Origin of the sequence: Pseudosulfitobacter sp. DSM 107133, assembly GCF_022788695.1 — a bacterium.
GTDB lineage: Bacteria > Pseudomonadota > Alphaproteobacteria > Rhodobacterales > Rhodobacteraceae > Pseudosulfitobacter.
This window is the reverse complement of record NZ_CP085154.1, coordinates 1,192,624-1,645,653: the sequence shown is the minus strand read 5'-3', so window position 1 is coordinate 1,645,653 and position 453,030 is coordinate 1,192,624. Positions and strand designations below refer to the sequence as shown.

The 453,030-nt window shown below is 61.7% G+C and carries 423 protein-coding genes, 4 tRNA genes, 4 pseudogenes and 1 riboswitch (2 of these 432 cut by a window edge); of the genes and pseudogenes, 165 read left to right on the top strand and 266 right to left on the bottom strand.

The genetic code is table 11. The features are described from left to right. Nucleotides 1-733 carry the 5' portion of a molybdopterin-binding protein gene (locus DSM107133_RS08090; RefSeq protein WP_114292064.1) on the bottom strand. Its footprint begins 281 nt before the window's first position, so only the first 733 of its 1,014 coding nucleotides appear in the window; its start codon is at nt 731-733; the stop codon falls past the left edge of the window. Then, nucleotides 730-1,698 (bottom strand): XdhC family protein, encoded by a 969-nt coding sequence (locus DSM107133_RS08085; protein WP_114292063.1) that lies wholly within the window; start codon nt 1,696-1,698, stop codon nt 730-732. The genes DSM107133_RS08090 and DSM107133_RS08085 overlap by 4 nt, the downstream gene beginning before the upstream one ends. 161 nt (nt 1,699-1,859) lie before the next feature. On the opposite strand from DSM107133_RS08085, the gene DSM107133_RS08080 reads away from it, so the two are divergent. The 4 genes from DSM107133_RS08080 (at nt 1,860) to DSM107133_RS08065 (ending at nt 3,352) form a co-directional block, all read left to right on the top strand. Continuing rightward, nucleotides 1,860-2,102 carry a BolA family transcriptional regulator gene (locus DSM107133_RS08080; RefSeq protein ID WP_114292062.1) on the top strand — a complete coding sequence of 81 codons (243 nt, stop codon included), beginning with the start codon at nt 1,860-1,862 and terminating at the stop codon, nt 2,100-2,102. Nucleotides 2,103-2,108: 6 nt separating this feature from the next. Beyond that, a complete protein-coding gene (locus DSM107133_RS08075) occupies nt 2,109-2,354 on the top strand; it encodes a hypothetical protein (RefSeq protein ID WP_114292061.1) in 246 nt (81 codons plus the stop codon). After that, entirely contained in the window at nt 2,351-2,713 is a 363-nt protein-coding gene (gene grxD / locus DSM107133_RS08070; protein WP_114292060.1) for a Grx4 family monothiol glutaredoxin, read from the top strand. Before DSM107133_RS08075 ends, grxD begins: the two co-directional genes overlap by 4 nt. Before the next feature lie 120 nt (nt 2,714-2,833). Next, entirely contained in the window at nt 2,834-3,352 is a 519-nt protein-coding gene (locus DSM107133_RS08065) for a GNAT family N-acetyltransferase (RefSeq protein WP_114292091.1), read from the top strand. A 203-nt stretch (nt 3,353-3,555) separates the two neighbouring features. Here DSM107133_RS08065 and DSM107133_RS08060 read toward each other — a convergent pair whose 3' ends face one another. Together DSM107133_RS08060 and DSM107133_RS08055 are read right to left on the bottom strand one after the other, a co-directional pair. Further along, a complete protein-coding gene (locus DSM107133_RS08060) occupies nt 3,556-3,960 on the bottom strand; it encodes a cell division protein ZapA (protein WP_114292059.1) in 405 nt (134 codons plus the stop codon). Next, nucleotides 3,960-4,508, bottom strand: a complete 549-nt coding sequence (locus tag DSM107133_RS08055; RefSeq protein ID WP_205387754.1) for a hypothetical protein — start codon at nt 4,506-4,508, stop codon at nt 3,960-3,962. Before DSM107133_RS08055 ends, DSM107133_RS08060 begins: the two co-directional genes overlap by 1 nt. Nucleotides 4,509-4,768: 260 nt before the next feature. On the opposite strand from DSM107133_RS08055, the gene tkt reads away from it, so the two are divergent. Further along, nucleotides 4,769-6,787 carry a transketolase gene (gene tkt / locus DSM107133_RS08050; protein ID WP_114292058.1) on the top strand — a complete coding sequence of 673 codons (2,019 nt, stop codon included), beginning with the start codon at nt 4,769-4,771 and terminating at the stop codon, nt 6,785-6,787. Nucleotides 6,788-7,092: 305 nt separating this feature from the next. Here the strand turns inward: tkt and DSM107133_RS08045 are convergent, their stop codons facing one another. Together DSM107133_RS08045 and DSM107133_RS08040 are read right to left on the bottom strand one after the other, a co-directional pair. Then, entirely contained in the window at nt 7,093-8,061 is a 969-nt protein-coding gene (locus tag DSM107133_RS08045; protein WP_243253592.1) for an EamA family transporter, read from the bottom strand. Nucleotides 8,062-8,207: 146 nt separating this feature from the next. After that, nucleotides 8,208-9,188, bottom strand: a complete 981-nt coding sequence (locus DSM107133_RS08040; RefSeq protein WP_114292055.1) for a DUF808 domain-containing protein — start codon at nt 9,186-9,188, stop codon at nt 8,208-8,210. A 173-nt stretch (nt 9,189-9,361) separates the two neighbouring features. On the opposite strand from DSM107133_RS08040, the gene gap (DSM107133_RS08035) reads away from it, so the two are divergent. From gap (DSM107133_RS08035) to gap (DSM107133_RS08025), 3 genes are all read left to right on the top strand, one after another. After that, nucleotides 9,362-10,363, top strand: a complete 1,002-nt coding sequence (gap, locus tag DSM107133_RS08035) for a type I glyceraldehyde-3-phosphate dehydrogenase (protein ID WP_114292054.1) — start codon at nt 9,362-9,364, stop codon at nt 10,361-10,363. 77 nt (nt 10,364-10,440) lie between these two features. Next, nucleotides 10,441-10,584, top strand: coding sequence for a hypothetical protein (locus DSM107133_RS08030; RefSeq protein ID WP_205387753.1), 144 nt, complete (start codon nt 10,441-10,443; stop codon nt 10,582-10,584). A 113-nt stretch (nt 10,585-10,697) separates the two neighbouring features. Beyond that, nucleotides 10,698-11,696, top strand: coding sequence for a type I glyceraldehyde-3-phosphate dehydrogenase (gene gap, locus DSM107133_RS08025; protein WP_114292053.1), 999 nt, complete (start codon nt 10,698-10,700; stop codon nt 11,694-11,696). On the opposite strand, the gene DSM107133_RS08020 is transcribed toward gap (DSM107133_RS08025), so the two are convergent. The 5 genes from DSM107133_RS08020 to DSM107133_RS08000 all read right to left on the bottom strand — a co-directional run bounded on the left by DSM107133_RS08020 (nt 11,697) and on the right by DSM107133_RS08000 (nt 15,849). Next, nucleotides 11,697-12,482 (bottom strand): extensin family protein, encoded by a 786-nt coding sequence (locus tag DSM107133_RS08020; RefSeq protein WP_114292052.1) that lies wholly within the window; start codon nt 12,480-12,482, stop codon nt 11,697-11,699. Further along, on the bottom strand, nt 12,479-13,813 hold the full coding sequence (locus DSM107133_RS08015; protein ID WP_240310396.1) for a L,D-transpeptidase family protein: 1,335 nt from the start codon (nt 13,811-13,813) through the stop codon (nt 12,479-12,481). The genes DSM107133_RS08020 and DSM107133_RS08015 overlap by 4 nt, the downstream gene beginning before the upstream one ends. Before the next feature lie 36 nt (nt 13,814-13,849). Then, a complete protein-coding gene (gene coaD / locus DSM107133_RS08010; protein ID WP_114292051.1) occupies nt 13,850-14,344 on the bottom strand; it encodes a pantetheine-phosphate adenylyltransferase in 495 nt (164 codons plus the stop codon). 107 nt (nt 14,345-14,451) lie between these two features. Further along, nucleotides 14,452-14,886, bottom strand: coding sequence for a CBS domain-containing protein (locus tag DSM107133_RS08005; protein ID WP_114292050.1), 435 nt, complete (start codon nt 14,884-14,886; stop codon nt 14,452-14,454). 63 nt (nt 14,887-14,949) lie between these two features. After that, nucleotides 14,950-15,849: a LysR family transcriptional regulator gene (locus DSM107133_RS08000; protein WP_114292049.1), complete on the bottom strand. Its 900-nt coding sequence runs from the start codon at nt 15,847-15,849 to the stop codon at nt 14,950-14,952. A 124-nt stretch (nt 15,850-15,973) separates the two neighbouring features. On the opposite strand from DSM107133_RS08000, the gene DSM107133_RS07995 reads away from it, so the two are divergent. The 6 genes from DSM107133_RS07995 (at nt 15,974) to DSM107133_RS07970 (ending at nt 22,884) form a co-directional block, all read left to right on the top strand. Continuing rightward, entirely contained in the window at nt 15,974-17,473 is a 1,500-nt protein-coding gene (locus tag DSM107133_RS07995) for a CoA-acylating methylmalonate-semialdehyde dehydrogenase (protein ID WP_114292048.1), read from the top strand. A 184-nt stretch (nt 17,474-17,657) separates the two neighbouring features. Further along, the gene (locus DSM107133_RS07990) at nt 17,658-18,800 is read left to right on the top strand and encodes an acyl-CoA dehydrogenase family protein (protein WP_114292047.1); all 1,143 of its coding nucleotides are present in this window, start codon (nt 17,658-17,660) and stop codon (nt 18,798-18,800) included. After that, nucleotides 18,797-19,843, top strand: coding sequence for an enoyl-CoA hydratase/isomerase family protein (locus DSM107133_RS07985; protein ID WP_114292046.1), 1,047 nt, complete (start codon nt 18,797-18,799; stop codon nt 19,841-19,843). Before DSM107133_RS07990 ends, DSM107133_RS07985 begins: the two co-directional genes overlap by 4 nt. Beyond that, nucleotides 19,840-20,712 (top strand): 3-hydroxyisobutyrate dehydrogenase, encoded by an 873-nt coding sequence (gene mmsB, locus DSM107133_RS07980; protein WP_114292045.1) that lies wholly within the window; start codon nt 19,840-19,842, stop codon nt 20,710-20,712. Before DSM107133_RS07985 ends, mmsB begins: the two co-directional genes overlap by 4 nt. A 73-nt stretch (nt 20,713-20,785) precedes the next feature. After that, on the top strand, nt 20,786-21,913 hold the full coding sequence (locus DSM107133_RS07975; RefSeq protein WP_114292044.1) for an AI-2E family transporter: 1,128 nt from the start codon (nt 20,786-20,788) through the stop codon (nt 21,911-21,913). Next, nucleotides 21,910-22,884 carry a transketolase gene (locus tag DSM107133_RS07970; protein ID WP_240310394.1) on the top strand — a complete coding sequence of 325 codons (975 nt, stop codon included), beginning with the start codon at nt 21,910-21,912 and terminating at the stop codon, nt 22,882-22,884. The genes DSM107133_RS07975 and DSM107133_RS07970 overlap by 4 nt, the downstream gene beginning before the upstream one ends. An 18-nt stretch (nt 22,885-22,902) precedes the next feature. Here the strand turns inward: DSM107133_RS07970 and uvrA are convergent, their stop codons facing one another. Continuing rightward, nucleotides 22,903-25,782, bottom strand: coding sequence for an excinuclease ABC subunit UvrA (uvrA, locus tag DSM107133_RS07965; RefSeq protein WP_114292088.1), 2,880 nt, complete (start codon nt 25,780-25,782; stop codon nt 22,903-22,905). A gap of 201 nt (nt 25,783-25,983) precedes the next feature. Between uvrA and DSM107133_RS07960 the strand changes: the two genes are divergently transcribed. Further along, a complete protein-coding gene (locus DSM107133_RS07960) occupies nt 25,984-28,680 on the top strand; it encodes a VWA domain-containing protein (RefSeq protein WP_114292043.1) in 2,697 nt (898 codons plus the stop codon). Here the strand turns inward: DSM107133_RS07960 and DSM107133_RS07955 are convergent. The 8 genes from DSM107133_RS07955 to DSM107133_RS07920 form a co-directional block, all read right to left on the bottom strand. Next, a complete protein-coding gene (locus DSM107133_RS07955; RefSeq protein WP_114292042.1) occupies nt 28,670-29,833 on the bottom strand; it encodes an MFS transporter in 1,164 nt (387 codons plus the stop codon). The two genes, DSM107133_RS07960 and DSM107133_RS07955, sit on opposite strands and share 11 nt — an antisense overlap. Nucleotides 29,834-29,972: 139 nt before the next feature. Further along, a complete protein-coding gene (locus DSM107133_RS07950; RefSeq protein ID WP_114292041.1) occupies nt 29,973-30,728 on the bottom strand; it encodes a histidine phosphatase family protein in 756 nt (251 codons plus the stop codon). Continuing rightward, on the bottom strand, nt 30,637-31,548 hold the full coding sequence (locus DSM107133_RS07945; RefSeq protein ID WP_114292040.1) for a LysR family transcriptional regulator: 912 nt from the start codon (nt 31,546-31,548) through the stop codon (nt 30,637-30,639). Before DSM107133_RS07945 ends, DSM107133_RS07950 begins: the two co-directional genes overlap by 92 nt. Nucleotides 31,549-31,987: 439 nt before the next feature. Further along, entirely contained in the window at nt 31,988-33,382 is a 1,395-nt protein-coding gene (lpdA, locus tag DSM107133_RS07940) for a dihydrolipoyl dehydrogenase (protein WP_114292038.1), read from the bottom strand. 94 nt (nt 33,383-33,476) lie between these two features. Next, nucleotides 33,477-34,073, bottom strand: a complete 597-nt coding sequence (locus tag DSM107133_RS07935) for a DUF924 family protein (protein ID WP_114292087.1) — start codon at nt 34,071-34,073, stop codon at nt 33,477-33,479. Nucleotides 34,074-34,190: 117 nt separating this feature from the next. Beyond that, nucleotides 34,191-35,468, bottom strand: coding sequence for an MFS transporter (locus DSM107133_RS07930; protein ID WP_114292037.1), 1,278 nt, complete (start codon nt 35,466-35,468; stop codon nt 34,191-34,193). 105 nt (nt 35,469-35,573) lie between these two features. Next, nucleotides 35,574-36,650 carry a tRNA preQ1(34) S-adenosylmethionine ribosyltransferase-isomerase QueA gene (queA, locus tag DSM107133_RS07925; protein WP_114292036.1) on the bottom strand — a complete coding sequence of 359 codons (1,077 nt, stop codon included), beginning with the start codon at nt 36,648-36,650 and terminating at the stop codon, nt 35,574-35,576. Nucleotides 36,651-36,660: 10 nt separating this feature from the next. Then, nucleotides 36,661-40,137 (bottom strand): AsmA-like C-terminal region-containing protein, encoded by a 3,477-nt coding sequence (locus DSM107133_RS07920; protein WP_114292035.1) that lies wholly within the window; start codon nt 40,135-40,137, stop codon nt 36,661-36,663. 81 nt (nt 40,138-40,218) lie between these two features. Between DSM107133_RS07920 and DSM107133_RS07915 the strand changes: the two genes are divergently transcribed. The 4 genes from DSM107133_RS07915 (at nt 40,219) to DSM107133_RS07900 (ending at nt 43,549) form a co-directional block, all read left to right on the top strand. Beyond that, the gene (locus DSM107133_RS07915) at nt 40,219-40,680 is read left to right on the top strand and encodes a peroxiredoxin (protein WP_114292034.1); all 462 of its coding nucleotides are present in this window, start codon (nt 40,219-40,221) and stop codon (nt 40,678-40,680) included. An 11-nt stretch (nt 40,681-40,691) separates the two neighbouring features. After that, a complete protein-coding gene (locus tag DSM107133_RS07910) occupies nt 40,692-41,501 on the top strand; it encodes a ferritin-like domain-containing protein (RefSeq protein WP_114292086.1) in 810 nt (269 codons plus the stop codon). A gap of 202 nt (nt 41,502-41,703) precedes the next feature. Then, nucleotides 41,704-43,035 carry a M23 family metallopeptidase gene (locus DSM107133_RS07905; RefSeq protein WP_114292033.1) on the top strand — a complete coding sequence of 444 codons (1,332 nt, stop codon included), beginning with the start codon at nt 41,704-41,706 and terminating at the stop codon, nt 43,033-43,035. Next, nucleotides 43,025-43,549, top strand: a complete 525-nt coding sequence (locus DSM107133_RS07900) for a polymer-forming cytoskeletal protein (RefSeq protein WP_114292032.1) — start codon at nt 43,025-43,027, stop codon at nt 43,547-43,549. Before DSM107133_RS07905 ends, DSM107133_RS07900 begins: the two co-directional genes overlap by 11 nt. 235 nt (nt 43,550-43,784) lie before the next feature. On the opposite strand, the gene DSM107133_RS07895 is transcribed toward DSM107133_RS07900, so the two are convergent. The 4 genes from DSM107133_RS07895 to DSM107133_RS07880 form a co-directional block, all read right to left on the bottom strand. Continuing rightward, nucleotides 43,785-44,729, bottom strand: coding sequence for an IS110 family transposase (locus DSM107133_RS07895; protein ID WP_114291353.1), 945 nt, complete (start codon nt 44,727-44,729; stop codon nt 43,785-43,787). Nucleotides 44,730-45,205: 476 nt separating this feature from the next. Beyond that, nucleotides 45,206-46,372 carry an HPP family protein gene (locus DSM107133_RS07890; protein ID WP_114293344.1) on the bottom strand — a complete coding sequence of 389 codons (1,167 nt, stop codon included), beginning with the start codon at nt 46,370-46,372 and terminating at the stop codon, nt 45,206-45,208. Between the two features lie 149 nt (nt 46,373-46,521). Continuing rightward, the gene (locus DSM107133_RS07885; protein WP_114293343.1) at nt 46,522-47,073 is read right to left on the bottom strand and encodes a peptidylprolyl isomerase; all 552 of its coding nucleotides are present in this window, start codon (nt 47,071-47,073) and stop codon (nt 46,522-46,524) included. Continuing rightward, complete coding sequence (locus tag DSM107133_RS07880) at nt 47,063-47,572, bottom strand: peptidylprolyl isomerase (RefSeq protein ID WP_114293342.1); 510 nt, start codon at nt 47,570-47,572, stop codon at nt 47,063-47,065. Before DSM107133_RS07880 ends, DSM107133_RS07885 begins: the two co-directional genes overlap by 11 nt. A 131-nt stretch (nt 47,573-47,703) precedes the next feature. On the opposite strand from DSM107133_RS07880, the gene DSM107133_RS07875 reads away from it, so the two are divergent. The 5 genes from DSM107133_RS07875 (at nt 47,704) to DSM107133_RS07855 (ending at nt 53,757) form a co-directional block, all read left to right on the top strand. Further along, nucleotides 47,704-48,894, top strand: a complete 1,191-nt coding sequence (locus tag DSM107133_RS07875; protein ID WP_114293341.1) for a phosphoglycerate kinase — start codon at nt 47,704-47,706, stop codon at nt 48,892-48,894. A gap of 194 nt (nt 48,895-49,088) precedes the next feature. Continuing rightward, nucleotides 49,089-49,388 (top strand): septum formation initiator family protein, encoded by a 300-nt coding sequence (locus DSM107133_RS07870; RefSeq protein ID WP_114293340.1) that lies wholly within the window; start codon nt 49,089-49,091, stop codon nt 49,386-49,388. Between the two features lie 667 nt (nt 49,389-50,055). After that, nucleotides 50,056-51,066: a pyruvate dehydrogenase (acetyl-transferring) E1 component subunit alpha gene (pdhA, locus tag DSM107133_RS07865; RefSeq protein ID WP_114293339.1), complete on the top strand. Its 1,011-nt coding sequence runs from the start codon at nt 50,056-50,058 to the stop codon at nt 51,064-51,066. Between the two features lie 3 nt (nt 51,067-51,069). Further along, nucleotides 51,070-52,443 carry a pyruvate dehydrogenase complex E1 component subunit beta gene (locus DSM107133_RS07860; protein ID WP_114293338.1) on the top strand — a complete coding sequence of 458 codons (1,374 nt, stop codon included), beginning with the start codon at nt 51,070-51,072 and terminating at the stop codon, nt 52,441-52,443. A gap of 12 nt (nt 52,444-52,455) precedes the next feature. Continuing rightward, a complete protein-coding gene (locus tag DSM107133_RS07855; protein WP_114293337.1) occupies nt 52,456-53,757 on the top strand; it encodes a pyruvate dehydrogenase complex dihydrolipoamide acetyltransferase in 1,302 nt (433 codons plus the stop codon). A 236-nt stretch (nt 53,758-53,993) separates the two neighbouring features. Here the strand turns inward: DSM107133_RS07855 and cysE are convergent, their stop codons facing one another. The 25 genes from cysE to fabD form a co-directional block, all read right to left on the bottom strand. After that, the gene (gene cysE, locus DSM107133_RS07850; RefSeq protein WP_114293336.1) at nt 53,994-54,809 is read right to left on the bottom strand and encodes a serine O-acetyltransferase; all 816 of its coding nucleotides are present in this window, start codon (nt 54,807-54,809) and stop codon (nt 53,994-53,996) included. Between the two features lie 105 nt (nt 54,810-54,914). Beyond that, complete coding sequence (locus DSM107133_RS07845) at nt 54,915-55,214, bottom strand: hypothetical protein (RefSeq protein WP_114293335.1); 300 nt, start codon at nt 55,212-55,214, stop codon at nt 54,915-54,917. Then, the gene (locus DSM107133_RS07840; RefSeq protein ID WP_114293334.1) at nt 55,214-59,137 is read right to left on the bottom strand and encodes a glycoside hydrolase/phage tail family protein; all 3,924 of its coding nucleotides are present in this window, start codon (nt 59,135-59,137) and stop codon (nt 55,214-55,216) included. Before DSM107133_RS07840 ends, DSM107133_RS07845 begins: the two co-directional genes overlap by 1 nt. Next, nucleotides 59,138-59,578, bottom strand: a complete 441-nt coding sequence (locus DSM107133_RS07835) for an NlpC/P60 family protein (RefSeq protein ID WP_114293333.1) — start codon at nt 59,576-59,578, stop codon at nt 59,138-59,140. Further along, a complete protein-coding gene (locus DSM107133_RS07830; RefSeq protein WP_114293332.1) occupies nt 59,575-60,462 on the bottom strand; it encodes a DUF2163 domain-containing protein in 888 nt (295 codons plus the stop codon). The genes DSM107133_RS07835 and DSM107133_RS07830 overlap by 4 nt, the downstream gene beginning before the upstream one ends. Beyond that, nucleotides 60,462-61,094, bottom strand: coding sequence for a DUF2460 domain-containing protein (locus DSM107133_RS07825; RefSeq protein ID WP_114293331.1), 633 nt, complete (start codon nt 61,092-61,094; stop codon nt 60,462-60,464). The genes DSM107133_RS07830 and DSM107133_RS07825 overlap by 1 nt, the downstream gene beginning before the upstream one ends. 12 nt (nt 61,095-61,106) lie before the next feature. Further along, nucleotides 61,107-61,769, bottom strand: coding sequence for a phage tail tape measure protein (locus tag DSM107133_RS07820; protein WP_114293330.1), 663 nt, complete (start codon nt 61,767-61,769; stop codon nt 61,107-61,109). Further along, nucleotides 61,766-61,969: a rcc01693 family protein gene (locus DSM107133_RS07815; protein WP_114293329.1), complete on the bottom strand. Its 204-nt coding sequence runs from the start codon at nt 61,967-61,969 to the stop codon at nt 61,766-61,768. The genes DSM107133_RS07820 and DSM107133_RS07815 overlap by 4 nt, the downstream gene beginning before the upstream one ends. Beyond that, nucleotides 61,966-62,283, bottom strand: a complete 318-nt coding sequence (locus DSM107133_RS07810; protein ID WP_114293328.1) for a gene transfer agent family protein — start codon at nt 62,281-62,283, stop codon at nt 61,966-61,968. Before DSM107133_RS07810 ends, DSM107133_RS07815 begins: the two co-directional genes overlap by 4 nt. Before the next feature lie 6 nt (nt 62,284-62,289). Then, nucleotides 62,290-62,703 (bottom strand): phage major tail protein, TP901-1 family, encoded by a 414-nt coding sequence (locus tag DSM107133_RS07805; protein WP_114293327.1) that lies wholly within the window; start codon nt 62,701-62,703, stop codon nt 62,290-62,292. 25 nt (nt 62,704-62,728) lie between these two features. Then, nucleotides 62,729-63,139 carry a DUF3168 domain-containing protein gene (locus DSM107133_RS07800; protein ID WP_114293326.1) on the bottom strand — a complete coding sequence of 137 codons (411 nt, stop codon included), beginning with the start codon at nt 63,137-63,139 and terminating at the stop codon, nt 62,729-62,731. Further along, nucleotides 63,136-63,474, bottom strand: a complete 339-nt coding sequence (locus DSM107133_RS07795; RefSeq protein WP_114293325.1) for a head-tail adaptor protein — start codon at nt 63,472-63,474, stop codon at nt 63,136-63,138. Before DSM107133_RS07795 ends, DSM107133_RS07800 begins: the two co-directional genes overlap by 4 nt. Then, nucleotides 63,471-64,070: a head-tail connector protein gene (locus DSM107133_RS07790; protein WP_114293324.1), complete on the bottom strand. Its 600-nt coding sequence runs from the start codon at nt 64,068-64,070 to the stop codon at nt 63,471-63,473. Before DSM107133_RS07790 ends, DSM107133_RS07795 begins: the two co-directional genes overlap by 4 nt. A 164-nt stretch (nt 64,071-64,234) precedes the next feature. Then, on the bottom strand, nt 64,235-65,413 hold the full coding sequence (locus DSM107133_RS07785; RefSeq protein ID WP_114293323.1) for a phage major capsid protein: 1,179 nt from the start codon (nt 65,411-65,413) through the stop codon (nt 64,235-64,237). 36 nt (nt 65,414-65,449) lie between these two features. Beyond that, nucleotides 65,450-66,013, bottom strand: a complete 564-nt coding sequence (locus DSM107133_RS07780; RefSeq protein ID WP_114293322.1) for an HK97 family phage prohead protease — start codon at nt 66,011-66,013, stop codon at nt 65,450-65,452. 23 nt (nt 66,014-66,036) lie between these two features. Beyond that, nucleotides 66,037-66,261, bottom strand: a complete 225-nt coding sequence (locus tag DSM107133_RS07775) for a hypothetical protein (protein ID WP_028957699.1) — start codon at nt 66,259-66,261, stop codon at nt 66,037-66,039. Beyond that, complete coding sequence (locus tag DSM107133_RS07770) at nt 66,254-67,438, bottom strand: phage portal protein (RefSeq protein ID WP_114293321.1); 1,185 nt, start codon at nt 67,436-67,438, stop codon at nt 66,254-66,256. The genes DSM107133_RS07775 and DSM107133_RS07770 overlap by 8 nt, the downstream gene beginning before the upstream one ends. A gap of 188 nt (nt 67,439-67,626) precedes the next feature. Beyond that, nucleotides 67,627-68,853, bottom strand: a complete 1,227-nt coding sequence (locus DSM107133_RS07765; protein ID WP_114293357.1) for a terminase family protein — start codon at nt 68,851-68,853, stop codon at nt 67,627-67,629. 55 nt (nt 68,854-68,908) lie between these two features. Next, nucleotides 68,909-69,250 (bottom strand): hypothetical protein, encoded by a 342-nt coding sequence (locus DSM107133_RS07760; protein ID WP_114293320.1) that lies wholly within the window; start codon nt 69,248-69,250, stop codon nt 68,909-68,911. 212 nt (nt 69,251-69,462) lie between these two features. Further along, entirely contained in the window at nt 69,463-70,623 is a 1,161-nt protein-coding gene (gene mltG, locus DSM107133_RS07755; RefSeq protein WP_114293319.1) for an endolytic transglycosylase MltG, read from the bottom strand. Then, nucleotides 70,623-71,885: a beta-ketoacyl-ACP synthase II gene (gene fabF, locus DSM107133_RS07750; protein ID WP_114293318.1), complete on the bottom strand. Its 1,263-nt coding sequence runs from the start codon at nt 71,883-71,885 to the stop codon at nt 70,623-70,625. Before fabF ends, mltG begins: the two co-directional genes overlap by 1 nt. A gap of 140 nt (nt 71,886-72,025) precedes the next feature. After that, nucleotides 72,026-72,556, bottom strand: a complete 531-nt coding sequence (locus DSM107133_RS07745) for a GNAT family N-acetyltransferase (protein ID WP_114293317.1) — start codon at nt 72,554-72,556, stop codon at nt 72,026-72,028. A 175-nt stretch (nt 72,557-72,731) separates the two neighbouring features. Then, nucleotides 72,732-72,965 (bottom strand): acyl carrier protein, encoded by a 234-nt coding sequence (locus tag DSM107133_RS07740; RefSeq protein ID WP_073249626.1) that lies wholly within the window; start codon nt 72,963-72,965, stop codon nt 72,732-72,734. Between the two features lie 181 nt (nt 72,966-73,146). Continuing rightward, nucleotides 73,147-73,881, bottom strand: coding sequence for a 3-oxoacyl-[acyl-carrier-protein] reductase (gene fabG / locus DSM107133_RS07735; RefSeq protein WP_114293316.1), 735 nt, complete (start codon nt 73,879-73,881; stop codon nt 73,147-73,149). 25 nt (nt 73,882-73,906) lie between these two features. Next, on the bottom strand, nt 73,907-74,836 hold the full coding sequence (gene fabD / locus DSM107133_RS07730) for an ACP S-malonyltransferase (protein WP_114293315.1): 930 nt from the start codon (nt 74,834-74,836) through the stop codon (nt 73,907-73,909). 191 nt (nt 74,837-75,027) lie between these two features. On the opposite strand from fabD, the gene DSM107133_RS07725 reads away from it, so the two are divergent. Next, nucleotides 75,028-76,224, top strand: a complete 1,197-nt coding sequence (locus DSM107133_RS07725) for a cytochrome b/b6 domain-containing protein (RefSeq protein WP_114293314.1) — start codon at nt 75,028-75,030, stop codon at nt 76,222-76,224. 129 nt (nt 76,225-76,353) lie between these two features. On the opposite strand, the gene DSM107133_RS07720 is transcribed toward DSM107133_RS07725, so the two are convergent. Both DSM107133_RS07720 and DSM107133_RS07715 read right to left on the bottom strand, forming a co-directional pair. Next, on the bottom strand, nt 76,354-76,923 hold the full coding sequence (locus DSM107133_RS07720) for a YceI family protein (protein ID WP_114293313.1): 570 nt from the start codon (nt 76,921-76,923) through the stop codon (nt 76,354-76,356). A 168-nt stretch (nt 76,924-77,091) separates the two neighbouring features. Continuing rightward, nucleotides 77,092-77,580, bottom strand: coding sequence for a hypothetical protein (locus DSM107133_RS07715; RefSeq protein ID WP_114293312.1), 489 nt, complete (start codon nt 77,578-77,580; stop codon nt 77,092-77,094). Nucleotides 77,581-77,887: 307 nt separating this feature from the next. Between DSM107133_RS07715 and rpsF the strand changes: the two genes are divergently transcribed. From rpsF to DSM107133_RS07695, 4 genes are all read left to right on the top strand, one after another. Then, entirely contained in the window at nt 77,888-78,241 is a 354-nt protein-coding gene (rpsF, locus tag DSM107133_RS07710) for a 30S ribosomal protein S6 (RefSeq protein ID WP_114293311.1), read from the top strand. A 26-nt stretch (nt 78,242-78,267) separates the two neighbouring features. Further along, nucleotides 78,268-78,495: a 30S ribosomal protein S18 gene (gene rpsR / locus DSM107133_RS07705; RefSeq protein ID WP_114293310.1), complete on the top strand. Its 228-nt coding sequence runs from the start codon at nt 78,268-78,270 to the stop codon at nt 78,493-78,495. A 12-nt stretch (nt 78,496-78,507) separates the two neighbouring features. Continuing rightward, nucleotides 78,508-79,137: a 50S ribosomal protein L9 gene (gene rplI / locus DSM107133_RS07700; protein WP_114293309.1), complete on the top strand. Its 630-nt coding sequence runs from the start codon at nt 78,508-78,510 to the stop codon at nt 79,135-79,137. Between the two features lie 207 nt (nt 79,138-79,344). Then, nucleotides 79,345-81,303 (top strand): bifunctional 2',3'-cyclic-nucleotide 2'-phosphodiesterase/3'-nucleotidase, encoded by a 1,959-nt coding sequence (locus DSM107133_RS07695; protein ID WP_114293308.1) that lies wholly within the window; start codon nt 79,345-79,347, stop codon nt 81,301-81,303. A gap of 472 nt (nt 81,304-81,775) precedes the next feature. On the opposite strand, the gene DSM107133_RS07690 is transcribed toward DSM107133_RS07695, so the two are convergent. Next, nucleotides 81,776-82,720, bottom strand: coding sequence for an IS110 family transposase (locus tag DSM107133_RS07690; protein ID WP_114291353.1), 945 nt, complete (start codon nt 82,718-82,720; stop codon nt 81,776-81,778). Between the two features lie 717 nt (nt 82,721-83,437). Between DSM107133_RS07690 and DSM107133_RS07685 the strand changes: the two genes are divergently transcribed. Then, nucleotides 83,438-83,890 carry a lytic transglycosylase domain-containing protein gene (locus DSM107133_RS07685; RefSeq protein ID WP_114294889.1) on the top strand — a complete coding sequence of 151 codons (453 nt, stop codon included), beginning with the start codon at nt 83,438-83,440 and terminating at the stop codon, nt 83,888-83,890. Between the two features lie 133 nt (nt 83,891-84,023). On the opposite strand, the gene DSM107133_RS07680 is transcribed toward DSM107133_RS07685, so the two are convergent. Then, entirely contained in the window at nt 84,024-84,398 is a 375-nt protein-coding gene (locus DSM107133_RS07680; protein WP_114294807.1) for a carboxymuconolactone decarboxylase family protein, read from the bottom strand. 58 nt (nt 84,399-84,456) lie between these two features. Continuing rightward, nucleotides 84,457-85,299, bottom strand: a complete 843-nt coding sequence (locus DSM107133_RS07675) for an ATP/GTP-binding protein (RefSeq protein WP_114294808.1) — start codon at nt 85,297-85,299, stop codon at nt 84,457-84,459. A 92-nt stretch (nt 85,300-85,391) separates the two neighbouring features. Between DSM107133_RS07675 and DSM107133_RS07670 the strand changes: the two genes are divergently transcribed. Next, on the top strand, nt 85,392-86,156 hold the full coding sequence (locus tag DSM107133_RS07670; protein WP_162792125.1) for a helix-turn-helix transcriptional regulator: 765 nt from the start codon (nt 85,392-85,394) through the stop codon (nt 86,154-86,156). Between the two features lie 176 nt (nt 86,157-86,332). On the opposite strand, the gene tig is transcribed toward DSM107133_RS07670, so the two are convergent. The 4 genes from tig to dctP (DSM107133_RS07650) form a co-directional block, all read right to left on the bottom strand. Next, nucleotides 86,333-87,664: a trigger factor gene (tig, locus tag DSM107133_RS07665; protein ID WP_114294810.1), complete on the bottom strand. Its 1,332-nt coding sequence runs from the start codon at nt 87,662-87,664 to the stop codon at nt 86,333-86,335. Between the two features lie 165 nt (nt 87,665-87,829). Continuing rightward, on the bottom strand, nt 87,830-89,143 hold the full coding sequence (locus DSM107133_RS07660; RefSeq protein ID WP_114294811.1) for a TRAP transporter large permease subunit: 1,314 nt from the start codon (nt 89,141-89,143) through the stop codon (nt 87,830-87,832). After that, the gene (locus DSM107133_RS07655) at nt 89,140-89,712 is read right to left on the bottom strand and encodes a TRAP transporter small permease subunit (protein WP_114294812.1); all 573 of its coding nucleotides are present in this window, start codon (nt 89,710-89,712) and stop codon (nt 89,140-89,142) included. The genes DSM107133_RS07660 and DSM107133_RS07655 overlap by 4 nt, the downstream gene beginning before the upstream one ends. Nucleotides 89,713-89,823: 111 nt before the next feature. Continuing rightward, a complete protein-coding gene (dctP, locus tag DSM107133_RS07650) occupies nt 89,824-90,867 on the bottom strand; it encodes a TRAP transporter substrate-binding protein DctP (RefSeq protein WP_240310628.1) in 1,044 nt (347 codons plus the stop codon). 645 nt (nt 90,868-91,512) lie between these two features. On the opposite strand from dctP (DSM107133_RS07650), the gene DSM107133_RS07645 reads away from it, so the two are divergent. The 4 genes from DSM107133_RS07645 to DSM107133_RS07630 all read left to right on the top strand — a co-directional run bounded on the left by DSM107133_RS07645 (nt 91,513) and on the right by DSM107133_RS07630 (nt 95,077). Then, the gene (locus DSM107133_RS07645; RefSeq protein ID WP_162792126.1) at nt 91,513-91,893 is read left to right on the top strand and encodes a hypothetical protein; all 381 of its coding nucleotides are present in this window, start codon (nt 91,513-91,515) and stop codon (nt 91,891-91,893) included. A gap of 342 nt (nt 91,894-92,235) precedes the next feature. Then, complete coding sequence (locus DSM107133_RS07640) at nt 92,236-92,940, top strand: sugar transferase (protein ID WP_114294814.1); 705 nt, start codon at nt 92,236-92,238, stop codon at nt 92,938-92,940. Between the two features lies 1 nt (nt 92,941). Continuing rightward, a complete protein-coding gene (locus DSM107133_RS07635; RefSeq protein ID WP_114294815.1) occupies nt 92,942-93,829 on the top strand; it encodes a CpsD/CapB family tyrosine-protein kinase in 888 nt (295 codons plus the stop codon). A 3-nt stretch (nt 93,830-93,832) separates the two neighbouring features. Continuing rightward, nucleotides 93,833-95,077 carry a DUF874 domain-containing protein gene (locus tag DSM107133_RS07630; protein WP_114294816.1) on the top strand — a complete coding sequence of 415 codons (1,245 nt, stop codon included), beginning with the start codon at nt 93,833-93,835 and terminating at the stop codon, nt 95,075-95,077. Here the strand turns inward: DSM107133_RS07630 and DSM107133_RS07625 are convergent. Then, on the bottom strand, nt 95,074-96,432 hold the full coding sequence (locus DSM107133_RS07625) for an oligosaccharide flippase family protein (RefSeq protein ID WP_114294817.1): 1,359 nt from the start codon (nt 96,430-96,432) through the stop codon (nt 95,074-95,076). The two genes, DSM107133_RS07630 and DSM107133_RS07625, sit on opposite strands and share 4 nt — an antisense overlap. A 122-nt stretch (nt 96,433-96,554) precedes the next feature. On the opposite strand from DSM107133_RS07625, the gene DSM107133_RS07620 reads away from it, so the two are divergent. Beyond that, a complete protein-coding gene (locus DSM107133_RS07620; RefSeq protein ID WP_114294818.1) occupies nt 96,555-97,820 on the top strand; it encodes a glycosyltransferase in 1,266 nt (421 codons plus the stop codon). Here DSM107133_RS07620 and DSM107133_RS07615 read toward each other — a convergent pair. From DSM107133_RS07615 to DSM107133_RS07580, 8 genes are all read right to left on the bottom strand, one after another. Beyond that, entirely contained in the window at nt 97,757-98,575 is an 819-nt protein-coding gene (locus DSM107133_RS07615) for a glycosyltransferase (protein ID WP_114294819.1), read from the bottom strand. The two genes, DSM107133_RS07620 and DSM107133_RS07615, sit on opposite strands and share 64 nt — an antisense overlap. Next, nucleotides 98,572-100,260: a hypothetical protein gene (locus DSM107133_RS07610; protein ID WP_114294820.1), complete on the bottom strand. Its 1,689-nt coding sequence runs from the start codon at nt 100,258-100,260 to the stop codon at nt 98,572-98,574. Before DSM107133_RS07610 ends, DSM107133_RS07615 begins: the two co-directional genes overlap by 4 nt. Next, nucleotides 100,257-101,174, bottom strand: a complete 918-nt coding sequence (locus tag DSM107133_RS07605; protein WP_240310629.1) for a hypothetical protein — start codon at nt 101,172-101,174, stop codon at nt 100,257-100,259. The genes DSM107133_RS07610 and DSM107133_RS07605 overlap by 4 nt, the downstream gene beginning before the upstream one ends. A 30-nt stretch (nt 101,175-101,204) precedes the next feature. Continuing rightward, the gene (locus DSM107133_RS07600) at nt 101,205-101,945 is read right to left on the bottom strand and encodes a 4'-phosphopantetheinyl transferase superfamily protein (protein WP_114294821.1); all 741 of its coding nucleotides are present in this window, start codon (nt 101,943-101,945) and stop codon (nt 101,205-101,207) included. Beyond that, nucleotides 101,942-106,477: a MupA/Atu3671 family FMN-dependent luciferase-like monooxygenase gene (locus DSM107133_RS07595; RefSeq protein ID WP_114294822.1), complete on the bottom strand. Its 4,536-nt coding sequence runs from the start codon at nt 106,475-106,477 to the stop codon at nt 101,942-101,944. Before DSM107133_RS07595 ends, DSM107133_RS07600 begins: the two co-directional genes overlap by 4 nt. Continuing rightward, nucleotides 106,474-107,505: a glycosyltransferase family 2 protein gene (locus DSM107133_RS07590; RefSeq protein WP_114294823.1), complete on the bottom strand. Its 1,032-nt coding sequence runs from the start codon at nt 107,503-107,505 to the stop codon at nt 106,474-106,476. The genes DSM107133_RS07595 and DSM107133_RS07590 overlap by 4 nt, the downstream gene beginning before the upstream one ends. Nucleotides 107,506-107,511: 6 nt before the next feature. Next, the gene (locus DSM107133_RS07585; RefSeq protein WP_114294824.1) at nt 107,512-113,979 is read right to left on the bottom strand and encodes a type I polyketide synthase; all 6,468 of its coding nucleotides are present in this window, start codon (nt 113,977-113,979) and stop codon (nt 107,512-107,514) included. Nucleotides 113,980-114,230: 251 nt separating this feature from the next. Continuing rightward, the gene (locus DSM107133_RS07580) at nt 114,231-115,694 is read right to left on the bottom strand and encodes a hypothetical protein (protein WP_205387879.1); all 1,464 of its coding nucleotides are present in this window, start codon (nt 115,692-115,694) and stop codon (nt 114,231-114,233) included. Between the two features lie 125 nt (nt 115,695-115,819). Between DSM107133_RS07580 and DSM107133_RS07575 the strand changes: the two genes are divergently transcribed. After that, nucleotides 115,820-116,569 carry a WecB/TagA/CpsF family glycosyltransferase gene (locus DSM107133_RS07575; RefSeq protein WP_114294825.1) on the top strand — a complete coding sequence of 250 codons (750 nt, stop codon included), beginning with the start codon at nt 115,820-115,822 and terminating at the stop codon, nt 116,567-116,569. Nucleotide 116,570: 1 nt separating this feature from the next. Here DSM107133_RS07575 and DSM107133_RS07570 read toward each other — a convergent pair whose 3' ends face one another. The 4 genes from DSM107133_RS07570 to DSM107133_RS07555 form a co-directional block, all read right to left on the bottom strand. Continuing rightward, nucleotides 116,571-117,515, bottom strand: coding sequence for a glycosyltransferase (locus DSM107133_RS07570; RefSeq protein ID WP_114294826.1), 945 nt, complete (start codon nt 117,513-117,515; stop codon nt 116,571-116,573). After that, a complete protein-coding gene (locus DSM107133_RS07565; RefSeq protein ID WP_114294827.1) occupies nt 117,512-118,627 on the bottom strand; it encodes a glycosyltransferase family 1 protein in 1,116 nt (371 codons plus the stop codon). Before DSM107133_RS07565 ends, DSM107133_RS07570 begins: the two co-directional genes overlap by 4 nt. Then, nucleotides 118,624-120,198, bottom strand: a complete 1,575-nt coding sequence (locus tag DSM107133_RS07560) for a hypothetical protein (protein ID WP_114294828.1) — start codon at nt 120,196-120,198, stop codon at nt 118,624-118,626. Before DSM107133_RS07560 ends, DSM107133_RS07565 begins: the two co-directional genes overlap by 4 nt. Before the next feature lie 163 nt (nt 120,199-120,361). Beyond that, a tRNA-Leu gene (locus DSM107133_RS07555) sits at nt 120,362-120,445 on the bottom strand. A gap of 181 nt (nt 120,446-120,626) precedes the next feature. Between DSM107133_RS07555 and DSM107133_RS07550 the strand changes: the two genes are divergently transcribed. Continuing rightward, nucleotides 120,627-121,130 (top strand): Hint domain-containing protein, encoded by a 504-nt coding sequence (locus tag DSM107133_RS07550; RefSeq protein WP_114294829.1) that lies wholly within the window; start codon nt 120,627-120,629, stop codon nt 121,128-121,130. Nucleotides 121,131-121,136: 6 nt separating this feature from the next. On the opposite strand, the gene DSM107133_RS07545 is transcribed toward DSM107133_RS07550, so the two are convergent. Then, the gene (locus DSM107133_RS07545) at nt 121,137-121,991 is read right to left on the bottom strand and encodes an NAD(P)H-hydrate dehydratase (protein ID WP_114294891.1); all 855 of its coding nucleotides are present in this window, start codon (nt 121,989-121,991) and stop codon (nt 121,137-121,139) included. A gap of 256 nt (nt 121,992-122,247) precedes the next feature. On the opposite strand from DSM107133_RS07545, the gene DSM107133_RS07540 reads away from it, so the two are divergent. The 5 genes from DSM107133_RS07540 (at nt 122,248) to DSM107133_RS07520 (ending at nt 126,954) form a co-directional block, all read left to right on the top strand. Beyond that, nucleotides 122,248-122,586: a P-II family nitrogen regulator gene (locus tag DSM107133_RS07540; protein WP_028957987.1), complete on the top strand. Its 339-nt coding sequence runs from the start codon at nt 122,248-122,250 to the stop codon at nt 122,584-122,586. A gap of 34 nt (nt 122,587-122,620) precedes the next feature. Then, entirely contained in the window at nt 122,621-124,024 is a 1,404-nt protein-coding gene (gene glnA / locus DSM107133_RS07535; RefSeq protein WP_114294830.1) for a type I glutamate--ammonia ligase, read from the top strand. A 213-nt stretch (nt 124,025-124,237) separates the two neighbouring features. Next, nucleotides 124,238-125,401 (top strand): hypothetical protein, encoded by a 1,164-nt coding sequence (locus tag DSM107133_RS07530; protein ID WP_162792127.1) that lies wholly within the window; start codon nt 124,238-124,240, stop codon nt 125,399-125,401. An 86-nt stretch (nt 125,402-125,487) separates the two neighbouring features. After that, nucleotides 125,488-126,300 (top strand): lytic murein transglycosylase, encoded by an 813-nt coding sequence (locus DSM107133_RS07525; RefSeq protein ID WP_114294832.1) that lies wholly within the window; start codon nt 125,488-125,490, stop codon nt 126,298-126,300. A 222-nt stretch (nt 126,301-126,522) separates the two neighbouring features. Then, the gene (locus DSM107133_RS07520) at nt 126,523-126,954 is read left to right on the top strand and encodes a glyoxalase superfamily protein (protein WP_114294833.1); all 432 of its coding nucleotides are present in this window, start codon (nt 126,523-126,525) and stop codon (nt 126,952-126,954) included. Here the strand turns inward: DSM107133_RS07520 and DSM107133_RS07515 are convergent. After that, on the bottom strand, nt 126,951-127,688 hold the full coding sequence (locus DSM107133_RS07515) for a DUF3445 domain-containing protein (protein ID WP_114294834.1): 738 nt from the start codon (nt 127,686-127,688) through the stop codon (nt 126,951-126,953). The two genes, DSM107133_RS07520 and DSM107133_RS07515, sit on opposite strands and share 4 nt — an antisense overlap. Before the next feature lie 135 nt (nt 127,689-127,823). On the opposite strand from DSM107133_RS07515, the gene dddP reads away from it, so the two are divergent. Continuing rightward, nucleotides 127,824-129,167 (top strand): dimethylsulfonioproprionate lyase DddP, encoded by a 1,344-nt coding sequence (gene dddP / locus DSM107133_RS07510; protein WP_114294835.1) that lies wholly within the window; start codon nt 127,824-127,826, stop codon nt 129,165-129,167. A 50-nt stretch (nt 129,168-129,217) separates the two neighbouring features. Here dddP and DSM107133_RS07505 read toward each other — a convergent pair whose 3' ends face one another. After that, the gene (locus DSM107133_RS07505; RefSeq protein WP_114294836.1) at nt 129,218-129,805 is read right to left on the bottom strand and encodes a biotin transporter BioY; all 588 of its coding nucleotides are present in this window, start codon (nt 129,803-129,805) and stop codon (nt 129,218-129,220) included. A 71-nt stretch (nt 129,806-129,876) separates the two neighbouring features. Next, nucleotides 129,877-130,317, bottom strand: coding sequence for a DUF6314 family protein (locus DSM107133_RS07500; protein ID WP_240310630.1), 441 nt, complete (start codon nt 130,315-130,317; stop codon nt 129,877-129,879). Between the two features lie 90 nt (nt 130,318-130,407). On the opposite strand from DSM107133_RS07500, the gene purB reads away from it, so the two are divergent. From purB to DSM107133_RS07485, 3 genes are all read left to right on the top strand, one after another. Continuing rightward, the gene (purB, locus tag DSM107133_RS07495; protein ID WP_028957999.1) at nt 130,408-131,712 is read left to right on the top strand and encodes an adenylosuccinate lyase; all 1,305 of its coding nucleotides are present in this window, start codon (nt 130,408-130,410) and stop codon (nt 131,710-131,712) included. Between the two features lie 111 nt (nt 131,713-131,823). Further along, a complete protein-coding gene (locus tag DSM107133_RS07490) occupies nt 131,824-131,985 on the top strand; it encodes a hypothetical protein (RefSeq protein WP_205387880.1) in 162 nt (53 codons plus the stop codon). Between the two features lie 93 nt (nt 131,986-132,078). Next, nucleotides 132,079-132,624, top strand: a complete 546-nt coding sequence (locus DSM107133_RS07485; protein ID WP_114294837.1) for a tetratricopeptide repeat protein — start codon at nt 132,079-132,081, stop codon at nt 132,622-132,624. A gap of 145 nt (nt 132,625-132,769) precedes the next feature. On the opposite strand, the gene DSM107133_RS07480 is transcribed toward DSM107133_RS07485, so the two are convergent. Beyond that, nucleotides 132,770-133,714, bottom strand: a complete 945-nt coding sequence (locus DSM107133_RS07480) for an IS110 family transposase (protein ID WP_114291353.1) — start codon at nt 133,712-133,714, stop codon at nt 132,770-132,772. 466 nt (nt 133,715-134,180) lie between these two features. On the opposite strand from DSM107133_RS07480, the gene DSM107133_RS07475 reads away from it, so the two are divergent. Further along, on the top strand, nt 134,181-135,254 hold the full coding sequence (locus DSM107133_RS07475; protein WP_114293418.1) for a FliG C-terminal domain-containing protein: 1,074 nt from the start codon (nt 134,181-134,183) through the stop codon (nt 135,252-135,254). A gap of 318 nt (nt 135,255-135,572) precedes the next feature. Continuing rightward, on the top strand, nt 135,573-136,472 hold the full coding sequence (locus DSM107133_RS07470; protein ID WP_114293419.1) for a lysophospholipid acyltransferase family protein: 900 nt from the start codon (nt 135,573-135,575) through the stop codon (nt 136,470-136,472). A gap of 17 nt (nt 136,473-136,489) precedes the next feature. Here DSM107133_RS07470 and DSM107133_RS07465 read toward each other — a convergent pair whose 3' ends face one another. Next, nucleotides 136,490-137,182, bottom strand: coding sequence for a DUF1223 domain-containing protein (locus DSM107133_RS07465; RefSeq protein ID WP_114293420.1), 693 nt, complete (start codon nt 137,180-137,182; stop codon nt 136,490-136,492). Between the two features lie 286 nt (nt 137,183-137,468). Between DSM107133_RS07465 and acnA the strand changes: the two genes are divergently transcribed. The 3 genes from acnA to DSM107133_RS25050 all read left to right on the top strand — a co-directional run bounded on the left by acnA (nt 137,469) and on the right by DSM107133_RS25050 (nt 141,454). Further along, nucleotides 137,469-140,258 (top strand): aconitate hydratase AcnA, encoded by a 2,790-nt coding sequence (acnA, locus tag DSM107133_RS07460; protein ID WP_114293421.1) that lies wholly within the window; start codon nt 137,469-137,471, stop codon nt 140,256-140,258. A gap of 511 nt (nt 140,259-140,769) precedes the next feature. Then, entirely contained in the window at nt 140,770-141,279 is a 510-nt protein-coding gene (locus DSM107133_RS07455; RefSeq protein ID WP_162792019.1) for an SDR family NAD(P)-dependent oxidoreductase, read from the top strand. After that, nucleotides 141,197-141,454, top strand: a complete 258-nt coding sequence (locus DSM107133_RS25050; protein WP_345889592.1) for an SDR family oxidoreductase — start codon at nt 141,197-141,199, stop codon at nt 141,452-141,454. The genes DSM107133_RS07455 and DSM107133_RS25050 overlap by 83 nt, the downstream gene beginning before the upstream one ends. 6 nt (nt 141,455-141,460) lie before the next feature. Here the strand turns inward: DSM107133_RS25050 and DSM107133_RS07450 are convergent, their stop codons facing one another. The 10 genes from DSM107133_RS07450 to yajC all read right to left on the bottom strand — a co-directional run bounded on the left by DSM107133_RS07450 (nt 141,461) and on the right by yajC (nt 148,345). Next, nucleotides 141,461-142,000 (bottom strand): DsbE family thiol:disulfide interchange protein, encoded by a 540-nt coding sequence (locus tag DSM107133_RS07450; protein ID WP_114293422.1) that lies wholly within the window; start codon nt 141,998-142,000, stop codon nt 141,461-141,463. Next, nucleotides 141,993-142,151 carry a heme exporter protein CcmD gene (gene ccmD / locus DSM107133_RS07445; RefSeq protein ID WP_240310514.1) on the bottom strand — a complete coding sequence of 53 codons (159 nt, stop codon included), beginning with the start codon at nt 142,149-142,151 and terminating at the stop codon, nt 141,993-141,995. Before ccmD ends, DSM107133_RS07450 begins: the two co-directional genes overlap by 8 nt. Next, nucleotides 142,148-142,879, bottom strand: a complete 732-nt coding sequence (locus tag DSM107133_RS07440) for a heme ABC transporter permease (protein ID WP_114293423.1) — start codon at nt 142,877-142,879, stop codon at nt 142,148-142,150. Before DSM107133_RS07440 ends, ccmD begins: the two co-directional genes overlap by 4 nt. A 63-nt stretch (nt 142,880-142,942) precedes the next feature. Next, nucleotides 142,943-143,599 carry a heme exporter protein CcmB gene (gene ccmB / locus DSM107133_RS07435; protein WP_114293424.1) on the bottom strand — a complete coding sequence of 219 codons (657 nt, stop codon included), beginning with the start codon at nt 143,597-143,599 and terminating at the stop codon, nt 142,943-142,945. Continuing rightward, entirely contained in the window at nt 143,596-144,216 is a 621-nt protein-coding gene (ccmA, locus tag DSM107133_RS07430; RefSeq protein WP_114293425.1) for a heme ABC exporter ATP-binding protein CcmA, read from the bottom strand. The genes ccmB and ccmA overlap by 4 nt, the downstream gene beginning before the upstream one ends. A 112-nt stretch (nt 144,217-144,328) precedes the next feature. Further along, nucleotides 144,329-144,685: an Mth938-like domain-containing protein gene (locus DSM107133_RS07425; protein ID WP_114293426.1), complete on the bottom strand. Its 357-nt coding sequence runs from the start codon at nt 144,683-144,685 to the stop codon at nt 144,329-144,331. 1 nt (nt 144,686) lies between these two features. Then, nucleotides 144,687-145,442, bottom strand: a complete 756-nt coding sequence (locus DSM107133_RS07420; RefSeq protein WP_162792021.1) for a sulfite exporter TauE/SafE family protein — start codon at nt 145,440-145,442, stop codon at nt 144,687-144,689. Continuing rightward, complete coding sequence (gene secF / locus DSM107133_RS07415) at nt 145,435-146,403, bottom strand: protein translocase subunit SecF (protein WP_114293428.1); 969 nt, start codon at nt 146,401-146,403, stop codon at nt 145,435-145,437. The genes DSM107133_RS07420 and secF overlap by 8 nt, the downstream gene beginning before the upstream one ends. Nucleotide 146,404: 1 nt before the next feature. Continuing rightward, nucleotides 146,405-148,066: a protein translocase subunit SecD gene (gene secD / locus DSM107133_RS07410; protein WP_114293429.1), complete on the bottom strand. Its 1,662-nt coding sequence runs from the start codon at nt 148,064-148,066 to the stop codon at nt 146,405-146,407. Next, complete coding sequence (gene yajC, locus DSM107133_RS07405; RefSeq protein ID WP_114293430.1) at nt 148,067-148,345, bottom strand: preprotein translocase subunit YajC; 279 nt, start codon at nt 148,343-148,345, stop codon at nt 148,067-148,069. Nucleotides 148,346-148,555: 210 nt separating this feature from the next. Here yajC and DSM107133_RS07400 point away from each other — a divergent pair, with 210 nt between their 5' ends. Next, nucleotides 148,556-149,986, top strand: coding sequence for a serine--tRNA ligase (locus DSM107133_RS07400; protein WP_114293431.1), 1,431 nt, complete (start codon nt 148,556-148,558; stop codon nt 149,984-149,986). Here DSM107133_RS07400 and DSM107133_RS07395 read toward each other — a convergent pair. Continuing rightward, the gene (locus DSM107133_RS07395) at nt 149,983-151,095 is read right to left on the bottom strand and encodes a DUF2235 domain-containing protein (RefSeq protein WP_114293432.1); all 1,113 of its coding nucleotides are present in this window, start codon (nt 151,093-151,095) and stop codon (nt 149,983-149,985) included. The genes DSM107133_RS07400 and DSM107133_RS07395 overlap by 4 nt on opposite strands. 82 nt (nt 151,096-151,177) lie before the next feature. Here DSM107133_RS07395 and DSM107133_RS07390 point away from each other — a divergent pair, with 82 nt between their 5' ends. Continuing rightward, on the top strand, nt 151,178-151,873 hold the full coding sequence (locus DSM107133_RS07390; protein ID WP_114293433.1) for a tryptophan-rich sensory protein: 696 nt from the start codon (nt 151,178-151,180) through the stop codon (nt 151,871-151,873). Between the two features lie 63 nt (nt 151,874-151,936). On the opposite strand, the gene der is transcribed toward DSM107133_RS07390, so the two are convergent. The 3 genes from der to DSM107133_RS07375 all read right to left on the bottom strand — a co-directional run bounded on the left by der (nt 151,937) and on the right by DSM107133_RS07375 (nt 155,557). Next, complete coding sequence (gene der / locus DSM107133_RS07385; protein WP_114293434.1) at nt 151,937-153,409, bottom strand: ribosome biogenesis GTPase Der; 1,473 nt, start codon at nt 153,407-153,409, stop codon at nt 151,937-151,939. Between the two features lie 69 nt (nt 153,410-153,478). Next, a complete protein-coding gene (locus tag DSM107133_RS07380; RefSeq protein WP_240310515.1) occupies nt 153,479-154,831 on the bottom strand; it encodes a PQQ-like beta-propeller repeat protein in 1,353 nt (450 codons plus the stop codon). 48 nt (nt 154,832-154,879) lie between these two features. Continuing rightward, a complete protein-coding gene (locus DSM107133_RS07375; protein WP_114293435.1) occupies nt 154,880-155,557 on the bottom strand; it encodes a tetratricopeptide repeat protein in 678 nt (225 codons plus the stop codon). Nucleotides 155,558-155,801: 244 nt separating this feature from the next. On the opposite strand from DSM107133_RS07375, the gene DSM107133_RS07370 reads away from it, so the two are divergent. Both DSM107133_RS07370 and DSM107133_RS07365 read left to right on the top strand, forming a co-directional pair. Continuing rightward, entirely contained in the window at nt 155,802-157,088 is a 1,287-nt protein-coding gene (locus tag DSM107133_RS07370) for an efflux RND transporter periplasmic adaptor subunit (RefSeq protein ID WP_114293436.1), read from the top strand. Then, nucleotides 157,085-161,023, top strand: coding sequence for an efflux RND transporter permease subunit (locus DSM107133_RS07365; protein ID WP_114293437.1), 3,939 nt, complete (start codon nt 157,085-157,087; stop codon nt 161,021-161,023). The genes DSM107133_RS07370 and DSM107133_RS07365 overlap by 4 nt, the downstream gene beginning before the upstream one ends. 65 nt (nt 161,024-161,088) lie before the next feature. Here DSM107133_RS07365 and DSM107133_RS07360 read toward each other — a convergent pair whose 3' ends face one another. The 5 genes and pseudogenes from DSM107133_RS07360 to DSM107133_RS07340 all read right to left on the bottom strand — a co-directional run bounded on the left by DSM107133_RS07360 (nt 161,089) and on the right by DSM107133_RS07340 (nt 167,324). Then, nucleotides 161,089-162,048 carry an IS110 family transposase gene (locus tag DSM107133_RS07360; RefSeq protein WP_243253591.1) on the bottom strand — a complete coding sequence of 320 codons (960 nt, stop codon included), beginning with the start codon at nt 162,046-162,048 and terminating at the stop codon, nt 161,089-161,091. Between the two features lie 505 nt (nt 162,049-162,553). Further along, nucleotides 162,554-163,329: pseudogene (locus tag DSM107133_RS07355) on the bottom strand (IS5 family transposase). A 151-nt stretch (nt 163,330-163,480) separates the two neighbouring features. Beyond that, nucleotides 163,481-163,816: a hypothetical protein gene (locus tag DSM107133_RS07350; RefSeq protein ID WP_114291602.1), complete on the bottom strand. Its 336-nt coding sequence runs from the start codon at nt 163,814-163,816 to the stop codon at nt 163,481-163,483. Further along, nucleotides 163,816-165,666: an ABC transporter ATP-binding protein/permease gene (locus DSM107133_RS07345; RefSeq protein WP_114291603.1), complete on the bottom strand. Its 1,851-nt coding sequence runs from the start codon at nt 165,664-165,666 to the stop codon at nt 163,816-163,818. Before DSM107133_RS07345 ends, DSM107133_RS07350 begins: the two co-directional genes overlap by 1 nt. Nucleotides 165,667-165,731: 65 nt before the next feature. Further along, nucleotides 165,732-167,324, bottom strand: coding sequence for a LysM peptidoglycan-binding domain-containing protein (locus DSM107133_RS07340; RefSeq protein ID WP_114291604.1), 1,593 nt, complete (start codon nt 167,322-167,324; stop codon nt 165,732-165,734). 131 nt (nt 167,325-167,455) lie between these two features. Here DSM107133_RS07340 and DSM107133_RS07335 point away from each other — a divergent pair, with 131 nt between their 5' ends. Then, nucleotides 167,456-168,004, top strand: a complete 549-nt coding sequence (locus DSM107133_RS07335) for a TIGR00730 family Rossman fold protein (RefSeq protein WP_114291605.1) — start codon at nt 167,456-167,458, stop codon at nt 168,002-168,004. On the opposite strand, the gene rarD is transcribed toward DSM107133_RS07335, so the two are convergent. The 8 genes from rarD to DSM107133_RS07295 form a co-directional block, all read right to left on the bottom strand. Then, on the bottom strand, nt 167,941-168,882 hold the full coding sequence (gene rarD, locus DSM107133_RS07330) for an EamA family transporter RarD (RefSeq protein ID WP_240310343.1): 942 nt from the start codon (nt 168,880-168,882) through the stop codon (nt 167,941-167,943). The two genes, DSM107133_RS07335 and rarD, sit on opposite strands and share 64 nt — an antisense overlap. A gap of 111 nt (nt 168,883-168,993) precedes the next feature. After that, nucleotides 168,994-169,593, bottom strand: coding sequence for a superoxide dismutase (locus DSM107133_RS07325; protein WP_114291606.1), 600 nt, complete (start codon nt 169,591-169,593; stop codon nt 168,994-168,996). 252 nt (nt 169,594-169,845) lie between these two features. Continuing rightward, a complete protein-coding gene (locus tag DSM107133_RS07320) occupies nt 169,846-170,196 on the bottom strand; it encodes a hypothetical protein (protein ID WP_243253590.1) in 351 nt (116 codons plus the stop codon). A 303-nt stretch (nt 170,197-170,499) separates the two neighbouring features. Beyond that, complete coding sequence (locus tag DSM107133_RS07315; protein ID WP_114291608.1) at nt 170,500-171,069, bottom strand: sarcosine oxidase subunit gamma family protein; 570 nt, start codon at nt 171,067-171,069, stop codon at nt 170,500-170,502. Beyond that, nucleotides 171,062-174,082, bottom strand: a complete 3,021-nt coding sequence (locus tag DSM107133_RS07310; RefSeq protein WP_114291609.1) for a sarcosine oxidase subunit alpha family protein — start codon at nt 174,080-174,082, stop codon at nt 171,062-171,064. Before DSM107133_RS07310 ends, DSM107133_RS07315 begins: the two co-directional genes overlap by 8 nt. A gap of 73 nt (nt 174,083-174,155) precedes the next feature. Then, nucleotides 174,156-174,485 (bottom strand): sarcosine oxidase subunit delta, encoded by a 330-nt coding sequence (locus DSM107133_RS07305; RefSeq protein ID WP_114291610.1) that lies wholly within the window; start codon nt 174,483-174,485, stop codon nt 174,156-174,158. 99 nt (nt 174,486-174,584) lie between these two features. Further along, complete coding sequence (locus tag DSM107133_RS07300; protein ID WP_114291611.1) at nt 174,585-174,914, bottom strand: hypothetical protein; 330 nt, start codon at nt 174,912-174,914, stop codon at nt 174,585-174,587. Nucleotides 174,915-175,017: 103 nt separating this feature from the next. Further along, entirely contained in the window at nt 175,018-176,262 is a 1,245-nt protein-coding gene (locus tag DSM107133_RS07295; protein WP_114291612.1) for a sarcosine oxidase subunit beta family protein, read from the bottom strand. A gap of 212 nt (nt 176,263-176,474) precedes the next feature. Between DSM107133_RS07295 and ccmI the strand changes: the two genes are divergently transcribed. From ccmI to DSM107133_RS07275, 4 genes are all read left to right on the top strand, one after another. Then, complete coding sequence (gene ccmI / locus DSM107133_RS07290; protein ID WP_114291613.1) at nt 176,475-177,704, top strand: c-type cytochrome biogenesis protein CcmI; 1,230 nt, start codon at nt 176,475-176,477, stop codon at nt 177,702-177,704. Continuing rightward, on the top strand, nt 177,701-178,177 hold the full coding sequence (gene ruvX / locus DSM107133_RS07285; RefSeq protein ID WP_114291614.1) for a Holliday junction resolvase RuvX: 477 nt from the start codon (nt 177,701-177,703) through the stop codon (nt 178,175-178,177). The genes ccmI and ruvX overlap by 4 nt, the downstream gene beginning before the upstream one ends. 9 nt (nt 178,178-178,186) lie before the next feature. Continuing rightward, nucleotides 178,187-178,420 carry a DUF1289 domain-containing protein gene (locus DSM107133_RS07280; RefSeq protein ID WP_114291615.1) on the top strand — a complete coding sequence of 78 codons (234 nt, stop codon included), beginning with the start codon at nt 178,187-178,189 and terminating at the stop codon, nt 178,418-178,420. Between the two features lie 140 nt (nt 178,421-178,560). Next, complete coding sequence (locus DSM107133_RS07275; RefSeq protein ID WP_114291616.1) at nt 178,561-178,980, top strand: PACE efflux transporter; 420 nt, start codon at nt 178,561-178,563, stop codon at nt 178,978-178,980. Between the two features lie 41 nt (nt 178,981-179,021). On the opposite strand, the gene DSM107133_RS07270 is transcribed toward DSM107133_RS07275, so the two are convergent. Beyond that, nucleotides 179,022-179,843: a sulfite exporter TauE/SafE family protein gene (locus DSM107133_RS07270; protein ID WP_114291617.1), complete on the bottom strand. Its 822-nt coding sequence runs from the start codon at nt 179,841-179,843 to the stop codon at nt 179,022-179,024. Nucleotides 179,844-179,998: 155 nt separating this feature from the next. Here DSM107133_RS07270 and DSM107133_RS07265 point away from each other — a divergent pair, with 155 nt between their 5' ends. After that, nucleotides 179,999-181,174: a multidrug effflux MFS transporter gene (locus DSM107133_RS07265; RefSeq protein ID WP_114291618.1), complete on the top strand. Its 1,176-nt coding sequence runs from the start codon at nt 179,999-180,001 to the stop codon at nt 181,172-181,174. A gap of 2 nt (nt 181,175-181,176) precedes the next feature. Here the strand turns inward: DSM107133_RS07265 and dusA are convergent, their stop codons facing one another. After that, nucleotides 181,177-182,181: a tRNA dihydrouridine(20/20a) synthase DusA gene (gene dusA / locus DSM107133_RS07260; protein WP_114291619.1), complete on the bottom strand. Its 1,005-nt coding sequence runs from the start codon at nt 182,179-182,181 to the stop codon at nt 181,177-181,179. A 209-nt stretch (nt 182,182-182,390) separates the two neighbouring features. On the opposite strand from dusA, the gene hemN reads away from it, so the two are divergent. Further along, nucleotides 182,391-183,746 carry an oxygen-independent coproporphyrinogen III oxidase gene (gene hemN, locus DSM107133_RS07255; RefSeq protein ID WP_114291688.1) on the top strand — a complete coding sequence of 452 codons (1,356 nt, stop codon included), beginning with the start codon at nt 182,391-182,393 and terminating at the stop codon, nt 183,744-183,746. A gap of 9 nt (nt 183,747-183,755) precedes the next feature. Here hemN and DSM107133_RS07250 read toward each other — a convergent pair whose 3' ends face one another. Next, nucleotides 183,756-184,244, bottom strand: coding sequence for an Rrf2 family transcriptional regulator (locus DSM107133_RS07250; protein WP_114291620.1), 489 nt, complete (start codon nt 184,242-184,244; stop codon nt 183,756-183,758). Nucleotides 184,245-184,347: 103 nt separating this feature from the next. Continuing rightward, nucleotides 184,348-184,827 carry a carboxymuconolactone decarboxylase family protein gene (locus DSM107133_RS07245; protein ID WP_114291621.1) on the bottom strand — a complete coding sequence of 160 codons (480 nt, stop codon included), beginning with the start codon at nt 184,825-184,827 and terminating at the stop codon, nt 184,348-184,350. A 181-nt stretch (nt 184,828-185,008) separates the two neighbouring features. Here DSM107133_RS07245 and DSM107133_RS07240 point away from each other — a divergent pair, with 181 nt between their 5' ends. Together DSM107133_RS07240 and DSM107133_RS07235 are read left to right on the top strand one after the other, a co-directional pair. Beyond that, the gene (locus tag DSM107133_RS07240; protein WP_114291622.1) at nt 185,009-185,452 is read left to right on the top strand and encodes a group III truncated hemoglobin; all 444 of its coding nucleotides are present in this window, start codon (nt 185,009-185,011) and stop codon (nt 185,450-185,452) included. Nucleotides 185,453-185,487: 35 nt separating this feature from the next. Continuing rightward, nucleotides 185,488-185,904, top strand: a complete 417-nt coding sequence (locus tag DSM107133_RS07235; protein WP_114291623.1) for an Rrf2 family transcriptional regulator — start codon at nt 185,488-185,490, stop codon at nt 185,902-185,904. 44 nt (nt 185,905-185,948) lie between these two features. Here the strand turns inward: DSM107133_RS07235 and DSM107133_RS07230 are convergent, their stop codons facing one another. From DSM107133_RS07230 to DSM107133_RS07220, 3 genes are all read right to left on the bottom strand, one after another. Then, nucleotides 185,949-187,349, bottom strand: coding sequence for a TRAP transporter large permease (locus DSM107133_RS07230; RefSeq protein ID WP_114291624.1), 1,401 nt, complete (start codon nt 187,347-187,349; stop codon nt 185,949-185,951). After that, nucleotides 187,349-187,975, bottom strand: a complete 627-nt coding sequence (locus DSM107133_RS07225; RefSeq protein ID WP_114291625.1) for a TRAP transporter small permease — start codon at nt 187,973-187,975, stop codon at nt 187,349-187,351. Before DSM107133_RS07225 ends, DSM107133_RS07230 begins: the two co-directional genes overlap by 1 nt. Nucleotides 187,976-188,127: 152 nt before the next feature. Then, nucleotides 188,128-189,147: a C4-dicarboxylate TRAP transporter substrate-binding protein gene (locus tag DSM107133_RS07220; protein WP_114291626.1), complete on the bottom strand. Its 1,020-nt coding sequence runs from the start codon at nt 189,145-189,147 to the stop codon at nt 188,128-188,130. 635 nt (nt 189,148-189,782) lie between these two features. Between DSM107133_RS07220 and acs the strand changes: the two genes are divergently transcribed. Then, nucleotides 189,783-191,726, top strand: coding sequence for an acetate--CoA ligase (gene acs, locus DSM107133_RS07215; RefSeq protein ID WP_114291627.1), 1,944 nt, complete (start codon nt 189,783-189,785; stop codon nt 191,724-191,726). 5 nt (nt 191,727-191,731) lie between these two features. Beyond that, the gene (locus tag DSM107133_RS07210) at nt 191,732-192,436 is read left to right on the top strand and encodes an adenylate kinase (RefSeq protein ID WP_114291628.1); all 705 of its coding nucleotides are present in this window, start codon (nt 191,732-191,734) and stop codon (nt 192,434-192,436) included. A gap of 19 nt (nt 192,437-192,455) precedes the next feature. On the opposite strand, the gene DSM107133_RS07205 is transcribed toward DSM107133_RS07210, so the two are convergent. Next, on the bottom strand, nt 192,456-193,079 hold the full coding sequence (locus DSM107133_RS07205; protein ID WP_205387732.1) for a YdeI/OmpD-associated family protein: 624 nt from the start codon (nt 193,077-193,079) through the stop codon (nt 192,456-192,458). Nucleotides 193,080-193,333: 254 nt separating this feature from the next. On the opposite strand from DSM107133_RS07205, the gene DSM107133_RS07200 reads away from it, so the two are divergent. Both DSM107133_RS07200 and DSM107133_RS07195 read left to right on the top strand, forming a co-directional pair. Continuing rightward, nucleotides 193,334-193,822, top strand: a complete 489-nt coding sequence (locus DSM107133_RS07200; protein ID WP_114291629.1) for a cytochrome b/b6 domain-containing protein — start codon at nt 193,334-193,336, stop codon at nt 193,820-193,822. Between the two features lie 112 nt (nt 193,823-193,934). Next, nucleotides 193,935-194,441: a flavin reductase family protein gene (locus tag DSM107133_RS07195; RefSeq protein WP_114291630.1), complete on the top strand. Its 507-nt coding sequence runs from the start codon at nt 193,935-193,937 to the stop codon at nt 194,439-194,441. Between the two features lie 80 nt (nt 194,442-194,521). On the opposite strand, the gene DSM107133_RS07190 is transcribed toward DSM107133_RS07195, so the two are convergent. Then, nucleotides 194,522-195,538, bottom strand: coding sequence for a Fe(3+) ABC transporter substrate-binding protein (locus DSM107133_RS07190; RefSeq protein WP_205387733.1), 1,017 nt, complete (start codon nt 195,536-195,538; stop codon nt 194,522-194,524). A gap of 259 nt (nt 195,539-195,797) precedes the next feature. Here DSM107133_RS07190 and edd point away from each other — a divergent pair, with 259 nt between their 5' ends. Then, nucleotides 195,798-197,603 carry a phosphogluconate dehydratase gene (edd, locus tag DSM107133_RS07185; RefSeq protein WP_114291631.1) on the top strand — a complete coding sequence of 602 codons (1,806 nt, stop codon included), beginning with the start codon at nt 195,798-195,800 and terminating at the stop codon, nt 197,601-197,603. A 20-nt stretch (nt 197,604-197,623) separates the two neighbouring features. Then, nucleotides 197,624-198,265, top strand: a complete 642-nt coding sequence (gene eda, locus DSM107133_RS07180) for a bifunctional 4-hydroxy-2-oxoglutarate aldolase/2-dehydro-3-deoxy-phosphogluconate aldolase (protein WP_114291632.1) — start codon at nt 197,624-197,626, stop codon at nt 198,263-198,265. Nucleotides 198,266-198,455: 190 nt separating this feature from the next. On the opposite strand, the gene DSM107133_RS07175 is transcribed toward eda, so the two are convergent. The 3 genes from DSM107133_RS07175 to DSM107133_RS07165 form a co-directional block, all read right to left on the bottom strand. Continuing rightward, nucleotides 198,456-198,542 (bottom strand) — tRNA-Leu (locus DSM107133_RS07175). A gap of 46 nt (nt 198,543-198,588) precedes the next feature. Further along, entirely contained in the window at nt 198,589-199,167 is a 579-nt protein-coding gene (locus DSM107133_RS07170; protein WP_114291633.1) for a tetratricopeptide repeat protein, read from the bottom strand. Nucleotides 199,168-199,198: 31 nt separating this feature from the next. Continuing rightward, a complete protein-coding gene (locus DSM107133_RS07165; RefSeq protein WP_114291634.1) occupies nt 199,199-199,675 on the bottom strand; it encodes an Lrp/AsnC ligand binding domain-containing protein in 477 nt (158 codons plus the stop codon). 106 nt (nt 199,676-199,781) lie between these two features. Here DSM107133_RS07165 and putA point away from each other — a divergent pair, with 106 nt between their 5' ends. Next, nucleotides 199,782-203,222, top strand: a complete 3,441-nt coding sequence (putA, locus tag DSM107133_RS07160; protein ID WP_114291635.1) for a bifunctional proline dehydrogenase/L-glutamate gamma-semialdehyde dehydrogenase PutA — start codon at nt 199,782-199,784, stop codon at nt 203,220-203,222. Here the strand turns inward: putA and DSM107133_RS07155 are convergent. Continuing rightward, nucleotides 203,219-203,926 (bottom strand): DNA helicase, encoded by a 708-nt coding sequence (locus DSM107133_RS07155; RefSeq protein ID WP_114291636.1) that lies wholly within the window; start codon nt 203,924-203,926, stop codon nt 203,219-203,221. The two genes, putA and DSM107133_RS07155, sit on opposite strands and share 4 nt — an antisense overlap. 288 nt (nt 203,927-204,214) lie before the next feature. Between DSM107133_RS07155 and DSM107133_RS07150 the strand changes: the two genes are divergently transcribed. Together DSM107133_RS07150 and DSM107133_RS07145 are read left to right on the top strand one after the other, a co-directional pair. Further along, on the top strand, nt 204,215-204,949 hold the full coding sequence (locus DSM107133_RS07150; protein ID WP_114291637.1) for a rhomboid family intramembrane serine protease: 735 nt from the start codon (nt 204,215-204,217) through the stop codon (nt 204,947-204,949). Next, nucleotides 204,946-205,317 carry a GFA family protein gene (locus tag DSM107133_RS07145; protein WP_114291638.1) on the top strand — a complete coding sequence of 124 codons (372 nt, stop codon included), beginning with the start codon at nt 204,946-204,948 and terminating at the stop codon, nt 205,315-205,317. Before DSM107133_RS07150 ends, DSM107133_RS07145 begins: the two co-directional genes overlap by 4 nt. Before the next feature lie 98 nt (nt 205,318-205,415). Here DSM107133_RS07145 and DSM107133_RS07140 read toward each other — a convergent pair whose 3' ends face one another. Then, nucleotides 205,416-206,201 carry an inositol monophosphatase family protein gene (locus DSM107133_RS07140; RefSeq protein WP_114291639.1) on the bottom strand — a complete coding sequence of 262 codons (786 nt, stop codon included), beginning with the start codon at nt 206,199-206,201 and terminating at the stop codon, nt 205,416-205,418. 151 nt (nt 206,202-206,352) lie between these two features. Here DSM107133_RS07140 and DSM107133_RS07135 point away from each other — a divergent pair, with 151 nt between their 5' ends. Beyond that, a complete protein-coding gene (locus DSM107133_RS07135) occupies nt 206,353-207,390 on the top strand; it encodes an NADP-dependent oxidoreductase (RefSeq protein WP_114291640.1) in 1,038 nt (345 codons plus the stop codon). A gap of 531 nt (nt 207,391-207,921) precedes the next feature. On the opposite strand, the gene DSM107133_RS07130 is transcribed toward DSM107133_RS07135, so the two are convergent. Next, nucleotides 207,922-208,827, bottom strand: coding sequence for a LysR family transcriptional regulator (locus DSM107133_RS07130; RefSeq protein ID WP_114291641.1), 906 nt, complete (start codon nt 208,825-208,827; stop codon nt 207,922-207,924). Nucleotides 208,828-208,922: 95 nt separating this feature from the next. On the opposite strand from DSM107133_RS07130, the gene metF reads away from it, so the two are divergent. Next, on the top strand, nt 208,923-209,780 hold the full coding sequence (gene metF / locus DSM107133_RS07125) for a methylenetetrahydrofolate reductase [NAD(P)H] (protein WP_114291642.1): 858 nt from the start codon (nt 208,923-208,925) through the stop codon (nt 209,778-209,780). A 56-nt stretch (nt 209,781-209,836) separates the two neighbouring features. Beyond that, entirely contained in the window at nt 209,837-210,319 is a 483-nt protein-coding gene (locus DSM107133_RS07120; protein ID WP_114291643.1) for a PaaI family thioesterase, read from the top strand. A 66-nt stretch (nt 210,320-210,385) separates the two neighbouring features. On the opposite strand, the gene DSM107133_RS07115 is transcribed toward DSM107133_RS07120, so the two are convergent. Both DSM107133_RS07115 and DSM107133_RS07110 read right to left on the bottom strand, forming a co-directional pair. Next, entirely contained in the window at nt 210,386-211,471 is a 1,086-nt protein-coding gene (locus tag DSM107133_RS07115) for a DUF2235 domain-containing protein (protein WP_114291644.1), read from the bottom strand. Next, complete coding sequence (locus tag DSM107133_RS07110) at nt 211,449-213,746, bottom strand: xanthine dehydrogenase family protein molybdopterin-binding subunit (RefSeq protein WP_114291645.1); 2,298 nt, start codon at nt 213,744-213,746, stop codon at nt 211,449-211,451. Before DSM107133_RS07110 ends, DSM107133_RS07115 begins: the two co-directional genes overlap by 23 nt. A gap of 276 nt (nt 213,747-214,022) precedes the next feature. On the opposite strand from DSM107133_RS07110, the gene DSM107133_RS07105 reads away from it, so the two are divergent. Continuing rightward, nucleotides 214,023-217,148 carry a valine--tRNA ligase gene (locus DSM107133_RS07105; protein WP_114291646.1) on the top strand — a complete coding sequence of 1,042 codons (3,126 nt, stop codon included), beginning with the start codon at nt 214,023-214,025 and terminating at the stop codon, nt 217,146-217,148. Between the two features lie 94 nt (nt 217,149-217,242). On the opposite strand, the gene DSM107133_RS07100 is transcribed toward DSM107133_RS07105, so the two are convergent. Continuing rightward, nucleotides 217,243-218,031 (bottom strand): crotonase/enoyl-CoA hydratase family protein, encoded by a 789-nt coding sequence (locus DSM107133_RS07100; RefSeq protein WP_114291647.1) that lies wholly within the window; start codon nt 218,029-218,031, stop codon nt 217,243-217,245. Nucleotides 218,032-218,155: 124 nt separating this feature from the next. Between DSM107133_RS07100 and DSM107133_RS07095 the strand changes: the two genes are divergently transcribed. Then, nucleotides 218,156-219,262, top strand: coding sequence for a pyridoxal phosphate-dependent aminotransferase (locus DSM107133_RS07095; protein ID WP_114291648.1), 1,107 nt, complete (start codon nt 218,156-218,158; stop codon nt 219,260-219,262). 142 nt (nt 219,263-219,404) lie between these two features. Further along, nucleotides 219,405-219,614, top strand: coding sequence for a hypothetical protein (locus DSM107133_RS07090; RefSeq protein ID WP_114291649.1), 210 nt, complete (start codon nt 219,405-219,407; stop codon nt 219,612-219,614). Here DSM107133_RS07090 and DSM107133_RS07085 read toward each other — a convergent pair. Continuing rightward, entirely contained in the window at nt 219,598-220,806 is a 1,209-nt protein-coding gene (locus DSM107133_RS07085; protein ID WP_114291650.1) for an aminotransferase class V-fold PLP-dependent enzyme, read from the bottom strand. The genes DSM107133_RS07090 and DSM107133_RS07085 overlap by 17 nt on opposite strands. A 254-nt stretch (nt 220,807-221,060) precedes the next feature. Between DSM107133_RS07085 and DSM107133_RS07080 the strand changes: the two genes are divergently transcribed. Next, on the top strand, nt 221,061-222,884 hold the full coding sequence (locus DSM107133_RS07080; RefSeq protein ID WP_114291651.1) for an ABC transporter ATP-binding protein: 1,824 nt from the start codon (nt 221,061-221,063) through the stop codon (nt 222,882-222,884). Between the two features lie 13 nt (nt 222,885-222,897). Here the strand turns inward: DSM107133_RS07080 and DSM107133_RS07075 are convergent, their stop codons facing one another. Continuing rightward, nucleotides 222,898-223,566 (bottom strand): TIGR04283 family arsenosugar biosynthesis glycosyltransferase, encoded by a 669-nt coding sequence (locus tag DSM107133_RS07075; protein WP_114291652.1) that lies wholly within the window; start codon nt 223,564-223,566, stop codon nt 222,898-222,900. A 67-nt stretch (nt 223,567-223,633) separates the two neighbouring features. On the opposite strand from DSM107133_RS07075, the gene DSM107133_RS07070 reads away from it, so the two are divergent. Beyond that, nucleotides 223,634-224,371, top strand: a complete 738-nt coding sequence (locus DSM107133_RS07070; RefSeq protein WP_114291653.1) for a folate-binding protein YgfZ — start codon at nt 223,634-223,636, stop codon at nt 224,369-224,371. 109 nt (nt 224,372-224,480) lie between these two features. Here DSM107133_RS07070 and efp read toward each other — a convergent pair whose 3' ends face one another. Beyond that, nucleotides 224,481-225,044 (bottom strand): elongation factor P, encoded by a 564-nt coding sequence (gene efp, locus DSM107133_RS07065; RefSeq protein ID WP_089420756.1) that lies wholly within the window; start codon nt 225,042-225,044, stop codon nt 224,481-224,483. A gap of 217 nt (nt 225,045-225,261) precedes the next feature. Between efp and DSM107133_RS07060 the strand changes: the two genes are divergently transcribed. Continuing rightward, nucleotides 225,262-225,582, top strand: coding sequence for a DUF6280 family protein (locus DSM107133_RS07060; protein ID WP_089420757.1), 321 nt, complete (start codon nt 225,262-225,264; stop codon nt 225,580-225,582). 158 nt (nt 225,583-225,740) lie between these two features. Beyond that, the gene (locus DSM107133_RS07055) at nt 225,741-227,195 is read left to right on the top strand and encodes a cobyric acid synthase (protein WP_114291654.1); all 1,455 of its coding nucleotides are present in this window, start codon (nt 225,741-225,743) and stop codon (nt 227,193-227,195) included. A 21-nt stretch (nt 227,196-227,216) separates the two neighbouring features. Here the strand turns inward: DSM107133_RS07055 and DSM107133_RS07050 are convergent, their stop codons facing one another. The 3 genes from DSM107133_RS07050 to DSM107133_RS07040 form a co-directional block, all read right to left on the bottom strand. Then, nucleotides 227,217-228,230 carry a hypothetical protein gene (locus DSM107133_RS07050; RefSeq protein WP_114291655.1) on the bottom strand — a complete coding sequence of 338 codons (1,014 nt, stop codon included), beginning with the start codon at nt 228,228-228,230 and terminating at the stop codon, nt 227,217-227,219. A gap of 88 nt (nt 228,231-228,318) precedes the next feature. Continuing rightward, complete coding sequence (locus DSM107133_RS07045; protein WP_240310345.1) at nt 228,319-229,737, bottom strand: TolC family outer membrane protein; 1,419 nt, start codon at nt 229,735-229,737, stop codon at nt 228,319-228,321. Nucleotides 229,738-229,831: 94 nt separating this feature from the next. After that, entirely contained in the window at nt 229,832-230,485 is a 654-nt protein-coding gene (locus DSM107133_RS07040; RefSeq protein ID WP_114291657.1) for a protein-L-isoaspartate O-methyltransferase, read from the bottom strand. Nucleotides 230,486-230,842: 357 nt separating this feature from the next. Here DSM107133_RS07040 and DSM107133_RS07035 point away from each other — a divergent pair. Beyond that, nucleotides 230,843-230,916: transfer RNA gene (locus DSM107133_RS07035), tRNA-Cys, on the top strand. 75 nt (nt 230,917-230,991) lie between these two features. Here the strand turns inward: DSM107133_RS07035 and DSM107133_RS07030 are convergent. The 9 genes and pseudogenes from DSM107133_RS07030 to DSM107133_RS06990 all read right to left on the bottom strand — a co-directional run bounded on the left by DSM107133_RS07030 (nt 230,992) and on the right by DSM107133_RS06990 (nt 239,229). Beyond that, nucleotides 230,992-231,213 carry a hypothetical protein gene (locus DSM107133_RS07030; protein ID WP_240310346.1) on the bottom strand — a complete coding sequence of 74 codons (222 nt, stop codon included), beginning with the start codon at nt 231,211-231,213 and terminating at the stop codon, nt 230,992-230,994. Nucleotides 231,214-231,254: 41 nt separating this feature from the next. Continuing rightward, a pseudogene (locus tag DSM107133_RS07025) lies at nt 231,255-231,353 on the bottom strand (IS5/IS1182 family transposase); the annotation flags it as partial. A 93-nt stretch (nt 231,354-231,446) separates the two neighbouring features. Further along, on the bottom strand, nt 231,447-233,516 hold the full coding sequence (locus DSM107133_RS07020) for a tetratricopeptide repeat protein (RefSeq protein WP_114291658.1): 2,070 nt from the start codon (nt 233,514-233,516) through the stop codon (nt 231,447-231,449). A 389-nt stretch (nt 233,517-233,905) separates the two neighbouring features. Then, nucleotides 233,906-234,589, bottom strand: a complete 684-nt coding sequence (locus tag DSM107133_RS07015; RefSeq protein WP_114291659.1) for an aspartate/glutamate racemase family protein — start codon at nt 234,587-234,589, stop codon at nt 233,906-233,908. Nucleotides 234,590-234,595: 6 nt separating this feature from the next. Beyond that, nucleotides 234,596-235,318, bottom strand: coding sequence for an ABC transporter ATP-binding protein (locus DSM107133_RS07010; RefSeq protein ID WP_114291660.1), 723 nt, complete (start codon nt 235,316-235,318; stop codon nt 234,596-234,598). Nucleotides 235,319-235,321: 3 nt separating this feature from the next. Continuing rightward, nucleotides 235,322-236,104: an ABC transporter ATP-binding protein gene (locus DSM107133_RS07005; RefSeq protein ID WP_114291661.1), complete on the bottom strand. Its 783-nt coding sequence runs from the start codon at nt 236,102-236,104 to the stop codon at nt 235,322-235,324. After that, the gene (locus tag DSM107133_RS07000; protein WP_114291662.1) at nt 236,101-237,081 is read right to left on the bottom strand and encodes a branched-chain amino acid ABC transporter permease; all 981 of its coding nucleotides are present in this window, start codon (nt 237,079-237,081) and stop codon (nt 236,101-236,103) included. Before DSM107133_RS07000 ends, DSM107133_RS07005 begins: the two co-directional genes overlap by 4 nt. Before the next feature lie 4 nt (nt 237,082-237,085). Further along, entirely contained in the window at nt 237,086-237,955 is an 870-nt protein-coding gene (locus DSM107133_RS06995) for a branched-chain amino acid ABC transporter permease (protein WP_114291663.1), read from the bottom strand. An 86-nt stretch (nt 237,956-238,041) separates the two neighbouring features. Further along, a complete protein-coding gene (locus DSM107133_RS06990) occupies nt 238,042-239,229 on the bottom strand; it encodes an ABC transporter substrate-binding protein (RefSeq protein WP_114291664.1) in 1,188 nt (395 codons plus the stop codon). A 228-nt stretch (nt 239,230-239,457) separates the two neighbouring features. Here DSM107133_RS06990 and DSM107133_RS06985 point away from each other — a divergent pair, with 228 nt between their 5' ends. Continuing rightward, nucleotides 239,458-240,177 (top strand): GntR family transcriptional regulator, encoded by a 720-nt coding sequence (locus tag DSM107133_RS06985; RefSeq protein ID WP_240310347.1) that lies wholly within the window; start codon nt 239,458-239,460, stop codon nt 240,175-240,177. A gap of 48 nt (nt 240,178-240,225) precedes the next feature. Here DSM107133_RS06985 and DSM107133_RS06980 read toward each other — a convergent pair whose 3' ends face one another. From DSM107133_RS06980 to DSM107133_RS06915, 14 genes are all read right to left on the bottom strand, one after another. Further along, entirely contained in the window at nt 240,226-240,972 is a 747-nt protein-coding gene (locus DSM107133_RS06980) for an amino acid ABC transporter ATP-binding protein (RefSeq protein WP_114291666.1), read from the bottom strand. Further along, nucleotides 240,969-241,643, bottom strand: coding sequence for an amino acid ABC transporter permease (locus DSM107133_RS06975; protein ID WP_114291667.1), 675 nt, complete (start codon nt 241,641-241,643; stop codon nt 240,969-240,971). The genes DSM107133_RS06980 and DSM107133_RS06975 overlap by 4 nt, the downstream gene beginning before the upstream one ends. Nucleotides 241,644-241,648: 5 nt before the next feature. Beyond that, on the bottom strand, nt 241,649-242,401 hold the full coding sequence (locus tag DSM107133_RS06970; RefSeq protein ID WP_114291668.1) for an amino acid ABC transporter substrate-binding protein: 753 nt from the start codon (nt 242,399-242,401) through the stop codon (nt 241,649-241,651). Between the two features lie 199 nt (nt 242,402-242,600). After that, on the bottom strand, nt 242,601-243,422 hold the full coding sequence (locus DSM107133_RS06965) for a metallophosphoesterase family protein (RefSeq protein ID WP_114291669.1): 822 nt from the start codon (nt 243,420-243,422) through the stop codon (nt 242,601-242,603). After that, the gene (locus DSM107133_RS06960; RefSeq protein ID WP_114291670.1) at nt 243,419-244,366 is read right to left on the bottom strand and encodes a diacylglycerol kinase family protein; all 948 of its coding nucleotides are present in this window, start codon (nt 244,364-244,366) and stop codon (nt 243,419-243,421) included. The genes DSM107133_RS06965 and DSM107133_RS06960 overlap by 4 nt, the downstream gene beginning before the upstream one ends. A 164-nt stretch (nt 244,367-244,530) precedes the next feature. Further along, complete coding sequence (locus tag DSM107133_RS06955; RefSeq protein ID WP_114291671.1) at nt 244,531-245,379, bottom strand: SMP-30/gluconolactonase/LRE family protein; 849 nt, start codon at nt 245,377-245,379, stop codon at nt 244,531-244,533. Beyond that, the gene (locus DSM107133_RS06950) at nt 245,376-245,987 is read right to left on the bottom strand and encodes a 2-dehydro-3-deoxy-6-phosphogalactonate aldolase (RefSeq protein ID WP_114291672.1); all 612 of its coding nucleotides are present in this window, start codon (nt 245,985-245,987) and stop codon (nt 245,376-245,378) included. The genes DSM107133_RS06955 and DSM107133_RS06950 overlap by 4 nt, the downstream gene beginning before the upstream one ends. Then, nucleotides 245,984-246,886 (bottom strand): 2-dehydro-3-deoxygalactonokinase, encoded by a 903-nt coding sequence (locus tag DSM107133_RS06945; RefSeq protein ID WP_114291673.1) that lies wholly within the window; start codon nt 246,884-246,886, stop codon nt 245,984-245,986. The genes DSM107133_RS06950 and DSM107133_RS06945 overlap by 4 nt, the downstream gene beginning before the upstream one ends. Beyond that, nucleotides 246,886-247,656, bottom strand: coding sequence for an SDR family oxidoreductase (locus DSM107133_RS06940; RefSeq protein ID WP_114291674.1), 771 nt, complete (start codon nt 247,654-247,656; stop codon nt 246,886-246,888). The genes DSM107133_RS06945 and DSM107133_RS06940 overlap by 1 nt, the downstream gene beginning before the upstream one ends. A gap of 409 nt (nt 247,657-248,065) precedes the next feature. Continuing rightward, nucleotides 248,066-250,303 (bottom strand): phosphoenolpyruvate--protein phosphotransferase, encoded by a 2,238-nt coding sequence (ptsP, locus tag DSM107133_RS06935; RefSeq protein WP_114291675.1) that lies wholly within the window; start codon nt 250,301-250,303, stop codon nt 248,066-248,068. 158 nt (nt 250,304-250,461) lie between these two features. Next, nucleotides 250,462-251,700, bottom strand: coding sequence for an aspartate kinase (locus DSM107133_RS06930; protein ID WP_114291676.1), 1,239 nt, complete (start codon nt 251,698-251,700; stop codon nt 250,462-250,464). 179 nt (nt 251,701-251,879) lie between these two features. Then, a complete protein-coding gene (locus DSM107133_RS06925; protein WP_114291677.1) occupies nt 251,880-252,521 on the bottom strand; it encodes an SDR family NAD(P)-dependent oxidoreductase in 642 nt (213 codons plus the stop codon). A gap of 3 nt (nt 252,522-252,524) precedes the next feature. Further along, the gene (locus DSM107133_RS06920) at nt 252,525-252,962 is read right to left on the bottom strand and encodes a DUF1178 family protein (RefSeq protein ID WP_114291691.1); all 438 of its coding nucleotides are present in this window, start codon (nt 252,960-252,962) and stop codon (nt 252,525-252,527) included. Between the two features lie 83 nt (nt 252,963-253,045). Beyond that, nucleotides 253,046-253,519 carry an NUDIX hydrolase gene (locus DSM107133_RS06915; RefSeq protein WP_114291678.1) on the bottom strand — a complete coding sequence of 158 codons (474 nt, stop codon included), beginning with the start codon at nt 253,517-253,519 and terminating at the stop codon, nt 253,046-253,048. A gap of 178 nt (nt 253,520-253,697) precedes the next feature. Between DSM107133_RS06915 and modA the strand changes: the two genes are divergently transcribed. From modA to modC, 3 genes are read left to right on the top strand one after another with little or no spacing between them, the layout of a single operon-like run. Continuing rightward, nucleotides 253,698-254,435 carry a molybdate ABC transporter substrate-binding protein gene (gene modA, locus DSM107133_RS06910; protein WP_240310348.1) on the top strand — a complete coding sequence of 246 codons (738 nt, stop codon included), beginning with the start codon at nt 253,698-253,700 and terminating at the stop codon, nt 254,433-254,435. Next, a complete protein-coding gene (gene modB, locus DSM107133_RS06905; RefSeq protein WP_114291679.1) occupies nt 254,435-255,121 on the top strand; it encodes a molybdate ABC transporter permease subunit in 687 nt (228 codons plus the stop codon). Before modA ends, modB begins: the two co-directional genes overlap by 1 nt. Further along, complete coding sequence (gene modC / locus DSM107133_RS06900) at nt 255,118-256,212, top strand: molybdenum ABC transporter ATP-binding protein (RefSeq protein ID WP_114291680.1); 1,095 nt, start codon at nt 255,118-255,120, stop codon at nt 256,210-256,212. The genes modB and modC overlap by 4 nt, the downstream gene beginning before the upstream one ends. 3 nt (nt 256,213-256,215) lie before the next feature. Here modC and DSM107133_RS06895 read toward each other — a convergent pair whose 3' ends face one another. Both DSM107133_RS06895 and DSM107133_RS06890 read right to left on the bottom strand, forming a co-directional pair. Beyond that, nucleotides 256,216-256,998: an EcsC family protein gene (locus DSM107133_RS06895; protein WP_114291681.1), complete on the bottom strand. Its 783-nt coding sequence runs from the start codon at nt 256,996-256,998 to the stop codon at nt 256,216-256,218. A gap of 59 nt (nt 256,999-257,057) precedes the next feature. Then, nucleotides 257,058-257,540 (bottom strand): N-acetyltransferase, encoded by a 483-nt coding sequence (locus tag DSM107133_RS06890; protein WP_240310349.1) that lies wholly within the window; start codon nt 257,538-257,540, stop codon nt 257,058-257,060. A 102-nt stretch (nt 257,541-257,642) separates the two neighbouring features. Here DSM107133_RS06890 and DSM107133_RS06885 point away from each other — a divergent pair, with 102 nt between their 5' ends. Together DSM107133_RS06885 and DSM107133_RS06880 are read left to right on the top strand one after the other, a co-directional pair. Then, nucleotides 257,643-258,248: a flavin reductase family protein gene (locus DSM107133_RS06885; RefSeq protein WP_114291683.1), complete on the top strand. Its 606-nt coding sequence runs from the start codon at nt 257,643-257,645 to the stop codon at nt 258,246-258,248. Between the two features lie 59 nt (nt 258,249-258,307). Continuing rightward, nucleotides 258,308-258,628 carry a hypothetical protein gene (locus tag DSM107133_RS06880; protein ID WP_114291684.1) on the top strand — a complete coding sequence of 107 codons (321 nt, stop codon included), beginning with the start codon at nt 258,308-258,310 and terminating at the stop codon, nt 258,626-258,628. Nucleotides 258,629-258,636: 8 nt separating this feature from the next. Here DSM107133_RS06880 and DSM107133_RS06875 read toward each other — a convergent pair whose 3' ends face one another. The 4 genes from DSM107133_RS06875 to DSM107133_RS06860 all read right to left on the bottom strand — a co-directional run bounded on the left by DSM107133_RS06875 (nt 258,637) and on the right by DSM107133_RS06860 (nt 263,673). After that, nucleotides 258,637-259,851: a multidrug effflux MFS transporter gene (locus DSM107133_RS06875; protein ID WP_114291685.1), complete on the bottom strand. Its 1,215-nt coding sequence runs from the start codon at nt 259,849-259,851 to the stop codon at nt 258,637-258,639. Nucleotides 259,852-259,991: 140 nt separating this feature from the next. Beyond that, a complete protein-coding gene (locus DSM107133_RS06870) occupies nt 259,992-261,614 on the bottom strand; it encodes a SulP family inorganic anion transporter (protein ID WP_114291686.1) in 1,623 nt (540 codons plus the stop codon). 310 nt (nt 261,615-261,924) lie between these two features. After that, nucleotides 261,925-262,884, bottom strand: coding sequence for an IS110 family transposase (locus tag DSM107133_RS06865; RefSeq protein ID WP_243253540.1), 960 nt, complete (start codon nt 262,882-262,884; stop codon nt 261,925-261,927). A gap of 255 nt (nt 262,885-263,139) precedes the next feature. Beyond that, nucleotides 263,140-263,673 (bottom strand): YaeQ family protein, encoded by a 534-nt coding sequence (locus DSM107133_RS06860; protein WP_114294076.1) that lies wholly within the window; start codon nt 263,671-263,673, stop codon nt 263,140-263,142. A gap of 177 nt (nt 263,674-263,850) precedes the next feature. Here DSM107133_RS06860 and DSM107133_RS06855 point away from each other — a divergent pair, with 177 nt between their 5' ends. Genes DSM107133_RS06855 through DSM107133_RS06840 form a run of 4 tightly spaced genes read left to right on the top strand, consistent with a single transcriptional unit; the run spans nt 263,851 to nt 267,015 of the window. Further along, nucleotides 263,851-264,726 carry an S-methyl-5'-thioadenosine phosphorylase gene (locus DSM107133_RS06855; protein WP_114294077.1) on the top strand — a complete coding sequence of 292 codons (876 nt, stop codon included), beginning with the start codon at nt 263,851-263,853 and terminating at the stop codon, nt 264,724-264,726. Nucleotides 264,727-264,740: 14 nt separating this feature from the next. Next, nucleotides 264,741-265,997 (top strand): DoxX-like family protein, encoded by a 1,257-nt coding sequence (locus tag DSM107133_RS06850; RefSeq protein ID WP_114294078.1) that lies wholly within the window; start codon nt 264,741-264,743, stop codon nt 265,995-265,997. Next, nucleotides 265,997-266,461: a DUF2269 domain-containing protein gene (locus DSM107133_RS06845; RefSeq protein ID WP_114294079.1), complete on the top strand. Its 465-nt coding sequence runs from the start codon at nt 265,997-265,999 to the stop codon at nt 266,459-266,461. The genes DSM107133_RS06850 and DSM107133_RS06845 overlap by 1 nt, the downstream gene beginning before the upstream one ends. A 23-nt stretch (nt 266,462-266,484) precedes the next feature. Continuing rightward, nucleotides 266,485-267,015 (top strand): adenine phosphoribosyltransferase, encoded by a 531-nt coding sequence (locus DSM107133_RS06840; protein ID WP_028954637.1) that lies wholly within the window; start codon nt 266,485-266,487, stop codon nt 267,013-267,015. Between the two features lie 62 nt (nt 267,016-267,077). On the opposite strand, the gene DSM107133_RS06835 is transcribed toward DSM107133_RS06840, so the two are convergent. From DSM107133_RS06835 to coxB, 11 genes are all read right to left on the bottom strand, one after another. Further along, a complete protein-coding gene (locus DSM107133_RS06835; RefSeq protein WP_114294172.1) occupies nt 267,078-268,499 on the bottom strand; it encodes an FAD-binding oxidoreductase in 1,422 nt (473 codons plus the stop codon). A 44-nt stretch (nt 268,500-268,543) separates the two neighbouring features. Beyond that, entirely contained in the window at nt 268,544-269,362 is an 819-nt protein-coding gene (locus DSM107133_RS06830) for an MBL fold metallo-hydrolase (RefSeq protein ID WP_114294080.1), read from the bottom strand. Nucleotides 269,363-269,408: 46 nt separating this feature from the next. Beyond that, a complete protein-coding gene (locus DSM107133_RS06825) occupies nt 269,409-269,993 on the bottom strand; it encodes a GNAT family protein (protein WP_114294081.1) in 585 nt (194 codons plus the stop codon). After that, complete coding sequence (locus DSM107133_RS06820) at nt 269,993-271,255, bottom strand: pitrilysin family protein (protein WP_114294082.1); 1,263 nt, start codon at nt 271,253-271,255, stop codon at nt 269,993-269,995. Before DSM107133_RS06820 ends, DSM107133_RS06825 begins: the two co-directional genes overlap by 1 nt. After that, nucleotides 271,252-272,640, bottom strand: a complete 1,389-nt coding sequence (gene thrC / locus DSM107133_RS06815) for a threonine synthase (protein WP_114294083.1) — start codon at nt 272,638-272,640, stop codon at nt 271,252-271,254. Before thrC ends, DSM107133_RS06820 begins: the two co-directional genes overlap by 4 nt. Continuing rightward, nucleotides 272,637-273,329, bottom strand: coding sequence for an SURF1 family protein (locus DSM107133_RS06810; RefSeq protein WP_114294084.1), 693 nt, complete (start codon nt 273,327-273,329; stop codon nt 272,637-272,639). Before DSM107133_RS06810 ends, thrC begins: the two co-directional genes overlap by 4 nt. A gap of 118 nt (nt 273,330-273,447) precedes the next feature. Continuing rightward, nucleotides 273,448-274,254: a cytochrome c oxidase subunit 3 gene (locus DSM107133_RS06805; RefSeq protein ID WP_114294085.1), complete on the bottom strand. Its 807-nt coding sequence runs from the start codon at nt 274,252-274,254 to the stop codon at nt 273,448-273,450. A 10-nt stretch (nt 274,255-274,264) separates the two neighbouring features. Beyond that, nucleotides 274,265-274,846 carry a cytochrome c oxidase assembly protein gene (locus DSM107133_RS06800; protein WP_240310569.1) on the bottom strand — a complete coding sequence of 194 codons (582 nt, stop codon included), beginning with the start codon at nt 274,844-274,846 and terminating at the stop codon, nt 274,265-274,267. Beyond that, nucleotides 274,843-275,004 (bottom strand): cytochrome C oxidase assembly protein, encoded by a 162-nt coding sequence (locus DSM107133_RS06795; RefSeq protein WP_114294087.1) that lies wholly within the window; start codon nt 275,002-275,004, stop codon nt 274,843-274,845. Before DSM107133_RS06795 ends, DSM107133_RS06800 begins: the two co-directional genes overlap by 4 nt. After that, nucleotides 275,004-275,942 carry a heme o synthase gene (gene cyoE / locus DSM107133_RS06790; protein ID WP_114294088.1) on the bottom strand — a complete coding sequence of 313 codons (939 nt, stop codon included), beginning with the start codon at nt 275,940-275,942 and terminating at the stop codon, nt 275,004-275,006. The genes DSM107133_RS06795 and cyoE overlap by 1 nt, the downstream gene beginning before the upstream one ends. Before the next feature lie 61 nt (nt 275,943-276,003). Next, nucleotides 276,004-276,903 carry a cytochrome c oxidase subunit II gene (coxB, locus tag DSM107133_RS06785; protein ID WP_114294089.1) on the bottom strand — a complete coding sequence of 300 codons (900 nt, stop codon included), beginning with the start codon at nt 276,901-276,903 and terminating at the stop codon, nt 276,004-276,006. 172 nt (nt 276,904-277,075) lie between these two features. On the opposite strand from coxB, the gene tldD reads away from it, so the two are divergent. The 5 genes from tldD (at nt 277,076) to DSM107133_RS06760 (ending at nt 283,999) form a co-directional block, all read left to right on the top strand. Continuing rightward, the gene (tldD, locus tag DSM107133_RS06780) at nt 277,076-278,497 is read left to right on the top strand and encodes a metalloprotease TldD (protein WP_114294090.1); all 1,422 of its coding nucleotides are present in this window, start codon (nt 277,076-277,078) and stop codon (nt 278,495-278,497) included. Nucleotides 278,498-278,604: 107 nt separating this feature from the next. Then, the gene (gene dprA, locus DSM107133_RS06775; RefSeq protein WP_114294091.1) at nt 278,605-279,765 is read left to right on the top strand and encodes a DNA-processing protein DprA; all 1,161 of its coding nucleotides are present in this window, start codon (nt 278,605-278,607) and stop codon (nt 279,763-279,765) included. Between the two features lie 110 nt (nt 279,766-279,875). Beyond that, a complete protein-coding gene (gene topA, locus DSM107133_RS06770) occupies nt 279,876-282,530 on the top strand; it encodes a type I DNA topoisomerase (RefSeq protein WP_114294092.1) in 2,655 nt (884 codons plus the stop codon). Nucleotides 282,531-282,671: 141 nt separating this feature from the next. Beyond that, entirely contained in the window at nt 282,672-283,376 is a 705-nt protein-coding gene (locus DSM107133_RS06765) for a CoA transferase subunit A (RefSeq protein WP_114294093.1), read from the top strand. Further along, nucleotides 283,376-283,999 carry a 3-oxoacid CoA-transferase subunit B gene (locus DSM107133_RS06760; RefSeq protein WP_114294094.1) on the top strand — a complete coding sequence of 208 codons (624 nt, stop codon included), beginning with the start codon at nt 283,376-283,378 and terminating at the stop codon, nt 283,997-283,999. The genes DSM107133_RS06765 and DSM107133_RS06760 overlap by 1 nt, the downstream gene beginning before the upstream one ends. Before the next feature lie 65 nt (nt 284,000-284,064). Here the strand turns inward: DSM107133_RS06760 and DSM107133_RS06755 are convergent, their stop codons facing one another. After that, nucleotides 284,065-284,871, bottom strand: a complete 807-nt coding sequence (locus DSM107133_RS06755; protein WP_114294095.1) for a lytic transglycosylase domain-containing protein — start codon at nt 284,869-284,871, stop codon at nt 284,065-284,067. A gap of 412 nt (nt 284,872-285,283) precedes the next feature. On the opposite strand from DSM107133_RS06755, the gene DSM107133_RS06750 reads away from it, so the two are divergent. The 14 genes from DSM107133_RS06750 to DSM107133_RS06685 all read left to right on the top strand — a co-directional run bounded on the left by DSM107133_RS06750 (nt 285,284) and on the right by DSM107133_RS06685 (nt 299,913). Further along, on the top strand, nt 285,284-285,430 hold the full coding sequence (locus tag DSM107133_RS06750) for a hypothetical protein (RefSeq protein WP_347568683.1): 147 nt from the start codon (nt 285,284-285,286) through the stop codon (nt 285,428-285,430). Between the two features lie 115 nt (nt 285,431-285,545). Beyond that, nucleotides 285,546-285,722: a hypothetical protein gene (locus tag DSM107133_RS06745; RefSeq protein WP_205387843.1), complete on the top strand. Its 177-nt coding sequence runs from the start codon at nt 285,546-285,548 to the stop codon at nt 285,720-285,722. Nucleotides 285,723-285,939: 217 nt separating this feature from the next. Further along, nucleotides 285,940-286,797 (top strand): Flp pilus assembly protein CpaB, encoded by an 858-nt coding sequence (gene cpaB, locus DSM107133_RS06740; protein WP_114294098.1) that lies wholly within the window; start codon nt 285,940-285,942, stop codon nt 286,795-286,797. Nucleotides 286,798-287,000: 203 nt separating this feature from the next. Further along, nucleotides 287,001-288,434 (top strand): type II and III secretion system protein family protein, encoded by a 1,434-nt coding sequence (locus DSM107133_RS06735; RefSeq protein WP_114294099.1) that lies wholly within the window; start codon nt 287,001-287,003, stop codon nt 288,432-288,434. A gap of 4 nt (nt 288,435-288,438) precedes the next feature. Further along, nucleotides 288,439-289,116: an OmpA family protein gene (locus DSM107133_RS06730; RefSeq protein WP_114294100.1), complete on the top strand. Its 678-nt coding sequence runs from the start codon at nt 288,439-288,441 to the stop codon at nt 289,114-289,116. A 205-nt stretch (nt 289,117-289,321) separates the two neighbouring features. Next, nucleotides 289,322-290,563: an AAA family ATPase gene (locus tag DSM107133_RS06725; protein ID WP_114294101.1), complete on the top strand. Its 1,242-nt coding sequence runs from the start codon at nt 289,322-289,324 to the stop codon at nt 290,561-290,563. A 20-nt stretch (nt 290,564-290,583) separates the two neighbouring features. Beyond that, nucleotides 290,584-292,032, top strand: a complete 1,449-nt coding sequence (locus DSM107133_RS06720; protein WP_114294102.1) for a CpaF family protein — start codon at nt 290,584-290,586, stop codon at nt 292,030-292,032. An 11-nt stretch (nt 292,033-292,043) separates the two neighbouring features. Next, a complete protein-coding gene (locus DSM107133_RS06715; RefSeq protein ID WP_114294103.1) occupies nt 292,044-293,006 on the top strand; it encodes a type II secretion system F family protein in 963 nt (320 codons plus the stop codon). Between the two features lie 12 nt (nt 293,007-293,018). Further along, entirely contained in the window at nt 293,019-293,996 is a 978-nt protein-coding gene (locus tag DSM107133_RS06710) for a type II secretion system F family protein (protein WP_240310570.1), read from the top strand. 4 nt (nt 293,997-294,000) lie between these two features. Next, nucleotides 294,001-294,570 (top strand): tetratricopeptide repeat protein, encoded by a 570-nt coding sequence (locus DSM107133_RS06705; protein ID WP_114294104.1) that lies wholly within the window; start codon nt 294,001-294,003, stop codon nt 294,568-294,570. Nucleotides 294,571-294,597: 27 nt separating this feature from the next. Beyond that, complete coding sequence (locus DSM107133_RS06700) at nt 294,598-295,461, top strand: tetratricopeptide repeat protein (RefSeq protein WP_114294105.1); 864 nt, start codon at nt 294,598-294,600, stop codon at nt 295,459-295,461. A gap of 5 nt (nt 295,462-295,466) precedes the next feature. Further along, nucleotides 295,467-295,961, top strand: a complete 495-nt coding sequence (locus tag DSM107133_RS06695; protein WP_114294106.1) for a prepilin peptidase — start codon at nt 295,467-295,469, stop codon at nt 295,959-295,961. A gap of 97 nt (nt 295,962-296,058) precedes the next feature. Continuing rightward, nucleotides 296,059-297,366 (top strand): ATPase, encoded by a 1,308-nt coding sequence (locus DSM107133_RS06690; protein WP_114294107.1) that lies wholly within the window; start codon nt 296,059-296,061, stop codon nt 297,364-297,366. 105 nt (nt 297,367-297,471) lie between these two features. Then, nucleotides 297,472-299,913, top strand: coding sequence for a ligase-associated DNA damage response DEXH box helicase (locus DSM107133_RS06685; protein WP_114294108.1), 2,442 nt, complete (start codon nt 297,472-297,474; stop codon nt 299,911-299,913). Here the strand turns inward: DSM107133_RS06685 and DSM107133_RS06680 are convergent. Together DSM107133_RS06680 and DSM107133_RS06675 are read right to left on the bottom strand one after the other, a co-directional pair. Then, entirely contained in the window at nt 299,910-300,485 is a 576-nt protein-coding gene (locus DSM107133_RS06680) for an IS630 family transposase (RefSeq protein ID WP_162792061.1), read from the bottom strand. The genes DSM107133_RS06685 and DSM107133_RS06680 overlap by 4 nt on opposite strands. Then, a complete protein-coding gene (locus tag DSM107133_RS06675; RefSeq protein WP_114294110.1) occupies nt 300,482-300,679 on the bottom strand; it encodes a hypothetical protein in 198 nt (65 codons plus the stop codon). The genes DSM107133_RS06680 and DSM107133_RS06675 overlap by 4 nt, the downstream gene beginning before the upstream one ends. Here DSM107133_RS06675 and DSM107133_RS06670 point away from each other — a divergent pair. Further along, complete coding sequence (locus DSM107133_RS06670; protein WP_243253589.1) at nt 300,673-301,044, top strand: hypothetical protein; 372 nt, start codon at nt 300,673-300,675, stop codon at nt 301,042-301,044. The genes DSM107133_RS06675 and DSM107133_RS06670 overlap by 7 nt on opposite strands. After that, a complete protein-coding gene (gene pdeM, locus DSM107133_RS06665; protein ID WP_114295038.1) occupies nt 301,041-301,706 on the top strand; it encodes a ligase-associated DNA damage response endonuclease PdeM in 666 nt (221 codons plus the stop codon). The genes DSM107133_RS06670 and pdeM overlap by 4 nt, the downstream gene beginning before the upstream one ends. Here the strand turns inward: pdeM and DSM107133_RS06660 are convergent. From DSM107133_RS06660 to ruvC, 17 genes are all read right to left on the bottom strand, one after another. Continuing rightward, entirely contained in the window at nt 301,701-302,498 is a 798-nt protein-coding gene (locus DSM107133_RS06660) for a LytTR family DNA-binding domain-containing protein (protein ID WP_243253588.1), read from the bottom strand. The two genes, pdeM and DSM107133_RS06660, sit on opposite strands and share 6 nt — an antisense overlap. A gap of 140 nt (nt 302,499-302,638) precedes the next feature. Beyond that, nucleotides 302,639-303,532 (bottom strand): bifunctional methylenetetrahydrofolate dehydrogenase/methenyltetrahydrofolate cyclohydrolase FolD, encoded by an 894-nt coding sequence (gene folD / locus DSM107133_RS06655; protein WP_114294958.1) that lies wholly within the window; start codon nt 303,530-303,532, stop codon nt 302,639-302,641. A gap of 96 nt (nt 303,533-303,628) precedes the next feature. Next, the gene (locus tag DSM107133_RS06650) at nt 303,629-305,305 is read right to left on the bottom strand and encodes a formate--tetrahydrofolate ligase (RefSeq protein ID WP_114294957.1); all 1,677 of its coding nucleotides are present in this window, start codon (nt 305,303-305,305) and stop codon (nt 303,629-303,631) included. A 167-nt stretch (nt 305,306-305,472) separates the two neighbouring features. Then, nucleotides 305,473-306,084 carry an MOSC domain-containing protein gene (locus tag DSM107133_RS06645; protein ID WP_114294956.1) on the bottom strand — a complete coding sequence of 204 codons (612 nt, stop codon included), beginning with the start codon at nt 306,082-306,084 and terminating at the stop codon, nt 305,473-305,475. 203 nt (nt 306,085-306,287) lie between these two features. Then, nucleotides 306,288-308,207 carry an ATP-dependent zinc metalloprotease FtsH gene (gene ftsH / locus DSM107133_RS06640; RefSeq protein ID WP_114294955.1) on the bottom strand — a complete coding sequence of 640 codons (1,920 nt, stop codon included), beginning with the start codon at nt 308,205-308,207 and terminating at the stop codon, nt 306,288-306,290. 98 nt (nt 308,208-308,305) lie between these two features. Continuing rightward, nucleotides 308,306-309,559, bottom strand: a complete 1,254-nt coding sequence (tilS, locus tag DSM107133_RS06635) for a tRNA lysidine(34) synthetase TilS (RefSeq protein ID WP_114294954.1) — start codon at nt 309,557-309,559, stop codon at nt 308,306-308,308. A gap of 2 nt (nt 309,560-309,561) precedes the next feature. Further along, nucleotides 309,562-310,389, bottom strand: coding sequence for a tol-pal system protein YbgF (ybgF, locus tag DSM107133_RS06630; RefSeq protein WP_114294953.1), 828 nt, complete (start codon nt 310,387-310,389; stop codon nt 309,562-309,564). A 4-nt stretch (nt 310,390-310,393) separates the two neighbouring features. Then, nucleotides 310,394-310,912 (bottom strand): peptidoglycan-associated lipoprotein Pal, encoded by a 519-nt coding sequence (pal, locus tag DSM107133_RS06625; RefSeq protein ID WP_114294952.1) that lies wholly within the window; start codon nt 310,910-310,912, stop codon nt 310,394-310,396. 82 nt (nt 310,913-310,994) lie between these two features. Next, complete coding sequence (gene tolB, locus DSM107133_RS06620) at nt 310,995-312,317, bottom strand: Tol-Pal system beta propeller repeat protein TolB (protein ID WP_114294951.1); 1,323 nt, start codon at nt 312,315-312,317, stop codon at nt 310,995-310,997. After that, nucleotides 312,314-313,468 carry an energy transducer TonB gene (locus DSM107133_RS06615; protein ID WP_114294950.1) on the bottom strand — a complete coding sequence of 385 codons (1,155 nt, stop codon included), beginning with the start codon at nt 313,466-313,468 and terminating at the stop codon, nt 312,314-312,316. The genes tolB and DSM107133_RS06615 overlap by 4 nt, the downstream gene beginning before the upstream one ends. Before the next feature lie 6 nt (nt 313,469-313,474). After that, nucleotides 313,475-313,954: a protein TolR gene (gene tolR / locus DSM107133_RS06610; protein ID WP_114294949.1), complete on the bottom strand. Its 480-nt coding sequence runs from the start codon at nt 313,952-313,954 to the stop codon at nt 313,475-313,477. Nucleotides 313,955-313,957: 3 nt separating this feature from the next. Continuing rightward, on the bottom strand, nt 313,958-314,653 hold the full coding sequence (tolQ, locus tag DSM107133_RS06605; RefSeq protein WP_114294948.1) for a protein TolQ: 696 nt from the start codon (nt 314,651-314,653) through the stop codon (nt 313,958-313,960). A gap of 99 nt (nt 314,654-314,752) precedes the next feature. Continuing rightward, on the bottom strand, nt 314,753-315,142 hold the full coding sequence (locus DSM107133_RS06600) for a YbgC/FadM family acyl-CoA thioesterase (RefSeq protein ID WP_114294947.1): 390 nt from the start codon (nt 315,140-315,142) through the stop codon (nt 314,753-314,755). After that, entirely contained in the window at nt 315,132-315,761 is a 630-nt protein-coding gene (locus DSM107133_RS06595; protein ID WP_114294946.1) for a hypothetical protein, read from the bottom strand. Before DSM107133_RS06595 ends, DSM107133_RS06600 begins: the two co-directional genes overlap by 11 nt. Before the next feature lie 57 nt (nt 315,762-315,818). Further along, nucleotides 315,819-316,841, bottom strand: coding sequence for a Holliday junction branch migration DNA helicase RuvB (ruvB, locus tag DSM107133_RS06590; RefSeq protein WP_114294945.1), 1,023 nt, complete (start codon nt 316,839-316,841; stop codon nt 315,819-315,821). A gap of 3 nt (nt 316,842-316,844) precedes the next feature. Beyond that, nucleotides 316,845-317,501, bottom strand: coding sequence for a Holliday junction branch migration protein RuvA (gene ruvA, locus DSM107133_RS06585; RefSeq protein WP_114294944.1), 657 nt, complete (start codon nt 317,499-317,501; stop codon nt 316,845-316,847). Next, nucleotides 317,498-318,007, bottom strand: a complete 510-nt coding sequence (gene ruvC, locus DSM107133_RS06580; protein WP_114294943.1) for a crossover junction endodeoxyribonuclease RuvC — start codon at nt 318,005-318,007, stop codon at nt 317,498-317,500. The genes ruvA and ruvC overlap by 4 nt, the downstream gene beginning before the upstream one ends. A 345-nt stretch (nt 318,008-318,352) precedes the next feature. Between ruvC and DSM107133_RS06575 the strand changes: the two genes are divergently transcribed. The 3 genes from DSM107133_RS06575 (at nt 318,353) to DSM107133_RS06565 (ending at nt 320,078) form a co-directional block, all read left to right on the top strand. After that, nucleotides 318,353-318,562: a DUF1127 domain-containing protein gene (locus tag DSM107133_RS06575; protein WP_114294942.1), complete on the top strand. Its 210-nt coding sequence runs from the start codon at nt 318,353-318,355 to the stop codon at nt 318,560-318,562. Nucleotides 318,563-318,894: 332 nt separating this feature from the next. Then, nucleotides 318,895-319,257 (top strand): Rid family hydrolase, encoded by a 363-nt coding sequence (locus tag DSM107133_RS06570; protein WP_114294941.1) that lies wholly within the window; start codon nt 318,895-318,897, stop codon nt 319,255-319,257. Nucleotides 319,258-319,295: 38 nt separating this feature from the next. Beyond that, nucleotides 319,296-320,078, top strand: a complete 783-nt coding sequence (locus DSM107133_RS06565) for a methyltransferase domain-containing protein (protein ID WP_114295051.1) — start codon at nt 319,296-319,298, stop codon at nt 320,076-320,078. Between the two features lie 230 nt (nt 320,079-320,308). On the opposite strand, the gene DSM107133_RS06560 is transcribed toward DSM107133_RS06565, so the two are convergent. From DSM107133_RS06560 to DSM107133_RS06540, 5 genes are all read right to left on the bottom strand, one after another. Then, nucleotides 320,309-320,653 carry a hypothetical protein gene (locus DSM107133_RS06560; protein ID WP_114295050.1) on the bottom strand — a complete coding sequence of 115 codons (345 nt, stop codon included), beginning with the start codon at nt 320,651-320,653 and terminating at the stop codon, nt 320,309-320,311. 107 nt (nt 320,654-320,760) lie between these two features. After that, the gene (locus DSM107133_RS06555) at nt 320,761-321,633 is read right to left on the bottom strand and encodes a 50S ribosomal protein L11 methyltransferase (RefSeq protein ID WP_114294940.1); all 873 of its coding nucleotides are present in this window, start codon (nt 321,631-321,633) and stop codon (nt 320,761-320,763) included. Between the two features lies 1 nt (nt 321,634). Continuing rightward, nucleotides 321,635-323,017, bottom strand: a complete 1,383-nt coding sequence (locus DSM107133_RS06550; protein ID WP_240310632.1) for an MATE family efflux transporter — start codon at nt 323,015-323,017, stop codon at nt 321,635-321,637. A 1-nt stretch (nt 323,018) separates the two neighbouring features. Further along, complete coding sequence (locus DSM107133_RS06545; RefSeq protein ID WP_114294939.1) at nt 323,019-324,251, bottom strand: MFS transporter; 1,233 nt, start codon at nt 324,249-324,251, stop codon at nt 323,019-323,021. A gap of 119 nt (nt 324,252-324,370) precedes the next feature. Further along, nucleotides 324,371-326,566, bottom strand: a complete 2,196-nt coding sequence (locus tag DSM107133_RS06540) for a primosomal protein N' (protein ID WP_114294938.1) — start codon at nt 326,564-326,566, stop codon at nt 324,371-324,373. 128 nt (nt 326,567-326,694) lie between these two features. Between DSM107133_RS06540 and fsa the strand changes: the two genes are divergently transcribed. The 4 genes from fsa (at nt 326,695) to DSM107133_RS06520 (ending at nt 329,970) form a co-directional block, all read left to right on the top strand. Beyond that, nucleotides 326,695-327,348 (top strand): fructose-6-phosphate aldolase, encoded by a 654-nt coding sequence (gene fsa / locus DSM107133_RS06535; protein WP_114294937.1) that lies wholly within the window; start codon nt 326,695-326,697, stop codon nt 327,346-327,348. Nucleotides 327,349-327,558: 210 nt separating this feature from the next. After that, a complete protein-coding gene (locus DSM107133_RS06530; protein WP_114294936.1) occupies nt 327,559-328,266 on the top strand; it encodes a DUF484 family protein in 708 nt (235 codons plus the stop codon). Further along, on the top strand, nt 328,263-329,183 hold the full coding sequence (locus DSM107133_RS06525; RefSeq protein ID WP_114294935.1) for a tyrosine recombinase XerC: 921 nt from the start codon (nt 328,263-328,265) through the stop codon (nt 329,181-329,183). Before DSM107133_RS06530 ends, DSM107133_RS06525 begins: the two co-directional genes overlap by 4 nt. Before the next feature lie 91 nt (nt 329,184-329,274). Continuing rightward, nucleotides 329,275-329,970, top strand: coding sequence for a CDP-alcohol phosphatidyltransferase family protein (locus DSM107133_RS06520; protein ID WP_114294934.1), 696 nt, complete (start codon nt 329,275-329,277; stop codon nt 329,968-329,970). 3 nt (nt 329,971-329,973) lie between these two features. Here DSM107133_RS06520 and DSM107133_RS06515 read toward each other — a convergent pair whose 3' ends face one another. From DSM107133_RS06515 to DSM107133_RS06485, 7 genes are all read right to left on the bottom strand, one after another. After that, the gene (locus DSM107133_RS06515; RefSeq protein ID WP_114294933.1) at nt 329,974-330,429 is read right to left on the bottom strand and encodes a methylated-DNA--[protein]-cysteine S-methyltransferase; all 456 of its coding nucleotides are present in this window, start codon (nt 330,427-330,429) and stop codon (nt 329,974-329,976) included. Nucleotides 330,430-330,512: 83 nt separating this feature from the next. After that, nucleotides 330,513-331,919 (bottom strand): NCS1 family nucleobase:cation symporter-1, encoded by a 1,407-nt coding sequence (locus tag DSM107133_RS06510; RefSeq protein WP_114294932.1) that lies wholly within the window; start codon nt 331,917-331,919, stop codon nt 330,513-330,515. Between the two features lie 234 nt (nt 331,920-332,153). Continuing rightward, on the bottom strand, nt 332,154-335,081 hold the full coding sequence (gene ileS / locus DSM107133_RS06505; RefSeq protein ID WP_114294931.1) for an isoleucine--tRNA ligase: 2,928 nt from the start codon (nt 335,079-335,081) through the stop codon (nt 332,154-332,156). Nucleotides 335,082-335,317: 236 nt separating this feature from the next. Beyond that, nucleotides 335,318-338,047, bottom strand: a complete 2,730-nt coding sequence (locus DSM107133_RS06500) for a DUF2339 domain-containing protein (RefSeq protein ID WP_114294930.1) — start codon at nt 338,045-338,047, stop codon at nt 335,318-335,320. A gap of 91 nt (nt 338,048-338,138) precedes the next feature. Then, nucleotides 338,139-339,134, bottom strand: coding sequence for a TIGR01620 family protein (locus tag DSM107133_RS06495; RefSeq protein WP_114294929.1), 996 nt, complete (start codon nt 339,132-339,134; stop codon nt 338,139-338,141). Continuing rightward, entirely contained in the window at nt 339,134-339,589 is a 456-nt protein-coding gene (locus tag DSM107133_RS06490) for a GNAT family N-acetyltransferase (RefSeq protein ID WP_114294928.1), read from the bottom strand. Before DSM107133_RS06490 ends, DSM107133_RS06495 begins: the two co-directional genes overlap by 1 nt. After that, nucleotides 339,586-340,992 carry a YcjX family protein gene (locus DSM107133_RS06485; protein ID WP_205387888.1) on the bottom strand — a complete coding sequence of 469 codons (1,407 nt, stop codon included), beginning with the start codon at nt 340,990-340,992 and terminating at the stop codon, nt 339,586-339,588. Before DSM107133_RS06485 ends, DSM107133_RS06490 begins: the two co-directional genes overlap by 4 nt. Nucleotides 340,993-341,106: 114 nt before the next feature. On the opposite strand from DSM107133_RS06485, the gene truA reads away from it, so the two are divergent. Continuing rightward, nucleotides 341,107-341,877: a tRNA pseudouridine(38-40) synthase TruA gene (gene truA / locus DSM107133_RS06480; protein ID WP_114294926.1), complete on the top strand. Its 771-nt coding sequence runs from the start codon at nt 341,107-341,109 to the stop codon at nt 341,875-341,877. A gap of 66 nt (nt 341,878-341,943) precedes the next feature. Here truA and DSM107133_RS06475 read toward each other — a convergent pair whose 3' ends face one another. The 5 genes from DSM107133_RS06475 to DSM107133_RS06455 form a co-directional block, all read right to left on the bottom strand. After that, on the bottom strand, nt 341,944-342,537 hold the full coding sequence (locus DSM107133_RS06475) for a hypothetical protein (RefSeq protein ID WP_114294925.1): 594 nt from the start codon (nt 342,535-342,537) through the stop codon (nt 341,944-341,946). A 46-nt stretch (nt 342,538-342,583) separates the two neighbouring features. Further along, complete coding sequence (locus tag DSM107133_RS06470; RefSeq protein WP_114294924.1) at nt 342,584-342,940, bottom strand: DoxX protein; 357 nt, start codon at nt 342,938-342,940, stop codon at nt 342,584-342,586. Continuing rightward, nucleotides 342,937-343,413 carry a peptide-methionine (R)-S-oxide reductase MsrB gene (msrB, locus tag DSM107133_RS06465; protein WP_114294923.1) on the bottom strand — a complete coding sequence of 159 codons (477 nt, stop codon included), beginning with the start codon at nt 343,411-343,413 and terminating at the stop codon, nt 342,937-342,939. The genes DSM107133_RS06470 and msrB overlap by 4 nt, the downstream gene beginning before the upstream one ends. 327 nt (nt 343,414-343,740) lie before the next feature. Continuing rightward, the gene (locus tag DSM107133_RS06460) at nt 343,741-344,430 is read right to left on the bottom strand and encodes an anti-sigma factor (RefSeq protein ID WP_114294922.1); all 690 of its coding nucleotides are present in this window, start codon (nt 344,428-344,430) and stop codon (nt 343,741-343,743) included. Further along, the gene (locus DSM107133_RS06455) at nt 344,423-344,965 is read right to left on the bottom strand and encodes a sigma-70 family RNA polymerase sigma factor (protein WP_114294921.1); all 543 of its coding nucleotides are present in this window, start codon (nt 344,963-344,965) and stop codon (nt 344,423-344,425) included. Before DSM107133_RS06455 ends, DSM107133_RS06460 begins: the two co-directional genes overlap by 8 nt. Before the next feature lie 241 nt (nt 344,966-345,206). On the opposite strand from DSM107133_RS06455, the gene DSM107133_RS06450 reads away from it, so the two are divergent. Next, entirely contained in the window at nt 345,207-345,671 is a 465-nt protein-coding gene (locus tag DSM107133_RS06450) for a MarR family transcriptional regulator (RefSeq protein WP_114294920.1), read from the top strand. 42 nt (nt 345,672-345,713) lie between these two features. Here the strand turns inward: DSM107133_RS06450 and hutU are convergent, their stop codons facing one another. From hutU to hutI, 4 genes are read right to left on the bottom strand one after another with little or no spacing between them, the layout of a single operon-like run. Beyond that, a complete protein-coding gene (gene hutU / locus DSM107133_RS06445) occupies nt 345,714-347,384 on the bottom strand; it encodes a urocanate hydratase (protein ID WP_114294919.1) in 1,671 nt (556 codons plus the stop codon). Then, the gene (gene hutG, locus DSM107133_RS06440) at nt 347,381-348,178 is read right to left on the bottom strand and encodes an N-formylglutamate deformylase (protein WP_114294918.1); all 798 of its coding nucleotides are present in this window, start codon (nt 348,176-348,178) and stop codon (nt 347,381-347,383) included. The genes hutU and hutG overlap by 4 nt, the downstream gene beginning before the upstream one ends. Beyond that, entirely contained in the window at nt 348,175-349,731 is a 1,557-nt protein-coding gene (gene hutH, locus DSM107133_RS06435) for a histidine ammonia-lyase (RefSeq protein ID WP_114294917.1), read from the bottom strand. The genes hutG and hutH overlap by 4 nt, the downstream gene beginning before the upstream one ends. Next, nucleotides 349,728-350,921 (bottom strand): imidazolonepropionase, encoded by a 1,194-nt coding sequence (gene hutI / locus DSM107133_RS06430; protein WP_114294916.1) that lies wholly within the window; start codon nt 350,919-350,921, stop codon nt 349,728-349,730. Before hutI ends, hutH begins: the two co-directional genes overlap by 4 nt. 76 nt (nt 350,922-350,997) lie before the next feature. Here hutI and DSM107133_RS06425 point away from each other — a divergent pair, with 76 nt between their 5' ends. The 3 genes and pseudogenes from DSM107133_RS06425 to DSM107133_RS06415 all read left to right on the top strand — a co-directional run bounded on the left by DSM107133_RS06425 (nt 350,998) and on the right by DSM107133_RS06415 (nt 353,906). Further along, the gene (locus DSM107133_RS06425; protein WP_114294915.1) at nt 350,998-352,359 is read left to right on the top strand and encodes a formimidoylglutamate deiminase; all 1,362 of its coding nucleotides are present in this window, start codon (nt 350,998-351,000) and stop codon (nt 352,357-352,359) included. Then, nucleotides 352,356-353,051 (top strand): GntR family transcriptional regulator, encoded by a 696-nt coding sequence (locus DSM107133_RS06420; RefSeq protein WP_205387887.1) that lies wholly within the window; start codon nt 352,356-352,358, stop codon nt 353,049-353,051. Before DSM107133_RS06425 ends, DSM107133_RS06420 begins: the two co-directional genes overlap by 4 nt. An 80-nt stretch (nt 353,052-353,131) precedes the next feature. Beyond that, nucleotides 353,132-353,906, top strand: a pseudogene (locus tag DSM107133_RS06415) (IS5 family transposase). Between the two features lie 17 nt (nt 353,907-353,923). On the opposite strand, the gene DSM107133_RS06410 reads toward DSM107133_RS06415, so the two are convergent. Further along, nucleotides 353,924-354,592 (bottom strand): GntR family transcriptional regulator, encoded by a 669-nt coding sequence (locus tag DSM107133_RS06410; RefSeq protein ID WP_114294914.1) that lies wholly within the window; start codon nt 354,590-354,592, stop codon nt 353,924-353,926. 133 nt (nt 354,593-354,725) lie between these two features. Between DSM107133_RS06410 and dctP (DSM107133_RS06405) the strand changes: the two genes are divergently transcribed. The 3 genes from dctP (DSM107133_RS06405) to DSM107133_RS06395 all read left to right on the top strand — a co-directional run bounded on the left by dctP (DSM107133_RS06405) (nt 354,726) and on the right by DSM107133_RS06395 (nt 357,649). Then, nucleotides 354,726-355,712, top strand: a complete 987-nt coding sequence (gene dctP / locus DSM107133_RS06405; RefSeq protein WP_114294913.1) for a TRAP transporter substrate-binding protein DctP — start codon at nt 354,726-354,728, stop codon at nt 355,710-355,712. Between the two features lie 69 nt (nt 355,713-355,781). Next, nucleotides 355,782-356,333, top strand: a complete 552-nt coding sequence (locus tag DSM107133_RS06400; protein WP_114294912.1) for a TRAP transporter small permease — start codon at nt 355,782-355,784, stop codon at nt 356,331-356,333. Further along, a complete protein-coding gene (locus tag DSM107133_RS06395) occupies nt 356,333-357,649 on the top strand; it encodes a TRAP transporter large permease (RefSeq protein WP_114294911.1) in 1,317 nt (438 codons plus the stop codon). The genes DSM107133_RS06400 and DSM107133_RS06395 overlap by 1 nt, the downstream gene beginning before the upstream one ends. Before the next feature lie 59 nt (nt 357,650-357,708). Here the strand turns inward: DSM107133_RS06395 and DSM107133_RS06390 are convergent, their stop codons facing one another. Further along, a complete protein-coding gene (locus DSM107133_RS06390) occupies nt 357,709-359,148 on the bottom strand; it encodes an aldehyde dehydrogenase family protein (protein WP_114294910.1) in 1,440 nt (479 codons plus the stop codon). 236 nt (nt 359,149-359,384) lie between these two features. On the opposite strand from DSM107133_RS06390, the gene DSM107133_RS06385 reads away from it, so the two are divergent. The 3 genes from DSM107133_RS06385 to DSM107133_RS06375 all read left to right on the top strand — a co-directional run bounded on the left by DSM107133_RS06385 (nt 359,385) and on the right by DSM107133_RS06375 (nt 363,159). Next, entirely contained in the window at nt 359,385-361,430 is a 2,046-nt protein-coding gene (locus tag DSM107133_RS06385; protein WP_114294909.1) for an NADH:flavin oxidoreductase, read from the top strand. A 149-nt stretch (nt 361,431-361,579) separates the two neighbouring features. After that, a complete protein-coding gene (locus DSM107133_RS06380; protein ID WP_114294908.1) occupies nt 361,580-362,836 on the top strand; it encodes an imelysin family protein in 1,257 nt (418 codons plus the stop codon). 71 nt (nt 362,837-362,907) lie between these two features. Beyond that, nucleotides 362,908-363,159 carry a DUF1289 domain-containing protein gene (locus DSM107133_RS06375; RefSeq protein WP_114295047.1) on the top strand — a complete coding sequence of 84 codons (252 nt, stop codon included), beginning with the start codon at nt 362,908-362,910 and terminating at the stop codon, nt 363,157-363,159. Nucleotides 363,160-363,817: 658 nt separating this feature from the next. Here DSM107133_RS06375 and DSM107133_RS06370 read toward each other — a convergent pair. Next, nucleotides 363,818-364,036, bottom strand: coding sequence for a helix-turn-helix transcriptional regulator (locus tag DSM107133_RS06370; protein ID WP_114294907.1), 219 nt, complete (start codon nt 364,034-364,036; stop codon nt 363,818-363,820). Beyond that, nucleotides 364,036-364,572 (bottom strand): DUF2975 domain-containing protein, encoded by a 537-nt coding sequence (locus DSM107133_RS06365; protein ID WP_114294906.1) that lies wholly within the window; start codon nt 364,570-364,572, stop codon nt 364,036-364,038. The genes DSM107133_RS06370 and DSM107133_RS06365 overlap by 1 nt, the downstream gene beginning before the upstream one ends. 82 nt (nt 364,573-364,654) lie before the next feature. Between DSM107133_RS06365 and DSM107133_RS06360 the strand changes: the two genes are divergently transcribed. Continuing rightward, entirely contained in the window at nt 364,655-364,987 is a 333-nt protein-coding gene (locus tag DSM107133_RS06360; RefSeq protein WP_114294905.1) for a hypothetical protein, read from the top strand. 305 nt (nt 364,988-365,292) lie between these two features. Here the strand turns inward: DSM107133_RS06360 and DSM107133_RS06355 are convergent, their stop codons facing one another. The 5 genes from DSM107133_RS06355 to DSM107133_RS06335 form a co-directional block, all read right to left on the bottom strand. Then, on the bottom strand, nt 365,293-366,318 hold the full coding sequence (locus tag DSM107133_RS06355; protein ID WP_114294904.1) for a GGDEF domain-containing protein: 1,026 nt from the start codon (nt 366,316-366,318) through the stop codon (nt 365,293-365,295). Continuing rightward, nucleotides 366,315-366,902: a heme NO-binding domain-containing protein gene (locus DSM107133_RS06350; protein WP_114294903.1), complete on the bottom strand. Its 588-nt coding sequence runs from the start codon at nt 366,900-366,902 to the stop codon at nt 366,315-366,317. The genes DSM107133_RS06355 and DSM107133_RS06350 overlap by 4 nt, the downstream gene beginning before the upstream one ends. Before the next feature lie 123 nt (nt 366,903-367,025). Beyond that, the gene (locus DSM107133_RS06345; RefSeq protein ID WP_114294902.1) at nt 367,026-368,585 is read right to left on the bottom strand and encodes a trimethylamine methyltransferase family protein; all 1,560 of its coding nucleotides are present in this window, start codon (nt 368,583-368,585) and stop codon (nt 367,026-367,028) included. 82 nt (nt 368,586-368,667) lie between these two features. Further along, complete coding sequence (locus DSM107133_RS06340) at nt 368,668-369,381, bottom strand: HAD family hydrolase (RefSeq protein ID WP_205387886.1); 714 nt, start codon at nt 369,379-369,381, stop codon at nt 368,668-368,670. Further along, the gene (locus DSM107133_RS06335; RefSeq protein ID WP_114294900.1) at nt 369,378-369,659 is read right to left on the bottom strand and encodes a DUF3572 domain-containing protein; all 282 of its coding nucleotides are present in this window, start codon (nt 369,657-369,659) and stop codon (nt 369,378-369,380) included. The genes DSM107133_RS06340 and DSM107133_RS06335 overlap by 4 nt, the downstream gene beginning before the upstream one ends. A 109-nt stretch (nt 369,660-369,768) precedes the next feature. On the opposite strand from DSM107133_RS06335, the gene DSM107133_RS06330 reads away from it, so the two are divergent. Continuing rightward, a complete protein-coding gene (locus DSM107133_RS06330; protein ID WP_114295046.1) occupies nt 369,769-371,193 on the top strand; it encodes a diguanylate cyclase in 1,425 nt (474 codons plus the stop codon). Nucleotides 371,194-371,610: 417 nt separating this feature from the next. Next, nucleotides 371,611-372,386, top strand: a pseudogene (locus DSM107133_RS06325) (IS5 family transposase). Between the two features lie 94 nt (nt 372,387-372,480). Here DSM107133_RS06325 and DSM107133_RS06320 read toward each other — a convergent pair. The 4 genes from DSM107133_RS06320 to DSM107133_RS06305 form a co-directional block, all read right to left on the bottom strand. Then, nucleotides 372,481-373,023: a periplasmic heavy metal sensor gene (locus tag DSM107133_RS06320; protein WP_162792050.1), complete on the bottom strand. Its 543-nt coding sequence runs from the start codon at nt 373,021-373,023 to the stop codon at nt 372,481-372,483. Next, nucleotides 373,016-373,402: a hypothetical protein gene (locus tag DSM107133_RS06315; protein WP_162792049.1), complete on the bottom strand. Its 387-nt coding sequence runs from the start codon at nt 373,400-373,402 to the stop codon at nt 373,016-373,018. Before DSM107133_RS06315 ends, DSM107133_RS06320 begins: the two co-directional genes overlap by 8 nt. Continuing rightward, nucleotides 373,392-373,982 carry an RNA polymerase sigma factor gene (locus tag DSM107133_RS06310; protein ID WP_114293887.1) on the bottom strand — a complete coding sequence of 197 codons (591 nt, stop codon included), beginning with the start codon at nt 373,980-373,982 and terminating at the stop codon, nt 373,392-373,394. Before DSM107133_RS06310 ends, DSM107133_RS06315 begins: the two co-directional genes overlap by 11 nt. 63 nt (nt 373,983-374,045) lie before the next feature. Continuing rightward, nucleotides 374,046-374,555, bottom strand: a complete 510-nt coding sequence (locus DSM107133_RS06305) for an EF-hand domain-containing protein (protein ID WP_114293886.1) — start codon at nt 374,553-374,555, stop codon at nt 374,046-374,048. 259 nt (nt 374,556-374,814) lie between these two features. On the opposite strand from DSM107133_RS06305, the gene DSM107133_RS06300 reads away from it, so the two are divergent. Together DSM107133_RS06300 and DSM107133_RS06295 are read left to right on the top strand one after the other, a co-directional pair. Further along, a complete protein-coding gene (locus tag DSM107133_RS06300) occupies nt 374,815-375,216 on the top strand; it encodes a DUF983 domain-containing protein (protein WP_114293911.1) in 402 nt (133 codons plus the stop codon). A 37-nt stretch (nt 375,217-375,253) separates the two neighbouring features. Then, nucleotides 375,254-375,961, top strand: coding sequence for an NUDIX hydrolase (locus DSM107133_RS06295; RefSeq protein ID WP_114293885.1), 708 nt, complete (start codon nt 375,254-375,256; stop codon nt 375,959-375,961). A gap of 3 nt (nt 375,962-375,964) precedes the next feature. Here DSM107133_RS06295 and DSM107133_RS06290 read toward each other — a convergent pair whose 3' ends face one another. Together DSM107133_RS06290 and DSM107133_RS06285 are read right to left on the bottom strand one after the other, a co-directional pair. Further along, nucleotides 375,965-376,867: a DMT family transporter gene (locus tag DSM107133_RS06290; RefSeq protein ID WP_114293884.1), complete on the bottom strand. Its 903-nt coding sequence runs from the start codon at nt 376,865-376,867 to the stop codon at nt 375,965-375,967. Between the two features lie 19 nt (nt 376,868-376,886). Beyond that, on the bottom strand, nt 376,887-377,810 hold the full coding sequence (locus DSM107133_RS06285) for a fatty acid desaturase (protein WP_114293883.1): 924 nt from the start codon (nt 377,808-377,810) through the stop codon (nt 376,887-376,889). Between the two features lie 112 nt (nt 377,811-377,922). Here DSM107133_RS06285 and DSM107133_RS06280 point away from each other — a divergent pair, with 112 nt between their 5' ends. Then, nucleotides 377,923-378,783 carry a helix-turn-helix domain-containing protein gene (locus DSM107133_RS06280; protein ID WP_114293882.1) on the top strand — a complete coding sequence of 287 codons (861 nt, stop codon included), beginning with the start codon at nt 377,923-377,925 and terminating at the stop codon, nt 378,781-378,783. 68 nt (nt 378,784-378,851) lie between these two features. Here the strand turns inward: DSM107133_RS06280 and DSM107133_RS06275 are convergent, their stop codons facing one another. The 4 genes from DSM107133_RS06275 to DSM107133_RS06260 are packed head-to-tail and all read right to left on the bottom strand — an operon-like array spanning nt 378,852 to nt 382,573. Next, nucleotides 378,852-379,598 carry an SDR family oxidoreductase gene (locus DSM107133_RS06275; protein WP_114293881.1) on the bottom strand — a complete coding sequence of 249 codons (747 nt, stop codon included), beginning with the start codon at nt 379,596-379,598 and terminating at the stop codon, nt 378,852-378,854. Next, nucleotides 379,595-381,073, bottom strand: coding sequence for a carnitine 3-dehydrogenase (locus DSM107133_RS06270; protein ID WP_114293880.1), 1,479 nt, complete (start codon nt 381,071-381,073; stop codon nt 379,595-379,597). The genes DSM107133_RS06275 and DSM107133_RS06270 overlap by 4 nt, the downstream gene beginning before the upstream one ends. A 59-nt stretch (nt 381,074-381,132) precedes the next feature. Further along, a complete protein-coding gene (locus DSM107133_RS06265) occupies nt 381,133-381,654 on the bottom strand; it encodes a lipocalin family protein (RefSeq protein WP_114293879.1) in 522 nt (173 codons plus the stop codon). A 4-nt stretch (nt 381,655-381,658) separates the two neighbouring features. Then, a complete protein-coding gene (locus DSM107133_RS06260; RefSeq protein WP_114293910.1) occupies nt 381,659-382,573 on the bottom strand; it encodes a 3-keto-5-aminohexanoate cleavage protein in 915 nt (304 codons plus the stop codon). Between the two features lie 86 nt (nt 382,574-382,659). Between DSM107133_RS06260 and DSM107133_RS06255 the strand changes: the two genes are divergently transcribed. Then, nucleotides 382,660-383,604 (top strand): GlxA family transcriptional regulator, encoded by a 945-nt coding sequence (locus tag DSM107133_RS06255; RefSeq protein ID WP_114293878.1) that lies wholly within the window; start codon nt 382,660-382,662, stop codon nt 383,602-383,604. Nucleotides 383,605-383,682: 78 nt separating this feature from the next. Here the strand turns inward: DSM107133_RS06255 and DSM107133_RS06250 are convergent, their stop codons facing one another. After that, nucleotides 383,683-384,726 carry an aldo/keto reductase gene (locus DSM107133_RS06250; RefSeq protein WP_114293877.1) on the bottom strand — a complete coding sequence of 348 codons (1,044 nt, stop codon included), beginning with the start codon at nt 384,724-384,726 and terminating at the stop codon, nt 383,683-383,685. A 251-nt stretch (nt 384,727-384,977) separates the two neighbouring features. Here DSM107133_RS06250 and DSM107133_RS06245 point away from each other — a divergent pair, with 251 nt between their 5' ends. Together DSM107133_RS06245 and metG are read left to right on the top strand one after the other, a co-directional pair. Continuing rightward, nucleotides 384,978-386,201: an MFS transporter gene (locus tag DSM107133_RS06245; protein ID WP_114293876.1), complete on the top strand. Its 1,224-nt coding sequence runs from the start codon at nt 384,978-384,980 to the stop codon at nt 386,199-386,201. Nucleotides 386,202-386,262: 61 nt separating this feature from the next. Continuing rightward, on the top strand, nt 386,263-387,978 hold the full coding sequence (metG, locus tag DSM107133_RS06240) for a methionine--tRNA ligase (RefSeq protein ID WP_114293875.1): 1,716 nt from the start codon (nt 386,263-386,265) through the stop codon (nt 387,976-387,978). Nucleotides 387,979-388,050: 72 nt separating this feature from the next. On the opposite strand, the gene DSM107133_RS06235 is transcribed toward metG, so the two are convergent. Further along, nucleotides 388,051-390,612: a methyl-accepting chemotaxis protein gene (locus DSM107133_RS06235; protein WP_240310549.1), complete on the bottom strand. Its 2,562-nt coding sequence runs from the start codon at nt 390,610-390,612 to the stop codon at nt 388,051-388,053. Between the two features lie 236 nt (nt 390,613-390,848). After that, a complete protein-coding gene (locus DSM107133_RS06230; RefSeq protein WP_205387835.1) occupies nt 390,849-391,661 on the bottom strand; it encodes a methyltransferase domain-containing protein in 813 nt (270 codons plus the stop codon). A 128-nt stretch (nt 391,662-391,789) separates the two neighbouring features. Here DSM107133_RS06230 and DSM107133_RS06225 point away from each other — a divergent pair, with 128 nt between their 5' ends. Genes DSM107133_RS06225 through DSM107133_RS06215 form a run of 3 tightly spaced genes read left to right on the top strand, consistent with a single transcriptional unit; the run spans nt 391,790 to nt 394,818 of the window. Beyond that, entirely contained in the window at nt 391,790-392,929 is a 1,140-nt protein-coding gene (locus DSM107133_RS06225) for an ABC transporter substrate-binding protein (protein ID WP_114293873.1), read from the top strand. Nucleotides 392,930-392,986: 57 nt separating this feature from the next. Next, nucleotides 392,987-394,060, top strand: a complete 1,074-nt coding sequence (locus DSM107133_RS06220) for an iron ABC transporter permease (protein WP_114293872.1) — start codon at nt 392,987-392,989, stop codon at nt 394,058-394,060. Continuing rightward, a complete protein-coding gene (locus tag DSM107133_RS06215; RefSeq protein ID WP_114293871.1) occupies nt 394,054-394,818 on the top strand; it encodes an ABC transporter ATP-binding protein in 765 nt (254 codons plus the stop codon). The genes DSM107133_RS06220 and DSM107133_RS06215 overlap by 7 nt, the downstream gene beginning before the upstream one ends. 123 nt (nt 394,819-394,941) lie before the next feature. On the opposite strand, the gene DSM107133_RS06210 is transcribed toward DSM107133_RS06215, so the two are convergent. Then, nucleotides 394,942-395,027: transfer RNA gene (locus tag DSM107133_RS06210), tRNA-Leu, on the bottom strand. A 145-nt stretch (nt 395,028-395,172) separates the two neighbouring features. On the opposite strand from DSM107133_RS06210, the gene DSM107133_RS06205 reads away from it, so the two are divergent. Together DSM107133_RS06205 and lipB are read left to right on the top strand one after the other, a co-directional pair. Beyond that, entirely contained in the window at nt 395,173-395,853 is a 681-nt protein-coding gene (locus tag DSM107133_RS06205) for a DsbA family oxidoreductase (protein WP_114293908.1), read from the top strand. A 5-nt stretch (nt 395,854-395,858) separates the two neighbouring features. Then, nucleotides 395,859-396,509 (top strand): lipoyl(octanoyl) transferase LipB, encoded by a 651-nt coding sequence (lipB, locus tag DSM107133_RS06200; protein WP_114293870.1) that lies wholly within the window; start codon nt 395,859-395,861, stop codon nt 396,507-396,509. On the opposite strand, the gene DSM107133_RS06195 is transcribed toward lipB, so the two are convergent. Then, a complete protein-coding gene (locus tag DSM107133_RS06195; RefSeq protein ID WP_240310548.1) occupies nt 396,506-397,786 on the bottom strand; it encodes an MFS transporter in 1,281 nt (426 codons plus the stop codon). The two genes, lipB and DSM107133_RS06195, sit on opposite strands and share 4 nt — an antisense overlap. Nucleotides 397,787-398,013: 227 nt before the next feature. Here DSM107133_RS06195 and ctaD point away from each other — a divergent pair, with 227 nt between their 5' ends. Both ctaD and DSM107133_RS06185 read left to right on the top strand, forming a co-directional pair. Then, entirely contained in the window at nt 398,014-399,681 is a 1,668-nt protein-coding gene (ctaD, locus tag DSM107133_RS06190; protein ID WP_114293869.1) for a cytochrome c oxidase subunit I, read from the top strand. Nucleotides 399,682-399,909: 228 nt separating this feature from the next. Further along, nucleotides 399,910-400,392 (top strand): DUF2244 domain-containing protein, encoded by a 483-nt coding sequence (locus tag DSM107133_RS06185; protein ID WP_114293868.1) that lies wholly within the window; start codon nt 399,910-399,912, stop codon nt 400,390-400,392. Between the two features lie 89 nt (nt 400,393-400,481). Here the strand turns inward: DSM107133_RS06185 and DSM107133_RS06180 are convergent, their stop codons facing one another. Beyond that, a complete protein-coding gene (locus DSM107133_RS06180; protein WP_114293867.1) occupies nt 400,482-400,943 on the bottom strand; it encodes a GatB/YqeY domain-containing protein in 462 nt (153 codons plus the stop codon). A gap of 197 nt (nt 400,944-401,140) precedes the next feature. Between DSM107133_RS06180 and carA the strand changes: the two genes are divergently transcribed. Beyond that, nucleotides 401,141-402,301 (top strand): glutamine-hydrolyzing carbamoyl-phosphate synthase small subunit, encoded by a 1,161-nt coding sequence (carA, locus tag DSM107133_RS06175; protein WP_114293866.1) that lies wholly within the window; start codon nt 401,141-401,143, stop codon nt 402,299-402,301. A 212-nt stretch (nt 402,302-402,513) separates the two neighbouring features. Continuing rightward, the gene (locus tag DSM107133_RS06170) at nt 402,514-404,397 is read left to right on the top strand and encodes a glycosyltransferase family 2 protein (RefSeq protein ID WP_114293865.1); all 1,884 of its coding nucleotides are present in this window, start codon (nt 402,514-402,516) and stop codon (nt 404,395-404,397) included. A 32-nt stretch (nt 404,398-404,429) separates the two neighbouring features. Here the strand turns inward: DSM107133_RS06170 and DSM107133_RS06165 are convergent, their stop codons facing one another. Both DSM107133_RS06165 and DSM107133_RS06160 read right to left on the bottom strand, forming a co-directional pair. Continuing rightward, nucleotides 404,430-405,239, bottom strand: coding sequence for a nucleotidyltransferase domain-containing protein (locus DSM107133_RS06165; RefSeq protein ID WP_114293864.1), 810 nt, complete (start codon nt 405,237-405,239; stop codon nt 404,430-404,432). Nucleotides 405,240-405,300: 61 nt separating this feature from the next. Beyond that, nucleotides 405,301-405,945 carry a GntR family transcriptional regulator gene (locus tag DSM107133_RS06160; protein ID WP_114293863.1) on the bottom strand — a complete coding sequence of 215 codons (645 nt, stop codon included), beginning with the start codon at nt 405,943-405,945 and terminating at the stop codon, nt 405,301-405,303. Nucleotides 405,946-406,051: 106 nt separating this feature from the next. Between DSM107133_RS06160 and DSM107133_RS06155 the strand changes: the two genes are divergently transcribed. Together DSM107133_RS06155 and DSM107133_RS06150 are read left to right on the top strand one after the other, a co-directional pair. Next, nucleotides 406,052-406,699, top strand: coding sequence for a pyrimidine 5'-nucleotidase (locus tag DSM107133_RS06155; RefSeq protein WP_114293862.1), 648 nt, complete (start codon nt 406,052-406,054; stop codon nt 406,697-406,699). A gap of 49 nt (nt 406,700-406,748) precedes the next feature. Continuing rightward, nucleotides 406,749-407,942, top strand: a complete 1,194-nt coding sequence (locus tag DSM107133_RS06150) for a UbiH/UbiF family hydroxylase (protein WP_114293861.1) — start codon at nt 406,749-406,751, stop codon at nt 407,940-407,942. A 100-nt stretch (nt 407,943-408,042) separates the two neighbouring features. Here DSM107133_RS06150 and DSM107133_RS06145 read toward each other — a convergent pair whose 3' ends face one another. The 3 genes from DSM107133_RS06145 to DSM107133_RS06135 form a co-directional block, all read right to left on the bottom strand. Beyond that, nucleotides 408,043-409,167, bottom strand: a complete 1,125-nt coding sequence (locus DSM107133_RS06145) for an aminotransferase class V-fold PLP-dependent enzyme (protein ID WP_114293860.1) — start codon at nt 409,165-409,167, stop codon at nt 408,043-408,045. Between the two features lie 62 nt (nt 409,168-409,229). After that, complete coding sequence (locus tag DSM107133_RS06140) at nt 409,230-409,688, bottom strand: Lrp/AsnC family transcriptional regulator (protein WP_114293859.1); 459 nt, start codon at nt 409,686-409,688, stop codon at nt 409,230-409,232. Continuing rightward, the gene (locus DSM107133_RS06135; protein ID WP_114293906.1) at nt 409,685-410,140 is read right to left on the bottom strand and encodes an Lrp/AsnC family transcriptional regulator; all 456 of its coding nucleotides are present in this window, start codon (nt 410,138-410,140) and stop codon (nt 409,685-409,687) included. The genes DSM107133_RS06140 and DSM107133_RS06135 overlap by 4 nt, the downstream gene beginning before the upstream one ends. Nucleotides 410,141-410,272: 132 nt before the next feature. On the opposite strand from DSM107133_RS06135, the gene ilvC reads away from it, so the two are divergent. The 3 genes from ilvC to DSM107133_RS06120 all read left to right on the top strand — a co-directional run bounded on the left by ilvC (nt 410,273) and on the right by DSM107133_RS06120 (nt 413,053). Beyond that, a complete protein-coding gene (ilvC, locus tag DSM107133_RS06130) occupies nt 410,273-411,295 on the top strand; it encodes a ketol-acid reductoisomerase (protein WP_114293858.1) in 1,023 nt (340 codons plus the stop codon). Nucleotides 411,296-411,518: 223 nt separating this feature from the next. Next, complete coding sequence (locus DSM107133_RS06125) at nt 411,519-412,457, top strand: DMT family transporter (RefSeq protein ID WP_114293857.1); 939 nt, start codon at nt 411,519-411,521, stop codon at nt 412,455-412,457. A gap of 47 nt (nt 412,458-412,504) precedes the next feature. Then, complete coding sequence (locus DSM107133_RS06120; RefSeq protein ID WP_162792048.1) at nt 412,505-413,053, top strand: hypothetical protein; 549 nt, start codon at nt 412,505-412,507, stop codon at nt 413,051-413,053. Between the two features lie 37 nt (nt 413,054-413,090). Here the strand turns inward: DSM107133_RS06120 and glmM are convergent, their stop codons facing one another. From glmM to DSM107133_RS06080, 8 genes are all read right to left on the bottom strand, one after another. Continuing rightward, nucleotides 413,091-414,449, bottom strand: a complete 1,359-nt coding sequence (gene glmM / locus DSM107133_RS06115; protein ID WP_114293855.1) for a phosphoglucosamine mutase — start codon at nt 414,447-414,449, stop codon at nt 413,091-413,093. After that, nucleotides 414,446-415,456, bottom strand: coding sequence for a dihydropteroate synthase (folP, locus tag DSM107133_RS06110; RefSeq protein ID WP_114293854.1), 1,011 nt, complete (start codon nt 415,454-415,456; stop codon nt 414,446-414,448). Before folP ends, glmM begins: the two co-directional genes overlap by 4 nt. After that, nucleotides 415,453-416,373, bottom strand: coding sequence for a dihydroneopterin aldolase (locus DSM107133_RS06105; RefSeq protein ID WP_114293853.1), 921 nt, complete (start codon nt 416,371-416,373; stop codon nt 415,453-415,455). The genes folP and DSM107133_RS06105 overlap by 4 nt, the downstream gene beginning before the upstream one ends. A 100-nt stretch (nt 416,374-416,473) precedes the next feature. Continuing rightward, entirely contained in the window at nt 416,474-417,103 is a 630-nt protein-coding gene (locus DSM107133_RS06100; RefSeq protein WP_114293905.1) for a cell wall hydrolase, read from the bottom strand. 129 nt (nt 417,104-417,232) lie between these two features. Then, nucleotides 417,233-419,770, bottom strand: coding sequence for a putative PEP-binding protein (locus tag DSM107133_RS06095; RefSeq protein ID WP_114293852.1), 2,538 nt, complete (start codon nt 419,768-419,770; stop codon nt 417,233-417,235). Between the two features lie 147 nt (nt 419,771-419,917). Beyond that, nucleotides 419,918-422,017: a glycine--tRNA ligase subunit beta gene (glyS, locus tag DSM107133_RS06090; protein ID WP_114293851.1), complete on the bottom strand. Its 2,100-nt coding sequence runs from the start codon at nt 422,015-422,017 to the stop codon at nt 419,918-419,920. A 136-nt stretch (nt 422,018-422,153) separates the two neighbouring features. Then, on the bottom strand, nt 422,154-422,672 hold the full coding sequence (locus DSM107133_RS06085) for a DUF6446 family protein (protein ID WP_114293850.1): 519 nt from the start codon (nt 422,670-422,672) through the stop codon (nt 422,154-422,156). Further along, entirely contained in the window at nt 422,669-423,610 is a 942-nt protein-coding gene (locus DSM107133_RS06080; protein ID WP_114293849.1) for a glycine--tRNA ligase subunit alpha, read from the bottom strand. The genes DSM107133_RS06085 and DSM107133_RS06080 overlap by 4 nt, the downstream gene beginning before the upstream one ends. 217 nt (nt 423,611-423,827) lie before the next feature. On the opposite strand from DSM107133_RS06080, the gene DSM107133_RS06075 reads away from it, so the two are divergent. Then, entirely contained in the window at nt 423,828-425,651 is a 1,824-nt protein-coding gene (locus DSM107133_RS06075) for a serine protease (RefSeq protein ID WP_114293904.1), read from the top strand. 126 nt (nt 425,652-425,777) lie between these two features. Then, nucleotides 425,778-426,044: a hypothetical protein gene (locus DSM107133_RS06070; RefSeq protein WP_240310547.1), complete on the top strand. Its 267-nt coding sequence runs from the start codon at nt 425,778-425,780 to the stop codon at nt 426,042-426,044. A 201-nt stretch (nt 426,045-426,245) separates the two neighbouring features. Here DSM107133_RS06070 and DSM107133_RS06065 read toward each other — a convergent pair whose 3' ends face one another. The 5 genes from DSM107133_RS06065 to metZ form a co-directional block, all read right to left on the bottom strand. After that, entirely contained in the window at nt 426,246-427,823 is a 1,578-nt protein-coding gene (locus DSM107133_RS06065) for a thiamine pyrophosphate-binding protein (protein ID WP_114293848.1), read from the bottom strand. Further along, the gene (locus tag DSM107133_RS06060) at nt 427,823-429,271 is read right to left on the bottom strand and encodes a TrkH family potassium uptake protein (RefSeq protein WP_114293902.1); all 1,449 of its coding nucleotides are present in this window, start codon (nt 429,269-429,271) and stop codon (nt 427,823-427,825) included. The genes DSM107133_RS06065 and DSM107133_RS06060 overlap by 1 nt, the downstream gene beginning before the upstream one ends. A 71-nt stretch (nt 429,272-429,342) precedes the next feature. Continuing rightward, nucleotides 429,343-429,588 carry a hypothetical protein gene (locus DSM107133_RS06055; protein WP_114293847.1) on the bottom strand — a complete coding sequence of 82 codons (246 nt, stop codon included), beginning with the start codon at nt 429,586-429,588 and terminating at the stop codon, nt 429,343-429,345. 195 nt (nt 429,589-429,783) lie between these two features. Beyond that, entirely contained in the window at nt 429,784-430,890 is a 1,107-nt protein-coding gene (gene folE2 / locus DSM107133_RS06050) for a GTP cyclohydrolase FolE2 (protein WP_114293846.1), read from the bottom strand. A 199-nt stretch (nt 430,891-431,089) separates the two neighbouring features. Continuing rightward, on the bottom strand, nt 431,090-432,268 hold the full coding sequence (metZ, locus tag DSM107133_RS06045; RefSeq protein ID WP_114293845.1) for an O-succinylhomoserine sulfhydrylase: 1,179 nt from the start codon (nt 432,266-432,268) through the stop codon (nt 431,090-431,092). A 68-nt stretch (nt 432,269-432,336) separates the two neighbouring features. Next, nucleotides 432,337-432,414, bottom strand: a riboswitch (SAM riboswitch). A 110-nt stretch (nt 432,415-432,524) separates the two neighbouring features. On the opposite strand from metZ, the gene DSM107133_RS06040 reads away from it, so the two are divergent. After that, nucleotides 432,525-433,421 carry an alpha/beta hydrolase gene (locus tag DSM107133_RS06040; RefSeq protein ID WP_114293844.1) on the top strand — a complete coding sequence of 299 codons (897 nt, stop codon included), beginning with the start codon at nt 432,525-432,527 and terminating at the stop codon, nt 433,419-433,421. A gap of 71 nt (nt 433,422-433,492) precedes the next feature. Here the strand turns inward: DSM107133_RS06040 and DSM107133_RS06035 are convergent, their stop codons facing one another. The 3 genes from DSM107133_RS06035 to ftsY all read right to left on the bottom strand — a co-directional run bounded on the left by DSM107133_RS06035 (nt 433,493) and on the right by ftsY (nt 436,541). After that, nucleotides 433,493-434,134, bottom strand: coding sequence for an inner membrane-spanning protein YciB (locus DSM107133_RS06035; protein WP_114293843.1), 642 nt, complete (start codon nt 434,132-434,134; stop codon nt 433,493-433,495). Then, nucleotides 434,131-435,033, bottom strand: coding sequence for an EamA family transporter (locus DSM107133_RS06030; protein ID WP_114293842.1), 903 nt, complete (start codon nt 435,031-435,033; stop codon nt 434,131-434,133). The genes DSM107133_RS06035 and DSM107133_RS06030 overlap by 4 nt, the downstream gene beginning before the upstream one ends. 143 nt (nt 435,034-435,176) lie before the next feature. Continuing rightward, on the bottom strand, nt 435,177-436,541 hold the full coding sequence (ftsY, locus tag DSM107133_RS06025) for a signal recognition particle-docking protein FtsY (RefSeq protein WP_114293841.1): 1,365 nt from the start codon (nt 436,539-436,541) through the stop codon (nt 435,177-435,179). A 63-nt stretch (nt 436,542-436,604) separates the two neighbouring features. Between ftsY and DSM107133_RS06020 the strand changes: the two genes are divergently transcribed. Further along, complete coding sequence (locus DSM107133_RS06020) at nt 436,605-437,507, top strand: lytic transglycosylase domain-containing protein (RefSeq protein WP_162792047.1); 903 nt, start codon at nt 436,605-436,607, stop codon at nt 437,505-437,507. A 5-nt stretch (nt 437,508-437,512) separates the two neighbouring features. Here DSM107133_RS06020 and DSM107133_RS06015 read toward each other — a convergent pair whose 3' ends face one another. Further along, nucleotides 437,513-439,216: an NAD(P)H-dependent oxidoreductase subunit E gene (locus tag DSM107133_RS06015; protein WP_114293839.1), complete on the bottom strand. Its 1,704-nt coding sequence runs from the start codon at nt 439,214-439,216 to the stop codon at nt 437,513-437,515. A gap of 227 nt (nt 439,217-439,443) precedes the next feature. Between DSM107133_RS06015 and DSM107133_RS06010 the strand changes: the two genes are divergently transcribed. Next, nucleotides 439,444-439,836, top strand: coding sequence for a hypothetical protein (locus DSM107133_RS06010; RefSeq protein ID WP_114293901.1), 393 nt, complete (start codon nt 439,444-439,446; stop codon nt 439,834-439,836). A 42-nt stretch (nt 439,837-439,878) separates the two neighbouring features. Here DSM107133_RS06010 and DSM107133_RS06005 read toward each other — a convergent pair whose 3' ends face one another. Next, nucleotides 439,879-441,252 carry an aspartate aminotransferase family protein gene (locus DSM107133_RS06005; RefSeq protein WP_114293838.1) on the bottom strand — a complete coding sequence of 458 codons (1,374 nt, stop codon included), beginning with the start codon at nt 441,250-441,252 and terminating at the stop codon, nt 439,879-439,881. 129 nt (nt 441,253-441,381) lie between these two features. Here DSM107133_RS06005 and DSM107133_RS06000 point away from each other — a divergent pair, with 129 nt between their 5' ends. Next, nucleotides 441,382-442,419: a cyclase family protein gene (locus DSM107133_RS06000; RefSeq protein ID WP_114293837.1), complete on the top strand. Its 1,038-nt coding sequence runs from the start codon at nt 441,382-441,384 to the stop codon at nt 442,417-442,419. Here DSM107133_RS06000 and xseA read toward each other — a convergent pair. After that, a complete protein-coding gene (gene xseA / locus DSM107133_RS05995) occupies nt 442,416-443,966 on the bottom strand; it encodes an exodeoxyribonuclease VII large subunit (protein WP_114293836.1) in 1,551 nt (516 codons plus the stop codon). The two genes, DSM107133_RS06000 and xseA, sit on opposite strands and share 4 nt — an antisense overlap. Nucleotides 443,967-444,044: 78 nt before the next feature. On the opposite strand from xseA, the gene purD reads away from it, so the two are divergent. After that, complete coding sequence (purD, locus tag DSM107133_RS05990) at nt 444,045-445,310, top strand: phosphoribosylamine--glycine ligase (protein WP_114293835.1); 1,266 nt, start codon at nt 444,045-444,047, stop codon at nt 445,308-445,310. Nucleotides 445,311-445,380: 70 nt separating this feature from the next. On the opposite strand, the gene DSM107133_RS05985 is transcribed toward purD, so the two are convergent. Next, nucleotides 445,381-446,097 carry a VCBS repeat-containing protein gene (locus DSM107133_RS05985; protein WP_114293834.1) on the bottom strand — a complete coding sequence of 239 codons (717 nt, stop codon included), beginning with the start codon at nt 446,095-446,097 and terminating at the stop codon, nt 445,381-445,383. Further along, nucleotides 446,097-446,420, bottom strand: a complete 324-nt coding sequence (locus DSM107133_RS05980; RefSeq protein ID WP_114293833.1) for a 2Fe-2S iron-sulfur cluster-binding protein — start codon at nt 446,418-446,420, stop codon at nt 446,097-446,099. Before DSM107133_RS05980 ends, DSM107133_RS05985 begins: the two co-directional genes overlap by 1 nt. Before the next feature lie 249 nt (nt 446,421-446,669). On the opposite strand from DSM107133_RS05980, the gene DSM107133_RS05975 reads away from it, so the two are divergent. After that, entirely contained in the window at nt 446,670-447,200 is a 531-nt protein-coding gene (locus DSM107133_RS05975; RefSeq protein WP_114293832.1) for a peptidoglycan-binding protein, read from the top strand. A gap of 53 nt (nt 447,201-447,253) precedes the next feature. On the opposite strand, the gene DSM107133_RS05970 is transcribed toward DSM107133_RS05975, so the two are convergent. The 6 genes from DSM107133_RS05970 to rpiA all read right to left on the bottom strand — a co-directional run. Then, nucleotides 447,254-448,729, bottom strand: coding sequence for a Do family serine endopeptidase (locus DSM107133_RS05970; RefSeq protein ID WP_114293831.1), 1,476 nt, complete (start codon nt 448,727-448,729; stop codon nt 447,254-447,256). A 277-nt stretch (nt 448,730-449,006) separates the two neighbouring features. Then, complete coding sequence (locus tag DSM107133_RS05965) at nt 449,007-449,204, bottom strand: DUF2065 domain-containing protein (RefSeq protein ID WP_114293830.1); 198 nt, start codon at nt 449,202-449,204, stop codon at nt 449,007-449,009. A 1-nt stretch (nt 449,205) separates the two neighbouring features. Then, nucleotides 449,206-450,099 (bottom strand): protease modulator HflC, encoded by an 894-nt coding sequence (locus DSM107133_RS05960; protein WP_114293829.1) that lies wholly within the window; start codon nt 450,097-450,099, stop codon nt 449,206-449,208. Continuing rightward, a complete protein-coding gene (gene hflK / locus DSM107133_RS05955) occupies nt 450,099-451,247 on the bottom strand; it encodes an FtsH protease activity modulator HflK (RefSeq protein WP_114293828.1) in 1,149 nt (382 codons plus the stop codon). The genes DSM107133_RS05960 and hflK overlap by 1 nt, the downstream gene beginning before the upstream one ends. 76 nt (nt 451,248-451,323) lie before the next feature. Further along, nucleotides 451,324-452,772, bottom strand: a complete 1,449-nt coding sequence (locus DSM107133_RS05950; RefSeq protein ID WP_114293827.1) for an FAD-dependent oxidoreductase — start codon at nt 452,770-452,772, stop codon at nt 451,324-451,326. An 11-nt stretch (nt 452,773-452,783) separates the two neighbouring features. After that, nucleotides 452,784-453,030: the final stretch of a ribose-5-phosphate isomerase RpiA gene (gene rpiA / locus DSM107133_RS05945; protein ID WP_114293826.1), read on the bottom strand. Its footprint extends 542 nt past the window's final position; 247 of the gene's 789 nt are visible here — the last part of the coding sequence; its start codon lies off the right edge, out of view; the stop codon is at nt 452,784-452,786.

Sequence of the window (453,030 nt, the reverse complement as noted above, 5' to 3'; positions counted from 1 at the left end):
CATCGTCAGGGTCAGAGGTGGCCGAAGCGGTCAGCACCAGCACCACATCGCCCGGCGCCTGCGCAATTTCCTGCGCCAGCGCATCGGTCGTGTGGTCGCAGATCACCCGGTCGGTCAGGGTCATATTCAGCCGGTCCAGCCGCGCCGCCATCGCAGCGCGGCCCTTGTCGCCCAGATCATTGCCGCCCACCTGACTTTCGATCAAAGTGGCACTGCCATAGCACGGCGGCGCAATATGCAAGGCGGCAGCGCCCGCCGAGGCCGCCTGCGCCAATGCGGCGCGCGGCACGCCGTAGGCAATGATCTTGATCGTCGCGACCATGCCGCCCGCGTCACAGCGGTGATATTGCGGAACTGTGGCCAGCGTGACCATCGGATGTACCGCATTCAGCGCATTGATCGCCGCCACATCCATCACCGCCACGCCAGGTGTCGTGGCATAGAGGTTCACGCGCCCCGCCCCCGCGCCCGATATCCGCAGGCCCTGTGCATCAGGATCGGGCACCAGCGCCTGCGCCAGGTCCAATGCGGCGGCGTTTTCCTCGATGTCATCCGCGTCCAGTCGCGCCACCACCACATGATCGCGCCCTGCGGCGGCCAGATCGCGCAGGTGATCGGCAGTCAGAACCGTGCCCTTGGCAATCCGGTGCGGCTGACCGTCCCTGATCGCAGGCATCGAATGGGCCAGAATCGCCCCCTCGGCCTGATCCAGCGGCACATCACCAAAGATCACGCGCCGCGCCTCAGCGCCTGCACCATCTGGGCCAGGATCGACACGGCGATCTCGGGCGGGCTGGCCGCACCGATGTCCAGACCCACCGGCCCCTCGATCCGCGCGATGGCAGCCTCGTCAAAGCCTGCCTCCTGCAAACGGGCCACACGCGACGCATGGGTGCGTTTGGACCCCAGCGCGCCAATATAGAACGCCTCGGAGTTCAGCGCACGGTGCAACGCCGGATCGTCCAGCTTGGGATCATGGGTCAGCAGCACCAGCGCCGTGCGCGCATCCAGCCCAATGCTGTCCAGCGCCTCGTCGGGCCAGTCGTCCAGGATCGTTTCGCCGGGAAAGCGCGCCTCGGACCCGAAGGCCCCACGCGGGTCAATCACCACCGGGTCATATCCCGCAATCCGCGCCATCGGCAGCAGCGCCTGCGCGATATGCACCGCCCCCACCACGATCAGGCGCAAAGGCGGGTTGTGGATGTGCACAAAGGTGCTGCCATCCTCCTCGACCCCAGAGCGGTCCATAGCAAAGCGGCTCTCGTAACCCTCGCCAACCACCGCGCGCGACCAGTCGTCGGTGTTGACCACATAGGCCACCTGACGCCGCGCCGCCCGCGCGACCACGATCTGTTCCAACACGCTTTCATCCAGCGCCGCTCCCACGGGTTCCACCAGAATGCGGATATTGCCGCCACAGGCCAGCCCCACGGCAAAGGCATCGCCGTCACTGACCCCATATTCCAGCAGGCGCGGTTTGCCATCGGCCAGCGCGTCCTGCGACTCCATCACCACAGCGCCCTCGACGCAGCCGCCCGAGACCGAACCCATCATTTCGCCGTCGCCCGACACCACCAACATGGCGCCCGTGCGACGCGGCGCGCTGCCCCATGTGTCAACCACCGTGGCCAGCGCCGCCCCGCGCCCCGCGCGGTGCCATTCCAGCGCCAGTTCCGGTGCGTTTTCAAAGATATCCATCTACGTTCTCCCCGACGTCCGCCGCAAACCCTTTGCCCGCACGTCCTGTTTCACCACAAGCTAAGCAGCACGCGGGCCGCCCGCAAGCTTAGTCGCTTGCGCCGCGCCGCTATGGCCCCTAAATCTAGGGGGAACACCAAGACCAGACTGGAGAGCCGCAAATGGCCATGCAAGCCAAGGATATCGAAGACCTGATCCGGTCGTCCTTTCCTGACGCCAAGATCACGATCACCGACCTTGCGGGGGACGGCAACCACTATGCCGCCGAGGTGATTGATGCGTCTTTCAAAGGCCAGAACCGCGTGCAGCAGCAACGCGCCGTCTATGCCGCGCTCAAGGGCAAGATGGACGGCAACCAGGGCGAATTGCACGCACTGGCCCTGACCACCAAAGCGCCGGAGTAGCCCGCCATGGATTTCACCCTGATCATCATTATCAGCGGCGCGGTGCTGCTGTTTGCGGTGCTCAGGGCGGCCCAATCGATCCGGCACCATAAAGACAGCGAACGCGGCTCTGATCCCGGCACGGGCTATCACGAGATCGAGGCCAATTATCACTCCGGCGGGGCCGGCGGCGGACACTCCTATACCTTCAAGGTGCCGCGCGACCCGCAGGAATATGCAAAAACCTTTGTCCCAAGGAACAAACGCAAATGACCGATGCAACAACCAAGATCAAAGAAACCGTGACCAGCAACGACGTCGTGCTGTTCATGAAGGGCACCAAATCCATGCCACAATGCGGCTTTTCCAGCCGTGTGGCGGGGGTGCTGAACTATATGGGCGTCGATTTTGCCGATGTGAACGTGCTGGCCGACGATGGTATCCGTCAGGGTATCAAGGACTATTCCGACTGGCCGACGATCCCCCAGCTTTACGTCAAGGGCGAATTCGTCGGCGGTTGCGACATCATCACCGAAATGACCCTGTCGGGCGAGCTGGACACATTGTTTGAAGAAAACGGCGTCGCCTATGACAAGGACGCTGCCGAAAAAATCCGCGAAGCCAACGGCTGAGGCGGTTTCAGACCGACGTTGAAGGGGCTGGCCTTGCGCCGGCCCTTTTGCGTTTTGGAGGGCAAGCGTCACCGGCAGATCGACCTTGAACATCCGCGCGAATTTGGCCTTTCTGGACAGATGGCTTTGCGCGCGCCCGACATATCAGATGCATCCAGTATCGCAGCAATCTCGATCGAGGTCTGGATTGGCACCTATCTGAAACGCGGTGTGAACGCGTTTTTCGCAGATTACGTTCTGGAACAGTTTACCGCCGCGAAGATCGCGGCGCTGATCGACGATCCTGACCGGTTCATCCTTGTTTCCGACAATGCAGAGGGGATCGACGGATTTATATGTATCGCCTCATCAAGCGTGGCGCCCGTAGAGGGGTGTTCGGACATGGAGATTGCGACATTCTATGTGCAACCGCGCCATCATGGCAAAGGGATCGGAAAGCGTCTTTTGAATGCGGCGCTGGACCATTGCCGCGCTTGCAATGCCGGATCTGTCTGGCTGACAACCAATGCTGAAAATGATCCGGCCATCGCATTCTACCTGTCCCAAGGCTTTGAGAAAGTCGGAGAGACGCATTTTTGTATCGAGGGCGAAGGCTATCTGAACAACGTTTATGCCTATCGGTTCGGTTCAGTTCAATAATGCATGTTAGGGTCCAGACCCTAAACGCCTGCAGGCCTTGCATTCTCGGTAAGTGAGGAAGGTCTGAAAAAGCCCGGAACGACCTTGCAACATAGGGCAGCGACCGTCCGGGTGGTCGGGCGCTGCGTGTCTTGCTTCCGGGCTTTGGCACGCTTTAGCGAACGGATGAGGTATTGCGGACAAACCACTGAATAAAAGGTAATTTACCCCTCATAGGTCCCGTCCAGCCGCTCCTGCACCTCTTCGGCCAGCGATTCTGCCCGTGCGGCCAGTTCGGCCAGCGTATCGGTCACCGACTGCGGCACCACCGGAATCTCGATCCGCTCGGGCTCGATCACCTGATTGCGCAGCCCTTCCAGTTCGGCCTCGCGTTCCTCCAGCTTTGCCTGAATCTCGGCCACACGGTCCTCGATGCTTGCGGTCTTGTCGGCCAGCATCAGCCCCGCCATCAACAACATCCGCGCCTCGGGCATCCGGCCGACCTGAGCCGACAAGATCTTGGCCTCTTCGTCCAGCATTCTGGCGGCGGCTTGCAGATAGGTGTCTTCACCTTCCTGACAAGCAACTTCGAAATCACGGCCACCGATGGAAATGATCACTTCGGGCATCAGACATCTCCTTCTTTGACTGTGGCGTCACTGGCCGTTTCTGGGGCCGTTTCTGTGGCTGTCACGTCCTCGTCGCTCAAAGCCTCAACCGGCGCGTCTTCCAGCAACGGCGTCATCGCCGCGATGATCGTATTGGCTTCGGACAGATCGGCAGCATGGGCTGCGCGCAGCGCCTCAAGCTCGGCCATCATCGCCTTGTTGATCAGATGGGGTTCGGCCACGCCGGCGGCATTGGCATCGCGCAGCGCCTGATTGGACTGAGACAGCTGTGTGTTGGCCTTGCGCAACCGTTGCAGGTCGGTATCAAGCCGCGCCAGTTTTGCCTGCGTGTCTTCGGTCGCATCGCGCAGCTTGGCCATATCACTTTCATGGCGCTGGCTGAGGACGCGGATACGCTCCGTCAGCTGGGCATTTACGACCTTTTCCTCGTCCAGCGCCTGTTGAGTTTGCGCATCGCCCCCGCCAGTACCAGACAATTCCCCCAGCCCGCTGGCCACACGGTCCATCGCGGCCATGATCCGGCGCTGCAACTCGATAATATCGCTCATCCGTCGTCCCTGTTTGCGTTCTGCTTCTAACGTTTCTCTATCGTTTTTCACGCTTTGGCCACCGCCGAATCGCTTGGGGCAGCCTGAATAGGCAAAGTCTAGCGAAACAGACATCAAATTGCGCCCTCTTTGCGATCAAACACTTGCAGGCGGCTTTTGATGTTGGCAGCGCCCTTACAGGCCTGCGGCGCTTGACCCCTGCCCTTGGGCTGATATGGAGCGGACCAAGCTCGCGTATTTCCAGCCAAAGGACTGCCACTGTGGATCTCAAAGAACTTGCCAATGCCAACCCCGACCACTGGTCCAAAGCCACCGCCATCCGTGCGCTGACACTGGACGCGGTCGCTGCTGCCAACTCCGGCCACTCGGGCATGCCGATGGGCATGGCCGATGTTGCCACCGTGTTGTTTGAAAAACACCTGAAATTTGATGCCTCTGCCCCCAACTGGCCCGACCGCGACCGGTTCATCCTGTCGGCAGGTCACGGATCAATGCTGCTGTATTCGCTGCTGCACCTTGTGGGCGACGCACAGTTCCCGCTGGAAGAAATCAAGAACTTCCGCCAGATGGGCGCACGCACCGCGGGCCACCCCGAGAACTTCCTGGCCGATGCGATTGAGACAACCACCGGCCCGCTGGGTCAGGGCATTGCCAATTCGGTCGGTTTCGCCATGGCCGAGGAAATGCAGCGCGCGCAATACGGGCGCAAGGTTGTCGATCACTATACCTATGTCATCGCGGGCGACGGCTGCCTGATGGAAGGCGTCAGCCAAGAGGCGATCACCCTTGCGGGCCGTCACAAGCTGGGCAAGCTGATCGTGATGTGGGACAACAACAACATCACCATCGACGGCACTGTGGAACTGAGCGACCGCACCGATCAGGTGGCGCGTTTCAAATCGGCCGGCTGGCAGGTGATCGAGATCGACGGCCACAACCCCGACGAAATCGACGCCGCCCTGACGCAGGCCAAGAAGGGCAGCAAGCCCACGATGATTGCGTGCAAAACGCACATCGCCCTGGGCCACGCGGCGCAAGACACCTCGAAAGGTCACGGCGCGCTGACAGACCCCGCGCAGTTGCAGGCGGCCAAGGCCGCCTATGGCTGGACCACCGGCCCGTTCGAAATCCCCGCCGATGTCAAAGCGGCATGGGAAGCCATCGGCAAACGCGGTGCCGCCGAGCACGCCGATTGGCAGGCGCGCATGGAAACCATCAGCAACGCCAAACGCGCCCAGTTCGAGCGCGCCTATGCGTTGGAGGCTCCTAAAAAGCTGAGCGCCACGATCAAGGCGTTCAAAAAACAGATGTCGGAAAGCGCCCCCAAGCTCGCCACCCGTGCCAGCAGCGAAAAGGTGCTGGAAGTCATCAACCCGATCATGCCCGAAACCGTTGGCGGCAGCGCCGACCTGACCGGTTCGAACAACACCAAGACCGGTGATCTGGGTGTGTTCGACGTGGACAACCGCAAGGGCCGCTATGTCTATTGGGGCATCCGCGAGCATGGCATGGCCTCGGCCATGAACGGCATGGTGTTGCACGGCGGCATGCGCCCCTATGGCGGCACATTCATGTGTTTCACCGACTATGCCCGCCCCGCCATGCGCCTGTCGGCGTTGATGCAGGTGCCGACGGTCTATGTGATGACCCACGACAGCATCGGTCTGGGCGAAGACGGCCCGACCCACCAGCCGGTCGAGCATCTGGCGATTTCGCGCGCGACGCCCAACACCTATGTGTTCCGCCCCGCCGACACCATCGAGACAGCCGAAGCCTGGGAAATCGCGCTGACGTCGAAAACCACACCGTCGGTTCTGTCGCTGACCCGTCAGGGCCTGCCGACCGTGCGCACCGAGCACAAGAACAAGAACCTGACCGCACAGGGCGCCTATGTTCTGTCCGAAGCGACCGGCAAACGTCAGGTGATCCTGATTGCCACCGGTTCCGAGGTCGAAGTGGCGCTGAAGGCACGCGACGTTCTGGAAGCCGAAGGGATCGGCACCCGCGTGGTCTCCATGCCCTGCATGGAGTTGTTTGCCGAGCAGGACGAAGCCTATCGCCGCCGCGTCCTGCCCGCAGGCAGCGCCGTGCGCATCGGCATCGAGGCGGCTGTGCGTCAGGGCTGGGACCAGTGGTTGCTGGGCGAGCGGGGTCGTGCGGGCAAGGCCGATTTCGTCGGCATGGACCGTTTTGGCGCATCGGCCCCTGCGGAAGAGCTGTTCGATAAATTCGGGATTACGGCTGACAACGTCGTGGCAAAGGCCAAAGCTCTTCTTTGAGCTGAAGGTCGCGACCCTAAGTTAGGTTAAAGAAATGAACGGGCCGGTCGGGAACACCCTGACCGGCCCGTTTCGCGTTTCGGGATATGTAATCTCGACATTAAGGGCAGCGCCCGACCGCGGGTGGGCATCACAACATGGGTGTGGGCAACTTAATTTCTCATCTTTGGCGTGGAGATAAAGCAACGCGATACTGTGAAGAAGCGCCCAACCGGGGGGCGGTTGGGCGCTGCCCGGCGGCACTGCGTGCCTTGTTCCGGGCTTTGGTGCGCGAGTGCGAGTTCAGCTCCGGCCGAGGCCACACATCACACCCTGCGCCAACGCTGCGGCAGCGGCATTTCGGTCCAGAACAGGCAGGCGGTGATCAGACAGCCCCCCAGCCAGCCCAGCGGTGGCAACCTTTCACCAACGATCACAATCGCCAGCAAGGCCGCCACCACAGGCTCGAACAGCGAAATGGTGGTCGCCTGGCTGCTGGCAATCCGCGACAGGGCCGCGCCAAAGGCCACATAGCCCAGAAACATCGGCACAAGCGCCATATAGACGCCCACCGCCAGATTGGTCGCGCTGTCCAGAAACGGCGCCCCTGTCAGCAACAGCACCGGCATCAGCAGCGCCCCCCCAAGCCCAAAGGTCGCCCCCATGGCTGCCCTGTTGCGCACCCCGTGCTGCATCAGACGCCGGGCGCACCAGGAATACAGCGCATAGCTTGCCCCCGCGACCAGCCCCAGCACCACGCCAAGCGGCACATCGGGTGTGGTCTGCGCAGGCCCGCCCTCAGCAATGGCAAGCAGCCCCATCCCCAGCACCCCCAGCGCCGCCCCGGTGGCCCAACGCGTTGTCAGACGGCTGCCGTCAAGACGGTTCTCGATCAGCGCCGAAATCGCCGGGGCCGAGCCGATGGAAATCACCGTGCCGATGGTCACCCCCGCCAGCCGCATCGACGCATAGAACGCCAGCGGATAGATCGCTACCGACAGACCGCCCACCAACAAGACGCGCCAATGCCGCGCAAACAAGGGCAGGCCCGCGCGAATGCCGCCAATGGCAATCAGCGCCTGCAACAGCCCGCCAATCCCCATTGCCGCCGCCCCGATGGCCACCGCAGGCACATCGGGCGCAAAGGTGGCCGCCGTGCCGGTCGTGCCCCACAGCGTCGCGGCAATCAGCGCCCCCGCGACCCCAATCGCGCGTTGCGATTCTGCCGGCACCGCGGCGGTCATCGCCCGTTCAACAGGAACTTGGCGATGGCGCGCGCCGCGTCGCCGGGGCATTGCCTTGCAACACCTATATGACGGGCGATCGGGTCGCCCCAGGTGGCGACGGTGCCAACGTCAGACAACAGCATTGTCGCGACGCACTGCACAGGATCAGGGGGACTGAAGCCAATTGCGGTCATAAAATGCTCCCGACGCCTCTCTCAAGCCGCCTTGTTGCGATGAAACACCGCCCGCCACAACGGTGTAATCACCTTTTCGCCAATGGGGATCAGCACCAGCCCAAGGCCCAGCCCGAACACGCCGTCCATCGCCGCCTTTGCCGCCCATTCAACCGCCCCGTGCCATGTCTCGCTGACCGTTTGCGCGGCAGCCGCCGCCCAGTCGTGGGTAAAGTGCCCCAACGTGTCATAGCCCAGAACCTCGAGCCCGTGGATGATGATATTGCCCCCCACCCACAGCATCGCCGCCGTGCCGACCACCAGCAGCGTCTTGAGCACCCAAGGCATAGCCTGCACGATCCCGCGTCCCAAGGAACGGGTCAGGCCCAGCCGGGCGCGATTTGCCATGACCAGCCCGACATCATCGGCTTTCACGATCAGCCCGACCGAACCGTAAACCACCAATGTGATGATGATCGCTGCACCGGCCAGCGTCGCGGCCTCCATCCAGAATGTACTTTGGGGGATCGCGGCCAGTGCGATTGTCATGATTTCGGCAGACAGGATGAAATCGGTCTTGATCGCCCCCTTGGCCTTTTCCTCTTCCAGATGGGCCGGATCATCGGGAACTTCTTGCGCTTTGGGGTGGTCCGTATGCCCGTGCCCGCCGACACCCAAGGCATGGGCAATTTTCTCGGCCCCCTCGAAGCACAGATAACATCCGCCCAGCATCAGCAGTGGCGTGATCGCCCATGGCGCAAACTGGTTCAATGCCAGGCCCGCAGGCAACAGGAACACCAGCTTGTTGCGCAACGATCCTTTGGCAATCTTCCAGATAATCGGCAATTCGCGCTCGGCGGCAAAGCCGGTCAGATATTTCGGTGTCACGGCGGCATCGTCAATCACCGCACCCGCCGCTTTGGCACTGGCCTTGGCGGCCTGTCCGATCACGTCGTCGACCGATGCAGCGGCCACTTTGGCAATCGCAGCCACGTCATCCAATAGGGCCAATAGTCCGCTCATGTCGTTCCTTTCAAAGTGTCTGGATACAGAGCTAACACCCGCCACGGGAAAAACAATCGTGCAAACGCAGCAAATGGGCCACAGGTTTATCGCTAACGGCTTGTTTTCAGGTGTTTCCCCGCATTCGGCCTGCCGCTATACAGCGCCCAACATCCCACAAAAGGACGCAGAACATGACCATCAGAGTTGGCATCAACGGGTTTGGCCGCATCGGCCGCTGCACCCTGTCCCACATCGCCGCAAGCGGACGCAATGACATTCAGGTCGTCAAACTGAACGCCACTGGCCCGCTGAAAAGCGCCGCACACCTGATCAAATACGACTCGGTACACGGCGCATTCCCCGGAATGGTCGAGATCGGCGAGAACACATTGGATCTGGGCCGTGGCCCGATCGACGTCATGTCGACCTATGACATGGACGCACTGGACTGGGACGGCTGCGACGTTGTGCTGGAATGCACCGGCATGTTCAACGACGGCCACAAGGCGAAAAAACACCTTGAGCGTGGTGCGGGCAAGGTTCTGCTGTCGGCCCCCGGCAAGAACGTCGACCGCACCGTGGTCTACGGCGTCAACGACAAGGAACTGACCAAGATCGACCGCATGGTCAGCAACGGGTCGTGCACCACCAACTGTCTGGCCCCGCTGGCCAAGGCGCTGGACGATGCGTTCGGCATCGAAAGCGGCCTGATGACCACCATCCACAGCTATACCGGCGACCAGCCGACACTGGACAAGCGCCACAGCGATCTGTACCGCGCCCGCGCTGCCGCGATGAGCATCATCCCCACCTCGACCGGTGCCGCCAAGGCGCTGGGTGAGGTGCTGCCGAAACTGGCGGGCAAACTGGACGGCACCGCCATGCGCGTGCCCACGCCGAACGTCTCGGCCGTGGACCTGACCTTTATCGCAGGCCGCGATGTGACCGCCGAAGAAGTGAACGCCGCGATGAAGGCCGCATCCGAAGGTCCGATGAGCCGTGTGCTGGCCTATGACGACGAACAGAAAGTCTCGGTCGATTTCAACCACACCGAACATTCGTCGATCTTTGCCCCCGACCAGACCAAGGTTACCGGCGGCAATCTGGTGCGGGTGCTGGCATGGTATGACAACGAATGGGCGTTCTCGTGCCGGATGGCCGATGTGGCCGTGGCCATGGGCCGTTTGTCGTAAAAATCTCCGCCACTTGCGGGATCGGGGCGGGGCTGTCACAACAGCCCTGCCCCTTTTTGTTTCGAGTATAGCCCCCGATGACCAACACCCTGTCGCTGATACTGGCTGCCATCCTGTTCGCCTGGATCGGCTATGACATGTTCGCCAACGACAGCGAAAACCTGTTGTTTCTGGGCAAAGAACTGTTCGACCTGATCGAATGGTTGGCCTTCTGGCGCTGATCCGCTGCCTTTTGCCGGCTTTTTGTGCGATACATCAGGTGAACTTGATGTGCTGTTGACAACGCAGGCTTGCCTTCTATGTTAGCGCTAACTTGGACACGGGGGATCACAGGATGCCGACAAAAATTGCAATCAACGGCTTTGGGCGCATCGGGCGCAATGTGCTGCGCGCGCTGATGGAACGCGGAGGGGACGATCTGCAAGTCGTTGCGATCAACGATCTGGCCCCGCCTGCCACCAATGCGCATCTGTTCGAATTCGACAGCGTCCATGGCCGCTATAACGGCACTGTCACCCTGTCGGGCAACACGATGGACGTGGGCGCAGGCCCCATCCGTATAAGCGCCGAACGTGATCCGGCCAAGCTGGACTGGGGCGATGTCGACATTGCGCTGGAATGCACCGGCATTTTCAAGACCGATGAAACCGCAGGCGTTCATCTGAAAAACGGCAGCGGCAAGGTGCTGATTTCCGCCCCCGGCAAGGGCGAGATGAAAACCATCGTCTATGGCGTCAACCACGACATTCTGACCGCTGCGGACAGGATCGTGTCGAATGCATCCTGCACCACCAACTGTCTGGCGCCGCTGTGCAAGGCGTTGCACGAAGAATTCGGCATTCTGCGCGGCACCATGACCACGATCCACGCCTATACCGGTGGCCAGCCCACCCACGACCGCGCCAACAGCGATCTGGCGCGGGGCCGTGCGGCGGCGCTGTCGATGGTGCCCACCTCGACCGGTGCGGCCAAGGCCATCGGTCTGGTGATGCCGGAACTGGACGGGCTGATCTTTGGCACCTCGCTGAGGGTGCCCACGCCCAACGTGTCCTGCGTGGATCTGACTGTCGAAGTGTCGAAAGAAACCGATATCGCTGCGGTCAACGCGGCGTTGACCAAAGCGGCCCAGGCCTCGGGCGGCGTGTTGCAGGTCGAAGCGCGCCCGCTGGTGTCTGTGGATTTCAACCACACGCCCGCCAGTTCAACCGTGGCACTGGACCAGACCCATGTGCAGAACGGCACGCTGGTGCGCATCCTGTCGTGGTACGACAACGAATGGGGCTTTTCCAACCGGATGCTGGACACCGCGCTGGCAATGGCCAACGCGAAGTAATCACTGGCAAAGGCGAAAGCCGCCGTCTCGGGCGATCACGTCCAGATGCAGATGGTCGTTGTGCGCGTCGTCGGAGCCCGGCCCCAGAACGGTCGAGAAATACAGGCACGCCGTCGCCCGCACGGCGTCCTGAAAGCTTTCCTCGCGCGAGCCTTCCCGCTCGCGGGGTGTCACCTTGATCTGCGATCCGTCCTTGAAACCGAAACCCGTGATGTCGATGGCATTGCCATAGGCGTGCTCGGACAGTTGACCATCGGACTGATTGTTGCGCCGACGGCACTGATAGCCACTGCCCTTGCTCAGCGTAACCACAGGACCGCGGTCCAGGGTGGCCGCGGCAGGTTGCACAAAGTCGCGCAGCCAAGTGCCCAGAGCCACGGCGGTTTCACAACGCATCAGCGCGGGGTCGGCCATGTCGACACCCGCCACGGGCTGCGACAGACGCACCGGAAGGGCGATGCCACAATCGCGGTCTGCTCCGGTTTGCGCATCAGTCAGCGCATAGACAGCCCCCAAAGCGTTCAGCGCCCCGAGGCACGACACGAACGCCGCGTCCGTTTCTTGCAGGGTTTGCCAGACCGGCGGGGCCAGAGGCTGAGGTGTCTGCGTTACGACTGCCTCCGTTTCATGAGGCGCTGGAGTCTCGGGCGGCGTTCTGGACACCTCGGTCGCGCCCTCGACCTCGGTAACGGGTTTGCGAGGCGGTATCAGCGACACATCCGGCGCGCCCTGCCCCCAAGCCATGCCCGCAGACAGCGCCAGCACCACGGTCCAGCCACGGATCATTCGCGAAACTCGACTGTCACGCCTTTGCTCACCAGCGACGCCAGCTCCTGCGCATCCCAGTTGGCCATACGCACGCAGCCATGTGAATGGGCGGTGAACAGGCTGGCAGGGTCCGGCGTGCCATGGATCCCGTAGGTGGGTTTCGACAGGTCAATCCACACCAGCCCCACAGGGCCGTTCGGCCCCGGCGGCAGGGTCAGCGGTTTGTCATTGTTGCCCTGCTTGAAGTTGACGCTGGGATTATAATGATAGGTCGGTTCCAGCGCCACGGCCTCGACCGTCATGCTGCCCGACGGCGAGGGTGTACTGGTCGAGCCAATGGCCACCGGATAGTCAGCAATCTCTTGCCCTGTCGCATCCAGCGCCATCAACCGGCGGTCCGACTTGTCGATAATGATGCGCGCCACCTGCCCCACCACCTTTGGCCCCGGTTCGGTTACCACGATGGTTTCACCGGCATAGAAACCGGCGCCGGGGTTCATCGTTTTCAGGAAATTCTCGCTCATGTGAAAGCGCTCGGCCAGTTTTTCAGGGACACTGGTATAGCCCATGCGGTCCAGCTTGGCCAATGCGCCATAGTCACGCGGCAACGGGGCTGACAGCCCTTGGGTATCGGCCTGGGTGATCGTGTATTGTTTGACAAAAACGTCGATGTTGTTGCCGCCCAGCAGGTCCCAGACCTCGCGATCCAGAATACCATCCGTCGGCAGCCCCATGCGGGCCTCGTAGGCGCGCAGGGCGCTTTCGGTCATACCGCCATTGACCCCGTCAATGATCGACACCGACACGCCTGCGCGGTCCAGCAACACCTGAAGCTTCACCGTGACCGGGCTGCGCCCCTTGGGCAACCCGCCGACGCCGGGATAGCTGGCCGCGTTGACGGTGGCGGCTGTTACAGGCTGGGCTGGCAGAATTGGGGTTTGCGCCGCAGGACTTTGCGGTGCGGGAAGGCCGATGATCGGCACTTGTTCGATGGGGTTTTGAACAGTGTTTTCGTCGATAACACCGTTTTCCCTGTTTTCCTTCTCGGACAGGGCGCGGGACAGATCGGACACGCTGGGCAGGCCCGACTCTGCACCCGCGTCTTCGTCCAGCGCGGATTCGGCCATCGGGATGATCCCGCTGTTTGGTACGCCCCGCGCTTGCGGCACCGGATCAGCGGGCGCCAGAGGCGCAGGCGGAATGATCGGTGCAGGGTCCGTCTGACCCTGCGCCGCGGGCGGAACAGTTGGCGCAGGGTCAAGCGTGGTTGTGGTGGTCGTTTGAGCGACCAAGGGAGACGCCAGAAGCGTCAAAAGGGTGATACGGACGATGTGCGATGCATGTGACATGCCACCCAACGTTGCGCTGGCTGGCAAGTTCCCGCGTCAGCCTGAAAACTTCGTGATCAGCGCCGCATTGACCTGCGGTGTCACAAACTTGCTGACATCCCCGTCCAGCCGCGCGATTTCCTTGACCAGCTTCGACGCAATCGCCTGATGCTGCGCTTCGGCCATCAGGAACACGGTCTCGATCTCGTCATTCAGCTGACGATTCATGCCAACCATCTGATATTCATACTCGAAATCAGCAACGGCCCGCAGACCACGAATGATCATCTGGGCACCGACATCGGCGGCACAGGTGATCAGCAGGTTCTCAAACGGATGCACGACAATTTCGGTCTGTGTCTGCGCTGACAGTTTGGCACATTCCGCCTCGATCATGGCGACCCGCTCTTCCAGCCGGAACAGCGGACCCTTGTCCCGATTGATCGCAACGCCGATCACCAGCCTGTCGACCAGCGACGCCGCACGGCGGATAATGTCGATATGTCCCAATGTGATGGGGTCGAATGTGCCGGGGTAAAGGCCAACGCGCATGGGCGTGCTCCGTGGTCAGGGTAATATTATTTCGCGGCAAGCAACCACTTGGGACACAAGAATGCAAGCACGAAGACGCGGCGTCATTTCCCGATGACGAAGCGGCATCAATGCCCCATGATCATCCCTTGCAACGCGTCTTTTTCCATCGACACTTCCATCAGGCGCGCCTTGACCACGTCACCTTGGGTGATCAGGCCAATCAACTTGCCGTCTTCCACCACCGGCATGTGACGAAAACGCCCCTCGGACATGCTTTGCAAGACGCTGTCGGCACTGTCCTGACGGGTGCAGGTCACCAGTTTGCTTGTCATATATGCCTCGACCGGATCGGCCAGACAGGCCGCCCCGCGCGTCGCCAGTTCACGCACGATGTCACGTTCCGACAGGATGCCGTCGGCGGTTGTACCGTCTTTCGACACGACCACGCTGCCGAACTTGTATTGCGCCAGTAATTTCGCTGCATCCGAAATACTGGTTCCGGGTTTGACCGTGATAACCGCGTCACTGGATTTCGATTGCAGGATATTTTGGACAAGCATGTAAAACCTCATGTGCAAGTTACGCGGTTGATAATTCAATCGTCCTCGCAAACCCTTTTCGTGTCAAGCGTGCGCCTCAAGCCGTGCGAGTTCCACCCGCAGCCCTGCCACCAGATCGTCCGCAAAGCGGGTCAGCCGTGCATTGTTGCGGTCGTCCGCATGGCGGATCAGGTAAAAAGCACGGGTCAGGCTGATGTGGTCTGTCAAAATCCGGCGCAGGCCGGGGGCGGCCGGCAGCGCGAAATCATGCACGATTCCCACCCCGCCGCCGGCCCGCAGCAGGTTCAGCTGAACCGACACCGAATTGGACGCCAGCGCCGTGCGCGGCAGGCCGATGTCGGCCAGATAATCCAGCTCGCGGTCAAAGATCATATCCGGGATATAGCCGACAATACGGTGGCCTTGCAGATCGGCGGTGGTGCTGATCTGCGGGTGCTGCGCCAGATAGCTGTCAGCGGCGGCCAGATGCAGGCGGTAATCGGTGATTTTCTGCACCGTCAGACGTCCGGCGGTGGGTGCGCTGACGCCGATGGCCAGATCGGCCTCGCGCCTTGACAGGTTGAACACACGCGGCAGGGCCACAACCTGAATGTCCAGATCGGGGTGGCGGTCGGCCAGATCGGCGCAAACCTGCGGCATCAGATAGTTGGCACAGCCGTCCGGTGCCCCGATGCGCACCTGCCCGGTCAGCCGGTCGGACTGTGCCCCCGACAGGGTCGAGGTCGCTGCGCGCATCGCGGCCTCGGCCGCCTCGGCCTTGTCCAGCAGGGTCACGCCTGCCTCGGTCAGCGCGTAACCTTGGGGGGATTTCACGAACAATGTCGCGCCCAGCGATGCCTCAAGCCGCACCATGCGGCGGCCCAGCGTGGCCGGGTCCAACCGCAGTGTTTTGCCCGCAGCTGTCAGGCTCGCCTCGCGTGCGATGGCCAGAAACAGGCGCAAATCGTCCCAGTGGGCTTCCATAGCAATCCTCTTGGCGGTGATTCATTTTGCAAAAATGCAATACTGTTTTGGAAAGATGCGTCTTTTCCCTATGTTTTTGCAAGCCTACAGTGCGCCCAACGGAACACCAACGGGAGGATCCCCCATGCAAGAGATGACCCACTATCTGAACGGCGAACACGTCAAAGGCACCTCGGGCCGCTTTGCCGACGTCATGAACCCCTCGACCGGCGAAGTTCAGGGCCGCGTGCCGCTGGCCAGCGCCGAAGAGCTGAACAAGGCCGTTGAATACGCCGCCGCCGCCCAACCGAAATGGGCCGCGACCAACCCGCAGCGCCGCGCCCGTGTGCTGATGAAATTCGTCGACCTGCTGAACCGCGACATGGACAAGCTGGCCGAAGCGCTGAGCCGCGAGCACGGCAAGACCCTGCCCGACGCCGCCGGTGACGTGCAGCGCGGTCTGGAAGTCGTCGAATACTGCATCGGCGCGCCGCAACTGCTGAAAGGTGAATACACCGACAGCGCGGGCCCCGGCATCGACATGTATTCCATGCGTCAGGCGCTGGGTGTGACGGCGGGCATCACCCCCTTCAACTTCCCCGCCATGATACCGATGTGGATGTTCGCGCCCGCCATCGCCTGCGGCAACGCGTTTATCCTCAAACCCTCCGAGCGTGATCCGTCCGTGCCCTTGATGCTGGCCGAACTGCTGGAAGAAGCGGGCCTGCCCAAAGGTATCCTTCAGGTGGTGAACGGCGACAAGGAAGCGGTTGACGCGATCCTGCACCACGACGTGATCCAGTCGGTGGGCTTTGTCGGCTCGACCCCGATTGCCGAATACATCTATGCCACCGGCTGCGCCAACGGCAAACGCGTGCAATGCTTTGGCGGCGCGAAGAACCACATGATCATCATGCCTGACGCCGACATGGATCAGGCCGCCGACGCGCTGATCGGTGCCGGTTACGGTGCGGCAGGCGAACGCTGCATGGCCATCTCGGTTGCCGTGCCCGTGGGCGACGAAACCGCCGACCGCCTGATGGAAAAACTGATCCCCCGCGTCGAGGCGCTGAAGGTCGGCCCCTATACCGCAGGCAATGACGTGGATTACGGCCCCGTTGTGACCGCTGCGGCCAAGGCCAACATCGAACGTCTGGTGCAGACCGGCATCGACCAGGGCGCGAAACTGGTTGTCGATGGCCGCGACTTTAAACTGCAAGGCTATGAAGACGGCTATTTCGTCGGCCCGCACCTGTTCGACCATGCCACCAAGGACATGGACATTTACACTCAGGAAATCTTTGGCCCCGTGCTGACCTGCGTGCGCGCACAGGACTATGAAGAGGCGCTGGGTCTGGCGATGGATCACGAATACGGCAACGGCACCGCGATCTTCACCCGTGACGGCGACGCTGCCCGTGACTTTGCCAACCGGATCAACATCGGCATGGTCGGTATCAACGTGCCGATCCCCGTGCCGCTGGCCTATCACACCTTTGGCGGCTGGAAGAAATCGGTCTTTGGTGACCTGAACCAGCACGGCCCGGATGCGTTCAAATTCTACACACGCACCAAAACCGTGACCGCGCGCTGGCCCTCGGGCATCAAGGAAGGCGGCGAATTCTCGATCCCCGTGATGGAATAGACCCGTTCGAAAACAAAGATTAGCTCCGGTGCCAGTGGCATCGGGGCCGTCAACAGCCTGCTCTGTCGGGGAACGCTGCGACAGACGCACAGGCCGCCGGCCCAGCCCGACAAAGGGCTTGCATCCAAAGGGGCGGCATTGGATTATTAAACAAGCGTTCATTTCGGCGATCAGGGAGGATGCGATGGACTTCGCACTGACAGAAGAGCAATCCGCAATTTTCGACATGGCCTATGCCTTTGGCCAGGACAACATCGCGCCCCACGCCCGCGACTGGGAAGCACAGGGCACCATCCCCAAGGAACTGTGGCCCCAAGTGGGCGAACTGGGCTTTGGCGGGCTGTATGTGTCCGAGGAATCAGGCGGGGCCGGTCTGGGCCGTCTGGATGCCACTTTGGTGTTCGAGGCACTTAGCATGGCCTGCCCGTCTGTTGCGGCCTTCCTGTCCATCCACAATATGTGCGCGCGCATGATCGACAGCTTTGCCAGCGACGAAATGAAGGCCCGCGTGCTGCCCGATGTGCTGACGATGAACACCGTGCTCAGCTATTGCCTGACCGAACCCGGCTCCGGCTCGGACGCTGTGGCGCTGAAAACCCGCGCCGAACGCACCAACGAAGGCTATACGCTGAACGGTTCCAAGGCGTTCATCTCGGGCGGCGGCTATTCCGATGCCTATGTCTGCATGGTGCGCACGGGCGATGCGGGCGCCGCTGGCGTCAGCACGGTCTATGTCGAAAACGGCACTGCAGGGCTGAGCTTTGGCGCGCTTGAGGACAAGATGGGCTGGCGCTCGCAACCCACATCGCAGGTGCAGTTCGACGATTGCAAAATCTCTGCCGACAATCTGGTGGGCGAAGAAGGCAAAGGTTTCAAATACGCGATGATGGGGCTGGACGGCGGGCGCCTGAACATTTCTGCCTGTTCACTGGGGGCTGCGCAAACCGCCCTGACCGCCACGCTGAACTACATGGGTGAGCGCAAGGCATTCGGCCAGAGCATCGACCAGTTCCAGGGGCTGCAATGGCGGCTGGCGGATATGGAAATCGAGCTGCAAGCCGCCCGCGTCTTCCTGCGGCAAGCCGCGTGGAAACTGGATCAGGGCGCGCCAGACGCCACCAAGTTTTGCGCCATGGCCAAAAAATTCGTGACCGAAACCGGATCGAAAGTGGTCGACCAATGTCTGCAACTGCATGGCGGTTATGGCTATCTGGCTGACTACGGCATCGAAAAACTGGTGCGCGATCTGCGGGTTCACCAGATCCTTGAAGGCACCAACGAGATCATGCGCGTGATCGTGGCCCGTGACATGCTGAAAAACCGATGAGCGATATTTCCATCCGCATCACCGGCCTTGCCGGCCGCATCACCCTGACCCGCCCCAGGGCGTTGAACGCGATGACCTATGACATGTGTCTGGCCATCGAAGACGCGCTGGACCGCTGGCGTGATGACGATGCGGTGCAGCTGGTGGTGATCGACGCCGAGGGCGACCGCGCGTTCTGTTCGGGCGGTGATATTGCCGATCTTTACGCCACGGGGCGCAAGGGTGATTTCGCCTATGGCCAGAAATTCTGGGCCGATGAATACCGCCTGAACGCCAAGATTTTCGCCTATCCCAAACCTGTGGTCAGCTTTCTGCAAGGGTTTGTGATGGGTGGCGGCGTGGGCATCGGCTGTCACGGCTCGCACCGGATCGTGGGCGAAAGCACCCAGATCGCCATGCCCGAGGTCGGCATCGGCCTGATCCCCGACGTGGGCGGCACGCTGATGCTGGCGCTGGCACCGGGGCGGCTGGGTGAATATCTGGGCACCACGGCGTCGCGCATGGGGCCATCGGATGCGATTTTCTCAGGTTTTGCTGACAGTTACATTGCACAGCTAAAGTGGACAGACCTGATTGCACAGCTTGAATCCACCGGCGACATCACCCTGCTGGAACAGGCGGCAGAAACGCCCGAAACCGGCCCCCTGCAAACGCAAATGGACGACATCAACCGCCACTTTGGCGGCGAGGGTCTGGGCGACATCCTGCGGTCGCTCAACGCCGGGGACAGCGATTTTGCCCGCGCAGCCCTGAAATCACTGGGCCGCAACAGCCCGCTGTCGATGGCCTGTACCATCGAAGCGCTGCACCGTCTGCGCGGCCCGTCGCTGACCATCGAAAAGGCGCTGGATCTGGAATACCGCTTTACCGCCCGCGCAATGGAGCATGGCGATTTCCTGGAAGGCATCCGCGCTGCGATCATCGACAAGGACCGCAGCCCGAACTGGCAATATGCAGACACCGACGTACCGCCGAGCGCGGTCAGCAAGATGCTGCGCCCGCTGGGTGACATGGCATTGAAATTGGGAGGAACACAGACATGAAGATCGGATTTATCGGCCTTGGCAACATGGGCGCGCCGATGGCGGCCAATCTGGCCAAAGCGGGCCATGCGGTCACCGGCTTTGACGTCGCAGGCACCACCGCCGAAGGGGCCGCTGTTGCCACCAGCATTGACGGCGCCGCCGCAGGTATGGACGTGGTCATCACCATGTTGCCCAACGGTGCAATCCTGCGCGATGTCGCCGCGCAAATCATCCCGCTGATGCCCAAGGGGGCCTGTTTCATCGACTGTTCCACCGTGGACGTGGACAGCGCCCGCGCCGTGGCGCAGGACGCTGAAAAAGCGGGGCTTCTGGCCGTGGACGCCCCGGTTTCGGGCGGCATTGGCGGCGCGGCTGGTGGCACGCTGACCTTCATGGCCGGTGGCAGCGATGCAGCCTTTGCCAAGGCGGAACCGCTGTTCGACATCATGGGCCAGAAGGCCGTGCATTGCGGTGCATCCGGTGCGGGACAGGCGGCCAAGATCTGCAACAACATGATCCTGGGCGCGACCATGATCGCCACCTGCGAGGCCTTTGCACTGGCCGACAAGCTGGGGCTGGAGCGGCAGAAGATGTTCGACGTGGTCAGCACCTCGTCGGGCTATTCGTGGAGCATGAACGCCTATTGCCCCGCCCCCGGTGTCGGGCCGCAATCGCCTGCCGACAATGACTATACCCCCGGCTTTGCTGCCGAACTGATGCTAAAAGACCTGGGCCTGAGCCAGCAAGCGGCCGAAGCCGCCGATGCCGATACCCCGATGGGGCAACTGGCGCTGGCGCTGTACAAAAGCTTTGTCGAGGACGAAGGCGGCAAAGGCCGTGATTTCAGCGCCATGCTGCCACGTTTTGCGGCGCGCGGGCGCGGCTGAACCCGCAAAGGGAACTCTTTGACCACATCCTGCGTTGTCCCCTTAACCAAGCGTCCGGGGGGGCAGCGCAATCATGAACCAGAAATCCGTGGCCTTGCCGATCATCGGAATCTTTTTGATCCTGCTGATCTACGGGCTGGTTCACGCAGCCTCTTTCCTGATCCCTGTGACCGCCGCCATTCTGGCTTATTTCGTGCTCAGCCGTCCGCGGCGCGGGCTTGAACGTCTGGGTCTGCCCAGCGGGCTGGTCGCCATCGGGTTCACCGGGCTGATCATCAGCCTGATTGCCCTGTCACTGTTCTATTTCTCGTCGCCCGTCAGCATGATGGTGCGCGATGTGCCGAACCTGATCGAGAACCTGCAAGACCGCATCGGCGCAACCCAGAGCGATACCATCAGGGCCGTGGCAGAAGCCGCTGAAGCGGTTGATAACATGATTGAAAACAGCGATGGATCAGAGAAGGAAACCGTCGAGGTGGCCGTGGTCGACAAAGACACCTCGGCGCGTCACATCCTGACCCTTGCGCCACAGCTGGTCAGCCAGTTGCTGTTTGCGGTGCTGTTGCTGTTCTTCCTGCTCAGCTCGGGTGATTTCTTCTTGCAGCGGGCCATCGAAAACATCGCGCACACCGCCGATAAAACCCGCGCATTGGAAATCGTCGCCACAATTGAGCGCCGTTTGGGGCGCTATCTGGGTGGTATCACGCTGATCAACGCCGGGTTGGGTCTGGCCATTGGCGGTGCGATGTTTGCGCTGGGGGTCAACCAGTATATCGCTATCGGCGTCATGGCCTTTGCGTTGAACTTCATCCCCTATTTCGGCGGTCTGGCCGGGGCCTGTATCGCCGCGCTGGTGGCCTCTGCGCAGTTCGGAGCCCTTTGGACACCGTTGCTGGTCTTTGCGGTCTACATGGGCTGTACCAGCATCGAAGGGCAGCTTGTCACGCCCCTGCTGATTTCGCGCCGGATGCACCTGAATGCACCTGTGTTGTTTCTGGTTGTCGCCTTTTTTGCCTATATCTGGTCGGTGATCGGCATGATCGTGGCGGTTCCGCTGCTGATCGTCGCCAAGATTATTCTCGACGAGATTGAACCAATGCGCCATCTGGGGCGTTTTCTGGGTGACGCCCAAGACAGCGATGCCACTGTGGCAAACCACATGGATCTTGAAATCCTGAGAAATGGAAGAAAAGTCAAATGAAACAGATATTTGCACTTGCCACCTCACTTGCTGTTGCCAGCAGCGGCTTTGCCCTGCCCATTCAGGCCGCCACCGCCATCCCCAGCGTACAGATCGCGAAGGGTCCGGTTTTGCGGGTGAAGAATGACAAGGAAAACCCGGGCAAAGGCCATGGGAAAGACAAAGACCATAAAAAGGCCAAGGGGAAAGGTCACGGCAAAGACAAGGACCACAAGGCCGACAAAGGCGCCAAGAAGGACAAGGATCACAAGGTCAAAGCGCAACATGACTACGACCACAAACACGCCCGCAAGTCCCGCGACCGCACCGATCTGGACCGCATCGCGCGCGAGGTTCTGAACGTTCAAGCCCCCAAAGACCGCGATTTGCGCGTGCTGCTGGGGGCGTTGCCGCTTGTGCTGTTGGGGCTGGACACGGCCTATGCAGAAATTCCCGACGACACCCGCCTGCGTTATCTCAACTGCCCGCCCGGTCTGGCCAAGAAAGACCCGCCCTGCGTTCCGCCCGGACTGGCGAAACAGGGTGTCACCTATGACCAGTGGATCGATCACGACGATGGTTATTATGACGGGTTGCTGCGGGATCGTACCCGCGTATACCGAGACCGTGACATTCAGCCCTATGACGACTTGCTGCTGAATTCGACCCAGATTGCCAATCTGTTCAATCTGGCACCTGCACCTTACGGCAAACGCTATGCGCTGATCGACGGGATGCCAGTTCTTCTGGACACCGAAGAATATGACACATTGTTGAAAGTCAACAACTTGTCGCGCGTTGTTGATCTGGCCACCGGCGTGCGTCCGGCCCCGACCGCCGCGCTGACACAGGCCGAAATGCAGCGCCTGTACGGCCTGCCCAGCCCGCAGCGAGGCTATAACTATTCGGTGGTCAACGGCGAGGTTCTGTCACTGGACGATGACGCATTTGAAACGCTGCAACTGATCCGCATCGCCCGTGCCGTCCTGTAGATGACGCAGGTCGCCGCCCTATTCGGCGGCGACCTTGCGGCCCTGTAGCATCGGTTTCAGATAGCGGCCCGTGTGGCTGGCTGCGACTTCGGCCACCTGTTCGGGCGTACCCGTGGCCACCACCTGCCCGCCGCCATCACCACCTTCGGGGCCGATGTCGATCAGATAGTCGGCGGTTTTTATAACATCCAGGTTGTGTTCGATCACCACGACCGAATTGCCCTGATCCACCAGTTCATGCAGCACTTCCAACAGCTTGCGCACGTCTTCGAAATGCAGGCCGGTGGTTGGCTCGTCCAGAATATACAGCGTGCGCCCCGTCGAGCGTCGCGCCAGTTCCTTGGACAGTTTGACCCGCTGCGCCTCGCCGCCGGACAGCGTCGTCGCCTGCTGGCCGACCTTGATATAGCCCAGCCCCACACGCATCAGCGCGTCCATCTTTTCGCGGATTGACGGCACTGCCTGAAAGAAGGTCTGCGCGTCTTCCACGGTCATATCCAGCACGTCGGCAATCGACTTGCCCTTGAACGTGACCTCAAGCGTTTCGCGGTTGTACCGCTTGCCCTTGCAGGTCTCGCATTCGACGTAGACGTCGGGCAGGAAGTGCATCTCGATCTTGATGACGCCATCGCCCTGACAGGCCTCGCAACGACCGCCCTTGACGTTAAAACTGAAGCGCCCCGGTTTATAGCCACGCGCCTTGGACTCGGGCAGGCCCGCAAACCAGTCACGGATCGGCGTGAAAGCCCCGGTATAGGTCGCGGGGTTCGACCGTGGCGTGCGCCCGATGGGGCGCTGGTCGATGTCGATGACCTTGTCCAGATGCTCCAGCCCTTTGATCGTCTCGCAGGGCGCAGGCGTCTGACGCGCGCCGTTCAGCCGCATGGATGCGGTTTTGAACAGCGTTTCGATGGTCAGCGTGGATTTGCCCCCACCCGACACGCCGGTGACACAGACAAACTGACCCAGCGGAAAATCAACGGTAACATCCTGCAGGTTGTTGCCCGAAGCCTTGACCACCTTCACCGACTTTTTCTTGCCCTTGCGACGGGTCGCAGGCACGGCAATTTCGCGCGCACCGGTCAGATACTGGCCGGTGATGCTGTCGGGGTTGGCGGCAATGTCGGCGGGCGTGCCGTGGGCGACCACGCGCCCGCCGTGCACCCCTGCCCCCGGGCCGATATCGAACACATAATCCGCCTCGCGGATGGCTTCCTCGTCATGTTCCACGACGATCACCGTGTTGCCCTGATCGCGCAGGTTCTTCAGCGTGCCCAGCAGCCGGTCGTTGTCGCGCTGGTGCAGGCCGATGGAGGGCTCGTCCAGCACATAGAGAACCCCGGTCAGACCGCTGCCGATCTGGCTGGCCAGCCGGATCCGCTGGCTTTCGCCGCCCGACAACGTGCCGCTGTTGCGGCTCAGCGTCAGGTATTCCAGCCCGACGTTGTTCAGGAACCCAAGCCGCTCGCGGATTTCCTTGAGGATGGCGCGGGCAATTTCGTTTTTCTGATTGGTCAGATTGGCAGGCACGGTTTCGCACCAGGCAAACGCCTCGCGGATCGACATTTCCACAACCTGTCCCGCGTGCAACAGCTCGTCGGGCTTGTCGGCAGGGCCGATCTTGACCGCCAGCGCCTCGGCCCGCAGCCGGTAGCCGTGGCAGGTGCCGCAGGGGCGGTTGTTCTGATAGCGCTCGAACTCTTCGCGTACCCAGTTGCTGTCGGTCTCGCGATAGCGGCGTTCCATGTTGGGAATGACGCCTTCGAAGGTGCGGGTTACCGAATAGACGCGCCCGCCCTCGTCATAGCGGAAGGGGATTTCGTCATCGCCCGATCCGTACAGGAACACCTGTTTGACATGGGCATCCAGATCTTTCCACTTGGTCTGGGCGTCAAATTCGTAATGTTTTGCAATGGCTTCGATGGTTTGCAGGAAATAGGGCGACTTGCCCTTGCGCCAGGGGGCCAGCGCGCCGTCATAGACCTTGAGGCTTTGATCCGGCACCACCAGCCGTTCGTCAAAGAACAGCTCAACCCCCAGCCCGTCGCAATCAGAACAGGCCCCGAAGGGCGCGTTGAACGAGAACAGGCGCGGTTCAATCTCGGGGATGGTAAAGCCGCTGACGGGGCAGGCAAATTTCTCGGAAAACGTCATGCGTTCCGGCTCGCCCTCGGTCGGGGCGGTTTCCAGAATGGCGATGCCGTCGGCCAGATCAAGGGCTGTGCGCAGGCTGTCGGCCAGCCGCGTTTCCAGCCCTTCGCGCACCACGATCCTGTCGACGACCACGTCGATGTCGTGGCGGAATTTCTTGTCCAGCGTGGGCGGTTCGTCCAGATCATAGAATTCCCCGTCCACCTTGACCCGCTGGAACCCCTGCTTGCGCAGCTCGACGAATTCCTTGCGATACTCGCCTTTGCGGTCGCGGATGATCGGCGCCAGAAGATAGGCGCGTGTGCCCTCTTCCATTGCCATGGTGCGATCCACCATGTCCTGCACCTGCTGCGCCTCGATGGGCTTGCCCGTCGCAGGGCTGTAGGGCGTGCCGACGCGGGCGAACAGCAGCCGCATATAGTCGTAGATTTCGGTCACGGTGCCGACGGTCGAACGCGGGTTTTTCGACGTGGTCTTTTGTTCGATGGAAATGGCCGGCGACAGGCCACTGATGTGGTCCACGTCCGGTTTTTGCATCATATCAAGGAACTGACGGGCGTAGGCGGACAGTGATTCCACATAGCGGCGCTGACCTTCGGCATAGATCGTATCAAAGGCCAGCGAGGATTTGCCCGAGCCGGACAGGCCGGTGATCACCACAAGCTGGTCGCGCGGAATGTCCACGTCGATGGATTTCAGATTGTGTTCGCGCGCGCCGCGCACTTCGATATTCTTCAACTCTGCCATATCCGCCCCACGGTTAACGATCTGTACATAGTCCCGCGTGGCGGATTCTCCAATGGCAAAAACAGAACCAACAGGGAACATTGGCGGGCTACTGTCACTATTTGTCAGCAACAGCCCGCAACGAAGGTCTGGACCGACTCACGGTGTCGTGGTCTCTTTACCGCGTATTGAACGGCACATTTATGATTAAGAGGTTTGAACATGCGGTATCTGCTGGCGGTAATGGGTGTTTTGGGTCTGCTTGCGCAGCCCGTGGGGGCGCAGGATCGGCCCAATACAATTCTTGTACTGGATGGATCAGGCTCGATGTGGGGCCAGATTGACGAGGTTGCCAAGATCACCATCGCGCAGGAGGTCGTCGGCAAACTGCTAACCACCCTTCCCGCCGAGCAGCAGCTGGGGCTGACCGTATACGGCCACCGTACCCGTGGCGATTGCACCGACATCGAAACCATCGTGGCCCCCGGCCCCGACACCCGTGATGCCATCGGCACAGCGGTGCGCGGCATCAAACCGCTGGGCAAGACGCCCATGACCGATGCGGTGATCGCGGCCGCGCAGGCGCTGCGCTATACCGAAGAAAAGGCCACCGTCATTCTGGTGTCGGACGGGATCGAAACCTGCAACCCCGATCCCTGCGCCGCCGCGCGCCTGCTGGAAGAGGCCGGCATTGATTTCACCGCCCATGTCATCGGCTTTGACGTGACCGACGCCGAGGCACTGGCGCAGATGCAATGTCTGGCCGAGGAAACCGGCGGCACCTTTTTGACCGCTGCCAATGCCGACGAGCTGACAACCGCCCTTACCACCGTAGCCGCCACGCCCGAACCCGCGCCGGTGCCCGTTGCTGCAACCTTGCGCGCTGTCGAGGGCGACGCCGCAGCGCCGCGGCTGCAAGACCCTGTGCTGTGGAGCGTGACCGGACCGGACGGAACTGCATTGGTCAGCGACCGGCAGATCAACCCGCTGGAACTGGACCTGCTGCCCGGTGCCTATGCGATCACGGCCTACCGCGTGCAGCAGGAAACCGAACTGAACGGGCAGTTGCAGGTCATCGCGGGGCAGGATGCGACCCTGACCGTGGTCTTTGACAAGCCTGCCGTGACAGCAACACTGGAGGCCGCCGCAACCGCCCCGATGGGCAGCGACATTCCGGTCGCATGGGATGCCCCCGCAGGGCGCGATGACTATATCGCCGTGGTGGATCCGCAAGACGACGGCAATCGCGCGATTAACTATTCCTATGTGCGCGACGGCAACCCTGTCAGTGTAACACTGCCCCCGCGTGAGGGCGCTTTCGAGCTGCGCTATTTCCAAAAGGACGGCACCGTGATCGGCACCCGTCCGATCACCGTGACCCCTGTGACCGCAACGCTTGAGGCCAGCGAAACCGCCGCAGCCGGCGCCGATCTGGCCGTCACTTGGCAAGGGCCTGACTACAAACGCGATTTCATCGCCGTGGGTGAACCCAGTGAACAATATGTCAACTATGCCTACACCAGCAAAGGCAGCCCCGCGTCCGTCAGGATGCCCATACAGCCAGGCACTTACGAGCTGCGCTATGTCATGGATCAGGGCCGCACGGTAATCGCCACCCGCGTGATCGAAGTGGTTGACGTGACCGCCTCGGTCACCCCGCCCGCGCAGGCGACCGTGGGGGCCACCGTTGCGGTGCCGTGGGAGGGGCCGGATTACAAACGCGACTTTATCGCCGTGGGCAAACCGGACGAGAATTACATCAACTATGAATACACCCGCAACGGCAGCCCTGCCCAATTGCAGATGCCGACAGAACCGGGCGATTACGAAGTGCGCTATGTGCTGGATCAGGACCGCAAAGTGATTGCCACCGCGCCCATCACGCTGGTTGCCGTGGCGGCCAGAGTCTCCCCCCCTGCCCAAGCCACTGCCGGCGCTACCGTTGCGGTGCCATGGCAAGGCCCCGACTACACGCGTGACTTTATTGCCGTGGGCAAACCGGGCGAGAATTACATCAACTATGCCTACACAAGCAACGGCGCGCCTGCGCAATTGCTGATGCCGATTGAACCCGGCGATTACGAAGTGCGCTATGTGCTGGATCAGGGCCGCGAAATTATTGCCACAGCCCCCATCACTTTGGTCGCAGCCTCGGCCAGCGTGTCCCCACCCGCGCAGGCTGTCGCCGGAGCCACCGTTGCGGTGCCATGGCAAGGCCCTGATTACAAACGCGACTATATCGCTGTGGGCAAGCCGGGCGAGGCCTACATCAACTATGCCTACACCAATAGCGGCACGCCCGTGCAACTGCTGATGCCGACCGAACCCGGCGATTACGAGGTGCGCTATGTGCTGGATCAGGACCGTGAAGTGATCGCCACGGCCCCGATCTCGATCAGCGCTGTTACCGCCAGTATCACTGCGCCGCAAACTGCTGTGGTCGGGGCGACGGTAGCCGTGCCTTGGGAGGGGCCGGATTACACACGCGACTATATTGCGGTCGGCAAACCGGGCGAGCAATACGACAGTTATGCCTATACCAAGGACGGCACGCCCGCGCGTATCATGATGCCTGCCCTGCCCGGGGACTATGAACTGCGCTATGTGCTGGATCAGGACCGCAAGGTGATCGCCACCGCGCCGCTGACCATCACCGATGTCGCAGTCACGCTGAATGCGCCGACCAGCGATGTGGCGGGCGCGACGATTGCCATTCCCTTCGACGGGCCGGGCTACCGGCGCGACTATATCGGGATCGGCGCTCCGGGATCGGACCGCCACGATGCCTATGTCTATGTCAAAAAGGGCGAGATCGCGCAGTTGAAACTGCCCGACACGCCGGGCGTGTACGATCTGTTCTATATGATGGACACAGGCAGGCGGGTGATGGCACGCCAGCCCATAACCCTCACACCGTAACGCTGTTGCGCTGCGCCGCCAGTATCAGGTGCAGCGCCAGCCCCGCGACAAAGGCTGTCCCTGCCAGCAATGGCAGGGCGGTGTACCCCAATCCCGCGAGTGCGGCCGCCATCACGGGTGTGCCCAGCGTGTTGCCCAGATTGCCCATTTGCGCCATCGCCCCGTTGGCCTGCGCCTGCGTGGCTGCCGTGTCGTTCAGCTGTGGCACGGCGGCAAAGGTCGCCCCCTGTATCAGCCCCATCGCCGCCGCCAGCGCCAGACAGGCGGCGGGCAGACCCGGTTGCACCCACAGCCAGACAATCGCCAGTGCGCTAAGGCCAAAGCCCGTGCAGACCACCCAAACGGCGCTGCGCCGCCCCAGCAACCAGACGCCCAATGTCATCGACACCGCGATCGAGGTCAGCGGCATCGCCCCCATGACCATGGCCCGAACCTGTTCGGGAATATAGGGCGGCATTACCGTCAGGATCGACACAAAGCAGAATGTGTAAAACAGCCAGCCCAACCCCGGCGCCGCAATCCGCGCCGAGCGGTAGATTGTCACATGATCCCGCAGCACCTGCCCCGGCGACAGTGGCGTGTCCGGCCCCTGCCCCGGCAGCTTGCGCAACCAGATCATCAGCATTACGGCAAATCCGGCCATGTACAGGCTGTGCGCGATGAACAGCGCAGGCACTCCCCATGCCGCCACCAGCGGCAGGCCCGCCCATGTCAGCACCGCAAAGGCCACACCAAAGAAGGTGCCCCACAGCGTCAGCGCCCAGCCGCGATCCTTGGGTGCGGTGATCTGGGCGATCAGGGTGGGCGTGGCCACCACCAGCCCCAGATGCGACAGACCCTCAACAGCGCGCAGGGCCAGAAACCAGTGAAATGATGGCATTGTTGCCTGCAAGGCCGACACCACGGCCCCCAGCCACAGCGCCAGCAACAGTGCGCGGCGATAGCGGATACGCGCCACCAGAATGCCCGCGACCACACCAAAAATGATTCCCAACAGCCCGACCAGAGACACCGCCCAGCCCACGGCGGTGCCGGCATCGGGATAAATCTGCGGCAACTGGTCGAAGATCACGCTGATTTTGCCATATTGCGCCGCCGCCCCCAGCCCCGCGCCCCAAAGTGCAAAAACAAGGGCGATGGGGGTGCGGGTCATAAGCGGGCGCTTTCAATCACAAGGGGTGCGCCCGTTCTGACAGAGGTTGGCGGGACGGGAAAGATGTGATGGCGGATCGGGGCCTTGAAACAGAAGTTCGCGTTGTTCCGCGATACCGCCTCCCTCTGTCGGCTGTATCTCAGCGGTATTTGTGAACCTGGCAATTGTTCAGCATGAAACCAATGATTTCCTGAAACGCATTCCCGTGACCGACGATTGCGACCGTCTCGCGGCGGGTGTCGATCTCGGCAAGCTTTGCAACAAAACCCGCCACCCGCTTTTGAAAGGTCTCCACCGGTTCAACCGGCACCTGAACCTCTGCATCCGCATGTGTGTGCCACCAGTGATGCGGCAATTCGTCAAACGAAAGATGCGGGAAATCAATGCGTAACTCCGAAGGATGACGCCCAACGTCGCCGCTGTATTTCAGCAGTTCATGATGACCATGCCTGACTTCGATCGGGGCAATTCCGTCAAAAATCGTCTGGGCCGTTTGTATCGCGCGTGTCAGCGGCGAGGTGATAACGCGGGTAACCTCCAACTCGGGAATACGCGTTCTGACCTCAGCGGCCTGTTCAAACCCAAGCGCGGTCAAAGGTGCGTCAAAAATAAAAGGATCCTCTGCCCCCCGATAGGCCGCATTGAATTCCGACTGTCCGTGCCTGATGAAATATATTGCCATGGGGCAGTCCTTATCTGCGCTGCTGATGTCAGGGTGATATGTGGCGCACGACACGAAATCCAGACCATTGGCGAAAATCGCAGCATCGTCCAATCCGGGCGGACGCGCCCCGAAAACGGCGTCAGTCCAGCGCTTTTCTGCCCTTGAAAATTGCCTGAAAGCGCGGCGCGAAAAAGGCCGAGAATGCTTTGACCTCGGGGCGGCAATAGGCATCGGGATTGATCAGCAACCACGAGCTGGCCGAGGTCCCTTCGGGTGGCGGGAAGCAGCGCAGCAACGTGCCAATATCCTGCGCCATAGACGTATTGATAATGCCGATGCCAATCCCGCTTTTTACGGCTGCGATCATCGCCTCGGCATCCGAACAATGCGATACGATCTGCGCAGGGTCGATGCGGTCCAACAGCCAGTCATTCACCCCTAACGAGCTGGAAAACCTGTCATAAACCACAAACCTGTGCCCGGCGAGTTCTGCCTCTGATCGGGGCAGTCCTTGGCGGTCGGCATAGCTTTGCGACGCATAAAGCGACGCCGTGACGGTGGTAAGCTTGCGGCAGATCAGGCGCGGGTCATCCACGGTTTTTGAAATGCGAATGGCAATATCAGCCGCGCCGCCTCCCAGGTCCAGAACGTCATAGGTCGAGATAAATTCGAACTGGACATCCGGGTGGTCCGAACGAAAGTCGGAAATGATAGCCGAAAAATTGTCTGAAAAATTGGTTCTGGGCATGGTTATGCGGATTGGCAGAAGGTGGCCCTTGGGCTGATTGTCTGCCTCATGCGCAAAGGCGGCCGCGGCCGCTTCGATGCGTTCAGCCGCAGCCGTCAAATGCACCGCTTCTGCCGTGGGACTAAAACCGCGTGTGTCACGCTTGAACAAGGTCAGCCGCAGGCCATGCTCCAATGCATCAATGCGACGGGCCACTGTAGGTTGTGACATTCCCAGATGTTTCGAAGCCGCAAGTGTCGACCCGGTTCGCAGAACCGCCAGAAAGACGCGAACGTCCGACCAGTTGTGAAATACGCTCTTCATTTGTGAAGAACAGCACAACGCCAAAGCCGATACCAGAAAAACTGCTGTCCACGTAACTTTGATCCAACAACATCACGCCGCGAAAGGATCGAAAATGTCAGCCTTTACCTTATCCCCAAACATCTGGACCACATTGGGAAATCTGTTCACCGGCACCGCCAAAAAGGATAGGCCGCCAGCCCGTTGCCAAGACACAGACGAATGCAGGCAAGCCGAACGCGATTGCATCCGTGACATGGTCTGGAGCAATCCGGATGCATTCACCAACGAGATGGACATTCTCAGCATGAAGTATGGCGGTCACGGCAGGTTCTGAAAATACATGCCGGAGGGTGGCGCCAGGCGGATCCAATCGACATGGCCAACCAGCAAAAAGCGCGACAGAATTGCTTCTGCCGCGCCTTTTTTCACCCTGGGGTACAGACCCTAATCGGGTCACTTACATGTGGATCACGCGCCCGTAAGCATCCAGCACGCTTTCGTGCATCATCTCGCTGAGGGTCGGGTGCGGGAAGACGGTGTTCATCAGGTCTTCTTCCGTGGTTTCCAGCTGACGGCCCACGACATAGCCCTGTATCAGCTCGGTCACTTCCGCGCCAACCATATGCGCGCCCAGCAGTTCGCCGGTTTTGGCGTCAAACACGGTCTTGATCATGCCCTCTGGCTCGCCCAGTGCAATCGCCTTGCCGTTGCCGATGAACGGGAAGCGGCCCACTTTGACATCATAGCCCAGTTCCTTGGCCTTGGCCTCGGTATAGCCCACGGATGCAACCTGTGGATGGCAATAGGTGCAGCCTGCAATGCTTTCGGGTTTGACCGCATGGGGATGCATCCCCGCCATCAGCTCGGCCACCATCACGCCCTCGTGGCTGGCCTTGTGGGCCAACCATGGCGCCCCGGCGATGTCGCCAATGGCATACAGACCCTCGACACCGGTGCGGCAGTATTTGTCCGTGACAACGTGGGTGCGGTCGATTTTCACGCCCAGTTCTTCCAGCCCCAGCCCTTCGACGTTGCCGACGATGCCCACGGCGGAAATAACGGTGTCAAATTCCTGCGTTTCGACCTTGCCGCCCGTTTCGATATGCGCGGTAACCTTGCCCTTGGCGCGGTCCAGCTTCTTGACCATCGCCTTTTGCATGATCTTCATGCCCTGCTTTTCGAACTGCTTCTTGGCGAATTTCGAGATTTCCTCGTCTTCGACAGGCAGAACGCGGTCCATCACTTCGACCACGGTCGTGTCAGCGCCCAGCGTGTTGTAGAAGCTGGCGAATTCGATGCCGATGGCGCCCGACCCGATGACCAGCAGCTTTTTCGGCATGCGTTTCGGGTCCAACGCGTGTTTGTAGGTCCAGACCAGATCGCCGTCGGCTTCAAGCCCCGGCAATTCGCGCGCCCGTGCGCCGGTGGCGACAACGATATTCTTGGCGCTCAGGTCCAGCGTTTCCTTGTCGGTCTTGACCTTGACCTTGCCCTTGGCGGGCAGCGTGGCCGCGCCCATGAACACTGTGATCTTGTTCTTTTTCATCAGATGGCCGATGCCGCCCGACAACTGCCCTGCCACCTGACGCGAGCGTTTGACCACGGCGGGCAGATCGAAATCGACATTGTCGGCCTTCAGCCCGAATTCCTTGGCGCGGTGCATCAGGTGGAACACCTCGGACGTGCGCAGCAAGGCCTTGGTGGGGATACACCCCCAGTTCAGGCAGATACCGCCCAGATGTTCGCGTTCGACGATGGCCACTTTCATGCCCAGCTGTGCGCCACGGATCGCGGCAACATAGCCACCGGGGCCTGCACCAATCACGATCAGATCAAAGGAAGTCTCGGCCATATGTGTCCTCGCTTGGCTGCGCTATGGAATATAGTTTAGCGTTAAACCATATTTCAGCATCTCACAACCGCAAGGTTCGGTCCCACAGGATGTTTCAGGCCGCTTCGGTGCGCTCCAGCGCGTCCAAAGTGGTGCGATAGCCGCCATCGTCCACATAGGAGGCTTCGAGCGAAGTCGAATGCCGCCCCAGCGCGTCGTTGCGATAGGGAAAACGGCCGAACTTGCGAATGACTTCGCGGTGGGCGCGGGCGTGCAGCAGGTTGTTGCCGCCGTCGTTCATACGCTCGCACATCAGCCGCACACAGCGGTCCTGATCGCACAGGTTTTCCGAATGCATCAGCGGCATGTAAAAGAACTGTCGCGCGGGCGGGTCAATGCGCAAATCCCAGCCCTTGTCGATGGCCGATTTCGCAGCCGCCTTGGCCATACGGTCGCTGGCAAAGGCCCTGGCATCGCCACGGAACATATTGCGCGAGAACTGGTCGGCCAGAATGATATAGGCCAGCGCCCCGCTGGGATAGGTCAGCCACATCGAATAGTGACCCGCGCACAGGTTTTCCCAAGCGCCGTGAAACCGGTCGCGGATCCGGGCGTCAAAGGCGTCTTCGGCCCGATACCAATCCGCAGGCGTACAGTCGTCCAGCCAGAATTTCAGGACGTCGTCCGGTGTCACGTCGGTTTGCTGGGCCATGGGTTGCTCCGTTTGCGCCTGCATTTGTGTTTTTACTGTTAAAGTTTTGTTACAACACTGCAATTCACGAAATGCAACAGCGGCGTCATAAATCGCACGCTGCTGCATTCATAGGCATCAGTTCGCTTGCGTGCCGTCGTCATCCTCTTGCGCGGCTTCAGCGGATTCGATGGCCCATTCCTGCGCAATTTCCATACCGACAACCGTGGTGCCCGCAGGTGACATCGCCACGAAGGAACCAGTTTCATCAATCGGAATGGCCGCGCGCTGGGTCGAGCGGTAGATGGCATAGACAACCATTGCTGCAAACAACACGGCGGTGAACAGATAAAAGCCCCCCGGCCCCACGTTTTCCATCAGCCAGCCGGTGATCAGCGGGCCGGCGACGGCACCCAGCCCGTTCAGAAAGAGCATCCCGCTTGAGGCAGCGGCCATGTCTTCGGGTTCCAGAAAGTCATTGGTGTGCGCAATCAACAGCGAATACAGCGGGTTGGACATGCCCCCCACCACAAAGGCCGAGATCAGAAGCATGGTGAACTGATGCCCCAGAAGCATCCCCAAAATCGACCCCGCCGCCCCGATGGCACTGACCCCGACGATCAACAGGCGGCGGTCCATCCGGTCCGACATCCAGCCAATGGGGTATTGCAGCACCACAGCCCCCACAAAGAACGTCGCCACAAAGGTCGAGATTTGCGCGATGCTCAGCCCCGCCTCCGCGCCGTAAACCGAGGCCATGCCGAACTGGGCCGAGAAAATGCCGCCCAGCAAGAACATGCCAACGCAGCCCAGGGGCGAAAAATTGACCAGTTCGCGCAGCGACATCGGCTTGGTGGTCTCAAAGGCCGGCGTGGGGCTGATCGACAAGAGAATCGGCGTGATCGCCAGGCTGACCAACACCGAGGGGATCACGAACAAGACGTACCCCGACGGATCTGCCGTGACCAGCAGCGCCTGCGAGGCGACGATGCCCAGCGTCTGCACAATCATATACAACGACAGCGCCTGCCCGCGGTTTTCATTGGTGGCGGCGTTGTTCAGCCAGCTTTCGGCTGTCACATAGACCGCCGAGAAGCAAAAACCGATCAGGATACGCCCCACTGTCCACGCCCAGGGGTCGGCGAATGTCGGGTACATGATCATCACCGCCGAGATCAGCGAGGCCAGCGCCGCAAACACCCGCACATGCCCCACGCGGCGGATCATGTTGGGCGCCATCCGGCTGCCCCCCAGAAAGCCGACGAAATAGGCTGACATGACAATCGACATTTGCAGGGTCGAAAACCCTTCGATGTTGCCACGGATACCCAACAGGGTGCCTTGCATCCCGTTGCCGACCATCAACAGACCCATACCGAACAACAGGGCCCATGCGCTTGAAAGAACTGAAAACATAATGCGCTCCGAAATATGTCGCGGGTTTGGCTGATGCGGCGATGTGGGTAGCGTTCCATTCCCCTGTCCCACGCCATCATGGCGCAGGTCAGGGACGAAAGCGACCTATTGCGGTCTGTTTGGGCCGGTTGCCCCGAAGGGAAGCAAAAGTGATGCGTCACCGTAGCTGAAAAACCGATAGCGTGCAGCTATTGCGTGCGCGTAAATTTCGCGGATGCGTTCCTGTCCGATCAGGGCCGACACCAGCATCATCAGCGTTGACTTGGGCAAATGGAAATTGGTCATCAGACCATCGGCCACCTGAAAGTCGAAACCGGGGTAAATAAAGATGTCGGTCGTGCCTTCCCACGGCTGGACCATGCCATCGCGCGCAGCACTTTCGATCAGCCGCAGCGCGGTGGTGCCCACCGGGATCACCCGCCCGCCTGCGGCCTTTGTCGCGGCGATCTCGGCGGCGGCGGCGGCGCTGACATGGCCCCATTCGGCGTGCATCTTGTGGCTGGTCACGTCGTCCACCTTGACCGGCAAAAAGGTGCCCGCGCCGACATGCAGCGTGACATGGGTAAAGGAGACGCCCATCGCTGCCAGCTTTGCCAGCAGGGCATCATCGAAATGCAGCGATGCTGTAGGTGCTGCGACAGCGCCCGAGTGGCGCGCCCAGACGGTCTGATAATCGGATTTGTCCTGTTCGTCTGCCGGGCGTTTTGCGGCGATATAGGGGGGCAGCGGCATCGCACCGGCATCGGCCAGTGCCGCGTCGAAATCGTCGCCCGTCAGGTTGAAGCGCAAATGTCCCTGCCCGTCTGCAGTGCCTTCCAGCGTCGCCGACAGCGCATCGGAAAACCGCACGACCTCGCCGGCCTTGAGCTTTTTCAACGGCTTGACCAAAGCCGACCATGTGCCGTCGGCGCGCGGTTCCAGCAGCGTGACTTCGATCCGCGCCACGGTCGCGCCCTGCGCCGAATTGCGCGCGCGCTGGCCCGACAGGCGCGCCGGAATCACCCGCGTGTCGTTCAGCACCAGCCGGTCGCCCGCGCGCAGCCATGTTGTCAGGTCAGAAACCCGTGCATCATGGATTTGCGCAGCATCCGCCACCAGCAAACGTGCCGCCGTGCGCGGCACCGCAGGGCGGGTTGCGATCAGCTGCTCGGGCAGGTCGAAATCAAAATCGGTCAGTTTCATGACCCCGCCCTTAACGCCCCCCTTGGGCGCTATCAAGCCGTTGCCGTCGCAGTTGCGCGGGTGTGAGATCGGTCTTGGGCGGAACAAAGGCTTCGGGCACGGTGCCGCCGCTTTGCCCCTGCGGACTTTCCAGCGCAGGCACCTCTGGTGGCGGACGGCGGAAGATCTCGCGGAACAGTCCCGGAGTCAGCGCCGACAGCGGATTCACGCTGACATTGGGTTTGGCCGCAGGGCCAGTCAGCCGGTAGTTGAACCCGATCAGCCCCTCGCCCTTGCGGGTAAAGATCGCGCCGATTCCGTTCAGCAGGTAAACCGGCGACACCACACCCTGCATGTCCAGTGTCGAATCATTCAGATTGTAGATACCGTCCATCGAAATGCCCAACGACGGGCCGGTGGCACTGGCCTTGGTCAAGGTCATGCGTTTGGGGGTCAGGCGGAACGATCCTTCGACATTGCCAAAGACAATACCATCACCGCTGAGCTGTTCCAGCAGGCCGACAATCGAAATGGCAGCCAGCAGATCCGCGATGGCGGGCGCGTTCTTGACCCGTGTGTTGCGAATGGTCAGCTCGCCGTCAAAGGCACCGTTCTGGCCCACGGGCAACAGCGTCAGGTTCAACTCCCCGCCACGCGCATTCTGGATGATCCCGGCCGAGGCCACGACACCGCCCGCATCCTGTGAGGTCACGCGCACCGCGCTGCGCCCGTTCTGGGGCACCACCCGTCCTGCCACCGCAGCGCCACCGTTGATCCGGCCCGTAAACGTGCCGTCCAACCCTTTGGCGGTGTTGAACGTGCCCTGCATGCCGGTCAGCGATATCGTGTCGGTGATGCGCAGACTGTCCAGCGCCAGAACCAGCGGACCGGTCGACTGGCCACTGCCGCCCGCATCCTCCGAGCCGAAATTGGCGGTGCGCAAATCTATGGTGCCACCGCGCACGCGGATTTCAGGGGCAGCATTGCGCCCACGCCCGACAATATCAACCGGCACGTTCAACCAGTTGCCCACTTTGACCTGCGAAAAGCGGGCGCGCTCTAACCCGCCCGAGGCATCCAGTTTCACCGCGCCACTGGCCGACAGGCCGGCAGCGTTCAGACGGATCGCAGTGATTTCGGGGCGGGTTCCAAGGGTTGCTTCGACACGCAGGGTTCCAGCGGTGCCCGCCGCCTTGGACCAGCCCAGCGGGGCAAGCCGCATGGTCAGCCCGCGCAGGTTCGATGTCAGCACCATGCGCGGTGCGGCCCCGCCGGTTGGCAGATCCACCACGATCTGCCCCACGCCGGTGCCGCGAATGGAACCGGGCGGCAGGTCGATGTTGAATTCATCCAATGTGGCCTGCGAAATCTCGACCGTGCCGCGCACCTGACTGCCGCCCTTTGCTTCCACTCCCAACGGCTGGTCCCATTTCACATCAAAGGGCACATTGCCCAGTCGGCCCTGCCCCGCCACATGCACCCCGTCGTTTGTCGCCGTCAGCTTCAGCGTGGGGGCCGCAAGGGTTTCGTTCGGAACCAGCACGTCGGTGCGCACATCGCTCAGCGTGCCGCTGACCTCGTAAGTCACGTCGCTGGGTTGCAATTTCTTGATCAATGGCAAGGCAATGGTGCCTTCCAGGGAAACCCGCCCGTCTGCCAGCCCCACAGGCAGGCTGGCCTTGTCCATCACCCGCAGCGGCTCCTGATCCAGCAGCGACAATGCGGCTGTAACGGTGCTGGTGGTTTCCAGCCGTGCGATGGCCGGTGCACCATCCTTGACTGCGACATCCGGAATGATGAAGGACGATCCCTCCATCCCCACACGCCCGCCTTGTGGTGCGGTGACAAAACCCTGATCGACAGAAACAACAAAGCGGTTGCGCAGCAGGCTGGCATGGCCCGATGCCTTTTCGATCGGCGGCATCGTTTTCATGAACCGCACCTTCGCATCCGCATAATCAAAGCTCAGATAGCTTTCCATCGGCGTGTCCGGTGCGCCGCGCAGGGCCAGATCAACTTCGCGCAGCCGTCCCGCGAGCAGGTTTTCGGACACCCAGTTGCGGGTCGGCGCGATCAGTTTTTCGGGCCACAGGGCCAGCAGCCGTTCGGGCGCCAGCTCGTCCACCTGCGCATCCAGCGAAAACCGCCAGCCTTCGCGTTCGGCAATCAGACTGCCGTTGGCACGCAGCCATTGCCCCTGATCCGACACCAGAATTTGTCCTAGCGTGACGCGAAACGGGTTCAGGTCCAGCCGAAAATCCAGATCGGCCCCGTCCAGCACCACCGGTTCGGCATAGAGATCCCGCGGGTTGAATTGCAGTCCCGAGGCTGAAAACTGCCCGATCAGCGTATCAACCTGACCATCTGTCTGCCCGTCCCCGCCCTCGACAGCACCGACAATCGCCTGCCCTTCGATTCGCCCCGTGACCCATTTGCTGACAACGCTCAGCTCGTCGAACTGCAAGACACGCGATGCCGGATCAAAGGTGAAATAGGTGCGGGCGGACCGAAACGGGATCGGACGGGTTTCGTTGTTTGGCTGAACCACACCCTGCCCGATCTGCAATGTCGCGTTGATCGGAGCCAGCGAGCCATCGGCCAGAACGCCGGTGCGCAGCGCCCCCGAAATCGGGGCGCGCAGGGCATCAAGCCAGGCAAAGGCAGGCCCCTGAGCCGCGATGTCGGCGGCGTCGACATCGGCCAGCTTGACGCCGAATTCGGCCAAAGGAGACCCGATGCGACTGGAATAGTTGGTTTCAAGCGTCGCCACGCCGGTGCCACCGGACAGCAGTGCCAGATCCGCCGATACCGCCAGATCGTCGCCAGTGCGCGCCAGCCGCACGCGGCCACCATCAGCCGTCCAGGCGCGCCCGGCGCGGGCGTCTTCATAGCGCAGCGTCACGCCGTAAATGTCGGCTGCGGTCAGCGCCTGCAACTGGGGCTGCACCAGCGCGGCATCCACACCCGCGATCAGCGCCGGCACCGAAACCGAGCGGGCTTCGCCTCCGCTCAGACCCTGGCCGCCATACAGGGTGACCTGCCCTTCGCTGTCACGCCGCAGGGTCACGAACACGCCCGTCAACTCGATCCGCTTTGGCACCACCTGCCCCGACAACAGCGGTTTCATCGCAAGACTGGCTTCCAGTTCCGAAAAGCTGACGATTTCGGCCCCCGCATCAGTGCGCAGGGTCACGTTGCGGATGCGCGCGCGCGGACGCCAGCCCTTGTTGACGACAATCTCGGCGCCTTCAAAGGTCAGCTTCACACCGGGCAAGACCCCGTTCACCCGCGCCTCGATCCGCTGTTCCAGCCAGAGGGGCGCGGCAATCGGCTTGCCCACCAGCACGGTAATCAGCACCGCCGCAACAACGCCCAAGACCGCGCACAGCACAAGCGTGCCAACCCCCACATGTTTGGCAATGCGGCGTTTGCGGCCCTTGCGCCTGACCTTTGGCAGGTCCGCCGCGCCGGGCTGTTCAGGAGGTTTTGGCGACTTGGTGTCGGTCATGTCTTTATTCTTGCTGCTCCAAAGCTACTATGACAGTCAGTTTCGCGCATGCCCAGATGGGCCAGTATGACAAGGACCGTCATGATAGAAGTAGCTTCCCCCGCCCCCGATTTCACCTTGCCGCAAACCGAAGGAGCGGATGTCACGCTGTCTGCCCTGCGTGGCACCCCTGTTGTTCTGTTCTTTTATCCAAAGGACAATACGCCGGGCTGCACCACCGAATCCATTGCCTTTTCCGAACACCTGCAAGCCTTTGCCGATGCCGGTGCGCAGGTCTATGGAATTTCCAAGGACAGCCTGAAGAAACACGCCAGTTTTACCACAAAACACAGTCTGACAGTACCGCTTCTGTCGGATGAAAACGGGACGGTTTGCGAAGACTATGGCGTATGGAAGGAAAAAAAGATGTATGGCAAGACCTTTTGGGGGATCGAGCGCACCACGGTGCTGATCGGCGCCGATGGGAACGTTCAGCGCATCTGGCCCAAGGTCAAAGTGGCCGGTCACGCCGAAGACGTTCTGGAGGCGGTGAAGGCCCTGTGAGCGACACTGTGATGATGCCGCTGGCCCGGATGGCCGACGCCGTGCTGCGCTGTGGCGATGGTCGTGAGAAAACCGCGCTGTCGCGCAGGCTGGCCGCGCAGTGGCAAGCGGCGCGCGCCGCCGGAGAAACGCCCGAGATCGGCACCGCCAGCCCGCCGATGCAGCCCGCCCGCCCCGCGCGCCCCGAACTGCTGGCACCGCGCGACGTGCCCCACCGCAAACCCGGCAGTCCCGAGGGGCGCATCGCCCTGCTGCATGCGGTGGCGCATATCGAACTGAACGCGGTCGATCTGCACTGGGACATCATCGCGCGGTTTTCCCATGTGCCGATGCCGATGGGCTTTTTTGACGACTGGGTCAAAGCCGCCGACGAAGAATCCAAACATTTCAACCTGATGGCCGACTGTCTTGAAGAGCTGGGCAGCCATTACGGGGCCTTGCCCGCGCACGCAGGCATGTGGCGCGCCGCCGAGGACACCGCCGATGATCTGATGGGTCGGCTGGCGGTCGTGCCGATGGTTCTGGAAGCGCGCGGGCTGGACGTGACGCCCAACATGATCCGCATCTTCAAGCAGGCCAAAGCGGACAGCGCCGTCGCCGCGCTTGAGACAATCTATGCCGAAGAAGTGGCGCATGTAGCATACGGGTCCAAATGGTTTCACTTCCTGTGCGGCCGCGAAAACGCCGACCCCAAAGAAGTGTTTCACAGCCTTGTGCAAAAGTATTTCCACGGTGCCCTCAAGCCCCCCTTCAACGAGGAAAAGCGCGCCGAGGCCGGCATCCCGCCCGACTTTTATTGGCCGCTGGCCGCTTCAACCTGAAGTGGGTCCAGCCGGGGACTACACTCTAAGTGCTATTGTTTAAGCGGTATTCTGCCCATTTGCCCGCGAATCTGCCCGAAACCCCCGATCAAGGGCCAAAGCGGTTGCCCGACTGGACCGAGGTCTTTATGCAACAGCGACAAGGTGCCTGTGTTGGGGAACGCAACGCCTGTATTGGGATGGTATAAAAAGGACGGGCAGTTTGCGCACACGTCTCGCGATCAAATTCGATGCCGCGCTCGAGCGGTGGTTTCCTGAACGCAGGGTGTTCCTGAAATCTGACACGGACACGCGTTTCATACGCCTGCGTCCGGGCGTTCAGCTGGTGGCCTTCGCGGGGTCTTCCCTGCTGATTGGCTGGACCATCGTCGCCACCGCCGTCATTCTGATGGACAGCATCGGGTCGGGCAACTTTCGTGAACAGGCCAAACGCGACCAGCGCACCTATCAGGCGCGTCTGAACGATCTGGCAGGCCAGCGCGATTCGCGCGCCACCGAAGCCCATGCTGCCCAAGAGCGTTTTAACGCTGCGCTGAACCAGATTTCGGTGATGCAGTCGGAATTGCTGGAAAGCGAAACCCGCCGCCGAGAGCTTGAGACCGGCATCGAAGTGATCCAGTCGACCCTGCGGGGCACCATGAAAGACCGCGAAGCCGCCCGCATGCAGGTTGCGGCTCTGAAAGAACAGATGGACAGCGACAGCACCGGCACCGCGATGGCGGACAGTGGTGCAGGCGCGCCGCTGGATTTCGTGGCCACCGCGCTGGCCGAGACAGCCGCAGAACGCGACCAGATCGCACGCGATGCAGAAGACGCCCTGTTGGCCGCCGACGATCTGACCGAACAGATCGCCCTGATGAAAGACCAGAACGACGCGATCTTCCGCCAGCTGGAAGACGCCATGACCATTTCGGTGGCCCCGCTGGACAAGATGTTCCGCGCCGCCGGAATGCCGACCAAGCAAATCCTGGAACAGGTCCGCCGTGGCTATTCCGGTCAGGGTGGCCCGCTGACGCCGCTGTCATTCTCGACCCGTGGCGAGGAACCCAGCGCCGATGCCATGCGCGCCAACCGCCTGCTGAACCAGATGGACAAGCTGAACCTGTACCGTATCGCTGCACAAAAAGCGCCCTTTGCCATTCCGGTCAAAAACGCCTTCCGCTTCACTTCGGGCTTTGGTTATCGTCGTGACCCCAAGACCGGCGGGCGGCGTATGCACAAAGGCGTTGATTTTGCCGCCTCAACGGGCACACCGCTGTATGCCACGGCGGATGGTGTCGTGACCCATGCCGGTTGGTCTTCGGGTTATGGCCGTTTGGTCAAGATCCAGCACGAGTTCGGAATCGAGACCCGTTATGCCCATATGTCAAAGCTTCGCGTGAAAGTTGGCCAAAGGGTCTCGCGCGGGGACCGTATCGGTGATATGGGAGCATCTGGACGGGTGACCGGCGTGCACCTGCATTACGAAGTCCGCGTCGGCGGCAAAGCTGTTAACCCCATGATCTATATCAAGGCTGCAAACGATGTTTTCTAAAAGCAAAATCAACGAACCCGGACCCAAAGACGACGCGGCCAAAGGCGGCGCACCTGCGGCTCCGGCACAACCTGCGTCGGCGGCCCCAAAGCCCAACGAATTCAAGGCCAGCGCACCCAAGGCAAAGCCGCCTGCGTCGGTTCTGTCGTCCGACCTGCACATCACCGGCAACCTCAAGACAACTGGTGACATCCAGGTCGAAGGCACCGTCGAGGGCGACATTCGCGCCCACCTGCTGACCATCGGTGAAACCGCAACCATCAAAGGCGAAGTGACCGCCGATGACGTGGTGATCAACGGCCGTATCGTTGGCCGCGTGCGTGGCCTGAAGGTGCGCCTGACATCGACCGCACGGGTCGAGGGCGACATCATCCACAAGACCATCGCCATCGAAAGCGGTGCGCACTTCGAAGGGTCCGTGCAGCGTCAGGACGACCCGCTGAACCCGGGCGCATCCAAAGCGGCCCCCGCCGCCGCGCCTGCGCCCAAGCCACAAGGTCAGCCGCAAAGCTAAGGCCGGCGTTAAAGATTGAGAAACGGGCGTCCGGCATTGCCGCGACGCCCGTTTTCGTTGGGACGTGCGAAACGCATCAAAGCGGACCTTCGGCGCAGTCGCCGCAAAGGTCGGGAGCGCGGGACTTTGTGGCAATTCACCAAAGCCTGAAGGTCAAGGCTCGATGAGCCACCCGTCGCAACGCGCTCAGACGCCAACCCCACCCACCAAGCCCGGAATCAAGTATCCGTCTTGGTCAAGGGTGTTTTGGTGTCCATTCTCTGTTTTCGCTTATGAGAGTGTTTGCGAGGATCAGGAGTTTTCGCATGAGGACGGCGAGCGCGACCTTGTGGGGTTTTCCGGCGGCTCTGAGGGCATCGTATTTCTGGCTCAGATCGGGGTTTCGCTTCATGGCGACGAGGGCGGGCATGAACAGGCTCTCGCGCAGGAGCCTGCGCCCGCCCTGGATGTGGGCCTTTCCGCTCCACTGACCGGACTGACACGTGATCGGCGCGAGACCTGCGAGCGCCGCGATCTGCTTTGACCCCAGAGTGCCGATCTCGGGGCATTCGCTGAGCAGCGCCCGTGCGGTGATGGCACCGATCCCGGGGATCGAGGTGAGAATGCCGATTGCCCTGGCGCGTTCCGGGCAATCGCGGTTTCGCCGTTCGATTTCGGCGTTAAGCCTGTCGATCTGGTGGTTGACCTGACGCAGGCGTGCCCGGGTCAGGCGGCGGGTCACGTCGAGCTGTTGCGTGCCAAGGCGGTTCATCAGCGCGGTACGATCCCGCACCAGCCCGGTGCGGGCGACATGCAACTCCTTGATTTCACGCTGTTTGGGGTCGGTTGGCTGGTCCGGAACCAGCTCCAGCGCGCGCCCCATGAGCGCGAGCATGCGGGCATCGACCGCGTCGGTCTTAGCGCGTGTGCCGTGGGCCTGCGCGAAGCGGCGGGCCTGCAGCGGGTTCACCTTGACGAGCGGCAGGCGGCCTGAGAAATGGCTCTCGAGGCGTCGGTGGTAGGGGCCGGTGGGCTCGAAGACCACGCGCTCCGGCGTTGTCTGCCCCAACCAGCGCTCGAAGGCGCGCAGGCCTGTCGCGGTATTGTCGAACCGGGCGTGGGTTGCGGTGCTGAGCCGGTGCGCGTCAAGATGCGCTTTCGAGATGTCGATGCCGATGGTATCGTTGATCATCTTCGTCATGTCCTTTGCTTGTCGTGCAGAGCCTGTGAGCTGCTGCGTATCCGTTCAGGCCTCATGCGAAGACGACGGGCGATCTCACTTGATTACGGTCCTCGAAGACCTGGCCGCAGACGATCCACCCGTCGCCGGTGCCTGCGATCCAAAAGGTGGCTGGCACCGGCTCCACCTTCGCAGAAGAGCCACGGAAAGTCTGAGACAAGGCACGCAGTGCCGCCGGGCAGCGCCCGACCGCCCCATGGGCGGGCGCTTCCTCACCGTGTTTCACCTCTTCATCCCCACGCCAAAGACGAGAAATAAAGTGGCGGCCACTGACGTCGCGATGCCCACCCGCGGTCAGGCGCCGCCCTGTGTGGTTAAGTCACCATGGGCTCATAGCCGTCCTTCGCTGCGATCTGCGCGACGGTCCGCTTCCCGCAGTACAACAGAATCGGATCGACCAACACACGCACCGACGGATCGCCGTTCACCGCACAGCCCTAGCCCGCCACGGGCTGTTGCAGGCTGGCCTTGGCCAGCGCCGCGATCAGATCGGTGCGGGTCACGATGCCCAGCAGCCGACCCCGCGCCAGCACTGGCACCGCGTCTACCGCGCCCTCGGCCATCAACGGCAACAGCGCAGCGATCGGCGTGGTCGGTGTGGCGCGTGGCCCAGCAACGCCCATGATCTCGTGCGCCTGGGGCGGTCGATCACGGCTGCGGTCCAGCATCCGCGCCATCGACGCGCCAAAACCACGGTTCAGCCGCAGCGCATCATCGCGGGCGCGCTCGATCAGATGCATCTGAAAGATCACCCCCAGAAACCGGTCTTCGGGGCCGACCACGGGCAACGAGGTGCATTTGTGCCGCCGGAACAGGTCGGCCACCTGTGCCACCGGCGTTTCAGCCGTCACCGTAATCAGGTCGCGCGACATTACATCGGCGGCGGTCAGCGGGCCGGTGCGATGGCTGGCCGCCTGCAATTCGGCGGCCCCGATCAGGCGGGCCAGATCCTCGACCCCCATGTTGAACGACTGGCGGTAACGGTCCAGCAGGTCGGTCAACTCCTCCTCGCTCAGCCCCAGACGTTGCATCGGCGCAGGGTCCGAAGTGCCAACAGCATTGCGTTCGTCAAAGTGGCGGAACGGATAGCGCCGCCCCGTCAGGCGCGCATAGATCATCGCCAGCACCACCAGCGCGACCGTGCCCACCGCCACAGGGGCCAGCGCGAACCAAAAGCCCAGATGGGCCACGGCATCGGGGCTCATCGCGGCGGTCATTGCCACGGCACCGGCAGGCGGATGCACCGCGCGGCACAAGATCATCGCTGCGATGGCCAGCCCCACCGCCAATGCGATACGCAGCGCGGGGTCTGGGACCGTCATACAGACCCCCACACCGATCAGCGCCGCCACCGTGTTGCCCACCACGGCCGACCAGGGCTGCGCCAACGGCGCGTTGGGCACAGCGAACAGCAGCACTGCACTGGCTCCGAACGGGGCGATCAGGTACAGGCCCAGCCGAAAATCGACCAAAGGCGACAGAATAAACAGCCCCACCACGGCCAGCCCGACACAGGCACCGATACCGGCGCGCAAGGCCTCGGCCGGATGGGCCACGGGCAATGCCGGACCCAGCCCCCGTATCAGACGCGCGACGTTGTGCATTTTACCTGCTCTCCGAATCTGCTTGGGCCAAGCAGTGTCAAAGGACATGCCCGAGGTAAAGCCATACGGCCTCGCACGTCTGCGCCCCGAAACACAACAGGCCCGCGCAGATCACTGCACGGGCCTGTCGAAAAACCGTTCAGAACCGATCACTCGGTCACTGTCACCGACTTCATAACGTCCTGTTGCCCGTCAATGGCACCGGAACGCGCATCGCCCCGCTTCAGGCTGTCCAGCACGTCCAGACCTTCCGTCACGCGGCCCACGACGGTGTACTGGCCGTTCAACGAGGGGTACTCGGTAAACATGATGAAGAACTGGCTGTTGGCGCTGTCCACGCTTTGCGAACGGGCCATGCCGACAACGCCGCGCTCGTAAGGGATGTCCGAGAACTCTTGCGCCAGGTCGGGTTTGTCCGATCCGCCCATGCCCGCACGGGACGTGTCACCGCCGGACTTGCCGAACTGGACGTCACCTGTCTGGGCCATGAAGCCGTCGATGACGCGGTGGAACACCACGCCGTCATAGGCCCCCTCGCGGGCCAGTTCGGTGATGCGCGCCACATGTTCGGGTGCCACATCCTCAAGCAGATCAATCTGGATCGTGCCCTTGGCGGTTTCGCCCTCGACCTCGATGGCCAGACCGGTGGCCAGCGCGGGGCTGGCCACAAAGGCAAGAGGGATCAACAGCTTACGCAACATCTGCGGCAACCTTGACGCTGATCATACGGTCGGGCTGCGCGGGCGGCTCGCCACGGGTGATCGCATCGACATGTTCCATGCCGGAAATGACCTGACCGTAAACGGTGTACTGACCGTTCAGGAAATCATTGTCCTTGAAGTTGATGAAGAACTGGCTGTTGGCACTGTTGGGGTTGGCCGAACGGGCCGCACCAATCGACCCGCGCGCGTGCGGCACCTTGGAGAACTCGGCAGGCAGGTCGGGCAGCGACGAGCCTCCGGTGCCGGCGGCACGCAGGTTAAAGCCGTCTTCCATGTCGCCGTTCTGCACGTCGCCGGTCTGGGCCATAAAGCCGTCGATGACGCGGTGGAACGCAACATTGTCATACTCACCGGCGCGGGCCAGCTCTTTCATGCGCTCAACGTGCTTGGGTGCCAGGTCGGGCAGCAGCTGGATGGTGACGGTGCCGCCTTTCAGCTCCATCAGGATGGTGTTTTCCGGGTCTTTGATCTCGGCCATTGTCGGCTCCTCTGTCTGATATTGCGAGGATACCTAAGGTGCGGGCCCGCTTTTGCCAAGCCGCTGCATTGACCTGAGGGAAAAATGCCGCGAAACACCGCCCAACGGATTGGATCAAGGAATTGAAGACGATGGCCTGGAAAACACTCGACGACATGGACCTGAACGGCAAACGCGTGCTGTGCCGTGTGGATATCAACGTGCCGGTGGAAAACGGCCATGTGACCGATGCCACCCGGATCGAACGGATCGTGCCCACGGTGCAATATATTCTGGATCAGGGTGGCACTCCGGTGCTGATCGCTCACTTTGGCCGCCCCAAGGGCAAGGTGGCGCTGGACCTGAGCCTGCGGGTCGTTGTCCCTGCCCTGACTGCGGCGCTGGGGCGCAAAGTGCGTCTGATCGAAACACTTGAGGCGGCAGAGGCCGGCACCGACGAAATCGACGGTGCAGATGTGCTGCTGCTGGAAAACATCCGCTTTTATCCCGGCGAGGAAAAGAACGATCCCGACTTTGCCGCGCGTCTGGCCGCTTTGGGCGACATCTATTGCAACGACGCCTTTTCCGCCGCCCACCGCGCCCACGCCAGCACCGAAGCACTGGCGCGCCTGCTGCCCGCCTGTGCGGGGCGTCTGATGCAGGCCGAACTGCAAGCGCTGGAAGCCGCGCTGAGTGCGCCGGAACGCCCCGTCGGGGCCGTTGTCGGGGGCGCCAAGGTGTCGACCAAGATCGACCTGCTTCAAAACCTTGTGCAAAAGCTGGATGTTCTGGTGATTGGCGGCGGCATGGCGAACACGTTTCTGGCCGCGATGGGGGCCGATATGGGGGCATCCTTGCGCGAAGATGACCTGCTGGACACCGCCCGCGCGATTCTGGACGAAGCCCAGACACGCGGCTGCCGTGTGATCCTGCCCGCAGACGGTCGCGTTGCGCGCCAATTTGCGGCCGGGGCAGACTTTGATCTGGTCCCGCTGAACGCTGACACGGTTCTGGACGCCGACCAGATGGTTCTGGACGCAGGTGACGCCGCCGTGACCGAGATTGTCGCAGCATTCGAGAGCCTGAAGACACTGATCTGGAACGGGCCACTCGGAGCCTTTGAAATCGCGCCTTTCGACACTGCCACCGTGAGCGCAGCCCAGGCCGCCGCCAGACTGACCCGCGAGGGTGCGCTGGTCACCGTTGCAGGCGGCGGTGACACCGTTGCCGCACTGAACCAGGCCGGGGCCGCGGATGATTTCACCTATATCTCCACTGCCGGCGGGGCCTTCCTTGAATGGATGGAAGGCAAGGAATTGCCCGGAGTTGCCGCGCTGTCCTGAGACAGAGGCCTTCGGTCAATCGCCGCCTGCGCCCTGTCCTGCTCGCCGGGGCGCAGCGGCACATGATTGCCACAACACGCGACAGTTATCCGATTGTGAAAGCGCTTGGCGAATCGGGGGATTCCCATAGCGAATCAACTGTGGCATAACAGGATCATCGCCCGACCAAGAGGCGGACCTTGAAAGCAGCACCCATGACCCGCATCGCCCGACCGGCATTTGGAACGTTCATCTTTTTCGCAGTGGCTTTTGCCCTGTGCGTCTATTTCACCTTTGCCGCCGTGCAGGGTGATTTCGGGCTGTTCCAGCGGGCCCAGATCGACGCCGAGGCGCGCGTATTATCCTTGCAACTTAAAGATGTTAGAGCCGATGTGGCCCGCATGGAAAACCTCACGCACCGCCTTTCTGATGACTTTCTTGATCTCGATCTTCTGGACGAGCAGGCCCGCAAAATTCTGGGTATGGTCAGGTCTGACGAGATAGTTGTTCGCTAATAGCAACAATTTCGCCCAGATATCGCCGCATTTCACTGTACAACTTTAAGCATAGTAGCAGTTTGAATGCGGCGTATGAGTATGACATCGACCACACACACAACTTCAGTCATTTTTGGCGCCGGTTCAGGCGACCGGAACGTCTGCTTTCAAACATACGAACGGTCCCCCCACACGCAGCGAAATGCGCGGCATCTGCCGTTATCGCCCGGCGCGGGGGACCACAAGATCACTCAATCGAACGCAGACCTTAACATGTAGACCCTCTCCTGCGTTCGCTGTTTGGCGCGGCCGGATCTATCCCGTTCGGACCAAGCCACAACAGTCCCCGAGTGAAAGCCCTGCCCCCGCCCAGCGGGGGCAGGCCGCTGCATTTGGGCCCTACGCCGGCCGTCCGGCTCTTCCGACTCCAACCTGACCTGAATCGCGACCGTCAACGGGGCACGCTATCTGTGCATGATTGTTCCAACCTGCGCCCGAACCGGAAAACCGCCCCCCACATCCCTCGAAACAACACCGCCAACCTGTCGCTACTGCCAGAAAACAAGGCATTCCACCACCATACCGTGACGGATTGTCATTTGCTTATATAACCTCTCGCATGACGCCACCGAATCCGATAAAAGATAGTTTAACGCTAAACTATTAATGTCAGGGAGGGTCGCGCATGGCCGCCAGAAAGACCACAAAGAAGCCGAATGTTTCGGCTGACGAGCTTAAGGCCTATTATCACGACATGCTGCTTATCCGCCGATTTGAGGAAAAGGCGGGCCAGTTGTACGGCATGGGGCTGATCGGTGGCTTTTGTCACCTGTATATCGGACAGGAAGCCGTTGTTGTGGGCCTTGAGGCCGCAGCCGAAGAGGGCGACAAGCGCGTAACCTCCTACCGTGACCACGGCCACATGCTGGCCTGCGGCATGGATCCCAACGGCGTGATGGCCGAGCTGACGGGCCGCGAGGGTGGCTATTCCAAGGGCAAGGGCGGCTCGATGCACATGTTCTCGAAAGAGAAGCATTTCTACGGCGGCCACGGCATCGTTGCCGCGCAGGTGCCGCTGGGCGCCGGTCTGGCCTTTGCCGACAAATATCTGGACAACAAACGTGTCACCTTTACCTATTTCGGCGATGGTGCGGCCAACCAGGGTCAGGTCTACGAGACTTTCAACATGGCAGCTCTGTGGGGCCTTCCCTGCATTTTTGTCATTGAAAACAACCAGTACGCCATGGGTACCTCGCAACAACGCTCGACCTCCAGCGCCGAGATCTGGGAGCGCGGCAAAGCGTTCGGCATTCCCGGCGAGGCGGTCGACGGCATGGACGTGCTGGCGGTGAAAGCCGCAGGCGAAACCGCCGTGGCTCACTGCCGTTCGGGCAAAGGCCCCTATATTCTGGAAATCAAAACCTACCGCTATCGCGGCCACTCGATGTCGGACCCGGCCAAGTACCGGACCCGAGAGGAAGTGCAGAAAATGCGCGACGAACGCGACCCGATCGAAGCCGTGCGCACCATGCTGCTGCAAGGCAAACATGCCACCGAAGAGGACCTGAAAGCCATCGACAAGAAGATCAAGGACGTGGTCAACGACAGCGCCGAATTCGCCAAGACCAGCCCCGAACCCGCGCTCGAAGAGCTGTGGACCGATATTTACGCAACCGAAGTCCCGCAGGAGGCTTGATCCATGGCAACTGAAATTCTGATGCCCGCCCTGAGCCCCACAATGGAAGAAGGCACGCTGGCCAAATGGCTGGTCAAGGAAGGTGACACCGTCAAATCCGGTGACATCATGGCCGAGATCGAAACCGACAAGGCAACGATGGAGTTCGAAGCCGTCGACGAAGGCGTGATCGGCAAGATCCTGGTCGAAGAAGGAACCGAAGGCGTGAAGGTGAACACCGCCATCGCCATTCTGGTCGAGGAAGGCGAAGAGGTCGGCGACGTGCAGGCGTCAAAGCCCGCTGAACCCGCCGAAGCCCCAGCCCGGGAAGAGGCCAAAGCCGACAGCAGCAAGGACCACCCTGCCCCCGAAGCGCCGTCGGTCGACTCCACGCCCGACTGGGCCGAAGGCACCGAGCTGAAACAGCAGACCGTGCGCGAGGCTCTGCGCGACGCCATGGCCGAGGAAATGCGCCGCGACGAAAACGTCTATCTGATGGGCGAAGAGGTGGCTGAATACCAGGGCGCCTACAAGATTTCCCAGGGGCTGCTGGACGAATTCGGCGCCAAGCGGGTCATCGACACGCCGATCACCGAACACGGCTTTGCCGGGATCGCCACGGGTTCGGCCTTTGGTGGATTGCGTCCCATCGTCGAATTCATGACCTTCAACTTTGCCATGCAGGCAATGGACCAGATCATCAACTCGGCCGCCAAAACGCTGTACATGTCCGGCGGCCAGATGGGTGCGCCCATGGTCTTCCGTGGCCCCAACGGTGCGGCGGCCCGCGTCGGCGCCCAGCACTCGCAGGACTATGCAGCGTGGTTCATGCAGGTGCCCGGCCTGAAAGTGGCAATGCCCTATTCGGCCTCGGACTACAAAGGTCTGATGAAAACCGCCATCCGCGACCCGAACCCGGTGATCTTCCTTGAAAACGAAATCCTCTATGGCCGCACCTTCGATGTGCCGGACGTGGACGATTACACCGTGCCATTCGGCAAGGCCCGCATCTGGCGGGAAGGCAGCGATGTCACCATCGTCAGCTTTGGCATCGGCATGACCTATGCTCTGGAAGCGGCGGAAAAACTGGCCGAGGATGGCATCAGCGCCGAGGTCATCGACCTGCGCACCCTGCGCCCGATGGACACGGCCAGCATCATCAAGTCGGTGCAGAAAACCAACCGCTGTGTGACCGTCGAAGAAGGCTGGCCACAGGGGTCGGTCGGCAGCTACATCAGCTCGGTTCTGATGCAGGAGGCGTTTGATTATCTTGACGCGCCGGTCATCAACTGTACGGGCAAGGATGTGCCAATGCCCTATGCGGCCAATCTGGAAAAACACGCACTGGTCACCACCGCCGAGGTTATCGAAGCGGTCAAAACCGTGACATACAAATAAGGAGCGCGCGATATGCCTATTGAAATTCTGATGCCCGCGCTTTCGCCCACGATGGAAGAGGGCACATTGGCCAAATGGCTGGTGAAAGAAGGCGACACCGTCAAATCCGGTGACGTGATGGCGGAAATTGAAACCGACAAGGCCACGATGGAATTCGAGGCCGTGGACGAAGGCGTGATCGGCAAGATCATGGTCGCGGAAGGCAGCGAAGGGGTCAAGGTCAACACCGTGATCGCCGTGCTGATGGAAGACGGCGAAAGCGCTGACGACATCGGATCGGCCCCGGCCACCCCCAAGGCCGACGCGCCAAAAGAGGACGCGCCAAAGGCAGCGCCAGCCGCCACACCCGAAGTTGCCGCCGCCCCGCCCGCCCCCACGGGCGGCGACGGCAAACGCGTCTTCGCCTCCCCCCTCGCCCGCCGCATCGCGGCAGACAAGGGCGTGGACCTGTCCGCCGTCACCGGATCAGGCCCGCACGGGCGCATCGTCAAGGCCGACGTCGAAGGGCTCTCTGCTTCTGACACCCCCAAGACCACAGCCGCCACACCCGCCGCCGAGGCACCGAAGGCCGCCGTCGCCACGGGCCCGTCCGCAAGTGCCGTGGCCAAGATGTACGAAGGCCGCGACTACGAGGAAGTCAAACTCGACGGTATGCGCAAGACCATCGCCGCACGCCTGACCGAAGCCAAGCAGACCGTGCCGCACTTCTACCTGCGCCGCGACATCCAGCTGGATGCACTGATGGCCTTCCGCGCCACGCTGAACAAACAGCTTGAAGGGCGTGGTGTGAAACTGTCGGTCAACGACTTCATCATCAAGGCCTGCGCCATCGCCCTGCAACAGGTGCCCGATGCCAACGCAGTCTGGGCCGGTGACCGCATCCTGAAACTGACCCCCTCCGACGTGGCCGTGGCCGTGGCGATCGAGGGCGGGCTGTTTACCCCCGTCCTGCAAGACGCCCACCAGAAATCGCTGTCTGCCCTGTCGGCGCAGATGAAGGATCTGGCAGGCCGCGCCCGCGACCGCAAACTCGCTCCCCACGAATACCAGGGCGGCAGCTTTGCGATCTCGAACCTGGGCATGTTCGGCATCGACAACTTTGATGCGGTCATCAACCCACCCCACGGCGCAATTCTGGCCGTTGGCGCCGGCGTCAAGAAACCGGTTGTCGGCAAAGACGGTGAACTGGCCGTGGCCACGGTGATGTCTGTCACCCTGTCCGTCGACCACCGGGTGATCGACGGCGCCTTGGGGGCGGAACTGCTGAACGCGATCAAGGACAACCTCGAAAACCCGATGTCGATGCTGGCCTAAAGCACTTCTCGAGAAAAACCCGCATCACCTGACGCTGTCTGAAATCAAATATTTCAACGCGTTAGGTGATGATCCACATCATGTTTTCCGAAAGGTGCCTTTCGCTTCTTTTGGCCCTAAATATCCCGGGGACGCCCGCAAGGGCGGGGGCAGAGCCCCCAGAAGCCCATAGGTCAAAACAACAAAAGCCGGGGCATCTGCCCCGGCTTTTCCCGTTTGGTCGGCTCAACGAAGACTCAGCCTTCTTCGTTCTTGCCCAGCATATGGTTCATCGAAATCGCAGGCTGGTCACAGCCCGCCTCGCCCACGATCCGCGCCGGAATGCCTGCCACGGTCTTGCAAGGCGGCACCTCTTCCAGAACCACCGATCCTGCCGCGATGCGGCTGCAATGCCCGATCTTGATGTTGCCCAGCACCTTGGCCCCGGCCCCGATCAACACGCCGTCGCCAATCTTGGGGTGACGGTCCTGTTCTTCCTTGCCGGTCCCGCCCAGCGTCACCGAATGCAGCATCGACACGTTGTCGCCCACCACGGCGGTTTCACCAATCACGATGGAATGGGCGTGGTCGATCATGATCCCCTTACCGATGCGCGCAGCGGGGTGGATGTCCACGCCGAAAATCTCGCTCACCCGCATCTGGAAGAAATAGGCCAGATCGCGGTGCCCCTGCTGCCACAGGAAATGCCCGACACGATAGGCCTGTACCGCCTGGTATCCCTTGAAATACAGGATCGGCTGCAACAGCCGGTGGCAGGCCGGATCACGTTCATAGACCGCCACCAGATCGGCGCGTGCGGCCTCGATCAGATCGGGTTCCGCGGCATAGGCCTCGTCCACGATCTCGCGCACCACGACCATGGACATCTCGTTCGAGGCCAGTTTCGCGGCAATGCGATAGCTCAGCGCCTTGTCGATAGATTTGTGGTGCAGGATACAGGCGTGGACAAATCCCCCAACCAGAGGCTCGTCCAACACCGCAGTGCGGGCTTCGTCCATGATTTGATCCCACACGGGATCCATCGCAGAGACGTTCGTTCGCAATTCAGCCATGACACCTGTCCTTTCACGCTTGTTGATAGCGCAATAGAGATAAAATGACCAAACGCAAACCTGTGATTGCCCTCATTCCAAATAGAAATGTGTTGATTTTCAGGTCTAAAACCCTCTCACTGTCTGCCCAGCACGGTCGCGCAAGGCCAACAAAACAAGGACGATGCAGTCACAATAACGCGCATCATCCAGCGTTGGCTCTGCGGCCAGAACCCGTTTTCGCGCCGCATCAGACAAAGTGCCGTTGCCCCACAACGGATGCGCCTGACCTGTTTGGCGCACATGGCGGTCGGCCCAGACGGCCTCGTTTATCATCCGGGCGCACAGGTCGGGCCGCTGCGGCGGAGGTTGTGCCAACAACGCCCGCGCCGCATCGCGCATATCGGTATGCAGCACGGGTCGCATCACAGCGTGACCGCGAGTCGCCCCGCCAGACCGGCCCCGTAGCGCGCCGACATCTGCGCCACTTCAACGTTAACCGCGCCCAGCGCCCCGTCTGCGGCCTGCGCGGCCGCGCCATAGGTCCACTGCGGTGTGCCAGCCATCTCTTCGCGCAGCACCGCGCCGTCCTTCAGCACGCGAATGCGATAGCTTTCGATATCCTCACCCAGCGGCACGTCGGGCGTGTCCCAGCCGTCCCCGTCAATCCGCGTCCGCCGCACCCAGCTGAGCGCCACATCGCCGCTGCCTTGCATATCTGCGCGCAAATGCGCCGGTGCATAGGGCCGCAGGCCATTCCCGTCAAAAGCCTGCACCTGTTCGACATAACTTGGGTCATCCAGACTGCGCCGTGCCGGACCAATGCGGTAGTGCTGTGCCACCCGCCGCAGGCGCGCCGCCAGTTCGATCTGGCCGGGTGTGCCATCCAGCAGCACCACCCAAGACCCTACGGGCCAGGCATCGGGCATCAGCGCATCACTGCCCAACTGCCCGCGCAGCCGTCGGCGCAACAGATAGGTGGCTGCCCCGATCAATTCGGCCTCCTGAAACTGGAACAGTTCCCAATTGTCGCCGCTGCCATCGCCAATCGCGCACAGATTGCGCCCGTTCAGTACAGCCTCGGGAGAAGCCCCCGACAACGCCCCGTGCAGCAGACGCACCTCCAGCGCATCGCCATTGTCCCAGACCGCAGGGCTGTGACGTACCAGCGGGGATTGCGTCACGCCAACCACCGATTCCCGCGCAATGATGCTGTTCAGCCCATAGTCCTCGTCGGTCGGCGTGCTGTAGACCGCCACCGAGCCGGGCCACGGGGTTGCCGTGATCGCCAGATGCGGCGCATGGGGCACCTCGTCCCCGCTCATCAGCGGCAGATCCAGAAACAACGGGGTCACAGGCACAGGCGGCACAAACGCACGCACCGATGCCAGCACATCCTCCAGATCCGACGGTTCATACACCCCCGGTTCGATCCGCACCGCTTCGAGCATCTGCGAAGCCCCCTGCTCGACCCGATCCACGCGGAAACGCCCCGTTGCATTCCCGGCACCTGCCAGGGCAATCACATCGCCCGCACCGATGCCCATCAGCGACGGCGGCAATGCCACCCGCACCGCATCACGCGCCACCCGCGCCTCGATCAGCCAGCGTTCAGCCACCTGCCGCCCTTCGGCGCGCGTCATCGCCAGCGCCACATCCGAGCTGGCAACCGCATGGGTCGCCTCGTCAGGCAGCACTGCCTCCTCCGCGATGGTTTCGAAATCGCCATCAGCCTGCACAAACCGCAGCCGCACGCGCCCCGCCATCTCGGCTTCGGCCTCGCGGATATGTTCCAACGTGCCTTCCATCTCGCTGCTGACCGCAAACGCTGACGCCGGCACATCCACCGCATCCTGCCCATCTCGCGCCCGAAACGACAAAACCCCGTCCCGCTCGATCGCGTCAAACCCGTATCGCAGCATCAGAGGCTGCAACGCCGCCCGCGCATCCCCAACATCGCCCACCACATAGCCGCGCACATAACCGTGCAGCTGCGAGGTATCATAGGCCTGCAATCCCGCCTTCTCGCAGATCTCGCCCACAACCGACGCCAGCGTGCGTGACCCCGTGCGCCCGTTGATCCAGTGGCCCCGGGTGTAATTGTCCCCGTCGCTCCACTGGGTCGTGTTGTTGGGAAAGAACGGATAGGGCCGCGTGTCCCATGCCCATACAAAGCTGTGGGACAGGTCCAGCATCGGCCCGTCATATTCAACCGAGACAGGGTTGCGGTCACTCTCCCCCCAATAGGAATACATCGCCCGCAAATACTGCTTCTGGATCAGATCATCGCGCCGACCGTCCGAATAACGCGGCAATTCGCTTTCCGAGGATTTCGCGTCCAGAAATTTGTTGGGCTGGTTGGTGCCCTTATCGACCGCCGCACATCCCAGTTCGGTGAACCAGATCGGCTTGGACTGCGGCTCCCAGTCGGTCGGCAGCTCATTGCGAACGCCCCCCACCCGCTCGTGGTGCGTGTTCAGCCACCAGCTGCGCAAATCCTTGTAACGATAGACCCACGGCTCATCATGTGCCCCATCGGTGATCGGCGTGCGGATCTGGGCGTTGCGCGCGTCGCCTGAATGGTAATACCAGTCATAGCCCTCACCGCCCTCGATATTGGCCCGCAGGTAATCCAGATTGTAGATCTCCCCCTGATCCGCATCCAGATGATCCGTCCCGTCGCGCCAGTCCGACAGGGGCATGTAGTTGTCGATACCGACAAAGTCGATCTCATCATCCGCCCACAACGGATCAAGGTGGAAAAACACATCGCCTGAGCCGTCTTGCGGCTGAAAACCAAAGTATTCAGACCAATCCGCCGCATAGCCGATCTTGGTCTCGGCCCCCACCAGAATACGCACTTCACCTGCCAGCGCGCGCAACGCCTGCACAAAAGGAAAGCTGTTGCCCGCCCCGCGGATCTGGCTCAGTCCGCGCAGCTCAGAGCCGACACAAAACGCATCTACACCACCTGCGGCGGCACACAGCGCCGCATAATGCAGGATAAACCGCGACAGGCTCCATTCCGCAGGGCCGGAATAGGCAACCGTACCATCCCCCACAGTGAAATCCGCCGCCGTTACCGTCCCGACAAAACCGGCAACTTCATCCTCGGCCACAACGGTGCCATCAGGCGATCCGGCTTGACCCGCCGCCTTTGACGTGGTGATCCTCCCCCGCCACGGCAGCGCAGGTTGGGTTTCCGCGTCTGAATAGGGATCGGGCAGCGCATTGCCCGCCAGCTGATCCATCAGCACAAAGGGATAGAACATCACCGCCTTGCCCGCATCATCCAACGCCCGGATCGCTTCGACCACCGAGGCATCGGCAGGTGTGCCGCCATAGACCGGACGGTCGCTGACCTGCGCAATCTCAACTGCCTCAGCCCGCGTCAGTTCTGACACGACCCACGGCATGTTCTGCCCCTCTGCATCCTTGCGCTCGACCTTGGGGCGGATGGTGCAATGATCACAGCGCAGATCATCGCCAAACCACGACACCACCAGCGACGCTGCCCCGCAATTGTGCAATTCACCGTCCAGCACTTCCAGCGACTGGGCAAAGTCCGGCTTGCCCGCAGGGGTGTTCACATTGGCGCTCCAGCGCCCGCCCTTGCCATCGCCGTAATACACCGGCGTCGTCGCCAGCGCATATTCTCCGGTGCCGGGGATCAACGCCACGCCCTGCACCGCCTGCGCCATCTCGTCGGCATAGCCCGGCTCTTCGGGCTGTTCCGCACGGATCACCTCAAAGGAAAACTGCGGCACCCGATTGCCAAAGGGTTGCAGCGCCAGAGTGTCCATCACCACATATGCGGTGCCGCGATAGGCCGGCACCATGCCCGCGCCCTCGATGGCTTCCATCGTCGGGTCGGGCAACTGATCGGGCGTGCCGGTATAGACCCGCATGTTCAGATCATCCACCGCCAGTTCCTCGCCATCCGCCCAGATGCGCCCGACACGCAGGATTTCCCCTGCGCACAGGGCAATCGCCAGCGACACCGAATAGCTGTATTCGCGCGTTGCAGGCTGGCTGGGCGCCCCCTTGCCGCCGCCCGACTGCGTCACGACCTCGCTGAAATCCGACGCCCAGATCACCTGACCGCCCACGCGCATCCGCCCGTAAACCTGTGCCACCGGGTCGCCTTCGCCCGCGCTGGTCAGACGAAAACGGTCCACCCGCCCGGTCTCGACCACATCCGAACCCTGGCCCATCAGCCGCTGGTCAATCACCTTGCCCAGCGTCGCACCAACGGCGCGCCCGATGGCAACCGAAGACAGCCCCGCCAGCGTACCGCCAACCGAGCCACCAATTGCAGCACCTGCCGCAGAAAGAACTATCGTCGCCATTCAGCACCCCTCCTCGGGAAATTGAAACCGCGCCACAAGACGCCGCCGCCAAGGTGTGCTCAGCGGGCTTTCCACCACTCCGTGACCGGAATAGGCATGTATGAAACTGGGCTGCCCACCGACCTCCGCCGCCAGCCCCAGATGTTTGGCCACAGCCCCGTCGCGCATCCGAAACAACAGAATGTCGCCCGGGCCTGCGTCCTCCAGCGCCTTGGGCTGCAAATGCCGCAGGGCTGCCGCCCACAGCCGCTCGTCGCGCTGCGGCTCTGACCAGTCCATCGAATAGGCGGGCGGCACCTCGGGCTCAGCCCCCAGAACCTCGCGCCAGATGCCCCGCACCAACCCCAGACAATCGGCCCCCGCCCCCCGGCAAGAGGCCTGATGTACATAGGGCGTGCCAATCCAGCCCCGCGCCACCGTGACAAACCGCGCGCCACTCATCGCAGGCTGCCGCCGCTGTTCGCCCCACCGGAACGCGGCACCGACACCACCCAGTCCTCGCCGGGAATGTCGGGAAACCCCTGAAAGTTCAGCAGGTTGTTGAACTTGAGCCGACAGGTCTCGGTGCGTTTGTCGCAGCCCGCAATCACCCTGATGCTGTCGCCAGCCACCAGCGGAACCCGAAGCTTTTGCCACAGTTCAATCCGCCGCTGACCACCCTCAAGCACATCATGCTTGATCACCCCCCACAGGCCGTTTGCCGCACCGCCCAAAACCTGCAACCTCCCGCGGCGGAACCACTCAGGCTCGAACGCACCGGCATCGTCCCATTCAAAGTTCAGCCCGTCGCTGCCGACTTCCAGCGTGACGTCCACGAAATACCCCGGCGTCGCGGTGTCAAAGCGGCATTGACCATCGCCCAACACCGCCGTGCACGGCTTTTGATAGCTGCGCCCCAACGGGCGGTTCAACGCTTCGGTCAGCCCCCGCAACTCGGCCTGAAACGCCCCGCCTGCGCGGCGCAACTCGCCAATGCTGCCGCGAAACTGCATCCATCGTTGATTCACGTCCTGCCAATTCACCAGCCACGCCCGCACCTCGGCCCCGTCGAAACGTCCCGCTTCGATGTCGGCCTCGGTCACGGCGGCATCGCTCAGCGCGCCCAGTGCCTCGGTGTTGTCCACCGACAACCCCGTGCTTTGCGCCAAAGCCGAGGCACTCAGACCGGTGTCGGCCTTGAACTGCAACCCGTCAAACGCCAGCGCCACATCATGATCGGTGAACCCGTAGCTGACCCCGTCGCTGCGCGTTATCGACCACGCCCGACACAACGTCGTCGTACCCGTGGCCACATGGGCCAGAAACTCTGCACTTTGCCCCGCCATCAGACCCGCACCTCAACCACCGGCACGTCGGGCACCTGCCCCGCCTGAAAACTGGCCACGCTGGTCTGGATCTGATCGGTGGCAAAGCGCACCGGCACGTCAAATTCAAACCCGGCCACGATCTGCATCTGAGGATCGGGCGCATGGGCAAAGCTGACGATGCCCGAGGTCACATCAACCTCATAATCGACGCCTTCTTGCAACTCGTCCTGCGCGACGCCCACACGCACTGTGCCGGCCACCGGCTTGGTGATGATCCGGTCATAGCTGTGCGCGCCCGAGTGGTAGGTTTTCACCAGCGGATAGGCCAGCGTCTCCCCGTCGCCCACCGCAATCACCTGATCGTCAAAGGCAACCTTGCCGCTGGCCCTGGACGATTTGAAATCGGCCCAGTCCTTCCAGCGAAACCCGAACATCTGCCCGCGCCGCGCCTCGAAGAACGCAATCAGCGCTTCGATGTCATCCAGCGACCGCATCCCCAGCCCCGCATCATAGCGCCTGCGCGAATGTGCCCAGGGGGTGTTGCGTTCCTCATACCCGTTGGCCAGCGTCACAATCTCGGTGCGTCGCTCCGGCCCGCCAAGCGAGCCAAAGCTGAGCGATGCCGGAAATCTTACCTCGTGAAAATTCATCTCTACCCCTCCTCAGCGGTTGCGGTTGCCACGGCCCAAAGCACGGCCCATCTTGGCCGCGATCTGGTTCTGGCTGCGCTGGAACCCCTGCACATCCGGCGTGGTGATGTTCATGATGACGGTCGGCGCAGCCGCCCCTCCACTGCGCACCCCCAGCTTGCCATCGGCCCCGCGTGCCAGCGGCATGATGGCTTCGGGCCCTGCTTCGCCCATCAGTCCCATGCCCCCGCGCATTCCGAACGGTGTGGCACTGCTGACAATCCCGCCACTGGCAAAGGGCATCACACGGCCCTGACTGAACGACGCCCCGTCGGCAAAGGGCAGAATGCCCTGCACCAACCCGTTCACCCCCTGCGCCAGCAAGCCGCCAAAATGGTTCGTCACCGGCTTCATCGCAGCGTTATAGGTTGCGCTGATCATCGACTGCGCAACGGTTTGCAGCGCGTCAGACAGCTTCATGCCGTCGAACACCACCCCGTCAAACGCACGCCGCAGGCCCCGGCTCAGCCCGCGCTCCAGCACCTGCACATCCTGCCCCGTGGCCGCCAACGACGTGCGCATCCGGCGCAGCTCGCTGTCAAACCCCGTCACCATGACCGAGGCCTGACCCAAACTGTCCGACAGCGCATCCGCACTGGCATCCAGCTCTTCGATCCTGTCTTCGTATTCGCTCATATCGTTCCCTCGTCGGTTCGGTCGGGATAGGCCGCCATCAACGCCGCCAGCCCGTCATTCAACAGCGGCCCGCCACCGCCCGTATCGCCCAGCATCATCCGCAACTCGGCAGGGGTCAGGCTCCAGAACACATCCGGGGCCAGCCCCAATCCGTGCATTCCCGCCCGCATCAAGCCTTGCCAGTCCATCGCCTGATTCATGCCTCTGGCACCACAAAGGCACGCGCCAGCAACTCGGCGGCGGCCCGCGCCGCGGCCATCGGCCCGCCGTCAATCTCTGCCTGCGCCAACGCCGCAGGCGACAAATCACAGCCACCGCCTTCCAGCCCCGCGCCCAGCAGCACCAGCACATCACGGGTCGAGAACGCACCGCTTTCGAACCGCTCAACCAGCCCCACCAGCGATCCGGCCTCCAGCGCCGCCTCAAGCGACGCCAGCGCACCCAGGGTCAGGCGCATCACATGCCGCTGACCGTTGATGGTCAGCGCCACGTCTCCCCTCCACGGATTGGCCATCTCAGATCACAACGCCACGAAGGTCAGCAAACCCGCCGAGGCCATCGACATCTCATAGGTCGCCTCGCCATTGTGGCTGCCTGCGTATTCGATTGCGGTGACCTGAAACGGCCCCTCGATCACCCCGAAATCGGGAATGATAATCTGGAAATCCGGCACCTCGCCGTCAAAAAACAACTGGCGCGCACGCTCGTCTGTGCCTTCGTCCTTGAACACGCCCGACCCGCTGATGCTGCACGACCGAACGCCAGCCCCGGCCAGCAATTCACGCCAGCCCCCCTGGCTTTCCAGACTGGTGACATCCACCGTCTCGGCGTTAAAACTGACACGCGTGGCCCGCAGACCCGCAATCGTCTCGAACTGACCGTCCGAGGTCATATCCACTTTGACCAACAGGTCTTTTCCGTTCTGAGCAGCCATGAAATTCTCCAATCAGGGCAAAGGGTTAATCATCCTCGACACGAGCCTTGAACCGCAGCGTAATGGTGCGCCCGGCACCGCCGTCGCTGCGGTCCGCCACCGCGCGGTCGAAATTCAGGTAAATCAGCCGTCCCCGCGTCAGCGTCAGATCGGCGTCGTGCAGGGTGTCGCTGATGGCGACGCCCACAGCCTTGGCAGCGGCAAATCCCTGCACGTCCGTGACCACCGCAATGCGGATGTCATGGACCGCGCCGTCGCCGGTCTTGTCATTGGCTGCCTGTGCGGTTTCGGCGCCAATGCTGACATACAGCGACGGAACCGTGCCGGTTGGCACCGCATCATATATGTCCGACCCCACCAGATCGGTCACAGCCGTGGCCCCGCTCAAAGCCCCGTAAATCGCGCTTTGCAGCGCTGCGGAAACGCCATAGCTCATGTCGCCACCTCCTCATCTGCGAAACAGGTCAGATAGCGGCCCTCGGGGTCGTGTTCGGCCACCGCCGTGATGCGAAACACCCGCGCGCCATCCCGAAACCGTTGCTCGGCTGCGGGCCGTTCAGGATGGCCGACAGGCGCACCACGCACGATGATCCGGTATGCCACCTTCGACACCGGCGCCGGTCCCGCTGCCGCCTCGCGCCCCGTGCGCGGCAATACCTGTGCCCACAAAACACCCAGCACGGTCCAGCTTTGCGCATATCCCCCCGACCCGTCAGACACCCGCACAGGGGCCTCCAGGCTCAGCCTATGGCTCAGACGCGGCCGCTTCATGCCGCGCCCCCGGACCAGACGCGGAACATGCGATAGCGCTCGATCAGGCTGCTGACACCAAAGGGCATGCAGCCCTCGCTCAGCGTGGTTTCACTGCGGAACTCGTAGTAATGCGCCGCCAGCAGCAACACCGCCTGACGCAGATCCGACGGCACCTCGGCCCATGTCGCGCTGTATCCCGCATCAAACCCGATCACGACAGATCCAGCCGCAGGGATGGCAGGCAGCACCGCCCCCACCGGGCGCAACTGCGGGCGCTGCCCGTCCTGCTCCAGCCAGTATTGCGTTGCAGGCACTGCACTGCGCGCGCCCAACCGGTCGACAATCTCGACACTGCTCACCGCCACCACCGGCGCCACCGGCAGCGCCGCCGCATCAGGGTCACGCCAGCGGGTCAGCGACCAGCTGAAACCACGCTGCAACAGGATCTTACCCGTGCGCGCCTCAACCGCCGCCATCGCCGCCCGCAAGAAGCTTATCAACACCTCGTCTTGCAGCGATCCCGCGCCAAATCCGGTGCCCAGACGCAAATGCGCCTTGAATTCGTCCACCGGCAGGCCCGCGTCAGGCACCGTGGTCTCTTCGATCAACATCATGGAACATCTCCAAAATTCCGGCCCCTCAAAGATCAGAGCCGGACGCACGCCAGCCCGCGTTGCTCAGACGGAGGGGAGCAGCTAGACAACGCTGGCCTGTCAAAAGGGCACACGCCCGGCAGACGCGGGGAAACCAAAGCCCCCCGCGCCATCCACCTTCCCGGTTAAGAGACGGCGAATTTCAACAGCTTGATCGCCGCGAAATCACTCACATCGCCGCCCACACGCTTGGTCGCGTAGAACAGCACATGCGGCTTGGCGCTGAACGGATCACGCAGCACGCGCAGGTCGGGGCGTTCGGCAATGGTGTAACCCGCGGTAAAGTTGCCAAAGGCAATCGCAAAGCCGTTGCTGTCGGCATCGGGCATGTCCTCGGCCACCAGCACCGGATAGCCCAGCAGCGTCGCAGGCTGGCCTGCACCCAGACCGTCAGACCAATGGAACCGCCCGTCGTTGTCCTTGAGCTTGCGCACGATGCCCACGGTCTTGGAGTTCATCACAAAGCTCGCACCGGCGCGGTATTGCGCACCCAGCGCATAGACCAGGTCGATGATTGCATCAGGCTCCACGTCTCCGTCAATGCCCGTCGCCGTGTAGCCGATATTGCCCCATGACCAGCTGCCGTTTGCAACCGTCGGATGCGCCAGGAACCCCTTGGGCTTGTCCACCCCGTCGCCGTTGACAAAAGCCGCCGCCTCGGCGCGCGAAAACTTGTCCGCAATGCGCCCGGCCAACCAGCCTTCGATGTCAAAGGCACTGTCATCCAGCAGCCGCTGCGACGCCTTGGGCAGCGCCGACAGCTCGTGCAACGGGATGGTGATCCGGTCGATCTGCGGCGTATCGGTTTCCGCCACTGCACCCGTTTCCGTGGCCCAGCCAGCCCCCACATCCGTATGGTCCACCAGCACGTCAAACGTGGTCGCCTCGACGTTCACAACCGACGCAATCGAGCGCACAGAGGCAGTGGCATTCAGCACCGATTTCACCGTGTCCGCCGTCTGCGGGTCCACCAGGTAACCGCCGTCACTGTTCACCGCCGTCGACAGCGATTTCACCTCCATCTCCAGCCCGCGCAGGCCATCGTCATCGCCCGAACGCAGATAGGCGTTGAACGCCTTCTGATGGGGCGCGCCCGTGTCCACAGCGCCCGCCAAAGGGGTGCGCGCAGGTGTCATTTGTTTCCGGTCCAGCATGGTCAGTCGCTCTTCTGTTTGTTGAAGTTTCGTTTCAATTTCGGCCTGAAAGCCCTTGAAGTCGCTGACAAAGCCGTTAACGGCTTGGGTGACTTCCTGAACCGGAGACAGATCTTCCCCGGTCGGAGCCTTGATCTCGGTCTTGCTCATCCGCATGTCCTTGATTGATTGCAGTTCAGACGCGACTTACGTGCGCATCAACCTCGTGCGCGCGTCCTCAAAGGCCGCCGCCATTCCGCGCAGTGCCGCAGCCTCGTCAGGCAGCATGTCGCCCGCTTTGCCTGCCACACGCGCACTGGGCAGCATCGGGAATGTCACCAGCGACACCTCCCAAAGCTCCAGTTCCGTCAAGAGCCGCTGGCCCTTGTCATTCTTCGCGGCCCGCACCGTGCGATAGCCGATGCTCAGCCCGTCAATGGCCCCCGCTGCGATCAGCGACGCGGCCTCGCGGCCCTTCTCGACGCTGTCCAGCAGCCGCCCCTTGACCCACAGACCCGTGGCATCCTCGCGCACCTCGTCCCACACGCCGATCGGCTGGGACGGATCATGCTGCCACAGCATCTTGACCTTGCGCCCCGACGCCACCAGCGCCTTGAGCGAGGCCGCATAGGCCCCTTTGGCCACCACGTCGCCGCCCTGATCGCAGGCGCCGAACAGGCTGGCATAACCTTCGATCACCGCCCCGTCCTGCACCTGCAAGCCTTCGCCGAAACGGGCGAATTTCGTCTCCAGTCCAGTGTCCACGTTCATGGCCCACTCCTTTGTTTGTCCGCTCATGGTGTCGCCACCAGAAAAGATTGCAGCGCCTGCGCCAAAATCACCGCGACCACGCCATACACCGTCAGCCACAACCGTCGCTCCAGCCGCTCCATAGTCTCGTCCAGCCGGTCCAGCCGGCGGGCGATATTCTCCAGGTGAATCTGCGTCACCCGCTCATGCGCCTGCAACCGCAGCCCCGGCGCACACTCGAACCGCTCCAGCAACGGCCCCTCAGGCATCGTCGCCCTCCTGCGCGGCAGGCAGGCCCAACAGACTGCGCTTTTCCGCATCGCTCAAAAAATCCGCCCCCGCGACCCGCGCCCATTGCGCATCGCGCTCTGCGGCCAGTGCCGGCACCTGATCCAGATCGGGCTTCAACGCCACCGCATCGCCGCTGAACTGCCCCAGCCATTCAGCCAGCGCCGCCGTCACCCGCGTCGCCAGCGGCAGCACGGTCAGGCGGAAGAACGCGCGGTTCGCCTCCTGATAGTTGGCATAGGTCGCATCCCCCTGAATCCCCAGCAGCATCGGCGGCACCCCAAAGGCCAGCGCAATTTCGCGCGCCGCACTCTCCTTGGTCTTCTGGAATTCCATATCGCTGGGTGAAAACCCCATCGGTTTCCAGTCCAGCCCACCTTCCAGCAGCATCGGCCGCCCCGCATTTCGCGCACCCTGATGGTGGCTCTCCATCTCGCTCACCAGCCGGTCGTATTGATCCGAACTCAGGCTGCCCTGTCCCTCGGCCCCGCGATAGACAATCGCCCCGCTGGGCCGCGCCGCATTGTCCAGCAACGCCTTGGACCACCGGCTGGCGCTGTTGTGCACATCCAGCGCCATCGCCGCCGCCTGCATCGGGCTGAACCCGTAATGGTCGTCCTGCGGATGAAAGCTTTTGATATGGCACACCGAAGCAGGCACACCGCTGGCATCAAACCGGTGCTTGCGCCCGCCCACCGCGTATTCATAGGCCACCGGCCAGCCATCCGCCCCCGGCACCACGCTCATGCGGTCGCTGCGCAGCACATGCAGTTCCTGCGGCGCGCCGCTGCCATCCGACACCGCCTCGACATAGCCGTTGCCCGACAACAGCAACTGCCCGTACAGCGCCTCCAACAGCTCGGCCCGCCCCTGCGCCGCATTGGGCCGCGTGATCAACTGCAACAGCGGATGCACGTCATAACGTTGCACATCGTCCTGCACCACCAGCGGCAGCGCCGCCGCCGCTTCGGCAATCAGCTTCACACAGCGAAAGCCCACCGGATTGCCGCTGAAACCCGTACGCGTCAGCGACACGGTATCGCGCGGGCTCCAGGCCACGCGCCCCGAGGTCTGATAGGCCACCACAGGCCCTGTCGCACTGGCCTTTTGCTGCGGCGCATCCTGCCCGCCACCGCGTCGAAAGAAATCCAAGACCATCGCTTCGCTCCTCACCTGTCCTCGGTTGACGCAACCGGTGCCAACCACCCCGCAGCCCTCTTGCGTCGGCGGGATCACCGCCGACCATTCAAGCCGCGCCTTGATGTCTAAATCGGAACCGTCACCACCCGTCCGTGCTGGGTGATGTCGGCGTTGAGGGCACTATGCCAACAAAGTGTTAATACCGATCAAAGCGACCGTACGCCGGGTCGCCGCCAGTTCGCAGCCGGCACGATCATCAGCTCGTGCAGCGCCCACACCAACGCGTCCACACGGTCCGGCGATCCTGTTCCCACGAACCCGCGCGCCGTCATCTTCACCATCTGGTCCTCCAGCGCATCCAGCGGCCCCGCGTGATGCACCCGCCCCTGCTCATACAGCGCCGCCACCGGCTCGGCGCGGGCCACCTTGCCCCGGCTGGCATGTACCGCCTTGTAGGGCACCAGCGGGTCCACCTGCCGGATCACCTCGCCCACCATCTGCCCGCCCTGGTTCACCTCGGCCACCAGCCGGTCGGCGTTGAATTCATCGCGCGCCGCAATCGCCGCCCGCGCCCATTCCGCGGGGCTGGCCCCGGTCACTGTCCGATCCGCCAGAACATAGGCCCGCCAGGTCTCGGGCGGCCCTTGCGTCTGCGCGCCGACCACCACGATCCCGCATTCGTCCGCGCCCTTGCCACTGGTCGTTGCCGGGTCCAGCGCCACCACCACGCGGTCCAGTTCCGGCACCGATGCCACCCGCACGTCACTCAGCCCCGCCGAGGTCCACAGCGCGCCCTCCGCATCCACCAGCAGCACACCATCCAGCTCCTGCCGCCCCAGCCGCGTCCCCGCGTACCGCGCCCGCACCTCTTGCAGAAAGCTCTGCGCCAGATTGGCCCGGTTCGCTTCCGTCGGCGCATGGCTGGTCACCGTCGACGGCGCTGCCAGCAAAGCTTTCAGCACCCCCACATTGCGCGGCGTCGTCGTCACGCAAACCTGCGGCTGATCCCCCAACCGCAGCGCAAACTGCAACTGGTCCCATGCCTCTTCCGACTTTTTCCACTTGGCCAGCTCATCGACCCATGCCGCATCAAACTGTGGCCCGCGCAACCCTTCGTAGTCATGCGCCGAATGCACCGTCGCCACCGCGCCATTGGGCCATTCCAACCGCTTGCGCGTCGAAACCCACTTGGGCCGCCGGTCGGGCGGTGAACAGGCCATGATCCCGCTGTCGCCAAAGATCATCACCTCGCGCACCTGATCCTGCGTCTCACCCACCAAGGCCACGCGCGTGCACGCGCCGGGATCAAAAGGCCGCGCCCCCTCGACTTTACTGCGCACCCATTCGGCCCCGGCGCGCGTCTTGCCCGCACCACGCCCGCCCAAAATCACCCAGGCCCGCCAGTCCCCCTCTGGCGACAACTGATGCGGCATCGCCCAGAACTCGAACAAAAAAGGGAGGGCACAAAGCCCCCCCTCCCCAATGTCGTCAAGAAACTTGGCCTGCTCTTGCACAGTTGCGCAAGCGAGCAAGTCGGCACCCGACCTCAGCCCGTGCGGCGTCAAGATCGAGTGCATAACCGCCTTGGGCGATGTGTGATTGTTTACGTCGACATTCTGCAACTTGAGTCTCCAGTTTCATACAGGTCTCAAGCGACGATCGCAGCGAAGCGACCGTCGCTTTAACATCTTTTGCATCCGCATCCCCCCCGTTCCGCGCCTCTTCCTTCAAAGCGGCGAGCTGCTCTCTAAGTTCACCAAGCTCACGGTAAACCGTGTCCAATGCCTGTTGGATCTGCCCGGTGTCCTCATTTGGGGTAATGATGATCATGACTGGTCATTCACCTCTCTTGGGTATGTGCCCCCGCACGAGAGAAACACGAAAAAACGGCCACCGAGGTCACCCTCGGGGCCGTTTGCCCATGTCTTCCAGCATGTCACAAGTTCTACATCAGACCGTGCGCAAAGTCAAGGTTGATGGCCGCCCCGCCATCACCCAACCGTCCGTTATCATTACGAAAACTTAACGATTGGGCGCAACGCTCAATTCTCCGGCGCGGGCTGTTGCGCCTCGATTTCACGCCATTTCGCTACGTTGCGGTTGTGCTCTTCCAAGGTCTTGGCAAAGGCATGTCCACCGCTGCCATCGGCCACAAAGAACACAAAATCAGTGTCCGCAGGCCGCGCTGCCGCTTCCAGACTGGCGCGTCCGGGGTTTGCGATGGGCGTCGGTGGCAGGCCTTCGATCACATAGGTGTTCCAAGGCGTCGCCTTGCGCAGTTCCGACTGGCGCAAACCACGGCCCAGCACGCCTTCGCCCTTGGTGATGCCATAGATCACCGTGGGGTCGGTCTGCAAACGCATGCCCTGGTTCAGACGGTTGACGAACACGCTGGCCACCTGACGGCGCTCGTCGGGCACGCCGGTCTCTTTCTCGATGATCGACGCCAAAATCAGCAATTCTTCAGGCGTGTTCACCGGCAGGTCTGCTTCACGGCCTTCCCATGCTGCGGCCACCAGAATCTCCTGTGCGGCCTCCATGCGCGCCAGAATGGCCGCACGGTCGTCGCCCGGACGCACCTCATAGCTGTCAGGCGCCAAAACGCCCTCGGCTGGCACCTTTGCCACCTCACCGTCCAGCACATCCATGCTGCGCAGGGCCTCGGTCACCTGCCAACTGGTCACACCTTCGGCCATCGCAATGCGAAACCGCGTGTCCGGCTTGGCCTTCACATCGGCGTAAATCGTCGGAACCTCGTCAACGGTCTGTTCAAACTCGGCCCGCTCAACGAATTTGCTGGTCGCAGGGTCCAGTTCGCGCACCTGAACCGACACACGGTTCACGCCAATACGGTACACCACTTCGGTGCCACAGGTGCTGGCCCCGCCGCGGGTCACCACGTCAACGATCTGTTCCATCGAGGCACCCGGCTCAACCAGATAGCTCCCGGCCTTCAGCTGTTCGGTCTTCTCGGCGTAGTTCGCCCCGATCCGCAGAATCGGACCGCTGGTCACAGCGCCTTGTTCGACCAAAGACTTGCTGACACGGTCAAAATTCGACCCGCGTGGCACTTCCACACAAATCGCATTCGTCAGCGGCCCTTGTGCTTCATATTGCCCTTTGCCCCACAGAATGACGCCACCCAGCAGAAACAAAGCCAGCAAAATGAACGTCAGCGCGTTCGAGGCAATATGACGCCACATCAACCATCAACCTTGGCAAAGATCACCGAGGCATTGGTCCCGCCAAAGCCAAAGGAATTCGACAACACCACATTCACCTCACGTTCCCGCTTGGCGTTGGGCGCCAGATCCACCGCCGTTTCCACAGCCGGATTGTCCAGGTTGATTGTCGGCGGGCACACCTGGTCACGGATCGCCAGAATGCTGAAAATCGCCTCGATCGCGCCGGCAGCCCCCAGCAGGTGCCCCGTGGCCGATTTGGTCGACGACATGGTAACCTTGCTGGCATGATCGCCCAGCATCCGCTCGACCGCGCCCAACTCGATGGTGTCGGCCATGGTGCTGGTGCCATGCGCGTTGATGTAATCAATGTCCGACGGCTGCAAACCCGCATTGCGCAGCGCCGCGCGCATCGCGCGCTCGCCGCCTTCGCCGGACTCGGAGGGTGCCGTGATGTGATAGGCATCGCCCGACAGACCATAGCCCTTCACCTCGGCATAAATCTTCGCGCCGCGCGCCTTGGCGTGCTCGTATTCCTCCAGCACGACAATGCCCGCACCCTCGCCCATGACGAACCCGTCGCGGTCCACGTCATAGGGGCGGCTCGCCTTCTTGGGATCGTCGGCATATTTGGTCGACAGCGCCTTGCAGGCGTTAAAGCCCGCAATTCCGATCTTGCAGATCGCCGCCTCGGCCCCGCCTGCCACCATCACGTCCGCATCACCGTGCTGGATCAGACGGCTGGCATCGCCGATCGCGTGCGCGCCGGTCGAACAGGCGGTCACAACCGAATGGTTCGGCCCCTTGAACCCATAGCGAATGCTGACCTGTCCGCTGATCAGGTTGATCAAAGCACCCGGCACAAAGAACGGGCTGACGCGACGCGGGCCCTTTTCTTCCATCATCACGGCGGTGTTGGCGATGCTGTTCAAACCGCCAATGCCCGACCCCATCAAAACGCCGGTGCGCTCGAAATCCTCATCCGTTTGCGGTTTCCAGCCCGAATCTTCCACGGCCTGCTGCGCGGCGGCCATACCGAACAGGATAAAGGTATCAACCTTGCGCTGCTCCTTCGGCTCCATATAGGCATCGGCGTTGAACGTGTCGTTGCTGCCATCGCCCAAGGGCACTTCACATGCATAGGTGGTGACCAGACCCTCGGTGTCAAAGCCCGTGATCGGACCCGCGCCCGATTGACCGTCCAGAATACGGCTCCAGCTTGCCTCGACCCCATCGGCCAGCGGCGTCACCAGACCCAAACCCGTCACAACAACTCTGCGCATAAATATGCCCCTCTGTCTCGTTTCGACGCTCATAGCCCGTCAAAGCCCGCGTGTTCAAGTCCAACGCGACATCACACAGCCTTTGCAAGCGCAGAATTTAGCGGCAAAATTGGCCGGTTTTCGCCGCCATGCTGCACAGCTCAGGGCGGGGATTTACGGATCATCAACTCTACCGGCGCGCCATCTTCCTCGGTCTGACGCATCGGTTTGTACCCCAGCGCATCCGCCAGCCTCAGCGACACCGCATTGTCCGAGGCAATCCGGCACACCAACGGCCCGGTCACCACGCGGTCAAACCAGTCATGCGCCGCCTGCGCCGCCTGACGACCCAACCCGCGCCCCTGCACATCCGGTGACAACACCCACCCCGCCTCGGGGTAGGCATCAAAATCTGCGCCAAGACCGCGCACACCATAGAAAAAACCGGTCTGCCCCACCAGAGACTTGCTGCTTTGCGCTTCGATTGCCCACTGGCCAAAGCCTGTCATCTGCCAATGGCCCGCATTGCGCAAAAACGAATCCCACGCACGGCTGCGGCTCCACGGCACACCACCCGTATACTGCACGACCTCCGGCATCGCCCAGATCGCTGCATAGCGGTCGAAATCATCCGGCCGTAACGCGCGCAGCGTCACGCCTTTGGTGTTGATGGTCGGAACTACACGCGACATAGGAGCGATGTGGGCATTGCTAAGAAATCCTGCTGCGGCCTCTTGTTGACCAAGGCTCTGCCCCGACCTTGTCGCGCAGGGCGCCTGCATGCAATGCCGTTTCGTCCAAAAATAGAAAAACGGCGCCTTTCCGCAAGAAAAGACGCCGCCAAAACGTACAAAAACATTTTAGAACTTAGGACGCTTCGGTGATGAATTTCACAGCATCGCCAAAGGTCTGGATCGTTTCCGCCGCGTCGTCGGGGATCTCGATGCCGAATTCTTCTTCGAACGCCATCACCAGTTCGACGGTGTCCAGGCTGTCTGCGCCCAGATCATCGATGAACGACGCGTTCTCGACAACTTTGTCTTCTTCTACACCCAGGTGCTCTACAACGATCTTTTTCACGCGGTCTGCGACGTCGCTCATTTCTAAGTCCTCATTCCAACAGGCAAATGTCTTGCCCTTCAGTGGTGCCGCCCCTGTTGGTGCGGCATGGTCGTGCCCCCCAAGGGGCGGCTATTCCAAAGGCGCGTCGCCGCGCCCCCGGTTCAAATCTGCGCCGCCTATAGCATATCACGAAAAGATGGCAAGGCTTCTGGCGCGGCCCTTACACCATGGCCATACCGCCGTTGACGTGCAAGGTCGTTCCTGTGACGTAACCCGCTTGCGTGCCGGCAAGATAGGCCACAGCCGCCGCAATCTCCGACGCTTCGCCCATGCGGCCCGCAGGAATTTGCGACAACAGCGCTGTTTTCTGGTCGTCCGTCAGCTTGTCGGTCATCGGCGTGGTGATAAACCCCGGCGCCACGGCATTCACCGTAATACCACGGCTCGCCACCTCGGCAGCCAGGCTTTTCGACATGCCCACCATGCCCGCCTTGCTGGCGGCATAGTTTGCCTGGCCGGGGTTGCCGATGGCCCCCACGACCGAACTGATGTTGATGATCCGGCCCCACCGCGCCTTCATCATGCCGCGCAAAACGCCACGGCACAGCTTCATTGTCGCCGTCAGGTTCACATCCAGAACGCTGGACCAGTCCTCATCCGACATGCGCATGAACAGGTTGTCACGGGTGATGCCCGCATTGTTCACCAGAATATCGACGCGGCCCATCGCCTCGATGGCCTGCTTGGGCAACGCATCGACCGCAGCCATATCGCTCAGGTTGCATGGCAGCACATGTACACGGTCGCCCAGTTCGGCAGCCAGCGCCTCCAATGGCGCAACCCGCGTGCCAGACAGTGCCACAGTGGCCCCCGCCGCGTGCAAAGCCCGTGCAATCTCGGCCCCGATGCCCCCTGATGCACCTGTAACCAACGCCGTTTTATCAATCAAATCCATAGTGCTGCTGCTCCTTGTTACTTTATCAGCCTTTAAGCGCGGCAATATCGGCTGCCACACCAATGTTGCGTGTGGCCACCGAACGCTCGATCCGCCGGATCATCCCGCTCAACGCCTTGCCCGCGCCAATTTCCCACATTTCAGTAACACCCTGCGCCGCCATCCACATGACGCTTTCGCGCCACCGGACCGAACCAGTCACCTGATCCACCAGCAAATTGCGGATCACCATCGCACTGTCCACGGCCTCGGCGCGCACATTGGCCACCAGCGGCACATCGGGCGCATGGATGTCCACCTTGTCCAGCGCCTCGGCCATCTTGCGCGCGGCAGGTTCCATCAATGCGCAGTGAAAAGGCGCGCTTACGGGCAGCAAAAGCGCGCGCTTGGCGCCCTTGCCCTTGGCAATCTCGATCGCGCGTTCAACCGCCGCCTTGTGACCCGACACCACAACCTGCGCCGGATCGTTGTCATTTGCGGCCTGGCACACCTCGCCCTGCGCGGCCTCTTCGGCCACTTCTGTCGCCGTGGCAAAGTCCAGCCCCAGCAGCGCGGCCATTGCGCCAACGCCCACAGGCACCGCCTCTTGCATCGCCGCACCGCGAATCCGCAGCAACCGCGCGGTATCGGCCACAGAAATCGCCCCCGCCGCCGCCAAGGCCGAATATTCACCCAGCGAATGCCCCGCCACATAGGACGCCGTGCCGATGCCATAGCCTTCGGCCTCAAGCGCGCGCATCGCCGCCAGCGAGGTCGCCATCAGTGCAGGCTGCGCGTTCTGCGTCAGCGTCAGCGTTTCAATGTCGCCTTCCCAGATCAGATCGCTCAGCTTTTCGCCCAGGGCCTCGTCCACCTCGTCAAAAACCGCCCGCGCCGCCGGATAGGCTTCGGCCAGATCGCGCCCCATGCCAATGGCCTGCGCGCCCTGTCCCGGAAATACAAATGCTATGCTCATGGGCGACTGCCCTCCCTCTTTTGCCGTTCTGCGCGGTTTAGAGACCCAGCGCCCCGCGCACAAGCCGCCCAACGATTTCCGCACCCGCCCTGTGCAACAATTTGCAGTTACAAACCCCGACCTATACTCCACATTAACGACCAAGCCTGCCTCAGGGCAAACCCTTCATCCGCCCGCAACCGGAGACCAACATGCCACTTACCAATGCCGACGACCGCTACGGTACTGTCACCAAGACATTTCACTGGCTGATCGCCCTGCTGATCCTCACCCTGATCCCTCTGGGTCTGATCGCCAATGACATGGCCTATGACACCGCCGACCAGCTGGCGACCAAGGCGTGGCTGTTCTCGCTGCACAAAACGCTGGGCATCACTGTTTTCGTCGTCGCCATCGCGCGCATCCTGTGGGCAGTGACGCAACCCAAACCGGCCAACCTGCACCCCGAACGCAAACTTGAAACCTTTGCCGCCGAAACCGTGCATTGGCTTCTTTACGCCAGCCTTGTGATCGTGCCGCTTTCGGGCTGGATCCACCACGCCGCCACCTCCGGCTTTGCGCCGATCTGGCTGCCCATCGGCCAAGACCTGCCACTGGTGCCCAAATCCGAAGCCGTGGCAGGGGCCTTTGGCGCGATGCACGAAATCGCCACCAATGTGCTGGAAGCGTCCCTTGCCCTGCACATCCTCGGCGCGCTGAAACACCACTTTATCGACCGCGACAGCACCCTGCGCCGCATGTGGTTCGGCACCACCACCGCCACCGCCCCCGGCGGCACGCACAACAGCCGCCGCCCCGCGGTGGCCGCCGCTGCCGTCTGGGCCGTCGCGATCGCCTTTGGCGCAGGCCTCGGTCTGGCAGGCTCAGACGGTGACGGCCCCGGCCCAGCCACACTGGCCCAAGTACAATCCGACTGGCAGGTCCAGGGCGGCACCCTGTCCATTGTCGTGAACCAGTTCGGCTCGGACGTAACCGGCAGCTTTGCCGACTGGACCGCCGCAATCAGCTTTGACGAGAGCGTTCAGAACGGACCCTCCGGCACGGTAGACGCCACCATCTCCATCGGCTCGCTCACCCTCGGCTCGGTCACCGATCAGGCAATGGGCCCGGATTTCTTCGATGCCCAAACCTTCCCAAACGCCACCTACAAAGCCGAGATTTTCACAACCATCGACAGCACCGTGGCGCGCGGCACCCTGACAATCAAAGACCAGTCGGTCCCGCTGGAACTGCCCTTTGACCTGACAATCGACGGCGACACCGCCACAATGAAAGGCAGCACAACACTGGACCGGCGCGATTTCAACATCGGCAACAACATGAACGACGAGGGCAGCCTGAAATTCCCGGTCAACGTCCGGATCGAACTGACCGCAACGCGCAACTGATACGCGCGCGCGGCGCTTCTTTTGGCCCCAAATATCCCCGCCGGAGGCACCTTTCCCCCGGCGCGACGTGCACAACAAAAAGGCCGCCAGAGCAATCCGGCGGCCTTTGTCGTTGGTATTCGGGAAAGCCTAGTCCGCTTTCATCGCTTCGATCGAAATCGCGATATCAACTTCGTCGCCAACATAGGGTGCGTACAGGCCCATGTCGAAATCCGAACGCTTCACGGTTGCCGTCGCGCTGAAACCGGCCCATGGCTTGCCCGCTTGCGGGTGGTCGCCCATCTGGTTCAGCTTGGCATCCAGAACAACCGGCTTGGTGATGCCGTTAATGGTCAGATCACCGGTGATGTTGGCAGTATCGTCGCCGGTCACTTCGATGGATGTCGATGTGAACGTGATGTCGTTGTTTTCGTCTGCGCCAAAGAAGTCACCCGACATGAAATGCTGCATACGCTCGTCCCAACCGGTCAACAGGCTGGTTGCGGGGAACGACACGGAAACGGACGATTTCGCAGGATCCTCTTGATCAAAGCTGATCTCGCCGTTGATTCCGCTAAACATGCCGTAAGTTGTCGAAAAGCCCAGGTGCTCATAGTGGAACACGATCTGGCTGTGGCTGGGGTCCAGCGTGTAGGTGTCGGCCGCAAAGGACATGGTGGCAGCCGTCGAAAGTGCAGCAGCAAGAATAAGCGATTTCATATTGGGGATACTCCGTGTTGATGAAACTCTCCCAACCATCTGGCAGTTTTTGCGCGCAGGGCAAGTCGGCACAGATCAACACCTTGTGCGCGCTTTTGAACATTGCTCTGGTGCTATTGCGCACAGACTTGTGCTTCGAACGGGCTTTACTTGGGGTTGCCGCGTGGATCAAAGCTTGCCCGCATCGCGCAATCCCGACACCAGCGACCGCAGCACAGTCCGGTCAGCGGGCACGACTTCAGCCAGAATATTGCCGTTCGCATCCCACAAGGTCACTGAATTCATGTGTTTTTCGGCACGGCCAAGCTCGGCAAAGCTGCACGCATACAAAACAATGTCCCGTCCGGGCGCACGGCTTACCAGTTGCACGCGGCGGCGCACGACATCAATTTCAACTTCCGGCCTGTCTTTGGTCGCACCGTTCTGAACCAGCGCCAAGCCGACAAAGCCCGAGACCAGCGACAGCACCAGCTTGATCAACAACACCTCGGCCGCCCAATTGCTGCCCGGCATGGCCCACAAGCCAACTGCGGCCAGTATCAGCCCCGCCCCGCCAACCCGCCGTATCACCCGCACCAGCGACCGCGCGCCGTCCAGAGTGCGCACAGGCACGCTCAGTGTTTCACCCTTTGTGAGAAATTCGGATGTGGTTGTCATTGTCTTGTCCCTCGCCGACAGGTTGACTGTCTTGATCTGTGTTCAGACTTTTCTGGCCAGCGAAAACGGCAGGATTGCGGCGCACCACAGACCGCTCCAAGGCATTGTTGCGGCTATTGGAAACAATACAGCACAAATGATATGCTGTCGGGCGGGGCGATCCGCCGCGCTTGCGCCCCCGCCCAAACCGTGTATATGGGCACTTCCTTTTGCACCTCATCTGAACCGCGCAGACTCTCGTGCCGAAGCCGCAAAGGGACTTGAATGCTTCGTCTATGAAATGCGCCTTGATATAAATGGAGCGCACATGCCCCTTTACGAGCATGTCATGATCGCACGCCAGGACTTGTCGAACACACAAGCCGAAGGCCTGATCGAACATTTTGGCACCGTCCTCGCCGACAACGGCGGCACCCTGGTTGATAACGAATACTGGGGCGTCAAAACGATGGCGTACAAAATCAACAAAAACCGCAAAGGCCACTACGCCTTCCTGCGCACCGACGCACCGGCCACCGCCGTGCAAGAGATGGAACGCCTGATGCGTCTGCATGACGATGTCATGCGCGTGCTGACCATCAAGGTCGACGCCCACGCAGAAGGCCCCTCGGTCCAGATGCAGAAACGTGACGAACGCGACACCCGTCGCGAGCGCCGCTGAACCCCGAGCAAAAAAGGAGCTAACCCATGGCTGCAAAACCATTTTTCCGCCGTCGCAAAGTGTGCCCTTTCTCGGGTGAGAACGCGCCCGCGATCGACTACAAAGACACACGCCTGCTGCAACGCTACATTTCCGAGCGTGGCAAGATCGTGCCGTCGCGCATCACCGCCGTTTCGGCCAAGAAGCAACGCGAACTGTCCCGCGCCATCAAACGCGCGCGCTTCCTCGCCCTGCTGCCCTACGCAGTGAAATAAGGAGCCAAGTACATGCAACTGATCCTTCTCGAACGCGTGGCCAAACTGGGCCAGATGGGCGACGTCGTCGACGTCAAGCCCGGCTTTGCACGCAACTACCTGTTGCCCCAGGGCAAGGCGCTGTCTGCTTCCGAGCAGAACATCGCAGACTTCGAAGCACGCAAAGTCGTGCTCGAAGCGCAGAACCTGGAGACCAAGAAAGAAGCCGAAGCACTTGGCGACAAACTCAACGGCCAGCAGTTCGTTGTGATTCGTCAGGCGTCGGATGGCGGCAACCTTTACGGTTCGGTCACCACCCGTGACGCGGCCGAAGCTGCCACAGCCGAAGGTTTCTCGCTGGACCGCAAGCAGGTTGTCATCGTGCAACCGATCAAACAGCTGGGCCTGCACGAGGTTGAAGTGACACTTCACCCCGAAGTTCAGGTGACAATCGAACTGAACGTCGCACGCTCGGTGGAAGAAGCTGAACTGCAAGCCTCGGGCAAATCGATCCAGGAACTGGCCGCGGAAGAAGAAGCCGCAGCCGATTTCGAAATCTCCGAGCTGTTCGAAGACATCGGTGCCGCGGCATCCGACGACGACGATCTGGCCGAAGCGGTTTCCGAACAGTCCTCGGACGACGACGAAACATCGACCAACTGATCGCGACTTTCGCACAGTGCACATTTCAAAGGCCGCCCTTCGGGGCGGTCTTTTTTCGTTCCGGGTGACCCTGCGCGCCCCCCCCGCCGCCCCTATTGACGCACCGCTGTCCCCGCGGGCATCATCCTTGGGTCCGCTCCCCTTCTGTCACACCTCTGTCACAGACCGCAGCGATAGCCGGAAGCAAACATCTCAAAGGATCGAACGATGCCCTTCACCCTGTCCCGCCGCGCCTTTATCGCCAGTTCCGCCAGCCTGCTGGCCGTACACCCGTTTTCGGCCAATGCCGCTGCCAATCAGGCGCACCTGCGGCTGATGGAAACCACCGACCTGCACGTTCATGTCTTTCCCTACGACTATTACGCCGACAAACCGGTGGACACCGTGGGCCTTGCCCGCACCGCGTCGATCATCAAGGACATCCGCGCCGAGGCGACCAATTCGCTGTTGCTGGACAACGGCGATTTCCTGCAAGGCAACCCGATGGGCGATTACATCGCCTATGAACGCGGCATGAAGGACGGCGACATGCATCCCGTCATCGCCGCGATGAACACGCTGGGCTTTGATGCCTCGACGCTGGGCAACCACGAATTCAACTATGGCCTCGATTTCCTGATGAAATCTCTTGCCGGTGCCAACTATCCTGTGGTCTCGGCCAATGTGGTCAAGGAGATGGGCAGCGACCCGACCAAGGACACGACGTTGATCGAACCCTATGTGCTGATCGACCGCATGATTACCGATGGTGCGGGCAACAGCCACCCGATCAAGATCGGGCTGATCGGGTTCGTGCCGCCGCAAATCATGAACTGGGACCGGCGCCATCTGGAAGGCAATGTTCAGACCCGCGATATTGTACAGACTGCGCAGGCTTATGTACCACAAATGAAGGAACAGGGTGCCGACATCATCATCGCCCTGTCCCACTCGGGCATCGGTGCTGCCGATCACAGCGAGGGCATGGAAAACGCATCCGTCCCGCTGGCTGCCGTTGACGGCATCGACGCGATCATGACCGGTCACAGCCATCTGGTGTTCCCCTCGGCCACCTATACCGAATACGCCGCCGTCGACGCGGACGCAGGCACCATCCACGGCAAACCGGCCACCATGGGCGGGTTCTGGGGCAGCCACATGGGTCTGATCGACCTGATGCTGGAACGCGACGGCAACGGCTGGCGCATCGCGGGGTCCGCCTCCGAGGCGCGCCCCATCTCCAAACGCAACGAAGACCGCAGCGTCACCGCGCTGGTGGAAAGCGATCCCGAGGTGTTGGCCTCGGTGCAGGCGGAACACGACGCCACGCTGGCCTATGTCCGCCGCGCCGTGGGCAAGACCGACGCGCCGCTGCACAGCTATTTCGCGCTGGTGGCGGATGATCCGTCCGTCCAGATCGTGTCGATTGCCCAGACATGGTACATCGCGCAGATGATGAAGGGCACCGAATACGAGGACCTGCCGATCCTCTCCGCCGCCGCCCCGTTCAAGGCCGGCGGTCGTGGTGGTCCTGAATACTACACCGACGTGCCCAAGGGCGACGTGGCGATCAAGAACGTCTCGGATCTGTATCTCTACCCCAACACCGCGCGCGCCGTTCTGGTGACCGGGGCGCAAGTCAAGGACTGGCTGGAACGCTCGGCAGGCATGTTCAATCAGGTCACACCCGGCGAGGCCGACCAGATGCTGCTGAACCCCGAGTTTCCCAGCTACAACTTTGATGTGATGGACGGTGTGACCTATCAGATCGACCTGTCGCAACCATCGAAATTCGACAGCAAGGGCGAGGTGATCAACCCCGATGCCAACCGGATCGTGAACCTGAACTTTGACGGAAAACCCATTGATCCGGCTGCGAAATTCATCATCGCCACCAACAACTACCGCGCCAGCGGCGGTGGTGCTTTCCCCGGTGCCATGGGCGACAGCATCGTGTTTGAAGGCCCCGACACCAACCGCGACGTAATCGTGCGCTATATCGTCGAACAGGGCACCATCAGCCCGCGCGCGGATGCCAACTGGACCTTCGCGCCTGTCGACGGGGCCAGCGTTCTGTTCGACACCGGCCCCAAGGCAGCCGACTATGTGGCCGATGTCAAAGGCGTGGATATCGCCCCCGCCGGCGAAGGTGCCGACGGCTTTGCCCGCTTCCGCATCCAGTTGTAACAGGTTCAACACAGGGAAACGCCAGATGACTTTGGCGTTTCCGGCAAACCATTGGGCCGAAGTGGCAGAACAGACCTTTGTGCGTCACGCAGTGAATGTCCGGTTTGAGCCCAGAGTGACTTAACCACACAGGGCAGTGCCTGACCGCGGGTGGGCATCACCACATGGGTGGATGCCACTTAATTTCTATACTTTGGCGTGGGGATGAAGAGGCGCAATACAGCGAAGAAGCGCCCGCCCGTCACGCCAGAGGCGTGCCGACTATTTACGGCGCACCTTTGGTGCGACGGGCGGTCGGGCGCTGCCCGGCGGTGCTACGCACCTTGATTCCGGGCTTTGGTGGATGGCAGCAAAGTCTGAATAGCTGCCGTTGGCCGTCAGGTTCGGCACCGATCTTCCTTGCGGACGCAGCGAAGGTCGGCTTCGAGCCCTTGCCGTTTGTCACCCGCGCGGAATCAAGTATCCGTCTTGGTCAAGGGTGTTTTGGTGTCCATTCTCTGTTTTCGCTTATGAGAGTGTTTGCGAGGATCAGGAGTTTTCGCATGAGGACGGCGAGCGCGACCTTGTGGGGTTTTCCGGCGGCTCTGAGGGCATCGTATTTCTGGCTCAGATCGGGGTTTCGCTTCATGGCGACGAGGGCGGGCATGAACAGGCTCTCGCGCAGGAGCCTGCGCCCGCCCTGGATGTGGGCCTTTCCGCTCCACTGACCGGACTGACACGTGATCGGCGCGAGACCTGCGAGCGCCGCGATCTGCTTTGACCCCAGAGTGCCGATCTCGGGGCATTCGCTGAGCAGCGCCCGTGCGGTGATGGCACCGATCCCGGGGATCGAGGTGAGAATGCCGATTGCCCTGGCGCGTTCCGGGCAATCGCGGTTTCGCCGTTCGATTTCGGCGTTAAGCCTGTCGATCTGGTGGTTGACCTGACGCAGGCGTGCCCGGGTCAGGCGGCGGGTCACGTCGAGCTGTTGCGTGCCAAGGCGGTTCATCAGCGCGGTACGATCCCGCACCAGCCCGGTGCGGGCGACATGCAACTCCTTGATTTCACGCTGTTTGGGGTCGGTTGGCTGGTCCGGAACCAGCTCCAGCGCGCGCCCCATGAGCGCGAGCATGCGGGCATCGACCGCGTCGGTCTTAGCGCGTGTGCCGTGGGCCTGCGCGAAGCGGCGGGCCTGCAGCGGGTTCACCTTGACGAGCGGCAGGCGGCCTGAGAAGTGGCTCTCGAGGCGTCGGTGGTAGGGGCCGGTGGGCTCGAAGACCACGCGCTCCGGCGTTGTCTGCCCCAACCAGCGCTCGAAGGCGCGCAGGCCTGTCGCGGTATTGTCGAACCGGGCGTGGGTTGCGGTGCTGAGCCGGTGCGCGTCAAGATGCGCTTTCGAGATGTCGATGCCGATGGTATCGTTGATCATCTTCGTCATGTCCTTTGCTTGTCGTGCAGAGCCTGTGAGCTGCTGCGTATCCGTTCAGGCCTCATGCGAAGACGACGGGCGATCTCACTTGATTACGGTCCTCGAAGACCTGGCCGCAGACGATCCACCCGTCGCCGGTGCCTGCGATCCAAAAGGTGGCTGGCATCGGCTCCACCTTCGCAGAAGAGCCACGGAAAGTCTGAGACAAGGCCGCAGGCCGCCGCGCATCATGCCTCAGGCATGTCTTCGACATGACGGGCCGTCCGCCGGCACGGCGATTTGGCTTCTGTAGTGCCTGACAGGTAGTTAGGATGTGCTTGGCTGCCATAAACTGCCAGTCACTGAGGTCGGATCGCCGCGCCACGGCCCGACGATGCGCGGCTTCGCACTCCATTACAAACGGCAGCTCCGTCCGCTCTTCCGACATTGCCACAAACTGTGCGCAAGGGCCGCTATGCGGAAAAATACCTGTCGCTTGGGGCAAAACCGCACGATACGGTGCCCTGATAGAATTCAGAACGCGCAGTGCATCGGATCAAGAACGCGCAGCGTTCGCCTGTCCTCAGGCACCAGCGCCTTGGCGCTCACCACGGCTCACATCGGCGTGTTCGCGCCCATGTCAGGCAAGGTCTCTGGCCGGAATCACCCAGACGCGTCTACATCACCAGCATATTCACTGTTTCCGGTAGAGATATGCCATCACTCACGCGCCGCACTGCCCTGCTGATGCTGGCCTGCGCCCCTGCCCTGTCTGCTTGCAGCGCGGCCCCTTCGCAGCCCCAAGGCCCCGGTTTCATGGAACCGCCGCTGTACCCGAACGAGACGCCCCAGCTGCGTCGCCTGATCAACCAGTACGCCGACACCTACGAAGTCCCGCGTCCCTTGGTCCACCGCCTTGCCATCCGCGAAAGCACCCACAACCCATCGGCGCGAAACGGCCCCTATTACGGCCTGTTGCAAATCCTGCCTGCCACAGCCCGCAGCATGGGTCACAGTGGGTCGGCCTCGGATCTGCTGGATGCCGAAACCAACCTGAAATACGGCGTGAAATACCTGCGCGGCGCGTGGCTGTTGTCCGACGGCGACATGAGCACCGCGATCCACTGGTATGCGCGCGGCTATTACTACGAGGCCAAGAAGCGCGGAATGTTGGTGGAAACCGGCCTGCGCAAGGGCTGAAGCAAAAAACCGGCCCGCAAGCAAGGTGCGCAACACCGTCGGCCCTTGGGTGTTCGCAAAGCGAACACCCGCCGCTCGGAAGGTCAGTTTTCGCTGCTACAGGTCTGGCCAGCGGTCATGATCCATTCATGTGTCATCTCTCTGGCGCAAAAACATCCAGTGCCACATTCAAAGCGTTGATGGCTGCGGGAAACCCGCCATAAAGCGACATCTGCCAAATCACTTCCGCGATTTCCGTTTCGGTCAAGCCAGCTTTCAAACCCGCAGAAATATTGATCCTAAGCTGTGGTGCCGTCTGACCCCCAAGGGCTGTCAGCGCTGCAATGGTTGCGAGGTAACGGTCGCGCAGGGCAAGACCCGGACGGCAATATTGTTGACCATAGGCAAAATCCACAACGCTTTGCGGCATACCTGGCAGCAGGGCACCGTAGCGTTCTTCAAGGGCCTGCTCCATTCCGGGGTTGAGGGCTTCGGCCAATTCGCGACCACGCGCATATGTATCGTTCATAACAGATTTTCCTGATTTTGAATTATTGGTGCTGGCCCCTTGGGTGCCAGCACCCCGTTCATGGATAGTCCCAAGAAATCAACGTGCCATCGAGCATCATTGGCAGGTAGAGAGTGCTTCCATCAGAAGAAATATCGGCAAGTCCCGGCGCAAATTGGGCCGTCAGCTGTGCCGCGCCGTCACGCCCGATCTCGAACAGCCCGCCCGTCACCCAATCGCTCACGAGGATTGCGTCGTCGATCCGGGTAATACCGTCGATGTTGCCGATTTCCGGAGCGATGACGCTGATCTCCTTTGTGTCCAACGAGACGGACAGAAGCGACCCGGGCGTTTCTGTTGTGAAATCGTCGCGCAAGCCAGCGCCCCACGACCCGACAAGCAAACGGTCGCCATCGAGGAAAACGCCGTTGGGGTGGGCAAGCTGCGGGTCACTGAGCCAGAGGGTGAACGCACCATCAGCGTAGCGCCACAGGCTGTCCGTCATCATGTCGCTCACAAAGGCGACCTCTCCGTCGGAAGTGACGTCATTGAGAAAAACGGCCTCGGGCATGGCAATGGACCGGCGGATTTCTCCTGTCGCAAGGTCGACCTCGTGCAGTCGGGTCAGATCGGCGACCAGCAACATGTCACCTACGATTGCCATTCCTTTCGGTGCGTCCAGCCCCTCCGCCCAATTGGCGTCGATCACGTCACCCTCCGGTGACAAAAGTACAAGGCTGCCCTGCCCGTCGGCAGCACCCGGATTGCCGATGATGGTGCTGAGAATGATCCGGTTTCGCGCCGTATCGAACAGAGCCGATTCCGGCATGTCGAAACCGCCCGCAGTCCAGTTTTCATCCGCCAGTACGGCGCTTGTGTTCAGGAGCAGAGCCAGCCCTGCCAACATCGTTTTCTTGATCATATCCAAATCCTCATTTGACCTGAGTTGAGTTACTGATAATGATCGAAACAGAGAATATTTAACTTTCCGGTATCAACTTCCGATACCAAATTGTGGAAAGCAGCATCAGAGAGGCCGCCGTGCAAGCCAGGATTTTCGAAACACTCAAGACGGTGTTGCGGGCACGCAAGATCACCTATGCAGAGCTTGCCCGCAGGCTTGATACGTCCGAGCCGACGATCAAACGCGTGTTTGCCGCACGCGACGACAAGCTAAGCAGGATCGTCGAAATCTGCGATGCGCTGGGATTGTCGCTGGAAGACGTGGTGGCACAGGCCAAACGCACGACGGTCACGCCGGTCATGCTCGGGGACCGTATCGAGGCGCAACTGGCCGGTGATCCCTCGCTGTTCAACTTCTTCATTCTGCTGCACGATGGCATGCCCGTCGAAGAAATCGCGCGACAGTTCAAGCTGGAGCCGGGCGATACGCTCAGGATGGGGCAGCAACTTGAACGGCTCGGGCTTGCTGAAGTGCAGGCAACCGGACGCATCCGTCTGCTTTTGGACCACCCGATCCAGTTCAGGCGCGACGGGCCGTTGCACCGTGCCCTGATGAAGATCAACCTCGACTTTGTCCGTCAGGTTTTTCTGGCGCCGGATACCGAGGCCGCCGCCTTCCTGACCCAGTCACGCCGGATATCGGACGATACGGCCCGCCATATGATGACCGAATTGCGCAAGTTGAACCGCGCGCTGTCCGAAATGGCGCGACAGGATCAGCTGACGCTGCCCGCATCTGCGCTCAAGAGCTACAAGCTCAGTCTGGCCTGGTCCCATGTCCAATTCTCCAGCCTGCTAACCATTGAGGGCAAATAGCGGATCCAATCGGTCCACGCTGGTTTTAAGGATCAGTAAAATCGGATCGCGATTGCGCGACGTTCGCCCCCCCCGGACGGGCCGACGCTGCGCTCTATGACAAGACACACAAAACGAAAAAGGCCGCCCCGAAAGGCGGCCTTTTCCAATTCCAGACCCGAAGGCTGAAAAAAGACTTATTCGTCTTCCAGCGCCTCGACGGCTTTTTGCAGCTCGTCTTTCGAGATTTCTTTCTCGGTGACGGTCGCCTTGTCAAAGACGTAGTCCACAACCTTGTCTTCGAACAGCGGCGCGCGCAGCTGTTGCTGCATCTGCGGGTTCTGCTGCACGAATTCAAAGAACTGGCGTTCCTGACCGGGGTACTGACGCGCCTGGTTCATGACGGCCTGGCTCATCTCGGCGTCGGTCACTTCGACCTCGGCCTTTTGACCCAGTTCGGCCAGCAACAGGCCCAGACGCACGCGGCGCTCGGCCAGTGTCTTGTGCTCGTCCGTGGGTGTCACGTCGGGGTGATCGTGGCCCTGAACGTCAGGGTTTTCCTCGTGCCACAGCTGGTGGGCGATCTGGCCTGCTTCGGCGTCGACCAGCGACGGGGGCAGCTCAAAGCTGACGGCTTTGTCCAGCGCGTCCAGCAGGCCGCGTTTCATCACGGCGCGGGCAGCACCGGCGTATTCGGCTTCCAGACGCTCACCGATCTGACCTTTCAGCGCGGCCAGATCTTCAGCACCGAACTTCTTGGCCAGCTCGTCGTTGATCTCTGCCGCTTTGGGCTCTTTCACCGCTTTGATGGTGCAATCGAACACAGCTTCTTTGCCCGCCAGGTTTTCGGCCTGGTAATCGTCGGGGAAGGACACCGTCACGGCTTTTTCTTCGCCTTCTTTCACGCCAACCAGCTGATCCTCGAAACCGGGGATAAAGCTGTTCGAGCCCAGAACCAGCGGATAATCTTCGGCAGAGCCGCCTTCAAACGCTTCGCCGTCAACCTTGCCGACGAAATCCATCACAACCTGATCGCCGTCCTTGGCTTTGGAGCCTTTCTTGCGGTCCGCGAAATCCTGTGCGGTTTCGGCCAGGTTGCCCAAGGCCTCTTCCACGGCGGCGTCGTCCGATTTCACAACCAGCTTTTCCAGCGTGATCGTGCTCAGGTCCACTTCGGGGATCTCGGGCAGTTTTTCATAGGACATGTCGACGTTGACGTCGTCGCCTTCTTTCCAGTCCTCGTTGGTCATCTTGACCTCGGGCTGCATGGCGGGGCGGTCGCCGCTGTCTTCGAAATGTTTGCTCATCGCGCCGTCGATGCTTTCCTGCATGACTTCGCCCATGATGCGGGGGCCAAACTGCTTTTTCAGCAGCGCCATCGGAACCTTGCCTTTGCGAAAGCCCTTCATTTCAACTTCGGGCTGCGCCTCGGCCAGCTTCTCGTTCACTTTGGCTTCGATCTCAGCCGCAGTGACGGTGATGGCATAGCCGCGTTTCAAACCTTCGTTCAGCGTCTCGGTGACCTGCATGTGTGCTCCATAGCGTAAACGCGCCCCATGTGGAGCGCTTGGCAAAATTTGCGCCGTTCTATTGGCCCTACGGACCGGGCGCAAGGGGTTCAAGGTGCAAATCCGCGCAAGCCCGTCAGGGCTGCGCGGATTCATTTGGTTTGATTGGCAGGCTTTGCCGTCTGATCAGTTGTAGAACAGGTTTGGCAGATACAGCGCGATGCCGGGGAACAGGATGATCAGCAACACGCCGATCAAGGTCACGATCACATAGGGAATGACCGAGGCATAGATATCGCCCATGGTCACATCCGGCGGTGCCACCCCTTTGAGGTAGAACAGGTTAAAGCCGAAGGGCGGCGTCATATACCCGACCTCCATCATGATGATGAACAGGATGCCGAACCAGATCGGGTCGAACCCTGCCTGTTGCACCACCGGCAGGAACACCGGCAGCGTGATCAGCATGATGCCAACGGGGTCCAGCACCATTCCAAAAAAGAACAGCACCATCAGCATGAACGCCAACGCCCCCCAGCGACCGCCGGGGATATAGGCCATAAGGTCGCTGATCAGGCTTTGTGCCCCCAGTGCCGTGTAGGCGGTGGAGAACGCGTGGGCCGCAAACAGAATCCAGATGATCAGCGCCGTCAGCTTCATCGTGGCAATCGACGCCTCGTGGATCACTTTCCACGACAGTTGCCCGTTCACGCCCGTGGCGAACAGCGCGCCGAACACACCGATGGCCGCGGCCTCGGTCGCGGTGGCAAAGCCGCCAAAGATCGCACCCAGAACGATGGTCACGATCAGGATCGGCAGGATCACCGCACGCAACGACCGGAATTTCTGCCCCCAGTCCGCGCGTTCCTCGGGGGGCAAGGCCGGACCCAGATCCGGCTGCAACCAGCAGCGCCCGCCGACATAGAGCGACACCAGCACGAACAGCGTCAGGCCGGGGCCGACACCTGCGGCGAACAGACGGCCCACCGACACCTCGGTCAGCAGTGCGTACAGCACCATCAGGATCGACGGCGGGATCAGGATGCCCCAGCCCCCGCCTGCGTTGATCGCCCCCAGCGCCAGCTTCTTGTCGTACCCCCGTTCCAGCATCTTGGGCAGGGCAATGGTGCCCATGGTCACAACGGCGGCACCGGAAATGCCCGACATGGCCGCAAAGATCACGCAGATCAGAACCGTGCCAATGGCCAGACCGCCGCGCAGGCCGCCCCACCATTGGTGCATCATATCGTAAAGATCATTCGCAACCCCCGACTTTTCCAGCAGGATCGCCATAAAGACAAACAGCGGAATCGCCATCAGCGTGGGGTTTTGCATCGTCTCCCACATCTTGGAGGCCAGCAGGTAAAACCCGATGCCGCCCATCTCGAAATAGAGGAACACCACCGACACACCGCCCAGCACAAAGGCCAACGGGGTGCCGAGCAAAAGAAAGACCAGCAGGCTGCCAAAGAACAGCAGGGTCAGAAGTTCGACGCTCATTGCTGCATCTCCTTGGAAGGTTCTGTTGTGTTGTCGGTTTCGGGTGCGCCCGGTTTGCCGAATACGTCGTCCGGCACGGGCAGGCCCATGACCACGCGCACGTCCGCCCACAGGCGGATCACCCCCTGCAACAACAGCAGGGCAGCCGCGACGGGGATCATGATCTTGGTCGGCCACAGGGGCGCTTTCCACATGGACTGTGACCGCTCCCAGTCCTCCAGTGACTCGGCGGCGATGTCATAGCCCTGCCACAGCAGCACACCGACAAAGAGCGCAAACAGCGGCCATGTCAGAATGTCCAGCATCGCGCGGCGGCGCAGGCTTTGCGCGCCATAGATGATGTCGACGTTCACATGCCCCCGCTCGGTCAGCAGATAGCCCCCGCCGATAACGGCATAGACGCCAAAGATCAGCACAGCCAGCTCGGCTGTCCAGATTGCCGGACTTCCGACCAGATAGCGCATGACCACATCGGCCAGCAGCAGGGCAAAGATCACCAGAACGGCCAGCGAGACCCATTTCCCGATAAACCTGTTCACGCGCGTCACGGCGCGGGCCAGTTGAAACATGTCACTGTCTCCTGAATGAGGGCAAAGCGCCTGCGCGGCTCCCGAATGGGCTGCGCAGGCGTTATCAAGGCCTGTTCACCGCGCCGCTTTGGACGCGGTGAATCAGATGCTTCAGGCGTAGCCGAGGTCTTTCATCAGACCGCGGTAGATGTCGGCGGCCTTGGCGGCTTTCTCGCCCTTCTGACCCTCTTCCTCGAGGATCTGGGCCGAAGCGGCGGCCAGCATGTCCAGCACGTCCTGGGGCAGCTGCATCACTTCGACGCCGTCGTTCGCCACACCTTCGGACAGGGCGATGGCTTCCTTGTGCTGGTATTCGGCCGAACGCAGGAAGAAACGGTTCGTGACAGTGTCCAGCAATGCCGTGCGCAAATCTTCCGGAAGGTCGGCAAGCGCGTCCTCGTTCATGATGTAGGCATCGGTGGTCTGCGCAAGAACCGGCTTGTAGTGGTATTTGCACACTTCCCACAGCGACATCGATTGTGCGCCCACGGCGGCACCCCAATGCGCGCCATCAACCACGCCTGACGACAGGGACTGATACAGCTCGGAACCGGGCACAAACTGCGGTGCGGCACCGGCGGCGGCCAGATAGTCCAGCATCTTGCCCGAGGACCGGATTTTCAAGCCCTTGAAATCGGCGGCGGATTCGATCTTTTTCGACACGACCATCTCGGTCGGCAGAACTTTTTCCGACATCAGACGCACACCGTCCGAGGCCAGATCCTCGTTCACCAGATCCTCGATACCAAGGTTCTTGATCGCGTGTTCCATTTCCCACGCCTGACGCAGCGTGCCCGGAATGCCATAGGCAAAGGACGCGGCTTCGGCGTTGTCGATGATATAGGACGGGCTGATCGAGCCCATGGGCACCACGCCCTTGCGCACGATGTTGTAGATGTCGGGACCCTTGGCAAATTCGCCGGCGCCCAGCAGTTCCAGCTTGAACGCGCCTTCGGTGCGCTCTTCCAGGGCCGTCGCCAGCACGCCAAGGCTGTCGGTGAACGAGCTGGACGCCTTGGGCCAGTGCGCTTGCACGCGCCAGGTCACCTCGCCTGCGGCGATCCCCTTGCCCACCAGCGCGGGCGTGGCAACGGCAGCAACTGCGGCTCCGCGCAACAGGGCGCGACGATTCATACCTTGTGAAGTCATGGTCATTTCTTCCTCCCGAAAAAATTAAAAGTGGCTTCCCTTGCGGTACGGCCAAGTTATCATGCCTCGAAATCTGGCATGTCCGATGCGCCAAGTGTGGCTGGGAAGTCCACGGCTCTCAACCGGTCATTTGAGTTGCGACCCAACGTCGAAAACCAGAAATCATCCCAAAACCACCCTGACGCGAAACCTGTAGCAAAATGGTGATAGGTCAAGCATTTATGCAGATTCTTTTACAGCTCCTGATCATTGCGCGCAGCATCACCCCACCGCTGCTGAACCCCCGACACGGCAACATTTCTGTGTCGGCGCTTTAGGGTCTGGACCTTGGGGTCAGGACCCATTCATCTTGCGCCACTGGCGTCAAAACCGCGATATTTCAGTGGCTTGAGACATGCAGGAACTAACGGGTTAATTTCAAATGGCTCACGCCTCTGAAATGAAGCGGTTTTGTCGTCCTGCGGATTTGACGGATTTTGCCCGTGAGCTTCGTTACATCCGCTTGAAATTCAACAAGAGTTCCTGCGCAGCTGCGCCTCGTCACAGACAAAATCTGTCAAACCAGTGCCGTAAGATGAATGGGTCCTGACCCTAAGCGGCGACTGACATCGCTGAATTGCACCTGAGCAAACCTGCCTTTTCAAACGGTCAGTGACACGCACAAGAATCCCTTTTGAAGGCACCAATGCATTTTGCCCAGACTTCAAGATTGTTTCCAGATCGCGCACCAGAATGGCGCCTTTGACTGCCGCGCTTCCCAGATTGTGGCAGAGGCAGGGCCGGGAATCGGGCATGGCAGCTCACCTCAATTCGCCCGCGAAGTGGCCCGTTTGCGCCCTCGTCTGGCCGCTTTTTCTTGGGCGCGATGACATTTGGGGAACTTCGATGCATCCGCCCTGGCAATCACACGAAGTTTACCACACTGCTTTTTCTGGGCTTTTCAAAAAAATTTCAGCTTCTTCGAAACAATACCCCTCAATTCTATCATTTGTTATGAAAAACCCGACGTTGTTTCTCGCAAAGGTAGAATAATCCTTTCATCGGCCCATTTATTCCCATCTGAAATAGAAACGCATTGTTTCGCCATATTTTTAACTTAATTGACTTCGTCGCTGTTAAGTTCGACTTAGTCAGAAATAAGGCGATTGAATGTCTGCAATCCGTCACAATCTTTTCCGGACGCGAAATGTTGGCCACAGCAATGGCGCACAGATCGCAGTGTGTCCGCGTAGATAATTCGGGGCAGTTGATTGGTTTATTTTGCGCGGCTCGGGGGGGCCGTGGGTTTGTTGTTGTGTGAGGTCTGCCATGTCCGAAGTGAATTTCGATGACGCGCCATCTGTGGTGCGCGTTGCTGTACCGCCTCAAAGGGTGATGAGGCATTTACGTCCCGTTCTTCCAATCCATGCGTCAAGCGCGATACGCGGCGAGGCCTACAGCGTCGCCCTGCCACAGCCGGCACCGCCAGCCGGTGCTTACCGCGCAGTTGGCAAGCGGGTGCTGGATGTGCTGCTGGTCATATTGGCATCGCCGCTGGCGCTGCTGCTGGTCGGGGTGTCCGCTTTGCTGCTGTGGATCGAAGGCGGTGCGCCCTTCTATCGTCAGGCACGGCTGGGCAAGGACGGCAACAGGTTTGCGATCCTCAAGCTGCGCACAATGGTGCGCGACGCCGACCGTCTGCTTGAAACCTATCTGGAGTCCGACCCCGAGATGCGTGCCGAATGGGAAACGCTGCAAAAGCTGCGCAATGACCCGCGTATCACGCCCATTGGTGCCTTCCTGCGCAAGACATCGCTGGATGAACTGCCCCAGCTTTGGAACGTGCTGCGCGGCGAGATGAGCCTGGTCGGTCCCCGCCCCATGATGATTGAACAGTTGACGATGTATGGCAATCCCGAGCATTATTTTGCTCTGAGGCCCGGAATCACCGGCTATTGGCAAGTCTCTCAGCGCAACGACAGCGCTTTCAGTGCGCGCACGGCGCTTGATGCGGCCTATAATTACAATATGTCACTTGTCGAGGATACCAAGGTCTTGTTGCGAACCGTTGGTGCTGTGATCCGACGGACAGGGTGTTAACATGTTTGAACGTTACCGTGATATCATCGCCGACCGGAACTCCGATATGCCAGCGCACCGGGGCATCATGAAATATCGTCACGCACAGGTTCAGCGCACCGCGCGGTCCCTGCCCTTTGATCTTGAACTGACCCGCCGTATCAGGGGGGCTGATTTTGCACCCGAGTGGAGCGATAGCGCCTTGATCGAACAACTTGACCCCTGGCAGGACCTGTCCCGTGTCAGCTTTGCTCGGGAAGCCGCACCGCTTGATATCCAGTTGGGGCTGCTGAACAACGACCGCGCCATGCTGCGCGCCTTTGACGACCTGCGCACGCAGCTGTTGCGCGCGATGGACGGCTCGGGCTGGTCACGCATTGCCATTGTGTCACCGACCAGCGGCTCGGGGGCCAGCTTTACCGCGCTGAACCTTGCACTGTCGGTGTCGCGCATCCCGTCCAAGCGCGCCCTGCTGATGGATCTGGACCAACGCGCCCCCGACATTGCAAACATGCTTGGCATTCAGGCCAATGGTATGATGGCCGACCTTCTGACAGGGGCTGTTGCACCGCAAAACTACCTGCTCAAGCCGACGTATACGCTGGCTTTGGGTCTGGGCAGCGGGCGCACCGAAAATGCATCCGAAATCCTGCATGCCCGCCGCACCGGCGAAGTGTTGAACAATATGATGGAGATGATGCGTCCCGACATCTCTATATTTGACTTGCCCGCCATGCTAGAACATGACGATCTCGAGGCGTTCCTGCCTCAGGTGGACGGCGTGCTGCTGGTGGCCGATGCCACGCAGACAGTGGGCGCCCAAATCACCGAGTGTGAACGACGGCTGGAAGGCAAGACAAACATCATGGGCATTATCCTGAATCGCACCCGTCCCGCAAAGGGCAGCTGACGGATGGGGTCTGTCTTTTCGGTAGCCGATTTTCTCGACATGCTGGCCCGACGCCGCCGCGTCGTGTTTTTGGTTTTTGTGCTTGGCTGCATATTGTCCCTGTATGTTGCCGCGTCCCAGCGCCATATGTATTCCTCGTCCGAAGTGCTTCAGATGCAGGGCGCCATCATTCCCGGAGAAATGGCCGCCACGACCGTTCAGGGATCGGATGCTCGCAGGCTTCAGCTGATCGAACAGCAAATCATGTCGCGCACGGCCATTCTGGAAATTGCCAAGGAACTGGACCTGTTCGCCGACCAGCCCGCGCTGACCGAGTCAGAAAAAGTGGTCGCATTCCGCAATGCGGTCAGAATTTCCGAAGTCAGCGCTGCCCGTCAGGGATTTAATGACGATGGCGAAGTGTCGCTTGTGCGCATCAGTGTCGACTGGCCCACTGCCGAAGGGGCACAGTCGCTTGCTCAATATGTGGCGCAACGCACGATGGAGCTTAGCACCAACACAAGGCTTGTGCGCTCGCGTGATGCGCTGGATTTCTTTTCCGCACAGGAACAGGAGGCAGGCCTTGCGATCGACAAGCTGGAACGCGAGATCAGCCAGTTCCGCGCCAGTAATGACATCGCCCTGCCCGGCAATGCGATCCGTGTGCAAAACGAGATTGCAACCCTGAACGAGTCGATCCTGGCCATTGACCGCCAGATGATCGCCCTTCAGCGCCAGATTGCCATTGCGCCCCAATCGCGGGTCGAGCGGCGCAATCGGGAACAACAACAAGAAGAGCTGGACACCCTGACCGCACAGCGCGCGTTGCTGACCAGCAATCTTGAAGCGATGAACAGCACCATCCAGGGAACACCCGAAGCGCAGCGCCAGCTTGATGATTATGACCGCAAGCGCACCGCGCTTCAGGCGGAACTTGAAGCCGCCACGGCCCGCCGCAAGGAGGCCGAGATCGCCTACCGTCTTGAAACACAGCGCCAGGCTGACCGGCTGACCGTGCTGGAACCCGCGGCGCTGCCCGAATATCCTTATACCCGCTCGCGCAAGGTGCTTGCCCTGCTTGGCGCTGTGGCCAGTATGATTGCCGCCGTCGCGACTGCCTTCCTGCTGGATCTGCGCCATCCGGTGATACGCTCGGCCGCCCAGATGGAACATACGCTGGGTCTGCGCCCTGTGGTGTCGATCCCGCAGATGCGGCCCAGGAAAAACCGGCGGCGCGGGCTTTTGCCCCGGCCCCTGCGTCGCCGCTAGAGGCTTTGCAGGGCTGTCAAATCGGCCCAGTGCAGCCACAGCGCCAGTGCTGTCAGCCCCAGCGCCAAGCCGGCAAACACCGCATCGTGCAGCCCGTCCCATGCGCCATGCCGCCGTGCCAGCCGCACCAGCACCGGATAGGACAGCAACAGCGCCAGCCCCACGGCGATCAGCGCGCCGACCAGCCCGAAGATCTGGAAGCCCGCCCACAGCATCACGATCTGTAACGACGAACGCAGCGCCGAATAGACAAAGGCCCCGCGTGAATCCCCTGCTGCCAGCGCCGCGCGGTCATAGCTCAGGCCAATCGCTTGCGGCAGAAACGCCAGCGCAATCAGCACCATCATGCCACCCGCAGGCGCATAGCGGGCATCATACATAAAGCCGACCAGCCAGGGCCCGCCCAGGGCCATCACCGCCAGCATCCCGAAAATGCCGCCTGTCATCAGCATCCGCATCTTGCGCAGGCGTGCGCGGTTGGCAGCACTCTCGGACGGGGGGCGGTCACGATAGATAGGGATCAGCAGCTGCGCCGCCAGCGTGCCGCCCAGAAGCACCGGAAAACTGGCGAGGAAATAGCCGATGTTGTAAATCCCCAGCGTGCCCAGATCGACCAGCGCACCCAGCACCGCCTTGTCACCCTGCGCGCTGACAAAGCCGAATGCGGTGCTCAGGAAGATCCACTTGCCATAGTGCAACTGCTCGGTCACCGCAGCACGTTCCAGCCGGAACCGGTTGCCCGCCCCCGGCAGGAACAGCGAGGTCAGGGTCAGCCTGACCAGCACGGTGATAAGACTGCCCAGCACCAGCGCGATAACCGACCGCGTGGCCAGCGCCAGCACGATCATGGCCAGCACACCAATCGCCTGCGCGGCAAGGTCCAGCATGGTCAGCCGCCCGAAAACAAGGTGGCGGTGCGCCGTTTCGATCCGTGTCGGCATGAACCCCGATATCACCAGCGCCACCCCTGCCAGCGGCAGATAGGTGGTCAGCAACGGTTCGTCATAGATCCGCGCCATCGGCACCGCCAAAATCAGCGTCACCATCCACAGGGCAAAGCCGCGCATGACCTGAATCGTCCAAGCGGTGTTCAGAAAATCGGGATCATCCCCGCGTTTGGACTGGCTGATCGAAGGGCCGATGCCCACGTCAGAGAACATCATCAAGCCCACCGTCACCACCGTGACCAGTGTCATCAGGCCAAAGGCCTCGGGGAACAGCAGCCGCGTCAGGATCAGGTTCGACGCCAGCCGGATCACCTGCGCACCGCCATAGCCCACCATCACCCACGACGCGCTGCGCAGAATGCGCGCGGTCAGGCGGTTGCCGGCAAAGGCTGTGACCACCCGTTTCATGTGCGGCCTTGCGGGGCGCAAATGCCACCTGCGGGCGCCAAAATACCGCGATGCAGCGCAATCGACTTGTACCGCGCGCCCGCGCAACTACCCTGCCCCCAGTCAAGCCGGAGCACCGCCCCATGAAGATCGCCTATGTTCTCAACACCTATCCCCAGCCCTCGCACAGCTTTATCCGCCGCGAGGTGCAGGCGCTGGAACGTCAGGGGTTCGAGGTGGACCGCATTGCCATGCGCGCTGCGGACACGGAACTGGTCGATGACGGCGACCGCGCCGAGGCAGCGGCGACCCATTATGTGCTGAAGACCGGCGCGCCGGCCCTGCTGCGCGATCTGCTGTGCCAAACCCTGCATGCGCCGCGCGCCATGTTGGACGCGCTGCGTCTTGCCTGGCGACATGGCGGGCGCAGCGAGGTCGGACGTCTGAGACATTTGATCTACCTTGTTGAGGCCGCACATATCACCCGCCGCTGCGCCGCGCGGGCAACGCTGCATTGCCATGCCCATTTTGGCACCAATGCCGCGACGGTGGCCATGCTGGCGCACGCCATGGGCGGGCCGCACTACAGCTTTACCGTCCACGGACCCGAAGAATTCGATGCGCCCCGCGCGCTGTCGCTGGGGGATAAAATCACCCGATCGGCATTCACCGTCGCCATCAGCAGCTTTGGCCGCTCGCAGCTGAGCCGTCTGGTCGGTCACGAGATCTGGGATCGCATCAAGGTGGTGCATTGCGGCATCGAACCCGCGCGCTTTGCCGACCCTGCGCCGATGCCCGACGGCCCGCTGCACCTTGTCGCCATCGGCCGCTTTGTCGAGCAAAAGGGCCAGATGATGCTGGTGCCCGCGCTGAAGGCTGCACTGGAACGCGCACCCGATCTGCATCTGACCCTGATCGGGGATGGCCCCTTGCGCCCGGTGCTTGAGGCGCAGATTGCGCAGGCCGGACTGGGCGCGTATGTCACGCTGACCGGCTGGCTGGACGAGGCAGGCGTGCGCGACAGGCTGGCGGCGGCGCACGGGCTGATGATGCCCAGCTTTGCCGAAGGTCTGCCGATGGTCGTGATGGAGGCAATGGCCGCCGCCCGCCCCGTGATCGCCACCTATATCGCGGGAACCCCCGAGCTGGTGCAGCATGGCACGACCGGCTGGCTGGTGCCTGCGGGCGATACCGACGCCTTGGCCGATGCATGGGTCGCGATGGCGCAAACGCCCGGCCCAGAGCTGGCCGCGATGGGGGCCGCCGCCCGCAGCCGCGTGCTGGCGCGTCATGATGTCGACACCGAAGCGGGCAAGCTGGCCACCCATATCCGCACCGCCGCAGATCATCGCCCGCGCACCCAGCCCGCAGGCCCGGGCAAGCGCACCGCCAGCGACACCGCCGCATAAACCGCAAAGCCGACCGGATCACGCGCCGCCAGCGCCATGATCCTGCCAGCCCCCAACGGTTCTGTGCCATCATTGACCAGCAGCGCCGGATAGCGTTCGCCAATCTCGGCCACGCCGCGATCCTGCCGTCGCCGCACCTTCACCAGACGCTCCCAGCCCTCGACCATGGGCCATTCATAGCGCGCCGGCACGCGGACCCGCTCGGACGGGGTGAAATGCAGCCGCACAAATGTGTCGTCCGAAATGATCCGCGGCCACGCGCCCCAACGCGCGCGCCCTGCACGGTTCATCGCAAATATGCCAAAACCCGGAACATCCTGCGAAAAGAACGGCAAGCGCTGCCAGAACCGTGCATAGGCGCGGGTCAGACGGCTTTGGGCGCGCGAAATCACCGGCGTCCCACTGGCATAGCAGGCCGCATCGCCCGAAAGCGCCGCAATCAGTTGGGCCAGCAACCCCTCGGAAACGATCACATCGGCATCAAGGTAGATCCGCGTGCCAAAGCTGGCCGCCACATCACCCAGATCCAGCGCGTGCAGCTTGTCACCGCGCGGCGTCTCGATCACCTCAAGCTTGCGCCCTGGCGCTGCATGGCTGCGCGCAATATGCGCGGTTCTGTCATGGCAGCCGTTGGCCACCACAACCACTTGCAGTTCAGCGCCCCCAAGATCCGAGGCAAAGACCGCATCAAGGCAGGCACCGATATAGGCCGCCTCGTCATGGGCCGGAATGACAACCGTTGCAGACAGGCTCACTTGTGCGCCTCGATTGCCTGGGCGCGCGGGTTGGTATCGCCCGGCCAGCGCATCGCGCCCCAACTGCCCCATTTGCCGGGGGCGGCCAGATCGTTGAACTGGTTGAACGGCCCTGCCCCCAACTTTGCCCAGCCCGCCATCAGGTCGCGGTAAAGCGCACCCATTTCGCTGCTGTAGTTGAGATGAACAAAGAACGCGGTCAGCTCTGCGTCATCTATCTGTGTGCCAAGGCCAACCACATGGCTGCCGCCTTCGTACATGGTCAGGTCCAGCCCGTGCCGCTGCGCCACTGCGACATGATAGGGCCAGACGCGGGTGACCAGATCGTGAATGGTGTCAGAGACCTCGCCGCTTTCGGCACCGTTGCGCAGCTCGCCTGCAGCGCGTTCGGTTGCCAGATCAAAACGGTGCGCGGCAACATATTCAGTCAGCGCATCCCCTGTTAAACCTTCCGACTGCCCCTTGTCGGCAGCCTCCTTGGCACTGTCGCTCAACCAATCCGCAATTAACGCCCGCCGCTTGTCGGTGCCAAGGATATGACCGAAATAGCCGGTGATCGCATAGGCATCAAAGGCCTCGACCGGCGCGTCCCAGCCATCGGCCACCGCCAGCGGCGCGGTCAGAATATCCGCTTCCAGCCCCATCCAGCCGGTCTGTGTGGCAATCACATTGACCAGCCGCGCCCGGTCCTGTGCAAAGACATCCGACCAGATCCGCGCCACCTCGGCGGCGCGCAGGCCATGGAACTGCGCGCCACGGTCCGCAACATCCCAAAGCGTGCGCGCCTGCGCGTCGGCCCATTCGGTTTGCGCAAACTGCCAGTTCCAGACCTCGTTGGAAAACTCGACATGCACGCGCAGGCCATCCGGCAGCGCCGCCCGCACCGCTTCGGCCATGGCGCGCACATAGGCGTCACCCGCCAGATGCGGCACGCAAATCCACGGCTCTGCCCCAGTCTCGCGGGCAAGCGCCATCATCACGTCGATCGGGGCGCCGTGGCGCGCATAGGAAAAATCGCCGATTTTGGCGCGGCTGTCCCAATCCTGTGCGTCAGAGTTGTTGGTGTTCATCCAGTCCATAAAGCGCAGACTGGCAAGACCTTTCAGCCCATTTGCCCAGTCAGGCCGGAACAGCGCCCCCTGCTTGTGCAACGCTTGAAGATCATCTCTCACAACACTGATATTGCGTATATAATCCCCGACGCCAAAGGGGTCGCTGCGTTGCACGCGCACCTCGACCGGCCCTTGCCCCGGTGTAAAATCAAAACTGACCGAGTTGTCGCCATAGCGCACATTGTGCGCCCGCCCCGTCACCTCGACAATGCCCGCACCGTCAAAGCTGAGGTGATAGCGGCCCGACAGAGCTGTGGCCGCGACGGGCAGATCGGTCAGGATCACTGTCCCGATGGATGACAGATCACCCGGCACCTGCGTCGGCCAGCCATCGCCGTCCAGCAGCCCACGCGCGACCAATGCGGCATAGTCCTGCCCGCCCCAGCGCCCGGGCAAATGTCCGATCCAGCGCCGCGCGGTCTTGAACACGTCAATAAACGGTTGCTGCGTGCTCCAGTCATTGATCGGCGCAAGGTTCATGGCCAGCCGCGTCCCCGGCGCAGTCGCGCCCATATGCGGAATGAACGGCACGGCTGTCAGACCGGCCAACAGGGTGCGACGGCTTAACTTCATGGCGCGACTCCGGTTTCAGGGCGGGTGCTGACCACCTGCCACACGGTTTCCTGCATCATGCCAGCCAGCGCCGGCCCCACCGATACCGCAGCGCTGCCATCGGCGCGGCGCATCTCATATGGCAGGCCCACAGGCGTGCGGTGATACAGGACCGCATAATGCGTCAGCGCGACAAGGTAATTGCCCAGATCATTCAGGTGGATCATGTCCTGCGTGCCATCTGCGTTGCGGCGAAACAGGTCGTGACGGGTCTGCATCGGCCCGACGCCGCCCGCCGCTTCGACCCTGCGCACCAGCGCCGCCATGACCTGCCCCGCGGGGATGATGCGCACAGCACCTGCCCCCTGCGCCGGTTGCACGACCTGTCCCAGCCAAAGTGCCGCGTAATCACTGTCGATACGCTCAAGCCATCCTTTGGGGTCGTCCAGCTGGTGCCACGTTTCATACAGATAGACCCGCGCACCGGCATTGTTGCTGCGCGCCAGTGTCGCCCATTTTTCCAGATACCGGGCACTGTCGTGATGGCGAATGGCGTCTTCGATCTCGACCATTTCGGTCAAAACCACCGCGTCAAAGGCCCCGCTGCCAATCGCAATGCGTGCAGGGCGAAACGCCGGATGGGCGTTTTCGGTGTCAAAGCCGTTGATTTCCACGTCGGGCTCCCAATGCGCACGCAGGGGTGTCCCCCAGCCCAGCTGACTGTGATAGCTGTGCCCGTCTGGCGCGAACTGTGCCAGCATCGCAGGCATATCGCGCCCGACCAGCGAATGCCCCAGATGATAGACATTCAGCCCCCCGACAGGTGCGGTATCCGGTGCCGCAGCGCTCTGGCGCGTGCCTGCCTGTGCGGCAGGGGCCAGAACAGCCACGATGCCGGCCAAAGCGACCGCGCCCGCACCGATCCAGATCTTCATGCGCTGGTTCATAACAGTCTTGTCATTCCCTTATCCCCGCGCCGCGCCGGGGGTGCTGCCCAGCGCCATGCCACAGGCAATCAGATCCTGCGTGATGACAAAGCGTCCTGCAAGTCTGGCACCGGCCCCGAACGCGCCGATCTGGCGCGTAAAGGTCGCCTCGAACTGGCCGGTATCAAGGTCGGGCGTGACCTCTAACGTATCAAAATCAAACAAAGTTTCCGTCATCCGGTACTGGCATTTGTAAGCGCATTCCTTGGCTGAAAAGATCAGCCGCGCAAGAATACCCGCCGCGTCCCGTGGCTGGCTGGCAAGCCATGCACGTTCGTCCAGCGTGCAGACCATGGGCAACAGATCCGCAGGCAAATCCGCATGGTCTTCCAGATCAATACCAATGGCGCGAAACGCGGCTGCGGGTGCCAGGGCGGCTGCACACAGATCAGCGGTGTGCGAAATACTGCCCACCACATCTGCGGGCCAGACCGGCGCGCGGTCGGGGGCCATGGGGATGGCAGCGGGCGGATGGCCCAGCGCGCCCAAAGCCGCGCGGGCAGCGGCGCGGCCTGCGGCGAATTCCTGTGCGCGGGCGGGCACCGCACGGGCGATGGCTGACGCCTCATCAGGCCACAGCGCGGGTTGCGGTGCGCGCGGGTTGCTGAGTGCTATTTCCACGGCGGGTGGAAACAGCCCGCGCAGCACATCTGCCCGCGCGGGGTCAGACACCGCATCGCGCGCGGTGGCAGGGGCGTTGAAACTGTGCCCTGCACTCACGTCGCCCCGCCCCTGCGCGCGGCGCGCATGGCACGACGGCGTTCCATCACCTCGTCACGGGCACCGATGGCGGCAGGAGTGGGAACGGCATCGGTGTTTGACGGCCCGCCCAGATGAGCGGCAAGATCGGCCAGCACCGGAAAGCGGAACACATCCGCAATCGACAGCTTTACATCAGGCAGGACAGCGCGGATGTCGCGGTGCATCTGTACAGCCAGCAGCGAATGACCACCGAGCGCAAAGAAGTTGTCATCGGCCCGCACCTCGGCCACGCCCAGCACATTGCACCAGATCGCAGAAATGCGATTCATCAGATCCTCGGGCACGGCAGTGCTTGCTGCACCCGTGGTGATCGGCAGGGCCCGTGTTTGGGCCTGTGGCGTGGACAGGACTTTGGCTTGCGGCCTGGCCGCCATCGGCAGGCTGGCACGGTCAATTTTCTTGTTTGGCGTCAACGGGAATGCCTCAAGCGCGACCAAAGCTGCCGGCACCATCGCGGGCGGCATGCTGTGCGCCAGATGTTGACGCAGGGCCTCGGCATCTATTGGGGCATTGGCGGTGAAATAGCCCGTCAGCCGCACATCCTTGCCGGTGCCGGTGGCCGTAACGACAGCGCCCGTGATACCGGCAAAGGCCGCCATATGTGCCTCGATCTCGCCCAGTTCGATGCGGTGGCCGCGTATCTTGATCTGGCCATCGTCACGCCCGATAAAGTCCAGCGTACCATCGGCCCGCCAGGCCGCCAGATCGCCGGTGTCGTACAGGGTTCCCCCCGCCAGCCCCGACAGGGCACGGAACCGCTCGGCTGTCAGTTCGGGGCGCTGCCAGTACCCTTGGGTCACACCCGCGCCGCCAATCCACAGCTGGCCTGGGACACCGATCGGCACCGGCGCACCTGTTTCGTCCAGCACATGGCAAACCGTGCCGACAATCGGCGCACCGATGGGGGCTGTGCCGTTCACCGGACCCTCAACAGGCTGCACTGTCGACCAGATGGTGGTCTCGGTCGGACCGTACATGTTCAGGATACGCGCAGGTGTGGCGCGGCGCACCTCGTCCACCAGATCACCGGGCAGCGCCTCGCCCCCCAGATACAAATGGCGCACCCGCCCCAGCGCGCTGCGTGCCTCGGGGTTCATGGTCAGGATACGGGCCATGCTGGGCGTACATTGCAGATGGGTCACCCCATGACGCACGATCTGTGCCGCCAGCGAGAAATCGTCGGCGTCCAGCACGTCGGGCGCATTGGCGCGGCGCAGCACCTCGGCCAGCGGGCGCAAACCTTCCAGCACGGTGGCGGCGTCAATGCCATAGTCGATCAGGCAGGCGATCTCGGTCACGCCGATCCCGGCGAGTTGTTCAGCCCGCGCAAGTCCGTCGTCGACGGTGCCAAACAGGCCCGCATCCTCGAAATAACGTTCAAAGGCGAAATCAAGGATCGCTTCCATTTCGTCCTCGGCCAGTCCGGCCAGGTCGATCTGCATGGGCGAAGCGACCCCTGCGGGTTTCTTGAAGGCCGGAAAGGCCCAGGCGTATTGCTTGATCAGCCCTGCGGCACTGCGCAAGTAATCCTTCATCGGGCCGCGCGCGACCTCGCGTGCTGCTTCCCGCGTGTCGGCCAGATAGCTGTGCAGCATCATGGTCACCTGGAAATCAGCCGGATTGTGGCCGGCGCCGCGTAGGGCTTCATGATAAATCTCGATCTTGCCGCGCACCTCTTCGATGGTCTGGCCCAGCAGGTGCGTCAGCACATGCGCACCCAGCGCACCGGCCTCGCGCCATGTGTCGGGATTGCCCGCCGTGGTGACCCAGACGGGCAATTCGGCCTGCACGGGGCGCGGATAGGTCATCACGCTGTGCGGCGCACCGGACTGGGTGGCAAAGCTGACCTCTTCGCCGCGCCACAGGGCACGGACCTGTTCCAGCGTGCTGTACAGGGCCGGTTTGTTCGCAGGGGGCGTGTTTTCGGGACGCAGCACAAAGTCGTCAGGCTGCCAGCCCGAGGCAAAGGCAATGCCTGCGCGTCCGCCTGTCAGATTGTCGATCACCGCCCATTCCTCGGCAATGCGCGCCGGATGGTGCAGCGGCGCCACGCAGCTGCCCGCGCGCACATCAAGGTTGCGTGTCACCGCCGCCACAGCCGCCCCCGTCACTGCCGGATTGGGGTAGGATCCGCCGAAGGCGTGGAAATGCCGCTCGGGTGTCCAGAGCGAGGTAAAGCCGTTGGCATCGGCAAATTTCGCGCCCTCCAGCAGCAGGTGGTATTTGTCCGCCGTCACGCCGCCATCATTGCCCCAGTAATACAGGCCGAACTTCAGCCCGCCACGGCTGGTGCCCCCCATTTGCGAGGTGCCGGACACCGCCGCGCGGGTCTCGCCGCCCGACAGCACAACCTTGAAACCGCGCGCCAGCGTGTGCCACAGCTCAAGCACCGAGATATCAAAGGCGATGCTGGTGACCGCCAGCCAGACACCACCCGCATCAGCGTCGATATGTTCATCCATGCCGGCGCGGAAATTTGCGACATTGCCGTGGCTGACACGCACGCCCTTGGGTGTGCCGGTCGAACCCGAGGTGTAGATCAGATAGGCGGTGTCATCGAGCCCGGCCACATCCTGCACCGGCGCATGGCTCTGCGCACAATCCGCGATACGCATCAGGCGTGCGCCGGTCTGCGGCAGGGTGTTTTCCAGTGCGGCCTCGGTCAGCACGATGGGGGCCTGGCTGTCAGTGATGGCATGGGCCAGCCGCGCAGCCGGATAATCGGGATCAAGCGGCACATAGGCCCCGCCCGCCTTGAGAATGCCCAGCGCGCCGATCACCAGATCGGGACCGCGCGACAGGCACAGCGCCACATGGGTGCCTTTGGTCACACCCGCGCCCTGCAAGGCCGCCGCCACCGCATCGGCGCGCGCCTCAAGCGCGGCGTAGGTCAGGATCGTATCCTCGAACACCAGCGCTTGCGCCTCCGGCGTGCGTTTGGCCTGTGCCGTGATCGCACCGTGGACGGTCAGCGCGCCGGCGGGTTGGGCCGGTGTGCCATGCCATATCGCCTGCAAGGCCGCGTCCGCTTGCGACACCGCGCGGGTGCTGCCCGCAAGCGTCTCGGCCAGACGCGCGGCCAGCAGATCGGCGGCAGCGGGGCTGATGCGTGTGGCATCAAACATCAGGCGCCCCTCGGGCCACAGAACGCTGACAGCGGTGCCCTCGACGGGCGTGCCGTCTTCACAGATGCCCATGGCAGGTCTTTCGAGGCCGGGACCACCCGCCAGACGCAGGCCCAGATCAGCGGCCATGCCCGGACGGTTCGCGGCTTCGGCCGCATCCTCAAGCGCCGCATCGCTGCGCAACGGCAGCCAGTCGGCAATCTCGTGCGGCGCTTTCGCCGCCAGTGCCGCCAGCGCCCTGTTGCGATAGGCCATGTATCCGGCAGCACCTGCGCCCTGCGCGGCCCAGCGCGCTATGCGCTCAAGTGCGGTATCGCGCTCCAGCCCTGCGGGGCTTGCAATCTCGCGGCTCTGCCAGTCAGCGGCACCGGTTGCGCCACCCGCCAGGGGGACGGCCAGCGGCTTTGCCGTGCTCAGGAGAGCGCGCCAGTGGTCTTCGTGTTTGGCAAGCGAGGCGATGGCGTCAAGGTCTACGTCGGGACGCTCCAGGGTATCGCCCGCAACCACATCAATGCGGGGCGTGCGCCCGTCCATCCGGCTCAGCCCCGACAGACGCAGCGCGCCGTCCGCGCACATAACAGTCAGCCTGCCCTCGCCGACAGCGACAACAAGGCCGGGAGCGCCCTGCCCCTCGGCAGGTTCGGCGCGCCGTACCTGTACCGCCGCGCCGTCCAGACGGATGCGGGCACAGGCCACGGGGTTGGCATGGGAAGCAAAATCAAGCGCGCTGACCAATGCGCGCGCGTCTTGTACGGTGCTGTCGAAATCAATGTATCCGGCGGCAGGCGGCAGTTGCGCGCGGGTGAACAGCTGACGGGTGCTGAAATCCTGCGCCATGCGCTGCGGATCGGGCGCGGCCAGTTCGTCCAGCACCGCGCCAAAGCTGTCCAGCCCCTCGGCATAGCAGCGTGCATTCAGGGCATGGGCGGTCACGTCGCGCGGCATGTCGAAGGCGCGCGACAGGATGATGTCGCCTTCGTCGATGCCGCTGGTCATGAAATGCCAGGTCACACCATGGCTTTTGCGCCTGTTCAGAATGGCCCAGACCGGCGTGTTGATGCCCGCATAATCGGGCAGCGGCCCGTCGTGAAAGTTGACCGCACCGCGCGCGGGCCAGTCCAGCACCGCCTTTGGCACGATGCGCAGGTTGGCGATGCTCAGCACCCAGTCGATCCCGTCCTGCACAAGCGTAGGCAGATCGGCTATGCGCTGTGTCACCGTCAGCCCCGCGCCTTCGGCCCAGCGCGCCACGTCGGCATCGCGTGTGGCAACGGCACGAATGTCAGCACCACGTTCGATCAACCGGGCACCGCAGGCGATGGTCAGGCTTTCGTCTCCGATCAGAACACATGAAAATAGGCTCATAGGTTGCCTCCTGTCGGCACATCGTGGTTGCGCAGCAGCGCCGCGTTGTTGAATGGAATGGCACGGTTTGACCGGCCCGCCTGACCGCGCCGCAAACCGTGGGCAATCAGATCGCGCAGAAAATACGGGGCCGTGTCGCGGGCCCGGCCCGTCAGAAGACAGCGCAACCGCCACAGCCCCTCGCCCAGCGCCCGCGACACTGTCGCGGCCAGCGCATAGGCGCGCCCGTGGTTCTGCACAAAATAATGCATGCGCGAGTCAAACCAATAGCCCGGCGTGCGCGCCCATTCTTTCATGCCGGTCGACACCGACCCCAGATGCTCGGCCTCGGAGGCGGGCACATACAGACATGTCCACTTTGCCCGCGCGGCGCGCAAACACAGGTCGGTTTCCTCGAAGTATAGAAAGAAGCTTTCGTCAAACAGCCCAACCGCGTCCAGCATCGGCTGGCGCATCATGATCGACGCACCCGCCACCCAATCAACGGGCGCTGTCGCCTCGGGCACCGGAAAAGGCACCACCCAGTTGCGCAGCAGGCGCGTGAAAATACCCGTGCGCACCGCGCCTTCGAATTCACCCAAGATCGACGGAAAGCGGAAACATGTGTGGTGCAGCACGCCGTCGTCCCCGACGATACGGCTTCCGGCCATACCCGCTTCGGGATGCGCTGCAAGCGTGTCCAGCAGCACGCGGATGGCATCGGGGCGCGGCCATGCGTCGGAATTCAGCAAATAGACGAAATCGGGGGCAGTCCCGTCAGGCAGGCCTGCGCGCATGGCCAGATTGTTGCCCGCACCAAAGCCGCCGTTGTGCGGTGACTGCAGAAAGGTCACCCGATCCCAGCCCGCGTCAGCGATCCCCTTGGCGATGATCTTGTCGCTGCCATCGCCCGAGGCGTTGTCAACGATAGTGATGCTGCCCGCGATCCCCTGCATCGCGGTGACGGCGCAACCTGCGGATTTCAGGGCCAGTTCCGGCGTGCGATAGTTCAGCACGACAACAAGGACGGTGGGCGTTTGCCGGGTCATGTCATCTCACTCTGCCGCTGTGCGGCTGGCCCAGTCGGACGTATCGCCACGCACGGCCATTGCATCGGCATCAGCGGCCAGCGCCGCGATGTGGCCAGCCAATGTCGAGACGTTGGGCACCAGAACCATCCCGTCATGATCCCCCGGCACCTCGATCACGTCGAGGTTGGGGCAATACCGGCCCCAGCCGTTGTCGGGAATGACATATTCACGTTCGGAACTGATCCAGGCACCGCCGGTGCCGCGCCATTTCTGGTCCAGCTTGGGGCGGAACAGTGTAACCGGACCATCCCACTGGCGCGGCTGATAGGCAGCGGCGGCGGCGCGGAACGCCTGTTCAATGGCGGCATTGTGGAAACTGCCTGCTTCCTCGGCAGGGGCATGCGCGTTGCGTTTGGACAGCTCCCAGTCGATCCGGTTGCGGGCCCATTCCACAAGGAACCCAGGCCCCTTGCTGCGCAGTTCCTGCAATTTTATCAACACCTTGTCGGCACGGCTTAGCGCGGGGCGGTGCGGCAGCGGCGTGTCAAGCAAGGCCAGCATCGCCACCTCTTCACCGGCTGCGCGCAGTTGCTGGGCCACCTCCATCGCGGTGATGCCACCGCCCGAGAAACCGGCAAGGTAATAGGGCCCCTCAGGTTGCACCCGACGCATCTCCGCGATGTAATCGGCGGCGGCGGTCTCCATGCGCGTGTGCGGGTCGGCACCGCCCATCAGACCCCGCGCCTGCAAGCCCCAAACGGCGCGGTCGCGTCCGATGGCAAAGGCCAGCTGGCGCAGGTTCAGCACGTTGCCGAACATGCCCGCCACGATGAACAGCGGCGTGTGGCCACCCGATTTACCCGGATGCAGCGCCACCAGATGCTGAGGTGCATCCTGTGGCACGGCCTCAGGTGTCGACGCTTCGTCTGCGTGCACTGCGATCCCGCCACCTGCCGCGTCGATACGCGCGGCCAGCGCTGCGATGGTCGGGGCCTCGAACAGAACCGACAGGGGAAAGTCGATGCCGTGGCGCTGCTTGACCTGTGCAAACAGGCGCACCGCCAGCAGGGAATGCCCCCCGAGGTCGAAGAAACTGTCTTCGGCCCCCACCTGCGAAATGCCCAGCAGCGTTGACCAAATGGCGGCAAGGCTGGCTTCGGTGCCCTCTTTGGGGGCGATGTAGTCAGCCTCAAGCGTGGGGCGTTCGAAGCTGGCGCCAGCCTGCGCCACGTCTTCGGGTCCGGCGGCGGCCTCGGCGATCAGCCCGTGCAGATCGACGGGCGAAATGGCAATGCGTGCCAATCCGTCCGACGCCGACAATCTCAGCGCGCGCGCCAGTGCCTCGGGGCCTTCCGCGGCGGTGATGCCTTGGGCGACTTGCGCCAACAGACGGGTTTCGGCCAGCGACAGCGGTGCGGCTTTGCCATTGGCAAAGTCGATCTCGCTGGGCGCAGGGGCGGCGTCAATACCCGCCAGCGCCGAAGCCGGCAGACGCAACATGCGCAGGCCGCGCACTTCGATCAGAACCGCGCCGGATGGCGTGGCCAAAATAATGTCGAACATCACGCTTTGCGCATCAACGCCCTGCGCGGCAGCGGGCGACAGGCGCATCCAGCTGACAATCTCGGCCGGGAGCGGCGCAAACATGTGCAGTTCGCCGTAGCTTGCAGGCACCCACAGATCCGCCGGATCATAGCTGTCGTGCAGCCCAATCGCCCAGCCCGTCGCCAGATCCAGCAGGCCGGGATGGGCCAGCCAGCCCGCACCAATATCCCCGTGGTACGCGGCAGGAAGCGCCAGACGGGCGATGCCCTCGCCCTTGCCCGTAGCGGTGCCGGTGACAACCCGCCAGCGCGGACCAAAGTCCAGATGCGCCTCTTGCGGCGAAGTGAAATCGCCGGACCCGTTGGCTTCACAACGGGCTTCAATGGCCCGAAGGTCGATCTGCGGCGCGGTTTCGCTGAGCGCCGCAATGCGTGCCTCGGCGGTTGTGACTTCACCGGTGCGCCCGTCCAGAGTGACGCAGCGATGCAACGACAGCGCGCGATCCTGCCGACCTGCGCCCAGACGCAGAACGCCCGCTTGCCGCGTTCCCGGCGTGGTGGTGAAAGGGCGCAGGAAATGCAGTTCGCTGAGCGTAAAGGGACGGAAGCCACCCCCCGCCGCCATCGCTTCGGCCGCCAGTTCAATCACGGCGGTGCCGGGCAACAGGACATGGCCCGCGCGCGTGCGGTGCTCGGCCAGCACCCAGTCGTCCTCGGGTGACAGGTTCAGCGCGAAGCGTTCCGAAGTATCGGCAGCTTCGGTCACGTCCTCCAGCATCGGTGTGTCCAGGGCGCGCGGTGCTGCGGCGTCTCCGGTGCGGGCCGCCATCGCATCGACTGCCATGCCGGTGTCTGACCAGACGCCCCAGTTGATCGCCAGCGTGCGGGTTTGCCCGCCCCGCCGCGCTTGCGCGACCGCGTCAAGATAGGCATTGGCGGCAACATAATCGACCTGCCCCGCTGGCGTGGTCAGCGTGCTGGTCGATGAACACAGCACCAGCAGATCGGCGCTGCCATCGGGGAACACCTCGTTCAGAACGCGCAGGCCTGCAATCTTGGGCGCAAGCACCGCCTGCATCCCAGCTTCGTCCTTGGTCAACAACGGCGCATCGTCAACAACGCCTGCCGCATGGATGATCCCGTTCAGCGGGCCAATCTCGGCCAGCTGCGCGCGCACAGCCTGCATCTGCTGCACATCGGTCACATCGCCGGTCAGACAGGTGATACGCCCGCCCAGCTCTTCGATCTCGCGGATTGCGGCAATCTTGCGTGCGGTGCGCCCTGTTGCGGGGCCAGCTGCGGCCCCCTCATAGCGGGCCCATTCGGCGCGCGGCGGCACGGCGCTGCGCGACAGCAGCACGATATGCGCCTGTGTGCGGCGCGCGATGTCGCGGGCGATGGCCAGACCGATACCGCCAAAGCCGCCGGTGATCAGATAAAGCCCGCCATCCTTGTACACCGGCGCGTCTGCAGTTTCAGCCAGGGGCACAGCACGCAGGACCGAGGCGAGACGTTCACCACCGCGCAGGGCCGCGACGCCGTTTGCGGGCTCGGCCAGCAAATCGCGCATCAGCAGGCGCTGCGACGGGTCCACCTGCGCCGCTTGCTTGCGCGCACGGCGGGGCGGCGCCATGTCCGGGCGTTCGATGTCGACCAGTTGCACGGTCACATTCGGAAATTCACGCGGGATGACGCCGACAGGTCCCAGAACACAGGCCTTTTCCGGATAGAACGGCCCCTCGTCACGGACCCGCAGCGCCCCCGAGGTCACCACGGTAATGTGGCACCCGTCGGGCAGCTCGACGCTTTCCAGCGCCTGCGCCAGATGGGTCAGGCTGTAGAAACCATGTTCGATATTGCGATCAAAAAAGCTGGAGCCGGGGCGGAAGGTTTCGCCCGCTGTCACGCCCCAGAAATGCGCGATGCGCCGGGGCAGCAAGCCGTCCACGGCCAGCGCACCCATCAGCGCCTCGTATCCTGCGCGGCCCTGTTCGGGCGACAGGATATAGTCCTGTGCGCCGCGCCGCTGGAAGCTGTCACCGGATGTGACGGTAACAACGCTGTGGCCTGCGGAGCGCAAGGCGGCGATGGCGGGCGCTGCGGCACCTGCCGCATCTGCAAAGACCAGCCAGTTGCGCGGGCTGCCCAGTGTTTCTTCGGTTTCGATGTCGCAATCGGCCGCTTCAGGACGCCAGCGCGGGGTATAGCCCCATGCGCTTACGTCGTCAGTGCGCGACAGTGCGCGCGCCTGTGTTACAGCGGGCTGGCCCGGTTCGATGAAATAGCGGCTGCGCTGGAACTGGTAGCCTGGCAACACCACGCGGTTGCGCCGTGCGCCGCCCCAGATCTGGTCCCAGTCGGCATTGATCCCGCAGGCCCAAAGCCTGCCGATCACCGCCTGAAACTGTGCATCGTCTGCAATGGGCTGATTGGCATGGCGCAGGGTGCTGAACGCCTGTCCCGGCTGAACCGCTTGGCCCATCTGCGCCAGGGAGGCCAGCGCACGGCCCGGCCCGACCTCAAGAAAGACCGACGGGCGCGCGGCCAGCGCATCAATGCAATCGGCAAAATGCACGGTCTGGCGCAGTTGTTGGACCCAATACTCGGGGTCTGTCGCCTGCGCGTCGCTCAGCGGTGCGCCGGTGCGGTTCGACATGATCTGCATCTGCGGCGCGTGCAGGGTCATGCCCTGAAGATGCGAGCGGAACTGCGGCAGGATGTCATCCAGCATCCGCGAATGGGCGGCGATGTCGATGGAAACGCGCTGGCTTTCGATGCCCTGTTCGGTCAACCGTGCGGCCAGTGCGTCCAGCGCCGCCTGCGGGCCGGACACGGCACACAGACCCGGCGCGTTGACGCTGGCAATATCCAGATCCGCGCCCAGCAGCGGCAAAAGCGCCTCTTGCGTCAGCGGAACCGACAACATGCCCCCCGCCGGCACCGTGTCGAACAGCTTGCCGCGCAACAGCACCAGATCAATACAGTCTTCGAAGGACATCACACCGGCCAGTGCGGCGGCGGTGTTTTCGCCCATCGAATGCCCAACCAGCGCTGCGGGGCGCACGCCCCAGCTCAGCCACAGCTGCGCCAGCGCAAATTCGGTGATCATGATCAGCGGCAATTGCACCGACGGCCGGGTCAGCGTCTTGGCGGCAGCGTCCTCTTGGCCCGGTTCGGGAAACCACAGGGCGCGAATGTCATAATCCAGTTGCGGTGCAAGGTGATCCAGCCCGCGGTCCATCCATTCGGCAAAGACCGGCTCGGTCTCGTAGAGATCGCGCGCCATGTTGGGATATTGCGCGCCGCCGCCCGGAAACATGAAAACCAGTTGCGGTGTGGTCTCGCGGGCGGTGTGGGTATGGACGCGCTGCGGGTCGCCTGATTCAAGCAGGGCGGCGGCCTCTTCATGGGTCTGGGCGACCAGCACGCGGCGCATTCCAAAGCCGTGACGACCCTCTTTCAGGGTATAGGCGATGTCGGCCAGAGGCTGTTCGGGATGGGCGCGCAGATGCGCGGCCAAAGCAGTTGAAGCCGCATCAAGCGCCACTTTACTTCGCGCCGACAGGATCATGATCTGAAACGGAAAATCGCTTTCTTCCGACAGTGCGCGCGCAGGGGCTTCTTCGAGAATGACATGGGCATTGGTGCCGCCCACGCCCAGCGAATTGACCGCCGCGCGGCGGGGTGCATCTGCGGGTTCGGGCCAGTCGATCAGCCGGTCGGCCACCGCAAATCGAGAGCCTGCAAAGTCGATCTCGGGGTTGGGTGCCTCGTAATTCAGGCTGGGCGGAATCTGGGCGTTGTACAGCGACAGCGTGGTCTTGATCAGGCCGATAACCCCCGCGGCGGTGTCGGTGTGACCAATGTTCGTCTTGACCGAGCCGATGTGGCAGGCCACGCCGCCCGCCGGACCATGTGCCGCGTCAAGGGCGGCCACCTCGATCGGATCACCCAGATAGGTGCCGGTGCCGTGGCATTCGATATACCCAATGGTCTCGGGCGCGACATTGGCATCGTGCAGGGCAGTGCGAATGGCGTCTGCCTGCCCTTCGACGCTGGGGGCCAGATACCCCGCCTTGGCCGCGCCGTCATTGTTGACCGCACTGCCCTTGATCACACCCCAGATGTGGTCGCCATCGGCAAGCGCGTCTTCCAGACGCCGCAGCGCGACGGCACCGGCGCCGCTGCCGAATACCGTGCCCTTGGCGCGGTGATCGAAAGCATGGCAATGCCCGTCGGGCGACAGGATTTCATTTTCCTTGTACAGATATCCCCGCCCCTGCGGCAGTTCGATGGTGACACCCCCCGCCAGCGCCATGTCACATTCGCCGTTCATCAGCGCCTGACGCGCATAGTGGATCGCCACCAGCGACGTTGAACAGGCGGTCTGAAGCGAAACGCTGGGCCCCTTCAGGTCGAACACATGGCTGACGCGCGTCGACATGAAATCTTTATCGTTTCCAGTATGGCGCAAAAGAAACAGGCCCACGTCCTCGACCAGCGCGGGATTGGTGCGGATGTTGTCGTGAAAATAGCTGCCCTGCCCGCAGCCGGCAAAAACGCCGATACGCCCGTCAAAGCTGCGCGGCGGATGGCCCGCCTGCTCCATCGCGGTCCAGGTCACTTCCAGGAACTTGCGGTGCTGCGGATCAAGGATCGCCGCCTCGCGCGGGCCAAAGCCAAAGAACTCGGCGTCGAAGTCGGCAAAGCCGCCCAGAGGCGCGGCAAAAGGCACATAGTTGCGTTGCCCGATTTTTGCAGGATCCTCGCCCGCCGCAATCAGCGCGTCACGATCCATCTTAACGATGCTTTCAACACCGCCTGCCAGGTTCGACCAGAACTGTGCGATATCGCCAGCGCCCGGCACGTCTGCCGCCATGCCGACAATGGCAATGTCGCCACTGTTTGTGCGCGGCGAAACCTTGGAAGGAACAGAAGACATACTCATGACAATAATCAAACTCCATCTGGCCCCGAACAGGCATTCGGGGGCCTGACTACAGATACAGCAAGGCACGCCGGCAACGAAGTAGTGTTTCTTTCCAGCCGCATTCCCGACACACAAGCGACTGATAATACGGTGTTCTTGGAAATGTCGCAAAAATCAGCAAAACGCCGCAGCAGCTACAAAATTCAGGTTCTGAACAAATTGATTAACAAACGTGGATAATGACACATTTGAGACACATTTCAATAGAATCAGCGGCTTGCAGATATTCGACCGCTTGGCACGGCCCCTGAACGGTCGGGATTGCGCTGCCCGATGACCACCCGACGGCGCCATTTTTCGGGCGCCGCGGGAACGCGCGCTTCGCTGATTCCCAGAATGGCCCCCGCCATCAGCCAAGTATAGGGCGTCAGGATCGCGTTCAGCAACATGTCGATCATGGTGATGGAAAGCAGGATCGCCACCGGCGCCAGATAGCGCGATTGCGCACCGACCTGAAGGTTCCCGAACCCCCACCAAAGCAGGATCAATGGCCCCCCGATCAGCCCCATCTGTGCGATGTAGCCAACCCAACCGAAACTGCCGAAAACGATGATCCATTCGCCGTCCGGAATGGTCAGAATCCGGCCCGAGCGGCTGTCACGCACAAGGTTGCGGCCCCATTCGCCCCAACCGAAAAGCGGCTTGGCATCGGCGCGGTCCAGCAACCGTTCTTCGTTGTCAAACCGGTATCCCAATGACTGGGCGCGGTCGGGATTATAGGCCTCGACTTTCTCCAAAATCGCCTGTGTCGGGATCATCCCATTGTTTCGCAACATGGGATAAATCATCGCAACCAGCGCGATCACCAGCACCAGACGCACCTGCATTTTGACCGAAGCAAACAGGATCAAAGGGGCCAGTGTCATGGCATACAACAGCGATGCGGCGCTTTTGCACAGCACCAGCAGCACCAGCAGGTAAAGCCCCACACCGACATAACGCATCGTGCTGCGCTGATCGGCCCCGCGGCCCAGCGCAAAGGCCGCCATTGCCGCGCTCATCACGAAAAACGCCAGCCACAGTGCGTGGGGCAGGAAAACGATGGGGCGAAAACCGCCCTGCCGCATCATCTGCTCGAAATTGTGCTGAAAGAACCCGTAGACCCAGATGTTGATTTGAGGGCTCAGACGGATCTCGATCAATGCGGGCACCGAATAGATCAGCGCGCCAACCACCAGTGCCAGCAACAGTTCCCGCAGGCCCGTTTCGCTGGCCAGCAGGCTGCGCCCCAGAAAGAACGGCAGCAACACAATCACCTGCCCCACGATCACGGACAGCAAATCGCGCAGCCCCAGACCCGGCAATGATGTGCCCGTCACCGAGGCCGACTGGATCGGCCCGGTAAACACGATCGCATCGCCGTTGGTCAGAACCGTCGGGATCACACCGGCCACAAACAGCAGCACAAGGATGCGCATCGGCCATCCCTGCGGCCACAGGGACACGCGCTGGCCCAGATAGGTGATCGCCAGAGCAAAGGCGCAGATGTTGGGGATTGACGTCTTGTTCATCTCGGGCACCAGCGGCAGATCGAAACCGGTGGCGGGCGGCAACAGCAGATAGCCGCCCAGAATGCTCCAGATCACTGCGCGTTCGGTCGGCATGAAACGACAGAACAGCAGGCAGACCAATGGCCAGATCATCAACATCAGGTAGGCAAGCGTGTTGGGCATTGGGTGTCCAGCAGATCAGAGTTGCGGGGGCTTTAGCACGCCCCGCGCCTCTTGTCCCGCATGTCGGCATTTGCATTGTCGCTTGGGGACAGTATCAAGGCACGACAAACAAGGGTGGCAAGTGCATGTTCCTGATTACAGAAAACGGTCGCAAAGTGGCCATCAGCCATGCGCGCCGCGATGCCCTGTTGCGTGATGTGCGCGCGCATCTGGACACCATGACCGGCTTTCGCCTCGCCACGGTCAACCTCGACCACCTTGTACAGATCGCCAGCAACAACGTCTTTGCCGACGCCTATGCCCAACACGATATTGTCGTGGCCGACGGGCGGCCCATTCGCTGGATGTCACAATTGGCTGGCCAGCCTGTCGAGGTCATCACAGGTTCGGACCTGATTGTGCCGCTGTCCCGTCAGGCAGCACAGGCCGGTCGCAGTATCGCCATGATCGGCAGCAGCGACGCCGCGCTGAGCGGCGCGGAGGCGCATCTGCGCGCGCATGTGCCCGACCTCACGGTGGCCTATCGCCACGCGCCCGCCATGGGGTTTGATGTGGACAGTGACGCCGCCGGTGACATTCTGCGCGATCTTGAGGCCTCGGGCGCGGGGCTGTGCTTTTTGGCCTTTGGCGCGCCCAAACAGGAACGTCTGGCCGCACGCGCCGCACTGCTGGCCCCTTCGGTGGGGATGGTGTCGATTGGTGCGGGGCTGGATTTTCTGGCCGGTCACCAGACACGCGCCCCGCGCATCCTGCGCATTCTGGCGCTGGAATGGCTGTGGCGCGCCGCCACCAGTCCCGCGCGCATGGTGCCACGCTATGCCAAATGTTTCGCGATCCTGCCCGGGCTGATGTGGCGGGCGTGGCGGGCGCGCTAGGCTACTTGTATTCGATCAGCCCGCCGCGCCGTTTGCGCAGGCGGTCCAGATAGTAACGCAGTGCGCCGCCGCCTTCGGCAAACTTGCCCAAGACTGTGAACAGCGCCCAGGACCAATCGCCACTGCGCCATGCCAGCCGCAACACCTGCACCGGATAGGCCAGCGCCAGCAGCGCCAGCGGACACCAGACCAGCGCCCCCAACACGATCCCCAGGGGCAGCAACACGCCCCAGACCAGCGCGCGCCGCGTTTCTGTTACCCAATGACGCTCTGGCGGTGCACCATGGCGCGCGGCCCCCTGGGCGAAAGCATAGCCGGCCCTGCGGGTGCGCCGCCACCATTGGCCAAAGCTGTGGATGTTCGCATCGTGCAGGGTCATTTCAGCGTCCAGCCGCCACACGCCCCACCCCGCCGCGCGCAGGCGCAGGCACAAGTCGGGCTCTTCTCCGGCGATCAACGCAGGGTCAAAGCCGTCAACGTCAGCAAGCGCCGCACGGCGCATCAGCGCGTCGCCACCACAGGCAAGGGCGGCCCCAACCGGCGTGTTCCATTCGATATCGCACAGACGGTTGTAGACGCTGGCGGCGGCATCGGTCTCGCGGCGCCGCCCACAGACGACGGCGCAGGCAGGATCAGCTTGCAGATGCGCCAGTGCTGCGGCCACCCAACCGGGTTGAACCCTGCAATCGCCGTCGATGAACTGCACAAAATCGGCGCGACACAGCGCCAGCCCCGCATTGCGCGCCCGCGCCGCCGTGAAGGGCTGCGACAGGTCCAGCGGCACAACCTCGGCCCCCGCCTGCGTCGCCGCCTGGACGCTGCCATCGGTGCTGCCGCTGTCGACATAGATGATCCGCCCCACCTGCCCTTGCAAAGACGCAAGACAGGCGATCAGGCGCGCGCCCTCGTTGCGCCCGATCACAACCGCATCGACCTGCGCAGTCATGGGGCCGCGCCGAACAATGCCGGGGCCATCTGGTTCACGAACGCGCCCGAGCGGGCATAATCTTGCAGCACCCCGAACGCATTGCGGGAAATCCGCTGACGTGCCGCCGTGTCATCCAAAAGCCACTGCAAACGCTTGGAAAAATCAGACAGGTCCCATTTGACCGGCACATAGGTTTCGTCCCGAACAAAGATGTCAGGCGCGGTGTCTACATGGGCCATGTCCTGTTTCAGCAGCACCGAACCGCAGACAATCGCCTCGTAGTCACGCCAGCAGACCTCGCCGTAGCCAAAGGCGCTGAAACAGACCTTGGAGGCGCGGATTTCACGCATGAAACGGGCGTGGCCAATGCCAATGCCCGTCACACTGTTGACCCCCTCAAGCGCATTCACCGCATCCACGCAGGCCTGCCGCATGGTGGCATACCAGGGAGAACCGTTTACCGCGATACGGGCATGCAGGTCCAGCGGACGCGCGCCCTGTGGCAGACGCCCCCGATCAAAGGCTGGCAGCATGAAATCCGCGGTCATGAACGACGGGCCAAGGTGCAGCTTGTCCATAAAGCCGTCGGGAATGGCAAAGCGCTGTTCTTCGTGGTCCAGATCATGCCTGCGGCCGTAATAATCCATCAGGGATGTGTCGCCAAAAGTCGGCTGCCCATACAGGCCGCGATCCCGCAACAGATGTTTGGACACATAGGCATCAACCAGCGGCCCCACCCGCGCGGCAAGACGCAGGTCGGTCGGCGCGAACCAATCCAGATAGACCAGCCGCGCCGTCGGATTGCCTGCGCGAATGCGCCCGACCAAATCGTTAAGTGCGGCATCGGAAATATCAAAATAGGTTTGGAAACAGATGGTTGTTGCTTCGCCCAACGCTACCGGATCCAGATCCTGTTCGACCGGGTGTTCGCGTATGTCGGCATCCATCTGGTCGCGGAATGCCTTGGCATAATAGTGGAACCCGAAAATCTGGCTTTGCGGAATCGGATGATCGACGCTGAGCAGCAGCACCTTGTGCGTCGCCGTCGCGTCAAAGGGCCGGCGAAATGCCCCTGCGCGTTTGCGTCGGTGCAGCGTTCGGGCCAGCCGCAGTTTCACCTCCCCGATCATGCGCCACCTGACGGAATTGCGTCCGAAACCAGCTGTTTCGGGCGCGCGGCCTCAAGCTGGGCCGCAATGTCCAGCAGCTGTGTCGCGCGCGCCGCATCCAGCCCGTCAAGGCAAAGCGTGTGCAGGCGCAACATCGTATCCGGCCCGCGTTTCAGTTGCGGCGGCGGACGCAGGAACGCGCGGCGGTGTTGCCTGGCCTCTGCGCCCAACGACGCGGTGATGCGCATGACATCGGCAACGCTGCGCAGCTTGTGCATCACCCCACCACTGCGCGCTGCGGGCGCAGGGAAACCGGCGGCAAAGGGGATATCGGCAAAATCGGGATAGGCGGTGGCAATCACGTCGTCATGCAGCAACTGGTCGCGCGTCACGCTATAGGGCAGCGACAGGCAGAAATCGGCAAAGTCGCGGTCCAGATAGGGGCAGAACACCGGACTGGCGGGCGACAGAATGGCCTGCGGCACAAAATTGATCTCGCGGCGGGTGCGGTGGTACATCCAGAACATCTGGTAAGGATCTGGTGCATTGGCATATTTGCGCACGGCGCTTGCGATGTATTCATGCACCTCGTCATCCTGTCCGGGCGACAGGATCGGCCCCGCGCCCTGCCCCCAAACGCCTTCGGAAATCACCCGCGCATGGCCCGAGGTCAGTCCGCGCGCAATGCCGGTAAAGTCGTCCTTTTCCGCCAGTCGGAAGAACGCCTCGGCGTCGTCATCGGGGTTGGTCAGAATATCGCCCGCAACCCCGTCAAAAGACGCGCCGCCCGCCGCCATCATATAGTCGTGCAAGGGCATCATCTGCGCATGTTCATCCGAACACAGGCTGGTCATCAACACCGCGCGCAATGCATCTGCCAGACGCGGGCGTGCGTGGCCCAGAACGTCGTGCGCAACACCGGCCCGCGTGGCAATGGCGCGTGCGGCCAATGCTTCGCCGTTCATGGCAGCGCCGTTGTGATGAAAGGTCACACAGGCCTGCGGCTGCCGGCCCTGATGCAGCATCTCAAGCAGAATGTGGCGCGAATCCCGCCCGCCGCTGAGCGGCAGGAACAGCGGGCCGTCCCATGCAGACAAAACACGCTGCATGGATTGGCGAAAGTAATGGGTCATCCCGTCAACCGCATCGGCGCGGGTGATGGTTTGCGCTTTGGGCATCACCACGTCGCCAGAGATCTGCGCCGCGCCTCCCTGCCACGTCAACCGCCCGTTGGGCGGCAGCGTTCGGATGTGCTTCAGGGGCGTGTCGTCATTGATAAACACACCGATCCGGTGAAACACGGCGAGTGCGCGGGTGTCGGGCGTTGTGTCGGCACCCGCCGCCACCAGCGCCAGCAGCGACGGTGAAATGCCCAGTTCATCGCCCTTTTGATAGACGAACAGGCTGTGAAATCCGTGTCTGTCCACATTGGCGTTCAGCGTGGAACCGTCCCAGTCCCATGCCGCATGCAGCCGACCGACCGTATCAGGCAGCGCTGGCCCCGACCGCCATGACGCCTGCCCCGTTTGCGCAACACCTGCACCTTGCCTGGTCAACCACAACAGTGGCACGCCGTGACTTGTCAATTCCATGACGACGCGCGCCCTTTCTGTTTGGGCCCAATGCATTGCCCCGGATGATCTGAAAACCTGAGGATCATAAAAGCAGACAGCCTGCCCGGCTGCAATGGCATAGCCAAGCAAGCGGGCTCGCTGGGTCGATCCGTGGTTCGATGTTTCAAAGTCAGTGAAAAAATGGTGCGGGTGAAGGGACTCGAACCCCCACGCCAAAGGCGCCAGAACCTAAATCTGGTGCGTCTACCAATTCCGCCACACCCGCACAGGCGCTTTGCACTGCAAGCGCTGGCGCGTCAGATAGCAAAGCCGCGCACAATAGGCGAGACCAAAAATGCCACAGCGCGGTGCGGAAAATTTTACTGGTAATTTTCTGGCGACATTAACCGATTGTTGGGCTACATTGTTGTCAACCTTGAGGCAGGTTGCAAAAGAGAGAGACGCCCATGAAACCGAAAACGGTCGGGCGCGTCGATAGCGGACAAGCTCCGCAACTGCGCGCAGAAATCATTCACGTCGGCCTGGCGGCCGGTACAATCCTTCTGACATCAGACGGCGAAATTCCGGTGGAATATCTGTCGCCGGGTGACCGGATCATCACCCGCAACGCGGGTCTGGTGACGCTGAAAGCGGTTGCCAGCACGCGGGCGCAAGCGGCCGCTGTCGCCATTGCCGCCGGATCGCTTGGGCAGATGCGCCCCCAAAGCAACGTGATCCTGCCCGCCGCCCAACAGGTGCTGATCCGCGACTGGCGCGCCAAGGCGCTGGCGGGGGCTGCGCAGGCGGTGTTGCCCGCGGGATGCCTGATTGACGGCGAATTCATCACCGATCTGGGTCTGCGCAATATGTTGCTGGTCCAGTTGGGTTTTGATGCGCCGCATGTGGTATATGCCGACGGGTTGGAACTGTCGGTGCCGGCCATGGTTCCGGTACGGGAAATGGCCGCCTGAAAGGCTTTACCGCTCCAGATCGCGCAACACTGCCGGAAGGCATTCCGGCAAATCTTCGGCAATTAAGCCGGGGCCGAACTGAAGTGCACAAGACACATGCAGCCATGTACCGGCCTTAGCGGCCTCGAATGGTGCGTAGCCGCGCGCCAGCAGCCCTGTGATGATCCCCGCCAGCACGTCCCCTGCCCCCGCCGTGGCCAGCCAGGGGGCCGCGCGCGGTCCTGTTGCGCTGTGTCGCGCGCAGGTGCCATCGGGAAGCGCGATCACGGTTTCGGCCCCCTTGAACAGCACCACGGCCCCCGACTGCACGGCGGCTTTGCGGGTGGCGTCTCGTTTCGCGTCAAGGGATGCATCCGGTCCCGGCCCATCGGCAAGAGTGTCAAACAGACGCTTGAATTCACCACCATGCGGGGTCAGCACACAGCCCGAATGCAGGAGTTGCATCAACGTGGCATCACGCGCAATCAGGGTCAGCGCGTCGGCGTCCAGCAGGCATGCGCGCCGGCTTTGCAGCACCACGCGCACCAGATCAGCGGCATGGGCGTTCAAGCCCAACCCCGGCCCGATACAAAGCGCGTTCAGACGAGAGTCGTCCAGCACTGTACGCAGGGCATTCGCGTCGCGCAGCCGGCGCAGCATGATCGCGGTTACCTGAACCGCCACCTCCATCTGTGCCGTGGGGGGCACGCCCAGCGTCACCAACCCAGCCCCCACGCGCAACGCCGCGCGCGCGGCCAACCGTGCCGCCCCGGTGCGCCCCGCCCCGCCGGACAGCACCAGCGCGTGCCCGTGATCGAATTTGTGACCCTGAGCTTTGCCAAGGTCGGGCAAGCTGTCGCGGGTGATCAATTGCGTTGACATCAAGGGAGCCTCCGGCAGGGATATTTGGCGCCAAAAGAAATCATCACCGCCGCCGCCCTGAAAACGCGAGTCGGGTGGATTGGCGGCGCATCGCGCCACTTTTTCTTAAACTGCATATTATTTCATCACTTCGCACAAAAAATGCCCTCTTGATTTCCAAAACCGCCGCGCGCTCTTGCATTCCGGTCGCCCCTCATAGACGCATCATACGCAAAATGGTCTGACGCCCAACGATACCATGCAAAGGGAGGCCCGCATGAAGAAGATCGAAGCCATCATCAAGCCATTCAAGCTCGATGAAGTCAAAGAGGCCCTCCAGGACGTGGGCGTGCAAGGCCTGAGCGTGATTGAAGTCAAAGGCTTCGGGCGCCAGAAGGGGCACACGGAGCTTTACCGTGGCGCTGAATATGTGGTCGATTTCCTGCCGAAGGTGAAAGTCGAAGTGGTTCTGGACGACGATCAGGTCGACGGCGCCATCGCGGCCATTGTCGATGCGGCCAAGACCGAAAAGATTGGCGACGGCAAGATTTTTGTCACTTCCGTCGAACAAGCCATCCGCATCCGCACCGGTGAATCCGGTTCGGACGCGCTGTAAACGTACAATTTCTGCACAAGAAGGACAGACACACATGGGAAACAAAGTTCTCGACATGATCAAGGATGAAGGCGCCGAATACGTCGACATCCGTTTTACCGACCCGCGTGGCAAATTGCAGCACGTGACCCTGATCGCCGATCAGGTCGACGAGGATTTCCTCGAAGAAGGCTTTATGTTCGACGGCTCGTCGATCGAAGGCTGGAAGTCGATCGAAGCGTCGGACATGAAGCTGATGGTCGATCTGGACAGCGCTTATGTTGATCCCTTCTATGCTGAAAAAACCATCTGCGTGCATTGCTCGGTGGTTGAGCCCGACACCGGCGAAGCCTACGAGCGTGACCCGCGCGGCACGGCCCTGAAAGCCGAAGCCTACCTGAAGTCTTCGGGTATCGGCGATGTGGCCTATATGGGCCCCGAGGCTGAATTCTTCCTGTTCGACGACGTGCGTTACCAGGTTTCGATGAACAAAGTGTCGTATCAGGTGGACGCGTCCGACGCGGCCTGGAACACCGACACCGAATACGAAATGGGCAACATGGGCCACCGCCCCGGCGTCAAGGGCGGCTATTTCCCTGTGAACCCCACCGACGAAGCGCAAGACCTGCGCTCGGAAATGCTGTCGACGATGAAACGTCTGGGCATGAAGGTCGACAAGCACCACCACGAGGTTGCGTCGTGCCAGCACGAGCTGGGCCTGATCTTTGACAGCCTGACCAAACAGGCCGACGAGCTGCAGAAATACAAATACGTGATCCACAACGTGGCCCACGCCTATGGCAAGTCCGCAACCTTCATGCCGAAACCCATCGCGGGCGACAACGGCACCGGCATGCACGTGAACATGTCGATCTGGAAAGACGGCAAGCCCCTGTTCGCAGGCGACAAATACGCCGACCTGAGCCAGGAAGCGCTGTATTTCATCGGCGGCATCCTGTCCCACGCCAAAGCGTTGAACGCCTTCACCAACCCCGGCACCAACAGCTACAAGCGTCTGATCCCCGGTTTCGAAGCGCCCGTTCTGCGCGCCTATTCGGCCCGCAACCGTTCGGGTTGCGTGCGTATTCCGTGGACAGAAAGCCCCAAAGCCAAGCGCGTCGAAGCCCGTTTCCCCGATCCGTCGGCGAACCCCTACCTGTGCTTTGCGGCCCTGCTGATGGCCGGCCTTGACGGCATCCAGAACAAGATCGATCCCGGCGAAGCCATGGACAAGAACCTGTACGACCTGCCCGCAGAAGAGCTGGCCGGCATCCCCACGGTTTGCGGATCGCTGCGCGAAGCCCTGGAAGAGCTGGAAAAAGACATGGACTTCCTGCTGGCAGGTGACGTGTTCACCCGCGACCAGATTGCAGGCTATGTCGATCTGAAAATGGAAGAAGTGCACCGTTACGAACACACGCCCCACCCGGTCGAGTTCGCAATGTACTACTCCTGCTGATCGGACTGCGGGCGTTGCCCCGCATCCGCAAGACTTTGGAAAAGGCGTCCCGTTGCGGGCGCCTTTTTCTTTTAGGCTGGCCAAAGGACTGCCATGCGGCGCTATTATCGCGCGCACGGGTGGCTTTTCCCATTTCAGGCCAAGCTCTGCCGCAATCTTGCCGCTTCGCTGTGTCAACCTGCCGTTGAACGTCCCATGCCAAGCGGAGACACCATGGCGGATACATTGCCAATGCACACGGATGTGCTTGCATCAGCCCATGCGCTGAGTGCGCGCGCCGTGCGGTGCGAATTTGATGATCTGGCCGCGAAGGTGAATGCGGCGATCAAAGATACCGGACTGTCGCTGGGTGCCGTTCCAGACCAGCCCAAGGGTCAGGCGCTGTTCGGCCACCCGCGTGTGCATCTGTCGATAGTCACCCACCGCCGCAAGCTGCCGCGTAATGTGCTTGCCGGTGCTTTGGCCAGCCCCATCACCAAGGCGCGGCTTGCCGATTATGACCAGCTGTTCGCCGCCCATTCCGGCTATGTCACGCTGGACGTGGGCCATGGCGCTGCACCCGGTGAGACAACCAGTGAACCCCTGCCGCTTGTGCTGCGTCTGCGGGTGCTCAAGGCTGCGCTGGATGCATTGATTGACACCGTGCCGGTGTCGCTGGTGCATTGGGTGCAATCGGATATGGTCTTTGTGCCCGCCGAACTGGCGCTGTGGCAGGGCAGAGATCTGCCGTTTTCGCTGGTGATCCATCCCCTGCCCCGTCCCGCGCGCGCTGACATTGATGGCGCTGCCCGTTTGGGCATGGTTGCAGGGTATTCCGAACATCTGCTGGGCAAGACGCTGCATCTCGATCCCCTGCCGCGCGATCAGGCGGCAGGATTTCGCCAGATGGTGTCGATGCTGAATGAACATCACGAGGGCCGCATCCGGCTGGCGCATGGCGACAGTCTGGAACTGAGCGATGGCACGCTTTTGCATGTGCGCCACGAAAAAGCAGGCTCTGCCGACAAGCCGGGCCGCATTTGCATTGGCCTGACGCCACCACAGGCGCGGGTCGCCACCGCCACCGATGCCGACGGGTTCGAAGACCGCCTGTCGCGTCTCAGTAGCGGGACGCGCGGCAAGAACCGCTTGGCCATCGACATTCAGGACAAGGTCGCGCAAGACGCCCGCCCGCGCAAAAACCTGCTGTCGCGCTTGATGTTTCCGCTGATGGTGCGCGGCGTGGTGGTGCCCGCCGTTTTGCTGGTGCTTTATTACACGTTCGCAACCACGCCCCGGCCCGTGTCTTTGGCCACGGCTTTGCCACAGCCCGAAACGGTGCAGCAGCGCGCACTCGACCGCGGAGGCAACCCCGCGCAAGGAACCGCGCAACCATAGGGTGCCGCAGGGACCAAACGCTTTACGCGTTGTGGGGAATGCGGCAATACTGGGCTGTCCTTTATTGATACCGGGAAGATTTTTTCATGTCATTTCGTACCATTGCCCAATCCCTCGCCCTGTCGGTTGCCACTGTTGTCACCCTGACGCCTGCGGTTCATGCCGCGAACTGCGGAAACACCGCCTCGGGGTTTGAGGCGTGGAAACGCGAATTTGCAGCCGAAGCACAGCGCGCCGGTGTGCAACAACGCGGACTGGATGCGCTGGCGCAGGCCCGCTACGCCTCGTCGACCATCGCGGCGGACCGCAACCAGAAGTCTTTCAAATATACGCTTTCGAAATTCATGCAGATCCGTGGGGCCGATACGATTGTGGCCCAGGGGCGCAAACGCAAAGCAAAAAGCCCTTCGTTCTATCAATCGCTTGAGGCCCAGTACGGCGTGCCGGCAGGGGTTATTATTGCCATTCACGGCATGGAAACCGCCTTTGGCGGGTTCATGGGCGATTCTTCCGTGGTCTCGGCCATCACCACGCTGACCTATGACTGCCGCCGCTCGGCGTTTTTCCAGCCCCATGCGATCGGGGCGTTGATGCTGGTGGACCGGGGTGCGATCAATGGCGCGACCAAAGGTGCCAAACACGGCGAGCTGGGCCACACGCAATTCCTGCCCGGCAATGCGCTGAAATACGGCGTGGACGCCAATGGCGACGGGCGGGTGGATTTCTATAATCAGGCCGACGCACTGGCGTCGACTGCGAATTTCCTGCGCTCGAAGGGCTGGCAACCCGGTCAGGGCTATCAGGAAGGCCAGCCGAACTTTGCGGTGATCAAGCAATGGAACGCGGCCACAGTCTATCAGCAAGCCATCGCGATCATGGGCGCGCGCATCGACGGCTGATGCATCGGTGCCGCAGCAAGGGCTGAATACGCCGGCCTATCGCCGAAAGACTTGAAATTAACCCACCCCTGCGCCATATCCGGCGCAAGGGTCCAGGGCCCCTGCCGCCTGCATGTGGTGAAGCCTTGGCGAATATGTCCCGTCTGATCCCCTTTTGATCGCATCGGACACCGGCAATGCAGGCACCCGGCACCACCTTGCGATCCTGACAGGATTGAAGACATGGATACCTCTCTTCCCTCGCGCGATGCGCTCAAGGCACAGGCCAGGCGTTTGCGCGCCGATCTGGCGGCCATCGGCACGCCGATTACCCACGCGCAGGCGTTGGAAACACTTGCCCACCAATGGGGGGCGCGTGACTGGAACACGCTGTCGGCCCGGTTGGGCAATGATGCGCCTGCGGGGTTTGCCCCCGGCATGGGCGTTTCGGGCCGCTATCTGGGCCAGCACTTTACCGGACAGGTCAAAGCGGCGCGGATGATGGCACACGGGCACTGGCAGCTGACGCTGCGCTTTGACCGGCCTGTCGATGTGGTGACCTCGCAGCATTTCAGCAACTTTCGCCAACAGGTGAACTGTACGGTGGATGCCAGCGGTGCCAGCCCCCGCAAGACCTCGGACGGTCAGCCGCAGATGGTCATCGACATGGGCTAGCTGGCCGCGTCTTTGTCCACATCCTCAGCGCGCATCAGATAGGTGTGGATGGCAAAGACCACCGTGCGCGACTGCGGCAGCCGCAGCAGCGTCTGGCGTTCCGACCGGAAATACCCCGCGCCGTCGCGTTGGCGGCGCGGTTCGGTGACGCTGCGGGGTTGGTGCAGCTCGGGGTCGACATACCACAGCCCGTTAAAGCGCCACAGCGGGCGGTCCGGCTGGATGCCGTCAAACAACCGCTGCACCCGTTTGGCGATGTTGTCGTCATAGCTATCTACGGGCGTATGGATTGCTACCAGCGGCTGCCCCGCCTTTTCGTCCAGCCGCCAGCTGGCCGGAAAGCACAGCACCGCACCGGTCAGCACATGTTCATCGCCGCGTTTGTCCAGCAGCACGAAATCACATTGCACCAACCGCCCCAGCGTCGCCATCGGGTTGGCATGGTCCACCGTCACGCGCCGGCCATCAGGACAAAGGACCACCGCGCCCGCTTGTTCAAAACCCAGGTCCGGCAACAGGGTCAGCACCATGTCCAACAGTTCCGATGCGGCAGCCCGCGCCTGCGGTTCCAGATACAACACTTCGCCGGCTTTGCTGTCCAACAGTTCACTGCGGCGCGCCATCTGCCCGGCATAGGCTTCGTCGACACGCAGCCACGGCTCTTTGACCGGCTGGATACCGGGCAAGGCGCGTGTGCTGACATCATAGGGGATCGAGTGGTGCAAAACGGTCATGCGCCATGGCTAGCGCTGCGCAAAGACGGGGGCAAGAGCACAGTTGACGGGCCAAAAGCGCCGTTTACGTCGCAAACCAGCAACCAAACCCCGCAAAACCCCGCAAGGCTGGCATCAGAGACAAAAGGTGCTGCCATGAACATACACCAGCGTGATACCCGCAAGATCGACCCAACGCGCGGCCCCCTGCTGGGGGACAATTCACCCAACGATGCTGACCGGATCGAAATCGGCCCCACGCAGCTGGCCTTTGCCGAATGGGCCGCCGCAGGGTTGGAGCTGCCCGACCTGCACCAAATGCGCCGCCACCGCTGGCAAAGGCTGACGCACCACATCGTCGCGCGTGGCTATGACGGGTTGCTGATGTTCGACCCGCTGAACATCCGCTATGCCACCGACAGCACCAACATGCAGCTTTGGAACACCCACAACCCGTTTCGCGCGGTGCTGCTGTGCGCCGACGGCTACATGGTGATCTGGGATTACAAGAATTCGCCATTTCTCAGCCGGTTCAACCCGCTGGTGCGCGAACAACGCGCGGGGGCAGATCTGTTTTATTTCGACCGGGGAGACAGGATTGACCTGGCCGCCGATGTCTTTTCCAACGAGGTGCGCATCCTGCTGGCCGAACACGGTGGCGGTACGCGGCGGCTGGCGGTGGACAAGATCATGTTGCACGGACTGCGCGCGCTTGAGGCACAGGGACTGTGCATCATGGACGGGGAAGAGGTCACCGAGAAATCGCGCGCTGTCAAAGGCCCTGACGAGATCAAGGCAATGCGTTGTGCATCACATGCCTGCGAGGTGGCGGTACGTGCAATGGAGGATTTCGCGCGCAGCCATGTGGGAGACGGGCACACCTGCGAAGATGATGTTTGGGCGGTGCTGCACGCCGAAAACATCCGCCGTGGCGGCGAATGGATCGAAACGCGGCTGCTGTCATCGGGGCCGCGCACGAACCCGTGGTTTCAGGAATGCGGCCCGCGCGTGATCCAGCCAAACGAGATCGTCAGCTTTGACACGGATCTGGTTGGCTCATACGGCATTTGCGTCGATATCTCACGCAGTTGGTGGATTGGTGATGCCGCCCCGCCAGCCGACATGGTCTATGCGATGCAGCATGCGCACGACCACATCATGACCAACATGCAAATGCTGAAACCCGGTGTGATGATCCCCGATCTGACCGCCAATGCGCATCGGCTGGACGACAGGTTTCAGGCGCAGAAATACGGCTGTTTGATGCACGGCGTCGGCCTGTGTGATGAATGGCCGCTGGTTGCATACCCTGACAAGGCGGTGCCGGGAGCATTCGACTATCCGCTGGAGGCCGGCATGGTGCTATGTGTCGAGGCGGCCGTGGGCGAAGTGGGCGGTGCCTTTACCATCAAGCTGGAGGATCAGGTGCTGATCACCGAGGACGGGTTCGAGAACCTGACGACATATCCTTTTGATTCTGCGCTGATGGGCTGCCGGTGAAAAAACGGCGCCCGTTTGGGAACGCATCGTTCAAATGGAACCGGCACGGATCAGCCGCGCACGCGGTCGATCAGCTTCCAGAGGGTGGGTAGCAGCACAGCCGCCAGTGCCAGCTTAACGGCATCGCCCGGCAAGAACGGGATCAGCCCCCAGGCAAGGATCGGTTTGTCCCAGCCATAGAGTTGCCCCAGCCATGTCAGCCCCGGCAGATAAATCGCAACATTGGCGATCAACATCGCCAGCGCCATCCAGCCAATGGACCGGCCCCAACCGCGATTGGCCAGAAAGCCCAGAATGACGGTGGCCAGAACATAGCCCACCAGATAGCCGCCCGAGCTGCCCAGCATATAGTTCAGACCATAGGTCTGCGCTGATGACCCCGCAAACACGTCCAGGCCCAACGCACCGACAGCCAGATAGCCAAGGATCGTCACCAAACCCAGTTGCGCGCCATAGGCGGCGCCCACAAGCAACACCGCAAACGTGCTCATGGTGATCGGAACCGGCCACATCGGCACGTGAACTTTTGCCGCAACTGCAAGCAACAAGATTCCGCCGGCAACCATGATCACCTGCCGCGCGCGCAGTGTCAGCTTGTCCTCTGATTCAAGAAGATCACTTAGTACTCTGTTCTGCATTGCTTTTTCCACGCGACAGCCCCACTTGCTGTGGCAAGCTTCGCCCCTCTCTATAGAAGGGGTCAAGGTTTCTACAAGCGCGAAATTCCCCGTAAGCTGGCATTCTCAGACGCCGTGTAGCGGGTGACCATTCGGTAGGATTTTCGCGGCCCGTTTACCCGCCATGTTACAGTGAAAACGGGCCATGCGGTAAAATCATACGTCCCGTCGTACTGGTCAGGTGCGCACCAATGACCCGTCTCGCCGCCTGTCGGGGGGACGCGGTGAAACGGGCGTCCGTCCGCGAAATAGACGTGCAGATCGTCGTCCCAGACATAGACCTGCTGCCCGACCATCGGCGCGCTGTCGTTGATGCGCAATGTCCCCTCTTCGACACAGCGCAAGCGGTCGCCGTCCGGGAGCCACCGGGCCGTTCCTGAAAACTGTGCTGTGGTTCCATCGTCCTGCACAATCCGGCGTTCCAACTGCCAGAGACCTGCGAAATCGTTCAGGGTGCGTGCGGATACTGTCAAGGCAGCTATTGTCACTCGAAAGGTTGTGATGCGTCGCGGCGCAGTTTATGAGCCGCAGCAACTGCTGAACAGTCATGAAAAGGTGCGCCCATGATCCCACGTTATTCCCGTCCCGATATGGTTGCGATCTGGGAACCAGCAACCAAGTTCAAAATCTGGTACGAAATCGAAGCCCACGCCTGCGATGCAATGGCCGATCTGGGCGTGATCCCGCGTGAAAACGCCGATGCCGTCTGGAAGGCCAAGGACGTGGAATTCGACGTGGCCCGCATTGACGAGATCGAAGCGGTCACCAAACATGACGTGATCGCGTTCCTGACCCATCTGGCCGAACATGTGGGCAGCGACGAGGCGCGCTTTGTGCATCAGGGGATGACATCGTCTGACGTGCTGGACACCTGCCTGAACGTGCAACTTGTCCGCGCCGCCGACATCCTGCTGGCCGATCTGGATGCCCTGCTGGCCGCCCTGAAAAAGCGCGCGCTTGAGCATAAGAACACCGTGCGCGTGGGCCGCAGCCACGGCATTCACGCCGAACCCACCACGATGGGCCTGACGTTCGCGCGCTTCTACGCCGAGATGGACCGCAACCGCGACCGCCTGAAAGCGGCGCGCGCCGAGATTGCGACCGGTGCGATTTCCGGTGCCGTCGGCACGTTCGCCAACATCGACCCGGCGGTCGAAGAGCACGTCTGCGCTAAGCTGGGCCTGACGCCCGAGCCGATCAGCACACAGGTGATCCCGCGCGACCGTCACGCGATGTTCTTTGCGGTGCTGGGCGTCATCGCCTCGTCCATCGAAAACGTCGCCATCGAAATCCGCCACATGCAGCGCACCGAAGTGCTGGAAGGCGCGGAATTCTTCTCGATGGGTCAGAAGGGATCGTCCGCGATGCCGCACAAGAAGAACCCCGTTCTGACCGAGAACCTGACCGGCCTTGCCCGTCTGGTGCGCATGTCGGTGATCCCCGCGATGGAAAACGTAGCGCTTTGGCACGAGCGTGACATTTCACACAGCTCGGTCGAGCGCGCGATTGGGCCTGACACGACCATCACGCTGGACTTTGCGCTGGCGCGGCTGACAGGCGTGATCGACAAGATGCTGATTTTCCCGCAGAACATGCTGGACAACATGAACAAATTCCCCGGCCTGGTGATGAGCCAGCGGGTGTTGCTGGCCCTGACACAGGCCGGTGTCAGCCGCGAGGATGCCTATGCCATGGTGCAACGCAATGCGCTGAAGGTCTGGGAAGAGCGGGTCGATTTCCGCGAACAGCTGCTGGCCGACGCCGATGTGGTCGCCGCACTGGGCGCCGATGCGATCAACGAGAAATTCGACATGGATTACCACACCAAACACGTCGACACGATCTTTGCCCGCGTTTTCGGCGACTGATCGCCTTTGACACAGGCGCGACGGATTATTGATTAGGTCCGTCGCGCGCTTTGTCGTATCCTGATTGCCATCAGACACTATGGTACATTTGGCAATCAAGGAGACGAACAGATGAAAATCACAGGTATCGCCGCCACGCTGGCACTTGTATTGGCCCCCGTTTTCGCTGTGGCCGAAGGCTGTGGCGGGATGAAAGAGCAACAGGCAATGTCCTGCGCTGACGGGTCAAATTTTGACCACGCAACAGGCACCTGCATTCCCGTCAGCACCTGAAACGCCGTTCACGACCTGTTGAACGCAAAAACATCTCGTGTTTTTGGAAAATGCGCTATTTAGTTCCGAGTATTCAAACCGGGAGTATTATTGATGCGTGTTACCCTTCTGGCTGCGGCCCTTACCCTGCCCTTGTGCGTGACTGCGCCGCTGTATGCGGCTGGCGGTGGCAACGAGACTGCCCCAAAGCCGACCCAGACCAGCAAGGATTGCAAGGGCGTGCGGGTCTGGGACGAAGAAAAACAGCGCTGCGTCAAGCCCAAGGAATCGCGGCTGGACGACGACCAGTTGTATCAGGCGGTGCGCGAACTGGCCTATGCGGGGCGCTATGAAGACGCCCAAGGGGTGCTGGACGCCATGTCCGACCAGTCGGACGACCGCGTGCTGACCTATCGCGGCTTTACCGCGCGCAAGCTGGGCCAGGTCGACGTGGCGATGGTGTTTTATCAGCAGGCGTTGGATGCCAACCCCGACAACCTGTTGGCACGCAGCTATATGGGTCAGGGTCTGGTGGCGCAGGGCGACACCGTTGCGGCGCTGACGCAATTGCGCGAGATCAACGCGCGCGGCGGGGCCGACACATGGGCGGCAAAATCGCTGCGCTCGGCCATCGAAACCGGTGTGACCTATAACTACTGAACCATGTGCGACGCCGGAAGACTTTGACCTTGGCGCCATGAACTGACCCAGAACGGGAGACCGGACCTTCGCGCAGATCGCAGCGAAGGTCTGGAAAGAGCCCTTTTCCGCATTCCACCCGCGCGGAATCAAGTATCCGTCTTGGTCAAGGGTGTTTTGGTGTCCATTCTCTGTTTTCGCTTATGAGAGTGTTTGCGAGGATCAGGAGTTTTCGCATGAGGACGGCGAGCGCGACCTTGTGGGGTTTTCCGGCGGCTCTGAGGGCATCGTATTTCTGGCTCAGATCGGGGTTTCGCTTCATGGCGACGAGGGCGGGCATGAACAGGCTCTCGCGCAGGAGCCTGCGCCCGCCCTGGATGTGGGCCTTTCCGCTCCACTGACCGGACTGACACGTGATCGGCGCGAGACCTGCGAGCGCCGCGATCTGCTTTGACCCCAGAGTGCCGATCTCGGGGCATTCGCTGAGCAGCGCCCGTGCGGTGATGGCACCGATCCCGGGGATCGAGGTGAGAATGCCGATTGCCCTGGCGCGTTCCGGGCAATCGCGGTTTCGCCGTTCGATTTCGGCGTTAAGCCTGTCGATCTGGTGGTTGACCTGACGCAGGCGTGCCCGGGTCAGGCGGCGGGTCACGTCGAGCTGTTGCGTGCCAAGGCGGTTCATCAGCGCGGTACGATCCCGCACCAGCCCGGTGCGGGCGACATGCAACTCCTTGATTTCACGCTGTTTGGGGTCGGTTGGCTGGTCCGGAACCAGCTCCAGCGCGCGCCCCATGAGCGCGAGCATGCGGGCATCGACCGCGTCGGTCTTAGCGCGTGTGCCGTGGGCCTGCGCGAAGCGGCGGGCCTGCAGCGGGTTCACCTTGACGAGCGGCAGGCGGCCTGAGAAATGGCTCTCGAGGCGTCGGTGGTAGGGGCCGGTGGGCTCGAAGACCACGCGCTCCGGCGTTGTCTGCCCCAACCAGCGCTCGAAGGCGCGCAGGCCTGTCGCGGTATTGTCGAACCGGGCGTGGGTTGCGGTGCTGAGCCGGTGCGCGTCAAGATGCGCTTTCGAGATGTCGATGCCGATGGTATCGTTGATCATCTTCGTCATGTCCTTTGCTTGTCGTGCAGAGCCTGTGAGCTGCTGCGTATCCGTTCAGGCCTCATGCGAAGACGACGGGCGATCTCACTTGATTACGGTCCTCGAAGACCTGGCCGCAGACGATCCACCCGTCGCCGGTGCCTGCGATCCAAAAGGTGGCTGGCACCGGCTCCACCTTCGCAGAAGAGCCACGGAAAGTCTGAGACAAGGCCGCAGGCCGCCGCGCAAAAGTCCGCACTGCTGCCTCTGCCTCAGACCGTGCCCAGGGACCGGTCCGAGGCAGAAATGCGTGACCTTTGGGCCAGCATTGCGTGACGCGGTGCGTTGACAGGATTCAAAAATCATAGGCATCGCGCCAAAGCTGCGCGACATTCGACAATCTGCGAAACTGATGCCTTGCACCGCCTGATTTCAGAGTTTGTTCACCAATAGATGCCACAACACACAGGACGTGTTTCCTGTGTGTTGAGGCCCTCTGGTGAATGATCTGATTCTGTCGTCCCCTTTGCCCGGCTTGCCGGACCTTGGCGCGCCCGCGCCCGGCGCACCCGTCCAGCTTAGCCGCCGCGCAAAGGCCGCTGTTGTGGTGCGGCTGTTGCTGAATGAAGGGGCGGAAATCCCGCTTGAGGATCTGCCGGAAGAACTGCAATCCCACCTGACCAAGGCCATGGGCCAGATGCGCACCGTTGATCGTGACACGCTGTCTGCGGTGGTGTCGGAATTTGCACAAGAAGTGGAACGCATCGGCCTGCGTTTTCCCGGTGGCATCGCCGGGGCGCTGAACGCGCTTGAGGGGAAAATCAGCCCGCAAACCGCCGAACGCCTGCGCAAAGAGGCCGGCGTGCGCCAAACCGGCAATCCGTGGGCCCGCATTTGCGAAATCGGGGCGGAAAAGCTGCTGCCGATCCTGCAAAGCGAAAGCATCGAGATTTCTGCCGTGATGCTGTCCAAGCTTGACGTGAAAAAGGCCGCTGCCCTGCTCAGCATGTTGCCCGGTCCGCGCGCGCGCCAGATCACATATGCCGTGTCGCTGACCGGCGCTGTCACCCCCGATGCCGTGGAACGCATCGGGTTGTCGCTGGCCATGCAGCTGAGCGCGCAGCCGGTGGGGGCCTTTGACAGCGGGCCGGTGGAACGGGTGGGTGCAATCCTGAATTCGTCCACATCTGTCACCCGTGACGACGTGCTGGAAGGGCTGGATGAAACCGATCAGGGCTTTGCCAATGCGGTGCGCAAGGCGATCTTTACCTTTGGCAATATTCCCAAACGCATCGCCCCGCGCGACATCCCGCGCGTTCTGCGCGAGGTTGATCCTGCGGATCTGCTGATTGCAATGGCAGGGGCCGAAGCCGCCGGGATGGAGGCCTCGGCTGAATTCATACTGGAAAACATGTCGGGACGTATGGCCGCGTCCTTGCGTGAGGAAATGCAGGAAATCGCCCCGCCAAAACCGGCCGATCACGACACCGCAACCTCCAACATGGTCGCCGCGATTCGCGAACTGGAGGCTGCGGGCGAATTGATCCTGATGTCGGACGACGAAGAGTAGCTGTCCCCGTTTCGGTCCCGTCTTGCCGGGTTGCTTTGGATGACAGGGTTTCTGCCATCGCTCAGACCCGCCGGACCGGCACCATAGCTTTTCGGCAAAAACGTGAGGCATCCGGCATCATTTTTTGCATGTGCGCCGCAGGCCAAAGGCCGCGAACAAGAGAGTCCGGCCTTTCCCGAAACGCTTTGGCGGGGGGGCATGTCTTGCAACCTTGTGACCGTCGGCCAGTGCGCTTGTGGTCGCGGGGGCGGGTCTGTATGTCTGGCACGGCGAAACCCGTCCGGCGCGCGCCGGCCCTGTCTCAGGTGTGATCCGCCCATGGCCAAAGCCGACCCATCGACCCTGCCGCTGCGCGAACGCGCGGGGCACTATGTGTCAAATGCAATCATCTACACATTGATCCGTATTGCGCTGGCGCTGCCCTATGCAACCCGCGTGGCATTGCTGGGTTGGATCGTGGAACGCATCGTGGGGCCATTGGTGGGCTATCGCCGCCGCGCCGAGGCCAATCTGGCCCTGATCTTTCCCGACATGACCGCATCCGACCGGCAGCGCATCGCGCGCGGCTGCCTGAACAACGCGGGCCGCAGCATCATCGAGAATTATTCTTCGGACGAATTCCTGACCCGCATGGAAACCCAGCCGGTCACCGGCGCAGGTTTCGAGGCATTGCGTGAGGCGGATGCCGCGGACCGCCCGGTCATTCTGGTGACGGGCCATTTCGGCAATTACGAGGCGACGCGCGCCGCACTGGTGGCACAGGGTTTTGCCGTCGGCGGGCTGTATCGTGACATGGCCAACCCCTATTTCAACGCCCATTACGTCAAGACGATGCAGGCATTCGGCGGCCCCGTCTTCCCGCAAGGACGGCGTGGAACATCCGGTTTTGTGCGCCATCTGCGCGGCGGCGGGCAGTTGGTGCTGTTGTTCGACCAGCATGTGTTCGAGGGCACGGTGCTGGAGTTCATGGGCCAGCCTGCAAAAACCGCCCTGTCCGCAGCCGAACTGGCACTGCGGTTCAACGCATTGCTGATCCCGTTTTACGGCATCCGGCAGACTGACGGTCTTAGCTTTGAGACGGTGCTGGAAGCGCCGATTGCGCATACCGATGCCCAGACCATGACGCAGGCGTTAAACGACAGCCTGGAGGCGCGGGTGCGGGACACCCCCGAACAGTGGTTCTGGGTGCACCGGCGCTGGCGGGCTTACGAGGAATAGGGGCGTATCGGGGCCGGTTAACGCAGCGCCCCTGCGGCCAGGATCGGCCCGTCGGTGCCTTGTTGAACCAGCACCACCAGCGGATCGTCACCGGACACCTGCGCCGTCATCGCCAGATCGCTGCGCCCGTCCCAGGTGCCCAGAATCTTCCAGTCATGGGCGACATTTGCATAGTGCAGCGTCAGCCCCGCATTTTCGCCACGGGTGATCTTGGTCTGGCGCATCGGCGCATAACGCACCAGTTGCACCACCATTGGACCCTGTGCGCCAAGGTTCTGCCCCGTGATGTGCAGCGTCTTGCCAGTGCGCGCCACGTCCAGCGTCACAGGGGACGGCAGGGCCGCATGTTCGGCAATCGCCTGCGACAGTTCCATCGGCCGTGCGCCGACAATATCGGTCTGCCCGTCCACCACCATCTGCGGCGTATAGATCGACCGGCGATGGGCCGCGGCCGCATAACCACGCTGGCGTTGGGCAAAGGCAGGCACCGCGAATTCGTCTTTCCAGCCGATGTAATCCCAATAGTCCACATGCAAAGCCAGGGCGATCACGTCGTCACGCTGCGCCAGCTCTGCAAAGATTTTGTCTGCGGGCGGGCAGGATGAACACCCCTGCGAAGTATACAGCTCGACCACCACGGGCGAGTCTGCGGCGCCGGGCGTGGCAACACACAGCATTGCGGCAGCAAGGGCGGACAGGACTGATTTCATGAATTTGTGGCCTTTTGGTCTTTTGGTGTGGATCATTCCTAACTGCATGACCCTGTAATAACCAATCAACCTTTGTTGAAAGATGGCGAGCGCGCGTGCAGGATGAGCCCAAAGCGCCATATCTTCGTGCATTCCTTCACTTTCGGTACACAACGGTATACAAAAGTGTCGCAGAGCGGTGGAATCCTGTTGATCCGAACCGGATTAAGATGCAAATCAGGCGCGAAGACCGCCCCCTGCCACCTGCCCCTCCCATTTGGGGCACAATAAGCCAAAGGAGCCACCCATGCCCATCACAGTTGGCCATGATACGTCCAAAACCCGCAAGACCCTGACCGTCGGCGACCAGTCGGTTGCCTATTATTCGATTCCCGCCGCCACCGAGGCCGGCCTGGGCGATTTCTCGAAATTGCCCGCCGCGTTGAAAGTGGTGCTGGAAAACATGTTGCGGTTCGAAGACGGCAAGACCGTCACAACCGACGACATCAAGGCCTTTGCCGAATGGGCAACAAAGGGCGGCAACAACCCGCGCGAGATCGCCTATCGTCCGGCCCGCGTGCTGATGCAGGATTTCACCGGCGTTCCGGCTGTGGTTGACCTGGCCGCGATGCGCGATGGTCTGAAGGCACTGGGCGGCGACCCGGAAAAGATCAACCCGCTGAACCCTGTCGATCTGGTCATCGACCACTCGGTCATGATCGACGAATTCGGCAACCCGCGCGCGTTCCAAATGAACGTGGACCGCGAATACGAGCGTAACATGGAACGCTATGTGTTCCTGAAATGGGGTCAGAAGGCGTTTAACAACTTCCGCGTTGTGCCCCCCGGCACCGGCATCTGCCACCAGGTGAACCTGGAGTATCTGGCCCAGACCGTCTGGTCCGACAAAGACCAGAATGGCGAGCTGGTGGCCTATCCCGACACATTGGTCGGGACCGACAGCCACACAACAATGGTCAACGGCGCGGCTGTTCTGGGCTGGGGCGTGGGCGGTATCGAGGCCGAGGCCGCGATGCTGGGTCAGCCGATTTCGATGCTGATCCCCGAGGTTGTCGGCTTTGAGCTGACAGGCCGCATGATGGAAGGCACCACCGGCACCGATCTGGTGTTGAAAGTCGTGGAAATGCTGCGTGAAAAAGGCGTGGTCGGTAAATTCGTCGAATTCTACGGTGCAGGCCTGGACAGCCTGCCGCTGGCCGACCGTGCGACCATCGCCAACATGGCACCGGAATACGGCGCGACATGCGGTTTCTTCCCCATTGACGATGAAACCCTGCGCTACCTGACCAACACAGGCCGCGACAAGGACCGCATCGCGCTGGTCGAAGCCTATGCCAAGGAAAACGGATTCTGGCGCGGCGCGGACTATGCGCCGATCTATACCGACACCCTGCATCTGGACATGGGCACCATTGTGCCTGCGATCTCGGGCCCCAAACGCCCGCAGGACTATATCGCGCTGACCTCGGCGCACACTGCATTCGCCGAATACGTCAAGGGCGTGCGCGGCGGTGCGGATGCCACGGCCAGCTCGGAAGTGCGCTGGGAAGGTGAAGGCGGCCAGCCCGAGCCCCGCGACATCCCCGGCGACACGGGCAACCACAAGCGCGGCTATGTGATGACCGACGACGGCCATTACCAGCTGCATGACGGGTCCATCGTGATCGCGTCGATCACATCCTGCACCAACACATCGAACCCCTACGTGATGATCGGTGCGGGTCTTGTCGCACGCAAAGCCCGCGCGCTGGGTCTGACCCGCAAGCCCTGGGTCAAGACGTCGCTGGCCCCCGGGTCGCAAGTTGTGTCGCATTACCTCGAGGCCGCAGGCCTGCAAGAGGATCTGGACGCCATCGGTTTCAACCTTGTCGGTTACGGTTGCACCACCTGCATCGGTAACTCGGGTCCGCTGGAAGCACCGATCAGCAAGGCGATCAATGACTACGATCTGATCGGCACGTCGATCCTGTCGGGCAACCGCAACTTTGAAGGCCGGATTTCGCCCGATGTGCGCGCCAACTATCTGGCATCGCCTCCCCTCGTGGTGGCCTATGCGCTGGTCGGTGACATGAACGTCGATCTGGCCAACGGTGTGCTGGGTCAGGACAAGGACGGCAACGACGTCTACCTGAAAGACATCTGGCCCACATCGAAAGAGGTTGCCGATCTGGTCGAACAGACCGTGACGCGCGCCGCCTTCCAGGAAAAATACGCCGACGTGTTCAAGGGCGACGAAAAATGGCAGGGCGTCGAAGTGACGGACAGCATGACCTATGACTGGCCGCCGCAATCGACCTATGTTCAAAACCCGCCCTATTTCCAGAACATGAGCAAGGAACCGGGCGTAATCAGCAACATCAAGGACGCCAAAGTGCTGGCGGTTCTGGGTGACATGATCACCACCGACCACATCTCGCCTGCCGGTTCGTTCAAGGAAAGCACGCCTGCCGGGCAGTATCTGGTGGAACGTCAGGTGCCGGTGCGCGAATTCAACTCTTACGGGTCGCGTCGCGGCAACCACGAGGTGATGATGCGCGGCACATTCGCCAACATCCGCATCAAGAACGAAATGCTGGACGGCGTCGAGGGCGGCTATACCAAGGGCCCCGATGGCAACCAGACCTCGATCTTTGACGCGGCGATGGCGCATCAGGCCAACGGCACACCGCTGGTGATCTTTGGTGGCGAACAGTATGGCGCGGGTTCCTCGCGTGACTGGGCGGCCAAGGGCACGGCGCTGCTGGGCGTCAAAGCCGTGATCGCGGAAAACTTTGAACGTATCCACCGTTCGAACCTTGTGGGCATGGGCGTTATCCCGTTCGAGTTCACAAACGGCGACACCCGCAAATCGCTGGGTCTGACCGGCGAGGAAACCGTGTCGATCAGCGGTCTGGACACCATCAAGCCGCTGCAAGAAGTGCCTTGCAGCATCACCATGGCGGACGGTTCGGTGAAAGAGATCACGCTGAAGTGCCGGATCGATACGGCCATCGAGATCGAATACATCGAGCACGGCGGCGTTCTGCACTATGTGCTGCGCAACCTGGCCGCTGAAAGCGCGGTTGCTGCGGAATAAGCTCCGCGAAATCGCAACACGGAATGGCCCCCGCGCAGATGCGTCGGGGGCTTTTTCATGTTTCAAAGCCCGCCCTTGGCATGACCCGCGGGCGCTTCTTCATCATTTCGCAGTTATTAGGGTCAGGACCCATTAATCCTGCACCGTCAGTTCGACAGATTTTTCCGCTGACAAGCAGCATCTGCGCAGAAATAGTGGTTCTATTTCAAACAGATGCGCCGCAGGCATCGGGAAAATCCGTCGAACCCGCAGGGCGGCTATTTCACTTCATTTCAGCGGCTTGGGCCGCTTGCAAATAGAACCACTATTGGCTGCACGACCCAAACCACTGAAATTTCGTGAAATTGCCGCTGACGGCGCAGGATTAATGGGTCCTGACCCTAATCCTCTCGCCATAAATCCGAAATATACTGGCGCAGACCAATGTTGTGATGCCCACCTGCGGTCGGGCGCTGCCCTGCGTTGTAGGCCGCAGATTACACATCTAAAGTCGCCCCAAAAGGAGACCGCCATGCGCACAGTTCTTGTCACAGGCGCCGCACGCGGCATCGGACGCGCCATCGCCGGCGATCTGGCAACCGATCACGCCGTCGCTGTCACCCATAACACCACCCCACCAGACGCGCTGCTGGCGGAGCATCCCGCCATCCACGCGATCCACGCCGACCTGAGTGACCAAACCACCGCCCCCGGCATCATCGACGCCGTCATTGCCAAATTCGGCAGGCTGGACGTGATTGTGAACAACGCTGGCGCAATCGAGATGGACGATGGCAACGCCCACCTGAACCACGCCGTCAACGTCGCAGCCCCCATGGCCCTGCTGACGGCCGCCCTGCCGCATCAGAGTGCCGGGGCCACAATCGTCAATATCTCTTTCCATCAACGCCACCCTGCCCGCCAAGGGCGCGGCGTCCTATTCTGCCAGCAAGGCCGCGCTGAACCTGTGGACCCGCGCAATGGCCAAAGAGCTGGGCCCGCGCGGCATCCGCGTCAACGCCGTCGCTCCCGGCGCAATTGAACGCACCGAAAGCCCGCGCCCGCCCGATCTGGTCCGCGCCTTCGCGGACATGACCGCATTGGGCCGCATCGGCCTGCCAGAAGACATCGCAAATGTGGTGCGTTTTCTGGCATCGGACACCGCAGGGTTCATCACCGGAGAGATCATCACCGTATCGGGGGGCTACAGGCTGTAAAGCAGATCAGTCCGCCAAAGCCGCATCAAGCGCAGGTAAAAACCGCTGTTCATAATCGCTGCCAACCAGGGGGCCGACAAAGCGGAACAGCACGGTCCCGTCACCGTCCACGATAAAGGTTTCGGGGGGGGCGGTGACGCCCCAATCAATACCGGTACGCCCTGCGGGGTCGAAGGCTACCGCCGCAAAGGGGTTGCCGTCGTCCTCCAGATAGGATTGCGCGGTGCCCTTCTGATCCTTGTAGTTCACGCCGATGATTGTCAGCCCGTCTTGCTGCATCTGCAACAGACGCGGATGCTCGGCGCGACAGGGCGGGCACCAGCTGGCCCAGAAGTTCACCAGCGTCACTTCACCATGTTTGAACATATCCGGCGTCACTCCGGGATAGCCTTCAAGCGTGTCCGTGGTGATCGCAGGCACCGGCTGGCCCACCAGTGTCGAAGGCAACCCTTCGGGATCGTCGCGGAACATGCCGAAGGCAGCCAACGCCACAAAGGCAGCAAAAACCACGGGCGGCGCGATCATCATTGGCGACAGCTTAGGCATCGGTGCGCCCCCCGGCTTCGGTGCGCTGCATCTCGGCGCGCACGCGGCGGCCACGCAGCAGTGTCGCCGCGACCAGCACCACCAGCAACAGGACCGTCGCACCATAGGCCGACAGCACCGAAACCGCATATTTTCCCAGTTCAGGCATCATACCCCTGCCCCCTGACGTGCACGCAGCGCGCGGGTGCGCCGGACGCGGATTTCGGTTCCGGTTCGGTACAGCACCAGCGCCAGAAACAGCATGACAAAGCCCGCGATGCACAGCAGAAGCGGATGATAGAACACATCCGCCACGTTCTTTTCCTTGTCCAGCGACAGCGATGCGCCCTGATGCAGCCCCTGGTTCCAAAACAGCACCGCATAGCGCGAGAGAATGGCAAAGACCGATCCAACAAGGCACAGCACCGATGTCAGGTCGGCGGCGGTGTCCGGGTCCTCGATCGCGGACCACAGGGCCATGTAGCCCAGATAGAACAGGAACAGGATCAGGAACGAGGTCAGACGCGGATCCCACGCCCACCAGGTGCCCCACATCGGCTGGCCCCAGACCGCACCTGTGATCAGCGCAATCAACGTCATGGTCACCCCCACCGGCGCGGCAGCACGCGCCGCCAGCGCGCTGACGTGGTGGCGGCGCACCAGCCAGATCAGCGAGGCGACCAGCATCATGAACCAGCCGTTGATCGCCATCAGCGCGGCGGGCACATGGATGTAGATGATCTTGACCGTGGCCCCCTGACGATAGTCATCCGGCGTGCCAAAAAATCCCCAGGCCAGCCCGCTGCCCAGACACAGCACCGCCAGCGCCCACAGCCACGGCAGAACCCGTTCGCTGAGGCGCAGAAACTTGACCGGATTGGCGTATTCCCACAATGACATGGTGTTTTCCTAGTGTGTTCGGCGCACGGGCTCAATCCCCGACGCACAGCTGCGGCAATGCGCTCACCGCAAGTTGACGCGCAGTACAGCGGCGCTGGCAAAGGGCATCAGCGCCAGCACACCCGCGCTGATCCCCGCCAGCATAAGCAACGGCGTGGTGGCGTCCAATCCATCGGCGCTGCGCCGCGCGGCCTCGGCCCCGAAAATCAGCGTCGGAACATAGAGCGGCAGCACCAGCAGCGACAACAGCAGCCCGCCCCGCTTGATCCCCACGGTCAGCGCCGCGCCGAATGTGCCGATCACCGACAGTGCTGGCGTGCCCAGCAGCAGCGACAGGACCAGCCCGCCATATCCCGCAGCCGGCAGGTTCAGCAGCACCGCCAGTACGGGGGCAACCACCACCAGCGGCAGACCCGTCGTCAGCCAATGCGCCAACGCCTTGACGCTCAGCGCGGCTTCCAGCGGCAAGGGGGCGGTGGCCAGAACGTCCAGCGTGCCGTCTTCGAAATCCAGCGCCAGAATGCGGTCCAGCGACAACAGGCAGGCCAGCAAGGCCGCCAGCCACAGCACCCCCGCCGCAATGCGCCCCAACAGTTCCGGTTGCGGCCCAACGCTGAAGGGCACCAGCACCACGACAATCAGGAAGAACGCAAGGCCCAGACCAAAGCCGCCCCCCGCCCGCAGCGCCAGCCGCAAATCGCGCAGCAGCAGCGCCCTCACAGAAAGGCCTCGTCGCTGGCGCCCAGTCGCGCGGCGTCCGCCGTCACCCGATAGGGCGTCACATCCAGCACGGCGGCCTCCAGCCCCAGATCAATATGCGTAGCAATCAGCGCCATGCCACCTGCCGCCAAATGCGCCCGCACCGCATCCGCGAACAGGGTCACCGCATCTGCGTCCAACGATACGGTCGGCTCGTCCAGCACCCAGACGGGCCGCCCCGTAACCAGCAAACGCGCCAGCCCCAGCCGTCGCTTTTGCCCCGCCGACAACGTGCCCGCCAGACGGTCGGCCAGAGTTTCCAGCGCAAAGGCCTTTAGCGCCCGCCCGACGTCGCGCGTGCCAAAGACTGCCGCCCAAAAGCTCAGGTTCTCGGTCACGCTCAACATCGCCTTCAGCCCGTCGGCATGACCCGCATAGGCGATCCGGTCCTCGGCCCCGGTCACGGTGCCTGCCAGCGCGGGCTGCAATCCGGCAATCGTACGCAACAGCGTCGTCTTGCCCGACCCATTGGCCCCGCGCAGCACAAGCGCCTGCCCCGGCGCCAGCGACAGGCCGACACCGGCCAGCACCGGCACGCCCCCGCGTGCCACAGACAGTTCGGATACGTTCAATTCCATCAGGCAGACCTAGCGGATGCACACAAAACCGGAAACCCCTTCTCTGGTTCTATAAATCCTCGGGGGTGAATGGGCCGCAGGCCCAGAGGGGGCAGACAGCCCCCGGTACCGCTCAGACAGGCAACATCGCCAGCGCGATGCGGCGGCCTTCGCTCAGCAACACGTTATAGGTGCGCGCAGCGGCGGGTGACGACATGGCTTCGACGCCCAGTCCCGCCTCTTCCAGTTGCGTGCGCAGGTCGGCAGGGATGTGCGCGACCTCGGCGCCGGTGCCCACGAACAACACGTCTATCTGCCCCGCCAGCGCCAGCAGCGCCTGCGGATCGGCGTCATAGCCACCCCAGGCCTGCGTGCCCTCCGGTCCTGTCAGCACCGCACTGTGAAACACTTCGCCGCCAATGCGGAAAAAGCCGGGGCCGTATCCTTCGATCGGCTTGGCATCGTTATAGGTCACTTCGTTCAGACGCATCTCAATTCCCCCAGACAGGCAGGCCCATGATCGCAGAAATTGCCACAACCACATAAGCCACGCCTCGGTATACACCGGCTTTGCTCGGGTTGAAAATCCGTGCTCCGATCAAATTCCCGATCATCGACGGGACCGCCAGCATCAGACCGATCACCATGGGTGTCAAAACCAGATCACCGCGCAGGGCCAGCACGCCGACCAGCAGGAAATCGAATGCAAAGAGATACAACAACACATTCGCCCGCACCACCGTCACCGGCAGGGCGCTGGCCATATAGAACAGGATCACCGGCGGCCCCGGCACGCCGCTTAGCCCACCCGAGAACCCTGCAAGCGCGCCGATGCCCCCCACCAGCGGCGGCGTCAACTTGCCCGTGTAGCGCACGCCCAATGCCAGACAGAGAACCAGCGCAAGCGACAGGATGCACACGATATAGCGATAGGTTTCGCCCGTCATCAGCGCCAGCAGCGCCAGACCCACCGGCAGCAGGCACAGCGTACCTGCCAGCAACAGCACCAGATCGCGCCGGTGCGCATCGCGAAGGGCACGCGGTACAATGGGCACAGGGCCGAACACATCCAGCATGACAAGCGAGAGAATGGCCCAGATGGGCGGCATGACCTGTGCCGCGATCGGCAAATAGATCATTGCGGTTCCGAAACCGGAAAAGCCGCGCACGATCCCGGCGACAAATGCGCCAAGGATCAGCAACCAGAGGCCCGGAAACGACAGGGCCTCTGACAGTATATCAGGCATCAATATTGGCGTATTGATTGCCGGCATTGCCGTCCTGTTTGGTCCAGTCGCGCTTGACGCCCAGATACAGCAGGATGGTCGAGGCCACAAAAATCGACGAATAGGTGCCAACCACGACGCCCCAGATCATCGCAAAGACAAAGCCGCGGATCACGTCGCCACCCAGCACATAAAGTGCAATCAACGCCAGCAGCGTGGTCAGCGATGTCATCAGCGTCCGGCTGAGGGTCTCGTTGATCGACAGGTTCAACACCTCTTTCAGCGGGCGGTTCTTGTACTTGCGCAGGTTCTCGCGCACGCGGTCGAACACCACCACCGTATCGTTCAGCGAATAGCCGACGATGGTCAGAAGTGCAGCAATGATCGCAAGATCGAACCGGATTTGCACCTCGGAAAACACGCCGATGGTCAGGACCACGTCATGCACCAGCGCCACCACAGCACCCAGTGCAAACTGCCATTCGAACCGCAACCAGATATAGACCAGCACCGCCCCGATCGCCAGAACCACAGCCAAAACGGCGGTCTGGATCAGCTCGCCCGACACTTTCGGGCCAACCGATTCAACCGAGATGAACTTGATATCCGGCACGACAACCGCCAGCGCCGCTTCAACAGCGTCAATGGTTTCCGGCGTGACCGCCTCTTGCTCGTCCTGAGCCTGAATGCGGATCATCGCGACGTTCTTGTCGGGCCCAAAGCTGGGATCGAACACCTCGGTGATCGAAATATCACCCAAGCCCAGCGTCGCAATCGCGTCGCGGTACTGTCCGATGTCCACAGCTTGCGTGCTTTCGGTGCGGATGGTGGTGCCGCCGCGAAAGTCGATGCCATAGTTCAGACCCTGCAACAGGAACGAGCTAAAGCCGATCACGACCATCAGGGCCGAAAGCCCCAGCCACAGCTTCCAGCGGCCGAAGAAATCAAAGTGCGTTTCGTCAGGGACCAGTTTCAAACGCATATCAAACCTCGATCTGCTTGGGGCGGCGACGTTCATACCACATGACGACAATCAACCGCGTCACATAGACAGCGGTAAAGACGGATGTGACAATACCCAGACCCAGCGTGATGGCAAAGCCGCGCACCGGGCCAGAGCCCATGACGAACAGGATTACGGCGGTGATGAATGTGGTGATGTTGGCATCCAGAATGGCGCTCAGCGCCTTTTCATAGCCCAGCTCGATGGCCCGTGCAGGCCCGCGTGCCGATTTCAGCTCTTCGCGGATGCGTTCGAACACCAGCACGTTGGCGTCTACCGCCATGCCGACGGTCAGCACAATGCCAGCAATCCCCGGCAAGGTCAGCGTCGCGCCGATCATGCTGAGCAATCCGAAGATCAGGCCGATATTGATGACCAGCGCGATGTTGGCGAACAGACCGAACAGACCATAGCTGAGCAGCATAAAGACCAGCACCGCGGCAAAGGCCACAGCCGTGGCGACCTTGCCCGCTTCGATGCTGTCCTGCCCCAGTTCGGGGCCGATGGTGCGCTCTTCCAGGAAGGTCAGCTTGGCAGGCAATGCTCCCGCGCGCAGCAAAACCGCAAGGTTCGTGGTCTCCTCGACGGTAAAGCGGCCCGTGATAATGCCCGAGCCACCGGGAATGTGGCTTTGGATAACCGGCGCGCTGACCACTTCATTGTCCAGAACGATGGCGAAAGGGCTGCCGATGTTTTCAGCCGTGTAATCGCCAAACCGGCGTGCGCCTGTGGTGTCAAAGCGGAAGCTGACAGCAGGGCCGCCGTTCTGGTCAAAGGCAGGTTGCGCGTCGACCAGATCCTCGCCCGAGACGACAGCCGCCGTTTCGATCACATAATAGGTGCCCTTTTCGTCCAGCGACGGCACCAGTTTTTCGCCCGGTCCAACAGAGGTGTTGGCGTCGGTGGTGCGGGTGACAACGGGGTTGAACGTCAGCTGGGCCGTGGTGCCAATGATCGCTTTCAGCTCGGCTGCCGACCCGATGCCGGGCACCTGAATCAGGATACGGTCTGCGCCCTGACGCTGGATCGTCGGTTCACGGGTGCCGACCTCGTCAATCCGGCGGCGCACGATTTCCAGCGATTGCTGCAAGGTACGTTCGTCTGTGGCCTGTTTTTCGGCATCGCTCAGGGTAACGGTGATGATATCCCCCTGCCCGCTGGCAACGATGTCGGTTGAGCCGGCCCCCGTCAGCGTCTGAACCGGCCGCGCCAGTCCGCGCACGATCTCAAGCGCACGGGGCATGCCCGACGCCTCACCGATGCGAATGCGCAAAGTTCCCGGCTGGGAGTCTTGCAGGCGGATCGTGCCGACGGTGGCCCGCTCGGGGCGCAGCGCGTCACGGATCTCCGGCCAGCTGGCCTGCATCCGCGCCTCGTACACATCTGCCACCTGCACTTCGGCCAGCAAATGCGCACCGCCGCGCAGATCAAGCCCCAGATTTACCAGACTCGACGGCATCCATTCGGGCCATTGGCCCGCGATTGCCTGATTTTCAGGGGTATCGGCACCGGCCTCGATGGCGGCAACCGCGTCGTTCGACTGCTCGACCCGCGTATAAAACGCGTTTGGCAGCGCCAGCAGCAACCCCAGGGCCACCAGGCCCCAGATGAACAGCCGCTTCCATAGACCGATTTGCAGCATTTACTTGGCGGGCTCGGTTTTCGAGATCACCTGCGCGATGGTGCTTTGCACAACGCGGATTTTCACGCCGTCGGCCACTTCGATCTCAAGCTCGTTGTCTTCCTTGACCTTGACCACCTTGCCGATGATGCCGCCCTGAGTCACGACCTGATCGCCCCGGCGCAGCGCCTGAACCATGGCCTGATGTTCTTTGACCTTTTTTTGCTGGGGACGGATCAGCAGGAAATACATGATACCAAAGATCAGGATGAGGGGAACGAACTGGCCGATTTGTTGCATGGATTGGGTCCTTTTGACGGCCTGAAACGGCCTGCTGTCGATTTTGGCAGAACCTAGGGGTGGCTTGGCGTCTGTGCAAGGTGCAATCCGGCACATAACTGCGGCATCTGGACCCGTTTCGGATGATCCAAAGGCTACCTTTCGTTCGCGTGATGGGTCATAAGGCGCGCACCGACTCAAAGCAGACACATCGCTCAGAGGAGCAGAGCCATGCACGACATCCGCGCCATCCGTGAAAATCCCGCCGCATTTGATGCGGCCCTTGCCCGCCGTGGGGATGCGCCGGTGTCCTCGGAACTGTTGTCGCTGGACGAAGCGCGCCGGGGCAAGATCCTTGCCGCCGAAACCGCGCAGGCCGAACAGAACAAGGCCAGCAAAGAGGTTGGCGCCGCCAAGGGGCGCGGCGACGAGGCCGAGTTTGAACGGCTGCGCGCGCTGGTCGCGGCCAAAAAGGCCGAAATCGCTGAGATGAACGAGGCCGCCAAGGCACTGGACGCCCAGCTGACCGACAAGCTGGCGCGCATCCCCAACCTGCCCGCCGATGATGTGCCCGATGGCGCGGACGAGGCTGATAACGTCGAAGTGAACCGCTGGGGCACGCCGCGCGACTTTGATTTCACCCCGCGCGAGCATTACGACCTGCCATCGGTCGCCCCGTCGATGGATTTCGAAACCGCCGCGAAAATCTCGGGCAGCCGCTTTGTGCTGTTGTCGGGGGCGGTGGCGCGCATCCACCGTGCACTGGCGCAATTCATGCTGGACACGCACGTAGATGTGAACGGGCTGACCGAAATAAATTGTCCCGTCCTGGTAAGAGACGAGGCAATGTATGGCACTGATAAGCTGCCAAAATTTGGTGGAGATTCGTTCATATCTGCTTCTATGGCAGCGCGCGAAAAACTAAGTGCGAAAGCTATTAGTGAATATGTAGCCAGCGGTGGTGACGTAATGGCAAAGCTTGCAAATGCTTCGCTCACACAAATTGTAGCAGAAGCCTACGATGCCGCAGCCACGGCAGAAGACTATTGGTTGATACCAACCTCGGAAGTTCCATTAACCTATTCGATCGCTGGAGATACCCTTGAAGCAGGTGTGCTTCCGATCCGCTATACTGCGCACACACTATGTTTCCGCTCGGAAGCGGGCAGCGCGGGGCGTGACACTGCGGGCATGTTGCGTCAGCACCAGTTCGAAAAGGTCGAAATGGTCAGCGTCACCCTGCCCGAAGACTCCGACGCCGAGCAAAAGCGCATGCTGCGCTGCGCCGAAGATTTGCTGGAACGGCTGGGCATCCCCTATCGCACCGTGATCCTGTGCACCGGCGACATGGGCTTTGGCGCGCGCCGCACCTATGACATCGAGGCATGGTTGCCCGGTCAGGATGCCTACCGCGAGATCAGCTCGGTTTCGACCACAGGCGACTTTCAGGCGCGCCGCATGAATGCACGTTTCAAGCCCGCTGACGGCGGCAAGCCGCAATTCGTGCACACGCTGAACGGCTCGGGCCTTGCGGTCGGGCGCTGCCTGATTGCGGTGCTGGAAAACGGCCAGCAGGCGGACGGTTCGGTGACCCTGCCCACGGTTCTGGCCCCCTATCTGGGTGGCAAGACCACGCTGGGCGCCGACGGCACGCTGGCCTAACCGGCCGGAAACATCCTGTGCAGACTGCGCGGGCGGTAATCTGTTCGCCCGCGCACCCGCGCGTCGGTGCTGTCGTGCATTTCCCATTTGTTCACAGGACCCTCGCGCCAGGCGCTCAGCTTGCGGCTTAGCCATCCACTCTTGCCTGCCAGTTCCTGTGCATCGACCAGCGCGTCGGCCTCTACATGGGGAAAACGCAAACCCGGCTTCTGCTTCAGCGCCTTGGCGCCTTCATAAATCCACGTCAGCGGATAGACCGACAACGCCTGCACCTGGGCGCTGCCGCCCACCACGCTGTGCGTGCCGACAAACCAGACCTGCTGGTATTTCCGGTTTTGGCTGGTGTCGCCCTTGTTCAGGCCCTTCTTGTCCGCCAGATCGTCCAGATTGTCCCATTTCGCAGGCCGGTAGAACACCCGCCGCTCGTCCACAGCCAGAGCGTGCCGCGCACTGCGCACAAGGCTGGACAGGGCCATATCGTGAAATTTGTATTGCGCATTCCACATTGATGCGATGGGCCCGAACAGCGAAACGGGCACGCCGCGCGCGCCCACCGTGTCCCACACCCCGATATAGGCGATGTTGACCAGCTCCGAGCCGTCTGCACGCCAGTCCAGATCTTCCTGCGAAGTCGCAAATCGGGGCGACAGCCTGCGACGCTCTTGCAAGATATGCGGCTTGTCAGGATGGTTGGCGGCACCGGGCTTGCGATATAGCTTGAACGCCGCATTGATGCCGTCAGGCGTGGTGTCCGTGACGATCCCGCATTTGCGGATCATCCCCCCGACCGACCGCGCGGTGAACGCACCACGCGAGAAACCGAACAAATAGATTTCATCCCCCGGCTGATAGACCTGAGCGATAAACTGGTAGGCCTGCTTGACCTTGGCATCCAGGCCCCAGCCAAAAGCCCCGCCCCCATACTTGTTGAAAAACCGTTTTACCGGCCCGTCGAACCGTTCATCGGTCCCGATCCCCGCGAAATAGGCCGAGACCTGACCCTGTGCGGGATCGCTGATCAATGTAAGGTGAAGCTTGTGAACACTTGTGGGTTCTTCGATGGTGGGTGAATTCCAGGTGCCATCGCAGAAAATAGCGATACGGGTCATGGGGAAAATCCTTGGCAATCAATTGAAACGGGTTATCTGAATATACGACAGCATCCGCTTTCCCGCTAGAATTGTAAATATCATGCCCCTCGCCATCCTCGTTCTGCTCCTCAGCGCCGCCTTCGCGGCCTCTCCCCTGCTTGTGCCGGGCTTTGGCGGCTTTGACCCCAACCAGTTCCCGATCCCGCAAGACAGCCCGCCCGTGCAGCCAGCGGGCTATGCATTTTCAATCTGGGGTCTGATCTACCTGTGGCTGATCGCCGGCGCCCTGTTCGGCCTGCGTCGCCCTGTGGAATGGCAGCCAATGCGCGCCCCGCTCGCGGTCTCGCTGGCCATCGGGGCAACATGGCTGCCGGTGGCGCTGCTCAGCCCGCTCTGGGCTGCTGCGCTGATCTGGGCCATGCTGCTCACAGCACTGGTTGCACTGTTCCGCGCGCCCGTGGCCGACGCCCCCTGGGCGGCGTGGCCCCTTGCCCTCTACACCGGTTGGCTCAGCGCCGCCTCCTGCGTCTCACTGGGGTTGCTGGCAGCAGGATACGGCTGGATGAGCCAAAGCACAGCCGCCTATGCCTTTGTCGGGCTTGCAATCATACTGGCCTTGACCGTGCAGACCTTGCTGAGGCGCGCCCCAACCTACGGCCTGGCCGTGATATGGGCGCTGATTGCCGTGGCGGTCCAGAACTGGGGCACCGCGACCGCGGGCGTGGCATGGCTGGCGCTGCTTGGCGCAGTGGCCATGGTACTGCCCATGATCCGCAGCACACGCCCCAGGCCATAGGCCCCCCATACTTCTTTTGGCTCTAAATATCCCGGGGTCCGGGGCAGGGTCCCGGTCCAGACCCTAACTGCGACGCCCGTCGGTATGTTTGCGCAGCTTCGACGGCGCCGCCTTCTTGCGCCCCTTGTACGGGTTCGAATCGTTCTGCCCGCGCATGTACAGGCGGATCGGCGTGCCCGGCATGTCAAAATCAATCCGCAACGCATTCACCAGATAGCGCGAATAGCTTTCCGGCACCTTGTCGGGATGCGAACACATCACCACGAACCCCGGCGGGCGCGTCTTGGCCTGTGTCATATAGCGCAGCTTGATCCGTTTGCCCTGCGGTGCGGGGGGCGGGTGTGCCTCGACCATGCCGCTCAGCCAGCGGTTCAGCGCAGCCGTGGCCACGCGCCGGTTCCACACATCATAGGCCTTCATGATCGCCGCGTGCAGACGGTCCAGCCCCCGCCCCGTCTTGGCCGAGACCGTGATCAACGGCGCGCCGCGCAGCTGCGGCAGCAGCCGCTCGAAGCTTTCCTTAAGCTCGCGCAGCTTGTCCTGCTTGTCGTCCTCGATGTCCCATTTGTTCACCGCGATGACCACCGCGCGGCCTTCACGTTCGGCCAGGTCGGCAATGCGCAGGTCCTGCTGCTCAAAGGGAATGGCCGCGTCCAGCAGCACAACGACCACTTCGGCGAATTTGACCGCGCGCAACCCGTCCCCGACGCTGAGTTTCTCCAGCTTTTCCTGAACCTTGGCCTTTTTACGCATCCCGGCGGTGTCAAAAATCCGCATCGGCACAGGTTCGCCATCGTCGCCTGCCCAGTCGATGCGCAGCGAAATCGCGTCACGGGTGATGCCCGCCTCGGGGCCGGTCAGCAGGCGCTCATCCCCCAGAATCTTGTTGATCAGCGTGGATTTGCCTGCGTTCGGGCGGCCCACGACGGCCACTTGCAGCGGCTTGGCGTTGGTGGGCACCGGCACGACGTCCATGTCGTCCAGATCCTCATCCAGCGTCACGTCGATTTCAGGCGCATCCTCGGCGGCGCGTTCGGCGAATTTGTCGGCCAGCGGCATCAGATGGGTGTAAAGATCGTTCAAACCTTCGCCGTGCTCGGCGGACAGGCGGATCGGTTCGCCCAGACCCAGGCCATAGGCTTCGATCACACCGGCGTCGGCGGCGGCACCTTCGCCCTTGTTGGCGGCCAGAATCACATGGGCCGAGCGTTTGCGCAGGATTTCCGCGAACACTTCATCAGTGGGAGTGACCCCTGCCCGCGCGTCGATCATGAACAGGCAGACATCAGCCATGTCCACCGCACGTTCGGTCAGCTTGCGCATCCGCCCTTGCAGGGATTCGTCCGTGGCCTCTTCCAGACCGGCGGTGTCGATCACGGTAAAGCGCAGATCGGCCAGGCGGGCCGCGCCTTCGCGCAGGTCGCGGGTCACGCCGGGTTGGTCGTCGACCAGCGCCAGACGCTTGCCCACAAGGCGGTTGAACAGCGTCGACTTGCCCACATTGGGCCGCCCGACAATGGCGAGGGTGAAAGACATGACAGTCTCCGGTTCAGGTCAGGCGCGACAAAGCACGCCCCAAAGCGCAGCCCCTAGCGCAATTCGACATCAACGGAAAGCGTACAATTGCCCGTTGCGGCTGACAACGTACAGCGTTCCGCCCGCAACCACCGGAGCGGTGGCCGCACCGCCGGGGATTTCCACGCTGCCGACAAGCGCCCCGCTGACCGGATCAAAGCTGCGCAGCAACCCGTCCGACGAGGCCACGCGCACACGGCCACCTGCCACGACAGGGCCGTGATGGGCATAGACTGCGGCAACCTTCTTGGGACGATCCTTGACATAGTTGGGCAAACGGGCGCCCCAGATGCGGCTGCCGTCGGATGCGTCCAGACGCACCAGCTCGTTGCGATCGGTCAGCGCGAAAACGCTGCCTGCGATCGGATACATCGTGTCAATGGCACCTTCATCAGCGGTCCATTCACGCAGGCCGGATTCGGCATTGATGGCCACCATGCGCCCCGCCTGGTTGCCCGCATAGACGGTATTGCCAACCACTACAGGCGCTCCGGTGACGTCATCGACCTTGGACAAGGCCCGCCCGGGGCGCTCGCCCAGCACCGAGGCATCCCAGCGGCGCAGGCCGCCCTTGCGGAACACCGCCTGCAATTCACCCGAGCCAAAGGCAAAAATCGCCAGCTCGTCTGTCAACGCGGGCGCGGGCGCGCCCAGAATATTCGATACGGTTGTGGGCCCTGTTGCCTGCCAGCGCACACGGCCTGTTGCGGCCTCGATGGCCCAGCCGGTGTCGTCGCCCGCCATCAGATAGACCAGGTCGCCGTATACCGTCGGCGCGCCCGATCCTGTGGCTTCCAGTTGCTGGGTCCAGCGCACGGCGCCGTTGGCGGCATCCAGCGCGGTCAACACGCCGTAACCTGACGAAACGTAAAGCGTGCCATCCTTGACCGCCAGCCCGCCGCCTGTGGCCTCGCCCGCGTTGTCGCGTGCGGGGCGCACATCGGCCTGCCACAGCGTTGCGCCCGACGTCGAGGTGGCGGTGACGGTTGATCCGGCATCAAGGGTAAAGACACGGCCCGCGTCCGCCACCGGATTGGCGATGATGCGCTGGCGACGGCTGTCGCCCTGACCGATCTTGGCGCTCCAGGCAAGTTGCGGAGCCGCGGACAGTGCCGGATGTACCGTGCGATAGGCGGGTGTGCCAATCGCATGGCTCCACGCCGCATTGTTCTGCATCGCAGGCAGCGCAATCGCCCGCGTGGTATTTTCAGGTGTCGGTGCGACAATCAGGTCGGCAGGATCAGGGTTTTGCAGGACCGAACGCACCGGCTCGCGCTTGCCTGGCAGAATGACTTCGGGCTCGGTACAGGCGCTTAGGATCAAGCTGCCGCCAAGCGCCAGAGCCAGAGGCAAACGCGCCGTGAACATGGGTTTCGATCTCATGGCTGTGCTCATTGTCGTTTCTGGTCCCGAGGCAAAATCATCGTTTGTTTAGTTGCCGTTGGCGCCATTCGCACCAAGGTCGGGCTCCCCACCCAGCGCCACAATCACCTGTAGCGCCCGTTGTTGCAAGTCTGGCGTCACTTCGCTGTCGTCCAAAATGGTTTTCAGACGTGCGATGGCCGCATCGGTGTCGCCGGTTTCAATGTCGATCATTGCCAGCTGCTCGGACGCAAGCAAACGCAACGCCACACCGGGCTGTGCCAGCGCCTCATAGCCGGCGCGGCGGTCTTCGACCGACATGGTCGCAGCGCCTTGCCCCAGCATCTTGAACGACGCGATCTGACGGTAGATCAGCGGCACATCATTGTTGTTCGCAATCTCTTGCAAATGCGCGGTGGCGTCAGCGGCGTCACCGGCCTCGAACTCTTCCGAAGCGGTCAGAAAGTTCAGCACCGCACGGGCCGATGGCTGGCCCGCTTCGATTTTCGAAAAGGCCGCAGCACGCGCGGCGCTGTCATCCAGTTTCAGCGCGTTCAGCATGGCGTCGCCCAAGGCTTCGGCCTCGGTGCGGGCTTGCGCCTTGCGCCATTCCGAAAATGCCGCCCCGCCCACGATCAGAACAATGACCAGAATGGCGATCCAGCCATAGCGGCGCAACATGCCATACAGACGGTCACGGCGGACCTCGTCGTTCACTTCGTCAATGAAACTGTCGTTATTGCTCATGGCGTGGCCTCGGGTCTGTCGCAGGGTCCGACCCTCGGGTGGGGCACGGTTTCGCCCCTCTTAACGCGCACATGGCCCCAAGCCAAGGGGCACGCAGTCCGACAACTGCCGTGCGGTGTTTTGCGAAATTGCGCCACAGCCGTGAAAATAATAATCTGAACTGGTCAGTTTAGTGTATTTCGGTCCATAAACCCTCAAAGGTTGCGCCCCTGGCGCGACAGGACGACAACGAATCGGGGCGCAAATGCGTATTTTTTCTGTATTGGCGGCAATGGTCGTCGCTGTGATTGTTCTTGCGTTTACCCTCGAACGCGAGACAACGATGGCATATCTGCAAGGCGATGCAGGGACCGAACAGCCTGCGTCAGAAAATGACGGGGCCGCCGCCACGCCAATGGCGGCAACTGCGAAATCGCTGATCCGCGTCGTCGCCCAGCACTCGGTTGCGCGTGATATCGACAGCGCCGTGGTGTTGCGCGGCCAGACACAGGCCCAGCGTCAGGTCGAGGTCAAGGCCGAAACCTCGTCGACCGTGCTGTCCGAACCCTTGCAAAAAGGCAGCTTTGTCGAAGCGGGCCAGTTGCTGTGCAAACTGTCCCCCGGCACCCGCGGTGCGGCGCTGGCCGAAGCGCAGGCGCGCCAGTCCGAGGCCCGCGCAGGCAAAGCCGAAGCGCAAAGCCGGGTGCCCGAGGCGCAAAGCCGCGTCGCTGAGGCACAGGCCAGACTGGACGAGGCACTGATCAACCAGAACGCCGCGACCAAGCTTAGCGAAGGCGGTTTTGCCGCCGAAACCCGTGTCAAAAGCGCCGATGCAACCGTGGCATCGGCCCGTGCCGGGTTGGAATCGGCCCATGCCGGTGTGCAGGCGGCCAAATCGGGGCTGCAATCGGCGGATGCGGGGATCGAGGCAGCACAGGCGGGCGTGGCCGCTGCCCAAAAAGAGATCGAGCGGCTGGAGATCCACGCACCCTTTGCGGGGCTGCTGGAAAGCGACACTGCCGAACTGGGCAGCCTGATGCAGCCCGGCGCGCTGTGTGCGACGGTGATCCAGCTGGACCCGATCAAACTGGTGGCCTTTGTCCCGGAAACCGAAGTGGGCCGCGTGCATGTTGGCGCGCTGGCTGGCGGTCGGTTGGCGGCAGGTGGCGCTGACGTTCAGGGGCGCGTGACCTTCCTGTCGCGCGCGGCCGACCCGACCACCCGCACCTTCCGGGTCGAGATCGAAATTCCGAACCCCGATCTGCGCCTGCGCGACGGCCAGACTGTTGAAATCCTGATCGCAGCCGACGGCGCTCCGGCGCATTTGCTGCCGCTGTCGGCATTGACGCTGAACGACGAAGGCACGCTTGGGTTGCGCACCCTGACCCCGGACAGCGTGGTTGAATTCCAGCCTGTGAAACTGTTGCGCGACGCGCCCGAAGGCGCCTGGCTGACTGGCCTGCCCGACACCGTTGACGTGATCGTGGTGGGACAGGAATATGTCACCGCTGGCGTCAAGGTTGACGCCACCTTTCGGGAGACTGCCAAATGAGCGGTATCGTCGACTGGGCCGCGTCGCGGGCGCGGATGGTTCTGGCCTTTGTGGTGCTGTCCTTGACGGTCGGTGCCTTTGCCTATGTCAGCCTGCCCAAAGAGGGCGAACCTGACATCGAAATTCCGATGCTGATCGTCACGGTCACCTTCCCCGGCATCTCGGCCGCCGATTCCGAAACCCTGCTGATCAAGCCGATGGAAACCGAGCTGGCCGATCTGCCCGGCCTGAAAAAAATGAGCGCCACGGCGGCGGAAAACTATGCCAACGTCGTGCTGGAATTCGAATTCGGCTGGGACAAGACCCAGGTGATGGCCGACGCGCGCGACGCGCTGAACAACGCGCAGGCCGAGTTCCCCGACGGGGCCGACCAATACAAGATCGAAGAGTTCAACTTTTCCGAATTCCCGATCATCATCGTGAACCTGTCCGGCCCTGTGCCGGAACGTACAATGGCACGCGTTGCCAAAGACTTGCAGGACGATCTTGAAGCGCTTGATGCTGTTCTGGAGGCACCGATTTCCGGCAACCGCGACGAGATGCTGGAAGTGGTCATCGACCCGCTGCGCCTTGAGGCCTATAACGTCACCGCTGCCGAGCTGGTGGGCGTGGTTCAGAACAACAACCTGCTGATTGCCGCAGGCGAGATCACCTCGTCGACCGGCAGTTTCGCGGTGAAAATCCCGTCTTCGTTCAACGAGGCACGCGATGTCTATGCGCTGCCCGTCAAGACCAATGGCGACCGTGTGGTCACGCTGGGCGATGTGGCCGAAATCAACCTGACCTTCGAAGACCGCGAGAGTACGGCGCGCTTTAACGGCGATGATACGATTGCGATACAGGTGGTCAAACGCAAAGGTTTCAACCTGATCGACACCGCCGATCTGATCAAGGCAACCGTGGCCGAAAAGGCCGAAAACTGGCCTGACGGGCTGAAAGCGGCAGTGCAGGTGGGCACCTCGAACGACCAAAGCCGCGTGGTCAATTCGATGGTACAACAGTTGCAAGGGTCGGTGTTCACCGCCATCGCGCTGGTGATGATCGTGGTTCTGGCGGCCCTGGGCATTCGCGCATCGCTGCTGGTGGGCTTTGCAATCCCGACCTCGTTCCTGCTGTGTTTCGTATTGCTGGCGCTGATGGGCATTTCGATCTCGAACATTGTGATGTTCGGCCTGATTCTGGCGGTCGGGATGCTGGTGGACGGTGCCATCGTGGTGGTCGAATATGCCGACAAACGTCAGGCCGAAGGCGTGGGGCCGATGCAGGCCTATGTGGATGCGGCCAAGCGGATGTTCTGGCCGGTGATTTCGTCCACGGCCACGACGCTGTGCGCCTTTTTGCCGATGTTGTTCTGGCCCGGCGTGCCGGGTCAATTCATGGGCATGTTGCCCGTGACGCTGATATTCGTGCTCTCTGCCTCACTGATCGTGGCGCTGGTCTATCTGCCCGTGGTCGGCGGCGTGCTTGGGCGCATGGAACGTTGGGTCAGCGAAAATGTCAGCCGTGTCGCCGCGCTGCCGGTGCTGGCGCATATCGGGCTCGTGGCTGGCCTGGCTGTTGTGGCCGCGCTGGTAATGGCGTTCGCATTTGCACCACCTGCGCCCGACGCGGCAGGGGTCGCACCTCCGGCTCCGGTCTTTGCGCTGATGGGCAATGTGTTTGCCAATCTGGATCAAAGCAGCCTGCTATCCATCCTGACCACCTTTGCCGCCGCTTTTGGCGTGCTGCTGCTGACCATCGCCGCAGGCGGGATCGTGCTGAGCTGTGTGGTTGGCCTGTTGGTCGGCCTGCTGGCGGTATTTGCGCGACTGGGCCGTGGCGGGCACTGGCTGATGTCCAAAACAGTCGGCAAACGCAGTCAACGCGTGCGTGCAGGCTACCAGCGTTCACCCTTTGGCCGCGTGATGGAATTCATCGCGGGCAATCCGGTGATGCCGCTGGTGATGGTGGGGGCGGTGTTTGTCTTTGTCGGCACCACGCTGATCACATTCATGAACAACAACAACGGCACCGAATTCTTTGTCGAATCCGAGCCTGAACAGGCCATTGTCTATGTCATGGCGCGCGGCAACCTCAGCCTTGAGGAAAAAGACGCGCTGGTGCTTCAGGCCGAAGAAGTGGTATTGCGCCATCCCGGCGTGGCCACGGCCTTTGCCTTTGCCGGCACCGGCGGGCTGAACGCCAATACGGGCGGCGCGCAATCGCCCAAGGACACCATCGGTCAGATCCAGATCGAAACCATTCCTTGGGAAGACCGCCCCAGCCACAAAGAGCCGGTTTTCACCATTCCGCTGATCAACTACACGCTGACGCGCGATGTGCAGGATCCGGCCTTTGACGGCGATGTGGTGATCGACGATCTGATGGCCGAGCTTGGCCAGATCCCCGGCATTCGCGTTGAAATCCTCAATCTGGCGATGGGGCCGGCCTCGGCCAAGCCGGTGCATCTGCGTCTCAAGGGCAACAACTGGGATGATCTGGTGACCTCTGCCGCCTTGGCGCGCGCCGAGTTTGACCGCACACCCGGCCTGAAACTGATCGAAGACACCCGCCCCCTGCCCGGCATCGACTGGCAGATCGACGTGGATGTCGAAAAGGCCGGCCGATACGGCGCTGACGTGGCCACGGTGGGTGCAATGGTGCAACTGGTGACGCGCGGGCTGCTGCTGGACACCATGCGCGTGGACACGTCGGACGAAGAAATTGAAATTCGCGTGCGTGTACCGGAAAAAGACCGGCTGCTGAGCACGCTGGATTCGATGAAAGTGCGCACGGCTGACGGGCTGGTACCGCTGTCAAACTTTATCACCCGCACGCCTGTGCCCAAGCTGGCGCAGATCAGCCGCGTGGGCCAGAAACGGTATTTCGACGTCAAGGCCGCCGTAACGGCGGGCCTGCAAAAGCTGGTTCCTGCGGATGTGACCGGCGCCGATGCGCTCTCTGCCGACGCGGTGGCCACGCTTGCCCCCGCGCCCGATGGCACCCTGCGCGCCGAAGATGGCACGACCTATGCGGTGCTGGACGCCGCCGATCCGTCCATCGATATACAGGCCGCACTGGATCAGGGCAGCCTGCACATGGTGCCGGTCAACGACAACGAACGCATCACCCAGATCACCAAGTGGCTGGACACCGCCCCCCTGCCCGCGGGCATCGAATGGGAATGGACCGGCGATCAGGAAGATCAGGCCGAATCCGAAGCCTTCCTGTCCTCGGCCTTTTCCGCTGCTTTGGGGCTGATGTTCATCATCCTGCTGGCACAGTTCAACAGCGTCTACAACGCGGTGCTGGTGTTGGGGGCCGTGGTGCTGTCAACGGCCGGTGTGCTGATTGGCATGATGGTGATGGATCAGGCGTTTTCGATCATCATGACCGGCACGGGCATCGTGGCGCTGGCGGGGATCGTGGTGAACAACAACATTGTCCTGATCGACACCTATCAGGAATACGAACGCTACATGCCCCGGATCGAGGCGATCATCCGCACCGCGCAGGACCGCATCCGCCCTGTGTTGCTGACCACGATTACCACGATGGCGGGGCTTGCGCCGATGATGTTCGGCCTGTCGCTGGATTTCATCAACGGCGGCTTCACCATCGACAGCCCCACGGCGCTGTGGTGGAAGCAGCTGGCCACGGCGGTGGTCTTTGGCCTTGGCATCGCCACGGTGCTGACGCTGGTCATCACCCCGTCGCTGCTGGCGATCCGGGTCTGGCTGGGCACCTATGTTCTGTGGCTGTCGCACCTGCTGGCCAAGCTCAGCCTCGGCCGCGCCAGTGCAGCCGCCCGCGACTGGGCGTTGAACCGGCAGGCCAAACAGGCCGACCTGCACGAGATCATCTGGGACGACGGTGCGGGAGAGACGGTTGCATCCGCTTCGGTAGACGCGCCCAAGGATCCGCGCCTGAACAACGGGCTGCGCGCGGCGGAATAAACTGCGGGCCGGGCTGGCCTTGCTGGTCGGCCCGGTTCGCTCTCGCCCCCTAGCAACTGTATTTCTCAAGCGAGTTGAGTAGTCCATTTCTGTCGACTTTTGCAAAGGGCGTTCACGATTGTCACAAGCTTTCTTGCGACGGCGGTGATTATCACTTTGTGTGGTTTTCCGGCTTCGCGAAGGCGGTCTGCGAACGGCTTCAGGACGGGATTGTGGTGACTGGCGACGAGCGCCGCCTGGAACATAACGTGTCGCAGCGGGCGCCGGCCGCCTCCGATAGCGCGCTTGCCCCGCATCGCGCCGCTGTCATGGGCAATGGGCGCAAGGCCTGTCAGCGCGGCGGCTTGTTCGCCCGTGATCTGGCCGAGTTCCGGCATTTCAGCGATCAACATCGTGCTGGCGACCGGGCCAATGCCGGGAACTGAACGCAAGATGGCAGCAGTCGTGGCAAGGCCTTCCTCTGAGGCGATGATCTGTTCGATCCGGACCTCAAGTCCTGCAATCTGGCGATCCAGTAGGTCTTTCAGGTCACCATCCATGACGTCGAACAGATCATCCGAACCCAGTTTCGCATGCGCCTTGATTTGCGCCAAAAGCCGTTTGCGTGTTTCGACGAGCTGACCACGCTTGGACACCAAAGCCCTGAGAAGACGTATCTTTTCATGCGGCAAGGTCCGCCCTGTATCAGGCCGAAAGGCCATGAACCGCGCGATAAGCTCCGCGTCGATCCTATCCGTTTTCGCCCGCGTGCCCCGGCTGGCGGCAAAGGCTTTGATTTGCGCGGGCGGCAGTTGCCTGGTCGCGACCCCTGCAACGTCGAGGGCCGACCACAGACGCCATTCCTGCCCCCCTGTGGCCTCAAAACAAACCAGCGCACAGGCTGACTTTGCCAGGGCGCCCACGCGCGCATGCCCGTCCTCGGAATTGGGCAATCGAAGTCTCTGATTGCTTGGCAGGCAATGAATGTCCAGCCAATCGCGGCTGACATCTATGCCAAGGATTGCGTCTCGTGTTATCCTGTTCATGTTCTCTTCCTTCTGATCCGTGGTCCAAGCTGGCCACAAGCAACTGTTCGAGATGGATGAAGAGAGACAGTGCTGGCTCGCTAGCAAACGTGGTCCCAGTTCAACTTGGGCCACAAGGCTCTGACGCCATACACCGTCCCGTCAGTGACCTCGGCCAAGGTCGCTGACGGGGGAACAATAACAGATCGGAGATACAGAAGGGTCTGGACCCATTAATCTTACGTTGTCAGTTTGACAGATTTTTCCGCTGACAAGTAGCATCTGTGCAGGAATAGTGGTTCTATTTCAAACAGATGCGCCGCAGGCTGCGGGAAAATCCGTCAAACCCGTCACGCCGAAGGCGTGCCAATATTATTAAGCGCTCCTACGGAGCGACGGGCGGCAATTTCACTTCATTTCAGCGGCTTGGGCCGCTTGCAAATAGAACCACTATTGGCAGCACGACCCAAACCCTTGCAATTTCGTGAAATAGCCGCTGAGTATGTAAGATTAATGGTTCCAGTGCCTAGGTCACCGACTCATAAGTTCGCAACCAGATCCTGATTGACGCGAGTTGTATGGATGCGAGGAAATTATCATCGCGTTTGTCATATCTTGTTGCTACCGCGCGGAAATTTTTGAGTTTGTTGAAGAAACGCTCCACTGCGTTGCGTGCTTTGTAACGCTCGCGATCATGCGGGATGACAGGATTGCGTTGCGGCATCGAAGGGATCACGGCTTGCGCCTTCTGTTTGGCGATCAAATCACGGATCGCGTTGCTGTCATAGGCGCGATCCGCCAGCACGCTGCAGCCTTCTTTCAGTCGATCCAGCATCTGCTCTGCCGCGTGTCCATCATAGGCCTGCCCAGCCGTCAGCATGAGCCGGATCGGGCGGCCAAGCGCGTCCACCAAAGCGTGGATTTTCGTTGTCAGCCCGCCCCTTGAGCGACCCAGGCAATCGGATCGCCCCCTTTTTTAGGGCCATTTGCGCCCTGTTGGTGTACCCGGATGGAGGAGCTGTCAATCATTTGCACCTCACCCTCATATGCCTCTGATATTGCTTCAAGAATACGCGCCCAGTGGCCCGCACGCCGCCAGCGGTTGAAGCGGTTCACACAGGTCGTATGCGGCCCGTATCGTGCAGGAATGTCTGCCCAGGGCGCACCAGTCCGCAAGCGCCAGAAGATGCCGTTCAAAACCCGCCGGTCATCCACACGCGGCTTGCCGCGCACCTTCGTCGGCAGCAACGGCTGGATCACCGACCATTCAAAATCTGTCAAATCAAAACGTGCCATTCTCACCTCCACATTTGCCGGAAAGTGAATCACGTTTTCTAAAGTCTGTGAATCCCTTTTATGGGTATGTGACCTAGGGTCTGGACAAGCTTCCAAAGATAACGGATTCCCTACAGAGATGGGCGGGACGGGTGAAGACGTCGCAGAATAACGCGACCTATCCCTTGGCGCGGCTTTCCGGGTCAAGCGCGGCCCACCACGCCGCATAGCTGGACGCTTCCGGCGCGGTCCCGCTTTCGTCCGCAGCACCACCGTCCCACCAGATCGGCCCACGCTCGCCCAAGGCAACTTTGGCCGCGTCCACGCGGGCGCGGGCGTCCTGCGCTGCCGCGTCATCCCCGGCCCTGCGCAGGTCCAGCCGCGCGCGCATCATCTGCTTGATGGCCGCCCGACGCACATCATCGGGCAGCGCCGGATCCGTCATGCGCCACAGCTTGCCCCTGGAGACGAAATAGCGCCCGTCCGGTGTTTGCGGATGGTCCCTGGGTGGCATCAGTCCTCTTCAAACTGCTGGCGATTCCACAGCTGCGCATAGCGCCCCGATTGCGCCAGCAATGCCTCGTGGGTGCCATGTTCGACGATCTTGCCCTTTTCCAGCACGATGATCCGGTCCGCCTCGGAAATGGTACTCAGCCGGTGCGCGATGGTCAGCACCGTGCGCCCCCGCCCCGCGGCCATCAGCGCCGATTTGATCTCTTGCTCGGTCTCGCTGTCCAGCGCGCTGGTGGCTTCGTCCAGCAACAGGATCGGCGGGTCTTTCAACAATGTGCGCGCAATGCCCACGCGCTGCTTCTCGCCGCCTGAAAGCTTTAGTCCCCGCTCGCCCACTGCGGTGTCATAACCATCCGGCAGGCTGAGAACAAAGTCGTGGATCTGCGCCGATTTCGCCGCAGCTTCAATCTCGTCCTGCGTGGCCCCACCGCGCCCGTAGGCGATGTTGTAACGGATCGTGTCATTGAACAAAACCGTGTCTTGGGGCACCACACCGATGGCGTCGTGCAAGCTGGTTTGCGTGACATCGCGCACGTCCTGCCCGTCAATGCGCAGCGCGCCACTGCCGACGTCATAGAACCGGAACAACAGCCGCCCGATGGTCGACTTGCCCGACCCGGTCGAGCCGACAATGGCCACCATTTCCCCCGGCTCTGCGGTCAGGGTGATCCCCTTGAGAATTGCGCGTTCGCTGTCATAGCCAAAGTGCACGTCCTCCAGTTCGATCCGCCCGCCGTTAACCTTAAGCGGCTTGGCGTCGGGCTTGTCCGTCACCTCGGCGGGCTGTTCCAGAAGATCGAACATCTCGCCCATGTCCACCAGCGCCTGCCGGATCTCGCGGTAGACCGATCCAAGGAAGTTCAGCGGCAGGGTGATCTGGATCATATAGGCGTTGACCATGACAAAATCCCCGACGGTCAAGCTGCCATTCTGCACGCCCACAGCGGCCATCACCATGACCCCCACCAGCCCGCAGGTGATCAGGAACGACTGGCCAAAGTTCAGGAAGGCCAGCGAATAGGATGTCTTGATTGCGGCCTCTTCATAGCCCGCCATGGCCTTGTCATAGCGGCCTGCCTCGCGGGCTTCGGCCCCGAAGTATTTGACCGTTTCATAGTTCAGCAGACTGTCGATCGCCTTTTGGTTGGCGTCGGTGTCCTGGTCGTTCATCACCCGACGCAGTTTCACGCGCCATTCGGTCACACGGAAGGTAAACCAGACATAGAGCGCGATGGTAAAGGCGACGATGGCCAGATAAATCCAGTCAAACAGAACCGTCAGGATGATCCCGATCAGCAGCAGTTCCAGCACCAGCGGACCGATGGAAAACAGCAGGAAACGCAGCAGAAAATCGACCCCCTTCACACCCCGCTCGATGATCCGGCTTAGCCCGCCGGTCTTGCGGGTGATGTGATAGCGCATCGACAGGCGGTGGATATGTTCAAAGGTCTCCAGCGCCAGCATCCGCAGGGCACGTTGTCCCACGCGGGCAAAAATCGCATCGCGCAACTGTTGGAAACCCACGTTCATCAGGCGCGCAACGCCGTAAGCGACCGTCAGACCGACCGCCCCCAATGCCAGCTCTGATACACCCTCGCCCGAAAGGACGTTGACCGCATCGCGAAAGATGATGGGGATGTAGACCGACACCAGTTTCGATGCCAGCAGTGCCACCAGGGCCCAGACCACGCGGTGTTTGACCCAGGGCTGATTGTCCGGCCACAGATAGGGCATGACCTTGCGAATGGTACGCCAGCCCGAACGGCGTTCGGCTTCGTTTTCCTGACGGTCAAGTTCGGCTTGGGCCGCAGCGTCGGTTTCTGCGGTGGGGCTGGCTGTGTCGGCTGGCATGAAAGGTCCTGTCTTGCTTGCCCATTACATAGGCGGATGAACAGGCGGTTGCCAGTGCTGCGGGGTTAGTCGGGCAAGTTAAAGACCTGACCGGGGTAAATCAGATCAGGGTCGCGGATCGCATCGCGGTTGGCCTCGAAAACGCGCACATAAAGGATCCCCTCGCCATAGCGGTCACGCGCAATGGCCCACAAGGTGTTGCCGGTCTGGACCGTCACCGCCTTGACGGGCGTGTCCTGCGGGCCGGTTTGCGCCGCCAAGACGGCAGGGTCCTCGCGTTTGAACGGGGTTTCGGCGCGGCTGACAACCTCGCCTGCGGCGTTCACCTCGTCAACACGCAGGGTGTAGACGCCGCCATCGACATGGGGCAAATCGCCCCGCCAGCGGCCACGGGCGTCGACCGGTAGGTCGATGATGGCCGCGTTATCAAGGTAGACGCGCACAGAACCGTCGCGCCCCGTTGCGCGGCCAGACAGTTGCACACCGCCATCGTCGGCATAGCCGATGGTGTCGATGGAAATGTTCAAACTGGTCAGGGCCGAGGGCCGGTTGACCAGTTCGACCCCGTCGGCGTCGGATTTCAGGATGGCAACGCTGGCTGTGGCAGGGGCTGTTTCAGGTTGAGCAGTCTGGTCTGCCGTCTGGGTTTGCGCCGCAGGCTCGGGGATTTTGCCGGTTGTTTCTGGTGCCACTGCGGGTTCCGCGACCTGGGCGCGCTGTTGCGGTTTCTCGGTCGCGTTCGTCGCTTGTGCGGTGTCTTCTGACATGGTTTGCGCAGAACTGTCCGTGTTTTCTGCCGCGGGTGCGGCGGTCGGCGCTGCTCCGGCAGGCTCGGCCTGCGCGGTCACGGTTGGTCGCTCTGTCGCAGCGGGTTCAGCCTGCGCGGTCGCGGCTGGTACCGCAGTTTCAGCCTGCGCGGTTGCCGCCGGTGCCTCTGTGCTGGCTGTCGCTGTGTCCGGTTTCAAATCCGCCATCGCAGGCGTCTCGGCGGGGGGACGGCCCTCTGGTGTGGCCACGGTGCTGGCGGCCACATCTTCGGGCTTGGGATCAACGGCATTGGCCGGAGTGTCAGCGGCTTGCGCGGCATCCTCGGAGGCCTGCGGCGCTGCGGCGACCTGCTCTGGCGCCCCCTCAGGCTCGGGCACAGGTTTCGGTGCCATAGGTGCCAGCACGATCTCTTCCACGCCCGCAATATCGCCGTCCGCGCCGCGCTGGATCACGGTCAGAACCTGCGGCTGTGGGCTGGGGTCTATCATCGTCACGGCGGCAAAGGCACCCTGCCCGCTGGCTTGGGTCGTGGTGTTTTCAACACCGTCCAGCAGCACCGCAACCGTGCTGTCAGGGGCCGCGCGTCCGGCGACGACAAAAATGCCATCCGCTTCAAGGCGCACTTCGTCGATGCTGGGCGGGACCGGCGTGTCGACAGCTTCGGGCACGTCGGCTGTGTCCCCCTTGGGCGCGTCAACGGCGGCAACTTTGGCAGTGTCGGCGGGCACTTTTGCCGCTTCGGTCCCGCTGTCAGCCGCCTGCATCACCGGAACCGGCGCTTCACCGGTATCGGGGCGGAAAAAATATAGACCGCCACCGATCACAGCCACCACCACAATGGCGACGGCGACACCCGCGGGCGCGCCCGATACTGCTGAAAACTTGCTCATGTCGTATACGCGCCCGGACGGCGCCCCCCAGTTGGCTGAGTTGCCATTGAGGTTACATATCAAGCGCGCTAACACCGGTCAAAAGCCTAGCGATGACAACCCCGTTTATTTTCAAGCCTCTGAGGTGAAAAATGCTGAAATCTGTCTGTGTCTTCTGCGGCTCGCGCACCGGAACCGATCCTGAATATGCCAAACAGGCCACCGCGCTTGGCAACGCGCTGGCTGAAAACGACTGGCGGCTGGTCTACGGCGCAGGCGATGTGGGCCTGATGGGCACCGTGGCGCGGGCCGCCCAGGCGGCGGGTGGCGAGACATTTGGCGTGATCCCCGCGCATCTGGTGGCATGGGAAGTCGGCAAGGTCGATCTGACCCGCTATATCGTCACCGAGACCATGCACGAGCGCAAGAAAGTCATGTTCATGAACTGCGATGCGGTGGTCCTGTTGCCCGGCGGCGCCGGGTCGCTGGACGAGATTTTCGAAGTGCTGACCTGGCGCCAGCTGGGCCTGCATGAAAAGCCGGTAGTTGTTTTGAATTCAAACGGTTATTGGGACCCGTTCATGCAACTGCTGAGGCATGTCGTCGATCAGGGCTTTGCCGATGCCAGCCTGCTGGATTATGTCACGCCTGTGCCCGATACCGCCGCCGCAATCGCTGCCCTGCGTGCCGCCCTGTCCTGAGCAAACATGCTGGCGGCATAGATCGCCAGCGCAACCCAGATCAGGCCGAACGCAATCTTGTGCCAACCGGTAAACAGCTCTCCAAAGACAAAGACCGCGCAGGAAAACTGCAATGTGGGGTTGAGGTACTGCACCAGCCCCAACGAGGTCATGCGCACCCGTCGCGCGGCATAGCTGAACAGGATCAGCGGCAGCGCCGTGATCAGCCCCGAAACCAGCAGGATCGCCATGGTTTCGCCCCCGGCATGAAACGCCGACCCGCCCCTGTGTTCCGATTGCAACATCACGGCCAGCGCAATGGGCACCATCAGCAAGACTTCGGCAGTGACTGACACCACCGGCCCAACATCCAGCCGTTTCTTGATCAGACCATACAGGCCAAAGCTGACCGCCAGCGTCCGCGCGATCCACGGCGGGGCCTGCAAGCCCACGGTCAGCAACACCACCGCCCCCGTTGCCAGCGCCACGGCGAGCCATTGGCTGGGTTTCAGTGCCTCGCCAAAAACCACCCGCCCGATCACCACCGCGACCAGCGGCAGGATATAATAGCCCAGACTGCTTTCGGTGGTGCGCCCGGCCCCCACGGCCCAGATGAACAGAAACCAGTTGATCCCGATCATCAGTGACGCCAGCGCCATCGTGCCCAGCTTGGCCGGGGTGTCCAGCGCGGCGCGCACCAGCCCCAACCGCCCCTGCACCGCCAGAACGCCACCAAAGAACAGCAGCGACCAGACCGTGCGGTGCGCCAGCACTTCGATGGCCGGAACATGGGCCACCTGTTTGTAGAACATCGGAGACAGCCCCCAGATGGTGCAGGCGCCAATTCCGGCCAGAACGCCTTTGGTCTGCGGAGACAGGATCAGGGGGGTGTTTCGCATGGCGCATCAAGACCGCGATTACGCGGCCCCTGCAAGCGCAAACGTCCCGTCAAACGCGAAACGCCCCGCAGTCTCCTGCGGGGCGCTTGCAGCAGTGGTCGGTCGCAGTGATTACATGCGCGAGGCGACGTTTTCCCAGTTGACCAGATTGTCGAGGAAGTTGGTCAGATAGTCGGGACGCTTGTTGCGGAAGTCGATGTAATAGGAGTGTTCCCACACGTCGCAACCCAGAAGCGCGGTCTGGCCAAAGCACACGGGGTTCACGCCGTTTTCAGTCTTGGTGACTTTCAGGCTGCCGTCGGTGTCTTTCACCAACCATGCCCAACCCGAGCCGAACTGGCCCGCGCCCGCGGCTTTGAAGTCGTCCTTGAATTTGTCGACCGAGCCAAAGCTTTCGGTGATCGCTTTTTCCAGTTCGCCGGGCATCTTGCTGACGTCAGGGCCCATCATTTCCCAGAACTGGTTGTGGTTCCACAACTGGCTGATGTTGTTGAAGATACCCGATTGGGCGACAGCCTTGGGGTCGTAGGTGCCCTTGATGATCTCTTCGAGAGATTTGCCGGCCCATTCGGTGCCTTCAATCGCCTTGTTGCCATTGGTGACATAGGCGTTGTGGTGAATGTCGTGGTGGAATTCCAGCGTCTCGGCGGACATGCCTTTGGCGGCAAGTGCATCGTGCGCATAGGGAAGGTCGGGAAGTTCAAAAGCCATGGTTCGGGCCCCCTTTGAATATTGAATGTCCTCTGACTGACAGAAAGCGTCAGCTTCTGCAATATCAAGGCATGAGACGGGGAAAGGTTCCATAGAAGATTGGATTGTGACTTTGCACGCGGCGGCCAAGCTAAGGTGCGCACACTATGTGACGTGCATCAAAGGGCAGCGCACCTTAATTCCGGGCTGGATGGAAGGGTCTACGATCCGGCCCAGCCGCGAAGGCGCAGGCTCGGATAATGGTCTTCAGCATCATTTTACAAACTCAAACCCTTTGGGCGCTTTGGTTCGGGGGATGCATTTACCCTTCGCGGAAAACCGTTGCGGAAAACCGACGGGTTTCGCCACGACCGAAATCGCCTGCGTCGACGTGTTCAGTCTGGCTACATAGCTAAATGTAGGAACAACCTCGCCCTTAGCGTCAGTGGCATTGGCGATTGTCCATGTCACCCGATACGTGTCACCGGTCTTGCGGCCACGCGCGGAAATCGGGGCCCCAATGAAAGTAAGGATCGCGCCGTCGATGACGGTGATTTTGCCCGCATCGTCAAATATCAGGCCAACCTTTGGCGACACCCAACCGTTGGACACTTTCGTATTCATGTCGCATTCATAAAAGATACCCGCGAGGGCCCCACTGCAGGTCAACATCCAAAAAGAGATGGCCTTAGCAACGGACCGCAAGTATCTAAACATAAACTACTTTCCTCAATCACACAGATACAACCTATGCGTTAAGGTGCTTTAGAAGCAAGCTGGAACCGACCCAAAATCCGAAAATATCAACTTAGACACAGGACCCATTATTCCTAGAATGTCATCCGCCCCGACGCGTCTTCAGCGCAAACACATAGTGCGCCGTTCTAGCAGGCGCCGAGGACCACATGGCGCAGTCCTTGGTCCCGCTTAGAAATACCCGACTTCAGACCCCGGCTGTGCCGCCACTTTCAGCAGATCGAATGCATATTGCGCGTTGCTGCGGAAGGTGATGATGCGGAAGGTGTCTGGCGCGTGCAGCCAGAAGGCCGCCGGGATCTGCGCCATCCGCGAGCGGCGGAACATGCCCTCTTTGAACGCGGCGGGCGACAGGTCGACCGGCACCAGTTTGGCCAGCACTTCACGCGCATTTGGACCGCTCAGGTCAAACACCGCACGGGCGTCCGAAACGTCGACCTTCAGCGCATGGGCCTTGGCCAGGCTTTTGCGCATTTTCACAAGACTGTCCGCGACCGTCTCATAGGGGCACAGCACCAGCAACTCGTCCGGGCTCATCCAGCAGATGCCGCGCTGGCCCACGCAATTGGCATGATTTGGCGCAGGCATGTCGACGCCCGCCACGCCGGTGGCGGCGGATTTGACGGCCGCGCTGGACATGTCTCCGCGCAGGGTGATCATGCCTTGCAGGCCGATCTCGCGCACCTCGGCGATGCCGCCGGTGTAGGTTGCTTGGTTCAAAGCGCTGACAATATTAGACATTCGGCTTGTTCCCTTCGGGGTCATAGAACACGGGGCTGACGATCTTGGCCTTGTATTCAGTGCCATCGGTGCCCGGGAAGCTCAGAACCTCACCCATGCGGTCCGGCCCGTTCAACACCAGCCCCATGGCAATGCCACGCTCCAGATTCGGCGAATGATAGGTCGAGGTGACGCGGCCCTGTGTTTCGCGCTGCCCGTTCGCGTTGGTGCCATCGGCCACGGCATAGGCCCCGTCGGGCAATGTCGAACCGTCGACGGTTTCCAGCCCCACCAGCTGCCAGCGGGACGGATCAACCATGTGGCTGCGTTCCTGCCCCCGTTTGCCGATAAAGTCCTCTTTCTTCTTGGAAATCGCCCAGTGCAGGCCCAGGTCCTGAGGAATAATCGTGCCGTCGGATTCATCACCGATCATGATAAACCCTTTTTCAGCGCGCAGAATGTGCAGGCATTCGGTGCCATAAGGCATCACACCCAGATCAGCCCCCACAGCCATCAGCGCATCCCACAGGGCTTGGCCCTGCGACGCCGGAACCGCGATTTCATAGCTCAGCTCGCCCGAGAACGAAATGCGATAGACCCGCACGTCAAAGCCGCCGAGCGTGCCGTCGGCCCAGTCCATGAAGCCGAGCGCATCGGCGCTGACATCCATGCCGCCCAAACGCTCAAGTGCTGCGCGGGCGTTGGGACCCACAACCGCGATCTGGGCATATTGCTCGGTGACATTGGCCACATAGACCTGCCAGTCCCACCATTCGGTTTGCAGCCATTCTTCCATGTGGCCATGGATGCGCTCGGCGCCGCCGGTGGTGGTGTGGCACAGCCAGGTTTGCTCGTCGATGCGTGCAACCACGCCATCGTCGATCAAAAAGCCGTTCTCGTCGCACATCAGACCATAGCGGCATTTGCCCGGTTTCAGGTTGGACATCATGTTGGTGTACATCATGTCCAGAAACTTGCCCGCGTCCGGCCCGCGCACGATGATCTTGCCCAGCGTGCTGGCGTCCAGCAGGCCCAGGTTGTCGCGGGTGTTCTTGGTTTCGCGCATCACCGCGTCATGGGTGCTTTCGCCGCTGCGCACATAGGCATAGGGGCGACGCCACTGGCCGACAGGTTCCCATTCGGCGCCGTTTTCGTCGTGCCAGTCGTGCATGGGTGTGCGCCGCAACGGCTGGAACACCGCATCGCGCGCCTCGCCGCCGATCGCCCCCATGGAAATCGGGGTATAGGGCGGGCGGAAGGTGGTTGTTCCCGTCTGCGGGATCGGCTGGTTCAGACTGTCCGACAGGATCGCCAGACCGTTGATGTTGCTCAGCTTGCCCTGATCGGTTGCCATGCCCAGCGTGGTATAGCGCTTGGCGTGTTCGACCGACTGGAACCCTTCGCGGGCAGCCAGTTGCACATCGCTGACTTTCACGTCGTTCTGATAGTCCAGCCACGCCTTGCTGCGCAGTTTGATGCCCGCTCCGTGGGGCATCAGCCAGACCGGCGCCATCGGAGCCTCGGGGGCATGGCTGCCTTCGGGGGCCTTGGCAGCGCTGCGGCCCGGCTTGTGGCCCGCAGCGGTTGCTGCGGCCTTGCCCGCGGCATCGGCATCGGCCAGCACATCGCCCAGCAACAGCGCGCCACTGGCACTGCCTGCGGCGGTCACAAAGGGTTTGCCGTCGGCCCCTGTCGGCGCTTTGTCCACATCCGGTTTGAACGCGGCCTGCGCCCCGTCCCAGACCAGTTTGCCACCGCAATGCGACCACAGGTGCACCACCGGCGACCAGCCGCCGGACATGGCCACGACGTCACAGGGGATCTCTTCCAGAACCGCGCCTTCGCCGGCTTGCGAACAGACCGCGACACCGCTGACGCGCTTGCCGCCCATAACAGTCGAAACACCGTGTCCCATCAGCACCCGGATGCCCAAGGCCTTGGCCTGCTCCATCAGCGCGCTGTCGGTGGGCAGAACCCGCGCATCGAGGATGGCCGGAACGTCCAAACCCGCGTGTTTCAAGGCGATTGCCGTAAGGTAAGCGTTGTCGTTGTTGGTCACAACAACTGTGCGGTCGCCCGGCGACACCCCGAAATTGGTCACATAGTCGCGCACGGCCGAGGCCAGCATGACGCCGGGAATGTCGTTTCCGGCAAAGCTGAGCGGGCGTTCGATGGCCCCTGTCGCGGTCACGATCTGCGCCGCACGGATGCGCCACAAACGGTGGCGTGGTCCGGTTGTTCCGGGCGCGTGATCACTCAAACGCTCGTAGCCCAGAACATAGCCATGGTCATAAACACCCGCCCCCATCATGCGGCGGCGCAACGTGACATTTTCCATGGCCTGCAAAGCGGCTACGGTTTCATCCACGAAGTTATCCACAGGCTTGCCGGCAACCTTGCCGCCGTCCACGGGTGCGCGCCCGCCCCAATGGGCGGTCTGTTCGATCAACATCACACGCGCGCCGGTGTCTGCCGCGGCCCTGGCCGCCTGAAGGCCCGCCACGCCGCCGCCAATCACCAGCACATCACAGAAGGCATAGAAATGCTCGTAGGTGTCCACGTCACGTTCTGTGGGCGCGGCACCAAGACCGGCAGCCTTGCGAATGAAGGGTTCGTAAACGTGTTTCCACAAGGGGCGCGGATACATGAATGTCTTGTAATAGAAGCCGGCGGGCATGAAACGCGACATCTGGGCGTTGATCGCACCCACGTCGAATTCAAGGCTGGGCCAGTGGTTCTGGCTTTTGGCGCTCAGACCCTCGAACAACTCGGTGGTTGTCACGCGCTGGTTCGGCTCGAAACGCCCACCCTGCCCGAGGTTCACCAGCCCGTTGGGCTCTTCTGCACCGCTGGCGACGATACCGCGCGGACGGTGGTATTTGAAACTGCGGCCCACAAGCATCTGGTCGTTGGCCAGCAGGGCCGAGGCCAGCGTGTCGCCCTCGAAGCCCTTCATGTGCTTGCCGTTAAAGGTAAACTGCACGGCGCGGGATTTGTTCAGCAGGCGGCCGCCTGTGGCAAGACGTGTGCTCATGTTTTCAGACCTTTGCGCGTGCGGTGGCTGCGGGAGCCTCCGGCGGGAGTTTTCTGGGCAAGATGAAGATCGGTCATTGGAACTCTCTCCATGACCAGCCGGGAACTTTGGCGCTGATCTTGTCACGCAGGTCCTGGGGCGGTTCATGGGTCTGGGCCGCATACGTGCCATAGACCTCAAGCGTGGTGGTGTTGCGCGCGGCGTGGAACCACTTGCCGCAGCCGTTGTTGTGACGCCAGCGTTCGAAATGCACGCCCTTCGGGTTTTCGCGCATGAACAGGTATTCTTCGAACTGGTCTTCGGTCGATCCGGGGCCAAAGCGTTTCAGATGTGCTTCGCCACCTGCGTGAAACTCGGTCTCTTCGCCGGTCACGCCGCAGCAGGGACAGGTCAGGATCAGCATGGGCGGGCCTCGTTTTGATGGGGGGACATGATAAAGGCGCGCGCATGGCTGCGCGCGCCCCTGTCAGGATGCGTGTCGAAGGTCGCGCGGATGGCGCGCTTAGTTGCCGGTTGTGGCTTCTTCGGCTGCGTTGCCAACGCTGTCGGCTGCGCCTTCAACGGCGTCGCCTGCGCTTTCGGCAGCGCCCTGGATGGCTTGGCCTGCGTCTTGTGCCGCGTCGCCGGCACCTTCGATGGTGACGTTGATGTCATTCGCGCCGCTGGCTGTGTCGGCATCGCCGCCATATATGACATAGGCGAGCACCCCCACGACGACGACAAGCGCGCCGACGACAAAAGCGACGCCTGTGCTGCCGCCCGAACGGGTCGTTGTCGTGGTCGAATGGACAGGCTCATTGGTCGTGGTGCGTGTCGTTTCATAGTCGGCCATTGGTCGTCTCCTTGCTTGATCAACGTTGCAAGGAGAACGCCGGCACGTTCGGTTCGGTTCCTGAGCCTCAATTTGCTGCGGCGAAAATCTGCCAATGCTGCCATCAGTGTGCCACCCCGGCGGCGACGCTTTCGTCGATAAACTTGCCCTCGCGGAAGCGGTGCATCGAAAACTCTTCGGTCAGCGGCGAATGGCCCTTGGCCATCAGCTCGGCCATGGCCCAGCCCGAGCCGGGAATTGCCTTGAAACCGCCCGTGCCCCAGCCGCAATTGATGAACATGCCCTCGACCGGCGTCTTTGACAGGATGGGCGAGCGGTCGCCCGTCACATCCACGATGCCGCCCCACTGGCGCAGCATTTTCAGCCGCGAGACCATCGGGAAGGTTTCGACCAGCGCACGCACTGTTTCCTCGATATGGTGGAAGCTTCCGCGCTGGGTGTAATTGTTATAGCCGTCGGTGCCGCCGCCGATGACCATCTCGCCCTTGTCGGACTGCGACATGTAGCCGTGCACCGTATTGGCCATAACCACCACGTCCATGCAGGGTTTGATCGGCTCGCTGACCAGCGCCTGAAGGGCGACGGATTCCAGCGGCAGACGGAAGCCCGCCATTTCGCACAGATGGCCCGAATGGCCCGCAACGATGCCGCCCAGCTTGTCACAGTCGATGGCCCCGCGCGAGGTGTCGACGCCGACCACCTTGCCGCCTTCGGTGCGCACACCGGTGACTTCGCAGCGCTGGATCACATCCATGCCCATGTCGGAACAGGCGCGCGCATAGCCCCAGGCCACCGCATCGTGGCGGGCTGTGCCGCCGCGGGCCTGCCACAGGCCGCCCAGCACCGGATAGCGCGGACCGTCGAGGTTGATGATCGGCACCAGTTCCTTGACCCGTTGGGGGCTGATGAATTCGGTCTTGACCCCTTGCAGCGCGTTCGCATGCGCCGTGCGCTGATAGCCGCGCACCTCGTGCTGGGTCTGTGCCAGCATGATCACGCCGCGCGGGCTGAACATGACGTTATAGTTCAGGTCCTGGCTCATCGTCTCGTAAAGGCTGCGCGATTTCTCGTAGATCGCCGCCGACGGGTCCTGCAGATAGTTCGACCGGATGATCGTGGTGTTGCGGCCGGTGTTGCCGCCCCCCAGCCAGCCCTTTTCCAGGATCGCCACATTGGTGATGCCGAAGTTCTTGCCAAGGTAATAGGCCGTGGCCAGCCCGTGACCGCCTGCGCCCACGATGATCACATCGTATTTCTTCTTCGGCTCGGCGTCGCGCCATGCGCGATCCCATCCTGTGTGATGGCGCGCGGCCTCGCGGGCGATGGCAAAGGCGGAATAGCGTTTCATGGGCACGGTCCTGACGGGATTCGGGGCAAGGCATTCGGCTGTTTCTGTATTGAGTGAGAGTGCAACCTGAAAGGATACTCTTCGCGGCACTTTCTAACAGATTTGCGACACACACGCCAATTGGCAACCACACGGGGGCGGGCGCGGCCTTTTGCCTCTTTTTATGCCCCCGCAGCTTGGATACACCGCGAGGGACACGAAAGAAGGCTGATATGGACATCTGGGGTTTCGGGATTATCGCGGCAGGACTGGCGCTGGTGGTGTCTGTAGTGCTGGCAGCGGCATTGCGGGCGGGGCGCGCTCAGGCGCAGTCGACAGCGTCATACGACCTGCAAGTCTACCGCGACCAGCTGGCCGAGGTAGAGCGTGATCTGGCACGCGGCACCATCAACCCCGAGGATGCCGCCCGCGTGCGCACCGAGGTGTCGCGCCGCATTCTGGCCGCCGATGCCGATGCGCGCCTGCCCGATGATGCCGCCCAGAGCAAAGGCGGCACCAAAGCGCTGGCCTTGGGACTGGCTGTGCTGTTGCTGGCGGGCAGCGCTGTGTTGTACTGGCAGCTGGGTGCTTTGGGCTATGCAGACCAGCGCCTGCAAGCGCGCATCGCAATGGCCGCAGAGCGGCGCGCCGAGCGGCCCACGCAGGCGCAGGCCGAAGCGGCGCAGCCCGACGCACCACAGGCACAAGAGGAAAACCCGGAATACGCCGCGCTGATCGACCAGTTGCGCAGCGCCGTGGCCCAGCGCCCCGATGATCTGCAAGGGCATGTTCTGCTGGCCCAGACCGAAGCACGGCTGGGCAATTTTGCACAGGCCGCCAAGGCGCAGGCCGTGGTTCTGCGGCTGAAAGGCGACGATGTGACTGTGGCCGATCTGACCACACAGGCCGAATTGCTGATCTTTGCGGCAGGTGGCTATGTCTCGCCCGCAGCCGAAGACGCCCTGCGCCGGGCGCTGAACATTGACGACACCGATGGCAGTGCGCGGTTTTACTGGGGCGAAATGCTGATCCAGACCGGGCGGCCCGATCTGGGCTTTCGTCTTTGGGACGGCTTGCTGCGCGCAGGTCCCGAAGATGCCCCGTGGATGGCGCCGATCCGCGCCCGCATTGATGATCTTGCCGTGCTGGCCGGTGTCAACGGCTATACCCCACCGCAGCCCAACCTGCGCGGCCCCAGTCAGCAGGACATGGACAATGCCGCGGGCATGACCCCGCAAGAGCGGATGCAGATGATCGAGGGCATGGTGTCTTCGCTGTCGGACCGGCTGGCAACCGAAGGTGGCCCTGCAACCGAATGGGCGCGGCTGATTACAGCGCTGTCGGTGCTGGGACGGCAGGATGACGCGCGCGCAGTGCTGGACAATGCCCGCGCAACCTTTGACGATAATCGCGGCGCACTGGACATTCTGACCGGTGCAGCAGAACAGGCAGGGCTGGAATGATCGTTGACGACACCGCCGCATTTCTGGCCGCCCTGCCCCCGATGCGGTCGCTGATCGGGCTGGATCTGGGGGACAAGACCATCGGCGTGGCCGTCTCGGACACGTTCCTGTCGGTTGCCACACCGCTGGAAACCGTGCGCCGCAAGAAATTCGGCGTCGATGCAGCCCGCCTGCAAGAGATCATCGCGCACCGTTCGGTTGGCGGGATCGTATTGGGCCTGCCGCGCAATATGGACGGCTCGGAAGGGCCGCGCTGCCAGTCCACCCGCGCCTTTGCCCGCAATTTCGAAAAGCTGTGGGATGGGCCCATAACCTTCTGGGACGAGCGTCTGTCTACCGTGGCCGCCGAACGCGCGCTGCTTGAGGCGGATACGACACGCAAGCGTCGTTCGGAAGTGATCGACCATGTCGCGGCGGCCTATATTCTGCAAGGACTGCTGGACCGTTTGCGCGTTTTGCGCACGGCAAGCTGAGGATACCGCATGACCGACCCTGTCTGGACACGGAACGAGATCGAAAGCCCCTGCGTGCGCATCTGCGTGGTGCATCCTGACACGCGCCTGTGTACGGGCTGTGCACGCTCGATCGACGAGATTGGCCGCTGGTCACGGATGAGCGCCGAGGAACGCGCGGCGATCATGGCAGACCTGCCCACCCGCGAGGTCGCCCCCAAGGGACGGCGCGGCGGACGTGCGGCGCGGTTGAAGCGGACTTAGGGTCTGGACCCATTCATCTTACGTCGTCAGTTTGTCTGTCTTGATCCTTTTTTGAAGTTTGTGTAGGAACACAACTGCGAGGACGACCTCCCCCATCGGGAAAATATCCGGGACGACCCGGCACAAAGATGGGAAAGATCATGCGCACCACCCCCGACCGTATTCGCCACGCAATTAGCTTTGAAGTGATCGGTTTGCTACTTGTCATTCCGCTGGGGACGATCGGTTTTGGCATCGCCGCCCAGCATGTCGGGGTCATCGCCCTGGTTGCTTCGTTGATCGCGACCTTGTGGAATTATCTCTATAACCTGCTGTTCGACCGCGCCCTGAAGCGCTGGACCGGCACGGTGCACAAGACCGTTGTCATGCGGATCATACATGCCGTGATATTCGAACTTGGGCTGCTGGTGGTCACGCTGCCACTGATCGCAATCTATCTGGGGATCGGCCTGTGGCAGGCGCTGGTGATGGATATTGCCTTTGTGGTGTTTTACCTGATCTACGCTTTTGCCTTTAATTGGGCTTATGACCGGATTTTTCCATTGCCCGACACCGCCTGATCCGGGGCGCGGGGCAGAATTCCCGTGTCATCACCCCAGTCTCAGTAGCCCAACGCCTTGCGCAACATGTTCAGCGCCACCAGCACCAGGAACACCGCAAACACTCGTTTCAATGGCTTCGGGTCCATCGCATGGGCCAGCTTCACCCCCCAGGGGGCGGTGATCAATGTCATCGCGACGATGATTCCAAAAGCGACAAAGTTCACCGCGCCGACGGTCAGCGGCGGCACCGGCATATTCATGTCGACAAACAGAAAGCCGATCACCGAGGGCACCGCGATCAGCAGACCAAAGCCCGCTGCCGTCGCTACAGCGCGGTGAATGGGCACGTTGTGAAGGCTCATCAGTGGCACGCCAAAGCTGCCGCCGCCAATTCCCATCAACACCGACAGAAAGCCCATGGATGGCGAATAGGCCCAACGTTTCGGACCCTTTGGCATCTCGTCGCCCAAACGCCAGTGTGCGCGGCCAAAGCCCATGTACAGCCCCACGACCAATGCCAAAACGCCAAAGATCGCCTGCAAGGTCGACGACCGCAATTGCGCAACCACCAACATGCCCACAACCGCGCCAATCACGATTCCCGGCGCCCAGCCGCGCAGGATCGTCCAGTCGACCGCGCCCTTCTTGTTGTGACTGTGCACCGAGCGCAGCGACGTTACGATGATCGTGGCCAGCGAGGTCGCCAGACACATCTGCATCAGCTGCGGGCCGTCATAGCCAAGGGTATGGAATGCATAGAAAAACGCAGGCACCAGCACGATACCACCGCCCACGCCCAGCAGGCCCGCGAGCACGCCGGCAAAGGCTCCGATGATCATGAGCATGACGAGCATTTGTAACAGCAGCATGGTATCGGGCATCTTGTCTTTCCAATCGGTGTGTGTGCGCACACATAAACCGCAGCTGACGCGCAGTCACAAGGCAAAGCCTGCCTTGGCATTCAGAAAGGGGCGGCGTATGCCCGTCCTGCATCGCGGCCGTGCGGCGCGAACCCATTCAATCGACGGAGAATCCCATGCTGCGAATAGCACTGGTCCTAGGACTGTTGGTCATGATCGGCCCCTTTGCGATTGATATGTATCTGCCCGCAATGCCCAATATTGCCGCCGATTTCGGCGTGGATGAACCCGCAGTGCAGATGACGCTGACCGCCTATTTCCTATCAATCGGTGTGGCGCAGCTGGTCTATGGGCCACTGTCCGACCAGACGGGCCGCCGCCTGCCGGTGTTCCTGGGGCTGGGCGTGTTTTTCATCGGCTCTGTCGGGGCCACGCTGGCCGGATCGGTCGAGGCGCTGGCCGGATGGCGCGCGCTGCAAGGTCTGGGCGGGGCTGCGATGATGGTCATGCCCCGCGCCATCGTGCGCGATCTTCACACCGGCAACGAAGCCACACGGCTGATGGCGATGGTGATGCTGGTCATGTCGGTGTCGCCCATGCTGGCACCACTGGCGGGCAGCTTTGTGATCTCGCTGGGATCGTGGCGCACGGTCTTTGCGGTGCTGGCGGTGGCTGCGGCCGTTGCTGCCGTGGTCATGGGCCTGTCGCTGGGCGAAACACTGCCACCCGAGAAACGCACACCGGTTCGGTTCAAGTCGCTGATGCAAAACGCGGGCATCCTGTTTCGGGATCGCGGCTTTATGGGGCTGACGATGATCGGCGGCTTTGGCATGGCCAGCTTCTTTGTCTTTATCGCATCCGCCCCCTTTGTCTACGTGCAGGAATTCGGCCTGACCCCCACGCAATTTTCGCTGGCCTTCGCGGTCAACGCGATCGGGTTCTTCTCTGCATCGCAAATGGCGGCCCCCCTGGGCGAGCGGTTTGGGATGCGCCCGCTGGTGCGTGCGGGCGTGACCGGCTTTACCTTCTGCGTGTTGCTGCTTTTGCTGGTGGTCGCCTCGGGATTTCAGTACCTGCCCGTGGTCATCGCCGGTCTGTTCTGCGCGAACGCCTGTCTTGGCGTGGTGATCCCCACAACGATGGTGCTGGCGCTGGATGCCCACGGCGAACGCGCGGGGCTGGCCTCGTCGCTGGGAGGCACGTTGCAGATGATGGCGGGCGGGCTGATGATCGCTGCCACAGGGCCGTTCTTTGACGGCACCGTCGTGCCGATGCTGGCAGCGATTGCGATTTGTGGTGTGGCGGCGATGGGCTTTACCCTGTTCACCCTGCCCCGTCGCGTGCGGGCGTAATTTCAGCCGCCTTGTGGTTGTGCCGCTTGGGTGATGTGGGTCAGCGCCTGTTCCACCAGCTCTGGCCCCGCACCGTCACGGTGCGCCCCTTCGGACAGGGCGCGCCGCCAGCCGCGCGCACCGGGGCGGCCCGCAAACAGGCCCAGCATATGACGCGTGACCTGATGCAGGCGGCCACCCTCACTCAGATGGGTCTCGATATAGGGCAGCATTCCGGCCACGGCCTGTTCGGCTGAAGTGTCCGCGCCCACACCGTAAATCCGCCGGTCCGCCGTGCACAGGATATCGGACGGCTGGTGATAGGCCGCACGGCCCACCATGACCCCGTCAAGCCCCCCCTCAAGGAATTCAACCGCCTGATCCAGCGAGGTAATCCCGCCGTTGACCGAGATGTGCAGATTGGGAAACAGCCCCTTCATCTGGCGCACCAGATCATAGTCCAGCGGTGGAATGTCGCGGTTTTCCTTGGGGCTAAGGCCCTGCAGCCACGCCTTGCGCGCATGGATCGCAACCCGCTCGACACCCGCACCGACCATCTGCGACAGGAATTCGGGCAGCACCTCTGCCGGGGTCTGGTCATCGACGCCGATGCGGCATTTCACCGTCACCTCGACATCCACCGCATCCTGCATGGCCCGCACGCAGTCGGCCACCAGCGCAGGCTGGCGCATCAGCACCGCGCCGAAGGTGCCCGATTGCACCCGGTCCGAGGGGCAGCCCACGTTCAGGTTGATCTCGTCATAGCCCGCCGCCGCCCCGATCCGCGCAGCCTGCGCCAGCTCGACAGGGTCCGAGCCACCCAGTTGCAGCGCCACGGGATGTTCGTCGCCGTGATGCTGCAACAGATGCAACGCCCCGCCGCGCACCAGCGCGGGCGAGGTGACCATCTCGGTATACAGCAACGTGTTGGCCGACAGCAGACGGTGCAGATACCGGCAATGCCGGTCTGTCCAGTCCATCATCGGCGCCACGGACAGGCGGGCCGCGCGTTTTACGTCACTTCTCATCGGTTCCGGTCTACTCTTGGTATCCTTTGCACCCGCCCTTGGCGGCAGTGTGCGACAACACCGCGTTCTTGCATATGCGGGCCGCAGGAACAATCAGCTGGCCACAGAAATACCCGGCGCGGCGCGGGCCTGTCGAGATTTTGCACTTTTCCTTCCGAAACTTGATCAAGCGCAAAGTCTGCCCCCCTGCGACCCCCGATAAGGGGCGCATGAAACAGATTGACCGCCTTGAACCCTTGGGTCTGTTTGACGCCCGGGTGCCCCGCTATACCTCTTATCCCACCGCGCCGGTGTTTTCGCCGCAAGTGGGCGCTGTCGATCAGGCCCGCGCGCTGGCCGCGCTGGACCCTGCCGTGCCGGTGTCGGTCTATCTGCACATTCCGTTCTGCGAGCGGCTGTGCTGGTTCTGCGCCTGTCACACCCAGGGCACCAAGACCCTGACGCCGGTTGAAAGCTATGTCGGCACACTGGAACAGGAACTGGCCCTGTTGCGCGACACGCTGCCCGCCGGTTTGCGCATGGGGCGGATGCATTGGGGTGGCGGCACGCCAACAATCCTGCCGCCTGCATTGATCCATCGTCTGGCACAGGCTGTCAAAGCGGTGATCCCGCCCACCGACGATTGCGAATTTTCGGTCGAGATCGACCCGACGATGGTGGACCGCGCCAAGATCGGCGCGCTGGCTGACGCAGGTATGAACCGCGCCAGCATCGGCATTCAGGATTTCGACCCCAGGGTACAAGAGGCCATCGGGCGCATTCAGCCCTTTGACGTCACCCGCGCCTGCGTCGACGATCTGCGCGCTGCGGGGGTGCGGTCATTGAACGCCGATCTGGTCTATGGCCTGCCCCATCAGAACGCCGCGCGACTGGAGGATACACTGTCCAAGGTGCTGGCGCTGGCACCCGACCGGATTGCCCTGTTCGGCTATGCCCATGTGCCTTGGGTCTCCAAACGACAGCAGATGATTGACGAAGCCGCCCTGCCCGACGCGGTCGAACGTTTCTATCTGGCCGAACAGGCGGGCGAGCGTCTGCGCGCGCATGGTTTCGAAGCCATCGGCATCGACCATTTCGCGCGCCCCGGTGACGGGCTGGCGATCGCTGCCAACAGCGGCCGGCTGCGGCGCAATTTTCAGGGCTATGTGGACGATACCTGTGCAACGCTGATCGGGATCGGTGCGTCGTCGATCTCGCGGTTGCCTGCGGGCTATATCCAGAACGCCGCAGCCACGCCTGCCTATGTGCAGCGGATCACGGCCGGTGAACTGGCCGGCGTGCGTGGCCATATCCTGACCCAGGACGACCAGTTGCGCGCCCGCGCCATCGAAATGATCATGTGCGACTTCCGGCTGGACCTTGATGCCTTGCGCGCCCGGTTCGGCCCGCTGGGGGCGGGTCTGGCTTCGACCGTGGCGCAAGTGGGCGAACGGTTCGGTGATCTGGTCGCCGTCAGCGACAGCGCGCTTGAGATCCTGCCCGCGGGCCGTGCGCTGACGCGGATCATCGCAAGTGCGTTCGATGCCCATGTGCCGCAGGGTGCGCGCTATAGTCAGGCGTCGTAAGCGGGGCTGTCAGCCAAGGCGATCCAACAGCCAGTCGGCGCTGCGTTTGGCCTGATCGGCGGGAATATCCGTCTTTAGCATGTCTTTAAGATCGGCCAGACTGACCGCACGCAGGGATGCACGCCAAGCCGCGTCAGCCTGCCACATGACTCTGGCGATGGCGCAAGGTTTCTCGTCACAAAACCCCGCAGGACGACAGGGAATGTTGTCGCGGATGTTGGTGCAGTTAAAGGTGCGCGCCTTGCCCTCGACGGCCTCGACAATGTCCAGAAACGTGATGTCAGAGGCGGGTTTTGACAGCCGGTAGCCGCCGCTGGGGCCCAATGTGGCCTCGACCAGCCCCGCCTGCGACACGGCCTGAAGCGCTTTGGACAGGTATTCCTTGGGGATGCCATGAAACTCGGCCAGCGTCTTGGTCGACAGATACCGCCCCTTGGGCAAGCCTGCCAGCACGCTGCAACAATGCAGTGCCCATTCGACCTGATTTCTAAGTATCATCGCGCGCTCCTGCGCGATGCCCGTCAAAGACACCGCGATCAGGGACTGACGTTATCCGTATTGGGGCGGCTTTGCCAGCCACCCCGGCGGGTATCATATCGCTTTAGTTCAGCCCCGCCTTGTCCAGCCCAAAGGCCGCATCGGTCGACCCCGGAACGGTCCCAAAGGCACGGCTGACACGGTTCCAGCCATTGATCGCCATGATGCAAAAGGTCAGGTCCGAAATCTCTTGTTCGGAAAATTCGGCACGCACCTGTTCGTAAACGGCGTCCGTCACCCCCTCATCGGTCAGACGGGTCAGGCTTTCCGTCCACGTCAACGCCGCACGTTCGCGCGCGCTGAACAGGTTGGATTCATGCCAGACAGCCACATGATACAGGCGCAATTCGCGTTCGCCATGCAGTCTGGCCTGTTTGACATGCATGTCGACACAATAGGTGCAGCCGTTGATCTGCGAGGCACGGATTTCAATCAATGCCCGCAGGGTCTCATCAATCGAGGATTGCGCAAGGCCTCTGGCAAACTCCATGTATCTTTTCAAATGCTGGGGGGACTGTTCGGCATAGTTCAGACGTTGGGTCATTTTGCTACTCCACTTATTAAGGACTAAATATATCCTTAAGGATATTTACTATCTCCATTAAGTCTTTCCGTCAAGCGGGCTTCTTGAACCGGCGGAAACGAAGCTCTGTCTGAATGGGCATTTACAATACCCATTCATTCCTCCAAACCAATGCGCACACAGCACCAAAGGTCACAGTCCGATGAACCAGCCCTTGCCAAACCCGTCCATGCGCCCCGTGGTGACAGCCCAGATTGCAGAGCGCACGGGGCTAAGTGACGATGTTTTGCGCAGATTGGTGCACAGTTTCTATGACAAGATCCGCCAGGACAGCATGCTGGGTCCGATCTTTGCAGCGCAAATCACCGACTGGGGGCCGCATCTGGAGCGGATGGTGGATTTTTGGTCTTCGGTTGCGCTGATGACGGGTCGCTATCACGGTGCACCGGTGCCAAAGCATGTGGGCTTGCCCATAAATCAGGCGCATTTCGACCGCTGGCTGACCCTGTTCCGGCAGACCGCCAATGATGTCTGCGCCCCCGCAGGTGCTGAACATGTGATCGGGTGCGCCGAACGGATCGCCAGATCGCTTGTGATGGCCGTGGAAAGTGCCAAAGCACCAGGAGTACCCAATCTGCGCGGATAGGATCCGGACCCTGGCACCATCAAGGACATAAAGCGATGCGATTGACCTCCTTTACCGACTACGGATTGCGGATGCTGATGCGCATGAGCAGCGCGCCGCAGCGGGCCTTTTCCACGGCTGAACTGGCCGAAGACTTGCAGCTGTCGCGCAACCATCTGGCCAAGATCATGCAAAAGCTGGCCAAGGCGGGGCTGGTCGAAACGCGGCGCGGGGGCGGCGGCGGGGCGCGGCTGGCGAAAGCGCCTGACACCGTCCGGCTGGGCGATGTGGTGCGGCTGCTGGAAGACGATCAAGCGCTTGTCGTGTGTTTTCAAGCAAGCGGAGGAGACTGCACGCTGGGCGCAAATTGTCGCCTGAGAGGGCGCCTGCACGGGGCCGAGGCGGCCTTTATCGCTGAGCTGAACCGGTCAACGCTGGCAGATATTGCGCTGGGGGCGGCACAGCCGGTTTGATCCCATGGCCCGCGCAACACGGGCCATGGGCGGTTTTCAACGGCCTAGCCTGCCAGCGACGGCAGCCACAACACGATACTTGGGAACGCCACCAACAGGCCGATGGTCACCGCATCAGCAAGGAAGAAAGGCGTCACGCCCTTGAACACATCCTGCACGGTCAGATCGTCACGCACGCCCGCCACGACAAAGCAGTTCAGACCGATGGGCGGGGTAATCAGGCAGAATTCGGCCATTTTCACCACCAGAATCCCGAACCAGATCGCGCACATGGTTCCCGACATGCCAAAGGCACTGTCGGCGGCTGAAACAAACTCGCCCCCGTTCAACGCCATCACGGCGGGATAGACCACAGGCAGCGTCAGCAGCAGCATCCCGATGGCGTCCATGAACATGCCCAGCACCGCATAGGCCAGCAGGATGCAGATCAGGATCAGCATCGGCGCCATGTCCAGCGAGGTGATCCAGTCCGAAAACGCACCCGGCAGATCGGCAAAGCCCAGAAACCGCACATAGATCAGCACGCCCCAGATGATGCTGAAGATCATCACCGTCAGCTTGGCCGTTTCGATCAGCGCCTCTTTCAGCTGGTGCAGGCGCATCCCGCGATACAGCGCCATCAGGAACACGATGAACGCCCCCACGGCCCCGCCTTCGGTCGGGGTGCCCCAGGCGTCGCCAAAGGGGTTGTAGACAAAGAAGATGATAATCACGACCACCGCAACGATGGGCAGCGCGGGCGGCAGGGATGCAAAACGTTCGCGCCATGTAAATCCCGTCACCGGCGGGCCGACGTTCTTGAACACCATAGCGATGCCGATAATCAGGATGGCATAGACCACCGCCGAGAAGGCGCCGGGAATAAAGCCCGCCAGCAACAGCTTGCCCACGTCCTGTTCGACGATGATCGCATAGATCACCAGAATGGCCGAGGGCGGGATCAGCGAAGCCAGCGTGCCCCCCGCAGCCACCACACCCGCCGCAAATTGTTTGTTATAGCCGATCTTCAGCATCTCGGGGATGGCGATGCGGGCAAAGACCGCCGCCGTGGCCACCGACGCACCCGACACGGCGGCAAAGCCGGCGGTGGCAAAGACGGTCGACACCGCCAAGCCCCCCGGCACCCAGGCAATCCAGCGTTTGGCGGCCTCGAACAGGGCCGTTGTCAGCTTGGCATAATAGGCGAGATAGCCGATCAGGATAAAAGTCGGGATCAGGCTGAGCGCCTGTGACGAGACCTTGGAATGAGGCACCTGCCCTGCGATCTTGACGCTGATTTCCAGTGCCTTGCCGATGCGTTCGGGGGCATAGTCAAATCCGTTCCAGCGCAACCAGAACAACCCCGCAAAGCCTGCAAGACCGGCGGCAAAGGCCACGCGCATGCCCAGAACAACCATCACCAGCATGCCTGCGGTGGTCCACAGACCAATTGTAATCGGATCCATCAGTCGTCCCCCAAGGCGTCGGCTTCAAGCTGGGCCTGTTCGGCCACGGTCAGGATCAGCGGCACCGCCACCGGATTTTCCAGCCCCAGCACCAGCGCACGCCCGTAGCCCCAGGCCTGCAGCACCAACCGCACCGCCAGCACCGAAAATGCCATCGGCACGATCAGCTTGCTGGGCCAGATCGGCATACCGATGTCGATGGAACTGTCACGGCTGCACAGCGGGCGGGCGCAATCGAACGAGCGGTCGAAATGCGCCCAGCTGCCCCAGATCAGCGCGACAATCAGCACCAGGATCAACAGAACCGACACCAGCTCGAACAGCCATTTCGCGCGGCCCGAAAGTGCGCCAATCAACATGTCCATGCGAATATGCCCGCCGCTGCGCTGCACATAGGACACGCCCATGATGGCAATCAGCGGCATCGCGGCTTCGATATAGTCGACGTACCCCATAAGCGGACTGCCAAAGAACTTGCGCCCCAGCACCGACCACACCGCCAGAAACATCAGCGAAAACACGGCAATCCCGCTGATAAGTGCAAAAAACCATTCGACGGGCACCAGGGCCCTGTCCAGCCTGCTAAGCAAACTGCTGTCTTCCAGAACCGATGACGTTCCTGCCATGTCTGTCCCCTTTGTCTTGATGTCGTGTGACCGGCGTTAAGTCCCGTTTCTGACGCGGTGTGAACCAAAGTGCGAAAAGCCACCGCAAGACGGGCTGCGGTGGCTTGACGGTTTCGGGTCAGGGCCGCCTGACACAGCGACCCTGCAACACCTTAGCTGCCCGAGGCTTTGGCATCCGCCAAAGTCTTTTCGACCAGATCATACAGCTCTTGCCCCGGCAGGCCCTGCCCTTCCATGTCCGCAATCCATGCGTCGCGGATCGGGCCGGCGGCCTTTTCGCGGAATTCGGCAATAGCGTCGTCGCTGAGCATCACTTTTTCAACGCCCTTTTCTTCCAGAACCGTATCCCAGCGTTTCAGCAGCTCGCCGTAGTTGGCAAGATAGTGGTCAATCGCCTCGGGCACCGAGCTGTCCAGCGCTTCACGCTCGGCATCGCTGAGCGAGTCATAGGCGTCGATATTGACCACGATAGGGCAGTTCACCGTGCCGGGGTTCAGGTTGGCGGTCCACCAGTCGGCCTGATTGATGGTGCCAAAGCTGAGGTGCGCGTGCTGGGCAAAGGCCACGGTGTCGACAACACCCGATTCCATCGCCTGATAGGCCTCGGCGGAGGTTACCGATGTGGGCACAGCGCCGACCAGTTCAAACGCATTGCCAATGCCGCCTGTGGCGCGCACGCGCATGCCGGCGAACTTGGCCAGCGTGTCACGCGGCTCGCCCGTGCCGACAAGGTTGTATTGCGGCATGGGCGAGGTCATCAGCAGCTTGGCATTCCACTGAGCCATCTCTTCGACCGCTGCGGGGTGCGCATAGACAGCGTTGGATACGGCCACCTCTTGTTTCAGGTTTTCAACGCCAAGGAACGGCAGCTCAAGCACGGTAATCACGCGGTTCTTGTCGGCGTGATAGCCCGCGCAGAACTGCGCCATTTCAAATGCACCAATGCTGATGCCATCCAGATTTTCACGGTTCTTGGACAGACCGCCATAGCTGATGTTCATGGTGAATTCACCGTTGGTCTTTTCCGACACCAGCTCGGCCAGCTTTTCGACATGTTCGGTAAAAGCGCGGCGTTTGCCCCAGACGCTGACGTTCCATTCGGTTGCCGCAGCTTGCAGTGCAAAGGTACAGGTCAGCGCGCCTGCAACAGCGCCCAGTGTATATTTGTTCATAATACTCTCCCTTGTGCGCACCTGCGATGGTGCGCTTGGGGTCAGGCTAACCTGCGATCCGCCTTGTGCCAAGACCTTGTTCCCCAGGGTCTGGGCCCACTTCAAAGGGCTTTGACCTGTACCTGACTGGCGGAACCGATTGGCAAGATTTGCAAGGCGTGGCTGTTGCGACAAGGTCAGTGCGCAATCCAGCTGCACGTGATCAAGTCCGAAAGCCGACGCGCGCCAACGACCGGCGCGGCGCCGAACACAACCGTCAGGGGCCACGAAAGAATGTTGCGTGATTCTTCCCTTTTGCGACACCTGCGGCCATTGGGCACAGGGGCAACGGTCGCATTGTACAGGCGCACAGCGGGCCCCGTGCCATGGCGGTGTTCCAGAGTGCTTTACAAGTTTGACATGCAATCGCCCGAAAATACGGGAAAAATGCCGCACACTGCACCAAAATTTACAATATGTTCGCGTTATCGGAAAAACATTTACAGCGAAACCGTTATATTCCCGCAAGTTATTCCCTTCTTTTCACTTCACGGTATTATCACGATCATATCAGGGAGGATGGATCGACATGGGCCAACGTGGCTCGCATGTCACCAGACCTGAACCGACAAAGACCGTCAGGGAGGACGCCACCGATGACAAAAACCCACGCTCCGCACGCTCACATGGTTGCGAATGCACATGTGAACGCTGCCGATTATGACAAGATGTATGCCGCATCCATCGCAGACCCGGCGGCCTTTTGGGGCGAGCACGGCAAGCGCATCGACTGGATCAAGCCCTATACACGGGTCAAGGACGTCTCCTATGACTATGGCAATGTGTCGATCAAATGGTACGACGACGGCACGCTGAACGTGGCTGCGAATTGCATCGACCGCCACTTGGCGACGCGCGGTGACCAGACCGCGATTATCTGGGAACCCGACAGCCCCGACGACGATGCGCTGCACATCACCTATCGCCAACTGCACGCGGCCACCTGCAAGATGGCCAACATCCTGAAAGACATGGGCGTCGAAAAAGGCGACCGCGTGGTGATCTATATGCCGATGATCCCCGAGGCCGCCTATGCGATGCTGGCCTGTGCGCGGATCGGTGCAATCCATTCGATCGTCTTTGCCGGCTTCTCGCCAGATGCGCTTTCCGCCCGTGTGAACGGCTGCGGCGCCAAGGTCGTGATCACCGCCGACGAAGCGCCCCGTGGCGGACGCAACACACCGTTGAAAACCAATGCGGACAAGGCGCTGGCCAATTGCGATGACAGCGTCAAGACGCTGGTTGTCCGCCGCACCGGTGCCGATGTGCCGTGGTCGGACCGTGACCACGACTATAACGCACTGGCGGCCACAGCATCCGATGACTGCCCGCCCACGGAAGTAAACGCCGAAGACCCGCTGTTCATCCTGTACACCTCCGGCTCGACCGGTCAGCCCAAGGGCGTGGTTCACACCACCGGCGGTTATCTGGTCTATGCGGCGATGACGCACCAGATCACCTTCGATTATCACGATGGCGACATTTACTGGTGCACCGCCGATGTGGGCTGGGTCACCGGCCACAGCTATATCGTCTATGGCCCGCTGGCCAATGGCGCGACCACGTTGATGTTCGAAGGTGTCCCCACCTATCCCGACGCCAGCCGGTTCTGGCAGATCTGCGAAAAGCACAAGGTGGCGCAATTCTACACCGCCCCCACCGCGATCCGTGCGCTGATGGGCCAGGGCGACGATTTTGTGAAAAAGGCCGACCTGAGCAGCCTGAAACTGCTGGGCACCGTGGGCGAGCCGATCAATCCCGAGGCGTGGGAATGGTACAACTATGTTGTCGGCGGCGGGCGTTGCCCCATCGTGGACACATGGTGGCAGACCGAAACCGGCGGCCACCTGATGACCCCCCTGCCCGGCGCCCATGAAACCAAACCCGGCGCCGCGCAAAAGCCGTTCTTTGGTATCGAACCTGTGGTTCTGGACCCGACCAGCGGCAAAGAAATCGTAGGCAATGGTGTTGAAGGCGTCCTGTGCATCAAGGACAGCTGGCCCGGCCAGATGCGCACCGTCTGGGGCGATCATGACCGGTTCGAGCAGACCTATTTCAGCGACTACAAAGGCTATTATTTTACCGGCGACGGCTGCCGCCGCGATGAAGACGGCGATTACTGGATCACGGGGCGCGTCGATGACGTGATCAACGTATCGGGTCACCGCATGGGCACCGCCGAGGTCGAAAGCGCGCTGGTCGCTCATGACAAGGTCGCCGAAGCGGCCGTTGTCGGCTATCCCCACGCCATCAAGGGGCAAGGCATCTATTGCTATGTCACCCTGATGAGCGGTGAAGAGCCGTCGGAGGACCTGCGCAAGGAACTGCGCACATGGGTGCGCAACGAGATCGGCCCCATCGCATCGCCCGACCTGATCCAGTGGGCCCCCGGCCTGCCCAAGACCCGCTCGGGCAAGATCATGCGCCGCATCCTGCGCAAGATCGCCGAAAATGATTTTGGCGCGTTGGGGGACACCTCGACATTGGCAGACCCATCTGTTGTCGATGATCTGATTGCCAATCGCATGCACAAAGGCTGAGACATATGACCGAGAGTAAAACCACCAACACTGTTGCCGAAATCGCCCCGCCCGTGCTGATTCTGCTGGGGCCTCCGGGCGCCGGCAAAGGGACGCAGGCGCGGATGCTGGAACAGCGCTATGGGTTGGTGCAACTCAGCACTGGCGACCTGCTGCGCGCAGCGGTGGCTGAAGGGTCCGAAGCAGGCAAGGCCGCGGACAAGGTGATGAAATCGGGCGGGCTGGTCAGCGACGACATCGTCATTGCCATCCTGCGCGACCGTCTGGCCGACCCTGACACCTCCAAGGGTGTGATCCTGGACGGGTTCCCCCGCACCACGGTGCAAGCCGAGGCGCTGGACGCGTTGCTGGCCGAAAACGGTCAGCAGATTGATGCCGCAATCAGCCTTGAGGTGGACGACGAGGCGATGGTGCACCGCATCGCCGGACGCTATACCTGTGGCAACTGTGGCGAAGGCTATCACGACAGCTTCAAGCAACCCAAAGTCGAAGGTGTCTGCGATGTCTGCGGCGGCACCAACATGAAACGGCGCGCGGATGACAACGCCGAAACCGTGGCCGAGCGGCTGGCGGCCTATCACAAGCAAACCGCACCGCTGATTTCCTATTACGACAAACGCGGTGCCCTGCAACGCATCGACGCGATGGGGCCGATCGACGAAATCGCCACCACCGTCAGCCGCGCAGTTTCGCAAGCCACACAAGGGTAATCCGGCACACAGCGGGCCATTAGCGGTCCGTCGCGCCCTTGCCTGCGATGATCTTGTCACGAAACCTGGCGATCCGCTTAATGCGGGTTTCCGGCTGTTTTGCACCGTTCAGATTGATAACATAGCTTTTGCGACGACCCGGTGTCAGGGCGTGAAACGCCTCGGCCAGTTCCGGGTCAGCATCCAGTGCTTCGGCCAACTCGTCCGGCATATCGGGCTCCGAGTGATCCTGCGGCGGCGTGATACCGGCAGCGGCATAGCCCATCGCTTCGCCCAGATAGGCAGTGATGATTGGCGCCATCGCTGCAACCTGTTCGTTTGTGGTAAACCGGATGATATTCGGATGTTTGGTGTTTGGCCCTGCCGGTTCCAGCACGTTGTCGGGGTCTTTCAGCAAGGCCGCATTGAAAAAACTCAGTCGGAAGTCACCGCGAAACGCACCAATCAGCGCGATGTTCTGCCCTGCGTGCAAATAACAGGGGTGTGCCCACTTGACCGCTGGTTCCAGTCCGGCGTCGCAGCACAGCCGGTGCAATGCAGCAAGCCCCTGCCGCCAGGGCATGACGGAGCAGTCTGGCGTATCAAATCGCGCGCAGCGTCCACAGCCCTTGGTGAAAAAATCATCAACTTCGGTGATCATCATAGCATTTTCCTTGATCCGTTCGGGCAGGATGTGCATCCCCTGCCAGGGTAATCTGACAGCTTGTGAATGTGAATCCCCGCTCGGTAACATGCTCGATTTCTTGACGATGCGCTCCGAAAACGGGCGAATATCAGCGTCTTTCAGCCCCGATAACCTATGCATCACGAAGCCGCTTGCCTTAGGACGCGCGCGCGAGAGATCATGCGGCCCGACAGCTTTGCCACTCCGACTGCACCGGATTCAGGATTTTCGTTATGAAACACGCCCCTACCAAAACCTATAGCACCGCCCAGAAACGCCTGCATTGGTCTGTCGTGATCCTTCTTGCTGTTCAGTATCTGTTTTTGGACAAAATGGGCCGGTTGTTTCACCAGACCGTAGACACGGGCAGCCCTGTCTGGACGACAACCTCGACGCTTCACGCGCTGATCGGCGTTGCCCTGCTGCTGTTGGCGCTTGCGCGTCTGGTGCTGCGCCTGAGAACGGGCACGCCGCCCCCTGTGGGCGGCCCTGAACCCGACTGGTCCGAAACAGCGGCCAATGTGACCCATTTCATGCTGTATGCCCTGTTGATTGGCATTCCACTGGACGGGCTGGCCGCATGGTTCCTTGGCAACAAGCCGTTCGCACAAGCGCACGAGATCGGCACAACCGTTCTGCTTTGGATGGTTGGCCTGCATGTGGCCGCTGTCGTGGTACATCAGTTCTGGTGGAAAAGCCCGATCCTGAAACGGATGTTGTAATAGGTTCGCGCCCGGTCGCGCCTCTGTCCCGCCGCATGGTTTTTGCCACGATCGGCGGCCCGTCAGTGATCTGATATGGACACCAACGGCGGAACATGGCACCCGTGACCGGATGAGCGCACGCAACGAAATATTTGCCCCCAGCCCTGAAACCGATGTGGCCCTGCGCCACGCTTTCGGACGGTTTGGCACGGGTGTCACCGTGATAACCACCGCATCCGAGATCGGGCCGCTGGGGTTCACTGCCAATTCATTCTCGTCGGTGTCGCTAAAGCCGCCGCTGGTGCTGTGGTCGCTGGCCGATGCCTCGCGCCGACACGACGCCTTTGCGCGCGCGCAGAATTTCAGCATTCATGTGCTGGCCGATACGCAGGCGGAAATGGCCTTGCATTTCGCCGGCAGGGGTGACGGTTTTGATGCATATGCGCATCAGATCGACCCGAATGGCGTGCCGCTGTTGCAAGGGTGCCTTGCACGGTTCGACTGCACCCTGTTCGATGTTCACAAGGCTGGCGATCACAGCATTATCGTGGGGCGCGTCACCCAGGTGGCCACGTCAACCGGCGGTGCCGGTCTGGCATTCGATCAGGGGCTGTACGGACGGTTTCAGGCATTTTGACGCGCTGACGAATAAGGCTCTGAAACGCAAAATGGCGCGGTTTCCCGCGCCATTTGTCTGTCAGGGGGTGTTTTGCCCCTTTATTTCCAACCGACTTCGTTAAAGATTTTCTGCGCGGCGGGAACATTTTCGGCCACGGCAGACAGATCGACATCATCGGGTTTGAACATGCCCAGCGCGGCGACCGAGGGGCTCAGACCCACACCCGGCACGGCGGGATATTCGTCATTGCCGGCCGAGAAATACTGCTGCGCCTTGTCAGAAGACAGGTATTCAAGGAAAGCCACCGCATTGTCGCGGTTCGGCGCATGGGCAGCAACGCCCCCGCCCGACAGGTTCATATGCGCGCCTTGGGCGTTTTGTGCAGGAAACACCCAACCGATATTCTCGATTGCATCCTTTTCCAGACCCTTGACGTCGGTGCGCAGGGCGCGGGCAAAGTAATAGGTGTTGGAAATCGCAATATCGCATTCGCCCGAGACCAGGCCACGCAGCTGGTCGGTGTCGCCGCCCTGTGGGTCACGGGCAAAGTTGTCGACCATGCCTTGTGCCCAGGCCTTGGCTTTTTCCTCGCCAAAGTTCTCGATCATCGCCGCCAGCAGTGTCTGGGAATAGACGGCTGTGGACGAGCGGTGGCACACCTGCCCCTTGTAAGCCGGATCGGCCAGATCAAGGTAGGTTTGGGGCGGGTTTGCCACTTTGGTCTTGTCGTAAAAAATGATCCGCGCGCGCTGCGAGAAACCGAACCATTCGTTGTCGGCGTCTTGCAGATAGGCGGGAATGCGGTGTTCCAGCACGTCACTGTCCACCGATTGCAACACGCCTGCGTCCTTGGCCCGTTTCAGGCGCGATGTGTCCACTGTCAGCAACACGTCTGCGGGCGAGTTCTGCCCCTCGGCCTGCATCCGCGCGATCAGTTCGTCAGCGTTGCCTTCGATACGGTTGATGGTGATGCCCGTGGCCTCGGTAAAGTCGGAATACAGGCGTTCGTCGGTGTCGTAATGACGCGAGGAATAGAGGTTCAGCTCGCCATCGGCATAGGCCGGAAGCGCCATCAACGTGGCAAAGGCAAGGGTCAGCGGGTGGGCGAAACGCATGGGGGAACTCCTGTTGCGGTAAATTCTGATTAAAACAGTCAGTTACTGAAATCCGTCCCTGCGTCAAGCCTATGCCACAAAAAACGGGCAAGGTGTCGCAGTATGATCTTCTGTGACAGTTTCACCAAGGGCCCCAAAAGATGCTATGATGCGCCCGCACAGCACCCGCCTATTCTATGGGTTGAAATCCGCAACCGTTAGCGCTAACAAGACCTGTAAATCAAGCCAAACGACCATATCCGCGAAGGGAACGCCGCACATGGCCCTCAACCCTAAGATTCAGGACGTCACAGCCCGCATTATCAAACGTTCGCAAGACAGCCGCGCCCGCTATCTGGACAACATGCGCCGCGCCTCCGAAGACGGCCCGCGCCGCGCGCATCTGACCTGTGGCAACCAGGCCCACGCCTTTGCCGCAATGGGCGCTGAAAAGGCCCCGCTGGTCGAGGGCATCAGCCCCAACATCGGCATCATCACCGCTTACAATGACATGCTGTCGGCGCACCAGCCGTTCCAACGGTTCCCCGACCTGATCAAGCAAACCGCGCTGGCCAACGGTGGCACCGCGCAGGTGGCGGGCGGCGTGCCTGCGATGTGTGATGGTGTGACCCAGGGCCAGACCGGCATGGAGCTGTCGCTGTTCTCGCGCGACGTGATCGCGCTGGCGGCGGGCGTGGCGCTGTCGCACAACACCTTTGACAGTGCGGTCTATCTGGGTGTCTGCGACAAGATCGTACCGGGGCTGATCATAGCCGCGGCCACATTCGGCTATATCCCGTCGATCTTCCTGCCTGCGGGTCCGATGCCCTCGGGCCTGCCGAACGAGGAGAAATCCAAGGTGCGCCAGTTGCACGCCTCGGGTCAGGTCGGGCGCGACAAGCTGATGGAGGCCGAGATGGCATCCTATCACGGTCCGGGCACCTGCACCTTCTACGGCACAGCGAACTCGAACCAGATGCTGATGGAGTTCATGGGCCTGCACCTGCCGGGCGCGTCCTTCGTGAACCCCGACACCGACTTGCGCGATGCGCTGACCCATGCGGGCGCCAAACGCGCGCTGGAAATCACCAATCTGGGCAACGATTACCGCCCCGTCTGCGATATTCTGGACGAGCGGACATTCGTGAACGGTCTGGTCGGGCTGATGGCCACAGGCGGGTCGACCAATCTGGTGATCCACATCATCGCGATGGCCCGCGCCGCCGGCGTGCAGCTGGACCTGCAAGACCTGTCCGACATTTCCGACGCAACGCCGCTGATGGCGCGGGTCTATCCCAACGGGCTGGCCGACGTGAACCATTTCCACGCGGCGGGCGGGCTGACCTATATGATCGGCGAACTGCTGGACGCGGGCCTGCTACATCCCGACACGGTGACGGTGATGGGCGATGGCCTGCAAGATTATTGCAAAGAGCCCAAGCTGATCGACGGCGAAGTGCGCTGGCAGGACGCCCCGCGCCAAAGCCAGAACGACCGTATCCTGCGCCCCGCCAGCGATCCATTCGCACCACAAGGCGGGCTGAAGCAACTCAACGGCAATCTGGGCCGTGGCGTGATCAAGATTTCCGCCGTGGCGGACGAACACCAGCTGGTCGAGGCCCCTGCCCGCGTGTTCCACGACCAGGAAGAGGTCAAGGCCGCGTTCAAGGCGGGCAGCCTGACCGATGACTGCGTGATCGTGGTCCGCTTCCAGGGTCCAAAGGCGAACGGCATGCCGGAACTGCACGCGCTGAACCCGCTGATGGCGGTGATGCAGGGACGCGGGCAAAAGGTGGCCTTGGTCACCGATGGCCGCATGTCCGGCGCGTCGGGCAAGACCCCCGCCGCGATCCACGTCAGCCCCGAGGCACTGGACGGCGGGCTGATCGCCAAAGTGCGCGACGGTGACATGATCCGGCTGGACGCCAAGGCAGGCACGTTGCAGGTTCTGGCCGAGGGAATCGAAGACCGCGCCCCCGTGACCGCCGATCTGAGCAGCAACACCAACGGCGTGGGCCGCGAGTTGTTCGCCATGTTCCGCGCCAATGTGGGTGGGGCCGACACCGGCGCCGCCGTGGTCGTTTAAGACGTAACAGGAGAGACACAATGACACCCCAAGACGCCAGCGCCGCCGCCCTGCGCATTGCGCAAATGGCTCCGATCATCCCGGTTCTGGTGGTCGATGACGCCACTCACGCCGCGCCGCTGGCCCGCGCCCTTGTGGCAGGTGGGCTGCCCGCGCTTGAGGTTACCTTGCGCACCCCGGCAGCCCTTGAGGTGATCCGCGAGATGGCGGGCGTTCCGGGGGGCGTTGTGGGAGCTGGCACCCTGCTGACCCCTGCGGATGTGCAAGCGGCAAAAGACGCAGGCGCGCAATTCGGTGTCTCGCCCGGTGCCACCGACCGGTTGCTGGATGCCTGCGAAGAGGCCGACCTGCCCTTGCTGCCCGGCGCGGCCACCGCATCAGAAGCCATGCGCCTGCTGGAACGCGGCTATACGATGCTGAAATTCTTTCCCGCCGAATCCTCGGGGGGGGCCGCCGCCATCAAGGCCATCGGCGCCCCCATCCCGCAGGTGATGTTCTGCCCTACAGGCGGCGTCAGCCCGGCCAACGCCGCCGACTATCTGGGCCTGTCCAACGTGGTCTGTGCAGGCGGATCATGGGTGGCGCCCAAAGACATGGTGTTGTCAGGCGACTGGGACGGCATCACAGAACTGGCCCGCGCGGCATCGCAATTACAGCGCTAGGGTCGTTTGATAGCCTTCCTTGGGCGGATCATGGCTGTGTTCGAATGGATGGGCCGATACCACCAGCCCCGCCAGACACATAAGACCAACAGCGCCTTGGCGTTTCGCCGCGCCAAGTGCACTGCGATCACAGCAGAAACTACATTACAAAACCTGCATAGCGCATTGTTTTTAAATAGAATTCTGAAAGTGGTGCGGGCGGTGGGACTCGAACCCACACGGGCACAAGGCCCAACAGATTTTAAGTCTGGTATGTCTACCATTCCATCACGCCCGCAGCGCCCTTATCCCTAGGGGCTGCGGGCGCGGTGCTCAAGAGGTTTTCAAATATCTTTGCCCGGCGCGGCAGGTGGCTGTGGCCCCAGCGGCGCGCCAGGGGCGATCAGTGCGCGCTCGGACAGCCACGGATTGTTCGCCAGCGCTTCCAGCATCTGCGCACGCGCTTCGGCCCGTTGGCCCAGTTGCATCAGGGTCAGCGCCCGCCCCGACTGGGCCGCAACATGATCGGGAGACCGCGCCAGTGCGGCGTCCAGATCGGCAAGCGCCTTATCGTAATCGCCTTGCAGATAATAGACAAACGCCCGCTGGTTCCAGCCCTCGGCATAGGCAGGACAATAGGCGATCAGCCGGTCAAAATCCGCCTTGGCCCCCAGAAAGTCAAAGCTGTCGCGCCGCGCCATACCGCGGTCCAGCACCGCCTGCGCCTCGGCGTCGGGCGCGCGCAGATAGACTTTCCATAATCCTTCAGCTGCCCCGCGCGCGGCAGCCTCGGTCGGGGCTGCGCGGGCCGCATCGAAAAGCGCCGCCAGTTCGTCGGAATAATCCCCGGGCGGCGGACAGTCCTCTGCCCAGGCGGGCAATGCCAGCCATAGAGCGCATGCAGATGCCATCAGCAGTTTCATGGGCAAAAGGTTGACGCAAGACCGCCCTGCGTCAAGTCACATCTGCGAGAACCGCCTCTTTCACCGCCTCCATGGCGACATAGGTCGACGTCGAGGCAACAAAGGGCAATTGCGATATCGTCTCGCCCAGAAACTGGCGATAGTCAGCCATATTGCGGGTGCGCACCTTGAGCAGATAGTCAAAATTACCTGCAATCATATGGGCCTGCTCGATCTCTGGCACCTTGACCACCGCCTGATTGAACGCTTTCAGCGCACCTTCGCGCGTGTCGGTCAAACGTACTTCGACAAAGGCGACGTGGTCCATGCCCAATCTTATGGGGTCAAGCATCGCACGATACCCCAGAATAACACCGTCTTTTTCCAGCTTGCGCAGCCGCGCCTGCGTCGGCGATTTCGACAGCCCGATGCGGTCGGCAAGGTCCGTTACACTCATCCGTCCATCACGCGCCAGTTCCGACAGAATCGCGCTGTCGAAACGGTCCAGCCCCACCCGATCATATTTCATGAGAACCCTCTGCTTTTCAGTCTAAATTACCGACATATGTTTTCATTATAGTCAATTCGCCTTTCAATCCAGCGATACAATGGAACATCTGCCAAAAGGATATGCCATGGCCCGCGACACTGCACATTCCCTGCGTCACCATATTGATGCTGCCACATATACCAACCAGAACGCCGTGCTGGACGCACTTGTTACCTTTGCCAATCTTGGCGAAGCCGACCGCGCGGCGATCACCGCGCGTGCGGCCGGCTGGGTGCGCCAGATCCGCGCCGCCGCAGATCCGGGCCTGATGGAGAGTTTTCTGGCCGAATATGGCCTCAGCACCGACGAAGGCATTGCCCTGATGTGTCTGGCCGAGGCGTTGCTGCGTGTCCCCGATGCCGACACCATCGACGCGCTGATCGAAGACAAGATTGCTCCCTCGGACTGGGGCACGCACCTTGGCAAATCGACCTCGAGCCTTGTGAACGCTTCCACCTGGGCACTGATGCTGACAGGCCGCGTTCTGGACACCCGCCGCCCCGGCCCTGTGCGCCAGTTGCGCGGTGCGATCAAACGTCTGGGCGAGCCGGTGATCCGCACCGCCGTGGGCCGCGCCATGAAGGAAATGGGCCGCCAGTTCGTGCTGGGCGAAAACATTACATCGGCGATGAAACGCGCGGCTGGAATGGAGAAAAAGGGCTATACCTACTCCTATGACATGCTGGGCGAAGCTGCCCGCACCGAAGCCGACGCCAAACGCTATCACCTCAGCTATTCGCGCGCGATTTCAGCCATTGCCATCGCGTGCACGCAGGGTGACATCCGCAAGAACCCCGGCATCTCGGTCAAGCTCAGCGCTCTGCACCCGCGCTATGAGGTCGCGCAGGAAGAGGCGGTGATGAATGACCTTCTGCCGCGTCTGCGCAGCCTTGCCCTGCTGGCAAAATCCGCAGGCATGGGTCTGAACATCGACGCGGAAGAGGCCGACCGCCTGTCGCTGTCGCTGGAACTGATTGACCGCGTGCTGGCCGAACCTGCATTGAAAGGTTGGGACGGTCTGGGTGTGGTGGTTCAGGCCTATGGCCCCCGCGCGGGCCGTGTGATCGACACGCTTTACGACATGGCACAGACCCATGACCGCCGGATCATGGTGCGTCTTGTGAAAGGCGCCTATTGGGACACCGAGATCAAGAAAGCGCAGGTCGAAGGGCTGGACGGCTTCCCCGTCTACAGCCAAAAGGCCGCAACGGACGTGTCCTATATCGCCAACGCGCGGCGTCTGCTGGGCATGACCGACCGGATCTATCCGCAATTCGCAACCCATAACGCGCACACCGTTGCCGCCGTGCTGCACATGGGCGCGGATCCCGAAACCTTTGAATTCCAGCGTCTGCACGGCATGGGCGAAGCGCTGCACAATATCGTCATGGCCGATGCGGGCACCAACTGCCGCATCTACGCGCCGGTGGGCGCGCACCGCGATTTGCTGGCCTATCTTGTACGACGTCTGCTGGAAAACGGGGCGAACTCGTCCTTCGTCAACCAGATCGTTGACGAAGACATCTCGCCCGAACAGGTGGCAAGCGATCCGTTTGACGCGCTGCCCTTCCCCGGCCCGAAGATCCTGCGCGGCACCGAATTGTTCCAGCCCGAGCGCCCAAATTCGCAGGGCTATGATCTGGCCCATGCCCCGACGCTTGAAGCTATCGACGCCGCCCGTGATCCGTTGCGGGGCAAGACGTGGCAGGCGGCTCCGCTGCTGGCAACAGACGTCGCCAAGGGGGCGACACAGAACGTTAGCAACCCCGCCGATCCGTCCGATGTGGTCGGCACGGTCCAACCGGCAACATCTGCCGATGTGACCGCAGCCTTTGACGCCGCAAAGCTGTGGGATGCACCGACGCCCGAACGCGCAGCGATCCTGAACAAGGCCGCCGATGCGCTTGAGGCCAATACGGCACCGCTGTTTGTGCTGCTGACGCGCGAAGCGGGCAAGACCCTGCCCGACTGTGTGGCTGAACTGCGCGAAGCGGTGGATTTCCTGCGCTATTACGCAGCCCAGGCGCGCGCCGAGACCAAGCCCGCAGGCACCTTTGTGTGCATCAGCCCGTGGAACTTTCCGCTGGCCATCTTCACCGGCCAGATTGCCGCCGCTCTGGCCGCAGGCAACGCAGTGCTGGCCAAACCGGCCGAGCAGACCCCGCTGATTGCCCATCTGGCGGTGACGCTGATGCACGAGGCGGGCGTGCCGGCCCACGCGCTGCAACTGTTGCCAGGTGGCGGTGACGTTGGCGCGGCGCTGACCTCGGATGCGCGCGTCGGCGGCGTGGCCTTTACCGGATCGACCGCCACCGCACTGAAAATCCGCAGCAGCCTTGCACAGCACGCCGCACCCGGCACGCCGCTGATCGCGGAAACCGGTGGATTGAACGCGATGATCGTGGACAGCACCGCCCTGCCCGAACAGGCTGTTACCGCAATCATCGAAAGCGCCTTTCAATCCGCAGGCCAGCGCTGTTCGGCCCTGCGCTGTCTTTACATCCAAGAGGACATTGCCCCCGCCTTTACCAAAATGTTGACCGGCGCGATGGACGCGCTGGTGATGGGTGTGCCGTGGGAAATCAGCACCGATGTGGGCCCAGTAATCGACGAGGCCGCCCGTCAGGGCATTGCCGACCACATCGCCACAGCCCGCGCCGAAGGCCGTTTGTTGCACGCCCTGCCGACGCCGCAGACAGGCACCTTTATTGCCCCCACCCTGATCAGCGTGAACGGCATCGAGGACATGACCCGCGAGATTTTCGGGCCGGTCCTGCACATTGCCACGTTCAAATCCGGCCATATCCACCGGATCATCGCAGACATCAACGCCACGGGGTACGGGCTGACCTTTGGCCTGCACACCCGTATCGACGACCGCGTGCAATTCGTGTCGGACCGCATTCTGGCCGGCAACGTCTATGTGAACCGCAACCAGATCGGCGCGATTGTCGGCAGCCAGCCCTTTGGCGGCAACGGCCTAAGCGGTACAGGGCCAAAGGCCGGAGGACCCGACTATCTGCTGCGGTTCTCGGCCGCTGCGCAGGCGCAAGCGCTGGACGATTGGGACAATGCCGCGCCCCAGCCGCTGCCCGCCTTGCGCGCGCAGCCATCCGAGAAAGTATCGGAACACACCATGCCCGGCCCCACCGGCGAAACCAACCGGCTCAGCACATGGGCCGGTGCGCCGGTTCTATGTGCCGGTCCGGGGGCCAAGACGGTACAGGCGCAAGTGCAAGCCGTCGAAGCGCTTGGCGGGCGTGCACTGGCGGCGACGGGTCCAATCGACCCTGCCGCACTGGCTGTCGGCCCCGCCTATTGCGGCGTGATCTGGTGGGGCGACAGCGACACCGCAACCGCCCTGAACCGCGCGCTGTCAGCGCGAGACGGCGCGATCATGCCGCTGATCACCGGCCAGCCCGACGTGGGCCATGTGCTGTGGGAGCGCCACCTGTGCGTGGACACCACCGCCGCAGGCGGCAACGCGGCGCTCCTGGGCGAAGTGGCCAGGGACCCCGCACCCTAGGCGCGCCCAACAACCCGCACCGCGCCGTCGTCCAAAAAGACGGCGCGGGCGAACAGATCCAGATCCACCGGATTGGGCAGCCGCACGTCTTCCCAGTCCGGCGGCCCGCCGTTATCGGCAAAGTCACGGTCAATCTGCGCAATCAACACCACGACCACGCCGCTGCGCCGCGCAAAATCCGCCAAGGCGGCCACCTGCGCGGCCAAAGGCGGCAACCGGCGGTCCTGATCCGGTATTTGCAGGTAATCAACCACGGCCACGCTGCCCCGGGGCGCATCCTCCAGGGCGGCGATGATGTGATCGGCGCAAATCGCATCCGACGTATCCACACGCAAGCCGCGCGCCTGCGCCACATCCACGCCAACCTCGGCAAAGCGGTGCGCGACCTCGGCTTGCGTCCACTCCAGCGAGAAAAACGCTGCCGCGCGCCCCGTCGCAAGTGCTGCGCCGCACAGCTCCAGCCCCAGCAAGGTCTTGCCCTGTCCGGGTCGCGCGCCCAGCAGAACCAGATCGCCCGCCTGCATCTGCTGCAACACCCGCACCGCTGGCCGCTGGTGCGCATGATCCGCCGCCAGCAGGCTCCAATGGGCAAAACCCGCCTCGCGCGCCACAAGATCCAGCGCCACATGCAAAGCCACGCCTTTGTCCCGTGCCAACCGGCGCGCATCCCGTTTCAGTCGAAAAATCGGTATCGTCACTTTCATCACATTCCCCTTATGTCCCGAGCTTGTGACACCACGCCCTCCTCATGTGCACGCTCGACCATAGGCGCGATGCAAGTCTTCACCCCGCATGTTCATCTGCTTTCCCGTCGGAGGGGGGCGGCACGGGCCATGCCTGACCAAATAATTGCTGCCTCCGGCTCAAAACACAATCCCATCCCCCTTCATCTTGCCAGATAAACTCCGGGGGAGGCCAAAGGCCGGGGGCAGCGCCCCCAAAGCCGCGCCCGCCATATTGACCCCGCCCGCGTTTCAGACCAGCCTGCCCCCATGTTACCCATTCGCGATCATAATCCCTCCGGCCGCACACCCTATGTCACCTACGGGTTGATGGCCGTAAATATCCTGATCTTCCTCAGCTACGCGGGGATGATATCGGACGCGCGGGCGATCAATGCGTTCTATATCGAATGGGCATTCATCCCCGCCCGGATCAGTGCAGGCGAAGGCTATTACACGCTGGTGTCCTCGATGTTCCTGCACGGCGGCTGGATGCATCTGGCGGGCAACATGCTGTTTTTGTACATCTTCGGTGATAATGTCGAAGACGAGATGGGCCACTTGCCCTATCTGGGATTTTACCTGATGTCCGGCGTATCAGCTGCGCTCGCCCAATATGTCTTTGCCACCTATTCCGGCGTTCCAACGGTCGGCGCTTCGGGGGCCATCGCGGGGGTCATGGGCGCTTATCTGTTGCTGTTCCCTAAGGCCAAAGTCGACATCCTGATCATTCTGATCGTATTTTTCCGTATCTTCCCGATCCCCGCCTGGGTGATGCTGATGGTCTGGTTCGGAATGCAGTTCATCGGCGGGCTGGGTGCGAACCCGGACGCGGGCGGCGTGGCCTATTGGGCGCACACCGGCGGGTTTGTGGCCGGTCTGGTCTTTGCCATTCCGCTGTGGCTGCGTCGGGGTGGCACCGGTTTCTGGTCACGCAACCACGGCCAACCGCCCCACCCCGAGGCGCAATATGTACGCTCGCGCATTCCCAAGGTGCGCCGGTGACCGCCCGGCGTGTCGATGCCCGCTGTCACTGCGGTGCGGTGCACATCCGTGCCACCCTGCCCGAGGGGCTAAAGGACGTCACCCGCTGCGATTGTTCGTTCTGCAGCAGGCGCGGGGCGGCGGCGGTGACGGCGATTGCTGCGGATCTGGAGATCGTGAACGGCGCGGACAATCTGTCGCTTTACAGCTTTGGCACCCACACGGCGCAGCATTATTTCTGCAAGACCTGCGGCATCTACACCCACCACCAGCGCCGGTCCGACCCGACGCAATGCGGGGTCAATCTGGGCTGTATCGACGGGGTCAATCCGCGCGATCACGATCCGATCCGCTGGACGGACGGGGTGAATCACCCTTCGGACAGATAAAGGGGGCGCAGCGCCCGTGAAACGTAAAACGGGGGCTCTGCCCCCGGCGCTGCGCGCCTCCCCCGGAGTTTGTCTGGCAAGATGAAGGGGGCTTCGTCTTAGGCGCGAATGATTTTGGCGAAGTTCGAGAACAACGGCTCGTTGGCGCAGACCACATTGCCACTGGCCAGCAGATCGGCAGCAGGGTCCAGCGGTTCGAGCAGCGCGCCTGCTTCGCGGGCGATGATCACACCAGCAGCCATATCCCAGGGTTGCAGGCGGCGTTCCCAGAAGCCGTCATAGCGGCCTGCGGCCACATAGGCCAGATCAAGTGCTGCCGAGCCCCAGCGGCGCACACCGGCGCAGACAGGCAGCAGGCGGCCCAGATCTTTGAGCGTGTCCGGCAGATCGCCGCGCCCTGCAAAGGGCAGGCCGGTGGCAAAAATCGCTTCGATCATATGCGAGCGGCCCGACACGCGCATCCGGCTGTCGTTCATCCACGAGCCAGCGCCTTTTTCAGCAAAGAACATTTCGTCCTTGGCGGGATCGAAGACCACACCGGCCACGACCTGACCCTTGTGTTCCAGCCCAATCGACACGGCCCAGTGCGGCAGCCCGTGCAAAAAGTTTGTGGTGCCGTCCAGCGGGTCGACGATCCAGCGGCGGGTGGGGTCTGTGCCCTCTTCCTCGGCGCTTTCCTCGGCGCACCAGCCATAGGTCGGGCGCGCGCCCATCAGTTCGTCCTTGAGGATTTTCTCGGCGGCGATGTCGGCACGGCTGACGAAATCACCGGCGCCTTTCATCGACACTTGCAGCTGTTCGACCTCGCGGAAGTCCTTGACCAGCGAACGGCCCGCCTTGCGCGCGGCTTTGATCATGATGTTGAGGTTTGCACTGCCAACCATTGGGACTCTCCTAGAGGGATCAGGCCGCGCGTATACGCGTCCTGTTCCAGGATGCCAAGGGCCTGTGCGTATTGTGCTGCGCCGTGGCGTCACGGCTTGCCCCCGCGCGCGCGCAGGTCCACGCTGCGCGCAATCAATGGGAGAGAGATCAATGAGCGACCAGATGCACCGCATTACCCTTGCCAGCCGCCCCGACGGCGCGCCAACAGCAGAGAATTTCAAGATGGAATCCGGCCCCGTGCCCACGCCCGGCGAGGGCGATGTGCTGGTGCGCGTCCACTATATGTCGCTGGACCCCTACATGCGAGGCCGCATGGACGATGCAAAATCCTATGCGGCCCCCGTGCCCATCGGTGGCACCATGGAAGGCGGTGCCGTGGGCGAGGTGATTGCGTCGAACTCTGACGCGTTCAAACCAGGCGATTTCGCCTTTGGCATGTTCGGCTGGGCCACGCACGGCGTGCAGCCGGCGAAGATGCTGCGCAAGGTCGATCCGGCGCATGGGCCGATCACGGCCAGCTTGGGCGTGTTGGGCATGCCCGGTTTCACCGGTTATCACGGGCTGACAGAGATTGGCCGCCCCAAGGCAGGCGAAACGCTGGTCGTCGCCGCCGCCACCGGTCCCGTCGGGTCGATGGTGGGTCAGGTCGCCAAAAGCATGGGGCTGCGCACCGTGGGCATCGCGGGTGGGGCAGACAAATGCAAGATGGCCATCGAGACCTTTGGCTTTGACGCCTGCCTGGACCACCGCGCCTATGATGATGCCAAGGCCCTGCGCGAAGCTTTGAAAGCGGAATGCCCAAAGGGCATCGACATCTATTTCGAAAACGTCGGGGGCAAGGTGCTGGAAGCGGTCATGCCCATGATGAACCCGCACGGGCGCATCCCGATCTGCGGCATGATTGCATGGTACAACGCGGGCGGTTTGGGGGACGGGGCCAACGCGCCGCTGACCGCGCCGAAACTGTGGCGGACGATCCTCGTGAATTTCCTGTCTGTTCAGGGCTTTATCATCTCGAACCACTGGAACCAGTTCCCCGCCTTCCTGTCCGAGATCGGCCCCAAGGTCGCCAGCGGCGAGATCAAGGTGGTCGAGGATGTGGCCGAAGGGTTGGAGAATGCACCGCAGGCCTTCATCGGCCTGCTGCAAGGCAAGAACATGGGCAAGCAGATCGTCAAGGTGATCTGACGCCCGTGCGGGGGCGGTGCACGCCGCCCCCGCTGTCGAATGCCGCGCAACTCTGACTCATGACGGCGAATTTTCTGAATCATGTCAGTGGACCGTGCCAAGCTATTGCGACCTAAGTGCCAAGCATTTCTGACCCAAACCAGACTTTGGGCATGGTATGGGTCAAGGTCTGGTGTGCGGACGACGCGGGCGTCCACCAAAGCCCGGAATCAAGGCACGAAGTGCCGCCGGGCAGCGCCCGACCGCCCCATGGGCGGGCGCTTCCTCACCGTGTTTCACCTCTTCTCCCGCACGCCAAAGACGAGAAATAAAGTGGCGGCCACTGACGTCACGATGCCCACCCGCGGTCGGGCGTTGCCCTGTGTTGCACATAACTCTCGGGCTCGTTCCCGCCCTTCGCTGCAAGTTTCACGAATGACAGCTTGGCCCCTGCCCCGCCCTGCAGGCCTAGCGCCGCGTTCTGGGTCAGCCATGTGACACAGAAGCCGGATTTGCATGGCATCTGACACCTGCGCGTTTTTCGGCAAGCCATCAGGCCTGCTGCAATTTGCGCGCCTCGATGCGTGCCAGCGAAATCAGCCGCTCCATATAGGGTTTGCCGCGCTCGTCGCTGCGCACGGCGGCATACAGCCTGCGCGTCAGCCCCCTGGCGGTCAGCGGGCGGGTCACATAATCGGATGAGTATTTGACCTCGCGCACCACCCAGTCGGGCAGCACCGACACGCCGCGGTTAGAGGCCACCAGCAGCAGAATCACCGCCGTCAGCTCCGCCTGACGCACCGCGGCGGGCTCAACCTTGGCCGGGTTCAGCAACTGGCTGAACACATCCAGACGGCTGCGTTCCACCGGATAGGTGATGAGCGTCTGATCGCGGAAATCCTCGGCTTCGATATAGGGTTTTGCGGCCAGCGGGTTGTCTTTCGACGCCACAAAGACCGGCGCGTAATCAAAGAGTTCGATAAACTCCACACCTGCCAGCTCCTCAGGGTCGGAAGACACCACAAGGTCAACTTCTTCTTTCAACAACGCAGGCAGCGCGTCAAAGGCCAGACCGGGGCGGATGTCCACGTCGACGTCGGGCCAATCCTTGCGGAAACGCTCAAGGACCGGAAACAACCACTCAAAACAGGCATGGCATTCAATCGCGATGTGCATACGCCCCGAACGCCCGTCGCGCAGGCCGCTGAATTCGTCCTGCATGGCTTGCACCTGCGGCAAAATCTGTTCGGCCAGCCGTAACAGCCGCAGCCCCGCCGGCGACAACTTCATCGGCTTGGACCGGCGCACAAACAGCTCGACTCCGGCTTGATCCTCTAACCCTTTGATCTGATGGGACAAGGCAGATTGGGTGATGTGTAACTGGTCGGCAGCCTTGGCCAACCCTCCACAGTCGTGGATGGCCTTGATCGTGCGCAGGTGGCGAAATTCGATATGCATGTGAAACTCATGTTCATGATGAGAGTTATGAATTTGTCTCATATCTGAAACCGTGCGACAAGGGCTCAACTCAGATACCTTCAAGGAATAAACAAATGACCGCCCTTTCGTTCGAAGTCTTCCCGCCCAAGTCCATCGACGCAGGGTTTCGCCTGTGGGACACCGTGCAAGCACTGACGCCGCTTGAGCCGCGATTCTTCTCGGTCACTTACGGTGCCGGTGGCAGCACGCAGGACCTGACCCATGAAGCTGCGCAGACATTGCGCCGCTCGTCTGGCCTGCCGGTGGCGGCACATCTGACCTGCGTCGGGGCAACCCGCGAGAAGGTCTTGAATACAGCCGCGAAATTCGCAGATGCAGGCATCACCGACATTGTCGCCCTGCGCGGCGATCCGGTGGATGGCACCGAATTCCAGCAGGTCGAAGGCGGCTTTGCCAACAGTATCGAACTCATCGAAGCACTGGCCGCGACAGACCGCTTCACCATCCGCGTCGGTGCCTATCCCGAAAGCCACGCCGATGCCGCAGACACCGCACAGAACATCGCCTGGCTGAAAGCCAAGATCGATGCGGGCGCATCCGAGGCGATCACGCAGTTTTTCTTCGAGGCCGAAACCTTTCTGCGCTTCCGCGATGCCTGTGTCAAAGCGGGCATCACCGCGCCCATCGTGCCGGGCATCCTGCCGGTGGGCAACTGGGCCAGCATTCAGAAATTCGCCAGCCAATGCGGCGCTGATGTTCCTGTGACGCTGGCGCAGGGGTTCGACAATGCAGCCCGCGATGGCAACAGCGACCTGTTCGCGCTTGCCCACTGCACCGAGCTGTGTGACGAGCTGCGCGGCGAGGGCGTGGATGCGCTGCATTTCTACACGCTGAATCGCCCTGACCTGACACGCGAAGCCTGCCGCGCGCTGGGTCTGGTTCCCGCGGCAGCTATGCGCAACGTCGCGTAAGACTTGGCAAGCGGGGCAGGTGTTTCTAGCGTTCGGCAAACAACCGGAGACCTGACATGCCCCGCATCGCCCAACGCCCCGAAGACCTTCTGAGCCTCGAAAAGCTGAAACAGCTTTCGGGACTCGAATTCATTCAGGGAATAATGGACGGCACCCTGCCCGGCCCGCCCATTGGCGAAACGCTGAACTATGGGCTGCACGCGGTCGAAAAAGGCCGCGTGGTGTTTCGCGGCGCGCCTGAATTCGGCGCAGCGAATCCTTTGGGCACAGTACATGGCGGCTGGTACGGCACCTTGCTGGACAGCGCGATGGCCTGTGCTGTGCAAACCTGTATTCCGCGTGGATCGGTTTACACGACGCTGGAGTACAAGATTAACATCACCCGTTCGATCCCGCTGGGGATGATGATCGACTGCATCGGTACGGTGGACCATGTGGGCCGGTCCACAGGCGTGGCCAAGGCTGAAATTCGCGGGGTTGAGGATGGCAAGCTTTATGCCACGGGGTCAACCACCTGCATCATCATGAGCGCGGGATAGGTGCGGGCGGCGCTGCTCTGGAACAGACCGACCCGCATTGTTTCAGCAAAGCTGCCACAGCGCGCCTCAGTTCACCGATTCTCGGTGAAACCACTCTGACCACCACGACCGCGTCGGCGCGCGGGCCGCTTCGGCCACGCTGGGATGCACCCGTTCAGACGGGTCCATCCCCACCTTGCGCGCGCGGCGTGTAATGAACAGCCCGCCGAAGCCGCGCCAGGTGCCGGTCGAAGGCGCAAGCGGATCCTGCACAAAGCGTGCTGCCCAGCCTGCGGGCAGAGGCAGACCGCAATTTTCGACTTTTTCCAGCATCCAGACCAGCGGGATATTCGACAAGGGCCGCGCGGCATCAAAACCGCCAAGCTGGCCGCCCACGTCTCCATGGCTGCCACGGAACCACATCTGTTCTAGATGCCCTGTCCAGTCTCTGTGCGTTTCCCACATGACGGGCGCATAGGCCATGCGTGTCTCGTTGCGGGCCAGCGCGTGATAGCCGTGTTTCACATGGGGGCCAAGCTGGTGGTTATGAAACGAATGTTTCGGCGCGCTCAGCCGCCACAACACCGGCGCGTTGATCCCCAGTGATTTCACAGTATCCCAGACGCCAATCATTTCTATCGGCACTTCGTCGTGGCAATGCGCGCGGGTAAAGGCGCGGGCCGCATCGCTGGTGCCGCCTGCCTCGTAATGGCGGTAGATCTCGCGGATGTTGCGTTCGGTCGCATGTTCAGCCTTAAGCAGGCCGGTAAAGCCCACGATCCCCGCAAGCGAACGCACCGCATAGGCGCCGCGCGAATAGCCCATCAAAAAAATCGTGTCGCCCGGACGGTAGCGCGACGCCAGATAGCCATAGGCGCGCCGGATTTGCCGGTTGATGCCACGCCCCATCAACACATCTCCGGCCCGACGCCAGTTCGACAGTTGCAGACCGGATTCGTAATAGACCGAAACCTCGGCCCCCATTTCGCGCAGCAATTTATAGGTCAGGCCCGCATTGGTTTCAAAATCGGGCATCAGCGTCGACATCGTGCCATCCAGAATGATGACATGAATCGTCGCCCCGCGTGCAGGCGGCGGGGTGGATGGTGCGCCAGACCCGAACCGGTCGCGCAGCCATCCGACAACCGATTTATTCAGCCGCGATAGGACCATTCTGTAGCATTTCCCAAACTCTCATCGGTGTGAAGGGCATATCCGCCTGTCGCACACCGCGTTCCCACAGTGCGTCCTGCACCGCATTTGCCACCGCCGCCAGCGCACCGACGGTTCCGGCCTCGCCGCAGCCTTTCATGCCCATGATATTGGCCGTGGAGGGCACCGGCTCGGAGGTGAAGCTGATCCACGGCACGTCATAGGCGCGCGGCATGGCGTAATCCATGAACGACGCCGACAGCAGCTGGCCGTCTTCGTCATAGACGACATGTTCGGTGATCGCCTGTCCGATCCCCTGTGCAACGCCGCCGTGCACCTGCCCTTCGGCCAGCATCGGGTTGATAAGGTTACCAAAATCATCAACCACGGTATAGCGGTCAACCGTCGTCACGCCAGTGTCGGGATCAATCACAACCTCGGCCACATGGGCGCCGTTGGGAAAACTGCGGGCCGGCAGGCTGGCGCGCGCTTCATGTTTCAGCAGATCGTCGCGCTCGACCTCGCGGGCCAGTGCGGCCACCTCAAGTATCGTCGGCGTCAGGTTGCTGCCCTCGGCACGGAACCGTTCATCGTCAAAGCTGATTTCCGAAGGCTCCACGCCCATTTCGCCGGACAGGAATTCCTTGAAGCTGGTAAGGATCACGTCGACCGTCGCCAGCGTGGCGTTGTTCTGTGTGGTGACCGAACGCGAACCGCCGGTGCCGCCACCCTGTTTGATCAGGTCGCTGTCGCCCTGAATGACATGGATCAGATCATGCGGAATGCCCGTCTGATCGCTCAGGAATTTGGCATAGACGGTCTCATGACCCTGCCCGTTGCTTTGCGTCCCGACATAGATCGACACTGTACCATCCTCGTTGAAGGTGACCTTGGCCCCTTCCGAAGGATCGCCCAAAATACTTTCGATATAGTAACAGGTGCCACGGCCACGCAGCAGACCGCGCTCGGCGTCCGCCGCCTTGCGCGCGGCAAAGCCGTCATCGTCGGCCTCGGCCACCATGCGATTGAGCACTTTGTTAAAATCACCCACGTCGTAGGTTTCCCCTGTGGCCGTCTTGTAAGGAAACTGGCTGGGCTTGATAAAGTTCCGGCGACGCAGCTCCCACGGGTCGATGCCCAGTTCGCGCGCGGCGCGGTCCATGATGCGTTCCAGAACATAGATCGCTTCGGGGCGACCGGCACCGCGATAGGCGTCGACCTGCGTGGTGTTGGTGTAATAGCCTTCGACCTGCAACCAAGTGGTCTGCACGTCGTAGACCCCCATCAGAACCCGAGAAAACAGCATGGTTTGAATGGGTTGGCCGAACTGGCTGTTATAGGCCCCAAGGTTGCAGCGCGTGCGCACGCGATAGGCGGTAATCTTGTGATCGGCGTCAAAGGCCAGCTCGGCCACCGACACCAGATCGCGTCCGCCGTTGTCGCTGAGCATGGCTTCGCCGCGGTCCGAAATCCAGCGCACAGGACGGTTCAGCGTGCGCGTGGCATGGGCCAGCGCAAAGGGTTCGGGATAGCCCATAGCCTTCATGCCGAAACCGCCCCCCACGTCAGGATTGGTCACGCGGACCATGTCCTCGCCCACCTGCAAGGCCGCGATCAGCTGCTCTTTTGGGGCCCAGACACCCTGACCGTTGATCGCCACGTGAATCCGCTCGCCCTCCATCTCGGCGTAACAGCCGCGCGGTTCCATCGAGTTGACGATAATACGGTTGTCCCCGATTTCGAGGCTGACTGTACGCGCCGCCGCGTCAAAGGCCGCCTGCGTGGCGTCCTCGTCCCCCATGCCCCAGTCAAAGGCGCGGTTGTCGGGCGCTTCTGCGTGCAGCGTTTCGCCGCCCGGCGTCAGGTCCATCTTGGCCGGCAGATCATCATAATCCAGCACGATCAACTCGGCCGCATCGCGGGCCTGTTCATATTTGTCTGCAAAGATCACGGCGATGGGTTCGCCCACATAGCGCAGCTTGCCCGTGGCGAGAATAGGACGCTTGGGTGCCGCGCCCTTGGTTTTGTCGCGGTTGTCCACAGTGGCCCCGACCATGCCGGTGTTCATGCCCGCAGCTTCCAGATCATCATAGGTCAGCACCAGATGCACGCCGGGTGCCTCCCTGGCGTCCGTCACATCAAGCTCGGTTATGGTGCCATGGGCAATCGGAGAACGCAGAAAGAACGCATGCAGCGCGCCATCAGGGGCGATGTCATCCACATAGCGCCCCGCTCCGGTGAGAAACCGCACATCCTCGACCCGTGTGGTCGACTGACTTTTCCCGAACTTGTCCATGAGTATTCCCTATCCGCTTTCGTGGTGTTGAAGCGGAGATTAGCCGCACAGGCCGCATTGTCCAGAGACGGTCTGAGCAACGCTGCGTTGGACGGGGCGGCACGGGGATTGGTTCGAAGATCAGATCGGGGGCGCTGCCCCCGCCGCTTGCGCGGCTCCCCCGGGATTTTCCGAACCAGAGAACGGGACACAAGGAGCGTACAACTATGAACGCTTTTCCTTTCTGCGCGGCTTTGCTAAGCCCTGCGGGCCATCCACCCCTGCCGGAGACAACCCATGCCCTTGGAAAAATCATTCAACGCCGCCGAGGCCGAAGCGCGGCTGTATTCAGTTTGGGAGCAGGCGGGATGTTTCGTGGCAGGGGCCAATGCCAAGCCCGGTGCGTCATCCTATGCGATCATGATCCCGCCACCCAACGTCACCGGTGTGCTGCACATGGGCCACGCGTTCAACAACACGCTTCAGGATATTCTGGTGCGCTGGCACCGGATGCGCGGCTTTGACACACTGTGGCAACCGGGCACCGACCACGCGGGCATCGCCACGCAGATGGTGGTTGAACGCCGCCTGGCCGAGGCGCAACAGCCCAGCCGCGTCGAAATGGGCCGCGAGGCTTTCCTGGAGAAAGTCTGGGAATGGAAAGCGGAATCGGGTGGCACGATCGCAAGCCAGCTGCGCCGTCTGGGCGCATCCTGCGACTGGTCGCGCGAGGCGTTCACTATGTCCGGTGCCCCCGGCGCCCCGGAAGGTCAGGAAGGCAACTTCCATGACGCGGTGATCAAGGTCTTTGTCGACATGTTCAACAAGGGGCTGATCTATCGCGGAAAGCGGCTGGTCAACTGGGACCCGCATTTTGAAACTGCGATTTCCGACCTTGAAGTCGAGAACATCGAAACACCGGGCCACATGTGGCACTTTAAGTATCCGCTCGCGGGCGGGGCCACCTATACCTACATCGAAAAAGACGAAGACGGGAACATCGTGCTGGAAGAAGAGCGCGACTACATTTCGATCGCCACCACCCGCCCCGAAACCATGCTGGGTGACGGCGCGGTTGCGGTGCATCCGTCGGACGAACGCTATGCGCCCATCGTCGGCCAGCTGTGCGAAATTCCGGTGGGCCCGAAAGAGCACCGCCGCCTGATCCCGATCATCACCGACGAATACCCCGACAAGGATTTCGGCTCGGGTGCGGTCAAGATCACCGGTGCGCATGACTTTAACGACTATCAGGTCGCCAAGCGTGGCGGTATCCCGATGTACAACCTGATGGATCCGCGCGGTGCCATGCGCGCCGACGGTCGCCCCTATGCCGAAGAGGCCGCGATTGCACAGGCCATCGCCAACGGCGAGCAGGAGTTCGACGAGGTGATGATCGCCGCGATGAACCTTGTGCCGGAAGAATACCGCGGGTTGGACCGCTTTGACGCCCGCGCCCGCGTGGTTGACGACATCACCCGCGAGGGACTGGCCGTGATGCGCATGGTTCCGGTCACTGATGCCGAAGGCAACGAAAGCGTCGAGGCGGTGCCATACGTCGAGCAAAAACCGATCATGCAGCCCTATGGTGACCGCTCGAAAGTGGTGATCGAGCCGCTGCTGACCGATCAGTGGTTCGTGGACACCGACAAGATCGTCGGCCCCGCGCTGGACGCCGTGCGCAATGGCGATGTGAAAATCATCCCCGAGAGCGGCGAAAAGGTCTATTACAACTGGCTGGAAAACATCGAGCCCTGGTGCATTTCGCGCCAGCTTTGGTGGGGGCACCAGATTCCGGTCTGGTACGGCTTTGATCTGCACACATTCGATTATGTGGACGACGAAGACGACGGCGCGCTGGACATGGTCGAAGTGGGCCGCCTGCTGTCCGCGCAATCGCTGCGCGACCGGGCTGACCGGCATATCTGCGGTGCCGACTTTGACGGGGTTCATGCGGAGTTTACCGCAACGCTTGCCGAACTGCCGACACCGCTGGGTCACGCCCGCGTGGTCGAAGTGGCCGACCGCGAAACGGCCCTGCACCAGTTCACCGCGGCACTGGCCGAATATGCCACCACGCAAGATCCCACCAAGCTGATCTATCCGGTCTGGCGCGATCCCGACGTGCTGGACACATGGTTCTCGTCCGGCCTGTGGCCCATCGGCACGCTGGGCTGGCCCGAGCAGACGCCTGAACTGCAACGCTATTTCCCCACCTCCGACCTGATCACCGGTCAGGACATCCTGTTCTTCTGGGTGGCGCGGATGATGATGATGCAGCTGGCTGTTGTGGGCGAAAAACCCTTTTCGACCGTCTACCTGCACGGCCTTGTGCGCGACGCGCAGGGCAAGAAGATGTCCAAGTCGACCGGTAACGTCATCGACCCTCTGGACCTGATCGACGCGTTCGGCGCGGATGCCCTGCGCTTTACCAATGCGTCGATGGCCAGCCTTGGCGGTGCGCTGAAACTGGATACCAAACGGATCGAAGGCTATCGCAATTTCGTCACCAAACTGTGGAATGCCGCGACCTATGGCGAGTTCAAGGGCACCTTCGAGCTGCCCCACTCGGATGACGTGCCGCAGACCAACCTGCCCCTGAACACATGGATCAAGGGCGAGATTGCCAAGACGCTGGAAACCGTGAACGCTGCACTGGAGACCTACCGGTTCAACGATGCGGCCAATACGCTCTACAGCTTTGTGTGGGGCACCTTCTGCTCGCAATATCTGGAGTTCACCAAACCCGTGCTGGACGGCGACGACGCGGCAGCCGCCGCCGAGACCAAGGCCACCTATGCCTGGGCACTCGACCAGATCCTGATCCTGCTGCACCCGATCATGCCCTTTGTCACCGAAGAGCTGTGGAGCGCCAAGGCGCGGCCCAAGATGCTGGTGCACACTGACTGGCCAACCTATACCGCCGGCGATCTGGTGGACGCCAAGGCCGACGCCGACCTGACATGGACCGTGGCAATCATCGAGGCAATCCGCTCGGCGCGCGCGCAGATGAACGTGCCTGCAGGTGCCTTTGTGCCGCTGGTAGTCAAGGATATGGACGACACCGCGCGGCGCGTCTGGACCGAGAACGAGGCGTTGATCACCCGCTTTGCCCGCGTCGAGACGCTGAGCGAAGTGGCAGAGATGCCCAAGGGCACCGTGGCGCTGGCGGTCTCGGGCGGCAGCTTTGGCCTGCCGCTGGCCGATGTCATTGATGTGGCGGCGGAAAAGGCGCGTCTGGACAAGACCCTTGGCAAACTGGCGAAAGAGCTGGGTGGCCTGCGCGGCCGTCTGAACAACCCCAAATTCGCCGACAGCGCGCCCGAAGAGGTCATCACCGAAACCCGCGCCAACCTCGCCCTGCGCGAGGCCGAAGAGGCGAAGTTGAAAGACGCGCTGGCGCGTCTGGCCGAACTGGACTGATCTGTCCCCCGGCCTGCCCCTTCTCTGGTTTGGAAAAATCCCGGGGGAGGCGCGCAGCGCCGGGGGCAGCGCCCCCGAACGCCGCCGCGAAGCGTTACTTGAAAACAGGCGCGCGTTTCTGCATCGCCGCCGCGACCACTTCCATTTGGTCTGGCTGGCCGATCAGCTTGGCCTGTTCGACGCTCTCGGCAAGCAGCACCGCATTGGAATGCGCCCCATAGCCTTGCGTGATCAGCGCCTTGGCCGCGCGGATGGCCGAAGGGCTCTTGCCCGCAATCTCGCCCGCCAGTGCCTGTGCCGCTGCCAGCGGATCATCGGCCAGTTCCGTTACCAACCCCCAATCCAGCGCCCGCTGTGCGCTCACGGGTGTCGCCGTATAGGTCAACTGCCGCGCTACGTCCTCGCGCACCAGCCGCGGCAACAACACCATGCCGCCCATGTCCGGCACGATGCCCCATTTCATCTCCATCACTGCCATTTGCAGGTCCGGCCCGGCAATGCGCATGTCCGCGCCCAGTGCCAGCTGGCAGCCCGCGCCAAAGACCGGACCGTGCAGGGCCGCGATCACCGGCACCGGCACGCGGGTCCAGATCATCGCGACCTCTTGCCATTGGTTCGTGGTGCCGTCCCCGTGGCTGCGCGGAACCAGCGCTGCCTCGGGATCATTGCCCATGGATTTGCCGAGCCCGCCGATGTCGATACCCGCGCAAAACGCGCGGCCCTCGCCCGACAACACAACCGCGCGGGCCTCCGAGGCTGCAACCTCCTGCCCTGCCGCGATAATCGCGTCGATCATGTCCTGATCCACGGCATTCATCTTGTCCGCGCGGGTCAGGCGCACGTGGGCGATGTGGTTTTCATAGGTGACGGACACGCGCGACATGGGCAAAACTCCTCTTTGCGCGCACCTCAGCGCAAAGCCGCATCGATTTCCAGCCCGACGTCAGGGCACGCCCCTGCGCCATGCCCTCTTTCCAAGGGCACAGTCCCACAGTATTCCTGCGCCCATGACACATGCACGCCTTACCCCGCTCGCCCAATCCCTGCCCGCATCGGTTCCCTTTGTCGGCCCTGAAACTCAGGAACGCGCCCGTGGCGCCGCCTTTGAGGCGCGTCTGGGGGCCAATGAGAACGTCTTTGGCGCATCACCCAATGCCCGCGCAGCCATGGCCGAGGCAGACGCCTGGATGTATGGCGACCCCGAATCGCACGACCTGATTGCGGCGCTGGCCGCCCATCTGCGCACCGATCCTGCGCATATCATGGTGGGCGAAGGCATCGACGGCCTGCTGGGCTATCTGGTGCGTCTGTGCGTGGGCGAAGGCGATGCGGTGGTGACCTCGGACGGGGCGTATCCGACGTTCAACTACCATGTCGCGGGTTTTGGCGGCGTATTGCACAAAGTCCCCTACAAGGACGATCAGGAAGACCCGCTGGCTCTTTTCACCAAGGCCGCAGAGGTGGACGCCAAGCTGGTCTATCTGGCCAACCCCGACAATCCGATGGGCACCTGGCATGCGGGCGACACCATCGTGCGCGCGCTGGATGCGCTGCCCAAGGGCTGTCTGCTGGTGCTGGACGAGGCCTATATCGACTGCGCCCCGCCGGGCACCGCGCCCGACCTGCCCTTTGACGATCCCCGTCTGGTGCGGATGCGCACGTTTTCCAAGGCTTACGGGCTGGCAGGTGCGCGGGTCGGCTATGCGTTGGGCCATCCCGATCTGATCACGGCCTTTCACAAGGTGCGCAATCACTTTGGCATGAACCGCGCAGCACAGGCAGGCGCACTGGCAGCACTGGAGGATGACGCGCATCTGGCGCATGTGCTGGACCAGATCGACGGCGCGCGCCGACGGATTGCCCAGATTGCCGTCGACAACGGGCTGGCCCCGCTTCCGTCGGCAGCAAATTTCGTGGCGATCGACTGCGGGCGCGACGGAGCCTTTGCCAAGGCGGTGCTGGACGGGTTGATTGCGCGGGGGATCTTTGTGCGGATGCCCTTTGCCGTGCCGCAGAACCGCTGCATTCGCATCAGCTGCGGGACGCCGGAGAATCTGGATGCATTTGCGGCCGCCTTGCCCGAGGCTTTGGCGGATGCGGCAACACAGGGTTAACACGACCCATTCCCCAAAGCCTGCGTGCAACGCCTGACCGGTACAGTCGGGCGCAGCCCTGTGTCGCGCTATCCGGCAGAAAAATTCCACCCGACCCAATTTGGCGCTATAATATCAGGCACAGCCACCGGATGGATCCGCCATGCGCAATCGCCCGACGCAGTCCGCGCCCGATTTCACCAACGCCTGCATTGTTATGTTTGGCGTCAACCTGTCGTGGGTGTTTCTGGTGCTTTGGGCCTTGTGGGGTCTGCTGGCGGTTGCAGCGCTTGGATGGTCGCTGAACCGCTGGATGACATGGCTTGAGGCCCGCAAAGCGCGGGCCTGTCAACGCTTTACCCCGCAGCGATAACCTGTGACGCCGCTTCCAATGCGCCACGTCCGTGCGGTATTTTCAGCGCCTTGAGGCCAGAATCAACCCCGCCCAGCATCCCCATGACCATATGCCCGCTGACATGGCCCATGTGCCCCAGCCGGAAATACCCGTGCCATGCGGGATCATTCGGTTCAGCCATGCCCAGGCCGATGCCCAGTGTCAGGCCCAGGTTTTCCTCGGTCCAGTTGCGCAAACTGGTGGCATTGGGCGTCCCAAGGCCGATGGCAGTGACCGAATGGCCGCGTTTGGCCGGATCAGGCACGTTCATCTTCATCGGACCGTCCGCGCCCCAAGCATCGACGGCAGCCCAGACCGCACGGGCCAGCAGGTGATGCCGCCGCCAGACATTCTCAAGACCCTCGTCATGGATCATGTCCAGAGCGGCCCGCAAGCCATATAGGTGATGCGTCGGCGCGGTTCCGTTCCAGTATTCAAAGAACGCTGTGGGATTCGCCCGTGGCACCCAGTCCCAATAGCGGCTGACCCGCGCCATCCGCGCGCGCGCCTCTGCGGCCTTGTCGTTGAAGAACACAAAACACATGCCCGGCGGCACCATCAGCCCCTTTTGCGAGCCTGCAATCATCACATCAACGCCCCAGGCGTCCATCTCGAACGGATCACAGCCCAGCGAGGCCATGCAGTCGGCCATCAGCAACGCGGGGTGGTCCAGATCGTCCAGCACGGCGCGCAAGGCCGCAATGTCGTTCTTGTATGATGTCGACGTGTCTACATGCACGGCCAGCACGGCCTTGATCTCGTGCGCGGTATCTGCGGCCAGACGTTCCGCCACCCGCACGGGATCAATCGCGGAAGATTTACCAAAGTCCATCACCTGCGCGTCAATGCCCAGCCCCGTGGCCACATCGGCCCATCCCAGACCGAAGCGGCCCGTTGCAGGCACCAGCACCTTGTCCCCCGCCGCGACCGTATTGCTCAGGCAGGCCTCCCATGTGGCGTGCCCGTTGCCGATGTACATCGCCACATGCCCCTTGGTCCGCGCCACCCGCTTGAGGTCGGGTACGATCCCTTCCACCATGTCGATCAGCGCCCCGTGATAGATATTGGGCGCAGGCCGGTGCATGGCGCGCAGGACCGCATCGGGCATCACGGACGGACCGGGAATGGCAAGGTAATCGCGACCAAAGGCGGCAAGCGGATGCTGAGGCATGGGGGGCTCCTGAGGATTGTTCGCGCGCACCCTACGCCAGCGGCGCGCGGCGTCAATCGCAGTTCAGCGACCTCGGCGCTTGCACGGGACTTGATCGCCAAGTACACCAAGGGTCAATCAAAACCACGAGGACCGCAGCCCAGTGCCGCGTGTAAACAAACATCGTGACAACGCCCCCTGAAAAAACTCCGGTTCCGACGCCCCCGGCAGCAACGCCCGCAACGGCACCAGTCAACTATGCCTCAAACCACCTGATGGCCTGGCTGTGGCGGAACTACCTCAAGCAGCACATTCCCACATTGGCCGTGGCGGTGATGTTCATGATCCTCGAAGGGTCCATGCTGGGTGCGCTGTCGTGGATGATGCAACCGATGTTCGACACTGTCTTTGTGCAGGGCAACGGCGACATGCTGATCTGGGTAGGTGTCCTGCTGGTGGGTATCTTCGTAGTGCGGGCTGTGTCGTCGGTGGTGCAAAAAGTGCTGCTGACACGGATTGCCCAGAAGACCGCAGCCGCGCTGCGGATCGACCTGCTGGATCACATGATGAAGCTGGACGGCGCATTCCACCAGTCGCACCCGCCCGGTTTCCTGATCCAACGGGTGCAGCAGGACGTGAACGCCGTGGGCGATGTCTGGCGCGCGATTGTCACGGGCGCGGGGCGTGATTTTATCGGGCTGATCGTGCTGATCGGCGTGGCCATCAGCGTTGATCCGATCTGGGCGTTGCTCGCCTGCGTGGGAACCCCGCTGCTGGTGCTGCCTGCGGCGATGGCACAACGCTATGTGCGCCGTCATGCCCGCAACGCACGCGATCTGGGCGCCAACCTGTCCACCCGTCTGGACGAAGTGTTTCACGGCATCGTTCAGATCAAGCTGAACGCGCTCGAAGATTACCAGTCGACCCAATACCGGGGCCTGACAAACCGTTTCGTGCGCACCGAAGTGCGCACCGCCTTTGGCGGCGCTGCGATTCCTGCGATGATCGACATCATGTCAGGCGCGGGGTTCATGGCCGTGATCCTGTATGGCGGGGCCGAAATCATTGCAGGTGACAAGACCATCGGCCAGTTCATGACATTTTTCACCGCAATGGGCTTTGCCTTTGACCCGCTGCGTCGGTTGGGCGCGATGAGCGGCCTGTGGCAGGTCGCCGCTGCCGCAATCGAGCGGATCAAGGAACTTCTGGACGCCCCGGTACACCTGAAATCTGCCCAAACCCCCAAACCCGTGCCCACTGGCACGCCCGAAATTGCGCTGGAAAATGTTACTCTGTCCTACGGGGACACCACAGTGCTGCACGACCTCAGCCTGGTGGCCGCCCCCGGAAAGACCACGGCGCTGGTTGGCGCTTCGGGCGCGGGCAAATCCACCATCTTCAACCTGCTGACCCGTCTGGTCGACCCGCAAAAAGGCGTGGTGAAAATCGGTGGCGTCCCGGCGGCAGATATGAAACTTCACGAGCTGCGCAGCCTGTTTTCAGTTGTCACCCAAGAGGCGCTGCTGTTCGACGAAACCCTGCGCGAAAACATCCTGCTGGGGCGCACCGACGTGACGGACGCACGGCTGAAGGAAGTGCTGGACGCCGCCCATGTCTCGGATTTCCTGACCAAGCTGCCCAAGGGATTGGACACCCACGTCGGCCCGCGCGGATCGGCCTTGTCGGGAGGTCAGCGCCAGCGCGTGGTGATCGCGCGCGCGCTGCTGCGCGATACGCCGATCCTGTTGCTGGACGAAGCGACATCGGCGCTGGATGCCCAGTCAGAACATGTGGTGCAAGAGGCACTGGACCGTCTGGCCGCAGGGCGTACCACCATTGTCATCGCGCACCGCCTGTCCACCATTCGCGGGGCCGACAAGATCGTGGTGATGGATCGCGGCAAGGTTATCGACCAAGGCAGCCATGACGAATTGCTTGGACGCGGCGGCATCTATGCCGATCTGTACCGTTTGCAATTTCAGGATGGCAAAACCGTGATTGACGAGGCCGGCTCGCGCCGCCTGAAACCGCATTCCAACGCCCCGTCTGCCCCGCGGCCCAACCTGCTGACCCGTGTGCGGGAACGGCTGTTCGGGTGAAACCTGTGGCCCGCTACCGGCGGTAACTTGCGGCCAGCCGCACCGGCGACTCACCGCACGCATAGCGCGCCAGCGTCCACAAATTGCGCGCCCCCCGCCGGATCCAGCCCTGCTGACGGTATTTCGCAGCGCTGGTCACCGCCACCGCATCCAGCCGCACCAGCTTGCCGCGCAGCGCGCGCGCGATTGCAACGTCCTCCATCAGCGGCTGGTCGGCATAGCCGCCCACCGCATCGTACAGGGAGCGCGGCAACAACAGCCCCTGATCCCCATAGGGCAAACCCCAACGGCTGCGCAGATTGGCCCATGCCGCCACAAAGCGCCCGCCACGATCAAAGCGCAGGCGAAACCATCCGGCCTGCTGGCTACTTTGCAAGTGTTCACCCACAACACTGCACCAGCCCTCTTGCAACACTGTGTCCGCATGCAGCACCAGCAACCACTGCCCCTGCGCCGCCGCGACCCCGCGCCCCAACTGCCCGCCCCGCGACGCAGGGCCCCGAACCACCTGTGCGCCCCACGCATCGGCCAGCGTCGTTGTGTCATCGCCAGAGCCGCCATCCGACACGATCAACTCACGGATCAATCCCGCCTCCAGCCCCTCGACCAGCGCAGCAAGGCAGGCCGCCAGCTGCGGTGCAGCGTCCAGCGTCGGGATCACGACAGATATCGGTGCGCGCATGGGCCTGCCCCCTTTTTCCTGCGGTTTCGACTGTTATATGTCACAATACACCCAAAGGGAGCCACCCATGACCAACCGCACGATCCTGCGCCTTTCCGGTGCCGACACCCGCGACTTTTTGCAAGGGCTGGTGACCAATGACATCCGCAAACTGGATCAGGGTCTGGTCTATGCCGCGCTCCTGACGCCGCAGGGCAAGTATATCGCCGATTTCTTCCTCAAGGCAGATGGCGATAACGTGCTGCTGGACGCAGATGCCACGCAGGCGCCTGCCCTGTTGCAACGGCTGTCGATGTACAAACTGCGCGCCGATGTGACGCTTGCGGAAACCGGGCTGCACCTGCACCGCGGACTGGGCGACCGCCCGGACGACGCCCTGCCCGACCCGCGCCACGCTGCTTTGGGTTGGCGTGCCTACCGGGACGCGCCACAGACAGACGACACCACCGACTGGACCGCCTTGTACGTCGAAAACCTTGTCCCCAGCGCCGGCCGTGAACTGCACCCCGACACGTTTATCCTCGAAGTCGGATTCGAGCGCCTCAACGGCGTTGATTTCCGCAAGGGTTGCTACGTCGGCCAGGAGGTCACCGCGCGGATGAAACACAAAACCGAACTGCGCAAAGGACTGGCACAGGTCCACGTGGACGGCCCAGCAGAGCCGGGCGCCGAGATCACCGCCAACGGCAAACCCGCTGGCACCCTGCACAGCCGCGCAGGCGACCGCGCACTGGCCTATTTGCGCTTTGACCGCGCAAATGGCGACATGCAGGCGGCAGATGCAACGGTGCGCAGACTGGACTGAACCTGCGTTTCTTTTGGCCTGAAATATCCCGGGGTTTGGGGCAGAGCCCCAAAAAGAAAACACCCGCCACGAAGAGCGGGTGTTTCCAATCAAACCTGAAACCGGAAGCTTACGCGCGCTCGGCGTATTCCATGGTTTCGGTGTTCACGATGATGTCTTCGTCGTTGCCCACAAACGGCGGCACCATAACCTTGACGCCATTGTCCAGAATCGCAGGCTTAAAGCTGTTGGCGGCGGTCTGGCCTTTGACCACCGGCTCGGTCTCGACGATCTTGCAGGTGACTTTCTGCGGCAAAGTCGCGTTCAGCGCTTCCTCTTCGTGGAATTCCACGACGATAGTCATGCCATCCTGCAAAAACGGGCGACGCTCGCCCAACAGGTCGGCAGGCAGCTGGACCTGCTCGTAGGTTTCGATGTCCATCACGACCAGCATTCCGTTTTCTTCGTAAAGAAACTGCTGGTCTTTCTGCTCAAGCCGCACGCGCTCGACCTTGTCCGCAGACCGGAAGCGTTCGTTCAGTTTCGAACCATTGCGCAGGTTGCGCATTTCGACCTGGGCAAAAGCACCGCCCTTTCCCGGCTTTACGTGATCGACTTTCACAGCCGCCCACAGGCCACCGTTGTGTTCAAGCACATTTCCGGGGCGGATTTCGTTTCCGTTAATTTTAGGCATGAGGCTAAACCAAGGCAAAAGGTTGATGATGAAGTGAGGCACCCTATATCTTGATGTGATGGCTCGTGCAACACGGCTATCTTCCGTGCGGCAGTGCAGCAGATATGCGCCGAGCGCATGGAAGCTATGCGAAATCGGGGTATCCGAATCGAGTTGAATGGGTCATAAGAAGCTTCACGCCGAAAAGACAAGAGCAAGAATAAAGGAAGGACGAAGAATGAAAGACTTCGTTGACGGCACGGCCTTCAATAACGAGCAAGGTAACCGTGCACGTAAACTCTTTGCAGCCGTTGTGTTGGCTGCTCTGGACGATGCGATTGCCGATGACAAAAAGTATGGCAATGGTCCGGAACAGATTGCCCGCTGGGCACGTTCGCGCGACGGGCGCGAAGTGTTGAGCTGTGCAGGCATTGACCCCAACGAACGTGTGGTGTCGGGCCTGATGGAATTTGTCGGCAAGGGTGTGCGCACCTCGGTTGCGCTGTCGCGCGAAGAAAGCGAACGCCGCAATGCCGCACAACAGGCAGAAGCCGCCTGATCCAGACGACCAACTGCTGCTACATTTGAAAAAAACGCGCCCCCTGCGGGGCGCGTTTTTTGTTGTGTAATGGTCACAGCTGCGACAATTGCAGTTGATCCCATTGCCTTGCACGCTGCCTCTTGCCTTGGCGGCGCGATAATGCGACGCGATGCGCCATGACACGCGCAATCATGATTCAGGGCACCGGCAGCAACGTCGGAAAATCCATGGTCGTCGCAGGCCTGGTGCGGGCCTGCGTGCGTCGTGGGTTGGTCGTGCGCCCGTTCAAACCGCAAAACATGTCGAACAATGCCGCCGTCACCCCCGAAGGTGGCGAGATAGGCCGTGCGCAGGCGCTTCAGGCCCGCGCGGCGGGCGTGCCGCCACATGTCGACATGAACCCTGTCCTGCTGAAACCGCAAAGCGAGACCGGCGCGCAGCTGATCGTTCAGGGCAAGGTGATCGGCACGCAAGAGGCCCGCACCTTTGGCCGCGAACGCGGCGCGCTGATGGCTCCCGTGCTGGACAGCTTTCGCAGGTTGGCCGCAGAGGCCGATCTGATCTTGATCGAAGGTGCTGGCAGCCCCGCCGAAACCAACCTGCGCAAGGGTGACATCGCCAACATGGGTTTTGCCGTGGCCGCAGGTGTGCCGGTGATCCTGATGGGTGACATCGACCGCGGCGGGGTGATCGCACAGCTGGTGGGCAGCCACGCGGTTCTGGACGACACCGACCGCGCGCTGATCCGGGGTTTTGCCATCAACAAGTTTCGCGGTGATACCAGCCTGTTTGACGACGGTCTTAGCGACATCGCGGCGCGCACCGGCTGGCCGTCACTGGGCGTGCTGCCCTGGTTCGACGCCGCGCACCGTCTGCCCGCCGAAGACGTTCTGGACCTGCCTGCCCGCGCGGGCAGCGGAACCGGTCTGGTGGTGGCGGTGCCGGTACTGCCGCGCATCTCGAACTTTGACGATCTGGACCCGCTGGCGGCCGAGCCACATGTCGAACTGCGCCTGATCCAGCGCGGCAGCCCCCTGCCCGCCGATGCCGACATGATCCTGCTGCCCGGCAGCAAATCGACAATCGCCGACCTGGCCAGCCTGCGCGCCGAAGGCTGGGACATCGACATTGCCGCCCATGTGCGGCGCGGCGGTCATGTGATGGGCTTGTGTGGTGGCTATCAAATGCTGGGGCAAAGCATTTCCGACCCTGATGGAGTCGAAGGCCTGCCCGCCACGGTAAAGGGGCTGGGACTTTTGGATGTGCACACCACGCTTGCACCGCTGAAAACACTTGCCCTGCGCACGGGCAAGGACACAGCCAGCAACACAGCGCTGACCGGCTATGAAATTCACATGGGTGTCACCACCGGCCCCGACACCACCCGCGCATGGCTGGACATCGACGGTGCCCCCGCAGGGGCTGCAAGCCCCACAGGGCGGATCAAAGGGTGCTATCTGCACGGCATTTTCGGATCAGACGCCTATCGCGCGGCTTTTCTGGGCCAGATGGGCCAGCGCAGCGATCTGTCCTATGACCAAACGGTCGAGGACACGCTGGACGCACTTGCACAGCATCTGGAGACGCATATGGACATTGATCTGTTGTTAACGCTGGCTGCCGAGGTCTAGCCGCAGGCCAGACCTTGCGCCCTATTCCAGTTCCTGCGCCGCCAAAGCGCGGTGGATCTCGCGGCGCACCAGTTTACGCACATTCCGCGTGATCCGTTCCCCCAGGGCACCCTGCAATTCCTGACGCACGATATCCGACACCAGATCGCGCAGCGCCTCTTCGTCCAGAACATCCTCGTCTCCGCTGAACACATCGGCGGCCGCTTCCTTGCGTGTTGCGGATTGTCCTGTGAACAGCGTGGCTTCGGGTGCAACGGTGGCATCGTCTTCGGGTGCGGTATCTTCGGCAGCGTCTTCCCATGCCATCGCAGGCGGCTCGGTGCCTGCATAGTCGTCGCGCCCTGCCCCATCGGGTTCCCACTGGTCGTCGGTGCGGGCGATAACCTCTTCCAGAACAGCAATCTTCGCGCTGAGACTTTGTGTGGTTTCAGAAGTTGCGCTGGGGCCACGGTAATCAGGAACGCCGCGCAGCACCGATGCCTTACGCGCGTCATCGGCTTCTTGAGCGTCAACCGCGCGGAACACGTCGTGCAGGGAGCGGCCAGAAGCCAGCTCTGCATCATAGCTGTTCTCGTCCTCGGCGGGGGTAATGTTGTTGTCGTCAACATCGACTTTATCGGACGTATCATCGTCATCCGTCCGGTCTGCTTCGAAACCGGCAAGATCGACGGTCGCCTGACTTTCTCCGACCAGATTGTCGATTTCCGTGGGCGTGTCCTGTGTTTCGGCCATCAATGCGCCGATCACGATGTCCGCATCGTCTTCATATTCGACGTCGTCATCCAGCGCCAGCATATCAGCCACGTCCGACTCTGTTTCGTCCCGAACATCAGCGTCTGCATCGTCTTGCGCCGCTTGCAACGCACTGTCCTGTGCGCTTGGCAATTCGGCCACGCGCAGTGCCGGGGTCAGAACCAATCTATCGGTACTGGCCTTTGGTTTTTCTTCGGCGGGAACACGTTTATCTTCGGACACCAAGCGGCGGATCGACGACAGGACGTCCTCCACCTCGGCGTTGGTCACTGCATCAGGCATATTATTTTTCCACTCTCACCTCGGAACGCAGTCTACCGCGAACCGGAGATTCTCACAACAGGTGCGAAAAATTGTAGGTCTTTTTATGTCAGTCCTTGCCCAGTGCCTTGAGCACCCGGTCCAGCTGCTTGCCTTGCTTGGTCCTCTTCGCCGGACCATCCTTGACGAGATTATAATAGGCTTCGGGATCGTAAAGCTGAACATTCAGGCCCAGTTGCTCGGCCGTCAGCAGGCCCATCGACGCCAGAACCGAATAGGCTGCCACATAGACCTGCGCCTGCGCCTGAATGCGCAGCGCCTGGGCGTCCAGCAGCTGTTGTTCGGCGTCCAGCACATCCAGTGTGGTGCGTGCACCCAACGTCGCCTCTTCGCGCACACCGCTGAATGCGACCTGTGCGGCACGGACCTGACGTTCACTGGCCTGGGATTGGGCAATCAACGCTTGCAGATCGGCAATGGCATTGCCAACACCCTCGGCAAGATCATGGCGCACAACATGCAGATTGCTGCGCGCAGCATCACGGCGCGCAATAGCAGCGCGATTGGCCGAAGACAAACGGCCGCCCCGATAGATCGGGCCGCCAATCTCAACACCCACGCTTCCGGCCCGACGGAAATTGTCATTGCCGAAATTCTCGGTGGCCGACAGCGATCCGCTCAGGCTGACGGTTGGCAGCATGTCACGATCTGTTGCGACCACCAGCAGATCATTCGCAGCCACCTGATGCTGAGCGGCCGCCATATCAGGGTGACGCCGCATTGCCACGGCTTTGGCTGCGTCAACGTTGCTTTCGGTCCGCGGCAGACTGGGGGGCGGTGCCAGTTGCCCCGGCTCGCGGCCCACCACGTTGCGATAGAATTCGATGGCCTGGGCCAGGTCACGTTTGGCAGCGGCAACACCGCTGCGTGCCGACGCCAGTTGCGCTTCGGCCAGCGACACATCGGTGCGGGTCACCTCCCCCACTTCGAACCGGTCCCGCGCTGCGCGCAACTCCTGTGTCAGCAAACGCATGTTGTTTTCGCGCAAAGCCACAAATTCATAAGACTGACGGACCGTCATATAGGCAGACACAGCCCGCAACAGTACCTGCTGTTCGATCGACAACAAGGATGCGCGGGTGGCCAGAACAACCTCTTTGGAGGCACTGATCCGCGACACCGAGGCGCCAAAATCATAGATCAGCATCTGGGCAACAATCTGCAACGTCGTCGATGTGTTCCCGAGCGACGTGCGACTGAACCCGGTCCCGAGGGCCGAGTTAGCGCCATTGGTGCCAAAGGTGCGATCGATACTGGCCGACCAGTTCACGATGGGCCGCAGCAGCGCCTGTGCCGTCGCCACATCTTCATCCGCAGCGCGCAACAAGGCACGGTTCTGATCCAGAAGACCGGAATGGGTATATGCGCCGGCCAAAGCATCCGCCAAGGTATCGGCGCGTGCCGGTGCGGAAAATGCAATCCCGATCACAAGTGCCAGGCTCAGAGCGCTGCCAGAAATACGTCCCATCGCAGATTTCATCTTTCATCCGTCCCCAACATGCGGTGCTTTGCACACCAGCTTAGTCTATATGCAAATGCTCTGGACCGCTACGGCGAAGCAATTACAGCTGAAATTTACTATGTGCCTCGAAACCGGGCAAAACCGGCGCGCCTGCGTTAAACGCATTGCGCCACGACATACGTCCATCAATCTTGTAACCAACACGCACTTCACCCAGCGCGCCATCCATGAACAGGCAACCGATGCGCCCGCCATCCTTGATCTGTGCGATCAACGTGTCCGGTACATGGGTTACCCCGCCCTGAATGATCACCACATCATAAGGGCCATGCTGCGCTGCCCCCTCGACCAGCGGCCCGGTGTGCAAGGCGACATTGTCAGCCCCTGCCACTGTCAGCGCCTCTTGCGCCTCGCGGGCCATGTCTTCGTCTTCTTCTACGGCAACAACGGCTTCGGCCATATGTGCGATTACAGCTGAAGAATACCCCATGCCAGCGCCCACATCCAGCACCAGGTCATCATTTCCGATGTCCAGAAAATCCAGCATCTTGGCCAATGTCCGCGGCTCAAGCACTACGCGCTCCTGCCCCAGATCAATGTTCTCGCCCATATAGGCGGCCTCACGCTGGGCCACGGGCACAAAGTCTTCGCGCGCAACGGACAGCATCGCTTCGATGATGGGAAACTTGGTCACATCCGAAGGACGCACCTGCGTATCGACCATCATCGTGCGACGCATTTCATAGTTTGTCATGAACTGAACTCATCTGTTCGGAATCTTTCGCAACTAGGTGTGCCACATTCCGAACAGCACGGCAACGGGCCGATGGCGCGAAATTCAGGCGGCGATTGGACGCAATGATGACGCAAGAGCAGCCAAAACCCTCGCGCGGGGCCCGCCCCTGTCTGCCCCGCAGGCCGCAACAGTGTGATCCTGACGGTTTTTTCACCGGATCAATTCGGCTCTCTACCCCGCGCAATCCGAATATCGCAGGATGCCTGCCTCAAAAAATCCAACAGGACGCTGCGCCGCGAAAGGATTGGACTTGCGCTCTTGCGGAAAACGTCCTATGACCGCGAAATCCACGAAAGCCCTTGTTTTCAAGGCTCTGGCGAGTTGGCGGAGTGGTGACGCAGCGGATTGCAAATCCGTGTACACCGGTTCGATTCCGGTACTCGCCTCCATTATTTTCAATAACTTATGATCTACTCTGCTCATTGGGGTATCAGTTTCTCGTTTTGCGCCGGTTCTGTGCTTGGCTATTTCCGTTTGGCTGCGGCCTGACGCGCCCGCATGACTTGGCGGGCTTCCCCCGCATATTTGATGATCAACTTCTTGGATGTGTGACCGCCATGGCTGGCGATCTCGTCGTCCGAGCGACCGGCCCAGACAAGTTCCATGGCACCTCGATAGCGCAGCGCATGCTGGTCACAAGCCTTCAATCCCAGACGCATACGCTCATTCACCATAACTCGCGCCATGGAGTGACAGCTCATCGCCGAACCGTCAGAACGAGTTAGGATGCCCGAACCTTGAGCGTTTCATCGTCGGTGCCTATGGATATCTTACGCCATATGCGGCGTTTGGAACCGCCATACTTGCGAGCAGTCCACTTGCCTTCAGCTGCTCATTCCCCCAGCTATCACGCTGTATTCATACAGTGAATCTCGTCAGTCGACTTATGCAACAAAGCCCCACGGACCCCGTACCCTGTTCAGCCTGGACGGGATTCACAGTGATCCGGGACAAAAATTTCAGCCCTGATCCCGCCTGGATCAGCGGTGGCCGTTATCGCCTTGGTATAGGCTGTTTCAAGCGCCCTTGCATAAGCCTGTGTATCAAACAACGGCAATTCAAGGCGATTGCCCGTCAGGCTTTGCCGCAGCTCTTTCAACTTTCCCGGATTACTTAAAAGCTTTGTAATCAACGCTTCATAGGCCGCAGCGCTTTGGGTGACCAACTCGGACAGATTGGCTGCATGCAAAAGGCTTGCACCGACCCGCGCCGCAAATTGTTCGCCAGCCATTGTGACGACAGGCAAGCCCGCCCACAACGCATCGCTTGCCGTCGTATGGGCGTTATAATTGAATGTATCCAGAAACAGATCTGCGTGTTTGTGGCGCGCCAGATGGTGTGCAACGTTGACAGGGCGCGCAAACACAAGCCGATCCGACGCGATACCGCGTTTGTGCGCCTCTTTTTGCAGGTTGCTGCTTGCTTCTGGACCATTGTCGATCAACCAAAGCACTGCCGTGGGAAAATTCCCCATGACCCGCATCCAGATATCAAATTCCCGGGGCGAGATCTTGTTGCAATTGTTGAAGCAACACAGGACGATCCCTTCCTGGGGCAGACCGTGATCCTTGCGGCAATCATCCGTCCGGGCGACCTGGCGACGATCGTCATTTGGCTGGTAACTGTGGGGCAGATAAATAACCGACTCACTGTAATCTTGCCGGCGTTCAGGCGGGATAACGATCTGGTCGGCCACAATATAATCCATACAATCTGACCCCGTTGTGCCCGGATACCCTAAATAGTTGATCTGAACCGGTGCCAGCCCCTGACAAAAAAGCTGTGGACGACTGCCGTTGGTATACCCCTTGAGATCAATTGCCACGTCCAGCCCATCATGGCGCGCAAGTTGCGCAATCTCAGCGTCTGAAAGACTATGGACATCGCGGTAAACATCCACATTTGCGCGCAGCTTTTTCGCTTCTGCATCATCACTCGGTGGATTTAACCCATAGGCATAAATTTCAAAGGCATCCCGATCATGATGGGCAATGACACCATTCAGCAGATACAGCGTCGCATGGTTGTAAAAGTCCGAAGACACATACCCCACCCTGATCTTTCCGCGATCCCGAACCGGTGTTTCGCAGTCATGAACCTTCCAATCACGGGCAAAACGTTGTGACCTTTTTTTCTGCCGCCCTGCATGGTCTTCCAGGCCGAGGAAAATGAACGGTTCAGCTGCGGCCCCGTCTATACCCATTTGGCACCGCAGGGTGTCGAATTCATCAAACGCTCTCCAATCGCAGATCTTCAGCTGCAAGCCCAACTTTTGCGCGAACACGCCCGGCAACGTCGGGTCAAGTGACAGTGCTTGTTCAAAACCGTCGACCGCAGCACCAAGCCGCCCGGCCGCCAGATTTGCGACTGCCAGATTGTGATGGTAAATCGCGCTGGCAGGCTCAAGTTCGATCGCTTTTTCAAGCGCCTGCGCGGCATTTTCCTGATCTTGCGCCTGTAAATAGGCCTCTGCAAGGCACGCAAAGCCGTTTGCAGATGAAGGTGATTTTTCTGTAAACGCTTCGAGTTGCTTGATCGCAGCCATTTTCCGGCCAGATTTCAGAAGTGCATTACCATATGAAAGCAGATACTTAGCCGTTCCAGGTGCCAGTGTTATCGTCTTGGCGTACCATTCTTGTGCATTGTGGTACAGGCCCGCCTGTTCAAAGGCAGAGGCCAGAGTCGAACACGTCGCAACAGCCGGTCTCAGTCTGGCTGCCCGGACCAATGCTGCGATGGCGACATCGCTGCGCCCAAGCTTTTGGGCAGCGATTCCGACAAAGGTCCATAAGGGTTCGGTGTTCGGGTATTCTTTGACAAGTGGGCCACATTCCTGGATCAACCCCTCCCAATCCCGTTTCTTATATAACACATTTAGCAATACCATTTTTCTGGCAGGCGGCATCTCAACATCTGGGTTGAGCTTGTTTTTGAAATTGCCAGTAAGAGCTGATCGGCCCAACGGTTTCTGGTTCTTTAGTGTGAACATAAGACCTCTTCACATCGCCTGTTTCTAGCTTTGAATCGAATTCTTCGACTTACCCACCGGATGTGAATGAGACGGGGGAGCACCCGTTATCCGGTCAACTATTTTGTGCGCGGAAATTGTTTAAAATATATTGAACCCGCACCAACGGGCCCCACCCTTTCCGCAGGTTTTGTGACGGTCTGGCCACTTCGGCAGCACCTTGGCCGATAGCAGGCCGCACGGCCTGGCACATATTTTGAAACCTGTTTGCAATCAACGTGTTGACCGCCAGATTGTGCCGCGTCAGAAGCTGTAACAATCATGCAAACTGGAAAAGCCTGGCGCAATTGCTGTTTGCGCCAGGCTTTTGTGTCTGTTGCAGCGTCCCGATCAACAGAAGTGCCGCGATCTTACCTGTTCGCGTATGCGCCGATTTTCGACGTGCTGAGACGATTATTCACCAGCGCCTCGGCAAAGGTGACACCGGCCGCGACGCCGTCGATGACCGGCAAACCGAATTCCGCGCTAAGCTCTGCCATCAGATCGGCCATGCCTGCGCAGCCCAGAACGATGGCCTCTGCGTTGTCCTGTCCGATTGCTTCGCGTATTTCCGACCGGATCTTGAACAGCGTTGCCGGGTCTCCCTCTTCCAGCTTGAGAACAGGGATTTCCGTGGCCCGAACCCGCGCGCATTTCTGGGCAAGACCATAGCGCATCAGGTTGTTTTCCAGTCCTGGCACAGAACGCGACAGGGTTGTTATGACGCTGAACTTGTTGGCAATCATACTGGCCGCGTGATAGGCGGCCTCGCCGATGCCCAGAACCGGCACGTTAACCAGCGTACGCACCGCATCCACGCCGGTGTCGTCGAAACAGGCAACCACGATAGCATCGACATCGGGGTGCTGCGCCACCTCGGCCAGCAGGCCGGGGACGCAGTTTGCAACATCCAGATACCCCTGAATACTTGCCGGGCCGTTCTGAGAATTGGCCGCCACAATCTCGGTATCCGGGCGGGCAACCGCCCTGGCTGCAATCGCAATCTTATCCGTCATCGAACGGGTCGTGTTCGGATTGATAACCAGAATTTTCATAAGAATTTACACCTCGCCGCCAAGGTAGGCGGCCTTGATCCGGTCATCGTGCAGCAGCTCTTTGGAATTGCCTTCGATCACAACGTTGCCCGTGGCCATCGCATAGGCACGGTGCGAAATGCTCAGCGCCATGCGCGAGTTCTGCTCTACCAGCAGCACGGACACGCCTTCGTCGCGGTTGATCGCCACGATGGAGCGGGCAATGTCCTGCACCAGCTTTGGCGCGATGCCAAGGCTGGGTTCATCCAGCAGCAAAAGCTTGGGCTTGGCCATCAAGGCACGACCAATGACCATCATCTGTTGCTCGCCCCCAGACAGCGTGCCCGCGGCCTGTGCATAGCGTTCCTTCAGGCGTGGAAAGCGGGTCAGGATGCTGTCGAGCGTTGCCTGAATCTCTGCCTTGTCGGTGCGGGTAAAGGCCCCCATCATCAGGTTGTCCTTGACCGACATAAAGGGAAACACACGGCGTCCTTCGGGCACCATGGCGATGCCCCGCCTGACAATATCCGACGGATCGGTGCCATCTACACGCGCGCCCTCAAAAGTCACAGAGCCGCTTTTCGGCTTGGCCAGACCGGTGATGGCGCGCAGGATTGATGACTTGCCTGCACCATTGGCCCCGATCAGGGCAACGGTTTCCCCCTGGTTCACGTTCAGCGACACACCTTTCAGTGCGTAAACATGATCGTAGTAAAGTTCGACGTCTTTGAAATCCAACATGGCTGTCATGGCTTACATCCCTATCTCGTCGTCGACACTGCCGAGATAAGCCTCGATGACCTTCTCGTTGTTCTGGATTTCGATGGGCGTGCCCTCGGCGATTTTCTCTCCAAAGTTCAGCACGACAATCCGGTCCGAAATGCTCATGACCGCCGGCATGTCGTGTTCCACCAGCATCACCGTCACCCCACGCTCGTCGCGCACCGATCGCACCAGATCGACCATATTCATGGTTTCATCATGGTTCATGCCCGCGAACGGTTCGTCCAGCAGCAGCACCTTCGGATCGGTCGCAAGACCAATTGCAATCCCAAGCGCGCGCAGGCTGCCCTGCGGCAGATTGCTGGCCTGTTCGTTGCGGATTTCAGACATGCCAAGAAACTCCAGCAACTCGTCGGCATATTTCTCAAAGGCGGTCACATCGCTTTTGGCCGTCTTCGATCCCCAGAAATACCCCGCCAGCGATGCTCTGGCGCGCAGGTGCTGCGCCACAACAACGCTTTCGCGCACGGTCATGCTTTTGAAGATCGTGGTTTCCTGGAACGTACGCACAACCCCCTTGCGGGCCACGATATGCGGCTTGAGGTTTGAAATACGCGCGCCCTGATAGATCACCTCGCCCGACGTTGTCGGCGTGAAAGAGGCTATCATTTTGAACAGGGTCGATTTACCGGCCCCGTTCGGCCCGATCACCGACAGGATTTCGTGTTCGCCCACATCAAAGCTGATGTCATTGTTGGCCGTCAGGCCACCGTATTTCTTGGTGACGTTCCTGACTCGAAGAAGCGGGCTCATTTGTCACCTCCTTTGCCGAAACGGATGCTCAGCAGGCCATTGGGAAGAAAGCGGATGATGACGATCAGGATCGTGGAATAGATCAACATCTGGTATTTGCCGAACTCGAACAGCAGGTCCCAGCCAAAGTAGAGCACAAGTGTTCCAAGCATCGGACCAAAGACATAGCCAAGCCCGCCCAGAAAACAGTTCAGCATGAAGTTGACGGAATCCGCCACTTGAAAGCTGGAAGGATAAACCGACTGCGCGATAGATCCGAACATGGCCCCGCCTAGCCCGCCGAAAAAGCTGGAGATGGCAAAGATCACGATGCGGATATAGGAAATGTTCACCCCGATCGAGCTGGCCAGTTCCTCGTTCTGCTGCATCGAGCGGCACAGATGCCCAAGGCGGGAATTCACCAACCGATACAGCGCGGCATAGGTCATGATCATGATGATGCAGGCGGTGTAATAGAAGGCCAGCTTGGTATTCGCCATCGCGGAAAAGTCAGGCAGTATCGGAATGCCGAACAATGACACGCCCGACGGCAGCGGGATGTTGGAAATACCCTTTGCTCCGTTGGTGACGGGCAGCGCCAGGGCGGTCAGCGTGACAACCTGTGTCAGAACCAGCGTGATCATCGCAAAATAGACACCGCGCAGGCGCAGGATTGGCAGGCCGATCAGGATCGCAACCCCGGCCGCGAACAGACCCGCCGCAGGCAGCGATATCCAGAACGACCAGTCTGCTTTGACAACCAGAATGGCCGACACATATGCGCCGATCAGCGCAAAGGCACCTTGGCCAATGTTGATCCGGCCGATGTAAAAGGTCAGCCAGACCCCCGCGCTCGCAATTGCCAGAAGCGCGACAGATGTAAGCGTAAAGTAAAAGTCCCAGCGCCCTGTGGCACCGATGATCAGCGGGACACCGATGAAGATCATGAACAGGAATATCCCGACACCCATCAGCTGTTTTGAGGAAAATCCAAGCATCACATTAACCCCACGGCTTGCCCATCAAACCCTGCGGTCGGATGGCCAGGAAAATCATCAGCGAAACGAAGATCAGCAGATAGGTAATGTCGCCGTACTGGTAGAGCAGCGTCAGGCCGATCGCCTCCATAAACCCAAGGATGATGCCACCCCAGATCGCGCCGGATATCACCCCCGCGCCACCGATCATGACCATCATAAAGGCCTTGATGGATGTCGGGCCGCCCATGCCAAGGTTCACACCGGTAATGGTGACCAGCAGACCGCCAACCAGACCCGCCAGCATCGCCCCAAGGGCAAAACCGATCATCGAATAGCGGTCGACATTCACGCCCATAAGCTGTGCGGCGGTCCGGTCCTGGGCCAGTGCGCGCAGCGCCCGGCCTGTTTTTGTGTATTGCATCAAACCGATAAAGGCGACGATTGACAAAATCGCGAGAAAACAGATCAGGATGCGGTCATAGGGCATGATCACGCGGAAATCCCAGTTGAACACCCCGTCGACGATCTTTGGAACACCGCGTTGCTTCTCACCGAAAACAATCAGGATCAGCGCATCCAGGAAAAAGGCGATACCGGCTGCCAACAGCATGGTGCTTTCTTCGCGTGCCGAGCCTTTGATCACAGGGGCAAAAAGGAAGCGTTCGATCAATGCCCCCAGGATCGCCAGTGTGACACAAGACATAAGAAGGGCCAGAACGAACGGCACGCCCAATTGGCCGTAGAAGGTATAGGTGACAAAACCACCAATCACATACATCTGCCCGTGGGCAAAATTCAGAACGTTCATCAGGGCAAAAATCAGGGTCAGACCAAGCGCGATCATCGCATATTGGGACCCCAGATAGACGCCATTCGCCAATATCTGTTCCATTCAGATTTCCTTTCGTGGAAATGCCCCGGGCCGGTCAGGCCCGGGGTTATTCTGCCTGGGATTCCCCCAACGGCAGAAAGGGACGTTTAGTCGACTTCAGCGACGAAAAGCGTCTCGAACGCGCCGTCCTGATAAACGTTCACCACCAGCGGCACAGCGACCTGACGCTTTTGGCCAAAGGACGTCATACCGACGTAACGCAGCTTTGCATCGCCGTTCATGTAGGGGTTGGGCGCTTCGAACGTATCCATCGTTGTCTGGAACGCTTCGACGTCGGAAATCGCAGCAGGATCAGCCTTGAGCGTTTCCAGAATGTATTCCAAAGCGTAAACCTTGGTGTTCGACTCGTCGTTATATTCGCCAAACATATCGGTGTAGCGCTGCACGAATTCCTTCATCATCGGCGAGGCCAGTTCCGGCGTGGACGCACCACCGACCGAAATAAACCCGTTTGCCAGATCACCGGCACCCTCGGCCAGAACACCCGCATCCTGTGCGGTTTCGGTCGAAATGATGCCCTCAAAACCCAGCTCGCGTGCCGAGCGGATCAATTGCGGCGCATTCGCAGGCGACACACCGGACAGAACCAGCAGATCAGGACGCGCGCGTATCACCGGGGTCAGCACCGGCGTAAAGTCGGTCGTGTCGACCTGATAGGTCACGTTGTCAGAAACCACGTCCAACCCAAGCGCTTTTGCAGCTTCCACACCGCCGTCGCGCTGGCTCAGCGGGTCGGATTCATTGGCTGCGACAAAGGCGACTGTTTTCACGCCCTTCTCATCCATCAGATATTTGTAGATCGCCGGGCCGGATTGATAGTTGGCCACCATGCCCAGAACCGCGTTTGAGGCTGGCGCTTCGTAGAGCGACTTGGGGAAGGCATAAGGGAAATACATGATCCCGTTGGATTCAGCCACCGGACGGACAGCGGCCGCGCCATCGTCAACGTTGGGGCCAACCACATAGTGAATGCCTTCCTGGGCCATCTTCTCCATGCCCGCAATCGCGCGCTTGGGGTCTTTCTGGTCGTCAAAGGACACGATCTCGATGTCATAGGTCGTGTCACCGATGGTATAGCCGCCGGTTTCATTGATCCAGGCCGCGCGTGCTTCCATCGACCGCTGGTTGGAAATCCCCCAGGCCGCCGCTGGTCCGCTGGTCACGCCAACAAAGCCGATTTTCAAAACCGGGTTCTCGGCAAAGGCAACTGTTGCGCCAAATGCCGTCAGTGTTACGGCCGTCATGGCCGCCTTCATCATTGTTCTTCGTTGCATTTCTTAACTCCCGTTGAATTCTGTTTTGACGCGTTTGCGCCATCTTTGGCGGGCCGTTTGATGGATTCCACACACATGCCGCAGGGTCAGTTCACGATTGTTAACAATCTTTGTCAACATATTTGGCATTTCGGTCGACAAATTCTAAAGCTTGGCCTTACACTGATTGAAGATTAAGCATTTGCAGTCAGCAAAAGTCGTAACCCTATCAGTTTTGAAAGTGATCTTGTGTCCTCCACCCTGCCGCAAACCAGCCTAGCGACGTCGGACCCCAAGGCGGGATCGGAAGAAAAGTTCATTGTCGAGCGCATCTACAAGGCCATCATGGAACAACGTTTGGCGCCAAATACCAAACTCAGCGAAGCGCGCCTGTGCGAGACCTTTGGTGTTGGCCGGATGCGGATTCGGCGCGCCCTATTGCTGCTCTCAAGCCAGGGGCTGATCGAGCTTCAGTCAAACCGCGGTGCCTATGTCGCCTGCCCCGACAAATCCGAAGCCAACGATGTCTTTGCGGCCCGGATGCTGATTGAACCGCCGCTTGTACGCCAATTGGCGCAAAGTTCAGACGATATTGATCTGACGCTGCTGGTCGATCACATCGCCCTGGAGGATACGGCACGCAAAAACAACGAGCGGACTGAAATCATCCGGCTGTCAGGCGAATTTCACACGAAACTCGCTCAGGCGACCGGAAACAATTTTATCTCTCGTATGATGCGCGAGCTGGTCACGCGGACGTCGCTGATCGTTGGCCTTTTCGGATCGTCCGGGAACGCCAGTTGCCCCGATGACGAACACGGCAACATCCTGCAAGCGATCCAGTCACATGATCCCGACCTTGCCGAGACGTTGCTAAAATCCCACCTGAACCACATTCAAAGCGGTCTGGATATGGAAGCGCGCCGCGAACCGCAGGATGATTTGGCAGCAATTCTGCGCTCGGACTAAGAAGAACACCCTGTGCCCGGCGCAGACTTTCGGACGCATACACGCCTGTTAGATCACACGCCGCAAAAAGGCTTGGGTGCGCGGGTCTTTCGGGCTTTCCAGCAATTGTGTCGGTGTCCCCTCTTCGACGATCTGACCGCCGGACATAAAGATAATGCGATCGGCGATCTCGCGCGCGAATTGCATTTCGTGGGTGACAATCAGCATCGTCTGACGCTTTTCGGCCACCTTGCGCATCAGGTCCAACACCTCGCCAACCCATTCGGGGTCAAGCGCGGATGTGGGTTCGTCAAACAGCATCAGATCGGCATCCAGCGCCATGGCACGGCCAATGCCCACACGCTGTTGCTGCCCGCCAGACAGCGCCGACGGATAGGACCCAGCCTTATCCGCAAGGCCCGTTTCGCGCAGAATCACATCGGCGCGTGCGTTCGCCTCGGCCTTGGCCAGACCTTTGACCGTGACCAAAGCCTGCGTGATATTTTCGCGCACAGTCTTGTTGGCAAAAAGCGCATAGTTCTGAAACACAAAGGACGTGCGCCGTCGCAAAGCCAGAATGTCAGCGCGCGACGCCGTTTCAGCATCAACGGTCAAATCCCCGACCCGCAAAACGCCACTGTCGGGACGGTCCAGAAAGTTCAGAGTGCGCAACAAGGTCGATTTGCCCGTGCCCGACGGGCCGATCACGACAACACGTTCGCCCGGCGCTATCTCAAGCGAGATATCCCTCAGAACCCGAGTATCGCCAAAAGACTTGTTCAGACCGGAGATGGAGATGCCTGCCGAAGGGATCATCGCGCGTGCGCCTTGTTCAGATAGATCTCAAGATGGCGCTGCGCATAGGCCAGCACCTCGACCATGATCCAATAGATCGCCGCGACCACAAGAAAGGCTTCGAAATACAGAAAGCTGCCTGCGGCCTCTTTTTGCGTCGCCCCCATCAGCTCGGTCACGCCAAGGGTAAAGGCCAGCGAAGTGCCTTTGATCATGTCGATGAAGTAGTTCACCAAAGTGGGCGCTGCCACGCGCGCCGCCTGTGGCAGAATGATCTGGCGCATCATCTGGCCTTGGGTCATTCCAACCGCCTGCGCGGCTTCCCACTGGCTGCGGTCCACACCCAGAATAGCCGCGCGGATGCTTTCGGCCATATAGGCCGAGAAATGCAGGGTCAGCCCCATGATCGTGGCCGTGACACCGTTGATATTTGTCAGAAACGACAGAACCTGCGGCAATCCGTAATAAAACAGGAACAGCTGCACCAGCAACGGCGTGCCCCGGAAAAAGCTGATGAACAGCCGCACAAACACATCCAGAACCGGCACGCGAAACACGCGTTCAACCGCAAGAACCGAGGCCAGAACCAGCGCAAAAGCCATGCCCACCAACGCCATGAACAGCGTCAGCGGAACATAGCCCAGCAAGACCGGCACCAGGCTCCACATATAGTCGAAATCCAGCCCGCGCATCGGGGTTACCCGGCAACCGTGATGTCAGCGCCGAACCATTTTTCCGAGATCTCTCTCAGCGTGCCATTTTCTTTCAAGGTGGTGATCGCCGCATCGAAACGATCGCGCAGTGCCGCTCCTTCTGCGTCGTTGCGAAACGGCAGGGCGTTGCGAATTTCGCTGAACGGTTTGCCCGCAAGCGCCAGCGGCAGCGGGCTTTCTGCAATCAGCTCGGCCGACGACACGCGGTCCATTACAAAGGCATCAACACGCCCCAGCGCCGTGTCTTGGGCGATATTGCTTTCATAGGTGCGAATGTCGATCTCGTCGGCGTTGGGCAGCGCGCTCAGCAATTCTTCAAAGTTCGACCCGAGATTCACCGCCACGGTCTTGCCGCTCAGATCCGCGACACTGGCAATCGTGTCTTCGTTGCCCGCCTTGACCACAACCTGAGCGCCGTCAAAGACATAGGGCTGTGAAAACAGATATTTCGCCTCGCGCTCGGGCGTGATCGTGATCTGGTTTGCAATCGTGTCGATCCGCCCCGATTCCAGCGCTCCCACCAGCCCCGAGAACGACATGGTGACAAAATTCACCTCGTCCCCGGTTTGGGCGGCGATGGCGTTGATGAAATCAACCTCGAACCCTTGCAGCTCGTCCAGCTTGACGAAGGTGAAGGGAAAATAGCCGCCGGGCATGCCGACATTCAACGTTTCAGCCTGTGCCGCGCCAAAGGTCGAGGCCATGGCGATGGCCGTGATCGCGAGTGTATGTTTCATAACCGACTCCATTGTGTTGCACTGCAAATAACATGCTAAAAACCGGCTTCAATGGGCGCAGGTGCGTCAAGTCTTGTGTGACTGGAATAGGTTGCGGATACGAATTTTCACCCGAAATATTGCGCAATTACAGAAAAAAATTCACCCCCCTGAACAGTATCGGGCGATCTGCGACACGACTGTTCCGCCCGAACCTGCGCTATTGCGGTGATCCTGCATCACCACATTGCACCCAGCCGTCGGCATCGCGTCGAAAGCTGACCTGTTGGTGATGATCGAAACTGCGGGTGCTGTCGACTGCGGCAAAACGTTCGACGGTCACGCGATCCCCCTCCAGCAGCAGCAGGTTGAAATCATTCGACTCACCGCGCATCCGGTTGGACAGACCGGTGCCTGCATGGATCTGAATGACCCCGCGGTGGTCTTCGATACGGGCAAAGGTTTCGGCACGCCAGCTGTGCAGATGACCGGACAATACGATGTCGGTGCCCGCATCGCCCAACGCCTTGATCGCCGTGCGAGCGCCGCGCATCAGCTTCTTGCTTTCCCCTGGCAGATGTTCCAGCGGGTGATGCACCACCACAATGCGCAGGGCCCCCGTCGCGGCATCCCGAAATCCGTAGCGCACACGGCGGATGTCACGCGGGCTGAACCACCCGCGCTGGATACCCAGAGGGTTGACCGAATTGATCCCCACCACCGTGGCCTGCGGCGAATGTATCACCGGCTGCAAATCGCGGCTGATCCAGCGGCGATAGCGCCGGTAGGGCCAGATCAGGCGCTCGAAGAAGTTGTACAAGGGAACGTCGTGATTGCCCGGCACCACCAAGGTCGGCGCTTCGAAAGCATCGACAAAGGTACGCGCCTGCTGGAATTGCCGATTACGCGCGCGTTGGGTCAGATCGCCGGAAATGGCCACCAGATCGGGCTTCAGCCCGTTGATCCGCTCAAGCAGCGGCGCCATCAGCTCGGGGCGATCACGGCCAAAGTGCAGGTCAGACAGGTGAATGATCCGCTTCATCGCACAGCCCCTGCATCACGCTGCGGGGTCAGAACAGACAATGCCCCCTGACGCAGTTCCAGGTCAAAGGGCGCTTTGATCCGCGTGCGCTCTCCGTCGCGGGCCACCAACAGCGATTTGCGCTTTGAGGTGATATTCAACGACTGTGCGCAGAGCAGTTCAAAGTCCTGATTGCGCTGCGCGCGCCCAAGCATCAGCGCCAGACCGTTTTTCAGCAGCCCAAGCCGCCCCACATCCGGCGCGATCAGCACTGCCAGCTGGCCGTTTTCGATACATTCTGCGCCTTCCAGCCCCATCTGGCGCAATTGGAACGCATTGGACACTGCGAACAACAGTGACGTTTTGACTTCGCGTTGTTCGTCTTGGGTGGTCACCGTCAGTTTCAGCCGACGGGGCAATCGCATCATCGTTTTCATCACAGACCAATAGGCCGCGGGACGGCTGCGTCCCCAACGGGCATAGACGGATTCGCGCGTGCGCAGGATTTGCGGATAGATGCCCAGACTGGTGTTGTTCAGAAACACCTGGCCATTGATGACCCCTACAGGCAGCGATTTGCGATGATTGCGCGCGATGACGGCCACCGCCGCCTCGACCGTTTCGGGTATGTCCAGCGAGCGCCCGAAATAGTTGAATGTGCCCAGTGGGATAACCCCCATCACCGTATCAGTTCCGACCAAGCCCGAAGCCACACCGCAAATCGTGCCGTCGCCGCCCGCCGCAACCACCAGACCGGCACCGTTGCGGGCCAGATCGGCCGCGATGGCGGGAATATCATCGCCGGGCTTCAGACGGGTTATTTCGGCGGCAATGCCGTGTGCCTCGAATGCGCTTTTCAGGTCGTGAACATCGGGATGTTGCGCGCCACGCCCCGATTTCAGATTGACCAGAACCTGCGCATTTTGAAGGGCTGGTCGCAGATCGGTCGATGTGATGGCTTGCATGTATGTCGCCTTTCGCACGGGAAGCTTCGCGCAGATACAGGCCAATCCACACCATCACCGCACGCGATGGCAGGCAAGCCACTATACTGCAACGCAGAAAAGTGGCGCGCGGTTCCCGTAGGCAGGACAGTTGCCGCGTGTCAGGCGGCTCTCAGCCCCTGCGCTTACAAGATCACGCGATGTTCAGCCTGCCCGGTCACGTCGATCTGCTGCACAAAGGTCATGCCCGCTTGCGGGTCTGTCGCGCTGTCCATACCAACCGCCGCTGTCGTGACAAAAAGTGTCCGCAGATCATCCCCACCGAAACAGGGGCAAGACGCCTGTGTGGCAGGCACCGCGACAGCCCGCACAAAGCTGCCGTCGGGCGCATAACAGGCCACGCGGCTTGCGCCCCATTGCGCGTTCCACAAATGGCCTGTGGCATCAACGACCGCACCGTCTGGAAACACCCCCTCCTCGCGCAGGTCCACGAATACGTCGGGCGTGCCCGTGGGCCAGCCATCGCCATCAAGGCCGGTGCGCATGATGCGCTGTTTGCCGGTATCCGTGTAATAGGCACTGTTGCCATCGGGGCTGAAACAGATCGCATTGCTGACTGTCACCTGTTCGACCAACTGCCGCACTTCGCCACGATAATACCGGTATATCGCACCGGCGCGCGGCTCGTGGCCCTTGCCCATTGTTCCGATCCAAAAGCCCCCTTGCGGATCGGCCCGCCCATCGTTCGAGCGGGTCACCGGATTGTCTGCATCCAGCGGTATGACATGGGTGCGCGCGCCCGTATCAACATCAAAGGTGAACAGCTCTCGTTCCGAGGCGACCAGCAGTCGGGTGTCATCCACCCATCCCGCTGCCGAAACGTGATCGTCAAACGACCAGACTTGCTGGCCCGTTGCGGTGCGGCTCAGCATCTTCTTTCCGATGATATCAAACCAGAACAGTTGTTTGCGGGTCGGATGCCACAACGGCCCCTCGCCCAGCTCGCAAACAGTATCGCTAAAAATCTCCATCATTGTGCCTCTCGTGCCAGATCATAGGCGGCGACGATGCCCGCCGCGCGCCCGCGAATGTCCTCGACCGTCATTCCGGGGGAATAAAGGGCCGTGCCAATACCAAACCCGTCAGTCCCCACTGCCAGCCAGTCGCTGAAATTTTCGGCTCCCACGCCACCAACGGCAAAGACCTGCGCGGTTGCGGGCAGAACCGCGCGCATCGCCTGAATGCCCTTCAGTCCCACCACAAAGGAGGGAAAAATCTTGATCCCGTCCGCGCCTGCGGCCAGCGCCGCAAAGCACTCGGTCGGGGTCAGACATCCGGGATAAGAGGCCATGCCCAGATCCTTGGTCGCGGCAATCACCGCGATATTGCAGTCGGGTGACACCACCATTTGCGCACCAATCGCAGCCAGCCGTTCCACATCTGCGACGGTCAGCACAGTGCCGGCACCGATCATGGCCACATCGCCAAATGCCTTTTGCATCTGCGCGATGCTGTCAAAAGGATCGGGTGAATTCAGCGGCACCTCGATGCGGGTGATCCCGGCGGCAATCAGCGCCTCGCAGACCGGCACGGCTTCGGGTGGGGTGATACCGCGCAGGATGGCAATGATATTCCGGCTCATGAAGGCTCCAGTTCTGAATAGGCGGCAGACAAGCCGGCCAATGTCATTTCGGTCGGGTCCAGTCGCAAAACCGGCACGCCCTGCGCTGTTAGCGCATTTTGATAGGCATCGCATGACGCCGCCGCCCCGATCAGGGCAACCTGCTGACCCAGCCAATAGGGGCGCGCCGCGGCCAGTTCGATCCCGATCAGCAGGCCCGAAAGCCGCGCGCGGGCCGTGGCGCCGTCAAGCGCGTTTAACAATGCATCGGCGCGCAGACCGAACAGTTTGGCGGCGACGGCCTGCGGGCGGCTCATGGCGTCATCGACAGCGGTGGCAAAGGCGTCGTCATCCCAGCCTGTCGATGCCACTGTATGACGCAAGACCGATTGCTGCGACAGCAAAGCAAACATTTCACCGGTCATGAAAGTCTGAAAGCTGACAATCTCGCCCGCGCTCAGATGCGCCCATTTTGTATGGGTGCCCGGCAGACAGGCGACGCCGTCAAAATCGGGGCGGCTGGCGATCAACCCCTTGATCTGGGTTTCTTCGCCGCGCATGACTTCGGCCGGGCTGTGCTGGCTGACGCCGGACAGGATGTAGACCTGTAAACGCGCATCCTGCGTCGGTACATGGCGCGCGCCGCGCGGGTCTGGCGGGGCGCAGGGCACAGCAGCATAAGGTGCTTCGGCCCAGCCCTGTTTCGCACCGGCCATGCCGCAGACAATCACCGGAACTGTCCCGTCAGCCAGATCGTCCGCCACCAGCGCCAACAGCGCCGCTTCGTACCCCTCTGGCGCAAGGGTTCCCATGCCCCGGTCACTGCTGCGCGCATCAAGCACCTGACCATCCGCGGCCATCAGCCATGCCCGCATATGGGTTGTACCCCAATCAACTGCAATCCAGTCCACCACCGCCATCAACCCGTCACCGCCACGCCGCCGTCCACAACCATCGCCTGCCCTGTGATCATCCGGCTGGCTTGGGAGGACAGGAACAATACCGCATCCACAATATCGCGCGGCGCAAGGTGTTCGGGCAGGCATTGCCGTTCAAGATGGGCCGCAAGATCTTCGGGCGTCGCCCACAGGTCCATCTGCCGCTGGGTCAGCACCCAGCCCGGCATCACCGCGTTAACACGGATCTGATCCGGCCCCAATTCGCGCGCCAGCGCGCGTGTCAGACCGGTCACCGCCGCCTTGGCCGTGACATAGCCCGCCATTCCGGCCATGCCCATCATATAGGCAATCGAGGAAAAGTTGACGATCGAGCCATAGCCCGCCGCCTTCATCATCGGGGCTACGGTCTGGGCCGTAAAGAAATGCGGGCGCAGGTTGACGTTTTGATAGGCGTCCCAGTCCTCCACGGTGGTTTCCGCAACCGTGTGGCGGGTGTCATTGGCCGCATTGTTCACCAGCCGCGTGATTGGCCCGTGCGCGCTTGCCGCCGCCTGCATCGCCTTGGACAAGGCCGGGATATCGGTAATATCGCAGGGAATAAACAGCGGATCATGCGCGTATTTTCCGGCCATTTCCGCCACAAAAGCGCTGGCATCCGAGCGCTGGACAAAGGCAACTTTGGCTCCCTGCGCCAGAAACCCTTCGCTGAGCGCGGCCCCGATTCCCGAGCCGCCGCCGGTAATGAAAACCGACACACCGTCGAGATCGTGGAAGGTTGCATAAGGTGTCATCTTGTAATCCTCGTGTCGGGCATCTGCGCAAGGCATCGTTCACGGCCCTGCCTCTTGAGTGGCACCGTATGTCCATGGATATACCGAAGACAACCGCGAGATGATCCTATTCAGGACGCTGCGTAATATTCTGACAGACAGCAGAATGCGGGCGCAGGCGCGGACGCCCCGGAGACGGGCAAAGTGTACATTCTTCTCTGTACCCGCATGTTTCAAGTGCCAGCCGGTGCAACAAACAAGGCAGCAAAACAGATGCACACCGGATGTAATGTGCCATGCATGTCCGGCTGCCCCGAAACTGATCGCCCGGCTGGAAAAGCATCATTAAGACGATAAATTCCCGAAAAATCCAAAAATTACGCCGCAAAAAGCATGAAAATTGAAAGCTGACCCATTGCGACGCCCATGCCTATTGCTCTTTCAGCCACTCCATTACAGCAGGGCGCACCGACATCGCGCCGCGATGACGGGTGTCTGCAATCACTTTGCGCAGCTCTTGCAAATTCGTGCGGCGCAACAGCGATTTTACCGGCCCGATCGACGCAGGCCGCATCGACAGACGGCGCAGCCCGATCGCGGCCAGACAAATCGCCTCGACAGGGCGGCCCGCATCTTCGCCGCAGAAGGAAACAGGCGTATTGGACGCAGAACAGCGTTCAACGATCTGTTCCAGAAAGCTAAGAAAGCTGACGTTCAAAGAGTCATAGCGTCGGCGCACCCGTTCGTTTTCGCGGTCCGCCGCAAAAAAGAACTGTTTAAGGTCATTGCCCCCGATCGAAATGAAATCAACCTCTTCAAAAAACTGACGCGGCGCAAAGCCCAGCGACGGCGTTTCCAGCATTGCCCCGACTTCGATTTTCGAGGGCAATGGATGCCCCAACCGACGCTCGCGTTCCAGCGCCTTGTCGACCTCGGCGCGCGCCTGTGTGTATTCTTCGTATTGGGCAACAAAAGGGAACATCACATACAGGGGCCGTCCGCTTGATGCCCGCATCAACGCCTGCAACTGCATCCGCAACACGCCCGGCTTGTCCAGCCCCACGCGGATCGCGCGCCACCCCATAGCCGGGTTCGGCTCGTCGTTGGGTTTCATATAGGTCAGCACCTTGTCCGACCCGATATCAAGCGTGCGAAAGACCACCGGCTTGCCCTGCGCGGCGTCGATGACACGCGCGTATAAAGCGCTCAGCTCAGAGCGTTGCGGCATCTGGTTGCGGATAAGAAACTGCAACTCGGTGCGAAACAACCCCACCCCTTCGGCGCCCGACGAGGGCAAAGACGGCAGATCAGCCATCAGACCCGCGTTCATCATCAGATCAATCTTGGCGCCGCACAGGGTCACGGCGGGCTTGTCACGGATCGACGCATAGCGTTCAAGCGCCTCGGCCTGCATCGCCATTTTGTCACGAAAGGCCGACACGACGTTGTCGTCAGGGCGCAGGTGCACAATGCCCTGATCGCCGTCCACCATCACGGGGTCACCGTTCAACGCCTCGGTGGTGATGCCTTTGGCATGCACAACCAGCGGTATGGCCAACGCCCGTGCAACGATGGCCGCGTGGCTGCCAACCGATCCGGCCTCAAGTACGATGCCTTTCAAATTGCGTCCGTAATCCAGCAATTCACCCGGGCCGATGTTACGCGCCACCAGGATGGGATCAGGCGGCATTTCCGCCCCCGTGTCCTGTCCCTGCCCCGTCAGAATACGCAGCAGCCGGTTCGACAGATCGTCCAGATCGCTAAGCCGTTCGCGCAAATAGCCGTCAGCGGCTTGCCCCACACGCGCACGCGCCAGTGATTGTTCTTTTTCAACCGCGGCTTCGGCGCTTAGCCCGCGGGCAATGTCCTCTTCCATCCGGCGCATCCAGCTTTTGGAATTGGCGAACATCCGATAGGCTTCCAGCACCTGCCGCTGTTCCTGATCCGGCCCTGCCAGGCTCAGCATCTTGTCCACGCCAATGCGCAACTCGTCAACAGCGGCGTTCAGACGCTCCATTTCGCGGTGCGGATCATCCGCGATGGGGTTCACCACCACCACGCGCGGCTCGTGCAGCCAGATATGCCCCTCGGCCACACCCTCCTGACCCGTTGTGCCCTTGATCATCACCGGATGGCTGTGCCGCGCCGACATCGCGGCACCTTCACCGATAAATGCGCCCAGTTCTGTCATTTCGGCCAGAACCATCGCGACCACTTCCAGTGCATAGATTTCATCGGCAGAGAACTCGCGGGCTTCCTTGGACTGCACCACCAGAACGCCCAGCGCCTCGCCCAGACGTTGAACCGGAATGCCAAGAAAGCTGGAATACACCTCTTCGCCGGTTTCGGGCATAAAACGGAACCCGCTGGCCTGCGGCGCATTCGCGGTGTTCACCACCTGACGGCGCTGCGCCACACGGCCCACCAGCCCTTCGCCCAGACGCATCCGCGTCTGGTGAACCGCCTCGGCTTTCAACCCTTCGGTGGCGCACAGTTCCAGCGTTTCCTGATCGCGGAACAGGTAGATCGAGCACACCTCGCAGCCCATCGACGACGCGATCAACGCTGTGATCTTGTCCAGCCGTGTCTGACCCGGTGCATCGCCTGCCAGTTCATCACGAAGCCGACCCAGCAGTTTGCGGCTCTCGGTGTCTGTGCGCTCTGTCATTCTGGCGCCCCCCTTGGTGTCCGGTATCAGCTTAGATCACACCGGGCCGCAATAAGAAACGGAGTTTTGCGCCGAACCCCTGGTTTTGCGCGCTGCCTTTGCGGAATGTCGCACAGGCTGCCCTAAACGCGCGCAGCCTGACAATTTCGGCCTTGAATTCAGGCAGATTTTTCCAGTTCAAAGGCGTCGTGCAAGGCCTGAACCGCCAGTTCCATGTACTTGCGGTCGATCAGCACGCTGATCTTGATCTCGGATGTGGTGATAACCTTGATGTTGATGCCCTCGTTCGACAGCACCTGAAACATCTTGGCCGCAACGCCCGTGTGGCTGCGCATGCCGATGCCGACAACGCTGACCTTGGCCACGTCCAAATCGGCGATCAGCTCTTCAAACCGGATCACGCCCGCTTCCCTGGCCGCTTCCATTGCCTTTTCGGCGCGCTTGACCTGATCGTTGGGGCACGACCACGTCATGTCCGTGCGTCCCTCTTCGGCGATGTTCTGCACGATCATGTCTACATTCACGCCCGCCTCGCTGAGTGCGGTAAAGATGGTGGCCGCGATCCCCGGACGGTCGGCAACCGACACAAGGGTCATTTTCGCTTCGTCGCGGCTGAATGCGACACCGGCTACAACATTGTTTTCCATGATTTCCTCCTCGTCACAGACCAGCGTTCCGGCCGTGTCCGATTGTTCCTCGAAACTGCTCAGCACCCGCAGCTTGACCTTATAGCGCATTGCCAGTTCGACCGAGCGGGTCTGCAAGACCTTGGCGCCCAAAGAGGCCAGTTCCAGCATCTCTTCAAACGCGATCTTGTCCAGCTTGCGCGCCTTGGCGCTGACCCGCGGGTCGGTGGTGTAGACCCCGTCCACGTCGGTGTAGATATCGCAGCGTTCCGCGTTGAACGCCGCCGCAAAAGCCACAGCCGTGGTGTCACTGCCGCCACGGCCCAGCGTGGTGATGCGCCCCTCTGGGCTGACGCCCTGGAACCCTGCAACCACGGCCACGCGCATGCCCTGCTCGAACTTGGCCATGATGTTGGCGCTGGGGATCTCCTCGATCCGGGCAGAAGAATGCGCACTGGTGGTTTTCACCGGCACCTGCCAGCCCTGCCAGGACCGCGCGGGCACGTCCATTTCCTGCAAGGTCAGCGCCATCAGACCGGCTGTCACGTTCTCGCCCGAAGACACGACAGCATCATATTCGCGTGCGTCATACATCGGCGAGGTTTCGTTGACCCAGCCAACCAGCTCGTTGGTCTTGCCCGACATCGCCGAGACAATCACGATCACATCATAGCCCTTGGCCACTTCGACGCCCACGCGTTTTGCAGCGCGACGGATGCGGTCAAGTGTGGCCACGGATGTACCGCCAAATTTCATCACCAGAACGGGCATGATGTCCTCACCTCAAAATCCGAGGTTTCCCTACGCGTCACAAACGCCAAAGACAAGCGTCAACAGGGTGATTAATACCGCCCACCCTTCTCTGGTTCGATAAATCCTCGGGGGACGGCGCGCATGCGCCGGGGGGCAGACAGCCCCCGGCACCACCTGCACAGCCACGCCGTGCGGGCTCAATAGGCGTGCGCCTGCCCGTCCCAGGTCAGAAAGGCGCCGCTGGTGGCGATGTCCAGCGCGGCAAATCGCGCGCTCAGGCCGGCCACGCTCTCCTCTATCGAGATTTCAGCCGCATCGGTGCCCATTTCCGTGCGCACCCATCCGGGGTGGTAAATACCCACGGCAATGCCGTCGGCTTTCAGGTCTGTCGCAAGGTTGCGCCCCAGATTCAGCGCTGCTGCTTTCGAGGCACGGTAGATATAGCTGCCCCCGGGCGCGCGCGTATGAGAAGCCATCTGGCTGGAGATAATGGCGATCTTGCCCTTGGCCGCGCGCAGATTGGGCAACAGTGTCTGAACCGTCTGGAAAACCGCCGTCACATTCACCGCAAAGGATTGCGCCCAGAGATCCGCACCATAGCCGTCTTCGATGCTCTCGCCCTTGTCCAGATAGACGCCTGCATTGCACACCAGCAGGTCAACGGGGGCATCGCCCAAAGCCGCAGCCAGTTTGGCGAATTCCGCAGGCTGCATCGCGTCCATCACCACATCTGCCCCCACGCCGCGCCCCGTGCCCGTTACGCTGTGATCCGCAGCCCGATAATGCGCGGCAAGACCCGCGCCAATGCCGCGCGTCGCGCCCGTAATGACGATGTTCATTGTTCAGTTCACCTTGTTTTTGGGAAGGAATGGCAGCGGCATGACCGGCACGCCATCTTCAATCAACGCGCGGGCTTCGTCAGGTTTTGCCTCGCCGTGAATTGCGCGTTCAGGGGCATCGCCCAGATGCATCGCGCGGGCCTCACAGGCGAAATTGCCGCCCACATAGGTTGAATTCTCTTCCACATGTTTGCGCATTTGCGCCAGTGCGGCTTTGACCTCGGCGGCCTTTGCGTCGCGGGCGGCATCGGGTGTTGGGCTCTCGGTATCACCACGACCCGCCGCAACGCGTGGTGCCATCACGGCTTTTTGAACGTTGGGGCTGCCGCAATCGGTGCAATTCAAATGGCCCGCCGCGCGCAGTGTTTCAAAGGCCGCGGCTGATTTGAACCAGCTTTCGAAAGCATGGCCCCGATCACATTTCAAAGCATAGCGGATCATTGCAACTCCAAAACAGGTCAACACACTCGAAATATACACGCAGACCGCTGCGTCAAGCGGCCCTGTCCCCAGACAGTATCACCTTAGCGCAAAATGCGCGGATCGAAATCCTTGATAATTTGCGCAAGCTCCGGTTCTTCGACCAATTGGGCGGCTTTCTTGCGGCTGACCCAACGGCGCTTGCGTTCCTGCGCTTCGGGAAAATCCTTGGACAGTGACTTGACCCGCACCGGATAGACCATTGCAACGCAGGGCAAATCATCCGCGTCACCTACGGATTTGCTGTAGGAAAACAGCCCCACAGGGCGCCAGTCCACCTTGCCGGTCACGCCGGCTTCTTCCCAGGCCTCGGTCAGCGCCGCCTCTCCGGGGGTTTGACCGTCCATCGGCCACCCTTTGGGCACAATCCAGCGCCGCGACCCGCGCGAGGTAATCAGCAACACTTGCACCTTGCCATCCACCACACGCCAACACAGCGCGGCAAACTGGGTGCGCACATCGGTTTTGCGCGCACCGTTTACCGAAATAGGAAGCTGCTTGATCAGCGGGGCGGTCATGAAGTGCCTCAGAGTTTTTGGTACGTTTACAATGCACTGATTTGAGGACGATACCAGATGGATGCCAACTTTTTACGAATTTTAGGTAAAGGTGGCCATCTTTCATCACAGTTTCCACGCCTTGTCCCGCGACAGAATGGACTTGTGGCGGCGCGGGCGTGGGTAAATACTGCTGCTGATGGGCAAAACAGCATTTCTCAATTCATGTCTGGCCGCATTGATGGTCTGCGTGACCTGCGTGGCGGTGACGGCGCAGGACGTGACTGTCTTTGCCGCCGCCAGCCTGCGCGGTGCGCTGGACGAGGTTGCCGCGCTCAGCAGCGACACTGTGGCGATTTCCTATGGCGGTTCGGGCGCGATGGCACGGCAGGTGGCGCAAGGTGCTCCTGCTGATGTGGTGGTATTGGCCAATCCGCAATGGATGGACTGGCTGCAAGAACAGGGCAGTGTCGGCCCCGATACCGCCGCGCCGCTGCTGACCAACACTCTGGTTCTGATCGGCCACACCGGCCCTGCCCTGTCCGACCCAGATGCCACAGCGCTGTTGGCGCGGCTGGGCGACCAGAGACTGGCCATAGGGCAACGCCAATCGGTGCCTGCGGGCATCTATGCCCGTGCATGGCTGGAACAAATCGGCGCGTGGGACGCGCTTGAGCCGCATCTGGCCGAGGTTGAAAACGTCCGCGCCGCACTGGCACTGGTGGCGCGCGGCGATGCGCCGTTGGGCGTGGTCTATGGCTCGGACGCGCTGGCGGAACCCAAGGTCAGCGTGCTGTGGCAGATCCCCGAGGATCAGCACCCGCCGATCACCTATCCCGCCGCCGCGCTGACCCCTGCCGGAGCCGCGTTCATGGACACCCTGCGCAGCCCGCAAGCCGCTGGGATATTTTCCAAATACGGCTTTGGCCTGCCCTGATGGACGCCGCCGGATACGAAGCGTTGCGCCTGTCGCTGCTGGTTTCCGGCACTGCCACACTGCTCGGCCTGCCGCTGGCGCTGGGGTGCGCGTGGCTGCTGGCGCGGCGGGACTTTTGGGGCAAGGATCTGTTCAGCGCCGCGATCCACCTGCCGCTGGTGCTGCCGCCCGTGGTCACGGGCTATCTGCTGCTGCTCAGCTTTGGCCGCACCGCCCCCGTGGGGCGATTTCTGGAGCAAACTTTGGGGCTGGTGCTGGCCTTTCGCTGGACGGGGGCGGTGCTGGCCGCGATGGTCATGGGCTTTCCACTGATGGTGCGCGCCATGCGGCTGGCCATCGAAGCGGTCGATCCGCGCATCGAGGCCGCCGCCGCCACGCTGGGCGCGCCGCGCTATGCGGTGTTCGCCACCATCACCCTGCCACTGATCGCACCGGGCATTCTGGCGGGCACTGTCATGGGCTTTGCCAAGGCATTGGGCGAGTTCGGGGCAACCATCACCTTTGTCGCGGCCATCCCCGGCCAGACGCAGACCCTGCCGTCGGCCATCTACAGCTATCTGCAAGTGCCGGGTGGTGAAGCGCGTGCCGCCCAGCTGACGCTGATCGCCTGTGCCATCGCCGTGGCTGCGGTGGTCGTGTCAGAGTGGCTGTCGCGGCGTATCGCGGCGCGGATCGGTGCCACATGAGCCTGAGCGTCGATATCCGCCACCGCTTTGAAGGCTTCACCCTGAACACAGCCTTTCAGGCCCCCGCGGGCGTCACGGCCCTGTTCGGACGGTCAGGCGCGGGCAAAACAACGCTGGTGAACGCCGTGGCCGGATTGCTGCGCCCCGATGCCGGCCGGATCACCCTAAACGAGCGCGTGTTGCTGGACCGCGCGGCTGGCACCTGCCTGCCACCGCACCAGCGTCGGTTAGGTTATGTCTTTCAGGACGCACGGCTTTTCCCGCATCTCAATGTCGCGGCCAACCTTGACTACGGCACCCGCTATGCACCCACTGGCGCCACTGCGATGTCACGCGATGATGTGATCGACCTGCTGGGCATTGCCCCGCTGCTGGACCGCCGCCCGCGCCATCTGTCGGGTGGTGAAACCCAACGTGTCGCCATTGGCCGCGCCCTGCTGTCACGGCCTGACATGCTGCTGATGGACGAGCCACTGGCCGCATTGGACGAAGCCCGCAAAGCCGATATTCTGCCCTATCTGGAACGGCTCAAGACCGCTTACAGCCTGCCTATCCTCTATGTCTCGCACGCGCTGGACGAGATCGCGCGGCTGGCCGATACGCTGGTGCTGTTGTCTGATGGCGCGGTCCGCGCGGCAGGGCCGATCCGCGCATTGCTGTCCGACCCTGCGCTGGTCCCGTTGCTGGGCGTACGCGAGGCGGGGGCGGTCATTGACGCCACGGTAACGCATCACGCCGATGACGGGCTGACAACATTGCGTATCGCGGCGGGCGATATCTATCTGCCCGGTGTGCAGGCCCATGTGGGCGACAGCATTCGCGTGCGCATCCGTGCCGGCGACGTGATTGTCGCGCGCGACCGGCCCATGGGGCTAAGTTCGGTGAACATCCTGCCGGTGACCGTTACAGCGGTGCAAATGGGCGACGGCCCGGGGGCTGCCATTGCTCTGGACGCCGCCGGAGACAGCTTGCTGGCGCGCATCACCGCCCGCTCGGCCCGTGATCTGGGCCTGCAAGTGGGCATGAACTGCTTTGCCGTGCTCAAGGCAACCTCGGTGGCGCAGTCGTCTATCGGCCACCATTTGCCGTGAACGTCAGACCTTGATCCCTTTGCCCCGCTCAAGCCGCTCTTTCAGCTTGCTCACCAGCACCTCGCGCGGGGTATCCGCATCAATCGCCAGCTTGCGCAGCGAGAAATGGATATGCGCCATCTCGGCGTAATAGCTGGTATAGGCATAGTTCACCGCAGCCCCCGCCACAGCGCCCAGCACCGGCACGGTCTGCGCTGCCAGCTTTTGCCCCAGCACCACGGCCAGCTTGGGCGCAACCCGCGCCACCAGCGCCTGCATCGCCGCGCCGCTCAGCGCCACCCGCGCGGACAGGAACGCAATGTCGGCGCTGTCGTCCTCGGCCAGCGGCCCGGCGGCGGCAAAGACCTGCACGCAATCAAACCGCACGTTTTCTGAGGTGGTGTCAAAGCCCAGCTTGTGCGCCTCGCCCTCGATCACCCGCAACAGCAATGTGGTGGTCACCGGCAGTTCGGCCAGCGCCGTGGGCAAGCCGCCAAAGCCACCCGCAGCCCCCATGGCCGCACTGACCGTGCGGTTCACCCAAGAGGATTGATCCTTGACCATCCTGCGCGAGCCGCTCGCCACCTTCATCGCCTGCGTCAGCGCCATGACGGTGGCCCCTTCCAGACGCTGGCGCACATCGCCGGGCAAGCGCCCCAACAACCCGTCCGCCCGTGCGCCGATGGCGTTCAGCAGATCAATACCCAACCCGCTTGCCGCACGATACCGATGCGCAAGCCGGTCCAGTTCCGCATCCAGATCCAACTGGGCCAGTCCGGTATGTTCGGGAAAGGTCACTTCGCTCATGTGCAGTCCTCCTGAACTGATAGATCGGGACGGTCGGCGCAAAATTCAATACGGGCCGATCAGCCAGCGACATCCCAGCGCGTCACATTTCCCTGCACGCCGTCCCACGCACCCGCAACCAGCGCACGGCCCAGAACCCGTTCGGGGTTGGTCGGGGGCGGCATCACCACATCGTCAAGTCGGGTAAAGCCGAACCGTTGGTAATAGGGTGCATCGCCCACCAGCATCACCCGCTCCCATCCCTGCTCGTGTGCCACTTGCAATGACACATGCATCAACTGTCCGCCCAGCCCCTCGCCCTGCCGTGTCGGGTGTACTGCAACCGGACCCAGCAACAGCACCTGCACCCCGTCCACCCGCACCGGCCAATAGCGGATCGCCCCGCCCAGGATACCGTCGCGGTCGCGCGCCACATGGCTGAGCCCGCTGACCGGCGGAATGCCATCGCGCAACCGGTAAGACGACAGCGCCTCGCGGCCCGGCGCAAAGCAAAGGTCGTACAAGGCTTCGACCTCCCACCAGTCGTCGCGTGTCTCGGGCATCAGGGCGTACATCAGTGGCAGGTCTTACTCGGCTGGTTCCGGCTGGCTTTTGCCCTATCATGCAGCTAAGCCTTTGCCAAACCGAACTGAAAGGCCCGATGCATGTTTTACCGCCCCGCCGATGGACACCCCCTGCCGCACAATCCGTTCAATGCCATTGTCACGCCCCGCCCCATCGGCTGGATTTCGACACAGGACGCGGCCGGCGTGCCCAATCTGGCCCCCTATTCCTTTTTCAACGGCGTCGCCTATGTGCCGCCGCAGGTCATGTTCGCCTCGACCGGGGTCAAGGACGATCAGGACAACACCAAGGACAGCGTCGCCAACATCCGTGAAACCGGTGTGTTCTGCGTCAACATCGTCGAATCTGCGGCGCGTGATGCGATGAATGCCTCGTCGGCCACCTACCCCAAAGGCACCGACGAATTTGCCAAGGCCGGCATCACTGCCGAACGCTGCGAAACCATCGACTGCCCCCGCGTCGGCGGTGCCCCGGCGGCACTGGAATGCAAGGTCACCCAGATCGTTCAGATCGAGGGCGCGTCGAACTATGTGGTCTTTGGCGAAGTCACCGGCGTGCACATGCGCGACGACACCATCGTGGACGGGCGTTTCGACATCACCACCTATCAGCCGCTGTCGCGCCTCGGGTATCGCGACTATACTGTCGTCAAGGATCTGTTCGAGCTGATCCGCCCCGACGATTGACACCACTGCGCAATCGCGCACCTGCCATACGCCTGTCCCCTTAGCAGAAGGTTCCTGCCATGATCCGTTCTCTTATCTGCGCGACAACCGCCTGTGCGCTGCTCGCTTTCACCGCTCCGGCGCAGGCAAGCATTGGCTGTTCGGTTGTTTCAGGTGACAAAGGGGCACAATCGGTCTCCATGTATGCCAACCCTGAAGACACCGCACAAAACCTGCACGACATTCCGCTGGGCGATATCGTGCTCTACCCCCAAGCCGATCTGGCCCCCGCCAAGGCGGACGGCTGGGTCTGGGTCCGTCATGATATCAACCAGACCGATATCTGGCAGAGCGGCACATATGGCTGGCTCAAGGCCGAGAACATAACCGATTGTGGCTAGGTCTGGATCTAACGGACGGCGCTGATTTCGCTTACCTGCCCACGCAGGGCGTATATCGAAAGGCCTGTCGCTCCGATCCCGGCCACCAGAAATCCCGCTGCAAGCGCCGTCGCCGTTCCGTCGTAAAACGCCCCTGCCACGCTGGCAAACAGGGTTGCAACCAGACTTGACCCCGACGCAATCAACGATGCGCCAATTCCGGCAAGCTGCCCCAGCGAACGCATCGCCATCGCATTCAGGTTGCCGAACAGAATGCCCATCGCCGCGAACACCGCAAAGCCAAGGGCCATGAACAGCGCCAGCGGCGGCTGCCCATGCCACACCAACGCCGCCCCCAGCATCAGTGCACTTGCCACACACATCCCCCACAGCCCCGCACGCGCCATCACATCCGTACCGAAATGCCCGACGAGGCGGCCGTTCAGATAGGAGGCAAGCCCAATACCCGAGGCCAGTGCGGCAAAGTAAAACGGAAAGGTCTCGGTGATACCGTAAAGGGACAGAAACAGATCGGCGGCCGTGCCGAGATAGACCAGCTGCGCCCCGAAAATCAGGCCGGTCGCCGCAATCAAAAGCCCCACACGCCGGTTCGCCAGAATGCGCAGGGCGTTGCGCCAGAACGCCCCCGGCCGAAAGGGAATGCGCTGGTCTCGGGGCAAGGTCTCGGGATGGCGCAACGCAAACCAACAGCCAAGCGCAAGGGCCATCGCCAGAAACAGCACAAAGATCCCGCGCCAACCGGCCAGCGCGATCACCCCCAGCCCAAGCGCAGGCGCCAGCATGGGCACAAGGATGATCAGCGTGAACATGAACGACATCACCCGTGCCATGTCATTGCCCGCAAGCTGGTCGCGAATGATCGCGCGTGTGGCGATCTTTGGGCCAGAAACACCAAAGCCCTGCAAGAACCGGCCCAGCAGCACCATTTCCAACGAACCGGCCATCAGTGCAATCACGGTGCCCAGAACGTATATGGAAAGGCCGGACAACAAGGCCGCCTTGCGCCCGATGGCATCCGACGCGGGGCCGATCACCAGTTCGCCGAACACCATGCCGAACACAAACACAACGATCACATGCTGTGACGACAGCGGCGGCGCGCTGCCCAGCTCGGCCTCGATGAACCGCAAACCGGGCAGAATCGCGTCGATGCTGATGGCCGTCAGCGACGTCATCAGCGCGTACAGCAGGATACGCGCGCGCGGCACGGCAACAGAGGTCATTCTACCGACGTCCTGATTGTGATGAATTGAAGAGCCCAGCGCGGCCCCAAATGCTGCAAACCCATTCTTTTGGCTTCCAATATCCTCGGGGGACGGCGCTTGCGCCGGGGGGCAGACAGCCCCCTGACCGGCTTCAACCCTCAGTGACCGCCCAGAATACCCGTGCGAACACCATAGTTGGCGGCCACCGCGTAATCAGGGTCATCGTCACTGTCGATCACCAGATGCCCCGCCTTGGACAGCAACGCATGGCAATCGCGCGACAGGTGACGCAGTTGAATGCGCTTGCCCAGTTCTTCGTATTTTCCGGCCAGCGTTTCAATCGCCTGCAAGGCCGACTGGTCGACCACACGACTGTCGGCAAAGTCCACAGTCACGCTCAGCGGATCGGTTTCCACCTCGAACATCTCCATGAACCCGTCAGTCGAGCCAAAAAACAGCGGGCCCTGCACCTTATAGATCTTGGACCCATCCTGGGCATTTTCGATCTGCGCATGGATGCGGCGCGCGTTGTTCCACGCATAGGCCAGCGCGCTGACGATCACGCCAACAACCACCGCCACGGCAAGGTCTTCCATCACCGTCACAACCGTGACCAGAACGATCACAAAGGCATCCATCAAGGGCACCTTTCGCATGATCATCAAGGAGTTCCACGCAAAGGTCCCGATCACCACCATGAACATCACGCCCACAAGTGCGGCCAGCGGGATCTGTTCGATCAGGCTCGACCCGACAAGGATAAAGGCCAGCAGGAACAGCGCCGCGGTAATCCCCGCGACCCGCGTGCGTCCGCCGGATTTGACGTTAATCATCGACTGACCGATCATTGCACAGCCGCCCATGCCGCCGAAAAAGCCGGTGACCGTGTTGGCAACACCCTGCGCGATACATTCCTGGCTGGCACCTCCGCGCTGGCCGGTCATGTCGCCCACAAGGTTCAGCGTCAGAAGGCTTTCGATCAGACCAATGGCCGCCAGAATGACCGCGTAGGGCAGGATGATTTCAAAGGTTTCCCAGTTCAGGGGCACCATCGGAATGTGGAATGCGGGGAAACCGCCCGCGATGCTGGCCAGATCGCCCACCCGCGGCACGTCCAGACCAAAGCCGATGACCACTGCCGCCACAATCCCGATGCCGGCCAAGGGCGCAGGGATCGCCCGCGTCAGGCGCGGGGTGATCCAGATGATCGCCATCGTCGCTGCCACCAGCGCCAGCATGATCATCAGCGGTTGGCCCGACAGCCATTCACCGCCGCTGACCCCGTGACCGGTATCAACCATTGTGCCCGGAACTTTGAACTGGCTCATCTGCGCGAGGAAGATCACGATCGCCAGCCCGTTGACAAAGCCCAGCATGACCGGATGCGGCACCAGCCGCATGAACTTGCCCCATTGCATCGCACCGGCAAAGATCTGCAACAGCCCCATCAGCACCACTGTGGCGAACAGGTATTCAACCCCGTGCTGTGCCACCAGTGCCACCATCACCACCGCCAAAGCCCCCGTGGCCCCCGAGATCATCCCCGGACGCCCGCCCATGATCGCCGTGATCAGCCCCACCAGAAAGGCCGCATAAAGCCCCACCAGCGGGTTCACACCGGCGACAAAGGCAAAGGCCACAGCCTCGGGCACCAGCGCCAGCGCGACGGTCAGTCCTGACAGAATTTCGGTCTTCCACTGACGGGCGTCCAACTGGGTGTCGCCGGGCGCCACACGAAAGTCGCCGAAACGGGTGTGGATGAGGTTCGAGATCAAAGCCATGGGTGTCCTGTACGCTGCGAATATGTCGCCAATGTTAAACGCCCCCTCTAACGGGAACAGCGCCGAGGGACCAGAGAGAATGCGCTTTGCGCATGCGGCGTGGCCTTTGCGCACAGGTTTGGATGCGGATGTGCGCGTTTGACAGGCAGGGCGGCGAGTTCAAGGGCAGCCATCCACATGCGCACAAAAAGATCACCCGCTGCCCTACTATCACCCCAGTCAGCTTACAAAACCGCGCGTGTTTGTTCAGGAATACCCATGCGTTTTGCATCAATCATTGCAGCCCTCGTTTTGCTAGCAACTGTATTTCTCAAGCGAGTTGAGTAGTCCATTTCTGCCGACTTTTGCAAAGGGCGTTCACGATTGTCACAAGCTTTCTTGCGACGGCGGTGATTATCACTTTGTGTGGTTTTCCGGCTTCGCGAAGGCGGTCTGCGAACGGCTTCAGGACGGGATTGTGGTGACTGGCGACGAGCGCCGCCTGGAACATAACGTGTCGCAGCGGGCGCCGGCCGCCTCCGATAGCGCGCTTGCCCCGCATCGCGCCGCTGTCATGGGCAATGGGCGCAAGGCCTGTCAGCGCGGCGGCTTGTTCGCCCGTGATCTGGCCGAGTTCCGGCATTTCAGCGATCAACATCGTGCTGGCGACCGGGCCAATGCCGGGAACTGAACGCAAGATGGCAGCAGTCGTGGCAAGGCCTTCCTCTGAGGCGATGATCTGTTCGATCCGGACCTCAAGTCCTGCAATCTGGCGATCCAGTAGGTCTTTCAGGTCACCATCCATGACGTCGAACAGATCATCCGAACCCAGTTTCGCATGCGCCTTGATTTGCGCCAAAAGCCGTTTGCGTGTTTCGACGAGCTGACCACGCTTGGACACCAAAGCCCTGAGAAGACGTATCTTTTCATGCGGCAAGGTCCGCCCTGCATCAGGCCGAAAGGCCATGAACCGCGCGATAAGCTCCGCGTCGATCCTATCCGTTTTCGCCCGCGTGCCCCGGCTGGCGGCAAAGGCTTTGATTTGCGCGGGCGGCAGTTGCCTGGTCGCGACCCCTGCAACGTCGAGGGCCGACCACAGACGCCATTCCTGCCCCCCTGTGGCCTCAAAACAAACCAGCGCACAGGCTGACTTTGCCAGGGCGCCCACGCGCGCATGCCCGTCCTCGGAATTGGGCAATCGAAGTCTCTGATTGCTTGGCAGGCAATGAATGTCCAGCCAATCGCGGCTGACATCTATGCCAAGGATTGCGTCTCGTGTTATCCTGTTCATGTTCTCTTCCTTCTGATCCGTGGTCCAAGCTGGCCACAAGCAACTGTTCGAGATGGATGAAGAGAGACAGTGCTGGCTCGCTAGCAAACGTGGTCCCAGTTCAACTTGGGCCACAAGGCTCTGACGCCATACACCGTCCCGTCAGTGACCTCGGCCAAGGTCGCTGACGGGGGAACAATAACAGATCGGAGATACAGAAGGGTCTGGACCCTAGACGCAGGGTCCATCGCCTCTGCTAAAGGCCAGTTTCAGGCGTTATTTCAGTATGATCGGCGTGACATAGGCAATTTCATCGTCAACGCTGACCATCACTTCGCCGTCCTGAATATTGACCTGTACCTTCATCGCGCGACTTGCCAGTTTTTCCAACGCGCCGGTCTCGGCTTCGGGCAGGTTGACAACACGCAAGTTGTCAAAGCGGGTGGTGCTGTTTTTGATCTTGTCCCACCAGGTCCCTGCGGTTCTGCCATAAGAATAGACAATCACCTTGTCGGCCTTGCCACAGGACTGGCGCACAATTTTCTCACTGGGCTGGCCCAGTGCGATCCACAATTCCAGCTCGCCGCTCAGGCTTTTTTGCCAGACGTCCGGTTCATCATCCGATGAAAGCCCTTTGGTCATCTCCAGATGTTCATGCGCGTTCAATGCAAACGCCAGAATCCGCACCATCAACCGTTCATCCGTCTCAGATGGGTGTTTGGCCACGGTCAGCTTATGCGTCTCGTAATAGTGTCGATCCATATCGGAAACCGAAAGTTCAACTTTATACACCGTAGATTTTTGCGCCATAACCTGCCCCAGTACTGCGAATATGTGACCCCTAGTGCCTCCGGGGACATAGTGAAAGCACATAGGAACATCTGCGCTGAAGAGCTTGTGAATAGCGATTGCCCACAGGCCCCTTGCGGCCTCTTGCGCAGGCGTTAGTCTCGAGGCTGAAAATCACCGCATGAGAAGGCCGCTCCCATGACCCCAACCCGCATCGCCGTGATCGGCGGCTCTGGCATTTATGACATCGACGGGCTGAAGGATGCCAAGTGGGTGCAGGTCGCGACCCCCTGGGGCAAGCCGTCCGACCAGATCCTGACCGGCACGCTCGACGGGGTCGAAATGGCGTTCCTGCCACGTCACGGGCGCGGGCATGTGCATACGCCCACCTCGGTCCCCTACCGCGCCAATATCGACGCGCTGAAACGGCTGGGCTGCACCGATGTAATCAGCGTCTCGGCCTGCGGGTCGTTCCGCGAGGAAATGGCACCGGGGGATTTCGTCATCGTCGACCAGTTCATCGACCGCACCGTGAACCGTGACAAGACGTTCTTTGGCAGCGGCTGTGTGGCCCATGTCAGCGTGGCGCATCCCACCTGTCCGCGCCTGTCCGACGCCTGCGAGGCAGCGGCGCACGCGGCTGGCATCAAGGTACACCGGGGCGGCACCTATCTGGCGATGGAGGGGCCGCAATTCTCGACGCTGGCAGAAAGCCGGATGTACCGCGAAAGCTGGGGCGCGGATGTGATTGGCATGACCAACATGCCCGAGGCGAAACTCGCCCGCGAGGCCGAGCTGTGCTATGCCTCGGTGGCGATGATCACCGACTATGACAGCTGGCATCCGGACCATGGCGAAGTGGACGTGACACAGATTATCGCCACCCTGACCGGCAACGCCGACAAAGGCCGCAATCTGGTGTCGCGCCTGCCTGCGCTTCTGGGGGCCGAACGCGCGCCCTGCCCGCATGGCTGTGACCGGGCACTGGAATACGCAATCATGACCGCCCCCGAAGCCCGCGACCCCGAGCTGGTGGCCAAGCTGGACGCCGTTGCCGGTCGGGTTCTGACATAAAAAGGGGCGCGTCCATGCGCCGACACGTCCTGATCCTCGGCGCTGATGGCTTTATCGGCCGTCACATCGCATTTGCCGCCCGCCGCGCGGGTTGGCAGGTGACGGCGCATGCGCGCAATCCGGCAGCCTTGCGGCATATGGGGTTCCACACACTGCGCGCGGATCTGAATGATCCGGTGACCCATGATCCAGAGTTCTGGCGTCCGGTGCTGGCGGAGGGTGCCCATGTCATCAACGCCGCCGGTTTGCTGACAGGGAGCGCCGCTGCAATGCACGCGGTCCATGTCGCGGCCCCTGCGGCGGTCTATGCCGCACTGCCCCCCGGCGCGCGCGGCGTGTTGATCTCTGCCATCGGGGTCGAGGCCGACACCCCCTTTGCCCGCCACCGCCTTGACGGCGAGACCGCTGCGCCCGAGGCCGTCACCATCTTGCGCCCCGGTCTGGTGCTGGGGCATACCTCTTATGGCGGCTCGTCCCTGGCGCGCGCGCTGGCGGCGCTGCCCTTGGTGACGCCCATGGTCGGCAAAGGCGACCAGCCGTTCAACCCGGTCCACGCCGACGATCTGGCTGCGATTGCCTTGCATTGCCTTGAGCACCCGCCCATGGGTGGCCCGCATGTGGTGGGCGGCCCCGAGACCGTCACGCAAACGCAGATGCTGCAAGCCCTGCGCGGATGGATGGGCCTGCGTCCTGCCATCACCCTGCGTCTGCCCGGCCCGTTGGCCCGGATGATGGGGACCATCGGCGATGCCATGCGGCTTGGTCCGATCTCGCGCACCGCGGTCGACCAGTTGTCACAGGGCGTGCACGCCCCCCACGCGCTGCCAGAGGCTCCGCAACCCCGCGCCTTTAGCGCCATCCTGCACGCCCAGCCTTGCGGCACGCAGGATCTGTGGCACGCGCGGCTCTACCTGATGCGACCTGTGCTGCGGCTGGTTCTGGCGGTCCTGTGGCTGGCTTCGGGCCTGATCGGCCTGACCCTGCCTGCCGCCGACTTCCTGCCTCTGGTCCCGGACACCCTGCCCGACACCGCGCTGATCGTCATGGCGCGCGCCGGTGGGTTGGCGGACCTTGCCATTGCCGCCGCCCTGCTGCGCGGTTGGCGGCCCCGCCTGATGGCGGCTGTGCAATTTGGGATGATTGTCGCCTATACCGCCGCCTTCACCCTGTTGAACCCCGCGTTGTGGTTGCTCCCCTTGGGCGGGCTGCTTAAGAACGTCCCGCTGCTGGTCCTGATCGCCATGGCCGCCATTGTTGAAAGAGAACGCTGATGGACGCCTATCTGACAGCCAAATGGCTGCACATCCTGTCGTCCACCGTGCTGTTCGGCACCGGCATCGGCACGGCGTTCCAGATGGTCTGGGCAATGCGCAGCGACAATCCGGTGGTGATCCACCGCACCGCATCGGGCGTGGTGGTCGCCGACTGGTTGTTCACCACACCGGCGGGGCTGATCCAGCCCGCCACCGGGCTTTGGCTGATCCACCTGCAAGGCTATCCGCTGACCGAGCCGTGGTTGCTGATGACCTATGTGCTGTATGCTGTGGCCTTTGTGACATGGGTGCCCGTGGTCGGCCTGCAAATCCGCATCCGCAACCTGACCGCCACCGCCACGACGGTGCCCGCCGCCGCATACCGCGCCTTTCGCATCTGGTTCGCCCTTGGCTGGCCTGCCTTCCTTGCGCTGATCGCCATCTTCTGGCTTATGGTCCACAGGCCGCCACTCTGGGGCTGATGCCCCTGAACACCGGAAACCCTATGAAAACCGTCCAAGATTATATCCGCACCATCCCCGATTTCCCGCACGAGGGGATCATGTTCCGCGATGTGACAACGCTGTTCGCCGACCCGCGCGGCTTTCGCATGGCCATCGACCAGATGCTGAACCCCTATGCAGGCCTGCAAATCGACAAGGTCGTGGGATTGGAAGCGCGCGGCTTTATCCTGGGCGGTGCTATCGCACACCAACTGTCCAAAGGATTCGTCCCGATCCGCAAAAAGGGCAAGCTGCCCGGTGCGACCATCGAACAGGCCTATACGCTGGAATACGGTGAGGCCGTGGTCGAAATCCACGACGACGCCATTCAGGCGGGCGAGACCGTTCTGATCGTCGACGACCTGCTGGCCACCGGCGGCACCGCCGAGGCGGGCATCAAGCTGATCGAGCGGCTGGGGGGCAAGATCATCTCGTGCAGCTTTATCATCGACCTGCCCGATCTGGGTGGCCGCGCCAAACTGGAAGCCATGGGCATGGACGTGCAGGCGCTGTGCGCCTATGCGGGCGACTGACCCATCTTCATCTTGCCCGATAAACTCCGGGGTGAGGCGCGCAGCGCCGAGGGGCAGCGCCCCTAAGCCCGCCCGCGCAGCACCGCGCCGGGGTTCATGATTCCCGCCGGGTCCAATGCCACCTTGATCGCGCGCATCGCCGCCAGCTTGACCGGATCGCCGTAGCGTTCCAGATCATCCACCTTGAGCCGTCCGATACCATGTTCGGCGCTGACCGAACCGCCCAACTCGTGCACCAGATCATGCACCGCCTGTTTGATCTGGTCCCGCTCTGCCAGATGGTCGGCCTTGGTCTTGCCTGCCAAGGGAAAGACGTTGTAATGCAGGTTGCCGTCGCCGACATGCCCGAAACAATTCACCCGGAAATCGCCCAGCGCCGCAATCCGCGCATTGGCCTTGGTGATGAATTCGGCCAGTGCGCCCAATGGCACTGAAATATCATGACTGCTGATCGAACCGATCAGGCGGTTCGCCTCGGGGATCTGCTCGCGCACGGTCCAGAAGTCGTCTGACTGCCCTTGCGATTGCGCGATGATGCCGTCGCTGACCAGCCCCTCCTCGGCCCCGGCCACGAACAGCCGCTCAAGCGCGTCTGTGGGGTTCTGCCCCGCGGACATGCCCACCTCGACCAGCACGCACCATTCGGGCGGCCTGTCCCAAGGGCGGCGGATGTCGGGCAGTTTCTCGGCCAGAAAATCCATGCCCTGCCGGTGCATCAGCTCAAAGGCGCTGATGCTCTCGCCCAGCAGGTCACGGCCCAGCGTCAGCAGTTTCAACGCCGCTGCGGGGCTGTCCACCACCAGCATCGCCGTACCGGTGTGGGCGGGGCGCGGCGACAGTTTCAGCGCGGCGGCGGTAATCACGCCCAGCGTGCCCTCGGCCCCGATCAGTAAATGACGCAGATCATAGCCGGTGTTATCCTTGCGCAGGCGGTTCAGCCCGTTCCAGATGCTGCCGTCAGGCAACACAGCCTCAAGCCCCAGGCACAGATCGCGCGCATTGCCATATCGCAACACGCCAGTGCCGCCTGCATTGGTGCTGAGATTGCCACCGATCCGCGCGGTGCCTTCAGCGGCCAGCGACAGCGGGAACAGGCGGCCCGCCTGCGCTGCGGCCTCTTGCACGTCGGCCAGAATCACCCCCGCCTCGACAATGGCCACGTTTTCATCCGCATAGACCGCGCGCACCGCGTTCATCCGCTCCAGCGACAGGATCAGCGGCACGGGGCCGTCCTCGACGACCTGCCCGCCGACCAGCCCCGTGCCGCCGCCGTAGGGAATGATCCCGATGCGGTGTTGCGCACACAGGCGCACGATCGTCGCCACCTCGTCAACGCTGCGCGGCAGGGCGACAAGGGTGCTCTGTCCCTTGTACCGCCCGCGCGGCTCTTCCAGATAGCGGGCTTCGGCGCGGCGAAAACGGTCGGCGGGCAAGGCTGCGGTCAGCAGCGGTTCAGTCTCGGGGGTGAGTGAGGTCAATGTCATGGCCGCAACATCCTGTCCCGGCGCGGCAAAGGCAAGGGCCTGCACTAGCGGCGCAACCATTCGGGACGCAAAACCATGATCGTGGGGCGCGACGGCAAGCGGTCACGCGACACCTGCAAGGCAGGGCCGCCCACCTCGACCACCGCGAATTCATCCGCCATGCCGGTCAGGAATTCATCCAGCGTATAGTCGGAAAACCAGTGCATCGGCAGCACCACCGATGATTTCAGCCGTTTCAGCACGCGGGTCATGGTGGGCAGGTCCAGCGTCATACCACCGTCAATCGGCGCCATAACCACGTCCAGCCGCCCGATGGCCGCATATTGCGCGGCGTCCGGCTCGTGATGCAAATGACCCAGGTGACCGATGCACAGACCCGCCAGCTCGAACACGAAGACCGAGTTTCCCTTGGCCTCGCTGCCGCCGTATTGGCTGCGGATGTCGGTCGAGACATTGCGCACCAGCACTTCGCCCAGATCGACATGATGGTCGATCCCCTGACCAAACGGACCCCAGCCGTTCAGGGCGTGGGCGATGCCTGGGTCGGGAAAGGCGGTCCAGTGGGTGTCATGGGCGTGGTTCATCGTCACCACGTCGGGAATCATCGGCACGTTGCCGATGTAGCCGGTGAAATCCGTCACGATGTTCAGCCCGCCATGGCTGCGGATCAGAAAGCTGGCGTGGTCAATGTAGTGGATCAGCACCGTCTCGCTGGGCACTTGCGCGTCATAGCTGGCCTTATGCACAAACGTCGCACCGTCGATGTCACCCGCCAGCGCGATGCAATGGCTGGGCGTGCGCGTGGCCTGCGCCTGCGCCGTCCCTGTCATCAGTGTCAAAGCTGTCAGCAGTCGGATCAACATGATGGCCACCCTCGTGGCCTTCAGTTTAGCGCATCTTGCGCCAAAGTCATCTGGCGTCGGTGCGCCCGCGACGGTCATGGCGCAGAGATGCATAAAGAACGTGCGTCCGCCAGCGCCCGTCGATCTGCAAATAGGATTGCGCAACGCCCTCGTATTTAAAGCCCGACTTTTCCAGCAACCCGCGCGAGGCGGCATTTTCGGGCAGGCAGGCGGCTTCGATCCGGCTCAGGTCCTGACGGGTAAAGGCATAGTGCACCACCGCCTCGATGGCCTCGCGCATATAGCCTTTGCGCGCGAACATCTGACCGGTCCAATAGCCCAGAGTGCCCGCCTGTGCGGGCCCGCGCCGAATGTTGTCCAATGTGATCGCCCCCACCAGCACCTCGTCCGCGCGACGGATCAGGAACAGCGGCATGGCCGAACCGTTGGCGATAGAACGTTGGGCCCAATAGACACGGTTGGTAAAGGCCTTGCGCGACAAATGATCCTCGGCCCAGCCGGGTTCCCACGGGGTCAGGTAGTCCTTGGAATGGGCCCGCAGCGCCGACCAGGGGCGGAAATCTGCATGGATCGGGGGCCTCAGCGTCAACCGCTCAGTCTCGATCCGCAGTTTCCGCTTGGACAGCAACATCAGGCGACCCGGCGCTCCTGCAAGGCATCCAGCGTCGGCGCGGTATCAACCGGACCATAAAGCGCCAGCGCCACCGGCGCTGTAGCCGCAATATGTTCAGCAAATTCGCGCACGTCGCCAGTTGTCACCGCATCAATACGCGCAATGGTTTCTTCCAGCGGTGGCACGCGGTCCCAGATCTGCACCAGTCGCGCCAGACGTTCGGCGCGGCTGGACGGGCTTTCCAGCCCCATCAGCAATCCGGCCTTCATCTGCGCACGGGCGCGGGCCACTTCGGCGGGGTTCATGTCCGAGGCTGCGCGCTTCATTTCGTCGATGGTGATCCGCGACAGTTCGGCCACCTGATCGCCGCTGGTGCCCGCATAGACGGTCATCATGCCGGTGTCGTCATAGGCACCTGCCTGCGCAAATATCGAATAACACAGGCCGCGATTCTCGCGCACTTCCTGAAACAGGCGCGAGGACATGCCGCCGCCCAGGGCACTTGCGTAAATCTGCGCGACATAGATTTCCTCGTCACGATAGCCGGGGCTTTCAAAGGCCAGCGCGAAATGCGCCTGTTCCAGATCCTTGACCTGACGCACCTCCCCACCGCGAAACGACGCGGGTGCCAGTTTGAACGCGGGTGTCGGAACCATGCCGCCGAACATCTCTTCGGCCAGTTTCACGATGCTGTCGTGATCGACAGCACCCGCCGCCGACAGGATCATCTCTTCGGGGCCGTAATGCTGGGCCACGAACTTTGCCAGATCCTTGCGGGTAAAGGTTTCGATCCGTTCCGAGGGGCCCAGAATGGTGCGCCCGATGGGCTGTTCGGGATAGGCCTGCGCCTGCAACCAGTCAAAGATCACATCGTCGGGCGTGTCCAGCGCCTGACCGATCTCTTGCAGGATCACCCCGCGCTCGATCTCGATCTCGTTCTTGTCAAAGGTTGGGTTCAGCAGAATGTCTCCGATCACGTCCAGCGCCAGCGGCACGTCCGCCTCCAGCACGCGCGCGTAATAGGCTGTGACCTCGCGGCTGGTATAGGCGTTGATATAGCCGCCCACATCTTCGATCGCCTCGGCGATTTGCAGGGCACTGCGTTTGGCCGTGCCCTTGAACGCCATGTGTTCGAGAAAATGCGCGATGCCGTTCTGCTTGGGCGCTTCGTGCCGGCCACCGGCATTGACCCAGATCCCGATAGACGCCGAGGCCAGCCCCGGCATGTGTTCGGTCACGATGCGAAAGCCGTTGGCAAGGCGGTGCTGTTGCAAGCTCACTGTGCGATATGTCCCTTGATATGGTCCTTGAGCGCGGCAAGGTCATTGGCGACCCGTGTCACCCGTTCCGCGCGTTCATAGAGGTCTTCCATGCGCGGGGGAAGAGGCGGATGGATGCCGCTTGCTTTCTCGACAGCGTCCGGGAATTTCGCCGGATGGGCGGTGGCCAGCGTGATCATCGGCGTGCCCTGAACGCGGTGTTCGTTGGCCACCTTTACCCCCACGGCCGAATGCGGGCACAGCAGTTCGGTCGAGGTTTTCAGCGTGGCCGCAATGGTGGCATTGGTTTCGTCTTCGGATGCGCGACCACTGTCGTAATGCTCTTGCAGGGCTTCCATCGCCCCCTGGCTCACGTCGAAACCGCCCTCTTTCAGCTCGTCCATCAGCTGCGCCACGGCCTTGCCGTCACGGCCGTAAGCGTCGAACAGTGCGCGTTCAAAGTTCGACGAGACCTGAATGTCCATCGACGGGCTGATCGAGGGCACGGTGTCGCCCTTGTGATAGCCCTGCCCTTTCAGGCAGCGGTCCAGAATGTCGTTCTGGTTGGTCGCCACCACGAGCCTGTCGATGGGCAGGCCCATGCGTTTGGCGATGTAGCCTGCAAATATGTCGCCAAAGTTGCCTGTGGGCACGGTAAAGCTGACCTTGCGGTGCGGCGCGCCGACAGAGACCGCGGAGGAGAAGTAATAGACCACCTGCGCCAGAACGCGGCCCCAGTTGATGCTGTTGACGCCCGCCAGTTTCACCGCGTCGCGGAATTCGAAGTCGTTGAACATATCCTTGAGTCGCGCCTGACAGTCGTCAAAGTCACCGTCGACGGCCAATGCGTGCACGTTGCTTTCGCTGGGCGTGGTCATCTGGCGGCGCTGTACTTCGGAGATGCGGCCATGCGGGTACAGGATGAACACATCCACATTGTCCAGCCCGCGAAACGCCTCGATGGCGGCCGAGCCGGTGTCGCCGCTGGTGGCGCCCACGATGGTCACCCGTTCACCGCGCCGCGTCAGCGCGGACTGGAACAACTGGCCGATCAGTTGCATGGCAAAGTCCTTGAACGCCAGCGTCGGGCCGTGGAACAGTTCCAGCAGGAAGTGGCCCTGATCCAACTGTACCAGCGGCGCGCGGGCGGCGTGGCCGAACCCTGCATAGGCGCGGTCGATACAGCCGCGGAATTCGGCGTCGCTGAAGGTCTCGCCCACGAAAGGTCGCATCACGCGAAAGGCGATTTCTTCATAGCTCTGCCCTTCCATCGCGGCGATCTCATCGTGCGACAGCGTCGGAATTTCGGATGGCACATAAAGCCCCCCGTCACGGGCCAGCCCGGTCAGCATGGTGTCTTCGAATGTCAGCTCGGGCGCTTTGCCACGGGTCGAGATATATTTCACGAATTGGGCCTTTCTGGTCGGCGGCGACTGCCGCGCAGGGCAAAAACAGCGGTCATCGCGACCCAGATCAGGGCCAGCGAGAACCATGTGATGGCGTATTGCAAGTGATCGTTGGGAATGCCCGCAGTGTCCACAGGCAAGGGCGTCACGGGGCCGCCCGATTGCGACGTTTCACGCGCCACGATCAGCAGGGGTTCGGTGTTCAGACTTTGCGCCATCGCGGGCAGGTCTCGGGCGAACCAGATGTTCGCACCCAGATCCGGCTCCGGCGTGTAGCTGTCGATTTCGTCGGGCCAGTGCAGGTTGCCAGTGATGCGCACCGGCTCTGCCGGTGTTGTCACCGCGTCTCGGTCATCCACCCGCACAAAGCCACGGTCGACGAGCACACGCCGACCGGCGTCTGTCACCAGCGGCGAGATGACGCGATAGCCCGCGCCAATCTGTTTCTGGCTGACCAGCACATAGATAGCTTCGGGCGCATAGGTGCCGGTCACGGCGACCGGCAAGTATTTGTCCGCCACCGGATCAGGATCGTCGGGCAGCGCCACAGGCTCGGCTGAAATGCGCGCCGTGATGTCGGCCAGCACCGCCTGTTTCCAGCCGAGCCGCTGAACCTGCCAGACACCCAAGGCGATCAGGACAGCCGCGCCGCCCAGCCCGATGCCGATCAGAAACAGAATACGTCCCATGGCGATGTTTCACTGCCCCGTTGGAATAACAAAAGGCGCGAGGATCACCACGCGCCTTTCGGGTATTAGAGATTTGGTGGCGATGTGCAACCAGCCCTGCCCTATTCGCCGGGCTCTATTAGCTGGGCACGCCCCACATGTAGACGGCGAAGAACAGGAACAGCCAGACAACGTCAACAAAGTGCCAGTACCATGCGGCCGCTTCGAAACCGACGTGACGCTCGGGGGTAAAGTGCCCCTTCATCGCGCGGATCAGGCAGACGGTCAGGAAAATGGTCCCGATGATAACGTGGAAACCGTGGAAACCGGTGGCCATGAAGAAGTTGGAATAGAATTCGTCAGCGCCGAATTCCCAGCCTTCGTGCAGCAGGTGCGCGTATTCATAGGCTTGCAGCGCGGTAAAGGCGACGCCCAGAACGATCGAGATGGCCAGACCTGTCACCAGATCCTTGCGGTTGTTTTCATGCACCAGCGCGTGGTGCGCCCATGTCACGGCACAGCCCGACAACAGCAGGACCAACGTGTTGATCAGCGGCAGATGCAGCGCGTCAACCGGAAGGATGTAGGGGGCCGTATAGGTCGAACCCACATAATCTTCCATCGGATAGATGGCATGTTTGAAGAACGACCAGAACCATGCCGAAAAGAACATGACTTCGGACATGATGAAAAGGATAAAGCCATAACGCAGGCCGATGCGCACAACCGGCGTGTGATCGCCAACGTGGCTTTCCTCGACCACTTTCGACCACCAAGCGAACATCACATAGAGAACGCCGGCAAAGCCTGCGAGAAACACAAACGGTGTAACGTCGTGCATCCACAGCACACCGCCAAACAGCATGATGAAGGCCGCTAAAGCGCCCAGAAACGGCTCGATCGACGGAGCCAGAATGTGATAGTCATGGTTCTTGGCATGGGCCATGTTCAGTCCCTCAGTTCAGGTTGGTATCGTTGCTCTCTGCTTGCAGGGCAGCATAGCCCTCGGGCAGATCGATTTCGTAAAAAGTATAGCTCAGCGTGATCGTATGCACATATTTTGCATCGCGGTCATCGACAATTTCGGGGTCCACAAAGAAAGTTACGGGCATTTGCACGCGCTCTCCGGGCAGCAGAACTTGCTCGTTAAAGCAGAAGCACTGGATCTTGTTAAAGAAGCCGCCCGCCGAATAGGGCGTGACGTTATAGCTGGCAGTTCCGGCGATGGTGCGGTCGGTGGGGTTATAAGCCTCGAAGAACGCCAGCGCGGTTTCACCGATGCGCAGCTTCATCTTGGTTTCGACCGGCTTGAATTCCCACGGCATGTCACGATCCGTCGATGCATCAAACCGCACTGTGATCTCGCGGTCCAGAATGTGATCGACCCCCTCGGCGGCAACACCAGGCGTACCGCCAAAGCCCGTCACCCGGCAGAACCAGTTATAAAACGGAACCGAAGCCCATGACAGAGCGCCCATGACCAGCACGACGCCAACCAGTTGGACTACCGTGCGCTGAGGGCCTTGCATCCGTTTCATTTCAACGCCTCCGCGCGCGGCACTTCAAAATCGCCGCTGGTGACCTTGGCAAAGGTCAGCGCCAGAACCAGCACAACAAAGGCGGCCAGCAACAGCCCGACGCCCAGATTACGGCTGCGGCGTCGGCCGTGAATTTCGTGTTCAGCTTTGATCGCCATCACCAGCCTCCCAATCCCGAGCTGCGCAGCAGCGCCTCGGCCATGATCGCACCAAAGTGCAGGAACAGATACAGCAAAGACAGTTTGAAGAACGACTTTTCGACGGCGTAGCCATCGGCTTCTGCATCTGCTTCGTCACGGCGCCAGATCGCAACGGCACCTTTCAGGAACAGCGCGTTCAGAATCACCGCAACGGTCAGATAGATCAAACCGCCGATGGATGTGAACGCGGTGCCCACAGCCAGAACCGCCAGAACGACAGTATAGGCCAGAATATGTTTGCGCGTGGTCTTGCGCCCGTGTGTCACCGTCAGCATCGGCACGCCCGCGTCGTCATAGTCCGACTTCATGAACAAGGCCAGCGCCCAGAAATGCGGCGGCGTCCAGATGAAGATCAGCGCGAACATCAACCACGCCTCGACCGACATGGACCCGGTGGCCACAACCCAGCCGATCACCGGCGGAAAGGCCCCGGCCGCGCCGCCGATCACGATGTTCTGCGGCGTCGAGCGTTTCAGCCACATCGAATAGACGACAGCGTAAAAGAAGATGGTAAAGGCCAGCAGCCCCGCCGCCAGAAAGTTGGCCGACAGCGCCAGCATCATCACCGACAGGCCCGACAGCGCGACGCCAATGCTCAGCGCCTCGCCCGGCTGGACCTTTCCCGCAGGAATCGGACGGTTGGCGGTGCGTTTCATGATGTGGTCGATGTCTGCATCCCACCACATGTTCAGCGCACCCGAAGCCCCTGCCCCGATGGCGATGAACAGAATCGACGCAAAGCCGACGACAGGGTGCACACCATGGGGGGCCGCCAGCATGCCCACCAATGCGGTGAACACCACAAGCTGCATGACCCGCGGCTTCATCAGCGCGAAATAGTCGCCAAAGGACGCTTCGGCCTCGAAGGCCTGTGGCTGGCTGCTGATATCGGTCATTCGGGTCTCACGCATCATGTGAAATCAGGAAAGGCGGGGGAACAGCCCCCGCCCTGTTGGCTTACTTCGAAGCGATCTGGAAGCTTTGCGGCATGGGCAGGCTTGCGAATTCTTCGCGGGCCTTTTCCAGCCATGCAGCGTAGGCTTCTTCGGACACAACCTTGACGGTGATCGGCATGTAGGCGTGGTTGATGCCGCACAGCTCGGAACACTGGCCAAAATAGATACCTTCACGCTCGGCCTTGAACCACAGTTCGGCCAGACGTCCGGGCACACCATCCTGTTTGACACCGAATGCGGGCATCGCCCAGGAATGGATCACGTCGGCGCCGGTGACCTGCATCACCACGATCTTGCCCACAGGCACGACAACCGCATTGTCGGTGGCCAGCAGGAATTCATCCTTGGAATAGCCCGCGGCGATCAGCTGCTGCTCGACCTCTGGGGTCATCATGTTCTGACCGCCGGTTGCCGGCGCACCAATCATATAGCTAGAGAATTCAATGCCTTCGTCCACATAGGAGTAGTCCCAGTACCATTGGTAACCGGTCACCTTGATGGTCACTTCGGCGTCGGGGATTTCCTGCTGTTTGAACAGGATCGGCAGCGAGAACGCCCCGATGAACACCAGAATCACAATCGGAATCACGGTCCATGCGATTTCAATCGGGGTGTTGTGTGTGAAACTCGCAGGCTTCGGGTTGCGGCGCGCATTATAGCGGATGCCGACCCAAACCAGCAGGCCGATCACGAACAGGGAAATCGCCGTGATGATGACCAGCAGCATATGGTCCAGCCACTGCAAATCACGTGCCAGTTCGGTTACGGCGGGCTGAAAGCCCATAACGCCGTCGCGCGGGGCGCCAACGATTTCAAGGTTGTCCTGCGCCATCGCTGGCAGTGCGGCTGAGGCGGCAAAAAGGCCGGAAACAAGGCCCTTAATCGAGAAATGCTTGGTCATGTATCGTCCTGATCTTGTGATCGCTGTTGGGCGCGGGGAATAGACAAAGCAGCTTACGCTTTCGCCTCCCGTTGTATTACCCGCGCTTACAATCATATTCTACCCTCAAGATAAAGCCATTCTTACCGCGTCAAAGAGACGCCTCACTCGAAAAATTCAGGATCAGCCCCCAATGACCGATGCCCCCTTCGCCCCGTTCGACACCCTTTTGGACCGTGACGAAGCACTTCAGGTGCTGCGCGCGGCCACCGACGGGGCCGACGACGGGGAACTTTTCCTGGAACGCCGCCGGTCCGAGGCGATGGTGTTTGACGACGGGCGCCTTAAAACCGCCAGCTATGATGCCTCGGAAGGGTTCGGCCTGCGCGCGGTGCGCGGCGAAGTGGCCGGATATGCCCATTCTACCGAGCTTTCCATAGCCGCCCTGAAGCGTGCAAGCGAAACCGCGCGGCTGGCTGTTGGCGACGGGGGCGGCACATGGGCCGATGCGCCGCAGGCCACAAACACCCGTCTGTATACAGACGAAGACCCCATAGCAGGTGCAAGTTTTCCGGTGAAACTGGACACCCTGCGCGAGATCGACGCATTCACCCGCGCTTTGGACAGCCGCGTAGTGCAGGTTTCGGCAACCATTGCCGCGTCTTTGCAAGAGGTTGAAATCTTGCGTCCCGAAGGCGGATCGGTGCGCGACGTGCGCCCGATGACCCGTGTGAATGTGTCGGTGATTGTCGAACAGGCCGGCCGGCGCGAATCGGGCAGCGCGGGCGGCGGCGGGCGTGTGGGCCTTGATGGCCTGCTGGACCCCGCCGACTGGCAGGCCAAGGCCCGCGAGGCCTTGCGGGTGGCTGTGGTCAATCTGGATGCGATTCCCGCCCCTGCGGGCGTGATGGACGTGGTGCTTGGCCCCGGCTGGCCGGGCATTCTGCTGCACGAAGCGATTGGCCACGGGCTTGAGGGGGATTTCAACCGCAAGGGGTCCTCTGCCTTTGCCGGATTGATGGGACAGCGCATTGCTGCCCCGGGCGTGACCGTGCTGGACGACGGCACCATCCCCGACCGGCGCGGGTCGATCAGTGTCGACGACGAAGGCACCCCAAGCGCGCGCAATGTGCTGATCGAGGACGGCGTGCTGGTGGGCTATATGCAAGACCGCCAGAACGCGCGGCTGATGGGCGTCGCCCCCACCGGAAACGGGCGGCGCGAAAGCTACGCCCACACCCCGATGCCGCGCATGACCAACACCTATATGCTGGGTGGCACTGTCGCGCCGGGTGACATCGTGGCCGACCTGAAAGACGGCATTTACGCTGTTGGCTTTGGCGGCGGTCAGGTGGACATCACCAACGGCAAATTCGTGTTTTCCTGCACCGAGGCCTATCGCGTTCAGAACGGTGTGGTCGGGGCACCGGTCAAAGGCGCAACCCTGATCGGCGACGGCGCCACGGCGCTGCAAAAGATTCGCGCCATCGGCAACGATCCGACGCTTGATCCCGGCATGGGCAACTGCGGCAAGGCGGGGCAATGGGTGCCCGTGGGCGTGGGCCAGCCGACGTTGATGATCGGCGGTCTGACGGTGGGCGGCAGCGGCGGCTGAGGAAAGGGCCAATTCATTTGATAGTTTCTGTCGAAAGAAGGCTGATTCTTTCACTGGTTGTTAACCTCGACCCTGCATAACACTTGCAGCAACAGGCGGAGAGACGGATGACAGATCGAGGATTAAGTCCTTCTTCCATTCACCCCCCACTCCCACCCACCCCGGAAGACGATTGGTTTCTTCGTCTCCGCCTGTTGCGATCTCGCCGGGTCGGTATCTCGACGTTCAACAGATTGCTGATCGAACATGGCACAGCGCAAAATGCGCTTGATGCGTTGCCGGAACTGGCGCGCGCTGCTGGTGTGGAAAACTACACCCCTTGCCCCGTTGCCGTCATCGAGGCCGAGCTGAAAGCCGGCCAGACGGCCGGGGCAACTCTGATTTCCCAGACCGCACCGCACTATCCCGCTGCGCTGCGCGATCTGGCCGACGCGCCCCCGTTTCTGTGGGCCATTGGCGACCTTGCCGTGCTGGAACGCCCGATGATTTCGATTGTGGGCGCGCGCAATGCCTCCAGCCTTGGTTCCCGCATGGCCAAATCGCTGGCGCGCGAACTTGCGACGGCGGGCCATGTGATCGTCTCGGGCCTTGCGCGCGGCATCGACGCCGCAGCGCATACCGCCGCGCTGGACACCGGCACCGTGGCCGTACAGGCGGGCGGTGTCGACATGATATATCCGGCGGAAAACACCGAATTGGCGCTGGCAATTCCCGAACACGGGTTGCGGTTGTCGGAGCAGCCCATGGGCCTGCAACCGATGGCGCGCCACTTTCCGCCGCGCAACCGCATCGTCTCGGGGCTGAGCCGCGCCACGATTGTGGTCGAGGCTGCGGCAAAGTCCGGCAGCCTGATCACCGCCCGCGACGCGCTGGATCAGGGCCGCGAGGTGCTGGCCGTGCCCGGAAGCCCGCTGGACGCCCGCGCCTCTGGCTGCAACATGCTGATCCGCGACGGGGCCACGTTGATCCGCAATGCCGCAGATGTGATCGAGGCGCTGGCTCCGTTGGCGCCGCGCGCACCTGCCCTGCCGATGGACCTGCCGCACACACCACCGCCAAAGCCGGTCCGCGACCGGCGCACTTTGCGCGAAACCGCCGCCCTGCACAGCCAGATCCTGAACCGTCTGGGCCCTTCCCCGCTGGCCGAGGACCAGTTGATACGCGACATCGCGGCAGCCCCTTCCGATGTAGCCCCGGTTTTGCTGGAACTGGAACTGGACGGACACATCGAACGCAGCCCCGGCGGCCTGCTGACACGCCCCAATTAAGGACCTCGACGGGGGCCTGATACGATGGCGTGTTGACATTCAATGCTTGCACCCCACATCTAGCGCCGCCATAGACGCGCAAGTTTTACTGTCCCCGAGGTGCATCATTTATGCCAGTCGTCGTCGTCGAATCTCCGGCCAAGGCCAAGACAATCAACAAATATCTGGGTGACAATTACACCGTGCTGGCTTCTTACGGCCATGTGCGGGACTTGCCCCCGAAAGACGGTTCGGTCGACACCGAACATGATTTCGAGATGCTTTGGGAGATTGGCAGCGACAGCAAAAAGCATGTCAAAGCCATCGCAGACGCCCTGAAAAACGACAACGAACTGATCCTCGCAACCGACCCCGACCGCGAGGGCGAGGCGATCAGCTGGCACCTGCAAGAGGCGCTGACCAAGCGCAAGTCGATCACCAAAAGCACCCCCGTTTCGCGGGTGGTGTTCAACGCGATCACAAAAACCGCCGTCACAGAGGCGATGAAGAATCCCCGTCAGGTCGACATGCCACTGGTCGAGGCCTACCTCGCCCGCCGCGCGCTGGACTATCTGGTGGGCTTCAACCTGTCCCCCGTCCTGTGGCGCAAATTGCCCGGCGCGAAATCGGCAGGGCGCGTGCAATCGGTCTGTCTGCGCCTGATCACCGAACGCGAGATGGAAATCGAAGCCTTCCGTGCCCGCGAATACTGGTCGGTCAAGGCATTGCTGGCGACCCCGCGCGGACAGGAATTCGAGGCGCGGCTGACCACCTTGGCCGGCAAGAAGCTGGACCGTTACGACATTGAAAACGGCACACAGGCCGAAATGGCCGTGCAGGCGATCAGCAGCCGCGACCTGAAGGTCCAGTCGGTCGAGGCCAAGCCTGCCAACCGCAACCCCTCCGCCCCGTTCATGACATCGACCCTGCAACAGGAAGCCAGCCGCAAGTTCGGCATGGGCGCGCGCCAGACCATGAGCGCGGCACAGCGTCTGTATGAGGCGGGCTATATCACCTATATGCGGACCGACGGCATCGACATGGCCCCCGAAGCGGTGCAGATGGCGCGCGACGCCATCAAGGACCGTTACGGCGCCGAATACGTCCCCGGCACCCCGCGCGTTTACAAGAACAAGGCAAAGAACGCGCAGGAAGCGCACGAATGTATCCGCCCGACCGAGATGACGCAGGACGTGGATGCGCTGAAAATCAGCGATGGCGACCAGCGCAAGCTGTATGATCTGATCTGGAAACGCACGCTGGCCTGCCAGATGGAAAGCGCGCGTCTGGAACGCACCACCGTCGACGTGGGCAGCCAGGACGGTCAGGTCATCCTGCGCGCCACGGGTCAGGTCGTGTTGTTTGACGGCTTCCTCAAGGTCTATGAAGAAGGCCGCGACGACGATGTCACCGATGACGACGACAAGCGCCTGCCGCAGATCAGCGAAGGCGACAAGATGGACAAGCGTGCCGTCACGCCCGAACAGCATTTCACCCAGCCCCCGCCCCGCTACACCGAGGCGACGCTGGTCAAACGGATGGAAGAGCTGGGCATCGGCCGCCCTTCGACCTACGCGAGCATTGTCACCACGATTCAAGACCGCGAATATGTGCGCAAGGACAAGAACCGCCTGATCCCCGAGGACAAGGGGCGGCTGGTGATTGCCTTCCTTGAAAACTATTTCCGCAAATATGTGGGCTATGATTTCACCGCCTCGCTTGAAGAAGAGCTGGATGATGTCAGCGCAGGGGATCGCGATTACAAATCGGTTCTGGCGACCTTCTGGCGTGATTTTTCGGCCGCCGTGGCTGAAACATCCGATTTGCGGATCACCGAGGTTCTGGAAAAGATCAACGAGGTGCTGGAACCGCACCTGTTCCCCCCCACCGAGGACGGCACCGATCCACGCCTGTGCCCCAACTGCGGCAATGGTCGCCTTTCGATGCGCACCGCCCGTTCGGGGGGCGCTTTTATCGGGTGTTCCAACTATCCCGAATGCCGCTACACCCGCGCCTTCGGCCCTCCGGGTGCCGAAGATACCGGTGGCATCCCGCCTGAAGGCAAGATGCTGGGCGAGGACGAAGGCGACAAGATTTACGCGTTCAAGGGCCGCTTTGGCCCCTATGTGCAACGCGGCGAGGTCACTGACGACAACAAGAAACCGCCACGCCAGTCGATCCCCAAGGATTGGCCGCCCGCCGATGTCGATCTGGCGCAGGCGCTGCAATTGCTGTCGCTGCCCCGTCTGGTCGGCCCGCACCCCGAGGATGGGGTCAGCGTCTGGGCCAATATCGGGCGCTATGGTCCCTATCTGAAACACGCCGAAAGCACCTCGGAACGCGGCGGCACCAATGCCAACCTTGAAGGCATCGACGAGGTCTGGACCGTCGGCATGAACCGTGCGGTGCAGCTTCTAGCGGAAAAAGTCGCCTCGCGCGGGGGGCGCGGTGTGGCTGCCAAGCCGATCCGCGAACTGGGCGAACACCCCGATCAGGGCGGCCCTGTGAACATCATGAAGGGCAAGTATGGCCCCTATGTGAAATGGGAAAAGGTCAACGCGACCATTCCCAAAGAGGTCGAGCCCGACGATCTGACAATGGATGCCGCGGTTTTGCTGATCGAGGAAAAGCTGGCCAAGTCTCCCGCCAAACGCAAAGCCGCCCCCAAGAAAAAGCCCGCAGCAAAGAAACCGGCTGCCAAAAAGCCTGCCGCTAAGAAACCGGCGGCAAAAAAACCTGCGGCCAAGAAAGCGACCACGACAAAGGCCGCTTCGGGCGAAACCTGACACGCTCACCGCCACCTGCGCACATTATGCGACTGGTGGCGGTAACATCCCCTCCTGGCTTCGCCTAAGCCCCTGCGTCATGTTGACACCGGGGCGACGCAGGGTCAGAACTTCTCGGAACACTGACACAAGGGGATATTCATGAATAAGATTTATGGTTCTGCTGCCGAGGCGCTGGATGGCGTTCTATCGGATGGCATGTTGATCGCTGCAGGGGGCTTTGGCCTGTGCGGCATCCCCGAACTGCTGTTGCAAGCCATCAAAGAGGCCGGCACCAAGAATCTGACCTTTGCGTCGAACAACGCAGGCGTGGATGATTTCGGTATCGGCATTCTGCTGCAAACCAAGCAGGTCAAGAAAATGATCTCGTCCTATGTGGGCGAAAACGCCGAATTCATGCGTCAGTACCTAAGCGGCGAGCTTGAGCTGGAATTCAACCCCCAGGGCACACTGGCCGAGCGGATGCGCGCAGGCGGCTCCGGCATCCCCGGTTTCTATACCAAGACCGGCGTCGGCACCCAGATTGCCGAGGGCAAGGAGGTGAAGAATTTCGACGGTCAGGATTACATCCTTGAACGCGGCATTGTGGCTGATCTTTCGGTCGTGAAAGCGTGGAAAGCCGACGACACCGGCAACCTTGTGTTCCGCAAGACCGCGCGCAACTTTAACCCGCCTGCCGCCATGTGCGGCAAAGTCTGCATTGCCGAAGTCGAGGAAATCGTGCCGCGCGGGTCGCTGGACCCCGACAGCATCCACCTGCCCGGCATCTATGTGCACCGCATCATTCAGGGCGAACACGAAAAGCGCATCGAACAACGCACCACCCGTCCGCAGGAGGAAAAGTAATGCCTTGGGATCGTAACCAGATGGCCGCCCGCGCGGCACAGGAGCTTGAAGACGGCATGTATGTGAACCTGGGCATCGGCATTCCGACGCTGGTGGCCAACTATGTCGGTGACAAGGACATTACCCTGCAATCGGAAAACGGGATGCTGGGCATGGGCCCCTTCCCTTTCGAAGGTGAAGAAGACGCCGATCTGATCAACGCAGGCAAGCAAACCATCACCGAACTGTCGCGCACCGCCTATTTCGACAGTGCCACCAGCTTTGGCATGATCCGCGGCGGCAAGATTGCAGCGGCCATTCTGGGCGCCATGGAAGTGGCCGAGAACGGCGATCTGGCAAACTGGATGATTCCGGGCAAGCTGGTCAAGGGCATGGGCGGCGCGATGGATCTGGTCGCGGGCGTGGGCCGCGTGGTTGTGGTCATGGATCACCAGAACAAGGCCGGGGAGTCCAAGGTGTTGAAATCCTGCACCCTGCCGCTGACCGGCAAAGCCGTGGTAGATCGCATCATCACCAATCTGGGTGTTCTTGATGTTGTCGAGGGTGGCTTGAAAATCGTGGAATGCGCCGATGGCGTCACCGAGGAAGAGCTGCGCGCGGCGACCGAAGCCACCATCGTCTGAGACTGCGCTGTATAATATAGTATAGGGGGCCTGCGTGGCCCCCTTTTGCATTCTGCTGCGGCGTCTTAGTTCATCGCGGCAAAAACACAGCCGTCACTGATCAGTTGCGGCGGCGTCAGACACAGGCCGCGCGCCACCTGAAACGCCGCCAGCACCTTGGGCACATAGTCGCGGGTTTCAGCAAAGGGCGGCACGCCCGCATGGGTCTGCACCGATCCCTCGCCCGCGTTGTATCCGGCCAGGACCAGAATCGGATCGTGATCGAATTTGCCCATCAGCCAGTCCAGATATTGAACCCCGCCGCGAATGTTGTCGGCGGCGACCAGACTGTCGGTCACACCAAAGCGCGCGGCGGTGTCGGGCATCAGCTGCATCAGCCCCTGCGCCCCTGCACGGCTGACCGCATCGGGTTTACCTGCGCTTTCCACCGTCATCACGGCCAGCACCAGTGCGGGCGACACCCGCGTGCCGATGGTCGATTTCAAAATCTCGACGCCCTGCGCCTGCGCAATGCTCTGCATCTGCTGCAACCGGGGGGCTGCCACAGCACCGGTGCTGATGGCCGCCATGGCTTCTTCCAGTCGTCCCGGCCCTGCCTGCGCCAGATCGGGAGAGACCTTGTCCCAGAACCAGCCATAGGCGCCTTTGGCGGCCTGAGGTGCTTTTTCGGTGCCAGCGGTCGAATCAGAGGGTTTGGGAGCTGCAACCGCCACTTCCGCCGGGTCGATCTGGATTGTGATTCTCTTTTTCACCCCCGGTTTGGGCGGTTTTACCCGCTTTGCCTGGAAATCAGCGAAGGGTGCGGGTGATTCTGACCATGCCGGCGCACAGAATAACGCGGCCCCCAGCAGGGAAATCACAAAAAATCGCATATCAGCACCTGCTCTTGTGCCCGTAATTGTTGATTATTGCGCTGATCTTCGCAGAAAATCCGGTGCCAAACCAGAATTTCACCCCTCAAACATGGCCAAACCGCCACATTCTGTATGATTTACATCACAGACCACAGCCCGCAAAACTTTTTCTGGTGAAATTACTGATATATTTCATTGTGTTAGCCCATTGTTTCCAATTTCGGCGGCCAAACTTAATATCTCCAATTTCGCGCCCAATTCATGCCCCATTCACACAGCTATATAAGGTCATACCAAGTCGGACACGGGCCAATGAGAGAGAGCGGCCCATCCAGCAAGACAAGGTTGAACATAAAACAAACTGATCCTTTGGAGGGACACTACGATGACAAACTTTTTCAAAAACTTCCGCAAAAACGAAGATGGTGCTGTGACTGTTGACTGGGTTGTGCTGACCGCAGCCGTTGTTGCCCTGGCCGGCGCCGCATACACTTCGATCGAAACCGGTTCGACAGCCCTGACCGCAAGCACATCGACATTCCTGAGCGACCAAGACCCCAGCGGTGGCGGCGAATAAGCTGACCTGATCGTTTAGGTCATAAGATGCGGGGGCCGCGTCCTGCAAGCAGGACGCGGCCCTTTTTCACTCCCGGCAGGGAATGGTTCGGGTTTCAGAGTAAAAGGCAGATATGATGCGCAAGATGATTAACAAAATCCGTTCCGACGAGAACGGTGCCGTAACGGTAGACTGGGTCGTCTTGACAGCAGCGATCGTTGGCTTGGCCGTCGCTTTGATTTTAGCGTTGAAAACCGGAGCCGTTGGCACCTCGGCAGGTGTCGAAGGCTTCCTGACCAACTATGAATTCTAAGCAAACTTCTTATTGTCTGCCTTCGGGCGTCAATTCGACCCTACGCCGCGCCCTTCACCGGATGCGGCGTTTGCGTGTGCCCCGCCAGCTGATTCAAATTGTCACGAGCAAGGCATCCATTGCCCCCGTTTTCGCCACATTGTTGCGATATCACGAACGCCAATCAACCTGACGCGCCCAAAGCCGGGTCGCCCCACATCAAGCAAGAGGAATTCACATGCGTGCTGTATTTGGACTGGTCCTGATCATTGGCATCGCCCTTGCGGGCGGCGCCGTCTATATGGCGAAAAACTACATCGGAGCCTATCAGAACGAACTGGCCCGGGAACGCGCGGCGCGCGCCAAGGTCGTGCCCACGGTCGAGGTCTATGTTGCAAACCGCGCGCTGAAATACGGCGAACCGTTCAGCGCCGATGACGTGCGTTTGGTCAGCTGGCCCGAAAATGCGATCCCCGAGGGCGCCTTTGCCGGCGACACCGCCTTGTGGCCCGAAGGCAAACCCAAAGAGCGCGTGGTTCTGCGCGCCATGGAGAAAGACGAAGCGATCCTGGCCGTCAAAGTCACCGAACCGGGCGAAGAAGCGGGGCTGACCTCGCGGCTGGAACGCGGTATGCGCGCCTTTGCCATCAAGGTCGACGTGGCCAGCGGCGTGTCGGGCTTCTTGCGGCCTGGCGATCGGGTTGACGTATACTGGACAGGTCAGGTGGGTCGCCAGTTGGCATCGACATCCGGTGAAGTCACCAAATTGATCGAAGCCGGTGTAAAACTGATCGCCATCGACCAATCCGCGGCCGGTGATCTGAGCGGTGCCGTAATCGCCCGCACGGTGACGGTTGCAGTCAAACCCGAGCAGGTTGCCGCTCTTGCCCAGGCGCAAACAACGGGCCGTTTGGCACTGGCACTTGTGGGCACCAACGACGACACCGTCGCCGGCGCAATCGAGATCGACCAACGTACCTTGCTGGGCATCGCAGCCGAAGAAGTCGCCGCCGAAGTGAAGGCCAAGGAAGTCTGCACCATCCGCACACGGCGCGGCGCCGAGGTTGTCGAGATTCCGATCCCCTGCACCAACTAGGGTCAAAGACGCACGTTTCCATATACTTACCCAAGGCCGCCCGATTTAGGCGGCCTTGCCGATTCTGGCTCTGTTGCCCTTTGTCCACATAAAGCAAGGGCGCGAAGTCGTTGATTCTTGCATAAAAATGCAAACTGGCGCATGGTTCATAAAATTAAGGGCACCAAGACCCTAACCAGGCGTGATCAAAAGGGCAGGTCACAATGACATTGAATAGATTTATCAAAGCGGCCCTTGTTGGCCTTTCGTTGACGGCTGCACCGTTGGCGGTGACACAGCCTGCACAGGCCGATACATTGCGCGTGGTCAAAAAGGGCACAGCCAGCACGCTGAACGTGCCAATGAACCGCGCGGTGGTTGTCGAAAGCGATATCCCCTTCTCGGAGCTCAGCATTGCCAACCCCGCCATTGCAGACATTTCGTCCCTGTCAGACCGCACCATTTACGTTCTGGGCAAATCTCTCGGCCTGACCACGCTGACGCTGCTGGACGCTTCGGGCCAGTTGATTACAAACGTCGACGTGCGCGTGGCCGCAGACATTTCGGAATTCAAGGAACGTCTGCGCCAGATCCTGCCCGGCGAAAAGATCGAAGTCCGCACCGCCAATGACGGCATCGTGCTGTCGGGCACCGTTTCATCGGCCCAACGGCTGCAACGGGCGCTGGATCTGGCGACACGATACGCCCCCGACCGCGTTTCCAACCTGATGAGCGTCGGCGGCGTACAGCAGGTCATGTTGAAAGTCCGCTTTGCCGAGATGCAGCGGTCGGTTTCCAAATCTCTCAGCTCTTCGCTGGCGCTGAACGGTTCGGCTCTGGGCGGCGATCTGGGGCTGAGCGGCGGCACCGGCACTGTCAATACCTCGGGTGGCGTGACCAGTTCATTGACCGGCAACATCCCGGCCTCCAACTCGAATGCCGGGGCCATTCTGTTTGGGTTCAACGCCGGTTCAACCCAGGTGGGCCTGTTGCTTGAAGCGCTTGAAACAAAAGGCGTCGTGCGCACTTTGGCCGAACCGAACCTTGTTGCCCTTTCCGGGCAAGAGGCGCGCTTTTTGGCCGGTGGTGAATATCCCGTTCCTGTCAACCAGCGCGACGGCGTGATTTCGGTACAGTACAAACCCTTTGGCATCGAATTGAACTTTACCCCCCGTGTGGTGGACAAAGATCTGATCAACCTTGAACTGCAAGCCGCCGTGTCCGCGATTGACCCCACCAACGGGTTCTCGGTGAACGGCTTTGAAATCGACGCCTTTACCCGCCGCGAAACTTCAACCACCGTCGAGATGCGCGATGGCGAAAGCTTTGCGATTGCAGGCCTTTTGCAGGACGATTTCACCGACAACAATTCACAACTGCCCTGGCTGGGCGACGTGCCGGTACTGGGCGCCTTGTTCCGCTCGGCCTCGTATCAGCGCAACCAGACCGAGCTGGTGATTATCATCACCGCCCATCTGGTGTCACCGACGCGTGGCGAAGCACTGGCCCTGCCCACGGACAGGGTTCTTGCGCCGACCGAAAAAGACCTGTTCCTGCATGGCCGCGTGGCCAGCGGAACGCGCGCGCCCAAAAAGGGCGCTGCGGGCGAAGTCGCGAAACAGGATTTCAGCGGCTCTTATGGCTATGTGATGGATTAAGGCGATGCGGGGCCAGAAAATCATGAAAAAACAATTCGTTTCATCTCTGGCTCTCTTGGCCGCCCTCGCCGCTTGCACAACATCAAGCGATCCGGTGTACACCCAGTTTTACCGCGAAGCCGGTTCAACCGTGGACAATGGCAACTTTGGTGAAGCCACCAACAACAACATTGCGATGATGAATGGCGAACGCCAGTACACCGTCAATCTGGCCAACCGTTTTGCTTCCGAAGTCACCTCGACAGTGACCTTCGCGTTCAACAGCGCCCAGCTTGATGCCGACGCACAGGCTGTTTTGCGTCAACAGGCCAACTGGATTCGTCAATTCCCCGAAATCCGGTTCCGCGTCTACGGTCACACCGATGCAGTGGGATCGACGGCCTATAACCGCCGTCTGGGCCTGTCGCGTGCCAATGCCGTCGTCAGATTCCTGACCTCGATGGGCATTTCCCGTTCGCGCCTCGAAGCTGTCGTTTCCTTTGGCGAAACACAGCCGCTGATCGTGACCCAGGGCCGCGAGCGCCGCAACCGTCGTACGGTTACGGAGGTGTCGGGCTTTGTTACCCGCGATCCGCAATTGCTGGACGGCAAATATGCGGAAGTCATCTATCGAGAGTATATCTCGTCTGCCGTCCCCGTCAGCCAGTTGACCGGTGCCACCACGGCTGGGGATGAACAATAAGCAACCGGCTGGCTTATCGTTCCGAGATTCCTAACAATTGGGCCTTTTTGGCCCCATTCCTGCCCAGATTAGCTGCGAATTTACCCTCTATGGGATAACTGTGTTTGGAGCATCGCGCCAGACCCAGTGACGGTGGGATAGAATCAGGCAAAAGGCAACGCCGCTGATCTACCTTCCAACCCTTTGAAAAGAGGATAAATAGGTAATGAGCAGCGTCATGCCACAACCAGAAACGGCCCCAATCGTCGCCTGCACAGTCAGCCGGGACGTCCAGAATTTCGATCTGTTGATCGAAGACATGGAAACCGCTTTGGGCGAAGCCTGGGGAGATCTGGGCTTTGTCGAGGCGCTGGCGTTTTTCGGGCAGCCCGAAGCCGAGGCTCTGGAGTTTATCGCGCTTGCGATGGATCAGGAGGACGAGGAAAACCTCGTGCTGATGACCGAAATCATCACGCAGGCCAAGGCGCGCGATATCAAGGTGATTTTGATCGCCGAGGATATGACCCCCGCATCGCTGCATTCGTTGTTGCGACAGGGCGCTGATGAATTTGTCCCCTATCCGCTGCCCGAGGGCGAATTGAATAACGCCATCGAACGCATTCAAAAACCCGCTGAACCCGAAAAGATCGAAGCCGCGGCCCCGGCCCTGCGCGCCGGAACCAGCAAGGAAGGCGCGGTGATCGTGGTTCACGGCCTTGCCGGCGGCACCGGTGCGACAACCCTGGCCACCAATCTGGCATGGGAACTGGCGATACTGGGCAAAAAGGGAGAAACCCCGCCCAAGGTCTGTCTGCTGGATCTGGATCTGCAATTCGGATCCGTCTCGACCTTTCTGGATCTGGCCCGCCGCGAGGCGGTCTACGAGATGATGTCGGACACCGAACATATGGATGACGAAACTTTTGGTCAGTCCTTGTTGACCTATAACGACAAACTGCACGTTCTGACCGCCCCATCGGACATGTTGCCGCTGGATCTGGTCAGCCCGGATGACATCAGCCGCGTGATCGAAATGGCGCGCAGCCACTTTGACTATGTCGTGGTCGATATGCCGTCGACACTGGTGCAATGGACCGAAACCGTATTGCAGGCGGCCCATGTCTATTTCGCCACAATCGAGCTGGACATGCGGTCGGCACAAAACACCCTGCGGTTCAAACGCGCCCTGCAATCGGAAGAGCTGCCGATTGAAAAGCTGCGCTATGTGCTGAACCGCGCGCCGAAATTCACCGATCTCAGCGGCAAGGGCCGTGTCAAACGCATGGCAGAAAGCCTTGAGGTGGCGATTGAAGTGTCGCTGCCCGAGGGCGGAAAACAGATCACACAAGGCGCGGACCACGGTCTGCCGCTTGCCACATCCGCCCCAAAAAATCCGCTGCGCCGTGAAATCGCCAAATTGGCAGCGTCTATTCATGAAACAAAATCTGATGAGGCCAAACAGGCCTGAGCAGGAACCGGGGGAAGCCCATGTTTTCCAAATACAAGAAGCCCGCAACGATCACACCTGCCGCCGCCAAGACCGCGCCGGTTGCCAAGGTCACCGAGATGCCCAAAACAGCGATCAAGGCTGACCCAAAGCGTGTGTCGCGCCGCTCGAACATGGTGGCAGCGCAGGTTGCTCCGGTCGAGAAAGAGCGCAAGCGCAAGGAACGCATGGGCGAGATCAAGCTTGATCTGCACCGCGCCCTGCTGGACAACCTGAACCTTGCAGCCCTGGACACGGCCAGCGAACAGGACCTGCGTACCGAAATCAGCGCCATCGCGGTCGAATTCCTGCAAGAACGCAGCATCGTTCTGAACCGCGAGGAACGCCAGACTCTCAACCAGGAACTCTATGACGAGGTGAAGGGTCTTGGCCCGCTGGAAACGCTCCTGAAAGACGACAGCGTCAACGATATTCTGGTGAACGGCCCGCAACAGATTTTCGTCGAGCGTGACGGCAAGCTGGAATTGACCGACGTGACGTTCAAGGACGAACGCCACCTGTTGCGCATCATCGACAAGATCGTGTCGGCGGTGGGCCGGCGCGTGGACGAAAGCAACCCCTACGTTGACGCCCGTCTGAAAGACGGTTCGCGGTTCAACGCCATGGTGCCGCCCATTGCGGTCGATGGCTCACTGGTGTCGATCCGTAAATTCAAAAAGGACAAGCTGGGCATCGACGATCTGGTTGATTTCGGCGCCTTCACCGAAGAAATGGCCGCCTATCTTCAGGCCGCTGTGGCGACCCGTCTGAACATCATCGTTTCGGGCGGTACGGGGTCGGGTAAAACCACCACGCTCAACGCCCTGTCTTCGTTTATCGACAACTCTGAACGCATCCTGACCATCGAGGATACCGCGGAATTGCAATTGCAACAGACCCATGTGGGCCGCATGGAAAGCCGCCCTCCCAACGTGGAAGGCAAAGGCGAGGTTTCGCCCCGCGACTGTCTGAAAAACGCCCTGCGGATGCGCCCCGACCGCATCATCGTCGGCGAGACACGCGGCGAAGAGGTTATCGACATGTTGCAGGCCATGAACACCGGCCACGACGGGTCCATGACCACCATCCACGCCAACAGTGCACGGGACGGCGTATCGCGTCTGGAAAACATGATCGCCATGGCGGGTATCGAAATGCCGCTGAAAGCCGTCCGCAGCCAGATTTCGTCGGCTGTAAACCTGATCGTGCAGGCCTCGCGTCTGCAAGACGGTTCGCGCCGCATGACATCGATCACCGAGATCACCGGCATGGAAGGCGATGTCATCTCGATGCAGGAAATATTCCGCTACCAGCGCGTCGGCCTGACACCCGAAAACAAGATCATCGGCCATTTCACCGCAACAGGCGTGCGGTCGCACTATGCCGAGCGTTTCCGGATGTGGGGCTATGACCTGCCTTCGTCCATCTATGAACCCATCGCGGCCCAATAAGGAACGACGACATGAGCGCAGAACCCATTATCTACGGCCTGATCTTTGTCGGCGTCCTTGTGCTGGTCGAGGGGCTTTACCTTGTCGCCTTCGGCAAGTCGATTTCGCTGAACTCGCGCGTCAACCGCCGTCTGGACATGCTGAACAAGGGCGGGCGTCGCGAAGAGGTGCTGGACCAGCTGCGCAAGGAAATGCAGCAGCACATGAACGCCAAGACCATCCCGCTGTATTCGCTTCTGGCGGAAAAGGCGCAAAAGGCGGCGATTGCCTTTACCCCCAAGCAGTTGATCGGGGTGATGGCAGGTCTGGCTGTTGTGGCCTTTTTCGGTCTGACCATCGGCACGGAAACCGAACCGCCCGTGCGTATCCTGCTGTCGATCGTCATCGGCGTTGGCGCCGTGTACTTCTGGGTTTCGACAAAGGCAAACAAACGGCTGTCGATGATCGAAGAGCAATTGCCGGATGCGGTTGAACTGATGGTTCGGTCGCTGCGCGTGGGTCACCCGTTCACCTCGGCCATCCAGATCGTGTCAAAAGAGGTCAAGGACCCGCTGGCATCGGAATTCGGCGTCATTGCCGACGAAAGCGCCTATGGCCGCGATGTGGGCGAGGCGCTCAAGGACATGGCCGAACGTCTGGACATGCAGGATTTGCGCTTTCTGGCTGTGGCAGTGACCATTCAACAGCAATCGGGTGGTAACCTTGCCGAGATCCTCGCCGGTCTGGCCAAGGTGATCCGCGCCCGCTTCCGCCTGTTCCGCCGTGTCAAGGCGATCACCGCCGAGGCAAAATGGTCGGGCAAGTTCCTGTCCGCCTTCCCGCTGCTTTCATTGGTGGCGATCAACGTCAGCGATCCGCATTACTATGACGAAGTCTACGATCACCCCTATTTCATTCCGGCCTGTTTTGTCGTGGGGATTCTTCTGGTTGTGAACCTCTTTGTCATGCGCGCCCTGACCGACATCAAAGTATAAGGAAGCCCCGTTTTGGACACGTTCACACAAATTCAAACTGTCATTACCGACGTACTGGGGCCGCTGGGACCGATCATCATTGCCGGCGTTCTGGGCCTGATGCTGGTCACCATCACCGTGGTGCTGATGCTGCGCCAACCCGAAGACCCGATGTCAAAGCTCAAGCGGCAGATCAAAGCGCCCGGCGGCGATGCCCCGCGTGAAAAGCTGCGTCAGGGCGGGCACAACGAACAGCTTGACCGTTTTGCCAATTTTCTGGAACCCAAGGATGTTGCCGAGCTTAGCAAACGCCAGCTGATGCTGACGCAGGCGGGCTATCAGTCACGCGATGCAGTGCGTATTTTCCACGTTGCGCAATTCGTACTGGGGATCATCGGGCTGATCCTTGGGGTGATCTATGTCACCGTGCTGAACGCCGATGTCGAAATGACCACCAACAAAATGGCAATGTGGACACTGGGGCCAGGCGGCGTGGGTTATTACCTGCCGCAATATTGGGTCACCCGCCGCGTCGAAACCCGCAAAGAGCAGATCACCCGCGGTTTTCCCGATGCGTTGGACATGATGCTGGTCTGCGTCGAAGCCGGTCAGTCGCTGGACCAATCCATTGTCCGCGTGGCCCGCGAATTGCGTGCCTCTTATCCCGATCTGGCCGACGAATTCGACATCGTCGCCTATGAAATGAAAGCGGGCAAGGACAAGGAAACCGTTCTGAACGACATGGGCGAACGCTGCGGCGTACAGGATGTGTCCAGCTTCACCACCGTTCTGGTGCAATCTGCCAGCTTCGGCACCTCGATTGCCGAAGCGTTGCGGGTCTATGCTTCGGAAATGCGGGACAAGCGCGTTATGCGCGCAGAAGAGGCCGCAAACAAGTTGCCAACCAAGATGACCCTTGCCACAATGATGCTGACGGTGCCGCCGCTGCTGATCATTCTGGTCGGACCTTCGGTGCATGGCATCACCCAATTGGGTAAAATGAGCAATTGAACCTATGAATTCAGCCACCAAAGCGGCCCTTGTTGCTGCGGTTCTGGCTTCTGGATTGGCCGCCTGTTCATCAGGCGGCCTTTCGGCATCTTCGGACGGTGTCTATGCCCCCGGTGTCGACACCCGCAAACAGGCGGTCGACGGCGTCGAGGTGGGCCACCGACTGATCGCGGCGGGCGAATTCGAACTGGCAATCAAGGCATTTACCCGCGCCGCGCTCGAAAACGGTATGGATGCAGAGGTTCTTTCGGGACTGGGCACCGCCAACCTGGGACTGGGCCGTTTGGGACAGGCGGAAAACCTGTTGCGCCGCGCTGTGGCCGAACCTGATGCATGGCCAGAAATCTACAACAACCTTGGTGTTGTGCTGATGGAGCGCGGCAAAACCGCCGAAGCGGAGCAGATATTTCGCAAGGCCTACGCGCTGGATGACGGAGAAAGCACACTCATCCGGGACAATCTGCGCTTAGCACTCGCAAAATCGGAAAATTCTGTTACGGTAGAGCCAGAAAATAACAATTATAAATTGGTGCGGCGCGGCAGCAGTGATTACCTGATCCGGCCAGCATCATAATCGAGGCAGCAGTAAAGGACGCAATAAATGCGCCACCCTATCCTTTTTTCCGCCTGTATTGCAGGCGCGATGGTTCTGTCCGCTTGTGAAAAGAAAAGCGGCGATGCCGCTGTGCAACGGGCATTTCAGGACGTCAACGTCGTTGACGAAAGCAACCTGAACGACGTGATGATGACGGTGGCTGACCCGAACGAAGCGGTCAGCTATTTCCAGCGCACCGCCGCTACCGACCCCACCCGCATCGACCTGCAACGCGGGCTGGCCAGTTCGCTGGTGCGCGCCAAACGCACAACCGAAGCCGCCGTGGTCTACGCCAAAGTGGTCAAGATGGAGGGCGCAACCGCGGAGGATCAGGTTGCATACGCCGATGCGCTGATCCGTTCGGGCGACTGGGCCAAGGCGGAAAAGGTGCTGGACGCGGTGCCCCCCACCCACGAGACCTTCAAACGCTACCGGCTCGAGGCAATGGTGGCCGACAGCAATCAGGAATGGAAAAAGGCCGACAGTTTCTATGAAATTGCGGTGGGCCTGACCACACAGCCAGCCGGTGTGATGAACAACTGGGGCTATTCCAAGCTGACGCGCGGCGATTATTCCGAAGCCGAACGTCTGTTCGGTGATGCCATCCGCCAGGACCCTGCGCTGTTCACCGCCAAGAACAACATGATCCTGGCGCGCGGCGCGCAACGCGATTACACCCTGCCCGTCATTCCCATGGATCAGACCGAGCGTGCGCAGTTGCTGCACACGCTGGCCCTCTCCGCGATCAAACAAGGTGACATCGAAACCGGCAAAAGCCTGTTGCGCGACGCCATCGAAACCCACCCCCAGCATTTCGAAGCAGCAGTGCGCTCGTTGCAGGCGTTGGAAAACAACGCCACCAGCGGGTAACCCACATGGCAATCTCGGCCTGGTCCGCGTGGTGGTTTCTGCCCTTTGTCCTGCCCCTGTGCCTCTATGTGGCCTTTACCGACCTGCGCGAAATGCGCATTACCAATCAGGCCGTGGTCGCACTGGTTGTTGTGTTCCTGCTGGTCGGGCTGGTTGCCCTGCCCTTCGATCAATACCTGTGGCGCCTGGCACAGCTGGGCATCGTCCTGCTGGTCACGATGGTGCTGAATGCAGCCGGTGTGATGGGGGCCGGAGATTCAAAGTTCATCGCTGCCGCGGCACCCTTTGTCGCCGCTGGCGATGCACAGATGCTGATCCTGCTGTACACAGCGACACTGCTGGCCGCATTCGCCACACACAGGCTGGCAAAACACAGCCCCCTGCACCGCGTCGCCCCCCATTGGATCAGCTGGAGCCAGGGCAAGAAATTCCCGATGGGCTTCCCGCTTGGCTTCACCCTGGCCGCTTATCTGGGCTTTGGCGCGGTTCTTGGCAGCTAGTGTCGCAGACTGTCCACGACTTTAATTCTATCGCCATATTATTGGCCCAAAGACACTTTATTGCAGATCCCAGCATATGACACACAGGCAAGAACCCATGACCATGCAGCAGACATCCGTGATGGCCCCGCCCGCGCCCAAGCGGCTGGAAGAGATGAAATTGCCCATCGTCATGATGCGCGACATTCTTTTGAAAACCATGTTCCGCAAGAATCTGGATATGGTCACCGATCTGGCCCCCGCACTGTGCCTGCCGGTGCCGGTCACCCAGGAACTGATCGACATGGGCCGCGACCAGCGCCTGATCGAGGCCACCGGCACGCTGAACGCCAACAACGGCAGCGAAATGGGCTATCAGCTGACCGACAACGGCAAGGCGCGCGCGCTGGATGCCTTGCAGCAATCGGAATATTTCGGCGCCATGCCGGTGCCTCTGGATGTCTACCGCGAACAGGTCGCACGCCAGTCAATCCGCAACATCATGATCAGCCGCGAACAGCTGACCAATGCGATGGGCCATCTGGTGCTGCCCGACAGCCTGCTTGACCACCTCGGCCCCGCCGTCAGCGCGGGCCGCTCGATCCTGATGTACGGCCCCCCCGGCAACGGCAAATCGTCGATTTCGAATGGCATCCGCGATGCTTTGGGCGACCGTGTCTATGTGCCGCGCGCCATTGAATATGCCGGGCAGGTCATCACCGTTTACGACCCCATCGTACATGTCATCGCCGAAGAGCAGGCGGACGATCCGAATTCACTGCGCCGTGTCACCCGCTATGACCGGCGCTATGTCTGCTGCGAACGCCCGACGGTCATCACCGGCGGCGAATTGTCCCTCGATATGCTTGATCTGGTTTACAACCCGGTGGCACGCACCTACCAGGCCCCGCTGCAACTGAAATCCACCGGTGGCATTTTCATCGTCGACGACCTTGGCCGCCAGGCAGAACCACCGCAAAACCTTGTAAACCGCTGGATCGTCCCGCTGGAAGAAAGCAAGGATATCCTGGCGCTGCAATCGGGCGAAAAATTCGAGGTTCCCTTCGACACGCTGGTGATCTTCTCGACCAACTTCCACCCGAACGAAATCTTCGACCAGGCCGCCCTGCGCCGCATTTTCTTCAAGATCAAGATCGACGGTCCCAATCAGGCCAATTTCCTGAAAATCTTTGCCATGGTGGCCCGCAAGAAAAAGATGGCCCTCGACGAACCCTCGCTCGTCCACCTGCTCAAGGTGAAATACCCCACCATCGACAACATCTATGCCAACTATCAACCGGTGTTCCTGATCGACCAGATGATTGCCATCTGCAACTTCGAGGGCATCCCCTACAAGATGTCCCCCGAACTGATCGACCGCGCATGGGCCAACATGTTCGTCAAAGACGAAGTCATCGTAAAATAATCCTTCATCTTGCCGGACAAACTCCGGGGGAGCGCCGCAAGGCGCGGGGGCAGCGCCCCCAACTCCTCGCTGGCCCCTGCGCCAGCGCGCGCTAAAGTGTCCACCATGACCACACTGCCCCCCCTCTTCGCTGACTGGTTCGCCGCCAAGGGCTGGCACATCCACCCGCACCAACAAGAGATGCTGGAGCGCGCCGATGCGCCTGCGCTGTTGCTGATCGCACCCACGGGCGGCGGCAAGACGCTGGCGGGTTTCCTGCCCACATTGGTTGATCTGGCCCGCCAGCCGCATGACGGCCTGCACACGCTCTACGTCTCGCCGCTCAAGGCGCTGGCCGCAGACATCAAGCGCAACCTGACCACGCCCGTCACCGAAATGTCCCTGTCCGTCCGCATCGAGGATCGCACCGGCGACACCCCTGCCAGCCGCAAACGCCGCCAGCGCGCCGACCCGCCGCATATCCTGCTGACCACGCCTGAATCGCTGGCCCTGCTCACCAGCTACCCCGACGCGCCGCACATCTTCAAAGGACTCAAGCGGGTGATCGTTGACGAAATCCACGCACTCGCCGAAAGCAAGCGTGGCGACCAGCTGATGCTGGCGCTGGGGCGTTTGCAAACGCTTTGCCCCGAACTGCGTCGCGTGGGCCTGTCCGCCACCGTCGAAAACCCCGCCGCCATCGCCCACGGGCTGGCCTGCCACCCCGACCCCTGCGAGATCCTGATGGCCGACCCCGGCCCTGCCCCCGACATCGCCATGCTGACCACCGACGCCGCCCCCCCTTGGTCCGGTGGCGGCGCCAGATACGCAATACCGGCGGTACTCGAGCAGGTCCGGCAGCACAAGACGACGCTGATCTTTCACAACACCCGCGCGCAGGCCGAGATTTTCTTTCACAACCTCTGGCTGGCCAATGACGACGCCCTGCCCATCGCCATCCACCACGGTTCGCTCGACCGCGCCCAGCGGCAAAAGGTCGAGGCGGCCATGGTCACGGGCCAATTGCGTGCCATCGTCTGCACCGGCACGCTGGATCTGGGGATCGACTGGGGCGACGTGGACCTGATTATCCAGATCGGCGCGCCCAAGAACGTCAAACGTCTGGTCCAGCGGATCGGGCGCGCCAACCACCGCTACAATGCGCCGTCCAAGGCGCGGCTTGTCCCCGCCAACCGCTTTGAAGTGGTCGAATGTGTGGCCGCCATCGACGCGGCCCTCGCGGGCGAACTGGACGGCGACCCGCGTGGCCCCGGCCCGCGCGACGTGCTGTGCCAACATATCCTGATCACAGCTGCCGCAGGCCCCTTCGACGCCGACGCACTGTACAGCGAAGTCACCTCCGTCGGCGCTTACAGCAGCCTCACCCGCGCCGATTTCGACGCCTGCCTCGATTTCATCGCCACCGGCGGTTATGCCTTGCGCCGCTATGATCAATGGCAGCGGCTGAAACAGGCCCCCGACGGCACATGGGCCTTGCGCGATCCGCGCGGCGACAGGCGCATCCGCATGAACATCGGCACCATTCAGGACACCGACACGCTCAAGGTCCGCATGAAAAACGCCCGTGGCGGCAAGCCCCTGGGCGAGATCGAAGAAGGCTTTGCCGCCAGCCTGACCCCCGGCGATACCTTCCTGATCGGCGGGCAGATCGTACGCTATGACTCCTTGCGTGAAATGACCGTCCAAGTCACGCGCGACGCCGCCAAAAAGCCGAAAATCGCCACCTTCATGGGCACCAAATTCGCCACCTCCACCCAGCTCAGCCAGCGCATCCTGCACCTGTTCCAGCAAGAGACCTGGCCTGACCTGCCCCGCCACACCGCCGACTGGCTGGCCCTTCAACGCCGTGTCAGTCGCTTGCCGGAACCGGGCCGCCTGCTGATCGAATGCTTTCCCCACGACGGGCGCACCCACCACGCCGTCTACGGCTTTGCCGGGCGCAACGCGATGCAGACGCTGGGCCTCTTGCTGACCAAACGCATGGAGGAGTTGGGCCTTGATCCTCTGGGCTTCCTTGCCACCGACTATGCGACACTGATCTGGGGGCTGGAACCCATCACCGACCCCGCGCCCCTGTTCGACATCGCCGCCCTGCGCGACGGTCTTGACCGCTGGCTGGCTGGCAATGCCGTGATGAAACGCACCTTTCGCGCCTCGGCCACCATCGCCGGATTGATCGACCGCAACACGCCCACCGCCCGCAAATCGGGCCGTCAGGCCACGTTTTCCTCGGACATTCTCTATGACACGCTGGCCAAATACGACCCCGGCCACCTGATGCTGCACATCACCCGCGAAGAAGCCATGCGCGGCCTCGTCGATTTTGGCCGCATCGAAGACATGGCCGCCCGCATCGGACCGCGTGTTGATCTGGTCACCCTCAACCGCGTCCCCCCTCTCGCCGCGCCCCTCTTGCTGGAAATGGGCCGCGTCCCGGTCAAAGGCATGGCCGAGGAACGCCTTCTGGCCGAAGAAGCCGCCCGCCTGATGGCCACAGCCGGCCTGACACCCTGGCCTTCTTTTGGCCCTAAAGCATTTCTAATTTAACCTGAGGCATATCCGGCAGCCTGAAAGTAGTTTGTACACTCCTGCGGGGAGTACATTGCGCAGATTTCGCCAAGGGCTTCGAACACCGAGGTGAATGATCGCGCACTGATGCGTCTGAGGTGAGCCTTCAATTTGGAGAAAGCCAACTCAATCGGGTTCAGGTCTGGCGAATATGGCGGCAGATAGAGGAACCAGCATCCATGAGCCTTGAGCGCCGCAGCGGCTTCTTTGTTGTGATGCGTCGCGAGGTTGTCGAGAACCACGGCTGTGCCTGGCGCGATCTCAGGGATCAGGACCTTTTGCACATAGGCCGCGAAGGCAGGACCATCCATCGCGCCTTTGATCACCCAAGGTGCGATCAGAGACTCTTGTGTTAGCCCCGCAATCAGGGTTTGGGTTCCCCAACTGCCGAAGGGCGCATCCATCGTCAGGCGTTCGCCACGCGGGGCCCAGCCGCGCAGCCGGGCGAGGTTCGTTTTGACCGCTGTTTCATCAAGAAAGACAACGCGTTCCGGCATCCGCGCAATGGCTGGCAAACGGTGTGTGAACCAGTCCTCACGTCGTCGCCTCACCTTGGCACGGTGACGTTCGGTAGCGACCAGTGACTTTTTTTGTGCGTGAACCCGAGACGCTTTAGCAGATGCCCGATAGCAGAGTGCTGGACCTGCAGTCCGGTTGCATCAGCAAGCGCATCACGCAGCTCAAACAGTGTGATATCAGGGTCTTGAGCAATCAACTCTTCGAAAAAACCAACATGGGGTGCCAATTTTCCTGACCCTTTTGGACGACCCTGTACGGCAGGATCAGCCCGGCCCGTCGTTTGGATCTGATGCCGCCACCGGGCGCCCGTTGCTGGCGACAGCTTCAAGCGTGCTGCCGCCGCTCGCCCGCTTAACCCTTCCTCAATATATCTCTGAAACCGCGCACGTAGCGCTGATGGCAAAGGTGCTGACATTGTTCATCCTCCCAAACAGGATGAATCACAATCAGGCCAGTTTGGGAATCCCCAGCGATTCAGGTTTTGTTAGAAACGCTTTAAATATCCCGGGGGAGGCGCACAAGCGCCGGGGGCAGCGCCCCCGAAATTCCGGCTTTCCCCATAGCGCCGCACCAGCTATGAACAAATCATGAACGGATGCGACATATCCCTGAACGGCGCCAGACTCACCGCCCTGGGCTCCGGCGCGCTGTGGTGGGGCGACCACAGCCTGCTGTGCGTGTCCGACCTGCACCTTTGCAAATCCGAACGCCTGGCGCGGCGCGGTGGCCCCAGCCTGCCCCCTTACGAGGTCCGCGACACGCTGACCCGCCTTGCGGCCGACCTGGACCACACGCAGGCGCGCACTGTTGTCTGCCTTGGCGACAGCTTTGATGACCTGCAAGCCGCGCAGGCCTTGCCCGAAGAAGACCGGCTCTGGATCACGCGCCTGCAAGCAGGGCGCCGCTGGATCTGGATCGAAGGCAACCATGACCCCGGCCCGATCACCCTTGGCGGCAGCCATCTGGCCGCGTTCACCGCGCCGCCGCTGACCTTTCGTCATATCGCAACAACCGCAACAACAGGCGAAATCTCGGGGCACTATCACCCAAAGGTCACCCTGCCGACCCGCGGGCGCAGGATCTCGCGGCCTGCTTTCCTGCTGGACAGTGACAGGCTTATCCTGCCGGCCTATGGCACCTACACCGGCGGACTGCACAGCCATGACGGCATTCTGGCCCGCCTGATGCGGCCCGATGCGACCGCAATTCTGACAGGTCCGGTGCCCGTGCGCATTCCGATGCCGCGTCTATAGCAGCCCCGCGGCCTCGATATCCGGTTGGTACTTGCGGCTGACCGGCACAACATCACCATTGTGCAGGATCAACGCGGGCCGCCCGTTGCGGACCTCTGATCCACTGACAGCCGCCCGTGCAACCCAATGCGAGCGGTGCGTGCAATAACCTTCGACCGCGTCCATTTCCTCGACCGCATCGCTGAAGCGCATCCGAAGATCATATTGCTGATCTAACGTCACCACCTGCACAACATGGCCATCTGCCGACAGCCGCAACACTTCGTGGCTGGCATTGTCAGGCAAACGGCGCATCAAACGGGCGCTTGCCACTTCTTCGACTTCGGCCTCATCCATCAAGCGGGGCAAATAGATCCGCAAGATGCTGACCAGTACACAGACCGCGAGAACCTTGGCGCCCAGGTGCCAAAAGGCGAAACGACCCAATACCGTGACGTCCAGCAACAGATCGGTCCACAGATACAGCAGCGGCGTAAACAGGGCCGTGATTCCCAACAAGACCAGTCCCTCGCGCAGGGCACGCGGTGTATGCCCAAACCATCGGGCAACCAACGCACGCACGCCGCGCGCCAAGAAGATCGACACACAGACCACCCCGGCCCAATAGGTCAGCCGGACACCAAACACGCCTTCGGAATAGGTCCCGAACGGGCCGGCAACTGCGGTTACAACAATGATTGCCAATACAAGAGCGACGCCGACACCGACCGAAGCAGGCGAAGAGCGCGCGGTCTGTCTTTGGAACAGGGAGAAATTAAACGCCACAGGGAAACGATCCGGGAACAAATTCACTGATTCACTTATTAGGGGAAATTTGACTGCAAATATATGAAGATACAACAACAACCCGACCAAAAAGGTTGTTCAACTTAACTTGATGCACTGTCGCCAATGAACAGGGGGCCGGTAATATCCCGCCCCCTGCGCCGAATTCAGGCGGTCAACCCCTCGGGGGCAGGCAATCCATTCGCCCGGCAACAGGCCGTGACGGTATTGGCCAGCAGACAGGCAATCGTCATCGGGCCAACGCCGCCAGGCACCGGGGTAATCGCCCCAGCCACAGCCGCACAGCTGTCATAGTCCACATCGCCCACCAGACGGGTGCCGCCCTCGGGCTTGTCGATACGGTTGATGCCCACGTCGATCACGGTGGCACCGGGTTTGATCCAGTCACCGGGCACCATTTGCGGGCGGCCGACAGCAGCCACAACGATATCGGCACGGTGCACCACCTCTGCCAGATCCTTGGTGCGCGAATGCGCAATCGTCACCGTGCAGCTGTCACCCAGCAACAGCTGTGCCATTGGCTTGCCAACAATGTTGCTGCGCCCGATCACAACCGCATTCATGCCCGACAGCGAGCCATGGTGGTCGCGCAGCATCATCAGGCAGCCCAGGGGGGTGCAGGGCACCATGCTGTCCTGACCGGTGCCCAACAGGCCAACGTTCGAAATATGAAACCCGTCAACGTCCTTGGCCGGATCGATACTGTTGATCACCAGATCTTCGTCCAGATGATCAGGAAGCGGCAATTGCACAAGGATTCCATGAATTTCCGGGTCATTGTTCAACTTCTGGATCAACGCAAGAAGATCCGCCTGCGTGGTCTGTGCATCCAGCTTGTGCTCGACGCTTTTCATGCCAACTTCAACGGTCATCTTGCCCTTTGAGCGCACATAGACCTGGCTGGCGGGGTCTTCCCCGACCAGCACCACGGCCAGACCCGGCGTGATCGCGTGATCTGCCTTTAGGGCCGCCACATGGGTGGCCACCTGCCCCCGCACTCTGGCCGCAAAAGCCTTGCCATCAATCACAGTTGCCGCCATTCAAAAGTCCTCTTCTCTGGTTCCATGGTCTCCTGCGTGTGACAGAAGCCGTCGTAAGGTTGGGCCAGAGCAGCAGGCGTCTGGCCCGGTCTATCTTCAGAACAGCCCTTCAATCTGGCCATCCTCGTTCAACATGATCGTTTCCGCCGACGGGTTGCGCGGCAGACCCGGCATCGTCATGATCTCGCCGCACACCGCCACGACAAACCCCGCTCCCGCGCTCAGGCGCACTTCGCGCACCGGAACCGAATGGCCAACAGGCGCGCCGCGCAGGTTCGGGTCGGTCGAAAACGAATATTGCGTCTTTGCCATGCACACCGGAAGGTGACCATAGCCTTGTTCCTCCCAGTCTTTCAGCTGGGTGCGAATCTTCTTGTCCATCAGCGCTCCGTCGGCCCGATAGATGCGTTTGCAGATGGTCTGTATCTTGTCCGCCAACGACATTTCATCGGGATAGATCGGCGCAAAGTTCGCCATTTCGGCGTCGGCAATCGCAGCCACGCGGGTGGCCAGCGCTTCGGCCCCTTCTCCGCCCAGTTCCCAATGCCGCGACAGGATCGCCTGCGCGCCCTGACCTGCGACAAAATCCTTGATCGCCTGCACTTCTGCCTCTGTGTCCGTGACAAAATGGTTGATCGCCACAACCACCGGAACGCCAAAGGATTTCAGATTCTCGATGTGACGCCCCAGGTTGGGACAGCCCTTTTTCACAGCGGCCACATCCTCGGTGCCCAGATCGGTTTTGGCGACACCGCCGTTCATCTTCATCGCGCGCACCGTGGCCACACAGACCACCACCGACGGCGACAATCCCGCTTTGCGGCACTTGATGTTCATGAACTTCTCGGCCCCCAGATCGGCGCCAAAGCCCGCCTCGGTCACCACATAGTCCGCCAGTTTCAGCGCGGTCTTGGTGGCGATCACCGAATTGCACCCGTGGGCGATGTTGGCAAAGGGGCCGCCATGCACAAAGGCCGGATTGTTTTCGAGGGTCTGCACCAGGTTCGGCTGCATCGCATCCTTCAGCAGCACGGTCATCGCGCCATCTGCCTTCAGATCACGGGCAAAAACCGGCGAGCGGTCGCGCCGATAGGCCACGATCATATTGCCCAGACGTCTTTGCAGGTCTTGCAGATCGTTTGACAGACACAGGATCGCCATCACTTCCGAAGCAACAGTGATGTCATAGCCCGTCTCGCGCGGGAAACCGTTGGCGACACCGCCAAGGCTGGCGGTGATCTGGCGCAGGGCACGGTCGTTCATATCGACCACACGACGCCACACCACGCGGCGCACGTCGATGTCCAGCTCGTTGCCCCAATAGATGTGATTGTCGATCATTGCCGCCAGCAGCGAATGCGCCGAGGTGATCGCATGGAAATCGCCGGTAAAGTGCAGGTTCATGTCTTCCATCGGCACGATCTGCGCATAGCCGCCACCCGCGGCCCCGCCCTTCATGCCAAAGTTCGGCCCCAACGAGGCCTCGCGGATGCACACACAGGCCTTTTTGCCGATCCGGTTCAGACCGTCACCCAGCCCGACAGTGGTGGTCGTCTTGCCTTCGCCCGCGGGCGTGGGGTTGATCGCGGTGACAAGGATCAGCTTGCCCGTCGGGCGATCCTGAACCGAGTTAATAAAGCTTTGGCTGACCTTTGCCTTGTCATGGCCATAGGGCAACAGATCATCAGAGGGGATTCCCAACTTGCCCCCGATCTCTTGAATCGGCAGCTTGCTGGCTTCCCGTGCAATCTGGATGTCGGTTTTATGGGCCATGATTCCTCCTCGCGCGTATGTTGTTGGCAGCAGACACTAACGTACTGCTATTTGCATACAGGTTCAGGCCCCCGGCAGCGAACACCGTTTCCGACATTTCCCGCCCCTGTACCGTCCCGAACAGGCGCATTTGTTTCTTTTCGGAACCGCCGTCCCGCTGAACGCCCCTAGGCGCGTGCTTCGGCCAGATGCGCCCAGACCATCTGGTCGGGGATATGCAACACCAGCGTATCACCGACTGAAAACGCGCCGGCCCGCTCGACCCAGGCCGTCACCCCGCGCAGGTTGCGGGCGGCGGGTTTGAACAATTTTCCCAGTCCCGGCATATCGGTTTCAATCTCGCGGCCCGGCAGGATGCAGGGGCGGTTTTGCATATCGACCACCAGCGTGGCCCCGCTGGGCCCCTGCAAGCGCGACGATGGCGGGATATGACTGAAATCAGGGATGCCTTCGACGACCATCGACGCACCAAGCAGCCCCGGGTCTATCGCGTCCACCCCCATCTTTTGCGCAATCAGCGCCAGTTCTTCGGCGGACAGGATCGACAGCTGACGCGCATTGCCGATCTCGGTGCCCCTGGGGTGCTGCGACGTAACGCGGCTGCACGACAGACGCGAAAAACCGCTGTGCACCTCGCCTTCGAACCCTTCCAGCGTGGCGGCGACGCTTTCCAGCGGCTCCGAGCGCAGGGCCCCCGGAACGCTGCTGTCTGCGGGGTTGGTATTGCGCCCCAACCATGTGATGCGGGCGGTGAACGACGTTGGTTTAAGCGCGGGCATAGGGGGCCTTTTTGACGTGGCAGTTGGCTGGTCTGGGCGCAGACTGGCCCACCAGGCGTGAAATGAAAAGGGGGATGACGTGGCCGCGCGCCATTGGTGTGACGGGCGGGTGCAGTCCATGGCAACGACAGTTTGTCAAAGCTTCCTGAAAACAAAAAAAGGCCCCGCTTTCGCGAGGCCTCCTGTATTCTCGGCAACCCGGTTCAGGTCGGTTCCGGTTCCATCCCGCCCTCGGACGAAGGCGGCTTTTTCTTCGCCTTGGCCTTGGGAATGGCGGTCAGGCTGGGTTTTTCTTCGCTGGCAGCCGTGCCATCGTCGTCGCCGTCCCCCGCTTGCGGAGGCTCGCCGTTCATCACGCGCTTGATCTCGTCACCGGTCAGCGTTTCGTATTCCAGCAGCCCTTGGGCCAGACGTTCGAATTCGACGTTCTTTTCCTTGATGATCTTGGCCGCCCAGTCATAGCCGTCCTGAATGAACGTGCGCACTTCCTGTTCAACCGTCTCCTTGGTGTTGGCCGAGACCGAGAAACCCGCAGTCGCGCCCTGATACCCCTGAGCCGCTTCGGAATAGTCGATGTTGCCAACCTTGTCCGACATGCCCCATTGCAGCACCATCGCACGGGCCAGCGCGCTGGCCTGCTGGATGTCGCCCGCAGGGCCGTTGGACACCGATTCCTCACCGTATTTGATGATCTCGGCAGCCTTTCCCGCCATGGTCATGGCCAGACGCTGTTTGCACTCGTCCTTGAACATGTTCAGACGGTCCATTTCCGGCAGGCTCATCACCATGCCCAAGGCACCGCCACGCGGAATGATCGTCGCCTTGTAGACCGGATCGCACTTGGGCAGGGTCATCCCCACCAGCGCGTGACCGGCTTCGTGATAGGCGGTCATTTCCTTTTGCTCGGGCGTCATCACCATGCTGCGCCGCTCGGGGCCCATCATGACCTTGTCCTTGGCAGATTCGAAGTCGATCATCGTCACGAAACGGCGTCCCACACGGGCCGCCATCAAGGCCGCTTCGTTCACAAGGTTCGCAAGGTCCGCACCCGAGAAACCGGGCGTGCCGCGCGCAATGATGCGCAGATCGACATCCGGCCCCAGCGGGGTCTTGCGTGCGTGCACGCTCAGGATCTTTTCGCGGCCCTTGATGTCGGGGTTGGGCACGGTCACCTGACGGTCGAAACGACCGGGGCGCAACAGCGCGGGGTCCAGAACATCACGACGGTTGGTCGCGGCCAGGATGATGACGCCCTCGTTCGCTTCAAAGCCGTCCATTTCCACCAGCAACTGGTTCAACGTCTGTTCACGCTCGTCATTGCCACCGCCATAACCGGCACCCCGGTGACGGCCCACGGCGTCAATCTCGTCGATGAACACGATGCAGGGCGCGTTTTTCTTGGCCTGCTCGAACATGTCGCGCACACGGGATGCACCCACACCCACGAACATTTCAACGAAATCGGAACCCGAAATGGTAAAGAACGGCACGCCCGCCTCGCCTGCGATTGCGCGCGCCAGCAGCGTCTTACCGGTGCCCGGAGGGCCAACGAGCAGCGCGCCCTTGGGGATCTTGCCGCCCAAACGCGAGAATTTCTGCGGGTTGCGCAGGAATTCCACGATCTCTTCCAACTCTTCCTTGGCCTCGTCGATGCCTGCCACGTCGTCAAAGGTCACGCGACCCGACTTTTCCGTCAGCATCTTGGCCTTGGACTTGCCAAAGCCCATCGCTCCGCCTTTGCCACCGCCCTGCATCCGGTTCATGAAATAGATCCAGACACCGATCAGCAGCAGGAAAGGCAGCAGGGTCATCAGAAACGACTGAATCCCCGATTGTTGTTGTTGCTCGGCCTTGACCGGCACGTTGTTCGAAATCAACAGGTTTGTAACCTCGGCATCCGCCGGCTTGATGGTCACATAGTCTTTATCGTCTTCACGAAAGCGCACCTGCTCTCCGTCCAGTGTCACGCTGGTGACTTTGCCGTTTTCAACCGACTGGACGAATTCTGAATAGCTGATTTCGCGGCTTTGCAATGTGCTGCCTGTGCCGCTGAACAGATTGAACAGCGCAACGATCAATACAAGCAGGACAACCCAGAACGCGATATTGCGTGCATTACCCAAGGACACTCTCCCAAAAATTCTCGGGACCGAATAGCAATACGCCACGGTCACCCACCTAAGATAGACATGCTGTCCGTCAGTTCAATGCGATAACAGCATCATTGACGGGATAGAAGTGCGGCAAAAAAGGCATCTTGCCCCCCGTCGACCTCGACCGACCAGCCCCCCGCCGCGTCAAAGACGGGGGCAACAATCAATTCGGACCCTTCCCAAACCGCCGGCAGAGACAACAGCGCGCCCCGTGGCAGCCCCAGTTCACGCCAGTCGGGCTGCGCGTTCAGCGCTGCTTCTCCCATCGGTCCCACATGCAGGCGGGGGTCGTCTTCGGGGCCGCAGACACGCCAGCGGTTGTCCCACAGATCGCCAATTTCGCAGCAGGTGTCACGCACCGCATTCAGTTCGCGAAAAACCCAGATGGCATCTCGCGAGACGGCCACCTGACAGCCGTCCAGCGTGACGGTGCGTTGCTCTTGTATCGCGGATTTCAGGGCTGCAATCGCACTGCGGCGCGGCGGATATTCGCCACCGTTCACCCACATGATAGCATGAACCAGCAGGCGGCGGGAAATTTCCGCAGGCAGCGTACGAAACTGCCGCAGATCCAGCCGCACCGTGCCCAGTTGCACCTGTGCAACCTCGCGGGCGGCCAGAAAGCTTTGCCAGTCCAGTGCCTCGCGCGCCTGCCGCATGTTCTGCGCGACATCCGCCAAAGTTCTGGCCGTCAGGCCAAGCGGCTCAAGCTGCGCCAGCGCCTGACGCATGGCAACGCGCGCAAAACGGGTGTCATCGTTGCTCGGGTCGTCGGCCCATTCAATACCCTGCGCGGTCAAATAGGTCCGTAATTCGGCGCGGGTGATACCCAGCAAGGGGCGCACATAAACAATACCGTCCCGCAGCCGTCGCGGGGCCATGGCCGACAATCCGTCAACCCCTGCCCCGCGCGCCAGTCGCATCATCAGCGTTTCGGCCTGATCGTCGGCAGTATGCCCCAGCAATACCGCGCCAATCCCGATCTCTTCGGCCCAGCAATGAATCAAGGCATAGCGCGCATCGCGGGCCACCCCTTGCAAGTTGCCAGCCCCGTCCCAACCGCGCCAGTTTTCGATCTGGTGCGGTAAATTGTGCAGCGTGCAAAAATCGGAAACCAAAGCCAGCTCATCGCGCGCACCCGACCGCAGGCCGTGATCCACGCTGATCACATACAGCGAAATTCCGTGCGCGCGCGCCACCTTGCAGCTCAGCGCCAGCAAGGCCATCGAGTCACCGCCGCCGGATACGGCGACGCCAAGTTTGTCGGGGGGGGTGGGCAGCAGCCGCGCCTCGATGGCTGCAATCAGCGCGGCGTCATCCATGTTCAGCCGCAGGCGAGCGCGCTCATTTCACTTTGCGCCCGCGCCGCTGCATCAGACCCGCCAAAGCGCACAGGCACTTCGCCCAGGGTCACGCAGGCTTCGCCGGACTTGCCCAGCTTGCCCAGTGACACGCCCAGCAGCAGCAATGCCTCGGGCGCGGTCTGGCCTGTTTGATCCGCCGAAAACGACGCCAGATAGGCGCGTGCCGCTTCGCGGGTATCGCCCAGTGCTTCCAGCGCCTTGCCACGGCCCAGATCGGCGGCTGCGGCTAGCGGTCCACCGGGATAGGTCTGATTAAAGGCCGCAAACTGGTCAGCGGCGCTGCGAAAGTCACTTGCTGCGAGCGCCTCCGACGCCCGCGTAAAGTCGGCTTGTTCCTGGGTCGCAAGTTGCGCTTCGTTTGTGTCCACAGGCGCAACAGGCCCCGGCAAGGGCGTGGCCCCCGTATCGCCGCCCAACGTTGGCGTATCGCCAAGCGCACCCAGATCGCCGCCTTCCAGCTCGACCAGCCGGAACTCAAGATCACCGATCCGGTTGGTGCCGTCTTCGACCACGCGGCCAATGCGGAATTCCAGCTGCTCGGTCTTGGCCGTGACACGCTGCAATTCGGATTCGATTGCGTTCAGCCGGTCAAGCGAACCGCCCTGCCCCACATTGACCGAAGCCGACCCCGTCGTCGAAAGCTCGCGCCGCAGCTTCTGGATTTCCACGTTGAGAATGGTCAATTCCTGCCGGATGTCAGCCAATGTGCTGCCATCCGCCGATTGCGCCATGCCCGTTGTTGGCCCCATCAGGGCCATAACCGTCACCAGAACTGCGAAACGCCGCATCACCTTACCCCGTCAATCCACCGGCCAGCACTGTCACAGCGCGGCGGTTCTTTGCATAGCATGCTTCGTTGCTGCACACTTCGATGGGCCGTTCCTTGCCATAGCTGATGGTGCGCAAACGGCCCGCAGGCACGCCCTGGCTGATCAGATAGGCCCGAGCGGCATCGGCACGCCGCGCGCCCAGTGCAAGGTTGTATTCGCGGGTGCCCTGTTCGTCGGCGTGGCCTTCGATGATGGCGGTGTAATCGCCATTCTGGCTCAGCCACGCGGCTTGTCCGTCAAGCGTCGCGCGCCCTTCGGCGGTCAGGGTCGACTGGTCGACCTGAAACAGCACGCGGTCGCCCACAGATTGTTGGAAATAGGCCACCGAAGTGGGGTCGCTTGCGCTGCCGGGCACCATGCCGCCCACAGTGCCATTGCCAATACCGTTGGCCCCACCATCCGCGCCAAAGCGGTCGGGGTTGGTACAGGCCGCCAATGCCAGCACGCCTGCCAGCATCACGATTTTTGTCGAGAATTTCATGCTTGTCGCCTCTTGAATTGAATGCGTTGTTGCGCGTTTTGGTCAGTGTAGCACGGCTGCCCGCAAAGGGGAATCGTGCGGCTTAATTCTGTAGCGGGCCCCAGCTTGGGTCCGATGCCCCTTCGGGTGTACGCACGGGACGCAGGTTGCGGCCCGTGATATCCACCGAATACAACGTCGCACGCCCTGATTCACCCTGCGTTTCGCGGGTGAACATGATGACGCGCCCGTTGGGGGCCCAGGTCGGACCTTCATCCAGGAACGATGCCGTCAGCAACCTCTCTTCGCTGCCGTCCACACGCATCACGCCAATGTGAAACCGGCCCTTGGACTGTTTGGTAAAGGCAATCAAATCGCCACGCGGGGACCAGACAGGGGTGCCATACCGCCCCTCGCCAAAGGAAATGCGCGTTGGTTCACCACCGCCGGCAGGCATCACATACAGCTGCGGCGCACCCGAGCGGTCGCTTTCGAACACGATCTGGCTGCCGTCGGGTGAATAGCTGGGCGCGGTTTCAATCGACGGCGCCGAGGTCAGGCGCGTGGTCTGGCCTGTATTGATGTCCAGCGTATAGATATCGGTATTGGCCCCCTGGCTCAGCGAATAGACAACCGTCTGCCCGTTGGGGTGAAAGCGCGGGGCAAAGCTCATGGTGCCGTCCTGGCTTTCCAGAACACGGCGCTGCACGCTGCCCACATCCAGCACGAAAATGCGCGGAAAGCCGGTTTCATAGCTGGTATACAGCACCCGGTCGCCCGATTTCGAGAAACGCGGCGCCAGCACGATGCTTTCGCTGCCGGTCAGATACTGCACATTGGCACCGTCATAATCCATCACCGCCAGACGTTTCTGCCGTTCGGCCTTGGTGCCGGTTTCCGAGACAAAAACCACGCGGCTGTCAAAGTAACCGCTTTCGCCGGTGATCCGGCTGTAAACCGCATCGGCCACCTTGTGCCCCATGCGCCGCCAACCCGCCGTGGTGCCCGCAAATTGCAATCCGTTGCCCAGTTCGGCCCCTGAAAACACATCATACAGACGGAATTTCACCGTCAGCTGATCGCCCGAAACCGAAACCGCGCCGGTGATCAGCGCCTGCGCGTTCACGGCCTTCCAGTCGGCATATTGGATCGCTGCGTTAAAATCGCTGATCCCGCTGATAAAGGCGCTGGCAGGCACTTCGCGAAACAAGCCCGTTCCGATCAGGTCGGCGGCCACCAGTTGCGACAACTGCTGCCCCATCGGTCCGCTTTCACTGTTTTCCGGCACAAAGGTCGGTACGGCAAAGGGCAAGGGTTCGATCACACCTTCGGTGATCTCGATACGCAGCGGGCCTTGCTGGGCCTGCGCTGTCGGGGCGGTCCAGGCCAGAACGGCCATCATGCAAACGAGAATTCGCCAGATCATTTGATGCGCATCCTTTCGGGATTGAACGTCATTTCTATTTCTTGCCACTGTCCGTATTTTTCGGACGGCAGGTTGTAACCTTTGGCGCCGCAGCGAATGATCGCACGGCGTGCCGCTTCAAACGCCTGATCCGCCGCCGCCCCGGACCCGCCAGAGCTGCCGGTCATCCGTATGGACGAGGTGACGGGCCGCGCATCGGGCGTCATCGAAACAGTCACCACCACTGTGGTGCGCAAAGCCTCGGACGACAAGGAACCAACGTTCCAACAGCTCGACACAGCCACCCGCAAGGCATCTTTTTCGCCCGCAGACAGCGGCGGGCCGGTCGGGGCCGTAGGCTCTGATGTGGCGCCGCCAAGCGCTTCGGCAAGGGCCGCGTTCACCGCATCCTTGGTGCTGCCGCTGGTCGCGGGCTTTGGCTCGGGCTTTGCGTCCGGTTTCTCTGCCGGTTTTTCCGCAGGCTTCTCTGCGGGCTTTGGATCGGCGGCAGCCGTGCGCACGGGTGGTGCCGGGCGCGCAGGCGGGCGCGGCGACGCATTGGGTGCGCTGCTGGGTTTTTCGGCCTCGGTCACAATCTCGGTCGCGGCCTCTTCGGGGGCGGTCGCTTCTTGCTGCTCCTGAACAACTTCGCCGGTCTCGGCCTGTTCCACCGCGTCCTGCTGCACAGGATCGGGCTTGGCCTCTGGCGGCGGCGGTGCGACCGGCTCGGGCGCGACACGCTCGACAGGGCGCGGCACCGGGCGCGGGCTGACCTCGGGCACCGCAACAACCACCTCGGCGGGCGGGCTGGGCTGCACGGGAGCAACGTCTTCGACCTCGGCGACCGGCGGCGCGGGTTGCGGCACTTCGGGCACGGTTTCGGGCTCGGGGGCCTCGGCGGTTTCGGGCACCGGCTGCGGGATAACTTCGGTTTCCGCAGGGGGCGGCGTGGCGACACTGTCTTCGACTTCGGGCGGCGCGGGCTGCGCCACTTCGGTGCCGCTTTGGGGCGACTTCTGGGCCGCAACAATGGCCTCATAGGCTTCGGTCGACACAACCGAAACATCCGTGGTCTGGAATGGCAAAGGTTCCGACTGGAAGGTGCCGCCAAACAGCAACCAGCCGATCAGGCCGATATGGCCCGCACCTGATATGACTTGCCCTGTGTTCACTGTGGCTTACCCGCCCGATGCGTCCGTGCCGTCCAGCGCAGGACCGCCGGTGTCCGTCACCAGTCCGATATTGGAAAACCCGCCCGCATTCAGCGCGCCCATGATCTGCATCACGTCACTGTAAGGCACCGCCCCGTCCGCGCGCAGAAACACCCGGTCGCCTTCACGCTCGGCCGCAATCGCGCGCAGCTTGGCCACCAGCTGGTCGCGCGGGGTTTCAGTGGTCTGGATCTGCACCGATCCCGTTGCGGTCAGCGTGACCGTCAACGGCTCTTCCTGATCCGCCGAAAGCGCACCTGCCGCCGTCTTGGGCAGTTCCACCGGAACGCCAACCGTCAACAAGGGGGCGGCCACCATGAAGATGATCAAAAGCACCAACATCACGTCCACAAAGGGCGTGACGTTGATCTCGGCCATCGGGCGCGCACGGCTGCGCTTGCGTCGCCGCCCGCCGCCCCTGTCGTTTTGCATCACACCTGCACCCATGGCTCAGCTGTCCAACTGGCGCGACAGGATGGTGGCAAACTCGTCCGAGAACGCTTCGTAGCCCGCAATGATGCGGTCACAATCCGCAGAAAGCTTGTTGTAGAAAATCACCGCAGGAATCGCGGCCAGCAGGCCCAGACCGGTGGCCAGCAAGGCCTCGGCGATGCCCGGCGCCACAACCGCAAGGCTGGTGTTCTGCTGTTCTGCAATCTCGATAAAGGCGGTCATGATACCGACAACCGTCCCGAACAGCCCGATAAACGGGGCCGTCGATCCGACCGTGGCCAGCACGGTCAGCCCCTTTTGCAGGTCTTCCGTCTCTTTGTTGATCGCCACATCCATGCTGCGGTCGATCCGCGCGGTGGCCCCTGCGATCAGCCCGCCATCGTCACGATGCGAGCGCCGCCATTCGGTCATGCCGGCCGCGAAAATATTCTCGGCACTGCCGCGCGGGTTCGGCCCGATCTCGTCGAACAGCTCGTCCAGCGGCTCGCCGGACCAGAACCGTTCGTCAAAACGTGCGGCCTGCCTGCGGGCAGCGCGATATAGGATCAGTTTTTGCACAATGATCGACCACGCCCAGAACGAGGCGACGATCAGAATGATCATAACGAATTTAACTGCGATTGTGGCGCGTGCGAAAAGGCTCCACAGCGAGAAATCTATCCCCTGCGCCAAAGCCAGCGTGTCTGCTTCCATCTGCCTGCTCTTTGTCTGCGGCTGTTATGTTCAGCCTTCCTTGAGCGGAAACTAGCGAAACTCCAAGCGGAAAGCTATCACAATGGCGGCAACAAGCCTTCAAACGCCGCTTAATGCGCGTATTTTCGCTGGAAGCCGGGTCGGACGGCCCTCGGTTGACATGCAGGCCGCCGTGACCTTGGCGCGAAAGATGGCCTTGTCGCCCAAACGCACCTCCTGATCGAACACCCAGCGCACCGCGCCCGCAGGGGCGTGAGTGGTGACAACGGTCAAACGGTCGCCCAGACGGGCCGATCCGATATAATCCGCCTCGACCCGGGTGACCGCAAAAACGATACCTTCGGCGCGCATCGCCCGCTGGTCCACGCCCAGTTCCTCGACAATTTCCGAGCGCGCACGTTCGATAAACCGCAGATAATTGGCGTAATAGACGATGCCCGCCATATCCGTGTCTTCGTAATAAACTGTAACAGGAAACTCATGCGCCATGGCCAACCTCCATCCGCGCCGCCATGCGCAGCGCATGTGACGCATCTTGCGCGGCCACCGGCATCACCGGATCATAGGCCGCGCGGATCACATCCGCGATTTCGGGGCGCAGCACTGTGGTCTGCCCCGCAACGGCCAGCGGCGACTGCGTGGCAAAGGCACGGTCCGACCACAGCAATATCGACTGCGCCACCTGACCCAGCACCAGCGTATCAGCAGGCAGGGCCGCCAGCGCCGCGTCCATGCGCAAGAAAACAAAACAGGCCTTGATCCCGCCGCGTTCGTCAAAGCGAAAGGCGCGGTACTGGTTCGCATCCGCCGCCTTCAGCCGCGCGACCAGCGGTTCCAGATCGGGCACCATACGCTCCAGCCCCGGAACCTGCGTCAGCTCGTCCCAATCGCGAAAGAAAAACCACATGAAATTGCTGCCCAGCTCGGGGTCCATATCCGTGGTTTCATGGCCCGCCAGCGCACAGACCGCCTCGATCGCGCCCTTGATCATGCCCAGCGTTTCATCCTGCACGCCGAACGCAATCGGCGCAATCGGCCGACCCCAGCGCGCAAAGGCATAGGTTCCGTCCGCACGGGTGAACAGTGCTTCGATCTGGTCAGCGGTCATGGTTTCTTTTGGCCCAAAATATCCTCGCCGAAGGCATAAAAGGTATCAACGCCAGCCTCAACCAAACAAATCATCCGGCCCACGCGGTGCGTCCAGCCCCAGGTGCGCCCAGGCCTTCGCCGCCAGCATCCGCCCGCGCGGGGTGCGCTGGATCAGCCCCTGTTGCAGCATGAACGGCTCGATGACGTCCTCCAGCGAGTCGCGGCTTTCGCTCAGCGCGGCGCTCAGAGTCTCGATACCCACAGGCCCGCCGCCATAGTTTTCCGCGATCAGCCGCAAATACCGACGGTCGGCCCCGTCCAGCCCCAGATGGTCCACGCCCAGCCGAGTCAGCGCGCTGTCGGCCAGTTCCTTGGTCACGCGCCCGTCGCCTTCGACCACGGCAAAGTCCACCACACGCCGCAGCAACCGCCCCGCGATCCGCGGCGTGCCGCGCGCGCGCCGCGCAATCTCGCGCGCGCCGCCCTCGTCGGCCGGTGCGCCGAGTTTACGCGCGTTGCCGGTGACGATCTGGAACAGCTCGTCTTCGGTGTAGAAATTCAGCCGTGTGGGAATGCCGAACCGGTCGCGCAGCGGCGTGGTCAGCAGACCCATCCGCGTGGTCGCCCCCACCAAAGTAAAGGGCTGCAATTCAATCCGCACGGTGCGCGCCGCCGGTCCCTCGCCGATCACCAGATCCAGTTCAAAATCTTCAAGGGCGGGGTACAGCACCTCTTCGACCACCGGATTCAGACGGTGGATTTCGTCGATGAACAACACATCGCGCGCTTCCAGATTGGTCAGGATCGCCGCCAGATCGCCCGCCTTGGCCAGCACGGGGCCGGAGGTCATACGAAAATTCACGCCCAGCTCGCGCGACATGATCTGCGCCAGCGTCGTCTTGCCCAGACCGGGGGGCCCGTGAAACAACGTGTGATCCATCGCCTCGCCGCGCTGGCGGGCCGACTGGATAAACACGCGCAGGTTCGCCCGCGCCTCGGCCTGTCCCACGAAGTCATCGAGCATCTGCGGGCGCAAGGCGCGGTCATGGCCATCTTCGGGCATCGGCGCAGAACGCACGGTGGGATCGATGTCGCTCATGCCCTACCCCTTTGGCGCCAGCAGCTTCAACGCAGCCCGGATCAGCGTCGGCGTGTCGGCCTGCGGATCGTCGGTGGCCGCCTGCGCCACGGCACCCGCTGCATCGCCGGGGCCATAGCCAAGGTTGCCCAGTGCCGACAACGCATCGGCCTGTGCCGTGGGTGTGGGTGCCGGCGCCGCCGCGCGTACTGGCGCTTCGATCACTTCGGCCGTTTCGTCGCCCATCGCCTGCGCCACCGTCCCGCCCATGGCCATCAGGCCGGGGGCCTTATCCTTCAGGTCCAGCACCACGCGTTGCGCAATCTTGGGGCCGACCCCCTTGGCCGCCTTGACCGCGTTCCAGTCGCCCAGCGCAATCGCACGGCCCACGCCGTCCGGCCCCAGCGCGCCAAGGATGGCCAGCGACGCCTTGGCCCCGACCCCCTGCACCGACACCAGCAAACGGTGCCATTCCTTTTCCACCAAAGTCGTAAAGCCGAACAGCTGCATCAGGTCCTCGCGCACCACAAGATCGGTGTACAGCGCCGTCACCTGCCCCGTTCCGGGCAAGGCCGCCAGCGTGCGCTCCGAGCAATAGACCAGATAGCCCACGCCGTTCACGTCGATCAGCACATGATCCAAAGCGCGATAGTCGATACGTCCGGTAATCTTGCCAATCATGATGCCTGTGCCCGCTGTACTGCTGCGGCAAGGCCGCCCGTGGGGCCATGATGCGCGTGACAGATGGCGATGGCCAGCGCATCCGCCGCATCCGGCCCTGTAATCACCGCGCCGGGCAATTGCATCTGCACCATATGCAACACCTGCACCTTGGCCGCATGCCCCACGCCCACGACCGTCTTTTTCACCGTGTTGGGGGAATATTCGCCCACCTTCAGCCCCGCCTGCGCGGGCACCAGCATCGCGATCCCGCGCGCCTGCCCCAGCTTCAGTGTTCCGGCCCCGTCCTTGTTCACAAAGGTCTGTTCGACCGCCGCCGCATCGGGCCTGTACTGGTTGATTACGGCAGTCAGTTGTGTGTGCAGCGACATCAACCGGTCTGCCAGATCCCCCGGCAGCGACTGGCACACACCGTTCGCCACATGGGTCAACCGTGATCCGCTCATGTCGATAATGCCCCAACCAAGGTTGCGCAGCCCCGGGTCAATGCCCAAAATCCGTGTCATATATCCTGCCCCGCCCGGCCTTGTGTTGTAGCGTTTTTGCCACTTTGGACCCCAAGTAGCACGAAACGCGAACATCCGCCAAGTGCTAACACGAACAGCGCCGTTGACGGCCCCGCCAACCCTCCCCCCCCAGATGCGTCCGGTTCCGTCACATTACGCAGCAAAAACGACCGCTTTGCCCCCGCCCCGGAAAATCGTGTCAAGAAAAAATCACGCCTTTCCCCAACCCATGCAAATTTCGCATATCGCACATGCAAAGTTCACAGCTTGTGGCGAAAAATCAGGCGACTTATGTGCGAGTTCAGAAGACGTAATGTCAAAACTCGAACAATAAGGACTGCACCAATGGCTGCTTTCGACACCTCCCGCACCACCTATGGCTCTGCTATTGTAGCAGGCCGCATCTCCCGCGCCGTTTTCAACGCAATCGCTTCGGTGATGTCGTGGAACGACGCACGCGTAACACGCAATGCCCTGTCTGCTCTGAGCGACCGCGAGCTGGAAGACATCGGCCTGAGCCGTGGCGACATTGAATCGGTGACGTTTCGTCGCTGAACCGGACCCAATGCGCCCCTGACTGTCCCTCGGCAGGCGCGCGACCCGGTATGAAAAACCGCTCTCCCTTGGTGGGGTGAGCGGTTTTTTTGTGTGCAGACGTTGCCGGTTGGCTTAGGGTCTGGACCCTACAAAACAGCATCCGCAAGCGCAGAAAACCGGCAAGGTTTGTCAGACCGCATCGACAGCGGCGTTCAACCAGGCTGCGCAGGAACGTCCGCATTTCCAAAATTCTGTCATGACTGACGAGATAAGCGTATGCTTTCCTTAGGGGGCTGGACCCTAACAAGGAGGCGCAACAAATGCGTCAGCTCATATCAAACGGAAATCCCATGGAGGAAATCGTAGGCTTTAGCCGTGCGGTGCGCGTTGGCCCATACATTTCGGTCGGTGGAACCGCGCCTGTCGATGCGCAGGGCAATACGGTTGGCATCGGAGATGTTTTCGCCCAGACCACGCAATGCTTTGAAATCATCAAGGCGGCTCTCGAACAGGCAGGCTCTGGTATCCGTGATATTGTAAGAACGCGTGTCATTCTGACGGATATCGACACCTGGAAAGAGGCCATCAAGGCGCGCAAGACATACTGCATCGATGCGCGGCCGGTCGATACGATCATGGCGGTCACACGGTTCGTGAATCCGGAATGGTTGGTCGAGATCGAAGTTGACGCCGTGGTTTGCGAAGATGAATAGCGCCAAACCCGATGTGTTTCAGTCAGGGGGCGCAAACCATGCTGAAGTTTGACAAAGAAACGACGCGGCTGCTGGATATTGTCTATCAAGGTGCAGATATTACCCGAAGGCGGCAAGCGTCATTCGATGCACTTCGCCCCGAAGCTGATGAAAAAATTGTCGATATTGGCTGCGGGAATGGCCTGCTGACATTGGAGCTTGCCCGCGCAGTTGGATCAGGGGGCAAGGCAATTGGCGTTGATCCTAGCCCCGATATGCTTGGCCCGGCACAGGCGCGATGCAAGGCGTTTGATTGCGTCGAAATCCTGACCGGCACGGCCAATGATCTGCCGATTGAGACCGGAACCCTGGACAAGGCTGTCTCGGTCCAGGTCTTTGAATATCTTGACGATATCCCCGCTGCCATCGTCGAGGCCGGGCGGGTGCTGAAACCCGGCGGCAGACTTGTTATCGGCGACATCCACCTCGACTCTCTGGTGTGGTTCAGCGACGACAAGGATCGTATGGATCGGATGATTGCATCCTGGGATCATCACTTCACACGGCGAGACGTCCCTGCGATTTTACCGTCTATCATGCGGGACGCAGGCTTTGTCGTCGAAAACGTCGTACCTCTGACAACCTGTGATCACACGCTAAAGCCGGACGGGCTGGCCATGATGATGATGCGATTGATGGCCCGATATGCTGTCGACAATAACCATGTGCCCGCCCAAGAGGCCGCGGCGTGGCTGGCGGAGCAAAAGGCCCTGGCTGCCCAAGGGCGTTTTTTCTATGCGCTGACACATTTCGTCGTGAGCGCCCGAAAAAGCGCGCCTTGAGCAAAGTGCCAAAACGCATGCGGTTTTGCCTGTGGCAGCAATGTCGTGACCCCGCCCAAGCGGCATGTCTGCTGTAACCGATGCCCGGGGGTGTCGGTTGGCGTGACCACCAGCACAGAATTGCCACCGGATACAAAAAGGCCGCCCCGACAGATGTCGCAGCGGCCTGCACTCGTAAACAACACGAAACTCGTTAACGCACTAAAACTCTTTAACGGTACAAAAACAGATCAACGCAATTTGGTGGCGGCAAAGGTCGCCATCGCCTGTGTCACGGTGTCGGGCTGCATCACCCATGCGCCCCCCTGTTCAATAATCGTGCCACCCTGCAATTCGGCCAGCCGGTCGGCATAGGTCCGCTCGCCCAACGACATCAGCATGAACGCCTTGAAGGCAAAGAAGCCGATCAACAGCAGCACAGCCCCTTTCAGCGGGAACTGCATCTTGCGACGCTTGGGTTTGACAACAATCAGACCATCACCGCGCAGACGGGTGGTGTATCCATTGGCCATACGGCGGTGCTTGCGTGTCAGAAAACGCAGACGTGATTCAAAGTGTTGCTTGGTCTCAACCATGGCAGCCTCTAGCGGTTCGGCCCCCACCGAATTGCCCCTCTCTTTTGCCGCTGAAATGTGGCAAAATCTGGGCAAAACGTTCAAATGCGTTTAAAAAGCGGCTTTTCCTACGTTCTTTTTCGGACTGTCAGCGTCGTCCAGTCACCAATCACCTCGCGATGGTCCAGACTGTGTCCGGCTGCGAAATAGTGCTCCAGAACGTCGTCTGCCTGCTCGTTCAGGATTCCCGACAGAATCGCCACCCCGTCGGCGCGCAAATGCGCGGCGATGTCGGGGGCCAGCGCGACAAGCGGACCTTTCAGGATATTGGCAAAGATCAGGTCATAGGGGGCCAGCGCCCGCAGCTCGGGGTGGTCGAAGCCCGCGGCCTCGACACATTTGACAGCGCCGGCCATGTTGTTGGCCGCCAGATTGGCCTCGGCCACGTCCACGGCGACCTCGTCGATGTCGCTGGCGATCACCTCGCCCTGCCAGATCCGCGCTGCGGCCATTGCCAGCACCGCAGTGCCACAGCCGATGTCGGCCACGCGGTCCGCCTTCCAGCCGTCGCCCGCCAGCCGGTCGAGCGCGCGCAGACAGCCCAGCGTCGTGCCGTGGTGTCCGGTGCCAAAGGCCATCGCCGCCTCGATCAGCAGCGGCACGCTGTCGGCGGGCACCTTGTCGGCATCGTGGCTGCCATAGACAAAGAAGCGCCCCGCCTCGACCGGTGCCAGCTCGCGGCGCACATGGGCGACCCAGTCGGTTTCGGGCAGTTCCGAGATCACAAAGGGCTTGGCCTCCATCATCGTGGCCAGCAGTGCCAGCGCGGTGGCGTCAGGCTGTTCCGAGAAATAGCCGCCCACTTCCCACAGGCCCGAGCCGTCTTCGACCTCGAACACACCGATGCCGGTGGGTTCGGGCTCAAGCCGCTCCATCGCGGCGCCCAGCGCCTCGGCTGCGGTTTTCCCGGTCAATGTGGTCAGGGCTGTGAATGTGGGCATTTCAACGTCTCCGAAAGCGGTCCAAATTCGGATAGGGGCGCGGCGGCGCGGGGTCAATGTCCGATTGCGGCCCCAGCCGCGCAACATAGCGCCAGCCCCAGCTTGCCGCGAGCACGCCCATCACCGCGCCTGCAAGCGCCTGACCATAGATCACCCCCGCCGCACCAAAGCTGCCTGCCAGTAGCATTGCCGCAGGCCAGCTTAGCACACCGTCCTTCATCCAGTTCACCAATGTGGACCGCCCCGGCTGCCCCAGATTGTTGAACGCGGCGTTGGACACGAACAGCGCACCCACAAACATGAACGCCCCCACACCCACACCGGCAAAGGCGCGCAGCACCTCGGCCCCTTGTCCGGTCAGGCCGAACATCTGGCTGACATAGGGGATCGCCGTCCACAGCAGGCCCCATGCCACCAGCGTGTAAATCGCACAAAACACCAGCGCATCGCGATAGGTGCTGCGCAGCCGTTCATAGTGACCCGCGCCAAAGTTCTGCCCGAAGATGCCCCCAATGGCCCCGGACAGCGCAAAGATGCCACCGAACACCAGCACGGTCAGCCGCCCGACCACCGCCCATGCAGCCACCGCGTCGTCACCGAATTGCGCCATCACCATCGTCAGGAAATAGTTGCCCGCCGGTGTGCTCATCTGCGTGGCAATCGAGGGCAGTGCAATCAACGCAAATGGTTTGAGAACGCGCAAGATGATCTCGCCATCCGGGCGGGCCACCAACTTGGTCTGGAGGATTGCGTAATAAATCGCCAGCACCATTAGGCAGATACGAAACAGCACCAACCCCACGGCCGCCCCGTCCAGACCAAAATGATAGATCAGCAAAGGGTCGACAAACATCAGCGCCATGCCGGAAAACAGCGTGACATACATGGCCTTGGCGCCATAGCCTTCGGCGCGCAGCACGCCCGAGCCGACTAGCGAAACTGCCATTGGCACCAGTGACGGGATGGTGAACGCCAGATAGCGCGCGGCCAGATCGGCGGTTTCACCTGTGGCTCCGGCAAAGCTGACCAAGTGCATGCGAAAGGTGACGATCAACGTGGCCACAACCACTTGGACCAAGGCTGCAATCACCATCGCAGCGCCCGCCTGCTGGCGCGCCAGCATCCGGTCGCCGCGTCCGATGCTGCGCGATACCAGCGCCGTGGCCGCAATCATCAGTCCGACGCCAATCGACACCGAAAAGAACTGTATCGCATAGGCAAAGCCGATGGCCGCCACCTGTTGCGGAGCCCCCCATTGGGACAGCCACAGCAGGTTGGCCGCATCAACCAGAAAGACAAACGTGATGCCAAAGGCACCGGTCGCCGTCATCCGCACCACATGGCCCATGGTCGAGCCGGTGATGAAACGACCCTGCCCCTCCACGTTACTCTGCCGCGGCGGGCATGGGGCGTGTTAGCACCGTTTCGTGTCCGGGCACCGGATGGCGCGGGATCAGCAAGGCCAGCATCAGCGATGTGGCGGCCATGCCTGCCGCCAGAAAGAACACCGCCGCCGGTGACACCAGCCACAACAGCCCCAGCGGCGCGGGCAGCCCCACGGCGGCAATATGGTTGATGGTAAAGGCCACGGCGGCCGTGGGGGCGATGTCGCCCGGGTCCGCGATTTTCTGGAAATAGGTTTTCAGCGCGAGCGCCAGACCAAAGAACACATGATCCACCACATAAAGAAACGCCGCCACGGCAATCCCCCAGCCCAGATAGTAAACGCCGCCATAGCTCAGGAACACGATCACCAGCCCGATGTATTCAAATCCCAGTGTCTTGCGCTCGCCGAACCGCTGCACCACTCGTCCCAGCAGCGGGGCCACCAGCATGTTGATCAACAGGTTGATCAGATACAGCATCGTCAGCTCGTCAACCTTGAAGCCGAACTTTTCAACCATCATGAAACCGGCAAAGACCGTAAAGATCTGCCGCCGCGCGCCGGCCATGAATTGCAGCGCGTAATACAGCCAGTAGCGTTTGCGCAGGATGAACTGTTTGCGCTGGGGGGTCGGCGCCTCGAACTGCGGGTAGGCGATCATCGCAAAGATCGCGATGGCCGCCGTCACGCCGCCGCCTGCCATGTAGACGATGTTATAGGTCAGGTTCAGTGGCTCCCACAGCAGCAGGATCACCAGATAGACCACAAAGGTTGCCGCCGAACCCGTGGCCAGCAACCAGCCCAGCACGCGCGGGGCGTTTTCCTTGTCGATCCATTGCAGTTGCAGCGACTGGTTGACCGTCTCGTAATAGTGAAAGCCGATCGAACTGAGCATGGTCAGCGTCAGGATACCGCCCAGCGACGGGAATTGCGCGGTTATGGCGGTGGCCACACCCAGCAGCACCAGCGACACCAGCCCAAGCACCTGTTCGCGCACAAAGATGATGATGGCGATCACGCCGATGGCCAGAAAGCCCGGAATTTCGCGTATCGTATGCAGCAGGCCGATATCCGCACCGTCGAAATTGGCCGCCTCGATGACAAAGTTGTTCAGCAGCGCCGACCATGTGTTGAACGCAATCGGCATCGCGATGGCCATCAGAACCAACAACGCGATAGGACGACGCCAGAACGGCATATTGGCGGCATCGCCGATTTTTACGATTTTTGTCATAGGGTCTGCATTACGCCTTTCGCCGGAACGAGGCGAGGCGAGAATTGTACCAAAAACCGGAAAATGCGTACAACTCTGCGGCGATTTCAGTCGCTTGAGCGAACAACCAAACCGCCCTGTCAGTAGAAACTTTGCGGGTCGATATCGATGGCCAGCCGGATGTCGCCCTTGATCTGCACCTGACGCACCCATTTGCGCAGCGCCCCCTGCAAGGCCACACCCTTGTCCGCCTTGACCAGCATCCGCACGCGATGCCGCCCGCGCACCCGGGCAATGGGCGCAGGGGCAGGCCCGTACACCTGTGCCCCCACCTGCCGCAGCGGCCCGTCCGCCCGCGCGAGGTGGTTGGCAATGTCAAAGACCGCCGCCACATCCGGCCCGCTCAGGATGATCCCCGCCATGCGCCCATAGGGCGGCACGCCTGCCGCCTCGCGCTGCGCGGCCTCGGCCCGCCAAAAGCCTTCCTCGTCGCCCGCCAGAATGGCGCGGATCACCGGATGGTCGGGCTGATAGGTCTGCAACAACGCCGTGCCCGGCTTGTCCGCACGGCCTGCCCGCCCCGCCACCTGCCGCATCAGCTGGAACGTGCGTTCAGCGGCGCGCAGGTCGGACCCTTGCAAGCCCAGATCGGCGTCGATCACGCCGACCAGCGTCAGGTTGGGAAAGTTATGCCCCTTGGCCACAAGCTGCGTGCCGATCACGATGTCCGCCCCGCCTTGGGCGATGTTTTCAATCTCGGCCTTCAACGCGCGGGCGCTGCCGTACATATCGGAACTGAGCGTCGCAATCCGCGCATCGGGCCACAGCAACGCCGCCTCTTCGCCCAGCCGCTCGACTCCGGGGCCGACGGGGGCCAGCCGGTCCTCGGCCTCGCAGCTGGGGCAGGTCGTCGGCATCGGCTTGGTCTCGCCGCACTGGTGGCACATCAGACGCTTCAGGAACCGGTGTTCGACCATACGCGCATCGCAGTGGTCGCACGCAATCTGGTGACCGCAGGCGCGACACAGCGTAATCGGCGCATAGCCGCGCCGGTTGATGAACAGCATCGCCTGTTCACCCGCATCAATCCGCGCCTGCACGGCCTTTTGCAAATCGGGCGAAACCCAGCGATCCGCAGGCAAGGCCGCCGCGCGCATATCAATCGTGCCCATCGTCGGCATCACCGCAGGACCAAACCGCGAGGTCAGCTCAAGCCGTTTGTATTTGCCCGCCTCGGCGTTGGCCCAGCTTTCCAGACTGGGCGTGGCCGAGGCCAGCACCACATGCGCCCCGCAGATCGACGCGCGCAGCACCGCCATGTCGCGGGCGTTGTACAATACGCCATCTTCCTGCTTGTAGGACGTATCGTGTTCCTCATCGACCACAATCAGCCCGAGGTTCTGATAGGGCAGGAACAGCGCCGACCGCGCCCCGATCACCAGTTGCGCGCCGCCCTGCCCGACCATCCGCCAGATGCGGCGGCGTTCGGTCATGGTGGCCCCCGAATGCCATTCCGCAGGCCGCGCGCCGAACCGTGCCTGAACCCGTTTCAGGAATTCAGCCGTCAACGCGATCTCGGGCAGCAGCACCAGCGCCTGCCGCCCTTGGGCCAGACAGGCCGCGACGGCCTCAAGGTACACTTCGGTCTTGCCCGATCCGGTGACACCGCGCAGCAGCGTGGTGCCATAGGTTTCGGACCGCACGGCCTGGGCCAGCATCGCGGCGCCTGCGGCCTGATCGTCGGTCAACTCCTTGCCGGGCAGCGACGGGTCCAGCCGGCGGAACGGCACATCGCGCGGTGCGTCCTCTTCCGACACGACGCCCTGTTTCACCAACCCTTTGACCACCGAGGAGGTGACCCCCGCCATCTCGGACAGCTCTTTCAAGGTGAACGACAGATCACCATATTCGGCCAGCGTCTCCATCACCCGGCGGCGGGCGTCGGTGGCGCGGTCCGGCTCCCCCTCGCCGCGGCGATAGATCTTGCGCATCGACGGCGGATCCCCCAGCCCCGGCGCGCGGGTGGCCAGCCGCAGCATCGCAGGCATGGGTGTCAGCGTGTATTCGGCCGCCCTTAACAAAAACGTACGCATTTCCTCGCGCATGGGGGCGGCATCCAGCACCCGAATGACCGATCGCACCTTGGATATGTCCCAATCGCCCCGCCCCGGTCCCCAGACAATGCCCAACACCTTGCGCGGCCCCAGCGGCACCTCGACGAAAGCGCCCAACATGCAACCGCCCTCGGGTGCCTTGTAATCCAGCAACCGGTCGAGCGGCTGCGTGGTCAACACGGCCACGAGGGCACCTTCATCGTAGAATTCGGGGCGCGTCACGTCTGGCCTCGGCAATTGTGGGTTTCAGCGGGTGTTCAGTTGGGGTACATGCAAACACAAAGCAAGACCATCGCGAACTGACGGCGGGCGCGCTTGTGATTGTCCTAACTGCCATTGGAGCCACCGACATGAAATTTTTTGTAGACACCGCAGATATCGACGCCATTGCCGAACTGAACGATCTGGGCATGGTCGACGGGGTAACAACCAACCCCTCGCTGATCCTGAAATCGGGCCGCGACATTCTTGAAGTGACCAAGGAAATCTGTGATCTGGTCAGCGGCCCCGTCAGCGCCGAAGTGGTCGCGCTGGAAGCCGACGCCATGATCGCCGAAGGCCGCAAACTGGCGGAAATCGCTGAAAACATCGCCGTCAAACTGCCCCTCACATGGGACGGGCTGAAAGCCTGCAAGGTGCTGTCGGGCGAAGGCAAGATGGTGAACGTGACCCTGTGTTTCTCGGCCAACCAGGCGCTGCTGGCGGCCAAAGCCGGTGCCACGTTCATCAGCCCGTTCATCGGGCGTCTGGACGACATCAACATCGACGGCATGGACCTGATCGAAGACATTCGCACCATCTATGACAACTATGGCTTTGAAACCAACATCCTGGCCGCGTCGATCCGTTCGGTGGCCCATGTTCAGGATTGCGCCCGCATCGGTGCCGACGTGATGACCGCGCCGCCCGAAGTCATCAAAAAGCTGGCAACACACCCGCTGACCACCGCCGGTCTGGACCAGTTCATGAAAGACTGGGCGAAAACCGGCCAGAAAATCCTGTAAGCCACAGCTCCGGCAAGCGCGCCGTCCGGTATCTATCGGGCGGCGCTGTGCTTTTCCCTGACATGGGGGAACCTGCACCAAAATTCCCCATAAACGGGAAAATCTCCAATACCCGCCCGCATGCGGCCAAAACCTGCCATTTTGTCCAAAAAAAGGCAGATTTTACCGAACTCGCATGTTAGGGTCCTACAAAATAAAAATGAGCAGCCCATGACCAGCAGCCCGAAAATCGACGACGCCTTGCGTGAAGCGATCATTTCGCGTCCCGATGTGATCCTTGATGACAAGGACATGATGCACGCCCTGATTGCCGCGAATGAACGCAGTATGGGGGGCAATATCGTCGATCTGCGTGGCATCGCGATGGAGCGGCTTGAATCACGGCTGGACCGGCTGGAAGACACCCACCGCAGCGTGATTGCCGCCGCTTACGAAAATCTGGCGGGCACCAATCAGGTACACCGCGCGATTCTGCGGATGCTGGACCCGATCGAATTTGAAACTTTCCTGCGTGATCTGGGCGGCGAAGTGGCCGAGATTTTGCGTGTGGATGCGGTGAAGCTGGTGCTGGAAAGCGTGCAGAACGACAACGACCCTGCGGTGCAGCGCCTGGGCGATGTGCTGAGCGTGGCGGAACCCGGCTTTATCGACAGCTATCTGACCCAGAACCGGGGCGGCCCCGTGCGTCAGGTCACATTGCGGCAGGTGCAGAACGCAAGTGCCGAGATTTACGGCAACAACAGCGACTGGATCCGCTCCGAGGCCTGCCTGAAGCTGAACTTTGGTGCGGGCCGCCTGCCCGGTCTGCTGGTGATGGGCGCGGAAGATCCGCATATGTTCGGCCCGCAACAGGGCACCGATCTGCTGACATTCTTTACCGGCGTGTTTGAACGCACCATGCGCCGCTGGCTGTCATGAGCCTGATCTCTCCGGCAGCGCGCGACGCGCTGGAGACCTGGCTGGACCACCAGCGTGCCCTCAAGGGGGCTGCCGCCAATACGATCACCGCCTATGCGGGGGACCTGGGCGATTTTCTGGCCTTTATCACGCATCACAAGGGATCACCGCAGGGATTGGGCGCGCTGTCGCATATCACAATCAGCGACATGCGGGCGTGGATGGCACACACGCGGTCCGAGGATGTCGGGCCACGTTCGCTGGCGCGCAAGCTGAGTGCGGTGAAGTCGTTTTATCGCTGGCTGGCAGCGCGCGAAGGGTTCGAGCCCACCGCCGTATTGTCGACCCGTGCGCCGAAATACACCCGCAAGCTGCCGCGCCCGCTGGCGGTGGATGCGGCACATGACATGGTCGAGACGATCGGGATGCAGTCGACAACCCCCTGGGTTGGCCTGCGCGACATCGCGGTGCTGACGCTGCTGTGGGGCTGTGGTTTGCGGATTTCCGAGGCGTTGAGCCTGCGCGGGGGCGACGCGCCGCTTCCGCAGGTGATGCGCATCACCGGCAAGGGCAACAAGGAACGCATCGTGCCCGTGGTGGCGGCGGCACAACAGGCGGTCGACGCCTATATCGCCGCCTGCCCGCATATCCTGCAAGACGATCAACCGCTGTTTCGCGGCGTGCGCGGCGGGGCGCTGGCGCCGCGTGCGATCCAGAAGGCGATGGAATCAGCCCGCATGCAGCTGGGCCTGCCTGCCACGGCCACACCCCACGCCATGCGTCACAGCTTTGCCACGCATTTGCTGAACGCAGGCGGTGATCTGCGCAGCATTCAGGAACTGCTGGGCCATGCTTCGCTGTCGACCACGCAGGCCTATACCGCAGTGGACAGCGCGCGGTTGATGGATGTCTACAACAGCGCCCATCCAAAGGCCTGATCCGGCTGTTTGCGCAATCTCTTTTGCCGATCTGTGCTGCTGGTCCGATTTCCTTTTGCATCCGCGCGCCCGATGGGCCATCAACGGTTGCATGACTCGCCATGTGAAAGCCCTCTCTGTCCACTTGCTGACCGCTACGGGCGCGGTCTTTGCCATGCTGGCTATGCTGGCTGCGGTTGATGCCAAATGGGATCTGATGTTCTTGTGGCTGGTGGTGGCCTTTGCCGTTGACGGCGTTGATGGCCCGCTGGCACGTAAATACGATGTCAAGAACAACGCCCCCGAATTTGACGGTGTGCTGCTGGATCTGATCATCGACTATCTGACCTATGTGTTCATCCCCGCCTTTGCCCTGTTCAAATCGGGGCTGATGGACGGCTGGACCGGCTGGGTGGCGATCATCCTGATCACCTTTGCCTCGGCTCTGTATTTCGCGGACACGCGGATGAAGACCAAGGACAACTCGTTCTCGGGGTTTCCGGGGTGCTGGAACATGCTGGTGCTGGTGATCTTTGCAACGCAGCCGAATTTCTGGGTCTCGCTGGCGCTGGTGACGGTGCTGGCGGTGGCGATGTTCCTGCCGCTGAAATTCATCCACCCCGTGCGCACGGAACGCTGGCGCAAGCTGAGCCTGCCGGTGGCGCTGGCGTGGACCGTGTTTGCAGGCTGGGCCGCCTGGGTGAACTTTCATCCCGACACATGGGCCATTTACGGGCTGGCGGTCACATCGCTGTACCTGACATTTGCAGGCATTGCGCAACAGGCCGTGTACGGCCCCGACGGCTGAACCTCAGATCAGAAACCCGCCTGCGCCCTCGTGGCGCAGCAGCGCCACTTTGGTTTCCACCCCGCCTGCCCCTGAAAATCCGGTCAGCCCCCTGGCCCCCATCACACGGTGGCAGGGGATAATCACAGGCACCGGATTGCCACCACAGGCCTGCCCGACCGCCTGAGCCGATGCGCCAACGTCGCGGGCTATCTCGCCGTAAGTACGGGTAAACCCGAAAGGGATCGCAGACATCGCGGCACAGACTTTCTGCTGCAAACCGGACCCAGCAACGCGCAGCGGCAGGTCGAACAGCTCAAGCGCGCCTGCATCATAGGCGCGCAGCTGCGCCGCGGCCTCGCGCAGCAGGTCGGTATCATCAGTGCGCCCTGACGCCTGCCACGACAGCGCGGTGATCGCGCCGTCGTCCTCGGTCAGGCACAGGGTGCCGAATTGTGTGGGAACATCATGCAGGTTCATCCGCACAGGATGCGGCCAAAGCCGCCCGCGCTCAACCCGTAACCTGCGCATTGCGCACCGCCCGAAAGCGGTGCGCAGCCATTTCAGCGTTTGGCCAGCATCGAATACAGAATGCCACCGATCAGCGCCCCGATTACCCAGGCATAGCCGGACAGCACCGCCAGTGCCGGCACCCAGACCGTCGCCACCGAGAACAGCGCCGCGATGGCAAAGGCCACCAGCGCCGGATTGTTCCAGCCATTGCCAAAACGGTAAGGCCCCCCCACCTCGTCATACAGGCCAGCCACATCCAGCGACTGACGGCGCAGCACATAGTAATCAACAATCATGATCCCGTAGATCGGCGCCAGCGTCGCGCCCAGCGTGTTGACGAAGCCGCCAATGCCGAATTCGCTGATAAAGCTGGTCCAGAAGCCACCGATAACAAAGGCAAAGCCCGATGTGATCAGCCCCGCCATGCGAAAGCTGATCTTGCTGGGCGCAAGGTTGGCAATGCCGTTCACCGCCGGGATAAAGTTGGCCACCAGATTGATCCCCACCGTCGCCGCAAAAAAGGTGATCGCGGCAATGATGCTGAGCAGCACGCTGTCGGTGCGCTCGACAATCTCTGTCGGGTTGATAATCGCCTCGCCGTAAACCACCGCAGCGCCCGCCGTGGTCAGCAACGCCAGCGCCGAAAACAGGATCATGTTGAACGGCAGGCCGGCCAGGTTGCCCAGGACCATCGCGGGCTTGTCCTTGGCATAGCGCGAAAAGTCGGAAAAGTTGACCATCACGGCGGCGAAATAGGCCACCATCGTGCCCACGATTGCGATGAACCCGTTGAACTCGGTGACAAAAGTCGCATCCGGCTGCACAAAGATCGTCTGCGCCGCGCTCAACAGCTGGCCGTCCGCCTTTTGCCACAGCACGATCAACAGGCCGATCATCACCAGATAGACAAACGGGCCGGCAATGTTCAGAAATGTCTCGACCCAATCCATACCGCGCCAGAAAATCACAATGTGAAAGGCCCAGACGATCACGAAAGATGCCCAGTCAACGCCCGTCAGCCCCAGCACCTCGGTGCCCCCGCTGATGCCCGTCAGTGACCGGATCAGCAGCGCCACGGCGGTCGAAGCAAAATAGACCTGCACCCCGTACCAGAACACCGCCACGATCGCCCGCAGGATTGCGGGCAGTTTGGCCCCTTGGGTGCCCAGACTGGCGCGGGCCAAAACCGGATAGGGAATGCCGTATTTTTCGCCCGGCGCGCCGGACAGATTGACAAGGAACATCACGAACAGGCCCGCCGCGATCAGCGCGGCAAAGGCTGTCCAGCCGCTGACCCCGAACGAGATAAACAGCGAAGCCACCAGCGAATAGCCGAACAGGGACTGAACGTCGTTGGCCCAGATGTTGAAAATGGCGAACCAGCCCCAGTTCTTCTCGGACGGCGTGACGGGATTCAGCGTATCGCCGCCTGTGCCGGTTGGTGTTTCAGTGTTCATCGTCGTATCCCTCGCCTCTATTTACGAATTATTGTGTGAATGCCGCCGCTTAGCGCCAACGCCCGATGTAACGTGGCACAGGCAGCACCGCGTTGCGGGGAACCTGTCACATCCGTTTGCCACTGCAAAGAACCCAAATGGCCAAAACGACCGCACTCTGTCTTGGGGCTGAAAATGCAGGCAGCCCGCCCCTGTATCAGGGACGGGCTGCACGTTTTAAGGCTGAGGGTGGTCTTATCCCAGTGCGTCGTTGCACCGGCCACAGACACCTGTGTGTTTGTGGGTGCCGACATCGGGCAACACCTTCCAGCAGCGCTGGCATTTGTCACCCGCCGCCTTTTCAAAGACCACGCTGACGCCCGACACTTCCGGCAAACGGAAGGCTTCGGCCGGGGCGGGGTCGGCGGTGACCGCGATGTCAGACGTGATGCACAGATCCTCAAAGGCCACTGATTGCAGCGCGGCCAGCAAGGCGTCGTCCTCGACATGCACAACCGGTGCCGCCTCAAGCGACGCGCCGATCACCTTGTCGGTCCGCTGCACTTCCAGCGCAGCCGTGACCGCACGGCGGGCGGCACGCACCCCGGCCCATCTCGCCGCCAGCGCATCATTGCGCCAGTCGCCGGGCGTTGCAGGGAAATCGGCCATGTGGACCGAGCATTGCGCCCCCGGATTGCGCTCCAGCCAGACCTCTTCCATCGTGAACACCAGAATCGGTGCCAGCCAGGTGGTCAGACGCTGGAACAACAGGTCCAGCACGGTGCGCGCGGAACGGCGGCGCAGGGTGTCGCCATCGCAATACAGCACATCTTTGCGGACATCGAAGTAGAAGGCCGACAGATCCAGCGTGGCAAAGTTGAACACTGCTTGCCAGACGCCCTGGAAATCAAAAGCAGCGTAGCGCGTGCGCACAACCTCGTCCAGCTCGGCCAGACGGTGCAGCACCCATTGCTCAAGCTCGGGCATATCGGCGGCTGCGGTGCGGTCGGCCTCGGTAAAGTCCGACAGCGACCCCAGCATGAACCGCATGGTGTTGCGCAGGCGGCGATAGCTGTCGGCCACCCCTTTCAGGATCTCCGGCCCGATCCGCTGGTCAGCGGTATAGTCGGCCTGTGCCACCCACAGCCGCAGGATGTCGGCACCGTACTGGCGCACGACCTCATCGGGCACGATGGTGTTGCCGATGGATTTGGACATCTTCATGCCCTTGGCATCCAGCGTAAAGCCGTGCGTGACCACATTGCGATAGGGCGCACGGCCCGTGGTGCCGACCGATTGCAACAGCGACGAATGGAACCAGCCACGGTGCTGGTCGGTGCCTTCCATATAGACGTCCGCAATCCCGTCCTCAGAGCCGTCCTCACGGTCGCGCAGGGTAAAGGCGTGGGTCGAGCCACTGTCAAACCACACATCCAGAATGTCGGTGACCTGGTTGTAATCGTCAGGGTTGACGATGCCGCCCAGGAACCGCTCTTTCGCGCCGTCGGCGTACCAGACATCCGCGCCATCGGCCTCAAACGCTTCGACGATCCGCGCGTTCACATCCGCATTGCGCAGCAGGAAATCGGCGTCCGTGGGCAGTGCGCCCTTCTTGGTAAAGCAGGTCAGTGGCACGCCCCATGCCCGTTGACGCGACAGCACCCAGTCGGGGCGCGCCTCCATCATCGAATGCAGACGGTTGCGGCCCGACTTCGGCGTCCAGTTGACGTTGTCGATCTCGGTCAGGGCACGCTCGCGGATGGTCTTGCCGAATGTGTCCAGACCGTCGCCCACAACCTTGTCGATGGCGGCGAACCACTGCGGCGTGTTGCGATAGATCACGGGCGCTTTCGAGCGCCAGGAATGCGGATAGCTGTGCTTGATCTTGCCGCGCGCCAGCAGGCCGCCAACCTCGACCAGCTTGTCGATGATGGCGCTGTTTGCGTTGCCTTCCTTGCCGTTGGGTTTCAGGATCGCCTTGCCGCCAAAGAATGGCAGATCGTCGCGGAAACGCCCGTCTTCCATGACGTTATAGGTGATGACCTGTTCCAACATGCCCAGATCGCGGTAAAGCTCGTATTCTTCCAGACCGTGCGACGGGGCGCAGTGGACAAAGCCGGTGCCTTCGGTGTCGGTGACGAAATCGGCGGCACGGAAATCGCGCAGGTCGTCCCATTCGCCGTTGGCACCTTCGCACTGATCGAAAGGATGTCGAAGTGCGATGCTGGAAAGTTCATCAGCAGATACATCACGAATCCGCTTGTACATTCCTTCGTCCAAACGTGCCCGATTCATCACATCAACAGCCAATTTATCGGCCAACAGATACCTTTCCCCAGCGTTTACCCAACACTCTTCAGGAGTGGACGTAACCTCGTAGAGGCCATAGGAAATGCCTTCACCAAAAACCACTGCCTTGTTTGACGGGATGGTCCACGGAGTCGTGGTCCAGATAACCACATAGGCATTTTGCAGCCCAAGATCAAAAACTGCATCTGTATTCGGTTTCGGCCCCACAACCTTAAACTTCACCCAAACGGTAAAGCTTTCCTTGTCGTGATACTCGACCTCGGCCTCGGCCAGCGCGGTCTTCTCCACCGGCGACCACATCACGGGTTTCGAACCCTGATACAGCGTGCCGTTCATCAGGAACTTCATGAACTCCTCGGCGATCACCCGTTCGGCGTGGAAATCCATCGTCAGGTACGGGTTTTCCCAGTTGCCGGTGATGCCCAGACGTTTGAATTCCTCGCGCTGGATATCGACCCAGCCACGCGCGAACTCGCGGCATTCGCCCCGGAATTCGTTGATCGGCACCTGATCCTTGTCGCGGCCCTTCTTGCGGTACTGCTCTTCGATCTTCCATTCGATCGGCAGGCCGTGGCAATCCCAGCCGGGGATATAGCGCGCGTCAAAGCCCATCATCTGGTGGCTGCGCACGATCATGTCCTTGATCGTCTTGTTCAGCGCGTGACCGATGTGCAAATGCCCGTTGGCATAGGGAGGGCCATCGTGCAGCGTAAAGGGCGTGCGCCCCTCTTTTTCACGCAGGCGGTCGTACACGCCGATCTCCTCCCAGCGCGCCAGCCACTCGGGTTCGCGTTTGGGCAGGCCCGCGCGCATCGGGAATTCGGTGCGGGGCAGGTTCAGCGTGTCTTTGTATTCAGGTGTATCGGCGCACATGTCGGGCGTCCTTCGGATCAGGTCGGGAATATATGTTCAGTGAGGGTCGGTGCGATGGCTCAAACACCTGTTGCCCGGCGTCTCTATGGTCAGAGCGCCGGGGAAATAATTCGAATAATGAGCGCGGATAGCATCATCATGCCTGCCTTATAAGCAGCGCGGCATAGCCCTACAAGACCCCTTCTTTTGGCCACAAATATCCCGGGGGACGGCCACAGGCCGGGGGGCAGCGCCCCCTACTCCGCGTCCTCCCCGCGCGCTGCCGTCTTGTCCTGCGCCCAGCGGTTCAGCCACGCCAGCCCGGCAAGCGACAGCCCCAGCAGCAACAACGAAAACACCCGCACCAATCCGCCCAGCCCTGAAATGTCGATCAGGAACACTTTGGCCACCGCCAGCCCGATCACAGCCAGACCCGCGCGCCGCATCAGGTTCGAGCTGGCCGCCATCGACTGATAGAACAATCCCGCCCCTGCCAGCAGCAGCGCGACGGTATAGGTGTAAAGCTCGCCCTGCCCCATGCCACGGCTCAGCTCCATCGCATCAGGTCCCTGCCAGAAATGACGGATCACGCAGAACAGCCACAGCAGACCCAGCAACCCCGCAAGCCCCAACATGGCCAGCTTCAGCAACCGCGGCAGCGTATCGATCCGCCATGCGCCCAGCGCCAGCACCAGTGCCGGTGCCAGATAGGCGGGGGCCAACGTGTTGACCAGCGGCGGCCCTGCGACATCGCCGAACCAGGTGCTGAGCAACGGAGAAAACAGCAGCGCCCCAAGCGCCAGTGCCAGCAGACCGATCAGCGCAAAGACCGTCGCCAGCCCTGCCCGCGCCCAGCGCAAGGCACGGCGTCCCGCCATGCGCTGCACCTGTGCCAGCGCCAGCCCGAACCAGATCGTCGCGAACAGGCCCATCGCCCAATGCGATCCGACGCTGTCTTCGTCCAGCACATAGGAAATCGCACGATAAACCAGCAGCGTCACCAGAATCCCGCCAAAGGACCACGCCGCGCTGTCCAGCATCAGCACCGCCTCGTCGCGCCGCCCCTGGGCCACGCGCGGGCGCAGCAGCCACAGCCCCGCCACCATCGCACCAAAGGCGCTGCCATAGGCCAGCAGCATTTCGGCCAGCCCGGTGTCGACGGCCCAGACCATCCCCGGATCGGCTACCAGCCGGTAGCCCAGTGTCACCACGCCCGCCGCCACAAACCAGCTCATCTGCGGCAGGTCGAACTTGCGGTCCAGCCACGCGGCCACCACAACCGTCACCGCAATCGCCGCCGTCAGCGCCGCCAGCGACAGGATCAGCACCAGCGCAAAGGTGATGCACGACAGCGCTGACAGCACGAAAAACGCGGTGCGCAGGCGGTGTTCCGGCCCGTCCACGCGGGCAAAGCGTTCGGCCAGCACGCCCATCAGCGCCGCCAGCGCCGCCGCGTGCAGCGCCCAGGGGTAGGCTCCGATGGCCGTCGCCGGCTGCCATGTCACTTCGATCAGCACCGCCAGTCCCGGTGCGATCACCGCCGCCGCCAGCGCCCACAGCGGCGCGAACGCGCCACCGCGCAGCGACCGCCATGCGGTCAGCAGCGACAGCACCACGCCGATGCCCACCAACGCGGTGACGGTCAGGGGGAACTTGGCCTCTGGCGCATCGACATATGTGGTCAGGTAATCGGTAACGATGGGCGCGCGGTCCAGACCGACCAGTACAACCGCAGCGCCAAGGCCTGCGACCGGCAGCAGCGTCTGGTCCTGCAAGGCCGGTGCGCGCACCGACCAGCAGGTCCATGCCCCTGCCAGCACCGACAGCGCCAGCACCGACAACCCGAATTCGGCAGCGCCCTCCTGCGCGGTCGACATCAGCGCAAACACCGTCGCGGCCAGCGCGCCTGCGGCCAGCCAAGTTGGAAAGATCGGGCGCGTGGTCGGGGTCATCTGGTGCAGCATCGCGCCGCCGTGGTCCGGCGACACCGACCGCGCCGGTATCAGCACCGCCATCAGCGCCAGCGCAAAGACATAGGCCACTAAACCCGCAATCGTGTCATCCGCACCCATCACCAGCAGCCAGCCCGCGACATAGGCCAGCACAAGGCTGAGCACCGACACCCACGCCCAGCGTTTCAGCGTGTCGATGCCAAGCCCAAGGGCTGCGATAATGGTGAAATAGGCGTAGAAAATCGTCGGATCATCCGACGACCCGCCCACCACAAAGGGCGCGGCAAAGGCGCCGATCACCCCCACAGCCGCCAGCAGCGGGCCATGGAACCAGCCCAGAACCAGAGCCACCAGCGCCACCAGCACCATGCCGACCAGCGCCGTTTCCGGCCCGATCAGGTCATACAGCAGCCGCGCCGACAGAACGCCGCCAAACAGCGACACGATGCCCGCGCCGGAAAACACCGAGGGCAGATAGGCGGTGCTGGTGTCCTCGCCATCGCCGAACCGGCGGCGGATGTATTCCCCCGCCCCGATCAGCACCACGCCAAAGGCCAGCGCCGCAGCGACCCGTGCAGTGGGCGGCAACAGGCCGTTCTCGACGCCATATTGCACCAGAAACAGCCCCGCCAGCGCCAGCGACAGCGCCGAGACCGCGTAGAACCAGTTGTTCACCAACCATCTGCTCAGCCGTTGCATCCAGTCGGCGGCTGGCGAAGGCGGACGCGGTGCTGGCGTTTTGGCCGGGGTCCCGGCAGCGTCTGCCCGTGCAGCGATTACCGCAGCCGCAGGGGGCGGTGGTGGTGCAGGCTTTGCCGGTTCGGGGGGCTGTTCCGGCCTTGGAGATGCAGGCGCTTGTTGTGGTGCATTTTCTGCGGACGGTATCGCCGAGCCTGCACGCAGGCGCAGGGCCGTCAGTTCCTTTTCGACATCAGCAAGGCGTGATTTCACACCGCTGTGGCTGATCAGCAGATAGATCAATGCCACGGGAATCGCGATCACGATCCCCCCGATCAGAACCAGAAGACCTTCCATCGCGCCTTACCCCTACCCGACATTCAAAGCGCAGGTTAACGCTTTGGGCTGGCGGGGCAAAGTGAGGATTTCCTGACCCGGGGTCAGGCCCCTAGCTTCCCTTTGTGCCGAACAGCCCCGTCAGGCTGCGCTGAACGATTCCCCGGCTGGTCGGGCGTTTGCCGGCGGGGAACGGCAGCGGACGACAAACCTCCATCGCGGCCACACCCACGCGGGCGGTCAGCGCGCCGTTCACCAACCCTTCGCCAAAGCGGCGCGACAGCTTGCCCAGAAGCGAGCCGCCAAGGATCGGTTCCAGCATATCATCGCCCACGGCCACCGCCCCCGTGGCCACCAGATGCGACAGCACCGCACGGGTCAGCCGCCAGCTGCCAAGGAAGCCGGAGCGCCCGCCATAGACATCGGCCACGCGGCGGATCATCCGCAGGTTGGCGGTCAGCGCCGTGGCCACATCGGCCAGCGCCAGCGGCACCAGCGCCGTCACCGCCGCCACCTGGCGCGCCGCTGCCTCAACCTCGCGGGACGCCGCGGCATCCAGCGGCGCCAGCAGTTCGGCATCGGCCAGCGTCAGCAAGGCCGCCGCGTCCATCTGGTCGCCGCGCAGCTCGGCCAGGCGTTCGCGGCCCCAGCGGGTATCTTCGCGGCTGTTGTACAGCGCGACCAGACGGTCGGTCACCTTGCGCGCGGCAGGCAGGTCTGCGGCTTCGATTGCGCTGGCGGCCTGATGGCGCAGATCGTCAATGCGGGTCAGCCGCGCCAAAGCCGCCAGTTCACGGATCGCCATCAACAGCAGGATTGCGACGAACAGGGCGAACAGCCCGGTCACGATCCAGCCAAGGATCGGGGCGCGGTCGATCAAGCCGCTGGCAAAGTCCCACGCCGCAATCGACACCACGGCCCCGATCAGCGTCGTTGTCACCCACCAGAACAGCCGTCCCAACAGCGACGGACGCCGCGCCGCCAGCCGCGCCGCTGTCTGCATCGCGCGCCCCTGCGGCAGCGGCTCGGCCAGCGTGTCGGGCACCGGCGGTGCATCGGCGACCGATGGCGTTTCGGTAAGATCAATCAGAACCGGACCTTTGGCCATTACGCGGCCTCCCTATCTGCGTGCCATTCATAGCGGATGTCGGGCAGGCCCACGTCATTGCCCGCCCCGTCGGTATGCTGCACGGGGCGAAAGCCCGCGCGTTCGTAAAACCGGTTGGCCGCGGTATTCGCCGCAAAGGACCACAGCCCCAGCCGATTGCGCTGGCGTTTGGCGTGGTTCAACAAAGCCGTGCCCGTGGCGCGGTTCTGCGCTTGGGGCGCGACATAGAGGCTTTGGATTTCATCGCCTTGCAAGGCCAGGAACCCCACGACGCCTTCATCGGTGCGTGCTGTCGTCACCCAACCCGCGTCTATCATATCAGCGGCAAACATCAGCTCTTGGGCGCGCGAATGCACCCGTGGCAGCCACGGCGTTGCATCGACATTCGCAGTCAAGATCGCCCCCACCGTGCCAGCATCCAGCGGGCGGGCCGCACAAATTTCAACGGCGTTCATAGCTTGTCCCCGATCAGGAATTGCGCGGCGCGGTCCAGCCGGATGTGGGGCGGCCCGTCGCCGGGGCGCAGGGTCAGCGTGGCGGGCGCAAAGCGCATCACTTGATAATCGCCAGCCAGCCAGTTCTCGCCCCGCTGCGGGTTCAACAGATGCGACGGATCGCTGGGCAGATGGCCGGGAAAGAACGCCGCCTGCTTGCCGGTGTCCAAGAGCTTGCCCTGCACCATTCCCAGCGTTTCACCGTCATGGGGCATGTCCGTTTCCGTCGTGGCGCGCAGCGACGCAATGGCCAGCGATTGCGTGTCTGCGCCGGCAAAGCGCGCCTTGTCGGTGGCATCGCGCACCAGCGCCTGCATGATCGCGGTCAGCTCTGCGTGCTGGCTGTGGTGCAAATGGTCGGCCTTGGTCGCGGCAAACAGGATCTTCTCGACCCGTTTGCCCATCAGCAACCGCGTCAGGAAGGCATTCCGGCCGGGGCGAAAGGCCGACAGGATGTCGGTGAGCGCGCCGCGCAAATCCTCAAGCGCTGCGGGGCCGTTGTGGATCGCCCCCAAGGCGTCGACCAGCACCACCTGTCGGTCGATGCGGGCGAAATGGTCGCGAAAGAAGGGTTTGACCACTTGCGCCTTATACGCCTCGTAACGGCGGTCCATTTCGCGCAGCAGCGACCCGCGCGGGGCGGCGCCAGCGGGCAGCGGCGCAAAGGTCAGCACCGGAGAGCCCGCCAGATCACCGGGCAGCAGAAAGCGACCCGGCGCACAGTCCGAGTAGCCCGCGCGGCGCGCGTCTTGCAAATAGGCGGCAAAGCCTGCGGCAAGGTCCTGGGCCACCGGCTCGTCCAGCCTGGCTGCCCCGTCCACCTGCGCCACCTTGGCGCGGTATCCGGATGCCTCTTCGCGGCTGGCGATGGATGCCAGCGTGGCCGCCGACCATTCGCTGTATGACTTGTCCAGCAATGTCAGATCCAGCAGCCATTCGCCGGGATAGTCGACAATGTCGATATGCACCGTGCGCGGCCCCTTGAGCCCCGCAAGCAGCCCCTTGGGGCGCACCCGCAGACTGACCCGCAGTTCGGAAACATGGCGGGTGCTGTCGGGCCAGTGGGCAGGATCGGCCGTGAGCGCGCCAAGATGGCTTTCGTAGTCGAATCGCGGGACCGTGTCGTCGGGCTGGGGTTGCAGGAATGCTGCCTCGATCCGTCCCTCGGATGCGGCCAGAAGATGCGGCATACGGCCCCGGTCCAGAAGGTTGGCGACCAGCGAGGTGATGAACACCGTCTTGCCCGAGCGCGCAAGGCCTGTGACCCCAAGGCGCACCACGGGTTCAAAAAGTGTTTCGGACACCGTGTCCTGCACGCTTTCGACGCCGCGTACCAGACTGTCGGCTATTGCTGATATGACCACAGGGTCCCCTTGTTCTGCCCGATCACCCTGAAAGGTGACGCATGTTGTTGAGATGAACATAGGGTGTCCACCACAGGCTTGCCAGTGGGGCTGCGTGGCGCTAGGGCATGCGCCATGCCCCGTTATGCGTTGAAAGTCGAATATCATGGTGCGCCATTCGTCGGATGGCAGCGGCAACCGGACCAGCCGTCGGTTCAGGGTGCCATCGAGGCTGCGCTGGCGAAACTGGAACCGCGCGCGCACACCATCGCCGCCGCCGGGCGGACCGATGCGGGCGTGCATGCGCTGGCTCAGGTGGCCCATTGCGACATGGACAAGGACTGGGATCCGTTTCGTCTGTCCGAGGCGATCAACTATCACCTGAAACCCGCGCCGGTGGCGATTGTGGATTGCGCGCAGGTCGCGGACGACTGGCACGCGCGGTTTTCGGCGCTTGAGCGGAAGTACCTGTTCCGCCTGCTGATGCGCCGCGCGCCTGCAACCCATCAGGACGGGCTGGTGTGGCGCGTGAACCGTGAACTGGACGTAGAGGCGATGCGCGCAGGCGCGGCGCATTTGCTGGGCTTGCATGATTTCACAACCTTCCGGTCGTCGATCTGTCAGGCGGAAAGTCCGGTCAAAACGCTGGACGCGCTGGATATTGTGCGCGTCGGGACCGATTGGGGCCCCGAGGTGCAGTTCACCGTGCGGGCGCGGTCGTTCCTGCACAATCAGGTGCGCAGCTTTGTCGGCACGCTGGAACGGGTCGGCAGCGGCGGCTGGGCACCGGATGATGTGCGCCGCGCGCTTGAGGCGCAGGACCGTGCGGCCTGTGGGCCGGTGTGTCCGCCGCAGGGCTTGTATCTGGCCGGTGTGCAGTACCCTGAAGACCCGTTTGCGGGCTGATGTGGGTCGGGGCTCTGCCCCCGGCGCTGCGCGCCTCCCCCGGAGTTTATCTGGCAAGATGAAGGGTCATGCCTGCGGTTTGGGAAGATCAAGCCAGAGCGGCCCCTTGCGATAGCCGCCACGGATCAGGTGGCCGCGTTTACGCGCCTCCGGGAACTGGTCCAGCCAGTCGCGGTAACGGTCGTTGGTGACGATCGGTGCCCTGAGGTCGCGGGCGGTTTGCAGGATCAACGGGTCGGCGGGCGTGCCTTTGTCCACCACGCGCACATGGCTGTCTGGCAGGTTCAGTGCAGCGGCAAAGTCGGTTCCGTGCCAATATTTTCCATAGAGCAGATGGCCTGCGTTGGCGTCGAAAATCACCGACGAAGACAGGCCCCGGTCGGTCAGGGTGTTCACCACTTCGCGCACGGGGGCCAGATCGGGCGATTGGGTTTTCCAGTACATCACGTTCGATCCGTCAAGGATGACGGGCGGGCCTGTTCGCGCTTTACGCGGTGCGGGCCGTCTTTTCGGCGCAGCACGCGGGCGGCGCAGCAACAGGAGTGCCGCTGCCAGCGCCATCGGGCCCGCCAGCAGCAACAGATCCGACCAGCCGGGCAGCAGGACGGCCGCGGCGATACCGACACAGGAGAGAAGAAACAGCAGGAATGGTGCGCGCATACCGCAGTTCTAACGGCACCGCATCATACAGCCAAGGGTTGTTTTGTCAGCGGGCCTCGGGGTGGCTGGCCAGAGCCAGCAGGCCACCTGCAATCGCCCAGTTCTTGACGAAGATGCTGATCTGCCAGGGGTCGTCAGGCCGGAAGTGAAACACCGATGTGACCATGCAATACACCGCCAGCGCCACCGCCATCATGCCAAGCCGCGTACCAAACCACAGCGCAAAAGCACCCAAAGCGTTGAACACCATCGCTGGCCAGACCAGCACGGCGGGCAGCCCCAGACCGCGCAGCAAATCCATTGCAGGAACAGGATCGACAGTTTTCTGCGCAGCCCCTGCGGCAAAGAACGCACCCAGAAGGGCGCGCCCCGCGCGAAAAAGCCAGATGCGATATCCGCTCATGCGTTCTGCGGCGTGAAGGTCAGGCTGACACCGTTGAGGCAATGGCGTTTTCCGGTTGGTTCGGGTCCGTCATCAAAAATATGTCCCAGATGGCTGCCGCATCGGCGGCAGTGGCATTCGGTACGCACATAAAACAGCAATTTGCGATCTTGCTTGGTTTCGATCGCATCGGGCAGGCTGTCGTAAAAGCTGGGCCAGCCGGTGCCGCTGTCGAATTTGGTCTTGGCATCATAAAGTGGCAGATCGCAGCCCTTGCAGTGAAACACGCCTGCCCGCTTTTCGTCGTTGAGCGGACTGGTAAAGGGGCGCTCGGTCTCTTCCTCGCGCATCACCGCGTATTCGGTGTCAGTCAGCATTGCACGCCATTCGGCCTCGGTACGGGTGATTTCAAAACTGCCCTCGGCGGCAGAAACACCCTCGGGTCGCAAAACGGCCAGCGCAGCGCCGGATACCAGAAAATTTCGGCGTCGCATCAGATGATCCTTTCGTGACGGAGATAGGTGAAAAGGAACCCGGTATTGGTGGGTTGGTCGCCTGCATGGGGGGCAGACAACCAACCCTGTCGGAAGAACATCTACGAATTTTGAACGTCAACAGCTACGGTGGCGTCGATCAGGCCAGTCGAAGGGTATGCGTCCTTAATTGTTAAATATCCGACGTTTCCGGTTCACTCGTTACAGATCGACCAAGGCAGCTATATTGGCCGCTGCGTAACAGGAGTCACGCAAGACACCGCATGAAGTTTCACGCGGTGTCGGTTTTTTTTGAAATTTTTCTGAACGCGCGTTCGAAGCGGTTTCTTACAGCGCCTGTTCGACCGCTGCGGCCGCCAGAACAGCCCCCGTGGGTGCCCCTGTGGGCGACCCGCCAGCGGGCTCGTCGGACAGTGCCAGCGTCAGAGCCCCCGCCACCGCGCGCAGGTTTTCCGGCAAGGCAACCTGCCATTCACCATCAAGCGGCAGAACGCCCAGCGAAACCGGTGCCGCATCGGGTGCAATGGCCCACAGTTCCGTGACACGTCCCGCAGGCGGGGCTACGGTGCTGCTGCGCACAAGGTTCAGCAGACCGGTCTGGGGCGACAGCGTTGCCGTCAGCACAAAGTCACGCTGCTCGGGCGCCAGCTGCGCGGTGTAGACGGGTCCGGTGGGTTGCAAACGCTCGGGCAGATATGTGAACAGGGCCGCGGCAATCAGGGCGGCGGTCGTCAGACCGATCCAGACCGGTGGGCGCAGCCAGCGCAGCGCGCTGGCAGGTTTCGGGCCAAAGACACGCGTCATCAATGCACGGCGGGCGGCAGCCGATGGCTGCACCGGATCCAGCGCATCCGCAAGCGCCGAAAGGTTGCGCTGCCATGCGACGACTTCTGCCGCGAAAGCCGCATCGCTGCGCACACGGCGTTCGGCGTCTTCTGCTTCTTGATCTTCCAGCAGTCTCAGCGCGTATTCAGCAGCCAGTGCGCGGTCGTCTTCTGTGAGTGTTGTATCAGCCATCGGACATACACTCGCGCAGCGCGATCAACCCCCGACGCAGCCAGGTACGCATGGTGTTCAGCGGTTGTTTGAATTCTTCGGCCAGCTCGGCATAGCTGCGTCCGTCCAGATAGGCACCGCGCACAGCTGCCGCACGGTCGGGGGGGAGTTCATCCATACAGCCCGTCAGCCTGCGCGCCGAGGACGCGGCAATCGCCTGCCGTTCGGGACCGGGGTCGGGCGAGGCAAGGGACAGCGCCGGATCATCCACATCCGTCGTGAACCTGCGTTTGCGCAGACGGTCGATTGCAGTATTGCGTGCAATCGTGATCAGCCATGTCATCGGGCTGTGCCCGGTGGTCTGATACCGCCCTGCATGGGTCCAGATTTTGATATAAGCGTCCTGCATTGCATCCTCTGCTGAGGCTCGGTTGGACAAGACACGCAGACAGACTGCAAGAAGTTTCGCAGAGGTGGCATCAAACAGGCTCTCGAACGCTGCGCGATCGCGCAGCGCACACCGGGAAATCAAGTCTTCTAGTTCGCCGTGGTCCATGCGCCCTTATGTGTTGCAGGCTTCTTCGGTTTCAACACTTATTCTTGAAGTCGAACACAATTGCCTGGATGTCCGTGCCGGAACCCGACGGGGAAAGGCTGCAATCACGCAATAAAACAACGGCTGCGCGCACGTTGACAATACAAGCGGTTGGACTTCATATCGTTCAAACATTAACTTTCTGGGTTCAGGCGCCACATAGTTCTTAGCGAAAACACGCATTCTTGGATATGACAGACCGATGAAAGACGACGAAAAAATCTTGTCCCAATTCGATTTGCGTCAGTTTCTGACCTATCGTCTCTCGAAGTTGCAGAACGCATTGAATGCCCAGGCAGGGCATGTTCTGGCCAGCCACGGCGATATCACACTGACCGAATGGCGCATTCTGTACATTTTGCGCAGCATGTCGACCGCCACCATGAGCCAGATCGTCAAGGAAAGCCGTCTGGACAAGGCGCAGATCAGCCGCGCGATCAAGGGGTTGGTGGACAAGGGACTGATTGCGAGCGTACAGGACGAACGCGACCAGCGCCGCCAGTTGCTAAGCGCCACCGCCGAGGGGCGGGCGCTTAAGGAAAAGATCCTACCGATCATGATGCGCCGCCAGGAGGCCATGACAGAAGGTTTGACACAGGCCGAGATCGACACCTTTATCAAGGTATTGGACCAGCTGGACGAAACCGCCCTGCGCCGCGAATTCTAGCCCTGTCGCAGCGGGGATGCCCCCCGCTGCCATGCCCCACCCTCAGCCTTTCAGGATACCGGGCAGGTTCAGCCCGTTTTCGCGCGCGCAATCCAGCGCGATGTCATATCCTGCATCCGCATGGCGCATGACGCCGGTTGCCGGATCGTTCCACAGCACGTTGGCAATGCGGCGGTCCGCGTCCTCGGACCCGTCACAGCAGATCACCATGCCCGAGTGCTGGGAAAAGCCCATGCCGACGCCGCCCCCGTGGTGCAGCGACACCCATGTCGCCCCGCTGGCCACGTTCAGCATCGCGTTCAGCAACGGCCAGTCGCTGACCGCGTCCGACCCGTCCTTCATCGCCTCGGTCTCGCGGTTGGGGGACGCGACCGAGCCTGAGTCCAGATGGTCACGACCAATCACGACAGGCGCCGACAGCTCGCCAGTGCGCACCATTTCGTTGAACGCCAACCCCAGCTTGTCGCGCAGGCCCAGACCCACCCAGCAGATGCGGGCAGGCAGACCCTGAAAGGAGATGCGTTCGCGCGCCATATCCAGCCAGTTGTGCAGGTGCGGATCGTCGATCAGTTCTTTCACCTTGGCGTCGGTCTTGTAGATATCCTCGGGATCACCCGACAGCGCAGCCCAGCGGAACGGGCCGATGCCACGGCAGAACAGCGGGCGGATATAGGCGGGCACAAAGCCGGGGAAGGCAAAGGCATTCTCAAGCCCCTCTTCCTGCGCCACCTGACGGATGTTGTTGCCGTAATCCAGCGTCGGCACGCCCGCATTCCAGAAATCAACCATCGCGGCCACGTGGTTTTTCATCGACGCGCGGGCGGCTTTTTCCACCGCCTTGGGGTCGCTTTCCTGCTTGGCACGCCATTCGGCCACCGACCAGCCTTGGGGCAGATAGCCGTGCACCGGATCGTGGGCCGAGGTTTGGTCGGTCACGATGTCGGGGTGAATGCCGCGTTCGACCAGTTCGGCGAACACATCCGCCGCATTGCCGATCAGCCCCACGCTTTTTGCCTCGCCCGCCTTGGTCCAGGCCTCGATCATCTCAAGCGCCTGATCCAGCGTATGCGCTTTTTCGTCCACATACCGCGTGCGCAGGCGGAAATCGACGCGGGTTTCGTCACATTCCACGGCCAGACAGCAGGCCCCCGCCATCACGGCAGCCAGCGGCTGCGCGCCGCCCATGCCGCCCAGACCGCCGGTGAGGATCCAGCGCCCTTTCAGGTCGCCTTCGTAATGTTGGCGGCCCGCTTCCATGAAGGTTTCATAGGTGCCCTGCACGATGCCCTGGGTGCCGATATAGATCCACGATCCGGCAGTCATCTGGCCGTACATCGCCAGACCCTTTTTATCCAACTCGTTGAAATGGTCCCAATTGGCCCAATGCGGCACAAGGTTGCTGTTGGCGATCAGCACGCGCGGTGCGTCCTTGTGGGTTTGAAACACGCCCACGGGCTTGCCCGATTGCACCAGCAGCGTCTGGTTGTCTTCCAGCTCTTTCAGCGCCGCCACGATGGCGTCGAAATCCTCCCACGTGCGCGCAGCCCGGCCGATGCCGCCGTAAACCACCAGCTCATGCGGGTTCTCGGCCACGTCCGGGTGCAGGTTGTTCATCAGCATACGCATCGGCGCTTCGGTCAGCCAGCTTTTGGCGGTGATCGTCGTGCCGGTGTCGGGGAATACGTCGCGAAGGTTGTGGCGCGGGTTTGTCATGATGTGCCTTTCAACTGGGGGGCCATTTCGGCCAGCGTGGTCAGGATGTCTTGCAGATGGATGCGCAAGGCGCGGGATTTGGTTTCGTCATAGGTCCAGGGAGCGGCTTCGTCCGTCAGATAGGTGGACTGGGCCAGCTCCATCTGGATCGCGTGGATGCCGCTCGCAGGCTGGCCATAGTGGCGGGTTGTCCAGCCGCCCTTGAACCGTCCGTTCAGGACGTGACTTTGTGTGGCCGCCGCGCAGACCGCCACGGTCGCGGCTTCGATCTGCGGGGCACAGGTGCGCCCCATATCGGTGCCGATGTTGAAATCCGGCAGGATGCCGTCGAACAAAAAGGGGATATCGCTGCGGATCGAGTGGCAATCGTACAAGATCGCAACGCCGTGGCGCGCCTTGACCCGCTCCAGTTCCGCCTGCAAGGCCACGTGATAGGGCGTGTGATAGGCCACGTGGCGGCGTTCGATCTCGGCGGCGTCGGGTTCGGTTTGCCAGATGTCGTGCCCGTCAAAGTCGGTCAGCGGCACCAGTCCCGTGGTGTTCTGACCGGGGTACAGGCTGGCCCCGCTGGGATCGCGGTTGGCGTCGATGACATAGCGATGGAATGTGGCGCGCACGGTCGTGGCCCCGGCCAGCAGCCCGTCATACAGCGTGTGAATATGCCAGTCGGTGTCGGCGAGTTCCCTGCCCCGCGCGTTCAACGCCGCGTGGATGTCGGCGGGCACAAAGGTTCCGGTGTGCGGCAGGCCCAGCACCACGGGGCTGTCGCCGTGAGTGATTTCGACAGGGGTCATGCCATCTCTCCGCGCACAAAGGCCGGAAGCTCGGCGCTTGCGACCAACTGGCCGTCCCGCACCATCGCGGCTGCCGCCTCGAGGCTGGGGGCCATGTAGCGGTCCTCGGCCACTTCGGGCACGCTCTGGCGCAGGGTGGAAATGACGGCCCGCAAAGTCTCGCTGGTCTGCAAGGGGACACGGAACCCGATGCCTTGCGCACCGCAAATCGCCTCGACGCCCAGGATCACGTTCAGGTTGGCGTTCATCCGCGCCAGTCGACGTGCAGCATGTGCGGCCATGCTCACGTGGTCCTCCTGGTTGGCAGAGGTCGGCGTGCTGTCGGTGGTGCAGGGATTGGCCAGATGCTTGTTTTCGCTCATCAGCGCCGCTGTGGTCACCTCGGCGATCATCAGGCCCGAGTTCAGGCCCGGATCAGGTGTCAGAAAGGGCGGCAGATCAAAGCTGAGCGTCGGGTCCACCATCAGTGCCACGCGCCGCTGCGCAATCGCACCGATTTCCGAAATGGCCACCGCAATCTGGTCGGCAGCAAAGCCCACAGGTTCGGCATGGAAATTCCCGCCCGACACGATCATGCCGCCGTCGGGGTGGCTGTCATCCACCAGCACCAGCGGGTTGTCGGTGACGGCGTTCGCCTCGATTTCCAGCGTGCGGGCGGCGGCGTGCAGCAGGTCCATCGCGGCACCGGTCACCTGCGGCTGGCAGCGGATGCAATAGGGGTCCTGCACACGGGTGTCGCCGTCGCGGTGGCTTTCGCGGATTTCCGAACCTGCCATCAGCGCACGTTGCGCACGGGCCACCGCAATCTGGCCCGCATGGCCGCGCAGGGTGTGAATGGCGTCTTCCAGCGGTGCAGTGCTGCCCATGATCGCGTCAGTGCTGAGCGCGCAGGTGACAACACTGGCCGACGCATTGGCCCAAGCGCCCCACAGCCCCACCAGCGCGCAGGCAGTGGAAAACTGCGTGCCGTTGATCAGCGCCAGACCTTCTTTCGGCCCCAGCGTGATCGCCTCCAGGCCGGCAGCCTTCAACGCCTCGCCCCCTGCCATGCGGGTGCCGTCAAAGACCGCCTCGCCTTCGCCGATCATCACGGCTGCCATATGCGCCAGTGGCGCAAGGTCGCCCGAGGCACCGACCGAGCCTTGATCCGGGATCACCGGGTTCACGCCTTTGGCCAGCATCCCCTCGATCAAAGCAACCGTAGACCACGCCACTCCCGATGCCCCCCGCCCCAACGACAGCAGTTTCAACACCATCATCAACCGCGTGGTCGCCGCATCCAGCGGTGTGCCGACGCCGCAGCAATGGGACAGGATCAGGTTGCGTTGCAGCCGCGCGGTGTCCTTGGCCGCGATCTTGACCGAGGCGAGTTTGCCAAAGCCGGTGTTCACACCATAAACCGCCGCCTCGCCCGCCGCCGCCTTGGCGACCAGCGCTGCCGCAGCCTCGACACCCTTGCGGGCATCGGAGGTCATGGCTGCTGCGGCCCCATGCGCCCAGATCTGGTGCAGGGTCGATAGTGTCGTGGTGCCGGGTGTCAGGGTAACGGTCACAATGTGCCTCCGAAAATGCGGGAATGAAGGGGATTAAAGCCGATGCGATAGGCCAGTTCGGCAGGTTCGGACACGTCCCAGACCGCCAGATCGGCGCGCATATCCGGTGCGATCCGGCCCTGATCGGTCAGGCCCAGCGCACGTGCCGCGTTGCGGGTCAGCCCTGCCAGCGCCTCGGCGGGTGTCAGGCGAAACAGCGTGCAGGCCATGTTCAGCGCCAGCAAGGGCGAGGCCAGCGGCGAGGAGCCGGGGTTGCAATCGGTCGCAACCGCCATCGGCACGCCGGCAGTACGAAAGGCCGCGACGGGGGGCATTTGGGTTTCGTGCAGGGTGTAAAAGGCCCCCGGCAGCAACACCGCAACGCTGCCCGCCTGCCCCATGGCTTCGGCGTCGGCGGCGTTGGCGTATTCGACATGATCGGCGCTGAGCGCGCCATAGCGTGCGGCCAGTTGCGTGCCACCGATGTTCGACAATTGCTCGGCGTGCAGTTTCACAGGCAGGCCCAGCGCGCGTGCCGCGTCGAACACCCGCGTGATTTGGGCCGTATCAAAGGCAATGCCTTCGCAAAACCCGTCCACCGCATCCACCAGCCCTTCGGCATGGGCGGCGTGCAGGGTCGGGATGCAGACCTGAACAATATAGGCGTCCGCATCGCCCGCATATTCGGGCGGCACCGCATGGGCGCCCAGATAGGTCGTGCGCACCGTGACCGGGCGCACCTCTGCAACTTGCCGCGCCACGCGCAGCATTTTCAACTCGCTCTCGCGGTCCAGACCATAGCCGGATTTGACCTCGATGGTGCTGACCCCTTCGGCGATCATCGCGTCCACGCGGGTCAGCGCCGCGTGCAACAGCGCCTCGGGCGTGGCGTCGCGCGTGGCGCGCACGGTCGACACGATACCGCCGCCACTGCGCGCGATCTGTTCGTAAGAGACGCCTTCCAGCCGCTGTTCAAACTCGCCCGCGCGGTTGCCGCCAAACACCAGATGGGTGTGACAGTCGATCAGCGCAGGGGTCACCAACCGCCCGCCCAGATCGGTGGCGTCTTGGGCGGTATGTTCGGCAGGCAGATCCGCCTGCGGCCCGACCCAGACGATGCGGGCACCGTCGATCACAATCGCGCCGTCGTCGATCATGCCATAGCCCTGCGGGGCGGTCATGGTGGCGATACGGGCGTTGGTCAAAAGCATGGTCACGACTCACTTGTCATTTGTGCAGATTTGTTTTTATTATGTCTGCACATATTAATCTGTCAAGCGAGGCATCATGGAAAAGCTCTGGGCATCTGAGGCGCTGTTGCCAAACGGTTGGGCGCGCGATGTGACGGTGGCCGTCGACGCGGGGCGCATTGCCGCTGTCACCGCGAACACACCGCGCAGCGGCGCTGATCTGGGGCTGTTGCTGCCTGCCCCGGTGAATGTACACTCACACGCCTTCCAACGGGCAATGGCCGGTCTGACCGAACGGCGTGGCCCCGATCCGCGCGACAGTTTCTGGACATGGCGGCAGCTTATGTTCCGCTTTCTTGACCGGCTGACGCCCGATGACGTGCAGGCGATCACCGCCTTTGTGCAGATGGAAATGCTTGAGGCAGGTTACGGCGCGTCGGTCGAATTCCATTATCTGCATCACCAACCCGGCGGTGTGCCCTATGACGATCTGGCCGAGATGTCGGGACGCATCGTGGCGGCGGCCGAACAGTCGGGCGCGGGGCTGTGTCTGGTGCCGGTCCACTACCAATACGGCGGCTGTGACATGCGCGATCTGGGGCCGGGTCAGGTGCGCTTTGGCAATGACGCCGCGCGGTTTGAACAGTTGCACGCCGCTGCCGGCAAGGCGCTGCGCGCCCTGCCCGCCGATCACATGCTGGGCGCGGCCCCCCATTCGCTGCGCGCCGTGCGCCGCGAAGACCTGGGCGCATTTGCCAGCCGCTATCCGCACGGTCCCCTGCACATGCATCTGGCCGAACAGAGTCCCGAGGTGGACGAGGTGCAGGCAAGCTGGGGCGCGCGGCCTGTTGACTGGGCGCTGGACCATATGGGGCTGGATGATCGCTGGTGCCTGATCCATTGTACGCAAATGACACCGAACGAAACGCAATCGCTGGCCGCAACGGGGGCCGTGGCGGGGCTGTGCCCGATCACCGAAAGCTCGCTGGGGGATGGCATTTTCGACGGTGTTCGCTGGTTCGATGCGGGCGGCGCGGTGGCTGTGGGGTCTGACAGCAACATCCGCATCAGCCTGTCCGAAGAGCTGCGCACACTGGACTATTCGCAACGCCTGCGTGACGGCACGCGCGCGGCGCTGGCGACAGAACAGGCATCGACGGCGCGTCGCATCCTTGACGCCGTGCTGGCAGGCGGCGCGCAGGCTGCGGGGCGCGACAGCGGGGCCATCGCCGTTGGACAATGGGCCGATCTGCTGGCGCTCGATTCCGGTTCGATCCACCTTGAGGGGCGCAGCGGCGATCAGGCGCTGGACAGCTGGATCTTTGCCGGTGACGACCGGCTGGTGCGCGATGTCTGGTCGGCAGGCCGCCATGTGGTACAGAACGGCGCGCACATCCGGCGCGAGGCTATCGTGGCCGCCTATCGCAAGGTGATAAAATCGCTGGGGGATGCCCTGTGACAACAGCCTTTCGCAACTGGCAAGCGGTGCAACAAGAGGTGCTGCGCCGCATTCATGCCCGCGAATGGGCGCCGGGCGATCTGATCCCGAACGAGGCCGATCTGGCCGCCGAATTCGGCTGCGCCCGCGCCACGGTCAACCGCGCACTGCGGGCGGTGGCCGAGGCCGGTCTGCTGGACCGCAAGCGCAAGGCAGGCACACGCGTGGCGCTGCAACCGGTGGCGCGGGCCACCCTGTCGATTGCGGTGATCCGCCAGGAGGTCGAAGACAAGGGCGGGCGCTATGGTTATAGCCTGCTGGAACGCGCGCTGATGCCCCCGCCTGCCCGCGTGCGCGCCGCGCTCATGACGCGCGACAGTGCCCTGCTGCATGTGCGCGCGCTGCATTTTTCCGACGACACCCCCTATGCGCTGGAAGACCGCTGGATCAATCCGCAGGGGGCGCCGGGGGTGTTGGACCAGTCGTTTGACACCACCAGCGCGAACGAATGGCTGCTGGAACACACGCCCTATACCCGTGGCGACATCGCCCTGTCGGCGCACAACGCCAGCCGCTCCGAAGCGCATGAGCTGGGATGTCTTGAAGGGGCGGCCCTGTTTGCCGTGACGCGCAACACCTGGAACGGTGCAACCGCCGTCACCCGCGTGCGGCTGCTGTTTGCACCGGGTCATATGATGCAGGCGGATTTGTAGGGCCGGACCCTAGGTCACATACCCATAAAAGGGATTCACAGACTTTAGAAAACGTGATTCACTTTCCGGCAAATGTGGAGGTGAGAATGGCACGTTTTGATTTGACAGATTTTGAATGGTCGGTGATCCAGCCGTTGCTGCCGACGAAGGTGCGCGGCAAGCCCCGTGTGGATGACCGGCGGGTTTTGAACGGCATCTTCTGGCGCTTGCGGACTGGTGCGCCCTGGGCAGACATTCCTGCACGATACGGGCCGCATACGACCTGTGTGAACCGCTTCAACCGCTGGCGGCGTGCGGGCCACTGGGCGCGTATTCTTGAAGCAATATCAGAGGCATATGAGGGTGAGGTGCAAATGATTGACAGCTCCTCCATCCGGGTACACCAACAGGGCGCAAATGGCCCTAAAAAGGGGGCGATCCGATTGCCTGGGTCGCTCAAGGGGCGGGCTGACAACGAAAATCCACGCTTTGGTGGACGCGCTTGGCCGCCCGATCCGGCTCATGCTGACGGCTGGGCAGGCCTATGATGGACACGCGGCAGAGCAGATGCTGGATCGACTGAAAGAAGGCTGCAGCGTGCTGGCGGATCGCGCCTATGACAGCAACGCGATCCGTGATTTGATCGCCAAACAGAAGGCGCAAGCCGTGATCCCTTCGATGCCGCAACGCAATCCTGTCATCCCGCATGATCGCGAGCGTTACAAAGCACGCAACGCAGTGGAGCGTTTCTTCAACAAACTCAAAAATTTCCGCGCGGTAGCAACAAGATATGACAAACGCGATGATAATTTCCTCGCATCCATACAACTCGCGTCAATCAGGATCTGGTTGCGAACTTATGAGTCGGTGACCTAAGCTCAGGCCCCTGCTTTTCACCCTGTCTTGGACTTGGCCGGATTTTGCAGCGACGACATCAGAAAGTGGAACTTTTCGCCCTGCACCGCGACATGGTTGCGCAGGCTGTCCGCGCACAAGGTCGCGTCATTGCCTGCAAGTGCGCTGACGATGGCCTGATGCTCTGCCATCGATTGATCCATACGCCCCCGCAGGTTCAGTTGGTGGCGGCGGAACGGTTTCAGACGCTTGTGCAGGCGCAGCGCTTCTTGTTCCAGAAAACTGTTGCCGGACTGGCGATAGATGATTTGGTGAAAACGCTCGTTCTCGACGTAATAGGTGTCGACATCGCGCGCAACGACGGCGGCGCTGCACTTGCGGTTCGCTTCGCGCAAGTCTTCCAGCGCTTCGTCGGTGATCCGTCGCGCGGCCAGCCGACCGCAAGCGGCCTCAAGCTCGGCCATCACTTCGAACATTTCAATCAGCTCGACCGGACCAGGCTGGCGCACGAAAGCCCCGCGCCGCGGGATCAGCTCGACCAGACCGGACAGTGCCAGCCGTTGAAAGGCCTCGCGCAGCGGCGTGCGCGACACGCCGAAATTCTCGGAAATCCGCACTTCGTCCAGCCGGTCGCCATCGGCGTAGGTACCGTTGAAAATCAGCTCTTCAAGCTCTTGGGCGATGGTGTCGGCGCGGCGTGTTTCCATTATTTTCAAATGCCACAGGGCCGATAAAAACTCAATAGAGGTTATTTTGTATACAAAACTTGACTGACAGACCTCAATTGTTAACCCTGAGGCATGTCGTGCCACGGGAGAGGTGCGCAATTGGGAGGATAAAATGAAAACTATTTTCAAGAATGTGCTGGCGGTATCGGCGCTGGTTGGCGTGGCCGGGATGGCAAACGCAACCGAACTGCGTCTGTCGCACCAATGGTCCAATCAGGATGTGCGTCACAAGGTGGCACAGATCGTTGCCGACGAGGTCGCTGCCGCTGACGTCGATCTGGACATCAAGATTTTCGGCTCGAAATCGCTGTTCAAACCGCGCGAGCAGTACAAGCCGCTAAGCCGTGGCCAGCTGGACATGACCGTGCTGCCCCTCAGCTATGCAGGTGGCCAGCAGCCGGCCTATAACCTGACCCTGATGCCCGGTCTGGTCAAAAACCACGATCACGCCGCCCGTCTGAGCGAGAGCCCCTTTATGGAAGCGCTTGAAGCCAAGATGGCAGAGGATGACGTGATGGTGCTGGTGCACGGCTATCTGGCCGGTGGTTTTGCCGGGGCAGACAAATGCATCACCAAACCCGAAGATGTCGCCGGCCTGCAAACCCGCGCGGCGGGCAAGGCGTTTGAACAGATGCTGGCCGGCGCAGGTGCGTCAATTGCCTCGATGGCCTCGTCCGAGATCTACAACGCGATGCAAACCGGTGTGCTGAATGCGGCGAATACTTCGTCTTCGTCTTTTGTGTCCTATCGCATTTACGAGCAGGTCAAATGCTATACGCCTGCGGGCGACGTGGCCTTGTGGTTCATGTACCAGCCGCTGCTGATGAACAAATCCAAGTTCGAAAGCCTGACCGAAGCGCAACAGGCCGCCCTGCTGGCAGGAGCCGCAAAAGCGCAGGAATTCTATCTGGAAGAAGCCAAGAAAGAAGACGCTGAATCGGCACGCGTGTTCAAAGAGGCGGGTGTCGAGATTGCGGCGATGAGCGCGGCCGATTTCGACGCATGGCGCGCATTGGCACAAGAAACCTCGTACAAGGCCTTTGTCGAAGAGGTGCCCGACGGGCAGGCGTTGCTGGATATGGCGCTGGCCGTCGAATAACCGAGGCGAGCGGGGCGCGTCTTGTGCGCCCCGCACCCACATTTTCCAATACATTCAAGCGGGGGCTTTATGGCTGGCCATGACACAAGCGGGCGCGTTGCACGCACGGGCGACAACCCATTTCTGCGCGCTGTTGCTGCGATTTCGACCTTTGCGGGCTGGTGTTCGGCAGCGATGATCGTCGCTGCGGTCTTCATCACCTGTCAGATGATCTTTATCCGCTTTGTGCTGAACGGGTCGACCATATGGCAGACCGAAGCCGTGGTCTATCTGGCTGTCGCGGCCACCCTGATCGGCCTGCCCTATGTCCAGCGGCTGCGCGGCCATGTGAATGTGGACCTGATCCCGCTGTTGTTGCCCGCCCGCCTGCGGTTTGGCCTTGCCGTGGTCACATCGGTTCTGTCCATCGTCATCGTTGCGGTGATGCTGTGGTACGGGTTCGACTATTGGCACTATGCCTTCGAGCGTGGCTGGAAGTCGGACACCGTCTGGGGTGTGCGCCTGTGGATTCCCTATCTGGCCCTGCCCGTGGGCTTTGGCCTGTTCCTGTTGCAACTGATCGCTGATTTCATTGCGGTGTTGATCGGTGTCGACACGCCCTTTGGACTGGAGGCTGAATAATGGACCCTCTTCTGCTGGGCGCGCTGGTCGCGGTCATGACCATTCTTGTGCTGTTTTCCGGCGTATCGGTGGCCGTCGGGCTGCTGATCGTATCGGCGGGCTTTCTGATCGTGTTCGATGGAATGCGCTCGCTTGAACTGTTGCCGGAAATCTTCTTTGGCAAGCTCGACAATTTTGCCCTGCTGTCGATCCCGATGTTCATCATTATGGGCGCGTCCATTGCCTCGACCCGCGCAGGGGCTGACCTGTACGAAGCGCTGGAGCGCTGGCTGACGCGCATTCCCGGCGGGCTGGTGATTTCCAACCTTGGCGCCTGCGCGCTGTTTGCCGCGATGTCGGGGTCTTCGCCCGCGACCTGTGCGGCCATCGGCAAGATGGGCATCCCCGAGATGCGCAAACGCGGCTATCCTGACGGCGTCGCCGCAGGGTCGATCGCCGCAGGCGGAACGCTGGGCATTCTGATCCCGCCGTCGGTCACCATGATCGTCTATGGCATTGCCACCGAAATCTCGATTGGCCGTCTGTTTCTTGCCGGTGTCATTCCGGGATTGCTGCTGGTGATACTGTTCATGGCGTGGTCTCTGTACAGCACCTGGAAATCCGGCGATGCCGAACGTCTGGGCAGCGGGACATACACATGGGCTCAGCGCTTCGAGATCCTGCCTCGCGTGTTGCCCTTCCTGGCCATCATCATCGGCGTGCTTTATGCCATGTATGGCGGCATCGCCACGCCATCGGAAACCGCTGCGGTCGGGGCGCTGCTGTGCCTGCTGATCGCGATGGTGATCTACAAACTATGGAGCCCCCGCGCCCTGTGGGTGGTGCTGCGTGACAGCACCAAGGAATCGGTGATGATCCTGTTCATCATCGCCGCCGCCGGCGTGTTTTCGTATATGCTCAGCTCGCTTTACATCACCCAGTCGATTGCTGAATGGATTGCCACGCTGGACGTGAACCGCTGGGTGCTGATGGGCATCGTCAACGTGTTCCTGCTGGTTGCAGGGTTCTTCCTGCCGCCGGTTGCGGTGATCCTGATGGCCTCGCCCATCCTGCTGCCGATCATCACAACGGCAGGGTTTGACCCGATCTGGTTTGCCGTGGTGCTGACGATCAACATGGAAATCGGCCTGATCTCGCCGCCTGTGGGGTTGAACCTCTATGTCATCAACGGCATCGCGCCGGACATTTCGCTGAAAACCATCCTGCTGGGGTCCCTGCCCTTTGTCGGATGTATGGTGCTGGCGATTTTCCTGCTGTGCCTGTTCCCCGGCCTGGCCACATGGCTGCCCGAAGTGGTGATGGGCGCCGCGTTCTGATGGCCTGTCATGGGTTCAGCATGTCCTGAAGAGTCCAGGCAAAGCCCCGGTGCCAGCCCTTATTGGGCTGGCCAGCCGCTGATTGCGCGCACCTCCAGAAACTCTTCCAGCCCCCAGATGCCGCCCTCGCGCCCTGTGCCCGACTGCTTCATGCCCCCGAACGGCGCGCCGGTACTACGGCGTTGTTCGTTGATCTCGACCATGCCCGAGCGCAGTTCGCGCGAAATACGCTGTGCGCGGTCGGGATTGGCGGTCTGCACATAGTTGGTCAGGCCGTAGTCGGTGTCATTGGCAATGGCGATGGCCTCGCCCTCGGTGTCAAAGACCATCATCGACAGCACCGGGCCGAAGATTTCCGTGCGCATGATCGTCATGTCGGGCGTGCAATCGGCAAAGACCGTGGGACGCACGTAAAAGCCCTGTTCGATCCCTTCGGGTCGGCCCAGGCCACCCGCCACCAGCCGCGCACCCTCTTCGATGCCCGAGGCAATCAGCGCCTGAATTTTGTCGAACTGCGCTGCGTTGACCACAGGCCCGATGTGCGGGCCAACCTCGGACGTACCACCCACGGTGATCGCCTCGGCGGTGGCTTTGGCCTCTTCAACCGCTTGCGCATAGCGCGGCTGTTCCACCAACATCCGGCTGGGTGCGTTGCACGACTGACCCGAGTTGTTGAAACAGCGCATGACACCGCTTGGCACAGCGTTCTCATGGGCATCGGCAAAGATCATGTTCGCGCCCTTGCCGCCCAGTTCCAGCCGCACCCGTTTCACCGTGTCCGCCCCTGCCCGCGTGATCGCGCGGCCTGCATCGGTCGAGCCGGTAAAGCTGACCACATCCACGTCTCGGTGCCCCGAAAGCTGCGCGCCCACCCCCGGCCCGTCGCCGTTCAGCAGGTTGAACACGCCCGCAGGCACGCCGGCCTCGTGCAATATCTCGGCAAACAGCATTGCCGACAGCGGCGCTTGTTCCGAGGGTTTCAGCACCGCGGTACACCCCGAAGCCAGCGCCGGAATGACCTTGAGCACGATCTGCTTCATCGGCCAGTTCCACGGCGTGATCAGGGCGGCCACGCCGATGGGTTCATAGAGGATACGGTCGTGCGGTGTGTCCGGGCGCAGCGGGCGTTCGAATTCGAAGGTCTCAAGCGCGTCGAGAAAGCCGGTGAAGTGCGAGCTGCTGGTGCGCGCCTGCTGGGTCTTGGACATCTCGAGCGGTGCGCCAACCTCGCGGCTGATCACCGCGCCCATCTCGTCCGAGCGGCGCATGTAGACGTCGAAAATGCTGTGGATCATGTCGATCCGCTGCGCCTTGGTCGAGGTGCGCCAACTTGGGAAGGCCGCACGGGCGGCGGCAACGGCGAAATCGGTGTCGGCCTGCCCACCCAGCGAAATGGTGGCAAAGGGCTGTTCGGTCGACGGATCAATAACTGCGCGGTCGGTGCCTGCCAGCGGCGCGACCCATTGGCCGTCGATATAGAACTGACGCTTGTCCAGCATGGCATGGTCCTTTGGTGCAGTGTTCCTGACCCTTGCGGAGATAGTCGCCGCCCCGTGCCTTGTCCAGCGCAGCAGCGGCGATTGACACAGGGCCGCGCGCCGGCCCACCCTGCAAAAACCGGCCAACAGATGCCTTCGTCGCCCGTTTACATATCGGCGTCGGACGTCTTCAAATCTGCGACACCCACAGCTGGCAGCATGACCCTATCCGCCACCCACTCTCCCAAGGAATCCCCATGTCAAAAGACCCGCTTTTACAGCCCTTCCAGCTGAAACACCTGACGCTGAAAAACCGGATCATGACGACCAGCCACGAACCGGCCTACCCCGAGGACGGGATGCCCAAGGAACGTTATGCCGCCTATCACGCCGAGCGGGCGCGCGCAGGCGTGGCGCTGGCGATGACCGCCGGATCGGCTGCGGTCTCGCGCGACAGCCCGCCTGCGTTCAACAACGTTCTGGTGTATGACGACAAGGTGGTGCCGTGGATTCAGCGGCTGACTGACGGGTGCCACGAACACGGCTGCGCGGTGATGATCCAGCTGACGCATCTGGGCCGACGGACTGGATGGAACAAGGGCGACTGGCTGCCTTCGGTGTCCTCGTCGCGGCACCGCGAACCGGCACACCGCGCCTTTCCCAAGCTGGTCGAGGATTGGGACATTGAACGCATCATCACCGATTTTGCGGACGCCGCCGAGCGGATGCAGGCGGGTGGCATGGACGGGATCGAGTTGCAGGTCTACGGGCATTTGCTGGACCAGTTCTGGTCGCCGCTGACCAATGATCTGACGGGGCCCTATGGGGCCGACACGCTGGAAAACCGCATGCGGTTTCCGATGGATGTGCTGGGGGCGGTCCGCAAACGTGTGGGCGACGATTTTATCGTGGGGTTCCGCTTCACGGCGGACGAGGCGCAAAAGGGCGGGATCGACGCTGCCGAGGGCTTGGAAATTTCAAAGATACTCGCCGCCGATGGCCGTCTGGATTTCCTGAACGTCATTCGCGGTCGCATTCACACCGATCCCGCGATGACCGATGTGATTCCCGTGCAGGGCATGAAAAGCGCGCCGCATCTTGATTTTGCAGGCGAGGTGCGCCGCGCCACCGGCATGCCCACCTTTCACGCCGCGCGCATTCCCGATGTGGCCACCGCGCGCCATGCGGTCGAATCCGGCCTGCTGGACATGGTCGGCATGACCCGCGCCCATATGGCCGATCCGCACATCGTGCGCAAAATCGTCGAAGGCCGCGAGGACGACATCCGCCCCTGCGTCGGCGCCACCTATTGTCTGGACCGGATCTATCAGGCGGGCGAGGCGCTGTGCATCCACAACGCGGCCACGGGGCGCGAGTTGACCATGCCGCACGACATCCCCGCTGCCGACACGCCCCGCAAGGTGGTGATCGTCGGCGCAGGCCCAGCGGGGCTTGAGGCCGCGCGGGTCGCCGCCGCCCGAGGCCATGATGTGACCGTATTCGAGGCGCAGCCCGATCCCGGTGGACAGGTCCGCCTGACCGCCCGCAGCCCGCGCCGCCGCGAGATGATCGGCATCATCGACTGGCGCATGGCACAATGCGCCGCCCGCGACGTGACCTTTCATTTCAATACATGGGCCGAGGCGGACGACGTGACCGCCCTGTCCCCCGACGTGGTGATCGTGGCGACAGGGGGCATGCCCAACATGCACCTGTTCGAAACCCGGACCGAGGCCGCCCATGTGGTCAGCGCCTGGGACATCATCGCGGGCGACTTGAAACCCGCAGCCCGCGTCCTGATCTATGACGAAAGCGGCGACCACCCTGCCCTGCAAGCCGCCGAGATTGCCGCTTCTGCCGGATCAAAGGTTGAAGTGATGACACCCGACCGCACCTTTGCCCCCGATATCATGGGCATGAATCTGGTGCCTTACATGCGGTCCTTGCAAGACAAAAACGTGACCATGACCGTCGCCCGCCGCCTGCTGGGGGTCGCACGCAACGGCAACGTGCTGACCGCGACCATCGGCACGGATTACAGCGACCACACCCATCAGGCCGACTATGATCAGGTGGTGGTGAACTATGGCACGCTGCCGCTGGATGACCTCTACCACGACCTGAGACCGTTCAGCCGCAATGGCGGGGCGGTGGACCATGATGCGTTGATAAACGGACGGCCCCAGACGGTTGTGCGCAACCCCGAGGGCCAGTTCCAACTGTTCCGCATCGGTGACGCCGTGTCGGCGCGCAACACCCATGCGGCGATCTATGATGCGCTGCGGCTGGTCAAGGATCTGTAGCGGCGCACGGGCATCAGGAAACCAACGCTTTTAATCGGGATTGACAATTCCGAGCAATTTAGTCAGCTTTCAGGCATCATGAGAGTCACCCCGTCTGCGGGCCATTCCGGACCGTGACATCGAGAATATCCGACCCCAAAGGACCACCAATGAAACGCCTGTTTTTGACGACCGCAATCAGCCTGACGGCCACGGCGTCGTTCGCCGACACCCGCACCGATGTGCTGGCCAACTACGCCGACATCGCCGCCGCGACCTACGGTGACAGCCTGACCACAGCGCAGGCTCTGCAAGTCGCCGTTGACGCGCTGGTTGCAGACCCGTCCGAAACCAACCTGATCGCCGCGCGCACCGCCTGGAAGGCCGCCCGTGTGCCGTACCAGCAAAGCGAAGTCTTCCGCTTTGGCAACCCGATTGTCGACGACTGGGAAGGCGGGCTGAATTCGTGGCCGCTGGACGAAGGGCTGATTGACTATGTCGATGCATCCTATGGCGGGGCCACCGATGAAAACGAAGCCGCTGCGCTGAACGTGATTGCCAACCCCACATTCACCCTGTCGGGCAAGGAAATCGACGCAACCGAAATCACCCCCGACCTGCTGAAGAACACCCTGCAAGAGGCTGACGGTGTCGAGGCGAACGTGGCCACCGGCTATCACGCCATCGAATTCCTGCTGTGGGGTCAGGACCTGAACGGCAACGGACCCGGCGCGGGCAACCGCCCGTGGACCGACTATGCCACCGGCGACGCCTGCACCAACGGCAACTGCGACCGGCGCGGCGCTTACCTGCAAGCGGCAACGCAATTGCTGGTATCCGATCTGGAATGGATGAGCGCGCAATGGGCCGACGGCGGTGACGCGCGTGCCAATGTGATGGCGGACGAGAACGCGGGCATCTCGGCAATGCTGACCGGCATGGGCAGCCTGTCCTATGGCGAGCAGGCGGGCGAACGGATGCGTCTGGGCCTGATGCTGAACGATCCCGAGGAAGAGCACGACTGTTTCTCGGACAACACCCACAACAGCCACTATTACGACGGTCTGGGCATCCAGAACGTGTACCTTGGCAGCTATACCCGCGTCGACGGCTCTACCGTCTCCGGCCCGTCGCTGTCGGAGCTTGTGGCCGACGCTGATGCCGCGCTGGACACCGAAATGCGCCTGAAACTGGCGATAACCATGCGCGAGCTGGGCGAGATCAAATCGACTGCCGAAGCCGGCATGGCCTATGACCAGATGCTGCAAGCGGGCAACGCGGCGGGCGAAGAGCTGGTGATGGGTGGCGTCAACGCCCTGATCGACCAGACACGGTCCATCGAGCGCGTGGTCACGGTGCTGGATGTGGACGGGATCGCCTTTGAAGGCTCCGACAGCCTCGACAACCCCGGTGCAGTGTTCGAGTAAGCGCACCGCACTTCATCACGGCGGGGCGCATGACCATGTGCCCCGCCTTTTCCTTTTGCAAAGCCATCGCCATGCCCAAACTGCCCAGCCCCTGCATTGACGTGTGCAAATACAAACGCGCAGGCCATTGCATCGCCTGTTCGATGACAAAGCCCCAGAAGAAGACGTTCAAGACGCTGAAGAAAGAGGACCAGCGGCACGGCTTCGTCCAACTGGTCATGACGCAGCAGGCGCAGATGGGCAAATTCAAGGCCTGGCCGGCTGTGTATGAAAAGAAGTGCCGCAAGAAGGGCGTGCCGGCGCCGCTGCTTCCTGAAGGGTAAAGGCGATATGTCGAACGTCACATGGATTTGACCGTTACGTCATCATCTGCCACCAGCAATGGAAAACCGGACCTTCGCGCAGATCGCGGCGAGTGGCAGGAAAGAGCCCTGAATGATCTACCCACACAGGGCAGTGCCTGACCGCGGGTGGGCATCACGACGTCAGTGGCCGCCACTTTGTTTCTAATCTTTGGCGTGCGGCAGAAGAAGCGCAATACGGTGAGAAAGCGCCCGCCCGTCACGCCAAAGGCGTGCCGACTGTAGATGGCGCACCTTTGGTGCGACGGGCGGTCGGGCGCTGCCCGGCGGCACTTCGTGCCTTGATTCCGGGCTTTGGTGAACGGCAGCAAAGTCCGCACTGCCGCCGGTCGACCGGGCAACATGCTGCACTTGCGGCGAACGTCAGCTCCTGCGGGTGGCGCCGCAGCAAAAATCTGCGGCGTGTCTTGTCCAATCACAGAGTTTGCAAATGGCGCTTCCTGCGCCAAGCGAACCTCTATGCAGATCGCCGCAAACGGCAGGTAGAGCCTCTACCTTACCGAATGCTGCGCGGTGCTCCAATGGCTGCTTTGGCGAGTGTGCGGTGATTGTGCGGTGATTGTCCGCAGACCCCAACCAGTCATCGCTTCATGAAAAGTTTCTCAGCATCCTCGTAAATCTATGCATTTTCCTGGTCCGGCACATAAACCAGAAGATCTCCTGGCTGGCAGTCAAGAAATTCACAAACCCTGGCCAGGGTTTCAAAGCGTACGCCTTTGACCTTGCCCTGACGAAGCAATGACAGGTTCGCCTCTGTGATGCCCACATGCTCGGCCAACGCTTTCCCGCTGATCCGACGCTCGGCCAGCAGTACGGCCAGTCTTACCTCGATCGCCATCAGACAAACTGTGCGTTTTCTGAGGCCAGATCGTAGCCTTCGGCCATCACCCAGGCCAAGAGCCAAATCGCTGCGCCCAGGATCAGCACCTGGAGATCGCCAAGACCGAGCGAGACCGCCATTTGCGTTTCTTCGGCCTGCCAGGTCAGAGCCATGGTGATCAAGGGAACGCTTACAATCTTGACCGTTGTGCCAATCACAACCGCTATCGCCAGCCGACGCAGGCCCTGAAATGTTGCCTTCCCAAAAGCCCGCCCGGACTGCATGTCGCCCAACACTGGACGTATGCCTAGCAGCCCGACCGAGAGAATAAACGCCGGGATGATTGAGAGGCCTGTCACCAACATACGTGTATCAAAAGGAAGCCCCTGACCGGCAAGCGGCTGTCCAGTGGCTGCGAGGGCAAGCTGTGCATCGCTCATCGTCGCAACCACAGTGAACACGATTGCGGGGTGCAGGACGGCCAAAATCAAAAGGGCCAGCCTCAGATGGCGAGAGAGCACTATGATCCGGGATGTGCGAGCGTCGGCCTTCATGGAATGTCCTCATCAAGAAATGTTTGCTTTGCATCTATTAATTTCTGTAAAACAATAATTGATTCTTGCAAAGGGGAAAACCATGCACCTTAAAACAATCCTACTTGGCCTCGCTTTCATCTTGCCTCATGCGGGAAGCGCGACACCCCAGGAGATGACTGTCTATCAGTTGCTCAGTAAACTTGGACACACATCGCAAACCGATGATGTAGGTGGCTTCTTGCGGAACATCACCCGAACAGAGTTGGCGTCGGATACCCCGGCCTTCTGCCCGCAAAACGGGCGCGGCAGCGTGGACGCAATTGCGCTTCGGGACTACGCTCTCGCCAAAGCGTCGACAACGGCCGATCAGAGAACCATGACGGCCCGGTCCGTGATCATCGCCTATCTGGTGAGAGAATACCCTTGCCGGTAAGATGGCATTACAGCAACAAGAATGACGCGGCGCCCTGCAATCTTTGCATAGGCTGCCTCCATGTGCTGTCAAATGCGAAAATCCGAGATATCTAAGCACAACTCAAGCGTCGGCTTTGTCCCGCACCGGCTCGAGGGCAGCTGTTGGGTCAGAAATGTCTGACGTTAGTGTCAATATTGCCTGACGCGAGATCGGCGTGGTCGCAGGACCCCTGCCAGCAGCGCGAAAGACCTCTGCGACGCTCTACATGACAAGCCATTCCTGTGCAGTTGACCTGCGCCCGAATGTAACGCCCGCGTTCCACGTTAACTTGCCGCGCGACTTTCAACCTCGGGCGCATCCAGCCCGCGACGCAGATCGGCACTGTAAAAGGTCTGCCGCCCGCGCCCCGCGCGTTTCGAGGCATACAGCGCCACGTCCACGTCTTCCAGCAGGCTGCGCATATCAGCGCCGGAGCCCGGTTCGTAAAACACCGTGCCGATACTGGCCGAGATGCAGCAATCGTGCTCTTCAAAGGGCATGGGTTCCTCAAGCCGCTGGATCAGGCGGCTGCCGATCCGGCGCAATGCCGAAACGTCGCGCACATCGGGCAGGACGATCACAAATTCGTCGCCCCCCAGCCGCGCGACGGTGTCTTCGGTGCGGGTCTCGTCCACCATGATCCGCGCCACCGTCTGCAACACATGATCGCCCGCCGCATGGCCCAGCGTATCGTTGACCAGTTTGAAGAAATCCAGATCCAGTTGCATCAACGCAAACTGGGTGCCCCGTTCAATCGCGCGTGTCAGAACATGATCTATCGCGCGGCGGTTCTTCAGCCCCGTAAGCGTGTCGGTAAAGGCCTGTTCCTCGGCGGCGATCATCGCCCCTTGCAGCCGCAGGTTCAGCTTGCGCCACGCCTCCATGGCGGTTGATTTCGCCTCGACCAGATAAAGCATTTCGGTGGCCAGATCGGTGGGTGCAAAATCCGCATGGGTCAGGTCATAGTTCTGAACACCGGCCACCACAGAGATACCAAAGGACAGGTTCACGATCAGCGCGCCCGCCTCGCCGAATTTGACGGCGACGCCCTTCAACTCGGTCGCGGGCGTATCGCGCAATTGCAGGTGCAGCTTGATCCCGGCACTGTCGCGCAGATTGGTAATGCTGGTCACGGCGCGGGGCCGTTTCAGCGCAAAAACCTCTAGAAATCGCGCGCCGATCCAGTCGAGATCCGGGCACAGCTTGCGCAGGGTCGCCCCGACATGGGTGATATGCCCCGTACCGTTGATCATGACATGCATCGGGCACAGCACATCCAGCACCTTGGTCATATCGTGCGAACCGCTCATAGCGCATGTGCCCCCAACGCAAACCGACGCCCTTCCGCAAATTCGGTTTCAACCAATGTGATCGACACGGTTTCCATACCTTGCGCGCCTCCTTCGATTTCCAGCAGCGCCAGAACGCCATAATCATCGGCCATCGACCGCAGCAGCCCCATCATCACATGGCCGAAACTGGGGATCGTGGTGCCGCAAATCAAACTGAAGCGGCTGGCCGAATATTCGTGCAGCTCGATATGCGGCAGGATCAGATCGCTGACCGCCAGCTGTGCGCGGTCCTGCAAATCATCCAGTGAATGCAGCAGTTCCACAAATGTCACGCCGCCAAAGCGCATCAGGCGCCGCAGGCCTTCGGTCTTGGGGTGGCTGACCAGATAGGTGCCGACATCTTCCATCAAATCGGCTTCGTTGCGCTCAAGAACAGCGCAGACAGCCGCGACAACTGTCGGCGCCAGCGCATCATCATAGATCAGCATCGATTCAAACTCGACAAAGCCCAGATCGGCAAGTGTCGCGGCTTCGGCCCATTTTTCGGGGCCGTAGCTGTCGGTCACAAAGCACTGTATCGCGCGGTAGATTAGCCCATGCATAACGGTCTCTTTCCCATTCCCGACCCAGTTATGCGTTCCAAAACGTTAAGATGAAGCAAACGATTAAGATGTGAGCTTTATTCCCCGCGCGGCGACGGAAGAGCAGGCATTGGGGTCTGGACCCTAGAAATCCGTCGGTGCGCCGCCTTCGGATTTGCGACGGGCGACGAAGTCTGCCAGTTCCGCACGAATGGCATCGTCCATCGGTGGCTCTTCGAAATTGGCGATGATGTCCTTGAAGATGTGGTGCGCCCGTTCGGGCGTCCAGACCGCGCCTGCGGCTTCCCAGCCCTCGTAGTTCTTCCAATCACTTAGGAACGGCTGGTAAAACGCTGTGGTATAACGATCTTGTGTGTGCTGGATGCCAAAGAAATGCCCCGAATTGCCGACCGCCTTGATGGCGTCCAGCGCAATTTCATCCGGCCCTGTCGCCCAAAGGGCCGGGTCCAGATAGCGCTGGATCTGCTGTAGCACTTCGCAGTCCATGATAAATTTTTCAGGCGAGGCGATCAGCCCGCCCTCAAGCCAGCCCGCCGCGTGATAGACCATATGCGAGCCCGATTGCACCGCCGCCCACAGGCTGTTCGAGGTTTCCCACATGGCCTGCCCGTCCGGCACGTTGGCCGCACAGACACCGCTGGAGCGCATCGGCAGCTTGTAGAACCGCGCCATCTGACCGGTCATCTGGGTCGCGCGCATATATTCCGGCGTGCCAAAGGCCGGCGCGCCCGATTTCATATCGACGTTCGAGGTAAAGGTACCGATGGCACAGGCCGCGCCGGGGCGGATGATCTGGGCCAGCACCACGGCGCACAGCGCCTCGGCCAGAGATTGCGCCACCGCGCCGGACATGGTCACCGGGGCCATGGCTCCGGCCAGCGTAAACGGCGTAACCACCAGCCCCTGATTGCGTCGCGCCAGCCGCATCCAGCCGTCCAGCATCGGAATGTCGTGTTTCAGCGGCGAGGTCGAGTTGATGTTGGTATACATCTTGGGGCTGGCTTCGAATTCTTCATGGGTCCAGCCGCCGGAAATGCGCACCATTTCCATCACATCCTCGACCCGTTCCGGCCCAAGGCTGTAGGCGTGGGCGACCTTGTCGGTGATCGTCAGCTTGTCATACAACACATCAAGGTGGCGCACCGAGGCGTGAATATCGACAGGTTCAACAGGATAGCCGCCGACAAAGTGGATACAGTTGAAATACTGGCTGAGTTTCAGCAGGTTGCGGCACATTTCACGGGTGCCAGGCACCTTGCGGCCCAGCTCCATATCCCAATAGTTGGGCGGGCTGGACACGTTGCCAAAGTTCATGTGGTTGCCGCCGATGGTCAGCGCATGGGCCGGATTGCGCGGCGTCAGCGTAAAACTGTCAGGCGCCAGCGCCAGATACTCCATCACCATGTCGCGCCCCATGCGCACGTTTTCACCGTCGATGGTGCAGCCCGCGGTGCGCAGAATTTCCAGCGCCTCGTGGTTCAGGAATTCGATGCCGATCTCTTCGAGAATACGCATCGCGCCGTCATGGATCGCAAACACCCCCTCTTCGCTCAGCGGTTCAACCGGACGGTCCACCAGCAAGGGCGGGTTCCATGGCATCTGTTCAATCACTTCGCCGCCACGACGTCTGGCAGCGCCTGCGCGGCCGCCGCTGCGTGTTCTGCGTGGGGGTGCATCTGCCATAGCCTGTCCTTTCGGGTGCCTGCCACCAGCAAGCCCCGAAGTTGCACGGGCTACCTTTCCATTTGCGACAAGTTGCGTCGTTTTAGGTCGAAAGCCCCAGCGCCTGCGCATCCAGCCACGCGGGCAAATGGCCGATATCAGGCAAAACCGCATCGGCCAAGGGCGCCAGAGTTGCCGTGTCGGCCAGACCAGTCAGCACGGCAACCGTGCGCATCCGGGCGGCGCGCCCTGCGTGCAGGTCGTGGGTACTGTCCCCCACCATCACGACCGACTGCGGGTCCAGCCCCCTGTCCGCGCAAAAGGCCAGCAATTGCCCCGGTGCGGGCTTGCCGCCGTATCCGCTGTCAAAACCGGCAATAAAGTCAAAATAGTCAACCACGCCCGCGCCGGTCAAATGGACCAGGGTCGGGGCCTGCGCATCATTGGTGGCCACCCCCAGTTGCAATCCACGCGCGCGCAAGGCCGCAAGCAGGGCGGCCAACGGCACCGCCTCGGCCTGTGGCGCTTTCGCGGCCTCATCGTTCAGCAAGTCCAGAAGACCGGATTCTGTGTGTTCAGGAAACTGCGGTGCCAGAACGGCCGCCACTTCACCGACGGTGCCGCCGATCACGATGCTGTCGCGGGAAAAGCGGCCCTCGGACAGGTCAAACCCGATGCTATGACCCACATCGGTGGCACGCTCAGGGTCGCCCTGACAGGCGCGCATCAAAAAGGCTTTGGCCCAGGCTTCCCATGTTGCAGCGAAATCGAACAGCGTGCCGTCCTTGTCAAAGATGATGCCCTTGATCTCGTTCATGTCCAGTTCACCTGTTCCCCGCCGGGCAAGGCAGCGCGCGCGCGCATCGGCGCATCGTAAGGCAGCCCCACAGAGTCACAAAACGCGACAACCCAGACATCGTCCATCATCACAAAATCCAGAACCGACCCCAAAAAGGTCGGATCGGACGCGCCGTTTCGCAGATCATCCGCCCCTGCACCGCTGGCCCCCTGGAACACCGGCAACAAGTCTTCGTTGCCCGCCAGCCATGCCAGCGCCTGCAAGGCCACCGTCTCTGCGGAATTTCGCTCAGTCATCTTCGCTCGCTCACTTTGAGACCAATTTGAAATACTTTCTTAACCATTTGGAGAGAGAAAGGAATGACCACTCAGACTTTTGCCCGACTATTATCAGGGAGGCATCCAGATGCATGCCAAGATCCTAATCGTGGACGCGATTGCGACCAACCGGATCGTGCTCAAGGTGAAACTTGCAGCCGCACAGTATCATGTGTTTCAGGGCACCAGCGTAGCCGATGCCGCACGTCAGGCGGCTGTCGCGCCCCCCGATCTGATTATCTGCGCCGCTGCTTTGCCCGACGGCACCGCCGCAGATCTTGCCGGTTTGCTGAACGCCGGCACACAACAAGGCAAGGTGCCCGTACTGGCGATTGATTCCAGCAGCAATGCAGCCGCACGGCTGGACCTGCTTGAAGCCGGGGTCGAGGATGTCATCACCGACATATACCACGACACGCTGTTGCTGGCGCGGGTGCGCAATATGTTGCGGGCGCACAATGCGGCGACAGAATGGGAAATCCGTGACGACACGACGCGCGCGCTTGGCTTTGCCGAAGATCACATTCTGTTTCTGAAGGTGCCCGAGATCACCCTTGTTGGCAAAGACCAGGTGCAAAGCACACGCGCTGCGGCTGCCCTGCGCCCCCACATCAAGGCACGGCTGACAGCGGGGGTGCCGCAAACGGCCCTGACGCGCCGCAAAAGTGCCGACGCGGGTGCGGCTGCGGGCAGTTCCGACATTTTCATCCTGTATGCCGACCAAACCAATGCTGAACAGATGCTGTCGCTGGTGTCATCCATCCGCTCGCACCCCGTGACACGCCACAGTGCAATCCTGTTCCTGTCACCGGATGATGCGCCCATGCTGGCTGCGCGGGCGTTGGACCTGGGGGTGAACGCCCTGACACATTCCAACCCCGATCCCAGAGAGCTGAAGATCCGGGTTCAGGTGTTGATGCAACGCCAGCATGTGGCCGACAGGTTGCGCGCCACTGTGCGCACGGGACTGGAAGCCGCGGTAAGCGATCCGCTGACGGGGCTGCACAACCGGCGCTATGCCATGCCGCATCTGGCACGGCTGGCCGAACGGGCCGGAAACGCAGGCCGGCCCTTTGCGCTGATGCTGGCCGATCTGGACCATTTCAAACGGGTCAACGACGTTTATGGTCACGCAACCGGCGATACTGTGCTGGTCGAAACGGCCCGGCGTCTGCGCGAAAACCTGCGCGCCGTGGATCTGCTGGCGCGGGTCGGCGGCGAGGAATTCCTGATCGTCATGCCCGGTGTCGGTCTGGGGGACGCGCGCCGCGCGGCCCGTCGGCTGTGTCGCCAGATTGGCAACACGCCTTTTGATACGGCCGGACCGATGCCTGCGATCAAGGTCACCGTCAGTATCGGCCTTGCCATTGGCGGCCTGCCCAGCGATGCCGCATTGGCGGAACAAGACCCGGAAGAGGCCGCGCGGGTGTTGATGGAACGCGCTGACAAGGCGCTGTATGCAGCCAAGGTAAAGGGCCGCAATTGCGTCACGCTGAGCCGGCCGGCAGCTTAGGGCCTGGACCCATTAATCTTACGTCGTCAGCGGCAATTTCGCGAAATTTCAGTGGTTTGGGTCGTGCTGCCAATAGTGGTTCTATTTGCAAGCGGCCCAAGCCACTGAAATGAAGTGAAATTGCCGCCCGTCGCTCCGAAGGAGCGCTTAATAATATTGGCACGCCTTCGGCGTGACGGGTTTGACGGATTTTCCCGCAGCCCATTGCCCGGCAAGGCATTGCGCAGAAATGTCCCGAGAGGAGGCGGCGCATCTGTTTGAAATAGAACCACTATTCCTGCACAGATGCTGCTTGTCAGCGGAAAAATCTGTCAAACTGACGACGTAAGATTAATGGGTCCAGACCCTAGGTCACATACCCATAAAAGGGATTCACAGACTTTAGAAAACGTGATTCACTTTCCGGCAAATGTGGAGGTGAGAATGGCACGTTTTGATTTGACAGATTTTGAATGGTCGGTGATCCAGCCGTTGCTGCCGACGAAGGTGCGCGGCAAGCCGCGTGTGGATGACCGGCGGGTTTTGAACGGCATCTTCTGGCGCTTGCGGACTGGTGCGCCCTGGGCAGACATTCCTGCCCGATACGGGCCGCATACGACCTGTGTGAACCGCTTCAACCGCTGGCGGCGTGCGGGTCACTGGGCGCGTATTCTTGAAGCAATATCAGAGGCATATGAGGGTGAGGTGCAAATGATTGACAGCTCCTCCATCCGGGTACACCAACAGGGCGCAAATGGCCCTAAAAAAGGGGGCGATCCGATTGCCTGGGTCGCTCAAGGGGCGGGCTGACAACGAAAATCCACGCTTTGGTGGACGCGCTTGGCCGCCCGATCCGGCTCATGCTGACGGCTGGGCAGGCCTATGATGGACACGCGGCAGAGCAGATGCTGGATCGACTGAAAGAAGGCTGCAGCGTGCTGGCGGATCGCGCCTATGACAGCAACGCGATCCGTGATTTGATCGCCAAACAGAAGGCGCAAGCCGTGATCCCTTCGATGCCGCAACGCAATCCTGTCATCGCGCATGATCGCGAGCGTTACAAAGCACGCAACGCAGTGGAGCGTTTCTTCAACAAACTCAAAAACTTCCGCGCGGTAGCAACAAGATATGACAAACGCGATGATAATTTCCTCGCATCCATACAACTCGCGTCAATCAGGATCTGGTTGCGAACTTATGAGTCGGTGACCTAGGTTCTGGACCGTCTGCGTCAGCTGGCTGCGGCAGACGGGGGCCTGCCCCCCGGCGCTGCGCGCCTCCCCCCGGAGTTTGACTGGCAAGATGACGTCACGGGCTGGGACGCGGTGCGTCGGGGTCTGTCCCTGCGTCCTTGCGCGGCCTGTCTTTCCTGCCTTTGCCGTGGCGCATGGCTTCGCTGACTGCTTCGGCATAGGCGGCGCGGGATTCGGGCGTCATGTTGGTGATATGGGCCAGCCATGCGGCGTGCGCGGCGTCCTGAACCAGAACCGCTGCCGCATTCTGGCGGGCCAGAATCTCCTGCACGCGGATCGGGTCAAAGGGGTCGGCCCTGAGCGCTTCGATCATCTCGGCATAAAGCGCGCGGCGCGACTGACGGCTGTGGCCGTCCCGGGGCAGCTGGTCGCGCACAGCGCGAAAAATCTCGCGCTGCGCCTCGCGGGGCAAGGCGCGCACATAGGGCATTGCATAATTCACAATGCTTGGCCCGTGCGACGGAGGGCCGCCAAAGCGTGCAAAGGTTCCTGCCAGCAGGCCCACAACAGCAAGATTCAGTGCCAGAGAAACGCCGAAGGCGATGCGCATCCAGCGCGGTGCGCGCGGGCGGGGCAATGGGGCACGGGTGTCATCCATCAATTTCGGTTCCTTCATCCACGACCCAACCATAGGCCGTTACCTCGGACGTGTCGGTCGTTTCATACACGGTCTCTTCGCCCAGCAATGACAGGGCCGCATCGGGCAGATATTGTGGCGGGCTGACACCGATCCAGAAGCCCGCACAGGTGGCCGCCACCAGCCCGCCCATAGCTTGCCAGCCCCCCAGCGCATCGGTCAGGCGCTGCCACAGGCGTGCAGGTGCAGGTGCAGGCGTCGCGCCCCCCGGCGCGGGTTGATGGGCCAGACCGGCCTCAAGCACCTGCGCCATCAGGGTGTCAGATACCTGTGGAGCCTGCGTCTGTTGCAGCAATGCATCCAGCGCTGCATCGGTCATCTCGTGCCTGTCAGCTGTCATCGGAATACCCCAATGCTTGTTTCTGCGGCGCCAGAGCCGCCTTGAGTGCCCGTTTGCCCCGTGCGGTCAGGCTTTCCACCGCTTCCACGCCCACATCAAGAATGTCGGCAATCTCGGGGTTCGCCAAGCCTTCTATGTGGCGCAAGACCACGGCCTGTCGTTGTCGTTCAGGCAGGCTTTGCAGCGCTGCCGTCAGTGCGTCCATTCGGGCGCGGGTCTGCATTTGTCCCTCGACGCCCGGTGCAGGGTCTGCCGGTTCGTCGATGTCATCCAGCGCAGGGCCACTGCGCCGCTTGCGCAAACGGTCGGTGCACAGGTTGGCCGTCACGCGGTACAGCCAGGTCGACACCTGCGCGCGGTCGGCCTGCCATTCGGGGGCGATCTTCCACAGGCGCAGCATCGCCTCTTGCGCCACATCCTCGGCCTCGGCACGATCCCCCAGAACCCGAAAAGCGTGGCCGAACACCCGCGGCGTCAACCGCACCGTCAATGTCCGGGTCGCAGAGGCATCGCCACGCGCATAGCGCGCCAGCAAGGCCGCGTCGTCGGTTTCGGTATCCTGATCCAGTGGCATATCCATTCCACTCAGCGGTAGTGGGTCGCGGCCCACCGCGCAAGTCGCGGAGGGCCCTTGGTGTCGGGATCAGTCGTTGGCGGGCTTGTCACCCATATGGCCACGCCCGTCTTTGTGGCCCTCACCATGACGCTTGCGCATGTGCTGTTCCATTTTCTTGGTCGCTGCGGCAAATTCCTCTTGCGAGATACCACCACTTTTGTCGCTGTCCGCACGTTCGAACATTCTGGCACCGCGTTCGCCACGCGGCTTCAGCTCTTGCAGGCTCAGCTTGCCATCCTTGTCTGCGTCGAACCGTTCGACCATGCGGGCATGACGGTCTTTGGCACGCGCGCTTGCGGCGGCAACGGCTTCGGCCTCGCTGACAAATCCGTCACCGTCGGTGTCGATCTTGGCAAGGTGGGCATCGCCGCGCGCCTGCATTTCTTCCATCGTGATCTGGCCGTCGGCATTGGCATCCAGCTCGGAAAAGCTGGGGCGCTTGTGGTCGCCCGATCCGGCGCGTTCGGCCAGGACCGTGGTGCCTGTGACTGTAACTGCTGCACCGATGATTGCGGCGATGAATGTCGTATGTTTCATTGGCTCTTACTCCGGTTTCTTATGCAAGGGCCGCGCGTTTTGCCGCCCTCATGCACAGTAAAACGGGGCAGCGCGCACATTCCGTCGCAAGAAATTTCAAAGCCCGTGAAAACACCGCAATCCTTTTCTTGCAGCCCCATGCGCGACATCCCGACGCAAGGACAAAAGGTGACATTTCAATTCACGCACAGATGCCCCATCTTCCGCTCAACAGATAGGACGCCCCATGCGCGATGATTTCCAGATGGCTCAGGACGATATGACAGACACCCAGATAATCGACCAACAGGCCCCGACCGAGCAGAAAAATTTTCCCGCGATGCTGCGCGGCTGGCGCAACCGCTGTCCCAACTGCGGTCAAGGACGCTTGCTGAAGGGCTACTTGAAGGTGGCACCCACCTGCACGGTCTGCCGTCAGAACCTGGCCCAGTTCAAGGCCGAGGACGGCCCGGCCTATCTGACCATCCTGATTGTCGGTCATTTGATGGCACCGTTGCTGCATTTTGCCTTTGTGACGTGGCGTCCTGAACCTTTGGTGCTTTTTACCATCTTTGCGGTTGGATGTGTCGCCTTGTCGCTTTACCTTCTGCCCAGACTGAAGGGGGCCATTGTCGGCTTCAAATGGGCCCGCAAGATGACCGAGGATGCCACACCGGCTTGATCCCGTCCTTGCGTGGCCTGTCTTACGAGGGCCGGGCATGACCGCAGAAACCAAGATTGACAAAAGCCAGATCCGCCACGCGGCAACCGTGATCGTGTTGCGTGACCGCTGGACCAGCCCGCGCATCCTGATGGGGCAGCGCGGGGCCAAGGCCGTTTTCATGCCCAACAAGTTTGTCTTTCCCGGCGGTGCTGTTGATGCGGGCGACTATCATGTGCCGCTGGCCGGCACCCTGCCCGAGGGCTGTGCTGCGCGTATCCGCGAGGACAGTGCCCCCGATATGGCCCACGCCCTTTCGGTGGCCGCGGTGCGGGAACTGTTCGAGGAAACCGGTCAGGTGCTGGGTCAGCCTGGCGACTGGGATGTGCCGGTGCCTGCGGACTGGACCGACTTTGCCGCCACCGGCCATGTGCCCCATGCCTCGGCGCTGCAATTCGTCTTTCGCGCCATCACTCCGCCGGGCCGCCCGCGCCGCTTTGACGCGCGGTTCTTTCTGGTGGATGCCGACACGCTGGTGAGCGATCCCGACGATTTCTCGGCCGCTTCGGACGAGCTGTCGCATTTGCAATGGGTCGGGCTGGACGATGTGCGCAGCTTTGACATGCCGTTCATCACCGAAGTGGTGCTGAGCGAGGTGCAAAAACGCGCGCAATCTGTCGAACCGCCCGAAAGCGTGCCTTTTTTCAAGAACAACGAGGAAGAAAACCTGTTCTTGCGTCTGCGCGGCCATTTGCCCCCAGACTAGGGCTCAGATCACCAGCACCAGCGTCAGGATCGAGGCCCCCAGAACGGCCATCCCCGCCCATTCGCGCGGCGAAATCCGTTCGTGGAAAAACAGCACCGTGGCCATCAGGCTAAAGATCAGCTCGACCTGCCCCAGCGCGTTCACATAGGCAGCGGTCTGCAAGGTGTAAGCGGTGAACCAGCAAAATGACCCCAGCAACGAGGTCAGTCCGATCCACACCGCCACGCGCCGCGCGCGCCAGACGGCGGTGATTTCGCCCTTTTCGCGCAGCCACAGCCACGCGGTCATGCCCACCAATTGCATCGCCGTAACACAGGCCAGCGTCAGCCCCGCGCGTGCCAGCGGGTCTTCCAACGGCAATTGCAACGACGCGCCGCGATAGCTGACACCGGAAATGCCGAACAGAACGCCCGACAACAGCCCCAGCCCCGCCGCTCGGTTCGCCAGATCGCGCAGCCGCCAGCGCGTCAGATCGGGCGGCGCTGACAGCAGCAGCACGCCAATCAGCCCCAGCGCAATCGCGCCGAACCCGGCCAGGCTGACACCTTCGCCCAACAGCAGCCACCCCATCAGAACGGTCTGGATCACCTCGGTTTTCTTGAACGTGATGCCAACCGCGAAATTGCGCGACTTGAACAACATGACCACACAGATCGTCGCCAGCACCTGCGCCAGCCCGCCAAAGGCCGCGAACAGCCAGAATGTTGCTGTCAAGGGCGGCCGTGTCTGGCCGGTACTTTGGAAATAGACATAGACCATCACGGCAATCAGCGGTGCCGAATACAGGAACCGCGCAAAGGTCGCGCCGGCAGCAGAAAGATGCGTTGCGGCCAGCTTCTTTTGCAGCACAAAGCGCAAGGTTTGGAAAAAAGCGGCAGCGAGGGTGATGGGAATCCAGAGGCTCATAGGGACTTTTGCCCCCGATTTATTCCCTGCGCCAGAGGGGATGTGCCACAGTGTCCTTGGTTCTTAGAAAATACCGCGCGAAGATGTGTCCGTATGAGCGGTACACATAGCCCTCGTTGCAGTCCTGAAACCGCGCCTTGCGGGCGGCATAGAGGGCAGGCAACCGATACCACGGCAGTCGCGGATGCATGTGATGCACCACATGCAGGTTGTTGTTCAGAAACAGAAAAGCCAACGGCCCGCGGTCTTCGACAATTACCGTGCGCCCGCGGCTGCGGCTATGGGCCTGATGCTCCAGAAAGGTGCGGATTTTCAGAATGCCCAGCGCCGCATAGGCCGACAATACATAGGTCCACAGCGGCATCGCCGACCACGTCACCAGCGCCAGCACCACAGCCACCCAGGGCAGATGCCACAGCCAAGCGGCCAGCACCGCGCGGTCCCCAGCGCGGATGGCAGTCCAGTCTGCACGCATAAAGCGCCACTGCCCCACCAGCGGCCCCACCGTCATACGCCCCAGCAACGTGTTGTTGAACCGCAGCAGCGCTTGCTGCCAGCGCGCCAACCGGTCCCAGTCCGCAGGGTCCAGATAGTTGCTTTCAGGATCGTCATAGGGATCGGTCAGCCGCGCATCGCGGTGGTGCGCAAGATGGGTGTCGCGAAAGCGGATAAACGGGATGAACAGTCCCGGCTGCACCATGCCCAGCGCCGTGTTCACACCGCGCGAAGGGAACGGATGGCCGTGTAATATCTCGTGGCTCAGCGACGAATGCAACACCAGCGCAATGGTGGTGGCGACCGCTGCCAGCGGAATCGAGACTGTGGACAGCCAGACCACAGCCAGTATCAAGACGCCATAGCAGCCCGCAAACAACGTGATCGTGGGCCACTCCCACGCAGCACGCGCAAGGGAACGGACAGGGCGTACGGGGACGGTGGTCATCGGAGTCTTCGGTTTGCAATGTTCATGGTGATTCACCGTTAGCGCGGCGGCGCAGCATCGACCATTCCGAACCTTGTTAACAAAACCACCCAAACGTGATAAAAGTCACCATATGGAGACAATAAACGACAAACGCGCCCGCGCCGCCCTGTTCCGCCACCGTCTGGCGCAGGCGATGGCCGACACCGGCACCACCCAAAGCGGCCTTGCCCGCGCCATCGGCACCGACCGTTCCACCCTGTCGCAAACCCTGAAAGACGACGGTGCCCGCCTGCCCGGCGCGCATGTGGTCGGCGCTTGTGCAAGCGCCTTGGGTGTCTCTTCGGACTGGCTGTTGGGGCTGTCCGACCGCCCCGAATCCGCAGCCGACCTGCTGTCCAACGCCCTGACCCTGACCCACGCGCCCCGCGCACTGGTCGACGAAACCATCTATGGCTGGCACCGCGAGGCCGCAGGTTACAAAATCCGCCATGTGCCCGCCGCCCTGCCCGACATGCTGAAAACCCAAAGCATGCTGGAATGGGAATACAGTCCCCATCTGGGCCGCACGATCACCCAGGCCATCAACGCCTCGCGCGACCGGCTCGACTGGATGCGCGCATCGCAATCCGACTATGAAATCGCCATGCCGCTTTACGAATTGCACAGCTTCGCCGCCGGCACCGGCTATTACCACGGCCTACCGGCATCCGTGCGCACGGCGCAGCTGAACCAGTTTATCGAGCTGACAGAACAGCTTTACCCCCGCCTGCGCGTCACCCTGTTTGATGCCCGCCGCCTTTACGGCACGCCGATCACCCTCTTCGGCCCCTTGCTGGCCGTGCTGTACACCGGCGGGCACTATATGGCCTTTCGCGACCGCCCCCGGATCGAAACGCTGACAGAAGATTTCGACAGGCTGATCCGTCAGGCCACCGTCACCGCCCGCGCCATGCCCGGCCATCTGGCAGAGCTGCGCCAGCTGATCACCTGACCTTCATCTTGCCCGATAAACTCCGGGGTGAGGCGCGCAAGCGCCGAGGGGCAGCGCCCCTTCCCCGCTCACACCTGCGGATTGGGGTTCTCGGTATGCCCGTCCACCGCAATCACCTGCCCCGACACCATGCGCGCGCCATCTGATCCCAAGAATACCGCCATATTGGCAATGTCTCCGGCCTCGACAAAGGACCGCATCGACGTGCCCGCCGCATAGCCCGCATAGACCTGATCGCGGGTCATCCCCTTGGCCACGGCCTCGCGCTCCAGCACGCCTTCCATGCGCGGACCTTCGACACTGCCCGGACAGATCGCATTGCAGCGCACGCCATAGGGGCCCAGTTCCATCGCCAGCGTCTTCATCAGCCCGATCATGCCCCATTTCGCCGCCGCATAAGGCGCACGATACGGGTAGCCGTATTGCCCTGCCGTTGACGAAGTCACAATGATCGCTCCGCGCCGGGCGGCTTTCATCCGGGGCGCTGCAAATTTGGCCGCCAGAAACGCGCCCTCAAGGTTGACGCCCAGACAGGTCCGCCAGTCCTCCAGCCCCACGTCCTCGACCGCCGCCGTCGGCCCGGCGATGCCAGCATTGGCACAGACCACATCGACCGTGCCCATCTTTTCGAAGACGCCGCGCATCTGGCCTTCATCCGCAGCGTTCGCTGCAATCGCGGTCCACGCTGCGGGCAATCCGTCCAGTGCAGCCTGATCCAGATCGGTGACCCAAACCTCGAACCTGGCTGCGTCAAAGGCCGCCGCCATCGCGCGCCCGATACCACTGGCTCCGGCGGTGATCAGTACCCGTTTCAAGGCCGCTGACCCACAGCGCGGCCCATCCCCGCAGGTGTTGCAAGCGCTGCATGGGCGCTGGCCACACGCTCCAGCGCGGCCACGATATGGGGGGCAGGTTCGCAGGGTCGGCGGGTCTCAAGGCTGACGTGCAGCAAGAAATGTTCGCCCGTGGCCAGCAAACGCGTGCCCGCGTACATTTCATGGAACAGGTGCATCTTCTTGCCCGCCCCCGCCAACACCTGCGTGCGCACGTCGATCACGGTGCCCGCCAGCGCCTCGTCCACATGGCGAATATGCGTTTCGGCGGTGAAATAGCTGCCGCCGGCGCTGATATAGGCGGCATCGCAGCCGATCATCGCCATGAACCGGTCGGTGGCATCGCCAAAGGCCTGCAGGTATTTCGCCTCGGTCATGTGCCCGTTGTAGTCGGTCCAGTCCAGCGGCACCGCACGGCGCACCGTCAGCAGCGGGGCCGATACGTCGTCCAGCTCATCCACCCGCGCGCCCAGGGGCGTTCCGGTCCGCAATGTCGCATCATGGGCGTTCATCAACGCCCCTGCGCCCCAATCCTGCCCCTTCAGCGCGCGCATCATCGCCACAAGGTTGGTGTCGCGGATACGTTCAAGTTCACGGATAGAATAGGCCCCCGACTGGTCATCCGACTGGCCTGCGATCAGATCGACCAGCTCGTCGGTGAATTCCGGCACATCCATCAGCTTGGTCCAGGGCCATTTCAGGCAGGGGCCGAACTGCGCCATGAAATGTTTCATCCCCGCCTCGCCGCCCGCCACGCGATAGGTTTCAAACAATCCCATCTGCGCCCAGCGGATGCCAAAGCCGTAGCGGATGGCGTTGTCGATCTCTTCGGTGGTGGCCACCCCGTCCTTGACCAGCCACAGCGCCTCGCGCCAGACGGCCTCAAGAAAGCGGTCGGCGATATGGGCATCAATCTCCTTGCGCACGCGCAGCGGATAGAACCCCATGCGGGTCAACATTGCCTCGGCGCGGTCCAGAAAGGCGGGCGTGTTGGCCGCGGTTGGCACCACTTCGATCAACGGCAGCAGGTACACAGGGTTGAACGGGTGCGCCACGATGATCTGCCCGGGACGCGCCGCCCCTTCTTGCAGCTCGGACGGCTTGAAGCCCGAGGTTGACGAGCCGATCACCGCATCGGGCAAACAGGCCGCCTGAATTTCTGCCAGTGTCGCGTGTTTGATATCCAGCCGTTCCGGCACGCTTTCCTGAATCCAGAGCGCCCCCGCCACAGCCCCCGCGATGGTATCATGGAACGTCAGCTTGCCTTCGGGCGGCAAGGCCACATCCACCATGCCCGGCAGCGAGCGGCGCGCGTTGGCCATGACTTCGCCCACCTTGCGTTCGGCCTGCGGGTCGGGGTCGAAAATCTGCACGTCCCACCCGTTCAGCGCAAAACGCGCCGCCCAGCCCCCACCGATCACGCCACCGCCAATGATGGCTGCCACTTGATTGCCCATTGTTCACCTCTTTCCTGTGCGGGCCTTTGACCCGCGAAACCACTCTGATGTGCCCGCGCCTAAGGCCGTGTTGCCAGCTGCGTCAGGTCATATCCGTTGAAATCCAGCACTTCGCGTGCCGCGGCGATACGATCCGCACCGCCCGTCGTGTTGCGATCCAGAATCCAGCCCCATGTGCCATCCGGCGTGCCCACCACGGCCGTGCGAAACCCGTCGTCAACCCACAGCACCCACAGGGTGCGATCTGCCTTTCCCTTGGGCGCGCGCAGCAAATAACGCCCCTGCCCCGTGGCCTGCGCGGGCCACTGTTCGGCCACAGTGCCGCATTGGCCAGTCGTATTGCACCGGTGCCAGAGCAGCGAAAAAGCGGCTCCGTCCTGCCGTGCGGCCACCCCACGCAGGTCCGCATCCTGCGGATAGGCCGCGCGCACCACCCAGTCGCCGGCAAAGCGCTGCGCGTCAAACCGCGTGGTCGAGGCGATGATGACAGAGCCATCGCGATAGCCCGGTTGTGGCGGCAGCTGCGCGCAGCCCGCCAGCAGCGTCAACCCCAGCCCGACAAGCCAAAGGCTGCGCCTCACGCACTCAGCTCTTTGGCGCACGTTTGACCAGCCCCAGCTTTTCACGCACCTCGGCGGGGCCGATCACCCGTGCGCCCATGTTTTGGATAATGGTGCCGGCCCGTTCGACCAGCTGCCAGTTCTCGGCCAGCACGCCCTTGTCCAACCAAAGGTTGTCCTCGAGCCCCACGCGCACATGGCCCCCCGCCAGCACCGACGCGGCGACATAGGCCATCTGGTTGCGCCCCAGACCAAAGGCCGAAAAGGTCCAGTTGTCGGGCACATTGTTCACCATCGCCATGAATGTGTTCAGATCATCCGGCGCGCCCCACGGCACGCCCATGCACAGTTGCACGAGCGCAGGGCTGTCCAGCACTCCGTCTTTCACCAATTGCTTGGCGTACCACAAATGACCGGTGTCAAATGCTTCGATCTCGGGCTTCACCCCCAGTTCGGTCATCATCCGGCCCATGGCGACCAACATGCCGGGCGTGTTGGTCATGACGTAATCCGCTTCGGCAAAGTTCATCGTGCCGCAGTCCAGCGTGCAGATCTCGGGCAGACATTCTGCCACATGAGCCACCCGTTCGCTTGCGCCCGCCATATCGGTGCCTGCCTTGCTTAACTGCATCGGGTTTTCCACATCGCCAAAGGTGATGTCCCCGCCCATGCCCGCCGTCAAATTCAACACCACATCCGTGTCGCTGTCGCGGATGCGGTCGGTAACCTCGCGGAACATCGCCAGATCACGGCTGGGCGCGCCGGTTTCAGGATCGCGGACGTGGCAATGCACCACGGCGGCGCCGGCCTTGGCGGCGGCAATCGCACTGTCTGCAATCTGCTTGGGGCTGCGCGGCACATGCGGGCTGCGGTCCTGGGTGGCGCCCGAGCCGGTCACGGCACAGGTGATAAAGACGTCTTTGTTCATGGCCAATGGCATGGCGTGTTTCCCCGATTTCATCTTGCGTTGCGCCATATCATGGCGGCATCTTTGCAGCAGACTTGACAGAATACGAAGACAAATTGATGAAATCCGAAAATATCATCGAAGTCGTCGTGCTGGTGCTTGATGCCACCAACACACTCAGCTTTGCCGCCGCGGTCGATCCGTTGCGGGCCGCGAACCGCCATGCGGGGCGGCAGCTGTTTCGCTGGCATCTGGCAACGCCTGCCGACGCACCGGTGACGCTGACCTCGGGCATTGTTATTCCTGCCAACCCCCTTGCGCGCATCAGTCACTGCAACTGGATCGTCACCGTCTCGGGGTTTGATCCCGAGCGCCAAAGCACACCGGCCTTGCTGTCCAGCCTGCGCAGGCTGGCGGCGCGCGCGGATCATGTGGCGGGGGTAGACGGTGGGCCATGGGTGCTGGCACGCACAGGGCTACTGGACGGGCACACCGCCACAGTGCACTGGGAGGATTTCGAAGCCTTTGCCGCCCGCTTTCCCGATACCCAAACTGTGAACGCGCGCTATCAGGTCAGCGGCAAGTACCGCACCGCAGGCGGGGCCGCGCCCACGCTGGACATGATGCTGGCGCTGATCGCCGAAACCTGTAGCCCCGCGCTGGCGCGCAAGGTCGCGGGCAGCTTTATCACCGACACCACCGCTGCCCCGTCGCAACCGCAAATCCGCCAGCCGCAGCGGTCACGCCACAGCCACATCACCGCCCGCGCGCATGCATTGATGGAAACCACGCTTGATGCGCCCCTGCCCATCGCCACGATCGCGCAGCGTCTGGGCCTGAGCCCGCGCGCGCTGCAAATGCAGTTCAAAACGGCCATCGGCCAAACACCGCAGGCCCACTATATGGCCCTGCGCATGACCGAGGCCGAGCGGCTGGTCACCCAGACACACCGACCGTTGCATGACATCGCGCTGAGCACCGGATTTTCCAGCCAGTCCGCCTTTGCCCGCGCCTATGCCCAGGCCCACGGCACCAGCGCGCGCCAGCACCGCAAATCTGCATAAACACTGATTTCTTTTGGCCTTAAATATCCACTGCGCAACAGCCCGCCAAAGCGCGCCGTCGCCAGTGTCACACCTTGATCAATACGGCATCGGATGGGCGCGGTGCGCGGTGGCAATTTCGGCCAGAACCTCACCGGACAGCGTCACGTCGACCATGCCCAAGGCAACCTCCAACTGCGCCATCGTGGTTGCCCCGAAGATCACCGAGCCCATGAAAGGCCGCGTGCAACACCACGCCAGCGCCATTTGCACCGGGTCCAGCCCGTGCCGTTTCGCGATGTCCAGATAGGCATCGACCGCACCGAACACACGGTCTGTCTTGCGTCCGCCAAGATCGCCATTGATGTACATGCGCGACCCCTTGGGCACTGCCCCGCCCTGATACTTGCCCGTCAGCAACCCTGCCGCCAGCGGCGAGAAGGCCAGCAAGCCGACGTCTTCATTCACGCTCATTTCGGCCATGTCGGTGTCATACAGGCGGCACAGCAACGAATACTCGTTCTGTACCGTGGCAACCCGTGGCCCGCCCGTGCGCGCGGCCGCCTCGAGCCACTGCGTTGTACCCCAGGCGCTTTCGTTGCTCAGACCAAAGGCCCGGATGCGTCCGCGCTCCACCTCGCGTTGCAGCGCGCCCAGACAATCTTCCATATTCTGAATCGTGGCGGCGCGGTCTTGCCCTGACGGGTCAAAGGTCCAGTTCTTGCGGAACATATAGCTGCCGCGATTGGGCCAGTGAAACTGGTACAGGTCGATGTAATCGGTCTGTAACCGGCGCAGCGAATCGTCGATGGCTTCGGGAATTGTCTCGGACGAGATTGCCACGCCGTCACGACGGTGCATCATGCCCTCGCCGGAATGTTTGGTGGCCAGGATATAGTCCTGTCGCCGCCCGCGATCTTCGTGCCAAAGCCCGATGATCCGCTCGGTACGTCCCACGGTTTCGGCGCTGATGGGGTTTACCGGGTACATTTCGGCGGTGTCGATGAAATTGATCCCCGCATCCAGCGCCCGTTCGATCTGTTCAAAACCCTCTTCCGCCGTGTTCTGCGTGCCCCAGGTCATCGACCCAAGGCAAAGCTCTGACACCATAATTCCCGTGCGCCCCAACGGTTTCATCTTCATTTTAGATCCCCTTATTTCCGTGCCAGACCGTAACGCCAGAGCCTCAGATCGCAAGGTACAATGCAGCGCAACTGATGATCCGACTTAGTCAACAAGCCTTAACCGACCGTAACTTGTGCAATTGTCAGAAAACTTGAACGAACAACCACTTGCCCCAGACAATGCGGCAAGGCGCGCGGCGGACAAAAACGACGCGATTGCGTCGATTTCCAGCTTGGCTGTGCCGCAAAGCAGGCCCATGGTGGCGCGATATGCGATTGCTGATTTCCCTTGCTGCCCTTTTGCTCTCTGTCCTGCTGCTGCAACTCAGCTCCGGGGGCGTCGGCCCATTGGACGCGCTGTCGGGACTTACGCTGGGCTTTTCACGGCAGGAAATCGGGATGCTGGGCTCGGCCCATTTCTTTGGGTTTTTCATCGGGTGCTGGTGGGCCCCGCGCCTGATGGGGTCGGTCGGCCACTCCCGCGCCTTTGCCGCCTTTACCGCAGCCGGCGCCATCGGGTTGCTGGCCCATATGATGGTGGTCGATCCCTATGCCTGGGCACTGATGCGTGTGGCCTCGGGACTATGTGTGGCGGGCTGCTACACGGTGATCGAGGCATGGCTGCAAGCCAAGGTCACCAATGAAACCCGCGGGCGCACCATGGGGGTGTACCGAATTGTGGACATGTCGGGGTCACTGGCCGCGCAGTTGATAATCGGCATCCTGTCACCTGCCAGCTACATCAGCTATAATATGCTTGCGATCCTGTGTTGCGCAGCCTTGCTGCCGCTGACCCTGACCACCGCCCAACAGCCCGAAACCCCTGACGCCCCGCGCTTGCGTCCGCGGCTGGCGTGGGACCGCTCTCCGCTGGCTGCTGCCGGTGTGGTGGTGGCTGCATTGTCCTCGGCCAGTTTTCGCATGGTCGGGCCGGTCTACGGTCAGGACGTGGGGCTGAGCGCCGGGCAAATTGCGTGGTTTCTGTCTGCCTTTGTCCTGGGTGGGGCGCTTGCCCAATATCCCGTCGGGTGGCTGGCCGACAAATACGACCGGCGGTGGGTGCTGATCTGGCTGTCGGCGGCGGCCATCGTCAGCTGTGGTATCACCGTGTCGGCCAGTGGCCTTGGCACCACAGGGATCATGCTGACGGCCGGTTTGTTCGGGCTGACCACCTTTCCGATCTATTCTGTCGCCTCGGCCCATGCTCATGATTTTGCCAGCGCCGACGAGCGGGTCGAGTTGTCGGCCGCACTGATGTTCTTTTATGCCATTGGTGCGATTGCGGCACCCTATGCCGCCTCGGCATTGATCACAAGCTATGGCCCCGGCGCGTTGTTCGGGATGATCTCGGTCGGGCATGCTGCCCTGATCGTCTTTGGCCTGACCCGGCTGCGCGCCCGTCCAACCAAGCGCAAACGCACCCGCTATATCTATGCCCCACGCACCAGCTTTGTGATCGGGCGCCTGATCGGACGCAGCCGCGAACGCGACTGACCCTTTCCCCGCCCCCCCTGCGCTGCTAAAGCAACATGAAACGCAGACCATAGGCGCAAAAATGACCCGTCACCTGATCACCTCCGCCCTTCCGTACATCAACGGCATCAAACATCTTGGCAACCTTATCGGCTCGCAATTGCCTGCCGACCTGTTCGCCCGCTACCAACGGGGCCGTGGCAACGAGGTGCTGTTTCTGTGCGCCACAGACGAACACGGCACCCCAGCCGAACTGGCGGCTGCCAAGGCCGGCAAGCCGGTCGCCGAATACTGCGCCGAATTGCACGAGGTGCAGGCGCGCATCGCACAAGGGTTCCGCCTGTCATTCGACCATTTTGGTCGCTCTTCCAGCCCGCAGAACCATCGGTTGACCCAGCATTTCGCAGGCCGTCTGTTCGACGCTGGGCTGATCGAGGAAGTGGAAGAGAAACAAGTCTATTCCATTGCTGACAAACGCTACTTGCCCGACCGGTACATCGAGGGCACCTGCCCCAACTGCGGCTATGACAAGGCGCGCGGCGACCAGTGCGAAAACTGCACCAAACAGCTGGACCCGACCGACCTGATCGCCCCGCGTTCGGCGATCTCGGGGTCAACCGATCTGGAAGTGCGCGAAACCAAGCACCTGTTCCTGCGCCAAAGCAAACTGCGCGACACGCTGGATCAGTGGATCGACAGCAAGACGGGCTGGCCGGTTCTGACCACGTCGATTGCCAAGAAATGGCTGCACGATGGCGACGGGTTGCAAGACCGTGGCATCACCCGTGATCTGGATTGGGGCATTCCGGTCAAACGCGGTGACGCCGACTGGCCGGGCATGGAGGGCAAGGTGTTCTATGTCTGGTTCGACGCACCCATCGAATATATCGCCTGTGCCGGCGAATGGGCCGAGACGCACGATACGGACTGGGAACGCTGGTGGCGCACCGACAAGGGCGCCGACGACGTGACTTATACGCAGTTCATGGGCAAGGACAACGTGCCCTTCCACACCCTGTCGTTCCCCGCCACGATCCTGGGCTCGCAGGAGCCGTGGAAGATGGTAGACCATCTGAAATCGTTCAACTACCTGAACTACGACGGCGGCCAGTTCTCGACCAGCCAGGGGCGCGGGATTTTCATGGATCAGGCGCTGGAGATCCTGCCCGCCGACTATTGGCGCTGGTGGCTGCTGGCCAACTGCCCCGAAACCTCGGACAGCGAGTTTACCTGGGAGCAGTTCCAACAAGGTGTGAACAAGGATCTGGCCGATGTATTGGGCAACTTTGTCAGCCGCGTTACCAAATTCTGCCGCTCGAAATTTTCGGAAGAAGTTCCGGCAGCAGGCAGCTATGGCCCGGTCGAAGAGGCGCTGATTGCCGATCTGCAAGCGCGGTTGAAACGTTACGAAGACCTGATGGATGCCCGCGAAGTGCGCAAATCAGCCGCCGAACTGCGCGCGATCTGGGTGGCGGGCAATGAATACCTGCAATCGGTTGCGCCCTGGAACGTGTTCAAATCCGATCCCGATGCAGCGGCTGCGCAGATACGGCTGGCGCTGAACCTGATTGCCTTTTACGCGACGCTCTCTGCACCCTTCATACCGGATGCGGCGGCCTCGATGCGGGCGGCGATGAATCTGGACACAGCAGCGGTGTGGCCGTCCGATGTGGCACAGGCCCTGTCCGAGCTTCAACCGGGTCATGTGTTCAGCGTGCCCGACGTGCTGTTTGCCAAGATCACCGACGACGACCGCGAAGGATGGGAAACGCGCTTTGCCGGTGGTCGCGCGGCGTAATATCTCCTGGACTTACCGGTCAGAAAACGCCGCCACATTGGCGGCGTTTCGCATTTGCGCCCCTGATATCGACTAGAACTCTTCCCATCCGTCTTCTTCGGGCTCTTGAATTTCGAATTTCAGCGCTGTGTTACCAGCCATCGGCGCCCCTGCAATGGGTGTCGGGGCCACCGGTTGTGACCGTGTGACAGGTGCCATTGGCTTTGCAGCCTCGGCCAGTCTTGCGGCCGGTTGCGGTGCATTCCCCATGCGGAACGCCGAGACAGCTGCGGCCAAACCGTCGGCTTCAGCGGTCAAAGCATGGCTGGCGGCAGTCGTTTCCTCGAACATTGCTGCGTTTTGCTGGGTGACATGGTCCAGCTCGTTCACTGCCGTGTTCACCTCGTTCAAACCATTCGACTGTTCGCGTGCCGAAGCCGCAATGGCCGAAACCCGTTCGGAAATATCCGACACCGACGTGACAATCGCTGCAAGCGCATTGCCGGTCCGGTCAACCAGATCGACGCCCTGACGCACCTGATCCCCCGAAGCCGAAATCAAGGCGTTGATCTCGCGCGCGGCTTCGGACGAGCGTTGCGCCAGCGCACGGACCTCGGTGGCCACGACGGCAAAACCGCGCCCCGCTTCGCCTGCGCGCGCCGCCTCGACACCCGCGTTCAGTGCCAGCAGGTTGGTCTGAAAGGCGATGTCGTCAATCACGCTGGTGATCTTGGAAATTTCCTGGCTGGATGTTTTGATTTCATCCATCGCCCGCACAGCTTCTTTGGCAACCCCGCCGCCTTGTTCGGCGTTCTGCTGGGCGTCTGCTGACATCTTGCTGGCTGCATCCGCGCTTTCAGCTGCCGAACGGACGGATTCTGTGAGTTTGTCCAGCGCCGCCGCCGTTTCTTCCAATGTCGCGGCCTGCTTTTCGGTCCGGCGAGACAGATCATCCGCCGCGCTGGTGATCTCGCTGGTTTCATGGCGGATCGATTCAGCGTTGTGCATGACGGCCCCGATGGCCGTTCTGAGCGACGCTGTGGCGTCGTTAAAGTTGCGTCGCAAAGCTTCGTAGTCTTCCGGAAACGCATCGACAATATCCGAGTTCAGATCGCCCTCGGAGAGTTTTTGCAATGCAAGCGCCAGTGCCTCGACGACGCGCTGCTGCTCTTGTGAAATCCGCGCCCGCGTCTCTTCTGCCTCACGCACCGCATGATGGCTCTCGGTGACATCCGTGCCCAGGAACACCACGCGCTCGGGCTGGCTGTCGGCCCCGAAGACTCCGGCAAATGCCCCCTCGAAATGCAAGATCGTACCGGCTGCGGACGGCGTCGAGACATCAAAGCATCCTTGAACCGCCGCCCCTTGCAAAACCGTCTGAGCCAGATCCGCCGGCAAACCGGTATCGCTTTGTGCAGAGCCAAAGAACCTCTCGAAATTTGTTCCTATCAAATTCTGCACGGCCACGCCCAAAGCCGTCGCAGCATTTTCATTTGCGTTGACACAACTGCCACGCGCATCGAATTCCAACCGGATCTGGTTGGCATCAATGGCCCCAAGCAACACTGCGTCACGGTGCGTTTCCGTTCCATCAGCCCATTCGATCACGGCACCAATCATCTCGCCCGCCTGATCCAGCGCCGCATTCGCCTTGATGTTGATATGCCGGTCGGCAATCTGCACCGGAACCTCTTTCGGCAGAGCCGCTGCGCCCCGGCTTTGCACAGCTTGCGCCAGCGCTCTGAGGTCTTCCATATTTGACAGGTCGGCCCCGACCCATGCCGCATCGGAAATGCCGGGCCAACGCGCGCGCAATCCATCCACCATGCCGGACAAAAGCGTTGAACAGGCCGGATTGACAAAGGTGACGACAAAGCTGTTGTCGACCATCATCATACCGGCAGATGACCCTTCGAATGCTGCGCTCTTGAAGGCGGCCTCGCGTTGCGCCCCTTTTGCGCGGCCCAGATCATTCCGGAATTGTTCCAGTCGCGCCGCGATACCGCCGATTTCATCGTTACGTTTGGTAAAGGGAATCGGCGATTCATAGTCCTCGGCTGCCACTTTGCCCATCGCGCCCTGAATTCGGATCAAGGGGCGTAACATGTAAAGCCAAAGGTAAATACCCGTCGCAATCAACGCCAGAACCATCATCAAACCGATTTCGAGCGTGTTGCGCTGTGTTGCCGCTGCAAGTTGCAGCAAATCCGGCTGATGGGTCCAGCCCGTGACAACCGCACCGACTATCGCCTGATCTGCCCCCAAGCGCGCAGGCACCGCCGTCAGCGTGCCATCCGCCAACGCAACATCAGTGCCCTCGTCGATTGCCTGCTGCGCCAGTGTTGTCGCAGCTTCAGCGTCAAAATCGGCCGATACCGTCTGGTACAATACCGTACCGGATACCCCCAGGACCAGGCCACCCACGGCAGAAGGGGCGGCATGTGATACGACACCCTCGACGGCTTCGGTCACCACTTTTGCGTTGCCGAATTTGATCGAAGCGCCCAGCTGCTGCGCCAAAAGTCCGGTAACTTCGCCGGACCGCTCGCGCAAATTTTCGGTAAGCGTGGCCTTGGTTTCGATTTGCTCTCGCCAAACCGAAATCGCGAAAATCAAGATGACCACAAGGGCCACACCCAGCAGATTCTTGGCCAATACACTCGTTATCGCGTTTTTGAGCATTCTAAAGCCACGTTGCATCGACATCCGGCACCTCATTGATCAGCCCGCATGACTGCACAGACAGCGGGTTCCGATTGACAGTTGCCTATCGTTTAACGTTGCAATCTTACCTTGCGCTTAACGCGGGCCCGATTTTCGACCTGATGCCGCCCTGCCCGATTGAACTGATTTGGTTCGGAGTTGCGCACCTGTACCAGACACCCGCCGCTTCAAGCGCAGTGCGCCGCTTCTGGCCTCTGGTCTACCGGTTTGCGGGCGCAGATCGCATAGCGATGTTCCTGAGTGCGCAACAATGCCTTACGCCACCCCAAGCCCGCCCTTTGCGCGCGATGGACATCGCCCATAGCCGTGTCGATACACACATCAACAAACCCCGCAGCGCGCAACAAATCGGCCACTTCGCGCGCGCGCGCACCCTGCGAAAAATAGACACGCGACAGGATGGAATTGTGCCGAATGGCATCGCGGCTGGCTCCGGCGCTGGCGATTCCCAAGGCACGCGCCAGAAGCCGGTGCACAAGGGATCGTTTCACAAAGTCCCCGTCGACAAGCAACAGCGTCCCGCCCGGCCGCAAAACACGCAGCCATTCGCAAAAGGCGGCTGCAGGATCAACCAGCGTCCAGACCAGATGGCGCGTGGTTATGACGTCATAGCTTGCATCCGGCTCCATCGTCCGCTCGGCATCGGCCTGCAAGAACCGCACATCACCGGCCTGCGCTGCCGCTTTGGCACGCGCCAGTTCCAGCATGGCTTCGGACCAGTCCAGACCGGTCACATCAAAGCCCAACCCCGCACCCAGCATCGCTATTTCGCCGGTTCCCGAGGCCAGATCCAGCACCTTGCGCCCCTGTGCAGGTCCCAGGTGTCGGGTAAACAGCGCCTGCCAGGCACGGCGTTCCGCGCCATCGCCGATCTTGTGCCCCGGATCACTGTCAAAATGTGCTGCCCTGTCAGACCAGTAATCACGGATTTCGTCTCGTAGATCGCGGTTGGTTCCGGCGGTGCTGTGGGCGTTCATCATGTGGTCCGTCATCTGGTCAGGCGTCAACAGGCCCGTACAAAATATTTCCCGACTAAACAAGTCAACAATATAGTTGACTATTATAGTTGGTCAAAATAGTCGAAAGGAAACCTATCAAAGAGGCCCCTATGGCGTTTCATCATCGTTCTTTCACAAAATTTGGCACCGCTCTGGCCGCAGGGCTGATCGCGTTGGTTACGTCTGCACAGGCTGACACCACCACAATTACCGACATCACGGGCCGTCAGGTCGCGGTCGAAACGCCGGTTCAACGGGTGATTCTGGGTGAAGGCCGCCAGATCTTTTTCGCCTCGGTGCTGGACACCGAAGACCCCTTTGGCCGTGTCGTTGGCTGGCGTGATGATTTCATGAAGGCCGATCTGGACGGCTATAACGCCTACAAGGAACTCTTTCCGCAGATTGACGACATCCCCACATTCGGCGGCATGAAGGACGGCACATTCGACATCGAACAGGCCGTGTCCCTGTCGCCCGATGTGATCATCATGAACCTGGAAGCCAAGGCCGCCAACGAGGAAGGCGGCTATATCGAAAAGCTTGCCGCCGTGGGCATTCCGCTGGTCTATGTCGATTTCCGCGAACGCCCGATGGAAAACACTGCTGCGTCGATGGAAATTATCGGTGAACTGTTCGGAAAATCCGAGCGCGCAACCGAGTTCAACGACTTTTACCGCACTCAGATGGCAAGGGTAACAGATGTGATCGACGCGCAGCCCGATCTTGAACGCCCGCTGGTGTTCATGGAGCGCGCGGGTGGCTATAGCGAAGATTGCTGCATGTCTTTTGGCAATGAAAACTTCGGGAAGATGGTGGAACTGGCGGGCGGTACGAACCTGGCAAGTGCCTTTATTCCCGGCACCTTTGGCACCGTGAACCCCGAACAGATCGTCGCATCGAACCCCGATCAGGTGGTGGTAACCGGCGCCAACTGGGAAATGTATGTGCCCGGCGGTGACTGGATCGGTGTCGGGTCCGGTGCGGATCTGGACATGGCGCGTACCAAGCTTGCGCATCTGATGGAGCGCCCCGCCTTTACCGGCAGCACGGCCAAGAAAACCGGTCAGGTCCATGCCATCTGGCACCAGTTCTACAACAGCCCCTACCAGTTCGTCGCTGTGCAACAGCTGGCAAAATGGTTCCACCCTGATCTTTTTGCAGATCTCGACCCCGACGCCACCTTCCGCGAACTGCACGAGCGGTTCCTGCCGGTGCCCTATCGTCCAGGCTACTTCGTAACCGTCAACTAGGTCTTGGCGCAGCGGTCCCCAAGGGCCGCTGCACGCACCGTTAAAAAGGACATCACCATGAGTGCTGCCAGTGAACCGACCTTTCACGTCGCGCCAGCTACGGCTCATCCCTACGCCCGCCTTGTGCTGCGGCGTATGCTGTTGTTGGGGCTGCTGAGCACGCTGTTGGTGCTGAGCATCGGCGTCGACATCTCGCTGGGGCCGGCGCGCTATGCGCTTGGCGAAGTCTTTCAAACGATACTGTTTCCCGGTGCCGCAGATCTTCAAATGCGCGTGGTGGTCTGGGACATCCGCATGCCGATGGCGCTGATGGCGGTGACGGTGGGCGGCTGCCTGTCGCTGGCAGGGGCGCAGATGCAAACCATTCTGGCCAACCCGCTGGCCAGCCCGTTCACACTGGGCCTGTCGGCGGCGGCCAGCTTTGGCGCGGCTTTGGCAATGGTGCTGGGCGTGGCGATCGTGCCGGCGGCGGTCGGCATCATGGTGCCGATCAACGCCTTTGCCATGGCGATGGCGGCATCATTGCTGATTTACGGATTGTCCTCGATGCGCGGCGTGACGGTTGAAACCATCATCCTGCTGGGCATCGCGCTGGTGTTCACCTTCAACGCCGCTTTGGCGCTGCTGCAATATTTCGCCTCAGAACAGGCGCTGGCTGCCGTGGTGTTCTGGACCATGGGCAGCCTGACCAAGGCAACATGGGGCAAGGTGGCAATCACCGGCGCGATCCTGTTGATCTGCACCCCGCTGTTTGCCCGTCGCGCCTGGGCGCTGACCGCGATCCGGCTGGGAGAAACCCGCGCCGCCGCGATGGGCGTGCCGGTGCGCCGCCTGCGGCTGGAAACGCTGCTGCTGGTCAGTTTGCTGGCCGCTGTGCCGGTGTCCTTCGTCGGCACCATCGGGTTTATCGGCATCGTCGGCCCCCACGTCGCCCGCCTGTTGCTGGGCGAAGACCAGCGGTTTTTCCTGCCCGGCTCAATCCTTGCGGGCGCCTTGATCCTGTCGGCCACCTCGGTCCTGTCCAAGGTGCTTCTGCCCGGTGCGGTGCTGCCGATTGGCGTCATCACTGCATTGGTGGGCGTGCCCTTCTTTGCCATGCTGATCTTCACCAACGGAAGACGCAAATGGTAAGCCTTCGACTGGATCGCCTTGGCGCGCGCTACGGGCGTAAAACCGTGTTTGACAACGTGACCACACCCGAACTGACGGGGGGCGGACTGACGGCGCTGATCGGTGCCAATGCCGCCGGAAAATCAACGCTGTTCCGGCGCATCGCAGGGCAGCTTGCCGGTGCGGGAACAGTTCAGATCACCGGAGCCGACAAGACCGATCTGCGGTATATGCCGCAGGACACCAGCACCTCCGCCGCGCTGAGCGTTTACGAGGCGGTGGTACTGGCGCTGAAACAGGACAGCCACAGCTGGCGCCTGGAGGCCGAGGAATTGGACGCGGTGGACACCATCCTGCGGGCGCTGAAAATCGAAGCGCTTGCCTTTCGCCAGCTGGCCGAACTGTCGGGCGGGCAACGTCAACTGGTGTCGATTGCACAAACGCTGGTGTGCGGGCCGAAAATCGTGCTGATGGACGAGCCCACATCGGCGCTGGACCTGTACCGCCAGTTCGAGGTTCTGGAATTCCTGCGCAGCTATGCGCAATCAACCGGCGCAGTTGTTCTGCTGGCGCTGCACGATCTCAATCAGGTCTTGCGCTATTGCGACACGGCCATCGCGTTGAACAACGGCACGCTTGAGGCCGCAGGCCCGACCCGCAGCATTCTGGACAGCGCCCTGCTGCGACGCCTCTACGGCGTCGAGACACGGTTCGAGAACTGTTCAAAAGGCCTGCCGTTCATGGTGGTCGACGGAATCGGTGTGCATACGGCTCTGTGACGGATGATACATTGCGGCTTGTCCCGGTCGGGGAAGCGCGAGGGGCAAAGCGACATCGGGGACATGGTCTGGAAAAGCGACAAGCGTCGTGAAACAGCTGCGCATGATTGATCCAAGGGGGGATGGTGCGGCCGAGAAGACTCGAACTTCCACGGGTGTTACCCCACAGCGACCTCAACGCTGCGCGTCTACCATTCCGCCACGGCCGCACGCCAGTCGCTTGGTGAGCGGGCTATAGACCGCCCCCGTTCAGATGTGAAGTGGAAATTTCGCGCAAAGCTGCACACAGGGCTGTGGGTTGCAATTCGGCGGCACAGATACGACCTTAGGTCCAAACAGCAAAGGTTCATGCCCATGTCCACCCCCTCCGCTTCCGATACGCCCCTACCTCAGGGGCCTGTGGTCGACGTTGACATCGTTTCAGACGTAATGTGTCCGTGGTGCATCGTCGGCTATCGTCAGCTGGAACAGGCGCTGGCCGCCACAGGCATCGGCGCGCGCATCCGTTGGCATCCTTTCGAGCTGAACCCGGACATGCCGCCCGAAGGCCAGAACACCGCCGAGCATATCGCTGAAAAATACGGCGCAAGCGCCGAGCAATCCGCGCAAAACCGCAAACACCTGCAAGATCTTGGGAAATCCCTGGGGTTCGACTTCAACTTTACCCCCGAAAGCCGCATGGTGAACTCTTTTCAGGCGCATCAGATGCTGGATTTTGCCCTGTCACAGGGCCTGCAACACCCGCTGAAACTGGCGCTGTTCAAGGCGCATTTCACCGACAACCGCGATGTCTCGGATCCAGCGGTGTTGATCGACGTGGCGACGTCGGTCGGCATCGACGCGGCGGCGGCGCGCGAGGTGCTGGACAGCGGTGCCCTGGTCGACTCTGTCCGCGAAAAGCAGAAATTCTGGACGTCGCGCGGGATTTCAGGCGTGCCCTCGATGGTCTTTGGTGGCAAATATCTGGTCACCGGTGCACAAGGCGCTGAAAACTACGCGCAAATCCTGCGCCAGACTTTGGAAGAGGCTGCCTGAACCTGATGGTAGAGTGGATCACCACCCCGGGCCTGACCGACTATCGCCAGGCCGAGGCTTGGATGGAAGAACGCGCCGCCCAGATCGCGGCGGGGACGGCAGACGAATGCATCTGGCTGCTGGAACACCCCGCCCTCTACACTGCGGGCACTTCGGCCAAGCCTGCCGACCTGACCGATCCCGACCGTTTTCCGGTCTATCCCACCAAGCGCGGCGGGCAATACACCTATCACGGGCCGGGCCAACGGGTGGCCTATACCCTGCTGGATGTGGGCAAACGCGGGCGCGATGTGCGCTGCTTTGTGCGCGACCTCGAAGCCTGGGTGATCGACACGTTGGACAGCTTTAACATCAAGGGCGAGATTCGCGATGGCCGCGTGGGCGTTTGGGTGCAGCGGCCCGAAAAGGCGGCGCAGGCCGACGGCACGATGGCCGAAGACAAGATTGCCGCCATCGGGATCCGGCTGCGCAAATGGATCAGCTTTCACGGCATCAGCATCAATGTCGAACCGGATCTGTCGCATTTCAGCGGCATCGTGCCCTGTGGAATCACCGACCACGGGGTCACGTCGCTGGTCGATCTGGGTCTGCCGGTGACCATGGAAGACGTGGACGTGGCACTGCGGCGCAGCTTTGATCGGGTGTTCGAAGCCTAATCGCCCGAAGCCTGTTGCACCTCATCCAGCCCCAGCGCCACCAGCGCACCGCCCGCCGCCATCACCGCAAAGACACCCAGCACCAGCGCAGGCCCGGCCGCATCAGCCAACAGCCCGAATCCCCCGCCCAGCAACAACATCACCCCGAGAATCGAGTTGCTCAGCGCGGTATAGACCGCCTTTTGCCCATGCGCCTGCATATCGGCCAGATGCGTCTTGCGCCCGGCCCGTGCCCCTTCATATGCGATTTTCGCAGCAAAAACGAAGCCCGCAGCACCAAAGGGGCCGCCCAGACCGCCTGTCAGCGTGCCAACCGCCGCCGCCAGCGCCAGCACACCGGCCGCCGCCACACCGGCAAACATCAACGTAAGCCGTGACGACCGGTCTGACAGGCGCCCCCAGACATAGGACGACACAATCGCCGCCGCCGAAGAGGCCAGCACCAACAGGCCCAGATGCCCAAGGTTGATGCCGTCGCCTTGTGACCCCGCCAGCATCACCACAAAGGGCGGCGCCAGCGCGGTCGAGATCAGCAGCGTGCGCGTCAGGATATAGCGGCGTAGTTGCGCATCGCGGCGCAACGGAGCGAACACGGCCCGCAAACCGCCAAGCCCTTGATCCGCATTACCTGTTTGCGCTTCCGGCTCGTCCAGACGTGCAAAAATCAGCCCCGCGACAATCCACAGCACGCCCGCCAGCGCGATTACCACGGCAATCGCCGAGGGCGTTCCCGGAATGATCCTGACGCTGAGCAATACCGCAACCCCCAGCACGCCCACCGCACCCAGCGTGCCGGCCAAGCCCGACACTGTTCCGCGCGTGCCCTTGTCCAACGTGCGCGCCAGCACATCCTTGTAACTGGCCGACCCGGCCGAGCGGCATACGGCCAGCAGCGCAAGACAGGCCAGGATACCCCAACCTGCCACCGACCCTTCCAGCAACAGTGCCGTTGCCGCCATGCCCAGCGCCGCAACGCCCTGCCCTGCGGCCCCTGCGGCCCAAAACCACTTGCGCTGGCGGCTGCGCTCGATCCACGCGGCCAGTGCCAGCTGGGGCAAAAGCGCCCCCGCCTCGCGCACGGGCACCAGCGCACCGACGAATCCTCCAGGCGCCCCAAGCGCGACCAGCAGCGCGGACAGCACCAGCTTGGGATCAACCAGCCCACCGGCCAGCTTGGACGCGGTAAGGGCGGAAAAATGCGTGGCAAATGCGCGGTTCTGGTCACTGCTGGCGTGCCCGTTGCCCCCTGTCAGGGTACTATAAAGGAGTCTTTGCAAGTTTGGGGCCACTGCGACGTTCTCCGATTGTCGGCGTACCAAAGCAAATAGAGCATCTACACAGAATACAAACCCTGCCCGCAGCGACGGCTGCCCCCGCGACAATTATTCCCCACCTGCGGCAAGATCATGCATTGATGCAGCCGCCCCAACGTTCTAGAACCACTCCAGAACCGGGCCACGCCGTCTTTGGCGTGTCCTGTAGACATCTCAGCAGGAGGCACCGCATGGCAGACGCAGCCATTCACGGGCACGATCATCACGACGAACGCGGGTTCTTCACCCGCTGGTTCATGTCCACAAACCATAAAGATATTGGTATCTTGTACCTTATCGTTTCCGCATTCGCCGGTTTCATCTCGGTCGCATTTACCGTTTATATGCGGCTTGAGCTGATGCACCCCGGTGTGCAGTTCATGTGTCAGGAGGGTGCGCGTCTGATCGCGTCGTCCGATGTATGTACCCCCAACGGACACCTCTGGAACGTGCTGATCACCGGCCACGGCATCCTGATGATGTTCTTCGTGGTGATTCCCGCCCTGTTCGGCGGGTTTGGCAACTATTTCATGCCCTTGCAGATCGGCGCGCCGGACATGGCGTTCCCGCGGATGAACAACCTGTCGTTCTGGATGTATGTCGCCGGTACAACACTGGCCGTCTGTTCGGTTCTGGCCCCCTCCGAGGGCGGTCAGCACGGCTCGGGCGTGGGTTGGGTTCTGTATCCGCCCCTGTCGGTGCGCGAAGGCGGCATGTCGATGGACCTTGCGATCTTTGCGGTCCACGTCTCGGGTGCCTCGTCGATCCTGGGCGCAATCAACATGATCACAACCTTCCTGAACATGCGTGCCCCCGGCATGACCCTGTTCAAGGTGCCGCTGTTCTCGTGGTCGATCTTTGTCACCAGCTGGCTGATCCTGTTGTCCCTGCCGGTTCTGGCGGGCGCAATCACCATGCTGTTGATGGACCGCAACTTCGGCTTCACCTTCTTCGATCCTGCCGGCGGCGGTGACCCGATCCTGTACCAGCACATCCTTTGGTTCTTCGGACACCCCGAAGTGTATATCGTGATCCTGCCGGGCTTTGGCATCATCAGCCACGTCATCGCCACCTTCTCGCGCAAGCCGATCTTCGGTTACCTGCCGATGGTCTGGGCGCTGATCGCCATTGGTGTGCTGGGCTTTGTCGTGTGGGCGCACCACATGTACACGGTCGGCATGTCGCTGAACCAGCAGTCCTATTTCATGCTGGCAACGATGGTCATCGCGGTCCCCACCGGGGTCAAGGTGTTCTCGTGGATCGCCACCATGTGGAGCGGCTCGATCGAGTTCAAGACACCGATGCTGTGGGCCTTTGGCTTCCTGGTGCTGTTCACCGTGGGTGGCGTTACCGGCATCGTCCTGAGCCAGGCTGCCGTCGACCGCGCCTATCACGACACATACTACGTTGTGGCACACTTCCACTACGTGATGAGCCTGGGCGCCGTGTTCGCGATCTTCGCGGGGATCTACTTCTACTTCCCCAAGATGACAGGCCGCATGTACCCCGAATGGGCTGGCAAGCTGCACTTCTGGATGATGTTCATCGGTGCGAACATCACCTTCTTCCCGCAGCACTTCCTGGGCCGTCAGGGCATGCCCCGTCGCTACATCGACTATCCCGAGGCATTCTCGACCTGGAACTATGTCTCAAGCTGGGGCGCCTTCCTGTCCTTCGCCTCGTTCCTGTTCTTCTTTGGCATCGTCATCTACACGCTGCTGAAAGGTGCACGCGTCACCGAGAACAACCCATGGAACGAATATGCGGACACGCTGGAATGGACACTGCCCAGCCCGCCGCCCGAGCACACGTTCGAAATCCTGCCCAAGCAGGAAGAATGGGACCACCAGCGCCACTAGGCGCCGGACCATCCTGAAAATCTCAAGGGCTCCGGCGGCGGTCGGGGCCCTTTTTCTATGCGCCGCAACTTTCCACGCTCCGCAACGTCGCCCGCTTCATCTTGCCAGATAAACTCCGGGGTGAGGCCGCAGGCCGAGGGGCAGCGCCCCTATGGCACAGCTTGTCGCATTGCCGCGCGCCAATGCGGTGCTATCGTTTCCCCAACGCGAAACCACCAAAGCCCCCCAATGCCCTATCGCTGGACTTCCAGACCCGACGCACCGACCCAACAGTTGCGCCTGTGGCCGCACCAATCCCTGCCTGCACGCGGGATGGCGGCCTTTGTGCTGGGCACTTTCACATTGTTGCTGATCCCGACCATGCCGCTGTTGGGCACGCCCCTGCTGTGGGGGCTGCTGCCGTTCACATTGCTGGCGGTCTGGGGACTGTATTTTGCCCTGCAACACAACTATCGCAGCCGCCAGATCACCGAAGTTCTGACGATTTCAGAAGACACGGTACACCTGCTGCGCACCAATCCCGATGGCAACACGCAGCAATGGGACTGCAACCGCTATTGGGTACAGGTGACCAGATACGAAAAAGACGGACCGGTGCCGCACTATATCACGCTCAAGGGCATGGGCCGCGAGGTCGAGATCGGTGCGTTTCTGGCCGAGGAAGAGCGTATCGCGCTCTATGATGAACTGCTGCGCGCGTTGCGCCGTTAGAATCATCGCTTGTGGCGGGCCGCCCCGATCCGGGGCGGCGGCTCATGCTTGTATTTCGGCCCGTGGCAGAGACCTGCGGGCCATTTGCATCAGGCGCTCAGACGGTCCTTGACCATCGGGCCCACAACACCAAAGTCCATCTGGCCGGTGTATTTGGCCTTGAGCACAGCCATCACCTTGCCCATGTCGCGAATGCTCTCGGCACCCACTTCGGCCACAGCCGCATCAACGGCTGCCGCGCTCTTCGCTTCGCTCAACTGCTGGGGCAGGAACTCTTCGATAATCTCGACCTCCGCGCGTTCCCGCTCGGCCAGATCCAGCCGCCCGCCCTCTTCGTAGGCGCGCGCGCTTTCCTGACGCTGTTTGACCATGCGGCTGAGAATCGCCAGCAAGGCGGCATCGTCAACGCCGTCTTCGGCCCCTGCTGCGCGGGCATCAATGTCTTTGTCCTTGAAGGCCGCATTGATCAGCCGCAGCGTCGAAAGCCGGTCGGTGGCTTTTTCCTTCATCGCCTGCTTTAATGCAGTCGAAATCCGGGTTCGCATATCCATATGTGTGTCCCATCCCCATGGGTTGATGATAAGTTTGTGACAATACCGAAACGCCAGCCGCGCTGCAACCGTTCCGATGTGGTCCAAGTTACTGATATATAACGATTTCGCAAAATAGCGCCTGCCCTTGACCCGGCCTGTCGCAATGACTAGTTTCGCGCGACTTTGCTCGCATCCCTGTACACATGAGGCCGCCCATGTCCGCGCACGCTCCCACGCACCCGACCGCCTGTCTTGCCCTTGCCGATGGCACGCTATTCTACGGGGTGGGGTTTGGCGCCACCGGCCAGACCCAGGCGGAACTGTGCTTTAACACGGCAATGACCGGCTATCAGGAGATCATGACCGACCCGTCCTATGCGGGTCAGATCGTCACCTTTACCTTCCCGCACATCGGCAACACCGGCATCACGCCCGAAGACGACGAAACCGCCGATCCGGTGGCGGCGGGCATGGTGGTGAAATGGATGCCGACCGATCCGTCGAACTGGCGCAGCGCAGGGCCGCTGGGCGAATGGCTGGCAGCACGCGGACGCATCGCCATTGGCGGTGTCGACACCCGCCGCCTGACCCGCGCGATCCGTCAGGCCGGTGCACCACATGTAGCGCTGGCACACAATCCTGATGGCGTGTTCGACACCGAGGCGCTGGTTGCCGCCGCCCGCGCCTTTTCCGGCCTCGAAGGGCTGGATCTGGCCAAGGAAGTCACCTGCGCGCAATCCTACAGCTGGAACGAAATGCGCTGGGCCTGGCCCGAGGGATATCTGCCGCAAAAAGACCCCAAATACAAAGTGGTCGCCGTTGATTACGGTGCCAAGCGCAACATCCTGCGCTGCCTTGCCTCGGCCGGGTGCGACGTGACCGTGCTGCCCGCAAGTGCCACCACCGAGGAAGTGCTGTCGCACAATCCCGACGGCGTGTTCCTGTCCAACGGCCCCGGCGATCCGGCGGCCACCGGCGTTTATGCGGTGCCGATGATCAAGGGCATTCTGGAACAGACCGACCTGCCGGTCTTTGGCATTTGTCTGGGTCACCAGATGCTGGCGCTGGCGCTTGGCGGGCAGACCGTGAAAATGAACCACGGCCACCACGGGGCAAACCATCCGGTGAAGGACCACGAAACCGGCAAGGTTGAAATCACCTCGATGAACCACGGTTTTGCTGTCGATGGTCAGACCCTGCCCAAAGGTGTGGTTGAAACCCACACCTCGCTGTTCGACGGGTCGAACTGCGGCATCCGCATGGAAGGCCGCCCGGTCTATTCGGTGCAGCACCACCCCGAAGCAAGCCCCGGCCCGCAAGACAGCTTTTATCTGTTCGAGCGCTTCGCCGAAGCGATGGCTGCTCGCGCCAGCTAAGTCTCCGGGAGGATTTTCCGGAATGACCCATGGAAGGCCGGCCAAGTCCGGCCTTCCACACCGGGGCACCGTTTCGACGTTACAAAATCCCCAGGTCACTTGAATAACACGCCCCTGCGCCAGCGAAACCGTTAACGCAACGCCTGCCTCTTAACGTGCCATTAACCTTCCTCTGCCCAAGCTGACATCTGTCCAGCGGGTAGAGGGTGTGAATGAGCGATCCACGACTGCGACTGCTAAAGCCCGAAGGGGTTTGCGACCTGCGCCCCACCGCGCCGTTGGGCCGCCAACTGGTCAACAACAATCTGATATCGCGCCAGGATCTGCTGAACGCCCTTGGGCTGCAACGACGCGTCGATGCGCAGCTTGGCGATATTCTGGTGGCCGAAGGGGTGCTGCGGCGCACCGATCTGCTGTCCACACTGGCCAAACAACACAACGTCCAGATGATCGACCTGCGCGCGACACCACCACGGCGCAATGTCGCCTCTGCCTTGCCCACCGCCATGTGTCTGCGCCATCATGTCGTGCCATGGATCTGGGCAGGGGACACGCTTCTTGTGGCCACCGCGCGGCCCGATCTGTTCCACAATCTACAACGGTGTATGGGCACGCGCGGCCCTGCAATGATGCCCGTGGTGGCCGATCCCGCTGCCATCCTTGAACAGATCAACCGCCTGTTCAGCGCCGAACTGGCGCACAAGGCCATCACCCGCGTCGCCAGCATAGAAAGCTGCCGCAACTGGGGCGCGGGTAGCAATGCGCGGGCGTTGTGGCTGTGGTCGGCAGGCTTTGCGTTAACGGCCTGCCTGCTTCTGGCCCCGACCTGGACCGTGACACTGGCCTGCCTGTGGGCGGTGCTGACATTGGTGCTGACGACAGCGATGAAAGGGGCTGCCCTGATCATGCAGCTAATAGGAGGCCTGCACGATCACCTGACAGCGCCGCCCCCCGTGCCCCCACCTTTCCGCCTGCCGCGTGTGTCGGTCATGGTGCCCCTTTTACACGAAAAAGAAATCGCAAATGCCCTGATCAAGCGTATGGAACGCCTGACCTACCCCAAATCCCTGCTTGAAGTTGTATTGGTGCTTGAGGCCAGAGACACCGTCACGCGCGAGACCATCGCGCGCACCGAGCTGCCGCCGTGGATGAGCGTAATCGAAGTGCCCGACGCCCAGTGCCTGACCACCAAGCCACGGGCGCTGAACTATGCGCTGGATTTCTGCAAGGGCTCGATCATCGGTGTCTGGGATGCCGAGGACGCGCCGGAACCGGACCAGATCGAAAAGGTAGTGTTGCGATTTCAGCAGGCCCCGCCCGATGTAGCCTGCCTGCAAGGCATTCTGGACTATTACAACCCCCGCACCAACTGGATGTCGCGCTGTTTCACCATCGAATATGCGACGTGGTGGCGACTGGTTCTGCCGGGCATCGCGCGGTTGGGGCTGGTGATTCCGTTGGGCGGCACGACGTTGTTTTTCCGCCGCGACATTCTGGAAGACCTGGGCGGCTGGGACGCGCACAATGTCACCGAAGATGCCGATCTGGGCGTGCGACTGGCGCGCCACGGCTATCGCACCGAACTGCTGCCCACCGTCACCCACGAAGAGGCCAATTGCCGCCCCTGGCGTTGGGTGCGGCAACGTTCGCGCTGGCTGAAGGGGTTCATGATCACCTATTTCGTCCACATGCGCCATCCGCGCCAGTTGCTGCGCGAGTTGGGGTGGAAGCGGGTGATGGGCTTGCAGGTGATCTTTCTGGCGACCTTCACCCAGTTTGCCGCAGCGCCGTTTTTATGGTCGTTCTGGCTGATCCCGCTGGGGCTGCCGCATCCGGTGCATCTGACCTTGGGGCCGCAGGTCGTATGGGCAATGACCGTCGTATTTGTGATTTCCGAACTGCTGAACCTGACACTGGGGCTGGCCGCCGTATCCGGGCGCCCCCACCGCCATCTGCTGATGTGGGTGCCGACAATGCCGTTTTATTTCCCGCTGGGCGCGCTGGCCGCCTATAAGGCGCTGCACGAAATGATCGCGCAGCCGTTCTTTTGGGACAAGACCCAGCACGGCTACGCCGAGGCGACAGAGGATGTTTAGGGTCCAGACAGTCAAACAGACAGGAGGCTGGGTTAGTCTTCCATCGCGTAGGGCCGCTTAATCCCCAATGTCTGGTCCAGCCTGTCCCAAGTCACCGCCTCGAACCGCTCGGGCCAATCCACACCGATCTGGCGGGCGCGCCTGCGCGCGCGGGGCAAATAGGCTTTGGCATAGGCAAGATGGGCGGCAATCATTGCCTCCCGTTCGGGAACAGGCGAGGGCAATGACACCAACAGCGCCTTTTGCGCGTCGGTGATAAGCCGGTTCAAATGCAGCACGCCACCACGGTTCGGGGCGTTGGTCTCTTCGATCAGCAACGCGACCAGAAGATTGCGCAGATGATAGACGCCCAGAACACCATTGATGTATTCCGCGCGCCCCGCGGCAAGGTGCAGCAGGCCCAGAATACGGATGAATTCCTCGATCTGGTATGTGAATTTTTCAAGGTTCGGCCCCGCAGGCACGGGCGCGGCGGCCAGCCCGTCATACAGATTGTCATGGTCGAACAACGGTTTCAGGCTGTGTTGCGTGTGTGCTGCCAACTGCTCGGGTTTCAGGATAATCACATCGGTGCGCGTCCAGTCGGCAGTGATGGCATTGATCAGAACAGGCACAGTCGTCCTGTCCCACCACAGCACGATCTCTCCGGTCTGCGCGACGGCTTCATGCCACTGTCCGGCAATGGCATCGGTTGCGCCATCCTTTGCCACCAGAACAAAGTCGATATCGCTATAGGCGTCGGCCATTCCATTCGCATAGCTTCCACTGAGAAACAGCGCCCTGATGTCGGGCGTGTCGCTTAGCGCATCAAGGATTGTTTTGATCGTCTCAGGATGGTCCATCACCAACTCCTGTTTTCGCGGCCCCTGCCCGGCAGACTGCGGCCCTGAGAAACTGTATCTCTCAACCCTCTTCCTCGCGCCGCGCCGCATCCAGTTTCAGCCGCGTCATGAAGGCCACCGAGATATGCTCGCGCAAGGCAGCCCCGGCCGCAGCCCCGTCACCCGCCTCGATGGCGCGCACGATGGCGTCGTGTTCCTGCTGGGCGATCTCGGCGCGCCCCTCTGCGGCCAGCGATGTTGTCGCCATCAACGCCATGCTGCGGTGCACCAGATCCAGTTGCTGCACCAGATAGCGGTTGTGTGACGCCAGATGGATCTGTTTGTGAAACCGCCGGTTGGCGCGGGCCATCGCTGCCGGATCGTTCAGCAGTTTGTTGTCCGCCGCGACCATCTCGCGCAGCACGCGCACCTCTTCGGCGGTGGCATGGCGGGCGGCAAGGTTGGCGGCCAGCCCCTCAAGCTCGCCGCGCACCACATACAGTTCGGCCATCTGGTTGTGGTCCAGCGACGCCACGATCAGGCTGCGCCCGTCGCGCGCCAGCAGCGATTGCGTCTCAAGCCGTTGCAGGGCCTCGCGGATCGGCGTGCGCGACATACCGAACCTGTCAGCCAGTTCGCTTTCCACCAACCGGTCGCCGGGGCGGTATTTCCCCATGTCGATGGCTTCGAGGATCATCGAATAGGCATCGGTGTTCACTGGTTTCATCACGCGCTCCGGCCTTTGGCAGTCTTGCGCGCACCCTAAGGGCGCGGGGCGCGGGTGCGCAAGCCTTGGCGCTTGCACAAGCGCGCGGGCGGGCCTACCACGGGGCATGCCCAATCCAGACTTCTCCCATGTAACGTCCTGGGTCTTTGACCTCGACAACACGCTGTATCACCCTTCGGCGCGCCTGTTCGATCAGATCGAGGTGCGCATGACCGCCTATGTGATGGACTCGCTTGGCGTCGACCGCGCCGAGGCGGACCGTTTGCGCCTGCACTACTGGCGCACGCACGGCACGACGCTGGCCGGACTGATGCGCGAACATGGCGTCGATCCGGCGCCGTACCTCACAGATGTGCACGACATCGACCTGAGCCATCTGACAGCCGATGCCGAACTCGCCGCGCGGCTGCGTGCCCTGCCCGGGCAGCGCATCGTCTATACCAACGGCAGCGGTCCCTATGCCGAACGGGTGCTGGCCGCGCGCGGGCTGGCGGGCTGTTTCGACGCGATCTACGGGGTTGAACACGCCAATTTCCTGCCCAAGCCCGACCGCGCGGCCTTCGAAACGATCTTTGCCACCGACGGGCTGCGCCCCGAGGTTGCCGCGATGTTCGAGGACGACACCCGCAATCTGGCCGCCCCGCATGCGATGGGGATGCGCACCGTGCATGTGGCAGACGTTGCCGCCCCTGCCGATCACATCCACCATCACACCGACGATCTGTCGGGGTTTCTGGCGCGGCTCGTCGGATAGGACGCTTTGCCGCCTTTCCTGCGCCGCGCGCCGTACTAGGATCACCGACATGATTGAAACCGATATCCTGATTTCCGGCGGCGGCGTCGCCGGGCTGACTGCGGCGGCGGCCTTTGGCACGGCGGGCTTTGACGTGATCTGTGTCGATCCCGCCCCGCCCATCACCGAACGCGAGGCCACAGGCGCCGACATGCGCACCACGGCCATGCTGCAACCCGCCCGCGAGGTTCTGAAAACCGCAGGCCTGTGGGAGCGGCTGGAACCCTACGCCGCCCCGCTGAAGATCATGCGCATCGTTGACGCGGGCGGTGCGGAGGGCACCCCCCGTCTGACCCGTGATTTCCGTGCGGCGGATATCTCCGACCTGCCCTTTGGCTGGAACCTGCCCAACTGGCGGCTGCGGCGCGAGATGGTGGCGCGTTTGCACGACCTGCCCAACGTCGATTTCCGCCCCGGCACCGGCACCGCCAGCCTGCTGACCCGCACCGCAGAGGCGCGGGTAAAGCTCGACGATGGCACAAACGTGCGCGCCAGGCTGGTGATCGCCGCCGACGGGCGCAATTCACCGATGCGGCAAGCGGCCGGGATTGACGTGAAAACAACGCGCTATGGACAAAAGGCGCTGGCCTTTGCCGTGACCCACCCGATCCCGCACGACAATGTCTCGACCGAAGTGCACCGCACCGGCGGGCCGTTCACGCTGGTGCCGCTGCCGGATCACGAGGGGCTGCCCTGCTCTGCCGTGGTGTGGATGGACGACGGCCCTGCAACCGTTGCACGGATGGCGCTGGACACCGAAGCCTTCGAGGCCGCAATGTCGCTGCGCAGCTGCCACCTGTTCGGGCCGCTGACGCTGGCCTCGAACCGCACCATCTGGCCGATCATCAGCCAACAGGCCGAACGCCTCAGCGGGCAACGCATCGCCCTGATGGCCGAGGCCGCGCATGTGGTGCCGCCCATCGGCGCGCAGGGGCTGAACATGAGCCTGTCTGATCTGTCGACCCTGCTGGACCTGGCGCTGGCGCGGCACGACCATCTGGGCGATGCACAAATGCTGGACGCCTATCACGACGCGCGCATCCGCGACATGCGCGTGCGGGTGGCAGGGATTGATGCGCTGAACCGCGCATCGCAGGTCAGCACGCCCGCGCTGCGGGATGCACGGGCGTTGGGGTTGAATGCGCTCTATGCGCTGGCACCGGTGCGCAAGACACTGATGCAGATGGGCCTTGGGGTGCGTTAAAGCACTTCTCGGAAAACCTAATACAAGGGTTATCACTTAACGCGTTGAAATCTATGATTTCAGGCAGCGTTAAGTGATCCAGTTTTTTTCGAAAGTGCTCTTACAGCACCTTGTCGAGAACCGTTTCCAGACGCGCCAGCGTGGCGTCCACGTCATAAAGCTTGTCCAGCCCGAACAGCCCCAGCCGGAAGGTCGAGAAATCCGCAGGCTCGTCGCAGGCCAGCGGCACACCGGCGGCAATCTGCATCCCTTCGGCGGCGAACTTCTTGCCGTTCTGGATTTGCGGATCGGCGGTATAGGACACCACAACTCCCGGCGCGCCAAAGCCGTCTGCGGCCACCGAGATCACCCCACGATCCGCCAGCATCTTGCGCACCGCATCGCCCAGCTGCCATTGCGCCTCTTTCAGCCGCCCGAACCCGTAATCGCGCGTCTCGACCATCGTGTCACGGAACGCCCGCAGGGCATCCGTGGGCATGGTCGCATGATAGGCATGACCACCGTTTTCATAGGCCTGCATGATCTGGTGCCATTTCTTCAAATCGATGGCAAAGCTGTCGGACGTGGTCTGCTCCATCCGCGCCAGCGCACGGTCGGACATCATCACCAGACCGGCCGAAGGGGCGGCACTCCACCCCTTTTGCGGCGCGGACAACAGCACATCGACGCCCAGCTTGCGCATGTCGACCCAGGCACAGCCCGAAGCGATACAATCCAGCACCATCAGGGCGCCGACCTCATGAGCGGCGGCGGCCATCGCGGCGACATAGTCATCGGGCAGGATCACACCGGCGCTGGTTTCCACGTGCGGGGCAAAGACGATCTCGGGCTTGCCATCGCGGATGGCGGCCACAACCTCTTCGATGGGTGCGGGGACAAAGGGTGACGGTGAGGCGTTCCCCGACTGGCGCGCTTTCAGAACGGTCGCCTCGCCGGTCAGATCCCCGCTTTCGATGATCTGGCTCCAGCGGTAGCTGAACCAACCGTTACGCACGACCAGCACGCGGGCACCACGGGCGAACTGGCGGGCGACCGCTTCCATCCCATAGGTGCCGCCACCGGGCACGATGGCCACGGCATCGGCGCCATAGACCTCTTTCAGCATCGCCGAAATATCCTTCATCACCTTCTGAAAGGCGGCAGACATGTGGTTCAGCGAGCGGTCGGTGAAGACCACCGAGAATTCATCCATCCCTTGCGGGTCAACGGTGTCAAGCAATGCCATGATCGGGCTCCTTCGGTCTGACTTTGCCACACACCTAAGCCTACGCGGCCCCAATTGCCAGATCAGCTGATCGGGCCGGTCAGCCGCTCTTCACTCAGCAGCACGTTTGCCTCGACATCCCCCGCCCCCGGCAAGGTCATGATCCGCCGCCGCAACACCCGTTCAAAATCGGACAGATCCCGCGCCACGACGCGCAGGCGGTAATCATACAGGCCCAGAACATGTTCGACCGTCTGCACCTCGGGGATCGCCGTCACCGCCCGTTCAAAGTCTTCCAGACTGACGCGCCCCTTGGTCGCCAGTTTCACCCCCAGGAACACGGTCACGCCAAAGCCCACAGCCTCGGCATCAATCTGCAAACGGTGGCCCGCGATCACGCCGCTGTCTTTCAGGCGCTTGATCCGACGCCATGTGGCGGGCTGCGACAGGCCCAGATCACGTCCCAACGCGCCGGCGCTTTGCGTGGCATCCAGCGCCAGCGCGCGCAGCAGCGCGCGGTCGATGTCGTCCAGCTCCGTCATATCGGCAACCGCTCGTCTGATTTGATCCGCGCCACATGCATCAACGGTTCGATGTCCGCGATATGCGGCAGGGTCAGCACCCGCGTCCGGTACACCCGCTGGTAATGCGCCATATCCTGCGCGATCACCGACAGCCGCACGTCGACACGCCCCAGAAAGGTCTGGATCTCGACCACCTCGGGCACCTCGCGCGCCGCTTTCAGAAACTCGTCAAAGGCCGCAGCGACGGTCTTGTCCAGCGTCACGCGCAGCGACACCTCGACGGAATAGCCCAACGCCTGCCAATCGATCACCGCCCGCACGCCCTTGACCGCGCCGGTGTCCATCAGCCGCATCTGCCGCCGCTGCACCCGCGCGGGTGTCATACCACAGCGTTCGGCCAGCTCCGCAGGCGACAGGGTCGGGTCCGCCTGCCATTGGCGCAGAATGCGTCGGTCCAGATCATCAAGCATGATTTTTATGCCTTTGGCAATTTTGGCGAATGATTCACCCTTCGTCTTGCCAAATAAACTCAAAATACAACGCTGACCATCCCCGATGCGGGGCATATGGTGCGGCCCAGAGACATATGGAAGGAAATCACCATGCGCGTTTACTATGACCGCGATTGCGACATCAACCTGATCAAGGACAAGAAAGTGGCCATCCTGGGCTACGGCTCCCAGGGTCACGCCCACGCGCTGAACCTGCGCGACAGCGGTGCCAAGAACCTTGTCGTCGCCCTGCGCGAAGGTTCGCCCTCGATCGCCAAGGCCGAAGGCGAAGGCCTGAAAACCATGGGCATCGCCGAAGCGGCAGCCTGGGCCGACCTGATCATGTTCACAATGCCCGACGAACTTCAGGCCGAAACATACAAGAAATACGTCCACGACAACATCCGCGAAGGTGCAGCGATTGCATTCGCCCACGGCCTGAACGTGCACTTTGGTCTGATCGAGCCCAAAGAAGGCGTCGACGTGATCATGATGGCCCCCAAAGGCCCCGGTCACACCGTGCGCGGCGAATACACCAAAGGCGGCGGCGTGCCCTGCCTGGTGGCCGTGGACAAGGACGCATCGGGCAAGGCGCTCGAAATCGGCCTGTCCTATTGCTCCGCCATCGGTGGCGGCCGTTCGGGCATCATCGAAACCAACTTCCGCGAAGAATGCGAAACCGACCTGTTCGGTGAACAGGCTGTTCTGTGTGGCGGTCTGGTTGAACTGATCCGCATGGGCTTTGAAACTCTGGTCGAAGCCGGTTACGCGCCGGAAATGGCCTATTTCGAATGTCTGCACGAAGTGAAGCTGATCGTAGACCTGATCTACGAAGGCGGCATCGCCAACATGAACTACTCGATCTCGAACACAGCCGAGTACGGCGAATACGTGTCCGGCCCGCGCATCCTGCCCTATGACGAGACAAAGGCACGGATGAAAGCGGTTCTGACCGACATTCAAACCGGCAAGTTCGTGCGCGACTTTATGGCGGAAAACCAGGTGGGTCAGCCGTTCTTCAAAGGCACCCGTCGCATCAACGACGAACACCAGATCGAAGCCACAGGCGAGAAACTGCGCGGTATGATGCCGTGGATTTCCGCAGGCAAGATGGTCGACAAATCCAAGAACTAAACCTTTTCACTTGTGAACAGGTTCAAGCCCCGGCCATTGCGCCGGGGCTTTTTGTTTCTGCCCCCTGTCTTGCAGATGCGCGGCGCAGTTGCGATGCCTGCCTAATCCGCTCGACATCGCCGGTATGAAATGCTTTGACGCGCATCAAAACTTCGCGCGGCAAAGACGTGCAAAGGTGATTGCAGGGCAAACAGGCCCCCGCCCAGAAAAAAGGCCTCCCGACATGACGCAGACAACGGAAATTACCGGAAAAAGCTGGATGCTGATTGCCGTTCTGGCTTTCACCTGGGGCGGAACGTTTTTGGTAACCGAATTGGCGCTGACCGGCATCACGGCCTTTTGGCTGGCCGCAGGGCGCATTGTCTTTGCCGCCGTATTGATGCTGGTCATCTGGCAGGCCATGGGCGGACGATTGTTCGCGCAATCGCCCCGCCCTGCCACATGGGGTGCGATGGTCGCAATCGGTGCGTTCAGTTCGGCAATTCCGTTCATGCTGCTGGCGTGGGGGCAGCAATATGTGACCTCTGGTTTTGCTGGCGTTTCGATGGCCTCGGTCGCACTGACCGTGCTGCCGCTGGCGCATTTTCTGGTGCCAGGAGAGCGGCTGACATGGCGGCGCGCAGCAGGTTTTCTGATCGGGTTTTCAGGTGTGTGCGTGTTGATCGGCGGTGATGCCTTTGAAAGCACCGGCGCGGGGATGGAAACCGCAGGCCGCGCGGCCTGTATTGCGGCGGCCTGTTGCTATGGCACATCGTCGGTGCTGATGCGCCGTTTGCCGCAGGTCGATCCCATCGGCCTAAGCACCGCTCTGCTGCTGATCGCAAGCGCCATTGTCCTTCCCGCCGCATTGATCGTTGAGGGCCCCCCGCCAATGCCCTCGACGCAAACCTTGCTGATTATTGCCTTTTTGGGCCTGGTGCCCACCGCCGCCGCGAATTTCTTGCGGGTGACGGTGGTGCGCACCGCCGGGCCGGTGTTCATGTCCCTGACCAACTATCAGGTGCCGATCTGGTCGGTGGTCATGGGGATCATTCTGCTGGGCGAACCCGCGCCGCCATCCTTGCTGCTGGCGCTGGTTCTGATTTTGGCAGGTGTTGGCCTTAGCCAATATGGCGCTTTGCGGCGGCTGTTTGATCCGTCGGTGAAATCTCAGACTAGGTAATTTTCCGTTTTCGCGCTATCCTTTCCTAGTTGGTAAGGGGGTAAACGATGACAGAATATGATAGAAGAGACGTCGTTTCGACATTGGCAGCCTTTGCCGCTGTCGGCGTTTTTAACATACCGGACAAGGCAGATGCAGATGGCAGCGGGCGGGAAACGCTTAGGACGCTGCTGATCCTGCTGGTTGTGGCACAGGTGAGTCTGCTTGTGCTGCTCCTTCCCTTGCTGGTGATGGTACAGAGCATGAAGCAGGCCAAACTTGTGCCGGACAACCGCGCGGCGGGTGGTGTGCCCGCCCGGCAGCGCACCAAACGCGCGGCCAAGGTCGGTACGGTGCGCCAATACGGCGATACGCTCTTTGCCGAAATGAACAAGAACGGCGAAGCGGCCCTGGCCAAGGCGCGTTCGGTACGGCTCAGCATCCCGATAAATGGCCAAAATGCCGCGGTGGAAACGACCCTGCGCAAGGCCAGCAAAGGCAAAGCCGCGGCACTGCTGGATCAGGGAAAACTGGCCCGCAAATCCAAGGCCGTGGGCACGCTCTATATGGATTCCGTGGGCCTGATCATGGACATGAAGCGCGCGAGACTGGGGTGATCCGTCGGGATGAACCCTCCAGCCAAAGACGATGCGATCAACCGATAACAGGCAATGAAACCGCGCTGCCCACTGCATCGACCACGCTGGCAACGGCCCGTTCCATCAGGGCGGCATCTTCGTGTTCAGCCATCACCCTGATCAGCGGCTCGGTACCGGATTTGCGGATCAACAGCCGTCCGCCAGTGGCCAGATCAGCCTCGGCCTGCGCAATCGCCGCCTTGACTGATGCATCGTCCAGCGGTGCCTGTCCGTCGGCGTAACGCACGTTTTTCAGCAGTTGGGGCACCGGATCAAAACTGTGCAACAGCGTGCTGGCAGGTTTGCCCGAGCGGACCATTTCCGCCAGAAATTGCAGGCCGGCCATCAGGCCGTCGCCGGTGGTGGAATGGTCGGTCATCACGATATGGCCTGACTGTTCACCGCCCAGATTAAACCCGCCTTCGCGCATCCGTTCCACCACATAGCGGTCGCCCACATTGGTGCGTTCAAGGCGCAGGCCGCGCCCTTCCAGAAACCGTTCAAGGCCAAGGTTCGACATCACGGTGGCGACCAGAGCATTGCCTTTCAGCTTGCCCTCGTCCGCCCAGCGGGCCGCCATCAGGGCCATGAACTGATCGCCATCACCGACGGTGCCGTTCTCGTCTATCAGGATCACGCGGTCAGCATCGCCGTCCAGACAAATCGCCACATCCGCACCATGCGCCACAACGGTTTCGGCGGCGGTTTCGGGGTGGGTGCTGCCGCAGCCCTGATTGATATTGTGGCCATTGGGGCTGACGCCCACTGGGATCACGGTGGCCCCCAGTTCCCACAACGCCTCAGGCGCGACACGGTGGGCCGCCCCGTTGGCGCAGTCGATCACAACCTTTAGCCCGTCCAGTCGCATCTGGCGCGGAAAGGTGGATTTCAGCCGCTCGATATAGCGAAAACGCCCGTCGTCGATCCGTTTGGCACGGCCAATCTGGCCGGCGTCGATCAGATCGACACCGTCGCGCACAAGCGTTTCGATTTCAGCCTCGGCAGCGTCGGACAGTTTGAAGCCGTCGGGACCGAAGAACTTGATCCCGTTGTCGTGCGCGGGATTGTGGCTGGCCGAGATCATCACCCCCAGGTCCGCGCGCATGGAGCGTGTCAGCAGGCCCACGGCAGGTGTCGGCACCGGCCCCAGCAGCAGCACGTTCATGCCCATCGAGGTCAGACCCGCCGTCAGCGCGTTTTCGAACATATAGCCCGACAGCCGCGTGTCCTTGCCGATCACCACGCGGTGCACACTGCTGTCATCGCGCTTGAAATAGCGCCCGACCGCCGCGCCAATGCGCAGGGCGGTTTCAGCGGTCATATTGCCGGTGTTCGCAGTGCCGCGAATGCCGTCTGTGCCAAAGAGTTTTTTCATGAAGACTGATGTGCCACAGAGGCGCGCCAAAGCGCAATGGCCTGTGTGTGCAGTGCAACGTCATGGGCGCGGATCAGCTGCACCCCCTGCCCCAAGGCGGCCAATGCCACGCCCACCGATCCGGGGCCGCGTTTGGCCGCGTCCGGTTCCGCCGCCAGCGTGCCGATGAAACGCTTGCGTGACACGCCCAGCAGGATCGGCGCGCCAAGGCCGTGAAACAGCGACAGGCGGTTCAGCAGCACCATGTTGTGGTCCAGCGTCTTGCCAAAGCCGATGCCGGGATCAACGATGATCCGGTCGCGTGCGATGCCCTGTGCCGTCAGCTCTGCAATGCGTCCGGACAGGTAATCATAGACGTCCAGCAGCACGTCATCATATTGCGGGTCGTGGTGCATGGTCGCCGGATCACCCTGCGCATGCATGACGCATACGGGTGCGCCCCGCGCAGCACACAGCGGGGCAAGCGCGGTATCATAGGTTAAGCCTGCCACGTCGTTCACGATATCCGCCCCCGCGTCCAGCGCCGCCGCCGCAACGGCAGCCTTGCGGGTGTCGATGGACACAGGCGTGTCGATCCCCGCCGCCCGCATGGCGGCAATGGCCGGGGCAGTGCGGGCAATCTCGTCTTGCGGATCGACGGTTTCGGCGCCCGGGCGGGTGGATTCACCGCCTACGTCGATCATCGCCGCCCCCTCCTGCACCATACGCTGGGCATGGGCGGTGGCCGCATCGCCCGCGTGCTGTCCACCATCGGAAAAGCTGTCAGGGGTGACGTTGAGAATACCCATGACATGCGGTGTATGCCACGCAAGGCCTGCAATCGGCGCCCGCGCGGCCGTCAGCGGGGTCAGATCGACATCACATTGATCCGCAGGGATCACCACAGGCACGCGCCCGCGCTCAAGCACTTCGACATCGGTGAACCAGCTCCAGCCTCCGGCCAGCGACACCGCGCGGTCAGGCCGCACAGGGCCGACCTGTACCAAAGGCCGGACATATTGTGTCACAGCACAGCTTCCGTCACCGGCACGGCGCGCAACGGCACAGAAGCATCCGCAGGCAGGTCAGCGCCAATCACCAGAAGCTCGCTGGCGTGATAGGTCGAGGCAAACCACGCGGCCAATGCCACTGCATCGCTGGGTTGAACCGAAGGGCCTGCAACTGCGTCGAGAACGATCTTGGAGGGGGCCCAGACACAGCTCTGGCCGTTTTTCATCGCCCATTCCAGCTCGGTGTGGGTCTCGACCACCACACAGCGCGCATCGCGGGCGGCCAGCACCCATGCGTTTTGCTCAATCGCCAGCAGGTCGATGCGCCGCTGGGTCCAGCGGTGACCGGACTGCGGGGCGGGGACATCCGAGGGGCCGACGCAAAAGATCAGCGGGCGACCGGCAGCATGCAGCTGGTCGATCCAGCCAGTCAGGTGTGGTGATGAAATGGCCGCATTGCCAAAGAACACCAGCTCGGGGTGCAGGACCTCTTCTTCTTCGACGGGCGCGGCATCTTCGGCGCGGGCGCGCACGATCTCGACGCCCAAAGCGCCCGGCCCCCGATCCAGTTTTTCGATACGCACAAAGGCGCGCACCGCCTGCGGTTCGATCAGGATACGATCCGCCACCCGTTCGGCCAGCGTTTCCAACAGGTTCAACCGCTCGTCCGCCAGTTCGTGCGCGATTGCTTCGGTCACCTTGTCATAGCTCAGGATGCGATCGACATCGTCGTCGACGGGTCCGGTCAGCGGCTGAACCTCGACCACGATATTGAACTTGATGCGCTGGGTCTTGCCACGCTCGGCCTGAAAGGCACCAATCTCGACATCGACCGCATAGTCGCGCACCGAAATCCGGTCGAGCGGCATGCCCTCATCTGTGGCAGCGGACCGTTCAGACGGGTGCGCAAAAGCAAGGTGGATTTCAGAGGCCATATTGACGCGTCCCAAGAGCAGTTGGCTGCCCTTCTAGCGTCACCGACCCGAAAACGACAGTGTTAAAGACGTCGCCCCAAGGGTCAAAGGCGGCGTTTGGTCAGTTCGACGCCGTACGGTATGTGTCGCGGTAGAACAGATGCACCCCGATGCGCGCGGTTTGGGTATAGACCTTGCTCCAGCGCGGGTTCACGGCGGTGGTGTGGTAGTGCGTGGCACCTTCTGTCAGCTTCGGCGCAGTGCCGTCCAGCACGGCGCGGGCAACTTTTGCGACGCGGTTGAAGGCTGCGGGTTCACTGATTTTCTCGGCGTGCCCGTCACAGGTATAGGTGAACTGACACTGATAACGTTTGCCGGTGCCCTGGTGGATCACACCGCAAACCGATCCGGGGAAACGGCCCGACTTGACCCGGTTCATGATGACCTCTGCCACAGCAAACTGGCCTTTGACGGTCTCGCCGCGCGCTTCGAAATACAGCGCCTCGGACAGACACCGCCACTGGTCGCCGCCTGTGGCCTTGGGTTGGTGGTCCAGCCAGCTGCTGGTGAACTGAATGCCCTTGTGGCTGACAGTCGGAGGCGCGATCATTGCTTGCAGGCGATCCTGAGACAGTGATTGCAGACCCTGACGTTCGGTCTTGAGCAATGTCAGCGCCTCTTTCTCCGAGGCATGAGCAGGAACAGAACACAGACCAAAGGCCAGTGAGAGGCACAGCAGCAAAAATTTCATCAGACCCATCGCACGCAGTTGCAGTGCCGCCCGTCTAACGAAAACGGACCAAAGAATCTACCTATAGGGCCTTTATGTCGCAGGCAGACCCGCGCGGGCACAGCATCTGGCAGCGATTACAGGGGGATTCTACCCAGTCTTGTGACCTATCGCAAGCTGCGCGGCTGCAAGGCGTGCAACCGGAACGCGAAACGGCGAACAGGAAACATAGTCAAACCCGGCCTGACGCACGAATGCAATCGATTCGGGGTTGCCGCCATGTTCGCCGCAGACCGACAGAACAAGATTGGGCGAGGCGGATCGGCCCCGCTCGGCCCCGATTGCAATCAGCTCGCCCACGCCGTCCACATCCAGGGTGTGAAACGGATCTTCGGGAAAGACGCCCTGTTTGACATAGGTCGACATGAACCGCCCCGCATCATCGCGCGACAGGCCATAGGTCATCTGCGTCAGGTCATTGGTCCCAAAGCTCATGAACGCACAATAGGGCGCGATTTCGGCGGCCCGCAACGCGGCGCGCGGTGTTTCCACCATAACGCCCAACCGGTAGTCAAAAGCGGCGCCGCGTTCATGACGCACTGCGGCGGCAACAGCATCGACGCGCGCGCGCACCAGCTCAACCTCGCGTTTGGCGCTGACCAGCGGGATCATGATCTCGGGCACCACCGGATCGCCGTCCTTGCTGGCGTCAATGGTCGCCTCGAAAATCGCGCGGGCCTGCATCTCGTAGATTTCCGGCACTGTGATGCCCAGACGCACACCGCGCATGCCCAACATGGGGTTGTATTCCATCAACCCTTCGACGCGACGCATGACAGTGGACAAAGGCAGATCCAGCGCCTCGGCCAGTTCGCGCTGGCCCGACCGGTTGGTGGGCAGGAATTCGTGCAAGGGCGGATCGAACAGACGGATGCACACCGGCTGGCCCTGCATGATGCGGAACAGCTGGGTAAAGTCGTCGCGCTGCATCGGCAGCAGACGTTCCAGCGAAGCGCGCCGGTCTTGCGAGGAATCGGCAAAGATCATCTCGCGCATGACAGTCAGGCGGCCCGGTTCAAAGAACATATGTTCGGTGCGGCACAGCCCGATTCCCTGCGCATTGAAATTGCGCGCGGTCTGGGCGTCGGCGGGCGTGTCGGCATTGGCGCGCACGCCGATATCGCTGGCCTCGCTGGCCCAGTCCATCAGTTCCTGAAAGGCGTCGTCCAGCGCGGCCTCGTGCATGTCGGGCGCGCCCAGCAGCACCTGCCCCGAGGTCCCGTCAACGGTCACCACATCGCCTTCGCGCAGGGTACGGCCGTCGCTGGCCTGAATCGTCTTGTTGGCGATATTGAATTTCATGTCCGAAATGCCCACGACACAGGGCAGACCAATGCCGCGCCCGATGACGGCGGCGTGGCTGGTGATACCACCGCGTTCGGTCATGACACCCCTGGCCGCATGCATGCCGCGAATGTCCTCGGGCGAGGTTTCGCGGCGCACCAGAATGCAGGGTTCCGAGCGCGCGGCGCTGGCCTGCGCTTCGGAGGCCGAGAACACCAGCCGTCCGGTGGCGGCACCGGGGCTGGCGGCAATGCCCTGCCCCAACACGTCACGCGGCGCGTCAGCGGCGATCTGGCGGTGCAGCAATTCGTTCAGCGCGCGCGGTTCCACCCGCATCAGCGCCTCTTCGCGGGTGATGATACCATCGCGCGCCAGTTGCACGGCAATCCGCACTGTCGCTTGCGATGAACGGGTCACGCGCACCCCGTCGAGAATGTGCAAAGCGCCGTTATCAACGGTAAATTCCACCTGCATCTCTTCGCGCAGACGGGCGCGCATCAGGGCAGCGTGGGATTTGAGCTCGGCAAAACACTCGGGCAGCAATTCCTCAAGCGAGGGGCCGCGCGGGTCGCAGGTGATATAGATGCTCTCGGCCTGCGGGCTGAGCGCGTCGCGGCCCTGACTTTGGCGCAGATAGCGGCCCGTGATCTGTTCCAGACCGGTATCAGAATCGACCAGCTGCAACACGCCCGATCCGCATTCGCCACGCCCGACGCCCAGCGCCATCTGCTGCACCACCAGACCCAGCCCCGCATCCGCAGGCGCGCCCTTGGCCATGCGCAACAGGCGGGCCGAGGTGCCCTCCCACGCGCGGGCCATGGATTTCAGCACACCGGCCAGTTGGGTGCCGATGTCTGCGGGAAACGGCTCTTCGGTCTCGTCCTCATAGGCGCGCAGGGTCGCGGCAAGCGCCTCGGGGCCTTCGCCGTCGATGGCGTCGAACATATCGGGATCAAGCCGCGCGACATGCACCGCATAGCCCTGCACGAAGCGCAGGAAAATCTTGGTCGCCGCCAGTGTGCCAAGGCTTTCGCACAGCTCGGCGTGACGGTCGTGGTTCATGCCGATGTTCAGCACCGCCCCCGGACCGCCCCAATCGGGATCTTGCGAGGACGGGCGCACGCACAGCAGGGCGCGAGAAGGGAATTCGGAAAGAATGCCTGGAATATCAGGCAGGTGGCCCGAAGCGATGTTGTGCACAGCGCCAAAGCTGAGCGCCACGGTGGCCGGCACCGGCAGGTCCAGCCGCACCAGCCGTTGCAGACATTTTGCCCGACCGCCGTGCGTTTCAGCGGTGATCGGGGCGGTCTGCGTCACGAGCGTTGTGTCAGGGTTGTTCTGCACTGCGGCACCTTTTGGTTTGGGCGCAGCATAGAAGTTAATGATTATGTGACAAGGGGGCTTGGGCCCCCTTGAAAAAGATGCCTTGAGGGGGCTCTGCCCCCGGCGCTGCGCGCCTCCCCCGGAGTTTACCCTGCAAGATGAAGGGGTTTAACCCTCGATGCGGGTCAGGTCGGCCACGGCCAGACAGATCTGGCGGATGCGGCTGAGCAGGTTCAGACGGTTGCGGCGCACGGTGGCATTGTCGGAATTCACCTGGACGGCGGTAAAGAACGCATCAATCGGTGCGCGCAGGCCGGCCATGGCGGACATGGCTGTGGTGAAATCCTGTGCCTGCATCGCGGGGGTGATCTGTGCCTCTGCGGCATCGAGGGCGGCGAACAGGGCGCGTTCCTCGTCGGTTTCGGCAAATTTCGGGTCCGCGCCATAGGAGTATTCGACGCCGTCGGCCTGTTCCGCCTGTGTCAGGATGTTGTTGGCGCGTTTGAAGCCCTGGATCAGGTTTTCGCCGTCGTCGGTTTTCAACGTGTCCGACAGGGCGCGGGCGCGTTTGACCAGCAGGTTGAGGTCGTCGTTCCCCTCCATGGCGATGCAGGCGTCGATGATGTCGTGGCGGATGCCTTGGTCGCGCAGGTAGACTTTGAGGCGGTCGTGGATGAAGGCGAGGAGGTCGGCGTTCTTTGAAGTCAGCTTTTGAAGCGAAAGCTTCAAAGTAGTAGTAATGATCGTACTAGAAACTTGGAGAGCTTCCGACTTCAAGCTAAGCGCCAAGTCGTTCTCAACCAAAATCCGAATAACCCCCAAAGCCGCCCGCCGCAGCGCAAAGGGGTCTTTGCTCCCCGTCGGCTTCTCGTCAATCGCCCAGAAGCCTGTCAGCTTGTCGATCTTCTCGGCCAGTGCCACGGCCACCGACACCGGCGCGGTTGGCACGTCGTCGGACGGCCCCAGCGGCGCATAGTGATCCTGTGCGGCGGCGGCGATGGCTTTGTCCTCGCCCATGGCTTCGATGTAATAGCGGCCCATAAGCCCCTGAAGCTCGGGGAATTCATAGACCATTTCCGAGGCCAGATCCGCCTTGGCCAGACGCGCGGCGCGCTCGGCCTGATCGGGGTCGGCGCCCACGGCGGGGGCGATTTCACGCGCCAGTGTCGCCATGCGGTCGACCAGATCGGCCTGTGTGCCCAGCTTGTTGTGGAAGGTCACGTTTTTCAGCGCGTCCAGCCAGTCGGTCATGCCTGCATTTGCGGTGCGCAGGTCGTTTTCCCAGAAGAATTTTGCATCGGCCAGACGGGCCGACAGCACCTTTTGGTTGCCCGCAAGGATAGTCGCGCCATTGTCGGCGGTTTCGCGGTTGGCGACGGTGATGAACCGTTCGATCCGCCCGGTCTTGGGGTTGCGCACGGAAAAGAACTTTTGATGCTCTTTCATCGAGGTTTGCAGCACCTCGGGCGGCAGGCCCAGAAAATCGTCGTCGATCTTGCCCATCAGCACCACGGGCCATTCCACCAGCCCTGCGACCTCGGCCAGAAGGCCCGCGTCTTCGACCACCTCAAGCCCCTGGGCAAAGGCCTGCGTGGTGGCGTCGTGCCAGATGGCGTTGGCGCGCTCGGCGGGGTCCAGCACCACATGGGCGTGTTGCAGTTTGGTGGTGTAGTCGTCGAAGCTGCGCACGGTGATCGCGCCGGGTGACATGAAACGGTGGCCCTGCGTGGTGTTGCCCGAGGCGATGCCGTCGATGTCCATGGGCACCACTTCGGCGCCCTCTTCGGCGACCAGAATACACAGGATCGAATGCAGCGGGCGCACCCATTTCAGGGTGCCATCGCCCCAGCGCATCGACTTGGGCCAGGGGAAATTGCGAATGGTGCGTTCCAGCACCTCGGCCACGATTTCGGCGGCGGGGCGACCCGGCTTGGTGATCTTGGCGAACAGGATCTTGCCCTTGGGCGTGTCGCGTTCTTCCAGATCGTCGCGGGTCAGGCCGGCACCGCGCAGGAAGCCTTCGATGGCCTTTTCGGGGGCGTCGGCCTTGGGGCCCTTGCGCTCTTCCACGGTGGTCGGCGACGCGGCCAGCGCGCCCTCGATGGTCAGCGTCAGGCGGCGCGGCGTCGAGAAGGCGGCGGCAGAGGCATAGGTCAGGCCCGCCTCGACCAGCCCGTCGGTCACCAGCTTTTTCAGGTCACCCGCCGCGCGGGTTTGCATCCGTGCGGGGATTTCTTCGGAAAACAGTTCGATCAGCAGGTCGGGCACCGGCACACCTTTGGATTATGGGGCGGCAGGGTCCACCCGGTCGCGCCGTGGATAACGCCACCCGCCAGTGTGGTCCAGAGGCGGCGCGGATTAAAACGCGATGGGGTCCCCTGCCCGTTTCGGGTCAGGGCGGGGTTTAGTTGTCGGCGGGCCGTTCGGGGCATTCCTCTCCCACCACGGTGCCGTCATAGGCTTTTTCGCCGCAGTCGTTCAGCTCGTGCCAGATATAGCCGCGCCCGTCCTGCGTGATCGCCACGATCCGGTCGACGCCGTAGTGCACGTTCTTTTGCGACAGAAACGGCAGCGCCGTGCCTGCCTCAAGCTCGGCACCGATGGCGGCGGCGTCGAAACAGTCGAACCAGCCCGGCGCATTGCGCGGCTCGGCCTTTTCCAGCCCGACAAAGGTTTCGCTCAGCATGGCCAGCGACATGTCCGTCCTGAAACAGGCACGGTAGCGGATGGGCGAGCTGTCGGCGTCGATAGCCTGGAAATCGGTGAACGGGATTGGCTCGGGCAGATCGGAGACCACCGAGACCAGGTTGACCTCTTCCTGCGTCACCTCGTCATAGTAGCCATAGACTTGCAGGTAATACATGCCTGCGCCTGCGATGAGTGCTGTAATCACGATCAATGCCGCCAGTAACTTGCCGGTCATGCGACCGCTTCCGGGGTCCAGCCCCCTGCCCGTGTCTGCACAAAGGCATCCGCGCAGGCTTTGGTCAGGGCGCGCACGCGCCCGATATAGGCCTGACGTTCAGTGACCGAGATCACGCCGCGCGCGTCCAGCAGGTTGAAGATGTGGCTGGCCTTGATCGCCTGATCATAGGCAGGGTGCGCCATGACGATGCGTTTGCCGGTCTTGGGGTCGTCGTGCGCTTGCTCAAGGATCACCTTGCACTCGGCCTCGGCCTCTTCGAAATGGCGCAGCAGCACCTCGGTGTTGGCCACGTCGAAATTCCAGCGCGCGTATTCTTCTTCGGTCTGCTTGAACACATCGCCATAGGTCAGCGGGATCGGCGATTGCGGATCGTTGAACGGCATGTCCATCACATGATCGACCGCCAGCACATACATCGCCAGACGTTCCAGACCATAGGTCAGCTCGCCCGAGACAGGGCTGCAATCGTGGCCGCCGACCTGTTGGAAATAGGTGAACTGCGACACTTCCATACCGTCGCACCAGACTTCCCAGCCCAGCCCCCAGGCGCCCAGCGTCGGGCTTTCCCAGTCGTCCTCGACAAAACGGATGTCGTGCAGGCTGGCGTCGATGCCGATGGCTTGCAGGCTGCCAAGGTACAGCTCTTGCAGATCGGGCGGGCTGGGTTTGATCAGCACCTGATACTGGTAATAGTGCTGCAAGCGGTTCGGGTTCTCGCCATAGCGCCCGTCGGTGGGGCGGCGCGAGGGTTGCACATAGGCCGCGGCCCATGGCTGTGCGCCCAGCGACCGCAGGGTGGTTGCAGGGTGAAACGTCCCGGCCCCCACTTCCATGTCATAGGGTTGCAGGATGGCGCAGCCTTTGGACGCCCAATAGGTCTGAAGCCGCAGGATGATTTCCTGAAACGAACGGGGGGCTGTGGACGTGTCGGACATGGGGGATACGCTTTCCAGTTTCGTGCGCGCCTTACCTACGCAGCCCCCCGACAATGGTCAATCGCGGCTTTGTCGCAGGCTGGTGCCCTTTGACCGGAAAAAAGGGCCATATTAGAGGCCTGCGACGATGAATTCCCCGTGTGTGCATATGGTCATTGCAGCGATTTCCTGCTTATCTGCATCAAATAATTTCCGAGCAGGAGTTCTGGTTAAGATGATGCGCAAGATGTTGGTTGCGGCAATGCTGGCAACAGGGTTGTCAGGGGTAACAGCGGGGGTGGCCGTGACACCTGCGGCGGCGCAGTCTGCCCAAGAGGTTGTATGGGTACAAATCGAAGCGCACCCCAGTCTGGCCACAGCAACATCGCGGGCCCGCGCCTATGCAGGAACCATCGAGGACGTGAACGGTTTTGCGCTGGGTGGGGGCTGGTACGGCATTGCCTTGGGGCCATATGCGCCCGAAGACGCCGATCAGGTGCTGCGTGTCTATCGCGCCGACGGTCTGATCCCGCGCGATTCCTATATCTCGGCCTCCTCGGACTATCGCCAGCAATTCTGGCCGGTGGGCGCCAACGTGCTGAACCGGGGTGTGGTCGATGCGCCTGACGCGGTGGCCGACGACAGTGCAACACAGACCGCTGCCGCAGAAGCCACTGCCGAAACCGCCACAACCGGCGAGGTCGTTGCCGAAGTGGCCCCCCTGCCCACGCCCGAACCCGCAGATGAAACCCCTGCCGAGGCACGTCGCAGCGAACAGTTGCTGACCCGCGACGAGCGGATGGATTTGCAGACAATGCTGAAATGGGCCGGGTTTTACAACGCGGCCATCGACGGCGCCTTTGGCCGTGGCACGCGCAATTCCATGGCCGCCTGGCAAGAGGCAAACGCCTTTGACGTCACCGGCATACTGACCACGTTGCAACGCAGCGCATTGAAAAAACAGTATAACGCGGTGCTGGAAGGTTTGGGACTGGAACGGGTTGTTGACGCAGATGCCGGCATCGAAATGATGCTGCCAGCCAATGTGGTCAGCTTTGACCGTTATGAACCGCCCTTTGCCCATTATGACGCCACCGGCGACATTCCGGCCAAAGTGCTGCTGATCAGCCAGCGTGGCGATCAGGATACCTTGTATGGCCTGTATGACATCATGCAAACACTGGAAATTGTGCCGCTGGAGGGTCCGCGCGAACGTCGCAAGAACGACTTTGTGCTGATCGGTGAAAACGGCACCATGGTGTCGGAAACCCGCGCCACCCTGCAAGACGGCAAGATCAAGGGCTTTACATTGATCTGGCCTGCGGGGGACGAAGAACGCCGCCGCCGTCTGATTGGCGAGATGGACAAGAGCTTTGTCCGCCTTGATGCGGCCCTTGACCCCGCGGCAGGCAATGCCGATGCGCAGGCCATCGACCTTGTGTCCGGGCTGGATGTGCGCAAACCGCGCATCGCGCGCTCGGGCTTTTATGTGGACAGTGCGGGGCTGGTGCTGACCACCTCCGAGGCTGTTCAGTCGTGCACCCGCCTGACGATTGATGATGAATACGAAGCCGATGTGATCGCCGATGACGCTGCCAATGGCATTGCCGTGCTGCGCCCCAAAGAGACGCTGGCCCCGCTGTCGGTTGCACAGTTCAGCGCCACCGCGCCGCGCTTGCAGTCCGAAGTCGCGGTTGCCGGTTACAGCTATGACGGCGTGCTGAGCGCACCCAGTATGACCTTTGGCATGTTGGCAGATGTGCGCGGATTGCAGGGCGAGACCGGTCTGTACCGTCTGGCCATGACCACCCTGCCTGGCGACGCGGGCGGGCCGGTCTTTGACGCCACGGGGTCGGTCACGGGAATGCTGTTGCCCAAGCCCGATGGCGCACGCGCGCTGCCCGACGAAGTCGTCTTTGCCGCCGACGCCAACGTGATCCGGCAGGTTCTGGCCAATGCCGGTGTCAGCACCAAAGCGGCCGCCGAAACCGGCGCCTCTGCCCCCGAGGACATCACCGAGGTGGCTGTGGGCATGACCGTTCTGGTCAGCTGCTGGGACTGAACCCGCGCCATTTAAAACAATTGCGCGGCGCTTGACAGCGCCGCATTAGGCCCGTGTTAAGGGCCGTCCATCATTTTGACGATCAAGCGTGGGGGCACGTGAAGATCAATCAAAGTGGAGTGGACCATGATTTCGAAAATTCTAAGCGTCGCAGCCATTGGCGCAACCGTGATGCTGGCAACGCAAGCCGCCGCATCCGTGGCAAAACCACCTGTTGGCCATCAGGGCCAGTGGTGGACCAACCCGCTGGGCTGTGAATATTCGCGCGCCGGACGGCCCGGCGAAACCATGTGGTTCCTGATCATCAACACCGCCAAACCCGGCTGCCCGACCTATATCGCGGGCAAGACCTGGGGCGGCATCTATCGCGAACACGGGAAAATTCTGAAATGAGGCAACAAGATTGCGGTCTTCGTAAATGAACGCCGCAGACCTGTCGCTTCGTAATGAAGCACAAACAGTGATCATTTGCAGTGACAGGTCAACAGGCGGAGCCAAGGGGCGCCGCCTGTTCTTTTTTGTACCCTCTCAAGGTGAGAGCCCGTGACTGACCAGCCCTTCGGGGAGGATTTTCAAACCAGAGAAACGGCAGCCTTACTCTGTGATCTCGGGCGTGAGGTAGATCAGCGTCGGGCCGTCCGCCGTGAACGCAGCACTAACGGCATCTTGCATCTGCTGGATCGTTGTGGGGGCAACCGCGTGGGCGCCAAAGGCTTCGGCCAGCTTGCAGAAATCGGGATTGCGCGCGATCACCGCATTGGGTGCGATTTGGGCGCGGGTCATGCTGTCTTCGATCTCTTTCAGTTTGCCGTTGTCCCACAGGATGATCGGCAGCGGCATCCCCAGTTCGACGGCCACGCCCAATTCCTGCATCGTGTAGTGAAAGCCGTAGTCGCCAATGATCGCCAGAGTCGGCTTGCCCGGACGTGCGATGGCACCGCCGATGGCGGCGGGCGTGGCATAGCCCAGCGTGCCAAAGCCGTAAGGGTGGTGCCAGTGGCCGGGTTTGGTCATCGGCCAGATGTCCTTGGCCACATAGGCGAATTGGGTCATGTCCGAATAGATCATCGTATCTTCGGGCACGACGGCGCGCAGGGCATCACACAGCGGCGCGATGCCGGGGCGCGCAGCATCGGTGTCGGCGCACCACGCCTTGCGGGATTTTGTCACCTCGTCCGGTGACCAGCCCGAGGCTGTCTTGTCCAAAGCCTCGGCGCGCTCCAAAAGCGCACGCATCAGCAGCGGCCCGTCACACAGAATGTTCAACACACCCGCGTCGGTATTGGTAAAGGCCGACGCGTCGATGTCGACGCGCACCAGCAGGCTTTGATGGCCCAAGTGCGTGCGCCACAGGTCAACTTCGGCCAGTTCGCTGCCAACCACCACAACCACGTCTGCCGAGCCGATCACATCGGCGCTGGATGGATGCGCAAGAGACGGCCCGAAGTGCAGCGGATCATCTGTGCCGACGATACCACGACCGGCATAGGTGGTAAAAGACGCAGCCCCCAGCGCCTTGAGCGCCTTGCGGGTTGTTTCGTATCCGACCCGTGCACCGCCACCAAAAACAAACAGCAGCCGGTCGGCTCCGAGAATACGGTCCAGCGCGTCGCCCATCTGCGGCAGGCTGGGCGCTGTATAGCCGCGTGGCACCGGTGCCGGATCTGCGGGCGCTTGCAAGGCTGCAATCGGCACCTGAATATGTTTGGGCCGAGGCCGGTTGGCGGTCATTTCGGTCAGCGCGCGGTCGATCAGCGTATAGGCTGCATCGGCCGTGCGCGCCTCGGCTGACCAGTCGCACACAGTATCAGCCGCGGCACGCTGGTCTTTCATCTGGTGCAGTTGCCCTTTGACGCCTTCGACCTCGTCCAGACAGGATGACACCACCAGCATCGGCACGGAATCAGAATAGGCCTGCCCCATCGGCGTCATGATATTGCACAGGCCCGGTCCGGTGATTACATAGGCCACCCCCGGCTTGCCCGAGGCGCGCGCATAACCGTCGGCCATAAAGCCCGCGCCCTGTTCGTGGCGCGCCAGAACATGCGTGATCCCCGCCTCTTCAATGCCACGGTACATTTCCTGATTGTGTACCCCGGGAATGCCAAAGATGGTATCAACCCCGCGCGCCTTCAGCATGTGGGAAATTTGGGCACCAAGGGGACGTTTCATCAAGCTCTCCAGAATTGTACGGTCACGATGGCATAGACCACCATCAGTTCAAGGCGTCCGACCAGCATGCCGCCGGCAAGCAACCATTTGGCAGTGTCGTTCAGCGGTCCGAAATTGCCTGCCGGGCCGATAATCTCGCCCAGCCCCGGTCCGATATTGGCCAGCGCCGTGGCTGCCCCCGACAGCGACGTCACGAAATCCAGCCCGGTCATTCCCAAGGCAACGGCCAACAGACCCAGCGATACCACGAAGAAGACGAAAAATGACATGACCGAGCCCAGAACATCTGCATCCACCGGACGCCCGTCATAACGGGGGGTGAATATGCCATGCGGGCTGCGGGTTTTGCGCAATTGTGCGCGGATCGAGGAAAACAGGATTTGATAGCGAAAAATCTTGACCGAACAGGCCGTTGAACCGGCGCAGCCGCCGATCAGGCCGACGAAGAAAAAGATCGAAATCAAAAACGGCCCCCAAGCCATATAATCGACGCTGGAAAAACCGGTGCCGGACATGATCGAAACCACGTTGAACAGCGCCTCGCGCACCGCGCGTTCGACGCTGTGGGGAAAAATATAGGTCAGGGTGAACGCGCTGACGCCAACAATGACCGCGATGGTGCCCAAAAACGCATGCACCTGGGTGTCGCGCCACAGTGCTGTGGTATTGCCGTTGATCAACTGCACATAGCGCACGAAAGGCAGCGCGGCGAGAATCATGAAGAACGAGGCCGCGTATTCACGCATTCCGACAAAGTTGCCAAAGGACGAATCGTAATTGGCAAAGCCGCCGGTCGACACAGTCGTCAGCGCATGGACCGTGGCATCGAAGACATTCATGCCCAGAATCAGGTAGACCAGCGCGCACACCAGGGTGATCGCGATGTAGATGCCCGAAATCTGGCTGGCAATCTGGGTCGCGCGGGGCAAAATCTTGCCCATGGTTTCAAAGGCTTCCGAGCGGAAGATCTGCATCCCCCCGACCCGCAGCTCAGGCAGGAACACCATGGCCACAACGATGATACCAATGCCGCCCAGCCATTGCAGTATGCCGCGCCACAGCAGCAGGCCCTTGGGCAGTCCATCAAGACCGGTAAAGACGGTCGATCCGGTGGTGGTCAGCCCCGACATCGCCTCGAAAAACGCATCGACATAGCGCGCTTCGGTGGCGCCAAAGACAAAGGGCAATGCGCCGAAAATCGGCAGGCACAGCCAGACACCCGTGGTCAGAAGGAATGTTTGCTGGATTGTCAGACCTTCGCGGACACCGTTTGAACAACTCAGCGCCAGAACGCCGCCTGCCAGAATGGTGATCAGACCGGATTCGACAAATACCGGCCAGTGTTCCCTGCCCTCGGCAAGATCCACCAACATCGGGACGATCATGGTTAACCCAAGTGCGGTAACCAAAAGTCCGATGACATATCCAACGGGGCGCAGGTCTAACATTGCGCCAGCGTTGGCGCGGGCCGCGCCGACTGTCAAGACAGTGTCAGGCGCAGCCCAGCCTCAAATTGTACTCAGACGTAATACAGATCGCGGAACACATAGGCCGGGATGTTATCACGCTCGATTTTCAATTCGGCGAGCTGTGCATCGGACATCGCGTTCAAACGGTCGATCAGGTGCATGCGTGCTTCCATGCTGCGCGATTTCTGACCGGCTTCGATCAGTGCGACAAAGCCACGCGACAAAGCCGCGCCGAAGCCTGCAAAGAAATTCGCAACGGGGGAAGTGGAGATATGAGTGGCGGTTTGGGTAGCCATGATAAAATGCCTCTATGGTTGGGAGTGTGATGACGCTCCTCCTGTAGACAACCATATAGGTATGCGTGACTGACCCACCACCGACGATATTGCATAGCTGCATTGCAGCATTTCGAATATGCTTTCGCACATATATTAAGCAAATCGCCCAAAATTACCCCGCTGCACCGCAGCGCAGCGGGAGATTTCTGCCGCTTAACCGACGTGGAAAAGCGACTGGAACAGGCGCGGATCAATGCTGTCTGCCGCGAATGTGTCGCCTTCGGTCAGCACCGAAACGGCATCGTGGCTGTGCAGGCTTTCCTGGTGACTGGCGACAACGCGAAAGTCACCGACACGGTGGTCGGCCAGCAGTTGTTCGCAGAACAGCCGCGCCGCGTCCTCGACGAAAATCGGATTGGCGGCGTTCAACTCGGCAAAAGCCTGTTCGTCCTCGCGTTTGACCATCACTTGGGTTTCGGTCGGCACCGCACGTCGGCAGGCTTCGATCAGGTCCTCGAACCAAAGCGGTCCGGCGTTGCAATCCAGAACCACCGAAATCCGCGCCACAGAGCGTTGCGAATGCGGCGTCGCCAGCTGGCCACGGGTGGCGCGTGCGTGCTCGCTCAGTTCAAGCGAACAGGGGCATGTAGAGGAATAGACATAATCCAGATGCACAATTTTCTTGCGCACGCCCGCCTGTTCGACCAGCTCAAGCGCAATGTCGTAATATTGATAACCGGACAGCCCCGAGCGCAGGCTTTCAACCTTCATCGGAAAGGAAAACCGCATCTGAATGCGCGCGTCAAAGCTTTCCAGATCGGATTTGTAATCGTCCAGCGCCGCCTCGATCACCTCAAAGCTGAAGGTCTGGTCGGCATGGGCATAGAACGAGCGCATGATGCGGCTCATGTTGATGCCTTTTTTGTCCGCCTCCAGACTGACGGTGCCGGTGACAGAGGTTTCAAGCAGCAGGGGTGTGCCGGTGTCGCGACTGCGATAGCGGATCGGCAGGCGGAAATTCGAGATTCCAACGTGCTGGATCTGCTGGTGCGCACCGCGGATCAGGCTGGAGGGGCCGTTCTGAAGATCGGGCAACGTGTCCTTATAGGACGTATCGACAGCGAATCCTTCGGGGTAGCTGCGTGAAAACGCAGGATAATCTGCGCCCGAATCGCCCGGCAAAAGCCGCGCAACCGAAGCATCGAGTTCCAGTATTTCGGTCGGCGTTACGGATTTCGCCCAGCGGCGCAGCACATCAAGTGCTGCCGCAGCATCATCACGTTCGGGTATTTGTTGGATATCGGGCGTATGAATGTTCATGCAGTGGCCCCCCTTTGTCTATCAATCCACACACTACATAGGTGTGCGACCGATGTTTGCCAATGTCTGTGAAAGATACGCAACGACAAGCAGATCGGTTTAGAGTTTCCGAACAAATGCTGTAGTGGCAGGGATTTTTCTAAGGCACAGGCGACGTAAAAACGCCCGAAACCGCAGCTTCGGGCGCTATTTATGGGCTTCAGGCCTGATCCAGCGCTTGCAGCATGTCTGCGATCAAATCTTCGGGATCTTCCAGACCAACCGAAATGCGCACCAGACCGGGCGTGATGCCCAGAAGGTCTTTTTGATCCTGGGGAAGACGTTGATGGGTGGTGGTTGCCGGATGGGTCAGAATCGATTTGGCGTCGCCCAGATTGTTGGAAATCACCGCGACGTTCAGCGCATTGAGAAAACGGAACGCAGCCTCCTTGCCACCCGCCAGATCTATGGCAAGCAACGTGCCGCCCTTGCCCATCTGGCGTATGCACAAATCATGCTGCGCATGTTCGGCATGGCCGGGATAGACGGTGCGCGCCAGCTTGGGGTGGCCGTACAGCGCCTCGGCCAGCGCTTCGGCGGTGGCAGTCTGCGCACGCACGCGCAAATCCAGCGTTTCCAGACCTTTCAGCATGATCCAGGCACTGAACGGCGACAGCGCAGGACCGGTGTGCTTCAGGAACGGCTCGACCGTCTTGCGGATGTATTCTTCCGACCCCAGAATCACACCGCCCATCGCACGCCCCTGCCCGTCGATGTGTTTGGTGGCCGAATAAATCACCACATCCGCGCCCTGCTCAAATGCACGGCTGTAAACAGGCGAGGCAAAGACGTTGTCGATCACAACCTTGGCATTTTGCGCATGGGCCAGCTTGGCCACAGCCGCGATATCAACCACTTCCAATGTCGGGTTCGACACGCTCTCAAAGAACACCACGTCGGTTTCGGGTGTAATCGCGCGTTCCCAGGCGTCCAGATCGGTGCCATCCACCAGAACGATTTCAACGCCGTAACGGCCAAGGATCTCTTCCAGCACATAAAGACACGAGCCGAACAGCGCCCGCGCCGACACCACACGGTCGCCCGATTTCAGCATCGACATCAGCGCGCCACTGACCGCCGCCATGCCCGAAGCAGTGGCAAAGGCGGCCTCGGCCCCCTCCAGGGCGGCAATCCGGTCTTCGAACATCGCCACTGTGGGGTTGCCGTAGCGGGCGTAAATGAATTCGTCCTCGCCCAGGGTCTCGAACCGCTGCGCGGCAGCTTCGGCACTGTCGTAAACAAAGCCCTGCGTCAGAAAAATCGCTTCGCTGACCTCGCCGTACTGGCTGCGGCGGGTGCCGGAGTGAACAGCGCGGGTGCGTGGTTTCCAATCGGTCATATCAGTCATCCTTACGGGCCAAAAAAGGGCTGGCCACAAAAAAGCCCCCGAAACGCGGTCAAGCGAAGGGAGGCTTCATCCTGACCTTTTAGCGGGATTATTTAACGTGGCCCGCAATCCGGTAACAAATCGCCACGGCGACACGCATAGGCCGTTGCACCTGCTGCGTCAACACCGTGCGGATGGGTCATGTAAAGTTTACATAGATTGCCTAGTCCTGCGGCCAACAGATCCGAAAGGTTGCAAGGAGATCCACTTGCCCGTCCTCAGAGTGAACGCCGCCCCAGATGGCCCCCGTCTGCACCTGACCGCCGCGCCCTTGCATTCTGCCCTGTTGCGTGCCACCTGTGGCAATGGAAGCGGCACCGATCCGATCATCGTGATGATCCCCGGATACAAATATGACCCAGCCCTGCCCAACCAATGCCCGCACCGCACATTGCTGCGCCATGACGGCGCATGGCTGCGCCAGATGGGATTCGGCATGGGTGACCCCGACGAAGGGCTGGCGCTGGCCTTTGGCTGGAACGCACGCGGTCCGGTCTGGCGGGCGGCAGGGCGCGCGCGGGCAGCGGGCGGTCAGTTGGGCCGTGTGCTGCGCATCTTGCACCGCGCGGCGCCGCACCGGCCGATCCACCTGATGACGCATTCTATGGGGGCCGAGGTGGCCCTGGCCGCCCTGCATGTGCTGCCGCGCGGCGCGGTGACACGCCTGCTCACCCTGACCCCCGCCAGCTATCAAAGCACCGCGGACGCGGCCCTGAAATCGCCCGCCGGGAGCACACTGGAATGGATCAACATCACCAGCCGCGAAAATGCGCTGTTCGATCTGATCTATGAGCGTCTGGTCTCCCCGCCCCGCCGTGGCGACCGGGTCATCGGCGCCAACCTGAGCGCACCCAATTCAGCCACGCTTCGGCTGGACTGCCCGCGCACGCTCAGCTGGCTGCAACGCTTTGGCGCCCGGATCGCGGCCCCGACCGCACGCATCTGCCACTGGTCCGGCTATACCCGCCCCGGCGCGCTTGGATTTTACAACCGCCTGCTGCGGGATCCGGCACGGTTTCCGCTGGCATCCCTGCAAGCCCCCGTCCCTGCGGCCCCCACACGCTGGCGATTGCACTTGCCGGGCATGCAAAAAGCGGCCACCTGAACGGCTGACCGCTTTCTTTTGGCGATAAATATCCCCGCCGGAGGCATAAAACCTGTGACGCGACGACCGCCTTAACCCTCGGTCTTGTCGTCGCCTTTCGCATCCGGCGTGCCATAGGTCTGGAACAGCTTGCTCTGGCTCAGGAAAAACCCGAACACCGCAATCGATAGGCCAAAGGTCTTGAAATACACCCAAATTTCAGTGCTCTGCGTGCGCCAGATCACCTCGTTCAAAACCGCAAGCCCGAAGAAAAACAACATAAGCCGCCGGGTCAGGATCATCCAGCCCGCGTCCTGAAGCGGCATCATCCCCTCCATCACATACTTCAGATAGGATGTGCCGCGCAGCAGGCCAATGCCCAGCAGGCCACCAAACAGCAAATAGATCATCGTCGGCTTCATCTTGAAAAACCGGTCGTCGTTCAGCCAGACCGACAGCCCGCCAAAGATCACCACCAGCACCAGTGTCGCCACCTGCATCCGGCTTAGGTGCCCCGTCAGATACCAAAGCGCGCCCGTCGAGGCGATCAGCAGCGGAATGAAGGCCGCCGTGACGATGATAAACCCGTCATATTCGGTGCCCCCAATGGCAAAGACGCGGTCTTTAAGCAGCAAATAGGCAATGAAAAAGACAATCACCGGGCCAAATTCCAGCGCCGATTTCAGAAAGGGATTGATCTCGCGTTTGTCTGTCACAGAATTGTCCTTGCTCATCCGCCCATCTCTACAATCACGGCGCCCACAGCAATCAGCGCCATCAGCGCGATGCGGCGGGGACCGACGGTTTCTTTCAGCACCAGCCAGCCGATAAAGGCGGCAAACACCGTCGAGGTTTCACGCAACACAGCCGCTTCGCCGACCTTGTCCAGCCGCGTGGCCATCATGATAGAGCCGAAACTTAGGAACGCCACCAGGCCGCCCAAAACGCCGCGCCGCATCAGCGGGGCCACGGCGGGCCGATCCGGCATGGCGCGCCAGCGCATAAAGGCAATCGGCGGCATCGACAGCGCATCAATCATGAAAAACCATGCCAGAAACGTGAACGGATTCTCGGTCGCGCGGATGCCATAGGCGTCATAGGTGGTGTACAGCGCCACAAACAGGCCGGTCAGCACCGCCAGACCCAGCGCCAGATTCAGCGTGTCCCGCTCCGCCGTCAGGTTGCGCAGGTTATAGACCGCCAGCCCGAAAATCCCGCACAACAGCACGCCCACGCCGGTCCACTGCACCCAGGTAAAGACTTCGTTGAAAAGCAGATAGGCCCCGATCACCGCAAACAACGGACCGGTGCCACGCACCACGGGATAAACCACCGTATAGGCCCCCTTGGTATAGGCCCAGGCTTGCAACAGCTTGTAGACGGTGTGAATGACCCAGGCGCCAAAGAAGATGGGCCACATATGCGCTTCGGGCCATGGCACCACGAACAGCGCAAAGGGCGCGGCCATCACACCATAGCTGAAATCAATCGCACCGCGCGTCAGCCACGGGTCATGCCGCCCCTTTTGCATCGCGCCAAAAACCGCATGCAAAAACGCCGCCGACAGTGCCAGCATCAGCGCCAGCTGGTGACCCGCTTCGGTGCCCTCGATTGCCAAAAGCCAGTCGCTCATGCGCGCGCCCTCATCAAGGGGCCGTCGACCCGTCGGGGAATCCTACAAACCAAAGCAGACAGAAGGCACCGGACCGGATATTTGGTCATGTCCACACGGTTCCGGGCCGCAAGCTGTTCGGGCGCAGCGCGGTGCGCACAAACTCAGACATCGGCACCGGTCAGCGCGCGCGCGAACTCGTCGGGGTCAAAGGCATCAAGGTCGTCAATCTGCTCGCCCACACCGATGGCATGGATCGGCAGGCCGAACTTGTCGGCCAGCGCCACCAGCACACCACCCTTGGCCGTGCCGTCCAGTTTGGTCATGACCAGCCCCGAGACATCTGCGACCTCTTGAAAAATCTTGACCTGATTCAACGCGTTCTGACCCGTAGTCGCATCCAGCACCAACAGCGTGTTGTGCGGCGCGCTGGGGTCTTTCTTGCGTATGACACGCACGATCTTGGCCAGCTCCTCCATCAGATCGGCGCGGTTTTGCAAGCGGCCTGCGGTGTCGATCATCAACAGATCAGCACCGTCCTCCTGCGCCTTGGTCATCGCGTCAAAGGCCAGACTGGCAGGATCGGACCCTTCGGGCGCGGTCATCACCGGCACACCGGCGCGTTCGCCCCAGACCTGCAACTGCTCCACGGCGGCGGCACGGAATGTGTCACCGGCTGCAATCACCACATTCTTGCCCGCCGCGCGGAACTGGCTGGCCAGCTTGCCGATGGTTGTCGTCTTGCCCGAGCCGTTGACCCCCACCACCAACACCACTTGCGGCGTCTTGGGGTAGATTGGTAACGGACGCGCCACTGGCTCCATGATGCGGGCAATCTCGGTCGCCATCAGGCTCTTGATCTCGCCCACGGACAACTTCCGGCCCATTCGGCCCTCGGCCATGTTGGCGGTGACGCGCAGGGCCGTGTCGACCCCCATGTCGGTGGAAATCAGCAACTCTTCGAGCTGTTCCAGCATATCATCGTCCAGCGCGCGGCGCACGACGGGTTGCGCGGCCGGGGCGCGTTTGAACAAACGGCCCAGCAGGCCCGCAGATGCAGGCGCGCGCGTCGCCTCTTGCTGGCCCGGATCCGCGGCGCGCGGCAATTCTGCTGCGGCGGCGGCGGGGGTCTCCATCAGCGTATCGACCGCCATGGTCGCAGGGCCCGGTGCCGGCGCAGGCGGCATATCGGGTTCAGGCTCGGGGGAAGGCTGCGGTTCCGGCGCGGATGGGATTTCAGGGGCAGGTTCGGAGGGAAGGTCGGGCTGTGGCGCAGGGACCGGCGTGGGCTCGGGGGGCGGGACTGGATCTGTCGCAGGGGTCGGATCCGAAGGCAGATCGGGCGCAGGCACCTCTTCGGGACGCGGCACGGGCGCAGGTTCGGGTGCCGGAACCGGGTCTGTCGGCTGGGGCACTTCAGGCTCTGCGGCGCTGACCTCGCCGCCGTCCTCGACAATCGCTTCCAATCCTTCGTCGATCTTCGACGCGGATTTGAACATACGGTCCTTGAGTTTCTTGAAAAACGCCATGATGCCCCGTGATTTGGTTTAAACCTTAGCTAGTATGCTGCGAAGGGTATGAAAAGGGCCAGTATGAACGGGACCGCTGTGAAAACGCTTTGTGCAGTGTTGATGCTGTGGCTTGCGCCCGTCGGGGCCACCGCGCAATTCGTTGATCCCGGAACTTTGTGCAGCGATGGCACATTGGGGCCGCGCCAGTGCATCCGCCCGCAGCATTTCGCCTATGACACCTGCCAGCTTATCGCGGATTCGTCACGGCGGCACGGGTTGGACGCGGGCTATTTCGCACGCCTGCTGTGGCAAGAAAGCCGTTTTGATCCCAATGCCTTAAGTCCGGTTGGCGCGCAGGGAATAGCGCAGTTCATGCCCTATACGGCCAAGCGGCGCGGGTTCAGCGATGCTTTTAACCCCGCCGAAGCAATCGAGCGGTCGGCGCATTATCTGGGCGCGTTGCAGCGCCGTTATGGCAACGCAGGGCTGGCGGCGGTGGCCTATAACGGCGGGGAAAATCGCGCCGACGGGTTCACCCAGGACGACAAGGGGCTGGCACAAGAAACCTGGGATTATGTGCGCATCATCACCGGCATCGGGGCAGAGCAGTGGCGCGATGATCCACCGCAAAGCCACGATTTTCGGCTGGACGGCGCACAGCCCTTCCTGTCTGCCTGTCTGGCGATGGCCAAAGGGCGGCGCATTACGCCGTTGAAATCAAACCTAAAACCGTGGAGTGCGCAGCTTGCCTTTGGCAAGACGCGGGCGCAGGCAAAGCGCAATGTCACGCGGCTGACAGCCCGGTGTCGCGCGCGCGTGGCGCGTGAAACGGTTGAATTTGTCACCATTCCCAACCGCGTGCGTGGCCAGCCGCCCTTTCATCTGGGGCGGATTGGACGGGATACAAAAGACGGCGCAGAAAAAATCTGTGCCGCCCTGCGCAAAGACGGGTGTTTGTGCCGCGTGTTGCGCCACAAAGGCTGAGTGTCTCAGATCTCGTCAGCGAAATGTTTCATCGTCAGCCGGATCGGGTTCGGTGCCGCCTGCCCCAAGCCGCAAATCGACGCATCGGCCATGGCGGTGCACAATTCATCCAGCAGCGGCTGGTCCCAGCGGTCGGCTTGCATCAGCTTTACGGCCTTTTCACAGCCCACACGACAGGGAGTGCACTGGCCACAGCTTTCATCTTCAAAGAAGCGCAGCATGTTCAGCGCCGCATCCCGTGCTTTGTCGTGATCAGACAAGACAACCACCGCAGCCGAGCCGATAAAGGTGCCATGTGGTTGCAAAGTGTCAAAATCCAGCGGGATGTCATTCATGGATGCAGGCAACAAACCTGACGACGGACCACCCGGTTGGTAGGCTTTAAAGCTGTGCCCCTCGGCCATGCCGCCCGCCGCCGCGATGATGTCCATGATCGTCGATCCGGCGGCCAAAAGATAGACGCCGGGCTGCGCGACGCGCCCCGAAACCGAGTAACTGCGCAGCCCCTTACGGTCATTCTTCGAGGTATTGGACAGGACTTGTGGACCTTCGCGGCAGATACGCGCGACCCAATGCAGGGTTTCGACGTTGTGAACCAATGTCGGGCGGTCAAATATGCCGACCTGCGCGACAAAGGGCGGACGGTGGCGCGGAATGCCGCGTTTGCCTTCGATGCTCTCGATCATCGCGCTTTCTTCGCCGCAGATATAGGCCCCGGCGCCGCGCCGCAGGTCGATATAGCCTTTATCCACAAGACCTGCATCCTCCAGTGCCTTGATTTCGCGCCGTAAAATTTCAAGTACGGCAGGATATTCATCACGCATGTAGATAAAGCAGGTTTGCGCTTCGACCGCCCAAGCGGCAATCAGCATACCTTCAAGGAACAGATGCGGTGTGCGCTCCAAGTAGTAGCGATCCTTGAAGGTTCCCGGCTCGCCTTCATCTCCGTTTACCGCCAGATAGCGCGGCCCGGCGTTTGCGCGCACAAAGCCCCACTTTTTACCCGAGGGGAAGCCAGCACCGCCCAGACCGCGCAGCCCGCTGTCGAGAATCTGTTGCTGCACTGCCTCCCAGTCGCCGCTCTCGCGCAGCGTGAGCAAAGCATCGTAACCCCCATCTGCACGGTAGTTTTCCAAGGTTTCATAGCTGGGGATAACTGTGTGGATATCTTTTGCCGCGATGGCCGCCTGCACCTTTTCGGGCGTTGCGTGGTCAATGTGGTTGTGCCCCAGTTCCAACACCGGCGCCGCGTCACAACGGCCCATACAGGGCGCGCGCACAACGCGCACTTCGGCGGGGTCCAGCCCGTCCTCAAGCGCGGTTTTCAATGCCTGCGCGCCTGCCATCTCGCACGACAGGCTGTCGCAGACGCGGATGGTCAGCGCAGGCGGCGGCACCTCGCCCTCTTTGACAACGTCAAAGTGGGCGTAAAATGTTGCAACTTCATAAACTTCGGCCATGGAAATCCGCATTTCCTCGGCCAGTGCCCGCAGATGCGCCGCAGACAGATGCCCGTATGCGTCCTGAATCAGGTGCAGAAATTCGATCAGCAGATCACGGCGGCGCGGTGCATCGCCCAACAGCGTGCGAACATCTTCCCACGCCTGATCGTCCAGACCACGCCCCTTGGTACGCACGCGCCCCTTGCCCTTGCCCGATTTCCAGACCCCGCGCCGGTCGTTGCCCTGTTTGTCGTGATCAAGTGCCATGGTTCGTCCCTGCCCAAACGTGCCCCAAAAGGGGAGAATTTCACGCACCCTACCGTATCGCCGCACCGCACTTCAGCCCAAAAACGACCCTTGAATGTAAAATAAGGGCCACAGGCTTGCACCCTTTGTCGTGGCGCCGCGCGCATCGGAAACACAAGAGCGACACGATTCTGCCGATCTTGCCGCGCAGGCTGGTGCGACGCGATCCGATCTGCCAATCTGGGTGCATGAAAATACGCCTGACCCTGCTGGCCGCGCTTGTCGCGGCACCATTGGCCGCCGACCCGATGGGTGCCGCCGATTTTGATGCTTATACCAAAGGCAAAACCCTGTTTTTTGGTGCTGGCGGCGCGCCATACGGGGCTGAAATCTATCTGGAAAACCGCCGCGTGCGCTGGTCGTTTCTGGATGGCGAATGCAAGGATGGCTATTGGTACGAAGAGGCCGGCAACATCTGTTTCGTCTACGAAGACCGTCCCGAGCCGCAGTGCTGGACCTTCGAAGAACGCGATGGCCGCCTGATGGCACAGTTTCAGAATGAACCGGGATCCCTGTCTCTCTACGAGGCGCAGGACCTGGGCGAGGAAATGTTGTGCCTGGGCCCGAAAATAGGCGTATAGACGCCCTCTACGCCCCCGAAGGCGCGCAGCGGGCGTAACGCGTTACCCCAATACGGTTTTCACAGCGCGAACGGTGGCCGAAACCACATGATCCGCTTCCGCCTTGGTCAGACAGAACGGGGGTGCAAACCCAAGGATGTCCCCCTGTGGCATCGCCCGCGCAATCACCTTGTCCTGCGACAACAGCGTCGCCGACACCTGCGGGCCGATCTTGTCAGCGGCATCAAAATAGACGCGGTTGTCGCGGTCTTTCACAAACTCGACGGCGCACAACATGCCTTCGCCGCGAATGTCGCCCACATGGGGATGATCGCCCAGCGCATGCGCCATTGTCTTTTTCAGATAGGCCCCGACCGTGCCCGCATTGCTGACCAGATTCAGACTGTCGATCAGTTTAAGGTTGGCCACACCCGCCGCCGCCCCGATAGGGTGCGCCGAGTAGGTCCAGCCGTGGCCGATGGGGCCGTTTTCATCCGTCCCCTGCTCCAGCACTTTCCAGACCTTGTCACCGATGATCGACCCGGACAGCGGTGCATAGGCCGAGGTCAGCCCCTTGGCGATGGTGATGATATCGGCCTCAAGCCCATAGTGATCGCTGCCAAACATGGTGCCCAGACGGCCAAAGCCGGTGACAACCTCGTCGACCACCAGCAGGATGTCGTGTTTTTTCAGCACGGCCTGTATCGCAGCCCAATAGCCTTTGGGCGGGGGAACAATGCCGCCGGTGCCCAGCACGGGTTCTCCGATAAAGGCGGCGATGGTATCGGCCCCTTCACGCGCGATCAGCGCCTCAAGCTCGGACACGCAATGGGCCACAAACTGTTCTTCGGTCTGGTTCAGGTCGGCGCGGCGGAAATAATAGGGCGCCTCGGTGTGGATCACCTGATCGACGGGCAGGTCGAATTTCTTGTGAAACAATTCAAGTCCGGTCAATGAGCCCGTAACCAGCCCCGAACCGTGATAGCCCCGCCAGCGGCTGATGATCTTTTTCTTTTGCGGGCGGCCAAGGATGTTGTTGTAATACCAGATCAATTTCACATTGGTTTCATTCGCGTCAGACCCGCCCAGACCGAAGTAGACCTTGGACATATTGGCCGGTGCGCGATCCAGGATCATCTTGGACAGGGTGATCGACGCCTCGGTGCCGTGACCGACATAAGAATGGTAATAGGCCAGCGCGCGCGCCTGATCCGCGATGGCCTCGGCAATTTCCTGACGGCCATAGCCGACGTTGACGCAATAAAGGCCGGCAAAAGCATCCAGCAGGCGGTTGCCGTCGCGGTCCTCGATATACACGCCGCTGGCGGTTTTGATGACGCGATTGGGGCTTTCGCCGCGCGCGTGTTGTGCCAGATGGGTAGAGGGGTGAAAGAAATTCTCGCGGTCCCATTGGTCCAGTTGATCGTTCTTCAGCATCCTGACGGTCCTTCTGCGCAAGTTTATCGTGATACCGCAGACCTATTCGATTTTGGTGTGATCTTCCATGTTTGTGTCACCTGCGTTCCGCGTCATGATGGTGCGCAGGAATAACAAAGGATACGGCAGATGACACAGAGATGGACCAAGCGACCGCCCGGATCGAACTGGGGCGATTTTGGCCCTGACGACCAGATCGGGCGGCTGAACCTGATGGACCGTGCCAAGGTCAAACAGGGGCTGGCCGAGGCGATCGAGGGGATCACCTTTTGCCTGTCGTTGCCGTTGGACTATCCCGGTGGCAGCGGGCTGAACCCGCGCCGCAAGCCGCCCGTGGTGCGCCCAACCCTGCGCGAGGGGGCCGTGAACTTTAACGCGACATTGCCCGGTGCCTCGGATGTTCTGTGTGACGATCTGGCGATCATACACCTGCAATATTCGACCCAATGGGACGCATTGTGCCATGTGGGCGGGCAATTCGACACCACGGGCAGCGGCACAGCGGACAAGGTCTTCTACAACGGCTACCGCGCGGGCGAACACATCATCGCCCCCGACGAGATGTCGGACGCGGGCGTGGGATCGGACATGAAACCGCACAGCACGTCACGGGCGACCGCGCTGGGGATCGAGAACGCCGCCGCCCATGGCATTCAAGGGCGCGGTGTGATGGTCGATCTGCGGGCGCATTTCGGCGACGACCGCACGCTGGTTGACTACGACATGCTGATGCAGGTCATGGAGGCCGACGGCGTGCAGATTGAACAGGGTGACATGCTGGTGCTGCACACAGGCTTTGCACAAGTGATCCTGGACATGCACAAAACCCCGGACGAGGACCGCCTGCACAACGCCTGCGCGGTGCTGGACGGGCGCGATGCGCGGCTGTTGCAATGGATCACCGACAGCGGGATCGCCGCGATTGCCGCCGACAACTACGCGGTCGAGGCGCATCCCGCCACCCCCGGCGAAGGGTGCTGTTCCACCCTGCCGCTGCACGAACATTGCCTGTTCAAGAACGGGATCATGCTGGGCGAGTTGTGGCACCTGACACCGCTGGCGGACTGGCTGCGGGCGAACGGGCGGTCGCGGTTCCTGATCACCGCGCCGCCGCTGCGCCTGCCTTCGGCTGTGGGCTCTCCGGTGACGCCTGTGGCGACGGTCTAGAACAGCGATCCCTGGTCGGGGGCTTTGGGGGCGGTTTTCTTCGGCGCCGCCCCGCTTGCCTTGCCGCCGACCAGCAGCTTGCCATCGGCAAATTCGATCTCAAGTGTGGCGGCCTTTTTCGCCCCTGCCTTGGTCGTGACCACATCACCGTCGCCGCGGACCACCGCATAGCCACGCGCCAGCGTCGCCTTGTAGCTAAGTGTTTCGCGCAGACGGTCCATCGCGTCGATCTTGCGGCGCAGGGTTTGCGTCTGGCCCTGTCCCGCACGGGTGATGCCCGCGACCAGCCGGTCCAGATCACGCCGCGCCGTGGCGGTCTGGGCCGTCAGGGCAGCGGGGTCGAAACGGGCGGTACGGCTGGCAAAACGCTCGGATTTCGCGGCCACGGCACGGGCGAGCGCAGGTGCCAGACGTGCGCTGAGACGGTCCAGATCACGGCGTGCGGTCTGTACCGTCCGGCGCAGCGTTGCGGGGCGCAGGCTGCCCGAGGCCTCGGACAGTTTCACCTTGCGCCGCTGCACACCGGCAATCAGCGCAGGCCCCAGACGGTCGCCCAGCACATCAAGCCGCTGGCGCGGCCCTTCGACCAGCACTTCGGGGCGCGGCAAGGCGCGTCCCAGATCGCTCAACCGCTGACGGCGGCGCACCAGCGTGGTCGACAGCGCCTGTGACATCCGCGCGCCCTGCCCGCCCAGCCATGCCAGCAATTCGTGGCGCACAGGCACCGCCAGTTCGGCGGCAGCAGTGGGCGTCGGCGCACGGCGGTCCGAGACATAGTCGATCAGCGTTGTATCCGTCTCATGCCCCACGGCAGAGATCAGCGGGATCTCGGAGGCCGCCGCCGCGCGGGCGACGATCTCTTCGTTGAAGCCCCACAGGTCTTCGACGCTGCCACCCCCACGCGCAACGATCAGCAGGTCGGGACGTGGCAGCGCACCGCCCGGTGTCATCGCGTTGAAACCGGCAATGGCGCGGGCCACGTCCGCCGCACAGCGTTCGCCCTGCACGGCCACGGGCCAGATCAGCACCTTGCGCGGAAACCGGTCGCGCAGCCGGTGCAGGATGTCACGGATCACGGCACCCGAGGGCGAGGTGACCACGCCGATAATGTCGGGCAGATAGGGCAAGGGACGCTTGCGCGCCTCGTCGAACAGCCCTTCGGCCTGCAACATGCCCTTGCGCTTTTCCAAGAGCGCCATCAGCGCGCCCATGCCTGCGGGTTTGATGTCCTCGATGACAATCTGGTATTTCGATTGACCGCCAAAGGTGGTGATGCGCCCCGTGGCGATCACTTCCATGCCTTCCTCGGGCTGGGTTTGCAGACGGCTGGCCGTGCCTTTCCACATCACCCCGGAGATCACACTGCGGTCGTCCTTGAGGTCCAGATAGACATGTCCCGAACGCGGACGCGACACGCGACCCACCTCGCCGCGAATGCGCACATGGCCGAACTCGCCCTCGATCACCCGCTTGATCGCACCCGAAAGCTCGGTGACGCTGAACTCGGGTGAGTTGCCAGCCTCGGAAGGGTCGTCGATCAGGTCCATAAGCCGTGCCTTGTGTGCTTGTGTGGCGGGTGTGCGCAGACTAGAACGCGGGGCAACAAAGGCCAAGGAGTGTGCGGCATGAATATTCTGATCCTCGGCGGTGGCGGCCGCGAACATGCGTTGGCATGGGCGGTGGTGCAAAACCCCAAATGTGACAGGTTGATTGTCGCCCCCGGCAATGCGGGCATCGCCACCATGGCAGAATGCGCCACACTGGACATCGAGGACGGCGGCGCGGTGATTGCGCTGGTCGAGGCGGAATCGATTGATTTCGTCATCGTCGGCCCCGAGGCCCCGCTGGCCGCCGGCGTTGCCGACCGTTTGCGCGATGCCGGTGTTCTGGTGTTCGGACCCAGCGCGGCGGCGGCGCAGCTGGAAGCGTCCAAAGCCTTTACCAAGGAAATCTGCGAAGCTTGCGGCGCCAACACCGCCGCCTATGGGCATTTCACCGATGCCGCCGCCGCGCGCGCCTATGTGCAACAGCAAGGCGCGCCGATTGTGGTCAAGGCTGACGGTCTGGCCGCTGGCAAGGGCGTGATCATCGCCGAAACCGTGGCCGAGGCAGAGGCTGCCATTGACGACATGTTCGGCGGGGCCTTTGGCGGGGCGGGCGCCGAGGTGGTGATCGAGGAATTCATGGAGGGCGAGGAAGCCTCGTTCTTCGTGCTGTGCGACGGGACCGACGTGCTACCGATGGGCACCGCACAGGACCACAAGCGCGTGGGCGACGGCGACACCGGCCCCAACACCGGCGGCATGGGGGCCTATTCCCCCGCGCCGGTCCTGACGGACGAAATCGCGCAGGTGGCGCTCGATCAGATCATCAAGCCCTGCATGGATGAAATGGCCAAGCGTGGCATGCCCTATCAGGGCATCCTGTACGCCGGCCTGATGATCAAGGACGGCGTGCCGCGTCTGGTGGAATACAACGTGCGCTTTGGCGACCCCGAGTGCCAGGTGCTGATGATGCGCCTTGGCGCGCAAGCGCTGGACCTGATGCACGCCGCTGCACAGGGGCGTCTGGCCGAAGCACGGGTGAATTGGGCCGACGATCATGCGATCACCGTCGTGATGGCGGCAAAAGGCTATCCCGATGCCTATGAAAAGGGCTCGGTCATCGGCGGGTTGGACGATCAACCCGAAGACAGCAGCAACATGGTTTTCCACGCGGGTACCAAACGTGAAGGTGGGAAATTCATCGCCAACGGCGGGCGCGTGCTGAACGTCACGGCGCGCGGCGCGACGCTGGCCGAGGCGCGCAACCGCGCCTATGCGATGGTTGACGCGGTGGACTGGGATGGCGGGTTCTGCCGGCGCGATATCGGCTGGCGGGCGCTGGACTGACGGGTTGCCGGGGGCTCTGCCCCCCGCGTCTGCGACGCGTCCCCTGGAGTTTACCTGGCAAGATGAAGGGTTAGTTGCAGTTTTGCGCGCGTCTTAGGGCTGCGTCGCTGTACCGGCCCAAAGTACGGGTTTGGGTTCGGTTCTTCACCAGGCGCGTGGCGATGATCTGCGACCAGTCGGCATTGGCGGTCACGAGTTCGGGGCGGCCGTCACAGATGCGCAAGCCGCCTGATATGAACGGATCGCCAATGCGGTGGTTGGTCAGGCCTGCCTGATCCGCCACATGATGCAATACCCCATCTTCGTAACGCCAGATGCGCAGGACTTTGGCCAGATGCGGCCGGTCGACATAGGCGATTTCAACCCGGCCATCCCCATCCAGATCAGCAATCGCAGCCGGAGCCAGCCAGCGGTTGCGCCGGCCGATGGGCGGTGTGGCCGTGCGGGTCAGAGAGGTTGGTGTCAGCCGGTAGATCGCGAGTGCGGCCCCTTGGGTGACCGTGCTTTCGACAACAACGGCTTCGGGTATGCCGTCGCCGTCGAGGTCGGCCAGACGCGGGGCCATATCTTCGAAAACGGCCGTCTCCGGCAATGTCAGACAGCCCTGGCCTGATGGCCCGGACAGGCACAGCTGCCCCCATTCAGGAAGGTCGCCCATGATGCCATGCCCATAACGATGGGTCGGCGCCGCGTACCACGCGCTATAGGCCCCCAGCCGCGTTTCGGCCCGTGGGGCCGCAACTGCGGCAACAGACAGCAGCGCCCAAAAGAGCGCTGCCAGCCGCATCAGATTTGCTTTTCGGGCATGTGAACCACAAGACCGTCCAGATCGTCGGTAACCTTCAACTGGCAGGTCAGACGCGAGCGTGCGGGATCGGGCTCGTAGGCAAAGTCGAGCATGTCTTCTTCCATGTCGTCCTTGGCGGGCAGCTTGTCGGCCCAGGCGGGATCGACATATACATGGCAAGTCGAACAGGCGCAGGCACCACCGCAATCGGCCTCGATGCCGGGAATGTTATTGTCGCGCGCGCCTTCCATGACGGTCATGCCGGTCGCGACATCCACAACGTGTTCCTTGCCGCCATGTTCGATATAGGTGATTTTGGCCATTCTTGCCCCCTTGGTGCGAAATCCCTGCATGTCTATCCAGCAGATGTGGGGCGCGCCAGCCCCTTTTGTGCATACCGATTGCAGAGGTTGCGGACAGCACACAGTTTTGCACGCCGGCGACAAGACCTTGTGCACAGCAATCTGTTGTGTCGGCGCGAAAGTCATGCCCCTGCGGGGCTGGAAAGCCCGCCGCGTTGCGGATAGCGTGCCGCACAAAGTTGACCGGCACCCCGCCTGAGGACACGCGCAATGATCCATTTCCGCATCGCAGCACTTGGCGTTATGTTGCTAGGCGCTTGCGACCCCATGACCAACGCTGATCCTGACGGATTGACAGGGCCCGGTATGATTCGTCTGACCGAAGAGGCACCCGAGGGGGCAAAAGCCGACAGTTGCTGGGGCAAGAAGACAACGCCTGCCATTATTGAAACCGTCGAACGCGAGGTTCTGTTGAAACCCGCGCAGGTGACCAGTGACGGGCTGATTCAACAGCCCGCCGTCTATCGACGCGAGAGCATTCAGGAGATCGTGCAAGAGCGTCAGGACAGTTGGTTCCAGGTGCCATGCAATGCGGATCTGACAGAGGAGTTTGTCTCGTCCCTGCAACGTGCGCTGGCTGCGCGCGGAGTCTATCACGGCCCGGTCACGGGCGAGATGTCGGTACGCACCCGCAACGCCGTGCGCCGGTTTCAGGCACCCGAAGGGTTCGACAGCGACATTCTGACCACCGCCACAGCCCGCACCCTGGGGCTGGTCGCGGTGGCACGGCAGCCTGAATAGCAAAAGGCCGGACCCCAAGGCCCGGCCTATCGCAACATCACAATGGGACCGGATCAGTCCGCGATGCTCAGCGCAACAAAGCGCGGATCACCGGCACGGCGTACCAACAACAACAGCGACTTGCGGCCCGCGTCCTTGACCTCGCTCACGCGGTTTTCGAATTCAGCAATCGAAGCGACCTTTTGCTGACCTGCCTCGGTGATCACATCACCGGCGCGCAGACCTTTTTCATAAGCTTCCGAGGCTTCGTCCACATCGCCCACAGCCAGACCGACCAGTTCACTGTCAACACCCAGCTGTTCGCGCATCTCGTCCGTCAGCGGTGCCAGCGTCAGACCCAGAACCTCTTTGCTGGTTTCGGCCGGATTTTCGGTGTCGCCGCCTTTCGCCACGGCGGGCACGGCGCCTTCGGCCTCTTCACGACGGCCCAGCGTAACCTTCAGGGTAACCGTCTTGCCATCGCGGAAGACCACAACACGCACGGCTTCACCAACGGGGCTGTTGCCCACCTGACGGACCAGGCCACGCGTATCAGCCACATCGACACCGGCAAAGCTGACGATCACGTCGCCGTCTTTCATCCCGGCTTCCTTTGCAGGGCCATCCGGCACAGATGTCACCAAAGCACCGGCGGTTTTTTCAAGACCCATGGCTTCGGCAATATCAGGCGTCACATCCTGAATGCGCACACCCAACCAGCCACGGCGGGTTTCGCCGTATTCCTGCAACTGTTTCACAACCCGTGCGACAACGTTCGACGCCATCGAGAAACCGATCCCGATCGAGCCGCCGTTGGGCGACAGGATCGCGGTGTTCACACCGATGACTTCACCATCCATGTTGAACAGCGGTCCGCCCGAGTTGCCCCGGTTGATCGCCGCATCTGTCTGGATGTAATCGTCATAGGTTCCGCTCAGTGCGCGGTTGCGGGCGGACACGATACCTGCCGAGACCGAAAAGCCCTGACCCAACGGGTTCCCCATGGCGATCACCCAGTCCCCCACACGCGCCGCATCGCTGTTGCCAAAGGGCACGAAAGGCAGCGGGCCGTCGGCCTCAACCTTCAACAGGGCGATGTCGGTGTTGGGATCGGTGCCGATCACCTTGGCATCCAGCTCTTTGCCGTCAAAGAACTCGATCTTGATCTCGTCAGCGCCTTCGATCACGTGGTTGTTGGTGACCACATAGCCGTCTTCGGAGATCACGAAACCCGACCCCAAAGCGGACGACCGGCGGGGACGGTCGCCATTATTGTTACGGTCCTGAAACTCGCGAAAGAAATCTTCGAACGGGCTGCCTTCGGGCACGATGCCCTGTGGCCCGGTATTGCCTGCAACCACGGTGGTGGTGGTGATGTTCACCACCGAGGGGCTGATTTTTTCGGCCAGAGGCGCAAGGCTTTCCGGCTTGGCCTGTGCCGCGATCACCTGCGCCAGTACAAGTACCAGCGCAAGGGCCGTCAGCCACATAGCGCGAAGTTGAATGATTGGGGTGCGTGTTGTCGACACCGCGACCGCTTTGGGCTGCATACGACTTTCTCCTGCTATCCATGCGGACGATACGCCCGCTATTCACACATTACTGCGCGTCTGCGCACTACCGTGCATCTAGCGTTGCGGGCTTGCAACATGAAAGATTGAATTCAATCGCACCCTGTCAACACCACGTTACCTATCTGTGAACCTCGGCCCCTGCGGGCAAGGCGCGGGGAAATTTCTTCTTTTGGCCCGAAATATCCCCGCCGGAGGCATAAGACCAAAATTAGGATAATTTTGAATAAAATCAAATGGCGCGTCAGCGCCGCGTTCAATGCAGGCCCAGCTGGAACGCGGCCCAGATCAGCAACAGCCCACTCACCAAAGCGAGAAGACCCACCTGTCTGCGCACAGCCTCGGGCAGGCTGCGCAACAGCTCCAGCATCCGTTCGACAAGCGAAGGGGCCAGCGCATAGGCCAGCCCCTCAACCATCAGTACCAGTCCCAGGGCCATCAGGACCCAGGCCATGTTATTCGCCCTCGGCCGAGCGTGCGCCCTGATCCGAGCGCAGGTAGTTAAAGAACTCGCTGTCCGGCGACAGAACCATCGTCGAGTTGTTGCCCTTCAGCGCCCGCTCATAGGCAGTCAGAGAGCGGTAGAATTCGAAGAACTCGGGGTCGGCGCCAAAGGCCTCGGCAAAGATACCGTTGCGTTCGGCATCGGCTTCACCACGGATGATATCACCCTGACGGGTCGCATCCGAGGTCAACTCGACCACGGTCCGGTCGGCTTGCGCACGCACCCGCTGGGCGGCTTCTTCACCGCGCGCGATTTCGTCTGCGGCTTCACGTTCCCGCTCGGCGCGCATCCGGGCAAATGTGGCATCAAGGTTCTGTTCCGGCAGGTTGGTCTGTTTCAGACGCACGTCCACCACTTCCAGCCCCAACGGCAGGGCACGCTGGCGGGCCTGCGTGGTGATACGCGCCATCAGGCCGGCACGGTCTGCCGACAGGATGGTGTTGGATGTCACGCCGTTCGAGCCCAGAACCGCACGAATCACCGGGTTCAGGATACCTTGCAGCCGGTCCTCGGCAGCACGCATCCCATTGGCGCCGACCGCTTGGCGAAACTGCACCACGTCGGAAATCCGGTAGCGGGCAAAGGCGTCGACAACCAGGCGGCGGTCATCCGAAGGGGTGACTTCGGTTGGCACGGTGTCCAGTGCCTGAATGCGGTCGTCATAGCGCACGACCTCTTGGATCAGCGGGATCTTGAACGCGAGTCCCGGCTCTTCCTTGACCGATTTGATCTGGCCGAATTGCAGGACCAGCGCCTTTTCACGCTCGTCCACGATAAACACCGAGCTGAGCAAAATGGCCACCAGCACGACGAGTGCGGGTATGATGAGTGTTGTGTTCCGCATCAGTTCGATCCTCCACCGCGCAATTGATTAAGCGGCAGATAGGGAACAACCCCCTGCCCGCCGTTGCCATCGGTTGAATTCTCAAGGATGATCTTGTCCACATCCCCCAGAATTTTCTCCATGGTTTCCAGATACAGGCGCTTGCGTGTCACCTGTGGCGCTTTGGAATATTCCTGCAAGACCGAGGTAAAACGCGCGGCTTCACCCTGGGCTTCGTTCACTTGCTGGGCGCGATAGCCTTCGGCCTCTTCCAGCGTTTGCGCCGCTTCACCACGGGCACCGGCCAAGACGCGGTTGGCATAGGCGTCAGCCTCGCGTTCCAGACGGTCACGTTGCTGCTCGGCCGCCTGCACTTCGCGGAAGCTGTCGATCACGTCGCGCGGCGGGTCTGCCTTGTCGAGGTTCAGGCGCAGGATGTTCACACCGCTGTCGTATTGGTCCAGCGTCGTCTGGATCAATTGCTGTGCCTCATCCGCGATAACCTGACGGTCGCGGTTCAGGATCGGCGCCAGTTCCGAACGTGCGATCACTTCACGCATCGCCGATTCCGACACGGCGCGGATGGTCTCTTCCGGCTCGGCCAGATTGAACAGGTATTTTGCCGGGTCCGAGATGTTCCAGACCACCTGAAAATCAATGTCGATGATGTTTTCATCGGTGGTCAGCATCAACCCGCTTTCGCCGCGCGATCCGGTGCCGATGGTTTCGGTCTGTTCGCGCGTCACCGGCAGAACCACCGCCGTCACCAGCGGCCAGGGCGCAAAGTTCAGACCCGGCTCGCCGGTGGCCGAATATTTGCCCAGGAACAGCTCGACCGAGCGTTCTTCGGGTTTCACGGTATAGAAGCTGGCAAGCCCCCAGCCCACGATCAGGACAAGCGCGCCCAGACCCAGCGTGCCGCGTGTCAGACGCGGGCCACCGCCACCGCCCGGACCACGTCCGCCGCCGGTGCCGTTGTTGCCACCACGTCCGCCCATCAGGACGCGCAGCTGTTCCTGACCTTTTTTGACCAGATCGTCGATCTCGGGCATCTGCCCGCCGCCGGGTTTTCCCCCGCTGCCTGATCCGTTCGAGCCGCGATTACCCCCGCGCTCGTCATCTCCGCCAGAGCCTCCGCCGCCCCACGGGCCGCCTGTGTTGCCAGCCATATGTTTTCTGTCCTCCTGTTCGCCGCCCCTTTGAGCCGCGCATCAATTCATTACCTGTGTATTTTACTTGAGTAATTCAAGCAGTGCGTATCGGTGTCCGCATCGTCACGATTTCCTCGGACATGGTCGGATGTACCGCGCAAACGCGATCAAAGTCTTCTTTGGTTGCGCCCATCTTGATTGCGATGCCTGCAAGCTGGATCATCTCGCCCGCGCCCGGCGCGACGATATGACAGCCCAGAACCACGCGGGTTTTCCTGGATACGATCAGTTTCATCAACACCCGGGCCTCGCGTCCGGCAAAGGCGGTCTGCATCGGGCGGAAGCTGGAGGCGTAAACCTCGATCTCTTCTTGCGCGGCGGCTGCCTCCTCGCTCAGGCCGATGGTGCCCATTTCAGGCTGGGTGAAGATCGCGGACGGGATCAGGTCGTGGTCGACCGGTGTCGGGTTGTCGCGGTATACGGTTTCGACAAAAGCCATGCCTTCGCGGATGGCAACGGGCGTCAGGTTGACGCGGTCGGTGACATCGCCAATGGCATAGATGTTGTCCACCGCCGTCCTGGAGAATTCATCCACCAGGATTTCGCCCTTGCGGCCCAGGATCACGCCCGCCTCTTGCAACCCGATGTCACGGCTGGACGGCGCGCGGCCTGTGGCAAAGAATACCATATCAAAGGTTTTTTCACCACCCGTCGTGGATTTCACACAAACCGGACCACCGTGGACACCACCCTGTTTTGCAGCCTTGTCAGAGCCTTCCGCCCCCATTGCCGCGTCCGAGCCGGTCAATGCGTCATGTGCCTGACCAGCGGGCCACATCTCGACAATATCGGTGCCCACATGCAGATCAATCCCGCGCGCGCGCATCGCTTCGGCTATCAGACCGCGCGCCTCGTCGTCAAAGCCGCGCAGGATTTGCGCACCGCGGTAATATTGCGTCACCTCGACACCGAGGCCGTGCAGGATGCAGGCAAATTCGCAGGCGATATAGCCACCGCCGATGATCAGGATCGACTTGGGCAGGCTTTCCAGATCAAAAATGTCATCGCTCACAATGCCCAGATCGGCATTGGGCAGGTCGGGGCGCACAGGATAGCCGCCAGTGGCGATCAGGATGGTTTTGGCGGTCTTTTCCGTACCATCGTCCAGCACGATCGTGTGCTTGTCTTTCAGCCGCGCGCGGCTGTCGAAGGTTTCGACACCCGAGTTGGCCAGCAGGTTGCGATAGACGCCTTCCAGCCGGTCCAGTTCGGTGTGCAGGTTCTTCTGGAACGCCGGCCAGTCGAAGGGGCCATCCTTGATATCCCAGCCATAGGCGCGGGCATCTTCGGTCATGTCGCGATATTCGCTGGCAAAGACCATCAGCTTTTTGGGCACACAGCCCCGGATCACACAGGTGCCGCCATAACGGCTTTCCTCGGCCAGTCCGACTTTCACCCCGTCGCCTGCCGCCACGCGCGCCGCACGCACGCCGCCCGAACCTCCGCCAATCACAAATAGATCAAAATCGTATGTCGAAGCCATGAAACAGCCCTTTATTCTGCAAGATCGGTGAACAGGTTGTCGGTTTCGACGAAATCCAGGCGGTCCTGTTCAATGGTGCCTTCATTTATGTCGCGGACCTCGACACGTCCATCGCCATAACCGATCACAACCGCGTCACAAATGTCTATGAACAAACCGTTTTCGACGACACCGGGCATCTGGTTCAGCACCAGCGACAGCTGGCGCACGTTGCCGATACGGTTCAGGTGCAGGTCCAGAATATGGTTGCCCTCATCG

What these genes read in the sequence shown, in the direction of transcription:
- DSM107133_RS06690 (WP_114294107.1), top strand. Translation starts at nt 296,059, where the DNA reads ATGACCATGCAGCAGACATCCGTGATGGCCCCGCCCGCGCCCAAGCGG.
- DSM107133_RS06510 (WP_114294932.1), bottom strand. Translation starts at nt 331,919, where the DNA reads ATGAACACTGAAACACCAACCGGCACAGGCGGCGATACGCTGAATCCC.
- DSM107133_RS07720 (WP_114293313.1), bottom strand. Translation starts at nt 76,923, where the DNA reads ATGAAATCGCTTATTCTTGCTGCTGCACTTTCGACGGCTGCCACCATG.
- DSM107133_RS07830 (WP_114293332.1), bottom strand. Translation starts at nt 60,462, where the DNA reads ATGGCGGGGCAAAGTGCAGAGTTTCTGGCCCATGTGGCCACGGGTACG.
- DSM107133_RS07205 (WP_205387732.1), bottom strand. Translation starts at nt 193,079, where the DNA reads ATGATGATCACCGAAGTTGATGATTTTTTCACCAAGGGCTGTGGACGC.
- DSM107133_RS07345 (WP_114291603.1), bottom strand. Translation starts at nt 165,666, where the DNA reads ATGCCAGCCGACACAGCCAGCCCCACCGCAGAAACCGACGCTGCGGCC.
- DSM107133_RS07225 (WP_114291625.1), bottom strand. Translation starts at nt 187,975, where the DNA reads ATGGCAGGAACGTCATCGGTTCTGGAAGACAGCAGTTTGCTTAGCAGG.
- DSM107133_RS07335 (WP_114291605.1), top strand. Translation starts at nt 167,456, where the DNA reads ATGCTGAAATCTGTCTGTGTCTTCTGCGGCTCGCGCACCGGAACCGAT.
- DSM107133_RS06070 (WP_240310547.1), top strand. Translation starts at nt 425,778, where the DNA reads ATGATTTCGAAAATTCTAAGCGTCGCAGCCATTGGCGCAACCGTGATG.
- DSM107133_RS06320 (WP_162792050.1), bottom strand. Translation starts at nt 373,023, where the DNA reads ATGGATGACACCCGTGCCCCATTGCCCCGCCCGCGCGCACCGCGCTGG.
- DSM107133_RS06165 (WP_114293864.1), bottom strand. Translation starts at nt 405,239, where the DNA reads ATGGACCATCCTGAGACGATCAAAACAATCCTTGATGCGCTAAGCGAC.
- DSM107133_RS07945 (WP_114292040.1), bottom strand. Translation starts at nt 31,548, where the DNA reads ATGAAGAGCGTATTTCACAACTGGTCGGACGTTCGCGTCTTTCTGGCG.
- DSM107133_RS06545 (WP_114294939.1), bottom strand. Translation starts at nt 324,251, where the DNA reads ATGACAAAAATCGTAAAAATCGGCGATGCCGCCAATATGCCGTTCTGG.
- DSM107133_RS07245 (WP_114291621.1), bottom strand. Translation starts at nt 184,827, where the DNA reads ATGACCCAACGTCTGAACTATGCCGAACAGTCCCCCCAGCATTTGAAA.
- DSM107133_RS05970 (WP_114293831.1), bottom strand. Translation starts at nt 448,729, where the DNA reads ATGCAGCCCAAAGCGGTCGCGGTGTCGACAACACGCACCCCAATCATT.
- DSM107133_RS07045 (WP_240310345.1), bottom strand. Translation starts at nt 229,737, where the DNA reads ATGGGACGTATTTCTGGCAGCGCTCTGAGCCTGGCACTTGTGATCGGG.
- msrB (WP_114294923.1), bottom strand. Translation starts at nt 343,413, where the DNA reads ATGCGACGCCGAAATTTTCTGGTATCCGGCGCTGCGCTGGCCGTTTTG.
- DSM107133_RS06180 (WP_114293867.1), bottom strand. Translation starts at nt 400,943, where the DNA reads ATGGATATGCGAACCCGGATTTCGACTGCATTAAAGCAGGCGATGAAG.
- DSM107133_RS06825 (WP_114294081.1), bottom strand. Translation starts at nt 269,993, where the DNA reads ATGTTGCTGTCCAAGCGGAAACTGCGGATCGAGACTGAGCGGTTGACG.
- DSM107133_RS06720 (WP_114294102.1), top strand. Translation starts at nt 290,584, where the DNA reads ATGTTTTCCAAATACAAGAAGCCCGCAACGATCACACCTGCCGCCGCC.
- DSM107133_RS06490 (WP_114294928.1), bottom strand. Translation starts at nt 339,589, where the DNA reads ATGAACGCCGTTGAAATTTGTGCGGCCCGCCCGCTGGATGCTGGCACG.
- DSM107133_RS07425 (WP_114293426.1), bottom strand. Translation starts at nt 144,685, where the DNA reads ATGCGTCTGAACGAAGTGACCTATAACGATGCCAAGCCGATCGAAGGA.
- DSM107133_RS07265 (WP_114291618.1), top strand. Translation starts at nt 179,999, where the DNA reads ATGCTGCGAATAGCACTGGTCCTAGGACTGTTGGTCATGATCGGCCCC.
- DSM107133_RS07560 (WP_114294828.1), bottom strand. Translation starts at nt 120,198, where the DNA reads ATGGAATTGACAAGTCACGGCGTGCCACTGTTGTGGTTGACCAGGCAA.
- DSM107133_RS07745 (WP_114293317.1), bottom strand. Translation starts at nt 72,556, where the DNA reads ATGTCGCGTGTAGTTCCGACCATCAACACCAAAGGCGTGACGCTGCGC.
- ptsP (WP_114291675.1), bottom strand. Translation starts at nt 250,303, where the DNA reads ATGACAGAGCGCACAGACACCGAGAGCCGCAAACTGCTGGGTCGGCTT.
- DSM107133_RS07580 (WP_205387879.1), bottom strand. Translation starts at nt 115,694, where the DNA reads ATGCCCAACACGCTTGCCTACCTGATGTTGATGATCTGGCCATTGGTC.
- DSM107133_RS06980 (WP_114291666.1), bottom strand. Translation starts at nt 240,972, where the DNA reads ATGATCCCTTCGGCAGGCATCTCCATCTCCGGTCTGAACAAGTCTTTT.
- DSM107133_RS06955 (WP_114291671.1), bottom strand. Translation starts at nt 245,379, where the DNA reads ATGATGGAGATTTTTAGCGATACTGTTTGCGAGCTGGGCGAGGGGCCG.
- DSM107133_RS06940 (WP_114291674.1), bottom strand. Translation starts at nt 247,656, where the DNA reads ATGACACCTTATGCAACCTTCCACGATCTCGACGGTGTGTCGGTTTTC.
- DSM107133_RS08040 (WP_114292055.1), bottom strand. Translation starts at nt 9,188, where the DNA reads ATGAGCGGACTATTGGCCCTATTGGATGACGTGGCTGCGATTGCCAAA.
- DSM107133_RS07315 (WP_114291608.1), bottom strand. Translation starts at nt 171,069, where the DNA reads ATGTCTAATATTGTCAGCGCTTTGAACCAAGCAACCTACACCGGCGGC.
- DSM107133_RS07760 (WP_114293320.1), bottom strand. Translation starts at nt 69,250, where the DNA reads ATGATCATCATTACCCCAAATGAGGACACCGGGCAGATCCAACAGGCA.
- DSM107133_RS07470 (WP_114293419.1), top strand. Translation starts at nt 135,573, where the DNA reads ATGGCCAAAGCCGACCCATCGACCCTGCCGCTGCGCGAACGCGCGGGG.
- DSM107133_RS07810 (WP_114293328.1), bottom strand. Translation starts at nt 62,283, where the DNA reads ATGGCCAATCCGTGGAGGGGAGACGTGGCGCTGACCATCAACGGTCAG.
- DSM107133_RS06335 (WP_114294900.1), bottom strand. Translation starts at nt 369,659, where the DNA reads ATGACTGAGCGAAATTCCGCAGAGACGGTGGCCTTGCAGGCGCTGGCA.
- DSM107133_RS06010 (WP_114293901.1), top strand. Translation starts at nt 439,444, where the DNA reads ATGAAAATACGCCTGACCCTGCTGGCCGCGCTTGTCGCGGCACCATTG.
- DSM107133_RS08005 (WP_114292050.1), bottom strand. Translation starts at nt 14,886, where the DNA reads ATGCTTGTCCAAAATATCCTGCAATCGAAATCCAGTGACGCGGTTATC.
- DSM107133_RS07640 (WP_114294814.1), top strand. Translation starts at nt 92,236, where the DNA reads ATGAGGCATTTACGTCCCGTTCTTCCAATCCATGCGTCAAGCGCGATA.
- DSM107133_RS07090 (WP_114291649.1), top strand. Translation starts at nt 219,405, where the DNA reads ATGCGCAATCGCCCGACGCAGTCCGCGCCCGATTTCACCAACGCCTGC.
- DSM107133_RS06360 (WP_114294905.1), top strand. Translation starts at nt 364,655, where the DNA reads ATGCACCTTAAAACAATCCTACTTGGCCTCGCTTTCATCTTGCCTCAT.
- DSM107133_RS06760 (WP_114294094.1), top strand. Translation starts at nt 283,376, where the DNA reads ATGCCTTGGGATCGTAACCAGATGGCCGCCCGCGCGGCACAGGAGCTT.
- DSM107133_RS06990 (WP_114291664.1), bottom strand. Translation starts at nt 239,229, where the DNA reads ATGCAACGAAGAACAATGATGAAGGCGGCCATGACGGCCGTAACACTG.
- topA (WP_114294092.1), top strand. Translation starts at nt 279,876, where the DNA reads ATGCCAGTCGTCGTCGTCGAATCTCCGGCCAAGGCCAAGACAATCAAC.
- DSM107133_RS07220 (WP_114291626.1), bottom strand. Translation starts at nt 189,147, where the DNA reads ATGAACAAATATACACTGGGCGCTGTTGCAGGCGCGCTGACCTGTACC.
- DSM107133_RS06170 (WP_114293865.1), top strand. Translation starts at nt 402,514, where the DNA reads ATGAGCGATCCACGACTGCGACTGCTAAAGCCCGAAGGGGTTTGCGAC.
- DSM107133_RS07390 (WP_114293433.1), top strand. Translation starts at nt 151,178, where the DNA reads ATGCCCCTCGCCATCCTCGTTCTGCTCCTCAGCGCCGCCTTCGCGGCC.
- DSM107133_RS07690 (WP_114291353.1), bottom strand. Translation starts at nt 82,720, where the DNA reads ATGACGAAGATGATCAACGATACCATCGGCATCGACATCTCGAAAGCG.
- DSM107133_RS07060 (WP_089420757.1), top strand. Translation starts at nt 225,262, where the DNA reads ATGAAAGACTTCGTTGACGGCACGGCCTTCAATAACGAGCAAGGTAAC.
- DSM107133_RS06730 (WP_114294100.1), top strand. Translation starts at nt 288,439, where the DNA reads ATGCGGGGCCAGAAAATCATGAAAAAACAATTCGTTTCATCTCTGGCT.
- DSM107133_RS07635 (WP_114294815.1), top strand. Translation starts at nt 92,942, where the DNA reads ATGTTTGAACGTTACCGTGATATCATCGCCGACCGGAACTCCGATATG.
- DSM107133_RS07085 (WP_114291650.1), bottom strand. Translation starts at nt 220,806, where the DNA reads ATGCCTCAGCATCCGCTTGCCGCCTTTGGTCGCGATTACCTTGCCATT.
- DSM107133_RS06250 (WP_114293877.1), bottom strand. Translation starts at nt 384,726, where the DNA reads ATGAAGATGAAACCGTTGGGGCGCACGGGAATTATGGTGTCAGAGCTT.
- DSM107133_RS07400 (WP_114293431.1), top strand. Translation starts at nt 148,556, where the DNA reads ATGCACGACATCCGCGCCATCCGTGAAAATCCCGCCGCATTTGATGCG.
- DSM107133_RS07885 (WP_114293343.1), bottom strand. Translation starts at nt 47,073, where the DNA reads ATGTTGCGTAAGCTGTTGATCCCTCTTGCCTTTGTGGCCAGCCCCGCG.
- grxD (WP_114292060.1), top strand. Translation starts at nt 2,351, where the DNA reads ATGACCGATGCAACAACCAAGATCAAAGAAACCGTGACCAGCAACGAC.
- DSM107133_RS07395 (WP_114293432.1), bottom strand. Translation starts at nt 151,095, where the DNA reads ATGACCCGTATCGCTATTTTCTGCGATGGCACCTGGAATTCACCCACC.
- DSM107133_RS06500 (WP_114294930.1), bottom strand. Translation starts at nt 338,047, where the DNA reads ATGGAAGGTCTTCTGGTTCTGATCGGGGGGATCGTGATCGCGATTCCC.
- DSM107133_RS07365 (WP_114293437.1), top strand. Translation starts at nt 157,085, where the DNA reads ATGAGCGGTATCGTCGACTGGGCCGCGTCGCGGGCGCGGATGGTTCTG.
- ccmA (WP_114293425.1), bottom strand. Translation starts at nt 144,216, where the DNA reads ATGGAATTGAACGTATCCGAACTGTCTGTGGCACGCGGGGGCGTGCCG.
- DSM107133_RS07585 (WP_114294824.1), bottom strand. Translation starts at nt 113,979, where the DNA reads ATGAGTATGTCTTCTGTTCCTTCCAAGGTTTCGCCGCGCACAAACAGT.
- DSM107133_RS06280 (WP_114293882.1), top strand. Translation starts at nt 377,923, where the DNA reads ATGGAGACAATAAACGACAAACGCGCCCGCGCCGCCCTGTTCCGCCAC.
- DSM107133_RS07990 (WP_114292047.1), top strand. Translation starts at nt 17,658, where the DNA reads ATGGACTTCGCACTGACAGAAGAGCAATCCGCAATTTTCGACATGGCC.
- DSM107133_RS07695 (WP_114293308.1), top strand. Translation starts at nt 79,345, where the DNA reads ATGCCCTTCACCCTGTCCCGCCGCGCCTTTATCGCCAGTTCCGCCAGC.
- DSM107133_RS07805 (WP_114293327.1), bottom strand. Translation starts at nt 62,703, where the DNA reads ATGGCTGCTCAGAACGGAAAAGACCTGTTGGTCAAAGTGGATATGACC.
- DSM107133_RS07625 (WP_114294817.1), bottom strand. Translation starts at nt 96,432, where the DNA reads ATGAAACGGGTGGTCACAGCCTTTGCCGGCAACCGCCTGACCGCGCGC.
- ruvB (WP_114294945.1), bottom strand. Translation starts at nt 316,841, where the DNA reads ATGAGCGACATCGATCCCACCGTGCGTTCTGCGCCGATGCCCGAAGAT.
- DSM107133_RS06555 (WP_114294940.1), bottom strand. Translation starts at nt 321,633, where the DNA reads ATGCCCACATTCACAGCCCTGACCACATTGACCGGGAAAACCGCAGCC.
- DSM107133_RS06695 (WP_114294106.1), top strand. Translation starts at nt 295,467, where the DNA reads ATGGCAATCTCGGCCTGGTCCGCGTGGTGGTTTCTGCCCTTTGTCCTG.
- cysE (WP_114293336.1), bottom strand. Translation starts at nt 54,809, where the DNA reads ATGGCTGAATTGCGAACGAACGTCTCTGCGATGGATCCCGTGTGGGAT.
- DSM107133_RS06350 (WP_114294903.1), bottom strand. Translation starts at nt 366,902, where the DNA reads ATGCATGGGCTAATCTACCGCGCGATACAGTGCTTTGTGACCGACAGC.
- DSM107133_RS06055 (WP_114293847.1), bottom strand. Translation starts at nt 429,588, where the DNA reads ATGGCTACCCAAACCGCCACTCATATCTCCACTTCCCCCGTTGCGAAT.
- folD (WP_114294958.1), bottom strand. Translation starts at nt 303,532, where the DNA reads ATGGCGGCAACTGTGATTGATGGCAAGGCTTTTGCGGCCAGAGTGCGG.
- DSM107133_RS07860 (WP_114293338.1), top strand. Translation starts at nt 51,070, where the DNA reads ATGGCAACTGAAATTCTGATGCCCGCCCTGAGCCCCACAATGGAAGAA.
- DSM107133_RS07150 (WP_114291637.1), top strand. Translation starts at nt 204,215, where the DNA reads ATGTTACCCATTCGCGATCATAATCCCTCCGGCCGCACACCCTATGTC.
- hflK (WP_114293828.1), bottom strand. Translation starts at nt 451,247, where the DNA reads ATGGCTGGCAACACAGGCGGCCCGTGGGGCGGCGGAGGCTCTGGCGGA.
- DSM107133_RS07280 (WP_114291615.1), top strand. Translation starts at nt 178,187, where the DNA reads ATGACCGACCCTGTCTGGACACGGAACGAGATCGAAAGCCCCTGCGTG.
- DSM107133_RS06805 (WP_114294085.1), bottom strand. Translation starts at nt 274,254, where the DNA reads ATGGCCCATGCCAAGAACCATGACTATCACATTCTGGCTCCGTCGATC.
- DSM107133_RS07100 (WP_114291647.1), bottom strand. Translation starts at nt 218,031, where the DNA reads ATGTCGCGCGTGTCCGTCACCTATGAAAACCACATCGCCCACGTGCGC.
- DSM107133_RS06380 (WP_114294908.1), top strand. Translation starts at nt 361,580, where the DNA reads ATGAAACGCCTGTTTTTGACGACCGCAATCAGCCTGACGGCCACGGCG.
- yajC (WP_114293430.1), bottom strand. Translation starts at nt 148,345, where the DNA reads ATGCAACAAATCGGCCAGTTCGTTCCCCTCATCCTGATCTTTGGTATC.
- folE2 (WP_114293846.1), bottom strand. Translation starts at nt 430,890, where the DNA reads ATGAACATTCATACGCCCGATATCCAACAAATACCCGAACGTGATGAT.
- DSM107133_RS07155 (WP_114291636.1), bottom strand. Translation starts at nt 203,926, where the DNA reads ATGAAAGTGACGATACCGATTTTTCGACTGAAACGGGATGCGCGCCGG.
- DSM107133_RS06460 (WP_114294922.1), bottom strand. Translation starts at nt 344,430, where the DNA reads ATGGCTGATACAACACTCACAGAAGACGACCGCGCACTGGCTGCTGAA.
- DSM107133_RS07115 (WP_114291644.1), bottom strand. Translation starts at nt 211,471, where the DNA reads ATGGTCCTATCGCGGCTGAATAAATCGGTTGTCGGATGGCTGCGCGAC.
- DSM107133_RS06345 (WP_114294902.1), bottom strand. Translation starts at nt 368,585, where the DNA reads ATGGCAGATGCACCCCCACGCAGAACACGCAGCGGCGGCCGCGCAGGC.
- DSM107133_RS08075 (WP_114292061.1), top strand. Translation starts at nt 2,109, where the DNA reads ATGGATTTCACCCTGATCATCATTATCAGCGGCGCGGTGCTGCTGTTT.
- DSM107133_RS06925 (WP_114291677.1), bottom strand. Translation starts at nt 252,521, where the DNA reads ATGAACATCGTCATTACGGGCGCGACGCGCGGCATTGGCGCGGGTCTT.
- DSM107133_RS07530 (WP_162792127.1), top strand. Translation starts at nt 124,238, where the DNA reads ATGGCGGATACATTGCCAATGCACACGGATGTGCTTGCATCAGCCCAT.
- DSM107133_RS07845 (WP_114293335.1), bottom strand. Translation starts at nt 55,214, where the DNA reads ATGCGACCCGTGCTGCATACCGATATGCGCGATGCGGCGCGGGCGTTG.
- DSM107133_RS06725 (WP_114294101.1), top strand. Translation starts at nt 289,322, where the DNA reads ATGAGCAGCGTCATGCCACAACCAGAAACGGCCCCAATCGTCGCCTGC.
- DSM107133_RS07775 (WP_028957699.1), bottom strand. Translation starts at nt 66,261, where the DNA reads ATGCCTGAGGGGCCGTTGCTGGAGCGGTTCGAGTGTGCGCCGGGGCTG.
- DSM107133_RS07070 (WP_114291653.1), top strand. Translation starts at nt 223,634, where the DNA reads ATGACCAACCGCACGATCCTGCGCCTTTCCGGTGCCGACACCCGCGAC.
- DSM107133_RS06215 (WP_114293871.1), top strand. Translation starts at nt 394,054, where the DNA reads ATGGTAAGCCTTCGACTGGATCGCCTTGGCGCGCGCTACGGGCGTAAA.
- DSM107133_RS06945 (WP_114291673.1), bottom strand. Translation starts at nt 246,886, where the DNA reads ATGGCGGTGGTGGACTGGATTGCAGTTGATTGGGGTACAACCCATATG.
- DSM107133_RS07040 (WP_114291657.1), bottom strand. Translation starts at nt 230,485, where the DNA reads ATGACAAACTATGAAATGCGTCGCACGATGATGGTCGATACGCAGGTG.
- DSM107133_RS07765 (WP_114293357.1), bottom strand. Translation starts at nt 68,853, where the DNA reads ATGCCGCATCAGTTGTCGCCAGAGGGGGACTGGCGGGCCTGGGTGATT.
- DSM107133_RS07370 (WP_114293436.1), top strand. Translation starts at nt 155,802, where the DNA reads ATGCGTATTTTTTCTGTATTGGCGGCAATGGTCGTCGCTGTGATTGTT.
- DSM107133_RS06795 (WP_114294087.1), bottom strand. Translation starts at nt 275,004, where the DNA reads ATGGCGATCAAAGCTGAACACGAAATTCACGGCCGACGCCGCAGCCGT.
- DSM107133_RS06875 (WP_114291685.1), bottom strand. Translation starts at nt 259,851, where the DNA reads ATGACCTCTGTTGCCGTGCCGCGCGCGCGTATCCTGCTGTACGCGCTG.
- fsa (WP_114294937.1), top strand. Translation starts at nt 326,695, where the DNA reads ATGAAATTTTTTGTAGACACCGCAGATATCGACGCCATTGCCGAACTG.
- DSM107133_RS07620 (WP_114294818.1), top strand. Translation starts at nt 96,555, where the DNA reads ATGAAGATCGCCTATGTTCTCAACACCTATCCCCAGCCCTCGCACAGC.
- DSM107133_RS07660 (WP_114294811.1), bottom strand. Translation starts at nt 89,143, where the DNA reads ATGAGCGTCGAACTTCTGACCCTGCTGTTCTTTGGCAGCCTGCTGGTC.
- DSM107133_RS06890 (WP_240310349.1), bottom strand. Translation starts at nt 257,540, where the DNA reads ATGCCCGAGACACGCGACGACTGGTGGGAGGTCGAAGCCTTGTACGAC.
- DSM107133_RS07655 (WP_114294812.1), bottom strand. Translation starts at nt 89,712, where the DNA reads ATGTTTCAACTGGCCCGCGCCGTGACGCGCGTGAACAGGTTTATCGGG.
- DSM107133_RS07570 (WP_114294826.1), bottom strand. Translation starts at nt 117,515, where the DNA reads ATGACTGCGCAGGTCGATGCGGTTGTGATCGGGCGCAACGAGGGCGCG.
- hutG (WP_114294918.1), bottom strand. Translation starts at nt 348,178, where the DNA reads ATGACCCCTGTCGAAATCACTCACGGCGACAGCCCCGTGGTGCTGGGC.
- DSM107133_RS05985 (WP_114293834.1), bottom strand. Translation starts at nt 446,097, where the DNA reads ATGCGGCTGGCAGCGCTCTTTTGGGCGCTGCTGTCTGTTGCCGCAGTT.
- tolB (WP_114294951.1), bottom strand. Translation starts at nt 312,317, where the DNA reads ATGATCTGGCGAATTCTCGTTTGCATGATGGCCGTTCTGGCCTGGACC.
- DSM107133_RS07300 (WP_114291611.1), bottom strand. Translation starts at nt 174,914, where the DNA reads ATGGCCGACTATGAAACGACACGCACCACGACCAATGAGCCTGTCCAT.
- DSM107133_RS07440 (WP_114293423.1), bottom strand. Translation starts at nt 142,879, where the DNA reads ATGTCATTGTGGGAATACGCCAATCCGGTCAAGTTTCTGCGCCTCAGC.
- tig (WP_114294810.1), bottom strand. Translation starts at nt 87,664, where the DNA reads ATGCAGGTCACCGAGACGCTGAACGAAGGTTTGAAACGCGGCTATGCC.
- DSM107133_RS06080 (WP_114293849.1), bottom strand. Translation starts at nt 423,610, where the DNA reads ATGTCCGACACGTCCACAGCCCCCCGTTCGTTTCAGGAAATCATCCTG.
- ruvC (WP_114294943.1), bottom strand. Translation starts at nt 318,007, where the DNA reads ATGACACGGATTTTGGGCATTGACCCGGGGCTGCGCAACCTTGGTTGG.
- cyoE (WP_114294088.1), bottom strand. Translation starts at nt 275,942, where the DNA reads ATGACCGATATCAGCAGCCAGCCACAGGCCTTCGAGGCCGAAGCGTCC.
- DSM107133_RS06575 (WP_114294942.1), top strand. Translation starts at nt 318,353, where the DNA reads ATGGCTGCTTTCGACACCTCCCGCACCACCTATGGCTCTGCTATTGTA.
- DSM107133_RS07525 (WP_114294832.1), top strand. Translation starts at nt 125,488, where the DNA reads ATGTCATTTCGTACCATTGCCCAATCCCTCGCCCTGTCGGTTGCCACT.
- DSM107133_RS06870 (WP_114291686.1), bottom strand. Translation starts at nt 261,614, where the DNA reads ATGGCTTTGATCTCGAACCTCATCCACACCCGTTTCGGCGACTTTCGT.
- DSM107133_RS07565 (WP_114294827.1), bottom strand. Translation starts at nt 118,627, where the DNA reads ATGATCGGGGAGGTGAAACTGCGGCTGGCCCGAACGCTGCACCGACGC.
- DSM107133_RS06230 (WP_205387835.1), bottom strand. Translation starts at nt 391,661, where the DNA reads ATGATGAACGCCCACAGCACCGCCGGAACCAACCGCGATCTACGAGAC.
- DSM107133_RS07095 (WP_114291648.1), top strand. Translation starts at nt 218,156, where the DNA reads ATGACACATGCACGCCTTACCCCGCTCGCCCAATCCCTGCCCGCATCG.
- DSM107133_RS06385 (WP_114294909.1), top strand. Translation starts at nt 359,385, where the DNA reads ATGTCAAAAGACCCGCTTTTACAGCCCTTCCAGCTGAAACACCTGACG.
- DSM107133_RS05975 (WP_114293832.1), top strand. Translation starts at nt 446,670, where the DNA reads ATGATCCATTTCCGCATCGCAGCACTTGGCGTTATGTTGCTAGGCGCT.
- DSM107133_RS06125 (WP_114293857.1), top strand. Translation starts at nt 411,519, where the DNA reads ATGACGCAGACAACGGAAATTACCGGAAAAAGCTGGATGCTGATTGCC.
- DSM107133_RS06255 (WP_114293878.1), top strand. Translation starts at nt 382,660, where the DNA reads ATGAAATCCGAAAATATCATCGAAGTCGTCGTGCTGGTGCTTGATGCC.
- DSM107133_RS06735 (WP_114294099.1), top strand. Translation starts at nt 287,001, where the DNA reads ATGACATTGAATAGATTTATCAAAGCGGCCCTTGTTGGCCTTTCGTTG.
- efp (WP_089420756.1), bottom strand. Translation starts at nt 225,044, where the DNA reads ATGCCTAAAATTAACGGAAACGAAATCCGCCCCGGAAATGTGCTTGAA.
- DSM107133_RS07825 (WP_114293331.1), bottom strand. Translation starts at nt 61,094, where the DNA reads ATGAATTTTCACGAGGTAAGATTTCCGGCATCGCTCAGCTTTGGCTCG.
- DSM107133_RS06800 (WP_240310569.1), bottom strand. Translation starts at nt 274,846, where the DNA reads ATGAAACGGATGCAAGGCCCTCAGCGCACGGTAGTCCAACTGGTTGGC.
- DSM107133_RS07110 (WP_114291645.1), bottom strand. Translation starts at nt 213,746, where the DNA reads ATGGACAAGTTCGGGAAAAGTCAGTCGACCACACGGGTCGAGGATGTG.
- DSM107133_RS06020 (WP_162792047.1), top strand. Translation starts at nt 436,605, where the DNA reads ATGAACGGGACCGCTGTGAAAACGCTTTGTGCAGTGTTGATGCTGTGG.
- DSM107133_RS07210 (WP_114291628.1), top strand. Translation starts at nt 191,732, where the DNA reads ATGACCGAGAGTAAAACCACCAACACTGTTGCCGAAATCGCCCCGCCC.
- DSM107133_RS07270 (WP_114291617.1), bottom strand. Translation starts at nt 179,843, where the DNA reads ATGCCCGATACCATGCTGCTGTTACAAATGCTCGTCATGCTCATGATC.
- DSM107133_RS07120 (WP_114291643.1), top strand. Translation starts at nt 209,837, where the DNA reads ATGCCCCGCATCGCCCAACGCCCCGAAGACCTTCTGAGCCTCGAAAAG.
- DSM107133_RS08080 (WP_114292062.1), top strand. Translation starts at nt 1,860, where the DNA reads ATGGCCATGCAAGCCAAGGATATCGAAGACCTGATCCGGTCGTCCTTT.
- DSM107133_RS06270 (WP_114293880.1), bottom strand. Translation starts at nt 381,073, where the DNA reads ATGGGCAATCAAGTGGCAGCCATCATTGGCGGTGGCGTGATCGGTGGG.
- DSM107133_RS05960 (WP_114293829.1), bottom strand. Translation starts at nt 450,099, where the DNA reads ATGCGGAACACAACACTCATCATACCCGCACTCGTCGTGCTGGTGGCC.
- DSM107133_RS07820 (WP_114293330.1), bottom strand. Translation starts at nt 61,769, where the DNA reads ATGAGCGAATACGAAGACAGGATCGAAGAGCTGGATGCCAGTGCGGAT.
- DSM107133_RS07900 (WP_114292032.1), top strand. Translation starts at nt 43,025, where the DNA reads ATGTTTTCTAAAAGCAAAATCAACGAACCCGGACCCAAAGACGACGCG.
- DSM107133_RS06365 (WP_114294906.1), bottom strand. Translation starts at nt 364,572, where the DNA reads ATGAAGGCCGACGCTCGCACATCCCGGATCATAGTGCTCTCTCGCCAT.
- DSM107133_RS06220 (WP_114293872.1), top strand. Translation starts at nt 392,987, where the DNA reads ATGAGTGCTGCCAGTGAACCGACCTTTCACGTCGCGCCAGCTACGGCT.
- DSM107133_RS07080 (WP_114291651.1), top strand. Translation starts at nt 221,061, where the DNA reads ATGGCCTGGCTGTGGCGGAACTACCTCAAGCAGCACATTCCCACATTG.
- DSM107133_RS06145 (WP_114293860.1), bottom strand. Translation starts at nt 409,167, where the DNA reads ATGGCATTGCTTGACACCGTTGACCCGCAAGGGATGGATGAATTCTCG.
- carA (WP_114293866.1), top strand. Translation starts at nt 401,141, where the DNA reads ATGTCCGCGCACGCTCCCACGCACCCGACCGCCTGTCTTGCCCTTGCC.
- DSM107133_RS07590 (WP_114294823.1), bottom strand. Translation starts at nt 107,505, where the DNA reads ATGACCCGGCAAACGCCCACCGTCCTTGTTGTCGTGCTGAACTATCGC.
- DSM107133_RS05965 (WP_114293830.1), bottom strand. Translation starts at nt 449,204, where the DNA reads ATGGCCTGGGTCCTGATGGCCCTGGGACTGGTACTGATGGTTGAGGGG.
- hemN (WP_114291688.1), top strand. Translation starts at nt 182,391, where the DNA reads ATGAAACAGATTGACCGCCTTGAACCCTTGGGTCTGTTTGACGCCCGG.
- DSM107133_RS06880 (WP_114291684.1), top strand. Translation starts at nt 258,308, where the DNA reads ATGATCCGTTCTCTTATCTGCGCGACAACCGCCTGTGCGCTGCTCGCT.
- DSM107133_RS07030 (WP_240310346.1), bottom strand. Translation starts at nt 231,213, where the DNA reads ATGGCGCGAGTTATGGTGAATGAGCGTATGCGTCTGGGATTGAAGGCT.
- fabD (WP_114293315.1), bottom strand. Translation starts at nt 74,836, where the DNA reads ATGAGCATAGCATTTGTATTTCCGGGACAGGGCGCGCAGGCCATTGGC.
- DSM107133_RS07015 (WP_114291659.1), bottom strand. Translation starts at nt 234,589, where the DNA reads ATGAAAATTCTGGTTATCAATCCGAACACGACCCGTTCGATGACGGAT.
- DSM107133_RS07340 (WP_114291604.1), bottom strand. Translation starts at nt 167,324, where the DNA reads ATGAGCAAGTTTTCAGCAGTATCGGGCGCGCCCGCGGGTGTCGCCGTC.
- secD (WP_114293429.1), bottom strand. Translation starts at nt 148,066, where the DNA reads ATGCTGCAAATCGGTCTATGGAAGCGGCTGTTCATCTGGGGCCTGGTG.
- dusA (WP_114291619.1), bottom strand. Translation starts at nt 182,181, where the DNA reads ATGAGAAGTGACGTAAAACGCGCGGCCCGCCTGTCCGTGGCGCCGATG.
- coxB (WP_114294089.1), bottom strand. Translation starts at nt 276,903, where the DNA reads ATGACCAAGCATTTCTCGATTAAGGGCCTTGTTTCCGGCCTTTTTGCC.
- DSM107133_RS06205 (WP_114293908.1), top strand. Translation starts at nt 395,173, where the DNA reads ATGTCCACCCCCTCCGCTTCCGATACGCCCCTACCTCAGGGGCCTGTG.
- DSM107133_RS07800 (WP_114293326.1), bottom strand. Translation starts at nt 63,139, where the DNA reads ATGAGCTATGGCGTTTCCGCAGCGCTGCAAAGCGCGATTTACGGGGCT.
- DSM107133_RS07295 (WP_114291612.1), bottom strand. Translation starts at nt 176,262, where the DNA reads ATGAAACGCTATTCCGCCTTTGCCATCGCCCGCGAGGCCGCGCGCCAT.
- DSM107133_RS07995 (WP_114292048.1), top strand. Translation starts at nt 15,974, where the DNA reads ATGCAAGAGATGACCCACTATCTGAACGGCGAACACGTCAAAGGCACC.
- DSM107133_RS07715 (WP_114293312.1), bottom strand. Translation starts at nt 77,580, where the DNA reads ATGACAACCACATCCGAATTTCTCACAAAGGGTGAAACACTGAGCGTG.
- DSM107133_RS06185 (WP_114293868.1), top strand. Translation starts at nt 399,910, where the DNA reads ATGCCCTATCGCTGGACTTCCAGACCCGACGCACCGACCCAACAGTTG.
- ctaD (WP_114293869.1), top strand. Translation starts at nt 398,014, where the DNA reads ATGGCAGACGCAGCCATTCACGGGCACGATCATCACGACGAACGCGGG.
- DSM107133_RS06845 (WP_114294079.1), top strand. Translation starts at nt 265,997, where the DNA reads ATGGACGCCTATCTGACAGCCAAATGGCTGCACATCCTGTCGTCCACC.
- DSM107133_RS07075 (WP_114291652.1), bottom strand. Translation starts at nt 223,566, where the DNA reads ATGCGCGCACCGATATCTGTCGTGATCCCGACGCTGGACGCTGCACCG.
- DSM107133_RS06705 (WP_114294104.1), top strand. Translation starts at nt 294,001, where the DNA reads ATGAATTCAGCCACCAAAGCGGCCCTTGTTGCTGCGGTTCTGGCTTCT.
- DSM107133_RS07050 (WP_114291655.1), bottom strand. Translation starts at nt 228,230, where the DNA reads ATGCCTGATGCAGTGACCAACGCCGAGGTGGAGGACGTCCTGTCGTCG.
- DSM107133_RS06455 (WP_114294921.1), bottom strand. Translation starts at nt 344,965, where the DNA reads ATGGACCACGGCGAACTAGAAGACTTGATTTCCCGGTGTGCGCTGCGC.
- DSM107133_RS06395 (WP_114294911.1), top strand. Translation starts at nt 356,333, where the DNA reads ATGGACCCTCTTCTGCTGGGCGCGCTGGTCGCGGTCATGACCATTCTT.
- DSM107133_RS06515 (WP_114294933.1), bottom strand. Translation starts at nt 330,429, where the DNA reads ATGAACCTGCATGATGTTCCCACACAATTCGGCACCCTGTGCCTGACC.
- purD (WP_114293835.1), top strand. Translation starts at nt 444,045, where the DNA reads ATGAATATTCTGATCCTCGGCGGTGGCGGCCGCGAACATGCGTTGGCA.
- DSM107133_RS06960 (WP_114291670.1), bottom strand. Translation starts at nt 244,366, where the DNA reads ATGCAAGCCATCACATCGACCGATCTGCGACCAGCCCTTCAAAATGCG.
- DSM107133_RS06595 (WP_114294946.1), bottom strand. Translation starts at nt 315,761, where the DNA reads ATGACCGCTGACCAGATCGAAGCACTGTTCACCCGTGCGGACGGAACC.
- hutI (WP_114294916.1), bottom strand. Translation starts at nt 350,921, where the DNA reads ATGCTTTTGACCAACGCCCGTATCGCCACCATGACCGCCCCGCAGGGC.
- DSM107133_RS07985 (WP_114292046.1), top strand. Translation starts at nt 18,797, where the DNA reads ATGAGCGATATTTCCATCCGCATCACCGGCCTTGCCGGCCGCATCACC.
- DSM107133_RS06225 (WP_114293873.1), top strand. Translation starts at nt 391,790, where the DNA reads ATGGCGTTTCATCATCGTTCTTTCACAAAATTTGGCACCGCTCTGGCC.
- DSM107133_RS06685 (WP_114294108.1), top strand. Translation starts at nt 297,472, where the DNA reads ATGACCACACTGCCCCCCCTCTTCGCTGACTGGTTCGCCGCCAAGGGC.
- DSM107133_RS06995 (WP_114291663.1), bottom strand. Translation starts at nt 237,955, where the DNA reads ATGGAACAGATATTGGCGAATGGCGTCTATCTGGGGTCCCAATATGCG.
- der (WP_114293434.1), bottom strand. Translation starts at nt 153,409, where the DNA reads ATGTCTTTCACCCTCGCCATTGTCGGGCGGCCCAATGTGGGCAAGTCG.
- DSM107133_RS07955 (WP_114292042.1), bottom strand. Translation starts at nt 29,833, where the DNA reads ATGACCCGCACCCCCATCGCCCTTGTTTTTGCACTTTGGGGCGCGGGG.
- DSM107133_RS07420 (WP_162792021.1), bottom strand. Translation starts at nt 145,442, where the DNA reads ATGCCTGATATACTGTCAGAGGCCCTGTCGTTTCCGGGCCTCTGGTTG.
- DSM107133_RS07320 (WP_243253590.1), bottom strand. Translation starts at nt 170,196, where the DNA reads ATGAATACGAAAGTGTCCAACGGTTGGGTGTCGCCAAAGGTTGGCCTG.
- DSM107133_RS07325 (WP_114291606.1), bottom strand. Translation starts at nt 169,593, where the DNA reads ATGGCTTTTGAACTTCCCGACCTTCCCTATGCGCACGATGCACTTGCC.
- DSM107133_RS06290 (WP_114293884.1), bottom strand. Translation starts at nt 376,867, where the DNA reads ATGAGCCTCTGGATTCCCATCACCCTCGCTGCCGCTTTTTTCCAAACC.
- DSM107133_RS07360 (WP_243253591.1), bottom strand. Translation starts at nt 162,048, where the DNA reads ATGAACAGGATAACACGAGACGCAATCCTTGGCATAGATGTCAGCCGC.
- DSM107133_RS07005 (WP_114291661.1), bottom strand. Translation starts at nt 236,104, where the DNA reads ATGAGCCCGCTTCTTCGAGTCAGGAACGTCACCAAGAAATACGGTGGC.
- DSM107133_RS06975 (WP_114291667.1), bottom strand. Translation starts at nt 241,643, where the DNA reads ATGCGCGGGCTGGATTTCGACTATATGTGGAGCCTGGTGCCGGTCTTG.
- DSM107133_RS06765 (WP_114294093.1), top strand. Translation starts at nt 282,672, where the DNA reads ATGAATAAGATTTATGGTTCTGCTGCCGAGGCGCTGGATGGCGTTCTA.
- DSM107133_RS08055 (WP_205387754.1), bottom strand. Translation starts at nt 4,508, where the DNA reads ATGAGCGATATTATCGAGTTGCAGCGCCGGATCATGGCCGCGATGGAC.
- glmM (WP_114293855.1), bottom strand. Translation starts at nt 414,449, where the DNA reads ATGAAAAAACTCTTTGGCACAGACGGCATTCGCGGCACTGCGAACACC.
- DSM107133_RS07975 (WP_114292044.1), top strand. Translation starts at nt 20,786, where the DNA reads ATGAACCAGAAATCCGTGGCCTTGCCGATCATCGGAATCTTTTTGATC.
- DSM107133_RS07840 (WP_114293334.1), bottom strand. Translation starts at nt 59,137, where the DNA reads ATGGCGACGATAGTTCTTTCTGCGGCAGGTGCTGCAATTGGTGGCTCG.
- ccmI (WP_114291613.1), top strand. Translation starts at nt 176,475, where the DNA reads ATGGACATCTGGGGTTTCGGGATTATCGCGGCAGGACTGGCGCTGGTG.
- queA (WP_114292036.1), bottom strand. Translation starts at nt 36,650, where the DNA reads ATGAAACTGACCGATTTTGATTTCGACCTGCCCGAGCAGCTGATCGCA.
- DSM107133_RS07310 (WP_114291609.1), bottom strand. Translation starts at nt 174,082, where the DNA reads ATGAGCACACGTCTTGCCACAGGCGGCCGCCTGCTGAACAAATCCCGC.
- rpsF (WP_114293311.1), top strand. Translation starts at nt 77,888, where the DNA reads ATGCCCCTTTACGAGCATGTCATGATCGCACGCCAGGACTTGTCGAAC.
- DSM107133_RS06295 (WP_114293885.1), top strand. Translation starts at nt 375,254, where the DNA reads ATGACCGCAGAAACCAAGATTGACAAAAGCCAGATCCGCCACGCGGCA.
- DSM107133_RS07170 (WP_114291633.1), bottom strand. Translation starts at nt 199,167, where the DNA reads ATGAAACTGCTGATGGCATCTGCATGCGCTCTATGGCTGGCATTGCCC.
- ruvX (WP_114291614.1), top strand. Translation starts at nt 177,701, where the DNA reads ATGATCGTTGACGACACCGCCGCATTTCTGGCCGCCCTGCCCCCGATG.
- DSM107133_RS07680 (WP_114294807.1), bottom strand. Translation starts at nt 84,398, where the DNA reads ATGAACGATACATATGCGCGTGGTCGCGAATTGGCCGAAGCCCTCAAC.
- DSM107133_RS08085 (WP_114292063.1), bottom strand. Translation starts at nt 1,698, where the DNA reads ATGGATATCTTTGAAAACGCACCGGAACTGGCGCTGGAATGGCACCGC.
- DSM107133_RS06400 (WP_114294912.1), top strand. Translation starts at nt 355,782, where the DNA reads ATGGCTGGCCATGACACAAGCGGGCGCGTTGCACGCACGGGCGACAAC.
- DSM107133_RS07675 (WP_114294808.1), bottom strand. Translation starts at nt 85,299, where the DNA reads ATGATCAAGAAAACGATGTTGGCAGGGCTGGCTCTGCTCCTGAACACA.
- DSM107133_RS06950 (WP_114291672.1), bottom strand. Translation starts at nt 245,987, where the DNA reads ATGAGCCGGAATATCATTGCCATCCTGCGCGGTATCACCCCACCCGAA.
- DSM107133_RS06305 (WP_114293886.1), bottom strand. Translation starts at nt 374,555, where the DNA reads ATGAAACATACGACATTCATCGCCGCAATCATCGGTGCAGCAGTTACA.
- coaD (WP_114292051.1), bottom strand. Translation starts at nt 14,344, where the DNA reads ATGCGCGTTGGCCTTTACCCCGGCACATTCGACCCCATCACATTGGGA.
- tldD (WP_114294090.1), top strand. Translation starts at nt 277,076, where the DNA reads ATGACCGATGCCCCCTTCGCCCCGTTCGACACCCTTTTGGACCGTGAC.
- DSM107133_RS07935 (WP_114292087.1), bottom strand. Translation starts at nt 34,073, where the DNA reads ATGGCCCAGCAAACCGACGTGACACCGGACGACGTCCTGAAATTCTGG.
- DSM107133_RS07380 (WP_240310515.1), bottom strand. Translation starts at nt 154,831, where the DNA reads ATGAGATCGAAACCCATGTTCACGGCGCGTTTGCCTCTGGCTCTGGCG.
- DSM107133_RS07140 (WP_114291639.1), bottom strand. Translation starts at nt 206,201, where the DNA reads ATGGTTGGCAGTGCAAACCTCAACATCATGATCAAAGCCGCGCGCAAG.
- DSM107133_RS07630 (WP_114294816.1), top strand. Translation starts at nt 93,833, where the DNA reads ATGGGGTCTGTCTTTTCGGTAGCCGATTTTCTCGACATGCTGGCCCGA.
- DSM107133_RS06310 (WP_114293887.1), bottom strand. Translation starts at nt 373,982, where the DNA reads ATGGATATGCCACTGGATCAGGATACCGAAACCGACGACGCGGCCTTG.
- DSM107133_RS07490 (WP_205387880.1), top strand. Translation starts at nt 131,824, where the DNA reads ATGAAAATCACAGGTATCGCCGCCACGCTGGCACTTGTATTGGCCCCC.
- DSM107133_RS06920 (WP_114291691.1), bottom strand. Translation starts at nt 252,962, where the DNA reads ATGATCCGCTATGCTTTGAAATGTGATCGGGGCCATGCTTTCGAAAGC.
- dprA (WP_114294091.1), top strand. Translation starts at nt 278,605, where the DNA reads ATGACAGATCGAGGATTAAGTCCTTCTTCCATTCACCCCCCACTCCCA.
- DSM107133_RS07685 (WP_114294889.1), top strand. Translation starts at nt 83,438, where the DNA reads ATGCTGGCCTGCGCCCCTGCCCTGTCTGCTTGCAGCGCGGCCCCTTCG.
- lpdA (WP_114292038.1), bottom strand. Translation starts at nt 33,382, where the DNA reads ATGGCCGAGACTTCCTTTGATCTGATCGTGATTGGTGCAGGCCCCGGT.
- DSM107133_RS06105 (WP_114293853.1), bottom strand. Translation starts at nt 416,373, where the DNA reads ATGGCCTCTGAAATCCACCTTGCTTTTGCGCACCCGTCTGAACGGTCC.
- DSM107133_RS06160 (WP_114293863.1), bottom strand. Translation starts at nt 405,945, where the DNA reads ATGAAACCAGTGAACACCGATGCCTATTCGATGATCCTCGAAGCCATC.
- DSM107133_RS07000 (WP_114291662.1), bottom strand. Translation starts at nt 237,081, where the DNA reads ATGCTTGGATTTTCCTCAAAACAGCTGATGGGTGTCGGGATATTCCTG.
- DSM107133_RS08060 (WP_114292059.1), bottom strand. Translation starts at nt 3,960, where the DNA reads ATGCCCGAAGTGATCATTTCCATCGGTGGCCGTGATTTCGAAGTTGCT.
- tolR (WP_114294949.1), bottom strand. Translation starts at nt 313,954, where the DNA reads ATGGGTGCAGGTGTGATGCAAAACGACAGGGGCGGCGGGCGGCGACGC.
- DSM107133_RS07890 (WP_114293344.1), bottom strand. Translation starts at nt 46,372, where the DNA reads ATGCACAACGTCGCGCGTCTGATACGGGGGCTGGGTCCGGCATTGCCC.
- DSM107133_RS06390 (WP_114294910.1), bottom strand. Translation starts at nt 359,148, where the DNA reads ATGCTGGACAAGCGTCAGTTCTATATCGACGGCCAATGGGTCGCGCCG.
- pdhA (WP_114293339.1), top strand. Translation starts at nt 50,056, where the DNA reads ATGGCCGCCAGAAAGACCACAAAGAAGCCGAATGTTTCGGCTGACGAG.
- DSM107133_RS06155 (WP_114293862.1), top strand. Translation starts at nt 406,052, where the DNA reads ATGCCCAATCCAGACTTCTCCCATGTAACGTCCTGGGTCTTTGACCTC.
- DSM107133_RS07130 (WP_114291641.1), bottom strand. Translation starts at nt 208,827, where the DNA reads ATGCATATCGAATTTCGCCACCTGCGCACGATCAAGGCCATCCACGAC.
- dctP (WP_240310628.1), bottom strand. Translation starts at nt 90,867, where the DNA reads ATGACCATGACTTCACAAGGTATGAATCGTCGCGCCCTGTTGCGCGGA.
- mmsB (WP_114292045.1), top strand. Translation starts at nt 19,840, where the DNA reads ATGAAGATCGGATTTATCGGCCTTGGCAACATGGGCGCGCCGATGGCG.
- modC (WP_114291680.1), top strand. Translation starts at nt 255,118, where the DNA reads ATGAGCCTGAGCGTCGATATCCGCCACCGCTTTGAAGGCTTCACCCTG.
- DSM107133_RS07725 (WP_114293314.1), top strand. Translation starts at nt 75,028, where the DNA reads ATGCCACTTACCAATGCCGACGACCGCTACGGTACTGTCACCAAGACA.
- DSM107133_RS06120 (WP_162792048.1), top strand. Translation starts at nt 412,505, where the DNA reads ATGACAGAATATGATAGAAGAGACGTCGTTTCGACATTGGCAGCCTTT.
- DSM107133_RS06520 (WP_114294934.1), top strand. Translation starts at nt 329,275, where the DNA reads ATGACTCGCCATGTGAAAGCCCTCTCTGTCCACTTGCTGACCGCTACG.
- DSM107133_RS06375 (WP_114295047.1), top strand. Translation starts at nt 362,908, where the DNA reads ATGCCCAAACTGCCCAGCCCCTGCATTGACGTGTGCAAATACAAACGC.
- hutU (WP_114294919.1), bottom strand. Translation starts at nt 347,384, where the DNA reads ATGACAAACCCGCGCCACAACCTTCGCGACGTATTCCCCGACACCGGC.
- rarD (WP_240310343.1), bottom strand. Translation starts at nt 168,882, where the DNA reads ATGCGAAACACCCCCCTGATCCTGTCTCCGCAGACCAAAGGCGTTCTG.
- DSM107133_RS07350 (WP_114291602.1), bottom strand. Translation starts at nt 163,816, where the DNA reads ATGCCACCCAGGGACCATCCGCAAACACCGGACGGGCGCTATTTCGTC.
- DSM107133_RS06600 (WP_114294947.1), bottom strand. Translation starts at nt 315,142, where the DNA reads ATGGCGCATGAGTTTCCTGTTACAGTTTATTACGAAGACACGGATATG.
- ccmD (WP_240310514.1), bottom strand. Translation starts at nt 142,151, where the DNA reads ATGATGCCTGAACTGGGAAAATATGCGGTTTCGGTGCTGTCGGCCTAT.
- DSM107133_RS06150 (WP_114293861.1), top strand. Translation starts at nt 406,749, where the DNA reads ATGATTGAAACCGATATCCTGATTTCCGGCGGCGGCGTCGCCGGGCTG.
- truA (WP_114294926.1), top strand. Translation starts at nt 341,107, where the DNA reads ATGCCCCGTTATGCGTTGAAAGTCGAATATCATGGTGCGCCATTCGTC.
- fabG (WP_114293316.1), bottom strand. Translation starts at nt 73,881, where the DNA reads ATGGATTTGATTGATAAAACGGCGTTGGTTACAGGTGCATCAGGGGGC.
- rplI (WP_114293309.1), top strand. Translation starts at nt 78,508, where the DNA reads ATGCAACTGATCCTTCTCGAACGCGTGGCCAAACTGGGCCAGATGGGC.
- DSM107133_RS06060 (WP_114293902.1), bottom strand. Translation starts at nt 429,271, where the DNA reads ATGTTAGACCTGCGCCCCGTTGGATATGTCATCGGACTTTTGGTTACC.
- DSM107133_RS06830 (WP_114294080.1), bottom strand. Translation starts at nt 269,362, where the DNA reads ATGTTGATCCGACTGCTGACAGCTTTGACACTGATGACAGGGACGGCG.
- metG (WP_114293875.1), top strand. Translation starts at nt 386,263, where the DNA reads ATGACCCGTCACCTGATCACCTCCGCCCTTCCGTACATCAACGGCATC.
- DSM107133_RS06315 (WP_162792049.1), bottom strand. Translation starts at nt 373,402, where the DNA reads ATGACAGCTGACAGGCACGAGATGACCGATGCAGCGCTGGATGCATTG.
- DSM107133_RS06650 (WP_114294957.1), bottom strand. Translation starts at nt 305,305, where the DNA reads ATGGCCCATAAAACCGACATCCAGATTGCACGGGAAGCCAGCAAGCTG.
- rpsR (WP_114293310.1), top strand. Translation starts at nt 78,268, where the DNA reads ATGGCTGCAAAACCATTTTTCCGCCGTCGCAAAGTGTGCCCTTTCTCG.
- cpaB (WP_114294098.1), top strand. Translation starts at nt 285,940, where the DNA reads ATGCGTGCTGTATTTGGACTGGTCCTGATCATTGGCATCGCCCTTGCG.
- eda (WP_114291632.1), top strand. Translation starts at nt 197,624, where the DNA reads ATGACACCCCAAGACGCCAGCGCCGCCGCCCTGCGCATTGCGCAAATG.
- DSM107133_RS06035 (WP_114293843.1), bottom strand. Translation starts at nt 434,134, where the DNA reads ATGAGCAAGGACAATTCTGTGACAGACAAACGCGAGATCAATCCCTTT.
- DSM107133_RS06700 (WP_114294105.1), top strand. Translation starts at nt 294,598, where the DNA reads ATGCGCCACCCTATCCTTTTTTCCGCCTGTATTGCAGGCGCGATGGTT.
- DSM107133_RS06745 (WP_205387843.1), top strand. Translation starts at nt 285,546, where the DNA reads ATGCGCAAGATGATTAACAAAATCCGTTCCGACGAGAACGGTGCCGTA.
- DSM107133_RS06300 (WP_114293911.1), top strand. Translation starts at nt 374,815, where the DNA reads ATGACAGACACCCAGATAATCGACCAACAGGCCCCGACCGAGCAGAAA.
- dddP (WP_114294835.1), top strand. Translation starts at nt 127,824, where the DNA reads ATGAACATACACCAGCGTGATACCCGCAAGATCGACCCAACGCGCGGC.
- DSM107133_RS06840 (WP_028954637.1), top strand. Translation starts at nt 266,485, where the DNA reads ATGAAAACCGTCCAAGATTATATCCGCACCATCCCCGATTTCCCGCAC.
- purB (WP_028957999.1), top strand. Translation starts at nt 130,408, where the DNA reads ATGATCCCACGTTATTCCCGTCCCGATATGGTTGCGATCTGGGAACCA.
- DSM107133_RS07010 (WP_114291660.1), bottom strand. Translation starts at nt 235,318, where the DNA reads ATGACAGCCATGTTGGATTTCAAAGACGTCGAACTTTACTACGATCAT.
- DSM107133_RS07135 (WP_114291640.1), top strand. Translation starts at nt 206,353, where the DNA reads ATGAGCGACCAGATGCACCGCATTACCCTTGCCAGCCGCCCCGACGGC.
- gap (WP_114292054.1), top strand. Translation starts at nt 9,362, where the DNA reads ATGACCATCAGAGTTGGCATCAACGGGTTTGGCCGCATCGGCCGCTGC.
- tolQ (WP_114294948.1), bottom strand. Translation starts at nt 314,653, where the DNA reads ATGGAAGCAGACACGCTGGCTTTGGCGCAGGGGATAGATTTCTCGCTG.
- DSM107133_RS07875 (WP_114293341.1), top strand. Translation starts at nt 47,704, where the DNA reads ATGGCCTGGAAAACACTCGACGACATGGACCTGAACGGCAAACGCGTG.
- DSM107133_RS06970 (WP_114291668.1), bottom strand. Translation starts at nt 242,401, where the DNA reads ATGAAACATACACTCGCGATCACGGCCATCGCCATGGCCTCGACCTTT.
- DSM107133_RS06260 (WP_114293910.1), bottom strand. Translation starts at nt 382,573, where the DNA reads ATGCCATTGGCCATGAACAAAGACGTCTTTATCACCTGTGCCGTGACC.
- DSM107133_RS07575 (WP_114294825.1), top strand. Translation starts at nt 115,820, where the DNA reads ATGTTCCTGATTACAGAAAACGGTCGCAAAGTGGCCATCAGCCATGCG.
- DSM107133_RS06860 (WP_114294076.1), bottom strand. Translation starts at nt 263,673, where the DNA reads ATGGCGCAAAAATCTACGGTGTATAAAGTTGAACTTTCGGTTTCCGAT.
- dctP (WP_114294913.1), top strand. Translation starts at nt 354,726, where the DNA reads ATGAAAACTATTTTCAAGAATGTGCTGGCGGTATCGGCGCTGGTTGGC.
- DSM107133_RS07605 (WP_240310629.1), bottom strand. Translation starts at nt 101,174, where the DNA reads ATGAAGATCTGGATCGGTGCGGGCGCGGTCGCTTTGGCCGGCATCGTG.
- DSM107133_RS07190 (WP_205387733.1), bottom strand. Translation starts at nt 195,538, where the DNA reads ATGCGTTTCGCCCACCCGCTGACCCTTGCCTTTGCCACGTTGATGGCG.
- DSM107133_RS07910 (WP_114292086.1), top strand. Translation starts at nt 40,692, where the DNA reads ATGATGCCGCTGGCCCGGATGGCCGACGCCGTGCTGCGCTGTGGCGAT.
- DSM107133_RS06850 (WP_114294078.1), top strand. Translation starts at nt 264,741, where the DNA reads ATGCGCCGACACGTCCTGATCCTCGGCGCTGATGGCTTTATCGGCCGT.
- DSM107133_RS06645 (WP_114294956.1), bottom strand. Translation starts at nt 306,084, where the DNA reads ATGCCCGCGCTTAAACCAACGTCGTTCACCGCCCGCATCACATGGTTG.
- DSM107133_RS06085 (WP_114293850.1), bottom strand. Translation starts at nt 422,672, where the DNA reads ATGACCGGCAAGTTACTGGCGGCATTGATCGTGATTACAGCACTCATC.
- DSM107133_RS07195 (WP_114291630.1), top strand. Translation starts at nt 193,935, where the DNA reads ATGAGCGCACGCAACGAAATATTTGCCCCCAGCCCTGAAACCGATGTG.
- DSM107133_RS07950 (WP_114292041.1), bottom strand. Translation starts at nt 30,728, where the DNA reads ATGCCTATTGCCGCCCCGAGGTCAAAGCATTCTCGGCCTTTTTCGCGC.
- DSM107133_RS07610 (WP_114294820.1), bottom strand. Translation starts at nt 100,260, where the DNA reads ATGAAGTTAAGCCGTCGCACCCTGTTGGCCGGTCTGACAGCCGTGCCG.
- DSM107133_RS07305 (WP_114291610.1), bottom strand. Translation starts at nt 174,485, where the DNA reads ATGCTGATCCTGACCTGTCCCTGCTGCGGCGTGACCGGCGAAGAGACC.
- DSM107133_RS06015 (WP_114293839.1), bottom strand. Translation starts at nt 439,216, where the DNA reads ATGGCACTTGATCACGACAAACAGGGCAACGACCGGCGCGGGGTCTGG.
- DSM107133_RS07785 (WP_114293323.1), bottom strand. Translation starts at nt 65,413, where the DNA reads ATGAGCAAGACCGAGATCAAGGCTCCGACCGGGGAAGATCTGTCTCCG.
- DSM107133_RS06835 (WP_114294172.1), bottom strand. Translation starts at nt 268,499, where the DNA reads ATGACATTGACCTCACTCACCCCCGAGACTGAACCGCTGCTGACCGCA.
- DSM107133_RS07790 (WP_114293324.1), bottom strand. Translation starts at nt 64,070, where the DNA reads ATGATGTTGATCGAAGAGACCACGGTGCCTGACGCGGGCCTGCCGGTG.
- DSM107133_RS05980 (WP_114293833.1), bottom strand. Translation starts at nt 446,420, where the DNA reads ATGGCCAAAATCACCTATATCGAACATGGCGGCAAGGAACACGTTGTG.
- ileS (WP_114294931.1), bottom strand. Translation starts at nt 335,081, where the DNA reads ATGTGCGCCGATACACCTGAATACAAAGACACGCTGAACCTGCCCCGC.
- DSM107133_RS07165 (WP_114291634.1), bottom strand. Translation starts at nt 199,675, where the DNA reads ATGAAATATGATCGGGTGGGGCTGGACCGTTTCGACAGCGCGATTCTG.
- DSM107133_RS06855 (WP_114294077.1), top strand. Translation starts at nt 263,851, where the DNA reads ATGACCCCAACCCGCATCGCCGTGATCGGCGGCTCTGGCATTTATGAC.
- acs (WP_114291627.1), top strand. Translation starts at nt 189,783, where the DNA reads ATGACAAAAACCCACGCTCCGCACGCTCACATGGTTGCGAATGCACAT.
- gap (WP_114292053.1), top strand. Translation starts at nt 10,698, where the DNA reads ATGCCGACAAAAATTGCAATCAACGGCTTTGGGCGCATCGGGCGCAAT.
- DSM107133_RS06495 (WP_114294929.1), bottom strand. Translation starts at nt 339,134, where the DNA reads ATGGCCAAAGGTCCGGTTCTGATTGATCTTACCGAAACGCCATCGGTC.
- DSM107133_RS07930 (WP_114292037.1), bottom strand. Translation starts at nt 35,468, where the DNA reads ATGTTTTCAGTTCTTTCAAGCGCATGGGCCCTGTTGTTCGGTATGGGT.
- DSM107133_RS06330 (WP_114295046.1), top strand. Translation starts at nt 369,769, where the DNA reads ATGCATGCCAAGATCCTAATCGTGGACGCGATTGCGACCAACCGGATC.
- pdeM (WP_114295038.1), top strand. Translation starts at nt 301,041, where the DNA reads ATGAACGGATGCGACATATCCCTGAACGGCGCCAGACTCACCGCCCTG.
- DSM107133_RS08020 (WP_114292052.1), bottom strand. Translation starts at nt 12,482, where the DNA reads ATGATCCGTGGCTGGACCGTGGTGCTGGCGCTGTCTGCGGGCATGGCT.
- secF (WP_114293428.1), bottom strand. Translation starts at nt 146,403, where the DNA reads ATGCGTTTGAAACTGGTCCCTGACGAAACGCACTTTGATTTCTTCGGC.
- DSM107133_RS07250 (WP_114291620.1), bottom strand. Translation starts at nt 184,244, where the DNA reads ATGATACTTAGAAATCAGGTCGAATGGGCACTGCATTGTTGCAGCGTG.
- DSM107133_RS06715 (WP_114294103.1), top strand. Translation starts at nt 292,044, where the DNA reads ATGAGCGCAGAACCCATTATCTACGGCCTGATCTTTGTCGGCGTCCTT.
- DSM107133_RS07740 (WP_073249626.1), bottom strand. Translation starts at nt 72,965, where the DNA reads ATGAGCGACGTCGCAGACCGCGTGAAAAAGATCGTTGTAGAGCACCTG.
- uvrA (WP_114292088.1), bottom strand. Translation starts at nt 25,782, where the DNA reads ATGGCAGAGTTGAAGAATATCGAAGTGCGCGGCGCGCGCGAACACAAT.
- DSM107133_RS07230 (WP_114291624.1), bottom strand. Translation starts at nt 187,349, where the DNA reads ATGGATCCGATTACAATTGGTCTGTGGACCACCGCAGGCATGCTGGTG.
- DSM107133_RS06930 (WP_114291676.1), bottom strand. Translation starts at nt 251,700, where the DNA reads ATGCCCGTTCTGGTGATGAAATTTGGCGGTACATCCGTGGCCACACTT.
- DSM107133_RS08030 (WP_205387753.1), top strand. Translation starts at nt 10,441, where the DNA reads ATGACCAACACCCTGTCGCTGATACTGGCTGCCATCCTGTTCGCCTGG.
- DSM107133_RS06100 (WP_114293905.1), bottom strand. Translation starts at nt 417,103, where the DNA reads ATGAAATTTTTGCTGCTGTGCCTCTCACTGGCCTTTGGTCTGTGTTCT.
- ybgF (WP_114294953.1), bottom strand. Translation starts at nt 310,389, where the DNA reads ATGCGGCGTTTCGCAGTTCTGGTGACGGTTATGGCCCTGATGGGGCCA.
- DSM107133_RS06370 (WP_114294907.1), bottom strand. Translation starts at nt 364,036, where the DNA reads ATGGCGATCGAGGTAAGACTGGCCGTACTGCTGGCCGAGCGTCGGATC.
- DSM107133_RS08045 (WP_243253592.1), bottom strand. Translation starts at nt 8,061, where the DNA reads ATGCCCCGGCGACGCGGCGCGCGCCATCGCCAAGTTCCTGTTGAACGG.
- metZ (WP_114293845.1), bottom strand. Translation starts at nt 432,268, where the DNA reads ATGACCGATTGGAAACCACGCACCCGCGCTGTTCACTCCGGCACCCGC.
- DSM107133_RS07275 (WP_114291616.1), top strand. Translation starts at nt 178,561, where the DNA reads ATGCGCACCACCCCCGACCGTATTCGCCACGCAATTAGCTTTGAAGTG.
- glnA (WP_114294830.1), top strand. Translation starts at nt 122,621, where the DNA reads ATGGGAAACAAAGTTCTCGACATGATCAAGGATGAAGGCGCCGAATAC.
- DSM107133_RS08065 (WP_114292091.1), top strand. Translation starts at nt 2,834, where the DNA reads ATGGCTTTGCGCGCGCCCGACATATCAGATGCATCCAGTATCGCAGCA.
- DSM107133_RS06530 (WP_114294936.1), top strand. Translation starts at nt 327,559, where the DNA reads ATGACCAGCAGCCCGAAAATCGACGACGCCTTGCGTGAAGCGATCATT.
- DSM107133_RS06410 (WP_114294914.1), bottom strand. Translation starts at nt 354,592, where the DNA reads ATGGAAACACGCCGCGCCGACACCATCGCCCAAGAGCTTGAAGAGCTG.
- DSM107133_RS06885 (WP_114291683.1), top strand. Translation starts at nt 257,643, where the DNA reads ATGTTTTACCGCCCCGCCGATGGACACCCCCTGCCGCACAATCCGTTC.
- DSM107133_RS07540 (WP_028957987.1), top strand. Translation starts at nt 122,248, where the DNA reads ATGAAGAAGATCGAAGCCATCATCAAGCCATTCAAGCTCGATGAAGTC.
- DSM107133_RS07055 (WP_114291654.1), top strand. Translation starts at nt 225,741, where the DNA reads ATGACACGCGCAATCATGATTCAGGGCACCGGCAGCAACGTCGGAAAA.
- DSM107133_RS06340 (WP_205387886.1), bottom strand. Translation starts at nt 369,381, where the DNA reads ATGAACGAGATCAAGGGCATCATCTTTGACAAGGACGGCACGCTGTTC.
- acnA (WP_114293421.1), top strand. Translation starts at nt 137,469, where the DNA reads ATGCCCATCACAGTTGGCCATGATACGTCCAAAACCCGCAAGACCCTG.
- DSM107133_RS06525 (WP_114294935.1), top strand. Translation starts at nt 328,263, where the DNA reads ATGAGCCTGATCTCTCCGGCAGCGCGCGACGCGCTGGAGACCTGGCTG.
- DSM107133_RS07970 (WP_240310394.1), top strand. Translation starts at nt 21,910, where the DNA reads ATGAAACAGATATTTGCACTTGCCACCTCACTTGCTGTTGCCAGCAGC.
- DSM107133_RS06560 (WP_114295050.1), bottom strand. Translation starts at nt 320,653, where the DNA reads ATGGTTGAGACCAAGCAACACTTTGAATCACGTCTGCGTTTTCTGACA.
- DSM107133_RS07480 (WP_114291353.1), bottom strand. Translation starts at nt 133,714, where the DNA reads ATGACGAAGATGATCAACGATACCATCGGCATCGACATCTCGAAAGCG.
- DSM107133_RS07375 (WP_114293435.1), bottom strand. Translation starts at nt 155,557, where the DNA reads ATGAGCAATAACGACAGTTTCATTGACGAAGTGAACGACGAGGTCCGC.
- DSM107133_RS07520 (WP_114294833.1), top strand. Translation starts at nt 126,523, where the DNA reads ATGGATACCTCTCTTCCCTCGCGCGATGCGCTCAAGGCACAGGCCAGG.
- DSM107133_RS07020 (WP_114291658.1), bottom strand. Translation starts at nt 233,516, where the DNA reads ATGTTCACACTAAAGAACCAGAAACCGTTGGGCCGATCAGCTCTTACT.
- modB (WP_114291679.1), top strand. Translation starts at nt 254,435, where the DNA reads ATGGACGCCGCCGGATACGAAGCGTTGCGCCTGTCGCTGCTGGTTTCC.
- lipB (WP_114293870.1), top strand. Translation starts at nt 395,859, where the DNA reads ATGGTAGAGTGGATCACCACCCCGGGCCTGACCGACTATCGCCAGGCC.
- DSM107133_RS07855 (WP_114293337.1), top strand. Translation starts at nt 52,456, where the DNA reads ATGCCTATTGAAATTCTGATGCCCGCGCTTTCGCCCACGATGGAAGAG.
- modA (WP_240310348.1), top strand. Translation starts at nt 253,698, where the DNA reads ATGGGCAAAACAGCATTTCTCAATTCATGTCTGGCCGCATTGATGGTC.
- DSM107133_RS07200 (WP_114291629.1), top strand. Translation starts at nt 193,334, where the DNA reads ATGAAACACGCCCCTACCAAAACCTATAGCACCGCCCAGAAACGCCTG.
- DSM107133_RS06810 (WP_114294084.1), bottom strand. Translation starts at nt 273,329, where the DNA reads ATGGGACGTATTCTGTTTCTGATCGGCATCGGGCTGGGCGGCGCGGCT.
- DSM107133_RS06355 (WP_114294904.1), bottom strand. Translation starts at nt 366,318, where the DNA reads ATGAGCGGTTCGCACGATATGACCAAGGTGCTGGATGTGCTGTGCCCG.
- DSM107133_RS06470 (WP_114294924.1), bottom strand. Translation starts at nt 342,940, where the DNA reads ATGAGCGGATATCGCATCTGGCTTTTTCGCGCGGGGCGCGCCCTTCTG.
- pal (WP_114294952.1), bottom strand. Translation starts at nt 310,912, where the DNA reads ATGAAATTCTCGACAAAAATCGTGATGCTGGCAGGCGTGCTGGCATTG.
- DSM107133_RS07795 (WP_114293325.1), bottom strand. Translation starts at nt 63,474, where the DNA reads ATGAAGCGGCCGCGTCTGAGCCATAGGCTGAGCCTGGAGGCCCCTGTG.
- DSM107133_RS06030 (WP_114293842.1), bottom strand. Translation starts at nt 435,033, where the DNA reads ATGAGCGACTGGCTTTTGGCAATCGAGGGCACCGAAGCGGGTCACCAG.
- mltG (WP_114293319.1), bottom strand. Translation starts at nt 70,623, where the DNA reads ATGTGGCGTCATATTGCCTCGAACGCGCTGACGTTCATTTTGCTGGCT.
- DSM107133_RS06000 (WP_114293837.1), top strand. Translation starts at nt 441,382, where the DNA reads ATGACACAGAGATGGACCAAGCGACCGCCCGGATCGAACTGGGGCGAT.
- DSM107133_RS06565 (WP_114295051.1), top strand. Translation starts at nt 319,296, where the DNA reads ATGCTGAAGTTTGACAAAGAAACGACGCGGCTGCTGGATATTGTCTAT.
- DSM107133_RS07915 (WP_114292034.1), top strand. Translation starts at nt 40,219, where the DNA reads ATGATAGAAGTAGCTTCCCCCGCCCCCGATTTCACCTTGCCGCAAACC.
- fabF (WP_114293318.1), bottom strand. Translation starts at nt 71,885, where the DNA reads ATGCGCAGAGTTGTTGTGACGGGTTTGGGTCTGGTGACGCCGCTGGCC.
- DSM107133_RS07235 (WP_114291623.1), top strand. Translation starts at nt 185,488, where the DNA reads ATGCGATTGACCTCCTTTACCGACTACGGATTGCGGATGCTGATGCGC.
- DSM107133_RS06005 (WP_114293838.1), bottom strand. Translation starts at nt 441,252, where the DNA reads ATGCTGAAGAACGATCAACTGGACCAATGGGACCGCGAGAATTTCTTT.
- metF (WP_114291642.1), top strand. Translation starts at nt 208,923, where the DNA reads ATGACCGCCCTTTCGTTCGAAGTCTTCCCGCCCAAGTCCATCGACGCA.
- putA (WP_114291635.1), top strand. Translation starts at nt 199,782, where the DNA reads ATGGCCCGCGACACTGCACATTCCCTGCGTCACCATATTGATGCTGCC.
- DSM107133_RS06135 (WP_114293906.1), bottom strand. Translation starts at nt 410,140, where the DNA reads ATGCTTGATGATCTGGACCGACGCATTCTGCGCCAATGGCAGGCGGAC.
- DSM107133_RS07455 (WP_162792019.1), top strand. Translation starts at nt 140,770, where the DNA reads ATGCGCACAGTTCTTGTCACAGGCGCCGCACGCGGCATCGGACGCGCC.
- ftsY (WP_114293841.1), bottom strand. Translation starts at nt 436,541, where the DNA reads ATGGCGTTTTTCAAGAAACTCAAGGACCGTATGTTCAAATCCGCGTCG.
- DSM107133_RS07545 (WP_114294891.1), bottom strand. Translation starts at nt 121,991, where the DNA reads ATGTCAACGCAATTGATCACCCGCGACAGCTTGCCCGACCTTGGCAAA.
- DSM107133_RS07515 (WP_114294834.1), bottom strand. Translation starts at nt 127,688, where the DNA reads ATGACCGTTTTGCACCACTCGATCCCCTATGATGTCAGCACACGCGCC.
- DSM107133_RS07780 (WP_114293322.1), bottom strand. Translation starts at nt 66,013, where the DNA reads ATGAACGTGGACACTGGACTGGAGACGAAATTCGCCCGTTTCGGCGAA.
- DSM107133_RS06065 (WP_114293848.1), bottom strand. Translation starts at nt 427,823, where the DNA reads ATGAAACGTCCCCTTGGTGCCCAAATTTCCCACATGCTGAAGGCGCGC.
- DSM107133_RS06755 (WP_114294095.1), bottom strand. Translation starts at nt 284,871, where the DNA reads ATGCGATTTTTTGTGATTTCCCTGCTGGGGGCCGCGTTATTCTGTGCG.
- DSM107133_RS07895 (WP_114291353.1), bottom strand. Translation starts at nt 44,729, where the DNA reads ATGACGAAGATGATCAACGATACCATCGGCATCGACATCTCGAAAGCG.
- DSM107133_RS07920 (WP_114292035.1), bottom strand. Translation starts at nt 40,137, where the DNA reads ATGACCGACACCAAGTCGCCAAAACCTCCTGAACAGCCCGGCGCGGCG.
- DSM107133_RS06285 (WP_114293883.1), bottom strand. Translation starts at nt 377,810, where the DNA reads ATGACCACCGTCCCCGTACGCCCTGTCCGTTCCCTTGCGCGTGCTGCG.
- DSM107133_RS08000 (WP_114292049.1), bottom strand. Translation starts at nt 15,849, where the DNA reads ATGGAAGCCCACTGGGACGATTTGCGCCTGTTTCTGGCCATCGCACGC.
- edd (WP_114291631.1), top strand. Translation starts at nt 195,798, where the DNA reads ATGGCCCTCAACCCTAAGATTCAGGACGTCACAGCCCGCATTATCAAA.
- xseA (WP_114293836.1), bottom strand. Translation starts at nt 443,966, where the DNA reads ATGGACCTGATCGACGACCCTTCCGAGGCTGGCAACTCACCCGAGTTC.
- DSM107133_RS07450 (WP_114293422.1), bottom strand. Translation starts at nt 142,000, where the DNA reads ATGCCTAAGCTGTCGCCAATGATGATCGCGCCGCCCGTGGTTTTTGCT.
- DSM107133_RS06915 (WP_114291678.1), bottom strand. Translation starts at nt 253,519, where the DNA reads ATGACCGCCCCGCTGATCAAGCAGCTTCCTATTTCGGTAAACGGTGCG.
- DSM107133_RS07880 (WP_114293342.1), bottom strand. Translation starts at nt 47,572, where the DNA reads ATGGCCGAGATCAAAGACCCGGAAAACACCATCCTGATGGAGCTGAAA.
- DSM107133_RS07815 (WP_114293329.1), bottom strand. Translation starts at nt 61,969, where the DNA reads ATGAATCAGGCGATGGACTGGCAAGGCTTGATGCGGGCGGGAATGCAC.
- DSM107133_RS08015 (WP_240310396.1), bottom strand. Translation starts at nt 13,813, where the DNA reads ATGTCACATGCATCGCACATCGTCCGTATCACCCTTTTGACGCTTCTG.
- DSM107133_RS07960 (WP_114292043.1), top strand. Translation starts at nt 25,984, where the DNA reads ATGCGGTATCTGCTGGCGGTAATGGGTGTTTTGGGTCTGCTTGCGCAG.
- DSM107133_RS06075 (WP_114293904.1), top strand. Translation starts at nt 423,828, where the DNA reads ATGCGCAAGATGTTGGTTGCGGCAATGCTGGCAACAGGGTTGTCAGGG.
- DSM107133_RS07770 (WP_114293321.1), bottom strand. Translation starts at nt 67,438, where the DNA reads ATGGTCTTGGATTTCTTTCGACGCGGTGGCGGGCAGGATGCGCCGCAG.
- DSM107133_RS06965 (WP_114291669.1), bottom strand. Translation starts at nt 243,422, where the DNA reads ATGAAGCGGATCATTCACCTGTCTGACCTGCACTTTGGCCGTGATCGC.
- DSM107133_RS06865 (WP_243253540.1), bottom strand. Translation starts at nt 262,884, where the DNA reads ATGAACAGGATAACACGAGACGCAATCCTTGGCATAGATGTCAGCCGC.
- DSM107133_RS06245 (WP_114293876.1), top strand. Translation starts at nt 384,978, where the DNA reads ATGCGATTGCTGATTTCCCTTGCTGCCCTTTTGCTCTCTGTCCTGCTG.
- ilvC (WP_114293858.1), top strand. Translation starts at nt 410,273, where the DNA reads ATGCGCGTTTACTATGACCGCGATTGCGACATCAACCTGATCAAGGAC.
- DSM107133_RS06570 (WP_114294941.1), top strand. Translation starts at nt 318,895, where the DNA reads ATGGAGGAAATCGTAGGCTTTAGCCGTGCGGTGCGCGTTGGCCCATAC.
- DSM107133_RS06895 (WP_114291681.1), bottom strand. Translation starts at nt 256,998, where the DNA reads ATGAGCGAAGTGACCTTTCCCGAACATACCGGACTGGCCCAGTTGGAT.
- DSM107133_RS06450 (WP_114294920.1), top strand. Translation starts at nt 345,207, where the DNA reads ATGAAAGACGACGAAAAAATCTTGTCCCAATTCGATTTGCGTCAGTTT.
- DSM107133_RS07105 (WP_114291646.1), top strand. Translation starts at nt 214,023, where the DNA reads ATGCCCTTGGAAAAATCATTCAACGCCGCCGAGGCCGAAGCGCGGCTG.
- ruvA (WP_114294944.1), bottom strand. Translation starts at nt 317,501, where the DNA reads ATGATTGGCAAGATTACCGGACGTATCGACTATCGCGCTTTGGATCAT.
- tilS (WP_114294954.1), bottom strand. Translation starts at nt 309,559, where the DNA reads ATGGATGACGCCGCGCTGATTGCAGCCATCGAGGCGCGGCTGCTGCCC.
- DSM107133_RS07505 (WP_114294836.1), bottom strand. Translation starts at nt 129,805, where the DNA reads ATGCAGAACAGAGTACTAAGTGATCTTCTTGAATCAGAGGACAAGCTG.
- DSM107133_RS06140 (WP_114293859.1), bottom strand. Translation starts at nt 409,688, where the DNA reads ATGACGGAGCTGGACGACATCGACCGCGCGCTGCTGCGCGCGCTGGCG.
- DSM107133_RS07835 (WP_114293333.1), bottom strand. Translation starts at nt 59,578, where the DNA reads ATGAGTGGCGCGCGGTTTGTCACGGTGGCGCGGGGCTGGATTGGCACG.
- DSM107133_RS05950 (WP_114293827.1), bottom strand. Translation starts at nt 452,772, where the DNA reads ATGGCTTCGACATACGATTTTGATCTATTTGTGATTGGCGGAGGTTCG.
- DSM107133_RS07240 (WP_114291622.1), top strand. Translation starts at nt 185,009, where the DNA reads ATGAACCAGCCCTTGCCAAACCCGTCCATGCGCCCCGTGGTGACAGCC.
- DSM107133_RS07485 (WP_114294837.1), top strand. Translation starts at nt 132,079, where the DNA reads ATGCGTGTTACCCTTCTGGCTGCGGCCCTTACCCTGCCCTTGTGCGTG.
- DSM107133_RS07870 (WP_114293340.1), top strand. Translation starts at nt 49,089, where the DNA reads ATGACCCGCATCGCCCGACCGGCATTTGGAACGTTCATCTTTTTCGCA.
- DSM107133_RS06425 (WP_114294915.1), top strand. Translation starts at nt 350,998, where the DNA reads ATGGAAAAGCTCTGGGCATCTGAGGCGCTGTTGCCAAACGGTTGGGCG.
- DSM107133_RS07595 (WP_114294822.1), bottom strand. Translation starts at nt 106,477, where the DNA reads ATGAGCCTATTTTCATGTGTTCTGATCGGAGACGAAAGCCTGACCATC.
- DSM107133_RS06475 (WP_114294925.1), bottom strand. Translation starts at nt 342,537, where the DNA reads ATGCGCGCACCATTCCTGCTGTTTCTTCTCTCCTGTGTCGGTATCGCC.
- DSM107133_RS07550 (WP_114294829.1), top strand. Translation starts at nt 120,627, where the DNA reads ATGAAACCGAAAACGGTCGGGCGCGTCGATAGCGGACAAGCTCCGCAA.
- DSM107133_RS07465 (WP_114293420.1), bottom strand. Translation starts at nt 137,182, where the DNA reads ATGAAATCAGTCCTGTCCGCCCTTGCTGCCGCAATGCTGTGTGTTGCC.